Source organism: Acinetobacter sp. 802_lipA (assembly GCF_058242885.1).
Genome location: NZ_JBZAYP010000001.1, coordinates 346,029 through 807,401 on the forward strand (window position 1 = coordinate 346,029; position 461,373 = coordinate 807,401).

The 461,373-nt window shown below is 41.1% G+C and carries 401 protein-coding genes, 21 tRNA genes, 1 other RNA gene and 34 pseudogenes (2 of these 457 running past the window's edge); 222 read left to right on the forward strand and 235 right to left on the reverse strand.

What is annotated here, in order from left to right; genetic code table 11:
- Positions 1-1,436 carry the 5' portion of an AmpG family muropeptide MFS transporter gene (locus AC4CU3_RS01740; protein WP_490737956.1) on the reverse strand. Its footprint begins 706 nt before the window's first position, so the window shows 1,436 of its 2,142 coding nt (coding positions 1-1,436); it begins with the start codon at positions 1,434-1,436; its stop codon lies off the left edge, out of view.
- 181 nt (positions 1,437-1,617) lie between these two features.
- Between AC4CU3_RS01740 and AC4CU3_RS01745 the strand changes: the two genes are divergently transcribed.
- Entirely contained in the window at positions 1,618-4,251 is a 2,634-nt protein-coding gene (locus AC4CU3_RS01745) for a Lon protease family protein (RefSeq protein ID WP_490737957.1), read from the forward strand.
- Between the two features lie 57 nt (positions 4,252-4,308).
- Here the strand turns inward: AC4CU3_RS01745 and grxD are convergent, their stop codons facing one another.
- Positions 4,309-4,650 (reverse strand): Grx4 family monothiol glutaredoxin, encoded by a 342-nt coding sequence (gene grxD, locus AC4CU3_RS01750; RefSeq protein ID WP_004693588.1) that lies wholly within the window; start codon positions 4,648-4,650, stop codon positions 4,309-4,311.
- A gap of 162 nt (positions 4,651-4,812) precedes the next feature.
- Between grxD and AC4CU3_RS01755 the strand changes: the two genes are divergently transcribed.
- Entirely contained in the window at positions 4,813-6,024 is a 1,212-nt protein-coding gene (locus AC4CU3_RS01755; protein WP_490737958.1) for an aspartate aminotransferase family protein, read from the forward strand.
- A 79-nt stretch (positions 6,025-6,103) separates the two neighbouring features.
- Here AC4CU3_RS01755 and sohB read toward each other — a convergent pair whose 3' ends face one another.
- The 7 genes from sohB to AC4CU3_RS01790 all read right to left on the reverse strand — a co-directional run bounded on the left by sohB (position 6,104) and on the right by AC4CU3_RS01790 (position 16,185).
- The gene (gene sohB / locus AC4CU3_RS01760) at positions 6,104-7,075 is read right to left on the reverse strand and encodes a protease SohB (RefSeq protein ID WP_490738454.1); all 972 of its coding nucleotides are present in this window, start codon (positions 7,073-7,075) and stop codon (positions 6,104-6,106) included.
- 281 nt (positions 7,076-7,356) lie between these two features.
- Entirely contained in the window at positions 7,357-8,271 is a 915-nt protein-coding gene (pstB, locus tag AC4CU3_RS01765; RefSeq protein WP_279043818.1) for a phosphate ABC transporter ATP-binding protein PstB, read from the reverse strand.
- Between the two features lie 13 nt (positions 8,272-8,284).
- Entirely contained in the window at positions 8,285-9,673 is a 1,389-nt protein-coding gene (gene pstA, locus AC4CU3_RS01770) for a phosphate ABC transporter permease PstA (RefSeq protein WP_279043819.1), read from the reverse strand.
- Positions 9,673-11,052, reverse strand: coding sequence for a phosphate ABC transporter permease subunit PstC (gene pstC, locus AC4CU3_RS01775; protein WP_125280435.1), 1,380 nt, complete (start codon positions 11,050-11,052; stop codon positions 9,673-9,675). Before pstC ends, pstA begins: the two co-directional genes overlap by 1 nt.
- 104 nt (positions 11,053-11,156) lie before the next feature.
- Positions 11,157-12,182 (reverse strand): substrate-binding domain-containing protein, encoded by a 1,026-nt coding sequence (locus AC4CU3_RS01780; RefSeq protein ID WP_004693599.1) that lies wholly within the window; start codon positions 12,180-12,182, stop codon positions 11,157-11,159.
- A gap of 1,094 nt (positions 12,183-13,276) precedes the next feature.
- Positions 13,277-14,809 carry a pyridoxal phosphate-dependent decarboxylase family protein gene (locus tag AC4CU3_RS01785; protein WP_335998996.1) on the reverse strand — a complete coding sequence of 511 codons (1,533 nt, stop codon included), beginning with the start codon at positions 14,807-14,809 and terminating at the stop codon, positions 13,277-13,279.
- A 2-nt stretch (positions 14,810-14,811) separates the two neighbouring features.
- Entirely contained in the window at positions 14,812-16,185 is a 1,374-nt protein-coding gene (locus tag AC4CU3_RS01790) for a diaminobutyrate--2-oxoglutarate transaminase (RefSeq protein WP_279043821.1), read from the reverse strand.
- Between the two features lie 472 nt (positions 16,186-16,657).
- On the opposite strand from AC4CU3_RS01790, the gene AC4CU3_RS01795 reads away from it, so the two are divergent.
- The 3 genes from AC4CU3_RS01795 to AC4CU3_RS01805 all read left to right on the forward strand — a co-directional run bounded on the left by AC4CU3_RS01795 (position 16,658) and on the right by AC4CU3_RS01805 (position 20,472).
- Positions 16,658-17,359: an SIMPL domain-containing protein gene (locus AC4CU3_RS01795; RefSeq protein WP_087528561.1), complete on the forward strand. Its 702-nt coding sequence runs from the start codon at positions 16,658-16,660 to the stop codon at positions 17,357-17,359.
- Between the two features lie 192 nt (positions 17,360-17,551).
- Positions 17,552-19,747, forward strand: coding sequence for a TonB-dependent receptor family protein (locus AC4CU3_RS01800; RefSeq protein ID WP_279702173.1), 2,196 nt, complete (start codon positions 17,552-17,554; stop codon positions 19,745-19,747).
- A gap of 128 nt (positions 19,748-19,875) precedes the next feature.
- A complete protein-coding gene (locus tag AC4CU3_RS01805; RefSeq protein ID WP_078388996.1) occupies positions 19,876-20,472 on the forward strand; it encodes a phosphatase PAP2 family protein in 597 nt (198 codons plus the stop codon).
- 59 nt (positions 20,473-20,531) lie between these two features.
- Here AC4CU3_RS01805 and proB read toward each other — a convergent pair whose 3' ends face one another.
- From proB to AC4CU3_RS01820, 3 genes are all read right to left on the reverse strand, one after another.
- Entirely contained in the window at positions 20,532-21,665 is a 1,134-nt protein-coding gene (gene proB, locus AC4CU3_RS01810) for a glutamate 5-kinase (RefSeq protein WP_062034593.1), read from the reverse strand.
- Between the two features lie 26 nt (positions 21,666-21,691).
- Positions 21,692-22,906, reverse strand: coding sequence for an Obg family GTPase CgtA (gene cgtA / locus AC4CU3_RS01815; protein WP_004980365.1), 1,215 nt, complete (start codon positions 22,904-22,906; stop codon positions 21,692-21,694).
- A 403-nt stretch (positions 22,907-23,309) separates the two neighbouring features.
- A complete protein-coding gene (locus AC4CU3_RS01820; protein WP_004980366.1) occupies positions 23,310-23,690 on the reverse strand; it encodes a winged helix-turn-helix transcriptional regulator in 381 nt (126 codons plus the stop codon).
- 112 nt (positions 23,691-23,802) lie between these two features.
- Between AC4CU3_RS01820 and AC4CU3_RS01825 the strand changes: the two genes are divergently transcribed.
- The gene (locus tag AC4CU3_RS01825) at positions 23,803-24,654 is read left to right on the forward strand and encodes an SDR family oxidoreductase (protein WP_490737959.1); all 852 of its coding nucleotides are present in this window, start codon (positions 23,803-23,805) and stop codon (positions 24,652-24,654) included.
- A gap of 52 nt (positions 24,655-24,706) precedes the next feature.
- Here the strand turns inward: AC4CU3_RS01825 and AC4CU3_RS01830 are convergent, their stop codons facing one another.
- The 7 genes and pseudogenes from AC4CU3_RS01830 to uvrB form a co-directional block, all read right to left on the reverse strand.
- Positions 24,707-25,387, reverse strand: a complete 681-nt coding sequence (locus AC4CU3_RS01830) for a hypothetical protein (protein WP_279734172.1) — start codon at positions 25,385-25,387, stop codon at positions 24,707-24,709.
- Between the two features lie 8 nt (positions 25,388-25,395).
- Positions 25,396-26,112 (reverse strand): annotated as a pseudogene (locus AC4CU3_RS01835) (MFS transporter).
- 163 nt (positions 26,113-26,275) lie between these two features.
- On the reverse strand, positions 26,276-27,139 hold the full coding sequence (locus AC4CU3_RS01840; RefSeq protein WP_490737960.1) for an IS982 family transposase: 864 nt from the start codon (positions 27,137-27,139) through the stop codon (positions 26,276-26,278).
- A gap of 246 nt (positions 27,140-27,385) precedes the next feature.
- A complete protein-coding gene (locus tag AC4CU3_RS01845; RefSeq protein WP_005399676.1) occupies positions 27,386-28,843 on the reverse strand; it encodes a glyceraldehyde-3-phosphate dehydrogenase in 1,458 nt (485 codons plus the stop codon).
- Between the two features lie 322 nt (positions 28,844-29,165).
- On the reverse strand, positions 29,166-30,101 hold the full coding sequence (rarD, locus tag AC4CU3_RS01850; RefSeq protein WP_336000252.1) for an EamA family transporter RarD: 936 nt from the start codon (positions 30,099-30,101) through the stop codon (positions 29,166-29,168).
- Positions 30,102-30,250: 149 nt separating this feature from the next.
- Positions 30,251-30,835: a lipocalin family protein gene (locus AC4CU3_RS01855; protein WP_336000250.1), complete on the reverse strand. Its 585-nt coding sequence runs from the start codon at positions 30,833-30,835 to the stop codon at positions 30,251-30,253.
- Between the two features lie 103 nt (positions 30,836-30,938).
- On the reverse strand, positions 30,939-32,960 hold the full coding sequence (gene uvrB / locus AC4CU3_RS01860; RefSeq protein ID WP_490737961.1) for an excinuclease ABC subunit UvrB: 2,022 nt from the start codon (positions 32,958-32,960) through the stop codon (positions 30,939-30,941).
- A gap of 175 nt (positions 32,961-33,135) precedes the next feature.
- Here uvrB and AC4CU3_RS01865 point away from each other — a divergent pair, with 175 nt between their 5' ends.
- From AC4CU3_RS01865 to AC4CU3_RS01880, 4 genes and pseudogenes are all read left to right on the forward strand, one after another.
- Positions 33,136-33,927 carry an A1S_2505 family phage non-structural protein gene (locus AC4CU3_RS01865; protein WP_279043828.1) on the forward strand — a complete coding sequence of 264 codons (792 nt, stop codon included), beginning with the start codon at positions 33,136-33,138 and terminating at the stop codon, positions 33,925-33,927.
- A 304-nt stretch (positions 33,928-34,231) separates the two neighbouring features.
- Positions 34,232-35,164: pseudogene (locus AC4CU3_RS01870) on the forward strand (PAS domain-containing protein); the annotation flags it as partial.
- Positions 35,165-35,235: 71 nt separating this feature from the next.
- Positions 35,236-36,326 (forward strand): IS4-like element ISAba33 family transposase gene (locus AC4CU3_RS01875; protein ID WP_125625403.1). Its coding sequence is split into 2 segments (ribosomal slippage): positions 35,236-35,776 and positions 35,776-36,326, totalling 1,092 coding nucleotides; the frame shifts between segments, so codons are not numbered across the junction.
- Between the two features lie 18 nt (positions 36,327-36,344).
- Positions 36,345-36,887 (forward strand): annotated as a pseudogene (locus tag AC4CU3_RS01880) (GGDEF domain-containing protein); the annotation flags it as partial.
- Positions 36,888-36,929: 42 nt separating this feature from the next.
- On the opposite strand, the gene AC4CU3_RS01885 reads toward AC4CU3_RS01880, so the two are convergent.
- Positions 36,930-37,109 (reverse strand): hypothetical protein, encoded by a 180-nt coding sequence (locus AC4CU3_RS01885; protein ID WP_004693646.1) that lies wholly within the window; start codon positions 37,107-37,109, stop codon positions 36,930-36,932.
- Positions 37,110-37,326: 217 nt separating this feature from the next.
- Between AC4CU3_RS01885 and AC4CU3_RS01890 the strand changes: the two genes are divergently transcribed.
- A complete protein-coding gene (locus AC4CU3_RS01890; RefSeq protein ID WP_004693649.1) occupies positions 37,327-38,553 on the forward strand; it encodes a pyridoxal phosphate-dependent aminotransferase in 1,227 nt (408 codons plus the stop codon).
- 102 nt (positions 38,554-38,655) lie between these two features.
- Here AC4CU3_RS01890 and AC4CU3_RS01895 read toward each other — a convergent pair whose 3' ends face one another.
- Complete coding sequence (locus AC4CU3_RS01895) at positions 38,656-39,525, reverse strand: DMT family transporter (RefSeq protein WP_279043829.1); 870 nt, start codon at positions 39,523-39,525, stop codon at positions 38,656-38,658.
- A 128-nt stretch (positions 39,526-39,653) separates the two neighbouring features.
- Positions 39,654-40,076, reverse strand: a complete 423-nt coding sequence (locus tag AC4CU3_RS01900) for a GFA family protein (protein WP_125280445.1) — start codon at positions 40,074-40,076, stop codon at positions 39,654-39,656.
- 341 nt (positions 40,077-40,417) lie between these two features.
- Here AC4CU3_RS01900 and AC4CU3_RS01905 point away from each other — a divergent pair, with 341 nt between their 5' ends.
- Positions 40,418-40,852 (forward strand): PaaI family thioesterase, encoded by a 435-nt coding sequence (locus AC4CU3_RS01905; protein ID WP_058869421.1) that lies wholly within the window; start codon positions 40,418-40,420, stop codon positions 40,850-40,852.
- 69 nt (positions 40,853-40,921) lie between these two features.
- Here AC4CU3_RS01905 and AC4CU3_RS01910 read toward each other — a convergent pair whose 3' ends face one another.
- The gene (locus AC4CU3_RS01910; protein WP_490737962.1) at positions 40,922-41,380 is read right to left on the reverse strand and encodes a hypothetical protein; all 459 of its coding nucleotides are present in this window, start codon (positions 41,378-41,380) and stop codon (positions 40,922-40,924) included.
- A 251-nt stretch (positions 41,381-41,631) separates the two neighbouring features.
- Here AC4CU3_RS01910 and AC4CU3_RS01915 point away from each other — a divergent pair.
- Positions 41,632-41,707 (forward strand) — tRNA-Asn (locus AC4CU3_RS01915).
- 828 nt (positions 41,708-42,535) lie between these two features.
- Here AC4CU3_RS01915 and AC4CU3_RS01920 read toward each other — a convergent pair.
- From AC4CU3_RS01920 to lepA, 9 genes are read right to left on the reverse strand one after another with little or no spacing between them, the layout of a single operon-like run.
- Positions 42,536-43,189 carry a MiaE family protein gene (locus AC4CU3_RS01920; RefSeq protein WP_176537509.1) on the reverse strand — a complete coding sequence of 218 codons (654 nt, stop codon included), beginning with the start codon at positions 43,187-43,189 and terminating at the stop codon, positions 42,536-42,538.
- A 23-nt stretch (positions 43,190-43,212) separates the two neighbouring features.
- The gene (gene pdxJ / locus AC4CU3_RS01925; RefSeq protein ID WP_004980400.1) at positions 43,213-43,938 is read right to left on the reverse strand and encodes a pyridoxine 5'-phosphate synthase; all 726 of its coding nucleotides are present in this window, start codon (positions 43,936-43,938) and stop codon (positions 43,213-43,215) included.
- A 13-nt stretch (positions 43,939-43,951) separates the two neighbouring features.
- Positions 43,952-44,662, reverse strand: a complete 711-nt coding sequence (recO, locus tag AC4CU3_RS01930; protein WP_004980401.1) for a DNA repair protein RecO — start codon at positions 44,660-44,662, stop codon at positions 43,952-43,954.
- Positions 44,663-44,672: 10 nt separating this feature from the next.
- On the reverse strand, positions 44,673-44,870 hold the full coding sequence (locus tag AC4CU3_RS01935; RefSeq protein WP_004693662.1) for an NF038104 family lipoprotein: 198 nt from the start codon (positions 44,868-44,870) through the stop codon (positions 44,673-44,675).
- Between the two features lie 35 nt (positions 44,871-44,905).
- Complete coding sequence (gene era / locus AC4CU3_RS01940) at positions 44,906-45,934, reverse strand: GTPase Era (protein WP_004693663.1); 1,029 nt, start codon at positions 45,932-45,934, stop codon at positions 44,906-44,908.
- A 6-nt stretch (positions 45,935-45,940) separates the two neighbouring features.
- Positions 45,941-46,633: a ribonuclease III gene (gene rnc, locus AC4CU3_RS01945; RefSeq protein ID WP_004980405.1), complete on the reverse strand. Its 693-nt coding sequence runs from the start codon at positions 46,631-46,633 to the stop codon at positions 45,941-45,943.
- Positions 46,605-46,979: a DUF4845 domain-containing protein gene (locus AC4CU3_RS01950; protein ID WP_004693667.1), complete on the reverse strand. Its 375-nt coding sequence runs from the start codon at positions 46,977-46,979 to the stop codon at positions 46,605-46,607. The genes rnc and AC4CU3_RS01950 overlap by 29 nt, the downstream gene beginning before the upstream one ends.
- A gap of 21 nt (positions 46,980-47,000) precedes the next feature.
- Positions 47,001-47,828, reverse strand: a complete 828-nt coding sequence (gene lepB / locus AC4CU3_RS01955; protein ID WP_010326441.1) for a signal peptidase I — start codon at positions 47,826-47,828, stop codon at positions 47,001-47,003.
- Positions 47,829-47,848: 20 nt separating this feature from the next.
- Positions 47,849-49,666 carry a translation elongation factor 4 gene (gene lepA / locus AC4CU3_RS01960; protein ID WP_279045191.1) on the reverse strand — a complete coding sequence of 606 codons (1,818 nt, stop codon included), beginning with the start codon at positions 49,664-49,666 and terminating at the stop codon, positions 47,849-47,851.
- A gap of 357 nt (positions 49,667-50,023) precedes the next feature.
- Here lepA and AC4CU3_RS01965 point away from each other — a divergent pair, with 357 nt between their 5' ends.
- The 3 genes from AC4CU3_RS01965 to AC4CU3_RS01975 all read left to right on the forward strand — a co-directional run bounded on the left by AC4CU3_RS01965 (position 50,024) and on the right by AC4CU3_RS01975 (position 53,213).
- Positions 50,024-50,950 carry a chromate resistance protein ChrB domain-containing protein gene (locus AC4CU3_RS01965; RefSeq protein WP_234953451.1) on the forward strand — a complete coding sequence of 309 codons (927 nt, stop codon included), beginning with the start codon at positions 50,024-50,026 and terminating at the stop codon, positions 50,948-50,950.
- On the forward strand, positions 50,947-52,296 hold the full coding sequence (chrA, locus tag AC4CU3_RS01970) for a chromate efflux transporter (protein ID WP_279045186.1): 1,350 nt from the start codon (positions 50,947-50,949) through the stop codon (positions 52,294-52,296). The genes AC4CU3_RS01965 and chrA (AC4CU3_RS01970) overlap by 4 nt, the downstream gene beginning before the upstream one ends.
- Before the next feature lie 407 nt (positions 52,297-52,703).
- On the forward strand, positions 52,704-53,213 hold the full coding sequence (locus AC4CU3_RS01975) for a hypothetical protein (protein ID WP_279045185.1): 510 nt from the start codon (positions 52,704-52,706) through the stop codon (positions 53,211-53,213).
- Positions 53,214-53,466: 253 nt separating this feature from the next.
- On the opposite strand, the pseudogene AC4CU3_RS01980 reads toward AC4CU3_RS01975, so the two are convergent.
- A pseudogene (locus AC4CU3_RS01980) lies at positions 53,467-53,565 on the reverse strand (IS5/IS1182 family transposase); the annotation flags it as partial.
- Between the two features lie 73 nt (positions 53,566-53,638).
- Here AC4CU3_RS01980 and AC4CU3_RS01985 point away from each other — a divergent pair.
- Positions 53,639-54,714, forward strand: a protein-coding gene (locus AC4CU3_RS01985) for an IS3 family transposase (protein ID WP_151867843.1) whose coding sequence is annotated in 2 segments (ribosomal slippage) — positions 53,639-53,891 and positions 53,891-54,714 — 1,077 coding nt in all. Because the reading frame shifts where the segments join, the coding sequence is not laid out codon by codon here.
- 38 nt (positions 54,715-54,752) lie between these two features.
- On the opposite strand, the pseudogene AC4CU3_RS01990 reads toward AC4CU3_RS01985, so the two are convergent.
- The 5 genes and pseudogenes from AC4CU3_RS01990 to AC4CU3_RS02010 form a co-directional block, all read right to left on the reverse strand.
- A pseudogene (locus tag AC4CU3_RS01990) lies at positions 54,753-55,589 on the reverse strand (IS5 family transposase); the annotation flags it as partial.
- A 55-nt stretch (positions 55,590-55,644) separates the two neighbouring features.
- A pseudogene (locus AC4CU3_RS01995) lies at positions 55,645-55,767 on the reverse strand (tyrosine-type recombinase/integrase); the annotation flags it as partial.
- 212 nt (positions 55,768-55,979) lie between these two features.
- Positions 55,980-56,045: pseudogene (locus AC4CU3_RS02000) on the reverse strand (hypothetical protein); the annotation flags it as partial.
- Positions 56,046-56,190: 145 nt separating this feature from the next.
- Positions 56,191-56,667: an acyl-CoA thioesterase gene (locus AC4CU3_RS02005; RefSeq protein WP_004693800.1), complete on the reverse strand. Its 477-nt coding sequence runs from the start codon at positions 56,665-56,667 to the stop codon at positions 56,191-56,193.
- A 112-nt stretch (positions 56,668-56,779) separates the two neighbouring features.
- A complete protein-coding gene (locus AC4CU3_RS02010) occupies positions 56,780-58,159 on the reverse strand; it encodes a Do family serine endopeptidase (RefSeq protein WP_490737963.1) in 1,380 nt (459 codons plus the stop codon).
- A 229-nt stretch (positions 58,160-58,388) separates the two neighbouring features.
- On the opposite strand from AC4CU3_RS02010, the gene nadB reads away from it, so the two are divergent.
- Positions 58,389-60,023 carry an L-aspartate oxidase gene (gene nadB / locus AC4CU3_RS02015; protein WP_490737964.1) on the forward strand — a complete coding sequence of 545 codons (1,635 nt, stop codon included), beginning with the start codon at positions 58,389-58,391 and terminating at the stop codon, positions 60,021-60,023.
- 44 nt (positions 60,024-60,067) lie between these two features.
- On the opposite strand, the gene AC4CU3_RS02020 is transcribed toward nadB, so the two are convergent.
- From AC4CU3_RS02020 to pabC, 4 genes are all read right to left on the reverse strand, one after another.
- Complete coding sequence (locus AC4CU3_RS02020; RefSeq protein WP_010326437.1) at positions 60,068-60,484, reverse strand: PaaI family thioesterase; 417 nt, start codon at positions 60,482-60,484, stop codon at positions 60,068-60,070.
- 88 nt (positions 60,485-60,572) lie between these two features.
- On the reverse strand, positions 60,573-61,172 hold the full coding sequence (gene tmk / locus AC4CU3_RS02025; RefSeq protein ID WP_490737965.1) for a dTMP kinase: 600 nt from the start codon (positions 61,170-61,172) through the stop codon (positions 60,573-60,575).
- Positions 61,173-62,174, reverse strand: a complete 1,002-nt coding sequence (gene mltG, locus AC4CU3_RS02030; RefSeq protein WP_490738455.1) for an endolytic transglycosylase MltG — start codon at positions 62,172-62,174, stop codon at positions 61,173-61,175. It abuts the gene before it with no gap.
- Between the two features lie 55 nt (positions 62,175-62,229).
- Entirely contained in the window at positions 62,230-63,042 is an 813-nt protein-coding gene (pabC, locus tag AC4CU3_RS02035; protein WP_490737966.1) for an aminodeoxychorismate lyase, read from the reverse strand.
- A 164-nt stretch (positions 63,043-63,206) separates the two neighbouring features.
- Here pabC and AC4CU3_RS02040 point away from each other — a divergent pair, with 164 nt between their 5' ends.
- The 7 genes from AC4CU3_RS02040 (at position 63,207) to AC4CU3_RS02070 (ending at position 70,040) form a co-directional block, all read left to right on the forward strand.
- Positions 63,207-64,217, forward strand: a complete 1,011-nt coding sequence (locus AC4CU3_RS02040; protein WP_114837094.1) for a sulfate ABC transporter substrate-binding protein — start codon at positions 63,207-63,209, stop codon at positions 64,215-64,217.
- A gap of 37 nt (positions 64,218-64,254) precedes the next feature.
- Positions 64,255-64,860 carry an RBBP9/YdeN family alpha/beta hydrolase gene (locus AC4CU3_RS02045; protein WP_490737967.1) on the forward strand — a complete coding sequence of 202 codons (606 nt, stop codon included), beginning with the start codon at positions 64,255-64,257 and terminating at the stop codon, positions 64,858-64,860.
- An 85-nt stretch (positions 64,861-64,945) separates the two neighbouring features.
- Positions 64,946-65,779 carry a sulfate ABC transporter permease subunit CysT gene (cysT, locus tag AC4CU3_RS02050; protein WP_004693816.1) on the forward strand — a complete coding sequence of 278 codons (834 nt, stop codon included), beginning with the start codon at positions 64,946-64,948 and terminating at the stop codon, positions 65,777-65,779.
- The gene (gene cysW, locus AC4CU3_RS02055) at positions 65,776-66,657 is read left to right on the forward strand and encodes a sulfate ABC transporter permease subunit CysW (RefSeq protein WP_339421090.1); all 882 of its coding nucleotides are present in this window, start codon (positions 65,776-65,778) and stop codon (positions 66,655-66,657) included. The genes cysT and cysW overlap by 4 nt, the downstream gene beginning before the upstream one ends.
- Positions 66,658-66,669: 12 nt before the next feature.
- On the forward strand, positions 66,670-67,731 hold the full coding sequence (locus tag AC4CU3_RS02060) for a sulfate/molybdate ABC transporter ATP-binding protein (protein WP_004693820.1): 1,062 nt from the start codon (positions 66,670-66,672) through the stop codon (positions 67,729-67,731).
- A gap of 57 nt (positions 67,732-67,788) precedes the next feature.
- Positions 67,789-68,712, forward strand: a complete 924-nt coding sequence (locus AC4CU3_RS02065) for a CysB family HTH-type transcriptional regulator (protein ID WP_490737968.1) — start codon at positions 67,789-67,791, stop codon at positions 68,710-68,712.
- 119 nt (positions 68,713-68,831) lie between these two features.
- Entirely contained in the window at positions 68,832-70,040 is a 1,209-nt protein-coding gene (locus AC4CU3_RS02070; protein ID WP_490737969.1) for an outer membrane protein transport protein, read from the forward strand.
- Positions 70,041-70,099: 59 nt separating this feature from the next.
- Here AC4CU3_RS02070 and carO read toward each other — a convergent pair whose 3' ends face one another.
- Positions 70,100-70,816 (reverse strand): ornithine uptake porin CarO, encoded by a 717-nt coding sequence (carO, locus tag AC4CU3_RS02075; RefSeq protein WP_279737085.1) that lies wholly within the window; start codon positions 70,814-70,816, stop codon positions 70,100-70,102.
- Positions 70,817-71,118: 302 nt separating this feature from the next.
- Here carO and dapD point away from each other — a divergent pair, with 302 nt between their 5' ends.
- The 6 genes from dapD to AC4CU3_RS02105 all read left to right on the forward strand — a co-directional run bounded on the left by dapD (position 71,119) and on the right by AC4CU3_RS02105 (position 75,115).
- Positions 71,119-71,940, forward strand: coding sequence for a 2,3,4,5-tetrahydropyridine-2,6-dicarboxylate N-succinyltransferase (gene dapD, locus AC4CU3_RS02080; protein ID WP_004693827.1), 822 nt, complete (start codon positions 71,119-71,121; stop codon positions 71,938-71,940).
- 95 nt (positions 71,941-72,035) lie between these two features.
- Positions 72,036-72,746, forward strand: coding sequence for a 7-carboxy-7-deazaguanine synthase QueE (queE, locus tag AC4CU3_RS02085; protein ID WP_078425990.1), 711 nt, complete (start codon positions 72,036-72,038; stop codon positions 72,744-72,746).
- A gap of 43 nt (positions 72,747-72,789) precedes the next feature.
- Complete coding sequence (queC, locus tag AC4CU3_RS02090; protein WP_004693831.1) at positions 72,790-73,458, forward strand: 7-cyano-7-deazaguanine synthase QueC; 669 nt, start codon at positions 72,790-72,792, stop codon at positions 73,456-73,458.
- A 16-nt stretch (positions 73,459-73,474) separates the two neighbouring features.
- On the forward strand, positions 73,475-73,882 hold the full coding sequence (locus tag AC4CU3_RS02095) for a hypothetical protein (protein ID WP_004693833.1): 408 nt from the start codon (positions 73,475-73,477) through the stop codon (positions 73,880-73,882).
- Positions 73,883-73,954: 72 nt separating this feature from the next.
- Positions 73,955-74,647 carry a Dph6-related ATP pyrophosphatase gene (locus AC4CU3_RS02100; protein WP_490737970.1) on the forward strand — a complete coding sequence of 231 codons (693 nt, stop codon included), beginning with the start codon at positions 73,955-73,957 and terminating at the stop codon, positions 74,645-74,647.
- Between the two features lie 9 nt (positions 74,648-74,656).
- On the forward strand, positions 74,657-75,115 hold the full coding sequence (locus AC4CU3_RS02105) for a peroxiredoxin (protein WP_183176171.1): 459 nt from the start codon (positions 74,657-74,659) through the stop codon (positions 75,113-75,115).
- A gap of 72 nt (positions 75,116-75,187) precedes the next feature.
- On the opposite strand, the gene AC4CU3_RS02110 is transcribed toward AC4CU3_RS02105, so the two are convergent.
- Positions 75,188-75,787 carry a LysE/ArgO family amino acid transporter gene (locus AC4CU3_RS02110; protein ID WP_279043684.1) on the reverse strand — a complete coding sequence of 200 codons (600 nt, stop codon included), beginning with the start codon at positions 75,785-75,787 and terminating at the stop codon, positions 75,188-75,190.
- 118 nt (positions 75,788-75,905) lie between these two features.
- Here AC4CU3_RS02110 and AC4CU3_RS02115 point away from each other — a divergent pair, with 118 nt between their 5' ends.
- Positions 75,906-76,796, forward strand: coding sequence for a LysR family transcriptional regulator ArgP (locus AC4CU3_RS02115; protein ID WP_279043685.1), 891 nt, complete (start codon positions 75,906-75,908; stop codon positions 76,794-76,796).
- Positions 76,797-76,833: 37 nt separating this feature from the next.
- Here AC4CU3_RS02115 and AC4CU3_RS02120 read toward each other — a convergent pair whose 3' ends face one another.
- Positions 76,834-77,430, reverse strand: a complete 597-nt coding sequence (locus AC4CU3_RS02120; protein WP_183173814.1) for a YceI family protein — start codon at positions 77,428-77,430, stop codon at positions 76,834-76,836.
- Positions 77,431-77,473: 43 nt separating this feature from the next.
- A complete protein-coding gene (locus AC4CU3_RS02125) occupies positions 77,474-78,043 on the reverse strand; it encodes a nicotinate-nicotinamide nucleotide adenylyltransferase (RefSeq protein ID WP_126036059.1) in 570 nt (189 codons plus the stop codon).
- A gap of 104 nt (positions 78,044-78,147) precedes the next feature.
- Between AC4CU3_RS02125 and AC4CU3_RS02130 the strand changes: the two genes are divergently transcribed.
- Entirely contained in the window at positions 78,148-78,948 is an 801-nt protein-coding gene (locus tag AC4CU3_RS02130; RefSeq protein ID WP_183173813.1) for an enoyl-CoA hydratase-related protein, read from the forward strand.
- Positions 78,949-79,052: 104 nt separating this feature from the next.
- Positions 79,053-79,808 (forward strand): nitroreductase family protein, encoded by a 756-nt coding sequence (locus tag AC4CU3_RS02135; protein WP_178927847.1) that lies wholly within the window; start codon positions 79,053-79,055, stop codon positions 79,806-79,808.
- Between the two features lie 226 nt (positions 79,809-80,034).
- On the opposite strand, the gene AC4CU3_RS02140 is transcribed toward AC4CU3_RS02135, so the two are convergent.
- The gene (locus AC4CU3_RS02140; RefSeq protein ID WP_490737971.1) at positions 80,035-80,355 is read right to left on the reverse strand and encodes an NGG1p interacting factor NIF3; all 321 of its coding nucleotides are present in this window, start codon (positions 80,353-80,355) and stop codon (positions 80,035-80,037) included.
- A 162-nt stretch (positions 80,356-80,517) separates the two neighbouring features.
- Between AC4CU3_RS02140 and AC4CU3_RS02145 the strand changes: the two genes are divergently transcribed.
- Together AC4CU3_RS02145 and AC4CU3_RS02150 are read left to right on the forward strand one after the other, a co-directional pair.
- A protein-coding gene (locus AC4CU3_RS02145; RefSeq protein ID WP_151867843.1) for an IS3 family transposase occupies positions 80,518-81,593 on the forward strand; the annotation gives its coding sequence in 2 pieces (ribosomal slippage) (positions 80,518-80,770 and positions 80,770-81,593; 1,077 coding nt in all).
- A gap of 332 nt (positions 81,594-81,925) precedes the next feature.
- Positions 81,926-82,264, forward strand: a complete 339-nt coding sequence (locus tag AC4CU3_RS02150) for a hypothetical protein (RefSeq protein WP_490737972.1) — start codon at positions 81,926-81,928, stop codon at positions 82,262-82,264.
- Between the two features lie 162 nt (positions 82,265-82,426).
- Here the strand turns inward: AC4CU3_RS02150 and AC4CU3_RS02155 are convergent, their stop codons facing one another.
- Together AC4CU3_RS02155 and purL are read right to left on the reverse strand one after the other, a co-directional pair.
- On the reverse strand, positions 82,427-82,555 hold the full coding sequence (locus AC4CU3_RS02155) for a KGW motif small protein (RefSeq protein WP_004693854.1): 129 nt from the start codon (positions 82,553-82,555) through the stop codon (positions 82,427-82,429).
- Between the two features lie 224 nt (positions 82,556-82,779).
- Positions 82,780-86,616, reverse strand: coding sequence for a phosphoribosylformylglycinamidine synthase (purL, locus tag AC4CU3_RS02160; RefSeq protein ID WP_279043689.1), 3,837 nt, complete (start codon positions 86,614-86,616; stop codon positions 82,780-82,782).
- 436 nt (positions 86,617-87,052) lie between these two features.
- Between purL and AC4CU3_RS02165 the strand changes: the two genes are divergently transcribed.
- The 3 genes from AC4CU3_RS02165 to ruvB all read left to right on the forward strand — a co-directional run bounded on the left by AC4CU3_RS02165 (position 87,053) and on the right by ruvB (position 90,326).
- Positions 87,053-88,393: a deoxyguanosinetriphosphate triphosphohydrolase gene (locus tag AC4CU3_RS02165; protein ID WP_279043690.1), complete on the forward strand. Its 1,341-nt coding sequence runs from the start codon at positions 87,053-87,055 to the stop codon at positions 88,391-88,393.
- 126 nt (positions 88,394-88,519) lie between these two features.
- Complete coding sequence (gene ruvA, locus AC4CU3_RS02170) at positions 88,520-89,122, forward strand: Holliday junction branch migration protein RuvA (RefSeq protein WP_125280477.1); 603 nt, start codon at positions 88,520-88,522, stop codon at positions 89,120-89,122.
- Between the two features lie 196 nt (positions 89,123-89,318).
- Positions 89,319-90,326 carry a Holliday junction branch migration DNA helicase RuvB gene (gene ruvB / locus AC4CU3_RS02175; RefSeq protein WP_087010806.1) on the forward strand — a complete coding sequence of 336 codons (1,008 nt, stop codon included), beginning with the start codon at positions 89,319-89,321 and terminating at the stop codon, positions 90,324-90,326.
- A gap of 131 nt (positions 90,327-90,457) precedes the next feature.
- Here ruvB and AC4CU3_RS02180 read toward each other — a convergent pair whose 3' ends face one another.
- Together AC4CU3_RS02180 and AC4CU3_RS02185 are read right to left on the reverse strand one after the other, a co-directional pair.
- On the reverse strand, positions 90,458-91,318 hold the full coding sequence (locus AC4CU3_RS02180; RefSeq protein WP_279043691.1) for a hypothetical protein: 861 nt from the start codon (positions 91,316-91,318) through the stop codon (positions 90,458-90,460).
- A 180-nt stretch (positions 91,319-91,498) separates the two neighbouring features.
- Entirely contained in the window at positions 91,499-92,071 is a 573-nt protein-coding gene (locus AC4CU3_RS02185) for a hypothetical protein (protein WP_279043692.1), read from the reverse strand.
- Between the two features lie 221 nt (positions 92,072-92,292).
- On the opposite strand from AC4CU3_RS02185, the gene ybgC reads away from it, so the two are divergent.
- The 6 genes from ybgC to pal all read left to right on the forward strand — a co-directional run bounded on the left by ybgC (position 92,293) and on the right by pal (position 97,491).
- Positions 92,293-92,700, forward strand: coding sequence for a tol-pal system-associated acyl-CoA thioesterase (gene ybgC, locus AC4CU3_RS02190; RefSeq protein WP_004693869.1), 408 nt, complete (start codon positions 92,293-92,295; stop codon positions 92,698-92,700).
- 26 nt (positions 92,701-92,726) lie between these two features.
- A complete protein-coding gene (gene tolQ / locus AC4CU3_RS02195) occupies positions 92,727-93,425 on the forward strand; it encodes a protein TolQ (protein ID WP_004693871.1) in 699 nt (232 codons plus the stop codon).
- Entirely contained in the window at positions 93,425-93,877 is a 453-nt protein-coding gene (gene tolR / locus AC4CU3_RS02200) for a protein TolR (protein ID WP_004693872.1), read from the forward strand. The genes tolQ and tolR overlap by 1 nt, the downstream gene beginning before the upstream one ends.
- A 3-nt stretch (positions 93,878-93,880) precedes the next feature.
- Positions 93,881-95,227: a cell envelope integrity protein TolA gene (tolA, locus tag AC4CU3_RS02205; protein ID WP_279043694.1), complete on the forward strand. Its 1,347-nt coding sequence runs from the start codon at positions 93,881-93,883 to the stop codon at positions 95,225-95,227.
- Between the two features lie 359 nt (positions 95,228-95,586).
- Entirely contained in the window at positions 95,587-96,870 is a 1,284-nt protein-coding gene (gene tolB, locus AC4CU3_RS02210) for a Tol-Pal system beta propeller repeat protein TolB (RefSeq protein ID WP_005399723.1), read from the forward strand.
- Positions 96,871-96,921: 51 nt separating this feature from the next.
- Positions 96,922-97,491, forward strand: coding sequence for a peptidoglycan-associated lipoprotein Pal (gene pal, locus AC4CU3_RS02215; RefSeq protein WP_004693879.1), 570 nt, complete (start codon positions 96,922-96,924; stop codon positions 97,489-97,491).
- A 59-nt stretch (positions 97,492-97,550) separates the two neighbouring features.
- On the opposite strand, the gene AC4CU3_RS02220 is transcribed toward pal, so the two are convergent.
- Positions 97,551-97,751 carry an NF038105 family protein gene (locus AC4CU3_RS02220; RefSeq protein WP_262469850.1) on the reverse strand — a complete coding sequence of 67 codons (201 nt, stop codon included), beginning with the start codon at positions 97,749-97,751 and terminating at the stop codon, positions 97,551-97,553.
- A 181-nt stretch (positions 97,752-97,932) separates the two neighbouring features.
- On the opposite strand from AC4CU3_RS02220, the gene AC4CU3_RS02225 reads away from it, so the two are divergent.
- The 5 genes from AC4CU3_RS02225 (at position 97,933) to AC4CU3_RS02245 (ending at position 101,219) form a co-directional block, all read left to right on the forward strand.
- Positions 97,933-98,907, forward strand: a complete 975-nt coding sequence (locus AC4CU3_RS02225) for a class 1 fructose-bisphosphatase (RefSeq protein WP_259233518.1) — start codon at positions 97,933-97,935, stop codon at positions 98,905-98,907.
- 51 nt (positions 98,908-98,958) lie between these two features.
- On the forward strand, positions 98,959-99,735 hold the full coding sequence (locus tag AC4CU3_RS02230; RefSeq protein WP_004693884.1) for a TrmH family RNA methyltransferase: 777 nt from the start codon (positions 98,959-98,961) through the stop codon (positions 99,733-99,735).
- Positions 99,736-99,896: 161 nt separating this feature from the next.
- Entirely contained in the window at positions 99,897-100,511 is a 615-nt protein-coding gene (locus tag AC4CU3_RS02235) for an RNA polymerase sigma factor (protein WP_004693886.1), read from the forward strand.
- Complete coding sequence (locus AC4CU3_RS02240; protein ID WP_004693889.1) at positions 100,508-100,825, forward strand: hypothetical protein; 318 nt, start codon at positions 100,508-100,510, stop codon at positions 100,823-100,825. The genes AC4CU3_RS02235 and AC4CU3_RS02240 overlap by 4 nt, the downstream gene beginning before the upstream one ends.
- Positions 100,815-101,219 carry a DUF3106 domain-containing protein gene (locus AC4CU3_RS02245; protein WP_279043695.1) on the forward strand — a complete coding sequence of 135 codons (405 nt, stop codon included), beginning with the start codon at positions 100,815-100,817 and terminating at the stop codon, positions 101,217-101,219. The genes AC4CU3_RS02240 and AC4CU3_RS02245 overlap by 11 nt, the downstream gene beginning before the upstream one ends.
- 77 nt (positions 101,220-101,296) lie before the next feature.
- Here AC4CU3_RS02245 and AC4CU3_RS02250 read toward each other — a convergent pair whose 3' ends face one another.
- From AC4CU3_RS02250 to cxpE, 4 genes are all read right to left on the reverse strand, one after another.
- Positions 101,297-103,717 carry a CSLREA domain-containing protein gene (locus tag AC4CU3_RS02250; RefSeq protein WP_279043696.1) on the reverse strand — a complete coding sequence of 807 codons (2,421 nt, stop codon included), beginning with the start codon at positions 103,715-103,717 and terminating at the stop codon, positions 101,297-101,299.
- Positions 103,718-103,733: 16 nt separating this feature from the next.
- Positions 103,734-105,539 carry a rhombotarget A gene (gene rbtA, locus AC4CU3_RS02255; protein ID WP_279043697.1) on the reverse strand — a complete coding sequence of 602 codons (1,806 nt, stop codon included), beginning with the start codon at positions 105,537-105,539 and terminating at the stop codon, positions 103,734-103,736.
- Between the two features lie 122 nt (positions 105,540-105,661).
- Complete coding sequence (gene hda / locus AC4CU3_RS02260; protein ID WP_004980630.1) at positions 105,662-106,366, reverse strand: DnaA regulatory inactivator Hda; 705 nt, start codon at positions 106,364-106,366, stop codon at positions 105,662-105,664.
- Positions 106,367-106,381: 15 nt separating this feature from the next.
- Positions 106,382-107,602: a chloramphenicol efflux transporter CxpE gene (gene cxpE / locus AC4CU3_RS02265; protein ID WP_279043698.1), complete on the reverse strand. Its 1,221-nt coding sequence runs from the start codon at positions 107,600-107,602 to the stop codon at positions 106,382-106,384.
- Between the two features lie 132 nt (positions 107,603-107,734).
- Here cxpE and purM point away from each other — a divergent pair, with 132 nt between their 5' ends.
- A complete protein-coding gene (gene purM, locus AC4CU3_RS02270) occupies positions 107,735-108,805 on the forward strand; it encodes a phosphoribosylformylglycinamidine cyclo-ligase (RefSeq protein ID WP_205666848.1) in 1,071 nt (356 codons plus the stop codon).
- Positions 108,806-108,810: 5 nt separating this feature from the next.
- Entirely contained in the window at positions 108,811-109,440 is a 630-nt protein-coding gene (purN, locus tag AC4CU3_RS02275; protein WP_078388910.1) for a phosphoribosylglycinamide formyltransferase, read from the forward strand.
- Between the two features lie 62 nt (positions 109,441-109,502).
- Here the strand turns inward: purN and AC4CU3_RS02280 are convergent, their stop codons facing one another.
- Positions 109,503-110,294 carry an alpha/beta fold hydrolase gene (locus AC4CU3_RS02280; RefSeq protein WP_004980636.1) on the reverse strand — a complete coding sequence of 264 codons (792 nt, stop codon included), beginning with the start codon at positions 110,292-110,294 and terminating at the stop codon, positions 109,503-109,505.
- Positions 110,291-111,310: a signal peptide peptidase SppA gene (gene sppA, locus AC4CU3_RS02285; RefSeq protein ID WP_078388908.1), complete on the reverse strand. Its 1,020-nt coding sequence runs from the start codon at positions 111,308-111,310 to the stop codon at positions 110,291-110,293. The genes AC4CU3_RS02280 and sppA overlap by 4 nt, the downstream gene beginning before the upstream one ends.
- Positions 111,311-111,437: 127 nt before the next feature.
- Here sppA and AC4CU3_RS02290 point away from each other — a divergent pair, with 127 nt between their 5' ends.
- Positions 111,438-112,427, forward strand: a complete 990-nt coding sequence (locus tag AC4CU3_RS02290; protein WP_279043699.1) for a lysophospholipid acyltransferase family protein — start codon at positions 111,438-111,440, stop codon at positions 112,425-112,427.
- Here the strand turns inward: AC4CU3_RS02290 and AC4CU3_RS02295 are convergent.
- From AC4CU3_RS02295 to AC4CU3_RS02305, 3 genes are all read right to left on the reverse strand, one after another.
- Complete coding sequence (locus AC4CU3_RS02295) at positions 112,327-114,798, reverse strand: DNA internalization-related competence protein ComEC/Rec2 (RefSeq protein WP_490737973.1); 2,472 nt, start codon at positions 114,796-114,798, stop codon at positions 112,327-112,329. The two genes, AC4CU3_RS02290 and AC4CU3_RS02295, sit on opposite strands and share 101 nt — an antisense overlap.
- A gap of 101 nt (positions 114,799-114,899) precedes the next feature.
- Positions 114,900-115,583 carry a lipoprotein-releasing ABC transporter ATP-binding protein LolD gene (lolD, locus tag AC4CU3_RS02300; RefSeq protein WP_279043701.1) on the reverse strand — a complete coding sequence of 228 codons (684 nt, stop codon included), beginning with the start codon at positions 115,581-115,583 and terminating at the stop codon, positions 114,900-114,902.
- Complete coding sequence (locus AC4CU3_RS02305; RefSeq protein ID WP_004693914.1) at positions 115,576-116,811, reverse strand: lipoprotein-releasing ABC transporter permease subunit; 1,236 nt, start codon at positions 116,809-116,811, stop codon at positions 115,576-115,578. The genes lolD and AC4CU3_RS02305 overlap by 8 nt, the downstream gene beginning before the upstream one ends.
- A gap of 24 nt (positions 116,812-116,835) precedes the next feature.
- Between AC4CU3_RS02305 and AC4CU3_RS02310 the strand changes: the two genes are divergently transcribed.
- Positions 116,836-117,405, forward strand: a complete 570-nt coding sequence (locus AC4CU3_RS02310; RefSeq protein ID WP_004980648.1) for a PilZ domain-containing protein — start codon at positions 116,836-116,838, stop codon at positions 117,403-117,405.
- A 16-nt stretch (positions 117,406-117,421) separates the two neighbouring features.
- Here AC4CU3_RS02310 and AC4CU3_RS02315 read toward each other — a convergent pair whose 3' ends face one another.
- Both AC4CU3_RS02315 and AC4CU3_RS02320 read right to left on the reverse strand, forming a co-directional pair.
- Positions 117,422-118,333 (reverse strand): EamA family transporter, encoded by a 912-nt coding sequence (locus AC4CU3_RS02315; RefSeq protein ID WP_279043702.1) that lies wholly within the window; start codon positions 118,331-118,333, stop codon positions 117,422-117,424.
- Positions 118,334-118,346: 13 nt separating this feature from the next.
- Positions 118,347-118,817, reverse strand: coding sequence for a YaiI/YqxD family protein (locus AC4CU3_RS02320; RefSeq protein WP_004693920.1), 471 nt, complete (start codon positions 118,815-118,817; stop codon positions 118,347-118,349).
- Between the two features lie 265 nt (positions 118,818-119,082).
- On the opposite strand from AC4CU3_RS02320, the gene AC4CU3_RS02325 reads away from it, so the two are divergent.
- A complete protein-coding gene (locus tag AC4CU3_RS02325) occupies positions 119,083-120,015 on the forward strand; it encodes a hypothetical protein (RefSeq protein ID WP_125281472.1) in 933 nt (310 codons plus the stop codon).
- Between the two features lie 421 nt (positions 120,016-120,436).
- Positions 120,437-120,577: a hypothetical protein gene (locus tag AC4CU3_RS02330; RefSeq protein ID WP_004693924.1), complete on the forward strand. Its 141-nt coding sequence runs from the start codon at positions 120,437-120,439 to the stop codon at positions 120,575-120,577.
- A 313-nt stretch (positions 120,578-120,890) separates the two neighbouring features.
- On the opposite strand, the gene sthA is transcribed toward AC4CU3_RS02330, so the two are convergent.
- Positions 120,891-122,306 (reverse strand): Si-specific NAD(P)(+) transhydrogenase, encoded by a 1,416-nt coding sequence (sthA, locus tag AC4CU3_RS02335; protein WP_004693926.1) that lies wholly within the window; start codon positions 122,304-122,306, stop codon positions 120,891-120,893.
- A 208-nt stretch (positions 122,307-122,514) separates the two neighbouring features.
- Between sthA and lipA the strand changes: the two genes are divergently transcribed.
- Positions 122,515-123,528, forward strand: a complete 1,014-nt coding sequence (gene lipA / locus AC4CU3_RS02340) for a lipoyl synthase (RefSeq protein WP_279043703.1) — start codon at positions 122,515-122,517, stop codon at positions 123,526-123,528.
- A gap of 66 nt (positions 123,529-123,594) precedes the next feature.
- Here lipA and AC4CU3_RS02345 read toward each other — a convergent pair.
- Positions 123,595-124,485 (reverse strand): annotated as a pseudogene (locus tag AC4CU3_RS02345) (IS4 family transposase); the annotation flags it as partial.
- Between the two features lie 72 nt (positions 124,486-124,557).
- Between AC4CU3_RS02345 and AC4CU3_RS02350 the strand changes: the two are divergent.
- A protein-coding gene (locus tag AC4CU3_RS02350; RefSeq protein ID WP_155115347.1) for an IS4-like element ISAba33 family transposase occupies positions 124,558-125,648 on the forward strand; the annotation gives its coding sequence in 2 pieces (ribosomal slippage) (positions 124,558-125,098 and positions 125,098-125,648; 1,092 coding nt in all).
- A 2-nt stretch (positions 125,649-125,650) separates the two neighbouring features.
- On the opposite strand, the pseudogene AC4CU3_RS02355 reads toward AC4CU3_RS02350, so the two are convergent.
- Positions 125,651-126,088, reverse strand: a pseudogene (locus AC4CU3_RS02355) (transposase domain-containing protein); the annotation flags it as partial.
- A 319-nt stretch (positions 126,089-126,407) separates the two neighbouring features.
- Here AC4CU3_RS02355 and AC4CU3_RS02360 point away from each other — a divergent pair.
- The gene (locus AC4CU3_RS02360; protein WP_279044174.1) at positions 126,408-128,882 is read left to right on the forward strand and encodes an acyl-CoA dehydrogenase; all 2,475 of its coding nucleotides are present in this window, start codon (positions 126,408-126,410) and stop codon (positions 128,880-128,882) included.
- Positions 128,883-128,979: 97 nt separating this feature from the next.
- On the opposite strand, the gene AC4CU3_RS02365 is transcribed toward AC4CU3_RS02360, so the two are convergent.
- Positions 128,980-129,240, reverse strand: a complete 261-nt coding sequence (locus AC4CU3_RS02365) for a hypothetical protein (RefSeq protein ID WP_004980661.1) — start codon at positions 129,238-129,240, stop codon at positions 128,980-128,982.
- Between the two features lie 273 nt (positions 129,241-129,513).
- On the opposite strand from AC4CU3_RS02365, the gene AC4CU3_RS02370 reads away from it, so the two are divergent.
- From AC4CU3_RS02370 to AC4CU3_RS02385, 4 genes are all read left to right on the forward strand, one after another.
- Positions 129,514-129,864, forward strand: a complete 351-nt coding sequence (locus AC4CU3_RS02370; RefSeq protein WP_279044176.1) for a hypothetical protein — start codon at positions 129,514-129,516, stop codon at positions 129,862-129,864.
- Positions 129,865-129,871: 7 nt separating this feature from the next.
- Positions 129,872-131,599 (forward strand): PepSY-associated TM helix domain-containing protein, encoded by a 1,728-nt coding sequence (locus AC4CU3_RS02375; protein WP_279044177.1) that lies wholly within the window; start codon positions 129,872-129,874, stop codon positions 131,597-131,599.
- Positions 131,596-131,934 (forward strand): DUF3325 domain-containing protein, encoded by a 339-nt coding sequence (locus AC4CU3_RS02380; RefSeq protein WP_078426794.1) that lies wholly within the window; start codon positions 131,596-131,598, stop codon positions 131,932-131,934. Before AC4CU3_RS02375 ends, AC4CU3_RS02380 begins: the two co-directional genes overlap by 4 nt.
- Positions 131,935-132,013: 79 nt before the next feature.
- On the forward strand, positions 132,014-132,532 hold the full coding sequence (locus AC4CU3_RS02385) for a tetratricopeptide repeat protein (protein WP_164836575.1): 519 nt from the start codon (positions 132,014-132,016) through the stop codon (positions 132,530-132,532).
- 35 nt (positions 132,533-132,567) lie between these two features.
- On the opposite strand, the gene AC4CU3_RS02390 is transcribed toward AC4CU3_RS02385, so the two are convergent.
- Together AC4CU3_RS02390 and AC4CU3_RS02395 are read right to left on the reverse strand one after the other, a co-directional pair.
- Positions 132,568-133,518: a DUF4424 family protein gene (locus AC4CU3_RS02390; protein WP_126036005.1), complete on the reverse strand. Its 951-nt coding sequence runs from the start codon at positions 133,516-133,518 to the stop codon at positions 132,568-132,570.
- A gap of 20 nt (positions 133,519-133,538) precedes the next feature.
- Positions 133,539-134,072, reverse strand: a complete 534-nt coding sequence (locus tag AC4CU3_RS02395; protein WP_279044182.1) for a cysteine peptidase family C39 domain-containing protein — start codon at positions 134,070-134,072, stop codon at positions 133,539-133,541.
- A gap of 140 nt (positions 134,073-134,212) precedes the next feature.
- On the opposite strand from AC4CU3_RS02395, the gene AC4CU3_RS02400 reads away from it, so the two are divergent.
- From AC4CU3_RS02400 to AC4CU3_RS02430, 7 genes are all read left to right on the forward strand, one after another.
- Positions 134,213-135,067: a DUF4062 domain-containing protein gene (locus AC4CU3_RS02400; protein ID WP_279044184.1), complete on the forward strand. Its 855-nt coding sequence runs from the start codon at positions 134,213-134,215 to the stop codon at positions 135,065-135,067.
- Positions 135,068-135,257: 190 nt separating this feature from the next.
- Positions 135,258-136,640 (forward strand): adenosylhomocysteinase, encoded by a 1,383-nt coding sequence (gene ahcY / locus AC4CU3_RS02405; RefSeq protein WP_010326383.1) that lies wholly within the window; start codon positions 135,258-135,260, stop codon positions 136,638-136,640.
- 184 nt (positions 136,641-136,824) lie between these two features.
- On the forward strand, positions 136,825-137,661 hold the full coding sequence (gene metF, locus AC4CU3_RS02410) for a methylenetetrahydrofolate reductase [NAD(P)H] (RefSeq protein WP_279044186.1): 837 nt from the start codon (positions 136,825-136,827) through the stop codon (positions 137,659-137,661).
- Positions 137,662-137,701: 40 nt separating this feature from the next.
- Complete coding sequence (locus tag AC4CU3_RS02415; protein ID WP_234303802.1) at positions 137,702-138,418, forward strand: 16S rRNA (uracil(1498)-N(3))-methyltransferase; 717 nt, start codon at positions 137,702-137,704, stop codon at positions 138,416-138,418.
- Positions 138,419-138,598: 180 nt separating this feature from the next.
- Positions 138,599-141,475: an EAL domain-containing protein gene (locus AC4CU3_RS02420; RefSeq protein ID WP_279044187.1), complete on the forward strand. Its 2,877-nt coding sequence runs from the start codon at positions 138,599-138,601 to the stop codon at positions 141,473-141,475.
- Positions 141,476-141,614: 139 nt separating this feature from the next.
- Positions 141,615-143,894, forward strand: coding sequence for an NADP-dependent malic enzyme (locus AC4CU3_RS02425; protein WP_279044188.1), 2,280 nt, complete (start codon positions 141,615-141,617; stop codon positions 143,892-143,894).
- 83 nt (positions 143,895-143,977) lie between these two features.
- Positions 143,978-145,201: a multifunctional CCA addition/repair protein gene (locus tag AC4CU3_RS02430; protein WP_279044190.1), complete on the forward strand. Its 1,224-nt coding sequence runs from the start codon at positions 143,978-143,980 to the stop codon at positions 145,199-145,201.
- A gap of 52 nt (positions 145,202-145,253) precedes the next feature.
- Here AC4CU3_RS02430 and epmA read toward each other — a convergent pair whose 3' ends face one another.
- The 9 genes from epmA to lldP all read right to left on the reverse strand — a co-directional run bounded on the left by epmA (position 145,254) and on the right by lldP (position 155,952).
- On the reverse strand, positions 145,254-146,237 hold the full coding sequence (gene epmA, locus AC4CU3_RS02435; protein ID WP_279044192.1) for an EF-P lysine aminoacylase EpmA: 984 nt from the start codon (positions 146,235-146,237) through the stop codon (positions 145,254-145,256).
- On the reverse strand, positions 146,234-147,301 hold the full coding sequence (locus AC4CU3_RS02440; RefSeq protein ID WP_279044193.1) for a 4-phosphoerythronate dehydrogenase: 1,068 nt from the start codon (positions 147,299-147,301) through the stop codon (positions 146,234-146,236). Before AC4CU3_RS02440 ends, epmA begins: the two co-directional genes overlap by 4 nt.
- Before the next feature lie 303 nt (positions 147,302-147,604).
- Entirely contained in the window at positions 147,605-147,874 is a 270-nt protein-coding gene (locus AC4CU3_RS02445; protein ID WP_005399757.1) for a hypothetical protein, read from the reverse strand.
- 128 nt (positions 147,875-148,002) lie between these two features.
- Positions 148,003-148,093: transfer RNA gene (locus AC4CU3_RS02450), tRNA-Ser, on the reverse strand.
- Between the two features lie 87 nt (positions 148,094-148,180).
- Complete coding sequence (locus AC4CU3_RS02455; RefSeq protein ID WP_279044199.1) at positions 148,181-150,217, reverse strand: NADPH-dependent 2,4-dienoyl-CoA reductase; 2,037 nt, start codon at positions 150,215-150,217, stop codon at positions 148,181-148,183.
- A 189-nt stretch (positions 150,218-150,406) separates the two neighbouring features.
- Positions 150,407-152,101: a D-lactate dehydrogenase gene (gene dld / locus AC4CU3_RS02460; protein ID WP_279044195.1), complete on the reverse strand. Its 1,695-nt coding sequence runs from the start codon at positions 152,099-152,101 to the stop codon at positions 150,407-150,409.
- Between the two features lie 250 nt (positions 152,102-152,351).
- Positions 152,352-153,506 carry an FMN-dependent L-lactate dehydrogenase LldD gene (gene lldD, locus AC4CU3_RS02465; protein WP_058869297.1) on the reverse strand — a complete coding sequence of 385 codons (1,155 nt, stop codon included), beginning with the start codon at positions 153,504-153,506 and terminating at the stop codon, positions 152,352-152,354.
- A 2-nt stretch (positions 153,507-153,508) separates the two neighbouring features.
- Complete coding sequence (lldR, locus tag AC4CU3_RS02470; protein ID WP_004694009.1) at positions 153,509-154,252, reverse strand: transcriptional regulator LldR; 744 nt, start codon at positions 154,250-154,252, stop codon at positions 153,509-153,511.
- A gap of 32 nt (positions 154,253-154,284) precedes the next feature.
- Positions 154,285-155,952, reverse strand: a complete 1,668-nt coding sequence (gene lldP, locus AC4CU3_RS02475) for an L-lactate permease (protein ID WP_171054209.1) — start codon at positions 155,950-155,952, stop codon at positions 154,285-154,287.
- A 626-nt stretch (positions 155,953-156,578) separates the two neighbouring features.
- On the opposite strand from lldP, the gene argG reads away from it, so the two are divergent.
- Complete coding sequence (argG, locus tag AC4CU3_RS02480) at positions 156,579-157,922, forward strand: argininosuccinate synthase (RefSeq protein WP_176537452.1); 1,344 nt, start codon at positions 156,579-156,581, stop codon at positions 157,920-157,922.
- 55 nt (positions 157,923-157,977) lie between these two features.
- Here the strand turns inward: argG and AC4CU3_RS02485 are convergent, their stop codons facing one another.
- Entirely contained in the window at positions 157,978-159,240 is a 1,263-nt protein-coding gene (locus tag AC4CU3_RS02485; protein ID WP_279044197.1) for a GGDEF domain-containing protein, read from the reverse strand.
- Between the two features lie 151 nt (positions 159,241-159,391).
- On the opposite strand from AC4CU3_RS02485, the gene pyrC reads away from it, so the two are divergent.
- The 3 genes from pyrC (at position 159,392) to AC4CU3_RS02500 (ending at position 161,166) form a co-directional block, all read left to right on the forward strand.
- Positions 159,392-160,426 carry a dihydroorotase gene (gene pyrC, locus AC4CU3_RS02490; protein ID WP_010326368.1) on the forward strand — a complete coding sequence of 345 codons (1,035 nt, stop codon included), beginning with the start codon at positions 159,392-159,394 and terminating at the stop codon, positions 160,424-160,426.
- The gene (rnt, locus tag AC4CU3_RS02495) at positions 160,411-161,070 is read left to right on the forward strand and encodes a ribonuclease T (protein ID WP_279044198.1); all 660 of its coding nucleotides are present in this window, start codon (positions 160,411-160,413) and stop codon (positions 161,068-161,070) included. The genes pyrC and rnt overlap by 16 nt, the downstream gene beginning before the upstream one ends.
- A gap of 20 nt (positions 161,071-161,090) precedes the next feature.
- Positions 161,091-161,166 (forward strand) — tRNA-Glu (locus AC4CU3_RS02500).
- Positions 161,167-161,341: 175 nt separating this feature from the next.
- Here AC4CU3_RS02500 and AC4CU3_RS02505 read toward each other — a convergent pair.
- The gene (locus tag AC4CU3_RS02505; RefSeq protein ID WP_490737974.1) at positions 161,342-162,370 is read right to left on the reverse strand and encodes an IS701 family transposase; all 1,029 of its coding nucleotides are present in this window, start codon (positions 162,368-162,370) and stop codon (positions 161,342-161,344) included.
- A 313-nt stretch (positions 162,371-162,683) separates the two neighbouring features.
- Between AC4CU3_RS02505 and AC4CU3_RS02510 the strand changes: the two genes are divergently transcribed.
- From AC4CU3_RS02510 to AC4CU3_RS02540, 7 genes are all read left to right on the forward strand, one after another.
- Positions 162,684-164,114: an amino acid permease gene (locus AC4CU3_RS02510; RefSeq protein ID WP_279045515.1), complete on the forward strand. Its 1,431-nt coding sequence runs from the start codon at positions 162,684-162,686 to the stop codon at positions 164,112-164,114.
- Positions 164,115-164,289: 175 nt separating this feature from the next.
- A tRNA-Glu gene (locus AC4CU3_RS02515) sits at positions 164,290-164,365 on the forward strand.
- 109 nt (positions 164,366-164,474) lie between these two features.
- Entirely contained in the window at positions 164,475-165,887 is a 1,413-nt protein-coding gene (locus AC4CU3_RS02520) for an amino acid permease (protein WP_058952081.1), read from the forward strand.
- A gap of 80 nt (positions 165,888-165,967) precedes the next feature.
- Positions 165,968-166,873, forward strand: coding sequence for an alpha/beta fold hydrolase (locus AC4CU3_RS02525; protein WP_279045517.1), 906 nt, complete (start codon positions 165,968-165,970; stop codon positions 166,871-166,873).
- A gap of 132 nt (positions 166,874-167,005) precedes the next feature.
- Positions 167,006-167,081, forward strand: a tRNA-Glu gene (locus tag AC4CU3_RS02530).
- Between the two features lie 24 nt (positions 167,082-167,105).
- Positions 167,106-167,181: transfer RNA gene (locus AC4CU3_RS02535), tRNA-Glu, on the forward strand.
- A 47-nt stretch (positions 167,182-167,228) separates the two neighbouring features.
- Positions 167,229-167,304, forward strand: a tRNA-Glu gene (locus tag AC4CU3_RS02540).
- Positions 167,305-167,381: 77 nt separating this feature from the next.
- On the opposite strand, the gene AC4CU3_RS02545 is transcribed toward AC4CU3_RS02540, so the two are convergent.
- Complete coding sequence (locus AC4CU3_RS02545) at positions 167,382-167,990, reverse strand: YiiX family permuted papain-like enzyme (protein WP_279044937.1); 609 nt, start codon at positions 167,988-167,990, stop codon at positions 167,382-167,384.
- Between the two features lie 62 nt (positions 167,991-168,052).
- Here AC4CU3_RS02545 and AC4CU3_RS02550 point away from each other — a divergent pair, with 62 nt between their 5' ends.
- Positions 168,053-168,742, forward strand: a complete 690-nt coding sequence (locus AC4CU3_RS02550) for a glutathione binding-like protein (RefSeq protein WP_279044938.1) — start codon at positions 168,053-168,055, stop codon at positions 168,740-168,742.
- Between the two features lie 7 nt (positions 168,743-168,749).
- On the opposite strand, the gene AC4CU3_RS02555 is transcribed toward AC4CU3_RS02550, so the two are convergent.
- From AC4CU3_RS02555 to AC4CU3_RS02580, 6 genes are all read right to left on the reverse strand, one after another.
- A complete protein-coding gene (locus AC4CU3_RS02555) occupies positions 168,750-169,994 on the reverse strand; it encodes an NADH:flavin oxidoreductase/NADH oxidase family protein (RefSeq protein WP_490737975.1) in 1,245 nt (414 codons plus the stop codon).
- Positions 169,995-170,112: 118 nt separating this feature from the next.
- The gene (locus AC4CU3_RS02560; RefSeq protein ID WP_490737976.1) at positions 170,113-171,702 is read right to left on the reverse strand and encodes an ABC transporter ATP-binding protein; all 1,590 of its coding nucleotides are present in this window, start codon (positions 171,700-171,702) and stop codon (positions 170,113-170,115) included.
- Positions 171,677-172,690: an ABC transporter permease gene (locus AC4CU3_RS02565; protein WP_279044943.1), complete on the reverse strand. Its 1,014-nt coding sequence runs from the start codon at positions 172,688-172,690 to the stop codon at positions 171,677-171,679. The genes AC4CU3_RS02560 and AC4CU3_RS02565 overlap by 26 nt, the downstream gene beginning before the upstream one ends.
- Positions 172,690-173,751: a microcin C ABC transporter permease YejB gene (locus AC4CU3_RS02570; protein WP_259233473.1), complete on the reverse strand. Its 1,062-nt coding sequence runs from the start codon at positions 173,749-173,751 to the stop codon at positions 172,690-172,692. Before AC4CU3_RS02570 ends, AC4CU3_RS02565 begins: the two co-directional genes overlap by 1 nt.
- A gap of 21 nt (positions 173,752-173,772) precedes the next feature.
- Positions 173,773-175,614: an extracellular solute-binding protein gene (locus AC4CU3_RS02575; protein WP_279044945.1), complete on the reverse strand. Its 1,842-nt coding sequence runs from the start codon at positions 175,612-175,614 to the stop codon at positions 173,773-173,775.
- 35 nt (positions 175,615-175,649) lie between these two features.
- The gene (locus tag AC4CU3_RS02580; protein ID WP_279044947.1) at positions 175,650-178,919 is read right to left on the reverse strand and encodes a LysM peptidoglycan-binding domain-containing protein; all 3,270 of its coding nucleotides are present in this window, start codon (positions 178,917-178,919) and stop codon (positions 175,650-175,652) included.
- 210 nt (positions 178,920-179,129) lie between these two features.
- Between AC4CU3_RS02580 and dnaQ the strand changes: the two genes are divergently transcribed.
- From dnaQ to nudC, 3 genes are all read left to right on the forward strand, one after another.
- The gene (dnaQ, locus tag AC4CU3_RS02585) at positions 179,130-180,554 is read left to right on the forward strand and encodes a DNA polymerase III subunit epsilon (protein WP_279044948.1); all 1,425 of its coding nucleotides are present in this window, start codon (positions 179,130-179,132) and stop codon (positions 180,552-180,554) included.
- Positions 180,555-180,680: 126 nt separating this feature from the next.
- Positions 180,681-182,324, forward strand: coding sequence for a chemotaxis protein (locus AC4CU3_RS02590; protein WP_279044949.1), 1,644 nt, complete (start codon positions 180,681-180,683; stop codon positions 182,322-182,324).
- A complete protein-coding gene (nudC, locus tag AC4CU3_RS02595) occupies positions 182,324-183,100 on the forward strand; it encodes an NAD(+) diphosphatase (protein WP_279044950.1) in 777 nt (258 codons plus the stop codon). Before AC4CU3_RS02590 ends, nudC begins: the two co-directional genes overlap by 1 nt.
- A gap of 42 nt (positions 183,101-183,142) precedes the next feature.
- Here nudC and AC4CU3_RS02600 read toward each other — a convergent pair whose 3' ends face one another.
- The 3 genes and pseudogenes from AC4CU3_RS02600 to AC4CU3_RS02610 form a co-directional block, all read right to left on the reverse strand.
- Entirely contained in the window at positions 183,143-184,027 is an 885-nt protein-coding gene (locus tag AC4CU3_RS02600) for an alpha/beta hydrolase (protein ID WP_010326353.1), read from the reverse strand.
- Positions 184,017-184,700 carry a BON domain-containing protein gene (locus AC4CU3_RS02605; protein ID WP_005399779.1) on the reverse strand — a complete coding sequence of 228 codons (684 nt, stop codon included), beginning with the start codon at positions 184,698-184,700 and terminating at the stop codon, positions 184,017-184,019. The genes AC4CU3_RS02600 and AC4CU3_RS02605 overlap by 11 nt, the downstream gene beginning before the upstream one ends.
- 60 nt (positions 184,701-184,760) lie before the next feature.
- Positions 184,761-184,862: pseudogene (locus tag AC4CU3_RS02610) on the reverse strand (YraN family protein); the annotation flags it as partial.
- 55 nt (positions 184,863-184,917) lie between these two features.
- On the opposite strand from AC4CU3_RS02610, the gene AC4CU3_RS02615 reads away from it, so the two are divergent.
- Positions 184,918-185,223: an IS630 transposase-related protein gene (locus AC4CU3_RS02615; RefSeq protein WP_000122230.1), complete on the forward strand. Its 306-nt coding sequence runs from the start codon at positions 184,918-184,920 to the stop codon at positions 185,221-185,223.
- Between the two features lie 47 nt (positions 185,224-185,270).
- Positions 185,271-185,765, forward strand: coding sequence for an IS630 family transposase (locus AC4CU3_RS02620; RefSeq protein WP_005402037.1), 495 nt, complete (start codon positions 185,271-185,273; stop codon positions 185,763-185,765).
- Positions 185,766-185,770: 5 nt separating this feature from the next.
- Here the strand turns inward: AC4CU3_RS02620 and AC4CU3_RS02625 are convergent.
- Both AC4CU3_RS02625 and AC4CU3_RS02630 read right to left on the reverse strand, forming a co-directional pair.
- Positions 185,771-186,796 (reverse strand): annotated as a pseudogene (locus AC4CU3_RS02625) (IS701 family transposase); the annotation flags it as partial.
- Positions 186,797-186,841: 45 nt separating this feature from the next.
- Positions 186,842-187,162, reverse strand: a pseudogene (locus tag AC4CU3_RS02630) (YraN family protein); the annotation flags it as partial.
- Between the two features lie 330 nt (positions 187,163-187,492).
- Here AC4CU3_RS02630 and rsmI point away from each other — a divergent pair.
- Positions 187,493-188,338: a 16S rRNA (cytidine(1402)-2'-O)-methyltransferase gene (gene rsmI, locus AC4CU3_RS02635; RefSeq protein WP_058869285.1), complete on the forward strand. Its 846-nt coding sequence runs from the start codon at positions 187,493-187,495 to the stop codon at positions 188,336-188,338.
- A gap of 210 nt (positions 188,339-188,548) precedes the next feature.
- Here rsmI and AC4CU3_RS02640 read toward each other — a convergent pair whose 3' ends face one another.
- The 4 genes and pseudogenes from AC4CU3_RS02640 to AC4CU3_RS02655 all read right to left on the reverse strand — a co-directional run bounded on the left by AC4CU3_RS02640 (position 188,549) and on the right by AC4CU3_RS02655 (position 192,492).
- Entirely contained in the window at positions 188,549-189,478 is a 930-nt protein-coding gene (locus tag AC4CU3_RS02640) for a LysR family transcriptional regulator (protein ID WP_490737977.1), read from the reverse strand.
- Positions 189,479-189,573: 95 nt separating this feature from the next.
- Positions 189,574-190,392, reverse strand: coding sequence for a peptidoglycan DD-metalloendopeptidase family protein (locus tag AC4CU3_RS02645; protein ID WP_005399783.1), 819 nt, complete (start codon positions 190,390-190,392; stop codon positions 189,574-189,576).
- A gap of 153 nt (positions 190,393-190,545) precedes the next feature.
- On the reverse strand, positions 190,546-191,316 hold the full coding sequence (surE, locus tag AC4CU3_RS02650) for a 5'/3'-nucleotidase SurE (RefSeq protein WP_279043543.1): 771 nt from the start codon (positions 191,314-191,316) through the stop codon (positions 190,546-190,548).
- 472 nt (positions 191,317-191,788) lie between these two features.
- Positions 191,789-192,492, reverse strand: a pseudogene (locus tag AC4CU3_RS02655) (DUF1003 domain-containing protein).
- A 247-nt stretch (positions 192,493-192,739) separates the two neighbouring features.
- Between AC4CU3_RS02655 and AC4CU3_RS02660 the strand changes: the two are divergent.
- The 17 genes from AC4CU3_RS02660 (at position 192,740) to AC4CU3_RS02740 (ending at position 208,458) form a co-directional block, all read left to right on the forward strand.
- Positions 192,740-193,894 carry a catalase family protein gene (locus AC4CU3_RS02660; RefSeq protein ID WP_114836844.1) on the forward strand — a complete coding sequence of 385 codons (1,155 nt, stop codon included), beginning with the start codon at positions 192,740-192,742 and terminating at the stop codon, positions 193,892-193,894.
- 8 nt (positions 193,895-193,902) lie between these two features.
- Positions 193,903-194,178 (forward strand): putative quinol monooxygenase, encoded by a 276-nt coding sequence (locus tag AC4CU3_RS02665; RefSeq protein WP_114836845.1) that lies wholly within the window; start codon positions 193,903-193,905, stop codon positions 194,176-194,178.
- 245 nt (positions 194,179-194,423) lie between these two features.
- The gene (locus tag AC4CU3_RS02670) at positions 194,424-194,798 is read left to right on the forward strand and encodes an MCR_0457 family protein (RefSeq protein WP_010326344.1); all 375 of its coding nucleotides are present in this window, start codon (positions 194,424-194,426) and stop codon (positions 194,796-194,798) included.
- Between the two features lie 192 nt (positions 194,799-194,990).
- Positions 194,991-195,377: an MCR_0457 family protein gene (locus AC4CU3_RS02675; protein ID WP_114836846.1), complete on the forward strand. Its 387-nt coding sequence runs from the start codon at positions 194,991-194,993 to the stop codon at positions 195,375-195,377.
- A gap of 117 nt (positions 195,378-195,494) precedes the next feature.
- Positions 195,495-196,643, forward strand: coding sequence for a D-alanyl-D-alanine carboxypeptidase PBP5/6 (gene dacC, locus AC4CU3_RS02680; RefSeq protein ID WP_004694204.1), 1,149 nt, complete (start codon positions 195,495-195,497; stop codon positions 196,641-196,643).
- Positions 196,644-196,735: 92 nt separating this feature from the next.
- Positions 196,736-197,272, forward strand: a complete 537-nt coding sequence (locus AC4CU3_RS02685) for a gamma carbonic anhydrase family protein (protein WP_005399792.1) — start codon at positions 196,736-196,738, stop codon at positions 197,270-197,272.
- A 229-nt stretch (positions 197,273-197,501) separates the two neighbouring features.
- Positions 197,502-198,140, forward strand: coding sequence for a CDP-alcohol phosphatidyltransferase family protein (locus AC4CU3_RS02690; RefSeq protein ID WP_114836847.1), 639 nt, complete (start codon positions 197,502-197,504; stop codon positions 198,138-198,140).
- A 24-nt stretch (positions 198,141-198,164) separates the two neighbouring features.
- Complete coding sequence (locus AC4CU3_RS02695) at positions 198,165-199,913, forward strand: bifunctional alpha/beta hydrolase/class I SAM-dependent methyltransferase (RefSeq protein ID WP_114836848.1); 1,749 nt, start codon at positions 198,165-198,167, stop codon at positions 199,911-199,913.
- Positions 199,914-199,990: 77 nt separating this feature from the next.
- Positions 199,991-201,349 carry a phosphatase PAP2/dual specificity phosphatase family protein gene (locus tag AC4CU3_RS02700; protein ID WP_114836849.1) on the forward strand — a complete coding sequence of 453 codons (1,359 nt, stop codon included), beginning with the start codon at positions 199,991-199,993 and terminating at the stop codon, positions 201,347-201,349.
- A gap of 305 nt (positions 201,350-201,654) precedes the next feature.
- Positions 201,655-201,930 carry a hypothetical protein gene (locus tag AC4CU3_RS02705; RefSeq protein WP_279043535.1) on the forward strand — a complete coding sequence of 92 codons (276 nt, stop codon included), beginning with the start codon at positions 201,655-201,657 and terminating at the stop codon, positions 201,928-201,930.
- Between the two features lie 56 nt (positions 201,931-201,986).
- The gene (locus AC4CU3_RS02710) at positions 201,987-202,685 is read left to right on the forward strand and encodes a lysophospholipid acyltransferase family protein (RefSeq protein WP_114836851.1); all 699 of its coding nucleotides are present in this window, start codon (positions 201,987-201,989) and stop codon (positions 202,683-202,685) included.
- A complete protein-coding gene (locus AC4CU3_RS02715; RefSeq protein WP_039889734.1) occupies positions 202,682-203,626 on the forward strand; it encodes a phosphatidate cytidylyltransferase in 945 nt (314 codons plus the stop codon). Before AC4CU3_RS02710 ends, AC4CU3_RS02715 begins: the two co-directional genes overlap by 4 nt.
- 262 nt (positions 203,627-203,888) lie before the next feature.
- Complete coding sequence (locus AC4CU3_RS02720) at positions 203,889-204,374, forward strand: NUDIX hydrolase (protein WP_005399799.1); 486 nt, start codon at positions 203,889-203,891, stop codon at positions 204,372-204,374.
- 4 nt (positions 204,375-204,378) lie between these two features.
- Positions 204,379-205,512 carry a tRNA 2-thiouridine(34) synthase MnmA gene (gene mnmA, locus AC4CU3_RS02725; RefSeq protein ID WP_005399800.1) on the forward strand — a complete coding sequence of 378 codons (1,134 nt, stop codon included), beginning with the start codon at positions 204,379-204,381 and terminating at the stop codon, positions 205,510-205,512.
- Positions 205,513-205,525: 13 nt separating this feature from the next.
- Positions 205,526-206,257, forward strand: a complete 732-nt coding sequence (gene hflD / locus AC4CU3_RS02730; RefSeq protein WP_004980842.1) for a high frequency lysogenization protein HflD — start codon at positions 205,526-205,528, stop codon at positions 206,255-206,257.
- 57 nt (positions 206,258-206,314) lie between these two features.
- Positions 206,315-207,703 carry an adenylosuccinate lyase gene (purB, locus tag AC4CU3_RS02735; RefSeq protein WP_078389641.1) on the forward strand — a complete coding sequence of 463 codons (1,389 nt, stop codon included), beginning with the start codon at positions 206,315-206,317 and terminating at the stop codon, positions 207,701-207,703.
- 98 nt (positions 207,704-207,801) lie between these two features.
- Entirely contained in the window at positions 207,802-208,458 is a 657-nt protein-coding gene (locus tag AC4CU3_RS02740) for a DUF2238 domain-containing protein (RefSeq protein WP_279043529.1), read from the forward strand.
- 129 nt (positions 208,459-208,587) lie between these two features.
- On the opposite strand, the gene AC4CU3_RS02745 is transcribed toward AC4CU3_RS02740, so the two are convergent.
- The 8 genes from AC4CU3_RS02745 to AC4CU3_RS02780 form a co-directional block, all read right to left on the reverse strand.
- Entirely contained in the window at positions 208,588-208,839 is a 252-nt protein-coding gene (locus AC4CU3_RS02745) for a hypothetical protein (protein WP_004694228.1), read from the reverse strand.
- A 175-nt stretch (positions 208,840-209,014) separates the two neighbouring features.
- On the reverse strand, positions 209,015-210,259 hold the full coding sequence (locus AC4CU3_RS02750; protein WP_490737978.1) for an FAD-dependent monooxygenase: 1,245 nt from the start codon (positions 210,257-210,259) through the stop codon (positions 209,015-209,017).
- A complete protein-coding gene (gene ubiH / locus AC4CU3_RS02755) occupies positions 210,256-211,464 on the reverse strand; it encodes a 2-octaprenyl-6-methoxyphenyl hydroxylase (RefSeq protein WP_279043525.1) in 1,209 nt (402 codons plus the stop codon). Before ubiH ends, AC4CU3_RS02750 begins: the two co-directional genes overlap by 4 nt.
- A 149-nt stretch (positions 211,465-211,613) precedes the next feature.
- Positions 211,614-212,771 carry a tetratricopeptide repeat protein gene (locus tag AC4CU3_RS02760; protein WP_279043523.1) on the reverse strand — a complete coding sequence of 386 codons (1,158 nt, stop codon included), beginning with the start codon at positions 212,769-212,771 and terminating at the stop codon, positions 211,614-211,616.
- 188 nt (positions 212,772-212,959) lie between these two features.
- Positions 212,960-214,119, reverse strand: a protein-coding gene (locus AC4CU3_RS02765) for an IS3 family transposase (RefSeq protein ID WP_490737979.1) whose coding sequence is annotated in 2 segments (ribosomal slippage) — positions 212,960-213,885 and positions 213,885-214,119 — 1,161 coding nt in all. Because the reading frame shifts where the segments join, the coding sequence is not laid out codon by codon here.
- 21 nt (positions 214,120-214,140) lie between these two features.
- Entirely contained in the window at positions 214,141-216,075 is a 1,935-nt protein-coding gene (locus tag AC4CU3_RS02770; protein WP_279043519.1) for an ESPR-type extended signal peptide-containing protein, read from the reverse strand.
- 673 nt (positions 216,076-216,748) lie between these two features.
- Positions 216,749-218,071, reverse strand: a complete 1,323-nt coding sequence (gene pepP / locus AC4CU3_RS02775) for a Xaa-Pro aminopeptidase (protein ID WP_279043517.1) — start codon at positions 218,069-218,071, stop codon at positions 216,749-216,751.
- Between the two features lie 79 nt (positions 218,072-218,150).
- Positions 218,151-218,783 (reverse strand): UPF0149 family protein, encoded by a 633-nt coding sequence (locus AC4CU3_RS02780; protein WP_218287997.1) that lies wholly within the window; start codon positions 218,781-218,783, stop codon positions 218,151-218,153.
- 64 nt (positions 218,784-218,847) lie between these two features.
- On the opposite strand from AC4CU3_RS02780, the gene AC4CU3_RS02785 reads away from it, so the two are divergent.
- From AC4CU3_RS02785 to ssrS, 3 genes are all read left to right on the forward strand, one after another.
- Positions 218,848-219,399: a hypothetical protein gene (locus AC4CU3_RS02785; protein ID WP_279043514.1), complete on the forward strand. Its 552-nt coding sequence runs from the start codon at positions 218,848-218,850 to the stop codon at positions 219,397-219,399.
- Between the two features lie 2 nt (positions 219,400-219,401).
- On the forward strand, positions 219,402-219,686 hold the full coding sequence (locus AC4CU3_RS02790) for a cell division protein ZapA (RefSeq protein ID WP_004694243.1): 285 nt from the start codon (positions 219,402-219,404) through the stop codon (positions 219,684-219,686).
- Between the two features lie 99 nt (positions 219,687-219,785).
- A non-coding RNA gene (gene ssrS, locus AC4CU3_RS02795) (6S RNA) lies at positions 219,786-219,969 on the forward strand.
- A 279-nt stretch (positions 219,970-220,248) separates the two neighbouring features.
- On the opposite strand, the gene AC4CU3_RS02800 is transcribed toward ssrS, so the two are convergent.
- The 7 genes and pseudogenes from AC4CU3_RS02800 to AC4CU3_RS02830 all read right to left on the reverse strand — a co-directional run bounded on the left by AC4CU3_RS02800 (position 220,249) and on the right by AC4CU3_RS02830 (position 231,019).
- Positions 220,249-221,970, reverse strand: a complete 1,722-nt coding sequence (locus tag AC4CU3_RS02800) for an ATP-binding protein (RefSeq protein ID WP_279043549.1) — start codon at positions 221,968-221,970, stop codon at positions 220,249-220,251.
- On the reverse strand, positions 221,970-223,553 hold the full coding sequence (locus tag AC4CU3_RS02805) for a 5-oxoprolinase subunit B/C family protein (RefSeq protein WP_279043510.1): 1,584 nt from the start codon (positions 223,551-223,553) through the stop codon (positions 221,970-221,972). Before AC4CU3_RS02805 ends, AC4CU3_RS02800 begins: the two co-directional genes overlap by 1 nt.
- A gap of 33 nt (positions 223,554-223,586) precedes the next feature.
- Positions 223,587-224,393 (reverse strand): putative hydro-lyase, encoded by an 807-nt coding sequence (locus AC4CU3_RS02810; RefSeq protein WP_279043509.1) that lies wholly within the window; start codon positions 224,391-224,393, stop codon positions 223,587-223,589.
- Positions 224,386-225,168 (reverse strand): 5-oxoprolinase subunit PxpA, encoded by a 783-nt coding sequence (locus AC4CU3_RS02815; protein WP_279043507.1) that lies wholly within the window; start codon positions 225,166-225,168, stop codon positions 224,386-224,388. The genes AC4CU3_RS02810 and AC4CU3_RS02815 overlap by 8 nt, the downstream gene beginning before the upstream one ends.
- 35 nt (positions 225,169-225,203) lie before the next feature.
- Positions 225,204-226,458 (reverse strand): annotated as a pseudogene (locus AC4CU3_RS02820) (NRAMP family divalent metal transporter).
- Positions 226,459-226,803: 345 nt separating this feature from the next.
- Positions 226,804-227,715 carry a LysR family transcriptional regulator MumR gene (gene mumR, locus AC4CU3_RS02825; protein WP_279043505.1) on the reverse strand — a complete coding sequence of 304 codons (912 nt, stop codon included), beginning with the start codon at positions 227,713-227,715 and terminating at the stop codon, positions 226,804-226,806.
- Between the two features lie 343 nt (positions 227,716-228,058).
- A complete protein-coding gene (locus AC4CU3_RS02830) occupies positions 228,059-231,019 on the reverse strand; it encodes a heavy metal translocating P-type ATPase (protein WP_279043503.1) in 2,961 nt (986 codons plus the stop codon).
- An 82-nt stretch (positions 231,020-231,101) separates the two neighbouring features.
- On the opposite strand from AC4CU3_RS02830, the gene AC4CU3_RS02835 reads away from it, so the two are divergent.
- From AC4CU3_RS02835 to AC4CU3_RS02850, 4 genes are all read left to right on the forward strand, one after another.
- The gene (locus AC4CU3_RS02835; RefSeq protein WP_279043501.1) at positions 231,102-231,497 is read left to right on the forward strand and encodes a MerR family transcriptional regulator; all 396 of its coding nucleotides are present in this window, start codon (positions 231,102-231,104) and stop codon (positions 231,495-231,497) included.
- Positions 231,498-231,568: 71 nt separating this feature from the next.
- Positions 231,569-232,159 (forward strand): 5-formyltetrahydrofolate cyclo-ligase, encoded by a 591-nt coding sequence (locus tag AC4CU3_RS02840; RefSeq protein WP_279043500.1) that lies wholly within the window; start codon positions 231,569-231,571, stop codon positions 232,157-232,159.
- A 148-nt stretch (positions 232,160-232,307) separates the two neighbouring features.
- Complete coding sequence (gene lon, locus AC4CU3_RS02845) at positions 232,308-234,737, forward strand: endopeptidase La (RefSeq protein WP_279043498.1); 2,430 nt, start codon at positions 232,308-232,310, stop codon at positions 234,735-234,737.
- Positions 234,738-234,866: 129 nt separating this feature from the next.
- Positions 234,867-235,247 carry a VOC family protein gene (locus AC4CU3_RS02850; RefSeq protein WP_005399831.1) on the forward strand — a complete coding sequence of 127 codons (381 nt, stop codon included), beginning with the start codon at positions 234,867-234,869 and terminating at the stop codon, positions 235,245-235,247.
- Positions 235,248-235,492: 245 nt separating this feature from the next.
- Here the strand turns inward: AC4CU3_RS02850 and AC4CU3_RS02855 are convergent, their stop codons facing one another.
- Entirely contained in the window at positions 235,493-236,434 is a 942-nt protein-coding gene (locus tag AC4CU3_RS02855; RefSeq protein ID WP_279043496.1) for a M28 family peptidase, read from the reverse strand.
- 146 nt (positions 236,435-236,580) lie between these two features.
- Between AC4CU3_RS02855 and rlmH the strand changes: the two genes are divergently transcribed.
- The 3 genes from rlmH to AC4CU3_RS02870 all read left to right on the forward strand — a co-directional run bounded on the left by rlmH (position 236,581) and on the right by AC4CU3_RS02870 (position 238,872).
- A complete protein-coding gene (rlmH, locus tag AC4CU3_RS02860) occupies positions 236,581-237,063 on the forward strand; it encodes a 23S rRNA (pseudouridine(1915)-N(3))-methyltransferase RlmH (protein ID WP_004980899.1) in 483 nt (160 codons plus the stop codon).
- Between the two features lie 108 nt (positions 237,064-237,171).
- Positions 237,172-237,948 carry a dioxygenase family protein gene (locus tag AC4CU3_RS02865; RefSeq protein ID WP_005399833.1) on the forward strand — a complete coding sequence of 259 codons (777 nt, stop codon included), beginning with the start codon at positions 237,172-237,174 and terminating at the stop codon, positions 237,946-237,948.
- 141 nt (positions 237,949-238,089) lie between these two features.
- Positions 238,090-238,872: an META and DUF4377 domain-containing protein gene (locus AC4CU3_RS02870; protein WP_279043494.1), complete on the forward strand. Its 783-nt coding sequence runs from the start codon at positions 238,090-238,092 to the stop codon at positions 238,870-238,872.
- 76 nt (positions 238,873-238,948) lie between these two features.
- Here the strand turns inward: AC4CU3_RS02870 and gdhA are convergent, their stop codons facing one another.
- Positions 238,949-240,292, reverse strand: a complete 1,344-nt coding sequence (gene gdhA / locus AC4CU3_RS02875) for an NADP-specific glutamate dehydrogenase (RefSeq protein WP_259233442.1) — start codon at positions 240,290-240,292, stop codon at positions 238,949-238,951.
- A gap of 347 nt (positions 240,293-240,639) precedes the next feature.
- Between gdhA and AC4CU3_RS02880 the strand changes: the two genes are divergently transcribed.
- Positions 240,640-241,434 carry an RnfABCDGE type electron transport complex subunit B gene (locus AC4CU3_RS02880; protein WP_078389899.1) on the forward strand — a complete coding sequence of 265 codons (795 nt, stop codon included), beginning with the start codon at positions 240,640-240,642 and terminating at the stop codon, positions 241,432-241,434.
- A 2-nt stretch (positions 241,435-241,436) separates the two neighbouring features.
- On the forward strand, positions 241,437-242,147 hold the full coding sequence (nth, locus tag AC4CU3_RS02885) for an endonuclease III (RefSeq protein WP_078389900.1): 711 nt from the start codon (positions 241,437-241,439) through the stop codon (positions 242,145-242,147).
- Between the two features lie 12 nt (positions 242,148-242,159).
- Here the strand turns inward: nth and AC4CU3_RS02890 are convergent, their stop codons facing one another.
- From AC4CU3_RS02890 to AC4CU3_RS02905, 4 genes are all read right to left on the reverse strand, one after another.
- A complete protein-coding gene (locus tag AC4CU3_RS02890) occupies positions 242,160-242,357 on the reverse strand; it encodes a hypothetical protein (RefSeq protein ID WP_168159165.1) in 198 nt (65 codons plus the stop codon).
- An 82-nt stretch (positions 242,358-242,439) separates the two neighbouring features.
- Positions 242,440-243,099, reverse strand: coding sequence for an adenylate kinase (adk, locus tag AC4CU3_RS02895; RefSeq protein WP_004980915.1), 660 nt, complete (start codon positions 243,097-243,099; stop codon positions 242,440-242,442).
- Positions 243,100-243,176: 77 nt separating this feature from the next.
- Positions 243,177-244,493 (reverse strand): DUF445 domain-containing protein, encoded by a 1,317-nt coding sequence (locus AC4CU3_RS02900; RefSeq protein ID WP_004694304.1) that lies wholly within the window; start codon positions 244,491-244,493, stop codon positions 243,177-243,179.
- Between the two features lie 63 nt (positions 244,494-244,556).
- Positions 244,557-245,075, reverse strand: coding sequence for a hypothetical protein (locus AC4CU3_RS02905; RefSeq protein WP_004980918.1), 519 nt, complete (start codon positions 245,073-245,075; stop codon positions 244,557-244,559).
- Positions 245,076-245,316: 241 nt separating this feature from the next.
- Here AC4CU3_RS02905 and mrdA point away from each other — a divergent pair, with 241 nt between their 5' ends.
- From mrdA to AC4CU3_RS02925, 4 genes are all read left to right on the forward strand, one after another.
- Complete coding sequence (gene mrdA / locus AC4CU3_RS02910) at positions 245,317-247,362, forward strand: penicillin-binding protein 2 (protein ID WP_279043488.1); 2,046 nt, start codon at positions 245,317-245,319, stop codon at positions 247,360-247,362.
- A 2-nt stretch (positions 247,363-247,364) separates the two neighbouring features.
- Positions 247,365-247,931, forward strand: coding sequence for a 16S rRNA (guanine(966)-N(2))-methyltransferase RsmD (rsmD, locus tag AC4CU3_RS02915; protein ID WP_279043486.1), 567 nt, complete (start codon positions 247,365-247,367; stop codon positions 247,929-247,931).
- A 207-nt stretch (positions 247,932-248,138) separates the two neighbouring features.
- Positions 248,139-248,873, forward strand: coding sequence for a sulfite exporter TauE/SafE family protein (locus AC4CU3_RS02920; RefSeq protein WP_279043484.1), 735 nt, complete (start codon positions 248,139-248,141; stop codon positions 248,871-248,873).
- A gap of 166 nt (positions 248,874-249,039) precedes the next feature.
- Positions 249,040-249,363 (forward strand): hypothetical protein, encoded by a 324-nt coding sequence (locus AC4CU3_RS02925; RefSeq protein ID WP_279043482.1) that lies wholly within the window; start codon positions 249,040-249,042, stop codon positions 249,361-249,363.
- 82 nt (positions 249,364-249,445) lie between these two features.
- Here the strand turns inward: AC4CU3_RS02925 and AC4CU3_RS02930 are convergent, their stop codons facing one another.
- Positions 249,446-250,042 carry a 1-acyl-sn-glycerol-3-phosphate acyltransferase gene (locus AC4CU3_RS02930; protein ID WP_279043480.1) on the reverse strand — a complete coding sequence of 199 codons (597 nt, stop codon included), beginning with the start codon at positions 250,040-250,042 and terminating at the stop codon, positions 249,446-249,448.
- 277 nt (positions 250,043-250,319) lie between these two features.
- Here AC4CU3_RS02930 and AC4CU3_RS02935 point away from each other — a divergent pair, with 277 nt between their 5' ends.
- A complete protein-coding gene (locus AC4CU3_RS02935; RefSeq protein ID WP_279043478.1) occupies positions 250,320-250,796 on the forward strand; it encodes a copper resistance protein NlpE in 477 nt (158 codons plus the stop codon).
- Positions 250,797-250,937: 141 nt separating this feature from the next.
- Here the strand turns inward: AC4CU3_RS02935 and AC4CU3_RS02940 are convergent, their stop codons facing one another.
- The 6 genes and pseudogenes from AC4CU3_RS02940 to AC4CU3_RS02965 all read right to left on the reverse strand — a co-directional run.
- Entirely contained in the window at positions 250,938-251,342 is a 405-nt protein-coding gene (locus tag AC4CU3_RS02940; protein WP_279043476.1) for a hypothetical protein, read from the reverse strand.
- A gap of 206 nt (positions 251,343-251,548) precedes the next feature.
- Positions 251,549-252,814: an anaerobic sulfatase maturase gene (locus tag AC4CU3_RS02945; protein WP_279043474.1), complete on the reverse strand. Its 1,266-nt coding sequence runs from the start codon at positions 252,812-252,814 to the stop codon at positions 251,549-251,551.
- A gap of 973 nt (positions 252,815-253,787) precedes the next feature.
- The gene (locus AC4CU3_RS02950) at positions 253,788-254,219 is read right to left on the reverse strand and encodes a hypothetical protein (RefSeq protein ID WP_279043473.1); all 432 of its coding nucleotides are present in this window, start codon (positions 254,217-254,219) and stop codon (positions 253,788-253,790) included.
- Positions 254,220-254,375: 156 nt separating this feature from the next.
- Positions 254,376-254,834, reverse strand: coding sequence for a hypothetical protein (locus AC4CU3_RS02955; protein ID WP_279043471.1), 459 nt, complete (start codon positions 254,832-254,834; stop codon positions 254,376-254,378).
- An 8-nt stretch (positions 254,835-254,842) separates the two neighbouring features.
- Entirely contained in the window at positions 254,843-255,019 is a 177-nt protein-coding gene (locus tag AC4CU3_RS02960; protein ID WP_279043470.1) for a hypothetical protein, read from the reverse strand.
- Between the two features lie 300 nt (positions 255,020-255,319).
- A pseudogene (locus AC4CU3_RS02965) lies at positions 255,320-255,775 on the reverse strand (tetratricopeptide repeat protein); the annotation flags it as partial.
- Between the two features lie 46 nt (positions 255,776-255,821).
- On the opposite strand from AC4CU3_RS02965, the gene AC4CU3_RS02970 reads away from it, so the two are divergent.
- The gene (locus AC4CU3_RS02970) at positions 255,822-256,847 is read left to right on the forward strand and encodes an IS30-like element ISAba125 family transposase (RefSeq protein WP_201702131.1); all 1,026 of its coding nucleotides are present in this window, start codon (positions 255,822-255,824) and stop codon (positions 256,845-256,847) included.
- On the opposite strand, the gene AC4CU3_RS02975 is transcribed toward AC4CU3_RS02970, so the two are convergent.
- From AC4CU3_RS02975 to AC4CU3_RS02985, 3 genes are all read right to left on the reverse strand, one after another.
- Positions 256,782-257,393 (reverse strand): tetratricopeptide repeat protein, encoded by a 612-nt coding sequence (locus tag AC4CU3_RS02975; protein WP_279043468.1) that lies wholly within the window; start codon positions 257,391-257,393, stop codon positions 256,782-256,784. The two genes, AC4CU3_RS02970 and AC4CU3_RS02975, sit on opposite strands and share 66 nt — an antisense overlap.
- A 232-nt stretch (positions 257,394-257,625) precedes the next feature.
- A complete protein-coding gene (locus AC4CU3_RS02980; RefSeq protein ID WP_490737980.1) occupies positions 257,626-258,000 on the reverse strand; it encodes a hypothetical protein in 375 nt (124 codons plus the stop codon).
- A 20-nt stretch (positions 258,001-258,020) separates the two neighbouring features.
- The gene (locus AC4CU3_RS02985) at positions 258,021-258,362 is read right to left on the reverse strand and encodes a hypothetical protein (protein ID WP_279044622.1); all 342 of its coding nucleotides are present in this window, start codon (positions 258,360-258,362) and stop codon (positions 258,021-258,023) included.
- Positions 258,363-258,400: 38 nt separating this feature from the next.
- Between AC4CU3_RS02985 and AC4CU3_RS02990 the strand changes: the two are divergent.
- Positions 258,401-259,113, forward strand: a pseudogene (locus AC4CU3_RS02990) (IS5 family transposase); the annotation flags it as partial.
- 92 nt (positions 259,114-259,205) lie between these two features.
- A complete protein-coding gene (locus AC4CU3_RS02995; protein ID WP_094148767.1) occupies positions 259,206-259,421 on the forward strand; it encodes a hypothetical protein in 216 nt (71 codons plus the stop codon).
- Positions 259,422-259,688: 267 nt separating this feature from the next.
- Here the strand turns inward: AC4CU3_RS02995 and groL are convergent, their stop codons facing one another.
- The 4 genes from groL to AC4CU3_RS03015 all read right to left on the reverse strand — a co-directional run bounded on the left by groL (position 259,689) and on the right by AC4CU3_RS03015 (position 263,572).
- On the reverse strand, positions 259,689-261,323 hold the full coding sequence (gene groL, locus AC4CU3_RS03000; RefSeq protein ID WP_279044618.1) for a chaperonin GroEL: 1,635 nt from the start codon (positions 261,321-261,323) through the stop codon (positions 259,689-259,691).
- 67 nt (positions 261,324-261,390) lie between these two features.
- The gene (locus AC4CU3_RS03005; protein ID WP_010326285.1) at positions 261,391-261,681 is read right to left on the reverse strand and encodes a co-chaperone GroES; all 291 of its coding nucleotides are present in this window, start codon (positions 261,679-261,681) and stop codon (positions 261,391-261,393) included.
- Between the two features lie 194 nt (positions 261,682-261,875).
- A complete protein-coding gene (locus tag AC4CU3_RS03010) occupies positions 261,876-262,652 on the reverse strand; it encodes a metallophosphoesterase (RefSeq protein WP_279044614.1) in 777 nt (258 codons plus the stop codon).
- Positions 262,649-263,572: a diacylglycerol/lipid kinase family protein gene (locus AC4CU3_RS03015; RefSeq protein ID WP_279044611.1), complete on the reverse strand. Its 924-nt coding sequence runs from the start codon at positions 263,570-263,572 to the stop codon at positions 262,649-262,651. Before AC4CU3_RS03015 ends, AC4CU3_RS03010 begins: the two co-directional genes overlap by 4 nt.
- Before the next feature lie 415 nt (positions 263,573-263,987).
- Here AC4CU3_RS03015 and AC4CU3_RS03020 point away from each other — a divergent pair, with 415 nt between their 5' ends.
- Complete coding sequence (locus AC4CU3_RS03020) at positions 263,988-265,820, forward strand: phosphoenolpyruvate carboxykinase (GTP) (RefSeq protein WP_490737981.1); 1,833 nt, start codon at positions 263,988-263,990, stop codon at positions 265,818-265,820.
- Positions 265,821-265,923: 103 nt separating this feature from the next.
- Complete coding sequence (locus tag AC4CU3_RS03025) at positions 265,924-266,292, forward strand: hypothetical protein (protein ID WP_078390144.1); 369 nt, start codon at positions 265,924-265,926, stop codon at positions 266,290-266,292.
- A gap of 71 nt (positions 266,293-266,363) precedes the next feature.
- Here the strand turns inward: AC4CU3_RS03025 and glpD are convergent, their stop codons facing one another.
- Positions 266,364-267,881, reverse strand: coding sequence for a glycerol-3-phosphate dehydrogenase (glpD, locus tag AC4CU3_RS03030; protein WP_279044603.1), 1,518 nt, complete (start codon positions 267,879-267,881; stop codon positions 266,364-266,366).
- 538 nt (positions 267,882-268,419) lie between these two features.
- Between glpD and AC4CU3_RS03035 the strand changes: the two genes are divergently transcribed.
- Positions 268,420-269,739, forward strand: a complete 1,320-nt coding sequence (locus AC4CU3_RS03035; protein WP_062034098.1) for an MFS transporter — start codon at positions 268,420-268,422, stop codon at positions 269,737-269,739.
- A 171-nt stretch (positions 269,740-269,910) separates the two neighbouring features.
- Positions 269,911-270,339, forward strand: coding sequence for a hypothetical protein (locus tag AC4CU3_RS03040; protein WP_058869220.1), 429 nt, complete (start codon positions 269,911-269,913; stop codon positions 270,337-270,339).
- Positions 270,340-270,364: 25 nt separating this feature from the next.
- Here the strand turns inward: AC4CU3_RS03040 and AC4CU3_RS03045 are convergent, their stop codons facing one another.
- The gene (locus AC4CU3_RS03045; RefSeq protein WP_279044598.1) at positions 270,365-271,051 is read right to left on the reverse strand and encodes a class I SAM-dependent methyltransferase; all 687 of its coding nucleotides are present in this window, start codon (positions 271,049-271,051) and stop codon (positions 270,365-270,367) included.
- Between the two features lie 271 nt (positions 271,052-271,322).
- Positions 271,323-272,171 (reverse strand): bifunctional methylenetetrahydrofolate dehydrogenase/methenyltetrahydrofolate cyclohydrolase FolD, encoded by an 849-nt coding sequence (gene folD, locus AC4CU3_RS03050; protein WP_279044596.1) that lies wholly within the window; start codon positions 272,169-272,171, stop codon positions 271,323-271,325.
- Between the two features lie 152 nt (positions 272,172-272,323).
- Here folD and AC4CU3_RS03055 point away from each other — a divergent pair.
- Together AC4CU3_RS03055 and AC4CU3_RS03060 are read left to right on the forward strand one after the other, a co-directional pair.
- Positions 272,324-272,397: transfer RNA gene (locus AC4CU3_RS03055), tRNA-Cys, on the forward strand.
- Between the two features lie 10 nt (positions 272,398-272,407).
- Positions 272,408-272,493: transfer RNA gene (locus AC4CU3_RS03060), tRNA-Leu, on the forward strand.
- 141 nt (positions 272,494-272,634) lie between these two features.
- On the opposite strand, the gene AC4CU3_RS03065 is transcribed toward AC4CU3_RS03060, so the two are convergent.
- From AC4CU3_RS03065 to AC4CU3_RS03090, 6 genes are all read right to left on the reverse strand, one after another.
- Entirely contained in the window at positions 272,635-273,540 is a 906-nt protein-coding gene (locus AC4CU3_RS03065; protein WP_279044593.1) for a WYL domain-containing protein, read from the reverse strand.
- 148 nt (positions 273,541-273,688) lie between these two features.
- A complete protein-coding gene (locus AC4CU3_RS03070) occupies positions 273,689-273,919 on the reverse strand; it encodes a hypothetical protein (RefSeq protein ID WP_406935408.1) in 231 nt (76 codons plus the stop codon).
- Between the two features lie 203 nt (positions 273,920-274,122).
- A complete protein-coding gene (locus tag AC4CU3_RS03075) occupies positions 274,123-275,115 on the reverse strand; it encodes an NAD(P)H-quinone oxidoreductase (RefSeq protein WP_279044590.1) in 993 nt (330 codons plus the stop codon).
- Positions 275,116-275,334: 219 nt separating this feature from the next.
- Positions 275,335-275,595, reverse strand: a complete 261-nt coding sequence (locus AC4CU3_RS03080; protein ID WP_004694355.1) for a DUF2798 domain-containing protein — start codon at positions 275,593-275,595, stop codon at positions 275,335-275,337.
- 22 nt (positions 275,596-275,617) lie between these two features.
- Positions 275,618-275,926, reverse strand: coding sequence for a DUF3861 domain-containing protein (locus AC4CU3_RS03085; RefSeq protein WP_279044585.1), 309 nt, complete (start codon positions 275,924-275,926; stop codon positions 275,618-275,620).
- A gap of 10 nt (positions 275,927-275,936) precedes the next feature.
- Entirely contained in the window at positions 275,937-276,458 is a 522-nt protein-coding gene (locus tag AC4CU3_RS03090; protein ID WP_279044582.1) for a PadR family transcriptional regulator, read from the reverse strand.
- A gap of 244 nt (positions 276,459-276,702) precedes the next feature.
- On the opposite strand from AC4CU3_RS03090, the gene AC4CU3_RS03095 reads away from it, so the two are divergent.
- Positions 276,703-277,866 carry a sterol desaturase family protein gene (locus AC4CU3_RS03095; RefSeq protein WP_279044580.1) on the forward strand — a complete coding sequence of 388 codons (1,164 nt, stop codon included), beginning with the start codon at positions 276,703-276,705 and terminating at the stop codon, positions 277,864-277,866.
- 119 nt (positions 277,867-277,985) lie between these two features.
- Here the strand turns inward: AC4CU3_RS03095 and AC4CU3_RS03100 are convergent, their stop codons facing one another.
- The 4 genes from AC4CU3_RS03100 to lysS all read right to left on the reverse strand — a co-directional run bounded on the left by AC4CU3_RS03100 (position 277,986) and on the right by lysS (position 283,089).
- The gene (locus tag AC4CU3_RS03100; protein ID WP_279044578.1) at positions 277,986-278,258 is read right to left on the reverse strand and encodes a hypothetical protein; all 273 of its coding nucleotides are present in this window, start codon (positions 278,256-278,258) and stop codon (positions 277,986-277,988) included.
- A gap of 142 nt (positions 278,259-278,400) precedes the next feature.
- Positions 278,401-280,017, reverse strand: coding sequence for a sulfate adenylyltransferase subunit CysN (gene cysN / locus AC4CU3_RS03105; RefSeq protein ID WP_490737982.1), 1,617 nt, complete (start codon positions 280,015-280,017; stop codon positions 278,401-278,403).
- 140 nt (positions 280,018-280,157) lie between these two features.
- Positions 280,158-281,072, reverse strand: a complete 915-nt coding sequence (gene cysD, locus AC4CU3_RS03110; protein WP_004694369.1) for a sulfate adenylyltransferase subunit CysD — start codon at positions 281,070-281,072, stop codon at positions 280,158-280,160.
- A 490-nt stretch (positions 281,073-281,562) separates the two neighbouring features.
- Entirely contained in the window at positions 281,563-283,089 is a 1,527-nt protein-coding gene (gene lysS / locus AC4CU3_RS03115) for a lysine--tRNA ligase (protein ID WP_279044573.1), read from the reverse strand.
- Between the two features lie 277 nt (positions 283,090-283,366).
- Here lysS and AC4CU3_RS03120 point away from each other — a divergent pair, with 277 nt between their 5' ends.
- Together AC4CU3_RS03120 and AC4CU3_RS03125 are read left to right on the forward strand one after the other, a co-directional pair.
- Positions 283,367-283,867 carry a YqiA/YcfP family alpha/beta fold hydrolase gene (locus AC4CU3_RS03120; protein ID WP_279044570.1) on the forward strand — a complete coding sequence of 167 codons (501 nt, stop codon included), beginning with the start codon at positions 283,367-283,369 and terminating at the stop codon, positions 283,865-283,867.
- Positions 283,868-283,920: 53 nt separating this feature from the next.
- Positions 283,921-284,949 (forward strand): IS701 family transposase, encoded by a 1,029-nt coding sequence (locus AC4CU3_RS03125; RefSeq protein ID WP_490737974.1) that lies wholly within the window; start codon positions 283,921-283,923, stop codon positions 284,947-284,949.
- Positions 284,950-285,015: 66 nt separating this feature from the next.
- Here the strand turns inward: AC4CU3_RS03125 and AC4CU3_RS03130 are convergent, their stop codons facing one another.
- Positions 285,016-285,558: an adenine phosphoribosyltransferase gene (locus tag AC4CU3_RS03130; protein ID WP_058869209.1), complete on the reverse strand. Its 543-nt coding sequence runs from the start codon at positions 285,556-285,558 to the stop codon at positions 285,016-285,018.
- A 515-nt stretch (positions 285,559-286,073) separates the two neighbouring features.
- Here AC4CU3_RS03130 and rubA point away from each other — a divergent pair.
- The 4 genes from rubA to oxyR all read left to right on the forward strand — a co-directional run bounded on the left by rubA (position 286,074) and on the right by oxyR (position 289,397).
- A complete protein-coding gene (gene rubA, locus AC4CU3_RS03135) occupies positions 286,074-286,238 on the forward strand; it encodes a rubredoxin RubA (protein WP_004694381.1) in 165 nt (54 codons plus the stop codon).
- A 68-nt stretch (positions 286,239-286,306) separates the two neighbouring features.
- The gene (locus AC4CU3_RS03140) at positions 286,307-287,479 is read left to right on the forward strand and encodes an FAD-dependent oxidoreductase (protein WP_279044041.1); all 1,173 of its coding nucleotides are present in this window, start codon (positions 286,307-286,309) and stop codon (positions 287,477-287,479) included.
- Between the two features lie 63 nt (positions 287,480-287,542).
- A complete protein-coding gene (locus AC4CU3_RS03145; RefSeq protein ID WP_004694383.1) occupies positions 287,543-288,481 on the forward strand; it encodes an alpha/beta fold hydrolase in 939 nt (312 codons plus the stop codon).
- 13 nt (positions 288,482-288,494) lie between these two features.
- A complete protein-coding gene (gene oxyR / locus AC4CU3_RS03150; protein WP_004694384.1) occupies positions 288,495-289,397 on the forward strand; it encodes a LysR family transcriptional regulator OxyR in 903 nt (300 codons plus the stop codon).
- 88 nt (positions 289,398-289,485) lie between these two features.
- Here the strand turns inward: oxyR and ppk1 are convergent, their stop codons facing one another.
- On the reverse strand, positions 289,486-291,570 hold the full coding sequence (gene ppk1 / locus AC4CU3_RS03155; protein ID WP_004694385.1) for a polyphosphate kinase 1: 2,085 nt from the start codon (positions 291,568-291,570) through the stop codon (positions 289,486-289,488).
- Between the two features lie 110 nt (positions 291,571-291,680).
- Positions 291,681-292,355, reverse strand: coding sequence for a monofunctional biosynthetic peptidoglycan transglycosylase (gene mtgA, locus AC4CU3_RS03160; RefSeq protein ID WP_148826452.1), 675 nt, complete (start codon positions 292,353-292,355; stop codon positions 291,681-291,683).
- Between the two features lie 77 nt (positions 292,356-292,432).
- Here mtgA and AC4CU3_RS03165 point away from each other — a divergent pair, with 77 nt between their 5' ends.
- Positions 292,433-293,248, forward strand: a complete 816-nt coding sequence (locus AC4CU3_RS03165; protein ID WP_005399875.1) for a rhomboid family intramembrane serine protease — start codon at positions 292,433-292,435, stop codon at positions 293,246-293,248.
- A 30-nt stretch (positions 293,249-293,278) separates the two neighbouring features.
- On the opposite strand, the gene AC4CU3_RS03170 is transcribed toward AC4CU3_RS03165, so the two are convergent.
- Together AC4CU3_RS03170 and AC4CU3_RS03175 are read right to left on the reverse strand one after the other, a co-directional pair.
- Positions 293,279-295,768: an FtsX-like permease family protein gene (locus AC4CU3_RS03170; protein WP_279044043.1), complete on the reverse strand. Its 2,490-nt coding sequence runs from the start codon at positions 295,766-295,768 to the stop codon at positions 293,279-293,281.
- A gap of 1 nt (position 295,769) precedes the next feature.
- The gene (locus tag AC4CU3_RS03175) at positions 295,770-296,498 is read right to left on the reverse strand and encodes an ABC transporter ATP-binding protein (protein ID WP_234953807.1); all 729 of its coding nucleotides are present in this window, start codon (positions 296,496-296,498) and stop codon (positions 295,770-295,772) included.
- Between the two features lie 11 nt (positions 296,499-296,509).
- Between AC4CU3_RS03175 and AC4CU3_RS03180 the strand changes: the two genes are divergently transcribed.
- Positions 296,510-297,151 carry an arylesterase gene (locus tag AC4CU3_RS03180; protein ID WP_279044046.1) on the forward strand — a complete coding sequence of 214 codons (642 nt, stop codon included), beginning with the start codon at positions 296,510-296,512 and terminating at the stop codon, positions 297,149-297,151.
- A gap of 30 nt (positions 297,152-297,181) precedes the next feature.
- Here the strand turns inward: AC4CU3_RS03180 and AC4CU3_RS03185 are convergent, their stop codons facing one another.
- On the reverse strand, positions 297,182-297,796 hold the full coding sequence (locus tag AC4CU3_RS03185) for a carbonic anhydrase (RefSeq protein ID WP_004981036.1): 615 nt from the start codon (positions 297,794-297,796) through the stop codon (positions 297,182-297,184).
- A gap of 310 nt (positions 297,797-298,106) precedes the next feature.
- Between AC4CU3_RS03185 and AC4CU3_RS03190 the strand changes: the two genes are divergently transcribed.
- Both AC4CU3_RS03190 and AC4CU3_RS03195 read left to right on the forward strand, forming a co-directional pair.
- Positions 298,107-299,138: an alpha/beta fold hydrolase gene (locus AC4CU3_RS03190; protein ID WP_279044047.1), complete on the forward strand. Its 1,032-nt coding sequence runs from the start codon at positions 298,107-298,109 to the stop codon at positions 299,136-299,138.
- A gap of 15 nt (positions 299,139-299,153) precedes the next feature.
- Positions 299,154-300,155: a hypothetical protein gene (locus AC4CU3_RS03195; RefSeq protein ID WP_279044048.1), complete on the forward strand. Its 1,002-nt coding sequence runs from the start codon at positions 299,154-299,156 to the stop codon at positions 300,153-300,155.
- 54 nt (positions 300,156-300,209) lie between these two features.
- On the opposite strand, the pseudogene AC4CU3_RS03200 reads toward AC4CU3_RS03195, so the two are convergent.
- Together AC4CU3_RS03200 and nfuA are read right to left on the reverse strand one after the other, a co-directional pair.
- A pseudogene (locus AC4CU3_RS03200) lies at positions 300,210-302,268 on the reverse strand (TonB-dependent receptor domain-containing protein).
- 173 nt (positions 302,269-302,441) lie between these two features.
- Positions 302,442-303,080 (reverse strand): Fe-S biogenesis protein NfuA, encoded by a 639-nt coding sequence (gene nfuA / locus AC4CU3_RS03205; protein WP_004981041.1) that lies wholly within the window; start codon positions 303,078-303,080, stop codon positions 302,442-302,444.
- 160 nt (positions 303,081-303,240) lie between these two features.
- On the opposite strand from nfuA, the gene AC4CU3_RS03210 reads away from it, so the two are divergent.
- From AC4CU3_RS03210 to AC4CU3_RS03220, 3 genes and pseudogenes are all read left to right on the forward strand, one after another.
- A complete protein-coding gene (locus AC4CU3_RS03210) occupies positions 303,241-303,858 on the forward strand; it encodes a rhomboid family intramembrane serine protease (RefSeq protein ID WP_058869197.1) in 618 nt (205 codons plus the stop codon).
- A gap of 128 nt (positions 303,859-303,986) precedes the next feature.
- Positions 303,987-304,139 (forward strand): annotated as a pseudogene (locus AC4CU3_RS03215) (hypothetical protein); the annotation flags it as partial.
- Positions 304,140-304,294: 155 nt separating this feature from the next.
- Positions 304,295-305,843: pseudogene (locus AC4CU3_RS03220) on the forward strand (hypothetical protein).
- An 89-nt stretch (positions 305,844-305,932) separates the two neighbouring features.
- Here AC4CU3_RS03220 and AC4CU3_RS03225 read toward each other — a convergent pair.
- Positions 305,933-307,552 (reverse strand): inorganic phosphate transporter, encoded by a 1,620-nt coding sequence (locus tag AC4CU3_RS03225; RefSeq protein ID WP_183174011.1) that lies wholly within the window; start codon positions 307,550-307,552, stop codon positions 305,933-305,935.
- A 426-nt stretch (positions 307,553-307,978) separates the two neighbouring features.
- Here AC4CU3_RS03225 and metH point away from each other — a divergent pair, with 426 nt between their 5' ends.
- Complete coding sequence (gene metH, locus AC4CU3_RS03230; protein WP_279044051.1) at positions 307,979-311,665, forward strand: methionine synthase; 3,687 nt, start codon at positions 307,979-307,981, stop codon at positions 311,663-311,665.
- A gap of 444 nt (positions 311,666-312,109) precedes the next feature.
- On the forward strand, positions 312,110-312,505 hold the full coding sequence (locus tag AC4CU3_RS03235) for a hypothetical protein (protein ID WP_279044053.1): 396 nt from the start codon (positions 312,110-312,112) through the stop codon (positions 312,503-312,505).
- Positions 312,506-312,594: 89 nt separating this feature from the next.
- Here AC4CU3_RS03235 and AC4CU3_RS03240 read toward each other — a convergent pair whose 3' ends face one another.
- Positions 312,595-312,975, reverse strand: a complete 381-nt coding sequence (locus AC4CU3_RS03240) for an endonuclease domain-containing protein (protein WP_279044054.1) — start codon at positions 312,973-312,975, stop codon at positions 312,595-312,597.
- Between the two features lie 80 nt (positions 312,976-313,055).
- Between AC4CU3_RS03240 and AC4CU3_RS03245 the strand changes: the two genes are divergently transcribed.
- Positions 313,056-313,259 (forward strand): amino acid transport protein, encoded by a 204-nt coding sequence (locus AC4CU3_RS03245; RefSeq protein WP_148826465.1) that lies wholly within the window; start codon positions 313,056-313,058, stop codon positions 313,257-313,259.
- A 2-nt stretch (positions 313,260-313,261) separates the two neighbouring features.
- Here the strand turns inward: AC4CU3_RS03245 and AC4CU3_RS03250 are convergent, their stop codons facing one another.
- On the reverse strand, positions 313,262-313,720 hold the full coding sequence (locus tag AC4CU3_RS03250) for a hypothetical protein (protein ID WP_279044056.1): 459 nt from the start codon (positions 313,718-313,720) through the stop codon (positions 313,262-313,264).
- Between the two features lie 136 nt (positions 313,721-313,856).
- On the reverse strand, positions 313,857-315,077 hold the full coding sequence (locus tag AC4CU3_RS03255; RefSeq protein ID WP_279044058.1) for an MFS transporter: 1,221 nt from the start codon (positions 315,075-315,077) through the stop codon (positions 313,857-313,859).
- Positions 315,078-315,181: 104 nt separating this feature from the next.
- On the opposite strand from AC4CU3_RS03255, the gene AC4CU3_RS03260 reads away from it, so the two are divergent.
- On the forward strand, positions 315,182-315,964 hold the full coding sequence (locus AC4CU3_RS03260) for an AraC family transcriptional regulator (protein ID WP_279044059.1): 783 nt from the start codon (positions 315,182-315,184) through the stop codon (positions 315,962-315,964).
- A 14-nt stretch (positions 315,965-315,978) separates the two neighbouring features.
- Here AC4CU3_RS03260 and def read toward each other — a convergent pair whose 3' ends face one another.
- Positions 315,979-316,464, reverse strand: a complete 486-nt coding sequence (def, locus tag AC4CU3_RS03265; protein ID WP_279044061.1) for a peptide deformylase — start codon at positions 316,462-316,464, stop codon at positions 315,979-315,981.
- A gap of 213 nt (positions 316,465-316,677) precedes the next feature.
- Here def and AC4CU3_RS03270 point away from each other — a divergent pair, with 213 nt between their 5' ends.
- Entirely contained in the window at positions 316,678-317,955 is a 1,278-nt protein-coding gene (locus tag AC4CU3_RS03270; protein WP_279044062.1) for an MFS transporter, read from the forward strand.
- Between the two features lie 71 nt (positions 317,956-318,026).
- Here AC4CU3_RS03270 and AC4CU3_RS03275 read toward each other — a convergent pair whose 3' ends face one another.
- The 3 genes from AC4CU3_RS03275 to pnuC all read right to left on the reverse strand — a co-directional run bounded on the left by AC4CU3_RS03275 (position 318,027) and on the right by pnuC (position 319,524).
- A complete protein-coding gene (locus AC4CU3_RS03275; protein WP_279044064.1) occupies positions 318,027-318,536 on the reverse strand; it encodes a DUF2505 family protein in 510 nt (169 codons plus the stop codon).
- Positions 318,537-318,670: 134 nt separating this feature from the next.
- Positions 318,671-318,940, reverse strand: a complete 270-nt coding sequence (locus tag AC4CU3_RS03280) for a hypothetical protein (RefSeq protein WP_125281182.1) — start codon at positions 318,938-318,940, stop codon at positions 318,671-318,673.
- Positions 318,941-318,948: 8 nt separating this feature from the next.
- Positions 318,949-319,524, reverse strand: coding sequence for a nicotinamide riboside transporter PnuC (pnuC, locus tag AC4CU3_RS03285; RefSeq protein WP_005399896.1), 576 nt, complete (start codon positions 319,522-319,524; stop codon positions 318,949-318,951).
- Between the two features lie 199 nt (positions 319,525-319,723).
- Here pnuC and AC4CU3_RS03290 point away from each other — a divergent pair, with 199 nt between their 5' ends.
- From AC4CU3_RS03290 to AC4CU3_RS03300, 3 genes are read left to right on the forward strand one after another with little or no spacing between them, the layout of a single operon-like run.
- On the forward strand, positions 319,724-320,521 hold the full coding sequence (locus AC4CU3_RS03290; protein ID WP_279044066.1) for a crotonase/enoyl-CoA hydratase family protein: 798 nt from the start codon (positions 319,724-319,726) through the stop codon (positions 320,519-320,521).
- A gap of 53 nt (positions 320,522-320,574) precedes the next feature.
- Complete coding sequence (locus tag AC4CU3_RS03295) at positions 320,575-321,483, forward strand: alpha/beta fold hydrolase (RefSeq protein ID WP_279044068.1); 909 nt, start codon at positions 320,575-320,577, stop codon at positions 321,481-321,483.
- 6 nt (positions 321,484-321,489) lie between these two features.
- Positions 321,490-322,074: a TetR/AcrR family transcriptional regulator gene (locus tag AC4CU3_RS03300; RefSeq protein WP_279044069.1), complete on the forward strand. Its 585-nt coding sequence runs from the start codon at positions 321,490-321,492 to the stop codon at positions 322,072-322,074.
- Here AC4CU3_RS03300 and AC4CU3_RS03305 read toward each other — a convergent pair.
- A complete protein-coding gene (locus tag AC4CU3_RS03305; RefSeq protein ID WP_279044071.1) occupies positions 322,031-322,561 on the reverse strand; it encodes a hypothetical protein in 531 nt (176 codons plus the stop codon). The genes AC4CU3_RS03300 and AC4CU3_RS03305 overlap by 44 nt on opposite strands.
- Before the next feature lie 337 nt (positions 322,562-322,898).
- Between AC4CU3_RS03305 and AC4CU3_RS03310 the strand changes: the two genes are divergently transcribed.
- Positions 322,899-323,345 (forward strand): GNAT family N-acetyltransferase, encoded by a 447-nt coding sequence (locus AC4CU3_RS03310; protein ID WP_279044073.1) that lies wholly within the window; start codon positions 322,899-322,901, stop codon positions 323,343-323,345.
- Positions 323,346-323,378: 33 nt separating this feature from the next.
- On the opposite strand, the gene AC4CU3_RS03315 is transcribed toward AC4CU3_RS03310, so the two are convergent.
- The 6 genes from AC4CU3_RS03315 to AC4CU3_RS03340 form a co-directional block, all read right to left on the reverse strand.
- Complete coding sequence (locus AC4CU3_RS03315) at positions 323,379-323,606, reverse strand: diguanylate cyclase domain-containing protein (RefSeq protein ID WP_490737983.1); 228 nt, start codon at positions 323,604-323,606, stop codon at positions 323,379-323,381.
- Positions 323,607-323,667: 61 nt separating this feature from the next.
- Positions 323,668-324,758 (reverse strand): IS4-like element ISAba33 family transposase gene (locus AC4CU3_RS03320; protein WP_155115347.1). Its coding sequence is split into 2 segments (ribosomal slippage): positions 323,668-324,218 and positions 324,218-324,758, totalling 1,092 coding nucleotides; the frame shifts between segments, so codons are not numbered across the junction.
- Between the two features lie 46 nt (positions 324,759-324,804).
- The gene (locus AC4CU3_RS03325) at positions 324,805-326,442 is read right to left on the reverse strand and encodes a sensor domain-containing diguanylate cyclase (protein ID WP_279045217.1); all 1,638 of its coding nucleotides are present in this window, start codon (positions 326,440-326,442) and stop codon (positions 324,805-324,807) included.
- A 131-nt stretch (positions 326,443-326,573) separates the two neighbouring features.
- The gene (locus tag AC4CU3_RS03330) at positions 326,574-326,912 is read right to left on the reverse strand and encodes an FKBP-type peptidyl-prolyl cis-trans isomerase (RefSeq protein ID WP_004981094.1); all 339 of its coding nucleotides are present in this window, start codon (positions 326,910-326,912) and stop codon (positions 326,574-326,576) included.
- Positions 326,913-326,960: 48 nt separating this feature from the next.
- Positions 326,961-327,491: a YaeQ family protein gene (locus tag AC4CU3_RS03335; RefSeq protein WP_004694442.1), complete on the reverse strand. Its 531-nt coding sequence runs from the start codon at positions 327,489-327,491 to the stop codon at positions 326,961-326,963.
- Between the two features lie 68 nt (positions 327,492-327,559).
- Positions 327,560-328,564: a CobW family GTP-binding protein gene (locus AC4CU3_RS03340; RefSeq protein ID WP_279045216.1), complete on the reverse strand. Its 1,005-nt coding sequence runs from the start codon at positions 328,562-328,564 to the stop codon at positions 327,560-327,562.
- Between the two features lie 471 nt (positions 328,565-329,035).
- Here AC4CU3_RS03340 and AC4CU3_RS03345 point away from each other — a divergent pair, with 471 nt between their 5' ends.
- Positions 329,036-329,239, forward strand: coding sequence for a hypothetical protein (locus tag AC4CU3_RS03345; RefSeq protein WP_004694446.1), 204 nt, complete (start codon positions 329,036-329,038; stop codon positions 329,237-329,239).
- Positions 329,240-329,484: 245 nt separating this feature from the next.
- On the opposite strand, the gene AC4CU3_RS03350 is transcribed toward AC4CU3_RS03345, so the two are convergent.
- Together AC4CU3_RS03350 and AC4CU3_RS03355 are read right to left on the reverse strand one after the other, a co-directional pair.
- Positions 329,485-330,006 (reverse strand): acyl-CoA thioesterase, encoded by a 522-nt coding sequence (locus AC4CU3_RS03350; RefSeq protein WP_004694449.1) that lies wholly within the window; start codon positions 330,004-330,006, stop codon positions 329,485-329,487.
- A gap of 294 nt (positions 330,007-330,300) precedes the next feature.
- The gene (locus tag AC4CU3_RS03355) at positions 330,301-331,299 is read right to left on the reverse strand and encodes a patatin-like phospholipase family protein (protein ID WP_279045214.1); all 999 of its coding nucleotides are present in this window, start codon (positions 331,297-331,299) and stop codon (positions 330,301-330,303) included.
- Between the two features lie 138 nt (positions 331,300-331,437).
- Between AC4CU3_RS03355 and chrA (AC4CU3_RS03360) the strand changes: the two genes are divergently transcribed.
- Positions 331,438-332,625, forward strand: coding sequence for a chromate efflux transporter (chrA, locus tag AC4CU3_RS03360; protein ID WP_279045213.1), 1,188 nt, complete (start codon positions 331,438-331,440; stop codon positions 332,623-332,625).
- A gap of 52 nt (positions 332,626-332,677) precedes the next feature.
- Here chrA (AC4CU3_RS03360) and AC4CU3_RS03365 read toward each other — a convergent pair whose 3' ends face one another.
- Both AC4CU3_RS03365 and gltS read right to left on the reverse strand, forming a co-directional pair.
- Complete coding sequence (locus AC4CU3_RS03365; RefSeq protein WP_078388425.1) at positions 332,678-334,153, reverse strand: alanine/glycine:cation symporter family protein; 1,476 nt, start codon at positions 334,151-334,153, stop codon at positions 332,678-332,680.
- 74 nt (positions 334,154-334,227) lie between these two features.
- Positions 334,228-335,469, reverse strand: a complete 1,242-nt coding sequence (gene gltS / locus AC4CU3_RS03370; RefSeq protein WP_058869175.1) for a sodium/glutamate symporter — start codon at positions 335,467-335,469, stop codon at positions 334,228-334,230.
- A gap of 490 nt (positions 335,470-335,959) precedes the next feature.
- On the opposite strand from gltS, the gene tnpA reads away from it, so the two are divergent.
- The 5 genes and pseudogenes from tnpA to AC4CU3_RS03395 form a co-directional block, all read left to right on the forward strand.
- Positions 335,960-336,343 carry an IS66-like element accessory protein TnpA gene (gene tnpA / locus AC4CU3_RS03375; RefSeq protein ID WP_004684363.1) on the forward strand — a complete coding sequence of 128 codons (384 nt, stop codon included), beginning with the start codon at positions 335,960-335,962 and terminating at the stop codon, positions 336,341-336,343.
- Positions 336,340-336,675 (forward strand): IS66 family insertion sequence element accessory protein TnpB, encoded by a 336-nt coding sequence (gene tnpB / locus AC4CU3_RS03380; RefSeq protein WP_043974827.1) that lies wholly within the window; start codon positions 336,340-336,342, stop codon positions 336,673-336,675. The genes tnpA and tnpB overlap by 4 nt, the downstream gene beginning before the upstream one ends.
- A gap of 74 nt (positions 336,676-336,749) precedes the next feature.
- Positions 336,750-338,129, forward strand: a pseudogene (tnpC, locus tag AC4CU3_RS03385) (IS66 family transposase); the annotation flags it as partial.
- A 576-nt stretch (positions 338,130-338,705) separates the two neighbouring features.
- A complete protein-coding gene (ltrA, locus tag AC4CU3_RS03390) occupies positions 338,706-340,367 on the forward strand; it encodes a group II intron reverse transcriptase/maturase (protein ID WP_005167203.1) in 1,662 nt (553 codons plus the stop codon).
- 104 nt (positions 340,368-340,471) lie between these two features.
- Positions 340,472-340,699 (forward strand): annotated as a pseudogene (locus AC4CU3_RS03395) (transposase domain-containing protein); the annotation flags it as partial.
- A 140-nt stretch (positions 340,700-340,839) separates the two neighbouring features.
- On the opposite strand, the gene AC4CU3_RS03400 reads toward AC4CU3_RS03395, so the two are convergent.
- A complete protein-coding gene (locus AC4CU3_RS03400) occupies positions 340,840-342,159 on the reverse strand; it encodes a DcaP family trimeric outer membrane transporter (protein WP_201703972.1) in 1,320 nt (439 codons plus the stop codon).
- 456 nt (positions 342,160-342,615) lie between these two features.
- On the opposite strand from AC4CU3_RS03400, the pseudogene AC4CU3_RS03405 reads away from it, so the two are divergent.
- Positions 342,616-343,200: pseudogene (locus AC4CU3_RS03405) on the forward strand (nitroreductase family protein); the annotation flags it as partial.
- 35 nt (positions 343,201-343,235) lie between these two features.
- Here AC4CU3_RS03405 and AC4CU3_RS03410 read toward each other — a convergent pair.
- Positions 343,236-344,451, reverse strand: a pseudogene (locus AC4CU3_RS03410) (multidrug effflux MFS transporter).
- Between the two features lie 141 nt (positions 344,452-344,592).
- Here AC4CU3_RS03410 and yccS point away from each other — a divergent pair.
- The 10 genes and pseudogenes from yccS to AC4CU3_RS03460 form a co-directional block, all read left to right on the forward strand.
- A complete protein-coding gene (gene yccS, locus AC4CU3_RS03415) occupies positions 344,593-346,767 on the forward strand; it encodes a YccS family putative transporter (protein WP_279045177.1) in 2,175 nt (724 codons plus the stop codon).
- 85 nt (positions 346,768-346,852) lie between these two features.
- On the forward strand, positions 346,853-347,413 hold the full coding sequence (locus tag AC4CU3_RS03420) for a YcxB family protein (protein ID WP_058869170.1): 561 nt from the start codon (positions 346,853-346,855) through the stop codon (positions 347,411-347,413).
- 171 nt (positions 347,414-347,584) lie between these two features.
- Entirely contained in the window at positions 347,585-350,251 is a 2,667-nt protein-coding gene (locus AC4CU3_RS03425) for a PepSY domain-containing protein (RefSeq protein WP_279045179.1), read from the forward strand.
- Positions 350,252-350,575: 324 nt separating this feature from the next.
- Positions 350,576-351,508, forward strand: a complete 933-nt coding sequence (locus AC4CU3_RS03430; RefSeq protein WP_201706433.1) for an IS5 family transposase — start codon at positions 350,576-350,578, stop codon at positions 351,506-351,508.
- A gap of 194 nt (positions 351,509-351,702) precedes the next feature.
- On the forward strand, positions 351,703-352,068 hold the full coding sequence (locus AC4CU3_RS03435; RefSeq protein WP_279045184.1) for a YdcF family protein: 366 nt from the start codon (positions 351,703-351,705) through the stop codon (positions 352,066-352,068).
- Positions 352,069-352,111: 43 nt separating this feature from the next.
- The gene (locus AC4CU3_RS03440; protein WP_005402019.1) at positions 352,112-352,726 is read left to right on the forward strand and encodes an IS607 family transposase; all 615 of its coding nucleotides are present in this window, start codon (positions 352,112-352,114) and stop codon (positions 352,724-352,726) included.
- Positions 352,723-353,877: an RNA-guided endonuclease InsQ/TnpB family protein gene (locus AC4CU3_RS03445; protein ID WP_005402020.1), complete on the forward strand. Its 1,155-nt coding sequence runs from the start codon at positions 352,723-352,725 to the stop codon at positions 353,875-353,877. Before AC4CU3_RS03440 ends, AC4CU3_RS03445 begins: the two co-directional genes overlap by 4 nt.
- Before the next feature lie 161 nt (positions 353,878-354,038).
- Positions 354,039-354,137, forward strand: a pseudogene (locus AC4CU3_RS03450) (hypothetical protein); the annotation flags it as partial.
- Between the two features lie 153 nt (positions 354,138-354,290).
- A complete protein-coding gene (locus tag AC4CU3_RS03455) occupies positions 354,291-354,614 on the forward strand; it encodes an IS5 family transposase (RefSeq protein WP_032031561.1) in 324 nt (107 codons plus the stop codon).
- Positions 354,615-354,651: 37 nt separating this feature from the next.
- Positions 354,652-355,044 (forward strand): annotated as a pseudogene (locus tag AC4CU3_RS03460) (transposase family protein); the annotation flags it as partial.
- 56 nt (positions 355,045-355,100) lie between these two features.
- Here AC4CU3_RS03460 and AC4CU3_RS03465 read toward each other — a convergent pair.
- The 14 genes from AC4CU3_RS03465 to AC4CU3_RS03530 all read right to left on the reverse strand — a co-directional run bounded on the left by AC4CU3_RS03465 (position 355,101) and on the right by AC4CU3_RS03530 (position 358,050).
- Positions 355,101-355,562 (reverse strand): DUF2750 domain-containing protein, encoded by a 462-nt coding sequence (locus tag AC4CU3_RS03465; protein WP_436906265.1) that lies wholly within the window; start codon positions 355,560-355,562, stop codon positions 355,101-355,103.
- A gap of 85 nt (positions 355,563-355,647) precedes the next feature.
- Positions 355,648-355,723, reverse strand: a tRNA-Val gene (locus AC4CU3_RS03470).
- Positions 355,724-355,787: 64 nt separating this feature from the next.
- Positions 355,788-355,864, reverse strand: a tRNA-Asp gene (locus AC4CU3_RS03475).
- 50 nt (positions 355,865-355,914) lie between these two features.
- Positions 355,915-355,990 (reverse strand) — tRNA-Val (locus AC4CU3_RS03480).
- Positions 355,991-356,054: 64 nt separating this feature from the next.
- Positions 356,055-356,131: transfer RNA gene (locus AC4CU3_RS03485), tRNA-Asp, on the reverse strand.
- Positions 356,132-356,156: 25 nt separating this feature from the next.
- Positions 356,157-356,232 (reverse strand) — tRNA-Val (locus tag AC4CU3_RS03490).
- A gap of 64 nt (positions 356,233-356,296) precedes the next feature.
- Positions 356,297-356,373 (reverse strand) — tRNA-Asp (locus tag AC4CU3_RS03495).
- Positions 356,374-356,386: 13 nt separating this feature from the next.
- Positions 356,387-356,462, reverse strand: a tRNA-Val gene (locus AC4CU3_RS03500).
- 21 nt (positions 356,463-356,483) lie between these two features.
- Positions 356,484-356,560, reverse strand: a tRNA-Asp gene (locus tag AC4CU3_RS03505).
- Positions 356,561-356,573: 13 nt separating this feature from the next.
- Positions 356,574-356,649, reverse strand: a tRNA-Val gene (locus tag AC4CU3_RS03510).
- Positions 356,650-356,670: 21 nt separating this feature from the next.
- Positions 356,671-356,747: transfer RNA gene (locus AC4CU3_RS03515), tRNA-Asp, on the reverse strand.
- A gap of 25 nt (positions 356,748-356,772) precedes the next feature.
- Positions 356,773-356,848: transfer RNA gene (locus AC4CU3_RS03520), tRNA-Val, on the reverse strand.
- A gap of 306 nt (positions 356,849-357,154) precedes the next feature.
- Positions 357,155-357,658 (reverse strand): cell wall-recycling L,D-carboxypeptidase ElsL, encoded by a 504-nt coding sequence (elsL, locus tag AC4CU3_RS03525; RefSeq protein WP_236769787.1) that lies wholly within the window; start codon positions 357,656-357,658, stop codon positions 357,155-357,157.
- Positions 357,658-358,050, reverse strand: coding sequence for a YbaN family protein (locus AC4CU3_RS03530; RefSeq protein ID WP_078388416.1), 393 nt, complete (start codon positions 358,048-358,050; stop codon positions 357,658-357,660). The genes elsL and AC4CU3_RS03530 overlap by 1 nt, the downstream gene beginning before the upstream one ends.
- Before the next feature lie 97 nt (positions 358,051-358,147).
- On the opposite strand from AC4CU3_RS03530, the gene AC4CU3_RS03535 reads away from it, so the two are divergent.
- The 4 genes from AC4CU3_RS03535 (at position 358,148) to dapE (ending at position 361,769) form a co-directional block, all read left to right on the forward strand.
- Positions 358,148-359,026 carry a DUF1853 family protein gene (locus AC4CU3_RS03535; RefSeq protein ID WP_259234385.1) on the forward strand — a complete coding sequence of 293 codons (879 nt, stop codon included), beginning with the start codon at positions 358,148-358,150 and terminating at the stop codon, positions 359,024-359,026.
- Between the two features lie 101 nt (positions 359,027-359,127).
- Positions 359,128-360,218, forward strand: a protein-coding gene (locus AC4CU3_RS03540) for an IS4-like element ISAba33 family transposase (RefSeq protein WP_490738456.1) whose coding sequence is annotated in 2 segments (ribosomal slippage) — positions 359,128-359,668 and positions 359,668-360,218 — 1,092 coding nt in all. Because the reading frame shifts where the segments join, the coding sequence is not laid out codon by codon here.
- A gap of 153 nt (positions 360,219-360,371) precedes the next feature.
- Positions 360,372-360,518, forward strand: coding sequence for an entericidin A/B family lipoprotein (locus tag AC4CU3_RS03545; RefSeq protein WP_004981146.1), 147 nt, complete (start codon positions 360,372-360,374; stop codon positions 360,516-360,518).
- 117 nt (positions 360,519-360,635) lie between these two features.
- Positions 360,636-361,769, forward strand: a complete 1,134-nt coding sequence (gene dapE, locus AC4CU3_RS03550; protein WP_419283817.1) for a succinyl-diaminopimelate desuccinylase — start codon at positions 360,636-360,638, stop codon at positions 361,767-361,769.
- A gap of 88 nt (positions 361,770-361,857) precedes the next feature.
- On the opposite strand, the gene AC4CU3_RS03555 is transcribed toward dapE, so the two are convergent.
- The 7 genes and pseudogenes from AC4CU3_RS03555 to AC4CU3_RS03585 all read right to left on the reverse strand — a co-directional run bounded on the left by AC4CU3_RS03555 (position 361,858) and on the right by AC4CU3_RS03585 (position 368,522).
- The gene (locus AC4CU3_RS03555) at positions 361,858-362,559 is read right to left on the reverse strand and encodes an IS1 family transposase (protein WP_004282341.1); all 702 of its coding nucleotides are present in this window, start codon (positions 362,557-362,559) and stop codon (positions 361,858-361,860) included.
- Positions 362,560-362,619: 60 nt separating this feature from the next.
- Positions 362,620-363,654 (reverse strand): annotated as a pseudogene (locus tag AC4CU3_RS03560) (Hpt domain-containing protein); the annotation flags it as partial.
- A 166-nt stretch (positions 363,655-363,820) separates the two neighbouring features.
- Positions 363,821-365,893, reverse strand: a pseudogene (locus AC4CU3_RS03565) (methyl-accepting chemotaxis protein).
- Between the two features lie 50 nt (positions 365,894-365,943).
- A pseudogene (locus AC4CU3_RS03570) lies at positions 365,944-366,439 on the reverse strand (chemotaxis protein CheW).
- A gap of 5 nt (positions 366,440-366,444) precedes the next feature.
- Positions 366,445-366,813 (reverse strand): response regulator, encoded by a 369-nt coding sequence (locus tag AC4CU3_RS03575; protein WP_004694491.1) that lies wholly within the window; start codon positions 366,811-366,813, stop codon positions 366,445-366,447.
- A gap of 27 nt (positions 366,814-366,840) precedes the next feature.
- Complete coding sequence (pilG, locus tag AC4CU3_RS03580) at positions 366,841-367,224, reverse strand: twitching motility response regulator PilG (protein WP_004694493.1); 384 nt, start codon at positions 367,222-367,224, stop codon at positions 366,841-366,843.
- A 269-nt stretch (positions 367,225-367,493) separates the two neighbouring features.
- Entirely contained in the window at positions 367,494-368,522 is a 1,029-nt protein-coding gene (locus AC4CU3_RS03585) for an IS701 family transposase (RefSeq protein WP_151292130.1), read from the reverse strand.
- Positions 368,523-368,610: 88 nt separating this feature from the next.
- Here AC4CU3_RS03585 and AC4CU3_RS03590 point away from each other — a divergent pair, with 88 nt between their 5' ends.
- The 4 genes from AC4CU3_RS03590 to AC4CU3_RS03605 all read left to right on the forward strand — a co-directional run bounded on the left by AC4CU3_RS03590 (position 368,611) and on the right by AC4CU3_RS03605 (position 375,374).
- Complete coding sequence (locus AC4CU3_RS03590; RefSeq protein WP_087010454.1) at positions 368,611-369,249, forward strand: hypothetical protein; 639 nt, start codon at positions 368,611-368,613, stop codon at positions 369,247-369,249.
- Between the two features lie 57 nt (positions 369,250-369,306).
- Positions 369,307-370,434, forward strand: coding sequence for an efflux RND transporter periplasmic adaptor subunit (locus tag AC4CU3_RS03595; protein ID WP_279045320.1), 1,128 nt, complete (start codon positions 369,307-369,309; stop codon positions 370,432-370,434).
- Positions 370,435-370,454: 20 nt separating this feature from the next.
- On the forward strand, positions 370,455-373,559 hold the full coding sequence (locus tag AC4CU3_RS03600) for an efflux RND transporter permease subunit (protein ID WP_279045322.1): 3,105 nt from the start codon (positions 370,455-370,457) through the stop codon (positions 373,557-373,559).
- A gap of 96 nt (positions 373,560-373,655) precedes the next feature.
- Positions 373,656-375,374, forward strand: a complete 1,719-nt coding sequence (locus AC4CU3_RS03605) for a proline--tRNA ligase (RefSeq protein ID WP_279045324.1) — start codon at positions 373,656-373,658, stop codon at positions 375,372-375,374.
- 57 nt (positions 375,375-375,431) lie between these two features.
- Here AC4CU3_RS03605 and AC4CU3_RS03610 read toward each other — a convergent pair whose 3' ends face one another.
- From AC4CU3_RS03610 to AC4CU3_RS03635, 6 genes are all read right to left on the reverse strand, one after another.
- Positions 375,432-376,784 carry a hypothetical protein gene (locus tag AC4CU3_RS03610; protein WP_279045326.1) on the reverse strand — a complete coding sequence of 451 codons (1,353 nt, stop codon included), beginning with the start codon at positions 376,782-376,784 and terminating at the stop codon, positions 375,432-375,434.
- 24 nt (positions 376,785-376,808) lie between these two features.
- Positions 376,809-379,094, reverse strand: a complete 2,286-nt coding sequence (locus tag AC4CU3_RS03615) for a DUF6160 family protein (RefSeq protein ID WP_490737984.1) — start codon at positions 379,092-379,094, stop codon at positions 376,809-376,811.
- Positions 379,095-379,120: 26 nt separating this feature from the next.
- Positions 379,121-379,804, reverse strand: coding sequence for a hypothetical protein (locus AC4CU3_RS03620; RefSeq protein WP_279045476.1), 684 nt, complete (start codon positions 379,802-379,804; stop codon positions 379,121-379,123).
- Between the two features lie 9 nt (positions 379,805-379,813).
- Complete coding sequence (locus AC4CU3_RS03625) at positions 379,814-381,256, reverse strand: hypothetical protein (RefSeq protein ID WP_279045473.1); 1,443 nt, start codon at positions 381,254-381,256, stop codon at positions 379,814-379,816.
- A gap of 237 nt (positions 381,257-381,493) precedes the next feature.
- Positions 381,494-382,063 (reverse strand): dCTP deaminase, encoded by a 570-nt coding sequence (dcd, locus tag AC4CU3_RS03630; RefSeq protein WP_004694514.1) that lies wholly within the window; start codon positions 382,061-382,063, stop codon positions 381,494-381,496.
- Positions 382,064-382,176: 113 nt separating this feature from the next.
- On the reverse strand, positions 382,177-382,770 hold the full coding sequence (locus AC4CU3_RS03635; RefSeq protein WP_279045471.1) for a LysE family translocator: 594 nt from the start codon (positions 382,768-382,770) through the stop codon (positions 382,177-382,179).
- A 154-nt stretch (positions 382,771-382,924) separates the two neighbouring features.
- On the opposite strand from AC4CU3_RS03635, the gene AC4CU3_RS03640 reads away from it, so the two are divergent.
- The 4 genes from AC4CU3_RS03640 (at position 382,925) to AC4CU3_RS03655 (ending at position 387,727) form a co-directional block, all read left to right on the forward strand.
- A complete protein-coding gene (locus AC4CU3_RS03640; protein WP_007116247.1) occupies positions 382,925-383,953 on the forward strand; it encodes an IS701 family transposase in 1,029 nt (342 codons plus the stop codon).
- Between the two features lie 284 nt (positions 383,954-384,237).
- Positions 384,238-385,248, forward strand: coding sequence for a TAXI family TRAP transporter solute-binding subunit (locus AC4CU3_RS03645; RefSeq protein WP_279045149.1), 1,011 nt, complete (start codon positions 384,238-384,240; stop codon positions 385,246-385,248).
- Complete coding sequence (locus AC4CU3_RS03650) at positions 385,245-385,718, forward strand: DUF1850 domain-containing protein (RefSeq protein ID WP_279045148.1); 474 nt, start codon at positions 385,245-385,247, stop codon at positions 385,716-385,718. The genes AC4CU3_RS03645 and AC4CU3_RS03650 overlap by 4 nt, the downstream gene beginning before the upstream one ends.
- Positions 385,715-387,727 (forward strand): TRAP transporter permease, encoded by a 2,013-nt coding sequence (locus AC4CU3_RS03655; protein WP_078425388.1) that lies wholly within the window; start codon positions 385,715-385,717, stop codon positions 387,725-387,727. Before AC4CU3_RS03650 ends, AC4CU3_RS03655 begins: the two co-directional genes overlap by 4 nt.
- 57 nt (positions 387,728-387,784) lie before the next feature.
- On the opposite strand, the gene apbC is transcribed toward AC4CU3_RS03655, so the two are convergent.
- Entirely contained in the window at positions 387,785-389,062 is a 1,278-nt protein-coding gene (gene apbC, locus AC4CU3_RS03660) for an iron-sulfur cluster carrier protein ApbC (RefSeq protein WP_279045146.1), read from the reverse strand.
- Between the two features lie 314 nt (positions 389,063-389,376).
- Between apbC and AC4CU3_RS03665 the strand changes: the two genes are divergently transcribed.
- On the forward strand, positions 389,377-389,706 hold the full coding sequence (locus AC4CU3_RS03665; RefSeq protein ID WP_004694526.1) for a hypothetical protein: 330 nt from the start codon (positions 389,377-389,379) through the stop codon (positions 389,704-389,706).
- A gap of 43 nt (positions 389,707-389,749) precedes the next feature.
- Here the strand turns inward: AC4CU3_RS03665 and AC4CU3_RS03670 are convergent, their stop codons facing one another.
- Together AC4CU3_RS03670 and AC4CU3_RS03675 are read right to left on the reverse strand one after the other, a co-directional pair.
- On the reverse strand, positions 389,750-390,214 hold the full coding sequence (locus AC4CU3_RS03670) for a hypothetical protein (protein ID WP_004981189.1): 465 nt from the start codon (positions 390,212-390,214) through the stop codon (positions 389,750-389,752).
- A 149-nt stretch (positions 390,215-390,363) separates the two neighbouring features.
- Positions 390,364-391,164 carry a hypothetical protein gene (locus AC4CU3_RS03675; protein WP_279045144.1) on the reverse strand — a complete coding sequence of 267 codons (801 nt, stop codon included), beginning with the start codon at positions 391,162-391,164 and terminating at the stop codon, positions 390,364-390,366.
- A gap of 340 nt (positions 391,165-391,504) precedes the next feature.
- Between AC4CU3_RS03675 and metG the strand changes: the two genes are divergently transcribed.
- Positions 391,505-393,565 carry a methionine--tRNA ligase gene (gene metG, locus AC4CU3_RS03680; protein ID WP_279045142.1) on the forward strand — a complete coding sequence of 687 codons (2,061 nt, stop codon included), beginning with the start codon at positions 391,505-391,507 and terminating at the stop codon, positions 393,563-393,565.
- A 67-nt stretch (positions 393,566-393,632) separates the two neighbouring features.
- Here metG and AC4CU3_RS03685 read toward each other — a convergent pair whose 3' ends face one another.
- Positions 393,633-394,700 (reverse strand): hypothetical protein, encoded by a 1,068-nt coding sequence (locus AC4CU3_RS03685; protein ID WP_279045140.1) that lies wholly within the window; start codon positions 394,698-394,700, stop codon positions 393,633-393,635.
- A 168-nt stretch (positions 394,701-394,868) separates the two neighbouring features.
- Here AC4CU3_RS03685 and AC4CU3_RS03690 point away from each other — a divergent pair, with 168 nt between their 5' ends.
- Positions 394,869-395,846 (forward strand): MBL fold metallo-hydrolase, encoded by a 978-nt coding sequence (locus AC4CU3_RS03690; protein WP_279045139.1) that lies wholly within the window; start codon positions 394,869-394,871, stop codon positions 395,844-395,846.
- Positions 395,847-395,950: 104 nt separating this feature from the next.
- Here AC4CU3_RS03690 and AC4CU3_RS03695 read toward each other — a convergent pair whose 3' ends face one another.
- The 4 genes from AC4CU3_RS03695 to AC4CU3_RS03710 form a co-directional block, all read right to left on the reverse strand.
- Positions 395,951-396,631, reverse strand: coding sequence for a DUF799 domain-containing protein (locus tag AC4CU3_RS03695; protein ID WP_336955391.1), 681 nt, complete (start codon positions 396,629-396,631; stop codon positions 395,951-395,953).
- Positions 396,628-397,005, reverse strand: coding sequence for a DUF4810 domain-containing protein (locus tag AC4CU3_RS03700; RefSeq protein WP_279045567.1), 378 nt, complete (start codon positions 397,003-397,005; stop codon positions 396,628-396,630). The genes AC4CU3_RS03695 and AC4CU3_RS03700 overlap by 4 nt, the downstream gene beginning before the upstream one ends.
- Before the next feature lie 13 nt (positions 397,006-397,018).
- Positions 397,019-397,690, reverse strand: a complete 672-nt coding sequence (locus AC4CU3_RS03705; protein WP_279045565.1) for a CsgG/HfaB family protein — start codon at positions 397,688-397,690, stop codon at positions 397,019-397,021.
- A 110-nt stretch (positions 397,691-397,800) separates the two neighbouring features.
- Positions 397,801-398,424, reverse strand: coding sequence for a LysE family translocator (locus AC4CU3_RS03710; protein ID WP_234951372.1), 624 nt, complete (start codon positions 398,422-398,424; stop codon positions 397,801-397,803).
- Between the two features lie 439 nt (positions 398,425-398,863).
- Between AC4CU3_RS03710 and AC4CU3_RS03715 the strand changes: the two genes are divergently transcribed.
- Positions 398,864-400,483: an oleate hydratase gene (locus AC4CU3_RS03715; protein ID WP_004726755.1), complete on the forward strand. Its 1,620-nt coding sequence runs from the start codon at positions 398,864-398,866 to the stop codon at positions 400,481-400,483.
- 472 nt (positions 400,484-400,955) lie between these two features.
- On the forward strand, positions 400,956-401,411 hold the full coding sequence (locus AC4CU3_RS03720) for a DIP1984 family protein (protein ID WP_426977256.1): 456 nt from the start codon (positions 400,956-400,958) through the stop codon (positions 401,409-401,411).
- Between the two features lie 207 nt (positions 401,412-401,618).
- Here the strand turns inward: AC4CU3_RS03720 and AC4CU3_RS03725 are convergent, their stop codons facing one another.
- On the reverse strand, positions 401,619-401,822 hold the full coding sequence (locus AC4CU3_RS03725) for an NF038215 family lipoprotein (RefSeq protein ID WP_058952158.1): 204 nt from the start codon (positions 401,820-401,822) through the stop codon (positions 401,619-401,621).
- Between the two features lie 243 nt (positions 401,823-402,065).
- Here AC4CU3_RS03725 and AC4CU3_RS03730 point away from each other — a divergent pair, with 243 nt between their 5' ends.
- From AC4CU3_RS03730 to AC4CU3_RS03760, 7 genes are all read left to right on the forward strand, one after another.
- Positions 402,066-402,947 carry an IS982 family transposase gene (locus tag AC4CU3_RS03730; RefSeq protein ID WP_019767920.1) on the forward strand — a complete coding sequence of 294 codons (882 nt, stop codon included), beginning with the start codon at positions 402,066-402,068 and terminating at the stop codon, positions 402,945-402,947.
- Positions 402,948-403,249: 302 nt separating this feature from the next.
- Positions 403,250-404,340, forward strand: a protein-coding gene (locus AC4CU3_RS03735; protein WP_490738457.1) for an IS4-like element ISAba33 family transposase whose coding sequence is annotated in 2 segments (ribosomal slippage) — positions 403,250-403,790 and positions 403,790-404,340 — 1,092 coding nt in all. Because the reading frame shifts where the segments join, the coding sequence is not laid out codon by codon here.
- 196 nt (positions 404,341-404,536) lie between these two features.
- The gene (locus AC4CU3_RS03740) at positions 404,537-405,085 is read left to right on the forward strand and encodes a TetR/AcrR family transcriptional regulator (protein ID WP_279044831.1); all 549 of its coding nucleotides are present in this window, start codon (positions 404,537-404,539) and stop codon (positions 405,083-405,085) included.
- Positions 405,086-405,097: 12 nt separating this feature from the next.
- Complete coding sequence (locus AC4CU3_RS03745; RefSeq protein WP_279044834.1) at positions 405,098-406,747, forward strand: MFS transporter; 1,650 nt, start codon at positions 405,098-405,100, stop codon at positions 406,745-406,747.
- Positions 406,748-406,779: 32 nt separating this feature from the next.
- On the forward strand, positions 406,780-407,940 hold the full coding sequence (locus AC4CU3_RS03750; RefSeq protein WP_279044836.1) for an HlyD family secretion protein: 1,161 nt from the start codon (positions 406,780-406,782) through the stop codon (positions 407,938-407,940).
- Positions 407,941-408,003: 63 nt separating this feature from the next.
- Positions 408,004-408,873, forward strand: a complete 870-nt coding sequence (locus AC4CU3_RS03755; RefSeq protein ID WP_279044838.1) for a pyridoxal-phosphate dependent enzyme — start codon at positions 408,004-408,006, stop codon at positions 408,871-408,873.
- Between the two features lie 64 nt (positions 408,874-408,937).
- Positions 408,938-410,137, forward strand: coding sequence for a BaiN/RdsA family NAD(P)/FAD-dependent oxidoreductase (locus tag AC4CU3_RS03760; protein ID WP_279044839.1), 1,200 nt, complete (start codon positions 408,938-408,940; stop codon positions 410,135-410,137).
- A gap of 21 nt (positions 410,138-410,158) precedes the next feature.
- Here the strand turns inward: AC4CU3_RS03760 and AC4CU3_RS03765 are convergent, their stop codons facing one another.
- The 4 genes from AC4CU3_RS03765 to AC4CU3_RS03780 form a co-directional block, all read right to left on the reverse strand.
- Complete coding sequence (locus tag AC4CU3_RS03765) at positions 410,159-410,311, reverse strand: hypothetical protein (RefSeq protein WP_171500578.1); 153 nt, start codon at positions 410,309-410,311, stop codon at positions 410,159-410,161.
- A 167-nt stretch (positions 410,312-410,478) separates the two neighbouring features.
- The gene (locus AC4CU3_RS03770; RefSeq protein WP_148826515.1) at positions 410,479-410,670 is read right to left on the reverse strand and encodes a hypothetical protein; all 192 of its coding nucleotides are present in this window, start codon (positions 410,668-410,670) and stop codon (positions 410,479-410,481) included.
- Between the two features lie 59 nt (positions 410,671-410,729).
- A complete protein-coding gene (locus tag AC4CU3_RS03775) occupies positions 410,730-412,436 on the reverse strand; it encodes a mechanosensitive ion channel (RefSeq protein WP_058869131.1) in 1,707 nt (568 codons plus the stop codon).
- A gap of 163 nt (positions 412,437-412,599) precedes the next feature.
- The gene (locus tag AC4CU3_RS03780; protein WP_159151709.1) at positions 412,600-412,878 is read right to left on the reverse strand and encodes a hypothetical protein; all 279 of its coding nucleotides are present in this window, start codon (positions 412,876-412,878) and stop codon (positions 412,600-412,602) included.
- A gap of 288 nt (positions 412,879-413,166) precedes the next feature.
- Here AC4CU3_RS03780 and AC4CU3_RS03785 point away from each other — a divergent pair, with 288 nt between their 5' ends.
- The 5 genes from AC4CU3_RS03785 (at position 413,167) to AC4CU3_RS03805 (ending at position 417,336) form a co-directional block, all read left to right on the forward strand.
- The gene (locus AC4CU3_RS03785) at positions 413,167-413,589 is read left to right on the forward strand and encodes a hypothetical protein (RefSeq protein ID WP_004694572.1); all 423 of its coding nucleotides are present in this window, start codon (positions 413,167-413,169) and stop codon (positions 413,587-413,589) included.
- 567 nt (positions 413,590-414,156) lie between these two features.
- Positions 414,157-415,101: a transporter substrate-binding domain-containing protein gene (locus AC4CU3_RS03790; protein WP_010326225.1), complete on the forward strand. Its 945-nt coding sequence runs from the start codon at positions 414,157-414,159 to the stop codon at positions 415,099-415,101.
- Positions 415,102-415,169: 68 nt separating this feature from the next.
- Positions 415,170-415,913: an amino acid ABC transporter permease gene (locus tag AC4CU3_RS03795; RefSeq protein ID WP_005399958.1), complete on the forward strand. Its 744-nt coding sequence runs from the start codon at positions 415,170-415,172 to the stop codon at positions 415,911-415,913.
- Positions 415,913-416,596 carry an ABC transporter permease subunit gene (locus AC4CU3_RS03800; protein WP_005399959.1) on the forward strand — a complete coding sequence of 228 codons (684 nt, stop codon included), beginning with the start codon at positions 415,913-415,915 and terminating at the stop codon, positions 416,594-416,596. Before AC4CU3_RS03795 ends, AC4CU3_RS03800 begins: the two co-directional genes overlap by 1 nt.
- A gap of 14 nt (positions 416,597-416,610) precedes the next feature.
- Positions 416,611-417,336 (forward strand): amino acid ABC transporter ATP-binding protein, encoded by a 726-nt coding sequence (locus tag AC4CU3_RS03805; RefSeq protein ID WP_171253719.1) that lies wholly within the window; start codon positions 416,611-416,613, stop codon positions 417,334-417,336.
- 62 nt (positions 417,337-417,398) lie between these two features.
- Here the strand turns inward: AC4CU3_RS03805 and AC4CU3_RS03810 are convergent, their stop codons facing one another.
- Positions 417,399-418,121 (reverse strand): carbonic anhydrase, encoded by a 723-nt coding sequence (locus tag AC4CU3_RS03810; RefSeq protein WP_279044848.1) that lies wholly within the window; start codon positions 418,119-418,121, stop codon positions 417,399-417,401.
- 724 nt (positions 418,122-418,845) lie between these two features.
- Between AC4CU3_RS03810 and AC4CU3_RS03815 the strand changes: the two genes are divergently transcribed.
- Positions 418,846-420,033, forward strand: a complete 1,188-nt coding sequence (locus tag AC4CU3_RS03815; protein WP_279044843.1) for an ammonium transporter — start codon at positions 418,846-418,848, stop codon at positions 420,031-420,033.
- A gap of 70 nt (positions 420,034-420,103) precedes the next feature.
- On the opposite strand, the gene AC4CU3_RS03820 is transcribed toward AC4CU3_RS03815, so the two are convergent.
- Positions 420,104-420,796, reverse strand: a complete 693-nt coding sequence (locus tag AC4CU3_RS03820; RefSeq protein WP_279044844.1) for an HAD family hydrolase — start codon at positions 420,794-420,796, stop codon at positions 420,104-420,106.
- A gap of 164 nt (positions 420,797-420,960) precedes the next feature.
- Here AC4CU3_RS03820 and AC4CU3_RS03825 point away from each other — a divergent pair, with 164 nt between their 5' ends.
- Positions 420,961-421,671 (forward strand): phosphatase PAP2 family protein, encoded by a 711-nt coding sequence (locus AC4CU3_RS03825; protein ID WP_279044850.1) that lies wholly within the window; start codon positions 420,961-420,963, stop codon positions 421,669-421,671.
- Here the strand turns inward: AC4CU3_RS03825 and AC4CU3_RS03830 are convergent.
- The 4 genes and pseudogenes from AC4CU3_RS03830 to AC4CU3_RS03845 form a co-directional block, all read right to left on the reverse strand.
- A complete protein-coding gene (locus AC4CU3_RS03830) occupies positions 421,661-422,977 on the reverse strand; it encodes an ATP-binding protein (protein WP_184118933.1) in 1,317 nt (438 codons plus the stop codon). The genes AC4CU3_RS03825 and AC4CU3_RS03830 overlap by 11 nt on opposite strands.
- A 2-nt stretch (positions 422,978-422,979) precedes the next feature.
- Positions 422,980-423,660 (reverse strand): response regulator transcription factor, encoded by a 681-nt coding sequence (locus tag AC4CU3_RS03835; RefSeq protein WP_004694591.1) that lies wholly within the window; start codon positions 423,658-423,660, stop codon positions 422,980-422,982.
- A gap of 3 nt (positions 423,661-423,663) precedes the next feature.
- Complete coding sequence (locus AC4CU3_RS03840) at positions 423,664-425,322, reverse strand: phosphoethanolamine--lipid A transferase (RefSeq protein WP_279044846.1); 1,659 nt, start codon at positions 425,320-425,322, stop codon at positions 423,664-423,666.
- 422 nt (positions 425,323-425,744) lie between these two features.
- A pseudogene (locus tag AC4CU3_RS03845) lies at positions 425,745-426,482 on the reverse strand (porin); the annotation flags it as partial.
- A gap of 35 nt (positions 426,483-426,517) precedes the next feature.
- On the opposite strand from AC4CU3_RS03845, the gene AC4CU3_RS03850 reads away from it, so the two are divergent.
- On the forward strand, positions 426,518-426,823 hold the full coding sequence (locus tag AC4CU3_RS03850; protein WP_000122230.1) for an IS630 transposase-related protein: 306 nt from the start codon (positions 426,518-426,520) through the stop codon (positions 426,821-426,823).
- Between the two features lie 47 nt (positions 426,824-426,870).
- On the forward strand, positions 426,871-427,365 hold the full coding sequence (locus tag AC4CU3_RS03855) for an IS630 family transposase (protein ID WP_005402037.1): 495 nt from the start codon (positions 426,871-426,873) through the stop codon (positions 427,363-427,365).
- Positions 427,366-427,367: 2 nt separating this feature from the next.
- On the opposite strand, the pseudogene AC4CU3_RS03860 reads toward AC4CU3_RS03855, so the two are convergent.
- Both AC4CU3_RS03860 and AC4CU3_RS03865 read right to left on the reverse strand, forming a co-directional pair.
- A pseudogene (locus AC4CU3_RS03860) lies at positions 427,368-427,757 on the reverse strand (porin); the annotation flags it as partial.
- Between the two features lie 141 nt (positions 427,758-427,898).
- Positions 427,899-429,155, reverse strand: coding sequence for an MFS transporter (locus AC4CU3_RS03865; RefSeq protein WP_279044798.1), 1,257 nt, complete (start codon positions 429,153-429,155; stop codon positions 427,899-427,901).
- A gap of 136 nt (positions 429,156-429,291) precedes the next feature.
- Here AC4CU3_RS03865 and AC4CU3_RS03870 point away from each other — a divergent pair, with 136 nt between their 5' ends.
- The 4 genes from AC4CU3_RS03870 to AC4CU3_RS03885 all read left to right on the forward strand — a co-directional run bounded on the left by AC4CU3_RS03870 (position 429,292) and on the right by AC4CU3_RS03885 (position 432,348).
- Entirely contained in the window at positions 429,292-429,921 is a 630-nt protein-coding gene (locus AC4CU3_RS03870) for a 1-acyl-sn-glycerol-3-phosphate acyltransferase (protein WP_279044796.1), read from the forward strand.
- Positions 429,922-429,986: 65 nt separating this feature from the next.
- Positions 429,987-430,904: a patatin-like phospholipase family protein gene (locus AC4CU3_RS03875; protein WP_279044793.1), complete on the forward strand. Its 918-nt coding sequence runs from the start codon at positions 429,987-429,989 to the stop codon at positions 430,902-430,904.
- 97 nt (positions 430,905-431,001) lie between these two features.
- Positions 431,002-431,475, forward strand: a complete 474-nt coding sequence (locus AC4CU3_RS03880) for an NfeD family protein (RefSeq protein ID WP_004694603.1) — start codon at positions 431,002-431,004, stop codon at positions 431,473-431,475.
- A gap of 15 nt (positions 431,476-431,490) precedes the next feature.
- Entirely contained in the window at positions 431,491-432,348 is an 858-nt protein-coding gene (locus AC4CU3_RS03885; RefSeq protein ID WP_058869115.1) for an SPFH domain-containing protein, read from the forward strand.
- Positions 432,349-432,489: 141 nt separating this feature from the next.
- Here AC4CU3_RS03885 and AC4CU3_RS03890 read toward each other — a convergent pair whose 3' ends face one another.
- Together AC4CU3_RS03890 and prpF are read right to left on the reverse strand one after the other, a co-directional pair.
- On the reverse strand, positions 432,490-433,401 hold the full coding sequence (locus AC4CU3_RS03890) for a farnesyl diphosphate synthase (RefSeq protein WP_279044788.1): 912 nt from the start codon (positions 433,399-433,401) through the stop codon (positions 432,490-432,492).
- Positions 433,402-433,717: 316 nt separating this feature from the next.
- Positions 433,718-434,908, reverse strand: coding sequence for a 2-methylaconitate cis-trans isomerase PrpF (gene prpF, locus AC4CU3_RS03895; protein ID WP_490737985.1), 1,191 nt, complete (start codon positions 434,906-434,908; stop codon positions 433,718-433,720).
- A 331-nt stretch (positions 434,909-435,239) separates the two neighbouring features.
- On the opposite strand from prpF, the gene AC4CU3_RS03900 reads away from it, so the two are divergent.
- The 5 genes and pseudogenes from AC4CU3_RS03900 to AC4CU3_RS03920 all read left to right on the forward strand — a co-directional run bounded on the left by AC4CU3_RS03900 (position 435,240) and on the right by AC4CU3_RS03920 (position 441,315).
- Positions 435,240-436,592, forward strand: coding sequence for an amino acid permease (locus tag AC4CU3_RS03900; protein WP_279044782.1), 1,353 nt, complete (start codon positions 435,240-435,242; stop codon positions 436,590-436,592).
- Positions 436,593-436,671: 79 nt separating this feature from the next.
- Positions 436,672-436,747 (forward strand) — tRNA-Arg (locus tag AC4CU3_RS03905).
- Positions 436,748-437,430: 683 nt separating this feature from the next.
- Positions 437,431-438,492: pseudogene (gene hppD / locus AC4CU3_RS03910) on the forward strand (4-hydroxyphenylpyruvate dioxygenase).
- Positions 438,493-438,658: 166 nt separating this feature from the next.
- Positions 438,659-439,981: pseudogene (locus tag AC4CU3_RS03915) on the forward strand (amino acid permease); the annotation flags it as partial.
- Positions 439,982-440,088: 107 nt separating this feature from the next.
- A complete protein-coding gene (locus tag AC4CU3_RS03920) occupies positions 440,089-441,315 on the forward strand; it encodes an amino acid aminotransferase (RefSeq protein WP_279044775.1) in 1,227 nt (408 codons plus the stop codon).
- A gap of 256 nt (positions 441,316-441,571) precedes the next feature.
- On the opposite strand, the gene AC4CU3_RS03925 is transcribed toward AC4CU3_RS03920, so the two are convergent.
- Positions 441,572-442,393 carry an IclR family transcriptional regulator gene (locus AC4CU3_RS03925; RefSeq protein WP_279044772.1) on the reverse strand — a complete coding sequence of 274 codons (822 nt, stop codon included), beginning with the start codon at positions 442,391-442,393 and terminating at the stop codon, positions 441,572-441,574.
- Positions 442,394-442,578: 185 nt separating this feature from the next.
- Between AC4CU3_RS03925 and fahA the strand changes: the two genes are divergently transcribed.
- Genes fahA through AC4CU3_RS03940 form a run of 3 tightly spaced genes read left to right on the forward strand, consistent with a single transcriptional unit; the run spans position 442,579 to position 445,119 of the window.
- Positions 442,579-443,862 (forward strand): fumarylacetoacetase, encoded by a 1,284-nt coding sequence (gene fahA / locus AC4CU3_RS03930; protein ID WP_279044768.1) that lies wholly within the window; start codon positions 442,579-442,581, stop codon positions 443,860-443,862.
- Between the two features lie 21 nt (positions 443,863-443,883).
- Positions 443,884-444,522 (forward strand): maleylacetoacetate isomerase, encoded by a 639-nt coding sequence (gene maiA, locus AC4CU3_RS03935; protein ID WP_279044765.1) that lies wholly within the window; start codon positions 443,884-443,886, stop codon positions 444,520-444,522.
- 21 nt (positions 444,523-444,543) lie between these two features.
- Positions 444,544-445,119 (forward strand): VOC family protein, encoded by a 576-nt coding sequence (locus AC4CU3_RS03940; RefSeq protein WP_005005954.1) that lies wholly within the window; start codon positions 444,544-444,546, stop codon positions 445,117-445,119.
- A 274-nt stretch (positions 445,120-445,393) separates the two neighbouring features.
- On the opposite strand, the gene AC4CU3_RS03945 is transcribed toward AC4CU3_RS03940, so the two are convergent.
- The 9 genes and pseudogenes from AC4CU3_RS03945 to AC4CU3_RS03985 form a co-directional block, all read right to left on the reverse strand.
- Complete coding sequence (locus AC4CU3_RS03945; RefSeq protein WP_126035681.1) at positions 445,394-446,458, reverse strand: ArsO family NAD(P)H-dependent flavin-containing monooxygenase; 1,065 nt, start codon at positions 446,456-446,458, stop codon at positions 445,394-445,396.
- Positions 446,459-446,612: 154 nt separating this feature from the next.
- Positions 446,613-447,317, reverse strand: coding sequence for an arsenical resistance protein ArsH (gene arsH / locus AC4CU3_RS03950; protein ID WP_242760159.1), 705 nt, complete (start codon positions 447,315-447,317; stop codon positions 446,613-446,615).
- Positions 447,318-447,322: 5 nt separating this feature from the next.
- Positions 447,323-448,366 carry an ACR3 family arsenite efflux transporter gene (arsB, locus tag AC4CU3_RS03955; RefSeq protein ID WP_279044756.1) on the reverse strand — a complete coding sequence of 348 codons (1,044 nt, stop codon included), beginning with the start codon at positions 448,364-448,366 and terminating at the stop codon, positions 447,323-447,325.
- 7 nt (positions 448,367-448,373) lie between these two features.
- Positions 448,374-448,847, reverse strand: coding sequence for an arsenate reductase ArsC (locus AC4CU3_RS03960; RefSeq protein WP_279044754.1), 474 nt, complete (start codon positions 448,845-448,847; stop codon positions 448,374-448,376).
- A 6-nt stretch (positions 448,848-448,853) separates the two neighbouring features.
- Positions 448,854-449,174 carry a metalloregulator ArsR/SmtB family transcription factor gene (locus AC4CU3_RS03965; protein WP_004981310.1) on the reverse strand — a complete coding sequence of 107 codons (321 nt, stop codon included), beginning with the start codon at positions 449,172-449,174 and terminating at the stop codon, positions 448,854-448,856.
- A 57-nt stretch (positions 449,175-449,231) separates the two neighbouring features.
- Complete coding sequence (arsC, locus tag AC4CU3_RS03970; RefSeq protein ID WP_262458753.1) at positions 449,232-449,666, reverse strand: arsenate reductase (glutaredoxin); 435 nt, start codon at positions 449,664-449,666, stop codon at positions 449,232-449,234.
- Between the two features lie 223 nt (positions 449,667-449,889).
- Positions 449,890-450,655, reverse strand: a pseudogene (locus AC4CU3_RS03975) (IS5-like element ISAba31 family transposase).
- Between the two features lie 350 nt (positions 450,656-451,005).
- Positions 451,006-452,724 carry a GMC oxidoreductase gene (locus AC4CU3_RS03980; protein WP_125269084.1) on the reverse strand — a complete coding sequence of 573 codons (1,719 nt, stop codon included), beginning with the start codon at positions 452,722-452,724 and terminating at the stop codon, positions 451,006-451,008.
- Positions 452,725-452,774: 50 nt separating this feature from the next.
- Positions 452,775-454,220, reverse strand: a complete 1,446-nt coding sequence (locus tag AC4CU3_RS03985) for a coniferyl aldehyde dehydrogenase (RefSeq protein WP_490737986.1) — start codon at positions 454,218-454,220, stop codon at positions 452,775-452,777.
- 153 nt (positions 454,221-454,373) lie between these two features.
- Here AC4CU3_RS03985 and AC4CU3_RS03990 point away from each other — a divergent pair, with 153 nt between their 5' ends.
- Positions 454,374-455,393 carry an AraC family transcriptional regulator gene (locus AC4CU3_RS03990; RefSeq protein ID WP_005399986.1) on the forward strand — a complete coding sequence of 340 codons (1,020 nt, stop codon included), beginning with the start codon at positions 454,374-454,376 and terminating at the stop codon, positions 455,391-455,393.
- A gap of 30 nt (positions 455,394-455,423) precedes the next feature.
- Here AC4CU3_RS03990 and AC4CU3_RS03995 read toward each other — a convergent pair.
- A pseudogene (locus AC4CU3_RS03995) lies at positions 455,424-455,540 on the reverse strand (IS5/IS1182 family transposase); the annotation flags it as partial.
- Between the two features lie 753 nt (positions 455,541-456,293).
- Between AC4CU3_RS03995 and AC4CU3_RS04000 the strand changes: the two are divergent.
- On the forward strand, positions 456,294-457,538 hold the full coding sequence (locus AC4CU3_RS04000; protein ID WP_010326172.1) for an OmpP1/FadL family transporter: 1,245 nt from the start codon (positions 456,294-456,296) through the stop codon (positions 457,536-457,538).
- A gap of 329 nt (positions 457,539-457,867) precedes the next feature.
- Entirely contained in the window at positions 457,868-459,025 is a 1,158-nt protein-coding gene (locus AC4CU3_RS04005; RefSeq protein ID WP_029574964.1) for an OmpP1/FadL family transporter, read from the forward strand.
- An 80-nt stretch (positions 459,026-459,105) separates the two neighbouring features.
- Here the strand turns inward: AC4CU3_RS04005 and thrH are convergent, their stop codons facing one another.
- Positions 459,106-459,723, reverse strand: a complete 618-nt coding sequence (gene thrH / locus AC4CU3_RS04010; RefSeq protein ID WP_279044125.1) for a bifunctional phosphoserine phosphatase/homoserine phosphotransferase ThrH — start codon at positions 459,721-459,723, stop codon at positions 459,106-459,108.
- A 202-nt stretch (positions 459,724-459,925) separates the two neighbouring features.
- Between thrH and AC4CU3_RS04015 the strand changes: the two genes are divergently transcribed.
- Complete coding sequence (locus AC4CU3_RS04015) at positions 459,926-460,660, forward strand: phosphoadenylyl-sulfate reductase (protein WP_279044124.1); 735 nt, start codon at positions 459,926-459,928, stop codon at positions 460,658-460,660.
- 160 nt (positions 460,661-460,820) lie between these two features.
- Positions 460,821-461,373, forward strand: partial view of a WS/DGAT/MGAT family O-acyltransferase gene (locus AC4CU3_RS04020; protein ID WP_279044123.1) — the 5' portion only. It continues 827 nt past the right edge of the window; only the first 553 of its 1,380 coding nucleotides appear in the window; the start codon lies at positions 460,821-460,823; its stop codon lies off the right edge, out of view.

Below are 461,373 nucleotides of genomic sequence, written 5' to 3' on the forward strand. Positions count from 1 at the left end.
CCCGTTTGACTAATGTAAGGCAATGTGACCGAGACAGGCTGTGAAGTATCATTTTGAAAACTGGCCGTTGCAGTTAGACGTTCATTTGCCTGAAGCTGCTCAACAGGAACCTTAATTGCCCATGCACCTGTCTCATCCGCTTGAGTTTTGAAACTTTGCTCACCAACATTGATCACAACATCATTTAAAGGTTGTCCTGATTTGACCAAACCAATAAAAATAAGATTAGTTGAACTAGCTAAAATTGCACCGACAAACATCAACTTCATGATGTTCATGCGCTGTGCCAGTAGCCCTCCTAAAAAGCCACCAACCAAACTAAAAATCACCCCATAAACTTTCACTGCTTCAGCAATCTGCTCTTTGGTAAAGTTTAAGTCTTGATAAAACACATTGGAGATCACACCTGCAATGATGTCGGAAATACGGTAAAAACCAATCAACAATAGCAATACTAACGCCAATTTCACGCCATAACGCTTAAAAAAGTCAGCAACAGGATTCACCCATGTTTCATAGGCCATTTGCTTATTCACAGCGCCCATTTTGACAAGGCTTGAACCCACCATAAATGCAACCGCACCAGAGCCAATAAAACGTAAAGCTTCAAAACAAAACAATGCAAAACTATCTTTGATCGTCCAGAGCTGAATTAGCATTTCTGTGAGCTTGCCTGAGTAAACATAACTCAGCACAAAACTCATCACAGATACAAAGAAAACCGCCACTAAACGATAATAATCTACGCGTTTATATTCTTTACGTACCCGATCAACTTGTGGCTCACGTATGCATAAAGTGGTTGCGATCCCGACCAACATGACCGCCGCCATTGCCAAATAGGTCCACTTCCATGCCTCATAAATATAGTTGCCCTTAGCTGTACCCAAATAAGCCGCTAAAAATAACGCACCCGCACCTGCAACGATCATCCCGATGCGGTAGCCTGCGTTATAGGTTGAAGCCAACACCGTTTGCATTTGCGTTTCTGCCAGTTCAATACGATAGGCATCAATCACAATATCTTGTGTCGCAGCAGAAAAACCTAAAAGCACTGCACCCGCAGCCATTTGGTAAAGATAGCTCTGACCAAGAGACGGATCTGAAAAAGCCATGATAGAAATGGCACAGATAATTAAGAGTTGTGCGATCAATAACCACGCACGCCGACGACCCAATAATTTGGTCAGCACTGGTACAGGTAATTCATCGACCAAAGGGGCCCAAACAAATTTGAATGAATAACCCAGAGCAGCCCAACTAAAAAAAGTCACAGCGCTCTTATCGATACCTGCCTCACCTAACCATAAAGATAAGCTCGAGAAAATTAACAGGATTGGGATACCTGCTGAGAAACCCAAAAACAGCATGATCAACGCACGGCGATCTAAAAATGCAGTAAAGGCGGATTTCCATCCTGAAGATTGTGTTGTCATTACGTTTTTGTTGTCTTAAAACCAATGCTGCTATTCAAACCCTTAATACAATTTGTTTCAACCTGATTTATAAAATCAATGTTCTATTTTTGTCGACAAACACTGCGACTTTGCTTGATCTTTTGCATTAAACCTGTATACCTTTAAGTTTCTAACGCAATCTTTAGTTTCGGATTTCAAAGTGACCCAAAAACACGATCAAATGAGCTCTTCTATATCTGTACCACCCGCATTAAATAGTCAAGAAAATCCAGAAAACAACCTTAGTTCAGCATTTGACCAACCCGAAATTCAAACGACCTTAGCAAAGACACAACTTCAAGCAGAGCAACTGACGCACACACCTGCTCTGGATAAGATTCCAGCCTCAACGCGTCGTATTAAACCGCTCAATAATTTTTTAGGGCAAGACCGCGCACGTGCTTCAGTTGAAGCAGGCATTTCCTTACCTTACTCTGGCTATAACATCTTTGCCGTAGGAACAGCTGGCTTGGGCAAGCGCACCATGGTCAAGCGTTTACTCCAGCAACACGCCAAAAATATGCCGACACCGAACGATTGGGTTTACGTTTATAATTTTAAAAGCCCACGTCAACCGATTGCTTTAGAATTACCTGCGGGTCAGGCGGTAAAATTTCAAACCATGTTACATCAAACATGGCAAACCACTTTAAAGCAACTTGAGCGCCGCTTTACTGCTGAAACCTACCACAACCGTATAGAAGCCATTCGCCAACAAACAGGTGATGTTCAGCAACAAGCATTGATTGAATTGACCCAAGAAGGTGAAGAACTCGACCTCAAACTAATCTCTCGTAATGATGAGCACTGCTTTATCCCCGTCCAGTATGTAGACGATAAAGTATTGGAAATGACGCAGGCCGACATCAATGCTTTAAGCTCTAAAGAGCGTTCTGAAATTAATGCCAATATACGCCATATGGACAAAAAACTTGAGCGTTTAGGCATGCATTTAGGCGACTTGGAGGAAGATGCCCGCGATAAAGTTCAAGTGTTGAATCGCGATATTGCCAAGCAAGTTTTATTACCTAAAGTCGAACAGTTACTGACTAAGTTTGCTGAGGTTGAAGGCTTAAAAGACTACTTAAAATATTATGCTGAAGACATTATTAACAATGTCGAGGTGGTACTCGAACAAGAAGAAGATGACTTCACGCCTGGCCTGTTTAGTCGTATCCCTTCGCGCTATCAAGCCAATGTGATTGTGTCGCATAAAACCAATGCTGGTGCACCAGTTATTTTTGAAGACTTCCCAACTCACTACAATTTGCTTGGCCACGTAGAGCAACTGACTCAACATGGCACCATTACTACAGACTTTACCTTAATCCGCCCAGGGACATTACATAAAGCCAATGGTGGTTTTTTAATGTTAGAAGCAGAACAACTGCTTGAACAGCCTTATGCATGGCAAGGTCTAAAACGTGCTTTAAAATCAGGCCAGTTAAAACTTTCTTCACTTGAACATATGTTGACACTGACAGGAAGTATCTCAATTGAACCTGAAGCAATCCCGCTTAATTTGAAAGTGGTTTTACTGGCTGAGCCTGAAATTTATTATGAAATACTCGAAGTAGAACCTGAGCTTGGCAGTGTCTTTAAAATCCGTGCCGACTTTACTGATACGTTGCAACGTAATGAAGTAAATGAACAAGCCTATATGCAGCTGATCGCAGACTATGTACAGGCCGATAAACTACTTCCTTTTGATCGATCTGCCCTTTCTGCGCTTTTGACCGACTCTAGTCGTCAAGCCGAAGATCAAAGCTCCCTATCTCTGCATGCCCTCACTTTGGGTGATTTGATTCGTGAGGCGCATCATCACGCCTTCCAATCAGGCGATAAAATGGTCTCGGATCAACACATTAATATGGCATTAGATCATCGCAAATATCGCTTAGGCTATTTACGTGAGCTCTATTGGCAGGATTTGTCACGTGGTACACAGCTCATCGAAACGCGCGGACACCGCCTCGGCCAAATTAACGCACTTTCTGTCATTCACTATGCGGATGTCGAGTTTGGCTTACCGTCACGTTTAACAGCCTCCGTGTATCAAGGCGGCGGCGATATTCTAGATATTGAGCGTAGTGTCGAGCTCGGTGGCTCTCTGCATGCGAAAGGTGTGCTATTGATGTCATCGTTCTTAAAAGCACATTTCGGGCGTGAGCAAACCCTACACTTCTCTGCCGCACTTGCCTTTGAACAAAGCTATGGTCAAGTCGATGGTGACAGTGCTACGGTTGCAGAGCTGTCTGCTTTAATCTCAGCGATTAGCCAACTCCCGATTGATCAGTCTTGGGCGATTACTGGCTCAATGAACCAATTAGGTCAAGTTCAACCAATTGGTGGTGTCAATGCGAAAATTGAAGGCTTCTTCGATGCATGTAAACTTCAAGGTTTAACTGGTAAACAAGGTGTGATTATTCCGCGTCAAAATATGCAGCATTTAATGTTACGTAAAGATGTGATTGATGCGGTTTCAAATGGCCAGTTCCACATTCATGCTATAGATACGATTGATCAAGCGCTTGAACTACTTATGGCTCGACCAGTCGGCACTTTAGACAAAAAAGGACGCTACACCAAGAAGTCCATTTATGCGGCGGTGATGGATCAGCTAGATTATTGGCAAGCCATTGAAGATGGTGCTGAGTTTGAAGAAGAGCCGAAGAAAAAGAAAAAAAAGAAGAAGGACAAAAAAAAGGCAAAAGCTGAAAAGAAGACTGTTGCAACTGAAAATGCAGCAGAACACACTTCTGAAGCTGTAAGCACTGTAACTACAGCGGATTAACACTTTCCCTCAAACAAAAAAAAGCGCCTCAATGGCGCTTTTTTTTACAACTGAAGATTAAGCTTCAGGTGCTGGACTATGCTGTTCAACTAAAGGTTGTAATTCACCTTTTTGGAACATGTCTAGAATAATGTCACTACCACCAATCAACTCACCGTTGATCCATAACTGTGGGAATGTAGGCCAGTTTGCAATTTGTGGTAACAAAGCACGAATATCTGGATTTTCAAGAATATTCACATAAGCAAACGGACGACCAATTTGACTAAGCGCTTCTACAGCACGTGCAGAGAAACCACATTGTGGAAACTGTGGGGTGCCTTTCATATAAAGAAGTACAGCGTGTTTTGCAATTTGGTCACGAATTAACGCTTCGGTATCGCGTGCTTGTTCAGTCATTGATCAATCCTCAACTAATCTAACCCGCATTATACCCAAAACGTAGAAAAACAGTATGCCTAAAGCAATATTTCGACTTTTATTTAGATTTAGGCTTTAAAACTACAAGCATAATTGCTTAATATTGGATTTCACTTACCCTCTAACAGATAAGAGTTAGTCATGAATAACATTACCCTTGCTCCTGTACAAACTGATCAACCCTCTCATTTGATGCCAGTATTTGGCCGTCAGCCGATCAGCTTTGTCCGAGGTCGAGGCTCTTATCTGTACACTGAGGATGGTACTGAATACTTTGATGCGCTAACGGGCATTGCAGTCTGTGGTTTAGGCCATGCTCATCCTGTCATTGCGGAAGCGATTGCAGAACAAGCGGCAACGCTCATTCATACCAGTAACTTGTTTGAAGTGCCTTGGCAAACGGCTGCAGCACAAAAACTTGCTGAAGTTGCTGGCATGGAAGAAGTATTCTTTTCAAACAGTGGTGCAGAATCCAATGAGGGCGCAATCAAAATTGCCCGTAAATTTGGCTACATGCAAGGCATTGCCAATCCAAAAATCATTGTTGCAGAGCACTCTTTCCATGGGCGTACCATGGCAACGTTATCGGCAACAGGCAACAAAAAAGTCCAAGAAGGCTTTGGCCCATTGGTTGAAGGTTTTATTCGTGTCCCATTCGGCGACATTGAAGCCATTGAAGAAGCCACAATTCACCATCCAGACATTGTCGCAATCTTTGTCGAACCAATTCAGGGCGAAGGTGGGGTCAACACTGCTCCGCAAGGCTTTAGCTACTTGGAAGAGATTCGTCAGATCTGTAATCAGCATAACTGGCTGATGATGTTGGACGAAGTTCAAACAGGTAATGGTCGTACGGGCGAATACTTTGCCTACCAACACACCAACATCATTCCTGATGTACTCACCACAGCCAAAGGTTTAGGCAATGGCTTCCCCATTGGTGCGGTGATGACTCAAGGTCGTGGTGTAGGCGTATTGACCGCGGGTAACCACGGTTCAACGTATAGTGGCTCAGCATTGGGTTCGCGTGTGGTGTATACCATCATCGACATTATGCAAAAAGAAAACATTGTACAAAATGCAGCTGAACAAGGCGCTTACATCGTAGAACAACTGCGTAAGCAACTTGCCGATCAAAATGTGATTGTCCGTGGCTTTGGTTTGATGATTGGTGTTGAACTACCAAAAGCATGTGGTGACTTGGTGAACATTGCTCGTGATGAATACCACACCATTATTAACGTTACTGCGGGTTCTGTGGTGCGTTTACTGCCGACCTTGAATATTACCAAAGATCAGGCGGATCAACTGATTGAACGTCTAGTGAAAATGATTAAAGCGTACTTAGCTTAAGACAAAAAAGTCTGGTTCTAAAATTGCTTTTTGCATATTTCGGAACCAGACTTTTTGAAATGAATCGGCCAACTAAATATTAAAGTTTTGGATCACGCATTTGAACCAAACTTGCATTGGTTTTAGTTAAGGTTTCTATCACTTTATTCATGACTGCTGGTACCAAGGCATCTGCCATTTGCGCAGCTTGTAAGCCTAACTTCTCACCTAAAGTCGGTTTCTTACGCGTTGAGATGACATAAACATCATGATCGGTCAGCAAATTAAGCAAATAAGCATCTGAAGTTTGTAACTGATCGACCAAATTCAAATCTAAAGCATCTTGTCCATACCAGTGCTCACCTGTCGCCACTTTCTCAACATTGAGCTGTGGACGATATTTTTCAACAAAGTGTTTAAACAACACATGCGTCTGTTGTAACTCTTCTTCAAACTTCGCCTTACCTTCTGCTGTGTTTTCACCAAACATTGTCACTGTACGTTTATATTGGCCTGCTGTGTACAGTTCAAAATCGATATTGTGTTCTTTTAGCAGACGATTAAAGTTAGGAACTTGCGCGACTACACCAATTGAACCAACAACCGCAAAAGGTGCAGCAATAATCTGATTGGCGATACATGCCATCATATAACCACCACTCGCTGCAACTTTATCGACACAGATCGTGAGATTGAAACCTGCATCACGTAAACGAACCAATTGTGCAGCAGCCAAACCATAACCATGCACCATACCGCCTGGGCTTTCTAGACGTACCACAACGCGATCACGCCCTGCTTTGGCTGTCGCTAAAATCAAGGTAATTTCTTCACGTAAACTTTCTACCGATGTTGCCGCAGTATCGCCTTTAAAATCTAGAATATAAACTTTTTGATTGGCCTTTTTACGATGACGTGACTCTTTCGCTAACTGCTGAGTCAGTTGCAGTAACTCTAGTTTAGAGGCTGTTGTTTGCGCTATTTTTTTACGTTGTTCATTAATACGCGCATTTAAATGTGTAATTCGAATTTCAGCGGGAAGTTTCGGTAAATGAAATAACATAGAAATTATATTCTCTAAAATAATACGTCGGTATATGACCTAGATTAGGTCAATGGCATTTTTTTTCAATAGCCATTTTTTGTTTTATTCTGTAATGCGTTATCTTTCACATTTAATCATTTACAAGATGAGTCAATCTCTCAGACAACACATCTTCGCATTTATTGTCCAATATGACTGCAATGCACAATGTGCATCATCATGGCTATTTAATCACTAAACCAAATGCTCGCTCATAAAAAAACAGAGCGCGTAGGCTCTGTTTTTTCAAATATTTCAAGTTGTGCGTATTAACCGAAACGACCTGTAATATAGGCTTCAGTTAACTGATGATCTGGCTGAGTGAAGACTTTCTCGGTTGAGTTCACTTCAATCAAGTCACCTAAATGGAAGTAAGCGGTACGGTCTGATACACGTGCAGCCTGTTGCATTGAGTGCGTCACGATCGCAATCGTATACTGCGTTGAAAGTTCAGAAATTAGCTCTTCCACTTTCGCTGTTGCAATAGGGTCAAGCGCTGAACATGGCTCATCCATCAGAATCACTTCAGGGCTCACCGCAATGGTACGTGCAATACATAAACGCTGCTGCTGACCACCGGACAAGCCTGTGCCCGGTTGGTTTAAACGGTCTTTGACTTCATCCCAAAGGCCCGCTTTACGTAAGCTGTTTTCTACAATTTCTTCTAAGTCATACTTATCACGCGCCAAACCATGGAGTTTAGGGCCATAAGCCACGTTATCAAAAATTGACTTTGGGAATGGGTTTGGTTTTTGGAATACCATACCTACTTGAGCGCGAAGCAGTACCACATCTAGGTTTGGGTCATAAATATCTTGATTATCCAACATCACTTTACCCGTCACACGACAGCTATCAATAGTGTCGTTCATACGGTTCAGAGTACGCAAGAAGGTCGATTTACCGCAGCCCGATGGCCCAATAAATGCAATCACTTCATTTTCGTAGATATTCAGATCAATCCCTTTAATCGCTTCAGCTTCGCCATAGTAAACATGTACATCTGTAGTGCTGAGTTTTACTTGTCCTTGTGCCTGATCTTTCTTAGCAGAAGTCTGTGTATCGAACTGCGACACAAAAGAAGTACCCTGCTGACCTGAGGTCGTATTCGGGTTTGTAAATTGAGTGTGTTCTTGATTCACTGTTTGATCCTGATCTAAGGAATTTTTAACAACGGTATTCATATTTTGCCCTCACTTACCAACGGACTTCAAATTTCTTACGTAACCAAATTGCAATACTGTTGAGTCCAATCATCATTGCAAGCAGAACAATAATCGCAGCCGCTGTACGTCCTTCGAAGAAGTTACGCAGCTCATTACCTTGCCACAAGAAAATCTGTACAGGTAAAGCACTCGATTGATCAAATGGAGTTGTAGGTACACTTGCAACAAATGCACTCATACCAATTAATAACAGCGGTGCAGTCTCACCTAATGCTTGTGCTACACCAATGATTGCACCCGTTAGAATCCCCGGTAGTGCAAGTGGTAAAACGTGATGGAATACGGTTTGTATACGTGAAGCACCTAGCCCTAAAGCTGCCTGACGAATTGATGGTGGTACAGCTTTCAACGATGCACGTGTCGTAATAATCACCGTTGGTAATGTCATTAAACTCAGCACCAAACCACCGACCAATGGTGCGGAAAGCGGTAAATGCATCCAACCAATAAAGATCGCAGCACCGAGCAAACCAAAGACAATTGATGGTACAGCGGCAAGGTTGTTAATGTTGACTTCAATGACGTCTGTGATCCAGTTTTTAGGCGCAAATTCTTCAAGATAAATTGCAGATGCCACACCAATTGGAATCGAAATAATGATCACGATCAGCATCATGAACAGCGACCCCATGAATGCCCCTGCTAAACCTGAAGTTGCAGGAGAACTACGAGAGTCTGGACTGACAAAAATGTTGGTATTAAAAGTATTTTCCATTACCCCTGAAGCTTTCATTTCATCGGCAAGTTGACGAACTTCTGGGCTCAACTGTTGCTGTTCATCAGGCAAACTACGGTCAATATTTCCTGCGAGCCACACATCAACGTTTGCATCAGCAAGCACTTTAATGTCTTCCTTCTTACCGACCAATGATGGATCTTTCATCACCATATCACGTAAGCGATATGCTTCAGAACTAGTGTACAAAGAAGCTAAGTCATCTCGTTTAGAAGCAAGTGCTGGATCTTTTGCAATCATGGCATTCACAATTAAAGCATCCCAATCCACCATACCCATTTCAGTTTGCCAAGCAATAAAACGCTCTTCAAACTGTGCTGGAGATTCACCTGCACGCTGTACAGGTTTTGCACCTGTCGTAATAATGGCAGGGTCAAAGTACACGGGTAAACTCATGCTACTTTGCCAAAAAGCAGGTAAGCCTTTCGATAAAATACTGCCAAAAAGTAGCGCGACAAAGAATAAACCTGCAATCACTGCTGAGAAACCAAAGAAACGAAAGGTTTTTTCTTTACGGTGACGTTTTGCCAATGAATTACTGATCGTTTGCTTACGCTTTTCTCGTAATTCTGCCGCATGTTGTGGATCAAATACTTGATCTGCTGTGCTATTAGAAGTCGTCATTAGTCGTATTGCTCACGATATTTACGCACGATGTACAGTGCAACAATGTTCAAACCAAGCGTAATTACAAAGAGTGTCAGACCTAGTGCAAATGCCACCAAAGCTTGCGGGCTTGCAAAGTCAGTATCACCTGTCAATTGGTTTACGATGGTAATGGTCACAGTTGAAATGGCTTCAAGTGGATTGGCATGCAATAAAGGACTGTTCCCTGCTGCAAGCACCACAATCATGGTCTCACCGATGGCACGTGACGCTGCAAGCAAGAACGCGCCGATAATGCCCGGAAGTGCTGCAGGTATCACCACCTGACGAATGGTTTCAGACTTTGTCGCACCCAAACCTAATGAGCCATCACGTAATGCACGTGGCACCTGCGTGATAATGTCATCAGACAGCGATGAAACGAAAGGAATAATCATGATCCCCATGACGAAACCAGCAGTGAGTGCGCTGGTTGCGTTGATGTGTAAACCAACGGATTCGCCAAGCATTTTAAAGAATGGGCCAATGATCATCAGTGCAAATACACCGTAAACAATGGTTGGAATCCCTGCGAGCACTTCAATAGTTGGTTTTGCCCATGAGCGAAACCCAGAAGATGCATATTCAGCAAGATAGATCGCGATCATTAATCCCACAGGGACTGCAACCAAGAGTGCAATACCACTGACCATTAAGGTACCCCAAAGTAATGGCAGTAAGCCGTAGCTTCCTTCTGCATTACCAGAGGTACTAAAGCCTGGGTTCCATTCTGTACCGAAGAAAAAGTCGAGTGGACTCACGAAGTGGAAGAATCGCATCGCTTCGCTGAACATCGACATCACGATACCAATCGTGGTTAGAATCGCGACACCAGAACAGAGCGCAAGTGCAACATTAATGGTTTTCTCAACTTGGTTACGAGCGCGGAACTGAGTTGCAATGCGTTTTTTTGCAGCGACTAAACCTGCCAGTGCCGCACAAATCACCACTGCAATTTTGGCAAATGTACCAATGCTTTGAAACTTCGCCAGTTGCTCCGCAGCAGCAAGCTCATACGCGGCTGGTGTATCTGTTACACCAAAACCTGAAGCAATCGCTTCCACACGGTTGATCAACACATCCGTACTAGCAGCATCTAAGGTTGCAGCGACTTGTGCTGGCACGTGATTTAGTACCACATGATTCAAAACATTTGGTTCAACAATATTCCAAACAATCAAAATTAAAAAAGCAGGGATACCACACCACAAAGCCACTAACGCACCGTAATACCCCGGACGTGAGTGTAATTTTGCAGAATTATTTCCCTTACCTGCTAAGTTACGGCTCTGGCTTAAGCCCATTTGATAGGCTATGGCGATCAGTGCCAATAACACACCTATAAGTAGCAGATTCATGTATTCTCCACGGTTCTTTCAATTTTCATTATTTGAAAAAACTTAATCCTAGTAAAAAACGTCAAAGGTAGGACTTGCCTACCGTTGACTGTTTCTACGCTTAATTACTTAACCGCTTTGCCTGCTTTGAAGTTCGCAAGAACTGCTGCACGCTCTTTGTCTGACATTGAGATCAAACCAGCACGCTCAAGCTTAGAACCTTTACCTGATACTTTCTTGCTGATGAAGTATTCCGTGTATTCTTTTAAGCCTTTGATTGATTTCAAATGCTCACCCTTCACGTAGAAGAATAGTGGGCGAGAAACTGGGTATGAACCATTCAAAATTGTCTTTTCAGATGGTGCAACATTGTTCACTGTAGCTACGCGTAACTTGTCTCGGTTTTGGTCGTAGAAACCTAAACCAAACACACCTACTGCGCTAGGCGAGGTTTTTAAGCGCGCTAAAGTTTCAGTGTAGTCACCCGCAATCTCAATCACTTTGCCGTCTTTACGGAAAGTTGAACATGCTTTCTTTTGTGCATCTTTATCCATTGCCTTGATTGCTGCATAAGTTTCGCAGCCTGCATCAACCATTTTTTCTTGGAACACTTCACGTGTACCGTGGTTTGATGCTGGAATCACTAAAGTGATTGGTTCATTTGGAAGGCTTTTGTCAATTTGGTTCCAACGTGTATATGGGTTTGCAACCATTTTACCGTTAGATGGTAACTGCGCTGCTAAAGCTGCATAGACGTGCTGTGGACGTAATTTGTATGCTGCTTTGCTTGCATTTGAAGCGAACACAATACCGTCATAACCAATTTTGATTTCGATCACTTGGTTGACACCAGCTTTCTTACAAGCAGCTAATTCTGTATCTTTAATTTTACGAGATGCGTTTGCGATATCAATTGTGTTATCACCCACACCATTACAGAACTGTTTTAAGCCACCTGAAGAACCGCCAGAACCAACAACGGGTGCTTTAAATTGTGGGAAAGTATTACCAAATTCTTCAGCAACAATACTTGCATATGGTAAAACTGTTGAAGAACCCGCAATTTGGATTGTGTCACGAGCTGCATTTGCCGTGGTTGCTACAGCTGCCCCAGAAACTACTACTGCAAGTGCGATATGGTTTAAGCGCATATTTGTTATCTCACATATTAAACATTTTGGAGTACGCCACTTTTTATTCAGTCTTGTACTTTTTTGGATAACTGCATTTTGATTTCAGAATATGACAAGCAAGTTACAGCATTGTGACACTTTCATGATGTTTATTTTTATTTGTCCATGATTCGTTACACTTTGTTCAATTTCACCCACTCTAAACACGTAAAGAATTTTTCTTATTTCGATATACCGAGAGTGCATAATTCATTTTACATCAACATCTTTTACGCTTTTATAAAAAATAAAACACATTTAGAATCAATACATAAAGCAAAAAAGAACTCCATAGACTTTGATTTCTTTAACATTGAATAGCCCTTCTAATCTATAAAAATTTGCGTATACCCATATGCAGAATCCATATAAATTTTCGCCATTTGTCAGAATTTCATAACCCATAAATGACAAATGAGTGGAGTAATATTTAGAAAATTGAGCGTCATTTAGGTCTTAATTTTTACCTTTTATCCCCCATTTATTTCTTAGAAATTAGCATACTCATCTTGAATACAAGAGCCAATTTATGACTTTTAGACTCAGGTACCTTTCTTATTTTTAGAAATATTTGTCCGAATAATGGGTATTTCTGACGATACCGCTTTATCTTTTTTCTAAAAGATAGCTCAATGAAGGAGATTTTGGGCTTCATCTACCCTTTACTGCCGCCTTAACCTTTCATTTTTCGTAAGAAGCTTGACAAGTCATATGAATGCGGCTTTTCCCATGAGCGCTAGCCAAACACATTTATTTACCCCAAATTGCCGTGATTATGACAAGGACTTGCCTGTCGTGCAGGTCATACCTTTAACTTAAAAATTCATGAAGAAAATCATTTGCCTATTGAAAATCAAAAGCCCGAATATTTAGCTTTAGTCTTAACTATTGAAGTTCATTTTCCTGAAAATCATAGTTCAAGCAGATATCGAAAACTACTTCATAGAAAACCAAAGCATCTCCAACATAATTAAAATTAGATGCTTAGCCAATAGATGTTATGCATTTTAATATTTACAACATATAAAAAAAGGAGCTGATATCAGCTCCTTTTTTTTAACACAAACAATCGATTAAGCAATTGCAGGTGTATAGGTTCCATCTGCGATTGGACCTTTGATACGATCCGCTTCTGCAAGGACAAGACCAAGCAGGTTCTTCACGTTATCTAAAGTCGCAACTGGACTTAAAGTCGTCATTTTCAAAGATTGATTTTGACCCACTTTAGTGACACCAATATTCGCTTCACCACGTGCAAACAATTCGTCTGCAACGTTTTGGTTTAAGGTATCAAGCAATTCTACTGGATAGCCTTCTGGAACCACACGGAACAATACAGATGCAAATTGTGGATCAACCAACATCTCTAAACCAGCAGCTGCATTGATATAATCAGCAACGTCACGAGTTAAAGTAACGCCGTGGTCAATCATAGAGCCATACAGTTCTTCACCCAAGGCTTCAACAGTCATCCAAAGCTTTAACGCATCGAAACGACGTGTTGTTTGAAGTGACTTAGACACGAGGTTAGGCACGCCATGCTCTTCGTCATAAGCAGAGTTTAAATACTCAGCTTCATAGTGCATGAAACGATAGTTCGCTTCGTCTTTTAACAAGAACGCACCACAAGAGATGGTTTGGAAGTAATGCTTATGGAAATCCAGCGTAATTGAGTCAGAAAGCTCAATACCATCCAACATATCGCGATGATTGTTCGATAAGATTAAAGCACCGCCCCATGCCGCATCGATGTGCATCCACGCGCCATATTTGTTGGTGATTTCACGAATTTGCTTCAGTGGATCAATTGCACCTGCATCGGTCGTACCCGCAGTTGCAACCACACACGCCACAATCTTACCTTCAGCTTGAAGGTGAGCCATGGTTTTTTCAAGTGCATCCACATCCATCTGCGCGTTCTCGTTCACAGGAACGGTCACGACTGATTGGAAGCCCATGCCCATCATCGCCATGTTCTTTTGCACAGAGAAGTGTGCATTTTCAGAACAAATGACTTTGACGTTGCGCATCGCATCGCCTGGCACGCCATCACGCTGTACAGACCACGGATTACCGTTTTCGTCTTTCCAGTTTTTCGCAATACATGCATCACGTGCAAGCAGTACACCCATCAAGTTTGACTGTGTACCACCAGAAGTGAACACACCAGCTTGACCTGCACCATAACCCACTTTTTGACGAAGCCAGTCAATCAACTGAACTTCCATCAATGAACCTGCAGGACTTTGGTCCCAAGAATCCATCGATTGATTCGTTGCATTAATCAGCACTTCAGCAATTTGACTAGTCACCATAGTTGGGCAGTGCAAATGCGCGAGCGAGTGCGGGTGATGGACTTTTAAGCTTTTGTTTAAGAAAAGCTCAACCATACGTTCAAGTGACTTTTGTACACCCAAACCTTCTTTAGAAGGATTAAATGCAATCGCGCTGCGTAGCTCTTTAATGCTACCACCTGTGTACATTTTGTCATTTTGCAACCATGCTGCAACTGCTTTAGTCGCTTGGTCCATTGCTGACGAATAGTCAGCAATGGATGCAGCATCATTGCAGAGTAACGCCTTACGGTGTTCTGCAAAATCAACCATGATTACGCGCCTCGAGTTGCAACAAGTGCTTCAGCAATTGCTTTCTTAAAGCGAACAATTACTTCTTCACATTCAGCTTGAGTGATAATAAGTGGGCAAAGTAAACGAATCACTGTACCGTTACGACCGCCTTTTTCTAACAATAACTTGTTGTTAAAGCATGCCGCTTGAATCGCTGCTGCCAGTTGACCATCTGCAGGTAAAGAACCCATATGATCCGCTGGTTTACGCTCATCAACAATTTCAACACCAATCATCAAACCACGACCACGCACGTTACCGATACATGGGAACTCTTGAGCAAGCTTTTTAAATTCAGCTTGTAAGAAATCACCACGTTCTTGTGCATTTTGCGCAAGGTTTTGTTCTTTGATGGTTTTGATCGTTGCAAGACCAGTACCCATTGCCAATTGGTTACCACGGAAAGTACCCGTGTGGCCTGCTGGCTGCCAAGCATCAAACTTACGTTTAATGCCCAATACAGCAAGCGGTAAGCTACCACCAACGGCTTTAGACATGACAACAACGTCAGGTTCAATACCCGCATGTTCAAATGCGAACATTTTGCCTGAACGTGCAAAGCCTGCTTGAACTTCGTCAAGAATCAACACAATGTTATGTTTTTCAGTCACTTCGCGGATTTTTTTCAACCATTTGGTTGGCGCTGTGACCACACCGCCTTCACCTTGAATTGCTTCAAGAATGACAGCCGCTGGCTTGGTTACACCACTTTCAACATCTTCAATGAAGTTTTCAAAGAAATATGTCAATGCATCCACACCCGCTTCACCACCTAAACCAAGTGGGCAACGGTATTCATGCGGATACGGCATAAATTGAACGCCTGGCATTAAACCATTTACAGCATTTTTCGCAGACAGGTTACCTGTCATTGCAAGAGCGCCGTGCGTCATACCATGGTAACCACCAGAGAAACTAATCACTGTGCTACGACCGGTATACGTCTTCGCTAATTTAATTGCTGCTTCCGTGCCATCTGCACCAGATGGACCACAGAACTGTAGACAATACTCTTCCTTACCGCCTGGTAATTGTTCAAGTAATGCTTCAGTAAATGCATCTTTTAAAGGTGTCGTTAAATCCAAAGTATGTAAAGGAAGACCACTTGCAAGTGTATCTTGAATACTTTGAATTACCGCAGGATGATTATGGCCCAAAGCCAATGTTCCTGCCCCAGCTAAACAATCGAGGTACTTTGTACCTTCAACATCAGTAACCCAGCAGCCTAATGCTTTGGCTATCGCTAACGGTAATTTCCGTGGATAGCTACGAACATTGGATTCCATCTGACTTTGGCGAGTCAAATAGTATTCGTTAGTAGTATTAGTGGCAGGGTTTACAGAAGAAACGCTCATATCGAATTACCATCTCTGATATGGGTTGAAAGAAATAAGTCGGGTGACTTTTGGTCCTTTGACTCGGCGCTTTATAAATCTAGTCAGATAGCGTTTGGATACTTCATAACTAGGAGGCGGATGATACAGAAATTTTCAATAAAATAAACAGCTTTTGGATATTATCTGCCAGAAATTTACTAAAAAAATATATCATGCCAAAGCATAGCTTAAATTATCCTCTTATAGTGTGACAACGTAAAGAATAGACGATGAATTTATTTATTTTTCAACTTCACCACAAAATTTCAAAATACTCACCCTGGTCAAAAAATAAGTTTTTGAAATAAATCACTTTATCTAGGTTTTTCTGAAAAATATCTTGTACCTTTTTTTACAATCGAACCACAATATTTTCGCAAATTCACCACAAATTGGCTTTAAGCTTTTTACAAATGTTGCAAAACTCCTCCTAAATAAAAAAGGAATAAAAATGCGTCAATTCTTCATCCCAGCAATCGCTCTTAGTGCTTTATTTAGCTCAGCAGTTTTTGCTCAGTCTGAGAACCAATTGAACTACAATATTGTCAATGTTCAGGCAGAGGCAACACGCCAAGTATCCAACGATTTAATGAATGCAACGCTTTACATTGAACGTAGTAATAAACAACCTGCTGAACTCGCAACACAAATTACGCAGCTCATGAATCAAGCCACAGCTTTAGCTCGTAAATATCCAAGCGTAAAAGTCGAAACGGGTTCTCAATCCACCTACCCTATTTACAACGATGACAACCAAAAGTTAAAAGAATGGCGTGGTCGTGCTGAAATTAATTTAGAAAGTACCGATTTTAAAGCGGCGAGCCAGTTAATTGGTGAGCTACAGCAAAACTTCCAAACCCAGTCAATCGGTTTTAGTGTATCTGACACACAACGTAAGAAAGTGGAAAATGAGCTAATTATTGAAGCATCGAAAAACTTTCAACAGCGTGCGCAATCGTTAGCGCAAGCATGGAGTAAGTCAGGCTATAACTTGGTTAACTTAAACATTAATACCAGCAATTACTACCCTCGCCCAGTCATGATGCGTGCAGAAAGTGCGAAATTTGCAGCAGCTGATGCACCAATGCAAGATGTTGCAGGCGGTGAATCTAAAATCACTGTGAATGCAAATGGTACTGTTCAACTTAAATAACAGATTTCATTCAAATTCATCTAAAAAGCCATGTTAAACATGGCTTTTTTATTGTGTGCTCTATTAAGAAGACTTTAATTCGCCTATTAATTTTGCGTTTTAATTGCAATAAGTGATAATGGTTATTATTTGATTTCATCAAAGTTCAGCATATGATAGCCGCGCTATTTATTATGGATTGCGCACAAAAGAATGATTTCATCACGTCTTCATCTGCAGGATCGCAGATTATTCAAAGCCAAACAACTCAGTATTGCGATTGGACTTTCTATGAGCTGCTTGACCTATGCACAAGCGGAAGAACTCACTGAAGCAGCGAGCAACAATGTGCTTCCGACCATCAAACTTGAAGCACAAGGCAACTGGTTAGAAGATGCCAATGCAGAGAAAGTGCAAAAGCATGCAGGCGCCCGTACGATTATTAATCGCAATCGCTTAGATGAAGTTGCTGCGACTTCAATTAAAGATGCCCTGAAGCAAGTGCCTGGTGTTCAAGTTCAAGAAAATAATGGTACTGGTGGCAGTGATGTTTCACTCAATATTGGTGTCCGTGGTTTAGCCTCTCGTTTATCGCCTCGTTCTACTGTACTGCTTGATGGTGTTCCGCTATCATTTGCGCCTTATGGACAACCTCAGCTTTCTCTAGCACCAGTATCATTAGGCAATATTGAATCTGTGGATGTGGTTCGTGGAGCAGGTTCTGTACGTTTTGGGCCGCAGAACGTTGGCGGTATCATTAATTTTGCAACTCGCTCGATTCCTCAAGAGTTTGCAGGTAATGTCAGCCTAACGACCGAATATGCTTCGGGTACAGATCAAGTTAAATATAGCCCGAACCTATTTGTAGGCGGAACCTTAGATAATGGTTTAGCCCTTGCTCTGCTATATTCGGGTACAAAAGGTGATGGCTACCGTGAAGCCAATAATAAAACTGACATTGACGATGTCATGTTAAAAACGGCCTATCAAATTACAGATGCGGATGCGATTGCTTTAAACCTACATCACTATGAAGGTTATGGTGAAATGCCTGAAGGCTTGACTGCCGAAAAATATGCGCAAAACCCTTATCAGTCAAATAAGTCACGTAATTATTTCTCTGGCCGCCGCTCAGATGTGTCATTCCGTTATACCCATCAAGATGAAAAAAATAACTTTGAATTACTGACGTATTATATTGACTCATTTCGCACGAGTGACTTAGAGACAGATGTTAGTGCGACCACTTCGCGTATGGATACCTCTCCACGCGACTACAAAGTTTTTGCCATTGAACCACGCTGGTCTCGTGCATACCAATTAGGTAACTCAAATAGCGAATTCACTATCGGCTACCGTTATTTAGATGAAGATAGTTCTGAGTTCTCAGGTCGTTCATCGACATATGCATTGAATGCACCTGTGACCGAAATTAAAGCACGTACCACGAGTGAAGGTGGCACTAAAGCACATGCGATTTATGCAGATAACCGCTTCGATTTAGGTAACTGGGTCATCACACCGGGTCTACGTTTTGAATCAATTGAAACACATAACAATTTTACTGCCTATAACCAAGGCGTTGCAGTTAATACCATTTCACCCAAAATTGATTCAGATGAGTTTTTACCCAGCCTATCGGTTATGTATAAAGCGACAGACAATTGGAACATTTTTGCCAATGCGGGCGTTTCATTCGGCCCACAGCAATACAACCAATTGGCACGTTTAGAAGGTGGGGTTGCGCAAAGCACAACTGATGGCTTACATCCTGAAAAGTCCAATAACTATGAAATTGGGACGAAGTATTTAGGCAATGGTCTAAATGCAGAATTAACCGCGTTTTATTTAGACTTCAAAAAAGAGTTAATTTTAGAACGTGATGCCCAGAACAATGGCATTTGGACAGACTTAGGCGCAACCAGCCACAAAGGTGTAGAACTTGGTCTGGCTTATGACTTTGCTTATTTGACCGATGCGCTTGAGGGCTTAAAACTCTATAGCAACTACACGTTCACCAAAGCTGTGGCTGAAGCAGGTGACTTTGAAGACAAAGACCTTCCTTTCTACTCACGCCATACAGCAAATGTTGGTTTAGGCTATAAAGTGAATCAATGGAGCGTCAATGCAGATATGTTTGCCCAATCTAAGCAGCATTCTCCAGGTTCGGGTGATACCTATCAAACTGACGAATCGGCTGATGGAAAATTAGGTGATATTCCAGGTTATTCCACTTTTGCCGTGCGTACAGCCTATGACTTTGGTGAGCAATTCCACGGTTTAAAAATCGCGGGTGGCGTTAAAAACGTGTTTGATAAACAATATTTCACACGTTCTACTGACTCAACAGGTGGAAAATATGTAGGGCAACCACGTACCTTCTACCTTCAAACGTCATTTGATTTCTAAACCAGAAAGCCAATTCGTTCAAGCACATTGAACTGTTAAAAAAGACTACATTTTTGTGGTCTTTTTTATTTTAACAATATGACAAAATTATGACTCTCTTTCGTACTTGATAAACACAATCCACTTTCATGACTCTTTCAGAACTTAATTTATCGCTTTTTTCATGGATTAATGCTTCTCCTGAAGCCAGTAATACCAGCATTCATTTTGCCATATTCATCGCCAATGACCTGCTCTATTGCATGATTTTACTGTTTGCTTGGTTTTGGCTACGTGGTAACTACGACACTAAAAAACAGATATTGAAGGCGTTTATTTTTACCAGCATTGCCATTTTGATCAGCCAATGTATTTCTCATGTGTATTATCACCCGCGGCCTTTTGTCATGGAGGTCGGACGCACTCTCATTTACCATGCACCCAATGGCTCTTTCCCAAGTGACCATATGTTGATTTTTAGCAGTATCGCCTTTTCTTATCTATTCTCTGCGCAGCGTAAACTGGGAATTTTTCTCTTGATTATGGCTTGGCTGGTTGCATGGTCACGTGTCTATCTTGGTGTGCACTTCCCTTTAGATATGCTCGGGGCTTTTCTATTGGCTTTTGCCTTAAACTTCTTTGGATTAAAGCTTTGGAATCTCTATAAAGATAAAATCATGCAATGGGCACTCACCATTCACTTTTACTTATTTAAGCCCCTCATTCAAAAAGGCTATATCAAATAACTTTTGCTTTAAAACAAAAAATCCCGCTCGAAAGCGGGATTTTTTTTAATACGTTTAAATCAGTAGATCGCCATGTGGTTGCGATGAATCATCTCAAGTGAACGTGCTTCACCTAGAACTTGGTGAACTTTATCTGACGCCAAGCCCTTTACTAGTTCCGCAGAACGCGAACTAAAGTTGACACGTCCGACCGCAACACGGCCACCTTGGATATCAACACATTCAACCACGTCACCGCGTTCAAAATGCCCTTCCACAGCTTTCACACCAACTGGAAGTAAACTACGATGATTATCTTTAATGGCTTTAACAGCACCATCATCCAACACCAAACGCCCCGCAGTTTGTAAGTGAGCCGCCAACCACTGTTGATGAGCAGTAATGCGGTCATTGTCAGTAATAAACAATGTCCCAAGCATTTCACCATCCATCAAACGTTCAAGCACATTGTCGCTTTCACCACTGGCAATCAGCGTTGGACAGCCAGACTTTGCAGCTAAGCGTGCAGCACGGACTTTGGTCAACATACCACCACGACCAAACTTACCGCCACCGCCAGCCATATCAAATAAACTCTCATCTAGAGCACGCACAGTATGGAACAGTTTTGCATCTGGATTTGAACGTGGGTCTGAGTCGAACATCCCCTGCTGGTCTGTCAAAATAATTAACAAATCTGCATGGACTTGACCTGCAACCATCGCGGCCAGCGTGTCATTGTCACCAAAGCGAATTTCATCGGTCGAAACCGTGTCATTCTCGTTGATTACAGGAATGACATGCCATTCAATCAAGTTCTGTAAAGCGTCACATGAGTTCAAATAACGACGACGGTCTGCCAAGTCATCATGGGTTAATAACACTTGCGCAGTCTGAATGTGATGTTTTTCAAGCACACTTGACCACGTATGAATAAGGCCCATCTGACCAATGGCAGCACACGCCTGAAGACTGGGTAGATCGGTGGGTCGGCTGTCTAGCTTCATACGAACCATACCTTCAGCCACAGCTCCTGACGACACCAGAATAATCTCATGTCCTGCATTGTGTAGATCTGCAATTTGTTTCGCCCAATGCGAAATTGCATCTATATCTAAACCTTGCCCATTTGCTGTGAGTAAAGATGATCCGATTTTAACAACGATTCGTTTACAAGCTTCGAGCTTACGTTGCCCATCTACCACTTCTATCATCTTGTCCTCAGTTACTCATTACGAGCTTAACGTACGTAAAACACTTCCATTTCGCCGTCATCTTCATCATCGTCTTCATCATCATCAGCCAACAGGCCTGCAAGACGTTGTTGGCGACGCATTTCACGATATGCTTCTTTAGCGGCAATAGTTTGTTCGCGTGTTTCAGCTTCAAGCTGTTCACGGAATGCTTTCACTTCTGCTGCATAATCAGGATCTTCAAGCTCACGTTCACGTTGTTGCTCAATTTGATCCATCAGGTAATACACAACTGGTTTTGTCCCTTCAGACATCAAACCTGAAGTTTTAAATACAGGGCCATCCCACTGCATTTCATCTAAGATATGCTGACACCATTCATCACGCGTATCGTCTGCAAGTTGGTCAACTTTGTTTAATACTAGAACGATAGGTAACTTTGAAAGTGTCGGAGAGAATTTTTCTAATTCACCCAAGATCGCTTTTGCATTGTATGCAGGATCAGAACCATCAATCGGCTGAACATCCACAATGTGAAGCAAAATACGCGTACGCGCCAAGTGCTTTAAGAAACGAATACCAAGACCCGCACCTTCAGAAGCCCCTTCGATCAAGCCAGGAATATCCGCCATAACAAATGAACGGTGACTGTCTGCATCGACCACACCAAGGTTTGGAACCATCGTAGTAAACGGATAGTCTGCAACCTTAGGTTTTGCTGCTGATACGGCACGAATAAACGTCGATTTACCTGCATTTGGCATACCTAGTAAGCCAACATCGGCCAGTACTTTTAGCTCTAAACGAATTTCACGGAATTCGCCTTTAAAACCATGGGTACACTTACGTGGCGAACGGTTCGTCGATGATTTAAAGTGAGTATTACCCAAACCACCATCACCACCCGCTGCGACAAGCACACGCTGACCACTTTCAACCAAGTCGCCAATAATGTCACCCGAGTCAGTATCAACAATGGTTGTACCTACAGGAACCTTTAATACAGTGTCTTCACCACCACGGCCTGCGCAGTTCGCGCCACGACCATTTTTAGCTCGTTCCGCACGGAAACGGCGAGTATAACGGAAGTCTACAAGGGTACTGGTATTATCATCAGCTTCGATAAATACGCTACCACCACGACCACCATCACCACCGTCTGGACCACCAAAAGGTACGAATTTTTCACGGCGAAAACTGGCTACGCCATTGCCACCGTCGCCAGCCTCTACGGTAATGACTGCTTCATCAACAAAGCGCATGCTGCCAATCCTCTAAATACTTTAAAACCGCATATTCTGCCATATTTTACAAAAATTCTCGAATAGAATTATTCAGCGAAACATGAAATTTAGTCACAAAAATACCAAAATCTAACTTTTCGACACTTTTCACCTGATTTTATTCATTTTTTAATTTAAATGTACTGACCATTTAGTCGTTAGGCCACTCTTCGATTCACTTTATTCAATCCTACTCAACTTTTATTTTCAAGAAGGACTTTCACATCAAAATAGCGCGCTAAAAGAGGAGATTGTTTGATCACAAGACTTTTTCACAGCCTGAAATTTGAATCAACAATAATCCACTTCCGCACTCCTGAAGGATTTACTCTTAAAGCGCAATTAAGGATTATCACAACCAATCCACAATATTTGTCATCTTTTATTTTAAAGCTGCCACTCGTTCCTTGCTTTCTAGAATTTCAGGCAAACTTTTTTCAATCCACCCAATCAAATACATGGTCTTCTCAGCGGCTTGAGAACCCAAGATCGTCAATTGGTACTCTACTTTGGGTGGCACCACGGGATAGACCGTCCGTAGAATAAAGCCATCATGTTCAAGAGTTTTGAGCGTCTGAGAAAGCATTTTCTCACTCACCCCTTCTATACGCTGCTTGAGCTCACTAAAACGATGTACGCCATCACTTAAACAGCGCAACACCAGTACCGACCACTTACTCGTAAGATGCTCCAAAATTTCACGAGACGGACACTCTGTGGATAAAACTTGACCTAACAATTTGCTTGTCGCATAGGTGTGCATCATTTCTCTCCATTTGGTTTATTACTTACTTTTTGGTACGTACTTACATTTAGTAAGTTAACAGATTAAGATACAACCATCAAGTATAGAAAACAACCAACATAGGTGAATTATGAAAATTGCAATCACAGGCGCAACAGGACAACTTGGTAACCTCGTTATAGAGCAACTTTTGCAGCTGACTGCTGCCCAGAATATTGTTGCGCTAGTTCGTAATGTAGATAAAGCTAAACATTTCAAAGTCCAAGGTATTGAGCCGCGTAAGTTTGATTATGACCGCCCTGAAACATTAGTTCCTGCTCTATCAGGAATAGATAAGTTATTACTCATTTTAGCCAATGAAATTGGTCGCCGTACACCTCAACACCAAGCAGTGATTGATGCTGCGAAAGTGGCCGGCGTACCTTATCTTGCTTATACCAGCTTACTACGTGCAGACACTTCTCCACTCGGCTTAGCCCAAGAACACCGTGAAACAGAAAAACTGATTCAAGACAGTGGAATCACTTATACCTTCTTAAGAAATAACTGGTATAGCGAAAACTACCTTGCAGGTGTTGCTCATACTATTGAAATTGGGACGCTTTTTGGCGCAGCTCAAGATGGCCGAATTAGCTCAGCATCACGTATAGATTATGCTGAAGCTGCAGCCAAAGTCTTAACTTCAACAGGTCATGAGAATAAGACCTATGAACTAGCAGGTTCAGAAAGTTTTACTAAAGCTGATTTGGCTCAATTCATCAGTCAGGCAACTCATAAGCCAGTCATCTATCAAAATTTGTCTGCCGATGACCTGCGCCAAGGTTTAATTCAAGCCAGCCTCCCATCATACTTGATTGATGTGATTGTGGATGCCGATGTGCAGACCGCCAAAGGCGCGATGTATAGTGACCGTAAAGACCTAGAACAATTGATTGGACATAAGACCACCAGCATTCAAGATGCAATCAAAGCAGCACTTTAAGCCACTCATTTAATCTCCGCATTCAAACACCGCCAATAAATGGTGGTGTTTTTTATGGATGAATATTCTTCACGGGTAGAGTCATATTCATCTCTAAATTCGCAGTTGTGCTTCGCTCTATGTTGTACATGGTGGCATTGAAGCTTGCTATTTTGCGCATAGTCATTGGGTCATTCAAATTTAACTGTGGTGCAAACTGATGCAACACATGCAGTCGCACTTGCTCATTGAACTCAAAATAGACCAAGCCATTAAACATAATTTTGATCGGGACCTGATAGTCTTGCTTTAAATGAAATGGTACAGCCAGCTTAATTGGAATATCTAAAGTGAGTGGAAACTTAGGCAACAGTTTATTCTGATAAATTAGATCTGTAGTTGTCTCCAACGGCATGTTCTCATCAATAAGTACCTCGGTTTGATAATCAACAGATACTGAAACGGGTACTTCTACTTCAAACTCTAAATTTGCCAAATATTTCCCAGTCAAAGGCAGGTTGATTTTCTGATCGATTTTCAGCTGTGTATCTAAAGTCCCAACGGATTGGGTTTCTAAATAATTACCCACTTGGATTTTTGTCGGTAAGGAGTCTGATAGTTGAATTTGGGCTTCACTCGCAGACACTTGCATACTGGCTTGAATATTCAGGTACAACCAAAACAGCGCACCCACTAAAATTACAACGCACACAAAACTCAGTACAAGCCGCTTCGCAGACTGGAATATCCACATACTCCCTCCTATGGCTTCACGTGTTCTTGAGGTACAGGTTTTTCACGCAGTAATTGCAAGCTATTAAGTGGAATTTTCAACTCACCCTGCTTGATTTCAATTGGTAATGTATTTTGTACATCCACCGACGCTTTCAATGCCATTTTAATTGGAACATTTAAATGTCCCTGTATTGGAATATTAGTTTTAACCACTGTATTGACTGGAATATGTAGGTTTTCTTTCAGCACGGTTTTCACAGGTGCATCAAATTTGAGGTGTACCTGCTGTTCAAGTGGCACATTGATATGAATCGGCACATCCAACTGAATAGGAATATTGCATTTTAAAGGCAAAGTCACATCTCGCCCCATGACTTTCACTTGTACCTTGGTATCTACAGGCATATTCTGATTAATTTTCAAGGTTTCACGCACTGGAATGGTGGTTTTAATCGGAACCTGATTATCAAAATATACCTGTGGAGTCAGAGTTTGGGTCAGGGGAATATTCAGGTTTTCACGAATTGGAATTTCTGCATTGACTCGCCCTGTGACATCTACATCTAAGGCATCATAAATTTTAACCTCAGCTTGTAAAGGCTCTTGCAGATCAATACTGACTTTTTAGTTTTCTAAGGGAATATAAATATTAAAGTGTTTAAACGTCCAAATAGCGATAAGTACACCGCATACAGATGCCAACACAATGAATGCCAATCCACTTAGCACATGCTTCACTTGCAAATTCAAATTCCTTTTGTTTTATTTTCTTTTTATCTGATAAATATCATCCTTTTGTCAGCTTAGAAAGTCATTGGGTACGGTATACCAACCAGACTCTTTAATTTTTATCGCCCTATTTTTCACAGTATTCTAATTATTCTAACCTGAGTTCGACGAAATCTGCTTAGCCTTTTAGCATATTTTGGAAAGTTGGCTTATTGGGATTCAAACAATAAGCCACTACAGCAGCCATGATATTCACCATGAAGTTATTTACCGAACGATGACGTGAATGTTCAAGTTGATGTAAATTTTTTAATTGATCATTCACTGTTTCGATCAATCCTCTTCTGCAAAGTAATTGTTTTTCTTCTTCAGTTTGGATGGGTTTATTTTTCATATTCCGACGTGATGGGGTCAATATTTTCAGTCCTCTTGCTGCTAAAGCTTCGGCTTTTGCTTTGCTCAAATAGCCTTTGTCTCCGAGTAGGATCCCTTTTAATTCTTGAGTTAAAGATTCTAATATAGCAACATCATGAACATTTCCCGATGTCAGCTTGAGATTAATAATTTCACCTAAATTATTGATAACGAGATGTAATTTAAAACCATAAAACCAACCCGTACTACTTTTTCCACGACCGGCCAAGCCTTTAAATACACGATGCCTTTTAATCCGAAGATTATGGCAAACTACCAATTTAGTGGAGTCAATGATACTGATTCCCGTATCTTTTCCTTTCACCTGATGGAAGAAACTACTCAGAGCTTGCAAACAACGGGGCATGATTTCAATAAATCGGTTGTAGCTAAGCAGTTTAGGAAAAGCAGATTTCCAGAATGGAACGATCATTTGGCAATAAAAATATTTGAAGAATCTAAAACCGGATTGATGAAATAAAATGACAATGGTCATTGCTTCAGACAAGCTCAAGGCTGACTTTTTCAGCTTGGATTTTTGATCAGAAATTAAAGCTTTTTCTAAAGATTCATTAAATGTTTTGCAGAAATCGTCCAAAATACAAAATAATTCGGTAATATGATCCATCGAGAAGCCTTGTTTTATAACATTTTGTATTGAGAACCAATATGTTATAAATTCAGGGCTTTTTTTCTACTCTTTTTTATATCGAACTCAGGTTATTCTAAGTAAATTACTAGGGATTAAACATTGGCAACTCTTACCACTCAAGCCAATACTTATGTCACTCCAACGCACCTGATTGGCCTCATCCACAACAACAGCGCAAAAAAAAGAGCCTCAATTGAGGCTCTTTTTAGTCGCTATTACAAATTATGCATTTGTTTCAGCTGGAATTTTTGGATAGCTTACGCCGCCCATTTGCTCTGCAATACGTAACACTTGGCAGCTATAACCTACTTCATTATCGTACCAAACATATGCAGTTAAACGGTTACCCGAAGTGATTGTTGCTTGCGCATCAAATACACCTGCTGTACGCGAACCGATAAAGTCAGATGATACAACTTCAGTCGAGTTTGTATAACCAATCTGACCTTGAAGGCTAGAGCTGATTGAGATTTTACGAATGTATTCGTTCACTTCATCACGATCAACTTCTTTATCTAAAGTTAAGTTCAAAATCGCAAGTGAAACGTTTGGTGTTGGAACACGTACAGAGTTACCTGTCAGTTTACCTTGAAGTGCTGGAAGTGCTTTAGCTACTGCTTTAGCCGCACCTGTTTCAGTAATTACCATGTTCAACGTTGCAGCACGACCACGACGGTCTGCTTTATGGTAGTTGTCGATTAAGTTCTGGTCGTTTGTGAACGAGTGAACTGTTTCAACATGACCATTCAACACTGTGTATTTGTCATGCAATACTTTAAGTGTTGGTGTAATTGCGTTGGTTGTACAGCTTGCAGCAGAGATAATGGTATCTTCATCAAGAATGTCAGCTTGGTTCACACCAAATACAACGTTCTTCATGTCGCCTTTACCTGGTGCAGTCAAGATCACACGTGCAGCACCTGGGCACTTAAGGTGTTGAGCAAGACCTTCAGCATCACGCCATTTACCTGTGTTGTCGATCACTAACGCATTGCTAATACCATAATCGGTATAATCAACTTCAGTTGGGTTCGACGCATAAATCACTTTGATGAATTGACCGTTGGCAATGATTGCTTCGTTTTCTTCATCAACAGAAATCGTACCAGAGAATGGACCATGGATTGAGTCACGGCGTAATAAAGACGCACGTTTTTCCAAATCACCATCAGATGACTTACGAACCACAATCGCTTTTAGGTTCAAACCACGACCAAGACCAGACTGACCAATCATTAAACGTGCAAGAATACGACCGATACGACCAAAACCGTAAAGGACAACGTCACGACCTTCTACTGAAGTCGCAAGACCTTCTACAGATTTAACAGCGGCTGCAACAAATGCATCAACATCGCCACCTTGCTCTTTAAATGCAACGGCTAATTTGCCTAGATCAATTTCAGCAGTACCGATATTTTCAATTTTAGCCAACGCTTCAAGAATTGGGAACGTGTGTACAACTGAAAGCTCAACGTCCATCATACGAGTGAAACGGTGCGCTTTTAAAATTTGGATAACTGAACGGTTAACTAAAGAACGTCCAAACACTGAAACCACAATATTTTTTTCACGGTAAAGCTGACCGATCAAAGCGATCATTTGTTCCGCGATTTCTTCACGGTTTTTCCAGCGACCTTGGTGTTCTGCGTGTAGGGCGATGATAGTCTCTTTGCTCACAGATACGTCCTCTAATTAATTTAATCTAAGCATAAATTTTAAAACCCAACAATTGTAAAGGATTTAACATCAAGTTTGAATCGAAAGCTGTAAATGCATGATGTTTTTTGTCGTATATTCATTATTAATTTAAGAAATGATTGCATTTAGTCTTATGATTTTGCAGTATAAAATTAAAAAATTATTTTTTTAGATAAAAAATGAACAGTTATGCAAATGATGTTTTATCAAACAGTCAACTATTTTTAAAGGGCAAGAAACAAATCAGAAACTTGCTTATCGCCCAAATTGCAGCGCAATGACAGCTCCGAACATCATTAAATTAGTCTAAATGTTGCTGTTTTTCAAAATGCTCAATATTTCGTTCGAGCTGTTTTTTATTTTGTTGCTGTTTATATAAATGCAACACACCTTCAATAATAAGCAATAAGACTGCGAACCAAATTGGAATATAGGTAAACCACTCACCTGGCTCTATACGCTCTCCCATGGCAACTGATGCTCCTGCTAATAAAACAGGCTCCAAATAACTCAGCAAACCAAAGATCACAAAAGGTAAATAACGACTCGCGAGTATATAACTTCCGAGTCCCATTGCACTTAAGAAACCCAGTCCGATGACCGCCAAAATCAGATGTGGAAACTCTTGTATCAAAGCCAAACTATCGCTATGCACAAAGCCCAAATAAAACGCGACAGGTAAAATTAAAAACAGATCCCACCAGAAGCCACCCAAATGATCCGTTTTACAAACACGGCGCAGGAAGAAATACAAAGGATAAGCCAAAGCGATATAAACCGTTTCCCATGCCATGCTACCAATACGCCAAATTTCATGTCCTACCCCAAGCACAGCAAAGGCTACCGCGGCCATTTGCCAACGGGATAGTTTTTCCTTGTAAAGGATGCAACCAACCAACACCATGACCAAAGGCAGTAAAAAATAGCCGAGCGATACTTGTAGACCACGACCATTCATGGGTCCCCATAAGAATAGCCACAACTGCGTGGTACATAAAACCGAACTGAACAATAACCAAGCAAACATCCAAGGTTGTTTAAAGATACGCTTAAACAACTCCGAAATGAGTTTTAAATCGCCACTCCACCACATGAATGCGGTTAAAAAGGGTAAGGTCGAAAGCATACGCCAAGCAAAAGTTTGCTCACTATCTAAGGGCTTTAAAAAAAAGGTATAAAAATACAAAACTCCAAAAGTGACGGATGCTAAAACCGATAGTGCAACACCTTTATACATCCTTCACTCCACATTGATTTACACGATTTTTTGATAGGCGGCAATTATAAAGCGTTCGACTGTATAAAGCTTTATTATTCAAGTTTTAAAATACGTATATGAAACTAAAAAAGCCATGCTTCAGCATGGCTTTCAAGGCTTAATAGATTTTACTTTTGCAATTGCTTGGTATGAATCAGATCATTCAAGTCATAACCCACTGACTTTGCATATTCTAAGTATTCATTAATAACTTTTTGGTCTGGTTGTGGCGAGCGAGAAAGCACCCACATATATTTACGGCGTGGCTCACCCACTAAAACCGTTTGATAGTCATCATCAATTTTTAAAATCCAATAATCCCCCCGTGCCACAGGTAACCAACGCACCGCCTCAGGTAAAAAACTCACTTTCAACTTACTGTTAAAAGGTGGGTTTTGTACAAATGCCTCACCTATGGACTGCATCAACTTACCATCTTGGGCATAACAGCGGTTATCTACGGTCACATTGCCATTTTCATTCAGGGTATAAGTAGCCGAGACATTAGTTCCGCATTTATTTTGGAAGTACATGGGCTTACGTGCAATTTCGTACCAAACACCCAAATAACGGTCTAATTCAACCTTATCCACCACGGCTAAGGGTTTGCTTTGGGCGTAAGCCATGGTTACCATGCCTAACCCGACTAAAACAGCACCACCTACAGCAATTTTGGCAAGCGTAAAACCCGCCTTTGGAAGATTTGCAGACATAAACTGTACCTTTAATATTTCAGAATTTATGATCTAAAAATAAACATCTCTTTAAAAAATAATGCTTTCTACCCAAATTACTGTAGCGTTATGTAAATGCAACTTAGGTTAGAAGTTGTGCTTTTAAGCGCAAAATTTCATCTCGTAGACGTGCAGCTTGCTCAAACTGTAGCTCTTTAGAAGCTTTTAGCATTTCTTTTTCCAGCTTGCTTAAATGCTTGGCAAGAAGTTTCGGATCGGATAGCAAGTGCTGCTCATCTGCACTGAGCGTTTGGTGTTGATCTGCAATACCACTTTCAACTTGATCATCTGTCAGCACTTCGCCTGTATCAATATCCTTTTTATTTTGTCTAATGGTACTGCGCGGAATAATGCCATGCAGCTCATTAAAGGCCATTTGTTTTTCACGACGACGGGCTGTTTCATCGATGGCTTTTTGCATCGAATCGGTAATCCGATCACCATATAAAATCGCTTTGCCTTTTACATTACGTGCTGCACGCCCAATGGTTTGAATCAAAGACCGCTCAGAACGCAAGAAACCTTCTTTGTCCGCATCCAAGATAGCCACCAAAGACACTTCAGGCATGTCCAAGCCTTCACGTAGTAAGTTGATCCCGACGAGAACATCGTAGACACCTGAACGTAAGTCATGAATAATTTTCACCCGTTCAACGGTATCAATATCTGAGTGCAGATAGGCAACTTTGACGCCATATTCTTTTAAGTACGAACTTAAATCTTCTGCCATACGTTTGGTTAAGGTGGTTACCAAAACACGCTCATCTAGATCTTTACGGATATTGATCTCAGACAAGACATCATCAACTTGAGTCAATACCGGACGTACTTCAATTTCGGGGTCAATCAACCCTGTAGGACGAACCACCTGCTCAGCTATTTGCTCGGCTTTTTCAAGCTCGTATTTGGCTGGTGTAGCACTGACATAAATCGTTGCTGGCGTAATCCGTTCCCACTCTTCAAACTGCATTGGGCGGTTATCTAAAGCACTAGGAAGACGGAAACCATAATTCACCAAGTTTTCTTTACGCGAACGGTCACCTTTATACATCGCGCCAATTTGCGGCACAGTGACGTGTGACTCATCAATAATTAGTAAAGCATCGTCAGGAACATAATCAAATAAGGTTGGCGGCGCTTCGCCCGCGGGACGACCGGATAAATGACGTGAATAGTTTTCAATACCGTTGGTATAGCCCAACTGCTGCATCATTTCTAAATCATAACGGGTACGTTGCTCAATTCGCTGAGCTTCAAGCAATTTGTCATGTGCACGAAAGAAACCTAAACGCTCTTTTAACTCTTCACGAATCGTACCAATGGCACGCTCTAAATTATCTTTCGGTGTCACATAGTGACTTTTTGGGTAAATTGTCACGCGCGGAACTTTACGTACCAGTTTGCCTGTCAGTGGATCGAACCAACGAATCGAATCGACTTCATCATCAAACAACTCGATTCGAATTGCATGCTGGTCTGACTCCGCAGGGAAAATATCGATAATTTCACCGCGGATACGATAGGTACCGCGTAAAAACTCAAGCTCATTACGGCTATATTGCATTTCCACCAAACGACGAATGATGTCATCACGTGCAATACGATCGCCCTGTACAATATGCAGCAACATGCTCATATAGGCATTGGGATCACCCAAACCATAAATAGCAGAAACCGAAGCAACAATAATTGCATCGCGACGTTCTAAGAGCGAACGCGTCGCAGATAAACGCATTTGGTCAATATGGTCATTGATCGCTGAATCTTTTTCAATAAACGTATCTGAAGATGGCACATAGGCTTCAGGTTGGTAATAGTCATAATAACTGACAAAATATTCGACAGCATTGTTCGGAAAGAAAGATTTGAACTCACCATAAAGCTGTGCAGCTAAGGTTTTATTATGTGCCATGACAATGGTTGGACGTTGCGTCCGCGCAATCACGTTGGCCATGGTATAGGTTTTACCTGAACCCGTAACCCCAAGTAACAACTGGTCGTGATAGCCCTTTTCTATTCCAGCAACAAGCTTTTCGATGGCTTGCGGCTGATCACCTGCGGGTTGGTAATTGGTGACTAAATCAAAAGGTTGTTTCTCACTCACAGACATATCCCAAGATTTGCTTCTTCAACCGACTATTTTAACAGATTCAATCCCGAGCAATTCTTGCTTTTAGATTTTTAATGTAATTTACTGAAAATATTACAAAGATTTTTCACTTGACCCCCCCGTATTTCAAGGGCAACATGAAGTGAAGAAGAGCGAAAAATCAGAGCCTATGACTTACCAATATCATGACGAAAGCATCGTCAAAAACCTAGATGAACATACCGTATTTGTGTTTGGTAGTAACATGGCAGGTCAACATGCGGATGGCGCTGCCCGAACTGCACTTGAGCACTTTGGCGCAATAAAAGGCGTCGGACGTGGTTGGTCAGGGCAAAGTTATGCCATTCCCACTATGAACGAACATTTACAACAAATGCCGCTCTCGCAAATTCAACACTATATTGATGACTTTAAAATCTATACTAAAAATCACCCTAAAATGACTTACTTTCTAACCTCTATAGGCTGCGGTATTGCGGGTTATAAAGTTGAAGAAATTGCCCCGATGTTTAAAGGCATCTCTCATAATGTTATTTTCCCTGCATCATTTCGCCCATTTGTGGAAAGAACACTGCCACGTCTAAGTAAAAAGTTTTTGCATACTATTTTTAATGATGCCGTGATTTTCAGCACTCAAAATGATGACATGCTGATTCAACATTTGGCCTTAACCGATAATGAAAAAAGTTTAGCCAAAATTATTCTCAACACACGCATGTATCCAACCGATAGTAATGGTCGCGATCGTGTGTTTGAAATTGAAGATATTTTACATGCGCTGTCTGGGAAAATATTTGATTTTGAGACCAACGCGGAGGGGAGCATGCTTTTTGGTGGTGCCATTCTAGCGCTATTGGAACTTTATAATATCAATGAACAAGACTTCATTGAAGTGTGGCAAGGCACACGAGAAATCGCACCACCTAAGCCTGAACATCGTGCGCGAAAAGCCTCACGTTAAGTCCGAATCTTTTCAAAAAGCCAATCCATCAGATTGGCTTTTTTAATTGAAAATAATAGAGTTATTTGAATCTTCCCAATCGCCAACTACGACAAAAAATGGGGGGTATTACAAAAGCATTTCGCGCTTATCAATATCAGCATATACGCTTTTTAAGCTCCAAAACCAATGGAGCTTATGCATTTTTTACTAAATCCCTCCATAAACTCACATAAATTTTAAAAATAACTTTTTATCACATTATTTTAAAAAGTTTTTTTAGCGCTTATACTGCTTTAAATTCCAACATAAAAACGAGATATAAGTGCAATTATTGGACTCTCCTATTTTTGAATTATCTCCCATTGCCATGTGGTTAGAAGACTTTAGCGAAGTACAAAAACAATTCGATCTTTGGCGGAGTGAAGGTGTTGAAGATATTGCGCCGTTTCTGTTGGAAGACAAATCACGTATTTTAAGTTGTGCGCATAAAATTAAAGTCCTGCATGTCAACCCGCAAACCTTAAAACAATTTGAAGCCCAAAGTTTTGAAGACTTAACCGCAAATCTTGCGCAAATTTTTAAAGCAGATATGTCAAGCACTCATTTAAATGAGTTGGTCGCACTTTGGAATGGTGAGACCTTATTTGAAAATACTGCTGTAAACTATACGCTTACAGGTCATCGCCTTGACATTCGACTGCGCGGAACAGTACTTCCCGGTCATGAACACGATCTTTCATTGGTTTTGATCACCACGGAAGACATCACGCCTTATGCCAATGCACAACGTTTAGAAGAAAAAAGTCGTTTAATTGCTGAAGCACGTTTTCAATATTCGCCTACTTCACTTTGAGTCGAGGACTTTAGCCGAGTCAAAGCACGTTTAGATCATTTACGTCGTTTGGGGATCAGTGACTTTAAAACCTTCCTTGATGTCCACAATGACTTTATTAATGAATGCCTCAGAGACATCATGGTTACTGATGTAAACCAAGCCACACTCGATTTGTTTGCTGCACGTGACAAAGACCATTTACTTAAAAATTTGCATAAAGTCTTTCAGAACGAAACCCAACAGACCTTTCGACATCAGTTGCTCGAACTATGGGATGGCAATATTCAACATAACTGCGAAGCGGTCAACTACGCGCTCGATGGCAGTATTCGCCATGTGCTGTTACATTTTGCCGTGTTTCCAGGCTTCGAAGACGATTGGGGTATGGTTCAACTGGCGCTCACAGATATTACTGCACGTCTTTGTACACGACAAAAAAAGATAACTCATTGAAATAATGGCATAATACTTGTTTTCTGACGACGAATATGATGACACATTTCAATGAGTTACATCTCATCTTAAACAAATATCTAAAGTGGAACAAGTCACATGCAAAATGTTTTACACTGATTATGCTTGCATTAATTGTAAAACAGACATGTAATCTTTCTTCTGCATCTAAAGCCTTACCCATCAAGTGCTTACCACAATCATTTTATCGACGTATACAACGCTTCTTTGCAGATCAGTATTTCGATTATCGTCAAATTTCTCAGTTAATTTTCAATATATTTTCATTCGATAAAGTCCAATTAACTTTGGATAGAACTAATTGGAAATGGGGAAAACGAGATATCAATATCTTGATGTTAGCCATCGTCTATCGTGGAATAGCCATACCTATTGTTTGGACATTGCTCAATAAACGTGGAAATTCAGATACAAAAGAGCGTATTGCTTTGATTCAACGCTTTATCTCTATTTTTGGTAAAGACCGTATTGTGAATGTGTTCGCAGACAGAGAATTTATCGGTGAGAAATGGTTTACATGGTTAATTGAAAATGACATTAACTTTTGTATACGTGTTAAAAAAACTTTATTGTGACCAATCACTTAGCCAAGAATCATAAAATTAGTGATTTATTTCGTCATCTTCAAGTTGGTCAAACTGAATGTCGTAAACGACGTATTTGGGTTGGTCGAGTGAAACTGTATATTAGTGCGCTACGATTAGAAGATGGAGAACTTTTACTTGTTGTTTCTCCTATGTTTAATGCTTCTGCTATTCGTGATTATGCATTACGCTGGGAAATCGAAACGTTATTTAGTTGTCTCAAAGGACGTGGATTCAATCTTGAAAATACTCGTTTAACAGACCCTAGACGAGTCAAGAAATTGATAGCAGTGCTAGCTATCGGTTTCTGTTGGTGCTATTTAACAGGTGAATGGCAACATGATCGGAAAAAAGCGATAAAAATAAAGAAGCATGGACGACTTTCAGTAAGTTTATTTCGCTACGGTTTGGACTATGTTCAAATGGCTATTCTACGTTTGATTGGTTTTGGAAAAAAAGAAGAATTTAAGAAAGTGCTAGCAATTTTAAGAAAGAAAAAGCCTGATAGGACAAGGGTCCTATGAAATTTGTCGTGTACAGAGACTGCACGTAAAAAAGCCGAAAATTATCTTGAATACTTAGGCAAGCATGATGTCTTAACCAAACTTTATAACCGCTCTTTCTACAGCACTGAAATCAACCGACTTGAGCGCAATAACCTGCGCCCTGTGTCTTGTATTTTCCTTGATATGAATGGCTTAAAAGCTATCAATGACAACCTCGGCCATGATCAAGGCGATAGCTTATTACGCCGTATGGGGAATACCCTGAATCAGTTAATTGAAAATACACAATACTCTGCGTCAAGGATCGGTGGTGATGAATTCGTGGTGTTATTACCTGCCGCCGATGAAGCCGCATTGAACCACTGTATTGAAAGTTTACATGAACTCTTAATGGTGGATAACCAATTTAATAATCATCAACCGATTAGTGTGTCGGTTGGCACTGCCACCAGCCAGCCAAATGAGCGGGTTGAAGATATGCTTAAACGTGCCGACACTGCGATGTATGAACACAAAAAAACCTACTATGCAGAAAATGATCGACGGGTTAGCAATTACAACCCAGCGAATGATCAATAAAAAAGCGCCCTGTTTAGGGCGCTTTTTTATCTCAATGGCGAATCAACGTTTACCCATTGAACGACGGGTGCCACGTGGTGGCATCCAAGTACGATCTGCATACTGTTCAGGTTTTGGACGAACCTGATTATGTGCAACATCGTCAGCACTTTGTTCTGCATTTGGCATTGGGAATGGGAGATTCACCAAAGGTTTTTTTGAAGTAGGCTGTTGCTTACTCATGACCATCACTCTCATCAAATTGCGCTTATTTTAAAGTTTTTTTCATAAAGATGCGAGAAACTTCCTAATTCTGTACATTTTTGAAATCATCACTTCAAAATTGAATTTTTTTTATGTTTTTTGCAGAAAATCTGTGTTTTTAAACGCCTTGCTTGAGTTTTTTAAGCTAAGATAGTGTGCTTTTTATTTTTTAAACCCTATAAGAAGGAATACTGCCGTGGACGTACGTCTCTCTGATCGTGTGAATGCCATCAAACCGTCCCCAACTCTTGCTGTTACCAACAAAGCTGCTGAATTAAAAGCGGCAGGCAAGAACGTTATTGGCTTGGGCGCAGGTGAACCTGACTTCGACACCCCACAACACATCAAAGATGCAGCAATTGCAGCGATTAACAACGGTTTCACAAAGTACACCGCTGTAGATGGTACGCCTGGCCTTAAAAAAGCGATTATTGCAAAATTCAAGCGTGACAATAACCTTGATTATGCTGCAAACCAAATTTTGGTTTCTTGTGGCGGCAAGCAGTCATTCTTTAACTTAGCATTAGCTTTGTTAAACAAAGGTGATGAAGTGATCATCCCTGCACCATTTTGGGTAAGCTACCCAGATATGGTGATTATCGCTGAAGGTGTTCCTGTTATTGTAAAATGTGGTGAAGAACAACGTTTCAAAATCACACCTGCTCAACTTGAAGCAGCGATCACAGACAAAACTCGTTTAGTGGTTTTAAACAGTCCATCAAACCCAACAGGTATGATCTACACTAAAGCTGAATTGGAAGCTTTGGCTGACGTTCTTCGTAAATACCCAGAAGTTTATATCGCTTCTGATGATATGTACGAACCAATCCGTTGGGATGACGAATTCTATAACATCGCAACTGTTGCACCAGACCTTTATGACCGCACAATCGTGTTAAACGGTGTGTCTAAAGCGTATGCAATGACTGGCTGGCGTATTGGCTATGCAGCGGGCCCTGCTAAGCTTATTGGCGCAATGAAAAAAATCCAATCGCAATCAACTTCAAACCCAACTTCTATTTCACAAGTTGCTGCTGAAGCTGCGTTGAATGGTCCTCAAGACGTTCTTGAGCCTATGATTGAAGCATTCAAACGCCGTCATGACTTAGTTGTTAGCGGTTTGAACGACATCAACGGTATTTCTTGCTTACCTGCTGATGGTGCATTCTATGCATATGCAAACATCCGTCCATTGATTCGTGCGAAGGGCTTAAAATCTTGCACAGAATTCTCTGAATGGTTATTGGAAGAAACTGGCGTTGCCGTAGTTCCTGGTGATGCATTCGGCTTAGGCGGTTTCATGCGTATTTCTTATGCAACTGCTGATGACGTACTTGTAGATGCGCTTGCACGTATCAAGAAAGCAGCTGATTCAATCGAAGGCGTAGATGCTGCGATTGCTTCAATTGCTGCTGAAAAATAATTTAACCCTTTAAAGTTAGATTAGAGAAACCCGCGAACTTCGCGGGTTTTTTATTTTTTAACAAAATCTGAAAAATTTGCTCTTAAGCCCGTTTAAATAATTTTAGAGCCGTGTATTACCAGCAGAATCTATTGTATCTACGTCTTTCTTGCTCGATGACGCCGAGATCACCAAGGCAATGCCTGCTAAAATAATCGTCGCAGAAATAATGATTCGGAAACTCAACGCTTCCCCAATAAACAATGCACCGCCAATAATCGCCAAACAAGGCACTGACAATTGCACGCTACTGGCCGTCACCCGGTCAATCTGCTTCACAATGCCATACCAAAGCACATATGCCCCACTCGATGCCAAACCACCAGATAAGAGCGCCAACAACATACCTTTTGGGTTAATAAAACTCTGTGTGTAAAAAAATAAATAGACCAAGACAACAAATGGAATCGCCACTACAAAATTTGCCAAGCTACTGGCCAGTGGATTATGCATATTTTTACCTGCGATACTATACATCGCCCAACCTATGCCTGAAAGCACCATCAATGCAGCATAACCCAAAGGAGGTGCCGAAGCCCCTGGCAGTAATAAAATCAAAAGACCTAAAATAGCAATCGACAGCCCCAACCCGCGCCGCAAATTGATTTTTTCGCCATGACACAGGCCATAACCGACCATACTTAATTGAACTGTCCCAAATAGGAGTAATGCACCTACACCTGCATCGATATGCAAATAGGCCAGCGAAAAAGCCACAATATATAAGGCAAGAAAAAATCCGTTTTTTACACTCCACTCTATTTTGCTCTTATGAGTAGAGAGCATATACAGTAGAAATAACACCATTGCACCACTACAGACCCGAAGCAAGCTAAAGCTCATCGGATCAATCTGCTGCTCAGCCAACGCTAAACGACATAGCACCGAATTGGCTGCAAAGGCCAACATTGCAATGGAAATTTTAAGCAGCATGTTTGAGCATCCTTATTCAACAGCCTGCTTTAGATATATCGAATATATCTTATTAAATCTAGAGAGTTTTTCTCATGAAATTTATCAGCAATATCAATGTGAAATTCAGATGATTCAGCCTGAATATCTTATTTTTTAGCATCATCTGGTGAAAATAAAGCAATCACATCCGCTTCAGTGAGCTGCTCTGTAGAATACTTGAATTGGTAAAAATCAGGCTTATTATCAATATAAATTTCTGTTGTAAGTTTTAAATCTTCTGGCTGTTCTTCCATCGCAAATACATTGATATTGCAATAGCTGCCGTCCTGAGTTCGCCAAAAAAGTGACGTGCCACATTCGCTACAAAAACCACGCTCCCCCCAATCCGACGACTTGAATAATTTTAAATATTCTTGATTGTCAAACTTTAAACTACTAGGTTCGACATCAATACTCATGAGCACCCCGCTCGACTGCTGGCGGCACATAGAACAATGACAAGCATGCACATCATGATTTTTGAGTGCGGCTTGGAACTTAGTTTTACCGCATAAACAGGACACGTTCATTGTGAGTTCCTTCTTCATGTGAAGACTGTGTAAAATTACTAAAACCTTGTTTATCTTATATATAAATAAAAAACAAAAGAGTGTATAAATTTTGTGCACCATTTTAAAACAATGATCACGTCTAGCTTGGTCAGTTCTATCAACACTCAAATTATCAAAATGAATAATCCTAAATCTTTTTCCTACAATATGTTCACAGCATGAGCTCAGTCCGTGATTGCGATTTCGTTGATTTTGTACTGATCAATCAAAAGCTGAATATTGACGAAAAGACTGAATTTTGTTTAATTGGATAACAAGTTCCAAAAAGGAACTCATAGATAAATATAGGAATGAACAAGATGAATCCCAAAGAAATGACAGGACTACAACTCTTAGAAGCCATGTGTACAGGAAAAATTCCACCTGCAAGTATCAGTGAAACCATTCCCATGCAGCCTTTTGAAGTTTCTGAAGGAAAAATTAGCTTTAAAGCAAAAGCAGATCATCGCCATTTAAACCCGCTTGGTGGCGTGCATGGTGGCTTTGCAGCAACAGTACTCGACTCAGTAACAGGTTGTGCCGTACATACTATGCTTGAAGCTGGTGTTGGCTATGGCACCATTGATCTGAATATTAAAATGTGCCGACCGATTCCAAAAGACAAAGAACTACTTGCCATCGGCAGCGTGATCAACATCAGTAAGAACTTAGGTATTTCTGAAGGTAAAATTGTAGATGAAGACGGTAAACTCTACGCCCATGCCACAGCCACCTGTATGATTATTCGCCCCTAAAAACGAAAGGCACTGATAAATTTCAGTGCCTTTTTTACGCCAAAGCAAACTTTACTTCAGCATGACAGATCAAATTGCGGTTTTAAACGTCTTCAGCGTCTGCAATTTTGAGGCATCAGGACGCTCAGCCCCTTTATAAATACAGTAATATTTAAACGCGCTGTCTAAACTCACGTCTAAACTTTTTCCTTCAGCAGCAGACCAGACTTTAGAATGATTACTGCCTGATAAAGCACTGCCTGACAACTGATACAAATACAAATCATGCTCTCGCTGCACAGTCTTTTTAAGAGTACTGGTTGACTGTTCGGAAAGCAACTGACAAGGACTGTTGACCAGCCAACGCTCACTAAACCAAAGTTGTAATAAATCACCCAAATACAAGTCTGTACAACCGACTGGCCAAACATCAATATAGGCTGACTCTACAGGGGTATAGTATTGTTCAGGGTTTGAAATAATAGAGAGATACTGATCTTGATAATCAGCTAGGTTTGCAAAAATATCGGAAATGGTAAGCGTATTCATTCGCTTTCTCCTGTTTAGCCATTTTAGTGCTGGCAAGTTGGTTATAAATCCACACTGTTTAAGTTTTCACTTAAACGCTCTGTTGTTAAAATCAGACTATCAACGACTTTTCAACATTGCAAGCACTTCAATACGTTTTTTTTTGAAAATGATTTTTTTGTTCAAATAAAAAGCATCCAATATAAAAATGACAGCAACATGACATTTTAGACTTGACCCACTATGAAATGTCCTTATAATCACATGCAGATTCTCCAATAGCTCAGTCGGTAGAGCGACGGACTGTTAATCCGCAGGTCCCTGGTTCGAGCCCAGGTTGGAGAGCCAAATTCAAGAAAGCCCACACTATATGTTGTGGGCTTTGTTCTTTTCTACGTCTTAAAAGTTTCGCTGCTTAAGATGTAAATCTTCCAGCTAAACCCAACAGAAAGCCAGAACTAGACCATTCTCGAAAAATAACTTATCTTAAAAACACTAAAAAATGATTCACAATAAAAATAATGGGCACATTTAAAACACACGTGGATGTTTGTTCAGATCACTTCCCGATCACAGCAACTGAAATAAAAAATGGGAGGGACAAATTACTAGTGAATTATTAGCCCAACATCTTGCTGAACAATTCAATCAACAACAACTCGAAATCGCTGCAATTCACAATGAAGATTGGGGATACCAGCTTAGTTTTAGTGATTCCGCTTATAAAGATATTTTTATTGAATATAATCGCTATGAGCAAAATGACAACTTATTTTTAATTTTTATTCACCCAGCACAGCCAATCATTAAAAAATATTTTTTTAAGAAAATAGATCTTTCAACCCAATTAAGTCATGTCTCTGAGACTTTGCGAAATACTCTTTCTGATGCAACAATTTTTCATGATGTGCAATGGTGGAACGTGGAAGATATAAAAAAGTACAATAAATCATCCTCAAAATCACTAAACATCCATACTTAAACAACTCATTCCACTGACTCATATTTCGCGATTTTATGGAAAGGAATTACAGCTCTCAATACATCACATTTACCCTTCTTTAATTAAAAAGCCCAATCGATAAAATTGGGCTTTTTAATGAGTCAAGGCTATCTACACTGAGAATCTGTAAATTTTGAACAGTTTACAAACTGTGACATTCACCCGCTTTATTCCTAAGCCGCTTCCGCAGGCACGCCACTATGGAAACGGAACACATTATCAGGTGTACTAATTAGCTCTTTTTCGACATTACGGATATGATCAATACGGGCTTGAATATCTTCTTTCGGATTTTTCAATTTCCCCGTTTGCGCAACCTCTAAAGCCAAAGCCAAGTAGTCTTCAAAATGGCGTGATTCAGACTTCAGCAAGTAGCGATAGTAACGACCTAATTCTTCATCTACCAAAGGTGCTAACGCGTAGAAACGCTCACATGAACGTGCTTCTACAAAAGCACCAATGATTAAAATATCAATTAAAGCCTCGGGTTCATAAGTCCGCACTTCTTTACGTAAACCACCTGCATAGCGCCCAGCACTCAGATTGCTCCACTCTAGCCCGCGCTTTTTCATAAATTCAAGCACTTGCTCATAATGCAGCATTTCTTCACGAACCAGTTGTGCAAGCTTGACTTGCAAATCGGTAAAAAAACTATAGCGAAACATCAGGTTCATCGCTGTACCTGCAGCTTTCTTCTCACAATTCGCATGGTCTTGCATCAGCACATCAAGATTAGTCAGTGCTTCAGCCAACCAAGCTTTTGGTGTTTCACAGCCCAAGAAGTCCATGACGGGCTTCATGAGTTCATCATAATTGATATTCGACATATTCAAATCTTAAAAACTTTAAATTAACGTGCAGCTTTAATCACTGCTTTCATTTCGCGTACAGCTTGTTCCAAGCCCACAAAAATAGCATCGGCAATTAGGGAATGTCCGATGTTTAATTCATGAATCTGTGGAATTTGTGCAATTGGCGTTACATTTTCAAGGTTGAGCCCATGGCCAGCATTCACCACTAAACCTTTTGATGCTGCATATTCAGCACCTTTTACAATACGTTCAAGCTCATGTTGCTGAGCTTCAGGTGTTTCTGCATCAGCATAAGCACCTGTATGAATTTCAATGGTTGGTGCACCACAAGCAACTGCTGCATCAATTTGTGCAAAGTCAGCATCAATAAACAAGGACACATCACAGCCAATCTCAGACAAGGCTTGAGTTGCCGCTTTGACATCGTCAAAATGTCCAACTACATCCAAACCACCTTCGGTCGTCACTTCTTGGCGCTTTTCAGGAACGAAACACACATGGTGCGGTTTAATTTCTTTGGCAAATGCAATCATTTCATCTGTAACTGCAAGTTCCAAATTCATACGTGTTTTTAGTGCTGGACGCATACGACGCACATCATCGTCCTGAATATGACGACGGTCTTCACGTAAATGCAAGGTAATCCCTTCCGCCCCTGCTTGCTCACAGATCAATGCTGCATTGACTGGATCAGGATAAGACGTTCCACGCGCTTGTCGTAAAGTTGCCACGTGGTCAATATTTACACCAAGTAATGCAGCCATATTCATTTCCTAATTACGATTGAGTTTGAGTGTTCTGAATCCACAACTGACGACTTTTTAAGGGGCGATCGCCCAACAAGGAACTGATCATTTGTCGATACAACTTGGTCAGTAATTGTAACTGTTCCAAACCAAAATCCCTACCCTTTTCATATTGGCACATGCTTAAAATTTGCTGTCCATTTAAGGTCGCTCGCGAGGCTTGTGCAGTAGGAATAAAGCCTTCATTCAGCTGGAATATATAGTTGAGTGATGCCTGAATTTCCAATTGATTGGCATCGGTCGAAAAATCTAAGGCATAGCCCAAATCTTCCAGCAGTTCGTGCTCAAACTGTCTTAGAATTTGTTTTAAAAACTGATTAGGATCGGCTTGCTGCGCCAGTTGTTGTAATTGCGTTAGCGTATGCGCATATTGAGCAAAACTTTGCTCCATCTGTACTTCAAGTGGACATAGTCTGAGTAGAATCTCATTGAGATAAAAACCTGAAAAAAAGGCATCCCCGAAGAAAAAAATCGGCTGATTGACAATTTCAAGTTTTGTAAAATTTTTGAGTTCAGATTTACCCGAAGCTTGTAAACAAATCGGCTGATATTGTGGCGGCGGGGTTTGCCTTAAAATACCATCAACTCGCCCATGCTCTTGGGTAAATAAATGCACAATATGACTACGTTCACGGTATTTTCTGTGGTGAATTAAATAACCATGCAGTACTTCATTGCGCATGAGGAATTAACTAATCTTTTTTATCTTTATCATTCTGTTCACTGTCTTCATCATCCCCATCTGGGATAACAGCACCAACCACCGCTGCGGTTCCTTTCACCACGCCTTTTGTGGTTTTATACGCAATCTTTACAGGAACGGTGACGATCTTGTGTATACAACCTTGCAAAAACAACATACAAGCCATTACTGCGAACACTTTGACCATAACACCATCCCTATAAAAATTTGTTTTCTTAAAACTTAGATATCGCTATAACCTAAGCTTTTCAATGCACGTTCATCATCAGACCAACCGCCTTTCACTTTAACCCAAAGGGTCAGCATGATCTTTTGTTCAAACATTTTTTCCATATCGATACGGGCATCCATACCGATTTTCTTAAGCTTAGCGCCTTTTTCACCAATCACAATCGCTTTTTGGCCTGGACGGTCTACAAAAATCGTTGCATCAATATACGTACACGCTGGCTTTGGACGACCTGTTTTTTCATTTACCGTTGCTTCTTCAGTCTTAAACGACTCAATTTGCACGGTTAAATCATAAGGTAGCTCCTCACCTAACTGACGCATAATCTTTTCACGGATAATTTCTGATGCCAAGAAACGTTCAGAACGATCTGTCAGTTGATCCAATGAATACATCGGTGGCTGGAAAGGTAAATATTTTTCAATGGTATCGCGCAGATGGTCTAAGTTTGCACCACGTAGTGCAGAAACAGGAACAATCTCAGCAAAATTCATTAATTTTGCACGTTCTTGAATCAAGGGTAATGCATGGTTTTTATTTTCAAGTGTATCAATTTTATTGATCACCAGAATCACCGGCATCTCAGCATTTTTGAGTTTTTCCAAAACGAGCTCATCGTTTTGAGTCCACTTGTCTGCATCCAGAACAAACAATACCAAGTTGACATCACGCAATGCAGAAGACGCAGCACGGTTCATCATTTTGTTGATGGCGCGTACTTCTTTTTTATGCATCCCTGGTGTATCAACAAAGACCGCTTGAGATTTTGCACGTGAATCAATCCCCACAATTTTATGACGTGTGGTTTGTGGTTTACGTGAAGTAATCGATAATTTTTGACCCAATAAATGGTTCATCAACGTAGACTTGCCTACGTTTGGACGACCGACAATTGCCACAAAGCCGCTACGAAAATCCGTTGGGATTTCTGTGCCTTGTTCGCTAAAAAACTGGCTAATTAAATCATTGCTGTCGCTTTGCGACTCGTGATCAGCATCGATGTGATCGGAAGAATTTGACATGGCAGATTACTGCTCCAAAAGTTTTAAAATATCCGCCGCCGCAGCTTGTTCAGCAAAACGGCGACTGGTGCCCTCACCATTTACAACAGACAATCCATCCACTTTACATTCCACTCTGAAATGCTGATTGGGTGCATCACCCTGAATATCGACCACATCATAAACTGGGAGAGCTTTTTTTCGTGCTTGAAGATATTCTTGTAAACGAGATTTAGGATCTTTAAGTTGATCGGTTGGCTCGATATGGTCTAAATATGGCTCGTACCATTTTAACACAATCGACTCCAACACCGTTAAATCACTACAATCCACATAGATTGCACCAATAATCGATTCAACCGTATCCGCAAGGATGGACTCGCGATGATGTCCACCTGATTTTAACTCACCTGTACTTAAAATGAGTGACTGGCTCAGTTTTAAATCATTTGCAATTTTACCTAAAGCTTCCTGACGAACCAAGGTTGCACGCATACGCGTCAAACGGCCTTCGTTCTCAGTCGGATAAGCTTTATAGAGATAATTCGCAATAATCATCCCTAACAAAGAATCGCCTAGAAACTCTAGGCGCTCATAGTTGTATTTGTGGCTCACCGATCGGTGGGTCAGTGCAAGCTGAAGTAACTCAGGTTGTTTAAACTGATAACCGATACGGCTCGCTAAGCGGGCTTCACTTAGCTTGGACTGAGCTTTGATCAAAACTTTTCTCGAACTTTAATACTAAATCTATATTCAGTAAGAAGGGTTTTCTTACCTCATACTCCTTTTTCACCTGCAACCCTTCGGTATTGGTGACTTGCATAATTTCTTTAATCTTCACATCACGAATGCCATTCATATCCAAACGCTTTGAAAGCTGACTCTCAAACTCCGCGGGCTGAATATTTTTCGGGCTACTTTGAAATACTTCCTCAATTTGGCTATTGATCATCCGATCATCAAAATAGGGAGCCCAAACTGCAATTGCCACTTTCGCCATAAATGCAAACCCCATGATTGCAAATAAAATGGCGATATAAGATGCCCCTTGTTGATTCTTGCGCATTTTTTATTTTCCGAATCGATATTAGTCAATGCTACCGTTACGGTTAAATGACGGCAACTTAAAGCCAGGTTCTTTATGCATCCAAATATAAAATGCACGACCTGTTAGGTTCTGTTCAGGAACCATTCCCCAGAAACGACTGTCAGCACTTTGGTCGCGATTATCCCCCATCGCAAAGTACTCACCTTCTTTTACTTTCACTTCCCAATATAAACCATTTTCAGCAGAGTATTTACCATTTTCTACAAAGTTAATATACGGTGCTTGGCGTGCCACATTAACACCTTCTAACTCACGCATGGTAAAGGTATGCTTGCCAATGGTTTCTTTATGATATATCGAAGTAGGCGTGTCTAAACGGTCTTTTTCACGGCTAAATTCAACAGGCACTTTAGCAATTTTTTGACCATTAATGGTTAATTGCCCATGATCAAAAACAATGTGATCACCCGGAATACCAACCACACGTTTGATATAGCTGATCGTCGGTTGCGGTGGATAACGGAAGACAATCACATCGCCACGCTCAGGCTCACCTACATCAATCACTTTTTTATTCACGATCGGCAGGCGTACACCATAGTCAAACTTGTTGACCAAGATGAAGTCACCTGTTTCTAAAGTCGGCACCATCGAGTCGGAAGGAATATTAAAAGGTTCATAAAAGAATGAACGTAGACATAGGACAATCGCAAGGACTGGCCAGAAATCATAAGCCCACGTAATGACAAAATTTTCATTTCCCTTGCCTTTCGTCGCTCGTTGTTTAAATACAAACTTATCGAGCAACCACACCAAAAAGAAAATTAGTGTGACAGGAACAAGTATCAAATTAAAATCAAAATCCATGGGCTTATATTCCTACCTTTTTATCTTTCTACTTTCAACACAGCCAAGAACGCTTCTTGTGGGATTTCTACACTTCCCACTTGCTTCATGCGTTTCTTACCTTCTTTTTGCTTCGATAGCAGTTTCTTCTTACGAGAAACGTCACCACCATAACATTTCGCCAATACATTTTTACGCATTGCCTTTACGGTTGAACGAGCAATAATTTGTGCGCCTATGGCCGCTTGAATTGCCACATCAAACATTTGACGTGGAATCAAATCTTTCATTTTCTCAACCAATGCAATACCTCGGTGACGGGCATCTTGACGGTGACAAATCATTGCTAAGGCATCGACTTTATCGCCATTGATTAGAACATCGACTTTTACCAATGATGAACTTTCAAAGCGTACAAAGTTATAATCGAGCGACGCAAAACCACGTGAACACGACTTCAATTTATCAAAGAAGTCCATCACCACTTCCGCCATTGGAATTTCAAAGGTAATTGAAACTTGGTTCGCCATAAACTTCATGTCTTTTTGAACACCACGGCGTTCTACACACAAAGTCATGACATTACCCAAATACTCTTGCGGTACAAGGATGTGACATTCCGCAATCGGCTCACGTAAGTCTTCAACCATTGAACCATCGGGCATTTTAGATGGGCTATCGATATAAATCGTTTCACCATTCTTCATCACCGCTTCATAAATCACAGTTGGTGCAGATGAAATGAGGTCTAAATCATACTCACGCTCTAAACGCTCTTGCACGATTTCCATATGTAGCATGCCTAAGAAGCCACAACGGAAACCAAAACCTAAAGCATCTGAGCTTTCAGGTTCAAAGAATAACGCCGAGTCATTGATCTGAAGTTTATGCAAAGCTTCACGAAACGGTTCAAATTCACTTGAATCAATTGGGAACAAACCTGCATAAACCTGCGGCTTCACTTTTTTAAAGCCCGGTAAGGTTTTGACTTCTGGTGTGTTGGCAAGGGTAATCGTATCACCCACTGGCGCACCAAAAATGTCTTTAATCCCTGCAATTACGAAACCAACTTCACCCGCTTCAAGGATGTCTGTCTCAGTATGCTTAGGATTGAAAATACCCACAGAAGTAATGATGTGCGTTTGACCTGTTGATTTCATCAACATCTTGTCGCCCTTACGCACACGACCTTCTTTCACGCGCACCAAAGAAACAACGCCTAAGTAGTTATCAAACCAAGAGTCGATAATTAAAGCTTGTAATGGCGCGTTACGATCACCAGTAGGTGCAGGAATGACATTAACAAGGGTTTCTAAAACGCTATCAATCCCAAGACCTGTTTTTGCCGAACAGGTTGGTGCTTCAGTCGCTTCAATACCAATAATGTCTTCAATTTCTTGAATCACACGTTCAGGTTCAGCCTGTGGTAAATCAATTTTGTTGAGCACTGGTAGAACTTCGAGACCTTGCTCAATTGCGGTATAACAGTTCGCAACCGACTGTGCTTCCACGCCTTGCGCCGCATCTACAACCAACAATGCACCTTCACAAGCCGCCAATGAACGGGACACTTCATATGAAAAGTCGACGTGCCCTGGCGTATCAATAAAGTTCAACTGATACTCTTGGCCATTTGGATGGGTGTAATACAAAGTAACCGACGCAGCTTTAATGGTAATACCACGCTCACGTTCAAGTTCCATGGAGTCAAGTACTTGAGCTTGCATTTCACGATCTTGCAAACCACCACAGGTTTGAATAAAGCGGTCAGCGAGCGTTGACTTCCCGTGGTCAATGTGAGCAATAATGCTAAAGTTTCGTATATTATTGATATCTACAGACTTTTTTACAACTGCCATAAACTACTCTAAAAATATGTACACAATCATGTACTCAACTGTAAAAGTACAAACGACGTGCAAAAAGAATGTTGCTAAAAACTTCGCACAGTATAAGCAGATAAGTGTTAAAAATATATATTGTGATTGAGAAAAACTATCTTACAGAACAAACAGAATACAACTCATACATTAAAGCTATAGCGTTGCCCTGATTCATAAGGTTGTCAGCATTTTTTATTTTAATTGTACTTATATAGTCACCCTCTTTAAGTCAAAAAACTATTTATTCTTTTTACGCATATTGTTATTCAATTAAATCCATTACCAAAAAATTAAACATGTTATAAATTAAACAAAATATGTTGAGTTTATAACATGAAATTATCATTACTTGTATCATCACCTCCTAGTCAAAGTACTGCCGCCAGAATGCGAATTTGGCGTTCATTAAAATCGAATGGTGCAGCTACACTAAGAGATGGCGTCTATCTCCTACCAGCAATACATTCTGAAAAATTTGATACTGTTATCGATGATCATTTCAATGAAAATGGACATGCTTATATCTTTCACGCTGAAGCTCCTGCACATCTAGATCTGGGACAACTTTTTGATCGGAGTGGAGAGTATGAGGAACTCAGAACTGAAATTTCTCAAATACAAAGTAAGCTTGAAGAAAGTAAGAAAAAAGAATATCTCAAACAAATCCGAAAATTAAGAAAGTCCATCAATTCACTGGTAGAAATAGACTTTTTCCCCAATATTCAACAAAGTAAAACACTGAATGAACTCACCCGATTAGAACATGCTATTGCTCGTTTAGGTGAAGATGATGAACCCAATAATTTTGAACAGCAAATAAAAGTCCTATTCAAGCAAGATTTTCAAAATAAAATCTGGGCAACTAGAAAGCGTCCTTGGGTTGACCGTTTGGCATCAGCATGGATCATTCAAAAATTTGTAGACCCTCAGGCAGAATTTATTTGGTTAGAGCACCCCGATGATTGCCCAAAGGATGCCTTAGGTTTCGATTTTGATCATGCCAAATTTACGCATATCAATAATCTAGTCACTTATGAAGTGTTAATGCATAGCTTTAAATTACAAAACCCTGCTTTAAATAAAATCGCTGAAATTGTTCATTTTTTAGATGTTGGAGGAAATGAGCCTGCTGAAGCATTAGGTATTGAAAAAATCTTACAAGGTCTCAGAAGCACGATCACAAATGATGATCAATTACTCCAGCTTTCAAACCATATTTTTGATGGCTTGTATGCAGACTTTCAAAGGAATTTAGCATGAACAATAAGCCATCTTTGTCAAATGAAATAGAAATTGAATCTATTAGCTTTTGGCAAGCTTTTAAATTTTGGTTAAAACTCGGATTCATCAGCTTTGGAGGCCCTGCTGGGCAAATTGCTGTTATGCATCAAGAGCTGGTTGAAGAAAAAAAATGGATTTCAGAAAAGCGGTTTATGCATGCTCTGAACTATTGCATGTTGTTACCTGGGCCTGAAGCTCAACAACTCGCAACTTATATTGGTTGGTTAATGCATAAAACCAAAGGAGGCATCGTTGCAGGTGTTTTCTTTGTTTTACCCTCTCTATTTATCCTGATCGGGTTGTCTTGGGTTTATGTTAAATATGGAGATGTCCCGATCATTGCGGGCTTGTTTTATGGCATTAAGCCAGCAGTTGCAGCCATTGTATTTCATGCCACTTATCGTATTGGTAGTCGATCATTAAAGAATAAATTTCTATGGGCAATTGCAGTTGTCGCTTTTATTGCAATATTTATTTTTAATGTCCCTTTCCCTTTAATTGTTCTATGTGCAGCTATATCAGGCTATTTCGCAGGTAAAAAGCTTCCAGAGTTATTTCAGGTAAATGCACATCATTCCAGTCAAAAATCTTATGGTCGTGCAATTATTGATGACGACACTCCCACACCTGAACACGCCATTTTTAAATGGTCGCATCTAATCAAAATAGCAGTAATCTCAGCACTTTTATGGCTAATTCCGCTCATCTCTTTAACAGCAATTTTTGGATGGAGTCATTCTTATACTCAACTTGCTTGGTTTTTTACTAAAGCTGCTCTTATGACATTCGGGGGAGCTTATGCTGTTCTGCCTTACGTATACCAGGGGGCCGTCGGTTTTTATCACTGGCTGACACCAACTCAAATGATTGATGGACTAGCTCTAGGTGAAAGTACTCCTGGTCCGTTGATCATGGTGGTGGCTTTTGTCGGCTTCTTGGCGGCTTACAATCAATCTCTATTAGGTGTTGAGCATCAATTTATTGCGGGTGCATTAGGTGCAATCATTGTCACTTGGTTTACGTTTATTTTCTCATTTTTCTTCATTTTAGCGGGGGCGCCTGTCATAGAGTCCACGCATAATCAAATTAGATTCACAGCCCCTTTAACAGCCATTACCGCTGCCGTGGTGGGTGTAATTCTGAATTTAGCTCTCTTTATATGTTACCACGTGCTTTGGCCAAAGGGCTTTGAAGGAAGTTTTGATTATATTTCTGCCATTATTGCTATTTTAGCTATAGTCGCATTATTTAAGTTTAATCAGAGTGTGCTCCGAGTCATCATCGGTTCGGCATTGGCAGGTCTAATAATCAAATTCACAATATAGTGTGAGAAGCGACAGCTAGCAAAGAAAGGCTTTAAGGGAAAGGTTTGGGGATAAGAAACTCGCGATCGGACCATGCAAATTGCCGAATCGTGGCTGGTCGATGAGTAGAGGAAGTCTGGCGCGGGATTATTCTAGCTGGGAAGGCATGTTGACTATGGGTAACAATATTTTATGGTTAATGAATACTAAACATTGAAATGATTAGTTTGATTAAATTGTATGCGTGGAACGTGAATAATCACCAAAAATAGGCTCTAGCCTACTAAGCACTAGAGCCCATATGACTAAAGCCTTGATCCCTATATGAAAGTTTCAAGAGTTTCGTATAAGGTGTATTATGTTAATTTTAGAAATTCTTAATTTTAAATCACTTCAAACCTTTTATTGTTTTTTGAGCAATTTTTAATATGTATCAAACACAAAAGATTCAAACACTACTTAGACATGTTTGGAATCCTTCACCTTCTTTTTCTAATGAGAATATCGTACATATCGCTGATCAACTATATGAAATTATAGAAAATCTTGGTGATATAAATGACATCAGTGATGCCTTAATGGATATTTCAACTAATGAATACAATGGAAATATTTCATCAGAAAAATGTATGCAAGTAGCTACCCAAATTATAAATTTTTATGGTGGGGAGCCTATAAAAAACGATTTTGGAAAAATGAGATTTTCAGTAGGGCAGTATTATACTTTTTTATCATATAACAGTAAGAAAGAAAATTTAGAAATGACATTCAACATGACTTTAGCTGGAGAAATAGTTTTAGATCCAAATAAACTTCCATTAAAAGAAGAGGAAAGAGACCAATTAATCAAAGTAATGCAAGAAGTTTATGCTGATAGATTAATTATTGATGATGAAAAAAATTCTGCATATATAAGAGAAAATTTATCCTTTAGGTAATAGATCTATTGTCAATATTTTTAATTTTCGTATTAAAAAATACTCCATTTAATATAATGGCTGTTATACGAAATTATTAAGCTGCTGATATTGTAATAAGTCAATTGGCAGTGCCATTGTATGTACAGTTAAGGCGTCGTCTAGCTTCTTCCATTTTTCCAAAAAATAGCATCCATCTAGTAAATACACTGTAGAAGATGAGGCTTTGTTGCACAAAGATTTGAAATGCAAAGCGCCCCTAATTGAGCTAAATTTAAGGCGTAACTTGGGTAAGTGGTCGACCTAATTCCGTAAATCTGTTAAGGACTGCTACACGTGCATGGATCTCATTCACTTGGCTATCAAAACTCCTTGGGTAATCCCCCCTAAAAATAATAGGATCTAAAAGTAGAATTTTCTCTTAAGATACGAGCAGGAGATTCTGCATGAAAACATCTAAATTTACTGACAGTCAGATCATGTCCATCTTGAAACAGGCAGAATCTGGCACACCTGTAGCGACCCTTTGCCGTGAACACGGCATGAGTAATGCTACCTTTTATAAATGGCGTGCCAAATATGGTGGTATGGATACATCATTAATGGCTCGACTGAAAGAGCTAGAAGCCGAAAATACCAGACTTAAAAAGATGTATGCGGAAGAGCGATTAAAGGCCGAAATCATCCAGGAAGCGATGGCAAAAAAGTGGTAAAGCCATCTTGCCGGCGTAAGATGGCACAACAGGCAGTTGCCCAGCATGCCATTAGTATTCGTTTGGCTTGTAAAGCATTTGGCATTAGTGAAACCTGCTACCGCTATCAAGCCAAACTCAGCGATGACAATGCACTCATTGCTGAACAGCTCATTGAACTCACTGAGGAAAATTCCGATTGGGGCTTTGGTTTGTGCTTCTCGTATTTACGGCATGTTGAGAGTTGCTGCTGGAATCACAAGCGGGTTTACCGCATTTACTGTGAGTTGGCACTGAATCTGCGTATTAAACCGAGAAGAAGACTAAAACGGCATGCGCCTGAACCATTGAAAGAACCAATCCGAGAAAATCAGGTTTGGTCATTAGATTTTATGCATGATCAGCTTTCCGATGGTCGCAAGTTTCGATTATTGAATGTGATTGATGATTACCGCCGCGAAGGCCTAGCCATTGAAGCAGGGTTCTCATTGCCCACAATCAGGGTTATTCGTACGTTGAATCAATTGCTGGAGTGCAGAGAAAAACCGTTAGTGATCCGATGCGATAATGGTCCCGAATTTATCAGTCACGAATTTGTGCGCTGGGCTACTGAGCACGGTATTCGTATTGAATATATTCAACCGGGTAAGCCACAGCAGAATGCGTATATTGAACGCTATAATCGGACCATACGTTATAGTTGGCTGAGCAAGCATTTATTTGATACTTTGGATGAAGTACAAGATTATGCAACAAACTGGTTGTGGCATTACAACCATGAAAGACCACATCAAGCTAACAAAGGAAAGCCACCTCTAATGGCTGCTTAACCTCTACTTTTAACTTCGGTTATTTATGGGAGGATTACCCTTGCACTGAGTTTATCTCCTAATAATTTGATGCAATGCATCTTAGTTTCAACCAAACTTCGCCGATGATAGCCTGACCATTTTTTCCATAGTGTCCTGCCTAAACGTTTAATTGTTCGAAGTAATTCATTTCGCTCTAGCGAGCTACTCTTTGTATCTTTCCATGGTTTCGCATTTTTTCTAGGTGGAATCACCGCATGCCCTTGCCGATCTGCAATGACCTGACGGCATTGCTTGGTGTCATAAGCTCCATCGGTATAAACAGAGTCAATCCGCTCATCTTGTGGAATCTGATTAAGTAAATCACCAAGCACCTGTGAATCACTGACATTATTGGTTGTAAGCTGAACTGCTCGTATTTGTAGGGTTTTAGCATCTATACCAATATGAAGTTTACGCCATTGGCGACGATATTCAGGTCCATGTTTCTTGCGTTTCCATTCGCCCTCACCTAGAAACTTCATGCCTGTAGAGTCCATGAGTAGATGCAGCCCATCGCTACTTTTTTGGTAGCTGATTACAATATCAATATGCTTTTGTCTTCTACAAAGCGTGGTGTAATCTGGAGCTATCCAATTTAATCCGCAAAGTTTAATCAGACTTTGCACAAAGCCAGTGACCATACGTAAAGACAGACGGAATAAGGATTTAATCATTAAGCAGCATTGGATGGCTGCGTCGGAGTAGGTTTGATTTCGCCCTTGTTTGCCTTTTGATGGCGCATACCATTGCGTAGCAGGATCAAACCAAATGGCAATATTTCCGCGACTCATGAGTGCTCGGTTATATGCGGGCCAATTGGTTGTGCGGTAGATTTTGTGTGTAGGCTTCTTCATTTGAAAATTATATCGCTGAAAAACCCTTTACAGATAGGTTTGTGCAACAAAGCCGTTGAAAGACGATTTTACCTTTTGGAGTAATACGAACGCTCATAGCATCGCGATCGGCAAACTCTTCTATTTTTTCTCTGTCTTTACCAAGTTGAGCTTTTAGCCAAGCTTCTGAAATCGCCATATATCACCATGTACACACTAGATCCGCCAAACTTGTGCCATATTGCTAAATATGTACACGGTTGTGTACATATTTAGGTTGGCTCATAGTTTCCATTAGTGTTTCATTGTGTCTTATAGTGACGCATAAAAAAAGCCTAATTAAAGGCTTTTATTGTGTTTCATGGCTTAATGCGTCTAGTTGTGTCTTATAGCTTCTTAATGTCAGTCATAAATGTGAGCAATAATACTGAAATTACGGATATTTTTAATATCAACAGATTTTTTAGCTTGCGCCATGGGCTACCTTGAACAAAATGAAGCGTTATGCAGACAAATTTCGATGCACAACAAAAGCCGAATAGAAATTGCGAAGGATTATAACAGATGGTTTTTTTAAAGTATCCATATTAATACGCTTCCTTTTCACAACTCTGACGCTTTTTTACATGTTTTCGCTTTTCACTGGGCTTTTTGAATAATCCATTGAAAAATCTAAGGCATTCACATCTTTTGCAAGCGGTTGGTAAGCTTGGGTAAAACTAGGTGACATACGTTTCGCGCGTCCTGTTTCAATCTCTACGCAAGCCCACTTAGTTTGAGCAACAAATAAAATGCTATTGTCTTTGGGTCTATAAAACACATATTGGCGCGATGAATATAATGCGTTTATATCGTCAAACCATGTGCGTAAGATTATTTCATCCTCTTTAAATGCAGCTTTTCTGTACTGCACATGATGCTCAACTGCAACCATGGCATGTTTTAACTCGATATATTCTTTTAAGCCTAAGCCCAATGCATCAATATGTGCCGTTGCGACATCCTGCATCCAATGCATATAAACTACGTTATTCACATGGCCTAACTGGTCGATATGTTCTGCTTGCACCTGAAGCCTTAAGTCAAAAATACTACTCATAAACACTCTATTGAATCTAAATATCCCTATGAAGATGGCAGTGTACGCAAATAACAGACATCATCAAATTGCAAAAAATAAAAAACCACTCCGAAGAGTGGCTTTTTCTCGCTTATTGGATGCGCATCCCTAAAATGGCTGGTGTGCCTTGTCGGATAATTCCAACGCGGGCAACCTGACCTTTTTTCAATTCAGATGCCGCTTGGACAAAATCATTGGTGTCTTTTACGACTTTACTATTAATGTGAGTGACCACATCACCAGCCGCCATACCTGACTGTGCTGCTGCGCCGCCACGTTTCACTTCTTGAATCAACACACCACCTTTCACATTGAGTTGTGACAATTCAGCAGGTGCTAAATTTCGGATAGCAATACCTAAGACAGGCCCTTTACTTTGTGTAACTGTATCTGATTTTGCAGGTGTGTCATCCGGTGCAGTGGTTAATGTTGCCGATATATTACGCTTTTTATCATCACGCAATACTTCAAGCTGTACCGTTTGATTTGGCATAGTACGATTTAAATAGTTCAATAACTCAGAGGTCCGTGAAATCGGCGTTCCATTGAATTTTAAAATAATATCGCCTGCTTTTAGTCCCGCTTTCTGCGCAGGTGAATTCGGCTGAACATTGGTAATCAATGAACCTTCTGGTTTTGGCAAATTATAAGACTCTGCCAAATTGCGGTCTAGATCTTGTAGATTAAACCCTAAATAAGAACGCGTAACTTTGCCTGTTTTCTTAAGTTGGTCAGCAATATCCATTGCGACATCAATGGGAATCGAGAAAGACAGCCCCATATAACCGCCCGTACCACTGAAGATACGCGAGTTCACTCCAACCACTTCACCCTGCTGGTTAAATAACGGACCACCTGAGTTTCCTGGGTTGAGAGCCACATCGGTTTGAATGAAGGGTACCGATGTCTCCCCCATCATATTACGCATTTTCGCACTCACGATTCCCGCTGAAGCAGAATAGTCGAAACCAAACGGTGAACCGATCGCAAGCACAGGTTCGCCTACACGCAGTTGATCAACATTGCCTGCACGGAGTGATGGAAAATTCGCACCATTCACCTTAAGCAAGGCCACATCCGTTCGTTCATCACTCCCCACCACAGTCGCATCCAGTTCACGACGGTCATTAAACATAATCGTGACTTTCGATGCATCTTCTACGACGTGGTGATTTGTCAGTAAATACCCATCTTTACTAATAAAAAATGCGCTGCCATAAGCCGTTTTTTCTTGCGGCGCTTGCTGCTGCGGAATAATGACTTGATTACCAAAAAAACGCTTCAAAATCTCAGGTATTTGCTGCTGCAGTAACTCTTCTTGAGTCATCTTTTTAACCACATTTACACTAACTACAGCAGGGCTGACTTGCTCAACCAAGTTTGAGAAATCAACAGGTGCTGCTTGTGTTTGCACCGTAACCATTGTGCATGCAACAGCAAAAAAACCAGTTTGTATCGCGCGACTTTTCATATCAAGTATTGACCTATATGTTTGTTATCAATTTATGTATTAGCGTTTTTAGCATAATCTTTGTCTATCTTGGGTAATAATATGTTCTATTATGTTTGTATAAACAAGAGCTTAAAATTTGCTTAAAAAATACGTTCTTTATTTATATTTCCCATCAATTGTAGAGATTTTACCCTTGCCTTTTCGTGAAAAAAGCGCTGTCATTAGCGAACTTTTTCCAAATTAGCTGATGGACATGTCTAATTTAAACACAACACATCATTTTGATGTGATTATTGTGGGAAGTGGCGGTGCAGGCCTGAGCTTAGCCTTATCGTTGCCTCAACATTTCAATATTGCTGTTCTTGCAAAATCAAACCTGACCGATGCAAGTACCTTCTATGCACAAGGTGGCGTTGCCGCTGTTTTAGATGAAACGGATTCCATCGAACAGCACATTGATGACACCATGATTGCGGGCGCTCACTTGTGTGAGACCGAAGCCGTAAAGCAAACCGTTGAAGGCGGTAAACCTTCTGTTGATTTTCTACTGAAACACGGCGTGCAGTTTACCCTTGATGATCAAGAGCAATTGCATTTAACGCGTGAAGGTGGACATTCTCAACGCCGTATTATTCATGCCGCAGATGCCACAGGTCGTGCCATTTCAACCACCTTAGTTGAACGAGCGATTGAAAAAGACAACATCACCATTTTTGAAAATTACATCGCTATCGATTTAATTACCTCTCAAAAACTGGGCTTAGAAGAACAAAATCGTGCATTAGGCCTCTATGCACTCGATGAAAAGACTGAAAAAGTACATACCTTTTTAGCCCCTTTCACCGCGCTGGCGTGTGGCGGCGCCATGAAAGCCTATCTGTATACCTCGAACCCAGACATTGCAACGGGCGATGGTATTGCCATGGCATTTCGTGCAGGTTGCCGCGTGGCGAATATGGAATTTAACCAATTCCACCCAACCTGTTTATACCACCCACAAGCACGCTCTTTCCTCATTACTGAAGCAATGCGTGGTGAAGGTGCTTATTTACGTTTACCCGATGGTGAACGCTTTATGTTGCGCTTTGATGAGCGCGCAGAACTTGCACCCCGTGACATTGTGGCGCGAGCGATTGACTATGAAATCAAACGCTTAGGTATTCGTCACGTTTGGCTCGACATTAGTCATAAGCCCGAAAGTTTCATTAAAGAACATTTCCCAACCTTGTATGCACGCTTACTTGAACTCGGCATCGATATTACCAAGGAAATGATTCCTGTTGTTCCTGCTGCGCACTATACCTGTGGCGGTGTGGTGGTTGATGAACACAGTCAAACTGACATTACAGGTCTCTATGCGATTGGGGAAACCTCGTACACAGGTTTGCATGGCGCTAACCGTATGGCCAGTAACTCACTGTTAGAGTGTTTTGTGTATGGCATGAGTGCAGCAGAGCACATCGAAAAAAGTTTTGATTCAAATTACCAATCCCCAACTGCTCCGTCTTGGGATGACTCACAAGTGACGAATCCTGATGAAGATGTGGTGATTTTGCAAAACTGGGATGAACTCCGTCAAACCATGTGGAACTACGTCGGCATTGTGCGTACCACGAAACGTCTTGAACGTGCGCTACACCGCATTGAAATGTTGAAGCGGGAAATTACCGAGTATTATCAAGATTACCAAGTCAGCAAAAACTTGATTGAACTACGTAATTTAGTTTTAGTCTCTGAAATGATCGTGCGCTGCGCCATGGAGCGTAAAGAATCACGTGGTTTACACTACACTTTAGATTACCCTGAACTGTCGAATGAACTGCGTAAAACCGTACTCACCCCTTTCAATTTTAAAGTTGAAACCCCTTTAGTGAATAACTAATTTAAAAAAGCCTGATTCGTCAGGCTTTTTTATTCAGACATTTTTTAGGATTTAGGTGGAATAGAATAAGTTCCCACCACATGTGCAATGGGTTCATCCTTACCAACTGAATACAACCACACATCCCCAACCACCAATGCTTTGCCAACTTTCATTAACTTACATTCTCCGCGGATATTTGTTGAAGCTGCGGGTTTACTTAGAAAGTTGACCGATAAATTGGTGGTCACGGTTAAACCGACCAGCCCAATTTCCCCTAAAATGGCGATATACAATGCATAGTCTGCAAGAGTCATCATGGTTGGGCCTGAAACCGTCCCACCCGGTCTCAAATCGCGCTCATCTACCTGATACACGACTGTTGCTGCGCGCTCAGTCACAGATTCGATACGACATTTTTCTAAACTTTGCGGGAATTCCTTTTCTAAAAAAGCCACAATCTCAGTTAAGTTACTTTTCATTTTTCCTTCAACATTCAGTCCTTTGTCACTGACTATAAAAGAAAAATGCATTTCACTACAGCATGAAATAACATTTCTGGCTTATTTTTTAGTTTAAATATTGCAACGCTTGTGCAAAAACCTGCTCTGGTGACTGGGTCGCATCCAAACGTTTAACCCGCTCAGGATATTGTTCCCATAACTGCTGATAACCTGCTCTAACTTTTTCAAAGAAAGTGGCTTTTTCTTGTTCAAAACGGTCCAAAGCCCCCCTTTCCCGCGCACGAGACATGCCTGTCTCAATCGGGGCATCGAGCCAAAATGTAATATTTGGCATATGGCTGACAAAGTTTTCATTCAGCAGTTGCAGCTTCGACTGGCTTAAACCACGTCCTGCACATTGATAAGCAAAGCTGGCATCGGTAAAACGGTCACACAATACGGTTTTATGTTTCGTTAAAGCAGGCACGATCACTTGTTCTAAGTGCTGTGCACGAGCCGCGTACATCAGCAGCAGTTCGGTATCATTCGACATCGACTCTTCATGATTGACTGACAATAATAGCGAGCGAATTTGCTCAGCCATTGGTGTACCACCTGGCTCACGCGTTAAAACAACCTGCTGACCTTGTTGTTCTAGATGCTCATAAATTTTGCGAATCAGTGTGGTTTTACCGACACCTTCTGTGCCCTCAAAACTAATAAACATCTATTCATCCTTCTTGGTTTTTAAAACGCTGAGATATTCTTTTACAGCTTGGTTGTGCTGCTCTAAAGTCTCACTAAATGTGTGCCCACCATTGCCCGTTGCAACAAAGTAGATGTTTTTACTGTTATCTGGGTGCATGGTAGCTTCAATGGCTTTTTTACTTGGTAAAGCAATTGGCGTAGGAGGTAAACCATTGATGGTATAAGTATTATAGGCTGTTGGGGTACGCAAGTCTTGGCGGGTAATGTTGCCTGTATATTTATCGCCCATGCCATAAATCACGGTCGGATCCGTTTGCAAACGCATACCGAGTTGAAGACGACGTGAAAACACACCCGAAACTTGCTCCAGTTCACGGTCAACATTGGTTTCTTTTTCAATGATAGAGGCCATGATCAAGGCTTCGTATTTGTCTTTATACGGCAAATTTGCCGCACGGTTTGCCCAAGCTTCATCTAAAGCTTTCATTTGGCGTTTGTATAAATCCGTTAAGATTTTTTTGTCTGACTCCCCTTTGGCGAAGAAATAAGTATCGGGGGCAAAAAGTCCTTCAGCATGCGTATACGGAATATCTAAGGCTTTTAAAAGCTGATCCATGGGTAAATTGGAGACTTCCTTTTTAACCAATGCATCCTTTTTCAACGCCTCGATCAGCTGTTTAAAGGTCGTCCCCTCAATCACCAAGATACGATTCATCTCGGCATTATCGACATTGGAAATCATATCCAAAACTTGGCGAATACTCATACCTTCACGCACTTCATAAACACCGGCTTTCAAGGTGTCATGAATAAATATTTTTTGGTAAAGCTTTAAAATAATAGGAAAACTAGCCATGTCTTCTTTGGCTAAGCGGTCAATAAAACCGGAATAGGTATCACCAGAGTTAATTGCCAATAAATGCTTTTTACCCTCAATAGGATAGGACTTAAATAAACTCGACCACAATACAATCATCAATAAAACAATGATGCTCACAGCAATCAATAACAACCCTTTCATTTTTCGTTGGGGTAGTTGCGTTTTCTTTTTCGATTTGGTTTTGGCTGCGGACATACTACTGCATCTGATTAAGTTGAAGACGATGGAACAAATCTATACACGGCTGAACATCTAAGTGCTGATGACTCAAACTTTTGGCTATTTTCATAGGACTCAAGGCATTGCAGAAAAATAAACTTTGAAAGCGTGGAATTTCTTCCATATCAATCATTCTCAGCTCACAGCTCATTCCTTGTTGCTGCATCCGTGCCAATATTTCGGCACGCATGACACCATGTACGCCATTATAACGAAGTTCGGGACTAATCCATCGATCATTTAGCAGAATGAAACAATTACTGCTCACACCTTCAACGACAGAACCTTGCACATCTGTGACCAACGCTTCCAACCAACCGTGTTGTTCTGCCTCATGCTTAAGTAAAACTTGTTCTAAACGGTTTAAGCTTTTCACACCCACCATTTGCGGCATACTTAACCCAATCGCATGTTGTAGTACCCCTGAATCAATTTCGCTGTATGTCAATGCCTCTGATACTTGCGGATAGAAAAACACCCAAACGTCAGCAGGATGTGTGGGCAAACTATAACCACGCTGCCCTTCACCCCGACTAATAATAATTTTCAGCGTTCCGTTTAAGTGTGCATAGGTTTGTTTTAATTGTACGATGCTGCGCTGAATAAAGGCTAAATCTGCTGACAACAACAGTCTTTCACAGGCCAATTTCAAGCGTGCTATGTGTAGAGACTCTAGCTCAATCACACCCTCACGGATACGCGCTGTACTAAAACAACCATCTCCATAATGAAATGCACGATCTAATAATTCTATTTGTTTGATTTCTTGTGCATTTTTATAGCAATGCATGCCAATCTACCCTGAAACAATTTTCTGCTTTAGTTTAATGAATTCTAAGCTGAACTCTTTTTCTTTTTTATTCATATAAAATTCATTTTTTATTATTTTTTTAGCAATAAGACTCACAGTATTCTTGCCTCATGTTTAAAAACGTTTAAAATTTGAGGTCTCACATGAGCTTATCTAAGTTAAAAATTGGGGTACTAGCAGCGCTAGTTTCAGTCACTTCTTTTGGTGTTGCAGCAAAAGATTTCCTTAACGTGTCGTATGATCCAACACGCGAACTGTATGAAGATGTCAACAAACAGTTTGGCGCTTATTGGAAACAACGCACAGGACAAGACATTAACTTCAAACAGTCTCACGGCGGCTCGGGCAAACAAGCTCGTTCAGTGATTGATGGTTTAGGTGCCGATGTGGTGACCCTTGCTCTTGCAGCAGATATCGATGTAATTGCTGAAAAAGCAAAACTTTTACCGACCAACTGGCAAAAGAAATTACCCAATAACTCAACACCATATACTTCGACTATCGTGTTCCTCGTCCGTAAAGGCAACCCTCAAGGCATTAAAGACTGGGGTGACCTCGTGAAGCCGGGTGTTGGCATTATTACACCAAATCCAAAAACCTCAGGTGGTGCACGCTGGAACTACTTAGCAGCTTGGGCTTGGGCGAAACATCAACCTGCGGGTAACGATGCAAAAGCACAAGAATTCGTGCGTAAAATTTATAAAAATACCAAAGTACTGGATTCAGGTGCACGCGGTGCAACCACAACTTTTGCTGAACGCGGTATCGGTGACGTTCTCTTAGCATGGGAAAACGAAGCACACTTAGCAATTCGTGAACAACCGGGTAAATTTGAAATCGTGACGCCTTCGCTATCTATTTTGGCAGAACCACCTGTTGCCATTGTTGAAAAGAATGCGGAAAAAGACGGCAATCTGAATCTGGCGAAAGCATATCTCAACTATTTGTATTCACCTGCTGGACAGGAAATTGCGGCGAAAAACTTCTATCGCCCACGTAATGCAACTGTCTTGAAAAAATATGCAGCCACATTCAAACCGTTGAAGTTGGTGACCATTGATAAAGAATTTGGCGGTTGGACCAAGGTACAAAAACAGCACTTTGAAAATGGTGGTGTATTTGACCAAATTGTGAAAGCCAATACGACGAAATAAAACCGAGTCCAATAAATAGCTGTAAGGGAGCATCGACATGATTCATACTGTAATTGTACCGGGCGTGGGTGGAAGTGAACATGACCACTGGCAATCGTGGTTACAACGTCAGCTCAAGTCATGCTCTCGTGTACAGCAGCAGGATTGGAATAAACCCGTACTCCATGAGTGGATTGAACAATTTATCAAAACGATTCAATCCATTCAGAAACCGATTCAAATTGTGGCGCATAGCTTTGGCTGTTTAACGACAGTCGCTGCTTTAGCACAGCATCCTGAACTAAATCAAAAAATCAAAAATTTAGTTTTGGTTGCACCGGCCAACCCTGCTCGCTTTGGTGATGCTGGTTTTGCTCGTGATAGCCAAAATGACTATCAACAATATTTCCACCAACTCAAGCTGCAAGTTCCCACCCAAATGATCATCAGTGAAAATGATCCTTGGCTCAATTTTCAAGATGCGCTGCAACTGGCAAAAGCATGGAAAATTAGGCCTAAGAACTTGGGCCAAGTCGGACATATTAATGTTGCGTCAGGTTTTGGGCCATTCCCTGAAATTTATGATTTTTTGATTTCAGAAAATGTGCTAAAAAACATTAGTTTTTACAATGAAAGCAAGTATTTATTTAAATTTGCAATTTAAACGCTGCAAATGATACTTGTGCCGAAATTCAGTTTTATTTGAGCTGACTCTTTTTAGGTCAACTTTCTCTCTTTGAGGAGTAATCATGTCGCAGCGATCCCGAGTGCTGCCAGGATTTGGTCTTTCTCTAGGCTTTACCCTAGCATATTTGTCATTAATCGTTCTTATTCCATTGTCCGCTGTTTTCATTAAATCTTTAGGCATTGGTTGGGATGGGTTATGGGAAATTTTAAGTTCAGAACGTATTTTAAAATCTTTGCAGCTCAGTTTTAGTACAGCCCTGATCGCCGCGTTTATTAATGTGGTTTTTGGTCTCCTTCTAGCATGGTGTTTGGTTCGTTATCGTTTTCCGGGTAAACGCATTGTAGATGCCTTGGTCGACTTACCATTTGCCTTACCCACCGCGGTTGCAGGTATTGCACTCACCTCGCTTTATGCGCCTACAGGTTGGATCGGTCAGTATCTTGAGCCTTTAGGGATTCAAGTGGCCTATACCCCAATTGGTATTACATTGGCACTGATTTTTATTGGTATTCCGTTTGTGGTACGAACTGTGCAACCAGTCCTCAGCGACTTGGAAACAGAGTTAGAAGAAGCAGCATCAGCATTAGGTGCCAACCGTTTACAGATTGTGACCAAAGTGATTTTACCGATTTTATTTCCAGCACTCATTACCGGTTTTGCACTTGCCTTTGCACGTGGCGTCGGTGAATACGGTTCAGTTATCTTTATTGCTGGGAACCAACCGTTTAAAACAGAAATTGCGCCGCTCATGATTATTTCGCGCTTAGAAGAATATGACTATGCAGGTGCAACCACGATTGCAGTCGTCATGTTGGTGCTGTCTTTTGCCATTTTATTCCTGATTAACTTGTTACAAGCATGGGCAAGCCGTCGTACAGGGAGAACAGCTCGATGAATATCAACAGTAATGCGCTTGCTGAAAAGCTACAATCGCGTGATGCAACACGTGAGCCAACTTGGGTTCGCTACACCCTGATTACGATTGCTCTGCTGTTCTTTTTAAGCTGTTTAATCCTACCGCTGATTTTGGTGTTCGTTGAGGCCTTTAAACAAGGGGTCGGTGTCTATGCACAAGCCTTGGTTCATCCAGACACATTATCCGCAGTCAAACTCACTTTATTAACCGCAGTGATTGCAGTTCCTCTGAATGTCGTGTTTGGTGTTGCAGCAGCTTGGTGTGTAGCCAAATTTAACTTCCGTGGTAAATCTATCTTAACCACGATTATTGATATGCCATTTTCAGTATCACCTGTTATCGCGGGTTTAATGCTGGTGCTGATTTTTGGTACGCAAGGTTGGTTCGGTAGTTGGCTCATGGATAATGACATCAAAATTCTGTATGCCGTTCCTGCCATTGTATTAGCAACAATCTTTATCACCGTTCCTTTTGTTGCACGTGAACTTATTCCGCTCATGGAAGCTCAAGGTACGGAAGAAGAAGAAGCTGCGATTGTACTCGGTGCATCAGGCTGGCAAACCTTCTGGAAAGTAACCCTACCCAATATCAAATGGGGTTTAATTTACGGCGTCATTCTGTGTAATGCACGTGCCATGGGTGAGTTTGGTGCGGTATCGGTAGTTTCAGGTCATATTCGTGGTGAAACCAATACCTTGCCTCTACATGTCGAGATTCTCTATAACGAATATACCTTCAGTGCGGCTTTTGCTGTGTCTTCGCTCTTGGCGCTTTTAGCGATTGTAACCCTTGTGTTAAAAACATGGGTTGAGATTCGCCAAGAAAAGCAAAACAAACATAATGATTTAACAGTTTAAAGGAATGACCTCATGAGTATTCAAGTTAAAAATATTGAAAAACACTTTGGTGCATTCCATGCGCTGAACAACATTTCTCTCGATTTCCCTGATGGTCAATTGGTTGCATTACTTGGGCCGTCAGGCTGTGGTAAAACCACTCTGCTTCGTATTATTGCAGGACTTGAGTCCGCAGATGGCGGTCAAGTTATCTTAGAAGGTGAAGATGCAACCAATGTACACGTACGTGAACGCGAAGTTGGTTTTGTATTTCAGCACTATGCCTTGTTTCGCCATATGACCGTATTTGACAATATTGCCTTTGGTCTCCGCGTTCGCCCACGTGCAACACGCCCATCTGAAGCTGAAATTAAAAAACGTGTCACGCGGTTACTGGACTTAGTCCAATTGGGCTTCTTGGCAGACCGTTACCCAGCGCAACTTTCAGGCGGTCAGCGTCAACGTATTGCACTGGCACGTGCTTTGGCAGTTGAACCACGTGTACTGTTACTAGATGAGCCTTTTGGTGCTTTGGATGCAAAAGTACGTAAAGAGCTCCGTCGTTGGTTACGTACTTTGCATGATGAACTTCATATCACCTCAATCTTTGTAACGCATGACCAAGAAGAAGCTTTAGAAGTCGCGGATCAAATCATTGTGATGAATAAAGGGAACGTCGAGCAAATTGGTTCTCCCCGTGAAGTTTATGAAAAGCCTGCAACGCCTTTTGTGTTTGACTTCTTAGGTCAAGCGAACCGTTTCGAAGGTCAAAATAACGCAGGTACGATCCAAATTGGTGAAGACCGCATTCAATTAGACTCTTTACGCAATGCGCCTTCGGGTGACGTGATTGCCTTTGCCCGTCCAGATGAATTACGTATTCATGCACAACCGCAAGACAACGCCATCCAAGCAACGTTCGTACGAGAATTATGGATCGCGGGCAAAGTGGTTGCAGAACTCCATGATCGCCAAGGCAAACTGATTGAAATCTCACTGACTTCTGAAGAAGCAAAATTACACCAATTTAGACCTAATCAAACGGTATGGTTAAGCCCATCAAACTTGCATTTATTTGCAAAACCTGCGGCTTAAGACCAATTGAATGGGGCATGTTGAATGCCTCATTCATCATAAAAGAGATCCAAGACTATGAACTTTCAACAACTCAGAATTATTCGAGAAACGGTGAGACAAAACTTCAACCTCACCGAAGCCTCTGCTGCACTGTATACCTCTCAGTCAGGCGTCAGTAAGCACATCAAAGACCTAGAAGATGAATTAGGCGTACAGCTTTTTATTCGTAAAGGGAAACGCTTACTGGGTTTAACTGAACCAGGTCAAGCACTACTGGGTATTGTTGAACGTATGTTGGTCGACGCAGACAATATTAAACGTCTTGCAGATGATTTTAACCGTGTCGATGAAGGCACTTTGACGATTGCAACTACACATACCCAAGCGCGTTATGTGCTACCGCCAATTGTTAATCAATTTAAAAAAGAGTTTCCAAAAGTTCATCTTATTTTACAACAAGCCAGCCCAGTTGAAATTACCGAAATGCTTCTGCAAGGTGAGGCTGATATTGGTATTGCAACTGAGTCACTGACCACTGAGGACAATCTTGCTAGTGTACCGTTCTATAATTGGCAACACAGCATTATTACCCCGCAAAGCCACCCTCTGGCGAGCAAGCAAAATATTAGTATTGTAGACTTGGCGGAATATCCACTGATTACCTATCACGGCGGTTTCACTGGACGTTCAAAAATTGACAAAGCCTTTGAAGATGCAGGTGTGGATGTCGACATCGTAATGTCTGCTTTAGATGCCGACGTGATTAAAACCTATGTTGAACTCAATATGGGCGTCGGTATTGTCAATAATGTGGCCTATGACGTTGAACGTGACTATCGTTTAAAACAAATTCCAACTGATATTTTTGGTCTCAATACAACATGGATTGCAGTGCGTAAAGGTCACCTCCTACGTGGCTATGGCTATGAATTTATCTCGTTGTGCTCACCAGATGCAGACATTAAAGCGCTTAAAAGAGTAGCTTATCCTGAAGACTAAAAGGCTTTTATTCTAAAAAGAGACCCCAGAGTCTCTTTTTTTATTTTTAAAACCATATACTTTAAATGGGTATGGTGTATTATTTGTTCAAATGATAAAAATACTAGTGAGCAATAACAGTGAATAAAAATCTGTTGGGCTCTCCATTACTTTGTTTATGTTTCTATTCGTCGGGATCAAGTTTTGCTGCTGCTTTTGAACTGTCAGGTCAAACAATACAACCCTTTTTTGAACGTGGAAATTATGCAGAAGTTTCTCTGGCTTATATTGATCCAGATGTTTCTGGCCAAGTTCAACATACAGAGATACTACAACAGTTTGGCATAAATGACTTTTCAACAGGCAATTTAAGCAATGAACAAGTAATGCTGGGAGCTGCATTAAAACTACAACTAAATCCTCAATTCAAATTTGCTGTCATTTATGACCAGCCTTTTGCTGTAGACATCGATTATCACTATCGCCCAAAAATTTACGGTGAAAGTCATGAAGTTGAATCTGCCGATATCGACTTTGAAAGTCATAATCTCAGCTCGCTTTTAGGCTACCAATTCAGCCCACAATGGGAAGTCTATGGCGGTTTAAGCTATCAAAGTTTTGCAGGCTCTTTAAAAGCGAAAGGTCAGACCTATTCTGTGTTTGATGGCTATGATGCCGAGTTTAAGCAAGATGAAAGCTTGGGCTGGTTAGCAGGTATTAGTTATAAAATTCCTGAATATTATTTTAGAACATCTTTGACTTATCGCTCAGCGATTAAACATGAAATCACTACAACAGAATCTATCGAGATCGGCGTAGACACACCCAATGTGATGGAGGTGAAAACACCACAATCGGTGAATCTTGATTTCATGACAGGACTTCCCTATCAAAATATTTTGTATGGGACGCTACGCTGGGTAAATTGGCAAGACTTTGTCATTCAACCACCCAAATTTAAAGCTGTGATCGATTATGTTGCGATATTTTACCCTGAAGCCAAAGACGTTAAACTTATTCAGTACAATGAAGATCAATGGTCTGCAAAACTTGGCATAGCACACGTATGGAATAAAAAATGGCTGAGTACTATGGAGCTGCTCTGGGACTCTGGGATTAATAATCCTGCATCTACGCTTAATCCAAGTGATGGTTATCAAGGCATTGGTCTAGGCAGCATGTACACATACAACACTGAGTTTGATATTGCGGCTGGTCTATATTATTTGCATTTTAAGAAGCCCAAAACATCTTCCGACTCAAATCCACTGGCAAACATTACAGGACTTTCAGCGCTGAATGATAATGATGCATGGATCTTAGGACTCAAATTTGCCCATCATTTTTAAAGAATTTAGCTAAAATCAGACACAAAAAAACGAGCCGAAGCTCGTTTTTTATCTGTTAATTACCAGTGGTAACTTACACCCAGTTTAGCAACTGGCATCCACTCGTATTTATCATCGTTACGTACTTCATTGATGTGCTTTTCAACTAAAGTAGCATCAGTTGGTGAACCACCGTGATAGTTTACGTTCGATACTGTTGGGTTGCCTGTATAGTATGCACCGACTTCACCAAAGACACCCCAGTTTTGATTAATTCGAGGTGAATAACCAAGACCTAAATATGGTGAGATATTATTGCTATAGTCAAGGTCATAGCTTAATTGGCTTAAACCTGTATCCTTCCCATCAACTTTGATCGTTCCACCATCATTACGGGCTTGTAGACCATATTGTTGATCAACATAGCCAACACCTGCGGCAATATATGCAGCCTGCGCCCATTTGTTAGTACTTGCACCCCATGGACGAATTTCTGCATTTAAATAAGTCAGATTGTTATCCATATCGACATCGTAATTTACATCGTCAACTTCCACATCATCCGACCACGAAATGTCACCACCGTTGTAACCTAACGCTAAACCCACATATGGGTTAGCTGTCCACAACAAAGCGCCGCCATAACCTGTTGTACCAACTTCAGCACGAACACCAGTAGGAATTAATTTATTTTGGTCAAAAGCATAACCATCTTTTACGACTGCATCATCAGCAAAAGCTGTACCTGCGACTGCTGACATTGCTGCTGCAATTGCAACTAAACGTAATGATTTCATGTTTTTTCTCCTCCAATCAAAGATTTTTTTACATCATTTACAATTTTTTGATGAGCCCATCATAAAACACCTCTTGACTGTTTTTTATTCTAAATTTAGGTTGTTTTTGTTATTTTTTGATACATTTTATACTTTCTTGTTGTTTTAATTCACAATTCTTTACTTAATTTTCCAGTTAAACCGGCTCTAAAAGCCTTATATCCAATCATTCATTATTATTTCCGATCCTATGCTGTTTTTTCATCTATTCTCTGCACAATATAGTGTAAAATCAGGAAAATTTTTTTTCTGGAAGGAAGATCATGTCTCAGCTTTCAACAATTATTGAACAAGCGTTTGAAGACCGTGCGAATTTTACAGCAGCGGACTGTCCTGCTGAAGTTCGTGCAGCAGTTGAAGAAGTCATTGCTGGTTTAGATAACGGGACATTACGTGTTGCTGAAAAAATTGATGGTGAGTGGGTTGTTCATCAATGGGTGAAAAAAGCTGTGCTTTTATCATTCAAACTAAATGACAACAAACCAATTGAGTCATGTGACCTTCAATTCTACGACAAAGTAGATACCAAATTTACAGGTTGGACTGAAGAACAGTTTAAAGCGGCTGGCGTACGTGTTGTTCCTCCTGCGGTTGCACGTAAAGGCTCTTTCCAAGCGAAAAACGTGGTGTTAATGCCTTCTTATGTCAACATTGGTGCATATGTTGACGAAGGCACCATGGTTGACACATGGGCAACTGTTGGTTCATGTGCTCAAATTGGTAAAAACGTTCACTTATCTGGTGGTGTAGGAATTGGTGGTGTTCTTGAGCCACTTCAAGCAAACCCAACGATTATTGAAGACAACTGCTTCATCGGTGCACGTTCTGAAATCGTAGAAGGCGTGATCGTAGAAGAAGGTTCTGTGATTTCGATGGGCGTGTTCATTGGTCAATCGACTAAGATTTTTGACCGTGCAACTGGCGAAATTCACTATGGTCGTGTACCAGCAGGTTCTGTTGTAGTTGCAGGTAGCTTACCTTCTAAATGCGGTACTTACAGCCTGTATGCTGCAATCATCGTGAAAAAAGTAGATGCACAAACACGTTCTAAAACGAGCTTGAACGATTTACTACGCGACGAATAATTTTTCGTTGTCGTTCGGAACTAAAGTTCCTCATCTCTACGGTTAAGACTAGCCGTAGAGATTTTTGTTTTTCTAACCTGTGGTTTAATTTTGCTATGAATACGCTTCGATCTTCTGCTATCCCTGTTTCTGATCCTTCTGCGGGTCTACGTATCACGGAGATCTTTTATTCTTTGCAAGGAGAAGCCAACACCTCAGGACTGCCAACAGTTTTTATTCGTTTAACGGGTTGTCCACTACGTTGTACATACTGCGATACGACCTACTCGTTTGAAGGTGGCGAACGCCAATCTTTAGATCAGATTATTCAAACCACGCTTGATTTTAAAACCCCTTATGTCTGCGTGACAGGTGGTGAACCTCTTGCACAGCCCAATGCGTTGCCTTTAATGCAACGTCTTGCTGACCTCGGCTGTCAAGTCTCTTTAGAAACCAGTGGCGCTTTAGATGTGTCTAAGGTTGACCCACGTGTTTCAAAAGTATTAGATTTGAAAACCCCAACTTCAGGTGAAGTTGCACGAAATTTGCTTTCGAATCTCGACCATTTAACCCAGCACGACCAAATCAAATTTGTCATTTGTAACCGTGAGGATTATGAATGGTCAAAACAGCAAGTTGAAGACTATAAACTCAATGAAAAAGTCAGCACAGTATGGTTCTCTCCTGCTTTTGCCGTTGAGAAAGGTGCTACTCGTTTACCTCAACTTGCACGTGACTTAGCGCAATGGATATTAGAAGACCATCTCCCTGTTTGCTTCCAACTCCAACTCCACAAGTTGCTTTGGAATGACGAAACTGGTCGCTAATACATTGCCTATTCATCTTTAATTTATATTTGGAGAAATTTGTATGCGCCCTCGTGCCATAGTTTTGTTATCTGGCGGTTTAGACTCAACAACTTGTTTAGCATGGGCGCAAGCACAGTATGACTGTACAGCGCTCAGCTTTATGTATGGTCAACGCTCAACCACTGAGCTCGATGCCGCACGCGAACTGACAAAAAAAGCAGGCGTAGAACATCGTGTCATTAATATCGACTTAGGTAATTTGGGCGGTTCTGCGTTAACAGACCATAGCATTGATGTTCCAGATCATGAACAAGTCGGTATTCCTGTAACTTATGTTCCAGCACGTAACACGATTTTCTTATCTTATGCCCTAGCAGCAGCAGAAGTTTTAGATGCCGAAGCCATTGTGATTGGTATTAATGCTGTTGATTATTCAGGGTATCCTGACTGTCGTCCTGAATTTATTGAGGCATTTGCCAACATGGCTCGCCTTGCAACCAAGGTTGGCGTTGAAGGAAAACCTCTTAAATTTGAAACACCTCTGTTACATTTATCCAAAGCAAATATTATTCGCTTAGGTATAGAACATGGCGTAGACTATAGTCAAACGGTGTCTTGCTACCAAGCAGATGACCAAGGACGTGCTTGTGGGAAATGCGACAGCTGCCGTCTTCGTAAAGAAGGTTTTGCAGATGCTGGCGTAACAGACCCAACGCGTTATATACCGTAACGACAAGGTACAGTTTATGAAAAATTTAAAATCAAACATTTTGCTTTCTACATTGGTGTCTGCAGCTGCATTGTTCGCTACAGCTTCAAATGCTGCTGAATCGAACAAATTACAAGAAGCGTATAAAAGCAGCAATGTAAAATCGGCATTAATTAATGTTTGTAAAGAAGAAACTGCAAAAAGCAAAAAGCTTAGCGCAGCAGAAGTAAGCAAATACTGTACTTGTGCAGTTGAAGCTGATGGTAAGTTGACCAATGCACAAAAATGGGAAATCCAAAGTGCGATCAACCAAAAGAAAAGCCCATCTACTTTAGCTTTTGTACAAAAGCAAAATAAAGACTTGCAAACATGTTTCGGTCCACAGTTAACAGGTAAATTAAAATCTTTAACTGAAGAAGCAATGAAAGCTGCTCCGAAAAAATAATTCACTGAATGTGAATAAAGCCTGCTCTATGCAGGCTTTTTTATATGTTCAAAATAGATAGAACCTGAAAATATGCTCACCGAATGGAATACACGCGCCCAAAATCGCAAATTTGTTGCGTCATATAGTGGTGGAAAAGACAGCAGCCTTGCTTTATACCAAGCGATGCAAATGGGTGAACCTGTTGCATTAATTGTCATGTTAGAAGAGCAAGGTCTGAAATCACGCTCACATGGAATGTCCCTCGAAATTATTCATGCGCAGGCCAAAGCAATTGAGCTTCCCATCTACAGTGCCTCTGCGACATGGCAAGACTATGAAAACCAGTTCATTCAACTGTTACGAAAAGCTCAAGCTCTTGGAGCAGAAAGTTTAGTCACAGGTGATATTGATTTAATGGCACATGCTGAATGGAATCAATCCGTTTGCGATAAAAGTGAGCTCAGCTTATGTATGCCATTGTGGCAACGTCCACGTTCAGACATTGTGCATGAGCTTATTCAGCTTGGTTTTCAAAGCATCATCGTTACGGTCAACTTAAACTTAGGCATGACAGTTGAAGACTTAGGTCAAGTGCTTAGCCTTGAATATGTCAATGAACTGGTTGCAAGAGGTATTGACCCTTGTGGTGAAGCGGGTGAATTCCACACTACGGTGATTGATGGCCCAATTTTCAAACATCCACTTTCGGTCGTTAAAGGTGATATTCTGTATCACGAAAATTATGCCTTTTTACCACTTGAATTAGAACAACGCGACATTTAAGGATAGAACATGACTGATACCATCCAACTCCCAAATCAGAACTTTCCAGCCACAACGGGTGAAGTGAACTTAACTGAAGTGCCGACTGAGTGGCTGATTGTGTATTTTTACCCGAAAGATTCAACGCCTGGTTGCACAACTCAAGCCGTTGGTTTTTCATGTTTAAAAGATCAGTTCGATGCCCTACAAACCACAATCATTGGTGTTTCACGTGACTCGGTTAAAGCGCACCAGAATTTTACAGAAAAGCAGGCTTTAACCATTAATTTAATTAGCGACAAAGAAGAAGTGCTGTGTAAACACTTTGATGTGATTAAAGAAAAAAATATGTATGGTAAAAAAGTGATGGGTATTGAGCGCTCAACTTTTATTTTCCATAACGGTAAGCTGGTTAAAGCGTATCGTAAGGTAAAAGCTGCGGGACATGCTGAACAAGTTTTAGAAGACTTAAAAGCATTACAGGCTTAATGTACATCAGCCCGCAAATGCGGGCTTTGTTTTTTGTGATTTTTTAATTTATAGTTTTTATTGCACACACTTTTACTTCACAAGCAGTGAAATGGCGATTCCCCACATCACTAAAGCAATAATCGCATCCAGTAGATTCCACGCTTTCGGATTGGCAAAAATCGGAATCAATACGCGAGCACCATAGCCCAAAGCAAAGAAAAACAACCAAGATGCACACACAGCCCCTAAAGCAAAGTACGCAGGTTGCTCAAACTGAGTTGAAATAGAACCCAGTAAAATAACCGTATCTAAATACACATGCGGATTAAGCCAAGTCAGCGCCAAACACAGCAAAATAATATTCACTAGATGATGCTTTTCAATGGGACTTGCCTCCAAGCCCTGCTGTGATTTGAATGCCCGCAGCGCATGTTGGAATCCATAACAAAACAGGAAAAGTGCCCCCGCCCATTTGGCAAACTGAATAATTTCAGGATAGTGCTGAAGCACTTTTGAAAAACCCGAAACGCCTAAGACAATTAAAATCGAATCCGACAGTGCACAGACAAGACACACCCAAAAAACGAACTGCTTTTTGAGCCCCTGTTTTAGCACGAATGCATTTTGAGCCCCAATGGCAATAATGAGGCTCATCCCGACTGCAAACCCTTGTACATATGTACTTAACATTTTGACTTTTCAACTTAATTGATGATGTCAGGATTATCTTTCATTTTTCATTTAATTAAGTATTATTTAGAAAATATCAATATAACTAAAATATTTTTAGTTTAAAGTGAGTCTTGATATGCTGAATCATAAACAGTGCGACGCATTTTTAGCTGTGGCAGAAACAGGAAGTTTTGACCTTGCTGCTGAACAGCTATGCATTACTGCTTCAGCCGTCACTTTACGCGTACAAAGCTTAGAAAAAAGCTTGGGACATTTATTAATTGTGCGGGAAAGACCCTGCCGACCCACACAGTCAGGTCAATCACTGCTGCATTATTTGCAACATAGCCGACTGTTAGAGCAAAGTTTCTTTCAGAACCTCACGGGTCATATGAACACCTCTGCTTTTTATCAAATCAACATTGCAACCAATGCCGACTCCTTAGCGACATGGCTGTTGCCCTTGCTACAGTCGACATTAATTGAAAAAAAGATCGTGGTGCATTTTCAGGTCGATGACCAATCGCAAACCCACCACTTACTTGAAGCCGGTTTGGTGAATGCCTGCGTGACAGATGAATCCCAAGCCATGAAGGGCTGCGTAGCGGAATACATTGGCGATATGAACTATCGTTTTGTCGCCACGCCAACTTTTGTGCAGCAATGGTTTAAACAAGGTGTCAACCGAGAGTCTCTACGTACAGCTCCTGCACTGATCTTTAATGCAAAAGACCAACTCCACACCGCGTATATCCAACAAAAGTTTGGCCTCAATCCAACTCAATATCCACATCACTTTATTCCATCTTCCAGTGCATTTTTTGATGCGGTTACGATGGGACTCGGCTATGGTTGGTTGCCCTATTACCAAGCCAAACCGCGTTTCCAGGATGGCTCATTGGTTGAGGTGGATCCTGAACTCAATATCGATTTGCCTTTGTATTGGCATCATTGGAAACAGCAGTCGATGCAGTTAAATCTGCTAACAGATCTCTTGATTGAACAGGCTCACGCAGCGATGAATTAATAAAGCCCTGAATATAGGTCTTTAAGATATGAAGCCTCTATTGCACTTTCCACTGCCCTGACAGTTGAATATTCACTTTTTCGCCTACACCAGCAATGGCTTTTTTCATGCCAAAGTCACTTCGGCTAATCACGGCTGATGAGTGAACATCCAGCAGATTGGCATTACTGGCACTTGGTTTTAAAGTCGTGTTAAAGCTAACAGGCTTGGTAATGCCGCGAAGTGTTAGGTTCCCAACAATATTATATTGACCGCCACCCAAATCTTTAAAACTGGTACTTTTAAAATTAGCGGTTTTGTACTTGGATGCATAAAACAAATCTTCACCCAAAATCATATTTTTCAGTGAAGGTTTACTTAAGCTTAGGCTATTTACATCCATGACAAAGTTCGTTGAAGCATGCTGTGGTGCTTTGGCATCAAACTGCATGCTAGATTGCACACGATTAAACTTAGCTCTTACAACGGTTACACCTAAGGATTTAATTTCAAAACCTACATTACTCTGAGGTGTCAATGTCCATGATTGGGCCTGTACTTGAGTGCTGAATGCAAATGTAACACCTGCAATCAACAAAGCATTTTTAATGACCGCATAACGTGCAATCTGTTTCATCTGTTGTTTTCTATCCATGGAACTCGATCCTCGTCGAAATATTTTTATTCGACTGAGAACATTAGTCTAAATTGGATAGGTCCTGAGTTAAAAATTTGTGTTGTAACTGTTTATATATTTCACTTTGTTGGAATTTATGTAAAAACTCACTGGTCCCCAATGGAAACGCCTGCTCTAAAATATCGCCTCGATAATAAGCCTCACGAACAGGTGTTGCAGACATCGCGTCTTGTAGACTATCGAGCTCAACCATTTGCCACTCAGGAAAAAGCTGTAAATAATACGAGGAATCATCTTTAAAATGGCCAATCAGTCCAACCTTCGCCTCAGGTGTGACTACATGATTCACTAATTTTTTTACCAATTGCACCCATTTAACATCATTATAAACATCAATTACATGTACAAAGTGAATCCGTTTTTGATGTGCTTCTGAAAAGTTCGATAAAATCATTTCTTCACGTTCAGATGCTAAAAATGGATTTTTCGTATTTCGTTCATTTTGCGCAGAGCCTAAAGCCAAAATGACATTTTCACTTTGCTCTAAAGCAATCTTGATGGTTTGCATATGTGCCAAGTGAAATGGCTGGAAGCGACCAATGAATACGAGATAATCAAATGTATATGGCATAAATCTTTTACTTTTTTATGAACTGGTCAGTTGTGTCGATCATAAAATTATGCGACATAATGAGCCCATAAAATTAAACCAAACTTTCTAGCAAGGATAGTACGATGACACTGAGCTGTATTCAACAACCTCATCAACATTTGAATGCAAAATTAGACAATGGCGTACTGACATTAGCCATTCACCGTCCTGAAGCAAAGAATGCGTTGTATGGCGAACTTTATTTATGGATCGCAAAAGCTTTAGATGAAGCAGATCTAGACAATAGCGTTCGTGCTGTCATTCTACGTGGTGAAGACGCGGACTTTACCGCTGGCAACGACATGCAAGATTTTATGAAATCTGCAGCGCAAAAAGGTCAAGCACCTGCGGCTGAAGGCCCTCCATTTATTTTACTTAAATCTGCCGCAAAATTTTCTAAACCGTTGATTGCTGCTGTACGTGGTGTGGCGATTGGTATTGGGGTAACGATCCTGTTACATTGTGACTTGGTATATAGCGACAATACTGCTCTATTCCAGATTCCATTTGTCAGCCTTGGTTTATCTCCAGAAGGTGCTTCAAGCAAATTATTGGTAGAACAAGCAGGTTATCACAAAGCCGCTGAATTACTGCTGACCGCTCAGAAGTTTGATAGTGCAACTGCAGTTGCTGCAAATATTGTGAACAGTATTGAAGATGATGTGTATGCTACAGCAGCTAAAAAAGCGGCACAATTGTCTGCTTTACCTTTAGCCTCTTTAGTGCAGTCTAAAGCGTTGATGAAGCACAATGTAAATGAAATTGTGGCTTGGATTGATCATGAAGCTGAAATTTTCATGGATCGTGTCGGCTCTCCAGAAATGATGGAAGCCGTATCAGCATTTATGCAAAAGCGTAAACCTGATTTCACCCAGTTCAACTAATCCTTGATCGTTGAATCACTAAAAACCACTGTGTTTCATATTACACAGTGGTTTTTTTATTTTCCGTCCCAACATATTTAAGAACCCATTCGGAAAAACTACTTATGTCGAACACTACAGAAAAAAAGCGTTACTTTGAGCCTGCTCCACAAGACATCGATGTCGAAAATTTTAAGAAAGTCATCCAGAGCCGCCGTTCGGTTCGCAAATTTACCAAGACAGAAATTCCAGCTGATGTGCTTGATGACTGTTTAGATTTGGCCCTGCTTGCGCCAAACTCATCCAATCTACAGCCGTGGACTTTTTATGTGGTACAGAACCCGACCAAGAAAAAACAACTGGTCAAAGCTTGCCTAAATCAGCTGGCAGCTAAAACGGCGTCAGAACTGATCGTATGTGTCGCGCGTACAGACCGTAATGATGAAATGGCAAAACGTAATATTACCGAGTTCCCTTTTCCTGAAGCACCTGCGGCTGTACAGAAATATTATAAGTTCATTCCTTATAACTATAAGACAGGTTACTTAAATGCACTGGGTAACTTTAAGAAAGTGGCTTTCAAAATTGCACGTAGCTTAGACAAACAACTGCCTGTAACTGCATTTAATCAAGCCGATGCAAAACTTTGGGCAAGTAAAACCACAGCTTTAGCATGTGAGAATCTAGTGCTAGCTTTACGGGCTTATGGTTTTGATAGTTGTATGATGGAAGGTTTTGATGAGCCTTTGGTACGTAAACTATTAAATCTAAATGATCAGCAATACCCTGTGATGGTGATTGGTGCAGGTGAGCGTGCAGAAGACGGTGTATTTTTCCCGCAGTACCGTTTTGATCGTGAGTTATTTATTCAGAAGGTTTAATATTAGCTTTCTCAATGGAATCCTTTCATTAAAGTTTTAATTTCAGGATTAACCTTCGGTTCGACCTACTTTTCTTTCGGGAAAAGTAGGCAAAACCATTGTCATTCGTAAAACTCGTTCTATTCCGTCGTTTATCTATTTAGTCGCAGAAACTTTATCTGATCAATTAAGTCCTGCCTCAAACAGTTGCGAATGCCGTTAACGTGTCTCAAATATATTTTTAGATTCACCATTGAAGAACATCGACCATCTGAATAAACTCAAAAGCTGGCTCTTCATAGGGATGGCTTAATTTTAAAGCCTTTACCACAGTGACAGCTTTCTCCTCTGGAACAATGGTTTCTACCCGCCACTCTGGAATTTGCTCCAAAGCATCCAACTCACCTATAAACGGATTTGCATCTTTTACAGGTTTAAACTGGCCTGTATTTAAGACCTGCCAAGCACAGTGCTCATAGTTTCCTATACCACCTGCCCCCGCTTCAAAAATCGCAAGTTTGGTAGATTCAAGGTGAGATTCAGGAACATAGTAGATGAGTTTGAGCATTTCTATTTAAGTTGTATTTCATTAATATAAAAATAATAATATGAAGTGGTTAGTACAATGTCTAATAAAAATTCAAAAATAGATTTAGCTTGGTAATCCCCCCTAAAAATAATAGGATCTAAAAGTAGAATTTTCTCTTAAGATACGAGCAGGAGATTCTGCATGAAAACATCTAAATTTACTGACAGTCAGATCATGTCCATCTTGAAACAGGCAGAATCTGGCACACCTGTAGCGACCCTTTGCCGTGAACACGGCATGAGTAATGCTACCTTTTATAAATGGCGTGCCAAATATGGTGGTATGGATACATCATTAATGGCTCGACTGAAAGAGCTAGAAGCCGAAAATACCAGACTTAAAAAGATGTATGCGGAAGAGCGATTAAAGGCCGAAATCATCCAGGAAGCGATGGCAAAAAAGTGGTAAAGCCATCTTGCCGGCGTAAGATGGCACAACAGGCAGTTGCCCAGCATGCCATTAGTATTCGTTTGGCTTGTAAAGCATTTGGCATTAGTGAAACCTGCTACCGCTATCAAGCCAAACTCAGCGATGACAATGCACTCATTGCTGAACAGCTCATTGAACTCACTGAGGAAAATTCCGATTGGGGCTTTGGTTTGTGCTTCTCGTATTTACGGCATGTTGAGAGTTGCTGCTGGAATCACAAGCGGGTTTACCGCATTTACTGTGAGTTGGCACTGAATCTGCGTATTAAACCGAGAAGAAGACTAAAACGGCATGCGCCTGAACCATTGAAAGAACCAATCCGAGAAAATCAGGTTTGGTCATTAGATTTTATGCATGATCAGCTTTCCGATGGTCGCAAGTTTCGATTATTGAATGTGATTGATGATTACCGCCGCGAAGGCCTAGCCATTGAAGCAGGGTTCTCATTGCCCACAATCAGGGTTATTCGTACGTTGAATCAATTGCTGGAGTGCAGAGAAAAACCGTTAGTGATCCGATGCGATAATGGTCCCGAATTTATCAGTCACGAATTTGTGCGCTGGGCTACTGAGCACGGTATTCGTATTGAATATATTCAACCGGGTAAGCCACAGCAGAATGCGTATATTGAACGCTATAATCGGACCATACGTTATAGTTGGCTGAGCAAGCATTTATTTGATACTTTGGATGAAGTACAAGATTATGCAACAAACTGGTTGTGGCATTACAACCATGAAAGACCACATCAAGCTAACAAAGGAAAGCCACCTCTAATGGCTGCTTAACCTCTACTTTTAACTTCGGTTATTTATGGGAGGATTACCCTTTCACCGCAACTGAAAATCTTGCAGATGAAATACTCTTTAAAACTGCTAATACTTTTTTAGAAGATGCCGTTAAGTCCATTCCCTTCGCATCGCTTATTAGCAGTTCAATTCAGGCTTATACACAATTTCGAACGCTTAAGGAACAAAAACAGCTTTTAGCTTTTATTCAAGAAACAGAAACTAATAACCCTGATTTTATTAAAGATTTTTTTAAAGATAAAAACAACACTGAACTCGGTTTAGAAATACTAGGCATACTGGATCAAACCTATTTAGAACATCAAGCTCGAATGATTGGACGTGCTACTTTATTAAAATATAATGGGAAAATATCTAAACAAGAATTTGATAAATATACTTATATTATTACCAAACTAAATAACCATTTGACCAATATCGTTGAAGAAACATACCAACTACATCAGCAACGTCTTTCAGATCCACTACAAACTCATTATCCTCCAAACTCGATTGATCTTCAGAATGCTAATATGGATTTACTTAGCTTCGGTTTTCTTATTTTCAATCAGCCACCTCATTGGGGTGATAAATACAAAAAACACTTGAAATCTCAATACACTGTTCAAGAGAAATTTCTTTACTTTTACCACAACATTTTCAAAGACTAAATTCAATCACATGACTTGCGACATGGATGTCGCACGTTAGACTGTGGGACAGGACGTCCCATCAGTCTAACAAAAGGGTTTTGTTACTTTTGCCCAATCAAAAGTAAAAATAAAATTCTTATAAAGAAAAACCGCCTCACGGCGGTTTTTTAATTCTCAAAATCACATCTGCAATGCATAACCCAAAATCAAAAAGATCAATTGCAAGCTTAAAATCACAGCAAACAACTTCCATCCTTTTTTACGCAATGCAGACTTATCCACTGCTTCGTATGTAACTGTTTTAATCATGTCATCACCTCATACATGAGTGTTGATACTGAATTTGTTTAGCAATCCATCTTTCTTCTATTGTGCATGATATTTGTGCATTTATTACACAATATCACTTTCACATAAATATAAAAGCAAAATCTAAACCAACTTCAACGGGAGAAATAAAAATTAAAAAAACAAAAAAGACGATTCAATAAAAAAGCCACCCGAAGGTGGCTTTTCAAAACACAAACTTCAAATTAACCAATGAACTTACGTGCATTGCGGAACATACGTAACCATGCACCGTCTTCTGTCCAATCTTCAGGCTTCCAAGAATGCTGTACAGCACGGAAGTTACGTTCAGGGTGCGGCATCATAATTGTTGCACGACCATCTTTCGATGTAACACCTGAAATCGCTTCTGGCGAACCATTCGGGTTCATTGGATAGTGCTGAGTTGGATTCCCTTGGCTATCGACATAACGCAAGATCACTTGATTGCCTGCATTTAATGCCACTAAGTTATCTTCGCTTGTCACCACACGACCTTCACCATGTGCAACTGCGATCGGCAGGATTGAACCTTCCATACCTTCTAACAATACAGAGTTCGATTTTTCAACACGAACGTTAACTGCACGCGCTTCAAACATCTCAGAAGTGTTGCGGTGGAAACGCGGCCAAGCTTCAGCACCCGGAATCAGTGGAGCCAATTGCGACAACATTTGACAGCCGTTACAAATACCAAGAGAGAACGTTTCGTCACGATTGAAAAATTTTTCAAATTGGTCACGAAGTTTCGGGTTGAACAAAACTGATTTTGCCCAGCCACCACCTGCACCCATGACGTCACCGTAAGAGAAACCACCACATGCCACAAGACCTTCAAAGTCATCTAGGCTGATACGACCTGCAAGTAAGTCGCTCATGTGCACGTCTACAGTGTTGAAACCAACTTTGTCGAATGCCGCAGCCATTTCAACATGACCATTTACGCCTTGTTCACGTAAGATCACCATGTTTGGACGACGTTCGTTGATGTACGGCGCTTCGATTGGCTCATTCAAATCAAATGTTGGTTTTGCAATAATACCAGCATGTGATTTGTCCGTGATCAATGCAAATTCTTGATCCGCTGTTTCTACGTTGTCACGTAGACGTTGAATCTGATGTGATACTTCAGTCCACGCCACTTGCAAGTCTGCACGTTCAAGCACTAAGCCATTTACCGTCAATTGATCGGTGTTGTTTACCGTACCAATGACCGCAATTGCATCGCGTAATGTAGATGCCGCAACTTCTTCTGCAAGTGTTGCCCAATCAGACGTGCTGATTTGAAGCACTGCACCAATTTCTTCTGCAAATAAACTTTCAGTTGATTGATCTGCTAAAGCCACACCTAAGCGTGAAGCGAACATCATTTCCGCAACAGTTGCAAGTAAACCACCATCACCAATGTCGTGATACGCTTTGATTAAACCGCGGTTGTTCCAGTCTTGAACCAAGACAAAGAATGCTTTGAAGTCATCAAAACTATCTACATCTGGTGTCACTGAACCAATCGCTTTATAAACCTGAGCAAGGATCGAACCACCTAGGCGGAACTGACCTTTAGAAAGATCAATACGGACAAGTACTGATTCTTCATTTTTCAATTCAGGCGTTAAGGTTTTACGTACATCAGTCACAGGAGCAAAGGCTGTGATTACACCTGACATCGGTGAAGTCACCGATTTGTCTTCGCCTTCATCATTCCAAGTAGTACGCATTGACAATGAGTCTTTACCCACTGGAATTGCAATACCGAGTGCAGGACACATTTCCATACCGATGGCTTTTACACCTTCGAATAAAGCTTGGTCTTCACCTTTTTGCCCTGCCGCCGCCATCCAGTTTGCAGACAATTTAATGTCACTGATCTGGTCGATTTTTGCAGACATAATATTTGAAATCGACTCTGCAACCGATAAACGCGCAGATGCCGCAGGATTTAACAAGGCAACAGGCGGACGTTCACCCATCGCCATTGCTTCACCTGTATAACCTTGTAAGCTTGTTGTGGTTACTGCTGCATCTGCAACAGGAACCTGCCAACGGCCAACAAACTGATCACGTGCAACCATACCTGTAATTGAACGGTCACCAATGGTGATCAGGAATGATTTCGATGCAACCGTTGGATTTTTAAGTACACGGTAAATTGCATCTTTCAAATCTGTAACTTTAGAAGCATCAAAGTCGTCGCCTTGACGTTCAATCGTTTCATACGAACGGCTCATACGAGGTGTGCCACCTAGCATGACTTGCATTGGCATATCCACGGCTTTGTTATCAAACAATGGATCGTTCACCGTCAATTGACGCGCTTCTGTTGCTTCACCTAAAACGGCAAACGGACAACGTTCACGTGCACATAATGATTCAAATAATTCTAAAGAACTTGGACGAATCGCCAACACATAACGTTCTTGCGCTTCGTTTGACCAGATCTCCATTGGTGACATGCCCGGCTCAAGCGAAGGAATCTTACGTAAATCAAGAATCGCACCCAGTTCGTGGTCATTCACCAATTCAGGCATTGCGTTCGAAACACCACCTGCACCCACGTCATGCACAGACACGATTGGGTTGAAGTCTTCCATACGCCAGCATGCATCAATCACTTCTTGGCAACGACGTTCCATTTCAGGGTTTTCACGTTGTACAGAAGCGAAGTCTAGGTTTTCACCGAGTTTACCGCTGTCTACAGAAGATGCCGCACCGCCACCTAAACCAATCAGCATTGCAGGGCCGCCGAGAACGATGAGTAAATCGCCTGGTTGAATCGCATCTTTTTCCACGTGGTCTGGACGGATGTTACCGTAACCACCCGCAATCATAATTGGCTTATGGAAGCCTTTTACATCGCCATTTACATTTTGTTCAAATGTACGGAAGTAACCATTTAACGCAGGACGACCAAATTCGTTGTTAAACGCAGCACCACCCAATGGGCCTTCAATCATAATTTGAAGCGGAGATGCCATACGAGATGGTTTGCCGTAATTTTCTTCCCAAGGTTGTTCAAAACCCGGAATGTTCAAGTTAGACACCGTAAAGCCAGTTAAACCTGCTTTTGGTTTACCACCACGACCTGTTGCGCCTTCATCACGGATTTCACCGCCCGAACCAGTCGCAGCACCCGCAAATGGTGCAATCGCTGTTGGGTGGTTATGCGTTTCCACTTTCATCAGGATGTGAGCGGCTTGGCTCTTATATTTATAAACGTGGTGACCCGTCGCTTCATCTTTCTTTGGATAGAAACGCTGAGTATCAAAACCAACGATCACCGAAGCATTGTCTTTATATGCCGACAATACATCTGTTGGTGATTCTTTATAGGTGTTTTTAATCATTTGGAACAATGACAATGGCTGTTTTTCACCATCAATTGTCCATTCAGAACCAAAGATTTTATGACGACAGTGCTCTGAGTTTGCCTGAGCAAACATCATCAGTTCGATATCGTGCGGATTACGACCGAGCTTGTTAAATGCAGCAACTAAATAATCAATTTCTTCATCAGAGAGTGCAAAACCAAACTCAGAGTTCGCCTTCACTAAAGCGTCTTTACCCTGACCTAATATGTCGATTGCGTTTAAAGGCTTTGGTGCAGTTTCAGAGAACAATGCAGCAGCGTCTTCAATTTGATTGAACACACTTTCAGTCATACGGTCATGTAAAACTTGCTTCACTGCATCCGATACTTCAGAAATACCCTTTAAAGTAAACAAAACACCGCGTTCTAAGCGGTGTATCGGGGTATTACAGTTAGCAAAAATATCCGTTGCCTTTGATGACCACGGCGAGATTGTACCTACACGTGGCGTCACAAGGACTTGAACTTCATCACTTGTCGCTTCGCGAACTTGGAAGGTTGCGCCATCATTTAATAGCTGCAAAGCAGATTGCTGTTGTTGCTCGTCGAGCGCTTGGTCGAAAAGGTAAACCCATTGGCTTTCTATTGATTGAACAGAACTGATAGACGATAGACGTGTTAAAAGTTGTGTTTGCTTAAAAGAAGAGTGTGCAGGTGCACCGGCAACGATAAACATGCTGTTTTTGGCTCCACGGGCAGGTCTAGACAACCTACCTCAATGTGACTTGAAGAGAGCGCATATTCTACTGTGTATTGCCAAAATCAGCTAGTCGTCTACGACTTAAAAAAGTGAGATTTCTTTGTTTTAAAAGATCAATTTACTTTGACTTTAAAAATCAAACATGATTAGTAACAAATGTTTTAAGAGATAAATTTCAAAGATCCCCGACTTTTAGGCTTTGATTCAGTTCTAAAAACCATTTTCAATTGATATTTAAGCTGCAAATAACGAAGTCGATAGCCTCCTTGAGAACAAACATGACTGCTTTAAGATGTTCTATTTCTGAAAACTTAATACTGCATAAATTAAAAGACAACTTATGTCGCAGCCCTCTAGAGCTCGTCACACTTTTTTGGCATGATGAAGCCAATGACTTACTGAATAACGATAAATGATGCAAATGCGTTGGTTGGAACTGCTCTCAACAGTTCGTATTGGAAGTAAAAAACAAAATACCGAATTGGCACGCAGCCCATTTCACAAAGATTATGATCGAATTATTTTTTCCCAAAGTTTTCGCCAACTGAACCGAAAAACCCAAGTCCATCCACTGACTCAACACGATGGCATTCATACTCGTTTAACGCATTCACTCGAAGTCTCATGCATTGGACGCTCTCTCGGCATGCTCGCAGCGGAAAAGATCAAGGACGAACTACCAATTTGGATTTCCCCTGCCGATGTTGGAGCCATTATTCAAGCGGCTTGTTTAGCACATGATATTGGGAATCCACCGTTTGGTCATGCAGGTGAGTATGCCATTCGTGAATGGTTCGACGATGCATCACATGGCAACTTTTTAGAGAAACTTTCCCCAGAAGAACAAGCCGATGTGCGTCAGTTTGAAGGAAATGCCCAAGGTCTACGCTTACTGACTAAAATTGACTATCACCCTAATGATGGTGGCATGCGTCTGACCTATGCAACACTGGGCGCTTATTTAAAATATCCGTGGCTATCGAAAACCATCGAATCACAAGGCAATACTCCTGCCAGTAAACGTGCCAAATTTGGCTGCTATCAGGCAGAAAAAGAAATCCTGCAACAAATTGCAGAGCAACTCGGACTGATTCAACTGGGTGAATACCATTATTGTCGTCATCCGCTGACTTATTTGCTTGAAGCAGCAGATGATATTTGCTACGCCCTGATTGATCTTGAAGATGGCATTATTTTAAATATGTTGTCTTATGAAGAAGTCGAACCGATTTTTTTAAGCTTGCTGGGTGAATACAGCGCACCAACTGAACTGTCAATGCCAGATACCACATGGCAGCAAAAAATTGCAGCCCTGCGTGGACGAGTGATGAAACGTCTGGTTGAAGAAGTCACATCTGCTTTTGCTAAGCATCATTTTGAAATTTTAAACGGACAACTGGCGGGCAGCTTACTGCAATACTGTGCTGCCGATATTGAGTTAGGCATTAACCGTGCAAAAGATTTAGCCCGCGATAAAATATTTGAACACCCACAAAAAGCAGGTTTGGAAATTATTGCCCATCAAAGTTTGCAAAATATTTTAGATGCCTTTATTCCGCTCACTACACCGCATAAAACATTGAGCTTTAAAGAACAACGCTTAATGGCTATTTTATGTCGTTCTGGTGCACACTTTGGCAGCAACCATTATGAAAATATCATGCAGGTCTTAGATATTATTTCTAAATTTTCAGACCACCAAGCGTATAACTTGTCTCAAGAGTTACAAGGCAATAAGGCAGGATTGATTTAAATGTGTCATCAACATCCAGTTTGATGATAAAGCCATCAATCCGAACTCAATTTTCAGTGAGTATTTTGCCTTTCTGCGCAATGCTCACTACTATGCAACCATTGATAAAAAAGTGAATCACACAACATGATCGGATGTCTTATTGGTGAAGTCTTCGCACTAGAAGCACCCACCGTACTTTTAAATGTAAATGGTGTTGGTTATGAAATTGATACACCACTGACGACCTTCTGCCAACTACAAAAAGGCCAAAAAATTACCTTATGGACACACCTTGCCGTGCGTGAGGATGCTCAACTACTTTATGGCTTTTTGCATCAACAGGAAAAAATCATTTTCCGCACCCTATTAAAGGTCAACGGTGTCGGTCCTAAAATGGCTTTAGGTATATTATCCACGCTTAGTGTCGATATGCTGATTCATACTGTTGAGCATGAAGATATCAATACACTGGTTAAAGTACCGGGCGTGGGTAAAAAAACTGCTGAACGCCTCATGATCGAACTACGTGATCGCTTTAAAGCGATGTCTTCAGGCACAGTACCAAGCAATTCAACTGTTGAACAAATTCAGTTCACAGGTAACTCTGCCGTGGCAGAAGCCGAAGCGGCATTACAATCTTTAGGTTACAAACCTTTAGAAGCACAGAAATTGGTCAATGCTGCAAAAGGTGATTTCACTGAAGCAAGCGACATCATCCGTGCTGCACTCAAATCGATGAATAAATAATCCAAATAGACACACGAAGGCGACATGGATGTCGCCATGTTGGATTGGGATATAAGGACATATCCTCAATCCAACACAAGATTTTTGTTACTTTTGATCTTTTAAAAGTAAGGCAATGCCTACACAATGGTACCTAAACACAAATCATAATTTGAGGCTGTGCCTCGAAAGTTCAGCCAGAGATTGATTTAACTATATGCAAGACCGTCTCATCGGTGGTTCCGAAAAACCCGAAGATCATATCGACCGCGCTATCCGCCCGACCTCACTCGATGACTACATCGGTCAGCCCGTGGTTCGTGAACAAATGGAAATCTTTATTGGCGCAGCCCGTGGTCGTGGTGAAGCACTCGATCACACCTTAATTTTTGGTCCTCCGGGACTAGGTAAAACCACACTTGCCAATATTATTGCGCGTGAAATGGGTGGAAACTTAAAGTCGACTTCAGGCCCTGTACTAGAACGTGCTGGAGACTTGGCAGCCATGCTGACCAACCTTGAAGAAGGTGATGTGCTGTTCATCGATGAAATCCACCGCCTTTCACCAGTGATTGAAGAAATTCTTTATCCTGCCATGGAAGACTACCAACTCGACATTATGATTGGTGAAGGTCCTGCGGCGCGTTCAATTAAGCTCGACTTACCTCCTTTTACTTTAGTTGCCGCAACCACACGTGCTGGACTCCTCACCTCTCCTTTACGTGACCGTTTTGGTATTGTGCAACGCCTTGAGTTCTATTCAGTCACTGACTTGACGCATATTGTGACTCGTTCAGCCAATTTGATGGATGTGCCTATTACGCGTGAAGGTTCAGCAGAAATTGCACGTCGTTCGCGCGGCACACCACGTATTGCCAACCGTTTATTGCGTCGAGTCCGTGACTATGCGCAAGTCAAAGGTACTGGTGAAGTGACACAAGATATGGCTCAGCGTGCACTCGATATGCTGAATGTCGATAAAGATGGTTTAGACACTTTAGACCGCCGTTATTTGAGTATGTTACTTGAACGTTTTGATGGCGGCCCTGGTGGTGTAGAAGCTTTGGCAGCAGCGATGGCTGAAGACTCAGGTACATTAGAGGACGTGATTGAACCGTATTTAATTCAACAAGGTTATGTGATGCGGACAGCCCGTGGCCGTATTGCCACCAATATGGCATATTTGCAGTTTGGTATGACACCGCCTGAACCAAAAGAAAAATGATTGAAAAGGGAGTGAATCTCCCTTTTTCTTACTGATTTAAAATAATTTGAAGTCACTTAGATAAAGACATATAAGATATTAAAAATTGAATTGATGATCAGATTATCCTAAGTATGTTTATAGCTGTCATGTTATACACCGTTATAATTATTAGGTTCGACAATAAAACCCTGTACGACTTTTTTTGCTTTTAATTGAATGATTTTCCAATCCTGCAAATGAACACTTTGAAATATAGTAGTAACACGAGCTCTCATTTCAGGCTTCAAAACAAATTCCTGTTTACATTCACGTGCTATTGGATTTTCCGAATCTCCACATGTAATTAAGGTAAGTACCTTTCCTTTTTCATTTTTTTCAACATATAAATCATCTATATCGTATAAAGCATTAGACCCCGTATTTATAGCTATTAATTCCTTATTTCGTTTCACCCATTTAGGATGAGGAATATATTTCTGTAGACCATATTCATACTCATCACTAGGCAAATATATATCCCTAAAATTGAATTCCTCTAAATGTTTTTTTGATGTTATTTTTGTATCCAACGTTGAATTGATTAATTTCGTTGATAAATCGCCATTATAATGCCTATCTGCATATACACTTACACTTAGCCAATGATTATCAGGCAAGTTAATTTCTGCATTATATTGTTCGCTTGAATAAGGTGATGCTTTATAATAATCGACTAAAACCAATCCATCGGTATAACGCATATCAAACCCAAAGGCCTGAATTTTAGATTGATAGGTCCGCGTCTTGCGTTTATATTTCTTACCTGTTACGAAACCTGAATTATCGTCATATTCAACCCAAGGCGCTTCTCTACCAAGGTTAACAGGCTTCCCTCCTAAATCGCCTACACTATAACGTGCGCCATATTGGTCGCGTGGTGTTATAAACTCTTGAGTTTCTAGTTCTTTATTAGAGTCACAAGCTATTAATATAAATGCGCTAAGAGTTATTCCTAAAAGCTTCTTTGCCATAAAACAACTTTCTCTTATTTTTTTATGTTAGTTAGTAAAGACTATGGACTTACCTTTTCCACTTCACTAAACAAGCTACATGTCTGATTTACATACTTCACCATGTCGAATATCGGAATTCAGAATATATCTGAATTGTGCAAGATACTTAAACTAGCCTTACTCTGAATCTTGTTCAATTTACATCACCCTCACCTCTTCGACCAGCATTAACTCACACGCCCCATTTCCTGTGTCTGTCCGACTCAGTGAACTGCGCCATGTCCAACCATCAGTCGATTTAACTTCAACCAGTTGCCCTTTTAAATAAACCATGTCGTCTACATCAATATCTGCAAGTTTTTGTGCAACAACTTTATTGGCTGGGATCAAATGCGTATTGGCACTACTCGAGGCAATGTCATTTACTGGAATGGGTGGATTGTTCTCATAACGCCAATAATACCAACGATTACTTTGTGTAATAGATAGTTGCTTGTAGACTTCAGGCTTCGCCATCTCGTTCCAACCCAAAGCAAAATCCACAGGACTTAGCTCTGCTTCACGACCCATCCTATAGTTTTCACGCGCCAACACACGAAACTCTCCCGCATATGGTTCTAAGGAAGTAATTGTGTAGCCTTCAACTTGCTGTACATTTTCAATCGGTGAATATAACTCTAAACTTCTGCTTCCTTGCTCAGGCTTAAGCCAATATGTCCACAGCGCAAATGCCACAGCCAAAATAAGCAGCAGTTTAAAATAACCATTCATTCCCTTATCCTTATATTTTTATAGCCATACAGCGTTCAACTCCCCCAACAGTCATGAATCACAATATTTGACATCTTGTGCCATTGGAGTGAAATCTCATAATGCTAAACTGCGACGCATTAGTACTTTGACGTGCATCAATTTTAAGACCCTGTCCTTAAATATAAAAGCGCCAAGTCAATCTAAATCGACTCGTACAACTGGAAAAACGGAATACTCTCATGGCGAATAAATTTGAATTCAACATTCGTGTCTATATTGAAGATACTGATGCAGGTGGCATTGTTTACCACGCCAATCATATTCGCTTTATGGAGCGTACCCGTACCGAGTGGTTACGTGCTTCTGGTGTAGATCATTACTGGCATCAAAAAGACTATAACTTCGTTGTACACAAAATTAATGTGAAATATTCACGTCCAATTTTAATGGATGATTTAATTACTGTTACAGCAAGTGTTGTTTCGTGTAAGGCTACGTCATTTGTGTTGCAACAAAATATTTATCGTGGTGAAATCATGCTTGCATCTGGTGAGGTCGAATTGGCATGTATCAGTTCAGAAATGAAACCCCGTCGACTTCCCGATGAAATCCGCGAACTGATTCTAAAAGAATTAGGACAAGACTAAAAAAATTATTGGCACATGTAGTAACTATGGCAACTCAACTCGAATCATCTCTTCAAGTTTCAGATCTAATATTACAAGCAAGCCCAGTCGTACAACTGGTAATGCTGGCTTTACTTTTGGCCTCGCTGTTTAGCTGGTATCTGATTGCCAAGTTACACATGAGTTATAAAAAAGCACAGGCAGACGATGACCATTTTCAAAAAATTTTTTGGTCAGGTGCTGAACTGAATACGCTGTATAACAATGCGCAACTTAACTCCAAACGTGTCGGCCTTGAGGATATTTTTTATCAAGGTTTAGGCGAGTTTTTAAAACTCAAAAAACGCAATGCTGCTCCAGCACAAACCATTGAAGGCACAGAACGTATTTTACGCGTCGGTCTAAGTCGTGATCAAAGCCAACTTGAACAAGGCTTAGGTGCTTTGGCCAGCATTGGTTCTGTTGCCCCGTATGTTGGCTTATTTGGTACCGTTTGGGGCATCATGAATGCATTCATCGGTTTAGCAGACGTAGATCAAGTCACCCTTGCAACGGTTGCACCGGGTATTGCTGAAGCCCTCATTGCTACAGCGATTGGTTTATTTGCAGCGATTCCTGCGGTATTGGCATTTAACCATTACACTGGAAAAGGCGAAACGGTTTACTCCGATCGTGCTTTATTTGCAGAAGAAATGGTTGCGTTATTACAACGTCAGTCTTTGGGTGAAACTAAGGAACATGACTAATGGCAATTCAACGTTCAGGACGCTTCGAGCGCATTAAAAAACCACTAAAAAGTGAGATGAACGTCGTCCCATATATTGACGTCATGCTCGTATTATTAGTGATTTTTATGGTCACCGCACCCATGATTACCAGCGGTATCAATGTCGATTTACCGCAGGCCAATGGCAACCCCATTGAATCAAAAGATGCACCTGCAATGGTCAGCTTAGATAAAGAAGGCCGCTATTTCCTTAAATATAAAACGCATAGTTCAGCTGAACCTTTGGCTTTATCTGAATTGACGTCTATTTTAAGTGAAGCACAGCAACAAGCTCAGGCTGAAAATAAAACTTTAACCGTTGTTGTGGAAGGTGAACAGTCACGCTCTTATGGCGAAGTCATGTCGCTCATGAACAGCCTACAAGAAGCGGGTCTCAGCCAAGTTGGATTACTCACAGAGCCATTAAAGTAATTTATGAAAGATTTTAAAAAGCCACCTTTTAAACAAAAAGCCATCGCGCTTGGATTTACCTTTGGTGTCCATGTGATTGCTGTTGTTGGCTTACTTTATCTTGGTATGAGTAAACCACCAGAGCCACCGAAGCAAATTAGAACTGTGCTCATCAAACCTGAGGACTTAAAGCCTGTTACGCTTGAAGAAACAGAGTTTACTGAAACAGCACATGAAAATGTCGCCAAAGAAATCACACAAACTGCTCCGCCCGCTGTAGAGCCTGCACCTGTTATCCCAACCGCACCACCTATAACACCCGTTGTGCCAAAGGTCGACGCTCAAAAAGCAGTAGCGGATGCCAGAGCTGCTGAAGCGGCAGCGCGTAAAACTGAACTACAGCAGCAGATTCAGGCACGTGCAAAGACTGAAGCTGAAAAACTACAAGCTCAGCAAGAACGTGCTGCTGCCCGTGCAGCGGAGCAAGCTAAAAATGCTGAGAAAGCTAAAGCAGATGCAGCGGTGAAAGCCGAAGCAGACGCCAAACGCCGAGCAAACTTAGAAGCATTGAAAAAAGCAGAGGCAGTGCAAAAAGCGAAGCTTGATGCACAAAAGAAAGCCGATCTCGCTAAAAAGCAGCAACAAATTACTGATGCCAATAAAGCTAAAGTTGCGGCTGATGCCAAAGCCGATGCAGATAAAGTCAAGGCTGCCGCTGATGCAAAACGTAAAGCCGATGCGGACAAAGCAAAAGCCGCAGCTGATGCAAAAGCTAAAGCAGATGCTGCGAAAAACAAAGCTGATGCTGATGCGAAACGTAAGGCCGATGCGGACAAAGCAAAAGCCGCAGCTGATGCAAAAGCTAAAGCAGATGCTGCGAAAAACAAAGCTGATGCTGATGCGAAACGTAAGGCCGATGCGGATAAAGCTAAGGCAAATGCTGATGCAAAAGCCAAAGCAGATGCCGAAAAAGCTAAGGCTGCCGCTGATGCAAAACGTAAAGCTGATGCCGAAGCAAAAGAGCGTGCGGCTGAAGAAGCACGTGCTTCATCTGCAAAACAAGCTACCGAAGAAGCCGCGCAAAAGAAAGCTGAAGCAAAGCAAATTGCTTCAACGGCAAAGCGCGACTTTGAAAATAAAATTAAGCGTGCTTGGGATACCCCAGCAGGTTCAACGGGTAAAACCGCGACGGCACGTGTCACGCTTTCGGATAGTGGCGCTGTACGCTCTGTGATCGTGAGCTCCAGTGACCCTGACATGAAAGCCAGCGTTGAAGCAGCTGTTCGTTCTGCGGCACCCTATCCAATGCCTTCAGATCCAGAAGCACGCCGGCAAGCACAAAGCTTTACCTCATCCTTTACTGCGAAATAATCCAAATCCCTCTGAACAGTCAGGGGGATTTTTCCAGCCATATTCACAGTATTTTTAAGTACTCAAATAACTTATTTTATATACGTTTAATCTCTTTTAAATTTCAATAACAATCAGTGCAATATCTTTAATTTCAGTCGATATTTCACTCAATACAAGCGAGCCTCCACTCCCCCTTATCACACATATCTACCTATGCGTTTTTGCATTTACGCTTAAACGACTTAATTCTTACTCATTTTTCACAGTGTTATAACAGATCAGTCATAATTTCATGCTTTTAATATTAGAAAATCATGCCATTATGTAGAACAATTAAACCCACAATAAAAGCCGTTTGTTTGAGTAAATAACGAATGATGGAAATGACGCGTAAACACCTTCTTAGCCTAGCCATTTTAACTGCTTTCAGCCCAGTCTTAGTGACTCAAGCACATGCTCAGCTTCACTTAGAAATTGCAAAAGCACCTGAAGAAGCGCCTAAAATTGCAATCGTACCTTTTAGCAATGACAGCAGTCTCTATCCCATTATTGAAACGGATTTAAACCGCTCAGGGAAATTTACCAGCGCTTCAAAAAATTTACCTGCAACAGCCAGCATGAATAATCCGAACGCAGCCAACTGGCAAGCAGCAGGTGTTCCATATGTCGTTACAGGAACAGTAAAAACCACTGAAAATGGTAGCTACGAGGTTCATTACCAACTGTACGATGTCCAAAAACAACAATATCTTTTAAATGAATTATTAACTGTTCCAGCATCACGCGTTCGTTCTGCTGCACACATGATTAGTGATGCTATTTATCAAGCATTAACTGGTATTCCAGGAGACTTTAGCGGTCGTATTGCTTATGTGCTACGTAATCCTGCTACACCGGAACAACGCTATACACTACAAATCGCGGATACTGATGGTGAGCAACCACGTACAATTTTAACGTCACGCGATCCAATTTTATCGCCTGCTTGGACACCAGATGCCAAGAAAATTGCTTATGTTTCGTTTGAAACCAAACGCCCTGCAATTTATGTCCAAGACCTTTCCACAGGTGCTCGCGAAAAGCTTGCTAGCTTCCGTGGTCTAAATGGTGCACCAAGCTTCTCTCCTGACGGGAAAAGTATGTTGTTCACGGCTTCTATGCATGGCAATCCAGAAATTTACCAAATGAACTTGGAAACACGTCAACTGCAACGTATGACCAACGACAGCGCCATTGATACTGAAGCGCGTTATGCACCAGATGGTAAGTCATTTATCTTTACTTCTGACCGTGGCGGTTCTGCACAAATCTACCGTTATGACTTGGCAAATAGCAGTTATAACCGCCTGACCTTCCGTGGCGCATTCAATGCACGTGGTACGCTCAGTGCCGATGGCAAAAAGCTGGCACTGGTTCACCGTCCAAGTGGTAGTAACTATAAAGTCGCTATTCAAGATTTAAACTCAAGCGTCACTAATATTTTAACTCCAACCAGTTTAGATGAATCACCAAGTTTCTCACCAAATGGGCAGATGGTGGTCTATGCAACTCGTGAAGGTTCACGTGGTTTGTTGTCGATCATGTCACTGGATGGACGTTTCCGTATGAATTTACCAAGTGAACAAGGTGAAGTCCGTGAACCTGCTTGGGCACCCAAATAACTTTTTAATGACTAGTCATTTAATAATCATCAATTTTCATGGAGATGAAGAATGAAATCCATCAAGCTTTTAGCCCTTCCAATCTTAGCGACTGCTCTTGTAGTTACAGGATGTGCGAGCCGTAAACCTGCTGCAACAATTGAAGCGGGTCAAAACCCAAATGGTTCAACCACAGTCAATACTCAAGGTCTAAGTGAAGATGCTGCTTTAAATGCACAAAATCTTGCAGGTGCATCGGCAAAAGGCGTGACTGAAGCCAACAAAGCATTTTTAGCAAAACGCGTTGTGCATTTTGACTATGACAGTAGCGACCTCAGCAATGATGATTACCAAACGCTACAAGCACATGCGCAGTTCTTAATGGCAAATGCAAATTCGCGTGTGGCGTTAACAGGCCATACTGATGAGCGCGGTACACGTGAGTACAATATGGCATTGGGTGAACGTCGTGCCAAAGCGGTTGAAAGTTTCTTAATCACCACAGGTGTGAGTCCAAACCAACTTGAAGCCGTTAGTTATGGTAAAGAAATGCCAATCAATGCGGGCCATGACGAAAATGCATGGAAAGAAAACCGTCGCGTAGAAATTAACTACGAAGCAGTTCCACCACTTTTAAAATAATGCTGGCATCACAACTGAAATAAAAAAAGCGCTCCTTTCGATGAGCGCTTTTTTATGACTTAAACTTGTTCAGGCTTGGGATTTTCATCAGATTCTTCAACATGTTGCATAGATTCAATCATGTCATGTTTATTGAACTTTTTATACTCAGCTTTTGCTTCGTAGTCTTGCCACGCTTTTTTCACGCTATCGTCTGAAATATCATCTAAGTTAATCCCTTCGCTCGGCGTTGGAGTCGCATCAAATTTTTGCGTTGTCATTGTTGTGCTCCTATTTTTACCTGATATTCCTTCCATCAACATAGCACTTTCCACAAGACTTGCAAGGGTAAAATCGCAGCAAATAGTCGAGTTTAATTGTTCTTTTGTCTCGTTCTCGACTAAAATATAGCGCAATGTTGATTTTGTTACGTATTCAAGTTTTAGTGGAGTCCTCCCCCTTATGTCATATCTCAATCTGTCCCAATTTTTAGAACAACAAACGGGAAATCTTACGCCTGAATTGGCACAAGTAATTAGCACCATTGCTGCTACTTGCCAAACCATCGATCAAGCTTTACAAAAAGGTGCTTTAGCTGGTGTCTTAGGTAGCGCGCAGCATGAAAACGTGCAAGGTGAAGAACAGAAAAAACTGGATGTGATTTCAAATGATTATTTGATTGATGCTCTAAAAATCCACCCACAAGTTGGTGGTTTAGCGTCTGAAGAATTGGATGAATTCACACCAGCTCAAGAAAATGGCAAATATTTAGTTTTATTTGACCCCCTTGATGGTTCAAGCAACATCGACATTAATATGTGTGTGGGTACTATTTTCTCAATCTTGCCTGCAAAAAATGCAGTGACACAAGCTGAAGACTTTATGCAAGCGGGCAACCAACAAGTTGCTGCGGGTTATGTGCTTTATGGCCCATCAACCATGTTGGCATTAACAGTCGGTGCAGGCACAGTATTCTTTACCTTTGACCCAGAAACTCAACAATTCTTACTCACCTCTGAAAATATTCAAGTGGCAGCAGATACCAAAGAATATGCTATTAACTCTTCAAACCAACGCCACTGGGAAAACCCAGTAAAACGTTATATTGAAGAACTTCTCGCAGGTAAAACAGGTCCGCGTGAGAAAGACTTCAATATGCGTTGGGTTGCATGTATGGTGGGCGACATTCACCGCATTCTTTGCCGTAGCGGGATTTTCATGTATCCATACGACCTCAAAGATCCGAAAAAAGCAGGTCGCCTGCGTTTAATGTATGAAGCAAACCCTATGAGTATGCTAATTGAACAAGCTGGCGGTGCATCTACAACGGGTCGCGTTCGTATTTTAGACATCCAACCAACTGACCTACACCAACGTGTCCCTGTGATTATTGGTTCTAAAAACGAAGTCGATTTAGTGACTGGCTACCACAACTAATTTTTTAAATGCGCATAGCCATCTGACGCGTTATGCGCATGAGTCTTCTCCATGTCGATTATTTTCCTTGAATCAAAAGACAACCCAAAGATTAAACATCTCCGAGGTTTAATAGAGCAAAGCAGCTACCGTAAAAAGCAGGGTCAAACTGTGCTTGAAGGGACACACTTAGGCTTAGCTTGGGTTGAAAAAAAGAAGAAACTCAATTCTATTTTCACTACTGAAAATGCACTCGAACACCCTGATATTTGCGATATTCTAGATGAATATGAAGGTGCTGTTTTTGTCATTGCTGAAAGCCTATATCGTGACTTAAGCACATTAGGGACCACTTTGCCCTTCTTGGCAGTTGTAGACTTACCAAGTTCAAGCCAAAGTGTAGACTTTAGCTTGGATACATTGATTTTGGAAAACATTCAAGATCCAGGCAATGTAGGTACACTACTCCGCTCTGCTGCTGCAGCAGGTATTAAGCAAGTTATTTGTACCAAAGGTTCTGCTGCACTCTGGTCACCACGTGTATTACGCGCAGGCATGGGTGCACACTTCTCACTCAACACCTATGAAAACGTAGCCATCGAAGATGTACTCGAACGCTTTGAAATTCCAGTGTATGTGACCAGCTCACATCAGGCTGAAAGTTTATATCAAAAAGATTTAACACAAGCTTGTGTCTGGATCTTAGGCAATGAAGGCCAAGGAGTTTCTGACTTTGCTTTGGCACATGCTCAAGCACTGAGCATCCCACAGCCCGGTGGCCAAGAATCTCTCAATGTCGCTATTGCGGGTTCAATCTGCTTTTTTGAAATGGTACGACAACGACTTTAAAATCGTTAAGTTATATTAACTAAAGTCGGCTCAGCAGAAAAAATAGATTACACTAGAAAAAATAATTACTTGTGTTGTCAACCAAACCATTATTTCCAACGTTATAGGCACATGATTGAGGAAATAATGGTGGGTATCCGATGACAGGATTTTCCATCTCTATGGATTTAGCACCCAAACAGTCTAAAACGCAAGATTCTAGTACTCTTAAGAGTACCGCCGAGTCTCGCCTAAAAAACTTCATGCAAGAAGTGACTGGTCGTGCGTTAGTGATGATGGAAAGTGCCACCCAAAACCAGCAGGGTATCGCCATGGATTTGGTGCAAGAAGCCTTTATTTCATTACATAAATCTTATTCTGATCGATCTACGGAAGAATGGTATCCCCTGTTCTATACCATTTTAACCAATAAATTACAGGATTGGCGTCGTAAAGAAGCACGTCGAGCACAACCCTTTTCTTTCTTCAAAAAAGTCAGTCTTGATGATGACGATTTTGAAGTCAATGAGGTGGTCGATGAAAGAGCGCTGAATCCTTCAGACTTTTTAAGTCAAGCTGTCACTGCGGATGAAATTCAAGAAGCCATTGCTGGTCTTCCTGTTCGTCAACAGCAAGCATTTATGTTACGTGCATGGGAAGGTTTTGATACTGCAACCACTGCACAAATCATGAATTGTTCTGAAGGCAGCGTTAAAACTCATTACCACCGTGCGATTCAAGGCTTACGCAATGCTCTCGCACATTTGAATCCACATCTAGGAGGATCATCCGAATGAAAGATGATTTCTTAAAGCAAGTAACCTCCAAACTTGATGGGCTCGCGCAACACCACAAAAACAAACCCGTGGTGATGCAACATGTTCTTGATGACATTCAAGATCAAAAGTCCTCACGTTATGGCCTTTGGAAAATGTCAGGTTTTGCTTTAGCTGCGGCTATTGCTGGCTTTGTCGTACTTCCGAACTCTGTAACCCTTGATGAAAAACCACATAACCAAGTGGTTTCGACTCCTAAACTTTCACCTCAAATGGTTGAAGATTTAGAAATGTTATTGGTTTTAGGTGAGGACACTGTTCCACATGGCAGCTAAACGTGTCGCTTTCGCACTTTGCACGCTAGGTTTTTTACAAACCAGTTTTGCAGGTTTTGATCGTTTTTGGATTTTTTCCAAAGATGCAGATACCCAAGTGTCTGAAACATGGGAATCCTTGTCTGAAGAAGAACAGCGTGCGTTGATTCAACGTTACCAGTCACTAAAAGAACTGCCCGATGCGCAAAGTGCAGCCCTGCAACAACGTATGGACTGGTTTACTCAGTTACCTGAGCAAGAAAAGCAAAAAATGCGCGACACTTGGCAACAGATGAGCACCCAAGAACGACGTGATTTACGTGTACGCATGCAAAAAGCAGATGCAGATGAACGTGTGAATATTCGAAATGAATATATCAATAAATACATCCATAGCAACACTACTACACATTAAGATGCCTAGCCGAATATAAATACTATAGAAACGCTCATAAAAAAATGCCTCATGTGAGGCATTTTTTATGCTTAAATTTATATTTTTCGTCGTTGTCTAAGCCACGCTAATGACAACAATCCAAGCACCCCAAGGCCACCGATTGAACCACCACCACCGCCACTCGCTTCCGTATTGGTATTTTTAGCGGTGTTCGTAAAATACATCATCGCAGATTTAGACTCTTCAGCCTCTGCATCATAGATCACATATTCAATTTCATAAGGGAATGGACTGAAATTATTGCGGACTTCAACTTCAATATTGCCGCCATAACATACATATTTTTCATATTCTCCCGGACAAGAACCTGTACGTTCTGGCTTAATATTAATGCCTGCATCCTGATGTACAATACGAAGAGCAAGATCCTTTCCATTCGCATCACGGTGAAATGCTGGACGCTGATGTTCTGCCGCGACTGTACTAATTGGCCCATCACCATCATCACTATCATTTGCCAGTGGATTTACATTGAGTTTTAAAGTGCCACCATAATTCAGGGTGTATTGATCCGTTTTGGCAATAGGTTGTATATTGCTAAACTCCGCTTTTAGAATCCCCGAAGAGCTTGCCTGCGTAGCCTTACTCTTTACACTATATTGGCAATACACATATTCCGTGCTTGTTGTAGGCTTACCATCGGTGCGATAAATCATGATTTGTTTTAAATCATCCTTCCACTCACAGCGTAAAGTTGGATCCGCTCTGAGTTTTGAGGTATCCAGCACACCATCTTTGGCGCTGAGCACACCTACACCTAATACCTGAGTTTCAGTAATGGTATAATTCTCAGTGTTCATTTCTTTTAAAGCCGACGTTCCATCAGCAGTGTTGACCACAGCCTCATCTTGCAAAACAAACTGGAAGGGATCGACATAAATCGCGCGATATTTTTGATGTAACTTTGTCGAAGTTAGAAGTTCCCTATAACGCTTTAACTCTTCATTAAACTCGACCAAAAAGTCTGGATTGGTGTTTTTATCGGCGATTAATTCTTCCAACTCCTTAATATTATTCACATACGCCTGAAGACGTTCTGACTGCGAGGTATTTTTCAAATCAGCAATATCCGCTGCTGCTAAACGACGCAACTCAACCGATCCAATATCACAGCTGTTAGCTTCCGCAGGTGCTAACATCAATGTTCCGTCGACAATACGGTCTAGACCACGCTGGTCACTATCATTACAGCTCAATTTACTGTTGGTATCGAGCAAATCAACTCCACCACTATTTACTTTCGGGAAATACATTGGGCGGAATAAATTATATTTCGATGGCGAAGTTAAGGAACTGAGTAGACTTCCTATAGCCACATTTTTCACATCAATATTAGTATCTGTCGTACCATCGAGTATTCGTGCACTTGCTGCCAGTTCACACTGACTGGTCACCGTATCAAACGCATTGTAACCTGCCGTCACACCGGCATCATATTTATCAGATAGTGTCTGAGAACCGACATAGCGGCATGATGTGTTTCCATTATATGCAAGCACATTGTAATACAATGACTTCATACCGAAATCGTCATAATCCAAAACGCTCGCTGCACTGTTTTCTACAATAGTGTTATTTGACAATAAGAAATTACTTTCAAGACTCAGGTTATGATCTCGAGTATTGACGGCATACAAAATGCTACCGTTTACGGTACTCGCAGTATTTTTTGCAATGGTATTATTCGCCATAGCAACTTTTGGGTTACCACAAAAATCGAATGTATTCAGATTCGATATCTGACCATTCGAAATAATACTATTCGCTCTAAACTCTATATTGGTTTTTACATCCAAGAGCCCTGCATAACATTGCATTGCAAGCACACTACCTACAGTCGCTTGGTTACCTTGTAATACACTATTATTTACAGTCACCTGATGCTCACCAGGACCAACGAGATAGAGTGCTCCACCTTTTTTATCTGACTTGGAGTTTAGAATTTGTACATTATTTAAGGTTAATGCTCCACCGACCAATAAAGCACCGCCTTCATCTGCCGAATAACCATTTTCTAAAATAACATTCTCTAGCGTCAAACTGGTCTTGGTAATGGTATTAAATAAACGTGACTTTCCACCCGCATCAATCCGTGAAGTCAATTCACCTAGGGCAGGATACTTAAAAGTAATGGGATTTTTCTCACGATCTAAATAAGGACTTTTCCCAAAAACCACCACTTTAGACTCGGGAACAATTTCCTTATTCAGTTTATACGTCCCAGCTGCTAACTGAATATAATCGGTTTGACCCGAACCCGTATTCCCAGCACTACAGCCACCATAAGCCTTATTTAAGCTGGCTGTTTTGATTGCCTCACGGAGTGAACATTGATTCATGTTCACATTATCTTCATCCTCAAATGTGTTGACATGAATTGTTCTATCTTCTGCAGCCATTAATGTCATAGCAGCTACCACCATGACACCCAATAGTCCTTTTTTAAAGTGTTTCATGTTTGCCCTTTTCTTTTTATTTTCGACGCAGCAAAATTAAAGCAAATAACCCCAGTAAGCTCAGAATACCAGTGCTTCCTCCAGAGGTTTTAATTTTGTCACTTTCCATATGATTTTGTGGTTCTTGTACAATTTGTACATTCACTTCAACGAACGGAATATGTTCATCAAAACGTGTCGTGGTTGTGACCAGCTGTAACCTGAAAATATCAGCACCATGCCATGCTCCATTTGGCGTGTAAGTAATATTTCCTAGCTCATCAATCACCACTTTGCCTTTGGATACCGTTTGAGTCTGCTGCACCCGCATACAACCGGGTTGCCATTCTTCACCATTTGGCGCTTTAGCCGATTTGAACAAGCTTGCACATTCGGTTTTGGACAGTAGGTCACTATCTCCAAGCAGATCTGTAACAGAAAGTTTAGCTACTTGCCCCGCAATCAGGTCTTCACCAATTAGGCTAATGGTTGTTGGGACCTCAATTTCGATTGCTCCACGGTCACAAAAGGTATTATTCGTATTTCGATTCACACCACGTTGATCTGAATTTTCACAGCCAATTAAAGAATCCGTTGTGTTTACAACCACTTTACCCTTGTTCACAATTGGAGAATCTAACCAATGCGTCTGACTCATTAAAATGCGTGGACGGATATAGCCTAAAAATTTTTGGTTGGGAACAATATAAGGACACAATAAACTGTCAGTATCTGCAGACATGGTTTTACACTCACCCACCACATCACTGCCTGCAATCAAAGCGCCAGACCAAAACTCATTCGGATAATAGCTCGCACCGCTGCCACAGTCACTTTGCGTGACTAAGTTGTTCTGAAGAACTGCTTTACTTAAATCCCCAGCACAGTTTTGTGTGATGGTATTTTCAGCATTCCCTAAAACGATACTATTGGCCAGATAAGCCAAGTTTGTAGATGGATTGAAATAAATCCCTTTACTGTTTCCCACCACCGTTAAGTTATTCAAAGCCATGCCATCTCGTACATTGACGACATAACCTGTATTTTTCACAAAGGTACTACTGACCAGACGTGATGCTAAACTGGATAAGGTTGTATCTTCTTTAACCGTTGCATTATTGACAGAGTAAATATTGGCACTGCTTGCATCTGTTGTTTTATTTTCTTTGAAAACTGAATTATAAATCCGAAAAGAAGGCGCGTCCCCATACAAAATAGCACCTTGTGCCGCTTGGTTTTGCTCAACCAGAGTAGCGCGAATTTCAACTAGACTACGACTGGTACCATCTTCGAGCAAGGTTGCGACATTGTAAATCGCACCCCCTTGCCCTGCAAAACCACCTGTTAATTTGACGTACTCAAGACCTAAATATTCATTGTTATAAATTAAACCACCCTGATGAACACCGCAGTCTTTCGCACAGCCCTGTAAAGTAACCTCTTTTACTAACACACGAATTAAAGCATTCTCAGCATTATCAACCCTTAATAAGTTGTCAGAACCATTCATTTTTAAGATGGCATTACTTAAACCCTGAACCGTTTCTTCCCCCACAGAACTATCATAACTTGTTCTGAGTGTTAAATCTTTTTTGATTGCAAGATGGGTATTTAGCAAATAGGTTTTATTTTTCTCAAGCATGACGGTGGAAATCGCATCTTTGCCCCCGCAGCCATAATAACCCGCCTCAGGCATGCCTTGATTAATATAGTCGATAGCTTCGCGAAGTGAACATTCCGTGTCATTTTTGACAATATCGTCAGTGATGGTCACCTTAATATTGTCTGAATAGGCATGACTCGCCACCAATAGCGTAGCTACACCTATGCTCTTCTTGAGCATAACGATCTCCTTGCTTTTATTTTATCTTTTCTTTTTATTCTTAGATTGCAAAATCCCTGCAATATCTAACAATTTTTCGTACTCTGTCACAGCTCGGACAATTTCTCAAGTATTATTATGATTTACCGATATTCGTCAATTAGCGCATAAATTTGTCTGAGGTTTGCATTACTCAGTTTGGTTTTCTCACCTTTTAACAGTTGAATCAGTTGTTCTAAACTTTGCAATAACACCGAGGTTTGATGTGGCCCATGCGCGAGCAAATAATCAATAATCTGTTGATCGATATGAATCCCACGACGCGATAAAACCGACATCACCAGTGTAGAACGATCGGCATACAAACTTCCGTTTGGTACTTTCACACTTACAGCCTGCGTCAGGCGAGATTGTAAATCGGGTAGTTCAAGTTTTAATTCAATCGGCGCAACACGAGAAGAGAACACCAACTGGCCACCTTCTTCATTGTTGTAGTTGATCAGGTGAAAAACCGCTTTCTGCCAATGCGGCACACCACTTATGGCTTCAATGTCATCTAAAGCGACAAGGTCAAAACGCTCTAAAGAGGTAATTGCTTCTGTTGGCGCATCCAGCAACTCAAGTAATGAAACTTGAATCGCTGTTTTACCTACATCTAAATAAGAATCACAAATTGCTGAAAGTAAATGGCTTTTTCCAGAACCCGCACCACCATACACATAAAAACGATTCATTAAACCTGCATGTAACTGACGAATCGCATCGATAACAGGCCCCCATCCCGGCCCAGAAAAATCACTGATTCGGGCATCGAGTTGGGGTTCAATATCTAGTTGCAATTGACGCATGCTGGTTTGTATATCCTAAAGTTCTTTATGGTCTATCTGATCAATCTTACTTGAATTTTCAGATGCTTGCTGAGCTTTTACCGCTTGATTTTTTAGTTCAATATCAACATCGACTTGGTCGGTTTCAATCGTAATTGAACCCGCGGATGAATCTTGCACAACATAAGTAGATGTACTATACATTGGGCTGTTTTCATAAAACTCACGTGCATGTCTTAATAACACCACAATCACGGCAGCCACAGGCAACGCAATCAACATCCCTAAAATACCGCCCAATTGCGCACCAGCCAGTACTGCAAATACCACAGCAACTGGAGACAAGCCAATTTTATCGCCCAACAAGAACGGTTGTAATATATAGCCTTCCACTGCCTGACCAATCATAAAGACCACGCCAACTAAGAGTAATTGCATCCAATCAATACCAAACTGGAATAAACTTGCAATCACTGCGGCAATAATCCCGACCGCAAAACCTAAGTACGGAATAATACTGCACAGCCCAGCCACCATCCCAATAATCAAACCTACTTCAAGTCCAATTAACTGTAAGCCCATTGCATAGACCACACCCAAGAGCACCATGACCAAAAACTGACCTTTGACAAAAGCGCCAAGTACACTATGACATTCTTTAACAATGACTAAGGTCTGTTCTTCATATCGCCGTGGAATAAGACGACGGAAACTGTCCAGCATGCGATCCCAATCTAATAAAAAATAGAATGCAATAATTGGGATCAGTACAACCGTACCACCAATCTGAATGAAGTTCAGTCCAGACTGAGCCAATTTGGCAATCATAGCCTGAATACTGTCAGCACTATAGTTGGTCTGTACATATTCCATAATCGCAGCTGAAATCTGGTCAACATCTAATTCCATTGGGACCAAATTAAAACTGTCAGATAACCAAGGCAGGAATTTATAATTCGCCCAATGTATGCCTGAAGGAATGCTGTTCTTTGCATACATCAGCTGTTCCCACACCAGTGGAACCAAATACCAAAATGCCAATGTAATGACAACGCCAATACCGATAAAAACAGCACTAATAGATAACCAACGTGGTAAGCCAATTTTATGCAGTTTATCGACCAGTGGGCTAAATAGATAAGCGACTAAAAATGCACCAACAAAAGGTAAAACAACAGGCTTAAGTAGATACAACACCCAGAGTATGAGCGCGATTCCTGCCAAAATAAAAATACGTTTAAGTGTACGATCTTGCATGCAATCTCGCCTTTTTCAGATTTAATCGTTATTGAGAAAAATATTTTAGTAAAGATAACATTTTAGCGCAGAAATAACATATGTGTTTCGTATATTCAGGTATAATCGCCCCGCGAATGCGGAGACTTCATTATGAGCAACTCAACTTCTACCCCAAACACTGGTTTAAGCTACAAGGATGCAGGTGTCGACATTGAAGCGGGCGACGCGTTAGTCGATCGTATCAAATCTGTCGCGAAGCGTACTACTCGCCCTGAAGTAATGGGCGGATTAGGTGGCTTCGGTGCACTTTGTAAAATCCCTAAAGGTTATGAAGAACCTGTTCTCGTATCTGGCACAGACGGTGTTGGTACAAAATTACGTTTAGCATTGAATTTGAACCGTCATGACACGATTGGTCAAGACTTGGTTGCAATGTGTGTAAACGATCTTCTTGTATGTGGCGCTGAGCCATTATTCTTCCTTGACTACTATGCAACTGGCCATCTTAATGTAGATGTAGCCGCAAACGTAGTTACGGGTATTGGTACAGGCTGTGAACTTGCTGGTTGTGCATTGGTTGGTGGTGAAACTGCCGAAATGCCGGGCATGTATGAAGGCGAAGATTACGACTTGGCAGGTTTCTGTGTAGGCGTAGTTGAGCAAAGCAAAATTATTGATGGCTCTAAAGTCAAAGCGGGTGACGTTTTAATTGGTGTTGCATCAAGTGGTGCTCACTCAAACGGTTACTCTCTACTTCGTAAAATTTTAGACGTGAAAAACGTTGACTTGACGCAAATCGTTGATGGTCGTCCACTTGCCGATGTTGCAATGGAACCAACACGTATTTACGTAAAGCCTATTCTTCAACTTTTAAAAGAAGTTGATGTACACGCAATGGCACACATTACTGGTGGTGGTTTACCAGGTAACTTACCACGCGTATTGCCGAATGGTGCTCAAGCTGTTGTGAATGAAGCATCTTGGGAATGGCCAGAATTGTTTAAACTTCTTCAACGTGAAGGTGGTGTTGAACAGTTCGAAATGTATCGCACATTCAACTGTGGCGTAGGCATGGTCTTAGTTGTCGATGCTGCTGATGCTGACAAAACAGTTGAACGACTAAATAACCTGGGTGAAAAAGCTTTCACTATGGGGCATATCGTAGACAATGCTGAGTCAGTTGAAGGCGCAGACGAAAAAATCCGTGTGGTATTCGCTTAAGTCATATGATTAAAATTGCTGTTCTGGTTTCAGGAAGTGGATCAAACCTTCAAGCCTTGATTGATGCCAATCTGTCAGGGCAAATTGTGGGTGTGATTTCCAACAAACCTGAAGCCTATGCGCTACAGCGTGCTGAAAATGCAGGTATTGCAACAGCAGTCATTGAGCACAAACAGTATCCTCATCGTGAAGCTTTTGATGATGTCATGCATCAGCAATTGCTCGATTGGGATGTGGATTTGGTGGTTCTTGCGGGCTTTATGCGTATTTTAAGTGAGAAATTTGTCAGTGCTTGGGAAGGGAAAATGATCAACATTCACCCTTCTCTTCTACCGCATTACAAAGGTATGCATACCCATCAGCGCGTACTAAATACTGGCGATCAACTGCATGGCTGTACCGTGCACTATGTGACGGCTGAGCTTGATGCAGGTCAAGCTTTGGCACAAGGTGTCCTGAAAGTTGGCTCACATGATGGTGTGAATAGTTTGGCCCAGCGTGTACATACGCTTGAGCATATCATCTACCCGCAAGTGGTAGAGTGGATTTGTACACAAACGATTCAGCATACAGACCAAGGTGTTCTCTACCGCAATACACTGATGCACGAGCCAATTCAGTTTTGCAAATTTTAAAAATAAAAAACGCCTCCAAGGGGGCGTTTTTTTATGGCTACTGAAAAGTACTATTAAACATTTTATTGAATCAGCGTCTTAATCAGAGTAACCGTTTCTTCTGGTCGCTCTAAAGGAAACATATGGCTTCCCTCAACGATTTGATAAGGAATGCCAAATTTCTTTTTCACTATTTGTGGAAACCCTGGACCAACAAAAGGACCTTTTTCAGCAATCAGCAAATGCATCGGCACTTGTGATTTGCCCTGAGGTAGCCACCATAAAGAAGGATTGGTCCTGAAGATATGAACTTCATCCATTTTTGCAATCGCAAGTTCAACACCGCCACGGACGCGATCTTCCGTTAAAGCATAGTCAATATAAGCTTGAAAGCAGTCTGGATCAAAGTCTTTATAAAAGCTTTTAGGACGTAAAAGTTCAGCTGCTTGCTCACGGCTTTCCCAATGGTCACGACGCCGTAAAGATAGCGCTGCTGGTGACATGGTATCAACCATTTTTAACTTCAACATTTTCGCAAAGTGTAATGCAAATGAGGCTTTGCCCATGATCAAAGGCGGGTCCATCATGATGACTTGTTGAAATAGCTCAGGACGCTGTAATGCCGCCTGAAACGTCAACACTGATCCTAATGAATGTCCCAAACCAATCACTTTACGACCCTGTGCCTGACGAACAATACTGTCAATCACTTGCTGAGTTAAGCTTTTCCAATGGTTATCAATCGGGTAGTTTTTATCTGGCCCTAATAAAGGGACATAGATCACATCATACTGATCTGACAGTAAATCAAATAATTTCTGATAGACCTTAGAAGGCACGCCATTGGCGTGCGCAAAATGAATTAAAGGTTTCATTGGAGTTTCGTGGTCTGTTCAGATTGCATTTGATTTGAAAGTGAAGATGCAAAACCAGCTCCCATCGATGCACCTAAACGGCCTAATACAGCATCTAGTGGGCTATGTACCACGGTATAATCCATCGCTTTATCGGTATTTAGTTCACGTTTTAAAGTATGTAAATTACCAATACGATCCGCAATACCCAGCTTGACCGCCTGATCACCAGTCCAGAAAAGACCTGAGAAGAGTGCCGGATCGTTCGACTTTAACTTTTTGCCACGACCTTGTTTCACAGCATTAATAAAATGCTCGTGTACATTATCAAGTACACCTTGAACATGTGCGCGCTGCGCAGGGTTAACAGGTTGTGTCATTGACAATAAAGCTTTGTTTTGACCAGAGGTCATGGTGCGGTCTTCAACACCCAGTTTTTGCATGAGGCCATTCACCCCATAGTTCGGCATAATCACACCGATTGAACCCACTAAACTCGATGGATTCACCAAGATTTCGTCAGCAGCAGATGCGATATAGTAAGCACCTGATGCACCTGTATCACCAATCACCGCATACAATTTTTTATCGCTATGTGCTTTTTTCAAATATTGAATTTCTTGCCAGATTTCATCCGACTGAACCGGAGAACCGCCCGGTGAATTAATATTGAGTACCACCGCTTGGCTTTGTTTATTTTCAAAAGCTTTCTTTAATGACTTAATCGTGTCATCACTGTTCACGCTTTGCTCGTCAGCAGCAATGGTACCCACAATATCAACCACAGCAATATGCTTAGATGCGGTTGCCTCCGTACCACTAGTCGAACAACTCTTGGTCATGGCAAATAGAATAAACAAAAGATAGGCAAAAGTTAGACATTTGAAAAAGATGCCCCAGCGACGTGCACGACGTTGTTCTTCAACAGAAGCTAAAACTGCTTTTTCTAAAAGTTTCCATTCATTTCCTGTCGGTTCTTCATGTACAGGCTGTTGTTTCGGCGTTTCATTTTCTGGTTTTGGTGGCCAATCGGACATATAACAATCCAAACTTGAATAAAATTGCCCTCATTATATACACTGATTTATACAAAACTGTCGAAACCGTTCATTTTGGCCTATAATATTTTTTGTTTTTACCCACATGTACCATTGACTCTAAAGAATGACTAAAGCACAAGAGCAAAACTCGACCTATCGTTTACTGCGTTTTGTAAGCAAACAACCTATTAAACTTGCACGTTTTTTTGCTAAGGGGTTAGCAGGTTTAGTCAATCTTTTAAAAATCAGTAAAAACAATGATGCCCTCAGACTCAACTTAAAAATTGCACTGCCAGAGCTCAGTGATGAACAACGTGAAGTAATCGCAAGAAAAACAGTGCGTAATGAACTAACCACCTATTTTGAGTTTTTTAGTATCTGGGGTTCAAGCAATCAGAAAAATATTGAACGCGTCCAAAAAGTACATGGCGAACATTTGCTACATCAGGCGCTTGCCGCTCAGAAAGGTTTAGTCTTAATCGTACCTCATTTTGGGACTTGGGAAATTATGAATAGTTATGTTGCCCAATTTACTGAAATGACCATTATGTATAAACCGGTCAAGGACCCCGGTGCTGACTTATTTGTTCGTGAGGCACGCAGCCGTGAAGGTGCTCATCTTGTTCCTACCGATGAATCTGGGGTGCGCCAAATTTTTAAGGCACTCAAACAAGGGGGGACGACCGTAATTCTACCCGATCATACCCCAAAACAAGGCGGTGAAATGATTCCTTATTTTGGCTTTCCTTTAGCTTCAAGCAACCTGAGCGCCAAACTGATTCAAAAAACCAAAGCTAAGGCTCTATTACTTTATGCTATTCGTAATGATAATGGCTTTGATATGTACATTGAAGAAATGAGCGAAACTATTTATCAAGGTACTGCCAATGATGGCACTTTCGTCATTCACCAAGCTATTGAAGATCTGATTCATCGTCACCCAGAGCATTATCACTGGACCTATAAGCGCTTTAAAGCCAATCCTGAGCTTCGAACACTGTATAACCTTCCTTTTAATGAGGCTGTGACGCGTTTAGAGCAACTGCGTATGGAACAACAGATTCATTCGACTGCAACCACTGTCGAGTCTGACGTTGTGTCGTCAGTTCAATAAACCCTGTAGGCTGCGCAATAAAACCAATACTACCTTGCTTTGCTGTTGTTAAGAGTGGGATGTTTAAAGCTTTCAAACGGGCTTGCGTTACTGCACTTGGATGCCCATAGCGGTTATTGAACCCTGCTGAGGCAATTGCTAATTTCGGTTGATAATGTTTTAAAAATGCATAGGCTGAACTATGTCGACTGCCATGATGGCCCAAGACCAATACATCAACTTTTAAGTCTGGATAATCCTGTAATAATTGAAACTCGGTTTGCCAGCCTGCATCCCCCATAATCAGAAAATACTGATAAGGCTGTACATCCTTCACCTGTATATAGACCACACAAGATAGCTCATTTTGCTGATATGGCACTTGTGCCAATTGATTGGCTTTCGGTGACAAAATTTTGATTTCCACTTGTTCTGACCAGTGCCAGATCTGACCTTGTTGACAATAGTTAAAGTTTGACGTAGTTGCCACATCCAATTGCTGATTAGAGTAAACTTGATTGATCGACAACTCATTTTTTAATGTGGCATAGCTTCCACTATGATCTTGATCCAAATGTGTAAGTATCAGCTGATCTAATTGGCTCACGCCTTGCTTCGATAAAAATGGCTGAATAATCTGCTTAGCAACGCTAAACTTCGATTCATCATAGGAGCCACCAACATCAATCATGGCATGCTGTTGCCCATGTTGCATATACACCGCTTGTCCCTGACCGACATCCAAGACGATCAACTCAAAAGGACTGCTTTGGCTACTGAACCCCAACAAAGGAATCAAACCTAGCACGAGCCATGATTTTGGTAGACTCGGTTTGGGCATAAAAACAATGATTAAGAGCACAATCAGTAAAATGACTTGCCAAGTATTGAGAGCAATCGGGTACAACTTAATCGGTAGTAGCACATCCAGCACATTGAGTATGCCCAATAAAAATACCAGCACCCAATCTGCCAACTGAAACAAAAGGCTGCTCAGCGGTTCAAAAAGATAAAAAGTAAATGCTGCCAAAACCTCCAGTGGTACAACCAGTAAACTGATCAGTGGAATAGCGACAAGGTTACTGATTGGGCTCACCCATGAGACTTGCTTGAAGAAAATAATCACCAAAGGCATCAAAGCCACAAATATTTTCCACTGCGACTCAACCAAAAGTTTTAGGCTAAAAACGAGTTTTTTCTGCCAAGACTGCGGGCGAGTCAAATCGAGCCGAATCGTGGTTTGATAAATGCGTAAAAGCACAAAGCACGCACCATAGGACAACCAAAAGGCAGCTGATAGATTTGAAAAAGGATCAAACAGTAAAAGGAGGGATGCACTCAATAAGAGTAACGTCAAAGCTGAAATTTTCTGCCTGAGCCAAATCAACACACTTAAACAGAAACAACTGAGTAAAGTACGAAGTGCAGGAATCTCAAAACCGACAAAGGCACAATACAGCAATACGCAGCAACAAAATGGCAATAACAATGCATAAGGTCGTGGGATTTTTAGAAAAATCTGTGGCCAATAACGATTTAGCACCTTTTGTAACAGCCAACACAGCATCACGGCAAAGATCAGCACATGTGGCCCAGAAATCGCTAATAAATGGCTAATGCCAAAGCGTTGAAAAAGTGCTGTCATCTCCTTATCTAAGAAACTTTCATCCCCAGTCAGGAGCGCTAGAATTAGACCCTTATGACTTAAAGGCTGGTTATAAATAAAATAACGAATATTTAATCGCTGTTGTTCTATACCCAGTTGAATTTTATTGAGTATGCCCTGCTGTTTTCTTAAATAATTAGTATAGCCTAATGCAGAAATTTCTGATTCAGACAAGGGTTGTATGTGCTTGAGTTTAAAACCCGACATAAGATTACGTTGCAGATACCACTGCTCAACATCGAATACACCTTGCACCGAATAACTATGTGCAGGACGTATTTCCCCTGTCAGTCGGTAGTATTTCCCAAGTTCCAAGACCTCTTGCTCATCCGAGATCCTTTTTTGAAAACTCAACCACTGCACTGGTTGCACATGTCGGTTCAAGACCTGTATTTCTTGCTGAATGGTCTCAGCACCCAGTTGGTTAATTTTTGCGATATAAACAATAATTTCAGCATCTTCAACTTTTGTTTCTTTATAAGCTAGACGCTGCTGCAAAGCCGATTGTGCATAATGATATCCCGCAGTTAAAAAAAACATGGAATAAATCAGTCCGCATATAAACTGCAAAATAAGGGCGTGTTTGTGCTTAAAGAGAAAAAACTGTAACGGCAAAAGTACGCTGACCAAAATCAGCGCTGGATAAAAAAGGTGATTTAGAATGGGGACGTTCTGCCCCATCAATGCAATTCCTACAATCCAAGCAGCAGCATATAAAAACTTCATTCTTTTATTCAGTTATTTTTTTTATTGGCGCCATAATAAAGCCCACCGAAGTGGGCTTCAATAAATAGTGGCTTTATCTCATATTTTTATCGGCTCTCAGCCTAGTCATTGACCCAAAGACCATCTTGCATATGCAAAATAGAATCGGCGGACTGAGCCAGTTGTTCATCATGTGTCACGATCAACATCGCCATATTGAACTCTTGACGTAAATCCATCAGCAGCTCAAAAATTTTGCTTGCTGTTTTCCGATCTAAGTTGCCTGTCGGTTCATCCGCCATCATTAATGCTGGCTTGGCCACCAATGCACGCGCTAATGCAACACGTTGACGTTCCCCACCCGAGAGCTCACCCGGTTTATGGGTTAAACGATGCATCAATCCGACACGTTCGAGTAAATATTCGGCTTGCTTTTGTACATCTTTAAAGTTAGTACCTTGACGTAACATCAGTGGCATTGCCACATTTTCCAAAGCGGTAAACTCAGGCAACAGATGATGGAACTGGTAAACAAAACCTAAGTGTTGATTACGTAAATAACCACGTTCAGCTTCATTTAAACTGTCAAAACGACTACCCTGCAAAAAAACCTGCCCAGAACTCGGACGGTCTAAACCGCCCAAGACATGCAACAAAGTACTTTTTCCCGAACCACTCGACCCCACAATCGAAACGAATTCACCAGCTTTGACTTGTAGAGAGAGGCCTTTAATCACCTCAACGGTCGACTTACCATCGGTAAAATGTTTTTCAATATTTTGTGCTTCTAAAACAATTTTACTCATAACGTAATGCCTCCGCGGGTTGGATTTTTGCAGCACGCATTGCAGGATAAATTGTTGCAAGGAAACTTAAAATTAAAGACAGGGACACAATGGTTAATACATCTTGCCATCTTAAATACGATGGTAAGTAATTGATAAAGTAGGCATCAAACAGATGAAGTCCCATCACATTGTTTAACCAACCTACAAAACCACTAATTCCAGAGGCGAAAACAATGCCGAGAATCGCGCCCGATACCGTACCAATTACACCAATAATCGTGCCCTGAACCATAAAAATACGGGTAATAGTTGCGGGTGAGGCACCAAGGGTACGTAATATCGCAATATCCGATTTTTTATCGGTCACAACCATCACCAAGGATGACACAATATTAAATGCAGCCACCAAGACAATCAGGAAGAGTAATAAGCTCACCATAGCCTTTTCCATTTGGATCGCACTAAACAAATTGCCATGAGTATAGGTCCAATTCGAAGCATAAAAACCGCTTGGCAGATCCATCACAATTTCATCAGCTACTTTAGGTGCTGCAAAAATATCATCCAATTTCAAGCGAATGCCTTGTGCACCATCAGGTAGACGTAACAAAGTTGATGCATCATTTAAGGCAATGTAGCCCATCATCGAATCGACCTCAGCACCAATGCTGAAAATGCCCACAATTTTGAAACGTTTAAAACGCGGCACTACACCCGCAGGTGAAGGTGTTGCCTCCGGTAAAACCAAAGTCACACTATCATTTAAACCTAAACCTAAGGCATCGGTCATTTGTTTGCCTAAAACAATACCAAACTCACCTTTTTTTAAGTTATCAATACCGCCTTCAACCATGTGGTCTTGGATAATCGAAACCTTTTTTTCATATTGAGGTTCGATCCCCGTGACCATAATTCCAGCCACTTGGCCTTGTGCCGTAAGCATCCCCTGCAATTGAGTAAACGGTGCTACGCCTGTGACGTGTTCCTTTGTCTCAATTTTTTTTGCAAGTTCAGGCCAATCTGTTAAAATTTGTGTTGAAGAAACAGTGGCTTGAGGTATCATTCCAAGTACACGTGTTTTCAACTCTCGGTCGAAACCATTCATTACAGATAAGACTGTAATAAGTACAGCCACACCCAGTGTTAGACCGATCATCGAAACCAGTGCAATAAAAGAAATAAAGTGGTTGCTACGCCGTGCGCGAGTATATCTCAACCCTATATACAGCGAGATTGGTTTAAACATACCATCTAGTCCGAGGTCATAATTATGGAAAATTTACAGCATCAAAACGTTCAAGCAGAACGTCGTGTGATGTCACGAATCGATGCGGCCTTGAGAATTAACTATCAGATCATTTCTGATGATGTTGCCCTGAATGACCCTTACGATCCTAATTTTGTTTTACCGCGCTATTTTCTACTACTCGCAGAATTAGATCAATTTGATCATGCACTAAACTACGAATTAGAACAATTATCTGAAAAAGATCAACAAATTGCTCGAATCTTATCCCTATTTAACCAGAAATTAAACCTGATCACGGGGTCTTTGTACGACACAATTGTACAAACCATGTTACCTACACCTGAACATGTGAACTTTTCAGAAAGTGGTTTGAGCTTTTATAGCGAAAAACAAATTCAAGATGGTACTTATATACACTTAACCTTGAGCCACCCTGAAAACTTCTTCCATATTGCAGCGATTGCACAAGTGGTGTACAGCAATGAAGAGGAAAATGGCAAGTGCCGTACGGGAGCATACTTTATTACCTTGCACCCGCAAGATCGTGTCAAATTGGCCGACTGTATTTCTTTGACGGTCGAAGATCATTAAAAGCCAGAATCTTGGACTAGTTTTGGCTTTTTAACTTTTGGGCAAGTTTCCGACTTGCCTGAAGATCTTTATAAAAGTAAACGAATAAACCTGACAGTAAAACCACTGCACCCAAAATCACCATCATCGAAAGTTTTTCTTGATTCAGCACCGCACCTATAAATAAAGCAATCATTGGTGTCATAACGGTAGTCAGCGATAAAGTCGTGGGTTGAATTTTCTGCACCAATTTAAAATAACAGAACATCGCAATCAATGACGCCATGATGACCGTATATAGCAGCGCCAAACAAGTTTTCAAATCGGGAATTTGCTGCGGTGCATGCTGCCAAATAAATGGCACAATACAGATAGCTGCTAATGTCGACACCAAAATTGAACCTGTCGCTTGTGCAACGGGTTCAATATTCGCATTGACTTTTTTCACCCAGAAAATAGAGGCTGCATAAGAAAAGACACTAAGTAACATCAGCCCAATCCCAAACGGATGGACATGCTGTGCTGTACCTGCAAGGCAAATGATGGCAAGTCCCAGCAGTGCAATACACATCCCAAACCACTGCATCGCACTCAAATAGGTCTTAAAGTAAAAACGTCCGATCAGTCCTGCCATAATCGGTGCCAAACCAAACATCAAGGCAATCATGCCTGAACTAATATAGTTAGTGGCAACATAGGTAAAAAACTGGGAACCAATCAAGCTAAAAGAACCAGCCAAATAACTATGCCAAGCGACTTTATCGGTTGGGAAATGTAGTTTTAAAACCAATAACAAACAAATCGCCAAAGGCAACGCGATGAAAAAACGTAATACCAACGCCCACAGCATATGTAAATCGGTCACACTCCACACAATCGCTAAAGGCGTTGTGGACCAAATAAAAACCAATAATCCATAGGTTGCCATCAGATTGGCTTTAGAAGACATAATCAGCTCGATGCTAAATGGCAGTTTTGCGTTTTTGCTTTTGAATGGTTTGGTCTAAAGAACTAGAAAATTCGCGTTTATCACGCTCAGAAATAGGCGGTGGCCCACCCGTGTTTACACCTGCGCCACGTAATGAATCCATAAAATCACGTAAATGTAGGCGGGCTTTGACATTAGCGGTAGTATAGATTTCACCACGTGGGTGAATTGCGATTCCACCCTTTTCAATCACCTGTGCTGCCAGCGGAATGTCTTGTGTCATCACAATATCATTCTCTTTCATGCGTTCGATGATTTCTTTATCCGCGGCATCCGCCCCACTCATCACTTGAATCGAATTAATACGAACGGAAGGCGTAATCCCGACATTTTGATTGGCCACAAAGGTCACTTCAAGCTGATAACGATCTGAAGCACGTAAAATCACTTCACGTAAAATTTTAGGCAATGCATCTGCATCGACCCAGAGTTTAAATGGCAGCACTGCACATCCATAAACAAAAGAAACTGCCTTAGTCTAACAAACTCAGTGCTTGAGCATAATAGATAAAACCGCTCAAAATTCCTATACAAAGTTTGCTTGATACTTTTTAAGTATCAGAAGGAAATGCTTTTACTATTTTGTCTGTCAAATAAAGTAAGGCTTTAGTCTTTTTTGATGATTTTCCAGTAAAAATAAAATATAGCACTTGAAATATAGAAATAACCCTCGATTTAATAGGGATATATAACCTCATTCAATCGTGCATATGAACAATCAAAATAGTCCAGAAATAATCACCATTGATGACCAAAACTTTGGTAGCCACGTCGAGCATTGGAATTTACTCACCGATAACCCTGCACAAGATGTCCCTAAATGGTTAGGTTTAGCTTTAAATGCACCAATCATGCCGATGGGTTTATGCCAGACTGAACAAGATATGGATGCGGGTTGTTGGCTCATTCAAGGTCCAAGTCAAGCGGCTGTTCAACTGACTCAAGTCATCGCGGTTGAAGACAATAAACCCAAGGCTGTTAAAACTGCATTTCCAAGTTTTAATAGCCCCTATAAAGTGTCTGCTGTAGTTGAACGCATCATTCGCGGTCAATCCAACACACAAGCCGTTTTACGTTTAAACTTAGGCAATAACAGCATTGTCTACGCTTATGACAGCTTATATAGCGTCAATCATGCTCAATACCAAAAAGACCAAACCTATATTGCACATCTCAACGCATGGGCATATGAACTAGAAGCAGTCGCAGAGCACGAGCAACTAGTGGTTGATGACCCTGCATCGATTAAACATCATCGTGCCTTGAACGATATTTTGGCAGCAAACAATGGCATTGCTCCTGCAAACCTACAAGAACAGATTGATGCATGGGAACCAAAGTCGGATGATGACAAAGAACCTGTGACTGTCGATTTTTCAAAAATGGTCGCTTATTTGTATGGCGAAAAGATCGGTCAGGAAGATGAAGCATGGTTCCAAGGGAATATTGTGGGCAAAACCAGCATGCAATTTATGGAACAAGACTACACTCTGCTTGATGTTGCCTTGATTCATGAGGACAACCAACCTGCAACACTGATTCGTATTGCCACTAAAAATCCAGAGTACGCCAACTTTAATATTGGACAATACATTCGCGGCAATATTTGGATTCAAGCCAATATTTATGCATTAAATCAATAATTTATAAAAATAAGCCAACCCAGCCTATGCCAGATCGATGTATAAGGTTGCGTTGGCTTTTTTATTTATATCAGTACGATTTATTTTAATTTGAATTCATTTGTATAAAACTTATCCACATATTTTATTATCTCTTGCTATTTTAAATTCATTTAAAAGAACTTTTATCCACAGTTTTAAATTCAATTATATTATTTTAACGATGAATAATAAAATCCTAAGTTCTATGACTTTCAGATAGTTAGTTATTGGTAGCTACTGGCTTCTGGATTAACAGAGCATAAACTTGAATATTTAAGTGATTATGTATAGTGGAGATCTGATTATTTTTAATTAGTACTTTATTTAAGCAATTTTTTATGTTAAAAATACAAACGTGCAATAGGATTTTAACGATAATTAAATCGGAATAAAAACTTCCATGAAAATTATGCAAGAAGAAAATATACAGCATGTTGAACATCAATTAGAAAAGCGTTATCAGCTTGACGCTTATTCGTGCATGTTTTTTGTGTTAGGCATGATGATTTCTGCCTACTTCTTACATCAGTTCATCCTGTAACTGATTTCACGTCGCAGCCTAATTCAAAAAAGCCAACTTTGTTGGTTTTTTTATGTCTAAAAATATCTGCTACGCCGTATCACTGGATCATTCTTTCCATGTTCTACGCTAAGAAACATGGCACCCACAAAATTACTTGCCTGTCATAAGCAAAGTTGCTCCCTCCCCCCTTACTTGTCACACTCACCTACCACCGCACAAATCGTTAAAAAGTTTTAGGCATTTAGATATGCCTACACTTACAAAATAGCAATTTTACGTATAAAAAAACCTGCAAGTCTAAACTTACAGGCCTCTGAAAATACTATAAAAATTAGAATAAACGATTCATACCATTTAAGGTCGCTACACGATATGCTTCAGCCATCGTCGGATAGTTAAACGTCGTTTCTACGAAATAATTGATGGTATTGTTTGGACTATTCATCACCGCCTGACCAATGTGAATAATTTCCGATGCGTTATTACCGAAGCAATGAACACCCAGCACTTCCAAAGTTTCACGGTGGAATAAAATTTTCAATTCACCCACTGTGTCACCTGTAATTTGCGCACGCGCCAAATGACGGAAAGAAGCCTGACCCACTTCATACGGAATTTTTTCTTCGGTTAACTCTTGTTCAGTTTTACCAATCGAAGAAATTTCTGGAATGGTATAAATTCCTGTCGGAATATCAACCACAGGTTCTACACCCACTTCACCGCTCATATTTGCACCTGCGCAACGACCTTGGTCATATGCAGCAGAAGCCAGTGAAGGCCAACCAATCACATCACCCGCAGCGTAAATATTTTCCACTTCGGTTTGGTATTGATCATTGACTGTAATTTGACCACGGCTGTTTGGCGTAATACCCACATTTTCTAAGCCTAAGCCATCCGTATTTCCTGAGCGACCATTACACCACAAAATAGCATCTGCTTTAATTTTCTTACCACTTTGCAAATGTAGCACCACGTGATCATCATAGGTTTCAAGATGATCAATCTGCTCATTATGGCGAATCAAAACACCTTGTTGACGTAAGTGATAAGACAAAGCATCAGAAATTTCATCGTCTAGATAACTCAACAATTTGTGCTGTGTATTAATCAAGTCAACTTTATGATCGAGTCCAATGAAAATAGACGCATATTCACAGCCAATCACACCCGCACCATAAATGATGATTTTTTGGATCGAATAATCAAGGTCTAAAATTTTGTCCGAATCGAATACACGCGGATGATTAAAATCAAGCGCCGCAGGACGGTATGGACGGCTACCCGTTGCAATCACGATTTGTTTGCACATGATCGTTTCTTTGATGCCTTCAGGGCTAAATACTAAAACTGTATTTTGGTCTTGAACGTAAGCACGACCATGGTAAATATCAATTTTATTGCGGTCATAAAAACGTGAGTGTGTATCAACCTGTTGTTGAATCACTTTATGTGCATTTTGAAGCACTTGCTTCATTGTAAACTGACGCCAGTCGCCCATTTTTTTAAACATTGGGTCACGGCGATAACGGATAATACTCGATACCGTTTGACGTAAAGCTTTACTTGGAATGGTCCCCACGTGGGTACAGTTACCACCGAGCTGCTCACGCACATCCACAATCGCAACACGCTTTCCAGATTTGGCAAGTTTCATTGCCGCGCCTTCACCCGCAGGGCCTGAACCTAGAACGACCGCATCGTACTTAACGAAAGTTCCACCAACGACCTCTTTTTTACGTGGCATTCAACGCTCCTTCTTTAAAAACTTATTACTTATCTTGGGCATATTATGACGTAATTGCAGGCAATTTGCTGTATTTAGCTTACATATATTAAGTGATAACCACATTTAGTAAATGAATAGTATTTCCGCCCTATCAATTCGCATTTCCGCTATACTAATACTGCTATTTTTAGCATCTCCCCCGTCAAAAACAGTGGAATAGTTGAATATGTCTGAAAACCGTAAACCTGAGCAGGGTATCAAACTTCGTGGCGCAGAAAAGGTCGCGCGTATACCTGTAAAAGTTATTCCTACGGTTGAAACGCCACGCAAGCCAGATTGGATTCGCGTGAAAATGGCAGCACCCGAAGAAGTGCAACGCATTAAATCAACCCTACGTGAACAAAAACTACATACCGTTTGTGAAGAAGCTGCGTGTCCAAACCTACCTGAATGTTTTGGTGGCGGTACTGCAACCTTTATGATTATGGGTGACATTTGTACACGTCGTTGTCCTTTCTGCGACGTGGCACATGGCCGTCCAAATGCACTTGACGCAGACGAACCTCGTCACATGGCTGAAACGATTTCAAACTTAGGTTTAAAATATGCCGTGATCACCTCTGTAGACCGCGATGACTTACTTGATGGTGGTGCACAGCACTTTGTTGACTGTATTAAAGAAGCACGTGCATTAAGCCGGAATACTTTACTTGAGATTTTAGTACCTGACTTCCGTGGTCGTATGGACATTGCGCTTCGCATTATGACCGAGTGTCCACCTGATGTGTTTAACCACAACATTGAAACTGTGCCGCGTTTATACAAAGCGATGCGTCCGGGTTCAGACTACCAACACTCTTTAAATCTATTGAAAATGTTTAAAGAATATTGCCCTGACGTTCCAACCAAATGTGGTTTGATGGTCGGTATTGGTGAAACTGAAGAAGAAGTCATTTCACTTTTAGATGATTTGCATGCACACGGCGTTGACTATGTAACAATTGGCCAGTATTTACAGCCTTCTAAAGAGCATGCGCCGATTGACCGCTTCGTTACACCAGAAGAATTTGAACGCTACACTGCGCATGGTCAAAAGCTGGGCTTTAGAAATATTTGGGCAGCGCCGATGGTTCGTTCAAGCTACTTCGCTGACCGCCAATACTATGGTGAACCTGTACCAGCAGTACGTCGCAAAGCAGATCCTGCGAAAAAGATTGCTGTTCAAACAATTGAAGCTTAATTTGCTGTGGTGTTAAACAGTTAAAACGCAAAAATTAAAAGCCCTCATATGAGTAATGCCAGTCAGTTAAGAAATTGACTGGCATTTTCTTGGATATTTTTGTGCTTTAATTTTCACTACTCGCGGACATTGCCTTTGCCTTTTTTCAGGTAATACAAATATTTTAGATTGTTCAAATAATTGCGCTAAATGTTTGGGTAGGTTTCCTGCTGATTCTAAAGGTGTGTGCCTTAAGATATTGATAATACTCATAGATGCAACATGGAAACTGATCCTTAAAGGACTCACCTTTGCATGTTCAGCGATAAACCTCATCTGTCTTCTTAAGATATTATATGCAATAAATACCCCCCACAATTCTTGATAGACCAAATCAGGTTGTTTGCTTCTTAAAATCCTTGCATCCTGTAAATCACTTTTAATTTCCCGATAACACATTTCTATTTCCCAACGCTGGATATAAAGCATTGCAAGGTCTTTGAATGGATAAACTTTAGAATCTGTTAATGATGTAATGTAACGTCTTATTTTTCCTGCATATTCAACTTCAATTAAACGTGCTTCCCAATAGTCACCCAATGACGGATTTATCTTTTTTGCTCTTGCTGAAACAGGCATTTTGATCTGAAAGTCATGGGCCGCATTATGATGAATCACTTCATAACGCAGGTTGTCCTTTGCTCGCATCAACCAATGACTCTCTTCTGCCTGAGATTGCCAGCTCACTAAAAAATCAGCAGAGAAGTAAGCACGATCAAATAGGGTAATACTGCGAACTGGTGCTTTTAATTGACTGGCTAAGGTTAATTCACCTTGATCCATACTGCCCATTTGGGCATCAATCATTTCATGGGTATTGGTATTCACCAGGCAAGTCGCTCTAACTTGTGGGTAAGGTGCAGCTGCTGTTTTGCCTTTGGATGAACCAAAGTGCTTAAAGTTTTCTTCTGTATGAGGCCTTTGTACACGACAAAAAAAGATAACTCATTGAAATAATGGCATAATACTTGTTTTCTGAAGACGAATATGATGACACATTTCAATGAGTTATATCTCATCTTAAACAAATATCTAAAGTGGAACAAGTCACATGCAAAATGTTTTACACTGATTATGCTTGCATTAATTGTAAAACAGACATGTAATCTTTCTTCTGCATCTAAAGCCTTACCCATCAAGTGCTTACCACAATCATTTTATCGACGTATACAACGCTTCTTTGCAGGTCAGTATTTCGATTATCGTCAAATTTCTCAGTTAATTTTCAATATATTTTCATTTGATAAAGTCCAATTAACTTTGGATAGAACTAATTGGAAATGGGGAAAACGAGATATCAATATCTTGATGTTAGCCATCGTCTATCGTGGAATAGCGATACCTATTGTTTGGACATTGCTCAATAAACGTGGAAATTCAGATACAAAAGAGCGTATTGCTTTGATTCAACGCTTTATCTCCATTTTTGGTAAAGATCGTATTGTGAATGTGTTTGCAGACAGAGAATTTATCGGTGAGAAATGGTTTACATGGTTAATTGAAAATGACATTAACTTCTGTATACGTGTTAAAAAAACTTTATTGTGACCAATCACTTAGCCAAGAATCATAAAATTAGTGATTTATTTCGTCATCTTCAAGTTGGTCAAACTGAATGTCGTAAACGACGTATTTGGGTTGGTCGAGTGAAACTGTATATTAGTGCGCTACGATTAGAAGATGGAGAACTTTTACTTGTTGTTTCTCCTATGTTTAATGCTTCTGCTATTCGTGATTATGCATTACGCTGGGAAATCGAAACGTTATTTAGTTGTCTCAAAGGACGTGGATTCAATCTTGAAAATACTCGTTTAACAGACCCTAGACGAGTCAAGAAATTGATAGCAGTGCTAGCTATGGGTTTCTGTTGGTGCTATTTAACAGGTGAATGGCAACATGATCGGAAAAAAGCGATAAAAATAAAGAAGCATGGACGACTTTCAGTAAGTTTATTTCGCTACGGTTTGGACTATGTTCAAATGGCTATTCTACGTTTGATTGGTTTTGGAAAAAAAGAAGAATTTAAGAAAGTGCTAGCAATTTTAAGAAAGAAAAAGCCTGATAGGACAAGGGTCCTATGAAATTTGTCGTGTACAGAGGTATGAGGCATAGACCAAACCACACCATCTACAGCACAAACGCATAGACCGTGAAAGTTGCTATATTGTTGTTGTGAGTCTTTAAACCATGCCTGACTTAATGTCGAAAATAAAGCACTCATGGGTTCTAAGCCTAAGCGTTGTCTTGCTTGTACGGATGCACTCGGTACACAGTATTCTGCCGTACCGAAAACAAGTTGCAATTGTTGAACCACATACCAAATCGGTTGATTTCGAAATAGAGCAAGTCCGATTACCAGCCAAACAACATGTTCAGCAGGCAGTTTTCTTTTTCGAATTGATGCTTTACCTGTTTGGTCTAAGCAATCTTCAATCCAGTTTAAATCAATCAATTCACTGAATTGTGAAAGTGAAGGTAAGGTTTGTTTTAATGTTAAATCTAGATTCTGAGATAAATTCATAAAAAAAGAGCGTATTTACATACGCTCTTTTTACAGCATTTTAACTTTTTTTGCTTAACTGACTGGCATTACTCATATGAGGGCTTTTTTTATTACGATCTTCGTTCTTTATATTTTTCAATTACGTATTCATACATTTCTAACACAGTCATTGTTCAATAAACACCCTAATCTAATTCAAAGTCTAAAATAATCGTGATGCTACACATCACATCAAATTCATTTTATTACACCTTTTTAGTCTACGTTTTGCCTTATTTTCCGTGGAATTCTATAAAACGTATGACTCACCTCACGGTGTAAACAACGGGAGGTTTCAATGGGTTTCATTTTCGCCATTCTGTTTTTAATCTGTATCCTCTGGGCTATTTTTTATTTTGAACTCAGTCGCTTAATGGCAACTGCAATCATTATTTTTGCATCCCTCTTCGCTGCTATTTTTATCAGTCCGTGGTCATTACTTCTAGGTCTGCCCTTAATTATTCTCAGCCTGATTGTGGTTATTGATCCATTACGAAAGTCTTTAATCACTCAACCTGCCTATAAAGCTTTAGCCAAAGCAATGCCGAGTATGAGCAGTACCGAACGTGAAGCATTGGATGCAGGCACCAGTTGGTGGGAAAAAGAATTATTTATGGGCGCGCCTGACTGGAAAAAATTTGATGGTTATGTCTACCCAACTCTGTCTGCTGAAGAGCAATCCTTCTTAGATCATGAAGTTGAACACCTTTGTGGTTTACTGAATGAATGGGAAATTCATCATCACTTAAAAGATCTTCCTGTTGAAGCGTGGCAATACATCAAAGAACAAGGCTTTTTAGGTTTAATTATTCCCAAAGAATACGGCGGTCGTGCTTTTAGCTCCTTTGCACAAAGCCGCATCATGAGCAAAATTTCTTCACGTTCACTGACCACTGCAGTCAGTTGTATGGTGCCCAACTCGCTAGGGCCAGGTGAATTACTTTTACATTATGGAACTGAAGAACAAAAACAACGCTACCTACCAGGACTCGCCAAAGGTAAAGAAATCCCCTGCTTTGGTTTAACCAGTCCTGAGGCTGGTTCAGACGCGGGTGCAATACCGGATACAGGCGTGGTCTGCTATGGTGTGTTTGAAGGCCAAGAAGTACTCGGTTTACGTATGAACTTTTCAAAACGCTGGATTACACTGGCGCCTATTGCGACTGTGATTGGTCTCGCTTTTAAACTCTATGACCCTGATGGACTATTAGGCGATGCAAGCAAAACTGAATATGGCATCACCTGCGCCTTATTACCGGCCAGTCATGACGGTGTCCAAGTCGGTGCGCGACATAATCCTGGTTCACCCTTTATGAATGGCACGGTCGATGGACAAGATGTTTTTATCCCACTCGATTGGATTATTGGTGGGGTGGAAAATGCAGGTAAAGGTTGGCGCATGCTGATGGAATGCTTAGCTGTAGGTCGTGGGATTTCACTGCCAGCGCTCTCCACTGCTTCAGCCGAAATGGCCTATTTAAGTGTCGGTGCTTTTGCCAAAGTCCGCCAACAATTTAAAATTTCTGTAGGACATTTTGAAGGCGTGCAAGAGGCCACCAGTGATATTGCCAGTGGTACATATATGCTCGAAGCTTTCCGCTATATGGTCACTTGTGGTTTAAACGAAGGCGGCAAGCCCGCAGTGATGACAGCCATGGCCAAATACTATGCCACCGAAACCATGCGTAAAATTGTCAATCATGGGATGGATGTCGTTGGCGGACGGGCAGTACAAATGGGGCCGCGCAATTTTTTAGCATTGAATTATCAAGCCATCCCCATTTCGATTACTGTTGAAGGGGCCAATATTTTAAGCCGTTCTTTAATGATCTTTGGTCAAGGCTCTATGCGCTGTCATCCTTATTTATATGAAGAGCTGCAACTCCTTCAAGCAGAAGATACAAAAACCGCTTTAGAGCCTTTCGACACGCTACTTTTTAAACATTTGGCTTATACCTTTAACCGAACAGCACGTTCACTCAGTTATGGCATGTTCGGTGGTCCTTCAGATGCTTCCGCACAGACAGATGATTTCTCACGTCCTTTTTACAAAACCATTAACCGTTTCAGTGCCAACTTCGCTTTAACCGCAGACCTTTGTTTAGGCTTACTTGCAGGTGATATTAAGCGCAAAGAAATGCTTTCAGGGCGTTTAGCCGACATTCATGCTTATTTATTTATCGCGACTGCTATTTTGAAGTTTTATGAAAAAGGACAACGTAGTGAGGTGGAACAACAACATGCTCAACTGGCTTTAGAAAAAGCATTTGTGCAAATTCAGGATGCATTTGATGGTCTGTTTGCAAACTTTCCTAGGCGAGCCGCAGCTTGCGTAGTCAAGTTCATCTGTTTCCCTTTTGGTCGTGTTGCCCAGCAACCAAGTGACCAGCTAAAAACGCAATTAGGACTTGCTATCATGGAAAATAACCCGTTCCGTGAACAACTGAAGCAGCATGTTTTTTACAATACCGATCCCGATGATGTCTTTGGGCGTATGGAAAATGCGTTCCAAGCAGCATTAAAGATTGATCCGCTGTGGACGAAGTTTAAAAAAGCAGAGTCCAAAGGACAATTTAGAGGCTTAGATTTTGAATCACATATTCAACATGCGCTTGAAACAGGATTCATCAGCTCTGAGGAAGTGGATCAGTTGCTTCATTACAACACTCAACGCTTCGATAGTATGCTCACCGATATTTTCGACCATGAGCTTGAACAGACACTAGATTTAAAGAATTCCTATCATACAAAAGCTTCCGATATTCAACCATAACCCTCTCATCGGTTTTCGAAACTCCTAAAAGATAAAAGTCCGTTTACGGGCTTTTATTTTATCCACACAATATAAACCAAGACAACAAAGCGAAGTTTTAAATCCAATACACGTTTAAACGATAGTAGAACTCTTCCACTTCCAAACGGACTTGATATCCCAGTTGGGTAAGTTCTGCTGAAAGATGACGAATATCTTCTAGGGGTAAATGTTTTGGCAGAACTGTAAATACCGCAGTATTTCCCTGTTTCGCACTCTCCTCAATTAGTGAGGCTAAACGTAATTTATAGACTTCAATATCTAAATACGCTTGGTTTGACATAATTTTTGCCTGTTCGGCATTAATAAAAGCAGCCATCTTTTCCTCCAAATTCGCCCAAGTATTGACTATGAAACTAACGCAGATCAAAACAGCGTATAACGTGATTTGGTAACACTGTGTAGCCATCCCTTAAAGAAATAACAATAAGAATCAAATCTATTTAAAAAGGCAGCGACTACAATCCAAGTTTTTCTGTTCACCAAACTCACTTAGCGTTACAGAAAAAATAAATAAAGTTACCATCTATTTTATTTAAATAATAATTGTTATCATTTGCAATATTGTTTACTAATACACCAACTCTCTTCCATGAATAGCACCACTCAAATTGATGCCTTGGTTCATTCGGAAAAAGTCCGTCCGAAGCCTGCCAAAAAGAAGAAAGTCGACACACCACTTAGCTACCGTCTGATGGTGTTGTATCGATTTGCACTTGCCTTGCTTGGAGGTTATCTCCTTGCTGCACTCTCTGCATTAACCATTGCTAAAGTCTTTATTGCAAATCCTGTGAATGCGGCCATGAGCGCCACACTCATTTCATTTTGTCTTAACTGTGCTGCCTTTATTTGGGTCTTTATGGTTCAAAAAACCTTAAAAGCAACGCTCGGTATTGCTGTGCCATGTATTGCACTGTATGCCCTACTCAAATTTTTAGGATAGTTTTTAAATGCGTGTTGATCAAAAAGCGGAAGGACCGCGCCAATCCATGTCATGGTTGCATACATGGGCCAGTCTCATTTTAGGGTGGCTGCTGTATGCAATTTTTGTGACTGGAACCCTGAGTTTTTTCCAAAATGAAATTTCCACTTGGATGAAGCCAGAAACACATCAATCTATCCCTGCGCAGTCTCAAGTGCAACAAATGCAGGTCGCGCTTAACTATTTACAGAAAAACCACCCTGATGCAGGCAGCTGGAACATTCAACTGCCCAACTCACGCAAAACTACAACTGAAGTGACTATTCGTGCCGTTGGTGAAGACCCGAAAGCACGTCGCGGTGGAACACGCCTCACCTTAGACAGTGCGACTGGCGAAGTAATTGAACCACGAGATACGCGTGGTGGTGGGTTCCTGTACCGTTTCCATTTTGAATTGTACGGTTTACCCCGTCTGTGGACACGTTGGTTGGTCGGGATTGCCACCATGTTCATGTTGGTCGCAATTGTTAGCGGCATCATTACCCATAAAAAAATCTTTAAAGATTTCTTTACCTTTCGCTCTGGCAAAGGTCAACGCTCATGGCTAGATGCACACAACGCAACCGCTGTTTTTGCGCTGCCTTTTCATCTAATGATTACCTTTAGTGGCCTACTACTGCTCATGTTTATGTTCATGCCTTGGGGAATTAACCAAGCGTATGAAAATCGACAACAGTTTTTACGTGACCAACAGGCCAGCATGATTGAACAGCCCCCAAAAGCTGAAGATGTGCAGCGCGAAAGTCGAAGTCAACGCGAAGGTGAAAGAGCGGATCGTGGAGAGCGCGGACAGCAACGCGGTGAACATGCTCAAGGTCGTGGTGAGGAACGGCCACAAACCGAACTCCGCCCTGCCCCACTGACAGACTTAGCCCCAATTATGGCAGCGGTACAACAACAGTGGAAAGACAATCCAATTGCTTCGATTAGCATTATTTCACCCAATACAGACCAAGCCAAAATTGAGTTACGTGCCTTGCGTGCTGAAAGCGTCGCGCATCGCAATGTATATGCAACCATCAACTACAATGGGGTCACGGGTCAAGATGAAACGGATAAAAATATACGGATAAAAAACCCATCTATTCCAAGTGGCATCTATAACGTGGTCACCGTCTTACACGAAGCTCGCGGCGTCGATTTGGCTCTTCGTTGGTTGCTATTCTGTTCGGGTATTTTAGGTACGCTCATGGTCGCTACAGGTCTGATTCTTTGGTGTGTAAAACGTGCTCCCCAACAGCAGAAACAAGGCTATAAATCATTTGGTTTCCGACTGGTTGAAGTCCTGAATATTGCGGCCATTATTGGTTTGCCTTTGGCCTGCGCGGCATATTTTTATGCCAACCGTTTCATTCCTGCAGATGTAGAAATGCGTCTAAACTGGGAGATCCGTAGCTTCTTTACCGTATGGTTACTCACTTTGATATATGCCACTTTCCGTACCCACCGCCAAGCATGGTTAGACTTACTTTTATTGGCAACACTCGCTTTCGCCCTGCTGCCAGTGGTCAACTTGATGACAGGTGGTCAAGCTTTGTGGAACAGCGTTGGGCAGGGTCAGTGGATGATTGCATCGGTTGATTTAGCCATGTGGGTAATGGCAGTGATTTTCTATTTCGCTTATGACAAAGTTAAAAAACATCAAGGTTTGCCGAATAAAAAAGTGAAAGTACCTGTTCAGGAGGCCGAAGCATGATTTGGTTTCTGATCATTTGGACTTTAGCAACCTTAGGTTTTTTTGCACTTGCCAGCAGTATGTCTAAGCACCAAAAGCAAATCTTTGCTAAAGAACTAACACTTCAGCAAACACGCTTAGCAACCACTGTGGGTTGGTTCCTGTTAATTGTTTCTTTGCTCATTTGCTTAACACAAGGACATTGGAGTACCGAAATCAGTTATTGGATTGGCGTAATTAGCTTCGCTGCACTGTTTGTTGGACTTTGTTTAAGTTATTTTGAGCAAAAAATTAAGAATATCGCTGTTTCAGTTTTACTCTTATTTATATTCAGCCTAACTTTGCACCTGATCTGAGCCTAAAAGCCAATCTTCGGATTGGCTTTTTCACTTGAAAGCATTAGGCTATCCACAGTTTAAATCTTTGGTTATTTGTATGCCTAAATCTCCTAAAATTCCTGCTGAATTGGTCAATCTTGCAACAACAGGTAATAGTGACGCTCAATTTGAACTTGCTGAACTGTATATGCAAAGTGAAAATGAAGATGACATTACGCTTGCAGAAGAATGGGCGCTTAAAGCAGCAGCATTGGGTCATGTAGAAGCCATGTATTGGCTGGGTGAAGGTTATGCTTTTTATGCCAAAGAACTTCGCGAAGAAGATCCAAACGAAGCAGAAACCTACTTTGGACATGCACATCACTGGTTAAAACAAGCGGCTGAACTAAAACACCCTACTGCAATATTAGAGTTGGCTGGTTTTTACCGTCGGGGCGATGTGGTTGAAAAGGATGTCGCTAAGTCAATTGAACTGGTACAACAAGCAGCGGAACTGGGTGAGGCTCAAGCCATGCGTGATTTGGCTTTCATTTATGAAAATGCACTAGGTGTCGATGCCGATGAAGCAAAAGCCAAATACTGGCACGACAAAGCAGATGCCGCAGAGCAAGAATAAGTAAAAAGCCCATCCTTTGATGGGCTTTTTACTACTTAAAACCTACGCACAAAAATAATATCTAAATCCTGCTTCGGCACAAAATTCTTTTCTGTCATTTGAAATTGTGTCGAACTGATCTTTTTCACCTGACCCTTCCAACAAAATGAAACCAGCTCATTCGGGTCACGCTCAATGGTCAGCTTAAAGCTTTGAATTGGTTTCGCCCAATTTGCACCCGTTTTTAAGATATAGCCCAAGGCTTGATAAGGTGCATATTGCGACTTGGCCTTTTTCAAACCCGCTTTGAAGTTTTGATCTATACAATAGGTTTTTTCATCCTCTTCAGGATATAAAGAGACCGAACCACCAACCAATGGCATGTATTCATGTTGTACATGGGTCAACGCATTGGCCTTAAACTTCTGCTGCCAACTATAAATGATTTGCGATTCCCAATAAATTTCATCATCCGCCTGATAGGGTTTTAAAAGCTGCTGCACTGTTTTGTCCTGACAACGATACAAACGCTGATTAAGCGTAGAGTCTTGTTGCAATAACCACGGATACATCAAATCTCGATCTGAAAAACCACATTTTTTCAAACCTGCAGTCACATCGACGACGTCGCCATTGGAATTGAAGTCACCACCTGCCGTTAAAGCGGGTAAAAATGCACGCACATGCGTTTCTGGCTGAATCTTTTGTACATTGGCTTGTACTTTAAAGCTTTGAATCAATTGTTCGGTATGCGCAAAATCACTTTCACGCGAACTGCCCACACGCGGCAAAGGAAATAAAACAGTTTCAGTAATATCTTGAGCGGTAAGATTTTTAAATTGGTAATTCACCCGAATGATATTTTTACTGATAAACAAATCTTCACTTTGCATACTGATTTTTGGATTTTTCAGATATTGCACACCGCCCGTTGCCACAAAACCCGTGCTGTCATTAGCACTGATCTGCATAGAGATGAACACGCATAGTCCGAGGATCTTTTTCATTTAACGTCTTCTTTTCATGTTTATTGTGCTGTTTCCATGCGAGCACTTGAATGATCAAGCACGATCACTTGTCGGCAGATGCCCTCGACTTGACGTTGCTGTTCAAATACAGATGCAGGCATCGCATCAAAACTATCAAAGAAACAGATTTCCTGCTCATCTATAGAATAAACCAGTGAATGGTTTCCGACGTCTTCTAAAGTATCGTAATAGACAATGATAAATTTATTTTGCTCAAATGCCTGTTGAATTTGTTGGTAATTGATGGCCGCTAAAACTGGCAGCTTTAGTTGCTCAGCTTCTGCATAACTCAATTTTTCTTGTGCTTGAAGCTCTGTGTCTTCATCAGTATAAAATTGAACATCAAAGCCAAATTTCTTTAATCCAACTGCCAAGCCAATGGTTGTCGTTCCGTTTTCTGCATCATAACCACAGACCTCTATCAACTGTTCAATATCCGCATCGATATATAAATGTTGGAGTAGCATCCATACCGCATAAATACCGCCATTGGCTTCAAGGTTCATTAAGGATTCAGGGATATTCACGGCCATAACACAATTCAAAAAAGATGATTGTATTGATAATAAACAAAATGACTTGAACTCGAAATTAAATAATTATTTCAATTTATGGAAACCGTATAAATTTCAGATATATTAACTGTAAATAATCAAATTTCAGAAAATTAGAAATGGCATATCAAGCTACAATTTTAAATGTAATGATCGCATCCCCAAATGATGTCTCAGAAGAAAGACAACTAGTACGTGATGCAATTTATGAGTGGAATGCGATTCACTCAAAACAATTTGGTGTAATGCTAAATCCTGTTGGCTGGGAAACGCATGTCGCACCAGAAATGGGTGGTAGACCGCAAGAAATAATCAATAAACGAATTTTAGAAGATTCAGATATTTTATTGGGAATATTTTGGACTCGCTTAGGCACTGAAACTGGCGAATATGTGAGTGGTACTGTCGAAGAAATTTCAAGACATATCGCATCTCAGAAACTAACCTCCATTTATATTTGTGACAGACCAATACCACCAAGTAAAATTACTGATCAATATCAAAAACTACAAGTACAAATTAGGGAATGGATGCCGAATGGAGTATTAGAATTTTATAATGATCTATTAACTTTTAAACAAAAAATTAAAGATCATATAACACTACAATTACAAAATAACGAATATATTCACAATCTTTTAGATAACTCATCATTTGAAAACGAAGCACCATCCTCAAATAAACATTCAATTGAACCTACAGAAGAAATGGTTCAGATTTTATTAAATGCTGGAAAAAATAACGATGATATTCAATTCATTAGAACTATGGGTGGAGTTCTTTTTAATGTTGGAAATTTAAATATGCATTTAACAGAAGGTAGAGAGCTAGCTAAATGGCAACATACCATAGAAAATTTGGTCAGCTATGGCCTATTGAAAGACAGAGGTTATAAAAATGAATTATTTTATTTAACTAATGATGGCTGGAATGCTTTTGATCAATTAAATACTCAACTAGAAGAAAATCAATAATCTTAACTTTTTAAGCTTGGAACACTTTTAGAATCCAAGTACAATACTTCGCTAGTCGAGGGATGCTGCGACTTTTTCACAGGTACATAAATGTGAAATCGCTAGGCTCGACGATCCGGTTCAAATCCTTTTTGAATCAACAACGGCATCCGCGAACTGAATGATCAATTTTTTATATTAGGAGATCGTGATGAACGCGGTTACTGCTTCATTTACAGATTACAAAGTTGCTGATATTTCACTCGCTGACTACGGCCGTAAAGAAATCAAACTTGCTGAAGCAGAAATGCCAGCACTTATGGGCCTACGTAAGCGCTATGCTGCTGCAAAACCACTTGCTGGCGCAAAAATCCTTGGTTGTATTCACATGACCATTCAAACTGCGGTTCTTATTGAAACCCTAGTTGAATTAGGCGCAGAAGTTCGTTGGACCTCTTGTAACATCTTCTCTACTCAAGACCATGCTGCTGCGGCAATTGCGGCTTCTGGTGTACCTGTATTTGCTTGGAAAGGCGAAACAGAAGAAGAATACATGTGGTGTTTAGAACAACAAATCAATGTGAATGGCACGCCTTGGGATGCCAACATGATTTTGGATGATGGCGGTGACTTAACACTTCTTGTTCATGAAAAATATCCAGAAGTGATTGCAAAAATTCACGGTGTAACTGAAGAAACCACGACAGGTGTTCAACGTCTGTATGAAATGCTTCGTGATGGTACTTTGAAAGTTCCAGCAATCAACGTGAATGACTCTGTAACAAAGTCTAAAAACGACAACAAATACGGTTGCCGTCACTCACTGAATGATGCCATCAAACGTGGTACAGATATGCTTTTATCTGGCCGTCGTGCACTTGTTATTGGTTACGGTGACGTAGGTAAAGGTTCTGCACAATCACTTCGTCAAGAAGGCATGATTGTACGTGTAACTGAGGTAGATCCAATCTGTGCTATGCAAGCATGTATGGATGGTTACGAAGTTGTATCTCCATACAAAAATGGCGTACAGACTGGTAAAAAAGAAGACATCAATGTTGACCTTCTTCAAAATACTGATCTAATCGTAACAACAACAGGCAACTACCACGTATGTGACGCTGCAATGCTTGACTCATTAAAAGCAGGTGCAGTGGTGTGTAACATCGGTCACTTCGACACTGAAATCGACACCAACTACTTACGTGGTTACAAGTGGGTTGAAGTGAAGCCACAAGTACACCAAGTTTACCGTTCTGAAAATGATAGCGACTATTTGATTCTTCTTTCAGAAGGTCGTCTGGTTAACCTTGGTAACGCGACAGGTCACCCATCACGTATCATGGATGGTTCTTTTGCCAACCAAGTACTAGGTCAAATGCACTTGTTCGCTGAAAAATTTGCGGATCTTGCAGAAGATCAAAAACAAGCTGCGATTCGTGTAGAACTGCTTCCTAAGAAATTAGATGAAGAAGTTGCTGCAGCAATGGTTGCTGGTTTTGGTGGCGTCTTGACTCAATTGACTCAAGAACAAGCAGACTACTTAGGTGTAGCTGTTGAAGGTCCATTCAAGTCAGATGCTTATAAATACTAAGTTTTATATTTCCCCTCATCCTAGCCTTCTCCCAGTGGGAGAAGGGACTTTTCATTATTAATTCAATTTATAGTGAAAGTCCCCTCTCCTGTAAAGCGGGTTTTAAGCACTGCTGTAAATCTACGCGCAAGAGAGGGCTCGGAAGAGGTCTAAATAAAAAGCATTTATAAAAAAGGATTTGAACATGTCGAAACACATTCCTATTTCTTTTGAGTTTTTCCCGACCAAAACGGATGCGGGCGCAGAAAAACTGAAAGTTGTACACCAAGAATTACAGCTGCTCAACCCAGAGTTTTTCTCAATTACCTATGGTGCAGGCGGTTCAACCCGTGAACGCACCTTAGCAGCCATTGCAGAATTTAATGGTAAAGGCACACCTGTTGCCCCTCACTTGTCTTGTATTGGTGATGACAAAGCACGTATTGCTGAGTTACTCGACATTTATAAAGATCAAGGCATTGACCGTATTGTGGCGCTGCGTGGTGACTTACCTTCAGGTCAAGTTGGCCTAGGGGAACTACCTTATGCTACGGATTTGGTACGTTTTATCCGTGAACATTCGGGCGATCACTTCCATATTGAAGTTGCCGCTTATCCTGAAATGCATCCACAAGCAGAAAGCTTTGATTTAGACATTCAACGTTTTTGCGACAAAGCCAATGCAGGTGCGAATGCGGCACTGACTCAGTTCTTCTTTAATCCAGATGCCTACTTCTACTTTGTAGATCGCATTCAAAAAGAAGGCGTGAACATTCCAGTTGCACCAGGCATTATGCCAATTACCAATGCCAGCAACTTGATTCGCTTTGCAGATGGTACAGGCGCTGAGATTCCACGTTGGATTCGTAAGCAACTGGCAACTTATGGTGACGATACTGCCAGCATCAAAGCCTTCGGTCATGAAGTGATTGTGAAGCTTTGTGAACGCCTGATTGCAGGGGGCGCACCAAGTTTGCACTTCTACACCATGAACACGACTGACCCTACCCGTCAGCTTGTACTAGACCTCGGTTTAGCATAAGCATTTAAACTAGATTCACCCTATTTGAGAGTAAAACCGAATGCCTCGTTTTTTTATGGAAGCAGAACTCAATGTTGATCACACTGTCGAACTGACTGAAACTGTGTTTCACCACTGGGTAAAAGTTTTGCGTGCTCAAGTCGGTGAAACGGCTACCTTGTTTAATGGACAAGGCGGCGAATATGAAGTGACCTTAAGTGACGTTGCTAAAAAGTCAGCATCAGTTCAGGTCACTGCTTTTAACCCAACCAATCGTACACCTGCGTTTAAAACTTTACTCGGTCAAGTCATGAGTAAAGGTGATCGTATGGACTATGTCATTCAAAAGGCAGTTGAATTAGGCGTTTCCGAAATTCAACTATTAACGTCTGAACGTTGTGAAATGCGTTTGAAATATGACCGCGACCAAAAGAAGATCGATCATTGGCAAGGAATTGCCATCGCGGCATGTGAACAATGTGGCATGAACATTGTTCCCACTATCCATGCTCCAGTCAGCTTAGACAAATGGCTCGCATCTGAATTACCTGCGACGCGGCTTGTACTTGCCCCGAATAAAGAAAAATTCGACGTATTGGCAAATGCAACACCAAACATTGCTCTACTCATTGGGCCTGAAGGTGGTTTAAGTGAGGCTGAAATTACGACAGCCAATGACCACAGTTTTATCAGCTGGTGTATTGGTGAACGTGTATTACGTACTGAGACAGCGCCAGTCGTCGCTTTGTCGATCCTCAATTACAATTTAGTGATTTAAATCACATAAACAGCCGAGTCACCCTTTTGTTCTGTTAATATATTGATTATTATGTACAACAATATTACCCTTGACTTATATCAAAATATAAATTGATTGTGTTTTACACAATGCATTTAAATTTGAAAAAGACACAACACAACGCCATTGGGTCATAAAAAAAATAAGGTTTCGCGATTCATGCCAGATATTTCTACAGAAAATCTTGATCGGCACTTGCAGACTGCGCAAATATCGCATTCCATTAGCCATCTTCGTTTCCTCATCAGTAGTTTACTGATTCTTAATTTTTATATTTTCTGTGCATATCACTATAATTTTTCTCAAGATTCTTTTTATTTTAACCTGTGGTTTTTTATTTCCGAGTTTATTCTCAGTATTTTTTGGCTCGTGAACACCGTGTATTTCAACCCGAAAAATCACTCTGCCAAACATGCACACCGCTGGATTCAAGGCATCTGTTTAAGTATTGGTCTTTTGGTTGCAGCAGGCGTCGTATGTATCTACTACTACTTACCCAGCCTATCTGGCAATTTTAACTATACAAATGCCCTACTCTTATCTGCACTTTTAGTGATTGTCACACAGACCGTTTGCCTCACCTATTTAACGCAACGCATCAGTTATTTTTGTTTGGTTTTTATTCCGTCTATCACCCCTTATGTCCTCTCGCAATTTATCAACTTCGATGCCAATCATACTCTTTTTCACCTTGCTGTGAACTTTATTCTGATTGTGATTTTGCTCTGTGCCAATGCCACCAACCGTATTAATCAGCACTTATCCCGTCTCTCAATTAAAAATCGAGAGCTGAAAAAAGAAGCTGAAAAACAAGTCGCTTGGACCGATGATTTATGCAAGCAGTTACAAAACGAAGTGAATAAATCCAAAGAAATTGAACAACAGTTACAACTGAATAATCAATTGCTTGAGCAAAAAGTACGTGAACGAACCTTTGACGTAAATCAAATCAATAAAGACTTAAAAAATAAGCAAGAAAACCTATCGCTTGCCCATGAAATTTCAGGTATTCGTCCTTGGGATTGGAATATTAAAGATCGGCTCATTTCCTTGACCAATCACAAACAAGAAAAAGTACTTAAAAATTCCACAGAGCATCAACTTCAGCTTCAGTATCTAATTCATCCAAATGATATTGCCCCGTTTAAATCTGCAATGAAAAGTCATTTACGCGGTCATTCAGACCGCTATGAAGCCACTTATCGTGTGCAACACAATAACGGGAAATGGTACTGGGTACATGACACGGGACGCGTCATTGCTCGCGATCCAATCAATCAAAAACCGTTACAAATGGTCGGTATTCGACGCGATATTCAACATGAAAAAAGCAACCAAGAACGTCTTCGACTAGCAGCGAGCGTCCTTGAACAAGCTGAACAAGGGATTTTCATCTTAGATGAAGACCTGCGTTATATCGACGTAAATCCGTTCTTTGAGCGTTTGGCTGGCTTTGAAGCTGCACAAATTAATGGCAAACATCTGTTTGATATTGTTGCGAACTATAAGTCGCATCAACGCAGCACACATAACCAAATCATTGGACAGCTCCTAAAAAAAGGCGAATACGACGGTGAACTTAATGAAAAGTTCCTATCAGGCAAAGAGCTGTGTATTTGGATGCATCTGAATGCCATTACCGACGAGCAAGATCGTGTCACGCATTATATTGGTATCGTGTCCGATTTAACCGAGCGCAAACTACAAGAACAGCGTCTTTCCTATTTAGAAAACTACGATACACTGACCGATTTGCCCAACCGTTTTTACTATAACTATCAGCTTCATCAGTACTTGGTTTCTCAGCAAGACAGCATTAAACAACTGGCGATTATTCGACTCAATATTGACCGTTTCCGCCCATTGAATGAATTCTTAAGCAATAATGGCGGAGATGAACTGCTGCGCCAAGTTGCTCAGCGCCTTCGTTTAACCAATGCTGAAGCCTTGATAGTGGCTCACTTAAATGGTGACGATTTTGCAATTGTATATGAGGTCTCTCATATTCGCCCCTCCGTTCAGGAACATATTGATCGCATTAACAAAGCCTTTAGCCTACCTTTTGATATTTTTGGTCAAGAGCACATTATTACGCTTTCAATGGGGATTTCGCAGTACCCTGAACATGGTCGTCAACTGGACTACTTAAACAACTGTGCAGAACAAGCACTGAGTGAAGCAAAACGTTTAGGTGGAAATGCGACCAAGTTCTACAGCCTGAGTAATACCGTTGCATTGGAAGAAGGGATTTATTTAGAGCGCGATTTAAGACTGGCGATACAAAACAATGAGTTGGTGGTTTACTACCAACCCAAAATCAACTTTCACAATCAGAAAATTTATGGTTTTGAGGCGTTGGTACGCTGGAATCACCCAAGCAAAGGCATCGTGCCACCGGGCCTCTTCATTCCGATGGCAGAAAAAACCAGCTTAATTTCAGATATTGGCCGCATTGTAATTTTACAAACCGCTAAGCAAATCAAAGAATGGAATAAATTGGGTTTTGATAATATCTGCGTTTCGGTCAATGTGGTTGCCCAACAATTACAACGTGGACAGCTTTTAAAGGACTTAGATGAAGCCCTTGATCGATACAAAATCAGTGGCAGTAGCCTTGAATTAGAAATTACAGAATCCACTTTGGTTGAAAACTCGGAAGCGGTGAAGAACCTCCTTGAAACCATCAAATCGCGTGGCATTCATATTTCTTTAGATGACTTTGGCACAGGTTATTCATCGCTGTCTTATCTGACCGACTTTCCAATCGACACCTTAAAAATTGATCGAAGCTTCATTTCAAAAATTGGACACTGCAAACAAGAAGCTATTGTGAGCGCCATGATTGCCATGGGGAAAGCCATGGGTATGACCGTGGTGGCGGAAGGAATTGAGACCGAACAACAACTGAGTTACCTACAAAACTTAGAATGTGATATCGCGCAAGGTTATTTATTTTCCAAACCTCTTCCGCAGCTCGATGCTACCCAATATTTAAGAGATCATCTCGACACACCCTCGTATACATACTTAATATAAATCAGACTGTTTTAGCTCTAAGTTTGCCTTAAAAAGCACCAGCTATCACTGGGATATGCCTGCAACTAATGGTATATTCGGTCTTGTCTACTAAAAACTACCAGCTCCGCTGGCTAACCCACGCTACAAAGAGATTCAGATGGACGATCAATCATTAAAACAGCAAGCTTTGTATTATCACGAATTCCCATCCCCAGGGAAAATCAGCGTTACACCTAGCAAGCAGCTGGTCAACCAACACGATTTAGCCTTGGCGTATTCACCTGGTGTCGCAGCACCATGTCTTGAAATTGAAAAAGATCCTTCAAAAGCAGCGCTTTATACTGCTCGTGGGAACCTTGTTGCCGTGATCACAAATGGTACTGCCGTTTTGGGTCTAGGTAATATTGGTCCACTTGCTTCTAAACCTGTCATGGAAGGTAAAGGCGTTTTATTTAAAAAATTCGCAGGTGTTGATGTATTTGACATCGAAATTGCAGAAAATGATCCTGACAAAATTGTCGATATTGTTGCTGCATTAGAACCGACTTTTGGTGGTATCAACCTTGAAGACATCAAGGCACCAGAATGCTTCTATATTGAACAAAAACTTCGTGAACGTATGAATATCCCTGTGTTCCACGATGATCAGCATGGTACATCCATTATCGTTGGATCTGCTTTACTGAATGCTTTGCAATTGAATGGCAAAAAAATTGACGAAATTAAAATCGTCGCTTCAGGCGCAGGTGCTGCGGCTCTGTCTTGCCTAGATTTACTTTGTGCCATTGGTGCAAAAAAAGAAAATATTATTGTTGCAGACTCACGAGGTCTACTTACAACAAAACGTGAAGGTCTAGACGACTCTAAAAAACGTTATGTACAAGATGTTGAAGGCACTCAACTGTCTGACGTGATTGCAGGCGCAGACATGTTCCTCGGTTTATCTGCTGCGGGTATCTTAACTAAAGAAATGGTTAAGGTGATGGCGAAAGATCCAATTATTTTCGCACTTGCTAACCCAGATCCTGAAATTCTGCCTGAACATGCACACGAAGTTCGTGATGACGTGATCATGGCAACAGGTCGTTCAGATTATCCAAACCAAGTGAACAACGCACTTTGCTTCCCTTACATTTTCCGTGGTGCTCTTGATGTAGGCGCAACCACCATCAATGAAGAGATGAAAATTGCGTGCGTATATGCGATTGCGCGTATGGCACACATTGAAGCAGATGCGGCATCTTATGGTGAAAAATCTGCATCTTTTGGTCGTGATTACTTAATTCCACGCCCACTTGATCAGCGTCTGATTTTAGAAATTGCACCTGCTGTTGCACAAGCGGCCATGGATTCAGGTGTTGCAAGTCGTCCAATTCAAGACTTCTCTGCATACCGTCAACGTCTTTCTGAGTTTGTTTATAACTCAGCACTGATGATGAAACCTATTTTTGCTCAAGCAAAATCTGATCCGAAACGTATCGCTTATGCTGAAGGTGAAGACCTACGCGTACTTCGTGCAGTACAAATTGCAGTTGATGAAGATCTTGCAAAACCAATCTTAGTTGGTCGTACTGCGGTTATTGAAGCAAACATTAAAAAGTTAGGCTTACGTCTTGAACATGGTGTGAACATCACTATTGTGGATCAAGAAAAAAATCCTGACTACGAATTGTTTGCAGATGACTACTACACGCTTATGCAGCGTAAAGGTGTAACACCTGAATATGCACAACGTGAAGCACGTCGTCGTTCAACCTTGATCGCATCGATGTTAGTGAAACATGGTAAAGCAGACGGTATGCTATGTGGTACGTATTCAAGCTATGACATTCACTTAGACTTCGTTAAAAACATCATTGGTAAAAAAGAAGGTCACAACTCTTTCTTTACATTGAATGCTTTAATGCTTGAAGACCGTAACCTGTTCATTGCTGACACTTATGTCAACACCAACCCAACAGCTGAACAGCTGGCTGAAATGACAATTTTAGCCGCTGAAGAAGTACGTCGTTTTGGTATGACACCGCGTGTTGCTCTACTTTCTCACTCAAGCTTCGGTTCAGATCAAACTGATCCAAGCGCGCAAAAAATGCGTAAAGTGTTTGAAATTTTGACGCAAATCGCGCCAGAACTTGAAGTTGAAGGTGAAATGCATGCGGACGCGGCATTGGATGAAAACATCCGTAACTTTGCATACTCAAACTCGCGCTTCAAAGGTTCTGCGAATCTATTGATCATGCCAAACTTGGATGCAGCCAACATTTCATTTAACCTGTTAAAATCAACTTCAGGTAATAATGTTACCATTGGCCCTATCCTACTTGGCGCAGCGAAACCAGTTCATATTCTTACACCGACAGCAACAACACGTCGTTTAGTGAATATGACAGCGCTGACTGTAGCGGAAATTCAAGAAGCGGAGAAAAACGGCGACTAATTGTTTGTCGTTATACACGTATCTTGTGACTTGAGAAAACCTCTATTCTGTAGCATGATGGCTGCAAGAATAGAGGTTTTTTCATGCAAGTTTATTTAGTAGGCGGTGCGGTCCGAGATCAGCTTCTGGGTCACCCCTATCACGAAAAAGATTATGTAGTTGTCGGTGCAACGCCTGAACAACTGCTTGCCCAGGGTTTCCAACCTGTAGGTAAAGATTTTCCTGTTTTTTTACATCCTGAAACCAAAGATGAATATGCGCTTGCCCGTACTGAACGTAAGTCAGGGCATGGGTATCATGGCTTTGAGTTTTATACCGACACTACCGTTACCTTAGAACAAGATTTAATTCGACGTGACCTCACCATCAATGCTATTGCCATGGATGATGAAGGCACTCTGTATGACCCCTATGGCGGTCAACGCGATTTAGAGCTCCGTGTTTTAAGGCATGTTTCTGATGCTTTCGTAGAAGACCCGTTACGCGTCCTCCGTGTTGCACGATTTGCTGCACGTTATAAAACCCTAGGATTTACGGTGGCTGAAGAAACGTTGGCACTGATGCAACAACTCGCAGACTCAGGTGAACTTGAGGCACTGACACCTGAACGCGTTTGGAAAGAAACCTCTCGCGCTCTGATGGAAGATCATGCCGATGAATACTTTGAAGTACTACGTCGCTGTGGTGCTTTAAAAGTGCTTTTTCCAGAAATCGAGGCACTTTACGGTATTCCACAGCGCCCTGAATATCACCCTGAAATTGACTGTGGTATTCATACCATGATGTCATTGCAGCAAGCATGTCGTGCCAACTACGCACTGGATGTTCGTTTTGCTGTTTTAGTGCATGACTTAGGCAAAGCTTTGACACCTGTGGACGAGCTACCGCGTCATATCATGCATGAAGAACGTGGGGTCAAACCTGTGACAGAAGTGTGTGAACGTCTAAAAGTTCCAACGCAGATGAAGCAGCTCGCAATTACGGTCTGTAAAGAACATTTGAAATGTCATCAAGCTCTAACCTTAAAACCAGGTACTTTATGGCGCTTACTGCAACGCTTAGATGTACTACGCCGCCCAGAACGGGTTGAAGCCTTTGTACAGGCCTGTGAATGTGACTCACGTGGTCGTTTAGGGCTTGAAGATCGTGAATACCCACAATCTGCATATATTTTAAAGGTGATGGATGTTGTGCGAAATATCAAAGCGCAAGACCTACCTGCGGATATTAAAGGCCCGGATATCGGTGAAATGCTGATAGAACGTCGAATACACGCGATTGGAGAGCTAAAGGCTCAGTACAGTTAAAACTTGATCGACTCAAATAAAGCGCCACAATCGGCGCTTTATTTAATTTCACTTAAGAAATGGATGCGGGAAAGGTAATCACCTTTTCCAACTGCATGTGTTCTGTTGCAATCATTAACAAACGATCCACACCTAAAGCAATACCTGCACATGCCGTCATTTGAGGCAAAGCAGCCAATAAAAACTCATCGATCGGCATCACATGTAAGCCTAACTTTTCACGTTCAGTATTATCGGCTTCAAAACGCGACCGCAACACCTCCGCATCAATCAACTCATCATATGCATTGGCGAGTTCCAAACCTTCAATATACAGCTCAAAACGTGCTGCAACCAATTCATCGTCTTCATCCATTTTAGTTTTGGCAAGCGAAGCCAGCTCTGGTGGAAAATCGGTCAGAAACACTGGCGTATCAAAACCTAGACTTGGCTCTACAAAATGTGAAAAGAGCAAATCGATATAGCCAAGGCGGTCATCACCCAAGTCCAAATTTAAACCCACGCGGTTACAGCAGTTTTTTAACTCTCTCAAACTGGCTTGCAGAGGGTTCAAATCCAAACGATCTATAAACGCATGCTTATAGCTTAAAATGGTAGGACGAACTTCACCAAAACGCTGCTTTAATGTGACATTCAATAAATCTGTCACTTCAAACATCAAATCCTTCAAGCTGAAAGTCGGTCTATACCATTCCAGCATGGTAAATTCACTATTGTGTTTACGACCATGTTCATCATCACGGAAAACTTTACAGATTTGATAAATCGGCCCACTACCACTAGCCAATAAACGCTTCATGGCAAACTCAGGTGAGGTCTGCAAATAATGCGTTTGTTGCTTGCCTTGTACATGGCGCTGCGCTTGAACTGAAGCCAAATGCACATCGGTCACACCAGCTTGAGATAAAATCGGGGTTTCAACCTCAAGTACTTCACGTTCAGCAAAAAACTGACGAATTTGGCTGTACATTTGCGCACGAGCTCGCATAGCTTTTAAATCACAGGTTGGCTGATAATGGATCACGTCTTGACTCATACCTTCGGCCCTCCGTGTGCAGCCCATTCACGGCGTAGTGGATAGGTCTTTCTTAAATGATCAAAGGCTTTTTGATCAATCATGCCCTCTTTTAAGCAAGCACGTAAGGCTTGGTCATCCCGTGCAATCGGGTAGATTTCACTTAAATGCTGTTGAAGTGCAGATTTTAAATCTTGACCTTCAAAATATTGAGCACATACAGGTAACTGCGACTCGAAGCTTTTATGTGCTTCAAACTGAAAGGTCTTACAAAAGGCTTCATAAATCATTTGTGTACCACGCGCTTTACCTTCTAAGCTATAACCTGCGATATGTGGCGTCACTAGACTCACAGCTTTCAACACTTGTTCAGAAATCACAGGCTCATGTTCAAAGACATCTAATACCACTTTGCGCTGTGTTTTTTCGATGTCAGCCAATAAAGCTTGCTCTTCAATTACAGGTCCACGCGCAGAATTAATCAATATTGCTGTCGTTTTCATCGCAGCGAAAGCTTCGGCGTTGAACAGATGATAAGTTGGATTTGGTCCTGTTTTGGTTAAAGGTACATGCAATGAAATCGCATCGGCAGTACTTAATAAGGTATTAAAATCGACCTGCTGAATCGCATCTTTCTGCACAAAAGGATCATGGCCAATCACATTCCAGCCCAATAGTTTGGCCATATAAGCTAAACGAGAACCGACGTTTCCTAGACCAATGATCCCCAAAGTAAAATCATCCTCAGCGTTCAGCAATGCTGGCTTGAGATGGAGCAAAGCCGTAATCACATATTCAGCCACCGCCTGCGCATTACAACCTGCGGCATTCGCCCATTCAATATTCTGTTTTTCAATAGCGTCAATATCTAAATGGTCTGTACCAATGGTTGCACTCCCTACATATTGAAGTGTGGTGTTATTGATTAATGCTGGATTGACTTGAGTTACAGAACGCACCAACAGTGCTTTGGCATCTACAACATCGGCATGGGTTAAAGTACGCCCTGCTTTGTGCTCAACTTCACCAAATTCGGCAAAAAAATAATCGGTAAATGCGAGATTTTCATCTGCCACGATTTTCATAATGTTTTCCAACGCTTTGTTGGCTCTATGATAACCGTTGCACAAGCTCAACACTATGTTGCTCTGCAATACATCTGAATAAACAGTCACGATGTTTCATCTTCATGGTAAAAAACCGAATACTTTAAAGAATTTTTTAATATAGATTTACTTCGTTCAAAATACTGAAAAATATAAAGTCAACTCCGTAAACGCTATGATAGTACAAACAACTAGACAAATAATTTAATACTGTTATAAAAAAACCTTCTCCCAACATTTCAGAGAGAAGGCAAAACCTCAAGCAAGTAATAAGCGAGATAATTATTTAGATTTATAAGAGAGTTTCATCCCCACGATATAGCCTGTATTGTCCTCAAACTCGCCAACAATACGACGATCCGAAGTTTCACCTTCCGCATCACCAAACCACATATAGCGACCACCTACGCTGAAAGCCATTTTTTGACTAATATTGTATTTAGCAGCCAAACCCGCACCCCAATAACCCTTCACAGGACCTAAAGTTGGTGCGGGGTCACCTGCACCTGAGTCCCATAAACCAGAGACTGCAATTGCTAAATTTGGCGACAATTGTTTGCCTAACTCCTAAAAGTTGAGACTTTCAATCACACGGCTATTTTTTTATCAGTAATATGGATTAATTTGTGAGAAAAATATGAAAAAAAAGCCCCCTGTAACTACAGAGGGCTTTTAAAATTTGGCGGAAGCGGTGAGATTCGAACTCACGGAGGGGTATAAGCCCTCGTCGGTTTTCAAGACCGGTGCATTAAACCGCTCTGCCACGCTTCCATGTGCGCCATCATACGGAGCTTTTGTTTTGATGACAAGTAAAACTTACTGTCAAAGCAACCAACTGCATATTGTTTCATCAAAAACTTATAATTTCGAAGCGATTTCTGCACCTTCGCGAATCGCACGCTTCGCATCTAACTCAGCCGCCAGTTTAGCACCACCAATAATGTGATAATTCGCGAGTGTATTTTGCTCAGCGCTTGGCATTAAGTCTTTCACTGACTCCTGCCCAGCACACACGACGATAGTATCGACACGGAGCAATTGATCTTGTCCTGCCATATCGACCCAAAGCCCTTCATTAGTCACAGCTTTGTACTGAACCCCACGCAACATACGTACTGCATGCTTTTTCAACTGTGCGCGGTGTACCCAACCCGAGGTTTTACCCAAACCTGCTCCAAGTGCAGAGGTTTTACGTTGTAATAAATAAATCTCACGAACAGGCGGATGAACTTCTGCGGCTTGCGTGCCTCCTTCAGAAACATAATTCGGGTTTGGATCTACACCCCATTCACGTTGCCAATCTGCAAGCGGTTGTGGCTGAGGTTGATGCTCTGGTTTCAATAAATACTCAGACACATCAAAACCAATCCCTCCAGCACCAATCACCGCAACTTTTCGACCGACAGGTGCGCCGCGTAACACTTCTGCATAAGACAAGACTTGCGGTGAATCACTCCCTTCAATACGTAATGCACGTGGCACAACACCCGTGGCAATGATAATTTCTTCAAAGCCTTCACGCTCAAGCTGCTCACGATTCACCTTGGTGTTTAAACGTAAGTCGACTCCCGTTTTTTCAATCTGTACTTTGAAATAACGAATGGTTTCATGAAACTCTTCTTTACCGGGCACAACTTTTGCCAAGTTGAACTGTCCACCCACTTCATGACTTGCTTCAAACAATGTCACTTGGTGTCCACGACTGGCTGCAACCGTCGCAGCTGACATCCCTGCGACACCACCACCCACTACCGCAACTCGTTTCGGTTGTTTCGCCTTCAAATAAACCAACTCTGTTTCAAACGCTGCACGCGGGTTGACCAAACAGGTTGCACGTTGGTTTTTAAAAGTATGATCTAAGCATGCTTGGTTACAAGCGATACACGTATTGATCTCATCAACACGATTGGTCGCTGTTTTATTCACCCAAAAAGCATCAGCCAATAACGGACGTGCCATTTGCACCATATCCGCTTTGCCCGATGCCAAAATCTCTTCCGCGGTATCTGGCATGTTAATACGGTTTGAGGCAATCACTGGCACAGCCACGTGCTTTTTCACTTCCGCAGTATAGTCAACAAAAGCAGCACGTGGTACCGAAGTCACAATAGTTGGAATCCGCGCTTCATGCCAGCCAATCCCTGTATTCAATAAGGTAATGCCTGCTTTTTCTAGTGCTTGCGCAATCGTAACCACTTCTTTCATGGTATTGCCATCATGCACCAAATCGAGCAATGACAAACGGAAGCAAATAATAAATTTTTCGCCGACTTGTGCACGTATTCCTTTAACGATTTCGACCGCAAAACGCATACGGTTTTCAATCGGCCCACCCCAACGGTCTTCACGTTGGTTCACATGACGGCTTAAGAATTGATTCAGTAAATAACCTTCTGAACCCATAATTTCTACACCATCATAGCCCGCCTTTTTGGCAAGACTGGCACAGTTAACATAGTCATCAATGGTATTCAAAATTTGCTTTTCAGACATTTGACGCGGTTTAAATGGCGAAATTGGCGATTTAATTGGGCTCGCAGAAACAACAAAGGGTTGGTAACCATAACGTCCAGCATGCAAAATTTGCATTAAAATTTTTGCACCATGCTTATGTACGGCATGAGTCACTAAACGATGTGGAGCAATATCCCCCAGCGTATTCATCGTACCGCCCGCAGGAAGGAGCCAACCTTGACGGTTTGGAGAAATCCCGCCTGTAATGATCAGACCAACACCGCCTTTAGCACGCTCACCGAAGTATGCTGCCAATTTTGGATAATTATAAAAACGATCTTCCAAGCCCGTATGCATGGAGCCCATCACCACACGGTTTTTAATGGTGGTAAAACCCAAATGTAAGGGTTTTAAAATATGTGCATAGCTATTGGTTGTCATCATGAATCCTTATCTTTGGCTTTGCAACTTGTTGCATACTACTTTAGCTGTTTTTTAAAATATTGGGATGACAATTTATAAAAAATTCTTGGCATCTACGGTCAATTCAACTGAGCTCTCAAAAACATATGACAATAAAAAAACCAGTGACGTTGCCCTCACTGGTTTAGTTTTTTAGACCAAAGCCTTTTACTGCCAATGCTTCAGCTTACTGGTTTGACCAATGCCCACATTAAAACTATTGGTAGGATCAAGCTTTTCATAATGCGTTCGTAGTGCAGGTTTTGCTACATATAAATGTCCGACATTATGCTCGGCTGGGTATTCCGCCCCACGTGCATCCAGTAAATGCCACATTTGGTGTTCCATCGCCAAGGGATCCACGCCCTTTTTCACAATATAGTCCTGATGAAACACATGACATAAAAAGTGACCATAATAGAGTTTATGAACAATCAGATCATCCATCTCTTTGGGTAAGGTTTCCACCCACTCTCGATCATTCCGACGCAATGCGATATCCAGAGCCACAATATCTTCAACTTCTGAACGGTGCGTATCCCGATAGCGAATTGCTGCACCTGCAACAGCAAAACGATGTAAAAATGCTTTACGTCCTTCTTCCTCGCTACAGTGGAAAAAATCACCTGAGCTTTTATCTTGGAAATAACGTTTTAAAAAGCTTTCAACTTGCTCGACATCTTGATTTTCAATCCGAATAACCAAATGATGTTCATACAGATCACGGAAGGCATTCATCCGTTTCGGTAAATGATTGGGCAAAAATTTGGTGATCAATTGCAGGACTTTATCTGACAGTCCTTTCATACCAAATTTTTCTAAGTACACATCGACCTTATCTTTCATTGCAAATGCAGCAGGTACTTTGGCTGTACCGAGTTTTTCAATAAACATAAAGGTGTCTTTACCGTACTCTGCCCCAATGTCATAAGCCACGCGATGAATGTATTCCCCTGCAATCGGCAATCGCGGCAAATCTTTTAGTAAAAAACGGCGGATTTCAGTCAAATCATCATGTGAGTTTGTACCGACGTAAAATACCTGACTTGGAATTTTTTCAAAGGTATCCAAACGTACGGCAAAAACACACACTTTACCTGCCGAACCCGATGCTTCATATAAACGAGACGGATCCGCATTAAAACGTGCAGGCGTATTTTCATCAACTTGTTTAACATCATGTCCATAACGATGGTCCGATGCGCAACAGCCTGAGTTATTGATAATATCGCCGATTTGATAATTTTTCGTTTCAAGCTTGCTTAGAATTTCTTCAGGTGTTTCTCCGAGATTTACCCCTAAATGATTCACCAACTCTAACTGACCATCATCATTGACACGAGCATACAATGCCAGCTCAGTATAAGCAGGACCACGGCGCACCAAAGCACCGCCTGAGTTATTACAGACGCCACCTAAAACTGAAGCTCCAATACACGATGAACCAATCACCGAGTGTGGCTCCCGATTAAATGGCACCAATTCTTTTTCAAGTCGATCTAGCGTTGCGCCGGGTAGACAAATCACTTGCTGACCGTCATTAATGACCTGAATGCCAACCAAACGACGCGTGCTGATCAGTACCACAGGACGGTCATAATCATCGCCAAAAGGCGTTGAACCACCGGTCAAACCTGTATTGGCTGCTTGCATAATCACAATACAATCTGCATCAACAGCCGCTTGCAATACTTGCCACTGTTCCAGTAATGACCCCGGTGCAACAACAGCGAGTACTTTCCCTGCACCGTAACGACGACCTTGGCGGTATAAACGTGTGTCTTTATCGTCAGTTAAAACGTGTTGTTTACCAACGATATTTATTAAGTTTTCAATAACGTATTGTGGAGATCGAGGGTTCATATTTGTTATTTCCAATGATTATAATCCCCCTAAATCCCCCTTTTCCAAAGAGGGACTTTTTCTTTACCTTAGGCATTTAAAGTAAAAGAAAAATTATTTATACCTGCAACATAAATTCTAATCGGTATAACTCCTCCCTTTTAAAGGGAGGTTGGGAGGGATTATATAAATAGCAATAATCACGGTATTGATGTAAATACCTATTGAATGCCCGTTTACCGTGTGAGAACGCTTCTACTGATATAATGAATTACTCAGCCAATTCTTTCTCTAACTTCACCAAACAATCTGAAGTAATATCAGCAATGGTTTTTGCACCTGTTAAGGTCATAGCAACACGCATTTCTTTATCAATCAATTCTAAAAGATTTGAAACACCTTCACCGCCTGCTGCACCTAAAGCATAAACAAAGGCACGACCAAGCATACACGTGTCTGCACCCAACGCCAGCATACGCACAACATCTAGACCATTACGAATACCCGAATCCGCAAGGATTTTAATATCACCTTTGACTGCATCTGCAATTGGTGGAAGTGCGCGTGCAGAAGATAAAACGCCATCGAGCTGACGACCACCATGGTTTGAAACCACAATCCCATCTGCACCGAAACGCACTGCATCTTTGGCATCTTCAGGATCCAAAATTCCTTTAATGACCATTGGCCCATCCCAAAACTCACGAATCCACTCAAGGTCTTTCCACGAAATAGACGGATCGAAGTTAGAACCTAACCAACCAATATAATCTTCTAGACCTGTAGGCTTACCTAAGTATTTAGAAATATTGCCCAAGTCATGCGGACGTCCCATCATGCCGACATTCCACGCCCAGTGTGGGTGGAAACACGACTGCATATAACGGCGCATTGCTGCATTTGGGCCACTCATACCCGAGTGGGCATCACGGTAGCGCGCGCCCGGAACAGGCATATCCACGGTAAACACCAAGGTTGAACAGCCTGCCGCTTTAGCACGTTCCAAGGCATTTTTCATAAAACCACGGTCACGCAGTACATAAAGCTGAAACCACATTGGACGTTGAATCGCAGGTGCAACTTCCTCAATTGGACACACTGAAACGGTAGACAGTGTAAACGGAATACCCTTTTTATCTGCAGCGACCGCAGCTTGAACTTCACCGCGGCGTGCATACATGCCTGTTAAACCCACAGGAGATAATGCAACAGGCATCGACAAAGTTTCATCAAACAGTTTGGTCTCTAAACTTAACTGTGACATGTCGTTCAGTACACGCTGGCGCAAAGCAATTTTTGATAGATCTTCTACATTACGCTTCAGGGTATATTCTGCATACGCACCACCATCGATGTAATGGAATAAAAATGGTGGTAAACGACGTCGTGCCGCTTCACGGTAGTCATTGGCAGAAGAAATAATCATGCTTATATCCTGTTTAATCGACTGGCGCGCTGACGACGAGCTTCTTCCTCATCAATCATTCGCACCTGTTGTACTACAAACTCAATGTGTCCACAGACTGCTTTACGTGCAGCTTCTGGATCACGACGTTCAATTGCATTCATGACTTGAAAGTGCTGATCATGCAATTGATCAAAACGGTGTGCTTCGCTATAGACTTTTCGACGTCCCAAAGCGACGTTGAACTGCAACAAATCGAACAGACCACGCATCATCTGAATCAAAACCAAATTATGAGAGGCTTCAGCAATCGCCAAATGAAATTTCGCATCTGCACGAGCCGCCTCATCATCATTTCCCAAAGCCTGAAAATGGTTAATCTGGTCATAATGATGTCGGATATTCACCAGATCTTCTTGGGTTGCGCGTTGTGCTGCATACCAAGTTGTTCCACCTTCTAAAATAATGCGCGCCTCTTGCACATCAAATCGATAGGCAGGATCCTCACTCATCAAATTACTAATCGGTTGTACGATTTGATAACTGGACCACGTTGCTGGTAATTGTTTTAAAAAAGTCCCCGCCCCCACTTTGCTGACCAACATACCCATGCTGGTCAACTGCGAAATGGCCTCTCTTAAAGAAGAGCGAGAGACTTGAAGCTGTTCACACAGTTTTCTTTCAGCAGGCAGACGGTCTCCAACTTGCATATTGCTTTGTTCAATCAATACACGCAGGCTTTGTACAGCTTTATCGGAGACTTTCATCTGCTTTCCTTAACGTTGATACACAATTTGTGTTATGGAATCATCCATGGGAACACATAGGCTTGTAGAGTAATCATAATACCCATCATAATTGTGAACGTTATACTGTGTTTTAAGGTAAAACGGAATAAATCAGACTCTTTACCAACCAGTCCTACCGCCGCACACGCAATCGCAATCGATTGAGGTGAAATCATCTTACCGGTCACACCACCACTGGTATTTGCTGCCACCAGTAAAACTTCTGGCACACCAATTTGCTGAGCCGTAGTGGCTTGAAGTGCTGAAAACAGTGCATTGGCAGAAGTATCTGAACCCGTGAGGAATACACCCAACCAACCCAAGAAAGGCGAGAAGAACGTAAATGCTGAACCTGTATGTGCAAGGGCCAAAGCCAAGGTCGAAGACATACCCGAATAGTTTGCGATAAAAGCAAAAGACAACACCATACCAATTGAATAAATGGGAACTTTCAACTCATTCAGAGTTTCACCAAAAGTTACCACAGCATCTTTCGGTTTCATCTTCAAATAGGCAATGGTGATCAATGCTGCAATAAAGATCGCGGTTCCTGTTGCCGAGATCCAATCAAACTTGTAAATCGCGTCATAATCTTTAATTTCAGCAACCACTGGTGGCATTTTTTGAATCATTTGATGCAAAAATGGCACTTTGATTGAAATCACTAAATCATGCAATGCACCGTCTTTGGCAAATAAGTCCTTAAACGGTTTCACACTCCAGATCGTCACCATCACAGTTAAAATCGCGAAAGGAGACCATGCTTTTGCAATTTGTCCTACAGTGTATTTTTGCTGTTTTTGTGCAGCCACATCTTCACTCATCGTTGCGTCTTGATCTGCAAAACGGAAAATGTGCTTCGGCTGCCAGTATTTAAACAAAATTGTTAAAGAAACCAAGGATGCAATTGCAGCCGTAATATCGGGTAATTCTGGACCAACAAAGTTAGAAGTTAAGTATTGTGCAATTGCAAAGCTACTTGCACCTACCACAACTGCTGGCCATGTTTCTTTAACACCGCGCCAGCCGTCCATGATTGCCATAATCCAGAACAACACGATTGGCACCATAAATGGTAGCTGACGGCCCACCATTTGGCTGATTTCCATCGTATCAACACCAGAGACTTGTCCAGCAACAATAATTGGAATACCCATTGCACCAAAAGCCACAGGTGCTGTGTTTACGATTAGACAGAGACCTGCTGCATATAACGGTTTAAAGCCTAAACCGACTAATAATGCTGCGGTAATCGCCACAGGAGCACCAAAGCCTGCAGCACCCTCTAAGAAAGTACCGAAAGCAAAACCCACCAACAGCATTTGTAAGCGCTGATCTTCAGTAATTGAGAGAATAGAAGAACGAATGATGTCAAACTGGCCTGTCTTCACTGAAATTTTATACAGGAATACCGCACCAATAATGATCCATGCAATCGGCCATAAACCGTAGAGGAAACCATAAGCCATCGATGCGAATGCCATCAGCACCGGCATCTTATAGGCAAATAAAGAGACAAGAAGTGCAAGTACAACAGTGATCGTACCTGCCACACTGCCTTTTAAACGAAATACCGCGAGCGCCAAAAAGAAGAATATAATCGGAATCAGTGCAATTAGACTTGAAATCCAAATATTCCCCATCGGGTCATACATTTGCTGCCATTGAAGCATTGTCATCTCCTTGAAATGCTTACTAAGATTTAATTTTGAGCATATTATTGGCACTTTTGCCAATATTGGACAGACCAATATAAGCAACCGTAAAGAGAAACAAACCAATAATGACTTATACTTGGCTTATTTTGATTTAAAATGAAGTAAAACTTCAATTAAAAGTTAATATTGGTATGACCAATATTAACTACCTTTACAAACTAGATCATATTTCAATCAAATAAACATCATTGTTTTTACTTATATTTTTATCTGAATAATGCCAATTTTAGACTTTAGTCTAATAATATGAAAAATAATCACCGAACTTAAATCCAGCTTAATACTCAAAAAATGGAAAAATCACACAATATTGGTAATACCAATTTAAAACCAAACAAACTTCACCACTTTTCTGATTAATTTACAGCCTAAACATCTACTAAAAAGACAAAAATTGAGCACACAATATAGAAACCGATTTTATCCAGAAATTTTTCAACAGTATCGATATGCACATGAGCTTTAATATTTTTAAAGCCCTATGATTTTTTAGAAAAACCATTTGGAAAAGTGCTACAATCGCGGACATATGTATTCTTTCAGGCCACCTATTCTCGGTGCCTATATTTATATCGTTAGGATTAACAATGACTGATAATGCAACTATCTTGCAGAATGTCCCAGTTGGCAAAAAAGTTGGTATTGCCTTCTCTGGTGGTCTAGATACTTCAGCTGCACTTTTGTGGATGAAACAAAAAGGCGCAGAACCTTATGCTTATACAGCAAACTTAGGTCAGCCTGATGAAGACGACTACGATGCGATTCCAAAAAAAGCGGAAGCGTATGGCGCAGTAAAAGCTCGCTTAGTTGACTGCCGTTTACAGCTTGCACTTGAAGGTATTGCTGCAATTCAATGTGGTGCGTTCCACATTTCAACTGGTGGTGTACCGTATTTCAACACGACGCCGTTGGGTCGTGCAGTAACAGGGACTATGCTTGTTACAGCAATGAAAGAAGATGATGTAAACATCTGGGGTGATGGTTCAACATATAAAGGAAACGATATTGAACGTTTCTACCGTTATGGTTTGTTGACCAACCCTGCACTTAAAATCTATAAACCTTGGTTAGACCAAACGTTTATTGATGAATTAGGTGGTCGTGCTGAAATGTCGCAATTCTTGATCGACAACGGCTTTGACTACAAAATGTCAAAAGAAAAAGCGTATTCAACTGACTCAAACATGTTGGGCGCGACCCACGAAGCAAAAGATCTTGAATACCTCAATGCAGGGATCAAAATTGTTGACCCAATCATGGGCGTTGCGTTCTGGAAAGACGACGTAGAAGTTAAAGCTGAAGAAGTATCGATTACTTTTGAAGAAGGCTTCCCTGTTGCAATCAATGGTCAACGTATCGAAAACCCTGTTGAGTTCATCCTTGAAGCCAACCGTATTGGTGGTCGTCATGGTCTAGGTATGTCTGACCAAATCGAAAACCGTATTATTGAAGCAAAATCTCGCGGTATTTATGAAGCACCAGGTATGGCACTTCTACATATTGCTTATGAGCGCTTGGTGACTGGTATTCATAACGAAGACACGATTGAACAATACCGTATTAACGGTCTACGTTTAGGTCGTTTACTTTACCAAGGTCGTTGGTTCGACTCTCAAGCATTAATGCTTCGTGAAACTGCACAGCGTTGGGTTGCAAAAGCTATCACTGGTACAGTAACTTTAGAGCTTCGTCGTGGTAATGACTACACCATTATGAACACTGAGTCTGAAAACCTCACTTATGAAGCTGAGCGTTTAACGATGGAAAAAGGCGATTCAATGTTTACGCCAATGGACCGTATTGGTCAGTTAACGATGCGTAACTTGGACATTACCGATACTCGTGCGAAACTTGGTATTTATACCAATACTGGTTTATTAGCAGTCGGTACGGGTTCTGCTGTTCCACAGTTAAAAGACAAAAACAAATAAGTTTGTTGAATGTCAAAAAAACCGCTCATAAGAGCGGTTTTTTTATTTCAGTGACTTACTCTATACAAGGGGATGTGGTTAAAGGCTGGTAATAAATTTGATTACGCCCCAATCGCTTGGCGCGGTATAAAGCCTGATCTGCGATCCCCAGCAACTCGACTTTGCTCAAATCCACCTCACCTTTAAAGACCGTAATCCCTAAACTAATGGTGACAAATGGAGATACTTCAGACATTTGATGCGGAATTTCCAAACGTTCAATCGCTCGGTAAATATTTGAAGCCACCGCATAAGCGCCATGTGCATCAGTTTCAGGTAATAACACCACAAACTCTTCGCCGCCATAACGCGCCACAAAATCCATATGCCGAATCGCATTTTTAATAGATTTTGCAATCGATGAAATCACATCATCGCCCTTTTGGTGACCATAACAGTCGTTATATTTTTTGAAGAAATCAACATCAATAAACAAAATGGATAAAGGTGTTTCATCCTGACGTGATTGCTCATAATAGGTATCCATCATTTCGTCAAAATTACGCCGATTTGATATCTTCGTCAGCTCATCATTCTGACTCAAATGCAGCAATTCTGAAGTATGTATTCGATGTATTTTTTCACTAATTTTAGCACGGCGAATATTTAAAAAAATGATGCGCTCGCGGGCGTAAATCATACGACTAATGATAAACCCCAGCAAACAGCTACCAAACATCACACGCCCCATCACGATCGCATCAAACTTAACTAAAGTCGAAATCAGCACTAAAAATGAAACCCCAGCAGCTACTATGCCTGTGATAAAAACATATCCTGGTTTTACCCCAGTCAGTAAAAACCCCAGTACATAAATCATGCAGATAATCATCATTGCTTGATGGCGCAAAGCTTCGGTATGTACTGACATGGTCAACCAAGTCGTCGAGACCACAGCCCAAAACACAGCAAACATGGCTGCATAAGCAAAAAAAGGCTTCAGCTTGGTAAAATGTGAAAAAACATAAAGGAACAAAAGACAGATAGCACCATTCAGCAACCCAAGCAAGCAATGAGTAAAATCTTGTTTAAAATGAGACTGCTCAATAATCCAGTAATCCCCTGGAATCGTTAAAATGGCAAAAATAAAATAAGCCAAAACACCAGACCAAAGAAAGTCATTAATATTGCGACGCGCGCGCTCCAAGTTTAATCGCCAAAACTCTTGTTCTAATTTCTGAGGAAAAACCTGACCAATACGACGGTTGTGTCGTGTAATCAGCTCTTCCATTTTTTCTTTATCGTACTGAAGTTTGGCGAGGTTGTATTTATATTCCATACCAGACCAGATTTAATTCTTGTGGTTGCTTAAAAATAACACAAATTTACAAAGATAAATCATAATAATCAGACAAGATGCCTTTATTTGTCATTACCATTTTTGCCGTATATGCATTATCATCTGTTTTATTTCTTTGACAGAAATCGCCTTGAATACGATTACGATTCTCCAGCCAGATGACTGGCACGCTCACCTTCGTGATGGTCTTGCATTACAACGTACGGTTCCCGATTTAGCCCAACAGTTTTCACGCGCTATTTGTATGCCAAATACCGTACCTCCTGTTAAAACGGTTGAGGAGGCGAATGCGTACCGTGAACGCATCATGGCGCACGTACCAGAAGGCAATGCCTTCGACCCACGTATGGTGTTGTATTTTACTGACACAACTTCGCCTGAAGAAGTCAAAAAAATTAAAAACTCTGAGTTTGTAAATGCCATTAAACTCTACCCTGCTGGTGCGACCACCAACTCAGACAATGGTGTAAGCGACATTCGTAAAGTCTATGCCGTTATTGAGCAACTTGAAGAACATCAGGTTCCATTACTTCTGCATGGCGAAGTTACACACAATCATGTCGATATTTTCGACCGTGAAAAGCGTTTCTTAGACGAAGTTCTTTCTCCGTTGCTAAAGCAATTTCCAAAACTAAAATTGGTTTTAGAACACATTACGACCAGTGAAGCAGCTAACTTTGTTTTAGAACAAGACCGCAATGTGGCTGCAACCATTACTCCGCAGCATTTACTGTTTAACCGCAATGATATGTTGGTTGGTGGTATTAAACCGCACTTCTATTGCTTACCCATTTTAAAACGCCAAACCCATCAGCAAACTTTGCTCGAAGTTGCAACCAGTGCCAACCCTAAGTTTTTCTTAGGCACAGACAGTGCACCACACTCTAAAAATGCCAAAGAAAATGCATGTGGATGTGCAGGCTGCTACAGCGCACCAACGGCAATTGAACTTTATGCTCAAGCATTCGATCAAGTGGGTAAACTTGAACGCCTTGAAGGTTTTGCCAGCCACTTTGGTGCAGACTTCTACGGTCTACCGCGCAATACTTCAACAATTACACTCGTAAAAGAAGACCAAGTCATCCCTGAGAGTTTAGACTATTTGGATGGTGAACAAATTATTCCGCTGTATGCGGGTAAAACCATTCAATGGAGAAAAGTGTGACAAATGAAACATTGCCAATAATTGGTCAGCGTTTCCGTGGTTTTCTACCTGTTGTTGTCGATGTCGAAACAGCAGGTTTTAATGCACAGACCGATGCCTTATTGGAAATTGCTGCAATTCCGATTATTTATAATGAAGAAGGTCAATTTGTACCGGGTCCTGCACATCATGCGCATATCAACCCCTTTGAAGGTGCAAATCTAGACCGTCGCTCATTGGACTTTATTGGTATTGATCCCTTTAATCCCATGCGCATGGCCATGGCTGAAGACGAAAAAACAGCATTAAAACGTATTTTTAAAGCCATCAATGAAGTCCGTCGCCAACAGAACTGTACACATGCGGTCTTGGTCGGTCATAACGCCCACTTTGATTTAGGCTTTGTACAGGCAGCGATTGCACGTACAGGGACTAAAAATCAAAACCCATTTCACAGTTTCTCTGTATTTGACACCGTCACCTTAAGTGCTGTGATGTTTGGTCAAACCGTTCTTGCGAAGTCATGTATTCAAGCAGGGATTGAGTTCGATGGTAGAGAGGCCCACTCGGCTTTATACGACACTCAAAAGACCGCCGAACTGTTCTGTTATATTTTGAACAAACTCGCGCCGCACCTACTTGACACTCTGGTGGCGGATCAATAGGATACCGCCATCCTCGCAACGTCCCTATCGTCTAGAGGCCTAGGACATCGCCCTTTCACGGCGGTAACCGGGGTTCGAATCCCCGTAGGGACGCCATCTTATTCTATTTCTAGAAAACACCACTTTTCATTTAATCAGTTCTAATTGAACACCGATATTTCATTTCAATTTTAACCATGCGCTAGTTATACGATGCTTCGTGTTTTTCAAGGTTGATTGTTATGTTTAAGAAATTTTTAATCTTTTTATTGATTCTAGGACTTACGCACTATTACTTATAGATTCTCTGTGGTAGCAGATGATTTTTATCGAGAATAAAGTCATCAATGAAGTTTTTGATAATTGGTCTAAATAATTTCTTCTGCCAACGATATATATTTTCAAAGATCCGCTCAAACTGGTTCTTTTGTATCTCAACGTAGGCCATCAAGGCTGAAAAAATATGATTCAAAATCAGTTTAGATCGTCTTACTTGAAACTTTTCAATATGACAAACCTGTTTAATCACCCGGTGATATTGCTCTATTTTCCAATGACTTGAATGTAATTCATGAAAACCCTCAAAGGACAATAAATCATCTTCATCTTGATGCACAATATAAAACCTCTGCTGTTCTTTTAACTGAGTCTTAAATAATTGTACAAAGCCAAAATCTTTGAGCCAGACCACTTGACCCTGATGGAAATTCGGCAATAAACGCAGTTGAAACCATTGTCCTTTTTCTGGGGAAACCTTACGGTTACAGTCGATACCAAACATAAATCGAATACCATATTTTCTTATGGTTTTTAGATTTCCAGTCGATGAATACCAACTATCACCTGTAATAAATTGAATCTTTGCACCCCAACTGAGTACTTCACTTAACATATCCATAAAGTAATCATTCTTGGTTTTACTTTCAGATTTGTCATAAATTCGGAAATTAATTGGAATATTTTGACCATTTTGATCTGTCGCATACAAGGTAATGAGATTAATACCCTTGACGGATCGGTGGTGTTTGCCTGACCAAAAATAGCTAACCAAGTCCATATGCTGACTATACGGTTTATCTAAAACAGTATCATCAATACTGACTATAAGTTTATTATTATCAATATGTTGAATTGCTTCTTGATATAGGTCGTGAGGTGTGTAGTCTTCACGCTCTAGAAAGCGATTTACACTATCATGCGAGATGTTATAAGTCTCGGCAAGTTGTGTGCAGCTAATAGAGTTCGGTTCTGTCATGAGAAAGCCCATATAAATGGGTAGAGTACAAGTTGCTGTAGAAGCATGTTTAATTCGTCTGATCACAGATACTTTATAAAGTATTTTAATACTTTTTTGAATCCGTCAATGCGTAAGTCCTAGATTCTATCACCTTCTATTTTTTATCTATGGTTTGTCCAACAAGGAACCAACAACACCAAACAAGACCCTGTTGCAGAAGAAATACACCCAAGTGCTGAGAACAGCCCTTCTTATCCAACACCTGACCACTAAAAGTCGACTTTAAACATTTGTTTTTTAAATTAATACTGAGATTTCATTAGAAAATTTCAATTCACGTGATTTTTCATCTTATTAAAAACTAGAATATAACTTTAAGCCCATTGTTTGATTTTCTATGCAATCTGCAACGCCGCCTTCGCGGTCTTCAACTGATTCACCGCAAAATACCTCATTAAAACGTGCCATGAGCACACGCCACCTGATCATGTTATCGCTTGGTGGTGCCATTGGTACAGGCCTGTTCATGGGCTCAGGCGAAGTGATCTCTCAGGCAGGCCCTCTCGGTGCTGTACTGGCTTATATTATTGGCGGGTTGATCGCATATATGGTCATGCTTTGCCTCGGCGAGCTTGCAGTACATTTACCTGTTTCTGGTTCATTTGGTGCCTTTGCAACACGTTATATTGGCCCTGGCACAGGCTATATGGTGTCGTGGATGTATTGGCTCGGCTGGTCGGCAACACTCGGCACCGAATTTACCGCAGCAGCCATTTTGGTACAGGAATGGTTCCCACAAACGTCGATCTGGTTATGGACGTTAATCTTTGCCAGTGGCGTACTGATTTCAAACCTCAGTTCAACCCGAGCTTTTGCAGAGTCTGAGTTTTGGCTGTCCATGATCAAAGTCGCAACTGTACTCATTTTTATTCTTTTAGGCTTTGCCTGTATTTTCGGTATCATCCCTTTTCAGGGGGATGAGTCTGCACCCTTATTCAACAACTTGACTGCGCAAGGCTGGCTACCGAATGGTCTTATTCCGTTGTTTACCACCTTATTAATTGTGAATTTCGCTTTTAATGGCACAGAAATGATTGGTATTGCCGCAGGTGAAACTGAAAACCCAGAAAAAAATGTACCCAAAGCCATTCATGCCGCGGTTTGGCGCCTGATTATTTTCTTTGTTGGTACTATCATTGTCATTAGTTCCCTGCTCAGCTACACCAACACAGGTTTACAAGTGGGCGGACATGGCGGCTTAAGCAGCAGCCCGTTTGTAACTGTATTCACCCAAATGGGCATTCCCTATGCTGAAGACTTTATCCGTTTTGTGATTATCACGGCATTATTATCAACCGCGAACTCAGGCTTATATGCTGCATCTCGTATGATGTGGGCCCTGTCCTCACAAAACCAATTGCCCAAGCTCTTTGCTAAAGTGAGTAAATCTGGGGTGCCTTATATTGCCATTTGGGTCACCATGATCGGTGGCTTGCCGGGCTTGCTCTCAGAGCAGTTTGGTGCAGATGTCATTTTTAAGAACTTAATGGGTATTGCAGCTTTTACCATGGTAATTGTCTGGATGAGTATTTGCTGGAGTCAGTTTAACTTTCGTTGCCAATGGTTAAAGCAAGGTCGGGCTTTATCGGAGCTGAAATTCCGTACCCCTTGGTATCCGCTCGTTCCGATCCTAGGCTTTATCTGCTGTACAGCAACAGGCTTAAGTATGGCGGCTGACCCTGAAATGCTTTCAGGTTTTATTGGCTGCTTGCTCTTTATGGCGGCTTGCTATGCCAGTTACTATTGGCTCTATCATAATAAAGACTAAGTACCTTCAGCAAAGTGAGCTCAAGCTTATTTTTTGGGCTCACTTTTGCAACAATAAAAAATTCATTCAATTTAATTACTTGTTTTGCCTAATGTTTGAACTTTCAACCATTACAGAGCAAAAACCCTTTTGACAAATAGGCCTTTAATCCTTAATATACGCATCACCTCGCAACGTCCCTATCGTCTAGAGGCCTAGGACATCGCCCTTTCACGGCGGTAACCGGGGTTCGAATCCCCGTAGGGACGCCATCTCTTGATCTTATCCGATCAACACTTATTCATAATTACTATTATTTCATTGCAGATTTGCAGTTTTTCACTACAATAGCCCGCTTCATTCCTGAACTTATTAACGCTTATGCACTCATCTCCGAATGATGCTTCGCATCAGGGCAATTCTGCGCCTTTAAAACGCGCTATGAGTACTCGACATCTGGTTATGATTTCGCTTGGCGGCGCAATCGGGACGGGCCTATTTTTAGGATCGGGTGAAGTCATTGCACAAACGGGGCCTGTAGGTGCCATTATTTCTTATTTCCTCGGCGGGATCATTGCATATATGGTCATGCTGTGTTTAGGGGAACTTGCTGTTCATATGCCTGAGTCTGGCTCATTTGGTGCTTATGCCAAACGCTATATCGGACCAGGTACAGGTTATACCATCACATGGCTGTACTGGCTAACGTGGTCGGTCACGCTAGGAACCGAGTTTACAGCTGCTGCACTGCTCATGCAGGAGTGGTTTCCAGATAGTTCAATGTGGATGTGGACCTTAATATTTGGTGCTTTTGTATTTAGTTTAAATATGATCTCGACCAAATGGTTCGCAGAATCTGAGTTTTGGTTGGCTTTAGTCAAAGTTATCACCGTTGTTATTTTTATTTTATTGGGTCTACTCGCTATTTTTGGCGTGATTGGCTACAGAGGCTATGAAGCTGCGCCTTTATTTAGCAACTTAACGGCTCAGGGTTGGTTCCCAGAAGGCTTGTTCCCTATCTTTACCACCATGTTGATCGTGAACTTTGCATTTTCTGGTACAGAGCTGATTGGTGTTGCTGCGGGTGAAACCAAAGATCCTGCTAAGAATGTACCCAAAGCCATCAATACTGCGATTTTCCGCTTATTGATTTTCTTTGTGGGTACCATCTTGGTCGTGACTTCACTCCTTCCGCATCAAGAAGCAGGTTTAGCAGCTGAAGGCGTGAGTAGCAGTCCATTTGTGACCGTATTCCAGCACATTGGCATTCCTTATGCTGAAGATATCATTCGTTTTGTGATTATCACTGCGTTGCTATCTGCTGCGAATTCTGGACTATTTGCTGCTTCGCGTATGATGTGGTCGCTGTCTTATCAAAAGCAATTACCAGCAGTATTCTCAAAAATCAATGCACGTGGTGTCCCTTACGTGGCAGTTATCGTGACCATGATTGGCGGTATGCCGGGTTTACTGTCTGAACAGTTTGCACCTGAAGCCATTTTTACAAACCTTTTAGGTATTGCAGCGTTTACCATGGTAGTAGTTTGGATGAGTATTTGCTTAAGCCAATTTAACTTCCGTCGCCAATGGTATAAACAAGGACGTAAAAAAGAAGAATTAGGTTTTGCAGCGCCGCTGTTTCCTATTGTGCCAATCCTTGGCTTTATCTTCTGCTTTATCACCTGCGTCAGTATGGTGTTTGATCCAAGTATGCGTATTAGCTTCTTTGGTTGTTTATTGTTTATTGCAGTATGTTATGCCAGTTATTACACCTTTTATCACAAGAAATCTTAATCCGTATTGTTAAAAAGAGCGACTTCGGTCGCTCTTTTTTTTATACTGTTTTGATCAAGTACATCATCGGTGCATGCACGATGAATATTGTATGGATTCATGGGATGAATCAGCAGCACAAGACTGCACGTACCCTGCTTCAACATTGGCTTGTGATCTTACAACAGGTACTGAGCGAACTTGGCCGCGCAGATGACCTTCCCTATCTTCAGCGGCACAGTCGGCTGGCCTTTTATGGAGATCTTCTAACACGTCAGCATTTAGAAAACACCCTCAATGCCAGCACCCTCATGCCACAACATTGGTCTCCTTTTTCTTTTTTACATCCTATTCACCTGACGCACACCGCTGCACCCAATATCGAACATCAAGCTGAAATTTCTAAAAACCCTCAGCTCACAATTTCAGATGAACTCTCATTCAATAATAAAATTAAATACATCAGCCTCCTCGGCAAAGATCTGGCCTTACGTGACTTAGCTAGTTTAATCAACCACTTCCCTGAGCTGCATAGTAGCTTTATTCATCGTTTTTTGATGGAAGCGTATCTATATTTATCCAATCCACACTTCATCCACACCGTGCATACGCGTCTGCATGAGCACTTACACGGTACGAAACCCAATATTGTGATTGCCCACTCTCTAGGCAGCGTGATTGCCTATAATTATTTAATTCAACACCCCGAACTTAAGATTCAAGCACTAATTACCCTCGGTTCACCACTTGCCTTTCGCGTTATTCAGTGTCATTTGCAGCAACCTATTCAACGGCCTGCAGCTTTATATGGCGATTGGATCAATTTTTATTCAGATGCTGATTTTCTGAGTGCTTTCCCACTGAATCAAAAACCATTTGCTTTTACCCCCGCTATTATCAACAAGCAAATCACCACCGATCTTGCTCATCCTCATCTAATCGAAGGCTATTTACGCCATCCCAAGTTCATCAACAATTTGCTAAGCTTGCTTAAAAAATCGGCTTAAATCATATGATTTTTAATCATTTTATCTAGATTGTTTTAAATTTATGCACTCAACACGGAAAACTGGAATTATTTAGAGAAAAGCGTTTGACACCCCTCTATTTTCACCCTAATATACGCCCACCTCTGAAACGTCCCTATCGTCTAGAGGCCTAGGACATCGCCCTTTCACGGCGGTAACCGGGGTTCGAATCCCCGTAGGGACGCCAATTTCAGAAGTAAAGTTTTATTAAGTCCCTATCGTCTAGAGGCCTAGGACATCGCCCTTTCACGGCGGTAACCGGGGTTCGAATCCCCGTAGGGACGCCATTACTTAAGATCAAAAGTAATCGGTTTTAAAATATAACTTCTGTACTGTCCCTATCGTCTAGAGGCCTAGGACATCGCCCTTTCACGGCGGTAACCGGGGTTCGAATCCCCGTAGGGACGCCATATTCGAGATTGATTTTTTCTAGAGTCATCTCATAAAAAAGCCCAAGTATTATGACTTGGGCTTTTTTATTGCTTGTCTATTTACGATCAACTTCAATTAAAGCGGTCGAGGCAAAAATAGCCTGTGGCGCAATCACAGTTTCATTCAAGGGAATGTTTTTCCCATATCGCTGTTGCATGAGTTGCTTGACTTCAGACGAACTTAAATCAAATTGCTTCAGTTTGGATAACGGAGCCAACTCAATACCTAAAGCATCATGATAGGCCTTCCAGACTATTTCTGAGCAATATAAAGCACGATTGTCCCACTCAAAATAAAGATCATAAGGCTGGCCTAAGTATTGTTCTGCATTCTTGATTAGCGTCTGCTTTTGCTGAACAGTCAAATTCGTTTTAAAGCGCTTCACCACATAATGCCGTTCAACCCCGCGATCAATCCACTGCTGAAGTGCCGTATATTTCACAGGCTGAACCGCCTCTAAAACCCATGCTTTTCCATTTCTATTAACAATTAAACCCATATGGCTATAACGGGACTTGGTCGCTTTTTGTATCCCTAAACTTTGCTGAGACTTCGAAACATGAAAAATAATATCGCCCGTTTGATAGGACATATTCGCCCATAGCAGCTGAGGACTTACCAACAGTAAAACAGCACTTAAAATCGCAACATTTCTATTTTTCATCCTAGATTTCCTTTATTCTTCTTTTTATAGATACGATCAATTACTTAAAACTAAAAATATTTATGATCTTACATCATCTTCAAAACTCACGTTCACAGCGTATTCTTTGGCTACTTGAGGAACTTGAGCTATCTTATGAACTCAAACTTTATGATACAGCACAAGCTAAACAAACGAATCTTAAATTTCCAACGCTCGACATTCCACATGATACTCAGACGATACGACTTACGGAAAGCAGTGCAATCGTAGAATATTTATGTCAACTACACCAGAAGTTGATTATTCCCCATGACCTTACACAGTATTGGAACTTCTGTTTTTATAGCCATTATAGCGATGCCAGTCTCATGCCCAATAGCGATGCCAGTCTCATGCCCAATTTGGCATTGAAACAAGTTTTCCAACACATTAAACAACAAACACCTTTGGTTGTGCGTTTTGTGAGTTTGGCCTTTCAAAGCTCGTTCAATCGCGCTTATTTAAACCCTGAACTCCATCGACAACTTAAAGAAATTGATACCCACTTAAACACGCATGCATACTTTGCAGGTGATGTGTTTAGTTATGCCGATATCTTGATGTGGTTTCCACTCTATGCAGCCAGTTATGCCACACCGCAGTTTGCTCAGTATCAGGCCATTCAACACTATTTTACCCAAATACAAAGCAGACCTGCCTTTAATACTGCTATGACACGCGGGCAATGGTCTGCTTCTTATTTTGAACACTATTGGTCTATCACACAGTAAGTTCTACTTAGGCAGACTTTCTAGAGTTGACTTGCCCTTTAATCACCGCCTTTACATTGCCTTTTAAATAATTAAAAAACACTTTGAGCGGTGACAGTTTCGGATTTGGTCGTTTACCTTCTGCGATATCCTTAAATTGCGCGGCATACCAGATCACTTCCATAATCGCCATTTTATCAATCATCGAAATGCCTGTTTTGATCTTATCAACTGCATAACGTACATCTTGCCCTGCAATTAAACGATTGGTCACGTCGGGTTCTACCGCAAAGGGACGCGCCATCCCAATAAAATCACATGCACCACTTTCTAAGGCTGCGTTCATACCTGCCACTGTACGGAAACCGCCAGTCACCATCAACTTACACTGGACTTGTTCACGAATTTTTTCAGCAAACTCTAAGAAGTAAGCCTCACGTGCAATGGTCGATGCCTTACGTTTTTCTTGCTTCACCCCTGCCATGGCAGGTGCTTCATAACTACCACCTGAAATCTCAATCAAATCAATCCCAGCAGCATCAATGGCTTCAAATGTAGCGATTACATCTTCTTCCGAGATTCCGCCACGCTGAAAATCTGCTGAATTAAGTTTGACTGAAATAATAAACTGCTCTGACGTTGCTGCACGTACCGCTTTATAAATTTCCAATAAAAAACGCATGCGGTTTTCAGCAGTGCCACCCCATTGATCTTGGCGTTTATTGGTCAACGGCGATAAAAACTGACTGATGAGATAACCATGCGCACCATGTAATTGCACGCCTTCAAAGCCCGCTTTCTCACAAATGGCAGCTGAAATTGCAAAGCGCTGGATAATATCAAGGATTTCATCTTCACGAAGCGCTCGTGGCGTTCCAAAGCTCATTGCTAAAGCGGGACTAAATGGTACTGCTGAAGGTGCAACCGTTTCCTTATTTAAGCCCTTAGGACATTGACGGCCCGGATGTGACAACTGCACTAATTGCACCATGCCATGTTTTTTACCAATCGCAGCCCATTGTTTTAGTGGTTCTAAGTCACGCTCGGTTTCAATCACCACCACGCCTGGCTCATTTTTAGCTCGGAAGTCCACCATCACATTACCTGTAATGGCACAGCCTAGGCCTCCTTTTGCCCAAGCCTCATACAAGCCTAAGTGCAAATGATTCGGCTGGCCAGCATGATTAGCCAGTGCTTCACTCATTGCCCCTTTAATCATCTTATTTTTAAAATGGACCTGCCCAATGTCGATTGCGCTTGCAAGCTGGCTCATGAAAATTCATCCTTTAATATTTTTTAGTGTTTTTACTCTATGTGTTTTTTGGCTACAGTCAAGAGAATTTGACAATTCATTTTGTCAAAATTTCTGATCTTTTATTTAGAAAATGATTTTACTGATACTGACTGGCTTGAATCAATTGACGCGTATAGTCAGACTGCGGTTGCTCAAAAAGTTGTTCAGTGGCTTGCAATTCCACTACTTTGGCATGTCGCAAAACCAAAACTTGTTGGCAGAGTGCACGTACCACTTGTAAGTCATGGCTAATAAACAAATAGCTCATACCCTGCTCGTGTTGTAGGCGGCGTAATAACGCCACAATCGAACGCTGCGTACTTCGGTCTAAGGCCGAAGTTGGTTCATCTAAAATCAATAGTTTAGGTTGAAGTACCAAGGCTCGTGCCAAAGCCACACGCTGTCTCTGTCCACCGGATAGCTCATGTGGATAATAGCTTTTAAATGTGACAGGCAACTCCACCTGAGTTAAGACATTCTCAACATGTTGTGTCCTCTCAAACAAAGACAAAGGCTTTAAAGCCAAACCTTCTGCAATGATTTGTTCAACACTCATGCGTGGGTTCAAACTTGCGAACGGGTCTTGAAACACGATTTGAAAATCACCGCGAAGCGGACGTAATGCCTTTTGCGAGAGTTGGTTTAAATCATGTTCTCCAAACCGGATCTGCCCTCGACTTTCAATCAACCTTGCTACAGCCAGTGCCAAAGAACTTTTGCCTGCACCACTTTCCCCCACCACTCCCAAAGAATGCCCTTGAGCCAAGCTCAAGTCCAAAGCTTCAACCGCAGCAAGATACTGTGTCGTGCGATTAAACCAGCCTTTTTTAATCGGAAATTTAACCTCAAGTTGTTTTAAGCGGAGCAAAGGTGCTGCATCTTGTACGTTAATGGCTTGACCAAAAGAATGATTGAGTAAGTTTTGAGTATAAGTAGACTGCGACTGTTCAAAAATCTGCGCAACCGCCCCTTGCTCTACGACCTTACCTTGATGGATGACCACGACATCATCAGCATAGTGTTTCACCAAATTGAGGTCATGACTAATCAAAATCATGGACATGTTATGGCGCTGTTGTAAAGACTTCAGCAAGTCTAAAATTTGAACTTGCAGCATTACATCTAGAGCCGTGGTGGGCTCATCAGCAATCAAAATATCAGGCTCTTGCACCAGTGCCATGGCAATCATGACCCGCTGGCGTTGGCCGCCAGACAGCTCATAAGGAAAACGCTGCAACACACTTTCAGGATTTGGAATACCCACATCTTCTAACAAGGCAATTACTCGTTGCCGCGCTTGTGTTTTAGACCAACCCTGTAACCATAAAGTCTCGGCAATGATCTTTTCCACCCGATGCAAAGAATTTAAAGCGGTCATTGGCTCTTGAAAAACCATCGCGATTTTTTGCCCACGAATCGACCTAAGTTGCGCATCGCTCAACTTTAAGAGATTTTTTCCGTCTAACAGTACTGAGCCTTGCACTTGTAAAACTTTCGGCAACAAACCCATCAAGGATAAAGCACTGACCGATTTTCCTGAACCGCTCTCTCCAACCAGCGCCAAAGTCTGCCCAGCACGCAGTTCAAAACTGAGCTGATCGACTAATACCCGTTCTGAGCTGTGAATGCTCAGGGCATTCACTTCAAGTATCGGAGCTGTTCTATTGGCGTCTAGGGTCAAATGCATCGCGCAAAGCCTCCCCGATATACATCAGCAACGCAAGCACAATAGCCAAGCTAAAAAAGCCAGACAGAGCTAACCATGGTGCATTTAAATTATTCTTGCCTTGTAACAAAAGCTCACCCAATGATGCCGCATCAGGTGGTAGGCCATAGCCCAAGAAATCCAGTGCAGTTAGCGCTGTAATATTGGCTGTTAAGATAAAAGGCAGTTGTGACAGGCTAGAGCTGATTGCGTTAGGTAAAATATGCCGAAAAATAATAGCTCGGTTGGTGACACCTAAACTTCGCGCGGCACGGACATAATCCAACTGGCGCGCCCTCAAAAACTCAGCCCGTACCAGTGGAACTAAAATTGTCCAACTGAATAACAGCATGATTAAAAACAGCCAGTAAATATTTGGGCTAAACATACTAACTAAAATCATCACCATGAACAGCATGGGTAACCCACCCCACACTTCTAAAATGCGCTGCCCGATTAAATCGACCCAACCACCGTAATAGCCTTGTATTGCCCCAATCACAATGCCCAGTACAGTTGAACTGAAAGTCAAAATAAAACCGAACAGCAATGAGACACGTAAGCCGTATAATACTCGTGCCAAAACATCACGACCTTGGTCATCTGTCCCGAGCCAATTTTGCATTGTGGGTGGTGACGGTACAGGGACTGTCAAATCTACATTGGGGGTTTGATATGAATATCGAATCAACGGCCAAACAACCCAACCTTTTGCTTGAATCAGCTGCTGTACCACTGGATCTTTATATTCAGTTTCAGTTTCGAAAACACCGCCAAAAGTCGTTTCAGGATAGTGTTTCAATACAGGGAAATATAAGGTCTGATCATACTTAACCAATAGTGGTTTATCATTCGCGATTAGCTCTGAGGCTAAAGACAGTACAAAAACACAGATAAATAAAATACTACAACTAAGACCGAGCTTATTTTGCTTAAATCGTTTGAAACCTGCCTGTAAAATGGGTGACATCAGCCTCTCCCTTGCGAATCAAAATGTATTCGCGGATCAATCCACTGATACAACACATCGCCAATTAGACGCAGCAGCAAGCCCAACAAAGTAAAAATGAATAAGGTGCCAAAAATCACAGGATAGTCACGCTGCACAATCGCCTCAAAGCCCAATAAACCTAAACCATCCAGATTAAAAATGATCTCAATAAATAAATTACCCACAAAGAAGTAAGCGATTAAAGCTTCAGGTAAACCAGCAACCACAATTAATATCGCATTGCGAAACACATGACCATACAACACTTGAGACTCAGTCAGGCCTTTGGAACGTGCCGTCAGCACATAAGGCTTGCCTAGCTCTTCCATAAACGAATACTTGGTGAGATAAGTCACTGTGGCAAAGCCACCAATCACCATCGCCAAAAGCGGTAAAGCCATGTGCCAGAAATAATCTTTAATTTTGCCCCATAACGACAAATCCGCAAAATTTTCTGAAACCAAACCTTGTAAGGGGAACCATTGGAAATAAGAACCGCCTGCAAAAAAGACAATCAAGAGAATTGCAAAAATAAACGCAGGAACTGCATAGGCCACTGCCAACAGGAGCGATGTAGCCTGATCAAATACTGTGCCGTGCAATCGGGCTTTTTTGATGCCCAAAGGAATCGAAATCAGATAAATTAGCAAAGCACTCCACAGCCCCAAGGACACGGATACAGGTAATTTATCCTTAATCAGCGCTGTAACGGACTGGTCTTTAAAAAAGCTCGTGCCGAAGTCCAGTTGCGCGTAATTTTTCACCATTTCAAAAAAGCGTATATGCATGGGCTGATCAAAACCATAATGTGCTTTGATCTTTGCGAGCATTTCATCACTGAGCCCTTGCGCGCCTTGATAGACATTTGAGCCTCCACCTGCACCGCCCAAATTACCCAAAGTTTGCATAGCTTCCGCTTGTTGAATGGCTTGCTCAACAGGACCACCGGGCGCAATTTGAATCACAGCAAAATTGATCAGTAAAATCAGAAATAAGGTCGGAACGATCAGTAACAGCCTTTTGAATATATACTTACGCATCTCAAAAACCCCTATGCCTGTTTATTGCTTGGCTGACTGACCTAAATACTGACTCACCTGTTTCGCCTGTTTGGCATCACTCCACCAATAATCCAACCCGACATGTAACTGTGGACTTCGTGCCGGTTTTTGATACATGTTCCAATAGGCATACCATTGATCCGCTTTACCATAGGTTGGAATTTGATAATAACCTGCACGCAGTAATCGATCTAAAATACGCGTTTGCACGACCACTTGCTTACGATCAGGCGCTTGAATCAACTGTTGAATCATCTGATCAATTACCGGATTTTGAATACCCGAATAATTATAATTTCCCACCTGATGGGCTGAAGCACTGCCCCACAGTTGCACCTGTTCTTTGCCCGGTGTCAAAGACTGTGGCATCGTTTGTAGGGTCATATCAAAATCTTGAGTCCGCATACGCTCATAGTACTGCGGTGTATCAACCTGTCGAATGTTCAGCTGTATTCCTAGACGCTTTAGATGGCGAACAAAAGGCGTAATTTCACGCATAGCATCACTCGGCTGAATCAGAAACTCAAACTGAATCGGCTTATTCTTCCGATCTAACAGTTGACCTTTGGCATTATATGTATAGCCATTTTTTAATAAAATCTGTCGTGCGATAAGCAAATTATTTCGATTGTAGCCCGATCCATCTGAAGCTGAATAACGCCAGTTCTTTAAAACGCCATCTCGCTGCACAGGATGCAATTTCGCTAAATAAGGCTTTAAAATTTTAATTTCAGCAGCCGAAGGTAGACCCTTCGCCTCTAGTTCGCTATTAGAAAAATAACTTTGCAGGCGTTGATATTGCCCATAGAACATCGCTTTGTTTTGCCATTCAAAATCGTAGGCATAGGTTAAAGCTTGGCGAAAATAAATATCTTGAAAGGGCTGACGGCGAGTATTAAACACAAAACTTTGCGTTGGAATCGGATTGAAATGCTTAAATCGATATTTTTTAACGAGACCTTGTTTCGCTGCGGGAAAGTTATAGGCTGTCACCCATTGTCGTGCAGACTCTTCCTCATGCAAGGTATATAAACCCGACTTAAATGCAGTAAAAGCAATATCTTTGCTGCGATAGTACACATAACTCACGCGATTAAAATTATAGCGCCCTAGATTGACCTTTAAATCTCTGGCCCAATACTTTGGATTACGTTTATAAACAACCCGCTGCCCGGCATTGATTTTCTCTAAAAGATAAGGACCTGAGCCTAAAATCGGTTTGATCGAAGTTTTACTAAAGTCTTTGCCTTGCCAGTCTTTTTTGGAATAAATTGGCATTCTGGCTACAATCAAAGGCATTTCCACATTATTTCGGGTTTTAAAATGCATTTTGACGCTGTATTTGGACAACACTTCGGTCTTGGCTAAATCCGACAAATACATCTGTAAGCCGAAATTGGACTTGGTTTGAAAGATATCAAAACTGAACTTTACATCGGCTGCGGTAACAAGACTGCCATCACTAAACCGTGCGTTGGGGTTTAAATGAAAAATGATCGCGTTAAAGTTTTTCGGGTCATAGCTGACCTTTTCTGCCAGCAATGGATACATTACCGCAGGCTCATCCAAAGAACTACTCATGAGTGAGTCAAATAAATAATTGGTTCCCTCAACCGCAGTACCGCGACCATTCATGCTGTTTAAGTTATCAAAACTCCCAATGACTGCACGTGTTAATTCACCACCCTTCGGTGCCTGCACATTGGCATAAGGCAGATGATCCAATTGGCTGTATTTCGGCGTACTATAGGGTGCAATAAAAGGCATGGTCTGCAATGCAGACCATGCCTTTAATGGAATCGCTACAAGGCTGAACAGCAAGAATGTTGTTCTAACCTTCATCGGGACTTTCTCTGAAATTGCATTTCAACTCAATACTAATTCGGCACCTTAATTACATCACCAATGCGCAACTGCGTATTCGGTTTAATGTCATTGAGCTCAGCCAATTGCGAAGTGTCCATACCATAACGACTTGCCAGTCCAATTAAGGTATCACCACGTTTCACTGTGTACTGTGAAATCAGTTTTGGAATTTGAATGGTCTGCCCAACTTGTAAGCCTGCACGCGGACTCAGGTTATTTAAAGCGGCAAGCTCTGACACAGACATCCCAGCACGGTTTGCAATTGAGTTTAACGACTCGCCTGACTTCACTCTATAAGCTTCAGTTGCACGGCTAGAAGTTGCTTGTGGCTTTGCTGCCACCGTTTCTGTTTTGATTGGAGCTGAATCAACATCACCTTCAATTTTTAAACGCTGACCAACACGAACATTCGCCGTACGGCTCAGGTTGTTCAATTCAGCCAAATAGTTCAGTTGCAAATGATATTTACGTGCAATGCTATTTAAGGTTTCACCCGATTTCACCACATGGATATCGGTTGAGTTATTACTTGCAGTAGTTTGTTTTTCGACTGTTTTCGGCGTTTCAACAGCAGTCACTTCACCCGTTAATTTGAGCTTTTGACCCGCACGTAAACCCGCTGTACGACTCATGTTGTTGAGGTCAGCAATATAATCCATACCCAAATTATATTTCGAAGCAATTGCAGTTAATGAGTCCCCCGACTGAACGGTATAAGTATCTGGTACCGTTGAACCCGCAGGGATCTTAATACTTTGACCCACTTGCAAGCCGCTATTGGTTGACAGATTATTGAGATCAGCCAACTCCGACAGGCTCATCTTCGACTGTGATGCAATGCTATACAAAGTATCACCACGTTGTACTTTATAACTTTCAACTTTGAACTGTGCCTCAGCTTTAACTGAAGACGTTTTAGCACTATTCGTCGTTAAGCTTTTGACATCATTGAGTGGCACATTAATTTTTTGTCCAACCAACAGGTTGCTGCCCGCATTTAAACCCGGTGTTAAATCTGCCAATTCTTGATTTGACAGCGCATAGCGGTCTGCAATCAATTTCAGATATTCACCACGTTTCACGGTATAAGACTGGGTTGCTACTTTAGTTTGGCTGCTGGTTTTTTCATCGTTAGTTTTTGCTCGCGATTGTGCTGTTTCTTTTAAGGAAAGCTTTTGTCCCACACGTACGCCACTGGTCACACTTAAGCCGTTATAGTCAGCCAACTGTTTTAAGCTTAAACCGAACTCATCCGCGATACCGGTTAAGGTATCATTGGCACGAACAGTATAACTGTCAGGTTTAGTCTCAGCTTTCACGGTAGAACGTACTTCTACTTTTTCAGCTTGTGGTTTTGCATCATATAAATAAATTGAAGTACCGACATAAAGTGTGGCATTGGCATCCATTTGGTTCCACTTCGCCACATCACGCCAGTTCACCCCATTTTTGGCAGCAATCAGCGCCAAAGTATCACCCGGTTGTACGGTATAAGTTGAACGTTTACCTTTTGGCGGAACAATCACAATTTCAGAGTCAGTCTTAACAAAATTTTTGCCTTGATTCCGCTTCACTTCATCTGAATCTAAACGGGTATTGTCAGCCACAGACTTTGGATAAGCAAAACCTTTGGTTAACTCTTTGCCTTGCAGTTCAGCCACTGACTGACTGGTTTGAATTGCAGTCAATTTAATTTTACCATCCAGAGGATCTACAATTTCTGTGCCTTGAGGGGCTAAAGCTTGAATTTCAGCTACCACTTCAGCTTGCTCTGCTTTCGTCGCAACTGGTTTCAGAACTTCATCGACAGTTTTGCTTTGACCTTCGGCTTGAATTGCCGCGGTTAACTGCTCACGTTCTGCCGCTGAAATTGGTGGTTCAACGGAAACGGGTTTCACTGGCGTGACAGGCGTAACCGCAACTGGAATACGCGGCGCACTTGGAATATCACTATTAGCAGCAAAAGCAGCGAGGGCATTAGAACCCTTAGGCGTTGAACCACGAGACGGCGTGGAGATAGCTGCACTGCTTGACGACGTTACTGTAGACGAAGTGGCAGGCTTCGCTGCTGTGGTTTTTGTGGTAGTCGTCGCTAAAACAGGTGGTGTAGTTTTCGACGGTGTGATCGATTTGGTGTTCAACGTTGGCGGTTCAATTTTGCTTGGTTGAATCGTTTGGTTATTTTCAGGCAATTTGGTATTTGCAGATGCCCACAAGCCGCCTGAACCACCCTGTAATTTTTTCAAACGTACATCCACTGAAGGACTCAAATCCGCAGGAATTAAAATCCGCATTGGACTTGCACCATCAATCCATTCACCACGGTGTCCCGGATTTAACTGATACAGCTCGGCACGACTTAAACCAGTAATCGATGCAACTTCATTTAGACTCACCGCGCCCACAGTAACTTCTCTAAAGTGCGGACGGTTCGCAATCGGTGGTAAATTGATGTTATAGGCATTTGGATTTTTAATGATCTGCGCAACCGCCAAGAAACGTGGCACATAGTTCATGGTTTCTGCTGGCAGTTTTAATGACCAATAGTCCGTCGGCAAACCTGCGGCTTTATTACGGTTAATTGCTTGTTGAATACGACCTGGACCTGCATTATAAGCCGCTAGCGCAAGTTCCCACGAACCAAACTGGTTATATAAACTACCCAAGAACTCATACGCAGCACGCGTTGACTCCACCACATCACGGCGTCCGTCATATTGGCTACTTTGTTTTAAGCCATAAATACGTCCCGTACTTGGAATAAACTGCCATAAGCCTGCAGCCGCAGCACTACTGGTTGCAGCAGGGTCATACGAACTTTCAATCACAGGCAGTAGAGCCAGCTCTGTTGGTAAACCGCGACGCTCCGCTTCTTTAACGGTGTGATACAAATAACGTGAAGCACGTGCACTTAAACGATCCAAATACGGTTGGCGTGAAATGAACCACCCGCGCTGTGCATCAATACGCGGATTCCAATGATCGCTGTTCATTTTAAAGCCCACGGTCATACGCTTCCAAACGTCACCGTGCTTTAACACCAACAGGCGATCCCCTTCCACCGCGCGCATGTCGGTTGCAGAAAGTAAATCTTCTAAAGAATCTAGGCTATTTGCGTCTAGGTAGTTTGATCCGACTTGTTTGGATTTAGATGTTTGCGTTGCACTTTGCGTCGAGGAGCAACCAGCCAGTCCAAGTGTCGCGAGTGCTGAACCGAGTACTGTAATTTTAAATAATGTCGGTAACATCGGTTGGCCAAAAATGGCAGCTGACTTATACATAAGAAAATCCAAACAACTCGTATAAAATTTATTTTTTAGATCTGCCATTGTAGTAAAGCACACCGCAGACACAAGGCGTTAATTTAACTTGAAATCAGTATAAATGTTACAAGAAATTAAAAAAGCTGCATCTTATACACTTCTCTAGTGCATTTGCGTTATACAATGGTGCCCCGCTTAGTTTTAATTTTCAGTTTACGGAAGTTGTGTATGTCACAAACAATTACCCTGTATGTCGATGGTGCTTGTCGTGGAAACCCTGGCCTTGGGGGATGGGGCGCGTACATTATTACAGAAACTGAAGAACATAAACTGTGTGGCGGTGAAGACAACACCACCAATAACCGTATGGAACTCACCGCGGCCATTGAAGGCATTCTTTTCTGCCCAACCGATGCGAAGTTGGTAGTCTGGACAGATTCAACCTATGTCAAACGCGGCATTACCGAGTGGATTACAGGTTGGAAAAAGAAAAACTGGAAAGACGTTAAAAATCCAGATTTGTGGAAAAAACTCGATGCAGCCTGCCAAGGCCGTGATATCGACTGGCACTGGGTCAAAGGCCATGCAGGTCATGAAGGGAACGAAATGGCAGATCAATTGGCGAACCTCGGTGCCGATCAAACACAGGCTCAACTTCGTCAGTCTAAAACAGCGACAACAGAACCGTCTGTAGATAAAAAAAAAGTTGAACCAGACTGGTTGTTAAACGACCCTTTTGGTTTAGGTTTCGATGACGAAGAAGCCGATGACAGCGAAGATTTAACCGAAAGTAAAATAGACGTTGCAGAAGAAGAGCCAAGTTTAGTCGCTGAACCAGAACTTGATACAACAACTCAGTGTTCTACTGAACAAACGCCTGAAGTTACGGCAAGTGTGGATTTAACACAACTCAAACAACATCCACAAATTGTGATTACTCCACGTAAGGTTGAGGTCTTTGGACCTCGACAGCTCATTCTCGATACAGAGACCACCGGTTTCTATTATCAAGATGGCGATCGCATTATTGAAGTTGGTGCGATTGAAATGGTCAATCGAAAGCTCACAGGCAGCTCGATTCATATCTACATCAATCCGAAAAAACCTGTGGGCGACTCTGAAAATGTCCACGGGATCTCTGATGACTTTTTAAAAGATAAACCGCTGTATCAAGAGATTGCTGACACTTTATTTGCCTATCTCAAAGGTGCGGAAATCATTGCGCATAATGCAAGCTTCGATATGAACTTCTTAGACATGGAGTTCAAGCGTGCAGGATTTGTTGCGCTTTCTGAAGTTTGTGCGGTGACAGATACCCTCGCGATGGCAAAATCTAAGCATCCGGGACAAAAAAACTCACTTGATGCCTTAGTTCGCCGTTACGAAATTCCACAGCGTGACCGTACCTTCCACGGGGCCTTACTGGATGCTGAAATTCTAGCCGACGTTTACTTGGCTATGACAGGTGGTCAGGTTTCCTTTGATATGGATGCCCTGTCACATAGTGAACAACAAAATGGGCAAAGTCAGCGTCAAGCACTGGATATTGAACTGGCGGTAATTCAGCCTTCAGCCGAAGAACTTGAAGCACATGAGACTTGGGTCAAACAATACCAAGAAAAACATGGCACACCCTGCCTTTTTGCCAAATAAATTCTAAAGTTTTTGTTAACTTTTGTATTACAAGATTTTTCAGGTAGGCTATAGTGATGAACAAGTTGCTATGCCTTCTTTGGGCCGCATATAAACACGATAAAACACTAGGATAGGTGCAGATCAATGTCTTACCAAACCTCTATTCATTTTGATCCAACGGCGCTGCTGATAATAAAAAATGAAGTGGATAACTCCATTAAGCTGGTTGAATCAGCTGTGAGCACCTTAGCAGAAGATCAGACTTTACCTTTTGGGATTGACGATGCATTAAACCAATTTGAGCAATGCGCTCAAGTGCTTGCATTGATTGATATGTCGAGCTTGGCCAAAATTGCTGAATATTCCGCAGAGCTTATGCGCAAGATCATGGGGAATCCTACGCAAATTAATACGCAAGATGTGATTGCGCTCAGCGAAGGCACCACCATGCTGAAGCGTTATATTGAGTTCATTTGCTTAAGAGAAGTGAAAATTCCGCAGTTCCTGCTCGACACTTTAAATCGTCTTGAAATTGCTTTAGGCAAACCACTCACTCAAGAAGGTCAACACATCGAGTCGTTGCTCGATTGCATTAGCCCTGACTTTAGCCTACCACAAGCACCGACGCTTGAAAAATCACAGTATGTGCATCGCTTGTACAAGCAATCTTTAAACAAGATGCTGAAGCAAGAAGAAAGCGAGCTTGATTTACAAGCGATCAAGTTGGTTGGAACCTATTTGGCTGGTCTAGCTGAACAAACACCAAGTAAACAATATTGGAACTTAGTTTATGTAGCACTCAATCAAATTGAACAGCTACTCATCAATGAACCACGTTTACGCACTCTGATTAGCATCGAACGTAACATTGCACAGTTCTTTACTGCGCCTGAACGTTTCAAAGCCAGCCTCACCGATCTTGCCAACATTCTTAGTCTGTGTATCAGCCAAGAAGACGAAGTACCCCAACACATCCGTGGCAAACTAAATATTGGCGACGACCTACTCACAGATACGCAGCTGCAAGTTTTCAGTCGTCATCTATATGGCCCAGATTTCGACACGATGCATACCATTAGTGATTTGGTGACCACCGAAATGTCGCAAATCCGCAATGACATTGAGTACAACTACCAAAACATGACGCCTGAGAAGACCCAAGAGCTCCAAGCAAAACTGGTCGATTTGGCGAACATCTTCAAAGTGTTGAACTTAAATGAAGCGCATAATGACTTAAATCGTCAAGCAGCATCACTTAGTCAAGCAGATATGCTGAAAGATGAAGGTTTTGCGCAGCAGTTGATGAACGTGATCTTGTCGGCAATGAACTCTATTGGCGTGCTAGAACGTCACCATACTTCAAGCCGCTTACAGCTTCGTGTCAACAACATGAATATTTCACTAGACCGTTTAGATGAAGCCCATGCTGCGTTATTGTCAGAGGCTAAAACGTCTATTGACTTAAGTAGTCAAGCTTTGGCGCAATATCAGCAAGAACAAGATTTAGCTACACTTGAGAACACCCCTGCGCAACTACGTGAAGTCGCGGGTGCAATGCTGTTCTTAGGCGCTGAAAATGGTCAAACTGCTCTGAATATTTCAGCAGATTTTGTGCAACAACAAATCACGGCTGAAACTGCGCTCACTGCCGCTCAGGTGAATCATGTGTTGGACGCGCTCGCAAGTGCAGATATGCTGATTGATAACTTAAAAAACAAACAGCCTGTATTACACAGTATGTTTGATGTAGCATTGGATAGTAGCCAAAAACTAAAGACTGTTGCCTAATGTCAGAACTTTCACTTGCTTATATTTTCCAACAACAACAACTGTTGGTGGATCATAACTTTCAATTGCCTCGTGTAGAAAAGCTAGCAAGTGATTTAAGTTTCCACTCGGGTGATCAAGTGATTGCCCGAGACCTGCTAGACAATGAGCCGATTCCTGAAGGCTTAGAACTCATCCCAATTCGCCAGTTGCTTCCACTCTGGAGCACAAAACAATTCGAACAGGCTAGCCGAGCTATTCAACTGCTAGAATGGCGTCGCAATCATAAATTTTGTAGTCATTGCGGCCACGCCACAGAAGCACATGCCAGCGAATATGCCATGATCTGTCCTGCCTGCGGTTATCATCAGTATCCACGGGTACAACCCTGTGTCATCACCGTCATTACACGAGGTGAAGATGAAATTCTGTTGGCAAAAAATGCGCGTAATACCCGCAGCAATATGTATGGTTTGATTGCGGGCTTCGTTGAAGTCGGTGAAACCTTAGAAGAAGCGGTACGCCGCGAAACCTTGGAAGAAGTCGGCATTCAAGTTAAAAATATTCAATACTTGGCGAGTCAGCCTTGGCCTTTTCCAAGTAACTTAATGATTGCGTTTAAAGCAGAATACGCATCGGGTGAGCTTTGCTTACAAGAAGAAGAAATCAGTGATGCCCAGTTCTTTAAGTTTGATCAATTGCCTGAAATTCCGTTCAAAGGCAGTATTGCACATGCCATGATCATGCATGCGACAGAAGGCACAACGGTCGCAGATGATACACGTGAGTGGCTGTAAGCTCACTCACCATCTCTACAACAAATACACTTTAAAACCCAATTAATGCTTAAGCGCATCCTCGAGCGCCTGCATAATTTTTTGCTTGGTCGTGAAGTAACGACTAAACAAACTCGATACTGAACCAATCATTGAAATATGACCAATGCGTGGCACCGTCCAAAGTTGACTGTAGTTGCCTTTTTCTTTCAACCTACGATCCAAATCAACAGCATTGCTTAACCCAACAACATCATCATTCTCAGCAACCAACAGATAATGTTTAACCCTATTCGACTCGACGAAATAATATGGCATCACTTCTTGATAAGGTCTGTTCTGATCAAAAGCATCCGCACAAATTGGATCACCTTTATAGTCAAAATGATAAGGGCCTGCCAAACCAATAATAGCAGTAATTTGACTGCGGCATTGTATTTCATATGGCTTCGGATGATAGAGCGCAGACATCACATTAAACGCGCCCGCAGAATGCCCCATCAACACCACTTTTTCCGTTGAAATTTGATATTTAAGCTGATGTACATTGAGATAATTTAAAGCCAAGCTGAGATCATCAATAGAGGCAGGAAAAATATGCTCAGGCGCCAAGTGGTAGTTAATTACAGCCACATCAAAGCCTTCTTTTGCAAAGGCTTCTCCAATAAAACGATAATCTTTTTTATCGCCATGCATCCATGCACCGCCATGCACAAATACAATCAGAGGACGGTGTTCACGCGGTGTTTGCGTGCGAAAGAGATCTAAACGGTGTCGCGCACGTAACCCATAGGCTACATTTTCTTGGACTGAATAACCCTTACGCGGTGTTAAACGGTTTAAGGCATAACTACCGACATCATAAATACGAAAGTCACGATAGAGTAATCTTGCATACTCTACCGAACGATTCAGTCTTTGAACAAAAGGCTGAAGCTTATTGAACATTATTTGGCTCAACTTGGTCTGGGTCTATCGCAACAGGCGTTTGCTCTGTCGGTGTTGAATTAATCATTGGTGACGCAAACGCACTAGTCGTTTGCGACTGTTGCTCTATATTATCCACCAGTGTGATAATTTTAGTCACATTCCCCACTTGCTGTAACACTTGGTTTAAATCGGTAATTTCAGCACCATTTAAACGTCCCATCACATATAACACGCCATCTTCGGTGTGAATACGCACTTTCGCATCTGAAACAACAGCAGCTTTCATGATCAAGCCACGTGTATTTGCCGTAACTGAGGTGTCTTGCATGATGGTGCTATAACTAATTTGGTTTCCAACTGTAATGTAGTTATGCACGGTTTTGACATCCGACATCGCACGCACATTGTCTTCGGCCAACTGACGTAAGTGTTGATCGGGTACTTGTCCTGTTAATAAGACATTGCCATGAAAACTTTCGATATTGACACGTGACTGTTTAAAACGACTGTCCAATTTATATAAGTTAATTTTTGCAGTACGCTCAATTGAAGAGTCAATAAAGACCTGCCCTAATGAACGTGCACCGCTTTCTGTTCCTACAGCGGCTGTTCCTGTCCCACCCGAAATGAAACTTGCACATCCAGATAAACTTGCGACGCATAATACGGTCATTGCAATACGATTGAACACTCAGCAAGACTCCTCAACTTTTCAAACTATTTTAATTCAGCATTTCAGCTTTGATTTTGTTCAAAGATTAATAAAGTCTTGATCAAAAGTAAAAGCATTTTCTATCCATTGCTGATCATAAGTGAATTTTGAAAAATCTTGCTGTATGGTTTTTGCAATTTCTTAGGACTTACGCAGTATTATAGTCAAATCATTATAAAACCAATACAATGGTGCAATGAGTTATTCAGAACATTTTAGACGTAAAATTTTAGCTAAGCTTGAGGAAGGTTATTCTATTCGAGCGGTAGCTGCACAATTTGAAATTAATAAAAATACCATTGTTGAATGGAAGAAACGTATAGAGATTAAAAAAACTCGTGTACGTAAACCTTCTAAAATTAACGATGATGCTTTACGTGAAGATGTTGAAAAGTATCCTGATGCTTATCAATATGAACGTGCTGCACGTTTTAATTGTGGTGTTTCATCTATTGGTGCTGCATTAAAGCGCTTAAATATTACAGTTAAAAAAAGACGTTAAGCCATCCTAAAGCAGATACAAAGCTTAGGGATAAATTTATTCTGCAAGTGAATGAATTAGAAAAAAACCATCCGATTATTTATCTGGATGAAAGTGGTTTTAAGTCACATGATTATAGACCTCATGGCTACTCACGAAAAGGAGTACCCTGTTTATGGCAATATAATTGGCAATTAAAGAATCAGACCAATGCCATTGGAGCAATCCATGAGGGTAAGTTATTTTCAGTCGGTTTATTTGACTGCAAAATCAATTCAGATGTTTTTCATTTTTGGATTGAGCAATTCCTCATACCGGCATTACCAGAAAATAGTGTAGTGGTTATGGATAATGCAGCATTTCATAAAAGAGCAGATATTCAGGAGTTATTGGAACAACAAGGGCATAAAATTCTTTGGCTTCCTGCATACAGCCCTGATTTAAATCCTATAGAACACATGTGGGCATGGGTTAAACGTAAGCGTAAAGAATGGTTGATCGACTCAGTCGATGAGTTATTTCGAGTTTTTTTCGAATCTTGTATGAATAATAAAGTAGTTTGACTATATTTATAGATTCTCTGTGGTAGCAGATGATTTTTATCGAGAATAAAGTCATCAATGAAGTCTTTGATGATTGGTCTAAATAATTTCTTCTGCCAACGATATACATTTTCAAAGATCCGCTCAAACTGGTTCTTTTGTATCTCGACGTAGGCCATCAAGGCTGAAAAAATATGATTCAAAATCAGTTTAGATCGTCTTACTTGAAACTTTTCAATATGACAAACCTGTTTAATCACTCGGTGATATTGTTCTATTTTCCAATGACTTGAATGTAATTCATGAAAACCCTCAAAGGACAATAAATCATCTTCATCTTGATGCACAATATAAAACCTCTGCTGTTCTTTTAACTGAGTCTTAAATAATTGTACAAAGCCAAAATCTTTGAGCCAGACCACTTGACCCTGATGGAAATTCGGCAATAAACGCAGTTGAAACCATTGTCCTTTTTCTGGGGAAACCTTACGGTTACAGTCGATACCAAACATAAATCGAATACCATGTTTTCTTATGGTTTTTAGATTTCCAGTCGATGAATACCAACTATCACCTGTAATAAATTGAATCTTTGCACCCCAACTGAGTACTTCACTTAACATATCCATAAAGTAATCATTCTTGGTTTTACTTTCAGATTTGTCATAAATTCGGAAATTAATTGGAATATTTTGACCATTTTGATCTGTCGCATACAAGGTAATGAGATTAATACCCTTGACGGATCGGTGGTGTTTGCCTGACCAAAAATAGCTAACTAAGTCCATATGCTGACTATACGGTTTATCTAAAACAGTATCATCAATACTGACTATAAGTTTATTATTATCAATATGTTGAATTGCTTCCTGATATAGGTCGTGAGGTGTGTAGTCTTCACGCTCTAGAAAGCGATTTACACTATCATGCGAGATATTATAAGTCTCGGCAAGTTGTGTGCAGCTAATAGAGTTCGGTTCTGTCATGAGAAAGCCCATATAAATGGGTAGAGTACAAGTTGCTGTAGAAGCATGTTTAATTCGTCTGATCACAGATACTTTATAAAGTATTTTAATACTTTTTTGAATCCGTCAATGCGTAAGTCCTATTTCTTTAAAAAAATCAAAACAAATCACATCAAAGCGGCAATAATATTGCTGGAAATGTGGATGATCTTGTAAAAATAACATGGCCGTTTTTGCTATTTTGCGTTGTTTTGAATAGGAAATTGTTTCAATAGCCTGCGCAAAACGCGTTTTTGAGCGTGCTTTGACCTCAACAAAAACCAATTCCTGCCCTTTTTGTACAATCAGATCAATTTCTCCAAAGCGCGAGTGATAATTGGACTGCACATGAACATAACCCTGTTCTTCTAGCACAATCAAAGCTTGTTGCTCTGCCCATTGTCCCAGTTTCATCTCTTTATCTTCCCCCCACTTCTTTTTATTTTTTAATCATCACATTTCGAAAAACTAAATATCGATCAAAAATCTCACGCCTTGATGCTTAAAACCGCTGCTGTGAGTCTCTCGAACCAATCAATTCATTTCATTCTACGTTTTAAAGCTTTCTTGGCGTTTAGATTTCAGTCGAATGTCTTACCAACTCCTGCAAATCCATCGCCGACAACATTCTAGCTCACGCCACGACGGACAATTCAGGTAGAATGCTTACGCGGTACCGGTTGAATGCATCAAAGCACTCAAACCAACCTATCATTTTATTATTTTGCAGCGCGGAGAAAACCCATGAGTGCCCAGTTATTTGTAGTCGCAACCCCTATTGGGCACTTAGATGACATGACTTACCGCGCAATTGATGTACTAAAATCAGTCAAAATCATTGCTGCTGAGGATACACGAACTTCAGCACAATTACTGAAACACTTTAATATTCAAACACCGCTCACCGCATGCCACGATCATAACGAAAGCAACAAAATTGACATCCTTATTCAGCGTTTGTTGAAAGGTGAAGATATGGCGCTTATCAGTGATGCAGGAACGCCTCTTATCAGTGATCCAGGTTTTAAATTGGTTCGTGCGGCACAAGAGCATAATATCCGCGTAATCCCTGTACCGGGCGCATGTGCTGCCATTGCAGCTTTAAGCTCAGTGGGCTTACCAAGTGATCGTTTCAGCTTTGAAGGTTTTTTGTCTTCTAAACAAACCCAACGACTGGCAAGCTTGGAAAAACTCAAAGACGAAACGCAAACCCTGATTTTTTATGAGGCACCACATCGTATTTTAGACAGTGTCAGTGACATGACTAAAGTCTTTGGTGCTGACCGCCCTGTCGGTTTTGCTCGTGAAATTACCAAAACCTTTGAAACCATCAAGAAGATGACATTAGGTGAGTTGGTTGAATTTATTGCAAACGATCATCATCAACAAAAAGGTGAGATTGTATTGATTGTTGGTGGCGCGACCACTGAAAAAGATATGGCACAAGAAAAACTCGACCAGCTTTTAACGCGCCTCTTACAAGATTTGTCAGTGAAAGCCGCATCACAGTTAGCGGCTGATTTGACTGGCATCAAAAAGAAAATTGCTTACCAGCGCGCTTTAGAGCTAACGCAAGATCAGGCTGAATAGGCTTCGATAGCTTGAACTTAAAATAAAAGTATTGCTTTTTTGAAGGAAAAAATAAAGAGCAACAGACGTAAGTGCTTTGGCCTTTCTCTGCTGCTCTCCATGTTAAGCGGTTCCATGTGAACCGCTTAACTCAAATTATGTAGTTATGTCATTTAAAATTTATAAGCATGTGTATGGGTTGACTGATCGTCAGTTACAATCTCTATCGAATTAGCTTGCTTCTTGGTAAATACGACCGCCGGGTAGTTGGCAAAAGTATTGTTTCAATGCATCCAAACAACGATGGATTTTCATCGGCTGTTGTTCATGCTTTGAAATGATGGCATTTAGCGTAAAGTTAGGGAGCTTCCACTCTGGAAGAACTTCCACTAAAGAACCGTTAACCAATTCTTTTTGCACATCCAAATATAAAATACGTGCAACTCCATGCCCATGTTGGCATAAAGTCTTTGTCACTAAAATATTATTACTGGCTACTCTTGATTTCATCTCAAGTTTAACCGCATCACCTGTCACCACATTTTTAAAATCAAAATCATGATTGTTCTTCATAATCGTGATCGGAATAAGATCATGATTTTTCAAATCTTCAGGTCGTGAAATTGGTGCAGACTGATTCAAATAGCTCGGTGATGCAACCAAAATCTGTTCCACGCGCGCCAATGGCACGACATGTACACTTTGATCGTCAACTGTTGGGCTCATTCTTAGGGCAATATCAATTCGCCCATTCATCAAATCCACATAATGATTATCTGCTTCAATATGAATAGATAATCCGCGATGTGCAGACATCCAATGCGACAAAGCAGGAATCACATGATTGGCACCTAACTCTGGCGTAGTGGCTATTCGCAGCTCACCCACGAGATCATCGCGCAATTCATTGATACGTATTTTGCCACGTTCAGCAGCGGCGAGCATTTCTTGACAGCTGTGGAAAAAAGCCTGGCCTGCTTCAGTTAAATTCAACTTTCTTGTTGAGCGATGTAAAAGAACAACTTCCATCTCTTGCTCTAAAGAACGAATTTGCTGACTCACAGCACTTGTAGTGATGCCTAACTCACGCGCGGCGCCACTAAATGAACTCTTTTCGACAACACAAGCAAAAACACCCATTGCCCGTAGTTGATCTAACATAAAATTCTCTCTGGATTCATGAGAAGTTTTCATCTACTTGATAAAAACAACTCATTGTATTATACGGTGAATTTTTTGCGTTGCATCCAGATTTTTTAATTTAATGGTAAAACTATAGTCGGATTGATTGGCTTGCCATCTAAGCGTACTTGGAACTCTAACATGGTGCGTGTTGCACCTGTGGAGCCCATTTCAGCAATTTTCTGTCCTGCCGTCACATTTTGACCGCTCTTCACATTCATCGCACTGTTGTGTGCATATGCTGTGATATAACCATCAATATGCTTAACCAAAATTAAGTTCCCATATTCTTTCAATCCGTCTGCTGCATACACCACTTGGCCATCTGCTGCTGCATAAATTGGATCACCTTGGTTACCAGCATAGCGAATACCTTTCACATTATTTGCTAAATTATAACCTTGCAAAACAGCGCCATTACTTGGTTTTACCCAGCGTAAAGTTGAACTTTTCGAGCTCACAACAGGTGCGGTCGGTACTTTAGCAGGAGTTGTTGTGGTTGTGGTGGTCGTATTTTGACTCGGGAGACCAATATTTTGACGTTGAATTGGAGCGGTTTGTGTAATAGGTTGCGTCGTAGTTGTACGTGGGCTACCCGAGCCTTTTAAACGTAATGACTGCCCCACATAAATACGATACGGCGCAGCAATATCATTCATGTCTGCAACAGAGGTATAACTCAGCCCATAACGAGTTGCAATACCGCTCAGCGTGTCGCCTGAACGAACTGTATAATAGTCTGGTGCTTTCGCAAAACGTGTTGCATTGTTAACCTGTGGTTTAGAAGCACAACCACTCAAAATAACAGTTGAAACTACAGCTGTGGATAACACGACAGTTTTCAGTAGTGCTGTAGGAATTGCAATGAAACGAATTTGAGACAACACAGACATTTATCTTACTCTCTAAAAATACAAAAAATAATCAGTTTAATTTGCGCTAAGATTAGCAAAAAAGTATGTGAAAATAGTATCTCTGCGCGTATTTTCACAAAGTTATAACAAACAGCTGAATACATTCCTTGTATTGCTCAGCTGTAGCGACTTTTACGCACTTATTTGCCCTTGTAATGCATGCAAAACTTCATAGTTGGTTGCATCCATCTGAATAGGCGTAATACTGACAAAACCATTTGCCACAGCGAAAAAGTCTGACTCTACCTCATCATAGCCTCTTTTCGGTTCTGCCACAGCTTCACCTGCAAGCCCAATCCAGTACACTTGACGACCACGTGGGTCAACATGACTGGTAATCGGCTTAGACTGACGACGACGTCCTTGATAAGTAATTTTAGCGCCCTGTAACTCAGCAACATCTGGAATATTAATATTTAAAATATGGCGTGGTGGCAATGCAGGCAAACCTTGCTTTACAAAGTTATGTACCCACTGTGCAGCATGTTGATACTCTTCTGGCCGGTTATACGAACGCACTTCGGGTCCTGCAAGTGATACAGCAATGGCTGGCTGTTTCATTAGTCGCCCCTCAAAGGCGGCTCCAACGGTGCCAGAGTAAAGCACATCATCACCCAAGTTTGCCCCGCTATTGATGCCACTAACAACCAGATCAAACTCAAAGTCAAATAAGCCATTCATGGACAAATAGACACAGTCCGCGGGTGTACCATTGACTGCCCACATGTCGGGTGCAATTTCGATTGGGCGTAAGGGGCGATCTAAAGTCAAAGCACTGGAAAAACCACTGCGTTCACTTTCAGGTGCTACAATCACCACGCGACCTAATGGACGTAAAGCATGTGCGAGCGCTTGAATACCTGGTGCAAAAACACCATCGTCATTGGCTATTAAAATATTCACTGATGGATCTTCTTCAATCTATATGAGTCGGTAAAAGCCTTATACATCTATTTTGCACTCGTCTTCGTCTTTTTAATCTGCAATTCAAACAGGTAGATTTATGGGTAGCTTGAAAAAACTAAATTTTTAAAGCGAAAAGAAAAGCTATAGAGTCCTCGATGCAGAAAGACTATACATTGAGATCAGGCAATCTGAAAAGATGAAATCATTGATCTGGGTGAGTACTTTACTCTTGCATGGGCAGAACAAAAGAGAGAGCTTAAAAATAGAAGAATAAGCATACGTTTAAAGTGTTTACTGGTGAGTACGCCTTCAAAAAGATAAAATATAAATCTCTTGATTTTGTAAAAGCACTCTTCTCTTACATAGAAAAATAACTATAAAGCAAAGAGTTAAAAAATCTAAGAAAGCGAGTTTAGCTATCACTCACTATTACAGAACATGCTTTTAAGTGTTTGGATATTGAGCCAAGTTATTCGCGTTTTTTACTCATTTCGGATAACAAATCCAGTTGTATTTCTTGTATTTGGGCTAACCTATTCCACTGATGCATCAACAGATGATCTAGTTTTTCATTTAAATGTTGAATTTCCAACTCCGCCTTTAAATTAATTTTATAATCGTTTTGCGAGCGCAATCTGTCTTTGGCTTCCTGTCTATTTTGGCTCATCATAATCACAGGAGCTTGAACCGCAGCAATACAGGATAAAATTAAATTTAATAAAATAAAGGGATAAGGATCGGCAGGATGCGTAACCATGACCACTGTATTAACAATAATCCAAATAGCTAGGAAAGTCGCAAAGCACATGAGAAAAGCCCAACTACCGCCAAAGGTCGCAATTTTATCTGCCAGCCTTTCCCCTAAAGTCCAATTTTGATCCAACTGATTTTCAACATTTTTGGTGATCACTTCATGTTGTTGCAAACTTTTAATCACCTCATATTCAAGATCAGTCACTTCCCCCTTTTCAGACTTTAACAGTGAATGAACATACTGAATTCGATATTTGGTTAAGTCTGCTTGGCATATATAACTTTGAGGCGACCATTCTGGAAAATCATGTGAAATTTCTTCAGTAATAGATTTTCGTATTGCCCCATAGGAATGAGGTTTTTAATGAGGAATTTCTGCCCACAAACTAAACATTCATGACTTTGATTTTTTTCGCTCATGCTCGTTCTCTTTTATAATCATTATAAGTTTTAGGGGAGATAAACATCATCGAATAAATTTTAAACTAATGTCAAATTTTCAGCATCACTCAGAGTAGCTCCTCATTAAGATTTTTCTAGACAGTAGCCATGAATAAAAAAATGCCACAGATATAATCATGATTCTGTGTCTCAAATAAGGCTAAACAAGTCCATATCATCAGGCTAAAAATTAAAAAAATCCAGCTTTAGAGCAAGGAGGCAATCAATGCCTAACTCCGCAAGACCTATACACTTGGGTCTACTTTTTCATGCCATATTGCTCACAGGTATCACCGCTAACGTAGATGCGAATACACCACCTGTAATGTTGACTTCTCCTAAAGATTTTATATACCCAGATGTAGATCATGATCTAAGTGAAAGTCTTTATCCAAATGAGGCCGCCACTGCTAAAGAAATCGCGAACATCATTGAAATGACGATCCGAAAACAATATTCCACAGATATCGCGCTACGTGATGCGCACCCTAAAGCACATGGTTGCGTACGTGCAGAATTTAAGATAAACGAAACATTGCCTCAAAACATGGCTTATGGTGTTTTTATTCCGGGAAAAAATTATCAAGCATGGATTCGTTTTTCGAATGGATCGAGTAATGCAAAACAGGCGGATATAAAAAAAGATGCACGCGGCATGGCGATCAAACTTTTAGCCGTGCCAGAGAAAAACCTTTTAGATGAACCTGCGGCTACGCAAGACTTCATTATGATCAATCACCCTGTATTCTTTGTAAATGACCCCGCTCGTTATCTATCATTTATACAAGATATCAATAGCGATCGATTTCTAAAAAAACTACATGTCCCTTTTGCATTAGGAGCCAAAGGAACTTGGATTGCCTTGAACACTAGAAATAAAATTTCAAATCCACTGCAAACCAGATACTGGTCTATGGTGCCCTATCAGTTAGGAGTCGGCGATCATCGTCAAGCGGTAAAGTACTCTGCTCGTGCATGTTCAAGCGTTGTTAGCCCGATTCCAGTTACTCCTCAAAAGGACTTTTTAAGAGCGGCTCTTCGAACGACGTTACAAGATCGTGATGCCTGCATGGAATTTCTAGTACAACCCCGGACATCCAGCACAATGTCTGTTGAAGACTCAATGACTGAATGGAAAGAAGACCAAGCTCCTTTCTATAAGGTGGCCACAATTCATATTCCTCAACAAGTTTTTGATACCACTGAGCAAAATAAGTTTTGTGAAAATCTATCCTTTACACCATGGCATGCATTAGCTGAACATAAACCACTGGGTGCGATAAACCGAATGCGCAAAGTCATATATGACCAGATTAGTCGCGTCAGACATGAGATGAATTCAGCTAAACAAACAAACGCCAACAATACCGGAGATCAATAAGGAGTCCTATGGTTAAACTCAATGGCTTGTTAATCTGTGTGTCTAAAGAAGAAGTCCGTATGGTGATAGAAGTCCTTGCAGCACATATTGAATTAACTCATCAAGAAGAAGGCTGCATTTCTTTTGAGGTCAAGCAATGCCATGACCCTTTTATTTGGGAGGTACAAGAAGTGTTTGATAGTATGAGAAGTTTTAAGCATCACCAAAGTAGAACGGCCTTATCCATTTGGGGAGTGAAAACGCAAAACATTAAACGGCAGTACAAAATATCTGAGGGTGATTAACGATTATGGGGTTCACAGCTTACTTACACGTATAAGCGTTTTTTATTCCTAAATCTTATCCCCCTTGCACCTACTAAAGACCGCCAAAACTGAAGATTAGAAGTCGTTAGGATGATCGTTGGCGATTAAAAAGTCCAAAACAAAAAACTTTATTAAAAAATGACTGGTCAGAACTTTTCATTGAATTCTAACTGAAAATATATATATTGAGTCTCCGCATCCACCATAAATATGTGATTTTAAAAATGATTAAAAGCTTAACATTACGTAATTTCTTCGGATTAGGCATGGCTATCATGATTTCTCAATCTGCTTTTGCACTAGAGGGATTAAGCACAGAAGAAGCCAACACCATCGTAAAAGAAGATATTGCAGCAGCGCAAGTCATGACCGAATTTTGCCCTGCTTTGGTGGGTCAAGGCCCTAAAATTGAAAGCAACATTCAAACTTTAATTCAAACCTATTTACAAGACTATTCAGATAAGTCGATGACCTATGCAAAATTACAGTCAGACAGCGAATACCAGTCGATTCTGAAAGAAGCTCGTACAGATGCAAAGGGTACTGACAAAGCAGAACAAAAGTCAGTATGTGATGACGTTGTAAACTTTGAAGGTTAATTCAAGTTCTACATCTATATCGTAAAGAAAGGATGAATAATGGGGTTATTCATCCTTTTTTATTGGGCTGAAAAATGTAAAAACGATGAAGTGGCTTCAACAGCTTCTATACACTTTTGCGCTTACATTTACTTAAAATTTGTTTAAGCTCATCCTATTATGGCAACAACATATATGCACTTAGGGTTTAGAATGAATTTGAATGTAATGAAAAAAGTAATTTTGGCAGTTTGTGGTTCTTCTTTGATTGCTATCGGTTCTGCTCATGCGGCCAATAAAGACGAAAATATTGAAGTGACTCCACTGCAACAAGTGACGCAGCAAGAGTTGGCTGCAATTTATGTCCTATCAGAAGTTTGTCCAAGTCTCGTTTCAGACCAGAGTCAGTTTGAAAATGGCTACAACACTTTGGCCAAAGAGTATCTACCGCAACAGAAAAACCCGACTGCATACCTTAAAAGCCTCAGCAAAGAGAAAAAATTTAAGCCTATTTTAGCCGAAGCTCAAGCCGATGCGAAAAAAGCAGGTAAAGCGAAAAATCAAGAAATTTGTAAAGAATTGAGCACTTACAGCAAATAATACCAATTGGTTACAATATCTTTGAAATAAGCCGATTTCTCCCGTAGAAGTCGGCAGAACTTTGTCCTAAAATGCAAAGCTCTCGTGCTTATACTAAAGAAATCGGAACCCCTTAGAATGATTCAAAAAAGCGCCCTTGCTGCGGCATTACTCGTACCAAGCATTTCATTTGCAGCAACTGTCTTATCCTCACCACCAGAACTAAATAATAAATCATATGTGCTGATGGATTATGAGACTGGGCAAATCCTCGCATCTAAAAATGAAAATGAAAAATTAGCACCAGCATCAATGACAAAAATGATGACGAGTTTCATTATTGAGCAAAAGTTGTTGGCGGGCGAGCTAACCGAAGATGAAAAAGTTCGGATGAACGAGTCTGCTTGGTGTCGTGGTAGTAGTTCGGAATCATGTATGTATGTGCCATTAAATGGTACTGCGACTGCATTAGAGATGTTACGCGGCATTATCATCCAATCGGGGAATGATGCATCTAAGGCTATGGCTGAACACATTGCTGGGAACGAAGGCACTTTCGTTCACATGATGAACACTGAAGCAAAACGTATCGGCATGACCAATACCAGCTTCATGAACTCAACAGGTATGCCTGCTGAAGGTCACTACTCGACTGCTAAAGACATGGCAACGCTTGCACAGCACATCATTCACGACAGTTCAAAATATTATCCGATTTATTCTGAAAAAGAATTTACTTTTAACGGTATCAAACAAGGCAATCGTAATGCCCTGCTTTATACTGACCCAAGTGTCGATGGTTTAAAAACTGGTCATACTGACGAAGCGGGTTATTGCTTAACAACTTCGGCTAAACGTGGCCCAATGCGTTTGATTTCTGTGATTTTTGGTGCGCCAAGCATGCAAGAACGCGCAACGCAAACACGTGAAATTTTAGCGTGGGGTTATGCAAACTTTGAAACTAAAAATGTTCAAGCTGCGAACCAAGTTTTAGCAAAATCGAAAGTGTGGTTTGGTAAAGAAAGTGATGTACAAATTGGTTTAGCTGAAACCTTCAACGTAACGATGCCGAAAGGCCAAGCCAACGCAATCAAAACACAACTTGTGGTTCAACCGAAACTGACCGCACCGTTGAAAAAAGGTCAAGTGGTTGGTAAATATGTAGCAAGCCTTGATGGTAAAGTGATTGCTGAAAAACCACTTGTTGCGCTGAAAGATGTTGAAGAAGCAGGTTTCTTTGCACGTATGCTTGACCACATCAAACAATTCTTCTCAAACTTATTCTAAGTAATATTTAGACTTAAGTTAAAGCATCCACACCTCGGTCTGGGTGCTTTTTTATTTTATAATGGGCACCTACGCAAAGGCAGAACACCAACATGGCTAAAAATATTCGCCCCTATTTGAACAGCACTCCACAGCTTGGCAACAACTGCTATATCGATGACATGGCAGTGGTGATTGGTGATGTCATCTTGGCTGAGAATGTCTCTGTATGGCCTTTTGCCGTGATTCGTGGTGATGTGAACCATATTCGGATTGGTAAAAACTCGAATGTACAAGACCATGCAATGCTGCATGTTAGTCATAAAAAAGCAGATAAACCAAATGGCTCGCCTTTAATCATTGGTGAAGATGTTACCATTGGTCACCATGTCACCTTACATGGCTGTACCATCGGCAACCGTGTTTTGATTGGTATCAATAGCATTGTTTTGGACGATGCTATCATTCCTGACGATGTGATGATTGGCGCAGGAACACTAATTCCACCAGGGAAAGTGCTTGAGAGTGGCTACTTATATGTCGGTAGTCCTGCCAAAAAAGTTCGTCCTCTGACAGAAAAAGAGTTGGCATTTTTACCGTATTCAGCACAAAACTATGTCAAAGTATCGGGGCATTATTTAGAGTCATAATCATTGGGGGTATTTCCCCCGCATTTGACAGATACAATAATGTTCTTAGAATCTGCTGCAAAGCTTTTGAGTTTTTTTGTTCGCATATCATATTGCCTGACGATGCTGTGAGTATAAACACCGAAAATTCAAACAAGAAAACTATTTAATTTTTAGCCTCTTAATAGCACTTGATAAACCTTGTGCAATCTGACTAAAATTTCAACAACTATTATTAATTATTAAAACGATGCCATCTATCTATCAATTAAAACCAGCATTTCAAAATCTATTACGACCTTTTGTACAACTGTTATACAAATCTGGAATTACAGCAAATCAAGTCACTTTATTGGCGATGTTGATTTCGACTTGCTTAGGCTATTTTCTATATCAACATTATTTAGCCCATCCTATTTCTGGGCTTTTATTGTTATTTCCATTGTGGATGCTCATTCGTATGGCCTTCAATGCAATTGATGGCATGTTAGCGCGTGAGTTTAAACAGCAGTCCAACTTGGGCGCTTTTTATAATGAATTGTGTGACATTATTTCCGATACTGCACTCTATCTTTGTTTTATTGCCTTTGGTTTTATTAATGCAAAACTATTATTGCTTGCCATTTTTCTTGCCCTGCTCAGCGAATATGCAGGTGTAATGGCGCCACTTATTGGCCAAGAACGGCGTTACGATGGCCCAATGGGTAAAAGTGATCGCGCTTTTTGGCTCAGTTTAATTGCTGTTATTATTGTGATATTTCCATACATCAGTACAAATCTACAACTTCTCGGTAGAATTTGTAATGGCATTCTTATTCTCATTGCTCTACTGCTTCTGCTCACCATATTTAACCGAATTAAAAATAGTTTAAAGACAACTTCTTCATAATTTTATTATTCAGAGTAAAAATAGATGTATAACAATAGTCAACACACTTTTACCAGTCATGATGGGACCGAACTGTTTTACCAACACTGGGCAACGGCTACACCATCTACAACAAAAAAAGCCATTATTCTCTTTCACCGTGGCCATGAACACTCGGGGCGTATGGCTCATTTAGTTAACGAACTTAATTTACCAGATTTCGATTTCTTTGCATGGGATGCGCGCGGCCATGGTCATTCGCCCGGTGAGCGTGGTGATGCGCCAAGCTTTTCTGCATGTGTCAAAGACATTCAAGCTTTCGTACAACATATTGAACAGCAATATGCCATTTCTACGGAAAATATTGCCGTAGTCGCTCAAAGTGTTGGTGCTGTTTTAGCTGCAACTTGGGTGCATGATTATGCACCTAGAATTCGTGCGCTCTGCTTAGCCTCTCCTGCTTTTGATATTAAATTATATGTGCCTTTTGCTGAACCAAGCTTAAGGGTGATGGCAAAGTTGCGTGGCAATTTCTTTATACAAAGCTATGTAAAAGCCAATATGCTCACGCATGATAAACAACGTGCTCAAAGCTATGATACCGACCCTAGAATTGCCAAAGCAATTTCAGTCAGAATGTTATTGGGGCTATATGATGCTTCAAAACGTATTGTCGCGGATGCACAAAATATCTTTGTTCCAACACAGGTTTTATGTTCAGGCTCAGATTTTGTAGTCTTCCAAAAACCGCAACAGCAGTTCTATCAAAAACTCCCGCATCCAAAAAAAGAATTTCATATATTAGATGGCTTCTTTCACGATACTTTGGGCGAAAAAGACCGTCATATTGCAACTGAAAAAATCCGTCGTTTTATTCAGCAATGTTTTACTGTGGAATATCAAGCCCCTGATCTTTTAAATGCAGATAAAATTGGTTCAAGTTGTGCCATTGCAGAGGATCTTAGTGCGCCACTCCCAGCGAAATCCATGAAGAATGTATTTTGGGAGTTGACTAAAAAGAATTTGAAAATAGGAAGCCATTTATCTAAAGGCTTAAAAATTGGCGAAGATACAGGGTATGACTCAGGTAGCACTTTAGACTTCGTTTATCGCAATCAAACAGAAAGTGCTAATCCGATTGGTAAAATCATTGACCGACAATATCTCAATGCGATTGGTTGGCGTGGTATTCGTGTCCGTAAACAGAACATTGAGCATCTGGTGCAGAAATACGCTGACATTCTTATCAAAAAACGTAAACCACTCAGAATTATGGATATTGCATCAGGACACGGTCGTTATATTTTAGATGCGGTTACACAACTTCCAAAACGTCCAGACTCGATTTTATTGCGCGATTATAGTGATATTAATGTCCAAGCTGGGCAACAAATGATTGCAGAGCGAGGATTAAGTGATGTCGCTGAATTTGTTCAAGCAGATGCTTTTGATACGCAATCACTTGCATCAGTCAAACCAAAACCGACGTTGGCTGTGGTTTCTGGCTTATATGAATTGTTTAGTGATAATGACCTGCTGCGACAATCACTGGAAGGCTTAAGCAAAGCCATCCTCAAAGATGGTTATTTAATTTACACAGGTCAAATTTGGCATCCTCAGCAAGAATTTATTGCACGCGCCCTAACCTCACATCGTGAAGGTGATGCATGGGTCATGCGTTTACGTTCTCAGGCTGAAATGGATGCCCTTGTAGAAGCAGCAGGCTTTAAAAAAGTAGATCAATGTATTGATGAGTTTGGAATATTTACCGTGTCCGTTGCCCAAAAGCTTTAAAATCACAGGATGACATGATCAGTCTTTGAATCATGTCATCTATGCAAAACTTTAAAATAATAATCTGTGGACGTTTTATGCAAATACTGAACAAAGAAACAGGCACTTGGAAATGGGGAATCCTGTGTTTGATTTTCCTTGCACCGTTTTTCTTTCTCACTTATGGATTTGCAAATCACTATGCATCGCAACTGCCCAATGTGCCGAGTATTGTCTATGACTGGGAAAAACACATCCCGCTTTGGTCATGGAGCATCGTGCCATATTGGTCCATTGATCTTTTTTACGGTCTATCTTTGCTGTTATGTTGGAATAAATTTGAGCTGAAACAGCATGCACTTCGGCTATTTAGCGCACAGCTAATTTCAATCAGTTGCTTTCTTCTTTTTCCACTCAAATTTAGTTTTGCACGACCACCTTTAGATGGCTTTTTTGGCCTATGGTTTGATGTTTTGATGGGTTTTGATAAACCTTTTAACCAAGCACCTTCTCTCCATATCGTTTTATTGGTCATCCTTTGGGACTTCTTCCGCAGACACAGCTCAGGTCAGTGGAAATACTTCGTCGATATTTGGTCATTGCTCATCGGAATATCTGTACTTACCACATGGCAACACCATTTTATAGATATTCCAACTGGTTTATTGGCAGGTGCATTGTGTCTATGGCTATTTCCAATTACGGCAAAATCACCCTTTAAAAAAGATGATCTGCAGACTTTAACGCCGAAGCATTTAAAGTTAGGCAGTTATTACCTATGCGGCGCATTACTTTTTCTAATCTTGGCCTATCTGTTCCAACCTTGGGGATTGTGGTTACTCTATCCAGCAATCAGTCTATTTGGCGTTGCTTTAAGCTACTATTTAGTTCGCCCTCATTTCTTCCAAAAGCAAGCAGATGGAAGTTTGAGCATTGCCGCTACAATGTTATTTGCCCCTTACCTAATCTTTGCGTGGTTGAACAGTCGAATTTGGACAAAGAAACATCCCGAAGACTCCCAAATTTTAAAAATTGAAAATACGACCATTTTTTTAGGACGCATCCCAACACGTTCTACAACACAAAAATATCAGGCCGTTTTTGATTGTGTTGCAGAGTTACCAGTGAATCCGAAAAATTCATATTTTCAATACTCAAGTTTAGACTTAATTCCTTTACAGGCCGACCAACTTGAACGTGCGGTTGAAGCGTTCAACCAATTAATAGCAGCAGCTTCAAGCCAGAGCACACAACAGCATGTATTAATTTTCTGTGCGCTGGGTTATTCCAGAAGTAACGCTATTCTCTGCGCTTGGCTTATGCAACAGCAGCATGCAACACAGGTAAACGAGGCCATTCAAATAGTTCAATCCGCTAGACCGTGGGTTAGACTGAACGACGTACAAATCAAAAATCTCAATACTTATCAGTTGAAACTCAAAGGATCTGCCTCATGAAAATGCGCTTTTATGTGGTGGCCAAACTTTTATCTACAACGTATGGTTTGTTATTTTCAGGCTATATCGCGTTTGTCTTAACTATTTTGGCTATACTACTTAAAAGCTGGCAATCTCTTGAGTTTTGGATATTAATTTTTTTGGTGGTGTTTCAAAAAGTATGCTAGTTAATTCTGTCAATAGAGAAATTGAAAATAAGTAAATTAAATTCACTATATTTTTAATGCTTTATGAGATTTCAATTGTGGTTAAAATATAATCAGCATACTTTTTGAAACACCACCATTTTTTTATGTTTCGGTTTGATGGCGATACAGCATTACCTAGCACTCAGGTTGAAATTTGATGCTGAACTCATTGAAGTGATTGCGCAACAATCTGATACAGTGGCCATCGAAGACTTAACGCAACAGTTTGATCAATCATTACTGCAATTTAAGCTCATGCCAAAATCGAAAGTGGGGCGAGATTGGTCTTTGCGCTTTGCAGGCTGTTTCCGGTTGTTTAAACTGCAAATAACTGTATTGTTTATACAATATATAGTTCTAATGATTCTAATTTATAAATTATTGGCACAATAAACCTCTTTCTACTGGCTAAAAGTCCATTGAAATTATTGATAAGATTGGTTTATGCAATGAATAAAACTCCGCTTCAAAACGAAAAAAAAACAGCTTTAGAGCAAACTCAAAGTCATTTTGCGACTCATTCTATTGCCCGTTTAATTGCATTTTTTACACGGCGTGGAGCGCGTATGCTAACGGGTACACGTAGTTTATGGATCGGTTGCCAGCCTGTGCCCAAACAGCGTATTTATTACGCCAACCACAATAGCCATATCGACTTTATACTACTGTGGTCATCTTTGCCGACAATCATGCGACGGAAAACCAAGCCTGTGGCTGCTTCTGATTATTGGCTGAAAGATGGCTTTCGCCAATTCCTTATTAGAGATACCTTCAATGGTATAACGATTCAACGCAACCGAGATGATCATACTGATCCATTACAACCCGTTAAAGATGCACTTGAACAAGGTTACTCGATTATCTTTTTCCCTGAAGGTACTCGCAATCTAAATGATGATATTGAATTACTACCCTTCAAAAGTGGCTTATATAATTTGCACAAACAGTTTCCAGACATTGAAATTGTTCCCGTTTGGATTTCAAATTTAAGACGAGTTATGCCCAAAGGTGCATTTATCCCTCTACCGTTACTTTCTACAGTTTGTTTTGGTTGCCCTTTAGAACAACATTTAGACATGCATAAGGACATCTTTATAGATTATGCGCAAAAACAATTATTAAAATTAAAAGAGGTTGAAAATCAATGATGTTAGACAACCTTAATAAAACCTATGTCCTATTTGCTATTTTTGCAGGCATTTTAGTTTTTGCTTCAACTGTTGGTTTTATTCTCAAACAAAAAGCAGGTTCTCAATCTTCACCAGTTATCGATAACTTAAATGCACGTATCAATGCATGGTGGGTCATGCTCATCGTGATTGCTGCTGCAATTTTACTGGGAAAAACCGCATTTATTGTATTATTTGGAATTATCTCTTTGTTTGCCCTACGTGAGTTCATTAGCTTACTGCCGACCAGACGGGGCGATTATTTTCCATTACTGATTGCATTCTATTTTGTTATTCCCTATCAATATTATTTGATTTATACCGACTGGTATGGGCTGTATTCAATCTTTATTCCACTCTATGTATTTTTATTAATTCCTATTGCCAGCTTAAAACAAGAAGACACCACCCATTTTCTAGAACGTAGTTCAAAAATTCAATGGGGACTCATGGTCAGCGTATTCTGTATTTCACATGTTCCAGCATTGTTGAATTTGAAACTCCCAGAGTTTAAAGGTGAACCAATTTGGCTAGCCATTTGGTTAATTATGGTGGTTCAAGCCTCTGATGTGTTGCAGTATGTGTGTGGAAAATTATTTGGTAAACACAAAGTTGCACCCGTTTTATCCCCATCAAAAACAGTCGAAGGCCTACTCGGTGGTATTTTCTTAGCCACAGCTTTAGGGACTGCAATGGCTTGGTTAACGCCGTTTAGCTATGTTCAAGCTGCTTGTATTGGATTGGTTGTTTGTATCTTTGGCTTTTTTGGCGGCCTCGTTATGTCTGCGATTAAACGTGATCGTGGTGTTAAGGATTGGGGGCAACTCATTCATGGCCATGGCGGAATGCTTGACCGCATTGATTCTATTTGCTTTTCTGCACCTATTTTCTTTCATATACTTAGATATTGGTGGAGTTAATTGGAAAATTGGGTTAGACAAATATTTAAACGATAAATTTCCCCTAGTCCAACCCAGTTTCAGCACTCGCTTGGCTTGTATTCTGCCTCATGATATTTTGTCGATGCTGCCTAATGTCTATGTGGTGTTACCTTACAAGCGCCCTTTTGTCATTTTTTATTTTCTTAACCACTTCCCAACACTTCTCAAACCAAAGCAAATCTCCATAGCCACCACCGCCTAAATTTTGTAGAATAGCCCTTTTACCCCATGGTGCTTTTATATGACCGCTTGGACAGCTCACGTCACCGTCGCAACTGTTGTTGAAAAAGACGGAAAATTTCTATTTGTAGAAGAGCATACTGCGGGTGTGACACACACTGTATTTAACCAGCCTGCAGGCCATGTTGAATCAGGTGAAACACTCATCGAAGCTGCCATTCGTGAAACTATGGAAGAAACTGGACATGAAGTGTCTATAGATGCGTTATTGGGCATTTATACCTATACACCACCTATGTTTCCAGACCGCACGTATTATCGTTTCTGCTTTTTAGCGCAGTCACTTCATCACAGTCCAACCGCTGAACTCGATACAGGTATCGTGGGTGCAGTATGGATGACTTTGGATGAACTACTCGAAACGGCTCGTGCACGTAGTCCATTGGTGATTAAAGCGGTTCAAGACGCACTTGCGGGTCAAAAATATCCTTTATCGCTCGTTTATGAGCACCAAAATTCTCCCCTTATTTCAAGTTTGGATGCCTAGTCCTATGCAACAACGTGTCATCGTCGGTATGTCGGGTGGTGTAGATTCATCTGTTTCTGCTGCTCTTCTTCTTCAACAAGGTTATCAAGTTGAAGGTCTTTTCATGAAGAACTGGGAAGAAGATGACGGTACGGAATACTGCACAGCTATGGAAGACTTAGCCGATGCTCAAGCGGTCTGTGACAAACTAGGGATTAAGCTACACACCGCTAACTTTGCTATGGAATATTGGGATCGTGTATTTGAGCATTTCTTAGCGGAATATGCTGCAGGCCGTACTCCAAACCCAGATATTTTATGTAATAAAGAAATCAAATTTCGTGCGTTCTTAGATCATGCTATGCAACTGGGCGCAGACTTTATTGCGACTGGTCACTATGCACGTCGCGGCGAAACTATGACCAACTCTAAAGGTGAGGAATACGCACCTTTACTGCGTGGTTTAGATAAAAACAAAGACCAGACCTATTTCTTACATGCTGTGCATGGCCGTGAAATTAATAAGACGTTGTTCCCTGTCGGTGAAATTGAAAAGCCTGAAGTACGTAAAATTGCGGAACAATATGACTTAGTCACGGCGAAGAAAAAAGACTCAACAGGCATCTGTTTTATTGGTGAACGTCGTTTTAATGACTTCTTAAAACAATACTTACCTGCACAAGCTGGAAAAATCGTCTTAGATGATGGCAAAGAGGTTGGTGAACATCACGGCTTAATGTACTATACGCTCGGTCAACGCGGTGGTATTGGTATTGGTGGTTTGAAAGGTGTGGCTGAAGGCGCATGGTTCGTTCTACATAAAGATATTGAAAACAACCGTTTGGTGATTGGTCAAGGTCATGAACATCCACTGATGCAAAGTACTACACTTTGGAGTGAAACGATTGACTGGGTCGCAGGTGAAATGCAGATTCCTGAAACAGGTTTCCGTTGTACCTCACGGACGCGCTATCGCCAAGATGACCAAGATTGTGTGATCTTTAATGATCCGACTACCCCAGGTGGCGTACGTGTTGAGTTCGATGAACCCCAACGTGCCGTGACTCCGGGTCAGAGTGTCGTATTCTACTCAGGTGAAGTTTGTTTAGGCGGTGGCGTGATTCATCATACCAATGCTCCTAAACCTGATTTTATTTAAAGGATTTTAAGACATGGCTGAGTTACCGTTTCAACAGCCTCAAACTTTGAACGAACGCCAAAACCGAGCTTTGGCGTTGGCGGCTGTTTTTCAGTCCGCGCAACTAACGCATATGACCGCCTTAAGCGGTCAGCAAAGTATTGGGGAAAGCGGTAACTTCTATTTAGAGCAATTGATTAAAGCCAGTTTAAATATCCGACCGAAGGGCAACCAAAGTGGACAAACTTTAGACTTCTTTCATCAACTGGCGGACATCTCCTTAGGACTGAAAACCTTAGAAAGTAGCATTACCCAGCCCTTTAATACCTCACCCAAAACTCGAATTCCCAAATTATCCACCGCTAAACTTCCCATGACCTATGCCATGGCACTCTTACAACTCGAAAAGAAAGTGTATAGCAACCCCAAATTCGTTGAAATTATTGAACAGTCCCAACAAAAAATCTTAAGACAGCTTTCTTTTTTCGATAATAACTATTTACACCCAAGCATCATTGCCAACCTCGCACAAACCTATGTCGACACTGCTGGGCAAATTAACCCACGCATTATGGTGCGAGGTAATGCAGAAGCATTTAAAGACTCATCGCATACCAACCGCATTCGAGCTTCCCTCTTCACTGGCTTACAAATGGCACATTTATGGCGTCAGCTCGGTGGAAGTTCATGGGGCATGGTGTTTAGTAAACGCAAATTGCTCAAAGATATTCAAGATCTCGCTCGTTTACAGTATCAGGTGATTTAACACATGATCGACGGGCTTTTTAGTTTTACGTTTAATTCCAAAGTTTAAGGAATCGCTATGAACGCTTTAACCGCACTTTCTCCATTAGATGGACGCTACGCTAGCAAATGTGATGCGCTTCGTCCTTTCCTCTCTGAGTTTGGTTTAATCCATGCTCGTGTGACTGTTGAAGTGCGTTGGTTACAAGCGCTTGCAAACCGTCCAGAAATCACTGAAGTGCCTGCTTTCAGTGCTGAGACCAATGCTGCACTTGATGCAATTGTTGCTGACTTTTCTGAAAACGATGCCAACCGTATTAAAGACATCGAACGTACTACAAACCATGACGTCAAAGCGGTTGAGTACTTCCTGAAAGAAAAAATTGAAGGCATCGAAGAGCTTAAAAATGCGGGTGAATTCATCCATTTTGCGTGTACCTCTGAAGACATCAACAACTTGTCTCATGCATTAATGCTGAAAAGTGGTCGTGATGTATTGGTTGCATCTATGCAGCAAATCATTGACTCAATCGTGGCATTGTCTGAAAAGCATGCTGACCAACCTATGTTGTCTCGTACACATGGTCAGACGGCAAGCCCAACCACTTTGGGTAAAGAAATGGCAAACGTAGCTTATCGTCTTGCGCGCCAAATCAAACAATTCAAACAAGTTGAGCTTTTAGGCAAAATTAACGGTGCAGTAGGTAACTATAACGCTCACCTTTCTGCTTACCCAGACATCAACTGGCCTGCACACTCACAAGCTTTCGTTGAGTCTTTAGGCCTAAGCTTTAACCCATACACCACTCAAATCGAGCCGCATGACTACATGGCGGAACTATTTGATGCTTTACGTCGTTTCAATACGATTTTGATCGACTTTAACCGTGACGTTTGGGGCTACATCTCTTTAGGTTTCTTCAAACAAAAACTCAAAGATGGCGAAGTGGGTTCTTCAACGATGCCACACAAAGTAAACCCTATTGACTTCGAAAACTCAGAAGGCAACTTAGGCTTAGCCAATGCTGTACTGGCACACCTTGGCGAAAAACTTCCAATTTCGCGCTGGCAGCGTGACCTAACGGACTCAACTGTACTACGTAACATGGGTGTTGGTTTTGCACAAAGCTTGATTGCTTTTGAAGCTTGTTCAAAAGGCATTGGTAAACTTGAACTCAATGCTGCACGTATTGATGAAGACTTGAACAATGCGCAAGAAGTTCTAGCTGAACCAATTCAAACCGTCATGCGTCGTTACAACGTTGAAAAACCATACGAAAAACTAAAAGCATTAACTCGTGGTCAAGCCATGACACGTGACATGATGGTGGACTTCGTCAATGGTAATGAACTTGAAGCTGTTCCTGCTGCTGACCGTGCACGTTTAGCGGAAATGACACCTGCAACCTATACAGGTAATGCAGCTGAACAAGCAAAACAAGTTGCTGACTTAATTTCTAAAATCTAATTTTTAGAAACTGAAAAAAAAGCGGAGCTTCGGCTTCGCTTTTTTATCTATAATGCAAACAAGAATATCCTAGATGCATAATTGAAAAACTAATAAAAATGATGACAATCCTGAAAAGTACAACAACGAAAGCTTACTTTGACTATCAACTGAAAAAACCGCATTGGATTGCGCTCATTGTACTCGCTGTCGCCATTGCTTTCGCATCGATCCATCCCCTTGAACTCAGCTCTTATATTTTGCATCAGGTTGGAACTGTATTCATGTTGGTTACGCTGATCATTTGTCTTTATAAAATGGGGCTCAGCTTAATCAGCTTTATGCTTTATATTGGGTTTTTGCTGATTCATATACTCGGTGCGCATTATCTATATTCTTATGTACCCTATAATGAATGGTCAATGCAGTATTTAAACCTAGACCTCAACCAGAGTTTAGGTTGGACGCGGAATATGTATGATCGCTTTGTACATTTAGCGTACGGTCTACTGCTCTACCCATTTTTCTATCGTCTGTTTCAAGTGTGGTTACCCCAACTTTCTAGACTCACCCTATTCTTGCTGGTCATTCAATTTGTAATGGCAAGTAGCCTTATTTACGAATGGATTGAATGGTTTATTGCGATGGGCTTATCACCTGAAGATGCTGAAAACTACAATGGGCAACAAGGTGATATTTGGGACGCGCATCAAGACATGCTTTTAGCCACAGTTGGCGCGATCATCACAGGCATAGTCTGTCTATTGAAAAAGTAGTCCTTTGCTGCCATCCCTATAACACAACAAATCACGACTATTACAGGACTCATTCAAGCACAAGTGATTTGTACATCAGTTTTAAAAACACAATAAAAAACACCACGTCAGGCGTGGTGTTTTTAACTCTTAGTCTTTCGCAGACTCATCTGTTGGCACTTCAGTAATTCGGCCACCGCGAGCAAGGAATGCCGCAACTTCGTCTTCAAGTGCTTGGCGTTGTTTTAATTTTGCAGTCACCGTCAGTGTTTCAGCTTCGGCAACATCACCATCGCTTGCAGCATTATCAGAAGAATCTGATGCGCCTTTTTCCGCTGCTTGAGCTTCGTCTTCGTCGACTGCTGAGTCTTCTACATCATCATAATCATTTGAATCAGTCATCTTAATCTCCCCACAAATGACATTTTAGGTTCCCATGAATTACTGGTTTCCAATTATGTTGAAATTTAACAAGCTCTCAGCCTTTCGCATAGTCTTATTCAATGGAAAATCGTATCTTTTTTAATCAAAATCGTAATCTTATTTTACGACTGGCTAAAAATTAACACTTCCTTTCTTAGACAGCATAACGCGTCTCTTTGAGCAACCTTAAACCATTGGCCTGTGCCATAAAAGCATCTTTTAATACAGGCAGTTTTTCAACCTGTTTCAAACCAAAGTTTCGCGCCCATACCACAGGAAAGAGTTGTGTGGTTTCAATCCAACCGATGGCAGACATGCTATGCATCATGGCATCATTTTGTCCTTTACGGCAGTGTTCATAACGCTTCAGTGTTTGCTCATGTGCCCACACGCCACGTGCTAGATCATGTAGTAATACATCACACAGTACAGCCGCATCAAGACAACCAATATTCACCCCCTGCCCTGCTAAGGGATGAATCACATGAGCTGCATCACCAATTAAAGCCAAGCCCGCTTTAACATATTGCTGTGCAGCACGTGCTTTGAGTGGGAAAGTGGCACGCGGTGTCGCTTCCAACACTTCGCCTAACATGTGATGACTTTCTCGCGTTAACAGCTGGGTAAATTCAGCATCTGAAAGTGCAGCATATTCTTCTGCATAATCATCGGGGAGCGTCCATACGATAGACTGCCAATGCCCTGCTTGCTCTGGTTTTAAACTCGCCATTGGTAAAAATGCCAAAGGCCCCGTTTCTAAAAAAATCTGACGTGCAACGTGTTGATGAGGCTGAGCTGTACGAATGGCACAGCTTAAACCAGCCTGTTTGTAATCCAGCACATCGATATCGATAAATGCTTGTTCTCGTACAAAAGAGTTTGCACCATCAGCACCAATCACCAGTTTCGTTTTCAACACCGTAGCATCGGCCAAATGGATATACCACAGCCCAACACCTTCTTCAACACGGGTAACTTTAACTTGAGTTTGGTAATCGTTGAGTACAGCAAGCATCTGCTGTTGAATGGCTAAATTGAGCAAACTTGGCTCAACCATGGAACCGAGTGCTTGTTCGCCCTGTGGTTCCTGCTTGGACGCATGACCAAAGTTAATTTCACCATAGCCATTTTTATTCCACACCTGCATGCCGCTATACGGCATCTGGCGGGTAATCTTGTCCCAGACATCAACGGTTTTAAGCAAGTGTATCGTCGCTTGACTGAGTGCCAAGACGCGTGGGTTTGCAACACTCAAAGTTTTTTGTTCATCTAAAATAGGTGCAGCATCCAGTACAGTAGCTTGCACACCGCCTTGCGCCAAAAGCAAGGCAGTCAGTCCACCCACCAAACCACCACCAATGATCACGACATCTAAAACATCAGTTTGAACATGACTCATGCTTTTAGCCCCATGGCATAGTTGGCAACGAGTGGTTTAATGCCTGGAATCGTATCAAACACGACCAAACCAGTATTACGAATAAATTTTAAGATTGGATTGCTATTGCTAAAGCCTCGAACCACCGAATCACAGAACTTAATCACGCGTTGTTGATCGGTCAAACGTGAAGCCTCATAGGCTTGCAATATCTCAGTATCGCCCAAGTCGGCATTTTGCGCAATTTGCTCCGTTAAATAACGTACCAAGACGTGTGCGTCTCGCATACACAGGTTAAAACCTTGCCCCGCGACGGGGTGAATGGTATGCGCGGCATTGCCCATTAACACCACCCGTCCTACGGCCTGCTTTTCGGCTAGCACTTGTGACAATGGAAAACTAAAACGCTTACCTGTTTTTTGAAACTTTCCTGCACGGTCGCCATAAGTGTCTTGTAAGGCATCTAAGAAATGTTGATCATTTTCATCGCCCAACCATTCACCTTCTGTGCCTTTTTTCACAGGCCAAACCACGGAGCGACGGTATTCACCTGGAAGCGGTAATAGTGCCAATGGCCCTAAGCTACTAAAACGCTCAAAACCCACATGGTTGTGCGGTTTTGAGGTTTGTACCGTGGTCACAATAGCGACTTGATCATAGTCATGCTCCGAAGCGCCTATTCCTAAGGCTTTACGGCAGAATGAATCACGTCCATCTGCAGCAATGACAAGTTTTGTTTGTAGTGACAGTTGTTCTTCTCCACGACTGGCTTCTATGTAAGCCATATCAGCATCTTGGGTCAGTTGAGTGACTTGTACACCATCAATCAGCTCAATGAATGGTTGCTTTTGAACTTCCGTCAGTAGCACACGACCGAGCCATGCATTTTCGATGACCTGCCCGAAGCTTTCGACTTTTTCTTGTTCTGCTTTAAGCCGCGCCTTACCAAAGCTACCTTGTTCGGTGATATTTACTTCTAAAATAGGTGTTGCATGTTCTTGTAACGCGCTCCATAAACCCAGTTCTTGGTAAATTTGAACTGTCCGACGTGACAAGGCGCTGTTTCGCGCATCAAAACTAGAATGGTATGGCGCAAGGTTTACATCATCATAATTTGGATATTTGATCGCCTCTAAAAGCTTCACCGCAATGTTTTGTTTGGCTAACATCAACGCCAGACTGAGTCCGACCATACCACCACCGACTATGATGACTTCTTGTTGCATGCTTCTATCCTTTTTATGACGTACCTAAAGTCAAAAACTTCAAATACCTATAAGTTTTAATGGATTTATATTACATCAAAGATTTTCTTTTTTATAATGAAATAGGCAATTGTTGGTTGGAGTTGAACTAGAATGATGCATTATTCAAATTATTCCAAACTTGATAGAAGCTCATTCAACCGTTTTTGCGCATCTTCATTAAAATTACTAGCAGCTTGATAATACCAACGTTTTGCAATTTTTAAATCTATATCGAAACCATTTCCATACTCATACATCAAGCCAAGCTTATAAGGTGCAACAGCATTTCTTTGCTTTGCTGCTTTCCGATATAAATTTGAAGCTTCCATAAAACTTTGTTCAACCCCTTTGCCCTTTTCATACATTTCACCAAGAACAGTTTGTGCATCAGCATTGCCTTGAGCAACGGATTTATTTATCCAAAACAATGCTTGCAGATAATCTTTTTGCACACCTTTACCACCAAGATAGAGTAGACCTAAATTAAGTTGCCCAAATTGATCTTTCTTATCAGCAGCTTGTTGATACCAATATTGTGCTAGAGCATAATCCTGAATCACCCCTTCCCCATTTTCATACATCTTTCCAAGCTCATTCTGAGTCAACACATCTCCACTTTGTGCACACTTTAAAATTCGGTCATATGCAGGAATCTTTTTATAATCAATCATCAACGATTGCTTAATTTTATAATCACAATCAATGACATCAAAACCTAAATAGCTTTCGAATAGCTCAACCAACAATCTGCGAGCCAAGGCCGTGTGATACATTGACTGATTCTTTGAAGCAATGTGATAGTACTTAAAATAGTCTTCTGTAAAGTCAAATGAAGAATCGTAATCTATTATTTTTTCTCTCTTTAATTTACCCTTTTCTAAATATTCACGTTCATAATATATTGAAAAATTAAACCATTCCTTTTCAAAGTCTTGTATCTCCCCTTCAAAGTACAAATCTTCATCTTCTTCCTGCGAAACCCTTCTAACCTCCATATTGTTTTTATAAATCAAATAACTATAACCATCACAACTATCTACACATTCAAAAAAAATCACCCAATCATTTAAAGGCAAATCTTCTAATAATTCTTGCCATAACTCAGGATCATTGTAAGCAGAATAAAAAATATCTACATTATCAACAAAAATGAAATTTCCACCAATTTCTTGTATACGAATATTTGTATATGAATCAATAATTTCAACTTCATGCTGCATCCATTTATAAATAATAGCTTTTACTTCTTTAATATCACCTTGGAATGGAAACACCATTCCTGTCATTCGAGTACCCATATTTTTTATTTTTACACTACAAAATTAATTAATTTATCTTACTTCAAAGATTTTCTTTTTTATAATGAAATGGATGTTTTTACGTACTTTCACCGTAAAGAGCCCTGTTGCCAAAGTTATGCAGATAACAGTTTCTTAAACTTTTATTTCACACAAGAGATTTGATGTGGGTGATCCTAGACAGTATCGTGGACAACCGATCCCTCTAAATTCTTGAAATATTTCTGTTCAAAGGCTTCTGGGCTTAACCAACCGTTTGCAGAATGCCTTCTGACCCGATTGTAATAAATCTCTATATAGTCAAACAAGACAGCATTCGCCTCTTTTCGAGTAGCGAACACACTGCCATGTATCACATGACCTTTCAATGTATGGAATAAGCTTTCGGTCACTGCATTATCCCAACAGTTTCCCCTGCGTGACATACTTTGAATACAGTTATTCGTTAATAATAGCGCCCTAAAATCACGACTACAGTACTGTGAGCCTTGATCCGAATGGACCATGACGCCCATTGGATAACCCTGACGAGCCATTGCATAATTAAATGCATCACACACCAATTGACGATCTATTCGATGGCTAGTTTGCCAACCGACTATACGACGACTAAATAGATCTAACATCACACATAAATACAGCCAACCTTGCTTGGTACGGATATAAGTAATATCTGTTGTCCACACCTTATTCGGCTGAGTGACTGAAAATTGGCGATCCAACAGATTTGGTGCTGTAGGCAAACGATGGTTTGAATCAGTCGTATGCTTGTATTTACGCGAAATCCTGCTACGTAAACCAAGCTTTTTAAGCATTCTTCCAACGGTTCGTTCGCTCATGCTGTAACCTAAATCATGCATGTCATATACCAATGACGGTGCACCCAATCGTGCATGATGCTGCCAATATACGGCTTTTAAATCCTTATATTTCTGCGCTGTATAGGCCTGACGTTTTCGCCAGGCATAATAGCCTGAAGTGCTGACACCCAGGCATTTACAGGCAGAAGACACGGTGACTTCATCCACATCCAGATCTTGAATTACCGTGTACTTTTCTTGGTATGATCTGTTAGAAAGTACACATGCGCTTTTTTTAAGATGTCATTGGCTTCCCTGAGCTGTTTGACTTCTTTCTCTAATTCCAAGATCCGCTGTTGTTCTGGTGAAAGTTGACGTTTGCTTGAACCCACTGGATTGGCTTCACGAATCCATTTTTCTAAGGTTGAATAACCCACACCTAATTTCTGGGCGATTGCAGCGATAGGCTCGTGTGAGTTTGAAAGTGCATAATCAATTGCTTGCTGTTTAAATTCAGGATTGAAGCGTTTAGCCATTTCGATCTCCAAAGATTAAAGTTACGTTATCTTTAGAGGGAAGTGCTGTCCATTATTTTGGCTAGGATCACTCTTAATATCGCCATTGGCAACATTGGTGATTTTCTTCTTGCCCGCATCAATGCCCTGAGCCGTAATGCTTGGACCGTCTTTAATGCTGAGGCCGGCATTGTTAATCAGCGTATCGCCCAGCTTTACAGAATCAAAGCTGACATCTTTCTTCGTTGCAACAGTCAGATTATTTGCTTCACGCTTAATCTCAATGTTTTCACCATCCAAGAATTGAACAGTATCTGAGGCTTTTACTGCACTTGCAGCATCACCATTCGCCTGGATTTTCCAAGTTTGGTTTTGCAAGTTGGCAATATCACCCGTATTGCTAGTAATTTGCTCACCCTGTTTGGTCACAGTTTGGGTCAAATTAGTCACATTTTGATTGGTGCTGTTTAATTGGCTGCCATTGATGGCGTCTTTCGAAGACGCGCTGATATCACCATCCGCCACATTGGTGATTTTCTTCTTGCCTGCATCAATGCCTTGAGCCGTAATGCTTGGACCGTCTTTAATACTGAGGCCGGCATTGTTAATCGTCGTATCGCCCAGCTTTACAGAATCAAAGCTGACATCTTTCTTCGTCGCAACTTTGTATTCTTTGCTACCGTCTGCATTGGTGACATCGGTAACTGTGATGTTGTCGCCTTCCACAACGCTAGTTTTCGTACCAGCTCCAGCATTTTTTTCAATTGCTTCTGCGATAGAAGTATAGTCATTACCAGCGACATTAAATGGCCCAGTTAACTTGCCATTATCACCTACAGTAACGCCACCACCAATAATATCTGCAGCACTATTTGCAACATTACCCAATACCACATTGGTTCTGTAAAGTTGGCTACCATTAATACCATCAGTACTTGTAGCACTAATATGACCAGCCGCAACATTTTTAAGCTGACGTTCAGCTCCAGCAGATCCTAAAGAAACTTGATCGCCCGCCTGACTTGCAGCACCAGCAAATGACCCAAATTTTATGCCATCAATCGTTGCTTCTGTTTCTTTTGTTGCATCAGTATCGGTATTTGATTTTGAACCAATTGCGACAGCATTCGTTTTTGTTACTTTAGAGGCATTACCAATAGCAATACCATTACTTTTTTCTACTCTTGAACCAAAGCCTAAAGCTGTTGATTCTTTTGCATGAGCAGCAATAGAAGAGTTTGAGCCTAGAGCTAAACTCTTCTCAGCGCCACCTTCAACAGATGCCTTACGGCCAATCGCGACAGTATCTCCAGTATTATTACCAATTTTAGAAGCAATACCTATTGCAACACCACCGTCAGAATTACCTGAATTGGCTTTTGCACCAATCGCAACTGATGCATTATCCACATCTGTTTGCGCTTGATCAGCAATAGCCCCTGTGCCAATAGCAACACTGTGCGCCCACGCCCAAGTGTCATTACCAATGGCAACACCACCTTTGTCATCGCCACTATTTGCATTTGCATTACGACCAATTGCAATACCATCATTGATGACACGTGCATTATCGCCTAAGGCAATCCCACCAACGGTTCCTGTTCCACCTGAAACACTAGCAGAACAGCCGATTGCAATAGAATTTTGCAAATGGGTATTAGCAGCACGACAACTTGGGTCTGTTGAGTCTGAAATAGCAATAGACCCAGAATTTGCAGCTCCATCATTACCACTTCCAACGTTCACAGCATACAGTTGTGGTGAAAGTGCAAGTAAAGCTGCAGCTAATAGACTTAAATTAATCGTTTTTTTTGTTTTCACTATGGTTAATTCAGTACTAGAATTTAGAACTGCTTTGCTACGAGTTGACGAATGCCCTTTCGCTGTTGCTAGCTCAGAAACGGCAACCCATGCACCGATTGAAGCGTTCCAAATTACTTTATAAATTTTATTCACACCAACCCGACATTGTGACATGAGTCACATTAATAAATAATAAAGAGACAAAATCTACAGAAGGTGGGCATTATATTCATTTTTTATAATTTATCTATACTTGAGATATAATTTTTTAATCTTTTTTTTGCATCAAAGCTATTTAATCCTTGGAACTGCCAAGTTAAAGCTGGCTATGAATACCATCAAGTCCATAAACCAGATCTTTCATATAACGGATATTTTGTTAATTTTAGGAATGCTTAATCAAAATAAAATATGCAGTTCAAATCATAGAAGATCATGAGCATTTAAAATTCATTCTGGAACATTTGGGATCCAATGAAATTCTGGGGATAATTAGTACCAAAAAATAAATTTTTAAACGATTCATACTATTGATTTTAAATATATTATTTCCATATCTGCATTGTATTAAAAAAACTATCATTTAACTCAAACCAGGCAAATAAATATTATATTTCGGGGTGAGATTATTGGAGATTTTAATAAAAATAAACGAGATATTGATGACTGTATTTTCAAAAATTGCATTTTAAACAATCAATTTAAAACCTACATAACAGTATAATAAAATCGACTCTTCCTCGAATCAGTGCTGATTTTAAAGCTAACAATTCACTCTGTTTAAAATAAATACCTTATAAAAAATAAAAGCCGATCACATGATCGGCTTTTATACAGTAAATTGTATTTATCGCGCCATTAACGCTTCAATCTCTTCTACCGACTTCACCACTTTCGCAGTCAAATTCAGTGGGCCGTTTTTAGTTGCTACGATGTCATCTTCAATACGAATACCAATACCACGCCATTTCGCATCGACAGTTTCATCATCAGGTGCAATGTACAAGCCCGGTTCAACAGTCACGACCATGCCTTCTTCATAGGCACGCCACACACCATCTTGCTTATATGAACCCACATCATGCACGTCCATACCGAGCCAGTGTCCTGTACCATGCATATAAAACTGACGGAAACTTTCCTTTTGGATTATCTCTTCAATATCACCTTGCATAATACCCAGATCAAGTAGACCTTGGACTAAAATGCGCACAGCAACATTATGTGGTTCCTTATACGAGTTCCCTACACGCACTGCATCAATGGCAGCAAGTTGTGCATCAAGCACTACATTATAAAGTGCTTTTTGCTCAGGGCTGAACTTTCCATTGACAGGAAAAGTACGGGTGATGTCTGAAGCATAATATTCATATTCACACGCTGCATCGATCAACACCAAATCGCCATCTTTTAGCTCTTTGTTATTCTCTACATAGTGCAAAATGCAAGCGTTTTCACCACCACCGACAATGCTGTTATACGACGGCACACAGCCATTTTGACCAAATACATAATTCAGCTCAGCTTCTAGAGCATATTCCATCATACCTGGCTTAACGGCTTGCATGGCACGAGTATGCGCTTGTGCGGAAATATCTGAAGCTGTTTGCATCAATGCAATTTCTTGTGCTGATTTAAACAAACGCATTTCATCTAAAATACGGTCTAGCTGTATCAATTGTGCAGGTGCAGCAGTCCCACGACGTGACTCACCATTGGCAGTCGTGATCCATTTTGCTACACGCGCATCAAATTCAGGCTGTTGCCCAATACGATAGAATAATTTTTCTTTGCTTAAGAGTTTTTCAATGATTTCTTCATCTAACAAATCTATCGCATAGGCTTCGTCAGCTTCATAGTCATCTACCGCGCCATCCACACCTGCGCGATAACCATTCCAGATTTCCATCTCGCGGTCACGTTCACGGCAGAACAAACTGTAGCTATAACCGTCTTCATCATCTTCAGCAAAGGTTTCAATGACTGCTACGGCTTCGGGCTCAGCAAAACCTGTCAGATAAAAAAAGCTGCTATCAGTACGATATTTATAGTCTGCATCACGATTACGCATCGCCACTGGACTGGTCGCAATAATGGCAATACTGTTCGGCCCCATTTGTTCAGCCAAACGATCACGGCGTTCCTGAAAATCCACTTGCGTTAGTTTCATGTTTGATCTGTCTTTTTTATACCAAAAAATAAAAGTGCCACGCGCACCTATCATGTACGCGCAGCAAATCTTATGCCAATCAGCTTGGGCGATGCGGCGTAAACATTTCTACAACATTGTTCGCTTCTGTTACAGAACGATCGATTTGTTGCTTGTTATGAAAGTGTTTAAGCAGCGAACTTTCATCAACCGCAATCTTTTTGCGGCCTACAGATAAGCTCACAGGAATTAAACGTACAAACTCGTATAACTCTTGATAACTCTCTTCACCCTCTTCGTCATCATCGGTTTCTTCAAACTCAACTGCCGCGACATCTTGTAAATGTTCGATCAGTTCCATTTCATCTGGGCGAATATGACCAGACGCCAAACCAAAGCCCAGCACTACGCCTGCGCACCAATCCGCCAAAGCTTGTACACGGTCTGCCAGCGTATGAGTGTCATCGGGAAGTAACGGTAAATAGTCCAACTCATCGTCAGAAAGTGCATGTGCGACATCTTCTGCTTCATCGGCTAACAAAGCCAAAGCTTCTTCGCTTAACTCAGGAATTTCCAAAGTCGTGAGGATGTGTTGCCACTCTTCACGGCTCGGTGCCTGAGTTACACAAATGATACCCGTGAGTAAACCATGTAACTCACTTGGGCTAGAAATCTCTTCAATTTTAGAAAAATTTGGCTGCCATTCTGACCAACCTGAAATATCGTCTTGCATTCGTTTATCCAATCTCTATACTTCTTATATATTACCTTTGTTTGCAGCACTGTGCGACCACGATATGTTAGAAGAATTACAGCGTCTACAGGCGCATATTGGCGTTTTAAAAACGCGACTTGCTCATTTTGAAAGTGAAAATAGCACTTTAAATGCAGCTAAACTGGATGCTGAAGAACAGCACCGTTCTCAAGTTGTGCAAAAAAATGGCTTAATTACCCAGAAACAAGAACAAATTGATGATTTAACTGAGCAATTAAGCAGCGCTCAGACCCAATATCAACACTTGAACACTGATGCGACTGCTTTAGCCGATCGTTATAGTCGTTTGGAAAAAAGTTGTACGGATTTAAAAAATCGCTTTCAGGAAATCTTGGCTGAGCGTAATGAATTACGTGCAATTAAAGAAAAAATGAACAATGATCAGCGTCAAGCTCAGCAAGAAATCCAAGCACTTCAGCAAGAACGTGAAAGATTGTTACAAAAAAATGAGCATGCTAAAGCCAAAGTCGAAGCCATCATCCAACGTTTGGCTGTTTTAGGCACAGCGCAAGATCATCACGCGCAAGAAATTCAACAACTTGCCCACCCTACTGAAGCTGGCGAGGAAGTTTAAACATGAGCGAACCGATTACTGTTGAATTACGTGTCTTAGGTCATAGCTTTCGTTTAGTCACAACGGAAAAAGAAAAAGCCGACCTTGAACGTGCAGCTCTGCTTTTAAATGATAAATATGATGAATTTCGCCGTAAAGCGCCACGGGTAGAACCCAGTAAAATTATCATTATGGTGGCACTAGAGTTAATGCAAGAAGTGTTGTCGATGAATAAAACACTGCAAGAGTATGCACACGCAGAACGATTACTGGCAAATATTATCGATGACGTTGCGGAACTTGTTTAAACTCGACTTAATTGAATAAAGTATCAACACTTACTCCAGTTGTTTACAGTTCGTAGCGGTGTATGAGTTGCCATCAGTGTGATATTCGTTATACTTAAGGCAACTCTGAGGTGTTCGCCAGCGGGTCTATTCCCCTGCCGATACTTAAACTTATGGATGTGTTCTGTATATTTAGAGTGTATGCCCACTTTCATGTGGGAAACCCAGCAAGTATACGTCGCGTCCACCTTGAACTCATCGGGTTCAGGGTAACGACACATGCAGCGGCATCTTCGGAGTACTTTATTTACTTAAAATAATAATTACATACATCGCTAATATTCTTTAATTTTTATTTTTCAAGTTTATCGCTTTCATCTTGTCTCCGAGCTACAGAACAAAATGATTATTGAATATCTCTTTAAATAACGCTTTTATTGGACTATTAAATCTTAATCGAACCATTTTTCCACTTCATTTGTCCATAAAACAAAGCTAACCAGCCCTCAACTTTTAAGAGTTTTCAAACAAAAACCTGACTTAGCTAAATGCTGCATCAGGTGCATTCACATGATTTATTTTTTTAGCAAATCGATCCAATAATATGCTCTGCGTGACAGGTCACCCCTTGCTGAACCATCAATTGAATCACTCCACTTTGATGTGCAAGTACAGGGACTTCCATTTTCATGGCTTCCATAATCGCCACCACCTGCCCCTCTGCGACCTGCTCCCCGTTTTCTACCTTCCAAGCGCTAATTACGCCATTGATTGGTGCAAGTAAGTGTTCAGCACTCACTGCTGTTTCTGTAGCTGGTTGGTCTTGAGACGTCATTGTAGGGTTTTGTGCAAACATACCCGCAGGTAAGCCTAAACGATGTAATTTCCCATCAATTTCAATATAACTGAGTAACATCGGCTGTTGATGATTCGGAATACTGCGTTTCGTTGGCTTTAAGTCCTGTTTAAAATCATTTTCAATCCAACGAGTATGAACATTAAATGTGGCGGTAAAATCAGCTTCATTTAATACAACACGGTGAAAGTCTAAAACCGACGCAACCCCTTCAATTTTAAATTGCTTCAGCGCACGTTTAGCGCGAGCGATCGCAATTTCACGGGTTGGGCCTGTGATAATCAGTTTTGCCATAAGCGAATCAAAATGACTCGACACCAAAGAACCAGTACGAACACCTGTGTCTACACGTACCCCCTGACCAAATGGTGCTTCAAATAAACTCAATACACCAAAAGCAGGAATGAAGCCACGAGCGGGGTCTTCAGCATTGATACGAAACTCAATGGCATGCCCCTGCGCTTTCGGGGTTTCTTTGATTGAAAGTTCATGGCCTTGAGCCACGCGAATTTGCTCAACCACCAAATCGACTTTGGCCGTTTCTTCAGTAACAGGATGTTCCACCTGCAAGCGGGTATTAACCTCTAAAAATGAAAGCTTTCCATCACGGCTCAGCAAATATTCAACTGTACCCGCACCGACATAGTTGGCTGCCTGACAGATATTTTTAGCCGAAGTTAAAATTTCTTGATATATCGCATCGCTGATAAAAGGCGCTGGCGCTTCTTCAATCAGTTTTTGATTACGACGCTGTAGCGAACAATCACGTGTGCCTAAAACCACAACATTGCCATGTTGATCGGCAATCACTTGTGCTTCAACATGGCGTGGTTGATCTAAGTATTGCTCAACAAAACACTCACCGCGGCCAAAAGCGGCTTGTGCTTCACGTACAGCCGAATCATACAGCTCCTTTACATCTTCCAGTTTCCAAACGACTTTTAAACCGCGACCACCACCGCCAAAAGCGGCCTTAATCGCAATAGGTAAACCAAACTGCTTTGCAAACTCGAGTGCTTCATCAGCATTATTTAAGGGGCCTTGTGTACCATGAACTAAAGGTGCGCCCACTGAAGCGGCTATCTTACGTGCTTCAATTTTATCACCCAACTTTTCAATGGCACTTGGTGACGGCCCGACCCACTTTAAGCCTGCATCAATTACGGCCTGTGCAAATTCAGCACGTTCAGATAAAAAGCCATAACCTGGATGCACCATGGTCGCTTTGGATTTTTTAGCAACCTCAAGAATGGCTGGAATATTCAAATAAGTTTCACGTGCAGTTGCACCGGCCAAACCCCATGCTTCATCCGCCAGTTCGACATGCATACTATCCATATCATCATCAGCATATAACGCAACTGAGCTAATACCCATATCACGGCAAGCATGAATAATACGAACGGCAATTTCACCACGGTTTGCAATTAATAATTTTTCAGTCGTCATCATTTATTCTCAAAATCTGTAAATTCGGTCATTTTTTTAAATTTGATTTGGCAACCTGCTGGAATCTGCGCCACCAAGTCCCAATGGTACTTTGCCACAGCCGCAATGACGGGGTAGCCACCAGTTAAAGGATGGTCATTCATAAACAGTACAGGTTGACCACTGGGTGGAATCTGTAAGGCACCAATACAAGTTCCCTCACTTTCCAACTCATGGGTAATTTTGCGCTGCAACGGCTGCTCACCTGAAAGTCTCAGTCCAACCCGATTGCTTTCATTCGTCACAAGCCAAGCTTGCTGACATAAGCGCTCAATGCTCTCCGCTTCGAACCAATCCGTTCGAGGTCCCATCACAATGTCGAGCTCAACCACATCGCCGACTTTGGGCAAGTTTAACTTCGCAATTTCAGTATTACTGATATTTGAAACTTCAACCTGTCCTTGATAAATCGTATCCCCCATTTTTAGAGGTTCTGGTCCTAATATGGCCAAACTATCAAATGAGGCGCTATTCAGCACAGGCTGTACGTCGATACCACCACGAATCGCCAGATAATTTCTTAGCCCTGCCGTCGGTTCTTGAATCTGAAATTCATCACCTCCATCAAGGGCAATCGCTTGATAACTCTCAAAATCAGCCTTTTGTCCATCACTAAATTTCACGTGGATGTTTGAAATTGCTCCCGTAACCGAAATGACTGTGGACTGATGCATTTTGGCTTTCAAACCACCATTTAAAACTTCAATCACAGGTGTCGGAGTTGGGTTACCAACAATTCGATTTGCACTGTGCATCGCCGATACATCCATCGCCCCTGCAACACCAACCCCAATCTTGGTCTGGTTAAAACGCCCTTCATCTTGAATCAGCATGTGTAGGCTCGGTGCAGTTACCGTAAACAAAGGCATGGATTGTTTGGGTTCAACTGTACGAGTGACTTGCTGTGCTACGCTAACCGTAGTCGGTTGATGTGTGACATCTTCAAAATGGACCGTCATCCCTGGTAACAATAGCGCTGGATTTTTACGCTCTAGATCCCACATTTTTTCAGCAGTCGTACCGATCAACTGCCAGCCCCCCGGACTGTCTTTCGGGTAAATCCCTGAATATTGTCCTGCCAGTCCCAAAGAACCCGACGGTATTTTTTTACGTGGCACAGCTAAGCGAGGAATATCTGTAAATGGTCGATCGGGACTGCTCATATAAGCAAAGCCCGGTGCAAAGCCAATAAAAGCCACATTCCAAACACTTTGACGATGCTTCAAGATAACTTCAGCAATTGAAAGCCCTTGTAACTCTGCAACTTGAGCAAGATCTTCGCCCGTATAGCAGATAGGAATAATCAATTCTTGGACATTACGCTCACCGCCTGAACCAATTTTTACAGTCTGAATCGAAGTAACCAGTGTTTTAAAGGTGGTCTCAATTTCATTAAAAAATACCAAAATCGTTTTTGCAGCAGGGACTAAGTCTTTAATTCCATTCAATTGCATCGTGTGCAATTTATTGTACAACGCCAATGTTTCCTCTAGGCTGTCAAGCTCTATAAGAAAACAATCCGCGTTTACCGATAAAAAACGCATATGCCTATCCTTTTAAGTATTCTTTGGTCCCGCTTAAGCTATCCATGCACGATCAGGAATGTCGGTAATCAACATATGACCGGGAGCATGGCTTATGGCAAAAGGAATTTTTGAGTTCATCACCGCTGCTTGCGGGGTGACACCACAAGCCCAAAATACTGGAATTTCCCCAGCCTCAATACGTGAAGCATCACCAAAGTCTGGCTGATTCACATCACGAATGCCTAAACCTTCAGGATATCCAATATGCACGGGTGCACCATGCACACTTGGCATCCGTGCTGTAATTTTGACGGCATCCGTGATTTGATGGGATGGAATTGGGCGCATAGAAACCACCATATTGCCCGAAATACGACCCGCAGGCTGACATTGAATATTGCTCAAATACATCGGTACATTGGTCTGATCATGGATATGACGAACTTCAATGCCCGCCTCTTGCAGTGCTGTTTCAAAGGAAAAACTACAGCCAATTAAAAACGTTACCAAGTCAGGATGCGCATGATAAATGTCACTAGCATCCGTGACTTCATCGACCATTTCACCCTCTTTCCAGATGCGATAACGTGGAAAGTCAGTGCGTATATCTGAATTTTCTGCCAGTCTTGTGGCATAAACACCTTCCTCTAGCACGTCTAAAACAGGACAGCTTTGCGGATTGCGATGTGCATACAGTAGAAAATCATAAGCCCAATCTTTAGGTACCGAAATCATATTGACCTGCGTCATGCCCGCAGCCATACCCGCCGTTGGTTTGTCAAAGCCTGCACGGATTTTTAAACGTGCGGCTAAAGCGGCTTCAAGCTGCGCTGAATCGACTCGGATATCCTTATACATTGCCTACTTCCTCATGCTTTAAGACAAAGGGACGAATTTCAATATGATGATTTAGCAGTTCAGCTTTAATCGCAGCCGACATCTCTAAAGCACCCGCGGTGTCACCATGTAAGCAAATCGTGTCCGCTTGAATAGGGGTAAATACACCATCAATCGAATCAACGCCGCCATTTTTCAACATAGACACCACACGGCGTGCCACCAAGGCTGAGTCATGTAAAACAGCCCCGTCCAAACGACGTGAAACCAATGAGCCATCACTGTTATAAGCACGGTCTGCAAATGCCTCAGATACAACCTTTAAGCCTGCTGCACGTGCTTGCTCAACCAAATGGGAACCTGCCAGTGCCACCAAAACCAGTTCTGGGTTATACATTTTAATGGCATCAATCACCGCAGCGGCCTGAGCTTGATCGTGTGTAATGGTGTTATACAGGGCGCCATGTGGTTTCACATATTGCACTTGAGAACCAGCAACTTTGGCTAAACCATCTAGTGCAGAAATTTGATACAGCACATCGGCAATCAGCTCATCACGCGACACATCCATATTACGGCGACCAAAACCGACGAGGTCTGGATAAGATACATGCGCGCCAATCGTGACATTTAATTCAACAGCCTTACGCAGTGTCTTTAAAATCCCCAGCGGATCACCTGCATGAAAGCCACATGCAATATTGGCACTCGTGACCACAGGTAGAATTTGGTCATCATTGCCCATTTTCCACGAACCAAAACTTTCACCCAAGTCACTATTTAAATCTACAAACATGGCTTAATTCCTTTATCACTTCACCATCGTCTGGCTTAAAGTTTGGTTAAATAATTAAAGACTGTAGTAAAGGACATATAGCCCATCCACCATGTCAACATACATGTGAGTACACCCAAAATAAGTAACCATTTTGGATAGTTATAATTCCCCATCATATCTTTACGACAAGCGGCAACATAAACAAAAATAGTCAAACCAATTGGCAGTACCAAGCCATTAAAGCCACCAACAAAAATCAAAAGTCCAGCAGGGGTTGCGCCCAGTACGACATACAGCAATAAAGCTAAAGAGATAAATGTAATGGTGGTGTAATTGGTTTGCTTTGGACTGAGGTTTTTCTTAAATGCGGTAAAGAATGAAACCGAAGTATAAGCGGCGCCAATGGTACTACTGATCCCTGCTGCCCAGAAAATTAGACCAAATAATTTATAACCAAAAGTTCCTGCGGCATATTGAAAAGCTTGCGCTGCGGGATTGGCATCATGGCTGGCTAAATCAATACTTGCGCCACTTACCACCACACCCAAGAAAGCTAAAAACAGCACATAACGCATGATGCCTACAACCACAATACCTTTGGTTGCGGCTCTTGCAACTTCATCAATATTTTCAGGGCCAACCGCACCTTTATCCAGTAAACGATGGGCGCCTGCATAGCAGATATAGCCGCCGACCGTTCCACCAACAATCGTGGTGATGATGGCAAAATCAATCTGGTCGGGTGCAAACGTTTGATGAACAGCTTGGCCCACAGGTGGCATCACAATGACGGCAACAATGATAATCAAGATGATTTTGAGCAACCCCAAAACGATCATGCTTTTATCCATGGCCAGCGTGGCTTTTCTTGAAGCAAAAATTAAAATGGCCAAAGCACCACTTAAAATGCCGCCCCATTTGGTGTCCAAACCAAATAAGGCATTGAGACCTAAAGCCGCACCTGCAATATTACCAATACTGAAGAAAAAGCCACCCAAAATGACCAGAAAAGCCAGTAAGTAACCACTGCCCGGCAAGGCTTTATTGGCAATATCCGAGGCACGCATTTGCGTCAGCGTTACGACACGCCAAATGTTTTGCTGCACCACATAATCAATCAAAATAGACACTAGAATGGCAAAGCCAAACGCCGCACCCAATTTCACAGTAAAGACCGCAGTTTGAGTTAGAAAACCAGGTCCCATGGCGGAAGTTGCCATCATAAAGATTGAAGCAACAATGGCCCATTGGCGATCTGATAAAAAAGTAGATTTTAATAAAGACATATTTAATGCGTTCCTCGTCCATTTGAGCTTAATAACGCTATTTTCAAGTTGAACCAAGAACATCATTTTGTTTGCAAATTCTGTTCTTAAATCCCTTTAACTGACAAAGATTCCCTGTTGCCCAACCAAAGCCATGGCGGATCAAATCTTCTATTTGAAATAAGAACATAGGCAAGCGCGATGAACAATACGACTTTTTACATCCATTATTAAAACTAAATAACTGTATTTTATTATTTTTTATTTATTAAATGTCTAATGATAAATTTTACTTATCAGACACGATAAGCTGCTTTTATGGTTTTTCAAACAAATTACGGTTTGAGATAAAGAAACATCACTTGTCAAAAAGCTGCGTGCGCCTCAATTATTTTTTAATTTTCTCAAGCAGTCTTTTCATTGCACTTTCAGAAACAGTGACTGCGACATCGGTTAATTTCTCTTTCAAGGCAGAATCATTTCCTTGCATATAAATCGAGGTGAAATGAAAAGTTTTGAGCTGGATCGGGGTATTTAAAATCTCTAAACGACCATCTGTAATTTCCTTTAGCGCCGTTAAGGTCGGCACAACAGCGATCCCTAAACCTTGCTCCGCAAGACGCAATAAGGTCGCAAGCGAATAACTGGTAATAGACAGCGGCTCATCCAGTGCCTGCTCTTTCATTTTGGCCTTGAGCTCTTTATAGGGATAGGTAATTTTCGGATAGGTTAAAATGGTATGAGACATCAATGCCTTAAATGACATTTGACCCACACTACCTTTGAAAGATGGAGCTGCCAAAAAACTCAGTTCAAAGTCACACAGCGCCTGCTCTACACACTCAAAAGCCAAAGTCGGCCCCAACAAAAAGGCCATGTCCAAATCCCCCGTACGCACACCTTCTTGCAAATTTGGGGTTAAATCCACCACAATTTCCACAGAAACTTTGGGAAACTCTTTTTGTACTTTTTCGATATATTCAACCAGCCACGTATAAACGATGGTCTCGGAAACACCTAAACGAATCGTTCCTGTGAGATGTTGGTTTTCAGTCAGCTCAGCCACCAAATCGGTTTCCAAACGCATAAACTTTTCAGCATATTTAAACAGGGTTATGCCTTTATGAGTGGGTTTAAGCTGTCGAAAGCTGCGATCGAGGACTTTAAAACCTAAATCATTTTCAAGAGAGGTGATTTTTTGTGAAACGGCAGGCTGGGTCGTTTGTAATTTTGTGGCAGCCTTATTGAAACTATTTAAAGTCACAACCCAATAAAATGCTTCTAGATTTTTTAAATTCACCCTGAACCCTGCCTTTACTCCATCCCGCTTATAGTACGGCAGTTACCACTATTTTTTAAGTTCCTGTTTTATATAATTTCAAAATGACTCACGAGAGGACGCTCATTAAAGCTTTATGACTTTCACAAACACATCCATTTTGCATCTTTTAACCAACCGTACTCGGTCTAACCGGATCAAGGCCCTTTAAATTAAGTTGGATTAAGAAAAAACTCTTGAAAGGCTTAATGTTTATTCGCACTACTCGTCATTCCATCACGAATCACCATAAAAAAAGCACCTTTGTTTAAAAGATGCTTTTTAAAACTCAACTTAAAAAGAGACTGTAAAAATCTAAAAATGCTTATTTACTCTTCTGTAAGCGCAAAGCGTTTAAAACCACGGACAGCGAGCTCAGTGACATCGCCACCGCAGCGAACATTGGGGTGAGTAATAAACCCGTTAATGGATAGAAAATTCCTGCTGCAACAGGTACACCCAAGCCGTTATACACAAAGGAAAAAGCAAGGTTCTGTTTCATATTACGAACACCCAGTTTCGCCATATGTAGCGCATCGGCTGCTCCACGAATATCACCTTTAACCAAAGTCACTTGTGCGGTTTGTTTAGCGATATCGGTTCCGTTCCCCATGGCAATTCCGACATTGGCTTGTGCCAAAGCAGGTGCATCGTTAATACCATCTCCCGCCATAGCCACAATTTTACCTTGAGCCTGATATTTCTTCACGATCTCCAGTTTTTCAGTTGGCGTACAGTTGCCATAGACTTGTTGAATACCCAATTCCTGAGCCACCAACAGGGCATTTTGTTCATGGTCACCTGTTGCCATGACCACTTCAATGCCATCATCAATCAGCTGCTGAATAACTTGCTGAGCATTGGCCTTAATCGCATCGTGAATAGCAATATAAGCCAGCACTTCTTGGCTATTACTTAAGAAACTGATCACATTGCCTGTCGCACGCTGCTGATTCAACTGGCTTTGCAAAGTATCATCTAAAGTGATGCCGAATTGCTCAAGCAGCTTTTGGCTACCAATATAGAGGGTTTGCTCGCCAATCTGCCCTTTGACGCCAAAGCCAGTCACATCCTCAAAGTCTGCCACTTTAAGCAATTGCTGTGCAGGAACAATTTGAGTCAGAGTTTGAGCAATCGGGTGACTTGAATATTGCTCAATCGAGGCAATCCACTGTTCAACTTGAGTTTGTTCCACATTTGGGCTGAGCAACTGAATTTCTTTAAGACTCGGCTTACCTTCCGTCAGAGTCCCTGTTTTATCGACAATCAGCGTATTCACTTTACTTAAAGCTTCAATCGCCTCTGCATCTTTAAACAGTACCCCTTTTTGTGCCGCGCGCCCTGTAGTGGCCATCACTGACATTGGCGTTGCTAAACCCAGCGCACATGGGCAGGCAATAATCAGTACCGCCACCGCACACATCAGTGCCAAATCAAATTGTGCACCACCAAACACCATCCAAGCGGCAAAGGTCAACACACTAATCAGTAACACCACAATCACAAAATACTTGGCAAACACATCGGCCAAACGTTGTAACGGTGCTTTAGAACGCTGTGCTTCTGCCACTGTCTGAATCATTTTCGCCAAAGTGGTATTCGCCCCGACCGCCGTGGTTTGAATACGAATACTGCCTTGTTGATTGACCGTACCGCCAATCACCGTGTCATGCACTTGCTTTTTCACAGGCACAGGTTCACCCGTCATCATGGCTTCATCGACATAGGTTTTGCCTTCCACCACTACACCGTCCAGTGGAATCTGCTCGCCCGAGGAAATCTGTAAAATATCGCCTTGTTTGACCATGCCGATATCCACTTCTACCACTTGATCGTTTTGAACCAACTTGGCTGTGTTGGCTTGCAGTTTGAGTAAGGCTTTGAGTGAATCTGCGGTCTTGGCACGCGCTTTCAGCTCCATGATTTGACCAAGCAAACTTAATGATACGATCATACAAGCCGCTTCAAAGTACACTGCAACGCCGTGCCCAGTTTTGGCTTCCATTGGAATAACACTTGGGAAAATCGTTGCCACTACACTATAAATATAAGCTGCCAAGACCCCAACACCAATTAAGCTCCACATATTGAGGTTACGGGTTTTATATGAGGTCCAGCAACGTTCAATAAAGGGTTTACCTGCCCACAGCACCACAGGGGTCGCAAGTACTAGCTCAATCCACGGCTGAATATGCGGTGAAATGAAACTATGAAGATGTGAACCCATCGCCAAGACAAACACGATCAAAGTCAGCGGTAAGGTCAGCCAAAAGCGATGGCTAAAATCCAGCAATTCAGGATTCGGTGCATCATCTAAAGTCGGTTGCATCGGCTCGAGTGCCATACCACAAATCGGACACGTCCCCGGCCCCTTTTGTACAATTTCAGGGTCCATCGGACAGGTATAGTCCATATCCGCAGCCCCTTCAGGCACAGGACGCTGATCGGGTGGAATCAAGTAGAACTCAGGGTCAGCCTTAAACTTATCTAAGCAAGAAGGATTACAGAAATAATAAGTCTGTTGCTGATAATCCGTTTTTAACTCTGTATTCGGATCAACGGACATACCACAGACAGGGTCCATAAACTCAGCTGATCCAGATGGAGCATGATGTTCATGTTGATGTTTCCCACCACCACAGCAACTACTTTTGGCAACTTCTACTTTCGGCTTGGGTGCACAGCAACTGACTTTAGTGTCTGGCTGTGTTTGCGGTTTGAGCGCACAACAGGACGTTTTTTCCTCAGCCACTTTCGGAGTTGAACCACAACAACCTGATGCTTTCACTGCCGAATTTGAAGAATCAGCCTTTACATAAGCCTCTGGCGTTGCAATAAACTTTTGCAAACATTTTTCACTACAAAAATAGTAGTCCTGCCCCTGCCATTCAGTATACGGTTTACTTAAATCTTTTACGGTCATACCGCATACTGGATCAATAAATGTGGTCTGCTCTGTATCTGACACAGCTTTTGATCCGCAACCACAGCCTTTGGAAATAACTACAGCACTACCCTCTTTCGCCTGAGATGAAGCATTGCTTAAATCTGTTTTCGGTTTACCACAACAAGTGCTTGATTGTTTTTCTGAGCCTAAGTAAGCCTCTGGGTTAGTGGCAAATTTATTTAAACAGCCTGAGCAACAAAACAAATAACGAACAGATTGATGCTCATACACATGTGGAGAATCTTCCGCCACTGTCATACCACAAACTGGGTCGATCCTTACCACCGTAGGCGCTAATTTATCTTTGGAACAGCAAGAAGTTTTGTGTTGCTCACTCATTCTGACTCACCTTTTATTTTTTGATTGTGTTAGCATAAAGTCTGTACCTAGGTACTGAGTCAAGCCTTTTGGAGATTATTTTATGCTCACTATCGGCAAACTGGCAAAACACTGTCAGGTGAATGTGGAAACCATTCGTTATTATCAACGCATTGGTCTGATGCGCATTCCTGAAACCACCCAAAGTTATCGCTACTACAGCCAGCAAGACATTGAAACTCTGGGCTTTATTCAAAAAGGTAAAGATGCGGGCTTACAGCTGAGTGAAATTCAAGATCTACTACATTTGCAACTGGATGACCGCGAAAAAGTCCGTCATGTGATTCAGCAACGTCTGGAAAAAATTGATCAACGGATTCAAGAATTAAATGCACTGAAACAGCGGCTTTCAACTTGGGTGGATGAATGTAAAACCACCACCGACAGTTGCTGCCCTATTTTGCAAGAACTGAAAAAAGGTTCAACGATTGCACCATAAACAATTGCCATCTTTTAAATTTGGCGATCACTTTCACACTTATCTTTTCGATACTCAGGACTGCGTTCACCATGTCGATTGAACTTGCCCAACTCAGAAAACAGCTTCGCAAACAACGCCGACAAGTTTCCTCCTACCAACAGCAGCAGTCCGAACAGCAAATTTTACAGCGCTTAAAACGCGTGCCCGAATTCAAACAGGCCAAGCATGTCGGTATATATCTACATGCCTTTGGGGAAATTCAAACCCATAAAATCATTACCTATTGTTTTCATCAAAAAAAAGCAGTGTATTTGCCTATGATTTGCAATATGAATCAGCGCTTGGTGTGGGTCAAAGTTTCACGTCATCAATTTCAAAATAAACGCTTTTCACACCATCCGCTGGGTATGCAAGAGCCCATGGCAACACGTGGCCAGCACGTTTCACATTTAGATCTGCTACTCATGCCCTTATTGGCGTGTGATCCTTATGGCACACGCATTGGCATGGGCGGAGGTTTTTATGACAAAACCTTAGCTTCTGCGCCCTATCACCGTCCGTTTCGCCTTGGTTTGGCTCATCACTTTCAGCTGGTCTCACAGCGCTTGATTCGAGAAACATGGGATCAGCCTTTGGATGGGCTGCTGACCCCTCAACAGCATTTACGCTTCAAGCGCTAAAATTGACATTTTTGACTGTTGAGAATACTTAAAAATCACATGTTTAGTCATTTTTTATACAATTTATTTTGACCTGCCCTTGTATTTTCTAAAATACCCATCACTATAAAAAACATGGCAACACCGTTGTCACTCATTAGGAGTGCCCATGTCTGAAATTATTATGAATCAAGAAACCTTAGAGCCTCAGGTTCCAAGTGTATTACCACTTTTAGCGTTACGTGATGTGGTGGTGTATCCACACATGCAAATCGCGCTATTTGTAGGTCGTGAAAAATCGATCAATGCAGTTGATGTGGCTCGTAACAGTGACAATCTAGTATTTGTAGTTGCTCAAAAAGATTCTCTTTCAGAAGAAATTGATCACGACAACTTATATCAATACGGTACTGTCGCGAAGATTGTGCAAGTTGTGAATCATGAAAATGATGAAAACTGTATAAAAGTATTAATTGAAGGCTTGCATCGTTCAAAGCTAGAAAAAATCATTGATGAAAATGATTATCTAACCGCAGAACATGCGCTTAGCCCAATGTCAGTCCACATTGACGAAACCACGCAAGAAACACGTGTACAAGAATTACGTGCCCTGTTTGCTCAATATGCTGAAGCAAAGCTGCGTAATGCACGTGAACTGATTGCTGCTGCGAACAAGATTGACGATTTACTCCAATTGTTATTCTTCGTAGCGACCCGTGTTCCACTGAATATTGATGTAAAGCAAAAATTCCTCGAGCACGATGAATTTGAAGCACATTTACAAGAACTGATGACGTATTTATTGCAACAATCTGAAGAGCAACAGATTGAGCAAACTTTACATGACTCAGTGAAACGTCAAATGGAGAAAAATCAACGCGAATACTTCCTCAATGAAAAGATGAAGGTCATTCAGCGTGAGCTTTCTGACATGAACGGCGGTGCGGAAGATGACGTTGCTGAAATTGAAAAACGTCTTGCCGAAGCTGATTTGCCTGAACACGTGCGTAAAAAAGCCGAAAGTGAATTCCGTAAACTCAAAGCAATGCAACCTGCGTCTAGTGAAGCGGCTGTGGTGCGTAATTATATCGAGGCTATTTTAGATACGCCTTGGAATAAAGCCAGCAAAGTCAGCATTAACTTAAGCAAAGCGCAAGAAATTCTCGATGCAGATCATTACGGCTTAGGTGACGTGAAAGATCGTATTGTGGAATATCTCGCAGTTCAATCTCGCGTGAAAAAACTCAAAGGTCCGATTCTATGTTTAGTTGGTCCTCCAGGTGTAGGTAAAACTTCACTGGGTGAATCCGTTGCTAAAGCGACAGGTCGTGAGTTTGTGCGTATGGCACTTGGTGGCGTACGTGACGAAGCGGAAATCCGTGGTCACCGTCGTACCTATATTGGTGCGATGCCGGGTAAAATTGTGCAATCTTTAACGAAAGTTGGTGTGAAGAACCCATTGTTCTTGCTCGACGAAATCGACAAGATGGCACAAGACTACCGCGGCGACCCTGCTTCTGCATTGCTTGAAGTACTCGATCCATCACAGAACAGCAAGTTTAACGATCACTATTTAGATCTTGATCTGGACTTGTCTGAAGTGATGTTCATCTGTACTGCGAACAGCATGAATATTCCAGAAGCATTGCTTGACCGTATGGAAGTGATTCGTCTACCGGGTTATACCGAAGATGAAAAAGTCAATATTGCTGAGCGTTACCTTGTTCCGAAAGCCATGAAAAATAATGGTCTACGTGCGAAAGAATTGACTGTTCATGAAGAAGCGATTCGTGACATCGTACAACGTTATACACGTGAAGCCGGTGTGCGTAGCTTAGAGCGTGAAGTCTCTAAAATTGCCCGTAAAGTTGTAAAAGAAGCGGTCAGCAAGAAGGCGAAAAACCTACAAGTCGACGTGACTTCGGCTAACCTTCCAGACTACTTAGGTCCACATAAATTTGACTTTGGTATGGCGGAAGACGAAGCCCAAGTCGGTCGCGTAAACGGTTTAGCGTGGACTTCAGTCGGTGGTGAGTTGCTGACCATTGAAGTTGCAGCTGTGAAAGGTAAAGGTAAATTCATCACCACAGGTTCACTCGGTGACGTGATGAAAGAATCCATTACTGCAGCTATGACTGTCGTGCGTACCCGTGCAGATGAATTAGGTATCGAGTCGACACGCTTTGAAGAAACAGATGTTCACGTTCACTTACCAGAAGGTGCAACACCGAAAGATGGCCCTTCTGCAGGTTTAGCGTTAACAACTGCATTGGTTTCTGCTTTCACAGGCATACCAATTCGTCCAGATATTGCCATGACAGGTGAAACCAGTCTCGGTGGTCGTGCAATGCGCATTGGTGGCTTGAAAGAGAAACTACTGGCTGCACACCGTGGTGGAATTAAGCTGGTCTTCATTCCTCAAGACAACGTCCGTGATTTATCCGAAATCCCTGACAATGTTAAAGAAGGTTTAGAGATTAAAGCGGTGAAATCGATTGATGAGATTTTACCACTGGCGTTGACCTCTATGCCTGAAGCTTTGGTCAAAGCACCCATTGTGAAAGCTGTCGACGAAGGCAAAAAAGCTGCACGCCACTAATTCTGCATCTTAAAAAAAGAGAGCTTCGGCTCTCTTTTTTATTACAATTTACTGTAGATAACACCACACATCTTTATGCTTTTATTTCCTACAATAATTTGATCAAAGGATACATGTAGGACAACTAAAATGAAAAACCCGATTGGCTGGTTTGAAATTTATGTGGATGACTTATCTCGTGCCAAACAATTTTATGAATCTGTTTTTAATATTCAATTAACTAAATTAACCCCACCAACGGATGAGAATTCACTGCAAATGTGGGCTTTCCCCTCAGACATGCAAGCCTATGGCGCTTCAGGTGCACTGGTGAAAATGCCAGGCCTATCCGCAGGAGGAAACAGTACCTTAATCTATTTTTCATGTGACGATTGTGCGAATGAAGCGAGCCGACTTGTTGAGTCTGGTGGAAAAATTCATGAAGCAAAAACGGCCATTGGTGAATATGGTTTTATTGTGCTGGCCTTTGATAGCGAAGGAAATATGATTGGCCTACATTCCATGACGTGAAACGAATGAAACTCCAAATTTTCGCTTAGTTGGTTTGAATTTTTGTATTAAACCTTTTCTGCAATCATGACTCAGACTTGAAAAATCGATAAAAAGCCCGATATAAATAATAAGAACAGATACGCGCTGTATGTTTCTTTTTATTGATGATTTGAAATTGCATGGTCATCTGATTCTCCAGACGGATGACCTTTTATCGCAGTTCTCGCTACTTGGGAACTGCGTTTTTTATGGCTCAAAATACATTAAGGTTTCAATAAATGCTGTACCAGCCCATCGATCACATTTGCCATTTTGGACAAATTCAACGTCGCTAAGCGGTCTGCTTTGGTATGGTAGTGACCATTTCGATAAAATGCGGTATCGGTAATCATGACTGCGGGGATATCAAACTCCCAATAATTCAAATGATCTGAAAAATCAAAAGCGTTGGTAAAGCTCGGAGCAACCAAACGCTGACATTCCAACAGATCAAGTTGCTGCATCGCTGTACAATAGCCTGCACCTAAATCACGTGAGCTTACGTTACTCACTGTCGCAATAAAATTACCATGGGTTGGATAAATCCACTTTAAGCCCACAGGATAGCTTTGGATGGGTTGTTCACTAAAGAACCCGATCATTTCTAAAATATACACGCCTTTAATCTTATCTTTTTGTGACTGAACCGATTTCGCATGCACATAGCTGCCCATTTGTTCAGTTTTAGAAAACGGTGGTTCTTCTAAACTATAGAACACGAAGTCCACATTGTTAGGCAGTTTAGACTTTTGCTCTGCCAAAATACGCGCCGTTTCAATTACCCCTGCAACGCCAGAGGCATTGTCATCTGCACCATCTTGATCGCCAAAGACGTCATAATGTGCCCCAACAATCACGCGGTCTGCCCGTCCGACGTTTAAACTACACACTACATTTCGGTAGATTTGCTGATTGGCCGTAAAGTTTTGATAGTGACACGGAACGCCCAATAAGCGCATTTGTTCTTTGATCCATGCAGAGACACGGTTCAGTTCCTCAAGGTTTTTATAGTTACGTGCTTTGCCCTGACCAATCACTTGCTCCAAATAAACTTGTAGGTTTTGTTCATCAGCCATTTTGACGTTGCTTGCAAATACCTGCCCTGTGAAAGTACCCAGTACAACAATCAACAAAAAAGCCTGTTTTTTTAAAGTTTTGAGCCACATTGTTATTATTCCAAGTATTTCTTATTCCTCTCATCTGTTGAATTAAGCAACATTAGTTCAGTGAATTCAATTGCATTTTGTTTCGTCTCACTGCAAAGCCTTGCTTTCACCGTTATAATGAATCGTCTCCTTATACATGACCCATTATGAAAATCCGTATTCTGACCATTGGTCAAAAAATGCCTGCATGGGTACTGACTGGTTTTGAAGATTATTTCAAACGTATTCAACCTTTTGTGCAAACGCAAATTATTGAACTGCCAATGGCAAAGCGCGGTAAAAATGATTCAGAAGCAGATATTTTAAAATACCGTCAAATTGAAGGTGATAGCATTTTAAATGCAATGAAAGGCAACGAAGTGCTGATTGCTTTAGAAGTCGGTGGCCGTGAGTTTAGCACCGAAAAACTGGCAGAAACCATGAAAGGCTGGATGCTTGAGGGCAATGATATTGTACTGGCAATTGGTGGGCCTGACGGTCACTCTGAAGCAGTACGTAAAGCAGCTGCTTGGCATTGGTCTTTATCCAAACTGACCTTACCTCACCCGATGGTTCGCGTGATGCTGATTGAACAACTCTACCGAGCTATGAGTATTAACCATAATCACCCTTATCATCGTGCAGGTTAAGCTCAAGTAATGTTCCATTTTTGAAACAATACGTTGATATTTCCCCCATTACACAGATGATAAGAATCTGACAAAATTCTTTTCATCTTCTGCTATTAGGCTTTCACAATGAACTTACAAACGCTACCCGGCTTATTCATTTCTCATGGCTCACCCATGCTTGCGTTGAATCCAGAGCAAGTTGGGCCTGCGTTGCATCGTTTGGGCCTAAACTTACCGACACCACAAGCAATTGTGATTATGTCCGCACACTGGGAAAGTAACTCACTTGAAGTAAGTACTGGAGTCCGTCCTGAGACATGGCATGACTTTCGAGGCTTTCCTGCTGAGCTTTATGACATTCGCTACCCAGCACCCGGTCAGCCTGTTTTAGCCGAAGAAATTCTACATTTATTGGCAGAAGCCGGTTTTTCAGCTCATGCAAACAGTACTCGTCCGCGTGATCATGGCGTTTGGATGCCTTTACTCCATATGTATCCAGATGCAGACATCCCTGTGGTGGAAATCTCACTCCCGATGAATCTGTCCGCAGAAGAGATTTATAAAATTGGACAAACTCTTGCGCCACTACGCGAGCAGCAGGTCTTGCTCATTGGCTCAGGGAGTATTACCCATAACTTAGCCGAATTGTCTTGGCATGGTCAGTCACAAGCGGTACCTGAGTGGGCGTCGACGTTTCGTAATCATGTGGTCGCGAAACTTAGCCATCAGGACTTTGACGCTATTTTAGACTGGGAATCGATTCCTTTTGTCCGTCGTAACCACCCAACGTTGGAACACTTTGCCCCAATATTCTTTGCGATGGGTACAGGTCATCGTTTCAATATTGTGCATAGTAGTTTTACCATGGGTGCACTGGGCATGGACATTTACCGTTTTGATTAATGTATAAATTTTACTTATATATTAACAAAAAAATATTTATGGATGCATTTTGAAACCCAAAAGAACTGAATGTATCCATTCTTTTAAAAACAACATCGGATATCATGTATCTTGTTATTTTAAATCAAGAACTTGTAACCCATGAAATTAAAATATTTAGCGATTGCCCTTTTCCCTCTCGCACTGACTGCTTGCCAATCATCTGATATTCAAAAAGTAGGAGATTTGGCTGTGTCTGTACTACAACAACAAAATGCAGATCAAACACTCGCAAACTACCATTGGAGTGCGAACACCGTGGATGCGCCTAAACCTTTGGTTTTAAACTTTGACAAACAAGCAGGTCGTTTAGGCATTGCAACCAGTTGTAACGGTATGGGTACCAGTTGGAAAGTTGAGAATAATCAAATCGTCACGGGTAACCTGATGTCGACTCAAATGGCATGTGAACCAAAAGCCATGGCTCAAGAAGGCGTTGCAGCAGATTTATTTGACAACCGTAAGGCACCGTTTGTTTTAAACCTAAATGATCCTGATGCACCAACACTAACCGTGGTATCGGCAAAAGGTGAAAAAATTGTATTCACAGGTAAGCAAACTGCTGAATCGAAATATCAAAGCCAAGGTGAAACTGTTTTCTTAGAAATTTCACCTGAAACTAAAACATGTTCTGCAGGTGTTGCCCGTATGGAATGCCTACAAGTTCGTGAAGTTAAATATGCTGAAAATGGCGTAAAAACACAGGTCGATAAAGACTGGACGTTATTCTATAACCATATCGATGGCTTCACTCATAACCCTAAAGAGCGTCAAATCGTGCGTGTTAAACGTTTTGAAATTGCCAACCCTGCGGCTGACCAATCAAAATATGCTTATGTTCAAGACATGATTATTGAACGTGAAGCAGTAAAAGGTTCATTGTAATCGTTCAATGACCTAGAAAAAAACCGAGGCCTCAAGCCTCGGTTTTTTATTGGGATTTTTCTAAGTGTATATAAACTTAGAATACGCCTTGAGCAAGCATTGCATCTGCAACTTTTACAAAGCCTGCAATGTTGGCACCATTTACATAGTTCACAGTACCATCTGCTTGTGTACCGTATTTCACACAGTTACGGTGAATTTCTTTCATGATCGCATGTAAGCGCTCATCGACTTCTTCAAAAGTCCAACCCAAACGCAAAGCATTTTGTGACATTTCTAGGCCAGAGGTCGCAACACCACCCGCGTTGGATGCTTTACCTGGTGCGTATAAAATTTTCGCTTCAACGAATTTTTCGACTGCATCTAAGGTAGAAGGCATGTTTGCCCCTTCAGCGACACAAATCACTCCATTTGCAAGGAGTACTTCAGCATCCGCCTGATCTAACTCATTTTGAGTTGCACATGGCAATGCGATATCACATGGAATAGACCATGGACGCTGCCCTTCTAAGTATTCAAAACCATGCTTAGACGCAAACTCAGAAATACGACCGCGCTTCACATTTTTCAGTTCCATCACTTCAGCAAGTAAAGCATCGGTGAAACCTGCTTTTACATATACCGTACCCGCAGAGTCAGACAATGAAACGACTTTTGCACCTAGGTACATTGCTTTTTCAGCAGCGTACTGTGCTACGTTACCAGAACCAGAAATCGTGACTGTTTTGCCTTGGAAGCAGTCGCCACGTGTTTTCAGCATTTCTTCAGCAAAATACACTGTGCCGTAGCCCGTTGCTTCAGGACGCGCCAAAGAACCACCAAAGGTTAAACCTTTACCAGTAAACACACATGAAGTGTCATTACTCAGCTTCTTCATCATGCCAGCCATATAACCCACTTCACGGCCACCCACACCAATATCACCCGCAGGGATATCCGTATTTGAACCAAGGTGACGGTATAGCTCAATCATTAGCGCTTGGCAAAAACGCATAATTTCGCCTTCAGACTTCCCTTTAGGATCAAAGTCTGAACCACCTTTACCGCCACCCATTGGCAGTGTCGTTAACGCATTTTTAAAGGTTTGTTCAAAGCCTAAAAATTTTAGGATCGATAGATTCACCGATGGATGAAAACGCATACCACCTTTAAATGGACCAATTGCCGAGTTGTACTGAACACGGAAAGCACGGTTGACATGCGTTTGACCTTGATCATCCACCCATGAAACGCGGAATTGAATCGCACGCTCTGGCTCAACTAAACGTTCTAGCAAGCCGTGGTCTGCATAACGAGGATTTTTTTCAATGAACGGCCAAAGGCTGGTCATGACTTCCTCTACCGCTTGTAGAAACTCGGGTTGATGTTCATCACGTGTTTTCACGTAATCTAAAAACTCATTAAGGCTGTTATATTTCAACGCTTAATCCTCAGCAGAAAATGGATCAAAATTGGTCAAATTTTATAAACAATGTTAAATTTTGGCGCAAACAATTAAATATCTTTTACCAACAATTCACAACACATTTCTTTTAAAAAACATATTTATCATTTATATAACAATTATTTATATAAAATATACCTAGAAACTGCTTATAAAAAAACACCAATGAAAACACAGGTTTAAAATCTTTTTTTGCTCAAAAATGATGCAATCAATGAACCATTTTAGAACACAGGATTAATCAAAAAAAACATGGTAAAATTCAGTGATCTACCTATTTCTTCTAATATCTCTGCAAATTCATCTGCAGGATTGGTTTACGCATGAATTCGCACATTTCCCTGATCCAAAATATCGATGCTCTCCTTCCCCAAACCCAATGTGGACTCTGCGGACATCGTGATGGATGTCTGCCTTATGCCCAAGCCATCAGCGAAGGTGAAGCAGCCAATAAATGTGTACCCGGCGGGCAGCCTGTAGCCGATGCATTGGCTCAGTTGCTAAACCGACCAGCATTAATTGCAGAGGAAAGTGTTTGGCCTATTCAAGCCGATGGCCGCCCACAGAGAATGAAAGCAATCATTCGTGAAGATGAATGCATTGGTTGTACCAAATGTATTAGTGCCTGTCCTGTAGACGCCATTGTTGGCTCGGGTAAACTCATGCACAGTATTTTGACTGACCTGTGTACAGGCTGTGAACTGTGTATTCCGCCTTGTCCTGTTGACTGTATTGACCTTATTCCAGATGTAAGCGGTATACCGACGGAAATCTTGCGCAAAGCTGAGCAAGATGATTTAAGACAACGCTATTACGCGCACATTCAGCGTGAAGAAAAACAGCGTCTACACCGTAAAGGTCCAGTAGTTCGTGCAGAAATTGATACGGCGTTATTTGCCCAGTTTTCAGCACAGAACGATGCTGTACCTGATATTCAAATCCTCGACAAAGAGCCAGAAATGGCAGCAAAGCTCGATGCAAAAGCCACCATTGAGCTGGCGAAATTACGTGTACAAATCAAAAAACTAGAAAAGCAGCTCAGCGTGCGTGAAGATACGAAAAAACGTCTGTTGTTAGATGACTTAACCCAACAGCTTCATCAGTTACAGGGAGCTTAAGCATGCTCACTACAAGCGGAAAACCCGTAAAAAGCATGACCAAAAAGCAAATCCAAATCTTTTTTGAACGTTTACGCGCGCAACGTCCAAATCCCAAAACTGAATTGAATTATTCGAGTCCTTTTGAGCTGTTGGTGGCTGTGACCTTGTCTGCTCAGGCGACGGATGTGAGTGTCAACAAAGCTACAGATAAACTCTTTCCAGTCGCCAATACACCTGAAACGATTTATGCCTTAGGGGTCGATGGTTTAAAAACCTACATTAAAACCATAGGCTTATATAATGCAAAGGCTGAGAATGTCATTAAAGCCTGTAAGATACTGATTGAAAAACATAACAGCATCGTGCCAAACAACCGTGCCGATTTAGAAGCTTTGCCCGGTGTAGGACGAAAAACCGCCAATGTGGTCTTAAATACTGCTTTTGGACAACCCACCATGGCGGTCGATACGCATATTTTTCGTTTAGGCAATCGTACAGGGTTAGCGGTCGGCAAAAATGTGCTTGAAGTCGAACACCGTTTAGTTAAAGTCATACCGAAAGAATTTATTGTTGACTCGCATCATTGGCTGATTTTACATGGTCGATACTGCTGTATCGCACGCAAACCGAAATGCCATGAGTGTATTGTTTCAGATGTGTGTAACTGGCCAGATCGTTTTGAATTTGGTGCAGCACGTATTGCCACAACGACGATAGAAGCTGAACATTAAAGTTCAGTTTTTTTATTGTTGATTTGATTTATCTTTTAAGTCTTGCTGCAACTTCGGATGTAACTGACGTTCTGGTTGCTTCTTCGACATTTTTTCTTGTTTACTGACATCGCGTAGCATTTTTACGCTAATGTAAAACAAACCCACCAATACCGCCGCAGCAACAATAATTAAAACAATGATTCCAAATTGTGCCACACGCGACTCCATTTTTAGAGGATCAAGAAAAAGAGCCCTAATATGACTTAGAGCTCTTTCAATGTCAAAACATTGCCATGTTTAAAACATGCAATTATTTGTCTTGATCAAGAATCGCAAACAAATCTGCTTGTACTTCGTCAATTGGACGTAAGCCATTCAACTTGTCATAGGTTGGTGCATTTTCACCAGACGCTGCGCGACCTTGGTAGAAACCAACCAACTGTTCAGTTTCAGTGTGGTATGAACCTAAACGCTTACGAATCGTTGCTTCTTGGTCATCAGGACGTTGTACCAGCTCTTCACCAGTTTCGTCGTCCTTACCTTCCACTTTAGGTGGGTTGTAAACGATGTGATAAACACGGCCCGATGCAGGGTGCTGACGGCGACCAGAAAGACGTTGTACGATTTCTTCGTCAGGTACATCAATTTCAATCACGTGATCAATGTTGATGCCTTCATTTTCAAGCGCTTCGGCTTGAGGAATGGTACGTGGGAAACCATCAAAGATACAGCCATTTACACAGTCAGGTTGCGCAATACGTTCTTTCACTAAACCAATGATCAGTTCATCAGATACAAGACCACCATTGTCCATCACGCTTTTAGCTTGTAGACCGAGTTCAGTTCCTTCACGAATTGCAGCACGGAGCATATCACCGGTTGAAATTTGTGGGACATTGTAGCGCTTACAGATCAACTGAGCTTGTGTACCTTTACCTGCTCCAGGTGGTCCGAGTAAGATAATGCGCATAAAAAAACATCCTCATTTAAACAATGTATTTGACACTTTGTACATGTCGAAAAATTCGACATATTTTTAGCATCTAATTATAAGAAAGCTACAAACAAATGTATTGTACCCGCAATGAAGCCCGTTACCCCACCCAATAAAATCAAAATCCATTCGTCTTCCTGAAATGCAGGACGTAATAAGTTTTGAAATTCTTTCGGTGTTAGCTCTCGAATACGGTCTCTAAACATTTGATAGATTTTCTGTGCACGGCTCGCATTGAACGCTGGGTCGCATACAGGCACCATCGTAATTTCAATTGAACGATCAATCAAGTCCGTCTTGAGTTTTGCGTATTCACGTGGCCCCAAAGACAGCTGCAAAGATGTTCTCACCAATGGCGTTTCCATGATTTCATTAATATGACGTTTGACAATACGACGGGTCTTGTCTTTTTTATTGCCATACATCATTTCAGTCATGATGGATTTTAACGTAATCAGGTCTTCTGTGACTACACTTGCAAACACATCAGACACTTCTTCTTGGCGCTTCATGAAAGCGCCTTGTACATTATAAGTCCCAATGCGCGGAATCACAGGTTTAATCCATGGAAACTTACGATCTTTTGTTAATTCAGTCAGTTGTAAGTATCGAACATAGTGTGGCTCAATTGGATTAAACACCATCCAAATCGCAATCCAGTTGGTTAAGAAGCCCCATACCGCGGCCCAAAATGGCACGGTCCAATGCCATGGCACCACAAACCAAACAATCATTTGGAAGATACCAAAGAACATCCCAATGAGTGCACTAATATGCCAAATAAAGTTGATTTCTTTCTGACCCACTTTCAAGAACATACGCACCATCAGTCTGCGGTCACCTTCCATTTGGCTAACCACCATATCGCGCATATCCACAAGTGACTCGACGTTCATGGTCAGTTCGGTCACTAATTCTCTGAGCACAGCCGGAAGCTGTTTGTGTGCCTGCGCATAAATTCGACGCTTAATCGAATAAGGTAAGTTTTCCCAAAGTACGGCATTACGGTCAATCATGACTTCATCAATCAGGTGCTCAAGTTCAAAACCAACTTGCTCACCAATGATCCTCGCCATATCCTCAGGATCCATTGCATCTAAAAATTCACGCAAAGAACCAAGCTTAGATAAGGTGTTATCCGTAATGATGCCTGAAATACGCCCCGCTTTTCTGGGCACAATACCCTGCCAACCCACAGGCAAAGGCCCAATATGAAAACCCCAAAATGTAATCGGGTAAAAGACCATTTTCAGGGCCATCCAAACGTGCGCCCAAGTCACAAAAGCAGTCACAGGAATAATGCTGAGTACAGCCCAAAAATCGGGTCGATTCAAAAAGGTTTGCCACAACTGATTGACGTACTCAAGCATGCATAACTTCCATATTTAATTTTATTAACTGAATTATATAGCGTTTTAAAAAAGATATTGTGTCTATAAACCGAAACTTAGAGTATAGGAAAATTGTAGTCTCGGTTCAGTTTCTGCAACCACATAGCCCGATTTGGCTTCGAGTTTTTCCCCTGCACCAATCCCTACACTGAAAGTGCTGATTCGCTCAGGACTCAGTAACACATAAGCAAGATCTACACCACCACCAAGGCGAGATTCGTACTCGCCATCTACTTTCTTGCTGTCAATATGCCCTGCGTAAACACCGAGATAATAGCCATTTTTATCTTTACCAGTAAAATGAACTGGAAATCTAAAACCCAGCTGACCACCTACAGGGTAATCATCATTGATAAATACCCCAGCTTTTGCATATGCAATGCCATAAGGATTTACCCATTCCAAATTGGTGTGCAGTAATTTCTGCGTTACACCAGCCCCTACATTCCACGTTTGAGCACTGCCAGCAGGAATTTTCGCATCTGGCAAAAAGGAATTATCTTGAGCGTAGGCTACGTTTGCACAGGCAACAAGTGCCAACACTGGATAAATTCTTGTCATTATTGTCACCATTATCCGTAATGTTATTTTAGTAATTGGTCCCTTTTTACAGGATTTTGACTGTAGCAGAATTTATAAAACACTTATATACAGCAATTTATATTTTTGATGTCTATAAAGTCAAAATTTAGGCAAAAATGAAAAACAGAAGCAGCGATAACAAATATCAAAACAGTGTGACATGCGTTAGAATAGCGCGCAGGTATTTTCCTCTTTATCCATGTGTTTAAGTCGATTTGGTATGAAACAGCACTTTCCTTTAAAAAATGTCCAACAAGAAAAGCGCATTTTTCGAAATCGTACCTTTATTTCCATGGGTATTGTGGTTTTCTTCTTGCTGATTTTAGTCACTCGCTATGCCTATTTGCAGCTGGTTCAATTTGACGAGTTTTCAACTGCATCCGATCAAAACCGTATCCGCCTACAACCTTTAGCCCCTGCACGTGGTTATATTTATGACCGCAATGGTGTGCTGTTGGCGGACAACTATCCTGTCTTTACCGCGACGATGAGTCGAGCGGATGTGACGGATATTGATGCCACCATTGAACGTTTAACGCCAATCTTAGAACTCACACCAGATGATATTGAACGCTTTAACAGTCGTATTAAAGCCTCACGTAAAACTGAACGCGTTTCAATTAAACTTAATCTCAATGAAAATGATATCGCTCGCTTTAGCGAAGTTAAGTATCAATTCCCTGGGGTTAATATCGAAACCCAGATGACGCGCTACTATCCACATGGTGAACTGTTTGCCCATGTGATTGGTTATGTGGGTCGAATTAACGATAAAGAATTAAAAAGCATCAATAAAGATTTGTATGCGGGCACTAACCTGATTGGTAAAATTGGGGTAGAAAACTCCTATGAAGATTTACTACATGGTGTACCTGGAAATGAGTCGGTCGAAGCCGATGCGCATGGTAACGTGTTGCGTCATTTAGGTCGCAAAGAACCCGTTCGTGGTAATGACTTATATCTTTCACTCGATTATGGCTTGCAGACGGTTGCCTCAGAGCAGCTTGCAGGTCGTCGTGGTGCCATCGTGGCGATGGATCCACGTACAGGTGAAATCCTCGCCTTGGTCTCAAGTCCAAGTTTTAACCCTAACCTGTTTGTCACCGGCATTAGTCATACCGACTATAGCGGTTTACGCGATAACCTCGATCAACCCTTATATAATCGTGCTGTGCAAGGCGCTTACCCACCCGGCTCAACCATTAAACCGATGTTTGGTTTAGGTGGTATTCATTATGGCTTAATTGATTGGGGCACGGCCATTTCCGATCATGGCTATTTCACACTTCCGGGCGATTCGCATAAATTCCGCGACTGGAAAAAGTCAGGACACGGCGTAGTCAACTTGCATAAATCACAAGTAGTCTCTTGTGATACCTTCTTCTACATTCTGTCGTTCCGTATGGGCATTGAAAAAATGAACACATGGATGCGTCAGTTTGGCTTTGGTGAAAAAACTGGTGTGGATTTACCAAGTGAAAGTACAGGTCTTTACCCCAACCCTGAATGGAAAATGCGTACCCGAGATGCTAAGTGGCTCAAAGGGGAAACCATTTCAGTAAGTATTGGACAAGGCGCTTTTACTGCAACACCACTGCAATTGGCCATGGCAACAGCCATTACTGCCAACCATGGTTCACATGTGATTCCGCATGTTTTACAAACCAGTAAAGGCGCGAAACCACATAAAGACTTAAATGCACCTGATGGCAGGATCCAGTTCAATGGCACCGATCAAGACTGGATACAAATGCGTGATGCCATGGTCGATGTCATTGAAACAGGGACTGGGCGTGGCATTCGCACGCCAATGTATAAAATTGCAGGAAAAACTGGTACTGCACAGGTCAAAAGTATTGCCCAAGGTAAACGCTACAATGAAGCCCTGCTGACTGAACGTCAGTTAGACCACGGTTTATTCGTGGGCTTTGCACCTGCGGAAAACCCTGAAATTGCGATTGCAGTAGTGTGGGAAAATGGTCGCCATGGTGGTTCTGCGGCACAGCTGGCTCGTCCGATCTTAGACTACTGGCTGCTCACACGTCATAAAAATCCAATTCGTCCACAAAACCATCAAATTAGTGGTGGCTTGATGACAGCGGGGATTAAACCGGGTGAATTACCAAGTGGTAGCACTCCACCAGCGACCACAACTGGGGCAAGTACGGCAGCACCAACCAGTACTTCAAATACAGCACCCGCATCAACGGCAACAAATACCAGCCGTTCAGCTACACCACCTTCTGCACCTGTGGAGTCAGACTAATTATGAAAAATCAACTCCGCATCATTGGAGGGGACTGGAAACGTCGCCAACTGCCTTTTGCCAGTATTGAGGGTTTACGCCCTACGCCTGATCGCATACGTGAAACTTTGTTTAATTGGCTCATGTGGGATGTGCAAAATACCAATGTTTTGGATATTTGTGCAGGTTCAGGTGCATTGGCATTTGAAGCCTTATCTCGTGGTGCCTCAAAGGTAGTGATGATTGAACCTGACCGCAGTCAAGCACAGTTTTTAACGCAAAACTTGGAACTCCTTAAAGTCCCTAAGTCTCGTGCCCAGTTAAAAGTAGCGACTGCACAGCAAACATTACCCACCTTAAAAGAACAGTTTGATTTGGTCTTTTTAGACCCGCCGTATAGCCTAGAGCTATGGGAAGAATTGGCACTTTTGGCTGATCCTCTGATTCAAAATAATGGCTATATTTATGTGGAAGCCGACCGAGATTTGAATCAGTTAAAACTTCCAGCATCGTGGATTCAAATGAAGAACACCAAAGCTGGGTCTGTACGTGCAGGTTTATATCAAAAGAAAATAGTGGTTTCCCCATAATCTAGACACTTTTATGTCCTTTTGATTTACGCCATCACGAAAGAAAGTGGTCTTAGCGCATATTAGTGTGGTTCTGAGCTACGCTATGTCTGAAGATCAATATACATATTCAAAATCAAGCTAAGGTTTCAGTGATTTTTCACGCCTAAAAACTATGTAGACAGATCGAAAAACCGTACACTCGCTAAAATTTTAAATATATCGCATATGACTTGGTTGATCTTTATCTTAGGTGCAATGGTGGCGGGTTTTGTACAGGGGCTCACGGGCTTTGCATTTGCCTTAATCGCCATGTCATTTTGGGTCTGGATCTTGGCACCTCAGCTCGCAGCGCCCTTGGTGGTGTTCGCCTCAATCTGGAGTCACCTGATTTCCTTAAAGTCAGAATCAGCCTTTCAACTTGATAAAAATCTCGTTGCACCTTATATCTTTGCAGGTCTGATTGGCGTTCCATTGGGAACCTATCTGCTAGACATCATTCAAGCACATACCTTTAAACTGGTTCTAGGAATTTTTTTGATTCTTTGGTGTCCATTGACGCTACTTAATCCCCAAATTCGCTTCATTCAAAACTCTGGAAAATACGCCGATAGCAGTATTGGTTTTCTTGGGGGTGTATTGGGTGGGTTAGGAGGCTTTTGTGGCTCATTGCCTTCGGCTTGGGTCATGTTAAAAAACCTTCCTAAAGAGCAACAGCGCTCAATTTTAAGGCATTTCAATTTTGCCATTCAGCTATTCACCTTACTCACCTATCTGCTCCGCGGAAATTTAAACTTGCAACATTTACCCTATATGGGCATCTTACTTTTGAGTGTGAGTCTACCGGCCATGCTCGGCGCGCAATTGTTTTATAAGATTTCGGAGCGGCAGTTCAAGCATACGGTACTGGGTTTATTATTTAGTTCAGGCTATTTTCTATGTATCAGCTATCGCTTTCTGTAGTGCTATAAAAACCTGACTCTGCACTTTGGCATTGGCTTGGGTCAGCAATTGTGTGTTTTGTGTCAAAATAGGCTTATCTTTAAACAATTTGGCACTACTAGACTTCCTCCAGCTTCACAAATCTTTATACAATTGGCGCACCTTCCAACCCATCGCTCACCATAATATGAAACTGCCTCTTGCACTACTGAGTTTTTGCTTTATCAGTGCTTGCTCCATAAGCTCATCCAAAGAAATAAAACAAGCCGAAAAACTTCTCCAATCTTTTAACTGTCAAAATATAGAGCACGATCAGGCAGACCACAGCAGTATGACCAGTTATCATGAACAAGTGCTTGCCAGCAGCAAACAAAAAGCCCAATCCTATGTAGAAAGCTATCAACATGGCGATCAAATTTTTGACCTACCCCTGCCCGAAGTGATTGAAACACAGCTACAAAGTTATACGGCCGCATGCCAGTCACTAGGTGGGGTTTTACCCAATCCCTAGCAAAGCCCTTAAAATACGGTTAGCAATAAAAAAGACAGCTCGAAAGCTGTCTTTTTTAATTTCATAGGACTTAAATTTGAAATTAAGACACAGTTGAGCCGTTGTGATAGCGAGTATCGACACTGAAATCTTGAGGAAATTTAGCAGAAATTTGCGCATAAAATGCCATAATTTCAGCCATATCTTTTTCATAATCACCAGTAGGATAAATAATTTTACCCACTCCAGTTTTTTTCTTCGCATAATCCATATAGGCTAACGCAATTGGAACACCTGCACTAACTGCAACATGATAAAAACCTGTTTTCCATTGTTCCTGCTTGGCACGTGTCCCTTCAGGGGTAACCAACATCACCAACTTAGGGTGTTCTTTAAAAAGATCACTCATGAGTTGCACCATACTAGGACGCGGTTCACCTTCATGCTTGGGACGACGGTCAATACCTATCCCACCCATTGCACGAACAAATGGCCCAAATGGTAGTTTCATATAGCTGTCTTTAATAGTGATACGGACATGCACACCTAAGGCTTTTAATGCCAAACGAGCGTACAGTGCATCCCAATTGCTGGTATGTGGTACTGCAATCATTACACATTGATCGATATTCAAATCCCAATGATTATCAATCTGCCACCCCATTAAGGCTAAACTTTGTTCTGCAAGCTTTTCGAACACAAAAAATACCACATTACTGAAAATCCGCGCCGATTCTAGCAATGCTGCTGATCAAATACACGGCGAGACGCTCAATAAAACAACAATTAATCTATAAACGTATATTTTATTTAATTCCAAATATTTCAAGAAAAAACAGAACCTTTGAGATTAAAAGTAAAAATACGTGAATAGTATTCTTTATTGAATATACAGAAGCACTCACAGATCTTCACAGTTTCATCTCCAGCACTACTGTAAGGTAAAACTAAACATTGAATAATATCAGGTGCTGTATATGCAAAAGACTGTTTTAGCACTATGCCTATCTTTCACCATGTTAACTGCATGCTCAAAGCCAAATGAAAACAATCCTCCACCAGATCACAATGTCACGGCATCTCTGGACGACAGTGCTAGCGCAACCGTGATGGATACACCAGACACAGCAAATGCCTTAGATTGGGTAGGCACATATCAAGGGGTTCTACCCTGTCATGATTGTTCTGGGATCGACACTGAACTTGAACTGACCTTAGATCATCATTTTGTGCTGAAACAAAAATTTTTAGGAAAATCGAATAATAATTATGTGAATGAAGTGAAAGGCTCATTTCAATTTTTGAATGACTCTGATCAACTGATTCAGCTAGACTCATCAGGTGATAGCCGTATTTATTATATTGGTGCGCAATTTATTGAAATGCGTGGCGATAAAGGCCAACTACTGGACCAACCTGAGTCCAACTTTAAACTCACCAAATCCTTAGAATAAGACACTCGCAACATTCTGAATGATTTAAATTGCTTCTTTATATATCACAGCATAAATTTCACCCAAACATCAAAAAGGGAGCCAAATTACTTCGGCTCCCTTTTTTCATAATTTACTGCTTTTGGTTCTGCAAATTTTTATTTACTCACTAAAATCAAGCGTTGCAGCCTTTTGTACCGGCGGATAGTCCATCAAAGATTTAATGTGTGAACCCAGTAATGCCTGTAAAGGTTCAGAAATCCATTGCTTGGTTTTAATAATATCTGAACGGCCTCTGATACTATCAAAAGTCTCAAATGGGTCTTGGCGAAGGTTGTACATCACTGGAAATTTTTGCTTTTGATATGGGTCGTAATAATTTTTACTGGTTTCAAAATGAACTTTCCATTGATTAATACGAACTGCACGTAAAATCGATTCATGATAGTACAGAAAATTATCTCGCATACTCTCTTTTGATTTGTCCGTCCAATAGTTGACCGACTTGCATATCGTGTTCAACCATACCACTGCCGTATAAATCATCTTCTGAGGCCGCTTTGGCATGAGTGCTGTTGAAATGCTCCACCTATCATGGTCAAAGAGCGAGAAATTAAGCTTTATTGCGTAGTATTTTCCTTAAACACATTCGTATAAAACGAATTTTCATCCTAGTCTTAAACCCTATTATCACTAAAAATAAAAGAATATCAGTGCCTTACACATTTTATTTTCATAAAAATGCTTTTCTAAAAACCAATGACAACAGTTCTTTAGTGTGGTCGTATCCGTTTAGCAATTTCGTTTTTAGATAAAAGTGCAGTATGAAAAAACCGTTTTAAGCCTGTGCAGAGGTAATGCAAACCTGCCTCTCCATCTGGGGTTTTGAGATAACGGTCTTTTGGACAATCGCCCCAGCAATATTGAAGATATGGACATTTTTGGCAGTATTCTGGCAATGACTTGAATTTGGCATATGCAAATTTCTTTTGTCGCTCAGAAAAAACTAAATCGCCTTGGTGAATCTCGTGAATGTTGCCCAATTTATATTCGGGATAAACAAAATGATCACAAGAGAAGAGGTCGCCATTGTGTTCGACCGCCAATGATTTTCCACAAATTTGACCCGACACACATTTCTGCGCCCCATAGCCAAACATCATGGAAACCATGTTTTCAAACTGGTCGATAAAGACCTGCCCAAAGTCTTTCTGTAACCATTCTTTCCACACAGTTGAAAGGAATATGCCCCAATCATCGGCAGCAATCGACCAGTCGGTTACTACGGAATCAACAGTTCCGGGTTGTGCTGCTGAACTACCCAATTTAGGTAAATCTTGTAGATTCCAATGGCCTGGTGCTGTCTGCTGAAACTGGGCACTTTCCATTCCCGGAATCAGTTGAATCATGCGCGGTTGCACCTGATCGCGGATAAAACGATAAACCTCTAACGGTCGTTTCGCATTATCACGGTTCACCACACATAAGGCATTAAAGGGGACTTGATACTGGCGCAATAACGCAGCAGCCTGCATGACTTTAGCATGCGTCGGTTTTCCACCTTTGTTATAGCGATGGATATCATGCAGCTCGGCAGGTCCAGCTATGGATAAACCCACCAAAAAATCATGCTGTTTTAAAAATGCGCACCAGTCTTCATCCAGTAACGTGCCATTGGTTTGTAAATCATTTTCAATACGTTGCTGCGGTTTCGCATATTTTTTTTGCAGTTCAACCACCCGCTGAAAAAACTCCAACCCCATTAGTGTAGGCTCACCACCCTGCCAACTGAAAACCACTTCATTGCCCGTTTGCGCTTCGATATATTGCTTAATATGTAACTCAAGCATCGACTCAGACATACGCGGAACTTTTGGTTGCTGTAACATGTCTTGTTTATGCAAATAGAAGCAATAACTACAATCTAAGTTGCACTGTGCCCCAGTGGGTTTGATCATCACGTGATAGCGATAAGTTTGTCCCTGCACTTGCAGGTTTCTTAAAGGCGGAGATTCAGCTTGTATAGGTATCATTCGCATTTTTAGAGTCCTCATTTTTTTCAGCGTTCAGGCACAAATTCACAACTGTACAAAACCATGTACACAAGTCATTCTGCGAAAAGAGATTCGAGAGTTTCATTCCATTCATTGCATGACGTCTGCTGAAGACCCAAGTCGTTTGGTATTTTGAATGGATTAACCCGAGTGACTGTTGCCGCTAAACATGCAACAGGAAGGCTGCTATAAGATGACCTTGCAAATCTTTTGATAATTTCAATGTTTTATAATTCATTCTCTTCTTATCCCTAAGCTTAATTTTCATCAGCAAAACCACTGTGTAAGAGTAAAAATCAACAGCCAATTCCAATTTTGGCATACTGAAAAATACTGACCCATCTCACACAGTTGCATCGCTTGGTAGAGCACGTTATCAAACTTTGAAAACAGAGAAACCACTCAAAAGAATGGTAATTGCATTTTTTATGGTCTCTTTTTATTAAAGCTTTCTTCGGATTCAGATCATGTTCTAAAACTTATTATTCTTTAGTGTGTCCATGATGAACAAACCATAAACCAATGATTTTTAATTAATTTTATTACACATATAGTGCTTATGCTTTGAAGATATAAAACTTATATCCCAATGATCAACTGATTGATTTAACGTTTATCCTTCCCCCACTCCCAAATAATCAATATTATTGAATAGTTAAACCAGTTCTCTCTGATTTATTTTATTATCACAACAAATATATTCCTACTTATATTTATCTTTATAAAACCAAAATTTTTTCTATTTTTAAAAACTAGATTTTCATTTTTTCTTATTTTAATATTATTTTATTAGCGTTGTATTGTGAAAAATAAATTATATTTTCCTTTTCTATTTCAAAAATATAGCAAGTATCTTTCTAAAAATTATCGACTTCAGATAAACCCTCAACGACTGACGAACCTTAGTTCCGATGCCATCAAATACAATACAAAAGATTACCAATAAAAAAACAATAATTTATTCACACAAGTCGTCTCCCCACTTATCATAACTATATGAAATAACATCAATATCATATTTATTGATATTCAACCTCCTACCTTTAAAATCATAACTACCACCCCAAAGTGGATTAATAATATTAACCCTATTATTCATACCTAAACAAAATGTATCTATACCTATTCCTTTCCCTTTGAGGACCCACCCATCTTTTTCCAATAGATTTATTACTCGTTCTACATTATGAGTTTTTTTCGGTAAGTCAACAGACGAATTCTGGACTTCTACTTTATTTATAGACTTGACGACATCTAAATCACTACCAAGTAATTCTTTCATCTTTATTTCAAATGGATATTGATCTTTAGGTTGTTCATAAAGTCTATTTCCACACCCCATCAAGGGTAATGCAATAAACAATATAAAATTCAGTCTGTAAATTTTCATATTTAATTTTTAATCAATCCTTTAGTTTTAAAATTTTAGTTTTCAAAACACCACCCCACTACTTATTATATACCCACCCTCATAAAATATTATTAATTAAATAATTTAACAAAATTATTAAATTTTATTACTAAAATAAATTATAAACAATTTAATTTACTCCAACTCTATAACTGGAAGTTTATCTTTACGACAAGAATTTTCCCCGTATTCACTATACGATAATTCAACCAGCCAATCATTTATATCATTATATCTAATTTCTGCCCCATCATAACTATAGTGATGAGGGTTAACAGGGTATAATATTCCCATATAAATTTTTCCACCCAAACAATATTCATAAAAACTATCTTGATCTGAAATCATCTGCCAACCATCTGTTTTTAGTTTAACTTGTATCATTTTAAAATCATTTAATGATAATTTTGACTTTTTAATTTCGGCTATCACATACTTATTAAGAGGCTTATCAACCCATTTTCTTTCATTTGAGTCATATCCACCAAAGTAATTATTAATTATATTAGTGAAATACTTTCCTTGTTGAGTTTCTTTCGTACTTGTACAAGAATTTATACATAAAATTAATGTTATTAATAAGCTAACTTTCATCAAGTTGATCATTTTTTATTTACCGTATTTGAATTCAAGAGGTTTACTCCCAGTTTTCGTTGCGGAATATGCGCATCATTATATTCATAACGTGCTAATACTTCCGCCTGATCATCGACAAAGGTAGCAATCACTTTGGCTTGACTGTTAAAAGCAAACTTGAGTACATGTTTGGCGCGCTTCAATTGGAAATCAATCGCCTGTAAATAGACAGATTGTTCAAATAATAAAGAGGTCAGTACAACTTTTTCATCTGTCTGATCATTAAATTGTTGAATGAGGTGATAATGTTTTCCACCGTTAAACTATGAAAATGAAAATTCCAGTCTGAACCAAAATTCAGCAACAATTCTCCATCGTCATGTGGTACGACACTAAAGCTTTCAAATGGAAAGCTATATTGCACATACACAACTGAAGCTAGTAGTTAGCGTTTGCGTCTATCGCTGCTTTTCAACTATCAATTCTTTACAGTTCCGAATTTATTACTTTTTTCCTTCCTCTTCATCCTTAATTTCCCATTTACTATTAGGATCATTTATTACAATTTGTATTTTCTCGCCATTCTTTAATATTCGAATATTTTCTTTAACGACTTTACCCTCTAACTCAAGTAACTTGTTTCTAGCCACCTCTAACCCGAACTCATTCGCTAAAGTATAATAAGCATATGCAAGGTCAAAATTTTGTTCTACTCCATCACCTTTTTCATACAATGAGGCTAAATTATAGGCAGCACGAGGTTCATTATTTTCTACTGCCTTTTCGTACCAGTAGACAGCTTTCGTCATAGACTTATCTATTACCTCGCCTTTCTTATACATAACTGCAACATTAAATTGTGAGGGTGCATAATTTTTTTCAGCAGCCTTTAGAGAGTAGTCAAAATATTTTTTCTTATCTTTTATCCCTATCCAACCTTCATAATAACAGGGCAGAGTAAAACTTGAAGTGCGACATAAACCACCTAATTAATTTAAAGGGTTTATGGAGTATATAAAATTGTCATACCATCATCTTAACTTTGAAGATCGTACTGCATTAATGCTTGAATCAAGAAAAGAAGGCTTTTCACCCAGAAAATTTGCTGAACTTATTAAAAGACATCCTAGTACGATCTATCGTGAACTTAAAAGAAATAGCATCAATGACGTTTATCAAGCCCGATATGCTTCTGATCACACCTTCGCTAGACGTAGACGTGGTCATAGAAAACTCAAAATCGATTCAATCCTTTGGAAATTTATTGTTGAAGCGATCCGTTGTTTATGGTCTCCTCAGCAAATAGCAAAGCGTTTAAAGACATTTCCTGATTTGGATCAAACAATGAATGTAAGCCATACAACGATTTATTCAACGATACGAGCATTACCAAAGGGTGAGTTGAAAAAAGACTTATTATCCTGTCTGCGTCATGAAAATAAAAAGCGAAAAGCTAACGGTGAACCTAAAAAAGATTCTATATTACAGGATATTAAAACTATTCATGAGCGCCCAGCCGAAGTTCAAGAAAGAAAAATACCGGGTCATTGGGAAGCCGATTTAATTAAAGGTAAAGACAATAAAAGTTCGATAGCAACACTTATTGAACGAAATACACGGCTCTGTATCTTGGCAACATTACCTGATGCAAAGGCAGAATCAGTGCGCAAGGCTTTAACTGAAGCTCTGAAATATTTACCTGCAGAACTGCGTAAAACGTTGACCTATGACCGTGGACGTGAGATGTCAGAACATAAAATACTCGAAGAAGATTTAGGCATAGATGTATATTTCTGTGACCCACATTCACCCTGGCAAAAAGGCACATGCGAAAATATGAATGGTTTAATTAGGCAATATTTACCTAAAGGGATTGATTTAAATCAGGCAGATCAGCATTATTTAAATCAAGTTGCCATGTCACTGAATACTCGTCCTAGAAAAGCGTTAGATTGGCTTACACCATTAGAGAAATTTGCTCAGCTTGTTGATTATCATAAGGCTTTTGAAACTGTCGCACCTCATGTTTGAATTCGCCCAGTTAGCAGTATTTGCAGCTCCCAAACCGTAGTCTAAGTTTGCTGATTTTTCATAATAATCGCATGCTTTTTTAAGGTCTCTTTCAAAATAAAATCCATTAAAATACATAAATCCAATTGAGTTAATAGCTTCTGGCACATTTTTATTCATTGCTTTTGCAAAATATGTATAAGCTTTCTCATAGTCCTGTTTAACTCCTTTTCCATGAGCATATAAACTCCCCATATTATTTTCAGCCACCCCATTATCATTCTTAATTGCCTTTTCATACCAATGAACTGCTTTTTTAATGTCTATCTTTTGATTTAAATAGCCATTCTCAAAGACAACCCCTACTAAATTCTGCGCAATAGGATCATTATCTTCAGCCTTAACTAATAAAGCATTGAAGTAATTTAACTTTTCATTATCATCTTGGCTCTTTATCGCTTCATCAATTTCAGATAAATCAATATATTGACCTTCCACACTAGCTTTATCCGCATTAACATCACAACCTGTTAGGCTCAATATCAATGCAGTAAGCAAAAACTTCATTTAAAAGATTCCTATTTTGTTAAAGGTGTTCATTCAAAGTAGATTTCTTATAAGATCTATTACTAGTAAGTCCAAAAATTAATTGTAAAGATTATTATCAATATCATAAATAATATAGATATTTTAGGTGGTGTTTCAAAAAGTATGCTAGTTAATTCTGTCAATAGAGAAATTGAAAATAAGTAAATTAAATTCACTATATTTTTAATGCTTTATGAGATTTCAATTGTGGTTAAAATATAATCAGCATACTTTTTGAAACACCACCAGATATTTTAATGTAATTCCATAATTTTTTATGGTGGTCTATAATATATATACTTGTTTCCAAGTTAATATTACTAAATATTAAGCAACCTCTTTTTTTAAAAAAATTTTCTAAATAATTTCTAGAAAAAAAATCTATTAAATTAATCAGTATAACTACTGTTACAACCAACTCAATGTTAGATACATCCATAGATTTTTTTTTATAAATATCCATACCGAAGATTTTCTTCTTCAATATTTCATTACTATTTATATATTTTGATGCCATTTGATGGAATATAGCCCAAAAGATAATACTTAATATGAGTGAAATAACTATTAAATCTTTTATATTCATTTTAATCTTTCATATCCATATTATACAACTGCTTGACCTGTTACTCCACCAACATATCCTCCGATAAGAGTACCTCCAACTGCTATAACTTCTACAACGGCCAAAACGGGAAGGCCAACAGTTCCTCCAACAACGCCTATTACCACACCACTGATAGCAGTTCCAATGCTCCCTCCAATTCTTGCACCTAATAGGCCGCCATTAATTTTACCAGTTTGTTTTAAAATTTCTTTCCTTGTACCATCTGAATCACCTTTTTCATAGGCTTGAGCCACTGAATTTACACTACCATAAATATCCCAAGCAAAAACTAATCTTCCATCCCACTTTAAACTTTTACTTACTTTTGATGTTTCATCCATGTTTTTAATATAGTCATCGATACTACTATAATTTTTTGTGCGGCTTTGTTCAAAGTCTCATTAAACTGTATGGTCTAGATTGGACAACTCCAGATTATTCGACCATCTGCAGAAGACAAAAGCATATTGACATTCAAATTAGCTATCAAAAAAGCAGTGGCGGGCTTCATATATTCGTCGATTCCACGAGCTTAAAGTTTTTAGGTGAAGGAGAATGGAAACGCAAGAAACATCAACCTGAACATCGTCGCCAATGGCGTAAATTACATATTGGTATAGATGCTAGAACCCTGCAAATACGAGCAATACAGCTTACAACGAATAATGTGAGTGATTCGCAAGTTTTCGGGATTTACTTGATCAAATCCCACAAGATGAGCAGATTGACTCCGTTTATACCGATGGTGCTTATGGCACAAAAAAATGCCGTCAAGTAATTGCAGACCGACAAGCACATGCGGTGATTCCGCCAAGAAAAAATGCGAAACCTTGGAAAGATACAAAGACCAGCTCGCTAGAGCGAAATGAATTACTTCGAACAGTTAAACGTTTAGGAAGAACAATATGGAAAAATTGGTCAGGCTATCATCGCAGAAGTCTGATAGAAACCAAGATGCATTGCATCAAATTATTAGGCGATAAACTCCGTGCGAGAAACTTTCAAAGCCAAGTCAATGAGATTCATGCACGTGTGGCCGTATTAAATAAATTTACAGATTTAGGCCGACCTCACACCCAAGTTGCCACTTAAATTTAGATAACTTGGAAGAAGTTTAGCTTTTGAATGTTTGTACAACAAAGCCGTGTATCTATTAAAACCAGATAATAAAGGAGATAATTTATATGGGTGTATGTATAGATCTTACAAACACAGAAAGGCGTGTATCTACAGCTGAATTTGCTTTGAGAATGAATATCTCTGAAAAAGAACTATACGATCGAATTAAAAGCGGTCGTGTGAAAAGGCCAATAAAAGATGGGCGTAAAAATTACTGGCTTAATAGTTATGTGCTTGCCTGTATTCTTCATGAGGAAGATTCCATTCTTACGCCAGATTGACGTAAATGTTGTTCTATGACTAAAAGCGCCTGATTTTTTCAGGAGCTTTTTTTAACATGTCCATTCATCTAATAGTCCAATTCTTAACCCATACTATAACTTCTTTAAGAAAACTAAGCATAGAACTATAAAATTAAAAAAAGGCCACAAATAAAATTTGTGACCTTTTTTGTAACAAACTCAAATGTGAGTAACACTATGAATAAGTTTAATTAAGATGATTTTAATTACATTAAATTACAATAACTTAAACCAAATATAGGCAGCTTACATCATTCCGCCCATACCACCCATGCCGCCCATATCAGGCATTGCAGGCTTGTCTTCTGGAACATCAGTAATCATACATTCAGTTGTCAACATTAAACCTGCTACAGATGCAGCATGCTCAAGTGCAGAACGCGTTACTTTCGCAGGGTCAAGAATACCCATTTCTAGCATGTCGCCATACTCAGAAGTTGCAGCGTTATAACCAAAGTTACCTTCACCATTTTTCACAGCGTTGATCACAACTGAAGGTTCATCACCTGCATTCGCAACGATTTGACGAAGTGGCGCTTCAATCGCACGACGTAAAATGTTGATACCTACGTTTTGATCGTCATTCGCACCGTTTACACCGTCAAGTGCAGCTGCAGCACGTACCAGTGCAACACCACCACCAGCAACCACACCTTCTTCAACCGCAGCACGTGTTGCATGAAGCGCATCGTCCACACGGTCTTTCTTCTCTTTCATTTCTACTTCAGTCGCCGCACCAATTTTGATCACAGCTACACCGCCGGCCAATTTAGCAACACGTTCTTGAAGTTTTTCTTTGTCGTATTCAGAAGACGATTCTTCAATTTGTGCACGGATTTGAGTAACACGTTCAGCAATTTGTGCTGCATTACCTGCACCATCAACAATCACAGTATTCTCTTTAGACACAGTGATTTTGTGCGCAGTACCTAAGTCTTGAAGAGAAGCTTGTTCTAAAGTCATGCCTACTTCTTCAGAAATTACAGTCGCGCCAGTCAAGATTGCGATATCTTGAAGCATTGCTTTACGACGGTCACCAAAACCAGGTGCTTTAACCGCACATACTTTAATAATGCCGCGCATGTTGTTAACAACAAGTGTAGCTAAAGCCTCACCCTCAACATCTTCAGCGATAATTAAAAGTGGTTTACCTGTTTTAGCAACAGCTTCTAACACCGTAATCAATTCACGGATGTTGCTGATTTTTTTGTCAACAAGCAAGATAAACGGATTTTCAAGTTCAGCCGTTAATGTATCTTGTTTGTTTGCAAAATACGGGCTGATATAACCACGGTCAAACTGCATACCTTCAACAACGTCCAAAGCATCTTCAAAGCCTGAACCTTCTTCAACGGTAATCACGCCTTCTTTACCTACGCGTTCCATTGCTTGTGCAATGAGTTTACCTACAGTTTCGTCAGAGTTTGCAGAGATTGAACCGACTTGTTCAATCGCTTTGGTATCAGAAGCAGGTTTTGCTGTTGCTTTAATTTCAGCAACCAATGCTTTAACAGCAAGGTCAATACCGCGTTTCAAGTCCATTGGGTTCATGCCCGCTGTTACAGACTTGATGCCTTCATTTAAAATTGCTTGAGCTAGTACAGTTGCAGTTGTTGTACCGTCACCAGCGATGTCATTGGTTTTAGAAGATACTTCACGAACCAATTGAGCGCCCATGTTCTCAAATTTGTCTTTTAGAGAAATTTCTTTCGCAACCGTTACACCATCTTTAGTGATGTGCGGCGCACCGAAAGAACGGTCGATCACAACATTACGGCCTTTAGGACCTAAAGTTACTTTTACAGCATCTGCAAGCACGTTTACGCCTGCAATCATTTTAGAACGAGCTGAATCACCAAATTTTACGTCTTTAGCTGACATACTAAACTCCAAATATTCTTAAATTTTAATCAATTGTATTGCTTAAACAGCAAATGAACGTTCTGAATTAACCTTCAAGAACCGCTAAAATATCAGACTCTTTCATCACAAGAAGTTCTTCGCCTTCAACTTTAACTTTAGTGCCTGCATATGCACCAAACAGTACATTGTCTCCCACTTTTACGTCTAAAGCACGAACGCCATTGTCTGTAATTTTGCCATTACCTACTGCAATGATTTCACCTTGAGCTGGCTGTTCAGCAGCAGAAGTACTCAAAATTAAACCACCTGCAGTTTTAGTTTCCTTTTCTACGCGGCGAATCACAACGTTGTCATGTAAAGGACGAATTTTGCTCATTTCTTGCTCCATAGACATTTTCAAAATGCCATTGTTTACGATGTGAAGATGACTTCTTATTCCTAGGTCATCAACAAAATTTTGATATGACACTTTTGTGGGGATGGAATAAAACGCTTCAAGGGCAAACACAAAATATTTTTATATTTTTGCGCTCTTTTTAAGCAAACCTCATCAAAGTTTAGATACTCAATTCAATCTGAAGTATTTTGCTGCATCAACTCGAAGTGATTTGTTTCAGCGTTAAAGCTCAAATGTTGTACATCAGCATTCGGCAAAATAATATTCAGGCTATTGGGCAAGCCCGCATGTAAACGATAAGACGTTGCCGTTCCTGCATGAATATCCAGCACTGGATGTGATACCCCAAGTTGATAAATCTGATTCAAATCATAAACGGCAGCGTGGTGTAAATGCCCATGTAACAGCCCATTTAAACCATGTTGGCTCCATTGCTCCAATGCAATACGACCAAGCATCGGACAGTCTTTCACACCATGACTATGGTCTGGCGGAGTATAAAAAGGCTGATGCGCGGCGATCAGTTTAATTTTGTGCGTAGGTGCTTGCTGTAATTTCAGGTCAATCTCTTGAATTTGGTTCAGTGAAATATGCCCTCGCGTGTGGTAACGCCGACGAATACTATTCACTCCAATGACATAAAAATGTTCAGTTTCTAAGGTGTTTTCCATTCCCCCAAAAAACAGTTGATAACGTGCAAATGGACTGAAAAAACGATTCCACACATGGTACAGCGGAATATCATGATTCCCTGGCACCACCAAATACGGCAGCTTTAAACTGTCTAAAAACTGCCGACAAGCGTAAAACTGAATAAACCGTGCACGTTGGGTCAAGTCCCCACTGACCACCACTGCTTCAAAAGGATGTTCCTCACATAACTGACGAATGGCCTGCAAACAGGCTTCGCGTTCGGTCCCAAAGTGTAAATCTGACAAATGTAAAATCATGCGGGAACCATGATATTCAGTGCGTGCTTACGTACTGTAATTTTCAGCGGTGGTGTCATCGTGACAATTTCTCCATCTACCGCAACCGTGAGCTTATTACGCTTTGAATGAACAATGACTTCATCTGCTGCAAAGCTATAGACATCGGAAGCCTGATCCAAATTGCCTTTAATCAGCTGCCATAAGGTCTTGAACAAAGTCCGCTTATCACTTTTTGCTACTACCACGCCCGCCACTTTGCCTGCTTCCGCCGCCTCGGCAATACGTAGTTTCATTTCAGCCAGTTGAAGTTGATTATTGCCAAAGAAAATCAATGACGTTTTCACTGGATAGCGTTGTCCATCGACTTCTACTTCAAGTTTTAACTCTTTACGGTCGCGGATGAGAACATCCAATGCTGAGGTATACGCATGCAATGGAAAGCGCCCAAAATGCTTATTAAACTGTTCTCTTTTTTGAATAAATAAAGGATAAAGCCCTAAACTGGCATTGTTCAAATAGATATGTTGATTCAGCTGTGCCACATGTACAGAACGTGGCTGCCCTTCACTAATTGTTTTGGCCGCATCTAATAAATCCAACGGAATATTCAACACTCGCGCAACATAGTTAAATGTACCTAGAGGCAAGATCCCCATAGGAATATCCGTTCCCATCAATTTAGATGCAACTGCATTTAAAGTTCCGTCACCACCTGCAGCAACCACGACCCCTACATTCTCCGCTTGACGATGACGTAGTAAAATATCTTGCATCATCTGATCAAAGTTGATGCACTCACTTAACTCAAATGACTGTATTTCAAAACCCGCAGTACTCAAATCTGCTACCAACTGTTCATACACTTCATCTTTATTTGCAGCATGAAAACCTGATTTTTTATTATAAATAAGTGATAAAGGTTTGAGTTGTTCTGACATTTTGCACCTAAATTTGAAGTAATTGCTCTATTTTTGTCCAAATATTCAACACTTAACAGTTTTGTTATGTAAAATTCAAATGACTACCATTTATTTAATCAATAATAAATCTCAATCACAAAATAAATGCAAGCATATGATTTTAATACTAATATCTTAAATGAATAATCCTCATAAATATAATAAATACACAAAATAAAAGCAAGAAATCTAACCAAACTATTGTTTTTTAATAATTAAAATGAAGCAACTCCATCGAACTGTTCATAATTTAGATACGCCTTTGGTCTTATTTTTTTTATCAAATTATGCTTTAATACAGCCACTTTTTTTTCATCTTTTCATCTCTGCAGTAAATTTTATTGCTGAGATTGTACTTTGTACAAACGTGTACATATTTGAGATAGGCCTCACCATGACCCAAGTGAACGCACCAGAATTCGTTCGTCACCCTAAGCTTATTGCGTGGGTGGAAGAAATTGCAAAATTAACAAAACCAGCGAAAATTGAATGGTGTGACGGCAGCGAAGAAGAATATCAACGTTATATCAACTTGATGATCGCTAACGGCACAATGCAAGCGCTTAACCAAGAAACGCATCCTGGTTCTTATCTTGCTAATTCTGATCCTTCTGACGTTGCTCGTGTTGAAGGTCGTACTTACATCTGCTCTGAAAAACAAGAAGATGCTGGTGCAACAAACAACTGGGAAGAGCCTGCTGAAATGCGTGCCCGCCTAAATGGTTTGTTTGACGGTTCAATGGCAGGTCGTACTTTATATGTAGTACCGTTCTCTATGGGCCCATTGGGTTCTCATATTGCGCACATTGGTATCGAATTAACTGACTCTCCATATGTAGCAGTTAGCATGTCTAAAATGGCTCGCATGGGTAAAGCTGTTTATGACGTTCTTGGTACAGACGGTGAATTTATTCCTTGCGTACATACTGTTGGTGCGCCGCTTGCTGATGGCGAAAAAGATGTTGCATGGCCTTGCAACCATGAAAAATACATCGTGCATTACCCAGAAACACGTGAAATCTGGTCTTACGGTTCTGGTTACGGCGGTAACGCATTGTTAGGTAAAAAATGCTTAGCTTTACGTATTGCGTCTTCTATGGGTCGTCAACAAGGTTGGTTAGCAGAACATATGCTGATTCTTGGTGTGACTAATCCTCAAGGTGAAAAACACTACATCGCAGCAGCATTCCCTTCTGCTTGTGGTAAAACAAACTTCGCAATGTTGATTCCACCAGCAGGCTACGAAGGTTGGAAAATTGAAACTGTTGGTGACGATATTGCTTGGATCAAACCAGGTGAAGACGGTCGCTTATACGCAATCAACCCAGAAGCAGGTTTCTTCGGTGTAGCGCCTGGTACAAATACCAAGACCAACCCGAACTGTATGGCTACACTTCACAAAGACGTGATCTATACCAACGTTGCGGTAACTGACAACGGCGAAGTATGGTGGGAAGGTCTTACTAAAGAAGCACCTGCTAACCTGACCAACTGGAAAGGTCAACCACATGTTGCTGGTGAAAAAGCAGCTCATCCAAATGCGCGCTTCACTGTTTCAGCAGGTCAATGTCCTTCTATCGATGCTGACTGGGAAAATCCAGCCGGTGTTCCAATTTCAGCATTCATCTTTGGTGGTCGCCGTGCAGACACAGTGCCTCTAATTTCAGAAGCATTTGACTGGGTAGATGGTGTTTACAAAGCTGCAACTATGGGCTCTGAAACAACTGCTGCTGCTGTTGGCCAACAAGGTATCGTTCGTCGTGACCCATTCGCAATGCTTCCATTTGCGGGTTACAACATGGCGGATTACTTCTCTCACTGGTTAGAGCTTGGTGAAGAAGTTGCAGCGAAAGCTAAAGCTGCGGGCAACAAACTTCCGGGCATCTACAACGTGAACTGGTTCCGTCGTGATGCTGAAGGCAACTTTGTATGGCCTGGTTTCGGTCAAAACATGCGTGTTCTTGAGTGGATCATTGACCGTTGTGAAGGCCGTGCTGATGCAGTTGAAACACCAATTGGTTTAGTTCCAACTTATGAACAGTTGAACTGGACAGGTTCTGACTTCACTAAAGCCCAGTTTGACCTTGTGACTTCTCAAGACAAAGATCAATGGATCAAAGAGCTTGAAAGCCATACTGAACTATTCGACAAACTTGGTGAACGCCTACCAGCGGCACTTAAAGCTCGCCAAAACGAACTTTTAGATGCTGTTAAGCAATCTACTTAATCTTTCAATTAAGCCAAAAAAAGACCGCTTACGCGGTCTTTTTTTAATCTATTTATAATTTTAAAACTTTATAACTCAACAAAAATTTATCAAGGGGTAATTCATGCTTAAAAAACTCACACTCACAATTGGTTTACTGGGCCTATCAAGCTTAGTCATGGCTCAAACAGAAGTAGCAACAACTCAGCCAGCACTTCATGTTTGCGCAATCAAAGGCACACCTGATTCCACTCAATTTGAAATCAAAAAGCGCATCAAAGTCGCTAAAGGCACTTATGGCAGCGTGGTTGAACTCTATCCGCGTTTTGCTGAACGTGCACATCAAGTCGGTGGTAACGTCGTCATTAACTATAACGCCAGCCAACGATTTGGCTTTTGGCCTTGGCGTATTGTCCGCCCAGTCGTTTGGGGAACGGCTGTAAAATGGAAGACACCTGTAGACTGTAAACAGCTCGGCGGTATCGAAATTTAAATCTAAAAAAGCCGCGATAGCGGCTTTTTTAATAGAACGAAATCAACTGTAGCCATTACACATACTTCACACTATGCAGCATCCCCCTGCATACGACGCAGGTGTAAATCCTGCAAGTAGATGTCTAAAGCTTGAGTTTCTAGTGCATCAAATTTTAAATACAGTTTAGTCCGTCGTTTTAAAATATCTTCACTGCTGATGGCCCACTCACGTTTCACCACATAATCCACTTCTTGCTGATACAAACCATGGCCAAAAGACTGCCCTAAAGTTTGTACATCTTTGTTCTCACCGAGCATATGCCACACTCGACTACCATAACTATTTGCCCAACGATGTGCTGTTTGAGACTCTAGCCCTTTGATTTCATGCATCAACTCTGCACATAAAACCTCGACTGAACTAAAACTTTCCGCACCTGGGAGTTTTGCCTCAGCCGTCCATTCCGCTTTCATGTGTGGAAAATAACGTTTCAGCTGTAGCAAAGCCGCTTCCGCCAACTTGCGATAAGTCGTTAGCTTTCCACCATAAACAGATAACAATGGCGCTTCATCCGCAACAGGCTTAGACATCGCCAGTACATAATCACGTGTCACTTTAGAGGCTTGGGTACTTGCATCATCATACAGCGCCCTTACGCCTGCAAAGCTTGAAATCACATCTCCTTGCTGTAATTGAAGCTTGAAATGATCATTAATCACATCAATCAAATAAGCCGTTTCCTGCTCGGTAATGTGGACATAATTTGCATCACCCTCAAACTCTACGTCCGTGGTACCAATCAGGCTGTAATCATCTAAATAAGGAATTACAAACACAATGCGTTGATCATCATTTTGTAGAATAAACGCATGCGGTTCCGGGTATAAACGCTTCACAATAATATGACTGCCCTGAACCAATCGAATGCCTGCCTTTGGGGTTTTGGACAGTTGATCTTGAATAAAATCTGTGACCCATGCACCCGTTGCATTAACCAAAGTTCGAGCTTTAATTTGGTAGTGTTGTTTTTGATGCTCTAAGGTTAGACACCACACACCCTCCTGCTGAACTGCAGAAATACATCGCGTTTGTGTCCGAATTTGAGCCCCTAGCTCATGTGCTTGGATTGCATTAACCACCACCAAACGCGCATCATCCACAGTACAGTCTGAATATTCGAAACCACGTTTAATGGTGTCTTTTAATGGGCTGTCGACATTAAAATGAACAAGCTCCGAGCCCTCTAATGTTTCTCGTTTTGCCAAAAAGTCATAGATAAATAAGCCTGAACGAATCAGCCATGCAGGACGTAAATAAGGTAAATGCGGCATAATAAAACGCATAGGATGAATCAAATGTGGGGCTTTTTTTAACAGTACTTCACGCTCTAATAGCGCTTCACGCACCAAACGAAATTCTTTTTGTTCGAGATAACGCAATCCACCATGAATGAGCTTGCTACTGGCTGAAGACGTATGACTGGCTAAGTCATCTTTTTCGCAGACGAAAACACTTAAACCACGCCCTACAGCATCGTTTGCAATGCCCACCCCATTGATGCCCGCGCCCACAACGGCAATATCATAAATGGCATCTGTGTCTTGCATATCCACCTCTCTCGTTGAGTTATTGTGTTATTTTTGTTCTTCACGCTAAACTTAACATCAAAATCCAACCTTGTCATATTCCAAAGCCAGTCAAATCAGAGAAAATTCGTTATTCTAAATAAATTAATAACCGCATCTATTTTTACAATTTAATTTTTAATTTTGACTATTCAGTGAAAAATCGACTAATTTCCAAGCTAAAAAACACTTTCTTTTCTAAAAATCAACATTCACCATAAAATAAAAAAGCACTATAACCCCTTGTATTTTAATTTACTATTCACATATTAAAAAATCACAAGAGTTTGTTTTAGATAAGTAAAATGATAATTTCCCATTAAAATAAAGATATTCATTAGAAAAACTTAACAGCATATAAATCATACCAACTTTTAGACTAAAGTCGAATGAAGTCCAAGGATAAGGGGCGTATAACGAAACTGAATTTTTTGTTTAATCTTAAAATATATTGTTTTAACTTTTTCTACTTAAAAAAGTTAAAAGATGTATTTTCCGAACTTCTCTTTGGGAAATTTTTGTGACTGATCTATCTCCCCAAGCTGCTCCAGTAAGCATCGATAAAAAGACCCGCTTAAAATCGATTCTCGGTGGTTCAGCTGGCAACTTAGTTGAATGGTATGACTGGTATGTCTATGCCGCATTTACCTTATATTTCGCGCCACAGTTTTTCCCTGAAGGGGATGACACGGTAAAACTGTTACAAGCTGCTGCCGTCTTTGCACTGGGCTTCCTGATGCGTCCTATTGGCGCGTGGATCATGGGCATTTATGCAGACCGTAAAGGACGTAAATCAGGTCTTACCCTGTCTGTATCTTTAATGTGTGTGGGATCTTTGATTATTGCCTGTGCACCGACCTATGCCAGTGTGGGTATGCTCGCACCTGCCTTATTACTCTTTGCCCGTTTATTACAAGGTTTAAGTGTTGGTGGAGAGTACGGTTCAAGCGCAACCTATTTAACGGAAATGGCTGGCAAAAACCATCGTGGTTTCTTCTCTAGTTTTCAGTATGTGACCCTCATTTCAGGTCAGCTCTTGGCGCTGTGTGTGTTGATCATTTTACAACGCACCATGAGCGAAGCACAGTTATCTGAATGGGGCTGGCGTATTCCCTTCTTCATTGGTGCTGTACTTGCCATTGTGGTGTTCTGGATTCGTCGTGGTTTGGTTGAAACCCAATCTTCAAAAGATGCACAAGAACAGGCTAAAAATGGTGGCCCAAAATCTAGCGCACTTGCTTTATTTACCAAATATCCAAAGCAAGCATTCACTGTGATTATGCTGACTGCGGGTGGAACGCTGGCATTCAACACATTTACGACGTATTTACAAAAATACTTGGTTAACACCTCAGGTTTTGAGAAAACCACAGCAACAGAGATCACCACAGCAGCAATCTTTGTCTTCATGCTATTACAACCTGTGGTGGGCGCACTGTCTGATAAAATTGGTCGTAAACCAATTATGATCACTTTTGGTGTATTGGGTGTACTGTTCACGATTCCAATTTTCAACGGTCTAGGTTCAACCAGCAGCCCAACAACCGCATTCATGCTATGTATGAGTGGTATGGTGATTGTGACAGGTTATACTGCGATTAATGCCGTAGTCAAAGCAGAGCTCTTTCCAGCACATATTCGTGCACTAGGGGTTGCCCTACCTTATGCGATTGCAAATACCATCTTTGGTGGCACAGCAGAGCTTGTAGCGTTGAGTTTTAAAAATGCAGGACATGAAAACTACTTCTTTTACTACATCACCTTCATGATTGGTTTATCTCTACTGACTTACATCTTTATGAAAGACACCAAAAAGCACAGCATGATTACCGATCATTGATGCTTAAGTAAGTATGTAAGCTAATAAACTAGACATAAAAAATGCCTTCTCAAATGAAGGCATTTTTTATGTCTGATCAAATTTTTTGCCGAAACTTGATCGATTGAAATATCGTGAATTACACCCGCGTATGGCATACTAAGAACAAGAATAATGTTAGGAACTTTTTATATGAAAAATACGTATAAACTTTTAGGCTTAAGCTGTATCGTTTTAGCAGTATCTGCATGTCAAAGCACGCCTCGCCAATACAATGGCAATGTTGGCTATCAAATTGAACATCAATCCGCGTCGAGCGCTACCCTTGCTTATACGCTTGCTGCTCGTAAAAATCAGCAACTTGATGAAAATAAATTACAACGTGCTTGCCAAAAGGTTTTAGGTTCACAAAAGAATTATAAATTGGCGATTTTAAGTATTAATGAAATACCAAACACTGCAGCAGATGTTCCCGAATATGGCCGCCAAATTGGTCAAACCCGTGCCACTTTTGGCTTAAGCAATACACCCGACTTACACCAAGGTGAAAACTTTGCAACACGCGAGTCACTTGAAGCACGACCAAGCACACTACATGTTGTTCGCTATACCTGCTCTTAAGACCTTCTGATATATAAAAAAGGGCTTAGTGCCCTTTTTGAACATCCAAAGTTCGATAAAAACTCACATTGCGAAATTCTGGCGACTCATCTAGATCTGGCCAAGTTGTGGCACTACGCTCATCGAGCTTTATGTATTGCGGATGACTAAAATTTTTAACACGACTATCTGCCACCCAAACCTCAGGTGCAAACTTTAAAAACTCATCTAAAAAGAAACGATTACATTGGTCATATAAAACATCAGCAGCCAATAGAACATCGACCTGTTCAGATTGATATAAATCATCCAAATACTCTAGCTCTACGTTATTGAGTTCCGCATTGGCACGGCAAGCATCTAAACTAACTGCATCAATATCACAACAAATTACACGTTTTGCACCCGCTATTTTGGCTGCAATCGCCACCACTCCTGAACCTGCGCCAAAATCCAACACCACCTTATCTTTGACATGATGTGGCTCTGCCAGTAACCACTGCGCCATGGCTAGACCTGACGCCCAACAAAAGATCCAATATGGCGTTTCATTCCAAATACGGCGAATGATTTCATCATCCAGTTTATCGGTTGGAAATACAGGAGGAATGAGCCACAAAGAAATAGATGTTTCAGGAAGCTGTTGCGCAAGCAATTCACAGTTTGGAATCACTTCATGCAAGGCTTGAAGTAAATGATCTGGGGCTTTAGGGAATTGGAAAGTACAGCTCATGGACATTTTATATTTGTAGAATTTTTTAATAAACGCACGACGGAGTCTTACACATTAAGACACATGATATGCATAACCTTCGGTTCGACCTACTTTTGTTTCGACAAAAGTAGGAAAACCATTGCCATTTGCTGAACTCGACTGAAATCATCATTTATTTACTGCTTCGCAGAAACATTTTTATCGAATTTAGTCCTGCCTCGAACAGCAGCAAATGACGATGTCACGACTCCAAAACCAACGTAAAACTGATTTTAGAGTCTTATAAAAATTAACCTAAAGCTTTCTCAGCCGCTTCAACTGTTTGACGAATCAACGTGGTAATGGTCATTGGACCTACGCCACCTGGAACTGGTGTATATGCAGAAGCCACTTCTTCAATACCGACCAATTGAATGTCGCCTACACCACCACCATCACGTGGATGGAAACCAGCATCAACAACCACTGCACCTTGTTTGATCCAATCTTTTTGAATCAATTCTGCCTTACCAACCGCACCCACGATAATATCGGCTTGCTTTACAAAGTCAGCTAAGTTTTGAGTACGTGAGTGACAGATCGTTACGGTTGCATTGGCTTGAAGTAACATCGCAGCCATTGGCTTACCCAAAATTGCAGAACGTCCTACAACAACAGCATGCTTTCCAGCAATTTCTATATTGTTTTCTTGCAAAATAGTCATAATACCTGCAGGTGTCGCAGAACCATATGCTGACTCACCCATAGCCATACGACCAAAACCAAGACAAGTTACGCCATCCACATCTTTTGCAAGAGAAATTGCATCAAAACATGCACGCTCATCAATTTGTTCAGGCACTGGATGTTGAAGCAAAATACCGTGAACATCTGGATTTGCATTCAGTTTTTCAATTTCTGCCAACAATTGTTCAGTGGTGGTCTCTTTTGGAAGTTCAACTTTAAGTGAGTCCATACCAACACGACGACAGGCATTTCCTTTCATACGTACATAAGTTGCAGATGCGCCATCGTCACCCACCAAAATAGTCGCAAGAATTGGGGTACGACCTGATTTTGCTTTGAGCGCTTCAACGCGAGTTAACAAGTCAGCTTCAATTTGTTTTGCCAATGCACGACCATCTAAAACTAATGCCACGGCACATCTCCAAGTGTTGATATGAATCAATTTTGCACATAATACATGATAATTTTAAATATTTTTCGCTATATGCTGTTTTTATGCGCATACGAATGAAAGCACTATTGTTTTTTTTTCAGAGCTTGCTAATATACGCATCAACAAGACGCGGCGGGGTGGCAGAGTGGTCATGCAGCGGACTGCAACTCCGTGGACGCCGGTTCGATTCCGACCTCCGCCTCCATCTTGTTAAAGCCCGAGTGGTGAAATCGGTAGACACAGGGGATTTAAAATCCCCCGCCCACAAAGCGTGCCAGTTCGAGTCTGGCCTCGGGCACCATTCTTATACTTCTAAGTATGGTGCATATAAAGAACCCAGCGTTAAGCTGGTTTTTTTATGCCTACAGAAAAGTGTCACAATACAATGCACAAAAAAAAGAGAGCACATTGACTCTCTTAAAAGTAATATCTCATTTGTTTATCACGATAAGGGTGGTAATAAGTAATGTTGCAGATCTTGTTCTAATTTTTCTTGAAAATGAGCTGGCTCAATAATTTTAATGTATGGAATCCAATAACGTACCAAAGGTAAAAGTTGCATTTCATGACAAATTTGACAATCAATTAATAAACCACCCGATGCATCTTCTAGTACAATTTGTTGCTCTGGCAATAACAGACGTTGCTTAAAATATAAAGCAACTTCAGGTCGCACCGATATTTTCACCGTTTGCTTATGCTTTGCAAACCAAATCCCCTCACTGAGCTCTAATTGGGTCAAAACTTCTAAATGGTGCTCGAAAAGCTCCGACTCATGTACAACCACTTGATCTATTTTACTTAAACGATAAGCACGTAATTCATCAGTTACAGCTGCGGCCAAATACCAACTTCCCTGATGATGAATTAAACGATACGGGTCAACATGGCGTAAACGATCATTATAAATAAAACTGATTTTTTGACGCTTATGAATCGCGCCCGCAAAAACCTGAAAATGTTCAGCAAATTGCTGTGCATTTTCATAATAATAACCTTTGGCAGAGAACACTTGATTCGCTCGCTCATCAAGCAGGCCACGTAAAAAAGACATATCTATAGATGGATAGAGCTCACTGATCCCAGAAAGCTGCGCAAAGTTCTGAATGTCTTGTAGCTTAAAGCGCCCAAGATAAACAGGATCTAAAAAGTACTTCTTGGTATATTCATCTTGAAATAAAGGTAAATACGTATTGAGACGATCAAAATCTCGCTCTATTGTCCGAGTACTCACCTGAAATTCATGTGCTAGTTCTGCAACCCCCAATTGATACCCAGTATTTAATTTAGTCAAAATATTTGCTAAACGCTCCGCAAGGCGTTCATGTGTTGAAGCTTTACGCTTCATATTGCCCTCGCTGCACAATCAATGTTGTGTCTTTATTTATAGTTAAATGCCTAAGCATTATATTCAATATAAGTCACTGAATAATATTAAGTAAAAGACAAACGGTCAGCTTTCAAGCTATGTCATGTTTTTATCAAAAAAAAATCGATCAATGTTTTTTAGATTTCTTCTTCTTTACTACAGTTTGCTGATGCGCTAAACGCTCTATATAACGCTCAAAATGAATTAAAGCTTTATATAGCTTATGTAACTCATCAGGTAAAACACTATTATAGATAACCGCCTTATGCAAGCGCTTGAGCGCACGGAAACCATGCGCATGTGTATATGATGTCGATAAAATTTTCATGACAACCCTCTTTTCTGTTTTATTTTTCATTTAAAACCACGTAAATTTGTCAGGTTTAAATTTAGTTTCAAATTTACACCACGGTTTTGACAGGTTGTGTCGAACAGTTATCATTTTTTAATTTTTGTGAAATTATTTTCTGTTTTCAGTACATTATTTTTATTTTTTGGAAAAATTTTAGGCAAAAGAAAAGCCGACATGATGTCAGCTCTACTTTTTATACTCTAGAAATATTACAGGATTGTTACCACAACTTTACCCACGTGCTCACCCGTGTCCATGCAGGCATGCGCTGCTTGAATCTGATCAAACTCAAAAGTTTGATAAATCATCGGCAAGCAATCGCCTTTGGCCCATAACGGTGCCACATGATCTTGTAAACCTTGTGCAATCTCAGCCTTCTCAGCGGTATTTCGTGCACGCATGGTCGAACCTGTGATGGTTAAGCGCTTCATCATAATTTGCCCCAACTTAACCTCTTTGGCTTTTGCACCCCCTAAAAAGGCAATATAAACCAAACGTCCATCGCGGCGGAGTAAGTTCAAATTCTTTTCTAAATACGGTGCACCCACCATATCTAAAATGACATCAACACCAGCATTATCCGTTTTCTCATTGATCTCGTGTTCAAAGTCTTGCGTTTTATAATTGATGGCATCCGTCAAATTCGCAATGGCTTGTACTTTTTCATCGCTGCCTACGGTTGCAAAGGTTCTAATGCCCAATGCTTTACATAACATGAGTGCGGTGGTGCCAATACCACTGGTTCCACCATGTACCAACACTACTTCCCCTGCTTTGGCTTTACCCATTTGAAACACATTGGCCCAAACCGTGAAAAAAGTTTCAGGAATAGCCGCCGCTTCCACAAAGCTTACATTTTTTGGAATATGTAAAGTTTGACTTTGTGGAACCACGCAATACTCTGCATAACCACCACCATTGGTCAAACCACAAACGTTATCGCCCACTTTAAACTGGGTAACTTCAGCTCCAACTGCAACGACCTCACCTGCAACCTCAAGCCCCGGTACTTGTGTTACCCCAGGCGGCATTGGATATAAACCTTGACGCTGTAAAATATCTGGACGGTTAATACCAAACGCATGGACCTTAACCAGGACCTCATCTGCTTTTGCTTCAGGGATCGCCACTGTTTCATATGCCAGCTTATCCACACCACCCGGCTCTGTAATAATGACCTGTTGCATCGTTGTTTGTGACATGATTTATTCCTAACTCTTGCGATATTTTTCAAGTTTAATAGACCTATTTGATCATAGAAATAAATTGAAATGAATAACACCTTACTTATGTATAGTCTGAAGACTATTTTGCTGCGCGATAGCGCTGATCATTGATAAAAAAAGCAAGCTGCGACTGCACTCGACATCCCTCTCAAACACTACTTAGAACGATTCGGGCCAGATGAAAAGCACAGCTATTCAGTTGCGTGGCTGATCAGGCAAAGATACAAACTGCATTAGAAATTTACGAACCAAAGGCAAAAACACCATGATCAGAGGAAATGCAATCAACCAAGATAAGCTCCAGCTTTTAAGCCAAAGATGGAAAAAATTATGCACTAAGCCTTTATTTAACAGTAAGTTAAAACCAGAAATAGAACCACTCATCAGACCTGAAAGCAATAAAGGCATTAACCAATTTAAGTGTTTGATATGAATTTTGGGGAGCGTGTTGAACATAATCGACCTGAGTAAATAAAAATTAGCTTTGGCTTTGCGTTTTAACGGTTTGTTTTAAAGCTTTCATAAACTGCCCAAAATGTGGCATAAAATTTTTAAACAGTGGAAGGTTTTTATGCTCTAGCATCACCTCACTAAAGAGCTTTAAACCAACAACAAATGATTTCGCTGCTTCATCATCCAGCATTTGACTGTATTGAATCACCTGCAACACGTTAAAAATATCGTCGTGGTTGTAACTGTTAAAACTCAAAGTATCGGTATAGGTCGATGGGTTGCCTTGAGCATCTGCAATGTGTTTGAGTGTGACTTCATAAGTGTGTTGTTTCATTCTGTTTTTCCTAGAGACGTGCAATATTCACCGCTGCTTGATCGATTTGTTCTGCAATAACACGAATTTGTTCAGTGCTCAGCTCACTGCATTGGATCTTGAGCTTTAAGGAAGCTTTGAGGTTTTCCATCGCACGTTTAATGTCAAGATATTGTTCATTATTTTGAATTTTTTTACGCGTATCGAAACGAGATAAAATCTTTTCCACATTTGCTTGCTCAACCTCAAGATGCTTCAAACCCAAGGCCGTTATACGGTATTGCTTACGTTCAGCATCATCTAACGCGACCTGAACAAACTGCTGCTCTTCCAAATAATTCAAGGTTGGATAGATCGTTCCTGCACTTGGGTAATAGCCCCCTCCCACAATTTCACTCATTTCTTTAATAAGGTCATAGCCATATTTAGGTGCGAATGAAATGAGATGTAAGGCTAAAAGTTTCATCTGACCCGCTTCAAATAGGCGCTGTTTACGTAACACTGGCACTATTTCCAAATCAGTAAAGGGTTCAACTTTTTGTGCTTTAGACATACATAAGATACAACTTTAAATTATTAAGATATATCTTAATTAATTTTTTAATGATTGCAACCTCAAATTCTGAAATAGAACATCAAAATTTAAGATCAAATGGGTAAATGTGAAGGATTACTTGATATTTTTAGATAAGATTGCTGAACAGTTGCAATACCGCTAAAATTTAACCTCTGTTTTCACGTTCACCCCCCCTCAAGTGAACTCTGACAAAACTCCTAAAATTCAGAATTAAATTAAAATGACAGATCAACTTAGAAAAAAATTTGAAAACCTACAACTCAATGCTGGGCAAGGCAAGATCAGTGCATTTCTTTCTGTTTCCTTAGGCTTTTTGGGTATTTTTGCTGCTTTATGTTTTTTATTTCCCACTGTGCTCACCACACCAGAGCTACGCCCGCTATATAGCAAACACTATGATGTTTTCTACTATACCCTACTGTTCGGTATCGTCATTAGTGCTGGTTTTGGTACCTATAGTGCGATCATTAAACAGAATAAATATGGTTTTTATGGTTTGTGTATCACCATTTTAGCAGCTATTTTAGGCGGTGGACTGATCAAAGCACCGACATTGCCTGCCCTACCCTTTTATGCAGGTTTTGATTATTTCGTTATTACCTTAATCATCCTTGCTTTAGTTTTCATACCACTTGAAGGATTCTTTGCAAAGAACACTGAACAGAAAATTCTGCGCGTTGGCTGGGTCACAGACATGAAATATTTCATGTTTAGCCATATTGGCATTCAGCTTTTTTCGTTTTTAACGGTCATGCCTATTCAGTATTGGATCACACATATTCCCAATAATCCGATTGTGCCTTATATGCAGGCACAACCGATTTGGTTGCAGTTTATTGAGTTATTGATTGTGGTGGACTTCACCACCTATTGGTTACACCGTGCGATGCATGAAGTGAATTTTTTATGGCGCTTTCATGCCATTCACCATTCAACGGAACAAATGGACTGGCTAGCCTCTTCACGCTTACACATCGTTGAAGTGTTAATGACCCGTTTTATCGCAACCTTACCAATTTTCTTGTTAGGTTTTCATACGTCTGCTGTCTTTGCTTATTTGGTCTTTATTTCTTTCCATGCCATTTTTATTCACTCCAACGTGCGTTTCCGCTTTCCCTATCTGCGCTGGCTAATCGCAACACCTGAATTTCATCACTGGCATCATTCTTCTGAAAAGCCTGCGATTGATAAAAATTATGCAGCCTTTATTCCACTTTATGACGTGATTTTTAAATCGATTTACATGCCTAATCATTTGGCCAGTGTATATGGCACAGTCGGCTATAAAATTCCAAACAGTTTTGTGAAGCAATTTACTTGGCCATTTAAACGTTATGTGAATAAACTGAAAAAGCGCTTAAACAAAGATAATGAGACTTCCTAACAAAACCAATCGATTAACAATCTTAATAATTGAAGCTTGTCTAATCCCTCACCAAAATAGAAAACCTGTATCTCCGCAGGTTTTCTTTCATTTTCCAAGCCTTGTAAATCGAACTTAAATTAAGCTCGCCCTTTAAATTCTTTGACCATACGATCACTCACGTCTTCTGGATAACACAGTGGCGCAGCGCCACCGACTCGATTGTAAGCACTACGTTTACCACACCGACTTCCATTTCTTGCAGTATTGTAAGGACAAGGACAATTTCCCGAATACGCTTGTATCGATTGTTGAATAATTTTTTGCTTAATCGCTTCATCACTTTGCGTAGTGTGTTTAGCATCAGCAGCAAAAGTTAAAGTTAAACCAATAAATAATAATATTTTTTTCATAATACCCCTCTACAAAAGAGGCATTCTATAGCATTGAATTTTTATTGAAATATCACATTATTTATTTGAATAATATTTATTCATCTAAAATAGAAATAAAAAACCCACCTTACGGTGGGTTCCTTCAAATCAGCTCAATCTCTTATAGACGAACCAATTCAACAATTTTATCAGCTAGCTCTTCAACCGCATCTTGAGTGAATGCGACATCTGTACCGTCGACAAGGTCAGTCACCACAACCACACCTGTTTCACGTACTAGTGCAACCTGATCAGCAGTTAGACCCGCTTTCGCAATCGCAACTACACCTTGTTGAATCAATAAGTTTTCAAGTGCTTGTGCATTTTCTAGAGCTTTCGCAGAGACAGTTACCGCAGCAGGTTTTTGACCTAAACGTGCAGCACGGTCTTCCGCTGTGACAGGGTTGCTATGCGCAGACCATTCCACAGACTCTTCCACCATACCCGCACCAATCGTCACGTTGTTTAAACGGTCGATGAAGATAAACGAACCTGTATAACGACTGTCTTGGTAGCGATCAAATACGACAGGTGCATCAAACTCAACAGTGACATTAGCAATGGCGTTCAGCTCAAGGCTATCCACTTGTGCCTTTTCCAATGTGTTGACATTGGTACGGTAGTTAATAGCAGTGACTTTTGCAGGAACGGTTTGCGTACCCACTTTTAGGTTGTACAACTTACCAATCACCAGCGGTTGATCTGCCATCCAAACCACAGTGGCATTGACCGAACGTGAAATTTCTGGCGCAGCTTGATCCGCACGCACAAGCACGTTACCACGCGAAATATCAATTTCGTCATTCAGAGTCAAGGTTACCGCTTGACCTGAAACAGCACGCTCTAAATTACCATCATAAGTGACAATTTCTTTGACGGTCGACGACTTACCTGATGGTAAAGCCACGATTTTGTCACCTACCGATACATCACCCAGCGCAACCGTGCCACAGAAACCACGGAAGTCGAGGTTTGGACGGTTTACATATTGCACAGGGAAACGGAAATCGTTAGTCACCGAACTGCGGTTAATTTCCACAGACTCAAGCGTACCCATCAAAGTTTCGCCTGTGTACCATGGCGTATTTGGTGATTTATTGACAACGTTATCACCATTCAATGCTGAAATAGGCGTAAAGATAATGTTGTTTGGCTTACGGTCACCCAATTGCGCCACAAAACCTGCATACTCCTTCTGAATTTCATTGAAGCGCGCTTCAGAAAATTCAACCAAGTCCATTTTGTTAATCGCAACAATAATGTTCTTAATGCCCAGTAAGCTTGCAATATAAGTATGACGACGTGTCTGAGTTTGTACACCATAACGCGCATCAATCAAGATAATCGCAAGGTCACAAGTCGACGCACCCGTTGCCATGTTACGCGTGTATTGCTCATGTCCTGGCGTGTCGGCAATGATGAACTTACGTTTTTCAGTTGAGAAATAACGATAAGCCACATCAATGGTAATACCCTGCTCACGTTCAGCTTGTAGACCATCTACAAGGAGTGCTAAGTCAGGTGCATCGCCTGTCGTACCGACTTTTTTAGAGTCACGAGTTACTGCTTGCAATTGATCTTCATAAATCAATTTTGAATCGTAAAGCAAACGACCAATTAAAGTTGACTTACCATCATCGACGCTCCCGCAAGTCAGAAAACGCAATAAGTCTTTATTTTCATGTTGTTTTAGATAGCCCAAGATATCTTGGCTAATCAGTTCTGATTGATGAGACATTGCTCAAAACTCCACATATTCTTTAGAAATCGGTTTTTAATCTTCAAATCTACCTAAATCCTCCTTTGATAAAGGAGGACTTTCCTCCATTTTTTTCGGGAGTTCTCCCCTCTTTACTAAAGAGGGGTTAGGGGGAGATTTTAGAAATAACCTTCTTGCTTTTTCTTCTCCATCGAGCCCGCCTCATCATGGTCAATCATACGACCTTGACGTTCAGAGCTAGTTGCAAGCAACATTTCTTGGATAATTTCAGGTAAGGTATTTGCCGTTGACTCCACTGCACCCGTAAGTGGGTAACAACCAAGTGTACGGAAGCGTACCGATTTCATTTGTGGAACTTCGCCTTCTTTTAAAGGCATACGTTCATCATCAACCATAATCAGGGTACCACTACGCTCAACCACAGGACGTTCTGCAGCTAAGTAAAGTGGAACCAATGGAATGCTTTCCAAGTAGATATATTGCCAAATATCAAGCTCAGTCCAGTTTGATAGTGGGAATACACGAATACTTTCACCTTTGTTCACTTTACCGTTGTAAAGATTCCAAAGTTCAGGACGTTGGTTTTTTGGGTCCCAACGGTGTTTCGAGTCACGGAATGAATAGACACGTTCTTTCGCACGTGATTTTTCTTCATCACGACGTGCACCACCAAATGCCGCATCAAAACCGTATTTATCAAGCGCTTGTTTTAAGCCTTGAGTTTTCATGATGTCGGTATATTTTGAGCTACCATGGTCAAATGGGTTAATACCCGCATCTTTCCCTTCTTTATTTTGATGTACGATCAAATCAAAGCCATGGGTTTTTGCCATGTTGTCGCGGAAAGCAATCATGTCTTTAAATTTCCAGCCCGTATCTACATGCAGAAGCGGAAATGGAAGCTTGGCAGGATAGAACGCTTTGAGCGCCAGATGCAGCATCACTGCTGAATCCTTACCAATAGAATAAAGCATCACTGGGTTTTCAAACTCAGCAGCTACTTCGCGAATAATATGAATACTCTCAGCTTCAAGCTGTTTAAGATGAGTAAGTCTTTCCTCATTTAATGACATTGACAGCACCAACTCACAAAAATCGTGTACTTATTACACTTTTAAAAATATATATTCATTATAAAGATTTAGTTATACACACTATTGCTTGTTTTATTATATTTATATGCAAAAACCTCATATAAAACAAAATTGATAAGCCCTATAAGTTTTATTCAACAATTAGATATCCCCAAATAAACTCAAATATTACATCAACTTCATTCAAAGTATTCAGCCTGCTCACTCCTCCACGCTTCGATTCTTCATCTATGTTTCTGCTTGGCAATACATTTACAAAGACCTAAAGTCGGTTTCATTTAGGTTCTATGTATATGACTCACCAAACTCTCAATCTAGAAGACTAAAAATAACACTAGATGCAGACCGGCTTGTTCGTTTTATATATCAACATTATAGACAAAAAGTTTGGATTCCAATTACTTTGAGATTAATCCATAAAATATAAAAAACCCGCAATCAATGCGGGTTTTTTAAGTTCATATCAAACTTAGTTTTTATGACGCATGTGTGGGAACAGAATCACATCACGAATACTTGCTGCATTAGCGAATAACATGACTAAACGGTCAATACCAATACCCTCACCCGCTGTCGGCGGCAAGCCGTACTCAAGTGCTTCAACAAAGTCTGCATCGTAGTGCATTGCTTCATCATCACCTGCATCTTTTTCTGAAACCTGAGCTTGGAAACGTTCAGCTTGGTCAATCGGGTCATTCAACTCTGAGAAACCATTCGCAAGCTCGCGACCACCAATAAAGAACTCAAAACGGTCAGTAATGTGTGGGTTATGATCATTACGACGTGCCAATGGCGAAGTTTCAGCTGGATATTCAGTAATGAAAGTCGGTTGGCGTAGCTGAGTTTCAACAGTTTCTTCAAATACGATGGTTTGAAGTTTGCCCAGACCAAAACCTGGTTTTACCTGCTCTTTCAGCTCTTCTTGTACAAATTTTGCCAAGAATTCACGGTCATTGACATTTTCAGGCGTGAACTGTGGGTTGTGTGCAAGAATGGCATCAAACATTGAAATTTTCTTGAATGGCCCTTTGAAGCTATACACTTCTTCACCATAAGGCACATCAGTTGAACCCAAAATGTCCAGCGCTAAGCGCTCAAGCATATTTTCGGTAAGTTCCATCAAGTCTTTATAGTCTGCATAAGCTTGATAGAATTCGATCATGGTGAATTCTGGATTATGACGTGTCGAAACACCTTCGTTTCGGAAGTTACGGTTAATTTCAAACACGCGCTCAAAACCACCGACCACCAAACGTTTTAAGTAAAGCTCAGGCGCAATACGTAAGAAAAGCGGCATATCCAAAGCATTATGATGCGTTTCAAATGGACGCGCTGATGCTCCACCTGGAATCACATGCATCATCGGTGTTTCTACTTCCATGAAGCGCTGTTCAGTTAAGAACGCACGAATGCCTGAAACCACTTTGGCACGGATTTCAAAAGTCTTACGTGTTTCTTCGTTCACAATCAGGTCAAGATAACGCTTACGATATTTAACTTCAGTATCGTTTAGACCATGGAATTTATCTGGAAGTGGACGAAGTGACTTGGTTAAAAGCTCAAAATGTTCGATATGCACATAAAGGTCACCCTTACCTGAACGACCAATATAACCTTTCACCGCGATAATATCGCCAAGATCTAAGCTCTTAATGGTTTCTAAGGTTTCTGGTGCTAATTCTTTACGCGCTACATATAACTGGATACGACCCGTCATATCTTGGATCACGATGAATGAACCGCGGTTCAACATCACACGACCCGCTACAGACACATAAACATGCCCTGCTGCTTCAATTTCTTCTTTGCTTTTGTCTGCAAATTGATCTTGTAAGTCTTGCGCATAATGTTCACGTTTAAACGTGTTTGGCCATGGGCTAGTGCCCGCTTGTTTGGCTTGATCTTCAATCTGCTTTAACTTGGCATGACGCTGTGCAATTAAATCGTTTTCGGAAATGGCTTGTTCAGAAGTCGATTGAGCGTTTTGTTGCGTCATCTCTGCCTCGTATATGTATTAAAAAACGGAAGTTGCATAGCATAGCAGAATTCCAGACGAATGAGCATCATCAAAAACCACGCGGTATATAAAAAAGTATACATCCTGTTTATTTCGGACCTAAGACGCCCACCGTATAAAAGATCTGTCTATTTCTTAGACCAAAAGCTAACTTCATTTCGCGATCAATCCCTCTACAATGGACATTATAAATCGTGGAAAAGTAAACTTTTCTCCACTCATAAAATAATTTAGTTTTTTAATTGAATGATAAATCATGAGCAGATGCGAATCTAAAATTTTGTTTTTGCATGGATTAGACTCCTCACGTGAGTCCACTAAATTCCATGCCATTGATGCAAAGCAGAAATTTTGTATCGATATCGATTATCGCTATCTCAATTTTTCTACCGTAGCTAGTTTCTACGACGATATTATTGAAAAAATAAAACCTGAGATTATTGTTGGACATTGTATTGGTGCATATTGGGCATTGAAAATGTCGCTGCTACATCAAATTCCGTGTGTAATTGCTAACCCACGCTTAGCCCCTGACTTTCGTGATGATTACCCCAGTATTGATGAGACTGACTTAGACCACAATGTACCGCAAGTGGCCTACTTGGAGCTGGGAGATGAATTAATTGATATGTATGCAGCACAGGAAGTTTTAGAAAATTATATGTTGATTCAAGCAGTTGAAGGTGGACACCACCGATTACTTAAACCTGAAAGTATTAATCAACTGATTGAACATCTAGAACAACAATATTTATAGGACTTACGCATTGACGGATTCAAAAAAGTATTAAAATACTTTATAAAGTATCTGTGATCAGACGAATTAAACATGCTTCTACAGCAACTTGTACTCTACCCATTTATATGGGCTTTCTCATGACAGAACCGAACTCTATTAGCTGCACACAACTTGCCGAGACTTATAACATCTCGCATGATAGTGTAAATCGCTTTCTAGAGCGTGAAGACTACACACCTCACGACCTATATCAAGAAGCAATTCAACATATTGATAATAATAAACTTATAGTCAGTATTGATGATACTGTTTTAGATAAACCGTATAGTCAGCATATGGACTTGGTTAGCTATTTTTGGTCAGGCAAACACCACCGATCCGTCAAGGGTATTAATCTCATTACCTTGTATGCGACAGATCAAAATGGTCAAAATATTCCAATTAATTTCCGAATTTATGACAAATCTGAAAGTAAAACCAAGAATGATTACTTTATGGATATGTTAAGTGAAGTACTCAGTTGGGGTGCAAAGATTCAATTTATTACAGGTGATAGTTGGTATTCATCGACTGGAAATCTAAAAACCATAAGAAAATATGGTATTCGATTTATGTTTGGTATCGACTGTAACCGTAAGGTTTCCCCAGAAAAAGGACAATGGTTTCAACTGCGTTTATTGCCGAATTTCCATCAGGGTCAAGTGGTCTGGCTCAAAGATTTTGGCTTTGTACAATTATTTAAGACTCAGTTAAAAGAACAGCAGAGGTTTTATATTGTGCATCAAGATGAAGATGATTTATTGTCCTTTGAGGGTTTTCATGAATTACATTCAAGTCATTGGAAAATAGAGCAATATCACCGGGTGATTAAACAGGTTTGTCATATTGAAAAGTTTCAAGTAAGACGATCTAAACTGATTTTGAATCATATTTTTTCAGCCTTGATGGCCTACGTTGAGATACAAAAGAACCAGTTTGAGCGGATCTTTGAAAATATATATCGTTGGCAGAAGAAATTATTTAGACCAATTATCAAAAACTTCATTGATGACTTTATTCTCGATAAAAATCATCTGCTACCACAGAGAATCTATAAGTAATAGTGCGTAAGTCCTAATTTATATAAATAAAAAAAGCCTTGGATGTCCCAAGGCTTTTTAATCTGCTTACGCCGCAACAGATTCTGGTTTTGATTTGTCATCTAATACTGACCAAATCTTTAAACCTAAGTCAGCATGCAAATCAGGCAAATCAAGAAAAATACTAGCACCGAGCACTTCATGATTACATTTTGCCACCAACTGTTTAACGGCTTTTAATGTCCCACCTGTCGCTAAAACATCATCCACAATAATCACTTTTTGCGACGGGGTATTGGCTGCCATTTCTAAGCGGTCTAAACCATATTCCAAACTATAACCCACACCTACCACCGGTGGTGGCAGCTTGCCTGCTTTACGTACCAACAATAAACCTTTACCTAAGCGTTGTGCCAATAAGCTCGCAAGCACAAAGCCACGCGCTTCTACAGCAACAAAACTGTCTACTTCCGCCAACTGTTCAGCAGGAATACTTGCAATTAACGCGTCGGTTAAAGGCTCAATATTGCTCATAAACAATGGTGTTAAATCGAAGAAGCAAATCCCAGGTTTTGGAAAATCTTGGACCGTACGAATGTGCGACCACAACGTTGTAGACAAGTTGTTCATAGGAGATCAATAAAATTTGAAAAGGAATAGATGAATTTTACAGCTTTATCTGTGAAAAAAACAGTCAAGTACTGGCCATGCAGCCGACTGAACAACCCAAATATTTGTGTAAGCTATTGTTTTTAATTAAATCATTTTTTTAATAAATATTAGGTATAGATGTACTCAATATTAAAATAGCAATTTAATTCTACATTTACATCACGACCATAGTCTATATTTTTAAGGATTTTAAAAGACTAGCCGATTGAAAAAACACATCTTTTTGACTTGCAATCATCTATATCTTTCACACTTTTGCAAAATACGATCTGGTTTTAAATGATACGTTTTGTCCTGATCATCGCTTTTAGCAGATAGATTCAATCATTAAACTCCGATATTTACTTTACATTCGTATTAGAACTGCGTAAAAATTTAGATTAGCGAAGTATGCTAACAACTCAGATGAATAGCAGCTTGCGTAATGGATTATTTTGCTGAACCCTTTCTTGTTCAGCGTTTTGGAGAATCAAATGAAGAAGTATCAATGCATCGTTTGTGGATGGATTTATGACGAAGCAGAAGGTTGGCCACAAGATGGCATCGTGGCGGGAACAAAATGGGACGATATCCCTGACGATTGGACTTGCCCAGATTGTGGCGTGTCAAAAATCGATTTTGAAATGGTTGAAATCTAATTCATAGTGTTAAAGACCATGCAGCATGGTCTTTTTTTACGTCTTTAAAATAATCTCTGGAGAACCTTATGCATCCCATCGTCATCATTGGCTCAGGTATGGCAGGCTATGCTGTAGCACGTGAATTTCGCAAGCTGAACCCTGAACAAGAGCTGCTTATGCTATGTGCAGATGATGCGACTAATTATGCCAAACCAACGTTGTCCAATGCCTTTGTTGCCAACAAAGCGCCTGAACAAATTGCTTTGGGTGATGCAGAGAAAATGGCAACACAACTGAAAATGCAGATTGCCACGCATACTTGGGTAAAAGAAATTCATGCTGAACAACAGCAGTTAACCCTTGTTAAAGATGGCACTGAATCTACACAGCCCTACTCTCAATTGGTTTTAGCAGTAGGTGCAAACCCAATTCGCTTAGCCATTGCAGGTGATGGAAGCAATGACATTCAAGTTGTAAACAATCTAGACGACTATAAAACCTTCCGCGCAGAACTTGAAAAGCGTGCAGACAAACGTGTAGTCATTTTAGGTGCAGGTCTTATCGGTTGCGAATTTGCCAATGATTTACAACATACAGGCCATCAAGCTACCGTCATCGACTTGGCAAACCAGCCTTTGGGTCGTTTATTGCCAGCGCATGTTTCAAGAGCCTTTAAAGAAAACCTTGAAGCAACGGGTATTCATTTTGTCCTTGGCACCACAGTTGAAAAAGTTTCTAAAATTGAAAATGGTGACTATGTTGTGACCTTGGCCAATGGTCAGTCTTTGGTCGCAGATGTAGTGTTATCTGCGATTGGCTTACAACCAAGCATTTCCCTTGCAAAAGAAGCAGATATTCAAACTAGTCGTGGGATTTTGACCAACGTACAACTTGAGACCAATCAACCACACATCTACGCCGTAGGAGATTGTGCTGAGGTAAATGGACTCTTGCTGCCTTATGTCATGCCAATCATGCAACAAGCACGCGCTTTAGCCAAAACCTTAAATGGTGACACCACTGCGGTGCATTACCCTGCTATGCCTGTAGCAGTTAAAACACCCGCTGCGCCGCTCACTGTTTTGCCTGCGCCAATCGATGCAGAGGTGAACTGGGAAACTGAGGAATTAGACGATGGCATGATTGCCAAAGCCCTAGACAGTCAAGGTACACTTCGCGGCTTCGTACTGCTCGGTGCAACCGCAGCGAAACAACGTTTAGCATTAACAAAACTGGTTCCAGACTTGATTCCAGCATAGGTTTAGAGTTTAAATAAAAGGACATTTATAACAATAGATGTCCTTTATGTGAGGATTACAATAATGAATAGCGCACTCCAATATAATCTTTCACCCTATACCTCTTTCATGCGCGAAACCAAAGTCGACTTAGGCAATGGTATTGAACTCCATGTCGAAATCGGTGGCGAAGACCATCATCCGACCATTGTTTTGATCATGGGTTTAGGAGCACAGCTCTTATTTTGGCCTGATTTCTTCTGTAAATCTCTGATTGATCAAGGGTTTCGTATCATTCGTTTTGATAACCGCGATATTGGTTTATCTTCAAAAATTAAACATCAAGGTCCACGCTTAAACACCCTCAAACTGATGGGGCGTTTTGCTTTAGGTTTAGATAACCGTGGTGCACCTTATGACTTATACGACATGGCTGACGATGTGGCACTGCTTTTAGACCGTTTAGGTTTAGATGAAAGTTATGTGATTGGTGCATCCATGGGTGGTATGATTGGGCAAATTCTAGCAGCGCGTCATCCACAGAAGGTCAAAAAGCTCGGCCTAATGTTCACCAGTAACAACCAACCTTTACTGCCGCCGCCTTTTCCAAAGCAACTCTTTAGTCTAATTGGTCGACCTGAATCGACTGATGAAGAAGGAATTGTAAGCCACTCTTTGAAAGTGTTTAAGATCATTGGCTCGCCTGATTATCACAATCCAATCGAGTCAATTCAGACTTCTCGCAAATTATATCGCCGAAGTTATTACCCTGCGGGTGTACTTCAGCAGTTTTTAGCAATATTATGTACAGGTTCTTTATTGCAACTGGACAAACAGATTCAACAACCGACCCTTGTGGTACACGGTTCGCGAGACCGTTTACTCCCGCCTAGTCACGGAAAGGCCGTTGCAAAGGCAATTATGGGCGCTAAATTTGAATTAATTGATGGAATGGGGCATGATATCCCACCGCACTTCATTCCAAATCTTAGCGAATTATTTGCACAACACTTTAAATCATAATCATTAGGACACTATGGCTGCATTACCATCCTTAAGACAGCTGTCATATCTCGTTACACTGTCAGAAACGCTGCATTTTACTGAAGCTGCACGCCGTTCATTTGTAACCCAATCGACTTTATCGGGCGGGATTATGGAGCTTGAACGCCTACTCGGTGGCGTACTTGTAGAGCGTGATCGCCAAAATGTGCGCTTAACTCCTCTAGGCGAGCAAGTCGTTGCTCGTGCTCGTGTTCTACTGGCAGATGCTCAAGACCTGATGCGTTTAAGCCGAGAAATGAGCGAGCCTTTAACTGGTGATTTACATCTAGGTGTTATTCCAACCATTGCGCCATTTATTCTGGCGCAATTGTTAGATGAAGTGCATAAGCAACTCCCTAAAATTCAACTACATTTACACGAAGCGCAAAGTGAGAAAATTGTAGAAAAACTCGAACATGGCAATTTAGACATGGTCGTTTTGGCTCTACCTTTTGATACACGTGGCTTAAAAGTTGCTGAAGTCGCAAAAGAAAGTTTGTTTTTGGTCTGCAATAAATCAGATATCGCAAGCCAAGCCAAATCGCTGGATGACTTAGACCTTTCACGCTTAATGTTGCTTGAAGAAGGCCACTGCTTACGTGACCATACGCTAAGTGCCTGCCCAATTGGTGAGCGTAAAAACGATCATCGTTTAAAAGCGAGTTCTTTACCCACCCTTGTGGAAATGGTATCGGCTAATCTTGGTTTTACCTTATTACCTGAAATCGCAATTCATACCAATATGATTAAAGCGAATCCAGATTTGATGGTCAAACAAATTGAAGCTGCTCCAAGCCGTATCTTGGCTTTGGTGACACGTAAAAGCACCCCACTACAAAGCGAATTTGATGTGCTATTACAAATCCTGAAAAAAATTACTCAAGATCTGCACTAAGCTTATTTTTGTGCATAAAAAAGGAGTCAAACATGACTCCTTTTTTTTGTGCCTAAATCTTTAGTAGACTCAAGCACAATCCCTAAAGTTATTTAATCACATCTAGCAAATAACGCTGTGCATTATGCTCGGTTTCGCCTTCAGCTAGCGTCGCACGAAGCCAAGTTCCATCACCCTGTAGTAACCAAGCTTGTTGATTATCTTGCAAATAGGTCAACAACCCTTGCTGATAAATACGTTTTTTCAAAGCTGGATCTTCAATTGGGAAACATGCCTCAACACGATTAAATAGATTTCGATCCATCCAGTCGGCGCTCGAACCATAAATACGCGCATCGCCATTATTACTAAAATAGAAAACACGCGTATGTTCTAAGAAGCGCCCCACGATCGAACGTACACGAATGTTTTCCGAAAGCCCTGGCAAGCCCGGGCGTAGACAACAAATTGAACGAATAATGAGATCAATTTGTACACCTGCTTGTGATGCCTCATACAGCTTATTGATTAGTTGCACTTCGGTTAGTGCATTCACTTTCACAATAATCTGCGCTTTCTTACCTGCTTTCGCATTGGCAATTTCATCATCAATAAAGTGGATCAGTTGAGCATGGAGCGTAAATGGCGCATGAAGTAGCTTTTTCAGCTTCGCCATTTTCCCCATGCCTGTCAATTCTTGGAAAATACGGTGTACATCTTCACACAACTCTTTATCGGTCGTAAGCAAACCATAGTCGGTATAAATACGTGCATTACCCGCATGGTAGTTACCCGTTCCCAAGTGCACATAACGAACGAGTTTATTATTTTCACGGCGTACCACAAGAATCATTTTGGCATGAGTTTTATAGCCCACAATGCCGTAAACAACCACAGCACCCGCTTCTTGTAGCACATTTGCCACTTCGATATTTGACTCTTCATCAAAACGCGCACGCAGCTCAATCACCGCGGTAACTTCTTTACCATTACGCGCCGCTTCTGCTAGGACTTGTACAATTTCAGAGTCTGCACCACTGCGATAGAGGGTTTGCTTAATCGCCAACACTTGTGGGTCACGTGCAGCTTCACGCAACAAGTTAATCACAGGTGCGAAAGACTCAAACGGATGATGTAGTAAAATATCCTGCTTCTGCATTGCAGAGAACATGCTTTCCGACTTTTTCAACACTTTAGGAATAACAGGAATATGTGCGTCATACCGTAGATGTGGACGTTTAAAATTGGACAATAAACGCGCCAAGTTCACAGGTCCTTCGACTTTATACAACTGCTCCTGATGCAGATCAAATTCATCTAGCAAGTAGTTATAAATATGTTCTGGACAGTTTTGTGTAACTTCCAAACGTACTGCTCGTCCAAAACGACGTGAACTTAACTCACCTTTCAGTGCTTTGGCTAAGTCTTCAACATCTTCGTTGAGCGCCAAATCAGCATTCCGTGTGACACGGAACTGATAACAGCCTGTTGCTGTCATCCCTGGGAACAAGTCAGAAACATGCTCATGGATGATAGCTGAAAGCATCACATGATGCTCTTTTCCACCTGTGAGTTCATCCGGTAGACGAACCACACGTGGCAATGAACGTGGTGCAGGAACAACGGCCAAATCAATCTGACGACCAAATGCGTCTTTCCCTTCCAAAGTCACAATAAAGTTGAGACTTTTATTCACTAAACGCGGAAATGGGTGCGCAGGGTCAAGGCTAATCGGTGTTAAGACAGGTGCAACCTGTTCTTGGAAATATTTCTTCACCCATGAAGACTGTGCAGGCGTCAGTTCCCCACGGCGTAAGAAGCAAATGTCTTCCTCACGTAGTTTCGGCAGAATTTCATCATTGAGAATACGATACTGACGTTCAATTGCGGCATGTGCGGTTTGCGAAATTTGGTCGAGGACTTGGCGTGGGGTTAAGCCATCGGGGCTACGGCTTTCATTGCCTAGATCCAACTGCTCCATGACGCCCGCAACACGAATTTCAAAGAACTCATCTAAGTTACGTGAAAAAATCAGTAAGAAATTCATCCGTTCTAAGAGCGGATGTAAAGGATCTACGGCTTGTTCCAATACACGTAAATGGAAATCTAATATCGATAACTCACGGTTAATATAGCGATCGTTATACGCGTATTCAGGTTGTAGTATCGGAGATGTACTTGCTGCCGTATTCATAGCTAACCTTTGATTATTTGAATGCGTTTTATCATGATAAGTATGCTTCAATTTTGTGACAATTTCATAAAAAAAAGCCCATAAATTTGGGCTTTTTCACATCAATCAAATTAAGGGATATCGCTATAGCGCATATACTTTCGAATCATGCGCTCGCGGTTTTGCAACTTACGGTCATTTTGATGGTCTTGGTAGTATTTCGGATTGGGTAAAATGGCCGCTAAAAAGACCGCCTGCTCTCGGCTTAAGCTACGTGAACTTTTACCAAAGTAGTGTTGGGTTGCAGCTTCCACGCCATAGATATTATCGCCAAACTCCACCGAGTTCAGATAAACCTCTAAAATACGTTCTTTGCTCCACATCCGCTCCATCATCCAAGTTGCAACAGCTTCCTGACCTTTACGAATGAATGAACGCTTGTTATATAAAAATAAGTTTTTTGCCAATTGCTGAGAAATTGTTGAACCGCCGGCAACCACTTTGCCCGTGTCATTATTACGTTCAAGCGCCGCTTGAATCCCATCCCAGTCAAAACCATGATGTTGCATAAATTTGCCATCTTCAGCCGCAACAATGGCTTTTTTCATGTACTCACTGATCTCATCATAATCACGCCATTCGTGTTGAATGGGTTTGGATGGCTCAGACCAATAATCAATCCGCATAAACATGGTGGTTTCCACTGGCTTGTAACGCCACCACACTAGGCTTGCAAAAACCCACAACTGTACCAAAAGCACGAAGCTGACAACGACTAACAAACTACGAACAATAAAAGCTTTCATGCCAGTGGCTTACTCCAAAAATCATTTTTATTCATGCTAAGCTTGGGCAAATATAGCAAAATTTTAGCAAGAATAGCATGACCGAGCTTACACCTCCGCAAATCAAAACAAAATTTGACGTACATTTATGGTGGATTACCGCCGTCATTATTGCCGTGAATGTTGGGTTGTTTTTTTGGCAAGTCCTGCATGGCATGGATGTCAGCAATCCAAGTACGGCTGATGCCATACGCTGGGGAGCAGACTATGCACCGCTCACCTTCTTGGCTGAACCGATGCGTTTATTGAGCAGTATGTTCTTTCATTTTGGCTTGGTTCACCTCATGTTGAACATGTGGGCGCTGTATATTTTTGGCAGTGTGCTAGAGCAAATGTTTGGACGTGTCTATTTTCTTGCGCTATATGTCCTTGCGGGCCTCATGGGTAGCTTGCTCAGTGGTTATATTGCCATCCAAGACAGTTATGAACTAATTCGTGTGGGTTTAGCAAACCCTGAACTCTTGCCGCGTGTCGGTGCAGGCGCTTCAGGTGCCGTCATGGGGCTGGGCGCAGCGCTGACGGTTCTATCCCTTCTGCCGATGCTCCCACAGCAACGTTTTATTTTAGATAAAAAGACGTTGCTCATCGTGATGGGAATCAACTTAGCCATGGGCTTTATGATTTCAGGTATTAATAATGCCGCACATATTGGCGGCATGTTGATGGGTGCTGTTTTGGCGGCACTTTGGTATCTCTCCCAAAAGACGCAGCAGCGTTGGATTATGCCGCTGAGCCTTGTTTTGGCAGCCTGCGGTTCGTATTGGTTTTACTTACACTGCCAAAACCTTGTGGTCTATATTCAACCCTTATGGTCAGAAGTGTTAATGATGATGCGTCAACAGCTCAATTTCTAAGATTCAACGCTTAAGATATTAAGAGATCAATCACGATTGATTGATCTCTCTCAAACTTTGTAAAGGTGGAATATCACTGAGATAACTTAAGCGATAACGCCCAATCAGCGCGCAGAGTAAGGTCATGAACAATGGTAAAATGAGCCAGATTTCCCAGTGTGGCTGAATGGCTAATCCTATGCGATAACATGCGACCGCACTTATCGCTTCAGCAAATAAACAAGAAACCACACCTGCCATAAAACCAATAAAGCCAATTTCTAGACTGAGCATGCTTCTGAGTTTTTGCTTGGAACCACCAAATGAACGTAACAATGCCACTTCACGTTTACGCTCATCCATAAGTAAGTTCAGGCAAGCAATTAAAACCAGAATACCTGAAATACTCACTAAAACTGCAAGGATCGTGACAATCTGCACCAGCACCGTCACGATGCGCTTAATTTCATCTAAAATTAAACTGACATCAATAAAGACGGTATTGGAAAATTGCTGAATAATGCTGACCAATTTCGCTTTGTCAGACTCAGGCACATAGAAACTGCCCAAATAACTGCCCGCATTTTCATCCATGGTCTTTGGCGCAAAAATAAAGAAGAAGTTTGGACTAAAACTTTCCCATTCCACGGTTCTTAAATTCGCCACTTTGGCGTGAATGACACCCTCTGGTAAACTAAAGGTCAGTTGGTCTCCCACTTTTATCCCAAGCTCTGTTGCGGTATTGGCTTCTACCGAAACTTGTCCTTTTGCTGTCAGTTTTGATGCGCCAGAGACAATCATATTGTCTTTAGGATAACTGTCTGCTTGGGTTAAATTTAACTCACGGCGTAAGGAATTATTTTGCTTCACCAAATCTGCAGCAAAAGGCTGTCCATTTTTGGCAATCAGTCTACCTCGAATATTAGGATAGAGTGGCGTACTGTTCCAATGATTCTGCTCAATTTGTGCTTTTAACTCAGGCATGTCAAAAGGCGGTAAACCATATACAAACTGATTAGGCGTTCCCGCAGGAATTTGCTGCTGCCAGCGCTCTAACAAATCGGTTCGTAATACGGCTAAGACCGTAATTAAACTAAGTCCCAAAGCCAAAGCGGTAATCTGAAATGCAGTCTGGTAAGGCGTGCGAACATAGGCAGAAACCGCATTTTTCAAGCTACGGATAAACTTCAAACTCAGCCAGACCACACTGTATAGCACTGCACACAGAATAATAATCGCACCAATGACCATGGCTGTCAGTACCATGTTTTCAGTCAGAACGATACTAAACAGCACCAGACTTGCCGTTCCTGCGAGCAGCATCCAAAACATAGACGAAACCGATTTTTCTTGACTGCGAATGACACGGATCGGTGGAGTATTCAAAAGCTCCCAAAAACTTGGTAAGACAAAACCCAATAGCACCACAGCACTGGTCAACATGGCAATCGGAATCGGCCCGAGCAGCATATCCCAAGCTGAAAATGCAATACTTAAGTGTGGAATCAGTTGTAACATCAACTGTAACAGGCCATAACCCAGCCCTACCCCCACGACACTCCCGACCAGCATGGCAAGCAAGAACACCACACCCAACAAACTGAGGTAAGCCCAGAGAATTTGTGACTTCGCAGCCCCCATACAACGTAATAGCGCAATGTGATCTTGATTTTGTTGTACAAAGCGTTGGCTGGTCAAAGCAATTGCAATTCCACACAACAAAATCGTTAAGATATTCGCCAACTGCAAAAAAGTGTCCAAATTTGCAATTGGTTTCATTAAGCGGGTATTGCCCTCACTGGCATTGCGTAAGCGTAAGCTGTTTTGTGGCTCCTCAGCATTGACACTTTGAGCGGCCGCATCTACGTCCATAGGTGCTACATTTTGCTTCTTAAAATTTGCTTCAAACTGCTGAGTATTTTGTGCTGTACCTGCCATCAGTAGACGATAGTCAATGCGACTACCGACTTGTATGGCATTGGTCTTGGCAATATCCGCTTCAGAAATAATCACCGTCGGTGAGAACCCAGAAAAGCCCAACTCTTGATTGGAGTCATGCTCAATCAAGCCTGCCACCTTGAAAGTACCATCTGCAATATTCAGTTGATCGCCCAGTTTAACCTGTAGCAAATCCATAGCACGCCGGCTCAACCACACTTCACCCGAGGCAATGTGCTTCGCAATTGGCTGAATGCGTAGCTCTCCACGTAGAGGAAAAGCTTGATCAATCGCTTTGACATTGACCATAACAAACTGATCATTGGTATATGCCATCGAACTAAAGACAGTGACTTCGGATTGTTTTAAATCAAGAGCTGTCGCTTGTGCTTTCCATTTCGGATCGAGCTTTTGACTGTCCGTTAGAACCAAATCCCCTGCTAGCATCTCGGCGGCTTGCAGCGCTACGGCATTTTGAATTTGCTCATTACTAAACTTCAGCGCGGTCGTTGCACTGATCGCGAGAATCAACGCAATAATCAATAAATACACACCGCTACTTTTAAAACTTTGCTTCAGTAAGGGTTGAAATAGCGAATTCATTTTATCCTCCCGTTCGAGGATGTTCGATCAACTGTCCATCGAGTAATTCAAAATGGCGCTGGCACTGTTCTGCAAGCGTATGGTCATGCGTCACTAAAATCAGGGTCGTACCCAACTCACGGTTCAATTGAAACAATAATTGCTCAATTTCTCGCGCAGTTTGACTGTCTAAGTTTCCTGTTGGTTCATCGGCAAAGATAATTTTTGGCTCCGCAATCAACGCACGGGCAATTGCGACGCGCTGCTGCTCCCCACCCGAAAGTACCTTCGGTGTTTGGGTGGCCTGTCGCTCTAATCCAACTTTTTGCAATAAACTCAAAGCGCGTTGCTCCGCTTCAGCGAAGTTAAATGATGCATGAAGCCGTAACGGCAGCATCACATTTTCAACAGCAGTCAGGTGTGGCAGCAGTTGAAAGGACTGAAATACAAAGCCAATATGCTTTAAACGCACATTCGCACGCTGTTCTTCGTTGAGCTTGGAAATACTTTCACCACAAACGATGAGCTCACCACCGCTAGCCTGATCTAAGGTCGCCAAAATACCCAGTAAGGTAGACTTTCCTGAACCTGAACGTCCTGTAATTGCGACTTGTTCACCTGCTAATATGCTGAGACTCAAATCTGAGAAAATGGTCAGTTCTTTTTGCGGAAGTTTAATCTTTTGTGTCAGTTGCTGGGCAGAAATAATCACTTGTGGCATGATGCTTACATCACTATGAACTTGGGTCATAACATCCCTATATGCAAATATTCGTGCAAAATCGCAAATTTAAAAAACGGATTAGTTCATACTTGGTTTTGCTTGCACTGTGCCTAAGCCCCACTTGGGTTTTTGCAAAAACCGTGATGGTTTTAGGAGATAGCATTAGTGCAGGTTATGGCATAGAACCACAGCAAGCATGGGTAAATTTACTGCAAAAACGATTAGACCAACAGTATCCGAAACAACACAAAGTGGTCAATGCCAGTGTGAGTGGTGAAACCACCAGTGGCGCTTTGGCTCGTTTACCCAAACTGTTGCAAACGCATAAGCCAAATGTGGTGGTGATTGAGCTTGGCGGGAATGATGGGCTGCGTGGTCAACCACCTCAGATGATTCAAAAAAATTTAGTGCAACTGATTCAACAGAGTCAAAAAGCCAATGCCACCGTGGTTGTCTTGGGAATGAAAATGCCACCAAACTATGGCACAGCCTATAGCAAGGCATTTGAAAATAATTACAAAGTGGTTAGTCAACAATACAAAGTGAAATTACTGCCCTTCTTCTTGGAAGGTGTAGCGGGAAATAAAAGCCTGATGCAAAAAGACTTGGTCCATCCAAATGGCAAGGCACAAGCTATTTTATTAAATTTAGCTTATCCCTATATAAAAGGCGCTTTATAAAGCGCCTTTTATTCTGATCATATCCGCTGATCAGAAGTCAAAAAAAACCACTTCACCACTTTCAAGTGAGTACTCAGCGCCAACCACTTGTAACTTGCCTTTGGCAATCAAGCTTTCAAGCACAGCTGAGCCATGACGTAACTGATTTACAGAGGCAAATACATTTGAACGTACTGCGTGTTTAGACAGTTTGCATAAATCATGTTTCAGTTCAGTTTGCATCAAGGTTTCAACCGAAGGACGGACACGGTTTACAATCGACATCAAGTTTGCAGATGGTGGGCTATCTGGGTTCATCAGGGTGTCAATGGTGGCTTGAATCGCACCGCAATGGCTATGACCAAGTACCACAACTACTGCACAGTCATAACGCTCAGCCGCAAATTCAACACTGCCAACTTGCGAAGGTGCAACCACATTTCCTGCAACACGAATAACAAACAGATCACCCAAACCTTGGTCAAAGACCATTTCTGCAGGCACACGAGAATCGGAACATCCGAGTACAATGGCAAATGGATTTTGGTCTTCCGCCATCTCTGCTCGTGCTTGGTGAGACAATTGCTTATGGTGGGTTGTCTCACCCGCTACAAAACGTTGGTTACCTTGTTTTAGACGGCTTAAAGCTTCTTGAGCTGTTAGCATTCCTTTTCCCACCCGATTGTTGTTAAGTCGCAATAGTTTAATCCTAGAGAAATTGATTGTCACTTGCAAAAAACATAGCTGCATATTTTTTTAATTTTTCTTGAACTTGCATTTTAGCTCAGCAGAATAGATATCCAGTTCACACTTTATCTAAATGCGGTATATCCTTTCAAACAAATAATTAATGACATTTGCATAAAAGCGATTAGAATCAAACAGACCTGTAAATAAACATAAAAACCATTCAAAATCAGAGCATTTTTATCTTATTCGGTCAGTTTTTTCATTCATCTCCGTTTAAGGATGAACCATGATGATGCGCTCAAAACCCCTCTTAAAATACTGTTTAAAAGTCAGCATCCTGACGTGGGCATTGTCTTTTTCTTTCGCCAGTCATGCGGTGGAAAATACCATCATCAAAGACAAACTCAGTTTACAAAGCTACCTTCTACAAGAACGCGTCACCGCCGGCTTAAAAACCAAAACACTTAAAGTGGATGATATCGTTTGGAGCTATAACGAAGGCGGTGCCGTTGATAAGCCAACGATTTTGCTGATTCATGGTTTTGCTGGAAATCGAGACAATTGGAACCGTGTAGCACAGTTTCTAACGCCTTATTACCACGTGGTTATCCCTGACCTTCCAACCAACGGCGACACCAAAGTCCCAGATGATTTTGATCTCTCTATGCCAAATGTCACAGAGCGACTCCGTCGTTTTGTTGAAGCTATTCATATACAAGATAAGCTGAATGTTGCAGGACATTCCATTGGTGGTTCAATTGCAACTCTATATGCCGCACAATACCCTTTTGACACGCAAAGTTTGTTTTTATTGAACAGTGCGGGCATTTATAAAAACGCCAACACCAACTATGCCAAAGACCCTCAATATTTAAAGCACTTGATTGTGAGCAAGCCGGGCGATTTGGATGATGTGATGCAACGTGTCATGCAAACCCCAATCAAAATGCCCTATTATTTAAAACGCGCCCAAGAAAAACAGTTAATTACTCAGGCTGAAAAAAACAGTAAAGTGATTGATCAATTGGTGACCTTGAACCGAATTTATACCACTGACTCCTTTGCTCGAGTGACCCGAAATATTGAAGCACCCACCCTCATTTTGTGGGGTAAGCAGGACAAAATTATTAATGTCGAAGTGGCGAATGAGCTCAAATCTTTATTGAAACGTGCTGAAGCTCCTGTCATCCTTAACAATGTTGGTCATATGCCACTTTTGGAGGCAGAACAAGCAGTTGCACAGCACTACCTGCCTTTTCTTGCAAAAACACAAAAGTTAAAAAATCCATTGGCTGATAAACTGATTCCACTAAATTAATTTTGTTGAGTACGTATGCAGAAACACCCGATGATTGAGCAGCTCATTGAAGCTCATCTTAATTTTTTAGATCATGAGTTTTCGCAAGCAAGTACCGTACAAAATGAATTCATCCTATTTTATCACTGGTTTAGAAAACAAACTTTGCAGCAACTGTGGAGCTTTGAAGACATAAATGCGTTGTTGCAAAAACAAATCCTAGCCACACCTGCAACCGATCATCTAATCTCACAAATTGCTGAGCACATCAAGTTTGTTTTAATACATCCCATCAATGAATCAACCAAAATTGCCGATGTGATTCCTGTACTTACCATCGACAAAATTGCGCAGTATGTCGCGAGTAAAAGTGGGCACCGTCAACGCCTGATTAAAACTGTGGTAAATAACCCAGCTTTTTCAGCCATGATTACCCAGCTGATTCAACACTCGATTCAAGACTATTTGAACAACTCTGTGATGACTAAACGTGTGCCGGGTGTTTCTAGTTTTATGAAAATGGGCAAGTCCGTACTGGAAACCGTCACAGACTCAAACCTAAATGACACTATTGGGCATTATTTACAAAAGAACATCTTAAAACTCAGTCAAATGAGTGAACAAGTGTTAAATCAAAACTTTAATGATGAAAAGCTATATTACTTTCAAGCCAACCTCTGGCACAAAATCAAAGATATGCCTTTATCAGTTTTGAAAAATTATATTGAAGTGCAGGACTTGCCTCAAACTGTCGCTATGGGGCACGAAATTTGGGCGCATATGCGTCAAACCGACTATCTGCAGCAACAGGTGCATGATGGTGTTTACGCTTGGTACATTCGCAACCAAGAACTTTCTCTTGATTTACTACTACGCGACTTAAATATCGACGAAGCCTTAGTCCAAAATCAACTTCAAGATTTGTTGAACCCTATTATTCAAGAGCTCATCCGATCACATTACTTACGTGATCGAGCACGCTATTATTTAGAACAGTTTTATTATTCTGACCAAGCACAAGCGATTTTAAAGCTTTAAAGAGACAGACCCGTTACTTGAACGGGTCTTTTTATTTAAGCCAATTTCTATAAATTAAAAGCTTGCAGAGAAACTTACGCCATAACGACGCCCGTCTAGAACTTGTTCACCATCAGCATCTTCAGCTTTTTCATCCAGAATATTATAGACACCAAATTTTCCTTTCAAGCTTGGTGTAAATTTATAGTTAAAACCAACATCTAAAAATTGATATGCTGGTGTAGGCTCAGACATACTGGCACGACCTAAATATGCGGATGTTTCACTTCTGTAGTGCAAACGCGTCCAAACATCTAATGTTTCATTAATATCAAAATCTACCGTCGCATTAAACATATGTTTTGGCATTTGATTCAAAGGCTCACCTTTTAGAGCGCCTGATTTCTGCTCAGTTTCTGTATAAGTATAGTTTGTACTTAAATTCACACCGTCGGCAAGTTCTGTATCAAATGTCGCTTCTAGACCTTGCATTATAGCCTCATCAACATTAATTCTTGAGCTAATAAAGTTCCATAAGCGAATGTTACCTGTTGTCGAGTCTATACGACCAAATGGGTCAGCACATGTCCAAGTTGCTGAATTACTGTTACTACCATTTGGTGAAGAACAATCACGAACTTCTGTAATTTTATCTTTATATTGAGTATGGAATACAGTTAATGATGTTTTAGACTTATCCCCTTGCCATGCTGTTCCAAATTCATAGCTTACTGATTTTTCAGGTTTTAAATTATCATTACCCATAATGAAGGCACTACCCTTACCTGTTACAGAGTGTACATCGCTTGATGATTGCTTTAAGTCAGGTTGCTTGTAGCCAGTAGAGACCCCGCCTTTAAATGTCCATGCATTTGTTGGATTGTAGACACCATATAAACGTGGAGAGAAGTTTCCAGCATAATTTTCATCATGGTCATACCGTAAGCCAGTAGTTAAATTAAACTGATCTGTTATCGACCATGTATCCTCTGCAAAAATAGCAAATCCCCAACGCTCCAACTCAGCTATAGGCAAATCCGCATTTTGGTTTGTTGCACGGTCAACAAGCGATTCATTTTTAAAATATAAACCAGAAATTAAATTATGGTTACTTAACTGTAAATTCCATTGTGAATTAGCAAGCCAAGTTTCCAACTCAATACCACTTAAACCTGTCGAGCTGTTTACACGGTCTGGGTTTTTTGAATTCTCATATTGAATATATGAGCTACTGCTTAATAAGTCGCTATAATGACCATTATGAGTCAAGCTAAATACGTCTCTGTAATTCCGTCCATAAGAATCGGTTCCTGTACTTAGAATTGTTTTCCCAGCTGTAGATTCTGACTCCTGTTTAGTAAAGTTTGCCTCTAACTCAAGATCATGTGTATCGTTAATTAAATATGTAAACCGAGAATTTAAACTTTCTACTTCTGTACCACGAAAACCACCAATATAACTATCTTCATTACGTTGACTTTTGTTTACACCCAACTGCATACCTAATTTATTTTCAATTAATGGGCCTGCCAAATAGATTGTCCCATTTTTAATATCACCAGAATTTCCTTGATCCTGTAAAACAGTGCCTAATTCAACCGTTCCAGACCACTCATCACTGACTTTTTTCGTAATGATATTAATAACCCCCCCCCATAGCATCTGTTCCATACAATGTAGATGCAGGGCCACGGATTACTTCAATTCGCTCAATAGCAGCCATTGGGGGTAAAATATTTTTTTCAAAACCACTATCATCACCATTTGGGTTTACATCTTTAGAGTATTGGCGTTTCCCATTTACCAAAAATAAAGTGTAGTTTGACCCCATTCCACGAATACTTACAGTCTGAGCTGAACCCGCTCCAGAAATTACAACTCCGGGTGTGTTTCGTAGTACATCAGTAATATCACTATATTGTCGTTTTTCGAGCTCTTCCTTTGTAATTACGGTCATACTGGCTGGTGCCCGTGTAACATCCTGCTCGTACCCTGCTGCAGTAACAACAATCGTCTGTAATTGTGTTGTTTCTTTCTCTTTCGTGGTTTCAATTGTTTCATTTGCCATCGCAAATGAACTCATTGCTCCTACAACCGCTAAAGCCAAAGTTGATCTCGTTAGATTTTTACCCATAACGCATACACCCAAATACAAAAAAAGGAGAAATTGTATAAATTTCGTAGGGCATTTTAACAAATGGTAAACATATTTCAATTAATATTAATAATTATTCTCAATTACATTTTAGCTTTAGATAAAATATAACCTCCTAATTTAAGGAGGTTATTTATCAAAATGGTTTAAAATTATTTGAAGTACGCGCCTTCTGCCTGCGTATGATCCGTCTGGTCGATAACACGACGTAACTCAGGAATGTGTTGTTGCAGAGTCGTTTCAACACCCTGTTTCAAGGTGACATCAATTGCTGAACAACCTTGGCAACCACCACCGAATTTCAGTACAGCCGTTAAACCATGCTCTTCATCTTCAACAACTTCAACCAATGCACAGTTACCACCATGTCCTGCTAGACCAGGGTTAATTTCAGACTGAAGAATATAAGTAATACGCTCTTCAATCGATGCATCAGGACCGACGCGTGGTACTTTCGAATTTGGCGCACGGAATGTCAACTGCCCACCAAAACGGTCTTTGTTGTAATCAATCACCGCATCTAATAGATATGGAATAGACGGTGTATCGATATACGCAGGAAAGTCTGGATAATCTTGACGGTAATCGGTTGGGATCACTTCTTCAGGCGCACTATATGCCATACAACATTCAGCACGTGGTGTACCCGGATTTTCAACAAATACACGTACAGCAATGCCCGGTGTATTTTGTTTTTCTAATAAATCACGTAAATACTCTTGTGCAGTCGGAGTAATCAATAAGTTTGGAATTTCCTCTGCAACTGCAGTGCTGCTGTTCTCAGTCGACATAACAATCATTTCCTCAAGCTGAAGTTGCTATTTTAACTGAAGATGCGGGGTAATTAAAAAAAATCAACCAAAATTGTCGGATTTATTGTGAAAGTTCATCTTTTCGCTCAATTTAATGGCATTATGACCACAAGATAGTTATATGCAGAACATCTCAGAAATGTTGGATTTACCTTTTAATCATACAGTTACGATCATTATTATTACAGTCATTATTTCTATGGTGGCATTTTCAAATCAGAACGTGATGAACCGTCTGATTTTCTGGCCTCCTGCGATGCAACGTGGACAATACGATCGTTTTATTACACATGGCTTTATTCATGCCGATGGTATGCATCTCCTGTTCAATATGTTCACCTTGTTTTTCTTTGGTAGCATTATTGAAAGTTTTTACCGTCAATACTTCTATGAGTTAGGTTTTGTTTTGTTTTATCTGGGTGGCTTAATTTTTGCCATTTTACCAAGTTATTTAAAACATAAGAATGATGTGCGCTGGGCAAGCCTTGGTGCTTCTGGTGCGGTCTCTGCGGTATTGTTCGCTTATGTGTTGTTTGAACCTTGGAAGCTAATTTTTGTGTTTTTTATTCCCGTACCTGCGATTATTTTTGCAGTGTTGTACGTGGCATATAGCATCTGGTCAGGTAAAAAAGGCAACTCCAACATCAATCATAGCGCCCATCTTTGGGGAGCTGCTTATGGGGTCATCATGACCTTAATTTTAGAGCCGCGTCTTATTCCACACTTTCTGAACAAATTAACCCAGTTACCTATTTAAAGCCGAACGCCTAGATTGCACATGGATTGCATCCATACGCATATAGGCTCAGTAACATTTTTCTAAGCAATGGGTGGTCCTGATTTTTACAATGAACATCAGGACAACTATAAACCAAGGAAATTGCGATAAAAATAATGTCTATATTGGCAACCTTGATGATCAGTCTCAGTTTTACAGCCTGTGCGGTACACACTCCTGAAGGGAGTATCATCGTCGATGATCGTTCTTATTATCCTCATGGCCAAAGCGATTTCTGCCCACTAGGACAGGCCAAAAAGGTCGCTGCTAAACTCAAAAGCCTTCTATTCAGAAGGCTTTTTTATTACATATATTTTTACATAAATTTGGCATGAAATGCCAAGCAGTAATTTGATTTGGCATAGATAATGTTTACAACTGTATATAAATAGCAAATGCCAGTGAGATTTCTTGCATGTCCAATCCCTTAGATGGTCTTCAATTTCCAATTTACTCGAAAACACAAAAAATTAGTACCTCACGTACAGGGAAAGAGATTATTGCAGAGGCCTTAGCCAATGTTGATCACCAAACCTCTGTGGCCGCACTTACAGAAAAGAACTGGCGTAAACAATATCCACGCTATTTTAAATCCTTAGTTGAATTTGGGATTCTTAATCAAATTGCACCGATTCAAATGGCACAAGATGGGCTCAACAAAACACATAATGTGTTTGAGTTTTATCGCGATGGCCAAAAGCATCTCCTCAAAGATGTAATGTCACTTAAAACCACACCGCTGCATACTATTAAACTCAAAGGCGAAAGTCATGCGACGCCTGAATGGTCTGTCCCTTACAAAGGTACACAGCTTAAAGGGGGGTGCTTTACTTGCACAAATCCAAACATGGTTAGATGCAGGTGTGATTGAACCCAGTCATGCTGAAGCACTGATTGCTTGTGTGGAACATCCTGAATGGTTTGATTTATCAGATCGCACAATGGTTTTGTTCGGTGCGGCATCTGAAGCGGGTCCACTCACATGGTTAGCCCAATGGAAAGCCAATATTGTGGCAGTTGATTTACCGAATAGCCGCGTGTGGAGCAAAATTTTAGACACCATTCAACACGGCAATGCCACGCTATATGCCCCATCGGTTGAAGCTTTGAGCGCGGAAACACCTGTGTCTGTGCTTAAAGAAAAACTTGGTGCGAACTTACTGACACAAGTGCCTGAAATTGCACAATGGTTGGTACAAAACCCACATCAGTTAGATTTGGCCGCGATTGCGTATTTGGATGGTGAAAAGCATGTCCGTGTTTCTGTTGCAATGGATGCGATTATGCAATATGTCAGTGCGCAAAAAGCAGATACCAGTTTGATGTATATGTGTACACCTACCGATGTCTATGCAGTTCCAGAGGAAGTCATTACAGCGTCTGAGCAAAAGTTCAGTGGTCGCTCTAAAACGCAGCAGATGATCAGTAAAAGTATTTCAACCCTCAGCGGGCAACTGTTCTTTAAGAAAAACTTACATGAGCTCGTCGAGTCGGATAATGACAAGTCTTATGGCATCACCGACTGTTTAGTGATTGAGCAAGGGCCGAACTATGCGTTGGCTAAACGTATTCAACAATGGCGTGCAATACTTGCTCGATCAGAAGGTCAGCGCGTCAGCATCAACATTGCACCATCAACCACCACGCATTCCGTCACCAAAAATCCACTGCTCAAAGCCGCATTTAATGGGGCGAGCTTGTTTGATGTTGAAGCCTTTAAGCCTGAAACGACCAATGCCATCATGGCAGCTTTATGGATCCATGACCTGCGTAATCCTGCGTCTGTAGCTAACCCAGAGGTCAAACTTGAACATCCTTTAGAGCTGATGATGCATGGTGCAAACCATGGTGGCTTATGGCGTGTAGCTTATTTAGCACGTACCGCACTGCCCTTTGCAGCACTTTATGGCTTTGCCGCAGATAAACTACCTTTAGACAAAGTCTGGGCGAAGTTCAAAAAGTAAAATATGAACAGCATCGTTCATAAAATACAGAGCTAATAAAAAACGCTACTCAAGGTAGCGTTTTTTATCACTGCTTATTATACATCAGTTTAAACGAACTGTAGAAACAACCAGAACAAGCCACCTGATAAACAGATCGTTGCTGGCAAGGTAAAGATCCAAGCCGAAAGAATGGTTCTTACTGTTGCAAAGTTCAGACCAGACTTGTTTGCCACCATGGTCCCTGCAACCGCAGAGTTCAACACGTGAGTGGTCGATACTGGCATACCAAAGCCATCAGCAGCTGCAATCGTGGTCATCGCCACCAATTCTGCTGACATGCCTTGACCATAAGTCATATGGTTTTTACCAATACGCTCACCTACAGTCACGACAATACGCTTCCAACCGACCATCGTACCTAGACCTAAAGCCAATGCCACAGCCACTTTCACCCATGTTGGGATATACTGTAAGAATGAATCAAGGTTACTACGATATTCTTTTACTGTCTTCTTGCCTGCTTCAGACATCGCTGGCAATTGATCCGCTTTATCCAAACGTTTGAACGCAGTCGTGCTTAAGTACATGTCATTACGTAGTGCAGAAACTTCAGCTTCAGGAATATCTTTAAGATCTCCGTAATGGCCAACACGCTCACCCAAATGATCTGTCAAACTGGCTAAAGCAGGTACAACTTCTGGAGTCATTTCTTTGGTTTGAATATATTGCGTGATCACCGTACGGGCTTTTTCATCTGCAATATCGTTATGATTCGGATAAATCACAGCCGCAGTTTGATCTGAAAGTTGAGCAAATGACTGAATGTGCTGTGAATCTAAATTCTTATTTAAAGAATAAGCCAAAGGCACAATACCAATCAAAATCAGCATGATTAGACCCATACCTTTTTGACCGTCATTTGAACCGTGCGCAAAACTTACACCTGTGCAAGTAAAAATCAAAATGGCACGAATCAGTGGCGGTGGTGGTTTGTTGCCTTCAGGTGGTTGGAACAGTTCCAGTTGTTTCTTAAAGATTTTTTTCACCAATAAGAACAACACTGCTGCAAAAGCAAAACCGATCATGGGTGAAAACAGTAAAGCTTTACCGACTTTAATCACCTGATCCATATCGACACCCGAAGCACCACCGCCTGAATGCATCAGGTAGTTCATAATGCCCACACCCAAGATTGAACCAATCAAAGTGTGTGAACTCGATGCTGGAATACCCAAGAACCATGTGCCCAAGTTCCACAAAATCGCAGCAATCAACATGGCAAACACCATGGCAAAACCTGCGCCTGAGCTGACATTCATAATCAACTCAACGGGCAGCAACGCAATAATACCGTAAGCCACTGCACCACTTGCGACCATAACCCCAAGAAAGTTACAGAAACCTGCCCACATCACCGCAACAGGTGCAGACAGTGCATTTGTATAAATGACCGTTGCAACCGCATTGGCAGTATCGTGAAAGCCATTTACAAACTCAAAACCCAAAGCAATGAACAATGCCGTTGCTAAAAGGATTAAAGAGTAAAGATTCAGTGCAGGAACATGCGATAAGTCAGCAGAAAGCTGAAAGCCAATATAAATTAGCGTTGAAATAATGACCGTTAAAAACACCGGCATAAAAAATTTCGGTGTAGGTACGTGCACATTCGTCGACTTGACCTGTGTCACGTGCACCTGATCTTGGACGGGAGGAATATTAGAATTCATGCAGACGGCTAAAGAGGATATCAATATCCCCTATTGTTCAATTTAATTGTGACAATTATATGACAAATGCATGTCACATGAAGCCAATTTTTTCATAATTGGCTTATTTTAGATCAGCAGTAAATCGCTTATAAGCCTTGAACGCAATGTACTGGCTCAAAATTTAACTTTTCGGTGCGGATTACGCTGAATTATTTTCTTACATTTGACTATGCTGTCTGTAACAATCTGCTCCAATCAATATTTTTCATCTCTATTTATTCTGATCTATAAACATAGCGGGTCTATATTTCACTTTCGTGAAAACCAAAGCTAAATCAGCCTTTTTTATTTGCCATATAGCCAATACCACTTGAATTAGGCATCAATCAACCTGCTTTTCTGCTAAAATATTGCACGTTTTGAAAACCTGTTTGTGAGTTTTGAATGTCTACACTTGCCACCTTAAAAGCACTTCTTGCCGAGCGCATCCTTATTATCGATGGTGCGATGGGTACCATGATTCAGCGTCACAAGCTCGAAGAAGAAGATTATCGTGGTGAACGCTTTGTAGATTGGGCTTCTGACCTCAAAGGCAACAATGACCTTTTGGTGCTAACTCAGCCACAAATTATCCAAGGCATTCATGAAGCTTACCTCGATGCAGGTGCAGACATTATTGAAACCAACAGCTTTAACGGCACACGTGTTTCAATGTCGGATTACCACATGGAAGACCTCGTTCCAGAGATCAACCGTGAAGCTGCACGTCTAGCACGTGCGGCATGTGACAAATATTCAACCCCAGATAAACCACGTTTTGTGGCAGGTGTATTGGGTCCAACATCGCGTACTTGTTCAATTTCACCCAATGTAAATGACCCTGCTTTTCGTAATATTACCTTTGATGAACTCAAAGAAAACTATATTGAAGCAACGCATGCCTTAATCGAGGGTGGTGCAGACATCCTCTTGATCGAAACTGTGTTCGACACCTTGAACTGTAAAGCTGCGATCTTTGCAGTCAAGGAAGTGTTCAAGCAACTTGGTCGTGAACTTCCACTCATGATCTCGGGCACCATTACCGATGCATCAGGTCGTACTCTTACAGGTCAAACCGCAGAAGCATTCTGGAACTCGGTGCGTCACGGCGATTTACTTTCGATTGGTTTTAACTGTGCTCTCGGTGCGGATGCCATGCGCCCACACGTAAAAACCATTGCGGATGTTGCAGATACTTTTGTTTCTGCGCATCCAAACGCTGGTTTACCGAATGCCTTCGGTGAATATGATGAAACCCCAGAGCAAACCGCAGCCTTCATCAAAGAATTTGCTGAAAGTGGTTTGATCAATATTACAGGTGGTTGCTGCGGTACGACGCCTGATCATATTCGTGCCATTTACAATGCTGTTAAAGACATTCAGCCACGTCAGATTCCTGAAACCAGACCCGCATGTCGTTTAAGTGGTTTAGAACCATTTAATATTTATGATGATTCCTTGTTTGTTAACGTGGGCGAACGTACCAACGTTACAGGCTCAAAAAAATTCCTACGTCTCATCCGTGAAGAAAAGTTTGCTGAAGCTTTAGAAGTTGCACAACAACAAGTTGAAGCTGGTGCACAAATCATCGACATTAACATGGATGAAGGGATGCTCGATTCGCAAAATGCGATGGTGCATTTCCTTAACCTTGTCGCTTCTGAACCTGATATTTCTCGTGTGCCAATCATGATTGACTCATCAAAATGGGAAATCATTGAAGCTGGTTTGAAATGCGTACAAGGTAAGCCAGTCGTCAACTCGATTTCCTTAAAAGAAGGTTATGACGAGTTTGTCGAAAAAGCGCGTTTATGCCGACAGTACGGTGCTGCAATCATTGTCATGGCCTTTGATGAAACAGGACAAGCTGATACTGCTGAACGCAAGCGTGAAATCTGTAAGCGTTCTTATGATGTTTTAGTCAATGATGTTGGCTTCCCTGCCGAAGATATTATTTTTGACCCGAACGTATTTGCTGTGGCAACAGGGATTGAAGAACACAATAACTACGGCGTAGACTTTATTGAAGCCACAGGTTGGATCAAGCAAAACCTACCGCATGCCATGATTTCTGGTGGTGTATCGAACGTTTCGTTCTCTTTCCGTGGTAACGAGCCTGTGCGTGAAGCGATTCACTCGGTATTCCTTTACCATGCCATCAAACAAGGCATGACCATGGGGATTGTGAACGCAGGTCAAATGGCGATTTATGATGACATCCCACAAGAGCTCAAAGATGCGGTTGAAGATGTTGTCCTGAACCAGAACCAAGGTGAATCTGGTCAAAATGCTACAGAAAAATTACTCGAAGTTGCTGAAAAATTCCGTGGTCATAGCGGTGCGCAACGTGAAGCAGAAAACCTTGAATGGCGCAATGAGTCTGTAGAAAAACGTCTTGAATATGCCTTAGTTAAAGGCATCACGACGTATATTGATGAAGATACTGAAGAAGCTCGCCTGAAAGCCAAACGTCCTTTAGATGTCATTGAAGGCGCTTTGATGGATGGTATGAACGTGGTCGGTGATTTGTTCGGTTCAGGCAAAATGTTCCTACCTCAAGTGGTCAAATCTGCACGTGTGATGAAACAAGCCGTAGCTTGGCTGAACCCGTACATCGAAGCCGAAAAAGGCAATGCACAATCTAAAGGCCGTGTGTTGATGGCAACGGTAAAAGGTGACGTACATGATATTGGTAAAAATATCGTGGGTGTTGTTTTGGGCTGTAATGGTTATGACATCGTTGACCTCGGCGTCATGGTGCCTGCGGAAAAAATCCTGCAAACCGCGATTGATGAAAAATGTGACATTATCGGTTTATCAGGTTTGATCACCCCATCTTTGGATGAAATGGTGTTTGTAGCCAAAGAAATGCAACGTAAAGGCTTTAATATTCCCTTGTTAATTGGTGGTGCAACCACATCGAAAGCGCATACAGCCGTTAAAATTGATCCGCAATATTCAAATGATGCGGTGATTTATGTCGCCGATGCATCGCGTGCAGTCGGTGTAGCAACCACCCTGCTCTCGAAAGAAATGCGTGGTAACTTTATTGCTGAGCATCGCGCTGAATATGCCAAGATTCGTGAACGTTTAGCCAATAAGCAGCCAAAAGCAGCCAAACTCAGCTATGCTGAATCGATTGAAAATGGCTTTAAAGTGGCTGCGAATTATGTGCCACCAATTCCAAATACGATGGGTACACACGTCCTCACCAACTACCCACTTGCAACATTGGTGGAGTATTTTGACTGGACACCATTCTTTATCTCTTGGAGTTTGGCAGGTAAATTCCCGAAAATCTTAGAAGATGAGATTGTCGGTGAAGCTGCAACGGATTTGTATAATCAAGCGCAAGCCATGCTTAAAGATGTGATCGAAAATAACCGTTTCGATGCCCGTGCTGTATTTGGTCTATACCCTGCACAACGTACAGCTGCGGATACAGTCAGCGTGTTTGATGAAACAGCGCAGAATGTCACGCATACTTTTGAACATTTGCGTCAACAGTCGGACAAAGTCACAGGTAAGCCGAATTTATCTTTAGCCGACTTTATTAGCACCTCGAAAGACAATACTGACTATCTCGGTGGTTTCACTGTGTCGATCTTTGGTGCGGAAGAATTGGCAAATGAATATAAAGCCAAAGGTGATGATTATTCTGCAATCTTGGTTCAGTCTTTAGCGGATCGTTTTGCCGAAGCTTTCGCTGAGCATTTGCATGAGCGTATTCGTAAAGAGTTCTGGGGCTATAAAGCCGATGAGACTTTGGGTAATGAAGAATTGATCAAAGAGAAGTATGTCGGTATTCGTCCTGCGCCAGGTTACCCTGCTTGCCCAGAGCATTCTGAAAAAGCAGTGTTGTTCGACTGGTTAGGTTCTGAAGAAAAAATCGGTACGAAACTGACTGAACACTTTGCGATGATGCCACCTTCTTCTGTCAGTGGTTTCTATTATTCGCACCCTGAAAGTGAATACTTCAACGTGGGTAAAATTTCTCAAGATCAGCTTGAGGATTATGCAAAACGTAAGGGTTGGACTTTGGATGAAGCTAAGCGTTGGTTAGCGCCGAATTTAGATGATTCGATTGTTTAAATCCCCCTCAATCCCCCTCAATCCCCCTTTAATAAAGGGGGAAGAAAATCAATTCGTATCAAACCAAATAAAAAAATCTCCCCTAACCCCTCTTTAAAAAGAGGGGGATGTCATGTGAGTAAATGAATTACGTGACAGCTCCTCCCTTTTCCAAAGGGAGGTTGGGTGGGATTTAAAATTTGACAAAAAATTGTAGACCAGATATTTTCAATAAAATTCAGACACTACAGACTCGCGATGAGCTGAATATTGATGAATATTAATTAAGAACACTTTTAATTAATAAGGGTTTGGTAACCGATATCAATTGGACATTTATGTAACGTAAATGTAGTAGTGCCTCTTAAATAAAAGCATGGTTTTATTAAGAGTTATATCAAATCTATGTATCCGTGAATCCATAGCCAAAACGACTTACGGCATTAAAAGCTTTAAGGAGTTTTTATGCCTGTTCGTCAGACTGCGCTTAAAGAACAAACCCTATCTCAATACAAAAATCATTCTTATGAATATTTACTACTCTCTTGGCTCTTAAGTGATGGCTGGGATGCAAGTATGCCTAGTTTGGATGTATATGCCAAAACTGATATTCAAATTTTAGATGGCCGTACTGTATATCGTATCCAAGTCAAAAGCTTATATTCTGCAGATGATAATATTGTTGTTGAAAATAAATGGGAAGATGCTGATATTGACTATGTCATATATTTCTCAAGAAATGCAGAATGGGGCTATATTGTTCCAGCATTCAAGGAAAAAAAGCGAAATTTAAAATCTCAAAATCATATTCGCTTCCATCAACATCCTACTAATTTTTTGAAAAATTTCAATAAAATCTAATTTACACTCCCTTTAAAAAAGGGAGGAATACCACGAATCTACAACCATCATAAATTTCACGGAAAGTCTCCCTTTTCAAAGGTGAGAAACTACGTTTCGCAAGAGGGGGATTCCAATCTATGTTTAGCAATCCAATAAATCTTCTCAACCACCCCATCAATCTCAGTCAAAATCTGCCTATTATCAAACCTCAGCACGTTCAACCCCAACTGCGCCAAAGCTTGATCCCTCGCCCGATCAGCCTCCAACCCTTCTGCTGTGTAATGCTGCCCACCATCACACTCAATCACCAAATTTGCAGCAGGACAATAAAAATCGACGATAAAATTGAGAATCGGCTTCTGTCTATAAAACTGTAGCCCTAAAATCTGTTTACGTCTTAATCTCTGCCATAATAGTTGTTCAGCATCAGTCATATTATTACGTAAATCACGAGATGGCTGTTTTAAGTTCTTATTGTAGGGTTGCATTACGATGCTCTTTTTTAAATATTCTTTTAAGAATCTTGGCATAATATCTAGCAGAAAATGACAATGCACGAAACATCATCATGAATTCAACCCAACTTTTCCTCGGTGTAATCTTTAGTTCAATTGGTTTAGGCTATTTTCTCTATGGCAAAAAACAAAAAATGACCGTACCCTTTGTAGTCGGTCTGGTTTTAATGGTTTTCCCTTACTTTATTGAAAGTAACGCATTACTAGATGGTATCGGCTTACTTTTATCTGCTGCTCCCTACTTTTTACGTTTTTAATCTCACTCAAAATCAAGCTGTTCTAATTGAATCTCCACCACATTCCAGTGATGCATCATCTCCCGCAGTACAATAAAGTAAACCAAACTAGAAAGACCGTCATCAGCCACTTTAGACACATAGTATTCCCTGCGCTCAACAAATGTATTAAACGCACTTTCAAGTTGCACACGGTCAAGTTGCTGCTGATCTGAAAAAAATAATGTTAAAACCTTTTGGAATAACACATCTGAAGTCACGGCAGTTTTGGGTTGGGCATATTGCATCTGAACGGACTCTAACAGCTCTTCAATCACATAAATCATTGACTCAATCGCAAGCTCATCCAACACCTCATGACGCATACTGTTTGACTGTATAAAGCTTAACCCTTGATCCAACTGTATATGCTGTCCATCCATTTCAAATGAAAGCTGATCTATGCCTAATGAAAATTTTAATACACCATTCAGATCAGTCATCGCTTCAATACTCCAAAGTCAAAGCACATAGCCCCAATGTATTTATACATAACGATAATCAAACTACCGAAATGCAATCGCGCCATCTTCGTTTGATAAGATAGCGCGATTGAAACTGAAGGTCAGCCGTATTCAGTTAGTTTGCTTGAGTCTTCGGTAAAAAGAAGGTTGCCAAACCGAGTAAAGGCAATAACGAACACACGCCAAACACCCATTCAATACCTTTGACATCAGCCAAATATCCTAAGCCTGCTGCAGCGATGCCACTCACACCGAACATTAAACCAAACATCAAACCTGCAATCATCCCTACCCGTCCCGGAACAGCTTCTTGCGCATAGACCACCATGGCAGCAAAGGCAGAGGACAGCACTAAACCTGTGACAATCGACAGCACAGTCGTCCAAAATAAATTGGCATGCGGCATCATCAAAGCAAACGGCGCCATGCCGACAAAGGACACCCAAATTACTGCTTTACGTCCAATTCGGTCTCCAATTGACCCACCGGCAAATGTACCTAAAGCCACCGCTGCCAAAAAGGCAAACAAATGCAACTGCGCACTTTGTAAACTAAGATGGAACTTATGCATTAAATAAAAAGTGAAATAATTGCTGATACTGGCAATGTAAGTAAATTTGGCAAACATCAGCACGCAAATGGTCGACAGCGCAATAACCAATTGACGCCCATGTAGTTTGCTTTGCACTTGATGTGCTTTGGCAGCCAATTGTTTTTTACTGTGGCTGATGCTCCAACGGCTGACACCAAACAGCACCCAAATCGCAAGTAAGGCAAATACAATCAACCATGCCACGGCATGCTGTCCAAACGGCACAATGATCAGCGCCGCCAATAAAGGCCCAATCGCTGTACCTGTATTGCCACCGACCTGAAAGGTCGATTGTGCTGTGCCAAAGCGCCCGCCTGAAGCCATTCGTGCCACACGTGAGGCTTCAGGGTGAAAAGTTGAAGACCCCACACCAATCAATGCTGAAGCCATAAGTAGTACGATAAAATTCGGTGAAAAGGCCAACAGTAAAATGCCACTAAAAGTCACCACCATGCCGAGTGGTAACAGATAAGGTTTCGGATGTTTGTCGGTATACAGTCCAATCCAAGGTTGCAGTAGCGATGCCGTAATTTGATACACCAATGAAATCAGTCCGACTTGCGCAAAGCTTAAGGAAAAATTGGTTTTCAGCATCGGATAAATGGCTGGCAAAACAGCTTGAATCAAGTCATTGAGCAAATGCGCTACCGCTACCGCTCCCACTACTTTTATAATCATGCCTTGCGGTTGTTCATTGATCGTAGCTTCGCCCATACCCTCTTTCATTTGAATTGAAGACGACATACCTCGCAAACTCCATGTATTTTTCATCAGGTATTGATTGTAAAATGTCATTCATAAGACTATCTTCCAATAATCATTGTATAACTGACAATTTTAAACCACACATGCCAAATTCTCTGATTCAAACCGAAATGTCCGAATTGGTGATTGGACTATCTTCTGAACACACTTATCGAGAGATTACCCCTGCGCATACACATTCGCGAGCGCAGTTTCTGTATGCTTCGACAGGGATGATTCAAGTGTTCACCCCAAACCACGTTTGGATCGTGCCACCGATGTGCGCACTATGGATTCCGACCCATGTTGAACACAGTGTGATTTCATTAAGTCGAGTTAAGCTCAATACCGCATTGGTTCAGGCCGATGCAGCTGCACTGCTGGGGCAACATTGTTTTATTATTCGGGTCAGTAAGTTATTGCATGAACTGCTCATTCGGCTCAATGCGATTGAACACATTCCACCTTCTGAGCTGATCAGTTCAGATGAATTGTCTCGATCTTTACAGATTTTAATTTTTGATGAAATTCATAAAGCCAATCTGTTGCCCATTCAAATTCCGTGGCCACAAGACAAACGCTTAATGAATATTTGCCAAGCACTATTAAGCACGCCCGATCAGTTAAAAGATTTAAGTACATGGGCCGATGAAATTGGCACCAGCTCTAGAACCTTGATGCGCATGTTTCAAAAGGAAACGAGCCTGTCTTATCGCGCATGGGTTCAACAAATGCATATTGCCCATGCCTTAAGTAAAATTGCCAGTGGTGAATCTGTCGCGCAGATTGCAAGATCTCTTGGCTATAGCAATCCGAGTGCATTTAGTACTATGTTTAAACGTCATTTGGGACAGACCCCGCAACAGTTTAAATATAAAGATGAATAAAATGACACTCGCGACTAAGCACTCAGGCGATCGACAAATAAAATACCATTTAGATGGTCGATTTCATGCTGCACTATGCGCGCAGGAAAACCTTCAAAAGTGCTTTCCATTACTTCACCAGTCAAAGTGTGATACAGCACCTTAATGCTTTGCGCACGCTGTACCTGACCGCGTTCATTCGGCACACTTAAACAGCCTTCTTCACCTAAGGTCGTTGCTTGCGAAAACTCTAAAATTTCAGGATTGACCATCACCACGGCGTCCATTTCAGGTGCATCGGGATAGCGTAAATTTGGCCGTGAAGCCACAATAATGACCCGCTTTGAAATATAGACTTGTGGTGCGGCAATGCCCACACCGCTCCGCTCCAACATGGTCGCAATCATGGCAGAAGCCAACTGCATGAGCCAGTCGCTATTAAATTCTGTATCTGCGACGCGAGCAGCTTTGAGTCTTAAAATATCTTCACCACGTTGTGCAACAGGTAAAATGACACTCATACACAAATCCTAATTTTTATACCTATTTATTCTTTTTATATCATAAGCTTTTTATCTCGCCTGCGTTATATATTTACGTTGACCATCAGATCAACTATGTGGATTCATGTATAATTTTTAGTTCAGCTCCAGTAAAGAAAGATTGATTATTCATTCAAAAAAGACTTCTTTAAAATCAAATATAAACCTTTATTCAGCTTTGGAAATATACGCATGGATGCAACACCACGTTTGACCAGAGAAGACAAACGTACCCTTGGGCTGTCATCACTCGGTGGTGCACTTGAGTTCTATGACTTTGTTATTTATGTTTTTTACGCCAAAATTATTTCTGAGTTGTTCTTTCCCGCAGGGCTCAGCCCATTTTGGGCCATGCTGAACACTTACGGTATTTTTGCCGCAGGTTACTTCTTCCGTCCACTTGGCGGTGTGGTCATGGCGCACTTTGGCGACCTCATTGGTCGTAAGCGACTCTTTAGTTTATCTATTTTGCTCATGGCTTTACCTACCCTCATGATCGGGGTTATGCCAACTTTTGAAACGATTGGTTATGCTGCACCGCTGCTTTTGCTCCTTATGCGGGTGGTACAAGGCATCGCGATTGGTGGAGAAATTCCAGCGGCATGGACCTTTGTTTCTGAGCATGTTCCATCTGAAAAAATTGGTTTTGCCAATGGCTTACTTACCGCAGGTTTGTCACTCGGCATCTTACTCGGTGCTTTAATGTCACTGTTCATTTCTCTTCAGTTTAGTGAAACATCTGTACATGATTGGGCATGGCGCATTCCCTTTATTGTGGGCGGTATTTTTGGCTTAGTGGCCTTGTATTTACGTAGTTATTTGAAAGAAACACCTGTATTCAAAGCCATGCAAGCACGTAAAGAGTTATCCAAAGAAGTGCCGGTGAAACAAGTCTTAGCCCGTCATAAAACCGCCGTGGTGATTGGTATGCTCTTGACTTGGTTCTTAACTGCTTGCGTAGTGGTCCTGATTTTAGCCATGCCAAACTTACTGACAGGTGCCTTTGGATTTGAACGTAGCGATGCTTTTCAAATGCAAAGTGCTGCGATCATCATGCAAATGCTGGGATGTATACTCGCTGGGACCTTAGCCGACCGTTTTGGTGCAGCAAAAATCCTGATTTTTGGTTCGCTCGGTGTCGCCGCTATCGCGACCATTTTCTATCACAGTTTAGGTGTAGTCAGTCCAACTACGGTGTTTGCACTGTATATGCTTTTGGGATTCTTTTCAGGCACGGTTGGGCTTGTCTCCTATAGCATGGTCAAAATGTTCCCTGCTCCGATCCGGTTTTCGGGCATTTCGTTTTCCTACAATGTCGCCTATGCCATTGCAGGAGGTATCACACTGCCTTTGGTTCAATGGCTCAGCCTCTATAGCAACATTGGCGCGATGTATTATATTTGGCTGGTCTGTTTGGTTTGCTTCTTCACAGCTTTGGTTTATCGAGCTCAATTCGAGACGAAGTACTAAAATGATAAAACCCTTCAATCGAAGGGTTTTATTTTTATATAACCTAATTTGAAAATATGATGTCAAAACCTTTAGCTTAAGGTTTCTGCATGCAGATTTTGGCGCAGTTCATCTTCCACAATATCCAGCTCGATTTTGCTAAACTTACGAATTTCGCCTTCAGCATGTTTTTCTAACATACCACCAATTAATGGCACTTTCACTTTTACCGTCCATTCCAGTTGAAAGTGAATCTGCTCATCATTACCCGATACACTACGTTGACACACAGCTTCTAAAGGTAAGTTAGGGTCTAAACGGACTTCCGAGCTGAGCACAACTAAATTGCTGACGTCGGTACGTTGTAAACGAAATGCATCTTTTAGAAATTTCTTCGCAATATCGGGAATATTGACATCCAAATTATACGCGCGCTTAAGGGTATAAATATCACCAACTTTATTCGACTCCAAAATTTCCAACTTCTCACCGGGAATACGGCGACAAACATTTTCATGTAAGCTAATATCGGCTGCGAGTCGGCGGAAGTCATCCAACGAAACACCTTTGATGGTGGCATTGACTACAAACTGATGTGCCATAGCATTAAATCCTTTATTTTTTGTTTTTGTAAACATCCATGCCCTGATCAGGACTGAAAAACTGGATCTCGTCATCCTGTAGAAGGGTCAAATATAGACGATGCTCCAGCACCGACTATACCTTGATCTAGATATCAATGTGCGCCATTCTGTATGACAATATCATCTGCAATATGAATAAAAACCACACGCTCAAAACAGGCCAAGCGAATATCAAAATGCTCGGCCCCATCATCCAGTCCTGTGACCGCCCAACTTGCACTACTGGGTAAATCCCCCAGCCAAGTGGCCTGATAAAAATCAGCAACCGAAGCAAAGTCCAAATATTGCTGTGGACTTCCTTTTAACCGTTCAATGACCGACTCAAATTGAGCCAATTGTATTTGTTTAAAATCAATCAACACTACTCAGCCTATACACTTTTCAGTTGTTGTTTATGACGTACCTGAGTCCATTGCCACCATCCAAAAGCCGCCAAGCCAACAAAGCCTGCATATAAAGCCGCGGTTAGGAACAAATCTTTATAGATAAACATACCGACATAAACAATATCGACAAATACCCACAGCACCCATGTCGCAATATGTTTACGACTGGTCCAATAAGTCGCCAACAGGCTAAACGCTGCGAGCTGGGCATCCAATAGCGGTACAGCAGCATCGGTCAAATACTTTAAGCTCAGACCAAATACTGCACCAGCCGCAGCGGCAAGCAGCATTTGCAAAATCACTTGCCGAGCTGTAATCGGTTCAATTCGAATCTCATGATCTTGTTGTTTACCTTTGAGCCAGTGATAAAAACCGTAAAAGTTCACCACCACAAAGAAAAACTGCAAAATGGTTTCGCCATACAACTTATAAGTATAAAACAAATAGGCATATAACAAGAAAGCAGCGAAGTTAAACCACCAACACCACATATTGCGCTTAATGGTCAACGTCACCCCAATTAAGCTAATGATGACTGCAAATATTTCAAGGCTAGACATGGTTCAACTGGTATTCAAAGAAGTGCTGCTATTATGAAAAAAAACTCAATAAAGGCAAGACAATTCCACTCAATCTAAACATCGATCTTTTTTCGGGGAATCGGATCAAACTATCGAGTCACAGAATGCATACGCATAAATTTTGACAGTTTTCTAACAATCGTTTAAAAACTTATAAAACGATGCAGGAATAATCAAAATGTCAGAACAACAAGGTCGTGTCAGTCGCGAAGTTCGCGGTTCGTTATTTTTAATTGGTTTAGACCGCGCAGCCAAGCGCAATGCTTTCGATAGTCATATGATTCATGACTTATCACTGGCCCTTACCGAATATGAGGAAGATCCTTCACTGCGCTGTGCTGTAATTTTTGCGCACGGAGAACACTTTACTGCTGGGCTTGATTTGGTTGAGTTGCAACCCAAACTCACTACAGGCGTTTTCGACTTTCCCGCGTCACAAATTAACCCTTGGGGCACCAGTTCCAGACCTCGCACCAAACCCGTGGTTGTGGCAGTCCAAGGCTTTTGCTTTACCGCGGGAATTGAACTAATGCTCAATGCCGATGTGGCAATTGCGGATGCCAATACACAATTTGCCCAAATGGAAGTACAGCGAGGCATTTTACCCTTTGGCGGTGCAACGGTTCGCTTTGTACAAGCGGCGGGTTGGAACAAGGCTATGCGCTATCTACTCACAGGTGACAGCTTCAATGCGCAAGTAGCTCTCGATCTCAATTTAATTACCGAGGTCGTAGAAGCATCCACACCAAACGCTGCATTAGAGCGAGCATTGGCCCTTGCAGAATCAATTGCACAAGCTGCACCACTGGCCGTTCAAGCCACACTGGCTTCTGCACAACAAGCCGTACAGCACGGTGCAGACTATGCTTTTGCACATTTACAAGAGCACCTCAGCCCGCTACTCAAAACCCAAGATGTCCAAGAAGGTGTCATGGCAATGCTACAACGCCGCCCTGCTCAGTTTAAAGGACAGTAAAATCCAGAAATCTGGAACCGACTTTAGGATTTAACAAAAAAGAAGAAATGATAATGCAAGCTACCGCCCATTTAGATTCGACTCAAATAGAGAAAAAAAATGTAAAATTTTCAGCAACCGATGGTTATGTACTTGTTGGTACACGTTATCGCTCATCTGAGCCGATCAAAGCCAACATCATTGTTGCCAGTGCAACAGGTGTACCACAGCAGTTTTATCGTCGCTTTGCCGAGTATGCAGTAGTTCTAGGTTATCAAGTCCTAACTTTTGATTATCGTGGTGTGGGACTTTCTGCACCGAAGCAACTCAAAGGTTTTAGCATGTCCTATTTGGACTGGGGGCAGCTAGACTTGTCGGCTGCCATTGACTCTATCCGCAAAGATGGCAAACCTATTTTTGTGGTTGGACACTCTTATGGAGGCCAAGCACTCGGTTTAACCCACAACCATGACCAAGTCACTGTGATGTATTGCTTTGGCACAGGTGCGGGTTGGCATGGCTATATGCCGTTTCGGGAGAAAATGAAAGTACATGTCATGTGGAATCTTATTTTCCCGCCGATGGTTGCACTAAAGGGCTATCTGCCTTGGAGTCTGCTTAAAATGGGCACCGATTTACCTGTGGATGTCTACATACAGTGGCGAAAATGGTGTAAAAATCCGACCTACTTTTTTGCAGATCCCGAGCAACAACACTTACTGGAACAGTATGCACAGGTCAAAACTCCAATCTATGCTGTTTCAGCGCTGGATGATGACTGGGCTTTACCGAACTCAAGGCATGCATTTATGCAGCATTATCGGCATGCGAACATGCATTATCGCAATATTGAAGCCAATGACTATGGCTTAAAAGAAATTGGACACATGGGATATTTCCGCCAGGGGGCCGAAGCCATCTGGGACGATATGCTGAACACTTTCGATGGCTATTTATCCTCACCAACCCCTACGGAACGTTAAAGCTCTATGCGCCCACAAAAACTGAGTAAAGAACAAATCCAGTTGCACTGCATGCAAACCTTTAAAACCCATGGTTATGCAGGCACCAGTATGGATTTATTGGCAAAGTCCTGTGGGCTCAGTAAAGCGGCATTTTATTATTATTATCCCAATAAAGAAGCTTTGGTTTTAGATATTTTGCATGTTAGCCAGCAATATTTAAACCATAAACTGTTCAGCATTTTGTGTGATACACACTTAGAGTATTACGTTCGCTTTGAACACGCGCACCAACAAGCGGTCAACTTTTTTAGTATTGGTATTCAAGGCTGCTTAGTTGGGATGCTGTCTTTGGAAATCCCACATTTATCCGAACAAATTCATCTCAAAATTCAGTCGATTTTTCAAGATTGGGAGCTGGCGTTGTTGCACTACTTTCAGCAGGTCACGCCTATTGCTCAAGCGGAGGCACTGGCTAAAATCAGTGTTGCCGATTATGAGGGCGCAATTTTAATGACACGTTTAAAACAAGATGACTTCTATTTGACTCATGTCGCAGAGCGAATTCTTAAGCAGTTATCCATGGCTGTGATGGACGTTGTAGAGGCTTAAGCGAGGAGATCAATCCCGAGTACGATGGCTTTTTTTTATGCTCGCGTCCACTACGGTCGATATGCGTATAAAACATGCCATAACGACTTACATAGTATTCAAGCGATTGATCATAGAAACTCCAAAAAATAGACCATTCATTTAAATCCATTTTGCGGATTTGCGTCTGGGTTTTCGCAGGCATTTTGACCAACAAGGTACTTTGCATCAGCATTGCATCTTCTTCAGCCGTGAGCAATATCGCTTGATCTAGAAATAGAGTCGCCACGTCATCGAACAACTCTTGTTCATAAGTATCAACTTCAATAACACGCTCAACCTGAGGTGCTCTATTGGTATGCGTTGTCATTTGAGAAGATGCTGCTCCCGATTCAACCACTTTTTTTTGTCGCTTCAGAAAACGTTGCTTTTTTTGAATTTTGACTACAATAATAGATGCTGCAACCAAAGCAATGAGTATGCAAATCATCAGTAAAAATGTCGCCATGCTCTGCTCTCGTAACAAATATTCCCTTTTAAAATACAGTATTATCGCTCAAATAAACACCAAATTAATTAAAACAGACTACGTATGAACTCAAATGCTCAATTCGATGACTTGTAATTGGGTATTGATTCTCAGACCAATTCAAGTGATTCAACACATATTCGCACAAACGTGAAAGGCATCACAATATGTGATTTTTCACTCACAAAATCACTATAAAAAATAATTAACTTAGTGCGATTGAACAACAAAGTTACATCCGTACTAACAGTAATTCAATTTAATAAATACAGTCGCTAGCATGAAATAGCTGTTTCTATAGCTCTAAGAAGAAAAGATGATACGGGCAGCCCAACTTCAGGACATTCCTGAAATTTTAAATGTCGTGCACGACAGTATTCGATCATGTATCAAAGACCACCATCGCCATGAAAGTACGATTCAAATTTGGCTAGAAAATAAAACCCAATCCAACCTGATTATGTGGATGCACTATAACGACAGCTGGGTCTATGTACTCAATCAGCACGTAGTGGGTTTTATTATGGTCAGTGATCAAGGTCGTATTTTACTCAATTATATTTCATCCGCTGAACAACAGCGCGGCATTGGAAAAGCTTTATTAGAAACTGTTATTGAACATCTTAAACGTAAAAAAATTCGCCAAATTAGTTTAGAAAGCACTCAAACGGCATGCTCTTTTTATCAAAAACATGGCTTTCAAATCCACGCTCAAGACATCCCAAATCCCAAAATGGTGGCTATGGTTAAACTCTTATGCTAAGGGTGATTAACCGAAGCATGACTCACCTAAAAATCACTCATTTTCATCTGATTCATTGGGCATTTTCATCTGATCACGGCCCGCTTCTTTGGCTTGATACAGTTTTAAATCGGCCGCTTTCATAAGGTCGTGAATATTGGCATAACTCGTTTCACGATCCATCCACGACACTCCCATACTCAAAGTCACATAATCTTTGCCATCTAGGCGGTTATGATGCTCAAAGCGCGCACTGCGCACCGCATCTAAAACGGTTTGCATAATCTGGCTAATAATCACAATTGGGACATTATATAAAACAATGCTCTGTACACGACAAATTTCATAGGACCCTTGTCCTATCAGGCTTTTTCTTTCTTAAAATTGCTAGCACTTTCTTAAATTCTTCTTTTTTTCCAAAACCAATCAAACGTAGAATAGCCATTTGAACATAGTCCAAACCGTAGCGAAATAAACTTACTGAAAGTCGTCCATGCTTCTTTATTTTTATCGCTTTTTTCCGATCATGTTGCCATTCACCTGTTAAATAGCACCAACAGAAACCCATAGCTAGCACTGCTATCAATTTCTTGACTCGTCTAGGGTCTGTTAAACGAGTATTTTCAAGATTGAATCCACGTCCTTTGAGACAACTAAATAACGTTTCGATTTCCCAGCGTAATGCATAATCACGAATAGCAGAAGCATTAAACATAGGAGAAACAACAAGTAAAAGTTCTCCATCTTCTAATCGTAGCGCACTAATATACAGTTTCACTCGACCAACCCAAATACGTCGTTTACGACATTCAGTTTGACCAACTTGAAGATGACGAAATAAATCACTAATTTTATGATTCTTGGCTAAGTGATTGGTCACAATAAAGTTTTTTTAACACGTATACAGAAGTTAATGTCATTTTCAATTAACCATGTAAACCATTTCTCACCGATAAATTCTCTGTCTGCAAACACATTCACAATACGATCTTTACCAAAAATGGAGATAAAGCGTTGAATCAAAGCAATACGCTCTTTTGTATCTGAATTTCCACGTTTATTGAGCAATGTCCAAACAATAGGTATCGCTATTCCACGATAGACGATGGCTAACATCAAGATATTGATATCTCGTTTTCCCCATTTCCAATTAGTTCTATCCAAAGTTAATTGGACTTTATCAAATGAAAATATATTGAAAATTAACTGAGAAATTTGACGATAATCGAAATACTGACCTGCAAAGAAGCGTTGTATACGTCGATAAAATGATTGTGGTAAGCACTTGATGGGTAAGGCTTTAGATGCAGAAGAAAGATTACATGTCTGTTTTACAATTAATGCAAGCATAATCAGTGTAAAACATTTTGCATGTGACTTGTTCCACTTTAGATATTTGTTTAAGATGAGATATAACTCATTGAAATGTGTCATCATATTCGTCTTCAGAAAACAAGTATTATGCCATTATTTCAATGAGTTATCTTTTTTTGTCGTGTACAAAGAAAACAATGGCAAACTCTTCCCCACCATAGCGTGCTAAGTAAGCATTATGTGGCAGTACCGCACCAATCACTTTGACCAGATTTTGCAGGACTTCGTCGCCCTTTAAATGCCCATAGTAATCATTATAATTTTTGAAATAATCGACATCCATCATGGCAAAAACCAAAGTTGCATGACTATCTTGTTGTGTTTCAACAAAGCGCTGCTGAATTTCTTGATTCAATGCACGCCGATTATAGGCGCCTGTTAAGGCATCAATTTGAATTTGATATTCGAGTTTTTCATTTAAGTCATGTAATTGAGAGGTGCGCTGTTGCACTTTTTGCTCTAAAGAATCATTCAATTCAATTAAATTATTATTTAAACGTTCGGTATGGTAAGTCTGATAAGCATAGTTACGTGATTGTCGGAACATCACCAAAAGTGCATACAGACTGGTAGAGATAAAAGATAGATGAATAGAATCAATCACATGTAGCGTTAGTAAAAAGTCATGAATGACCGATATACACAGCAATACCACGGCGTATAAATTGATTTTCGAATATTTTTGTTTGGTCTTTAAAGTAAGGTAAAAACCATAGGCAAAATTAAGCAAAATAACAATACTGAAAAATGCGCTATAAAAAGCCAGCTGCTCAAAAACAACTTGCTCGGATAACAAGGTAATGACGATATTCAAGGTCAAAACCAACATGGAGACGGTATAAATCCAACGCTGTAAATAGTACTGATTGAGCAAATACATATAGCTCAAAAAAAACATGACCGCTAAATAGATAAATAAATATTCTAAGCGGATTCCCCACAACCAATTGATATCTAGGAAAGTCGTATAAGCATATGGCGCAGTAAAAAGATTATGTAAGGCAAGAAATAAAATAAAAATACCAAAAACAAAAAAACTTTTACTATTCCGTTTATCTGAACCATGGAACATCGAAAACATGGTGGTGAACATTCCTACACCAAACACCACGCCACAGATCATGGCGATACTCATCATCAATTGCTGATAATGTCGATTAATCGTTTTAGCAATGCCAATATGCATGGGGCTTTCAAGGCCGCCGCGTAAATTGTTAAAGTTTGAGGCTTGTATACTTAAAGTAAAATAGGGGCTGTCAGGGACAAAATAAGCAATCCGCGGTGCATTTTCTGTTTGCTGCGCTCCTGCATTATCCGCGACACCCCCTAAACGAACTAAAAAATCGCCATTGAGATAAACTCGATAAGCACAATTTTGATTGGGGATATGAATGGCTAATCTTCGGCCAATAAATTCCTCCGGAATTTTAAAATGACCGACAAAAGTCCCATAACCCGTATTACTGCCTGTAAGTTCTTGAAATGAAATTGGCAGTTCGGTTGTTTTAGAAGGGAGTTTACGATTAGGCTGAGAAATCAGCTCTTGGTCATAATAAGACCATGTACCTTTTAAATAACTGGTGGTTTGTTCGGTGAATTGAATGTCATTGACATTTTTTTGATGCAAATAATACTGCGTGGGCTCAGCTTCATATTGTGCCCACGTCGAAGGTATTAAACTTAAAACCAGCAAACAGCCTAAAATAAGCCCAAACAAAGACTGTTTGCTCAATGAGCTATACAAAAGCGACTCTTCCCTTAAATACGCTCTGCCTAGTAATTAATCTACAAATGTTTTTCTTAAAAACCAAGTGTTTTTACAAATTAATCAAATACATCCTTGTAATTGACTCTTTTATTTATCACTATTTTTGATTAATCACGTGTTTTTACATCATACAATTCAATTTCAAAAATCAAATTTGAATTGGCAGGAATAATATTGCCCATTTTACGCTCACCATAAGCCAAATGTGATGGCACGATGAGTTTACGTTTACCACCCACTTTCATGCCCATAATCCCTTGGTCCCAACCTTTAATGACACGGCCTGTCCCAATCACGGTTTCAAAGTAGTTTCCACGGTCTAAAGATGAGTCAAATTTGGTTCCATCTTCTAACCAGCCCGTATAATGTGTGGTGATTAAAGCACCTTTAACTGCTTCTTTACCTTCACCGACAACCAAATCAATAATTTCTAATTCTGCGCTCATGTTCTCGCTCCAACCTATTCAATTAATAAATCTAGTTAAACTGCATGCTTATTGCAATTTCGTCCATTCAATAATGGCTTGAGCATGGTCCCCAATTAAAGTCCACTCACCATCCATCACATTCAACTGAAGTTGCATGGTACGCTCACACAAGGCTTGAACTGCTTCAGTACTTGCAGTCGACAATTGCCAGATTTCTACATTGTTCAATGTCTTCAACTTACTGTTGCGCTTATACCACTCATCGACCGCTGTGCCATAAGTGACAATCGCCACTTGCTTACAACGTGCACTGGCTTTTTTCACTTTATCTTCGTCTGGGCTGCCCACTTCAATCCATTTCACCAACTGACCCGTGAGGTCCTTTTCCCACAGCGCAGGCTCATTGGTTTCAAATAAGTCTTTGGTAAACTCTAAAGCTTCATCTGCAAAACGTGCAAACGCTAACAAACGCACCATCAAACGCTCAATGGTTTCTGAAGGATGCAATGCCAAAGTCAGTTGATAGTCCCCATATTGGTGGACATCCATATTGGCAATATTCAAATCTGCCTTATAAATTGTAGCTTTAAGCGCCATACATACCATCCTCAAATTTGCCGACTAGCATATAAGATTTCGGCTTTTTTTGCTTAAAACAATTTAAGTCATTGCTCTATGCGACATTCAAAAAGTGCGCTTTCAAAATCCATCCAATCTCTTTCGTTTTGAACAATCAATTCAACTCGATTATCAATCCCTTCCTCGACATCTTGATAGTTAAATTGTTCTGGATTGAAATTAAATGCCTTCCACCCCTGATTAGTATGGAAAATTCCTTTAATCCGTCGCCAATCTTGCTGTTCACAAAGTAAATCTAATAAATCGTAAAAGTCAAAAACCCAACGCTTCGGCATTTTCCAACCGGCAACACTATAACCTTGCGCCGTTTCTACATAGTGATACGGCAACTGTTTAATCTCGGGAAAATCTTGTTGAGTCGCTTTCAACTGTTGCTGAACGTTCAGTAAAGGTTGCTTTAATCGTTTTGTTCCGATGTACTCAAAATCGATTTGTGTAAGCTCAATCTTGCCCTGCTCTGCCATCAACCACTGCTGAGCACAAGGCTGATATTCAGTTTGCAGTTTTTCAAGAGCATCTTGATCTGCTTTTTGCATTTGAGCTTGATGCGAAACCACCACAATCTGCGCCGCTTTTAATTGATCCTGATACAGATTTTGTGCTGTCCATGCATGATCATGTAAACGCGAACCATCCAGCACCGTGATCGGCGCACGCATGTGCAGAGTTGAGTGCCAATGTGGCTCGGTCAGTTGCTCCAGTAACTGTGCTGGATGCCCCAAGCCTGTGGGTTCAATAAACAGCCGATCAGGCTTTTGTTCTGAAAGCAAACGAGACAGTGCAATTTGCATCGGTAGTTGGCTGCTACAACATAAACAACCACCGAGTAATTCTTTCACCGCATAGCCTTCCGTTTTTGGCATGAGCTGTTGATCTACGCCAATTTGCCCAAACTCATTCATCAGTACCGCCCAAACTTCATGTTCAGGTTTCTGACCTAACAAATACATAAGCAAAGTGGTTTTACCCGCACCAAGAAAGCCCGAAATAATATGCGTAGGAACCGCCTGCGGCATCGACATCAGTTTCAAAATTTTATACCTAGCATGGAAAATGATAAAAACAGCACAATAAAATAAGCCGTTATCTTAATTTAAATCACCAATTTTCTCATCTCAAATCAATGGCATCGAATACTCAGCATTCAGTTGGCTGACATTTCATTTAAACCCCTATTGGACAAACTTCCTTACATTTTATTCAACACCGAAATTAGGGTTTCGCACTTAATTCGCATGCTTTGTACAGTTTATGTGAGTTTTCAAACATCTATATTGATCATTAATTCCTCACTTCCTCTCAATCTATTCACAAAAAACTTCTACTTGTTACTTAAAGCTTACTATTTTTTCATCATCTGTAGTTTTAGGTAATGTGCACTTTTCACATTGTTGCTTCGATTGAACCGCAGATATTCAGGAGATAGCATGAAGCTCAGTTCAAATTGATGTGATGATCAGTCTGAACTATTTTTATCTATAAAATATAAGGATGCCAAAACCATGAAACTTTCTCACCTAATTATTGCAACATCTTTAACAGCTGCGAGCTTTGCAACTTTTGCTGCACCTCAACAAGCACCAGCTCAAGAAGACAAAGTTGTAGTATCAACCCAAGAAACAGCTGAAACTACAGACTTAAGTGCAAATGCACCAGCTTCGGAAGCATCAGCAGAGCAACCGAATCAAGAAAAAGCCGCTAAATAATTCAAATGTTGAGAGATCCAGTGGCTTTACTCTCCTGCTGGATCGCAACAACTTTTTAGCGTCACTTGAAACCAAGATATATCCTATCTTGGTTTCTTTTTATTTATGCGCATGGACTATAGCAGTTCAAGATCAACAGGTGCAGAAAGCCAAATTTGCATAGTTTTCCCATATAAGCTTCTATTCAAAACATAAACGTCAGACATTAAAAAAGATCCCCTGTGTAGGAGATCTTTTTTTAAAACTTAACTATGCGATGCTTTTTTATAAATACTGCACGAAGGATGATGGTTCTCTTGTAAGCGCGCGACCTTACGTTGTTCTGCCGCTTCAAAACGGCAACGCTTCCAGTCATTGTCCAAATTCAATGCAGGAATTTGTTTTGGCTTACCATTTTCATCTACCGCAACCATGGTGAAGTAACAGCTATTGGTATGGCGTACTGTACGCTTTTGAATATTTTGTGCTTCAACACGAATACCAATTTCCATTGAAGTACGACCGACATGGTTCACGCTTGCCAAGAAAGTCACTAACTCGCCCACATGAATCGGCTCTTTAAAATTAACTTTATCAACCGATAAGGTCACCACATAACTTCCTGAAAAACGACTCGCACACGCATATGCCACTTGGTCTAACAGTTTCAAAATGGTGCCACCATGCACATTTCCTGAAAAATTCGCCATATCAGGTGTCATTAAGACCGACATAGTGAGTTCAGACTGGTCATCCGCAGCCGCAGCAATTTGATCTAATGGGGACATCGCGTTCTCTAATTGGTAAGATAATAGGATATGTGACATTTATTATATCGGTTTTGAACGCTAAATTTGGTAACAAAACCATCATTATTATTTATAGTGATTTAAGTATCATTCAAAAAAATATATATAAAGAAGACTAAGTTTTTGAATCTATAGGCCTTCTTTAAATTTTAATTTATTCAAAAACATTGTTGCTGTGATATTTTCTTAGCACATAAATGGCTTTGAGCCTGATCCACTGTATTTCGAGTTATAGAAAAGCCCATTCAGGGTTTATTTCTACATCGCGCCAGATCAATGCGTTCTTACTTGAATACTTTGAATATTCAATTTTTGCTTATAATTTTTCTGCGCAAAAACTTTTTGAATCTGTCCTAACTGTGCAACGGTTGCATCGACCCCAGCTTGCATGGTCAACTCACGTCCGCTGACATCAAAGATATGCACCTTTTCACGTAAGTCTGGCTGAATCACAATATCGGCATTTTTCAGCTCAATTTGTGCAAGGTTCTTTTGCATAATATTGATATTTTGGTTAAACAGCCCCCAAACATTTGAGGTTTCGGTATACATTGGCTGCGCCAGAATATCGACCGCGATAATAATATCCGCCCCTAACTTGCGTGCCACATCAACAGGTACAGGGCTGACTAAACCACCATCTACATATTCATCAGCACCAATCTTGGTTGGAATAAACATACTCGGGATCGATACCGATGCCCGAACCGCTTGCCCAGTATTGCCATAGTTAAAGACGACTTTTTTACCTTCTTTTAACTGCGTCGCCACCACATACATTGGGATAGGTAAGCGCTGAAGTGGAACATCGCTCACTTGTTCATTAACATAATCTTCAACTTTTTGACCATCAAAGAAACCTTTCATGTCCAAACGAATATCGCGCACGTCATTGGCTTTCATATTCAGCGCAATCTCACGAATTTGATTGGCATTTTTACCGCTGGCATACAGTGAGCCGACGATACTACCAGCACTGGTTCCCACGATAAAGTCGGGACGAATCCCCGACTGCTCTAAAACTTGAATTGCGCCAATATGTGCATAACCACGTGCACCACCACTCCCCAACACCAAGGCAATAATTGGACGGTTCTGTTCTTTTTTGAGCTGTTTAAAATTGATCTGGTTGAGTCGCTCTTGGGCTTCCCCTGACTCAGTTTCGGCTGAAAAAGCCTGACTTGGCGTTTCTTGAGCAACTTTAGGCATGCTTTGACAGCCGACTAAAGCGAGCAATGTAAACGACATAAGGCTAAGTTTAATGTTTAACATGATTCACCGAAGTTGAGATAGAGCGAAATTTTCCAGCAGCATAGTGTATGAAAATCAGCAGTCCAAGTACTGTTGTTTTTCGTAAAAGCGTCATATTCCCCTATTATAATCTGTTTCAATTTTTCAGCATAATTCAACATGCACACTCAGCAGCTCACTCGCATCTTTCTGCACTTTTTAAAATTGGGCTGCCTGTCTTTTGGTGGCCCTGCTGCTCATTTGGTGTTTTTTCACCGACATTTTGTACAGCAACTTCGGTGGTTGAGTGATGCTGAATACACCCAACTGGTTGCTCTCGCACAATTGCTCCCTGGGCCGACCAGCAGCCAAGTGGGTATTGCCATTGGTTATCAACTCCAAGGCTACCGCGGTGCGTGCGCGGCTTGGCTCGGTTTTACTTTGCCGTCTATGCTCCTCATGGCATGTTTCGCGGTACTGGGTCAGCAGTATTTCAATCAACTCAGTGCGATGACACTACATAGCATTCAGTTGATCGTTTTTGCTGTGGTGGTCTGGGCCTTTTGGCAAATGTTGACAAATTTCTGCAAAACTATCTGGCAATATGTGCTGATGCTACTTAGCACCTTGTTTCTTTACTTTGTGCCATGGTCATTCAGCCAAGTTATCGTCATCTTTGTTGCTGCTCTCGTCGGTATTTATTTCGCATCAGATTCGACATCAAAGCTCCAAGACAGCAGCTTAAAATCAAAAGTCCAAGCAAAGCAGTCTTATCTTTGGCTAATTGCCTTTGTTTTGCCTTTTGTAGTTTTTATGGTGTTGCATTCATCTTCTTCACTCTTCTCACAGAGCCTGTTCAGTTTTTACCAAGCAGCATCTTTGGTTTTTGGTGGTGGGCATATTATTTTGCCACTTTTACATCAGGACTTCGTCTCCAGCCATATTTTATCTGCCGAACAATTTGACTTGGGTTATGCGCTGGCTCAACTCATGCCCGGCCCCTTATTTAGTTTCGCAAGTTACTTAGGTGCTTTACTGCCTTTAACTCCGTTTGTTTGGCTGAATGTGGTTCTAGCCACTTTAGCAATCTTTCTGCCCTCATTCTTTTTAATCTTTGCAGCCTTGCCCTATTGGTCTTGGCTTATGCAGCAAGCTGCAATACGAAAAGCCGTGATTGGGATTAATGCTGCAGTGGTAAGTTTACTGCTGTGTTTAGTGATACAAATGGGACAAAGTTATTTCAAGCATTGGACTGACTTAGTTTTTGTAATCGCTGTTATTTTAATGCTTCGAACCAAACTCCCGATTTGGCTAAGCCTGATTTTAAGTTTTGCACTCTATCAGCTGTTCTTTTACTCTAGCGGTTAAATAGCCATAAAAAAGCCACTATCAATGTAGAGGCTTTTTTATGGCTAAATAATTACCAAATGTCTGATTTCACTTTGTCTTTAAATTTAGGATGGTTATCCAATTTAAACACAGGCTCTTTCACACCTTGTTTCAGCTGTGCCAAATAGTCTTTTAACAGCATCAATAAGAATGGTGTTAACAGCAAAATAGCAAACAAGTTAATGGTGGCCATGATACCCATGAACAAATCCGCAGTGTTCCAAATGAGAGGCACACTCATCACTGAACCGAGATACACCATAATCAAAACAAAGATACGGAAGACGAACATCACCTTGGCATTGTTATTGATAAATTGCACATTCCCTTCAGCATAGGCATAGTTACCAATGACTGAGGAAAAGGCAAACATGAACAAAATCGTTGCAAGGAAGTCATCACCCCAAGAACCAATTTGGCTCTCTAAAGCCATTTGGGTGAGCGCTACGCCTTCAAAGCCCGCATCATGATAAAGCCCTGAGGCCAAAATAATAATCGCTGTACATGAACACACCACGAAGGTATCCACAAATACACCGAGCATTTGTACCAAACCTTGGTTTACAGGGTGCTTTACATCCGATGCAGCTGCCGCATTCGGTGCTGAACCCATACCTGCTTCATTAGAGAATAAACCACGTTTAATCCCCATCATCATTGCCATAGAAACCATCGCACCGAAGAAACCACCAGCAGCAGCTTCAAACTCAAAAGCTTTAGAGAAAATGAGCTGGAAGATATCAGGTAAAATAGCGTAATTAATTACGGCGATATATAAAGCAACAGCCAAATACAACAAGGCCATCAATGGCACAAAACTTTCTGCCACTTTGGCAATACGTTTGATTCCACCAAAGATAATCATCGCGGTCAACAAGACTAGACCTAGTCCAACCCAAGACACCACAATATGAATGCCACCGAGTTCAAATGCTAGATTGGCTTTATCCCATCCCCATGCATGTGCTGTTGCACCTGTAATTGCATTGGCTTGTACTGCGTTAAACACAAAACCATAAGTTGAAATAAGCGCAACAGCAAAGACTACACCCAACCATTTTTGTTTCAGGCCTTGGGTAATATAGTAGGCAGGTCCACCACGGAACTGTTTATTTTCTTGGTCGCGCACCTTAAATAACTGCGCGAGAGATGACTCAACAAAAGCCGAACTCATACCCAAAAATGCAGTGACCCACATCCAAAATACTGCACCCGGTCCACCAATCGCAATTGCGATCGCAACGCCCGCAACATTACCTACACCTACACGACTTGCAAGCCCAGTGACAAAAGCCTGAAAAGGTGTAATGCCATGATCATCATCACATTCCTTACGGCTTGATTTCATGACCTTGATGCTGTGCAAAAATAAGCGCACCTGTACTGCACCTGTAATTAGGGTGTAAAACAAACCGACCGCAACAAGGAAAATCACCAAAAAGTCCCACAGAGGTCCATTCAGTGTATTCACCCACCCGAGTAATGTTTCATTTAATTGATCATTCATCTCGATATCCTAATTATTGTGAGAGACCTGAAAGCAAAAAAGCCCTAGTTTCCTAGGGCAAATTGCATTTCCAATTAGTTAAAATATTGCAAAATAGACTGAATGACAGCCACGTTAATCAAGTCTACAAAGAATGCGCCACATAAAGGCACAATCAAGAATGCCTTGTGCGAAGGACCATACATGTTGGTAATCGCCTGCATGTTTGCAACCGCAGTCGGTGTTGCACCCATACCAAATCCACAGTGACCCGCAGATAACACCGCAGCATCGTAGTTTTTACCCATCACACGGAATGTCACAAATGCAGCATATAAGCCCATCGTAATCGTTTGCGCACCTAAAATCACCACAAGCGGACCAGCAAGGTCAGCCAATTGCCATAATTTCAACGAAAGTAGCGCCATCGCAAGGTACAACGACAATGATGCATTACCAAATACATCAATCGCACGGTCAAAGATTTGAACTTTGAAAATACCTTCCAACACATTACGTAAAATCACACCACCTGCAAGCGCCCAAACAAAAGTCGGTAACTCAAGCATTGTGCCTTTCATATGGCCGGTCATAAAGTCAGCAAAAGCCAAACAGCCTGCAAACAAACCTAATGTGGTAATGGCATTATCCGCAGTGATTAAACGCACACGATGTGGATATTCAAACGGTACATATTCTGTTGAATTAATATCAGTCAGTGGCGTGTTATCACTCTTTTCAATTTGTTCATTGGTGCGAGGCGTTGCCAATTGATAGCGGTTAATGAGTAACTTCGCTAGAGGACCACCAATCAAACCACCAATAATCAAACCAAATGTCGCACTCGCCATACCCAAAGCTAATGCACCTTGGATACCATGTTTAACTTCTAAAATTTCACCCCAAGCACCCGCAGTACCATGACCACCAGTTAAGGTAATTGAACCTGCAATCAAACCAATAAGTGGGTCAATACCCAATAAAGTTGCAAGGCTAATGCCGACAAAGTTTTGCACCACAATAAATGATGCGACAGCCATCAAGAAAATAACCAGACCAATTCCCCCTTCGCGCAATTTAGCAAAGTTTGCACTTAAACCAATTGAGGCGAAGAAAATCAGCATAAAACTTGTTTGCAATTCGCTACTGGTCGTGATGCTATAGCCCCAAAGACTATGCACAACCAAGGAGATAATCGCTGCAACTAGACCACCTGCGACAGGCTCAGGAATGTTGTAGCGTTTCAAGAAACCAATTTTATTTACCAAGAAACGGCCAAGTAACAAAACGATGACGGCTGCAATCAAGGTATAAAAAGCGTTAAAAGTAAATTCCATGACAATTGTCCATAAAGCGGATGCTTAGATTTTGTTATCTGGCTAATAAGCCACCGAATCCATTGATACTTCAAGAGATATTTCGTAAATCTGAGACAAACTCAGTCTTGCGTATGGAAATTCAGGCAATGGGTAAATTGGTAACAAACTAAGCGATCTGATGCATAACATGTTCAGTTCTACACGATGAGTAAACTGAAATAACGTAATGCCCAATAATGTTTGGACACAGATACGGTTTTTGAAAAAAATCACAAAACCGCCCCATATTGCTTTAAAAACAAGCAATAAATGCACAATATGGGCGAAAGACGGACATTATGCAGATTTTTTATAGATAATCTTTATTTTTTTACAATAATTTCCAACTATTTCACTTATTCTTTTCTGACACAATACTTAAGGTAAGCGTCCGCTGAACACACCTTATGAATTCGTCCTATAAGCCTTAATTTAGTCCTCACTTAAAAACAAGTGGGAACTTAAATTTATGACTACAAATAACCAGACATCCATCGCATCTCTTACGATAAAACGAAGAACATATAGTGCTGAATTTAAACAGCAGATCGTTCAGGCGTGTAAAGCATCGGAGGTTTCAATTGCTTCGGTCGCTTTGCAACATGGATTGAATACAAATCTTGTATCCAAATGGATTCGCTTAATTGATGCTAAGCCAGGGAATGATCGCTCACTACTACCGAATAAACCTGCATTTATTACCTTATCTTGCTCCGCACCATTAGATCCTATCCCTACTGGCATGTTAACGGTTCAAATTACTTTACCCCACTCAAAAGCAGAAATTGGCTTGAAATGGCAAGTATCAGAAATATCTGCTTTAGCAGAATTACTCAAGGCACTTACAACATGATCCGTATCGATGAAATCTGGTTGTCTACTCAGCCCATGGACATGCGTGCAGGTATGGATACGGCCATGGCTCAGGTGGTGAGAGCCTTTGGCTACATCAAACCGCATTGTGCTTACCTGTTCTGTAATAAACGTGGCCATCGCATGAAAGTGCTGGTACATGATGGACTGGGCATCTGGCTGTGTGCCCGGCGGTTGGAACAGGGAAAATTCCACTGGGCTAAAGTTCACCAGGGTGAAAACGTAGCTCTCAGTCCAGAACAGTTACAGGCACTAATTCAGGGTTTGCCTTGGCAGCGCATTGGACGACAGCAAGTGGTAACAATGCTCTAAACTAGGCTGCTACATTCTGCTATTCTCCAAACGTTCTATTTCCTCTGCGTCATGACCTCAGGCATACTGCGGTCATGAAAATGCTGCCTGATTTAAGCCAACTGACCCATGAACAACTGCTGGAATTTACCCGGCAGTTGGCGATGCAGCATCAGTCTCTGGCACAATCAAATCAAGAATTAGAAAAATCAAACCAGCAATTGGATGCCAAAGTTCAACATCTTTCCATTCTCACGCAAAAATACGAGCATGAGCTCGCACTATTTAAACAGCACAAATTTGGCAGTAAAAACGAACATCTCACCGCAAAACAAATCCATCTGTGGGATGAAGCGGTCGAAGAAGATATTGCCGCTGTTGATCTGGAACTGGAACGGCTGAATGCAGATAAAACTGATGCAGCGACACACAAAGCCACAGTCAACAAACCTAAACGTCGACTGCTGCCCGATCATCTACACACCATCCGTATCGAGCATGAACCAACATCAACCCAATGTGCTTGTGGCTGCACCTTGCGTCGTATCGGCGAAGATATCAGTGAAAAACTACATTTCAGACCGGCACAGTTCTATAAGGAACAGCATGTGCGTGGCAAATGGGTCTGTGATCAGTGTGACACCCTGACTCAGCAAGCGATGCCCGCCTATGTGATTGATAAAGGCATTGCTTCACCTGAATTGCTCAGCCATGTGCTGGTATCGAAGTATGCCGATCATTTGCCGCTGTACCGTCAACGTCTGATCTATCAGCGGGCGGGAATCGAACTTTCTAGATCAACTTTATCTGACTGGATAGGTCGCTGCGGTGTAGAACTGGAACCTCTGGCCAATGCCTTAAAAGAGGTGGTGCTGCAACAGCGGGTGCTGCATGCAGATGAAACACCGGTCACCATCATGCGGATGGGTGAGAATAATAAAAAACCGAAGAAAGGTTATGTCTGGGCCTATGCCACCACACAGTACAATCCAGTTCAGGCGGTGATCTATGACTTTCAGGATAGTCGTTCAGGCCAGCATGCAGAAGAGTTCCTGAATGGCTGGCAGGGCCATCTAGTCTGTGATGATTACAGTGGTTATAAAGCACGCTTTAAATCAGGCCAGGTCATTGAGGTGGGCTGCATGGCCCATGCACGTCGTAAATTCCATGAACTGCATGTAACTGGGAAAAGTCAGGTCGCTGAACAGGCATTAGTGCTGATTCAGAAACTGTATGCCATAGAAGCAGAACTCAGGAAAAAGACCGATGGTACAGCAGAACAGCGCCGCGAATACCGACAACAGCATAGTCAACCGGTGATGCAACAACTGTATGAATGGCTCAACCAGCATCAACTGACGGTGCCATCGAGTTCTCCAACCGCCAAGGCCATCAATTACACTCTGAAGCGTTGGCCAGCTTTAAGCCGCTATCTGGATGATGGCAATCTACCGATTTGCAATAATTGGGTGGAAGTGCGACACGAAGTCGCTTAATGAAGTTGTTCCCCCCTGCGGGAACCACCCGTGTCACCGGGTGAATCTAGAAGGCTGAATAAAGAGCGCCTTCGACAATGTAACGAGGCACCGCAAGGTGCGGGGTATCAATCGTGAGAGGCGTACCCTTCTGGCAGCCATAGCCGGACAAGGGCTAGATAATCGGTATGGTGAACACATGTGAATCTGCGTAACGATCGTTAAGTTGAACGAGCGGAAATGGCTGATACGCTCGAACCAAAACGGTAATGGAGGTGGGAATTGCGTCTTTCGACTACGCATTCGTGACCCATACGCCTCCCGGTCGATAGCAGGCACCTAAGCCGATGTACTTCAGTAAGCGGAACGTGGAAATCCCGTATTACTCCCATTGGGAAAGCAGTTTGCAAAAACTGCCCATGGTGATGCGGGCGAAGGAACGAGGAAAAAGCGAATGCCAGTCTGTAATGGGTTGGATAGAGGTTGAAACATTACCCCACGCGAAAGCGGGCTGACGTCCTTATGGTCTCTCATCACAAGAGAGTGTGTAGAACCCTTTTAATGGAGGGAGAGCAAATGAATGCAGCAGTATCAGCGTGTGCACCTTCCAGCACATCGTGGGACAGCATCGATTGGATTGCTGTACAGCGTCATGTCAGAGGGCTGCAAGCGCGTATTGTGAAGGCGGTACAAGACGGCAGGCATAACAAGGCGAAAGCTTTGCAATGGCTGCTGACTCACTCGTTTAGTGGCAAAGCATTGGCCGTCAAACGAGTGTCTGAAAACAAAGGCAAAAACACGGCTGGGGTCGACAAGGTGACTTGGAATACACCCAAGGCCAAGACCGGTGCGATGATGTCGTTGAAGAGGCGAGGTTACACGCCCCTTCCGCTTCGGAGAGTCCTTATTCCGAAGAAAAATGGCAAGATGAGACCTCTCGGGATACCCACGATGAAATGCCGGGCCATGCAGGCGCTCCATCTGCTGGCTTTGGAACCCATCGCGGAGACCATCGCTGATCGGAACTCTTATGGGTTCAGACCGCAACGCTCAACCGCGGATGCTGCAGCACAGTGCTTTGGTGTGCTGTCAAGAAAAGTAAGTGCGGAGTGGGTGCTAGAGGGTGACATTCAAGGCTGTTTCGACAATATCAGCCATGACTGGATGATCGCCAACCTCCCAATGGACAAGGTGATTCTACGGAAATGGCTCAAAGCCGGTTACGTCTACCAAAGCAAGCTGTTTCCCAGTCTTTCCGGAACACCGCAAGGAGGTATTATCTCCCCGGTGCTGGCCAACATGACCTTGGACGGACTGGAAACGATGCTGGCGAAGAGGTTCTCTAACGCCAAATGGACAGGCAAAAAGCTGCAACTGGTACGGTATGCGGATGATTTCATCATCACGGGGTATTCTAAAGAGTGGCTCGAAAATGAAGTTCGTCCTGCCGTGGTTGAATTTCTGGCGCAGCGCGGTCTCGTGCTCTCTCAGGAAAAGACCAAAATCACGCACATAGGGAACGGGTTCGATTTTCTTGGCTGGAACGTACGTAAGTACAACGGCAAGCTACTGATCAAGCCGTCAAAGGCAAACATCAGCGCTCATCTTGACAAGCTGCGAGCATTAATCAATGCAAACAAAGCGACACGACAGGCCACTTTGATCGGTTTGCTCAACCCGATTCTAAGGGGTTGGGCCAACTATCATAGTCATGTCGTTGCCAAGAAGGTTTTCAACCAGGTAGACAACGCAGTGTGGGAAATGCTCTGGCGATGGGCTGTACGTCGCCACCCTCGCAAGACACTCCGATGGGTCAAAGATCGGTATTTCAAAGTACAAGGAGCGCGTCGATGGGTGTTCTCATGTGATGAACAGTCCGCCGATGGTCGGAAGCGACAATACACATTAGTGTCTGCCTCGGACACGCCAATTGTGCGACATATCAAGATCAAGGCTGCTGCTAACCCTCATGACCCCGCATGGGATGAGTACTTCGAATCCCGATGGGGTAAAAGAATGCTGGTCTCCGCAAAGGGGCGAGCCAAGCTGTATCGGGTGTGGCTAAAACAAGGTGGTCGCTGCTGCGCCTGTCTTAAACCAGTCACCAAAGATACACCATGGCACAGCCGTCATATTGTGAAGCTAAGTCATGGTGGAACGGATGCAGTTGCTAATCTTGAGATTTACCATCTGTATTGTCCGAGGAGTGTTCAGTTTGCCAATGTCAACGATGTATAACCGGGTGCCGAATGGCGCCTTAGCAGAGGCTTGAGCCGTGTGCTGGGAAACTCGCATGCACGGTTCTTAGGGGGTTGGACGTAGGTAACTGCGTCTGACTACCCGACAACCAGGTGCGGCCTTGGGCGTTGGGACGTAAGAACTGGTTATTTGCAGGTTCGCTGCGTAGTGGTCAGCGAGCGGCAAACATCATGACTTTAATCCAGTCAGCAAAGCTGAATGGGCTGGATCCGTATGCCTATTTAAGTGATGTGCTGAAAAGATTGCCGACCCATAAAGTGACCCAAATAGAAGAATTGCTACCACACCGCTGGAAATCCAACTCAAATTAAAAAATAGACATGGGGTTCAGCGGACGCTTACTACTTAAGTCTATATTCAAAATGTATTTAGTCTGTATAAATTTCTCGACTCAAACAAAACAGGAGCCTAAAGCTCCTGTTTTTTAAACTACATCTATATCATCACATGATTAGAAGCTGTATTTCGCCATTAAGCCAACACGGTTGTCTTTGTAGCTATTACCAGCAAAGGTATCACGTTTACCATTGATATATTCAACACCTAAGTCCAATGGCTTAACTGGTGAATAGATGAAGTTAATCCATGCTTGGTAAACTTCTTCGTTTGCTGTTGAGTTTAAAGTTGCATAATCTGTGCCGTCATCTGCAAATAGAGCGCCATAGGCTAAAGTTGAACGTAATTTCTCGTTGAATTTATACGTACCACCCACTTGTACACCAAACGCTTCATTTTGCTCGATATTGCCATTCACTGGATTTACATAAAATGCTGTATTGCTTCCGTATAAGTAGTTGCTATTGCCCTGTACATAGGACACATCAGCACTTAGTTTTAAAGGATCAATCACTTGATAGTTTACACCAGCAGCTAAGCCCCAACCTGTTTTATCATCACCAGATGATTCAGACTTATAGTGCTCCACTAAACCACGAACAGATGCATTCGCTTTGCCATCTGCAAAACCTTGCGTTAATTTCGCAGTTAATACTGGTAAGCTATATTTCACATCTGAACTAACAGTCTCCCTCTTAGTTACACCATCAGTCGTGGTAACTTTAAGCTGGTTTGCTGAACTATTCCCTTCTTCCGCAGCAATGAATAGTTTGGTTGCAGGTGCTAAATTAAAGCCATAACGTACTTGTGGAATACGTGCTGTCCCCCCCCCCACGTTAGTGCCTAAATCAATCATTTCTGGTGCATGGTTAGACAGGAAGTTAGATGTGGTTTGACCAAACAACCAGTTGTTATAAGTCAAATATGCATGACGAATACGCAGTGCTTCATTTGTTCCAGCGAAGTCGACTTCTACTTTACCGCCAAGTTTGTTATCGCCACCAACATTGGTATTGAAATCTAAACCTAAGCGTGTATTTTTCGCTGTTGCACGAAGTTTGTCTTTTACATCTTCTTTAGAGCTTGCAACTTTGTTGAAGTCGTCGTCCGCACCTTCAATAATGTAGTTTGCATCGCCACGAACAAAACCATATAGGTTAATGTCTGCGCCAGACTTAGATTTAAACGAAGACAGTGGAGATTCAGCTTTTACAGGAGCAGGCTGTGCTTTCACCTGTTGAATCTGAACTGCTTGTTGTTGTTGAACTTGTTGCTGTTGTTGCATTAATGCTTTTAGCTCTGCAACCTCAGCACGTAACTGAGCAAGTTCTTGTTGTTCTTTGGTTGCAGCATGAGTTGTTGTCATCATCAGAGCAGCCACACTAAGTGCTAGGCTTTGAGCGATAAATGGCTTTTTATTGAGGGCTAAACGCATACACAAACTTCCTTTATTACATTGTTAATAGTGAATCAAAAATTCCATTTCAGTAAAATTTTTTGCACAAAAGACCACTCCGTTTTGGTCTTTTCATATGCAAAGTAATCTTATAAAGATGAAAAATCGCACATTTCGATGTTTTAAGATATGACCTTTTATTACTCTTGCCACTAAAGTCTAATGCACACAATTTCAAACTATAATTGATGTTATTCGCGATTGGCTTTGAAGCATCAAATTACAATTTAGACAGACTTTTGCAATAATTAAGTAACAATTCTTCATATTTTCTTAAATATAGACTGAGTTTTATTTGATATCTATACTTTTTTCTTATAACTAAAGTCTTAGTCTAATCGATAACCACCTATGCTCAGTGATGGGTCAAAATTACGTCTTTGCACCAAAAAAGTCTAACTATTCAGACGATTATTGAGCATGGTTCATTGAACGCCCTCAGGCACCAATACACACCCACAGAAAAAGTACATGTGATCGCAGGGAAAAAGCCCAACGAAATACTTGAGCGGGTCTGTCATACTCTATTTAGACTGTCTGAACATCCTGTAAAAATATCGAATAACAAGAAAATTTTACACACCATCCTGAAAAATGGATTTCGGCTTTTATTGAGGGTGTATGGTTTGCTCAATATTCAAAAAGGTTAAAATCGAAAATGGCACAGCAGTAACTGCGGAATGATCATTTTTTGATGCACCTGCCGAACTATTCTTCACAGTCAATCCAGCCATGGGCATCAGCACGAAAATGGATATTGCCATGATGATGCAAAATGTCATGATTACAGCCAAAGCACGAGACTCAGTGACTTGCCCACAAGCCGCATGAAATCATCTTCATGCTCTCGTGTTGAATATACTTGATGCTGTACAGAAAGAAGAATTGGTCTGCGACATGGCACTAGGTTATGCGGATCCTAGGCAGATCGTCAATCGCTTTATAACACCACGCGTGCCAGTTGAAGATTTTGCAGTATTCTTAAACAATGAGTGCGATTTAATGCATTCATTTAAATAAAAAAAGACACTAAAATGAGTCTCTTTTTTATATAGTCACGACTTCAATTTATAGGCTTTTTCGTGCTCAAGCTTAAACACATAATACAAAGCCAAAGCCACAAAAATAGCCATCACAATGGCCATATTCAAAAGTACCGACCAGAGTAGAAAATTAAGAATCACGCCACAAAGTAGACCACAACCAAATTGCATACTGCCCATAATCGCACTGGCCGTTCCTGCCCGTGCACCCTGCTCAGACATTGCAATCGCCATGGCATTTGGCCCTGTAAAACCGATTGCTGCGACAGCGAGAAACATCCCTGCACATACGATATATAAGGGCGCATGCGTCATGCTACCCGCTACCAACAGCAGCCCCACACCAGCTAACTGCAAAAAACTGCCTAATTTTAAGCGCTGAAAAACACTTAACTTTTGTGCCAGACGTTTATTTAAGGTCGAGAACAGCATAATCCCAACTGCATTGGCACCAAAGGCATAGGCAAAAACTTGCTGACTTAAGCCGTAACCATCCATCAGAATGGCAGCAGAAGCACTGATATAGCAAAAGAGTACAGCCCCAGCAAAGCATCCAACAAACATCGGGCGTCTAAAGCTCGAATCTTGCAAAATCGCGCCATAAAGGTTTAAAACTTGATTAAAGTTAAGCTTTAAACGGCGCTTCGGATCTAGAGTTTCCTCAAAGAAAAAATGTACGCAGCACAGGCTTCCCAAGCCCACGACCATCAAAAAGGCGAAAATACTATGCCAACTACTGAAACTCAGTACCAGCGCGCCTAAACTCGGTGCAATAATCGGCGCGATGGTGGTCACGATCATCATACTGGCAAATGCTTGGGCTGAGGCTTGCATATCTAAACGATCACGAATCGCAGCACGGGCAATCACCACGCCTACACAACCGCCTAAGGCTTGCAAAACCCGAGCAGCAATGAGACTCCACTCACTGTTTGCAAACACACACAGTAAACTGGCAATAATGTAGAGACTCAGGCCAAAATACAGCGGTTTTTTTCCGCCCAATTCGGTCACTTACAGGTCCATAAATTAGTTGTCCAATAGCCAAGCCTAAGAAGTACGCAGGTAAGCTGTTGGCCACCATTTGTGTGCTTACCCCGAAGTCATTCGCCATTTGTGGCAAAGCTGGCAAATACATATCAATCGATAGTGGACCGAGTGCAGTCAGTGAAGCAAGTAAGAGAATCCAAGCGTTGGAATAGACCGCTTTTTCCTGTGTAGTCGACATAGGATTAATTTATGTTTTGGAAGGAGAGTTTGCAGACAAGTTTACACGCTCCATAGTATGATTTATAGCAGAGCAGGTGAAATTTCACATATTCTCATATTTGAAAATTGTCCAACCCTAAGTGACAAACAAAGGTGCCCTTTGAAAACATGGCTGACCAGTCTAAAACAGGCTACTTATAATACAACCTTCATGTATAACCTCCGCATGGTTATTACTTTTGCAGGGACGGCTTTTGTTCCATATTTTATGGGTTTTCAACTGGCAACTATCCCACTGACACTCGGCGCAGTTGCTGCAGGTTTAAGTGATATTGATGACCGCTTTTCCGTGCGAATCATGAATTTAATTTTTACCTATATTGGCTTTTTCATTACCGCAACGTCGATTTACTTTTTATTTCCGCATCCAATTTTATTCGCACTGGGTCTAATCGTTTCGTGTATTGGTCTGATTTTACTGGGCTCACTGGGACGTCGTTATGCCACCATTTCCTATGGTTGCTTAGTGGTTTCGGTTTACTCCATGCTCGGTGTCGGACTTTTTGACAACTGGTATACACAACCGTCTTTGCTGGTGATTGGGGCAATTTGGTATAGCGTTATTTCAACCATCAGTTTTCTGCTCTTTCCCGTTCGTCAAGTACAAGACAATCTATCGAAGTGTTATTCCTCACTCGCCGATTTTCTGTTTGCCAAATCCAACCTGTTTGATGTTGATATGACAGCTAACAGCTATCAACAGAGCATGATTGAACTGTCGTTGGAAAATGGTAAATTAATTGCAATTTTCAACGACATGAAAACCGCCCTACTCACCCGTTTAAAAGGTGACCGTGGACAACGAGATACACGTCGCAGTCTGCAATATTATTTTGTGGCACAAGATATTCATGAACGTGCAGATTCAGCACATATTGACTATCAAAAACTGGCGAAAATTTTTCAACACAGCGATATTTTATTCCGCTTTCAACGAATTTTATCCATTCAAGCCAAAGCCTGTAAGGACTTAAGCAGCAGCATTTTAAACCGTCAAACCTATACCCATAATAAGCGCTTTAAACATGCTTTTGAAAATCTCCGTTTATCACTAGAAAAGCTCAGAGACGAACAACAATATGACCAAATTTGGGTCAATGCTCTGTTTTCACTGTATCAAAACTTAAAGTCGATTGATGCACAGCTACGTAACTTAGAAACTGAACGCAATATTAAACTCGAGAAAGCTAAGCATATCGAAAGCCAGCTCAAAGATGATGACCTGAAAGGCTGGGATGACATTAAAGTTCGGATTAAACAACATCTCACTCCAGAGTCGGTGTTATTTCGTCACGCGATTCGTCTGTCTATCGTGCTATTAGTTGGATATATCTTTGTTCAAGTCACCAACATTGAATATGGGTACTGGATTCTACTTACAGCACTATTTGTCAGTCAGCCCAATTTCAACGCCACCAAACGTCGTTTACGTTTACGTATCGTAGGGACGTTGGTCGGAATCATTTTAGGGTATGCCGTATTGTACTTTATACCTTCGATTGAAGGACAACTTCTCGTATTGGTCATCAGCGGGGTACTTTTCTTTGAGCTTCGCAGTAAGCAATATGCACAAGCCACCGCTTTTATCACTATTTTGGCACTGATTAATTTCAACTTAGATGGTATGGGATACGAAGCTGCCCTTCCGCGCATGATGGATACCTTAATTGGCTGTGGACTGGCATGGTTAGGTGTAAGTTTCATTTTCCCTGACTGGAGGTTCCGTCGCCTCCCCCGTACCATTTACCGTTCGCTTTCCGCTCAATGTGATTATTTGGCTGAGGTGATTGAACAATACAAGTCTGGACGCAATAACGGCCTGAATTATCGGGTGGTCCGTCGTGCGGCACACAATACCGATGCCGAAGTTGCTTCACTCATTTCAACTTTAGCCACCGAGCCCGACTTTGACCCAACGCAAAAAAGCTTGGCGTTTGAGTTTTTATGTCTCAATCATACCTTTATTAGTTATATTGCAGCATTGGGGGCTCATCGTGAAAAAATTGACGACCCACAAATTTTAGAATTGATGGATCGCGCTTTTGACAATATCCAAGGTGCGCTACTGCGTGATGAAATGCCTGATTTAACGGCGCAAAATATGCTACAGACCATACGTCAGCGTTTAAGCCAAAATAATGAGGAAGATCAAAAGGCACTGATTATTTTACAACAGCTTTCATTGATGTTTAGCATCTTGAATCAGTTCAGTCGCTTGAAGCAAAGTTTAAGCCACGAACGGGATCATGAGGCCACAGAATTGGCTTCATTATAATATGGATGATTTTGGAACAATATACTCACTGAAATGCTCTAAATAATGCTAAACTTTTTGCAGTTTTAGATCTGTTACTTTCACTATGACCGCGAAAAATTTATACGCTTATACTTTACAGCCTGTGACCTATGAAATCACCGAGGCTGAACAACGCGATGCTCAATTAAAAATTTGGCGTAGCACAAACAAAATTAGCATGAAAGCTTGGATCATCATGGCTGTGGTTACAGCCCTTTCGATTCTTGGCCTAATTTTACTCAAGAATTATTCAACCATCTTTTGTTGGGTTGCTCTCGCCTGCGTCCTAACCTACCTTTTAGTCCGTAAGTTCGGCTTAGAATGGTATGTGAAGCGCAAGATGAATGAATTTCCAGTACAGGAAATTAAAGGCATTCGTTTAGGCGTACAACCTCACGGTTTGATTATGCGCCAGAAAATGGGCATGCAAGAAGGTGTCGGTGCAATCGGTTGGAAAGACATCTACGAATGGTATAACACACCTGAGTTTTTGTTGATTAAATTCAAAGTAAAAGGCGAAGAAGGTGCATACATTCTGCCAAAACGCATGGATAGCAAAAACTTCTCGTTTAATACGATTCGTAAGCATTTAAAAGAAACAGTTGGTGAAGCGCAGCCACTTTAAGTCTTGCTTTCTCCTCTGTAAAAAACCTCCAACTTTTGGAGGTTTTTTTATATCCCAAACTCTCGAATACAAATGATAATGAGAATAAATATTAATTTCTAAATCCATATTATCTTCTCAATCTTCAGGTATAATTTCCGCACAACAAATCGCTCACCATTAAGTATCGCCATGTTTAAAAAAACATTTTTCCAAGTGCATTGGTTTTTGGGAATCACTGCGGGTCTTATCCTGTCGCTTATGGGCGTCACAGGGGCCATCTATTCTTATGAACAACAAATCTTAAAATGGATGAACCCAGATAGCTATACCGTTCAAGCAGCACAAAACAATAAATTAACCCCTGCTGAGCTGTATCTACATTTCCAAAAACAAGATCCTGCCATCAAAATCAATAGTATTACGATTGCTCAAGAGTCAACCACTTCAAGTACGGTCAATATCGAGAAAGAAGGCGCACGTCGTGGTTATAACATGATGGTGAACCCGTATACTGCTGAAGTCCTACCCGAAGTTAAAGGCCGTGAGTTTTTTAACTTTATTCAACAGTTGCACCGTAATTTAACCGTCGGTCCTGTCGGTAAACAAATTACTGGCGCTTGTACCCTCATGCTTATTTTCTTTATATTGAGTGGCCTGTACTTACGTTGGCCCAAACGTCATTCCATCAAACAATGGTTTTTTATTAAACCTAAATTGAAAGGACGCAACTTCATTTGGGATTTGCATGCTGTTGTTGGTACTTGGGTGGTGATTTTTTATCTGATCTTGGCCTGTACAGGACTGTACTGGTCTTATGATTGGTGGCGCGATGGCATGTTTAAAGTCCTCGGCGTTGAACGCCCACAGGCCCAAATGCAAGAAGGCCCCCGTCCAAATGCTGGTGCAGCTCAAGGCCCACGTGGCGAACAGGCTGGTGCTCGTGGTGGCGAATCACGTGAGCAAGGTCGTGGCGGCCCACAAGGTGAGCACACTGCACGTGGCGAACGTGGCCAAGGCGAACAACATGGTGAGCGTAAAGGCTTATCTCCAGAACAAGTACAAATTGCTTTAACCCAAACGTGGACAGGATTTAATGCACAAGTTGATCGAGACTATTCAACCCTGACCCTAAATATTCCGAAAAAGCCCGATGGTACACTTGAGCTTTCATTTGTAGATGCAATTCCACAGCATGAGCGGGCGCGAAATTCAGCGGTCTTCAACTATCAAACTTCGCAAATTGAAAAAATGGAGTTGTATGAGCAGAAGAAGCTGAATGAAAAAATCATGAGCAGTATGCTTCCTGTGCACCGTGGTAGCTTCTTTGGCCCAATTTATCAATTCTTTGCCATGTTTGCATCACTGATGATGCCACTGTTCTTTGTAACGGGTTGGATGCTGTATCTAAAACGCCGTAAGCAGAAGAAACTCACTCAGCTAGCCCGTGGTGGAGCTTTGAATGTTCCGGTCGATCCACATGCGAAACCATGGCTCATTGCTTATGCAACACAAACAGGTGTTTCTGAGCAAATCGCTTGGCGTACTGCAACCAGCTTACAAGAAGCAAGACAACCTGTAAGCGTTAAAGCTGTGCAACACTTAACGCAAGATGACTTAAAAGCTGCTGAGCAAATGCTTTTTGTTGCAAGTACTTATGGCACGGGTGAAGCACCTGACTTAGCCAGTAGTTTTGAAAAGAAATTTTTAAATACAACTTTAGATTTGTCACACCTTCACTATGCCGTGTTGGCTTTAGGCTCTCAAGAATATCCTGACTCCTATTGTAGTTTTGGACATCGCATTGACCGTTGGTTAAAAGCGAATGGCGCACATGCTTTGTTTGAAATCATTGAAGTCAACAACGCAGATAACAATGATATTCAACGTTGGAACAGTGCTCTTGCCTCTGCAACCAAACTTGAGCTTCAAGCCATGAATATTGACAAAACCTTTGATCAATGGAATTTGGCACAACGTGAAGTACTCAATCCAAATAGTGTCGGAGCACATGCTTATAATATTGAGCTAAAAACCAACTTCGATGCAACATGGCAAGCAGGTGATATTGCTGAAGTTCAACCAGGTAACAGCACCGCACGTATCCAAGCCTTCATGCAAAAGCATCATATTGCAGCACAGAGCATCGTTGAGTCTTTAGCCATTTCGATTGAGCAAGCGCTTTGGGATAAGAACCTCAACACAGAGATTGAGCCTTTTGCCAATTTGGAACATTTACTGGAACAATTGAGCCCTTTACCTACACGTGAATACTCGATTGCAAGTGTACCGACTCAACAAGTGTTACGTTTGGTCGTGCGCCAACAGCAGGATTCAGCAGGTGAACTGGGCTTAGGTTCTGGTTGGTTAACCCAACATGCCGAGCTTCAACAACCTATCGCACTACGTATTCGTACCAATGAATCATTCCACTTGATCAATGACAACCGTCCTATCATTTGTATTGGGAACGGCACAGGCATCGCAGGTTTAATGAGTCTACTCCATGCACGTACCCGCCTAGACTATACTCAAAACTGGTTGATCTTTGGTGAGCGTCAACGTGAACATGATTTCTTCTATCAAAGTACGATTGAAGCGTGGCAAACCACAGGCATGCTAAAACGCTTAGATTTAGCGTTCTCGCGAGATCAGGCAGAGAAAGTCTATGTACACCATAAACTACGTGAACAAGCCACTGAGCTTAAAACATGGGTTGAAAATGGTGCCGTAATTTATGTCTGCGGTAGCATTAATGGTATGGCGAGCGATGTCGATGCGGCGCTAATTGAAATCTTAGGCGATGAAAAATTAGATCAACTCCGTCAAGAAGGTCGTTACCGTCGCGATGTTTACTAAACACTAAGTCTAAATGAAAAAACCGAGCCACAGCGCTCGGTTTTTTCATGCGTAAATTTGCTAGAATCATGCAAACGATAACCCATAAGCCTATATGCAAAAATTAAAAAGAGTCATTAGTTTTATCATCGGGTCATTACTGTTCGCAGACGGCTTGTATTTTGTTTTACAACTACGCTTTAATTTTGGCACCCTCTTGCCCTTATTGATTGGACTAGGTCTAATCATTTATGCACTGGCTTATCCTAAACTTATCGCCTATATTCAAACGGCTTTGTTGCACAAAGCTGTTCGTAAGGTCTGATTCAGCAATATAATTCTGAGATGAATAAGCCTACACCTAAAATTTATCGTACAACCAATTGGTCTTCATATAACCGAGCACTCATTAATCGTGGAAATATTTCGATTTGGTTTGATCCTCAGACTCAATGGTATGCTCAATTACAAGGTAAACAAGGACGAAATCAAACCTACTCAGATAGAGCAATTCAATGCTGTTTGATGATCAAATGTCTATTTCGACTTTCTTTACGTATGGTTACAGGCTTTGTGCAAAGTCTTATTCAACTCTGTGGTTTAAGTTGGACGGCACCAGATTATTCCACACTCTGCAGAAGACAAAAGCAAATTGATATTGAGATAAGCTATCAGCAAAGTCATGGTGAACTACATCTACTTGTAGATTCAACTGGCCTGAAGTTTTTAGGTGAAGGTGAATGGAAACGCAAGAAACATCAACCTGAATACCGTCGGCAATGGCGTAAACTGCATATTGGTATAGATGCTAAAACGCTGCAAATACGGGCAGTTCAGCTCACGACGAATAATGTCAGTGATTCACAAGTACTTGGTAATTTACTTGATCAAATTCCACCAGATGAACAGATTGATTCAGTCTATACAGATGGGGCTTATGACACAAAACAATGCCGTCAGGTTATTGCAGATCGACAAGCGCATGCGGTGATTCCGCCAAGAAAAAATGCGAAGCCTTGTAAGGATACAAAAGTTCATTCGCTAGAGCGAAATGAATTACTTCGTACTGTTAAACATTTAGGCAGGACACTATGGAAAAAATGGTCAGGCTATCATCGACGCAGTTTGGTTGAAACCAAGATGCACTGCATCAAATTATTAGGCGATAAATTAATGGCAAGAAGCTTTCCTAGTCAAGTGAATGAAATTCATGCTCGTGTAGCGGTCTTAAATAAATTTACAGAAATAGGCCGACCTCATACCCAAGTTGTCACTTAAATTTGAGCGACTCAGGAAAGCTCTATCTTTAAAATCTTTATGCAACAAAGCCTATTCAAACCAATACAATCAGACAATCAATATGGCGTTGGGCTTGGGCTATTTTCTTTGTTTGGATTTTTAGCTTAGTCATTTTCTTCGTCTTTTTAGGGTTTTCAAATCAACAAAATACCCCTCATGTTGCTGTACCCGCTATTGTAGTTCTTGGGAGTGGTCTGAAGCATGGAAAACCGAGTCCAACATTGGCCAGCCGTTTAGATCAAGCGGCAAACTATGCCAAGCTACATCCCAACAGCATTATGGTCGTCAGTGGTGGCCTATCTTTTCAGCAAAAAAATAGTGAAGCTGAAGCAATGCGGCAGTATCTGATTGATGTACACTATATCCCAGCAGAGCGTATTTACACCGAAGATCAAAGCACCAGTACCGAGTTAAATCTGATCAATAGTAAAAAGATTTTAGCCAAGCAGCATATTTCCCTACAGCAACCGATTGCTATTGTGACCAGCGATTTTCATATCCCCCGTAGTCGTGCTATAGCCATACGTCAGGGTTTGTAACTGCTAATTGAAATCTACTTATTTCTATACTATTATATACAACATGAGTAAATATGTAAGCATTAGCGTTGCAGCTAAAACATTAGGTGTTTCCATTCAAACATTAAGGCGTTGGGATGAAGAAGGCACTTTGGTTGCAGATCGAACCCCTAAAAATCATAGACGATATGATCTGAGTAAGATCACGCCTGAGCAAATACACAAGCCCGATAGTCAACTTCAAAGGAAAACCATTGCATACGCAAGGGTATCGAGTCATGACCAAAAAGAAGATTTAATTCGACAGCAACAAGTTCTTGAAATGTACTGTGCAAATCAAGGTTGGACGTTTGAATTAATCTCCGATCTTGGTTCGGGTATGAACTATAGAAAAAAAGGCTTAAATAAGCTGCTAGAAGCAATCATGAATGATGAAATCGGACGTTTGGTTTTAACGCATAAAGATCGCTTATTGCGGTTTGGTGCTGAGTTGGTTTTTGCCTTATGTGAAGCTAAAAGCGTGGAGATCGTCATTCTTAATAAGGGTGAAAATTTGTCTTTTGAGGAAGAACTTGCTCAAGATGTTTTGGAAATCATTACAGTGTTTTCGGCAAGATTATATGGTAGTCGTAGTAAGAAAAACCAAAAGTTAATACAGGCAGTCAAAGACGCACTATGAGCCGATTCATACGAGGGCATGTAATCCAATTACTGCCAAATAATAAGCAAGCAAGTCATTTCGCTCAAGCGAGTGGTGTTGCTCGTTTGTCGTATAATTGGGCTTTAAAAGAATGGCAACGTCAATATAAAGCAGATAAGGAATATAGAGATCAGTGTGACTATTATGGCGTTCAGGTGGATAAAAAACTTCTAAATAAACCATCCGAAGCTAAAATAAGAAAGCACTTAAACTCGTTCAAGCGTGAGAAATACCCTTTCATGCTTAAAGTGACCAAATGTGCGCCACAACTTGCGATTAAGCAATTGGGTAGTTCATTTGATCGTTTTTTTAATGGTCAATCCAAATATCCAAAGCCTAGAAAAAAAGGCGTAGATGATCGCTTCTCATTATCAAATGACCAATTCAGCATTAAAGATAGAAAAATTAGTATCCCAAACTTGGGTTGGGTAAAAATGACTGAGGATTTGCGTTATCAAGGAAAAATATTATCAGCGAAAATATTTAAACAGGGTGGTAAGTGGTTTGCTTCGATTGCTGTTGAATTAAATCAGCCTGAGAAACTTCACCCCAAAACAGGTTTATCTGTTGGTATTGATTTAGGTGTTTCCAGTCTTGCCACTTTATCTAATGGCGAGGTTGTTCCATCAAGTGCGCCACTAAAGAAACAGCTTGCCAAGTTAAGACGACTTGCTAAGTCTTTTAGCCGTAAAAAGAAAGGTAGTCAAAACAGAGAAAAAGCGAAAACCAAGCTCTCTCGTTTGCACTACAAAATATCATGCTTGAGAAAAAACAATCTTCATCAAGTCACATCTGATTTAGTTAAGCGATTCGATCTGATTGCGATTGAGGATTTAAATGTGAAAGGTATGGTACAAAACCGTAAGCTCTCAAGAGCCATATCGGATATGGGCTTTTATGAGTTCAAGCGACAGTTGATTTACAAGGCTAAACAGCATGGCAAATCAATACTTTCTGTTGGACGATTCTTTCCAAGCAGCAAGATGTGTTCGAATTGTGGTGAATTAAACCAAAACCTGACACTTGCAATGCGTGAGTGGCGATGTTCATGTAACACCCTGCATCACAGGGATATTAATGCTGCCATCAATATTCTAAAACATGCAGATAAAGAATTGGTGGCTACATAAGCCACCAATGGCGGTGAGTTACACCGTGACAGCCTATGGAATTGAGGTAATCCCAAGCGCAATAGCAATTGGTTCTTGATGATGAAGTAGGAATTAAACATTAAACCCACGTAAGTAGGTTTAAGTAGGTTTTAAATAACGGTTATCAAACGCCTATCATGATCAGCGCTCAGACACCTCTTGCCACTCGCTATAATGCATGGTTACGTGAGTATTTTGCATATTGGAGTGGTTGGCTACTCAATAGACTTCCGTCATAAATCAAAAAACGTACAATTTATTTGATCTTAAATTAATCAGCAAAATTATTTAATTCAAGAGATAATCCTTGGATGAAATTCAAAGATATTCAAAAATTATCAGACGTTAAGTTTCGTAGGCTTACCGGTGTTAGTTGGGCTACATTTAACCTCATGTTGGCCGAGCTAAATAAGCATTTACCTCGTCATATTGGTAAAGGACGACCGCATAAATTACCGTTGGAAGATCGTTTGCTCTTATGTATAGAATATTGGAGAGAATATCGAACATTTTTCCATCTTGGTATGAGTTACGGTGTATCTGAAACGAGTGCAATTCGTATCACACGTGTTATTGAAGATACCTTAATCCGTTCTGGAAAATTTAACTTGCCAAAACAACTTCCTAATCGAGATGAAGTGGATTGGGAAGTTGTTGTGATTGATGCAACTGAAATATTAGTTCAACGTCCAAAAAAAACAGAAGAAATGGTATAGCGGTAAAAAAAAGCGACATACCTTTAAATTTCAGCTATCTATGCACTATACAACAGGTGAAATACTGAGTGTATGTGGAAGTCATGGAAGCATGCATGATTTTAAAATATTTAAAAAAAGTATGAGGAAATTAAAATTTAAGCCCTTTTTTATCGTTGATAAGGGTTATTTAGGGATAAAGAAATTGGGTTTTGGATGCCTCATGCCATCTAAAGCAAAGAAAACTGAAAAACTAGATTCTGAATTAAAAAAGTTAAATAGAGAGATTGGTCGTAGACGAATTCAAGTAGAGCATGTATTTGGAAGGATGAAATGTTTTAAGATTTTATCTTGTGTATATAGAAATCGTCGTAAACGATTAAACCTGCGGTTTAATTTACTTGCTGGCATATACAATTTAGATTGGGTGAAAGATAAACAATTAAATTGATTGAAAAATGATTTATGAAGGAAGTCTAATGAATACTAAAATGAAATCCTCATGAATTAATGAAGACGGATTGTCCGTGGCGACGGTAATTGTAATTGTTTAAATAATTCAGGCTTCTGCATTGAAAATTGATATAAATAGTTTTTGATATCTAATAATAATTTTTCTGGTGCAACCAAGACATTCTGCCCTTCTGGGCTTAAATTCATCGAGACCGTGGTTTTTTCTGAACGTAAGAATGGAATCACTTTTTCGACTAAATCGCTAAGACCAATACTCTGGATTTCGTAGCCCGCCCAATTATCTTTCACCAAAAGCTGTGCTAAACCTTTACTCTGCCACATCGCAAAGGAACGTTGACCGGTTGGCGTAGCACATAAAGCCCAGCCATCTTGATATAAGGCAATAACATGGCCTTGATGCACGATAGTTTCGATAAAAAGACGATAGATTTCAAGAGGATCGTAAGCAATATTTTGATTTTTAGACGCAGCTTTGCATTGATATGGGTTTCTCATAAATCTGTCATATTTTAAAATTATTATTGCACAGAAGTGTATGAAAACAGCTTGAGATAAGCAAGGCTTTTACGATAAGGGAATATGGTGGGCGCTGACGGGATCGAACCGCCGACATTCTGCTTGTAAGGCAGACGCTCTACCAACTGAGCTAAGCGCCCTGATTTAAGATTGTCAATCTTAGTGTTCAAATTTAAGCTCAGGGACTTAAATTTATATTTTAAATGGCGCAGCGGACGGGGCTCGAACCCGCGACCCCCGGCGTGACAGGCCGGTATTCTAACCAACTGAACTACCGCTGCAACGGTAATTGCGAATGCAATTAGGGTCATTAAGCTTTACAGCTTGAATATGGTGGGCGCTGACGGGATCGAACCGCCGACATTCTGCTTGTAAGGCAGACGCTCTACCAACTGAGCTAAGCGCCCTGATTTAAGATTGTCAATCTTAGTGTTCAAATTTAAGCTCAGGGACTTAAATTTATATTTTAAATGGCGCAGCGGACGGGGCTCGAACCCGCGACCCCCGGCGTGACAGGCCGGTATTCTAACCAACTGAACTACCGCTGCACATAAGATCTTTAACGTAAAGGCTTGGTGGGCGCTGACGGGATCGAACCGCCGACATTCTGCTTGTAAGGCAGACGCTCTACCAACTGAGCTAAGCGCCCTGATTTAAGATTGTCAATCTTAGTGTTCAAATTTAAGCTCAGGGACTTAAATTTATATTTTAAATGGCGCAGCGGACGGGGCTCGAACCCGCGACCCCCGGCGTGACAGGCCGGTATTCTAACCAACTGAACTACCGCTGCATCGCAAAAAATCTGGTGGGCGCTGACGGGATCGAACCGCCGACATTCTGCTTGTAAGGCAGACGCTCTACCAACTGAGCTAAGCGCCCTCATTAAGGATTCTGTATAAATGGCGCAGCGGACGGGGCTCGAACCCGCGACCCCCGGCGTGACAGGCCGGTATTCTAACCAACTGAACTACCGCTGCATCGCAAAAAATCTGGTGGGCGCTGACGGGATCGAACCGCCGACATTCTGCTTGTAAGGCAGACGCTCTACCAACTGAGCTAAGCGCCCTCATTAAGGATTCTGTATAAATGGCGCAGCGGACGGGGCTCGAACCCGCGACCCCCGGCGTGACAGGCCGGTATTCTAACCAACTGAACTACCGCTGCACATAAGATCTTTAACGTAAAGGCTTGGTGGGCGCTGACGGGATCGAACCGCCGACATTCTGCTTGTAAGGCAGACGCTCTACCAACTGAGCTAAGCGCCCTTAACGTCTTTATCGTTTGTGAGGTGCATTATAGAGAATCTTTACAGGCTGTCAAACGCTTTTCGGCTTGTTTTCACTTTTTTGCAATCGAGTGATTAAAAAATAGGTCAAATGGTATAAAAACAAGTATTTTCTGTATGTTATTTAACATATTTGCGAAAATTAAAATGATTATTCGCTAAATTTATTTTCCTCAAAATACACATTTTCTATGATTAATCCCCTTCTTCTACTCAATATTCATATTTTAAATTACAGCGTTGAATACTCAATAAAATAAGCTTGCACATTTTTTAACAGCTATTTTTAGATTTCAAGTTTATGTTCGGAAATATAAACCAGTGCATTGCAATCAATTAGTTCAAATAACTCTATGACATCCGTATTACGCATACGAATACAGCCATGCGACATCGGCATCCCCATTGGTTCACTATCTGGTGTTCCATGAATATAGATATAACGTTGATAGGTATCGCAGCCTTCCCCACGATTGAAGCCTTCTTCTAAACCACTCAGCCATAAAATCCGAGACAAAATCCAGTCACGTTCAGGAAACTGGTTGGCTAAATCGGTATCGTATACTTCACCTGTCGGCTTTCGAGCAATAAAAACGGCATTTTGAGGTTGCTCAGCACCATGCTTCTCAGCAACCAGATGCCAACCTCGTGGCGTTTTACCACTATTTTCAGTTTCGCCAATACCATTTTTTCCTGACGAGATCAGATAAAATTTATTCTTTTTAGGCAGCTTTAAAGTCTGTTCAGCCAGATCAATCAAGACGTCTGCATCAGCAATTACATAAGACATCAGTTGTCCTCTATTTGTTTTTTATCTATTGATATATTGGGTTCTGGACGTAACCATAACCATATTGCGACAAGCAGCATGGTGGTATTGGTAAATAATTTCACTAAAAATGGTGCATTGGTCAGTAGCATGATCAGTCCACTGATCAACATCATGATACTGGCAAACCATTTCGCTTTACGTGGTACAGTGCCATTGGCACGCCATGCTCTTAACGTTGCGCCATATTTAGGATGGTTGAGCAACCAAGCATCCATTTGCGGCCAACCTTTAGATGCAGCCCAAGCGGCCAAGATCAGAAAAACAGTTGTTGGCATACCCGGCAACAGTGCACCGATAAAGCCTAGGATGACAAAGATCACCACTAAACAACGCCAAAACAACGTTTTCATACCACTTTCCTGAGCACCGAATTGCGGTAGTATAAAGTGTTTTTTAAGTTTATCCGTTGTCCTTCTGCATATTAAGCTTCTTTTTTAAGGCACTCACATGCATCTCATTTCACAGCATCAGTTGTTCGAACCTTGGCTCCAACTCAAACATCCATTGGTTCGCCAGTTGGCTTTTGCTGTAGCCAGTCCAAACATTTTGTCTGCGTTGCCGTTAGAGCTCGATATACAACATGCTTTTCATTTTCATCCCTCACAGATCTGGCAACAGCACTTTCAAACCTATTTACCTCGCCTTAAACAGCTCGATCAAGACCCGAAAGAACTCGAAGACTTTATGGCTCAACTGAAAAGTACCCGTTTAGGTCTGCGCTTTGAAATGTTCATGTGGTTTTGGTTACTGGATCATCGCTATCATGCTTATGAATTGTTGGGTCATAGTATTCAAATCATTGATGGTGCACGTACTACAGGTGAGCTAGACTTTTTAATTAAAAATACCGAAACCAATCAAATCGAGCATTGGGAAATTGCGTTGAAATATTATTTGGGTGAAACAAATCTGAGCTTAACCACATGGTATGGTTTAAATCGTACCGACACTTTAAATCGAAAATTAAAACACTTTACCCATAAACAGTTTCAATTCCAGCAAGCTTTGGACACAGACATTCAGGCTCGCTTTGCCGTTTTAAAGGGGCAACTCTTTCTCCCCCTAATAAATGGTTTCACAGCAGTTGATGCTTTAAACCAATACCCCCTCCCCGATTGGCTCAATCCAGACCGTCGACTAGGTACTTGGGGTAACGTCATTCCAACGACCGACTTGAATTACTATCGCCTACAACGTCAAGAATGGATTTGCCCAAATGCTGAAGTCAGTAGCCAAAATGCACATTGGTGGACCAATGGACTGTACTTACAAAATCAAAACAATCAGTTTTATATGTACCGAAATCCAAATTTGATTTTAACTTGATTTTGCAGAAGTTACTTTATACAAAAATACCTTTGTACACGACAAAAAAATATAACTCATTGAAATAATGGCATAATACTTGTTTTCTGACGACGAATATGATGGCACATTTCAATGAGCTATATCTCATCTTAAACAAATATCTAAAGTGGAACAAGTCACATGTAAAATGTTTTACACTGATTATGCTTGCATTAATTGTAAAACAGACATGTAATCTTTCTTCTGCATCTAAAGCCTTACCCATCAAGTGCTTACCACAATCATTTTATCGACGTATACAACGCTTCTTTGCAGGTCAGTATTTCGATTATCGTCAAATTTCTCAGTTAATTTTCAATATATTTTCATTCGATAAAGTCCAATTAACTTTGGATAGAACTAATTGGAAATGGGGAAAACGAGATATCAATATCTTGATGTTAGCCATCGTCTATCGTGGAATAGCCATACCTATTGTTTGGACATTGCTCAATAAACGTGGAAATTCAGATACAAAAGAGCGTATTGCTTTGATTCAACGCTTTATCTCTATTTTTGGTAAAGACCGTATTGTGAATGTGTTCGCAGACAGAGAATTTATCGGTGAGAAATGGTTTACATGGTTAATTGAAAATGACATTAACTTCTGTATACGTGTTAAAAAAACTTTATTGTGACCAATCACTTAGCCAAGAATCATAAAATTAGTGATTTATTTCGTCATCTTCAAGTTGGTCAAACTGAATGTCGTAAACGACGTATTTGGGTTGGTCGAGTGAAACTGTATATTAGTGCGCTACGATTAGAAGATGGAGAACTTTTACTTGTTGTTTCTCCTATGTTTAATGCTTCTGCTATTCGTGATTATGCATTACGCTGGGAAATCGAAACGTTATTTAGTTGTCTCAAAGGACGTGGATTCAATCTTGAAAATACTCGTTTAACAGACCCTAGACGAGTCAAGAAATTGATAGCAGTGCTAGCTATCGGTTTCTGTTGGTGCTATTTAACAGGTGAATGGCAACATGATCGAAAAAAAGCGATAAAAATAAAGAAGCATGGACGACTTTCAGTAAGTTTATTTCGCTACGGTTTGGACTATGTTCAAATGGCTATTCTACGTTTGATTGGTTTTGGAAAAAAAGAGGAATTTAAGAAAATTCTAGCAATTTTAAGAAAGAAAAAGCCTGATAGGACAAGGGCTATATGAAATTTGTCGTGTACAGAGCAAAAATACATAACGCAACATACGCTTACTCATCTCCTGTAAAACGATGCTATTGTTTAAAGTGTTTATTTTTTAATCTTTAAAAACATCAGAACAAAATCATTTGATGACAATACCAAAATTTTGGAGAATGAGATGAAGAAAATTATTGCTAGTTCATTAGTTATGCTTTTTGTTTTAGCTGGCTGTAATACCGTCAAAGGTATTGGTGAAGATGTCTCTTCAGCAGGTAGTGCTGTATCAAATACCGCTGAAAAAACCCAAGATGAAATCCGCAAATAATTAATATTTGCATCAAAACCTTATCTAAATGATAAGGTTTTTTTATTGCTAAGTTTCGCATTCCAGAGATTAATCGCCTATTATAGTGCCGACTGTTTTATTGACTTTGAAATGCGCATGACCTCTTCTGCTACTCTCGATTTAAGCCTCCAACTTTTACGTCAGCCATCGGTTACACCTGTGGACCACAACTGTCAAAATATTATGGCTGAACGCTTAAAAAAAATTGGTTTCAACATTGAATCTTTGCGCTTTGATGATGTTGATAATCTATGGGCACGAAAAGGCACTGAAGCACCTGTATTCTGCTTTGCCGGTCATACAGATGTCGTTCCTACAGGTAATTTAGATGCTTGGAACTCAGACCCATTTGCCCCTGAAATTCGTGATGGTAAGCTTTATGGTCGTGGCAGTGCAGACATGAAAACCGCCTTGGCCGCAATGGTGGTTGCTTCTGAACGCTTTGTTGCGAAACACCCGAATCATAAAGGCTCAATCGCGTTCCTCATCACCTCAGATGAAGAAGGTCCATCGATCAATGGTACAGTCAAAGTGATCGAAACACTCGAAGCCCGTAATGAAAAAATGAAGTGGTGTTTGGTGGGTGAACCTTCAAGTACTCATCAACTGGGTGATATTGTTAAAAATGGTCGTCGTGGTTCACTCAATGCAGTAATGACAGTGAAAGGAAAACAAGGTCACGTGGCTTATCCACATTTGGCCATTAACCCAATTCACATGGCCTCTAAAGCTGTTGCTGAACTTTGTGATACAGTTTGGGATCAAGGCAACGAATACTTCCCTGCAACCTCGTTCCAAGTGTCCAATATTCAAGCTGGCACAGGGGCAACCAATGTCGTTCCAGGTACCATGACCGTGACTTTCAATTTTCGTTATTCAACTGAATTGACCGCTGAAGAATTAAAAGCACGTGTTTTAGAAATTTTGGATCGTCATGGTTTAGTCTATGACATTAAATGGACGCACTCAGGCTTACCATTCCTGACGCCAGTAGGTGAGTTGGTGAATGCAGCTAAAAATGCCATTCGCAATGTGACTGGTGTAGAAACTGAGCTTTCAACCTCAGGTGGGACATCAGATGGTCGCTTTATTGCTCCTACAGGTGCTCAAGTACTGGAACTTGGTGTACTCAATGCCAGTATCCATCAAATTGATGAGCATGTGAATGTCGCTGATCTTGAACCGCTTGCTGAAATTTACGAACAAATTTTAGAAGGCCTTTTGGCATAAGCGTACAAACCCATATAAAAAAGGAACTCAATTGAGTTCCTTTTTTATTGCATTCAAATTTGGTGGTGTTTCAAAAAGTATGCTGGCATTAAACGAATCCATTATTGATATAAAAGAACACTAAATCAAAGGCTTTGAAATGATTTTCAAGCTTTTTGGAGAAGTTGCAGCTTCTCCTAAAGCCTCGCCTGATTCGATGCCGTAATCGACAATTATTGCCTTCTATACCCACAGTGAAAAATTTACCAATCAACTGTTTGCATTCTTTAAAGGTCGTAACAAAGCTATCCCAATGGTCACTTGATATACATGTATAGCTTACACCTAACTGCTTCAATTTTAATTTAAGTCGTTTTGCAGTGGCTAAATCTCGGTTACCCCATACATAAGCAACAATTTCACCTGTTTCTCGATGATAGGCATAAATTAGCCATTGTTTATTTTGCTTATGACCAACAAAAGTCCAAAACTCATCTACTTCAAGGGTTTCATAATGACTTTGCTGTGCTCGAAGTTGATATTTTGATTGGCTAAGTGTCCGTAGAACTTTACCGATACTTACTCTTTCAATTTCTGCTATATCCCTGACACCACTGCCTCGCACCATGAGGTGTAATATTTTGGTTTTGATACCTGAGTGACAGCCTTGATAACTGAGAGCATGATCACCAATAAATTGACGTCTGCATATTTTACATTGGTAATTTTGCTTACCATCTACTTTTGTGCCATTTTTCTTTATACTGTCACTTAGGCAGGCTGGACACTTGATTTCTAGAGTTATTCGCATTTCTCTATTTTATCAAAATCCAACCTGCTTTTTTTCAGCATACTTTTTGAAACACCACCCAATATTTAACTCGATCAGCTTCGAGACCATACCTTGTGGGTTCAGTTCATCGTCTACGTCTTCTATACTGAAACCATAGTTATCCCAAGCCGTAGTAAACGTGGCATAAATTACATCAAGCTGTTCGTTCGTACCACGCCCAAGCACATGTAAATAGTCACGTACAAATTCAGCATATTGGGTGAGTAAAGAGATTTCCTTCGAGGTAGAAACGATCTCTTCTTGTACCAAGGTTTTAAATAGATTTTCGACTTTTGAGCTGGCATTAAAGACATGCTCAATTTGCGCCATAGACGAACTACCGCGCAATGTATGTAAAGCACGGATTAAACCATTGTAATCTTGTACCTTGGTTTCATCTGCATTTAAGAACTGATCGATAGTCGCTAAATGGTCTTCCGCTTCTTCAATGAAGATCGCTAAAGTTTCTTCAAGGACATCATGCACTTGATCATCCTGCTCAGAAACGTCTGCAACTTGTGGCTCAGATTCAGCCACTTCAATATCGCTCAGCTCTAATCCCGTCACGACATCATTACTATTTAGATGATTAGACAGTTGTAGCAACTCTTCTAGAGCAGGTTCTAAACTTTGATTTTGTTGTAATTGTTGTCCAATTAAAACCAATGGACGAAGGTCAAGATCAATTTCCTGTACCGCTTTAAAAGTCGGATACAGTTTAAATTGATACAGTTTAAATACCGTCTTAGCAAATTTTTGAACCGTTGCCGTAAGCGGTACAGCACCTGAAATCACACGATTTAAGGTGTCTTCAACTGCCCATGCTGTTTCACCTGCTGACTTTGCCCCCACCATACGACCGGAGCCTTTTAAGGTATGGAAGTGACGACGTATGCTCAACAAGGTTTCTTGATGGGTCGGTTCAGCGTACCACTTTTCAAATAATGGATCTAATTCAACGAAGATTTCTTCAATTTCTTCAACAAAAATTTCAAGAATTTCTGCATCTTGATCTAGATAACTATCTTCCGGAAGCGTTGTCGTTTCAACTAAATGTTTTAATATTTCTTTCATAGCTAAGGCTTCTTGCGTTGTCAGCTACCCAAAAAAGGTGCATAAACTTCATTATAACCATCATCCCAAACCAATCTTTTGGCTCAAGCTAATTGAGTTGATGTGTATTCTGATTTTGGTATGCCACTCAAGTAATGAGCAGCATACCTCCCCCCAAAGCAAGCGCTTAATCAGGCAGTTTAAAGTCTGTTACAGACTCACGTAACGCTTCCGCCATGTTTGCAAGTTCAGAGACTGAACGTGCTGTATCGAAAGTCGCAGTGGTGGTTTGTGAGGTAATTTCTTGTACGACGTTCATCGTGGTTGCAATATGACCTGCAGATGCTGACTGTAGCTTTGCTGCATCCGAAATGTTTGCAATCAATTTCGCCAAATTACCCGATACGTTTTGAATTTCATCCAGTGCAACACCCGCATCCTTAGATAAGTTCGCACCGCGTACAACTTCAGACGTGGTTTGTTCCATCGAAATTACAGCTTCGTTGGTGTCGGTCTGAATGGTTTTTACCAGTGTTTCAATCTGCTTGGTTGCTGAAGCTGAACGCTCTGCAAGGCGCTGTACCTCATCCGCAACCACGGCGAAACCACGACCTGCTTCACCTGCCATCGATGCTTGGATCGCTGCGTTTAAAGCCAAGATGTTCGTTTGGTCGGCAATATCGTTAATCAAGGCAACGATGTTACCAATCTCTTGCGAAGATTCACCCAAACGTTTAATACGTTTAGAGGTTTCTTGAATCTGCTCACGAATGATATCCATACCTTCAATTGAACGGTTTACAACGTTCGCACCATTTGCAGCAATTTTTACTGAACGTTCTGCTACTACCGCTGATTCTTCAGCGTTTGAAGATACTTGGTCAATTGACATTGCCATTTCGTTAATCGCGGCAGATGCACCCGCAATTTCTTGCGCTTGGTGTTCAGATGCTTCGGCTAACTGGTTGGTAATCCCCTGCGTACTTGCCGTATATTGTGCAACCTCTTGAGAGGTTTCAGTAATACGCGATACAAGGTCACGCAATTGGTCAATTGCGAAGTTAATCGAGTCGGCAATTGCACCCGTGAAGTCTTCAGATACCGTAGCATATGAACGCAAGTCACCATCTGCAAGATCGGCAATCTCATCCAGTAAACGTAAAATCGCGTTTTGGTTACGGTCATATTCATCTTGTAGACGAGATACACGTTTTTTATCTGATTCACCACGAAGTACAAGTAATTTAAATACACAGAATAAGAAGGCAATCAGGGCTAGAATTAGACCTAAGGCAGGAATTGCAATCGCTAAACCTGTACCACCTGACAATTTGTTCAAATTGCTTAACAAAGCATCCGACTGTTCAAAAATCGATGATGACGCTTGGCGTACTTTAACAACTTGTGATGAGTTCTTTAAGACGGTTGCTGCTGCTGACTTCAGTACATCATCATATTCTGATTGAATACTGGTTAAAGAGTCACGCATTTCAGGGTCATTAATACGCTCTACACCTAAATCCGCACTGCCATTTAACTGTGCGTTTAAGTATGACGCGAAGGTTTCTGTATCTGAGCTAAAGTCATCCGCAGATTCACGCGAGTTGTCTGAACCGGTTAATACCGAACCAATTGAACGTAAAATACGTTCCGCGATGAATACTTGGTTTTTTGCAATTACGACTTGGTTAGCTGGCACATTTTGACGTGCCATTTGGTCAACCATTAAGTTGTATTCGGCCTGAATCCCCGGAATACTTTCACTAATCGCAATGTTGGTATCGTAGAGTTGGTTAATGATTTTTTGTTGTGAAGCAATTAAATCAATATTTTCAGAAACTTTTTTCCACTGTGCATCTACTTCACGCAGTGCGTCTGTGCTCGCGTGAATATCTTTTACTGTTTCTAAATTTTCAGCAAAAGACTTTTGTGATTCTGTCAGTTTTTTAATAGCTTCAGGCGTACCTGATGCTGTTGCTTCAGTTGCCTGACGCGAAATCGTTTGTGATAAAAGACGTAAATCACCCAAGCTACGGGTGAATTCGTTATTTCGAGGTACACTATAGAATAGGTACAACAGTAAGAAAATTGCCAGTACGATACAAAATGCCGCACCCAAAATTAATGGCTTGGACTTTTCACTATCACCAAATACACGTGAAAACTGTTCCGTCTATGATTGAAGTTTTGCTACTAAAGCATTTCCACCTGAGCGGTTACTGCTTCCATCCGTATTTTTCTTTTTAAGTTTAAAGCCCATGCAGCTTCTCCCCGATTTACGCCCTTATAATTTCGCGCGCGACAATGATATTAATTTATAAATTTTATAGATGCGTTCATATACTTTGGATTGTCTAATAAGCGACTGAATAAGAAAACATGCCATTGTTGGTTGTGTTGGTGAAAATACCCTTGGCAATATTCTTTTAAATTCCGATCTAAATCTTCGTGTTTAGAAAAGAAACTTTTCTTATTAAAGTGCTGAATCCCCAGAACCTGATCTACAACTAAACCGACATAGTGGTCATTATGACTAATACAGAGTACTTTTTGAGTTGGTGAATACGCACTACGATGCCCTGATACATAGTGCGCTAAATCGGCAACAGAAAGTAAACGTCCTCGAATATTGGCCAAACCCACAACCCAAGGCTGAGTATTTGGCACTAAGGTATATTTCGGAGGATAAATTACCTCTGCAACTTCACCTAATGGCGCAACGAAATATTGCCCCATCATCTCAAAAGCAATGCCCGACCAGCGGTTTAGCAAGTCGAAGTAATTCGATAAATCCATTTGCTGCCATAGAGCTTATCCTGCGTTCAGGTGTTGCTTAATCACATCAATCAGTTGGTTTTCATCAACAGGCTTAGTTAAATAATCACACGCACCTTGACGCTTACCCCATACACGGTCTGTAGCCTGATCTTTAGTACTGACGATCACTACGGGAATGTGTTTTGTTGTTGCGCCACGCGCAATTTGACGGGTTGCTTGAAACCCATTAACGCCTGGCATCACCACATCCATCAACACAAGATCAGGAAGTTCAGCTTGAGCCATGGTTACACCATCGGCACCATTCGACGCTTCAATCACTTCAAAACCGTGTTTCCCCAAAATTTCTTTAAAGCGGAATGTCTCTGTAGGTGAGTCATCCACAATTAAAATACGCGCCATAATTTTCCCCAATTACACTTATATTATTTATGCTGAAACGTGATTACGAATCGCATTTAATAATTCATCTTTACTAAACGGCTTTGTTAAATATTCATCTGAACCAACAACACGCCCTTTGGCTTGGTCAAATAGACCATCTTTGCTAGAGAGCATCACGACAGGAATATTTTGATAATTTTGTGAATTTTTGATTAATGCACACGTTTGATAACCATCTAGTCGTGGCATCATAATGTCGACAAATACGATATCAGGATTGGCTTGAGCAATTTTTGACAATGCGTCAAAACCATCGACTGCAGTCACCACTTCACAACCTTCGCGTTGCAATAATGTTTCAGCTGTGCGACGAATGGTTTTTGAATCATCAATGACCATTACTTTTAGATTCTGGAATTTATCGTCCATTTAATATGACCCTTCCCATTTTTAGAATGTTTGTAGAAACAGATTCGTAGACGCTTTACAAGTTACGTACACTTTTAACATATATTTACTTATATTTTCAACGAACAGTTTCCGCATAAAACCACACTTCATCTTCTTTTTAAGAACGGCTTCACACTTTCCTATACCCGTCGATTTTTTTTTGACTGATTATATTTTTTATTCCTAAATTTAGGACTAATATAGCACTATTTATTGCTTGTAAATAAGTAATTAGGACTTACGCAGTATTATTTATAGATTCTCTGTGGTAGCAGATGATTTTTATCGAGAATAAAGTCATCAATGAAGTTTTTGATCATTGGTCTAAATAACTTCTTCTGCCAACGATATACATTTTCAAAGATCCGCTCAAACTGGTTCTTTTGTATCTCAACGTAGGCCATCAAGGCTGAAAAAATATGATTCGAAATCAGTTTAGATCGTCTTACTTGAAACTTTTCAATATGACAAACCTGTTTAATCACTCGGTGATATTGCTCTATTTTCCAATGACTTGAATGTAATTCATGAAAACCCTCAAAGGACAATAAATCATCTTCATCTTGATGCACAATATAAAACCTCTGCTGTTCTTTTAACTGAGTCTTAAATAATTGTACAAAGCCAAAATCTTTGAGCCAGACCACTTGACCCTGATGGAAATTTGGCAATAAACGCAGTTGAAACCATTGTCCTTTTTCTGGGGAAACCTTACGGTTACAGTCGATACCAAACATAAATCGAATACCATATTTTCTTATGGTTTTTAGATTTCCAGTCGATGAATACCAACTATCACCTGTAATAAATTGAATCTTTGCACCCCAACTGAGTACTTCACTTAACATATCCATAAAGTAATCATTCTTGGTTTTACTTTCAGATTTGTCATAAATTCGGAAATTAATTGGAATATTTTGACCATTCTGATCTGTCGCATACAAGGTAATGAGATTAATACCCTTGACGGATCGGTGGTGTTTGCCTGACCAAAAATAGCTAACCAAGTCCATATGTTGACTATAGGGTTTATCTAAAACAGTATCATCAATACTGACTATAAGTTTATTATTATCAATATGTTGAATTGCTTCTTGATATAGGTCGTGAGGTGTGTAGTCTTCACGTTCTAGAAAGCGATTTACACTATCATGCGAGATGTTATAAGTCTCGGCAAGTTGTGTGCAGCTAATAGAGTTCGGTTCTGTCATGAGAAAGCCCATATAAATGGGTAGTGTACAAGTTGCTGTAGAAGCATTTTTAATTCGTCTGATCACAGATACTTTATAAAGTATTTTAATACTTTTTTGAATCCGTCAATGCGTAAGTCCTAGTAATTTAGTCAACTTTAAACTGGGGGTATCGATGCTGAGGGAGTTTAATCACAAACTTGCTTTGATCGTGAAAAAAAGGATGACTGCGAAAGTCATTTTGCTGGCTTTGCTAAGTTTGCAGACCATCTCGATTATGGCCGATCCACCTAAAGCGGTCTGGTATCGATATTACGACAGTAAAGGCATCGCAAACGTCAGTAGCAGTGTCACTCCCAACCATATTCGTTATGGTTATGAAGCACTCGATAGCAACATGCAAGTGATTCAACGGGCTCGTCCATACAACGCAGAAAAAGATGCGCAATATGCGCCACAACGCGCAGCTGCGGCCAAGCAACGCGAGTCAGATCTTAAATTAAAACGCGCTTATACCAACAGTCAAGTCGCCACTCAAAAACGCAATACTGCCCTTTCCTATATCTTAAAACAGATTAAGTTCCAGCAAGATGAATTAAAACAATTACAGAATGACCGTATCGGGTTCTTACGCCAAGAAAAAGAGAACATGCGTAAAGGCAAAAGCAATCCGAAACCGCTCCAAGATATGATTGATTATAATTCCAAAAATATTGTGATGAAAAAAGAGCAAATACAGTCGTTACAAAGTCACTATCGTAATACCAAGGCTGAATACGACAGAATTATTGCTCGTTTAAAAACACTTGAATAATCTGCGTTTTATTTACAGTGTGCTGACTTTCGCCGCTAGACCAAAGGATTTGACTCAATGCAGGCTGCACCATGTATAAAAACTAAATTAAGCCGCCAAGTGCTCCCTATTTTTAAACTCAGTCCGCTGTGTTTGTGCTTACTCCTCTCGGCCTGCCAAAAACAAGACGAGGCCACATCTCCGACTTCATCTACAGCTAAAATCGAGCTGATCGCAGAAGACTTGGTCCAGTTCCAAGAAGGGCCTTCTATCCAACGTACAGCCTTTACTGGTACTATTCGAGCCGTCAATCAAAGTTCCATTCAGGCTCAAGTGACAGCGACAGCCACCGCCGTCTCCGCTCAAGTTGGACAAGCCGTTCAGAAAGGGCAAGTACTGGTTCGATTGAACAATCAAGATAATGCTGCGCGTCTTGCCCAAGCTCAAGCTAATCTTGCATCAACTCAAGCCCAAGCCAATCTTGCAAAAAGCATGGTTCAAAGAAAAAAACGTTTACTCGATCAGGGCTTTATTTCTAAAGTGGAATATGAACAAAGCCTTGTGGACTATCAAGCTCAATTAGAAAATGTTCATGCGCAACAAGCCAATGTTGATATTGCCGAAAAAGCGGATCGCGATGGCACTATTTTAAGCCCGATTTCAGGGGTTATTACTCAACGTCAGGTAGAAACCGGACAAACGGTATCCGCAGGACAAACTCTATTTGAAATCATTGACCCGAGTCATTTAGAAATACAGGCCAAAATTCCAAGTGATCGACAAGCAGCTTTAAGTTTGGGAGAAAAAATTGAATATCGGCTGCAAGGCAATCCTCAAAAACTAACAGCCAAACTTGCTCGTATTTCTCCGATTGCAGACCCCTTAAGCCGTCAAATTGTGTTCTTTGCTCAGCCAATTGAAAGTATTAATTCATTGAGTATTGGGACCTTTGTAGAGGGAGACATACTTGGTTCACAATCCATCTCAGGGCAAATTATCCCGCTCGATACCATTCAGGATATACAAAATTCACCTTATGTTTGGGTGATTCGCCACAATAAAATTGAACGTGTTCACATAAAAGTATTGGAACAACGCTATAGCAACAACAGTGCTGTGGTACAGGGACTACAAACCGGCGACCGCATCAGTCGTATAAAGTTTAATGAAAAAGATTTGCATCAAATGGTGACAATCAATCCATAAAATAAGAAAAGGTTGTTGCTATGTGGTTAACCCGTATTAGTGTGAAATATCCTGTTTTTACCATCATGATGATGTTTTGTCTGATGGTTTTAGGCTTAGCCTCTTGGCAAAGAATGGGGGTTGAGGAGTTCCCTGATGTCGATTTCCCCTTCGTGGTGGTTTATACCACTTATCCAGGGGCATCGCCTGAAACGGTTGAGTCTGAAATCACCAAGAAAATGGAAGATCAAATCAATACCATTTCAGGTTTAAAACAGGTCATTTCTCAGTCTAGCGAAGGCTTATCGACCATTATTGCTGAATTTGATCTCGATGTTTCTTCCGCTATAGCCGCGCAAGATGTCCGCGATAAAATTGCACCGGTCACCGCTCAATTTCGAGACGAAATTCAAGACCCGATTGTTGAACGTTACGATCCTTCTGCCAATGCCGTGATGTCGATTGTATTTGAATCACAAAACATGTCACTGAAAGAGCTCAGTTCTTATTTGGATCAGCGCATCGTTCCACAGTTTAGAACCGTTTCTGGTGTCGGGACAGTCAACTTATTGGGTGATGCCAAGCGACAAATTCGCATACAGATTGAACCCCACAAATTACAAAGTTTTGGGATTGGTATTGATCAGATCATCAACACGCTAAAAGCTGAAAATATCGAGGTTCCGGGTGGAACGTTGAAACATGGTAACAGTGAACTCGTGGTCGAGATCAAGTCTAAAGTGATCCAACCTTTAGCCTTCGGCGATTTGGTGATTGCCAATAAAAATGGTACACCGATTTATTTGCGCCAAGTTGCAAGCATTTCAGACAGCCAAGCCGAACTTGAGTCGAGTGCCTATTTAGACGGTAAAACCGCAGTTGCGATTGATATTTTACGCAGTTCCGATTCAAATGTGATTGATGTGGTCGATAGTGCTTATGAGACCTTAGCAGATATTCAAAAACAGTTACCTGAAGGCACCACAGCAAAAGTCGTGGTAGATTCATCCAAAGGCATTCGTAACAGCATCACCGATGTTGCACGTACTATTATTGAAGGTGCAGCACTAGCCGTTTTGATTGTCTTGCTGTTTTTAGGTTCATTCCGTTCCACCGCCATTACAGGCATGACCCTGCCGATTGCCCTCCTTGGCACTCTGACGTTTATTTGGATCTTTGGCTTTAGCATCAATATGATGACCTTACTGGCACTATCACTCAGCATTGGTCTACTGATTGATGATGCGATTGTGGTACGTGAAAATATTGTGCGACATGCAGACATGGGCAAAGACCCTGTCACAGCAGCCCTTGATGGGACCAAAGAAATTGGACTCGCTGTTTTAGCCACCACCTTAACCATTGTTGCGGTGTTCTTACCTGTGGCATTTATGGGCGGTATTATCGGGCGCTTTTTCTATCAGTTTGGCGTAACCGTCAGTACTGCTGTGCTGATCTCCATGTTTGTCAGCTTTACTTTAGATCCAATGCTATCTGCGCATTGGGCTGAACAGCAAAATCCACATAAGCCACCCAATCGAGTTAAACAATTTTTCAATTGGATTTCTGGCAAACTAGATAATCTCAGCCATGGCTATGAGAAATTACTCAAGCTTGCTCTGCGCTTCCGACTCATCACCCTCATGATTGCTGTGGCTTCACTGTTCGGTGCATTAGGCTTATCTAAACTGATTGGAACAGAGTTTGTCCCTGTTCCAGATAAAGGTGAGATTCGGATTAAGTTCGAAACACCTGTCGATGCATCTTTGGAATATTCACAAGCCAAACTACTGCAAGTCGATAAAATTATTCAGCAGCACCCTGACGTTCGAGCAACTTATGCGGTGATTAATGGCGTTACGGATCGTGGTAAAAATCATGTCAGTATTCGTGTAACCGTTACGCCACGCACAGAGCGTAAGAAAAGCTTAACCAACTTAAACAATGAGTTCCGCCAACGCCTACAACAAGTGGGTGGCATTACTGTGACCTCAATTGCCTCCGCAGATGAAACGGTATCGGGCGGACAAAAGCCAGTGATGATTTCCATCAAAGGTCCAGACTTAGCTGAATTGCAAAAAATATCAGACCGCTTTATGGCAGAAATTGCGCAAGTCAAAGGCATTGTCGACTTGGAAAGCTCACTTAAAGCCCCTAAACCGACTTTAGGTGTGCATATTAATCGGGTCTTAGCCAGCGATTTGGGCCTATCGGTCAACCAAATTTCCAATGTCATTCGACCACTGATTGCAGGGGATGATGTCACCACATGGCAAGACAACAAAGGTGAAACCTATGACGTTAACCTGCGCTTAACTGAAAATGCACGTAGCTTACCTAGTGATGTACAAAACCTTTACCTCACATCGCAAAAAACGGATGCCAATGGTCAAGCTTTATTGATTCCCCTTTCTAGTGTTGCGCATTTAGAGCAAAGTCTGGGGGCATCGCAGATTAATCGTCGCGATCTAGCAAGGGAAGTCTTAGTTGAAGCCAACACTGCAGGTCGACCTGCAGGTGATATTGGTGCAGATATTAAAAAAATTGAAGACAACTTTGACCTTCCAGCAGGTTATAGCTTTGACACACAAGGTTCAAACAAAGACATGGCTGAATCCGCAGGCTATGCCATGACCGCTATCACCTTATCGATTGTTTTTATTTATATTGTGCTAGGTTCGCAGTTTAATAGTTTTATTCACCCTGCGGCTATTATGGCTTCCCTGCCACTATCATTGATTGGTGTGTTTTTCGCTCTATTCTTATTTAACTCCACCATGAACTTGTTTTCTATTATCGGTATTATCATGTTGATGGGTCTGGTGACCAAAAATGCAATTCTATTGATCGATTTCATAAAAAAAGCCATGGATCACGGCGTTGATCGTTATCAAGCGATTATTGATGCAGGTAAAACACGTCTACGCCCTATTTTGATGACTACTAGCGCCATGGTGATGGGCATGGTGCCTCTGGCTTTAGGGCTAGGTGAAGGGGGGGAACAAAGCGCACCAATGGCACATGCAGTGATCGGCGGTGTCATTACATCGACACTACTGACCTTAGTGGTGGTTCCTGTGATCTTCACCTATTTAGATGACTTTAAGAACTTTATGCTGCGTCAAGTCCGTAAAATCATGTCATAATAATCAACATTTTTCTGAGGCGGTGTCGACATGCCTCCTCATTTTTTTATCGTATAATCTTTGACTTTCAAAGTTTAAAATTTTAGGACAGTTTCCATGCGCGCGAGTCGCTTTTTATTTGCAACGTTAAGAGAAACCCCAAATGACGCAGAAGTGATTTCACATCAACTAATGCTACGTGCTGGGATGATTCGTAAATTGGCTTCAGGTTTATACACTTGGCTGCCGATGGGCGTTCGCGTATTAAATAAAGTTGCAGCGATCGTTCATGAAGAAATGAACAATGCGGGTTCACTCGAAGTCCTGATGCCCGTAACTCAGCCAGCGTCTTTATGGGAAGAATCTGGTCGATACGTCCAATACGGCCCTGAACTGCTTCGTTTCAAAGACCGCCATGGCAACCCTTTTGTGCTTGGTCCTACCCATGAAGAAGTCATTACCGATCTTGCGCGCAATGAACTCAAAAGCTATAAACAATTGCCTGCAAACTTCTATCAAGTACAAACCAAATTCCGTGATGAAATTCGTCCACGTTTCGGTGTAATGCGTTCACGTGAATTTATCATGAAAGATGCTTATTCTTTCCACGCAAACCAAGAATCACTGCAAGAAACCTATGACATCATGTACGACGCGTACTGCAAAATCTTTACCCGTTTAGGTTTATATTTCCGTCCAGTACAAGCCGATACAGGTTCAATTGGTGGTTCAGGCTCACATGAATTCCACGTGTTAGCATCAAGTGGTGAAGATGATATCGCCTTCTCGACTGAATCTGACTATGCTGCAAACGTTGAAATGGCTGAAGCCGTTTTGGTCGGTGAACGTTCGGCTCCAACCAAAGCTTTAGACGTTGTCGATACACCAAATCAAAAAACCATTGCAGATGTATCAAACTTCTTAAAATCTGATCCTGCTCACTCTGTAAAAGCCTTGTTAGTACAAGGTATTGCAACTGAAGAAGGCCAAGCAACACCTGTAGTGGCATTGTTCTTACGTGGCGATCATGAGCTGAATGAAATTAAAGCGGAGAAGCATCCACATATTGCATCACCATTGACTTTCGCAACAGAAGAACAACTTGCTGCACTGGGTTTAACCGCTGGTTTCTGCGGACCACAAGGCTTAGTTGAAAAAGGCTTAACGGTCATTGTTGACCGTTCAGCCTCTGTCTTGTCTGACTTTGTCGCTGGTGCAAATGAAGTAGACAAACACGTGACTGGTCTAAACTGGGAACGTGATGCACAGTTCACTGAAGTTTATGACTTACGTAATGTGGTTGAGGGTGATCCGTCTCCAGACGGTAAAGGTACGCTGCAAATTAAACGTGGTATCGAAGTTGGGCATATTTTCCAACTGGGTCAAAAGTATTCAGAAGCTTTAGGTTGTAAAGTTTTAGGTGAAGATGGTAAACCATTTACTGTAACCATGGGTTGTTACGGTATTGGTGTAACACGTGTAGTTGCCTCTGCAATTGAGCAAAACTTTGACGAAAAAGGTATTATTTGGCCTACGGCAATTGCACCATTTGAAGTTGCAATTGTGCCTATGAATGCGCATAAGTCTCCACGTACTTTAGAAGCAGCTGAAGCCTTATATTCTGAGCTTATGGCAGCAGGTTATGATGTATTACTGGATGATCGTAACGAACGTCCAGGCGTGAAATTCTCAGACCTTGAGCTTACTGGGATTCCTCACCGTATTGTGATTGCTGAGAAAGGCTTGGATGCAGGTACTTTTGAATATAAAGGCCGTCGTGATGCTGAATCTGTAAACATTTCTAAAGAAGAGTTATTGGCGAAAATTGCAAAATAATTCATTTTAGATTAAAAAAATCCCGCGTATATCGCGGGATTTTTTATGAAAATTTAATTAGCAGAATTTTAAACCACCGTAACAGTTTGATCTAAAGTTTTGCCCTTGTAAGCTTAAATTGGTCAGTGGAAAATCCAAAGTCGTCGTATTCATTGGAACATTCCCAACAACTAAGGCAGAACCACCGACACATCCTGTTAAAAGATTACCGCAATTTCGAGGATTGTCCGTTAGATCTTTATTAATACCCGCAATGGTTTGTTTTAAGACTTCATTGGTAATTGCCACTTTGGTCGTTGGGCTTAAGCTACCCAGTTCGACTTCATCTTCCATTGCCAGCCACCAACCTTTATTCGCACCAACCGCAGCACCCGTCCATAAAATATCTTGGGACTGCAAGGATAATGATGCTGGGTTGTTTAAATACAATGCGTGAATTAAGCCTAAACTTTGGTTCACAGTGATATCTGTTTTAAGCCCAGTAATATTGCCGGACACCTGTTTATCTAAGTTTAAAAAACCGAGTACTTTAGCTGTTAATTGTCCACTAAAATCAATTTGCCCAACAGTACCAGTCCCTTTTAAAGTTACATCCTTCATTCGAGTCCCCGACACAACTGTCGAATTAATCGTAAAAGGCGCTGTAGTTGAAGATAGATTTAAATTATAAGTATCAGAGGTATATGAAATATCATAACAAGGGTCTAAAAAACCACTTACACAAGTTGTCCCAGAACTACTTCCGAGTAATCGTCCTTGCACAATACCATTCATAGTTAATCCTGTATCCGCAAAGGTCATGCTACGAGCTGCAGTCACTGCAGTACCAGATGCAGTTTTGGTTTTCATATATCCACTAAAGGTATTAATTCCATTGGGTATCGCATTATTATTTGCATCTACATCATTATTGGTACCTAATGTCATCAAGCCTTTAATCTTTTCAGCACTCACACGAAAGCCTAACACCTCACGTGTTGCAGCTGAAGTCGGATTTTTAATCGCAAACTGAATAAATGGATTTGTGATTAATGCCGAAGTTGCTGCACGTTGATCAGAAGTGTAGTTTGGATCATCAGGTAGTCCACTTAGACCAATATGATCGATATCAATATCACAACTGTTCGCTCGAATTGAATTATTGTCGCCACCACATCCCAATTGAAGCTTCTTAATATTGGCATTCAGCTCCAATTCTGCACTTAGGGCCAACTTATAAAAACCAATGTTTGATTGATTATATGTTTTCCCTTGTGCATCGGTTGTATTCGTCCCCTGCTGAAACTCTAGATTCATCAAAGATTGACCTTCAACTTCTGACAACTCCTCGTCATTTAAAGCGGTCATCGCATAACTTTGACTCAAGCCTAATGTTGCTGTGATTAGAATTGAAATTAAAGACTTATTCATTTTATTTATTCCTTGTCATTCTTTTTAACGCGGTGTAATCCCTAATGTGCTACGCATAGCCCCACCCGTAATAGCAATATCGGCAACCTTCTGCATGGTACCTGTTGGAGACAATGCGACCTCCGTCCTAAAGGCTGCTCCTTGTCCACCTGCTAATGCCTTATAGTTAAATTGCACTTGATTATCTATGACCACTGAGTCCTTTTGCATATGAATTTTGCCATTCAAACCTAAGTGACCTTGCATTTTGTTCAAGTTAAAACTTGAGGTTTTTGTTGTTGTTCCATTGCTATCGGTATTACTGAGGCTAATAAAACTGCCTTTTTTACTTTCATTACTCAGGTCTGTACTACTCAACGTATTAAACTCAAAATTGGATTTAAATGACAGATAATTGCTTTGCGGTGTTCCGCCTACAGCCTCAAGTCCTGGAATAATAAAGAGTTCACCTTTACCATCCAACATAAAAGCAATCGATGCGAGAACATCATCTTTTTTGGCAAAGTTATTAATCGGTACGACTTCTTTGGCACAACTATTTACCCCTGCTGGACAATTATATAGTGCACCCGGAAGCTGCCCGATTGCGATTTCCGCATTGGCAGCAAACAATAAGCTATCGGCTTTGATATAGATTTCATTTTCATTAAAACCAATCACACCATTGGCTTTAAAATATGAATCAATATTACGTAAGCCTGTATAGTAGTTAACTTCTTCGCCATGCTTACTCATCGCACCATCAATGACGATAATAGACGTTGTTTTAGGGTTGCCTTGACTATCTTCACCATAACCATCAGTTGATACTGCGATGTCATAACCCAACCCATCCTTCACTGTTCCAGCGGTATTGGTATATTTCTTGGCAAAAAATGCTGCATTGACATTTAGGTTATAAATTGGAATACCTAAGCCCCATGTCCCTTCGTTAATATTGTTTACCGCAATAGAATTATCTGAAATAAAGCGAGCTTTACGTGCAATGGCTTGAAAATCGAGTCCACGTACAGCAATAAAAGCCATATTTGAAGCATTGCCCGTTGGTGATGGGTTATAAATCAACTCATAGTTTTGCGCACCCAATATCGTCTTAATTTGGTCATTGACTACAAAACCCATTGAGTTGGTGCGAATGTTATTGATATAAATCTGGCCAAAATCAATATAGGCATTTTGACTGTTTATTGCTGAATTGGGGTCAGTGGAAGTACGTACATTGAGCGGTGATAAATTTGAAAACTCGATGGCGTAACTGCCTGTACCAGTGTGTCCTAATTCAAACGTTGTTGGTGTGCTAGCACCAAGCAAACTATTCCCTGCACGGGTAAAGTCAGCCGATACATTTAAATGTAAGCCGCCAGCATTCTTAAAACCATAACCTGCAGATGCAACCACCTCATTTTCTTGAACATTACCGTTAACACGGTTGACCGTATTAAACTTAGCAACACCAGTCTGGTCAGCATTTAATGCGATCTTGCCATTGGTTAAAGCACCTGATGCCCCTATCCGAATTAAGTTTCGATGAGTCGAGTTTGCTGAGCCATAACGTAAATCAACGTTTAACCCCGGATTTGTGGCATTGCCTACACGGCTGTCATGTACATCTGTCTTATCTTCCACTCGACCTAAAACAACAATATTATCGCCAACACTACCCTTTGAGGTGAGAACTACACCTTCCGTTTCATCGATATAGAGATATCCATCAGCAGATAAATTGAAGTTGAAATCTTTTAAGGTTAAATCTTGATTATTTTGTCCATAACTAATACTAGCATTCTGCAATTTAAAATCTAAATGCACCTTTGAGTCACGGTTAAACAGACCATTCGTCGTTGCTAAGTACACTTCAAAAGGTGAAATAGTTGAAAGCTTAAAACTTCCTAAATTTTGATCCGTTTCACCCGTTGCACAATTTGGTGAACACATCAGCATGATTTGGGCAGCCGTTGCGGTAAAAGGTGACACACTGGCAGAGAGCTGAATGCCGACCCCTTGCGTACCATTGGCTAATTGTGTTGTTCCCACATCAAAATCGAGTTTGGTTTTAATGTTGTTATAACCAGTTGCCGTTTTCATTTCAATATTATGCAAACCCAGTTTTATCGGTGTTTTTCCGACTTCCGCAGGATCGACCCAATTCAATTGTTTAATGTCAACTTTTGAAGCTTCATGGGTAATTGAAATACCATCTTGACCCGTTACATCACTTAAAATCTGATCATTCAAAGCTTGTAATGCATAACTTTGATTCGCTGCACAGATACACAGTGTCAGAAGGTTTAGTTTTATTATTTTATGCATCTCAATATCCTTTTGAAACTATGTGTCTAACAGCGGCTACCCGCAGTGCCCGAGCAGTTATAGCTAAAGATTTTTAGATTTCCATCCAGATGTAAGTTTCCGTGAACATTTAAGCCCATAAAACCTTGTTCCTGACCTTTATCAAAAGTTGGTACAGTTTTACTCGTACCATAATTGTTATACGTTGAGGTATTGAAATATCCATTTTCACCACTTTCTACTGAAAGACTGGAAAAACCTAAGTTACGAATTTTAAGGGGTTTATCATCGAAAAACTTTAACATCATCGCAGTTTGTGGCTTACCTTCTTTATTCAGAATTGTGGTACCTTCCAGCGAAAATTTATCAATTTGCATGGTGCCTTGGAACTGCTTAAACACCAGCCATTTTCGTTGCCCATTTTCCTTATGATTATTTGGGGAAATGGCGATACGACACAGTTCTAATAAAGCGCAATCTTGATTTGCGCGCATTTGATAATAGGCTTCAGTGACAATAGCTCGCCCATTTGCATCTACACCATTGGTCCTAGAGATCGTATTTAAACTCATATCATTGGCATATTGGTGGTTAATCGATAGAGTTAAGCTCAAATCTGCACCGCCCTGTCCAGTCACACCGACCAGTTCCTTATTATCCAAATCGACCAAACCCGCTTGAGACAACATGGATACAGACATCAACATGGTTACACATAATTTTTTCATCATGTCAGTATCCTATAGCCCTGTGGTCTTAATTTTTAAGTGTTGGATCAATACACCATCTATAGCAACCGAACCGAGATTCACAGGAACTGCTGTTCCAGTCCCGCGGAATACCACACCAGTAGATTGTGTCGCCGTATTGGCTTTGAGCGTATTGGTGGTCGGATCTCGTGTCACGCTACCAATCGAAATACTGCTATGTGTTGCGTTATTTCCTTGGTATTGAATCGCAGTACTCCCTGCCCCCGTTTGAACAATATTCGAACCGCAATAGGCCACATTACATGTTGATCCTTTATAGTCAGCATTGTTTCCACCCTGTACATCTGGGTAGTAGGTATAAATCTGCTTATAAATCTCAGGCACATTCGGAATACGCGTGACTTCGAGAATAATATTGCGTCCTTCCGAACCTACAACAAAAGGCTGATAAATATTACCCAAGACCAAGTTAATATTTGGGCTGTATAAATAAAGTCCCTCACTCGCATCAAAAATTGGAGCCAATGAACGATCTAATGCGGGTGTGACTGCCGTACCGTCGTTGGTCGCAGCTGTGCTCAGTCGAAGGACTTTAGCATTCAATAGCGCTTTATTTGCGTCGTTGTTGGCATAGACCAATCCAGATGGATCATCATTGGTATTGATCCGAAGTAAGGCTGCCATCCCAAAGGTTTTATTTTGCTGGTCTAAGGTAGATGCTTGAGTTTGAAACATACGAACCTGTGAACCATTTAAACTCAATCCGTTGGCAACCGCTTGTAAACGTATTCTTTGATTTAAACTTAAATCAGGATCCGCAGCCGCATTGGTTGTTGTCGGTGCACCAGTGATAGGGTCCACTTTATTTTGGGAATTCCAACTTCGTGAAAAAGCATCCCACCATAAACCTAATTTAATATTATTATCTGCGTCACTGGCTAGAACGGTCGCTAAAGGGGCTTCCAGCCCTAGAAAACTCACATCTGAACTTGCATTCGCTTGATGAAACTGTTTAATCCCCGTGGCTGTGCCAGCGCGAAATAACCAAGGGTTAACATCGTTTCCCCATGTAAAGCCCTGATTGCTGAAACGACTATTGGCATTATTATCAGACCGTGAAAGTGCTAAACCATAAATAAAGATGTCCGCTTTGGTTCGTTTCGTGGTCAGATCATCGGCATTGGTATATTTGGAGTAGTTCTCACCCACAGGAATAATACGAATAAAGCCCGTGTCGTATTGTTGTGGATTGGCCACGCCACGGTTATAACTAGAAGCCGTGGAGAGATCATTAGCCCCTTGAAACACCATCTTGAAGTTTTCAGGAAGTAACGCAATGCCTTCACCTGTAGTATCCGCTAGATATTCATCGGAAAGTGACTCAAGGGCAAATGTAGGCTGCGCAAGCATGAGTCCGACAAGACTAGCTAAACAGGATTTTTTCAATCCTGCGGGATATATACGATTCGTCATCTCGACCATCCTTATTATTCGATGCTCCGCATCTTTATGTACTACATCCTTTGCTTGGCATTTTACTCTGCGCACTATAATTTTTATTTGCGTCAACCAAAGCACTCTAATTCACAATTGATTATGCTGAAACTCAGCACAAATGCAAAACCAACTGTCCGATAATATTTATTTTCCGATGAATGAATTGCCATAAAAAAAGCGGATCAATGATCCGCTTTTTTTAATATCAAAAACTTAGGTCTTCGGTAAAGTCACACCTGTTTGACCTTGGTACTTACCACCACGGTCTTTATACGATGTTTCACACACTTCGTCAGATTCGAAGAACAACATTTGTGCAACACCCTCACCTGCATAAATACGTGCAGGAAGATTGGTTGTGTTCGAGAACTCTAAAGTAACATGACCTTCCCACTCAGGCTCAAGTGGTGTGACGTTTACGATAATACCGCAACGTGCATAGGTCGATTTACCCAAACACACAGTCAACACATTACGTGGAATACGGAAATACTCAACGGTACGTGCTAAAGCAAATGAGTTCGGCGGAATAATACAAACATCAGCTTCAATGTCGATAAAACTTTTATCATCAAAGTTTTTTGGATCGACAATTGCCGAGTGAACATTGGTAAAAACTTTAAACTCACGTGCACAACGAACATCATAACCATAGCTCGACACGCCATAAGAAATGAGTTTTTGACCATTTTCATCTAAACGAACTTGGTTTTCTGCATACGGTTCGATCATGCCGTGTTTTTCGCTCATTTCGCGAATCCAACGATCGGACTTAATAGCCATTTATTCTTTCCAAAAAGCTTAATTTCAATAATTGCGTTGTACTTTAACTGAAATCGCTTTCAATGAAAATAAGCGCGTTTAAGTTCGCAAAATTTCTGTCTTTAATTACTAAATTAAAAACTTAAAATCGCAGAATAGCTCAGTGGAATCGAAAAACTCATCAAGACCAGCGACGCTGTTTTTTGCAGGTTAGATTGGTTCAGCCAGCGAATTTTATTGCTCGCTAAAATTGACCCGATAAAAGTCCAAAAGAAAGCAATTGGAACAATTAACACCAAAAACAGCGACATATGTGACAGATAATAATCCAGTTTTGTCCACGCAATGGTTGGGAAAATGGCTGAAGAAAACAATAATGCTTTAGGGTTCAATAATGTTGCCAAAAATAGTTCACGCGCCCGAATAGTCGGTTGATTAAAACTCACTTCAGCATCGGCTGTACGCCATAATTTGATGGCCAAATAAATGATATAGCTTGCGCTGAACAGTTTTAAAATAGTCGGCAATAAAGGCAAGTGTACGGACACTTTTCCAATAAGGAAGCCCCATGCCGTGATTGAAATGAGATAGCCAAAAGCTTCTGCTGGAATGAGACGCAAAGATTTACGAATACCGACTTGAATGCCCGAAGAGGCAAGTAAGGTATTGGTCGGTCCTGGAGTTAAAAGAATGGTTATCACTAAACCAATAAAAAACCAAGTGACCATATTCACAGACCCACATATACATAGCTATAAGCGTAATGACTTGCCTTGCTGAAAGCAATCAAATTTAGTGAACCGTGATAACAGTTTTTTTAATTTTCTAGGACTTACGCATTGACGGATTCAAAAAAGTATTAAAATACTTTATAAAGTATCTGTGATCAGACGAATTAAACATGCTTCTACAGCAACTTGTACATTACCCATTTATATGGGCTTTCTCATGACAGAACCGAACTCTATTAGCTGCACACAACTTGCCGAGACTTATAACATCTCGCATGATAGTGTAAATCGCTTTCTAGAACGTGAAGACTACACACCTCACGACCTATATCAAGAAGCAATTCAACATATTGATAATAATAAACTTATAGTCAGTATTGATGATACTGTTTTAGATAAACCCTATAGTCAACATATGGACTTGGTTAGCTATTTTTGGTCAGGCAAACACCACCGATCCGTCAAGGGTATTAATCTCATTACCTTGTATGCGACAGATCAGAATGGTCAAAATATTCCAATTAATTTCCGAATTTATGACAAATCTGAAAGTAAAACCAAGAATGATTACTTTATGGATATGTTAAGTGAAGTACTCAGTTGGGGTGCAAAGATTCAATTTATTACAGGTGATAGTTGGTATTCATCGACTGGAAATCTAAAAACCATAAGAAAATATGGTATTCGATTTATGTTTGGTATCGACTGTAACCGTAAGGTTTCCCCAGAAAAAGGACAATGGTTTCAACTGCGTTTATTGCCAAATTTCCATCAGGGTCAAGTGGTCTGGCTCAAAGATTTTGGCTTTGTACAATTATTTAAGACTCAGTTAAAAGAACAGCAGAGGTTTTATATTGTGCATCAAGATGAAGATGATTTATTGTCCTTTGAGGGTTTTCATGAATTACATTCAAGTCATTGGAAAATAGAGCAATATCACCGGGTGATTAAACAGGTTTGTCATATTGAAAAGTTTCAAGTAAGACGATCTAAACTGATTTTGAATCATATTTTTTCAGCCTTGATGGCCTACGTCGAGATACAAAAGAACCAGTTTGAGCGGATCTTTGAAAATGTATATCGTTGGCAGAAGAAATTATTTAGACCAGTTATCAAAAACTTCATTGATGACTTTATTCTCGATAAAAATCATCTGCTACCACAGAGAATCTATAAATAATAGTGCGTAAGTCCTATTTTCATTCAATACTTAACATAAATACCGTATAAGACCCTTACCCAATCTAGCATTCATAAAAATGACGCCACATGCTTTATTCTTTTTTCAAATCAATGATTTTATAAATCAAATAGACATGCCTAATGAAAAAAAACTATTCAAATGATTTTTAATCAGTTACTTTTTAAAACATGCGTATTTTTATTCATCAATCTGATCACGCAAAGTCAAGGATAAAAGAGCCAAGTGAATGGCTTTGAAGATAATAAAACGAGGAAAAGTATATGAAAAAATGGACTCAACTCACGCTACTTTCAATTGCACTTGCGGGTCTAGGAGCATGCTCAAGTGACAATAAAACCGCAACTTCAGGCGATGCTCAAACTGAAACCAGTGCACAAGCATCCGACAAACTCCAAAGTAAATTTGTCAACATAGCGACAGGTGGTGCATCTGGGCCGTATAACGTGATTGGCACCAGTTTGGCTGAAATTTATAATAAAACCTACGGTGTAAATTCAAAAACCCAAACCACAGGCGCATCGGTAGAAAATCTTAACTTACTCAAACAGAAAAAAGTTGAAATGGCTTTTGTCATGAGTGACAGCTTAACCGAAGCACTGAATGGCACAGGTAGTTTTGCCAGTGGGAAAATTGATAATGTCCAACAAGTGGCGGCACTTTACCCCAACTATGTGCAAATTGTGGCATCAAAAAAATCAGGCATTAAAAAGCTTGAAGACTTAAAAGGTAAGCGTATTGCTGTCGGTGCCCAAAACTCAGGGGTTGAAGTTAATGCGCGCACCCTCTTAAATGGTTTTGGTATTACTTACAATGACGTGAAGGTCGACTATCTAGGCTATGCTGAAGCCGCGGATGCTTTAAAGGGTGGAAAAATTGATGCTGCATTCTTAACCAGTGGTATCCCCAACTCATCCTTGATGGAACTGCAACAAGGTTTCGATTTACAACTGGTCGGGATTGATCCGGCGAAAGTGAAACAAATCGCCAAAAACCAAACTTATTTCCTATCTCTGAATATTCCGAAAGGCACTTATGGTAATGCAGAAGATATTCCAACTGCGGCCATTATGAACGCTTTAGTGGTACGTTCCGATCTTTCTGAAGATGATGTCTATAAACTGACCAAAACCTTCTTTGATAGTTTAGGACAATTGGCCAACTCACATCAGGCAGCGACAGAAATTAATCTGGAAACGGCTCAAAAAGGCGTGGTTGCTCCGCTACACCCTGGGGCTAAGCGTTATTACGACGAACTCGCAGCGAAAAAATGAAGCTGAAAAAAGGTGCAGTGATTACTGCACTTTTTCTACTCGGTTTATGCGGGCTGTTGTTCTTACCTGTTCGCTATAGCGAAGTAACTGTTGCTCAAATGCAGTGCCGAATTTCAACAGCACAATTTAGTTTGCAGTGGAAACATTCAGTTGAAAAAACCCGTTGGATTGAAAACTATCAACAGGAGCAACAGCACTTTATATTGCGCTACACCGACCTGATTTCTTTCGGTGCAGGCACACCGAATGACTACCCCATCATCTTTCAAAAAGACGGTATGGTCAGAATGAAAGTTAATCGGCGCATTGATCAAATCAACTGGATCATTTCCAAGAATATGCAAGGCAGTATCATCATTCACCAGAGCGTCTGGCCCATTTTTCAACAATATCCAGATTACACCTTGGTGCAAATTACAGCACAACAACAGCCCTTGTGGAAAGCATGGCAGATCGGAGAATGCCGATGACTCAAAATGAAGAAAAAGTTGTCCCGGAACAATTAGATGAGCAGCAACAACAAGCCATTTTAGAAAAATTTGATCGTGAGTCAGTGACTCGTTCCCCAAGCAACAAATCTGTGGCATGGTTCATAGCGGCGATTGCTATTTTCTATTCCTTATTTCATTTATTTATTACCTTTAATCCACTACCCGAACTGATTCAACGTTCCGCCCATGTCGCTATTGGTTTGGTTTTGATCTTTCTACTTTATCCTGCGCGTCAGTCCAGTTCACGACAAAGCATCCCTTGGTTGGATTGGTTACTTGCCTTAGCCTCTTTAGCAACCTTTTTATACCTTTGGAAAGAATATCAAGCCATTATGACCACGCGTGGGGGTATTCCAAACACTTTAGATATTGTTTTTGCCATTTTAGCCGTGGTGCTGGTGGTTGAAGGCGCTCGGCGGGTTATGGGATGGATGCTGCCTATTTTAGGTTTAGCTTTTCTGTCTTACCCGTTTTTTAGCCACTATGACTGGGTCCCTGATCGTTTATTGACGCGTCCATATAGTATTAGTGATATTTTCGGGCAAATGTATTTAAAAACCGAAGGACTTTATTCTTCCGCAATCGGTGCTTCAGTCACTTTCATTTTTCTGTTTATTTTGTTTGGTGCTTTCCTGGCGAAATCAGGCATGGGCAAATTGTTTAATGATCTTGCGATGGCACTTGCGGGACATAAACAAGGTGGCCCTGCAAAAGTTGCTGTCATTTCCAGTGGATTTATGGGCAGTATTAATGGCACAGCGGTGGCCAATGTCGTAGGTACTGGTTCATTCACCATTCCCCTGATGAAAAAAATTGGCTACCACAAAAATTTTGCAGGTGCTGTTGAAGCCAGCGCTTCTGTAGGTGGACAAATTTTACCCCCTGTGATGGGAGCCAGTGCCTTCATTATGGCTGAAACCACGGGTGTCAGTTATGGCACCATTGCCCTTGCAGCCACCCTTCCAGCTTTGCTGTACTATTTAGGCGTGATGGCGCAGGTTCATTTCCGTGCTGGTAAAGACAATTTAAAAGGTGTACCGAAAGCGGATTTGCCACGGGTTAAAGATGTACTAAAGCAGCGAGGGCACTTGCTTATTCCGATCGTGGCTTTGGTATTTTTCCTCTTTCAATCCATTCCTGTCAGTTATGCCGCGGTCTACACCATTGTCTTAACTGTGATTGTAGCGAGTTTCCGAAAATCGACCCGTATGGGCTTCAAAGAAATATTAGAAGCGCTCGCCGATGGTGCAAAACAATCCCTTTCAGTCATGGCAGCCTGTGCTGTGGTGGGGATTATTATTGGTGTAGTGAGCCTGACCAGCTTTGGCTCTGTCATGACCTCCTCGATTATGAGCATCGGTGCAGGCAGCCTATTTTTAACGCTGTTCTTTACCATGATTGCATCGATGATTTTAGGTATGGGACTTCCTTCGATTCCAGCCTATATCATTACCGCGACTATGGCTGCACCTGCTTTGGCAAACTTTGATATTCCCACGCTGGTGGCGCATATGTTTGTGTTCTACTTTGGTCTTTTTGCCAATATTACTCCCCCTGTCGCCTTAGCCGCCTTTGCAGGTGCGGGAATCGCAGGGGGCGACCCAATGCGTACGGGCTTCCAAGCCTTGAAACTTTCTTTAGCGGGTTTCATTGTCCCGTTCCTGTTCGTCTATAACCCTGCCATGCTGATGATTGATACAGCCAATGTCGCAGTCAACGCACGTGAATTTGCTTTTCCTGCATGGACAACTATTGTGAGTATTGTCTTTACCTCAGTAGTCGGTATTTTGGCGCTGGGTGCTGCAGTTGAAGGTTACTTTAAAGTTGGTTTGAACTGGTTCTGGCGAATTTTCTTAGGTGCAGGTGCTTTATGTATGATTATCCCTGAAACTGTGACTGATATTATTGGGATTGTGATGGTGGTGATCGCCATCAGCATTAATATTATGCAAGCCAAAAAACAAAATCAGTCCTATTCACTGTCCTAAAAAAGCAAAAAAAAAGCCCAGCTTAATGTGTTGGGCTTTTTTTCATTTATGGCTGATTTAGAAAATACGGGTCTGGTCTTTTTCAGCCTGAGGCAGTGCGGCTGCAATTTTTTCAGCAATTTGCATATAGCTGTCTGCTGCACTGTCTTCCACTAAAACAGAAGGCTTGCCCGCATCCGCATTTTCACGTATTTGTACATTTAAAGGTAAACGTCCCAACAGAGGAATAGCATATTGCTCCGACAGTTGATCACCGCCGCCTGTACCAAAAATTTGCTCTTCAAATCCACAATTTGAGCAAATATGGGTCGACATATTTTCCACTACACCCATGACTGGAATGTGTACGCGATTAAATAGCTCAATGCCTTTGGTCGCATCCATAAGTGCCACATTTTGCGGTGTGGTTACAATCACCGCACCTGTCACAGGAATACGCTGCGCAAGGGTCAACTGAATATCGCCTGTACCTGGTGGCATATCAATCATCAACACATCTAAATCAGGCCATAAGGTTTGATTGAACAACTGCATCAATGCCCCTGTCGCTTTCGGCCCACGCCAAGCCACAGGAGTATTATGATCACCTGTTAAATGCCCAATCGATAACACTGCCAAACCATAGGCATCTAAGGGTACAAAATTTTCCGCTTCAATCATCGGCGTTTTGCCCGCATTGCCCAACATGGTCGGAATACTTGGACCGTAAATGTCCGCATCTAAGACACCAACTTTTAAGCCTAGCTTTTGCAAAGCAAGTGCAAGGTTTACCGTGGTAGTGGATTTGCCCACGCCCCCCTTGCCCGAGGACACCAAAATCACATTTTGAATACGCGGATGCTTCGGCACATCACGTTGTTGTGGCGCTGCTTTTTGAATCGGTGGATTGTTTGGATCAGTTTCAACGGGTTGTGCAACTGCTTTGGGTGCTGAGCCTGAAGCATCAACCACTGGGGGTAAATTGCTTTTCGGTGCAGCCTCTTTTGCTTGGCTTGAACAGCTTTCACCTTCAGCATGCTGATGTCCACAGCCACCGGACTTTTCTTTATGTCCCGTTTTTTGTTGAATCACATGCATGTTTAATTCTTTGATACCGCATGCTTCAAGCGCAACCGCCAAATCATCATGAATCTTTTGTAAATCATCGGCTTCGGCAGGAAAAGTATTGATGGTAATTTGCAGAATATTGCCCTGCACATTCACTTGAGTAATGCGGTCTTTCAACGCATGGTTTGAATTGGGCAAGATATAGTTTTGCAGTACTGTTTGGATTTCTTCTTCCTTTACCTCCTGCGCAGGAGAAAAAACTGATTTAAGAGAAGAAAGCCACGACATATATGTACTCCAAATTCGAGTATTCAGCTGAATGCTATAGTTTAACCACAAAACGAACTTAGGTTAAGTTCAGTATTTATGGATTATGCCATGAAATTTAGTATTCCTAGCTTTTTAGTTGGTTTTATACGCTGAATATCAAAGGGCGAAGCTTAGTCGCTTAAGCTAACTAAAAATAAAATCGGTGAATTGGATCCTATTTTAACGTAAAGAATTGTAAGTACAATCCAATCTCCCCATTTAAGGTGATGTTATTGCATAGCAAAATATCTATATTCTATTGTTCTATCTTGACGCGATTTGGGGAGAAAAAAATGAAACTTTGGGCCGTGGTTGTTTTGGCTTGCACCATATCTAGCTTTAGTTTTGCAGACACGTCAACCAATTCATTTAAAACCCCTGCGGGTCAAACGGTGACTATCGGTGATCAAGTTCAAGACATGCAGAAAAAAATCGATTTATCGCCGATTTCTATGTCCTCTACCCCAATCAGCAGTGCACCGAATAGCCCACTTGAAACGGTATATGTATATGAAATTGCAAACTATCGTTACACCATCCGCACCGTAAACAATCAAATTCAGAGCATCATGTGGTTTAACTTGGACGCAGACCCTGCACTCAGTACACAGTCTACGCCATAGTATTAGCGAACATTTAAGGCCGACATTCGCGGTTTCGGACGGATTAAGCTTGGTCGTCTTTTTTAAACTTTTGCAGTGTTTCTGTGGCTTTCTTTTTCAACTCGTCAAACTTTTCAGTGGCTTGCACCTTAAATTCTTCCAGTTTAATTTCAGCCTCATGCTTTAACTCAGTGGCTTTAAGTTTCGCCTCATCCAGTTTATGCCCTGCTTCAACTTTAAAGTGATCCAATTTCTCCTGTGCGACTTGTTTCGCATGCTCGGCTTTGGCTTGTGCAGACTCCAACTTTTGCTCAAAAGCTGCATCGCCTTCGGCTTTACTTTCTGCTGCGTTCTGCTTTAAGTCAGTCAGCTGCTTTTCAGCATCAAGCTTGGCTTCTGTAGCCTGATGTTTGACATCTTCCAGCACTTTCTCGCCTTCGAGTTTTGCCGCTTGAGCTTTCAACTTCAAGTCTTCACCCAACTCAGTCGCTTTGGTTTTTAAATCATCGAGTTTATTGTCATTCGTCATGTTACAACCCTCTTTCGTATTTAAAATTTTGCTTAACTCAGAGTTATACCTTGCTTTTTAAGTGCTGACCTCATTTGCATCATTTGGAAACAATAGCTGTACAGGATGCAGCAATTTAAACGCCATCCTGTACCACTACACGGAAGAAACTAACGCTTTAAAGTACTGATAAAACTGATGACTGCAAACAACCAAATAAACAGAATGAAACTGCGGGCTTGAGTGAAATGGGTCACATCTGCACCGTGTACCATATTATGACGGCTGGCAGTGACACTTGAACTCGCATCCATTTTCAAGGCTTCAAGGCTCAGAAAATACGGATTGATTTCACTGGCAATTTTGACTTTATGCCATAGGCTTTTGACTTCATGGCCTTTCAAGCCTGGTACAATTTTATAGACATCGACAAACTTGGTTTGATTTTGCTGTAAATAACCATGCTCAATCAACGCATCAGTCAAAATTCCTTCAATTTGACCATAAAGAACCGTAATACAACCTGCATAACACTGCTGTTGATACAGTTTTAAGGTTTCTTCAATCACGCTGCGGCGTTGGGCTTGGAATGCCCCCAAATCCATCGCGTCGTAAGCGTCAAGCAAAGTCGCTTGAAAATAGTCTGTTTGGATTAAATTAGGCAGCTGAAACTTAGTCATATCAGCTTCTTTTTCATTGGCCGTTTGCCAGAAAAACAACAAATTGAGCACGTCATTGGCCATTGGTTCATCACTTTCATACTCAAGCTGATCGGCCATTATTGCAAAGTACGGGTCTTCAGACTCGAGCTGACGGAGCGACTCAACCAATTGTGCATGAGCTTGACTACCCATTGAAGCAAGATATTGTTCAGCTTGTTGTAAAAGTCGATTGCCCAGTAGTTTAGTCGCTTGTGGATTTTGCGGAATTCGGGTCACGGGTTGGTCGAAATCAAAATCATCATCGATCATGGACGGCATACTCTTAAAAACGGGCTGAATGTACGTATTATCGCTGTTAATGGCGCATGAATATAGAGAAAATATGCATTAGTTTTAAGCTCCATGACTTGAGTTCTGAACAATCCCTTCAATCTTTCATTAAAAGATGAACAAGCTGCTTTAGACCATGCATTTCCCATGATTTTTTCAGTATTTTGCTCAAATTAGCGATGGATGCTCAATCTAGCGATCAATTCCTATGGGCTTTAGTCTCATTTGAAAACTTTTCACCGATTCACTTGTGCAAGTCGCGGCTATCTAAGGTAAAATCGTTGACCTTATATAAAATACGAATGAGAGAGTCATATCCGTGCGTAATATTTTAGTCACTAACGCCCTACCATACGCCAATGGCCCCATCCATATGGGACACTTACTCGGTTATATCCAAGCAGATATTTGGGTTCGTGCCATGCGTGCAATGGGACACGATGTGACTTATGTATGTGCGGATGATGCTCACGGTACAGCCATCATGCTACGTGCCGAAGCCAATGGTATTTCACCTGAAGATCAGATCGCCAATGTACAAAAAGAACACATCCGTGATTTTGACGGTTTCGGTGTGCATTTCGACCATTATGATTCAACCCATAGCGATGAAAACCGCTCTCGTGCCTCTGAAATTTATGTGAAAAACCGTGAAGCAGGTAATATTGCAATCCGTCCTGTCAACCAGCTTTTTGACCCTGAAAAAGGCATGTTCTTATCGGATCGTTTCATTAAAGGCACGTGTCCGAAATGTAAATCGGAAGATCAATATGGCGACGCGTGTGAAGTCTGCGGGACAACATACAATGCGACTGAGCTTTTAAATCCGAAATCGACTTTGAGTGGTGCGACGCCTGTAGAAAAATCTTCAGATCATTACTTCTTTAAACTGCCGAATTTCTCAGAATATTTGCAAAAATGGACGCGTGACCAAGGTCGCTTACCTGTCTCAATTGCCAACAAACTGGATGAATGGTTTGAAGCGGGTCTATCCGATTGGGATATTTCACGTGATGCGCCGTATTTCGGTTTTGAAATTCCAGATGCGCCAAACAAATATTTCTATGTTTGGGTAGACGCACCAATTGGTTATATGTCGAGTTTTGAAAACTACATTAAAGCTAAACGTCCTGATTTAAGTTTTGACGACTTTTGGAAGAAAGACTCTGACAAAGAAGTCTATCACTTCATTGGTAAAGACATCGTTTACTTCCATGCCCTGTTCTGGCCTGCAATGCTAGAAGGTGCAAACTACCGTACGCCATCAGGTTTATTCGTTAATGGTTTCTTGACTGTAAATGGTCAGAAGATGTCGAAGTCTCGCGGGACATTCATCAAAGCTGAAACGTATTTAGAACACTTAAACCCTGAATATTTACGTTACTACTTCGCGTCTAAACTGTCTGATAAAGTTGAAGACTCTGACTTAAACTTGGATGATTTCGTTCAAAAGGTAAACTCAGATTTGATTGGTAAAGTGGTCAACATTGCCAGCCGTTGTGCAAAATTCATCAACACCAAGTTTGATCATAAATTATCAGCAACTTGTGCAGAGCCTGAATTGGTACAAAGCTTTATTGATGCAGGCGACTCAATTGCGAAAGCCTATGAAGCACGTGAGTTCTCTGCTGCGATTCGTGAAATCATGGCGCTTGCAGACAAAGCCAACCAATATATCGATGAGAAAAAACCTTGGGCTTTAGCGAAAGTTGAAGGCGAAGAGCAACAAGTACACGATGTATGTTCTGTCGGTATTAACCTCTTCCGTCAATTGGCTGTGTACCTTGCGCCTGTACTTCCGACTTTAGCGGCTCAAGTGCAAGAGTTCTTAAAACTAGACCGCTTTGACTTTGCTTCTGCTCAAACGGCATTGGTGGATCATGAAATTGCATTGTTCCAACCGTTAATGCAACGTGTAGACCCGAAAGCAGTTGCTGCAATGGTCGATGCATCTAAAGACTCTTTAGCGGCTGCGGCTGAACCTGTAAAAGTTGAGAAAAAGAAAGAGAAAAAAACTGCACCTGCGAAAGTTGAACCTAAAGTAGGTGAAGCAGAGATCATTGGCATTGAAGACTTTATGAAAGTTGACCTACGTGTCGCTGAAGTTTTGGAAGCTGCAATGGTAGAAGGTTCGGACAAACTGCTTCAGTTAACTTTAAATGTCGGTGAAGCTGAACCACGTAACGTGTTTAGCGGTATTCGTGAGTTCTACCAACCAGAAGACCTTAAAGGTAAATTGGTGGTGATGGTCGCTAACCTTGCACCGCGTAAGATGCGTTTTGGTATTTCAAACGGTATGGTTTTAGCTGCGGGTAATGGCGAAGGTGTTTGGGTGATTTCACCTGAATCTGGTGCTAAAGCTGGTGATAAAGTGTCTTAAGATTTAGATCTTAGATGAAAAAAGCCTCTACGTTGTAGGGGCTTTTTTAATTTTAGAATAAATTTGTTCACGGGGTGGAATTAACCTCGATGTTTACAATTTGTGTAGCCACATTCAAATATTCATATGCCACTCTAACTTTTATGGAAAAATTTTTATCTCTTGTAAACAGATACTCACAAAAACAAGCATAGGAAGCGTGAGACATATCACTAAACGAAGCAATAAATCTTTTTTCTTTTTTATGTATACCTTCATCCTGATGGTAACCAATCAGATTTAACATTGTATAAATCTGATTAACTTTTTGAAAAATATAAAATTCACTTTCTGAATTAAATCCTTTTTTCAGTTGAAAAAAATCATCTAACTCAAAATTAACTAATTCGGCGTTATTTTGTTGCAATATTTTCCATATTTGCACTAGAACATTTGGAAATTCAATTTTTCTTAGATGGTTAAGGTCGACTTTCAATGAATCCCTAAATTTTTTATGTGCTGCTTGTTCTTTATTAGCATCCTCTAAATGTTGTACTGATAATTGAACAAATGATTCATATTCTTTTTGTTGCATTCTGAGTTTAGGAATTTCAACTTTATACTTTTCTATTTCAGATAAAATATATTCATCTTTGTCCTCACAACTTTCTAGAAATTTTAGAGAACTCTCCAAAAATATCAATAAATTATTTAAATTATCAATTTGCTCATTTTCAAGTTTGTTAAAATCCTTAATTCCACCAAACATTGCAAATAAATTATTTCTCAAAGGATGCACAAATTTATTTAAATAGTTATTTTCTACAAATTGGTTAAAGTGTATTAAAGGCTCTTCCCAAGACCTAAAAATAGTATTGGTCACTTCACCATTCTCAGTTATTAAAGTAATAAAATGAGCATTCAATTCTTTAAGTACATCTAAAAAGGCTAAACCATAAACACTACTTTTCCCATTAATAACTGACCGATATATTTCTTCGAGAGTAGTAGGAGAATAAACAGCTTGAACTTCATTTTTCAAAAAATTAAATAATTCAGAATCTTTTTTTAACAAACACTTTGGCTCTGTAAATAGATCTAAAATGTTCTGATCCAAATATGCTAAAGGTTTATCCGAACATTGTTGTTCACTCATATAAATAGCTCCTTTATAATTTTAATTTACCATACAAAACTATGAATAAATTCAATAACTCATAAAAAAACCAGCATCTTTGCACCAATATTTTTTCATCAATAAAAAGCCCCAAACTCACCTAATCTATGCTAAAAACAACCAACTTAATCAATTTTTAATCAGAAAATGAAAAAGCCCATCATAACACTAGCGATCCCTTTACTTTGCCTTTTCCCTTTAATTACTCAGGCAGAAACAACCAAAATACTGCCGATCATTGAACAGCACAAACAAGTTTCAGGCTATTACCAATACCAAGCGGGTGATGTACAAATCACTGCCTTGCTAGACGGCACCAACTTCATGTCACCGAAGCTATTTCAAAACCTTCCAGAAAAAGAAGTACATGAAATTTTAAAGAAATATGCCGCCGACCAAGCCAAAGGCGTACAAACCTCAGTCAATGCCTTCCTTGTAAATACAGGTCATTCGCTGGTTTTAGTGGATAGCGGCGCAGCGAGCTGTTTTGGCGAACATTTGGGTTCAGTATTGAGCAACTTAAAAGCATCAGGCTATCAACCAGAACAAGTCGATACCATCTTACTGACGCATCTACACCCAGACCATGTCTGTGGTATTAGCCAAAATGGAGCGGCAAACTTTCCAAATGCCACAGTGTATGTCTCGAACGATGAAGCCAACTATTGGCTAAACCCGAAACAGGTCGAAAAGCTCCCGAAAGAAAAACAAGCAGGTTACTTAGGAACTGTTGAAAAAATTAAACAAGCCATTGCGCCGTATCAAGCCAAAAACCGCTTCAAAACGTATCAGTTGGGCGATCAAGTTCAAGGCTTTAAAGTGATTAATACCGCGGGGCATACACCCGGACATTTTAGCTATGAGTTAAAAACCAAAGATGAAACGATGGTATTTATTGGTGACATTGTGCACTCTCATACTGTGCAATTCGACAAGCCAGAAACCGCAATCGATTATGATATCGACCCGAAAAAAGCAGTACAAACCCGCTTAAAACAATTTGCTGAATATGCAAAAGGCGGGCAAACCATTGCAGCACCACACTTGCCATTCCCTGCGATTGGAAATATCTATTCAGCAGATAGGAAAAGCTATCAATGGATTCCTGTGCATTTTAAGGATTAATTTATACGAAAATTATCTCTTCTTTGGGGTGAGAGTTAAAAGGCTCTTCAAACCAAATAGAAGTTTGTTGAATCATAAAAATCCCCTCATTTGAGGGGATCTTTTTACTGCTGTGGACTCATCGAATTTTGAACAAAATGCGGAGAGCGAGGTCCATATAGCAACCCTTTTTGCTGCATCAACTGCGGAGCATACAACTGGGTACTCACACTGTTAGACAGTACATAGGCTTTGTCCGATAAGTGATTCGAAATTTGGTCAATCAAAGCACCCACTAACATCCCGACCAGACCGGCGTTGCTATTATTATTGGCTTGTTGGATTTTTTCCTGACCTTCCCATAATAATGCTCCGGTTTTTAAATCAACCAATTTCGCCTCTACCGCAACGGTCGAAATGGATTGAATCACCTGATACTTAGAACCATATTCTTTAACTTTGACATACAGTGCGGCATCCGCTCCAAAGATTTCATTGAGTTTCTGAATTGGGATTTGCTGCGCATCATAGCCGTTGGTTACGCCGTTTTCTTTAAATAGCGTATCGACCACAGAAATAGGGAACACATAATAGCCCGCTTCTGCTACAGGTAAAGTCACGGTAGACCAATACCCATAGGTTGCCCGTGTATCGGGTGACTCATTCACAGGCGGCAACACCAAAATAGATTTTGGCATATTGGCATGATATGCAGATAAGTCACGTTTACTTTTTGGTGTCGTAGCACAACCTGTGAAGAGTGTCACAGCAAGGCCAAGTACGCATAGTTTTTTGAAATGTTTCACTTCACACTCCTTGCCGCAGACTGGGCTGTCATTTTTTTCAAAAGACGATCCATTAATACTGTCGACTCTGGGTAGGTTTGGCGTTCAAGCTCAAAATACTGAACGGCACGTGGCCCATTATTGATATTTAAATTCAATAAGCCCAAATGCGCATACAAGCCCGGAGGCACTGCTGCATTTTTGGCTTTGGCTTTTTCAATATCTTTTTCAAGTTTACCAATCTGTTCTTGTGGAGAAGTCTTTTCTGGCAAACTCAACATCAAATAGGTTTGCTGCGGGTATTCGCCCCAGCTGTATAACGATTTTGGCGCTGAAACACAGCCCACCAAAGTCATGGTGCAGATTGCACCTAAAACCAATACGATTTTTTTCATTGATTCAAACCAGTTACTGCACAGACCACTTATTGGTTTGAATATCCAACACCAAATTATTAACCGCTTCACGCACAGCCAAATCTAGAACTTTACCGTTTAAAGTTGAATCATAAGAAGCGGTAGAACCAAAACCTAAGATTTCACGTTCACTGAGTGCGTACTCGCCTGCGCCTTGCACAGAGTGAACAATTTCTGCTGTTTTTACATCGACAATGTTTAAGTTCACTTTGGCATAAGCAATTTGGGTTTTACCACGGCCCAATATGCCAAATAGCTGGTGATCACCGACTTCTTTACGGCCAAATTCAGACACGTCGCCCGTTAATACATAACGTGCGCCTTTGATGGCTTGAGAGGATTTGGTGAAGCCTGCTTCTTGTTGTAATTCAGCTAGGTTGTCACGGTTTAGGACAGAGAAATAGCCCGATTGCTGTAAATGCGTTTCTAAAATGGTTTTCGCCTGACCACCTAAACGGTCAACATTGTCTGAAAAAATACCACGCATGTAGCTCGAGCGGTTGTCAAATTTCCCTACAGAAACTGGCGTTTTAGTGCCAGTATATTTGACAGTCGCCACTGCCGCTGTTACTTGCGGTGCTTGAATTGTTTTTGACGTTTCTGTTGTTGAACATGCAGATAATGCTAAGCCACTCAAAACGGCCAAAAATATAGATTTATTCAAAATTTATCCCTCAAATCTTTAATTTAAAAATCATAAAAAAATCAAAGGGATTATAACCATTTAGCTTTTAGTTACCTATACAAAATCCAGTTTTGTTGTTGTAAACCTTATCACTTCATTCCAAAAATAAGTTTTAAACCCAACACCGTCATTACCGCCCCTGCTGCGCGGTCAAATACGGCTTTAAACTTCAAATACACACGGCGCGGCTTTTCAGCAGACAATGCCACTGCAACCAACGAACACCAACCCGCATCAATAAAGAAACACAGGATAGGTAGTACAAAATAGTAATAGGTTGGGATTTCTTTGGGTAAAAGTGCAGTAAAAATACTGGCTAAAACAATCGCAATTTTAGGGTTGGAGAGCTGAGTAATTAAACCAGTCATAAAGGCACGGCGTAAAGTCATTGCTTTTGAGCTGGAATGATCTGCCTCAATTGGCTCTTTGGCATGTTTAATAATTTTAAATGCGAGCCAAAGCAAATAGATCCCACCACAGATTTTTAAGGCCAAATACGCTGACGGCACTGCCAACAAAAAGGCTTGTAAACCAAGTACAGCCAACAGACCAAAAATAGCGGCGCCTGTTCCAGTTCCCAATGCGGTAAACAGGCCATGCTTTCGAGAAATCGCAATCGAATTTTTTGCTACATAAATCGACGTCGGTCCAGGGCTCATTGCGCCTAACATTAATGCAAAGGCAATCGAGCCCAAAATCCAAAATGATTCCAAGAGTGACCTCTAAATTGAGAGAATTTATCAGCTGCGATTTTACGCTAAACAAAGTTTTTACGATATTCACTTTATCAGTTATTTTTCACATTTATATCGTGATCAAGCCGCAGCGTGTACGTCCATTATATTTTTTAATGATAAACAAAAAGCCTATTTTTAAGGAAATTCGGCATAGGCCATAGTGAAAACAACAATAGAGCAATTACTCAACAATAAACTTCAACATCAGCTATTTAGATCGTATTAAATTTTAATAAAAAGACAAATGTGTATTAAAAATAGCCATCATATGCTTATTTTTAATTACAAAATATAATGGGTGGATTGCTTCCCTTTTCATACATTTTTCATATATAAAAAGTCATACTATTTTTAAGGTTTTTCTAAATCACATTTTATACTTCATAGTTTTTAACATCATTATTAAAGGTGAACCATGCAAAAGAAGAAGCGCACCCCATTAGACGCACAACAGTCCCATCTTTGGATTATTGGTGGTGGTATCGCAGGTATGGCTGCTGCTGCATTTGCAATCCGTGATGCCAAAGTCCCTGCCAAAAATATCCATATTTTAGAAGAACTCGATATTTCAGGTGGTTCGATGGATGGTGGACATACACCGCATGCCGCGCAAGCTTGGGTAACACGTGGTGGGCGAATGCTGACCGATGAAACTTATTTGTGCCTATGGGACTTATTTTCCAGTATTCCATCTTTGGAAAATCCAGACATTTCGGTGCGTGAAGAATGTCGTGAGTTTAATGAAAAAGTGAAAACCCACGCCAATGCACGGTTGATTGATGCCGAACATGTCATTGCGGATGCAGCAAAGCTTGGTCTGAATACGCTACATCGTGCACAGATGCTGCGCCTATTAGCTTCAAAAGAAGAAAAAATTGGCAGTCGCCGCATTGATGAGTTTTTTGATGAAACCTTTTTTGAAACCAATTTCTGGCGCATGTGGCGCACGACTTTCGCTTTTCAAAAATGGCACAGTGCAGCAGAGTTAAGACGCTATTTCTTGCGTTTTATTCAAGAATTGCCACGCATTCATACCTTAGCGGGTGTGAAACGTACCAAGTACAACCAATATGACTCGATGATTCTGCCCCTACAGCGTTGGTTAGTCGCACAAGGCGTCGATGTGCGTTTTGGACACTATGTCACAGATGCAGACTTCATTACCAATGCTGAAACTCAAGAACGCTACGCTTCACGCCTATATGTACAATTGCCTGAAGGCTCAGAGCAAATTAATCTGAAAGCCAATGATTTAGCTATTTTCACTTTAGGCTCTATTACAGCAGACTCACGTTATGGCGGTAATCATGACGTGCCTGCCCTTATTCGTCATCGAGAAGATCATGGCTGGACGCTTTGGGAAACGCTGGCACAAAAAGCCCCAGACTTTGGCCGTCCAATGACTTTTTATGGCAATGTCGATGAACATAAGTGGGAGTCTTTCACTCTGACCATGAAAGATGACGTGCTACTTAAACGTATTATTGACTATACAGGCAATGAACCAGGCACAGGCGCACTCATGACTTGGTATGAGTCGGGTTGGCATTTATCCATCGTGGTTCCTGCACAGCCACACTTTGCCGACTTACCTGAAGGTTTATATACCTTATGGGGCTACGGTTTCCAAATTGACCATATAGGCGATTACATCAAAAAACCAATGTCCGAAGCCACGGGGCAAGAAATCCTAACAGAACTGATTAAACAGCTCGGTTTTGACGACATTTTAGATCATGTTTTGGCAACGACTGATGTTACTACCGCCATGATGCCATACGCCTCTGCCCTATTCGCCTGCCGTAAACCGGGGGATCGTCCACAGGTAATTCCACAAGGCTCACAAAACTTTGCTTTCCTTGGACAGTTTGTGGAAATTGAAGATGACGTGGTCTTTACTGTGGAATATTCAGTTCGTGGGGCGATGCTTGCCATTTATGAATTTTTTGGGGTGGAACGTGAAATCCCTGAAATTTACAACGGTCTACTTGATCCCAAAGTGGGTTTAAAAGCTTTAGAAACAGTGTTCCACTAAGTTTTTAATATATAGCGATAAGAGCACCTTTATGTCGCCACTATTACATAGTTTAATTTAAGCAACGTTTGGATACACGAGTGTGGCAGGGATGCCACACGTTATCCATCATAATAGGGATGTTATGTATGGGTAACAAAGGCTTTTGCTTTCTTTTGGCTTATCAAAAGTAAGGGTATTGCCTACACAAACAGCTTTTGTACTTTATTGAAATGTTGAGGCCGTGTACGCACCTAATTTTAAATTGGATAAAAAGCAAAATTAGATAAAACTTTATACCTCATTAGTAAATAAATTGACTAATCAACATAGGAAAAACATCTCCACGTTTTAAATAACACTCCGAAACTGACTAAGTGCTTTTCTATCGTTTTCTCATGATTTTAGATTTCATAAAAATTACAAAACTCACTTGAAGCTTTGACTGCACAGATGCAGCATAAGACTCATCTAAAACTTTAAAAATAAATCTATGAAACTAGCAGAAGCACTTTTATTGCGTAGTGATTTACAAACCAAACTCGCCTCTTTACAACAACGCATCAACAATAATGTGCTAATCCAAGAAGGCGATGAACTGAGTGAAGATCCGAATGCGCTGATTGGTGAGGCCTTTAGTATAAATACAGAGTTACATCATCTGATTGAAAAAATTCATGCGACCAATGCTCAAGCTAAAACCAGCACGGGCCAATCCATGCTCAGTGTTTTAAACACACGTGATTTACTGACACAACAGCATCGCATTATTCAACAGGCCATCGACAGCTCACGACGTGAAAATGGTCGTTATAGTTCGAGTGAAATTCGCTGGGTTAAAACCATTACGGTTGCAGACTTGCAAAAACAAGCCGATGCAATTAGCCAGCAACTCAGGCAAAATAACCTAGAGATTCAAGCTTCAAATTGGCAAATCGAACTGATCTAGCCAATTTGAGCCACAACAGTTTGGGCATATTGGGCGAGTACAAGGCCTTTTATACGTTTGTAAGGCTTTAATTCAACAAACGTTTGCAGGAAGTAAGACGTCTACTTCACATTTTCACAAATCTGGCGTAGCACAATGCATCTTTTATACTGCACATCGCACCTTGCACCACCATGTACTGACAATATGCCTCCCTATTTTTACCTATTAGTAGGCATCAGCCTGTGGAGGCTTTTTCTGATTAAAAGCCATATCTTGTGATGGTAGTTTATAGTCACGATCATGCACAGGAACACCACCAATAATCATGGTACGAGCTTCAGTTCTAGGCTGATTCAAATCCTTTTTTGCATCACACGCGGTCAGTTGAGTGAGCAATAAAACCAATACTAGGGTAGATAAGGTTTTCATCATATCCCCTCATTTATCATTATTGTTCTTTCAGCATAGCACTTTTATTTTTCCAATCCTATCGACTTTGTTACAACTCTTATCCATCTACATGAGGGTTCTCTGCGTATTTTTTTATTTAAATAAAAATCAATCATTCGGTTATAAAACAATAATATAAACGCGAATCTCAACTTTTTAAGTCTTTGAAATAAAAAGGACATAACCCAATTTAATTTTCGACTAAGAAAAGCAAAGCAAGTTATGTCCATTTACGAATTTATCATTTCTGTATTTTTAATCATAGAGCAATTTTACTCAGCGATTGTCATTCAACCTTTAAGAAGTAGAGGATTTCCACCCGCTTTAAGTGATATTGAAATTCTTACTATACAAATTGTGGGAGAGTTTCTTGGCTTAGATTCTGATAAAAATATCTGGTTCTACTTTAAACACAATTGGTTTGAATGGTTTCCAAAATTAGGTTCCTATCCTAATTTTTGCAAACATTGTGCAAAATTATGGCATGTAAATCAACAGATTATGTCACAACTAAAATCTGTTTTCGGTTTAGATAATATTCATTTTATCGATGGCTTTCCTATACCTGTTTGTCGTTATGCTAGAGCAAAAAAACATAAAAACTTCAAAGAATCTGCAGGTTTTAGTTATTGTGCGGCTAAACAAGAAAAATATTATGGTTTCAAAGGACATATCGTTATTAACTTTTCAGGAATGATTACAGGCTATACTTTTGCTCCAGCTCATTGTGATGAACGTGATGTTGCACCAGAAATTACTCAAGATATTCAGGGATTACTTGGTGGTGATAAAGGATACTTAAGACCTGAATTAAAACACTATTTTAAGTACCAAGATATTGATTTACAAACACCTTATAGAAAGAACATGACTGATAGCAGGTCTAAGGAAGCTATGGCGAGGCTCATGAATGCTCGTAGAAAAATTGAGACTGTTATAGGTCAATTAACTGAACGATTTCACATTCAAAAAGTAAGAGCTAAAGATTTATGGCATTTAACGCATAGAATTACGCGTAAGATTCTTTCACATACCATTGCAGTAATTTTAAATACACGATTAGGAAATCCACCTTTACAACTGGAAAGCCTTATTCAAAGTTGAGATTGGCGTAATATAAATGATTTAAGTTAACCAAAATTCGATTTAAATATTTATCCGACGTATTGAAAAAACTATCTTGGCGGAGTCTTATCTTGTTTTATTCAATTTCTTCATCAGCCTGCGGCTCGCCCTACTTTTGTTTCGACAAAAGTAGGAAAACCATTGTCATCTGCAAAACCTGTTCATTTCTTGGATTTATTCAAATATAGCGAATAAAACATTATCTTATTTCTTTGTACACGACAAAAAAATATAACTCATTGAAATAATGGCATAATACTTGTTTTCTGACGACGAATATGATGGCACATTTCAATGAGCTATATCTCATCTTAAACAAATATCTAAAGTGGAACAAGTCACATGTAAAATGTTTTACACTGATTATGCTTGCATTAATTGTAAAACAGACATGTAATCTTTCTTCTGCATCTAAAGCCTTACCCATCAAGTGCTTACCACAATCATTTTATCGACGTATACAACGCTTCTTTGCAGGTCAGTATTTCGATTATCGTCAAATTTCTCAGTTAATTTTCAATATATTTTCATTCGATAAAGTCCAATTAACTTTGGATAGAACTAATTGGAAATGGGGAAAACGAGATATCAATATCTTGATGTTAGCCATCGTCTATCGTGGAATAGCCATACCTATTGTTTGGACATTGCTCAATAAACGTGGAAATTCAGATACAAAAGAGCGTATTGCTTTGATTCAACGCTTTATCTCTATTTTTGGTAAAGACCGTATTGTGAATGTGTTCGCAGACAGAGAATTTATCGGTGAGAAATGGTTTACATGGTTAATTGAAAATGACATTAACTTTTGTATACGTGTTAAAAAAACTTTATTGTGACCAATCACTTAGCCAAGAATCATAAAATTAGTGATTTATTTCGTCATCTTCAAGTTGGTCAAACTGAATGTCGTAAACGACGTATTTGGGTTGGTCGAGTGAAACTGTATATTAGTGCGCTACGATTAGAAGATGGAGAACTTTTACTTGTTGTTTCTCCTATGTTTAATGCTTCTGCTATTCGTGATTATGCATTACGCTGGGAAATCGAAACGTTATTTAGTTGTCTCAAAGGACGTGGATTCAATCTTGAAAATACTCGTTTAACAGACCCTAGACGAGTCAAGAAATTGATAGCAGTGCTAGCTATCGGTTTCTGTTGGTGCTATTTAACAGGTGAATGGCAACATGATCGAAAAAAAGCGATAAAAATAAAGAAGCATGGACGACTTTCAGTAAGTTTATTTCGCTACGGTTTGGACTATGTTCAAATGGCTATTCTACGTTTGATTGGTTTTGGAAAAAAAGAGGAATTTAAGAAAATTCTAGCAATTTTAAGAAAGAAAAAGCCTGATAGGACAAGGGCTCTATGAAATTTGTCGTGTACAGAGATCTTATTTACACTATGCAGGTTTCAGATGACGTTTCCGAGTCGCCTATTTCTTGTCGAAATTAGATTAAATTAGAAAAAGACAAAGGGGTTTACAAAATCTTACAGGATTGAATATTTACAACGGACACTTTTGTCCGTTAAATAATAGCACTCCCCAATTAAATGAAATAATCACCATGACCAGTCGCCAACAGCGCGCTGCACAAAACCGCGAGGAATTGCTGGAAGCCGCAGTTCAGGTTTTTCGTACACACGGGATAAATGCGCCCTTACAACAGGTGATTGACGCAGCCAATGTCGGACGGGCGACTTTTTATCGTAATTTTGATGACCGTCGTGCTTTGGTGATTGCCTTAATGGAACAAGCTTTGGAACGCCTCGCAATTCGTGCAGAAGCATTTTCTCAGTATGAAGATGGTTTTATTCGTTTAATTGAAAACCATGTCTATAACTTACCGTATTTAACCGCACTAATGGAATATTGGCGGGTGATTGACCGTGATGATCCTATCATGGTCGATATCTACGCGCGCCGCGATGCTATTTTACAACCGCTGATTGATCAAGCCATTCGCCACGGCGTGTGTCGTCCCGATTTGACCACCCAAGATTACGCCATGATTACGGCCATTTTAAGGACTTCATTTCAAGGACTGACCGATATAGAGCAACAACAACTTGCACAACGTGCAATTGAGCTCTTACTCAATGGTATTCGGGCATAAAGGTCACCACTCATGACACAGCCACCGCGTTTACTCGAACCTGCGCCAAACTGGACTGCTGAAGAAAAACCAACCCTACCCGGCTCTCCTGCCGTGATTGCGCACTCCACGCCTAAGCGCTTCATATATTTTTTTATTGGTTTGTTTGTCGCACTGTCTGCCAGTCTCAGTAACGGTTTTATTACCGCAAATTTACCCTTAATTCAGGGTGAATATGGACTAACACCCTCTGAGGTGGCATGGATTCCTGCGGCTTATGTCATGGCTAATGTCAGTGCGAACCTGATTCTGTTTAAAGCCCGCCAACAATATGGTCTGCGTCTATTCTCTGAAATTGGTCTACTGATTTTTATTGTGGTTTTGGTTTTACACGTCTTTGTGCATACCTTTGAAATGGCGGTATTGGTACGTTTCATTAGCGGCATGGTTGCAGCACCACTCAGCTCTTTAGGCATGTATTACATTATGCAGGCCTTTAAGCGGGAAAATTTTGGTCGCAGTATCTATTTGGCTTTAGGCTTCCAACAACTCGGTATTCCCTTGGCATGGATCATTTCTCCATACCTCATTGATGTGAATAACTGGAATGTCCTGTATACCTTTGAAATTGGTTTAGCGCTGTGCTGTTTCGCAATGGTGGTGTCGCTTAAATTACCCCGCAGTTTAAGAATTGCTGTTTTTGAAAAGCAAGACTTCTTCACCTTTGCCCTGCTTGCGCCCGGTTTTGCCTTTTTGTGTATTGTGCTGACTCAAGGGCCTATCTTGTGGTGGTTTGAAGTGAAATGGTTGGCCTATTTGCTCATTGCAGGGTTCAGCCTGATTGTGATTGGTTTGGTCTATGAGCATTATCGGGTCAATCCACTGATTATGACGCGTTGGCTGGGGACATCATCCACGCTTCGTTTTATCATCGGAGCCTTTGCAATTCGCTTTTTAATGTCGGAGCAAAGTTATGCTGCCGTCAGTTTTCTCAAAACTATGGGCATGGGCCCCGATCAATTTGTCCCGCTCTATGTGGTGATCTTTTTCGGCATCGTGTCTGGAACCTTATTTAGTGCCATCACTTTTTCACGTGAACGGATTATTTGGCACTTACTATTAGCAGAAGTTTTGGTGTTGATTGCTTGCGGGCTAGATTTTCACCTCACCAGCGATATTCGCCCTTCCAACTTCTACGGCAGTCAGTTTTTGGTGGGCTTTGCCAGTGGTGTATTTATTGGCCCACTCTTGATCACGGGTATCTTAAGCGCCATGCAAAAAGGCCCCACCCATATTGTCACGTTCATTGTTTTATTTTCAGCGACCCAAACTTTTGGTGGCTTAGTCGGTTCATCGTTTTACTCTACCTATCAACAAGTCCGAACCCAAAACTATCGTGCTGAGATGATTCAGCAACTCCCCGAAACCAATCCATTGATTGCACAGCGTCTTTTAGCGTATCAACAAAGTTCGCATAGTTACACGCTGGATCAGCAGTTAGAGCAACAACAAGCCTTAAAAAATCTCAATCAAGTGGTGACTCGAGAAGCTCAAGTGCGTGCCTATAACGATGTGATTAGCTTCAATGGTGTCGTTGCCATGTTGCTGTTGTTGTGGGGGGCATTCCTGATTGCACGAAATCAATATCAACTGCGACAACAAGCGAAAATCGGTCCTGCCTAATACTACTGCTCCCTATTTATTGAGAAATTGTTATGTCTGAAGATCAAAAACCAATAGCTCCCGCTGAAACAACTGCAACTTCTGAAGATGCCTCTCAGCCTGAACAGCCCGTGACAGCAACAACACCGATTACGCCGCCTTCGAGTAAACTGATTCCAACAGCAAAACGGACCTTGATTTTGATGTTTGTAGTACTGATCATCGGTATTGGCATCATCTTGTGGGCATGGAAAATTGGGCCATTTGACAGTGCCGTTGAGTCCACTGACAACAGCTATGTCAAAGGTAAAACCACGGTGCTTTCTTCGCAAATTAATGGCTATGTCAAAGATGTGTTGGTCAGTGATTTTGATCACGTCAAAAAAGGACAGGTGTTAATGCATATTGATGCCACGACTTATGACCAAAAAGTGACTCAAGCAGAAGCTGGGGTGGATCAAGCGCAAAATAACCTATCTAATCAAAGCCAAAATATTGCACAGCGTAAAGCCGATATTGTGGCGGCAGAAGCCAAAGTTGAACAAGCGCGAGCAGCCTATAAACTGTCATTGGCACAACAGCAGCGCTATCAACAGTTGGGGGACTCTGGCGCAGCGTCTAAATCAGAACAAGACAAAGCCTTTGCCGATACCCAAAATAATTTAGCTTTACTGCAACAAGCACAGGCCAATGTATTGGTGGCGAAAGAAGCGCTCAAAACCGCTCAAGTGGCTGAGACAGGACTCAAAGCACAAGTGACCAATGCCGCTGCACAACTGGATCAAGCCAAAACAACCAAAAATTACAGCAGTATTATCGCCCCGATGGATGGGCAACTGGGTGAAGTCAATCCACGTGTGGGACAATATGTGGCCGCAGGCACACAGTTGCTCTATCTGATTCCGCAGCAGACGTGGGTCACAGCTAACTTTAAAGAAACTCAAATTGCCAACATGAAAATTGGGCAAAAAGCATGGTTCACGGTGGATGCCCTCAATCATCAGAAATTTACAGGCCATGTCGAGCAAATTTCCCCAGCGGCGGGCTCAGAGTTCAGTGTGCTTAAAGCCGATAATGCTACGGGCAACTTTACCAAAGTGGTGCAACGTATTGCTGTACGGATTGCAATTGATCCGAATCAAACGGGCATTGAAAACCTACGTCCAGGCATGTCCGTAATTAGTTCGGTCGATACCCAATCTGCACAACATTAATCTTGTGCAGAAGAAATTCATTTTCATTTACACTATGCTCTAAGCCGAGTTGATAAAAATTCTATGTTTGACCAAATTGCCCAAACCATTCCCTATCAGCAAATTACTGTCGAAGGATTTGAGGTCAGCATCAAACGTTTAGACTTGGTCCATCCACACATTTCAGGCAATAAATTTTTTAAACTGAAATACAATCTATTGTCGGCGCAGCAACAAGGCTATAAAAAACTGCTGACTTTTGGCGGTGCCTATTCCAATCATATTGTCGCCACGACCTATGCAGCGCAGTTATTTGGTTTTGAGAGTCTAGGCATTATTCGAGGCGAAGAACTGGCCTGTAAACCCCTGAATACAACTTTAAATACAGCACAGCAATTCGGCATGCAATTGCAGTTTGTGTCCCGTGAAGCCTATCGTCAAAAGCAAAATCCAGCATACTTAGCACAGTTACAACAAGATTATCCTGATTATTATGTGATTCCCGAAGGGGGAACCAATCCCCTTGCCATTCAAGGCTGCACAGAAATTCTCTCTGATGCGGATCGAGAAAATTTCGATCTGATTTGTTGTGCCGTAGGGACGGGTGGCACCATTGCGGGTCTGATTGAAGCCAGTGATCGTCAACAGCAAATTTTGGGCTTCTCCGCACTCAAAGGTGATTTTTTGAGTCGAGAACTACAGCAACTGACTGAAAAACGAAATTGGCAAATTACCGATCAATATTGTTGTGGCGGTTATGCCAAAACTAATACTGAGTTATTGCAGTTTATCCATGCTTTTGAACAGCAATATGACATTCCACTGGAACAAATTTACACAGGCAAAATGCTGTTGGGCTTAAGCGATTTAATTCAACAAGCTACATTCCCCATAGATCATCGTATTTTAGTGATTCATTCAGGTGGGTTACAAGGTCGTTTAGCTACGCTTTAGATAGTCCTGAAAAAGCAAAAAAGATGGTCTATAATGCCCTGCTTTATTCTCCCGTGAGTGTGTCATGTCCGCAAATCAATATGATGTCTTAGTTTTAGGTGCAGGTGCATCTGGCTTAATGACAGCCTATATGGCAGCTCAACGCGGACGTAAAGTGGTCATTGTAGAAAAAGCCAATAAAGTCGGCAAAAAAATTCTCATGTCAGGTGGCGGTAAATGTAACTTTACCAATCTGTATGTCGAGCCAAGCAACTTTATTTCACATAATCCGCATTTTGTGATTTCAGCCCTCACTCGCTATACCAATTGGGACTTTATTGGGATGGTTTGTGAGTACGGTATTGAATATGAAGAGCGTAAACACGGACAGCTGTTCACCCTAAAAGGTGCCAAAGAAATTTTAGCTATGCTGTTGAGCGAGTGTGAAAAAACAGGTTTGGTCGACATTAAAACCAACTGTGAAGTAAAAGCCATCACCGCACTCGATGAGCAGGGTTTTCAAATTGCCACGACACTAGGGTATTTTGAAGCCGAATCTGTGGTGATTGCATCGGGTGGTTTATCTATTCCGACCTTAGGCGGCTCTGGGGTTGGCTATGAAATTGCAAAGCAATTTGGTCACCATGTATATCCAACTCGCGCAGGTTTGGTGCCTTTTACCTTTTCAGATAGCTTTAAAGAAGTGACCACACGCTTAAGTGGCAACGCGGTCGATGCGACTTTATCGAATGACTTAAACGCTTTCACCGAAGCCCTTTTATTTACGCATCGTGGGCTCAGTGGGCCAAGCTCGCTACAACTGTCGAATTATTGGGATGTAGGACAAAGCTTCAAAATTGACTTCTTGCCAAGTGTGGATTTGCAAGACTACTTAAAAGCCAAGAAGCACAGTCAACCCAAAGCCCTACTTCGCACTTTACTGGGTGAACATTTCCCGAAAAGTGTGGTGGTTGAGCTGCAAAACCTGATTTGGCCTGAACTGGCTGAAACAGCGATTGGCCAACTGTCGGATGAAAAACTGGAGTACATTGCAACACGCTTGCATGCGTTTGAAGTCAAACCATCAGGAACTGAAGGCTACCGTACTGCTGAGGTGACTTTAGGCGGTGTAGACACCACTGAAGTTTCATCGAAAACCATGGAAAGTAAAAAGCAAAAAGGCTTGTACTTTGTTGGCGAAATACTGGATGTCACAGGACATTTGGGCGGATTTAACTTCCAATGGGCATGGTCATCTGCACATGCCGCATCAGAATATGTCTAAGCCATCTGCTTAAATGATAAATTATTCTAAATAATCAGTGCGTAGCAGTACGCACTGCTTTTGCTTCTGCTGACGGGCAAGCGCTAAGTCCATTTTCGCAATGGCAATATGGACATGGCTCGGTTGAATCACTGAACGTTTCGCCATCAAAGTTTTTTTTAATATTTGCATCATCTGTTTTTTCCTTTTTAAACTGCAATTTATAAAAATAAATCGTGAAATATCCATGCAGCTATCACAAAAGTATAGGCATGTAAGTATTTCTAATTTATGAAATATCCATATTCCACATGCATCAAACATACCAAATTAAAGTTCATTCAACACTATAGACTTTTGTATTATTTTTCATCAGATTCAACCGCATCACGTCCCTCAGTTGCCGCAGTGGGTATTCTTTCAGCATTAGCGTGTGTTGTTGTATCGATCTTCGGTTTTGCAAAGACAAATTTATAAGCACTCACAAAAAATCCAACCGTAATACCCGCAATGATGATTGGGGCAAAATATTTATTTGGGGCTTTTTTTGACATCAGTTTACTCCAATAAAAACACCAACCGCCATCAGCGGTCGGTGTTTAGTGTGATTAATTTAGTCTGGATCTTTGGGGTGAACGTCAATATCTTGTTCAGCTTCACCCGTTGAACCAAAAGGTTTATTTAAAGGTTTATGCGCAGGATCGACCTCTGCTGTAGTGGGAATATCATCTGCATGTTGATATTCCTCTGCAACCGTTGGTGTATCCATTTGCTCTTTCAGTGGGGCATGCTCTTCTTTGCCTTGTGCTGATTGTGTGCTTTCAGCTTTGGCCTGATAAAGTGGATTCGGTTGCGTACCTTCTTTTTTGGCTTTATCTAACAAATCGGTCAAAACCCGTTCCGCAGGTTGACGCCCACCGAGACCAAAAGCCAGTGCAAATGCAATGGCAACTGCCCCAAGCGTTAAGCCAAAGGCCAAGTTTACGATCGAGTCTGCTATCCCCATGGCACGCAAGCCCATCGCCAACACTAAGCCAATGATCAAGACACGAACAATGTTCGCCACCCAACGAGAACTGTTGTATTCACCACGCTCAATCACCTGTGCAACCAAGTTCGCCAACCAGAAGCCCACACCCAAAATGACTGCACCCAATAGGATGTTTGCACCAAACTGGATAAACATCGCAATCAAACCACTGATCTGTTCAAAGCCGAGTCGATTTGCTGCTTCAGAGACCGCAAATAACATGGTAAAGAACACAATGAAATAACCCACGACGCAAGACGCTTTGGTGTTTCCTAAGAAACGTTGCAAGCCAACTTTGTTTGGAATGTCATCTACACCTGTTCCCGACAAGACTTCAACCACAAGACTTGCGACAAAACGTGACACCACATAGGCCAAAATTAAAATTAATGCCGCTGCAATGATGTGCGGAATTGCATTCATGATTTCATACAGCATGGCCGTCGCTGGTTGAGAAATTGCATCAATGCCTAAAGCTTCAAACGCAATAATCAGCGCTGTGATAATAACCATTGCAAAAACAAAAGATCCGAGCACTTTAGCCAAATCTGAGTTTTTAAACAGTCCTACTTTTTCAACCTGTTTTTGTACATCTAGGCTTCTCAATAAGCCCTCAATAATGCCCCGTACAATTTTGGCTAGAATATAACCTGCAAAAACAATTACACCCGCAATAAAGATATTTGGTAGATACAGTACGGCTTCATTGACCATATTTTGGATCGGAAAGAGCAGCCCAGTCAGACCGAGTATCGACAAAACAATGGGTAAGAATAGCAATAAAATCAACCAATAGACAATTTCACTGATGTTTTGACTCAGCGTACTGACTCCGACATCCTGACTGAGTTTTTCATCTAACTGAGTTCGATCCAATCCTTTTTGTAAACCCACTTTGACCAGCTTTGCCACAATCCAGCCAATAAAGCCCACAGCAACAGCAGCCAACAATTGTGGTATAAACAACAAGAACTGTTGAACCATATTACTAAATGGCCCACTTACACTGGTGAGATTGAGAACATTAAGTGCACCGATCACCGCAATAATCAAGATGAGCCAAAACACAACTCGAGAAATAATATTTTCAATATTCGAGCGATGGCCAGTAGCACTGGAAAGTTTTTGGTTGGTCCCGAGTTTGGTTAAAACCTTTTTCACAGCACCTGCAATCAATAATGCAATAATCCAACCAATGATCAGGATGGCGATTGCGGACAGGATTGGGTGAAACTGGTCCCAATAATACATCGCATCAAATCGACCCTGATGCCCTACATAATCATTCATTTTGTTCTCCCTCTTGTTGTGTCTACATCACAGCGACCTTTGCTCAACTACAGATTTTAGTTTTGAAGTGATTGTCTGCCATGAGGTATGAATGAGAAATGGAATACCTTTTGATGACTGCTAAAGAAAAAACCCCTGTACATTACAAGGGCTTTAGTCACATTTAGCGGTCAGTTGCAGTCGCCGTATTGCTATCGGTGGCTACCGCTTCGTCACCTGCTGTTGCAGTGGTGCTATTATTCGGTGTTGCAGGCTCTGCGCTCGGATTCGGATGACCTGGAGGCGCCTCATTCGGATTTGGCTTGGTATCTGCAAACATATAAAATAATAATGCGATTAAGAAAATTCCGACCAATGCCAATATATACAAGGGCACGCGTTTTTTCTTCTGCCGCTCCTCTGGCGTTTGTACATGGGACGGTTTATTGAAATCATGTGGCATATGTTCCCCCTCAATTTTCTATTATCAAGTTGTCGAATTCTCATACTAACAACTGCTTGTGTAGCATTGTGTTTCAAAGCATAGTGAGATAGTAAACAAGCGCTTTATTTTAAGTTAAATTGTTATTTTTTATGGTTTTAAAAAAAGTCACTCTTCTGTCAAATCAATGTTAAAGGTCATATAAAAAGTATTTCATATAGGCGTAGACAAAAAGAGTCTGGCGAACAGCGCTCTTCAACTGAATTTGCGCTATAATTATGCACCTTGTTTTAGCTGTTTTTGGACTTTATGGCATATCGTCAACAAAGTGTAACGCTTGATTTAGACACTGATGTTACGCACCAATGTCATTTGCACTACACGCGAGACCAACATCTTATTGGTATTATTGAATTTTCTAAGCCTAGTTATATTCTAAAATGGGGCGATCTGGAGTTTTTCCGTCGTCGTACTGAAGAGTTTTCAGTGATGCCTTTTCCTGAATGTGTCAATGCCATGATTATTGACATTCGAAATGTGCAAGCCTTTTTAGACAATGAAACACCCATCATTCCTTGGCGCTTACTGGAAGAAGAATGTCCTGTGCGTTTAGTTGTACCTCAAGACCGTTTAGATCACTATATTGGACTGTTTGAGCCAACATGGCTGACGACGGATATTGAAACGGCTATTTCTGAAATCCGTGAATATATGGATATGTTTGTGCACTAAGCACTTCTTGATACACATCTGCTCATATCCTCTCATTGCGATTGTGCCCTATCATTTGTTCATAACGTACAGTCGCTTTTATTTTTTAGTTTTTAATCCCCTGCGGAAAGTGTAGGACAGTAAACCGAATCTAACTGACCTTTATATACTGCGTCATAAAACGGATCATCTTCAAAATAAAGCACTTTTCTTTGCTATTGCAGTTTTAGCATATTCTACACGAAAAAAATCCATTCTGTCATGCATCCATAACGAAACGCATAGCCAACCCTGTGGCATTAGACATTAGCCTAATAAAATGAATTAGAAAACTTGAAATGGCACGCATTATGCATAATTTTCTTTTTAATATCAGAGGAATATAGCGATGCACTTATTTAAAGCATTATTAACAAAATATTAAAAATCCCTCTTGAGCAGCAAAAGCAATCTCGATTAAGATGCAGACTAAGCTGTAAAAAAATACCATAAAAAGAACATCTTTTGCACAGAATAAAGCTTTAACCCGATTCTGACGTTTTTGATAAAAACAATGCAATTGATGCTGCAAACAAAAGGAGTTTGTACATGACCATGCAACGTAATCTTTCTGCCCTATTTTGTGCAAGTGCACTTGCGCTGAGCCTCAGTGCATGTAGCGACAACAAAGCACCTGCAACGGATGCAGCTAGCACTGGCGCAGATGCTTCACAGTCAGGCACTTTAGATAAGATTAAAAAATCAGGAACCATTGTTTTAGGTTACCGTGACTCCTCTATTCCATTCTCCTATATCGCAGACAATCCAAATCAACCTGTCGGTTATGCACATGATTTACAGCTCAAAGTGGTTGAAGCTGTTAAACAAAAGCTGAATATGCCTGATTTAAAAGTTCGCTATAACTTAGTCACCAGCCAAAACCGTATTCCATTGGTTTCAAATGGCACAGTCGATCTTGAATGTGGTTCAACTACAAACAACAAAGAACGCCAGCAACAAGTTGATTTTTCTGTGGGCTTCTTTGAAGTGGGTTCACGTTTACTTACTGCAACCGATTCAGGCGTGAAGGACTTTGCTGACTTAAAAGGCAAAAAATTAGTGACTACAGCAGGGACAACCTCTGAACGCTATATCCGTCAGCATGAAAAAGAACTCGGTATTGGTGAAGTGATTTCTGCCAAAGACCATGCTGAATCATTCTTGATGCTCCAAAGCGGTCGTGCTGCTGCGTTTATGATGGATGACATTTTACTTGCTGGAGAGAAATCGAAAGCCAAAGATCCAAACAAGTGGCACATTGTCGGTACAGCACCAATTCAAGAAGTTTATGGCTGTATGTTACGTAAAGGCGATACTGGCTTTAAGCAAGTGGTTGATGATGCAATTAAAGCCACTTATAGCTCAGGTGAAATTAACAAAATGTACAACAAATGGTTTGAACAACCGATTCCACCGAAAAATATTAACCTGAACTTTGCTATGTCAGACCAACTTAAAGCCTTAATTGCAAACCCACATGACCGTGATCAGTAAACGATAAAGGAAAGATTAATGTTCACTCAGGCAAAGTTTCTTTGCCTGACCTATTTTAGGGGATTGTCATGAATTATACCTGGAACTGGGGCGTCCTTTGGCAATCCACAGGCGTCGGAGATAGCACCTATCTCAGTTGGATTTTGATTGGTTTAGGCTGGCTGTTTGTTATTGCCATTGTGGCTTGGAGCATTGCAATGGTGCTCGGAAGTATTCTCGGCATTATGCGCACGCTTCCCAATAAAACCGCACGTTCTATCGGCACTGGTTACGTCACCATTTTTCGTAATGTACCGCTACTGATCCAATTATTTATTTGGTTTTATGTGGTGCCGAATTTCTTACCTGGTCCGATTAAGTCATGGTGGATTAACGATTTAAGTGCAGGAACAACAGCGTTGATTTCAGCCAGTATCGGTCTTGGACTGTTTACCGCAGCACGTGTCTGCGAACAAGTCCGTACAGGCATTGAAGCCTTACCTACAGGACAGGTCAATGCAGGTTATGCCATGGGGTTTAGTACCGCACAACTATACCGCTATGTCATTTTACCGCAGTCCTTCCGTACGATTTTGCCGCCTCTGAGCTCCGAGCTGACCAACTGCGTCAAGAATACTTCTGTGGCCTCTTTGGTTGGGGTCTCCGAGATTATTTCGCAGATGAAAACCATCAGCGAATATACGCAGAACACCATCGAAATCTATACCTATGTCACGATTATATTCATCGTTATCAACGTGTGCCTAATTACCTTAATGACGCTGCTTGAAAAACGTTTGCGTGTCCCAGGTTTAATTGCAGGAGCTAAATAATGGAATGGCTCACCGCATTTACCCATGATTTGCAGTTATCTGCACCCGCCCTATGGCATGGTTTAAGTATCACTTTAAAAGTGGTCATCATCGCCACCATTGGTGGTATTTTCATTGGCACGCTGTTGGCACTGATGCGTTTGTCTTCAATTCGCATCTTGAATTTAATTGCCCAAGGCTATGTCAATTTATTCCGCTCGATTCCACTCCTATTGGTATTGATGTGGTTCTACTTTGCTGTACCGTTCATCTACACCACAGTCACGGGAAATTACCTGACCATTGATACCGCTTTGGTCTCAAGTATTGTGGCGTTCATGTTGTTTGAAGCAGCTTATTTCTCGGAAATTGTACGTGCAGGGATTCAATCGATTCCTAAAGGACAGTCTGCCGCGGCTTATGCACTAGGCATGACCTATGGTCAGTCCATGCGCTTAATCATTTTGCCGCAAGCCTTTCGTAAAATGACACCGCTGCTGTTACAGCAAACCATCATCTTATTCCAAGACTCGACCATGGTGTACGCCATTGGCCTACTCGACTTTTTCCGCACCAACTACGTGCGGGGCGATTTGATGTCTCTATTAACGCAATATATTTTATTTGCAGGCCTAGTGTATTTCACCATCAGTATGCTAGCCACATATGCAGTAAAACGATTACAAAGGAGGTTAAGCGTATGAGCGACCAAAAATTAATGATTGACCTCCAAAATGTCAGTAAATGGTATGGCGATTTTCAAGTATTAACCGATTGCACCACACAAATTTGCCAAGGTGAAGTGGTGGTGGTCTGTGGTCCATCCGGCTCAGGCAAATCGACCCTAATTAAAACAGTGAATGGACTGGAAGATTTCCAACAAGGTCAAATCACAGTCGATGGAATTCCGATTAAAGACCCTAAAACAGATTTGACCAAATTACGCAGTCGCGTAGGCATGGTGTTTCAGCATTTCGAGTTGTTTCCACATCTCAGCATTACTGAAAATTTAACCATTGCCCAAATTAAAGTATTGGGGCGCTCTGAAGCTGAAGCAAAAAAGAAAGGCTTAGGCTATTTAGAACGGGTTGGGCTGAGTGCACATGCACATAAATTTCCAGCACAACTTTCAGGTGGACAACAACAACGTGTCGCAATTGCCCGTGCATTAAGCATGGATCCGATTGCCATGTTGTTTGATGAGCCGACATCGGCACTTGACCCTGAAATGATTAATGAAGTTCTTGATGTGATGGTCGAGTTGGCACATGAAGGCATGACCATGATGTGTGTCACCCATGAAATGGGCTTTGCCCGCCAAGTGGCCAACCGTGTGTTGTTTATGGATCAAGGTAAAATTGTCGAAGACTGTAGCAAAGATGATTTCTTTAACACCAAACGCGGTGATCGTGCTCAACAGTTCTTAGACAAGATCTTGCACTAGCACAGACGTGTTATCCCACATTAAAAAAGCAGATCACACGATCTGCTTTTTTAATTCCCGCTCTAGTCTAAAACCAAGCGCGCATTGGTGGCTTGAACAGGACGATTATTCGGATATCCCATCAGTGCAGCGAAGTTTGCGATTTGCTGTGCTGATGCCTGCTGAATATCTTTTAAGACCACCCAACGTACACCTTGAGTACACGGCGGTGTCGTGAGCGAACCATTAAAACGGTAGTACTCGCGATGTGTCGGCAGAAATTGATCTGCGTTTAAATTGAGTGCTTTCTGGGGTTGCCTGTACTGCTGCCATAGTCCATCAAGTGCTTGATTCTTTTTCCCTTGTTCATACATCACCGCAACCACAGCCAGCTCTCCTTTTTCAGAAGCATGGACTAAATGTAATTCCATCGGAAAACTTTTGCCGTGAATCGTATTTTCAGAAGGGCTATGTAAATGCATTTGCAATAATTGAAATCGTTCTCCCTCTAAACTTAAATAACTGCCTTGATGAAAATTGGCTTGTAAAGTATGAGGGAGCTTCACGATACTCGTTGCAGCAGTTTTATAATCAAAATCAAGTGGCGCAAGGTCTGCTGAAATCACATGCTCAATATTAATGGGTGATTGATTATGCCCCGCACAAGTTTGGTATTTGGTGTTGAGCTGGCTCCAATACTGCGGTGCTGTTTGTGCTTGATAACCCCAATCCGAAGTTACTTCACTACTGGCCCAAGCCATCACACATGGGAGACCAAACAATGTTGCTATTAGTTTTTTCTTCATCATAATCCATCAAAAAATATCGGTTTAAAACGCCCCAATATCCTCTAAGAAATCACGCTCAAGCAGCAAAACCTAAAATGCCAATTCTGCCTGCTTGTCTTTGTTTTTTGTGCAAACTCTGTAATCATAACTTTTCAGCAAAAAGCCAATATTGCCCGACTATTTTGTCTCGTTCTAGATGAAAAATGCTGAAATAGGACTGATCATATATGACAATAATTACAATTAATTACATGTAGTTATGTGATTATTCACCTTTTATCTGTGATAAATTAAAATAAGAATGAGAAAATACAATCATGTTTAAAAACTTTCACTGATGCACAATCAGCACGCACATTTCATGGCATGAGCGTTCCAAAAGAGAACAAAGCAACGAAGACTCAAATAAAAATAGTTGCTGACCGAATTTTTTTATCATTTTTTGAGTTACTGCTTTTTTGGCTTAGCTCAAGAGATAAAATATACACCTGTATATTTAAAATGTAAAAACTTAGATAACCATAATATATTCATAAACTTAATATTAATTTATATTTTAACCCATGCACCACTGCAATGCACAAACACCATCATGGTGCATACTTTTGCTTTATATCGAGTCTTGTTATTTTTAAGCAAAACTTAATCAATATTTCCTTTTTGCTGAGATCTTCACGAAATTACAGGCATCAGTATACTGAGTTTCTTTTTGCAAAATTTTGCACTCAAATGGAACCTAAACATGCAAAATATTGACTTACTTTTTCTTCTTCTTGGTGCGGTTTTAGTCCTTGCCATGCATGCGGGCTTTGCTTTTTTAGAACTAGGGACAGTTCGTCATAAAAATCAAGTCAACGCTTTAAGCAAAATTTTAACGGACTTTTCACTTTCCGCAATCGCCTACTTCTTTGTTGGTTATTACATTTCCTATGGACATCATTTTTTCCATATCGGAGATACCTTAGCGGCGGATCATGGCTATAACCTGATGCGCTGTTTTTTCCTGCTCACTTTTGCGGCCGCAATTCCAGCCATTATTTCAGGCGGTATTGCCGAGCGTGCTAAAATGCGCTCACAAGCGATTGCAACCGTGTTATTGGTGGCCTTGGTTTATCCTTTCTTTGAAGGAATCGCATGGAATGGCAACTTTGGTTTACAGCAATGGCTACAGGACACTTTCGGCGCAAGTTTCCATGACTTCGCAGGTTCAGTGGTTGTACATGCTATGGGAGGCTGGATAGCTTTGGCTGCGGTGGTTTTACTCGGTGCACGTGATGGTCGCTACAAGAAAGATGGCCGTGTCAGTGCGCATCCTCCTTCGTCTATTCCGTTCTTGGCTCTAGGTTCATGGATTTTGATCGTGGGTTGGTTTGGCTTTAACGTGATGAGTGCACAACGTTTGGATGCAATTTCAGGACTGGTCGCGATTAACTCACTTATGGCCATGGTTGGAGGAACCTTAGCAGCCAACTTCGCAGGAAAAAATGACCCAGGCTTCTTACACAATGGCCCTTTAGCGGGTCTTGTGGCAATTTGTGCAGGTTCGGATGTCGTACATCCGATTGGGGCATTGGTGATTGGCGCTATTGCTGGACTGATTTTTGTCAAACTTTTCACCTACACCCAAAACAAGCTAAAAGTCGATGATGTACTCGGTGTATGGCCTTTGCACGGCGTATGTGGTGCCTTTGGTGGGCTTGCAGTCGGGATCTTTGGTCAAAAATGGCTTGGTGGTTTGGGCGGTGTTGCGATGATGTCACAGCTGATTGGTGCGCTCTTAGCAATAGGTATAGCTGTTATTGGTGGATTGGTGGTCTATGGCGCTTTAAAAGCCACGATGGGCATCCGTTTAAGTCAAGAAGATGAATTTCGCGGTGCAGATTTATCTATTCATAAAATCTCTGCCAACTCAGATGACAGTATGTTCTAAACACATTTCCACTTTAATGCGGCTCACATGGGCCGCTTTTTTTATTCGTATTGAACATGATAAGAGGCTTTTAGCGCTCTAAATAATCAAAAATCTCGGACAATACAGTGATACTCGGTGCAGACATCTGTACTGAAGGAACATGAAAGCCTGATAACCACAGTGCTTGCATTCCTGCCTGCTGTGCACCTTGTACATCATTGATAGGATGATCACCGATAAATAAACACTGCTCCACATCAACAGCCAGTTGCTGTGCGGTGTCAATAAAAATATCAACTTCGGGTTTGGCTTGGCCAAACAATCCAGAGCTATTGATCACATCAAAATAATGCTGAAAACCCAAGCCATTTAATATAGACAGCCGTGTGGTATGACCACCATTTGAAATAATGGCGAGTTTATATCCTGCTTGCTTTAGACGGGTCAGTGTTTGCTCAGCTTCAGGCATCGCCACTGCACTGGAACCAAACTGTGCAAACCAAAAATTGCTTAATTCTTCTAAATGCGGAGCCACCTGCCAGTTTAACTCCTGTAGCAACGCATAAGCCACTGAAGCACCGATGCTGGGATGAGTTAAATACTCTTTTAAGGGATAACCACCATTATCAATCCGATTCACAATCGACTCAATCTGCTCCACATCAACGCAGTTAAGTTGGCTTTGATAAGTATCGGCAAGATCTTGACTAAAAGCCGCAACACTTCGTCCACGATGCGTCAAGGTATTATCCAAATCAAATAGAACAGCACGTATCGACATGTTTAAACCTCATGTATTTGAGAGCAAATGTAACACTGAACCGACACTTTGTATTCGCCATAAAACGATAACCAAAGCACAGATCATGCTAAAGCCGATGAAACAGCGTTTATGTTAAGCCTCGCTTAAGCTGACGCTGTTTGAATAGCGCTTATTTTCAGAACATGGCCTCACTTGTGTCGGATCAGCAACGTTTTTTCATCCTTCAGTTTTTTATTTTGACGCTAGGTTTTGCCGTATTGTGGCTGCTCTTCCCTGTGGCGGGCACCATCGACTTACAACTGATTCACCCTTTTATGGATCAAACAGGTCATTTTCCACTAAAGCGCGACTGGGCCTTAGCAGAACTGAATCACCGTTATGTCAAAGACATCATCATCGCAGTGTATGTAATTTATTTGCTGAAATGGCTCGCTTCATATAAATGGGCTGCGTTCAAACCCCGCCGTTGGCAAAATGGCTATTTCATTGGTTTAGTACTCATCAGTACCAGTCTCATTGGGATTTTAAAATCACAATCCGCACATGCCTGTCCATGGGACATGACTCTAGCCACGACACATGATTTCTTTTGGGACTTATCCGCCAGCGCAGGACATTGTTTTCCTGGAGGACATGCTGCGACAGGTTTTGCGCTCTTTGTGGGATATTTCGTATACCGTCTAAATGAACCCAAACGGGCGTGGTTTTATTTGCTTGCTGCCCTAGTTCTAGGCTTTGTAATGGGTTGGGCGCAAATGATGCGGGGTGCACATTTCCTCAGTCACAATTTATGGACGGCATGGGTGATTTGGCTGGTCAATGTACTGGCATATGCGCTGTGTTATAAGCAGTTTACACAGCCCAGCCCAAATCAAACCCAAACTACAGCTTAAAGATCACTTGAACTTGTAACCCCCCCAATCCTGCACTTTGTCCAAAGTGCAGTTTGGCGCCAATTTTTTCCGCGGCTTTATCAACAATGGATAAGCCCAGTCCACTGCCGACTTCCAGATGATGATGTACGCGATAGAAACGCTTTAAGATATGATCATAAAGCTCTGGCGCAATGCCCGGCCCACTGTCTTCAATTTGAACAATGGCTTGCTGATCTTGCTGATAAATGGAGACATTAATCACGCCCTGTTCAGGCGTATATTTAATCGCATTATCCAAGAGATTATAGACAATAGAATGTAAGGCTGAACTTTGAGTTTCTATCCAAAGTGCTTCATGCTGTTCTAAGCCCAAATCGATGTTTTTCGCTAGCGCCAGCTCCATCAGTTGCTCCATACATTCAACTGCCACATCACTTAATCCTAGTCTTTGTGTCGGTTCTAAACTTGGTACAGAAGCATCCTGTTTTGCCAAATTGAGCAATTGTGATACCAAATGTTGAGTCCGAATTAAGCCTAGACTTAGGTTTTTTAACGCTTGGTGTTCTGGAAATTCATGCAGCAAAATTTTCATTTGCAAATTCAGTGCGGTAATCGGGGTTCTGAGCTCATGCGCTGCGTCGGCAATGAATTGCTTTTGTTCTTGTTGCGACAGCGAAATTCGTTCAAATAAACGATTCATTTCATTAATGGTCGGAAGAATTTCTAAAGGATAACCGTCTGGCCGAATCTCACTCAGTTCATATGGTTCACGCTGTGCAAGTTCCGCTTTAAACTCATCTAAGGGCTTTAGACTACGTCCAATAATCCAACTCAGTCCCCATAAAGCCAAAGGCATAAACAGTAAATATGGAATCAACATATTGGCCGCCAGCTCTAAAGCCAGCTTTTGTCTTACACTGCGCTGCTGACTGACTTGAATTTGATACTTTTCTGTTGGCAGCACATAGGTATTCCATAGCCCCTGTGCCGTGTGATGGGTATAAAATCCAGCTTTTTTAACGGGTTGTATTAATAAATCAAACTCATGTTGCCGTTGTTCAGGCAGCCCATACGACCAGACATCTACAAATAAATCTTCTTCGTGATAGTGTCTGTCCGCCTCAAATTCACTCTTAATTGGAGCGGGATCATGCGCTGCAACACGCTCTGCCAAATTACGCATTTGTGCATCGAGTATCTCATTGGTCTCTTCAAGGGCAATGCGATATGCTGCAATCACCAACAAACAGCCCATCACAATACTAAATAAAGAGGTATAGGTAATTAGTTGACGCTTTAAGGAAACAGGAGTCGACTTCGCCATCGTTATGCTTCAACCTGCCCCAAACGATAGCCTAAACCTCGAATGGTACGGATAAAGTCTTTGCCAAGTTTGGCACGTAAATGGTGAATATAAACTTCAATGGTATTGCTGTTAATTTCCGAGTCAAGGTCATAGAGCTTTTCTTCCAAATTGGTTTTGGAAAAAATCTTATTGGGATGACTGACCAGAGGAATTAAAATAGCCCATTCTCGGTTCGACAAATCAATGGTCTGCCCTTTGTACTTGGCTAAGTGCAAATCTTCATCTAACTCTAGACCTGCATAACTCAAAGTCTGGCTTTGCTTTTGCTGTTTTAACGCGCCACTACGACGTAATAGTGCATGAATACGTGCCAGCAACTCATCAAACTCATAAGGCTTAATTAAGTAATCATCCGCACCATGGTTTAAACCATCGACTCGATTTTGTAACTGATCTCTCGCTGAAATAATCAGCACAGGCAAAGTCGGATAAAGCGAGCGAATATTTTTTAGGACCTGCATCCCATCCATCATCGGTAGTCCCAAATCCAACAACACCACATCAAATGGATATTGTTGTAATTGCTTTAAACCATCAAAACCATTATTGACCCATACCACATCAAACTGCTGATAACGCAGCAGCGTTTGTGTGGACTCAGCAATCATAAAATCATCTTCAATAATCAATATTTTTGACATGGTCTAAGTGCTCGCTTTGGTCGCAGTACAGTGTTCTAACATATTATTTTTTGAATCAATCACCGTACTTTTTACCCCAAGTAAACTCAATAAGCTTGGGAACAAATGATCTTGGCTTAATTCTTGGCTTTTTTGTTGCCCTAAGCAAGCGATTTGTTGTGGATTCTGCCTTTGCCATGTTTCTGAAAACCACATCAGCATCGGCACGTGGGTCTGTTGACTCGGTGCAATGGCATAAGGTGAACCATGTAGATACAACCCGTGCTCACCAGTCGACTCACCATGGTCAGATAAATACCAAAAACCAGTTTCAAAATTTGAGTTTTGCTTTAATACACCAATCAGTTGACTCAACACATGGTCGGTATAAACAATGGAGTTGTCATAACTATTTTTCAGCTGTTCAGGTGTGCAGGCTTGAATGGCATTGGTTTCGCACATCGGTTGGAAAGGCTGAAACTTAGGCGTTGAACGCTTATAGTAAGCTGGTCCATGACTGCCCATTTGGTGTAACACAATTAAACGTGGCGTTTTATCATCAGCCGCAATACCAGCCATATAGGCTTTTAAGCTATCCACCAAAATTTCATCGCTACATTCACCATCGGCTGAACACCATTTTTTTTGTATCGGTTCAGGAATTTTATACTGCTCAACCCGATCACAAACGCCTTTGCAGCCAGAGTTATTGTCAATCCATGTCACTTTGTAACCAGCACGCTGTGCAAGGTCTAATAAACCTTCACGGTGGTGCGCTAACTGTGCATCGTAGTTTTCACGTGGCATGCCTGAAAACATACAAGGCACAGAAACCGCAGTGGCTGTACCGCAAGAACTGACTTGATTAAAGTTGATGACATTGAGTTTTTCCAGTTCAGGATTGGTCTTTTTCGCATAGCCATTTAAAGAAAAACTTTCTGCACGTGCCGTTTCACCAACCACCAAAACCATCAATTTCGGCAAATTTTGCTGTCCGACTTGCTTCACCAAATGGGCATCTTCACCATAAGTCACCAACGGTAAATGCGGCTGTGATCGATTTTTTTTATAATATGACAGCGTTGAACTGATCGCATTTTGCGGTGAAATCATCCCTTTGAGATCACGATGCTCACGGAAAATCGCTGCATAATCAACAAAGAAAATAAACAACATGCCTGCAATCAGCAAAATAGAGACTGCACTACCGAAGAGCTTGTGCAATAACACGGTTTTGAAAGGATCACAGCGGATTTTGACCTTAAATAAGATGACTAAAGGTAGCACCACCATCGCCCCAATCCACAGCACAAGACGCCATGACAACAAGTCGCGCACTTCATTGCCATCGGTTTGCATCATGTTTTGGATCTGATCTGGTGTGATCGAAACACCTAAACTGTTGACAAAATAGGCACTCATTCCACCAATGATGATCAATAGCGCAGCCACCCCTTTAGCCATCGGTCGCCACTGTAACAGCTGAAAAACCAAATGATAAAAAGCCAACACCACCAAAATGGTAGCACCGATAAAGGCATAAGCTTTGAAACCATGATAGGGCGTAAGCAACTGAACTTGCTTATAGAACATCACGTTTAAAACCACGGCTAACCACAGCGCCAAATATACGTTAAAGCGCGAAAGTGAAACTTCTTTAAAAATAGACTGCAAATTGAACATTTTAAATCATGTCTTGCTGAGCGGATGCCCCAATGTAGTTTTCTAAACTTAAAACTCGCTTAAATAAAAAAGGCGCTGTGGCCGAATATATAAAGTCATACCGATCAGTTAAGCAATCAGACGCCCTTTTTGAGCCGCCCAATATTATTTGATACTCGGAAACGTCATCCGCAACCTGCATCTCCATTTAAAAGGAATGTTTTGGCAAAATGATCATTTAAATGCAGAAAAGCAAAAGGTTTTGCGGATGACAAATGTTTTTGGTTCTTTTGGCTACGCAAAAGAACGGACGAGCTCCAAATATTGAATTTTAAAATACGAAGATTCCATCATGAACGACAAAAAGTTAAGGAGTTTCTATAAAACTCCTTAACTCATTCGCATTAATCTTTAGAGACTTTGCCCTTTCTATCACTTAAACATTAAAATTTGTACTCGATCCCCGTACCTACTACAGGTTGTTTGGTTTCAAATGATGCTTGTTCAAGCGTCAAAATCCCTGCGTAACCATAAGCTTTGACTTGCTTGGTAAAGGCATAGTCAGCACCTGCAATAAACTGCTGCGCATCAAAGTCTTCTTTAGATGTTTTAAAGCTGGTTGAGTTTTGACTGTATTGCGCTTTCACAGTCCAAGCTTTGGCAGTCGGTAAGTTATATTCAGCACCAACCAACCAGCCTTGTGCGTCGTCTATGGCAGCCGCGGCAGCATCATTGCCTTGTACATCCGCCACTTCAGAAGTTTGATATAAGGCTTTCAGCGCTAAACCATTATTCAGATTTACTCGACCAATGGCACGTAAGGTATCTGCTGCTGCAAAGGCACTACCTGCCACCCCGCCAGTCACCTCAGGCGCTGACGCATTCAAAGTGACACGGCCTGCAAAGGTTGACGGAATGGCCTTATCATAACCAATACCTGCAACAAACTTTTTACTGTCATAGACCACTGATGCTGACCAAGCATCGCCCAGACCACGCCCTGCAACTTTTGCCCCGCCTTTAGATTTTTCAATACCACCAGCTTCACCTGTTGCTAACAGTGCCGCAGCTTTCAGTTTACCCGCGCCCACTCCCCAAGCAGGTGTTTCATAGACCAGCACGTTATCGACTCGGTTTTCACCCGTGAAAATCCCCGCCACATCGGCTTTGTTGGCCACATATAGTCAAATCATTATAAAACCAATACAATGGTGCAATGAGTTATTCAGAACATTTTAGACGTAAAATTTTAGCTAAGCTTGAGGAAGGTTATTCTATTCGAGCGGTAGCTGCACAATTTGAAATTAATAAAAATACCATTGTTGAATGGAAGAAACGTATAGAGATTAAAAAAACTCGTGTACGTAAACCTTCTAAAATTAACGATGATGCTTTACGTGAAGATGTTGAAAAGTATCCTGATGCTTATCAATATGAACGTGCTGCACGTTTTAATTGTGGTGTTTCATCTATTGGTGCTGCATTAAAGCGCTTAAATATTACAGTTAAAAAAAGACGTTAAGCCATCCTAAAGCAGATACAAAGCTTAGGGATAAATTTATTCTGCAAGTGAATGAATTAGAAAAAAACCATCCGATTATTTATCTGGATGAAAGTGGTTTTAAGTCACATGATTATAGACCTCATGGCTACTCACGAAAAGGAGTACCCTGTTTATGGCAATATAATTGGCAATTAAAGAATCAGACCAATGCCATTGGAGCAATCCATGAGGGTAAGTTATTTTCAGTCGGTTTATTTGACTGCAAAATCAATTCAGATGTTTTTCATTTTTGGATTGAGCAATTCCTCATACCGGCATTACCAGAAAATAGTGTAGTGGTTATGGATAATGCAGCATTTCATAAAAGAGCAGATATTCAGGAGTTATTGGAACAACAAGGGCATAAAATTCTTTGGCTTCCTGCATACAGCCCTGATTTAAATCCTATAGAACACATGTGGGCATGGGTTAAACGTAAGCGTAAAGAATGGTTGATCGACTCAGTCGATGAGTTATTTCGAGTTTTTTTCGAATCTTGTATGAATAATAAAGTAGTTTGACTATAGTTATTAAAGGTATCTACCACTGAAGACAATTGTTTAACGGGGGTATCAATTTTACCGACTTTCAATGTTCCCAATTTCTGGTCTTGTAAGCCGACGAGTAAATTACGTGGAACGAAAGTATCCGTGCTACCGCCATTGTCCACATAGAAGGTAAATTCAGCTTGGTATAGTGCATTTAAGCGATCTGTCAGCTTCTCTTCACCTTTTAACCCCAAAAACGAACTGTTAGAGTTCAACTCGACCACATCGCGGTCTTTATTTGGCGAGGCATTGTCTTCAGGTAAATAATCGGCCGTGACATCAATTTCACCATAAAAAGTAGGTGCTGCGAATGTTACCCCTGCCACTAAACTTAAAGCGATTGCGGCTGCAATTTGTGTTTTCATTATCAAAATATCCTACGGTAAATTTGTTACAAATATTACCGTTCAGACATATATGACAGAACAATTAAAAAATTATTTAGTTATATTTTTTAATTGTTTACGTCACTATTTAGCACTTTTTATGATTTATTTATGAATGAATTATGAAAGGTCTGAATGCATCGCAATACCACGCCATTTAAAGATAAACCACAGGCTCAACATCGCAATGACTACAATCATACACAGATAATTAAAATAGCCGAGCCAATCTCCCAGTAGACCGCTCACACTATACAAACCACCACTGACAGTGGCCATCAGCGCCACTTGAAAAGTAAAGTCCGTGCCTGCCAGATGTTTACGACTGTACTGCATCACTAGGGTGAGCATGACCACCAACAGCATCGATGAAGTCATATCTTCAAAGGCATTGATCAGATAAATCATCCACGGCTGAATACTGTGCTGGTTTTCATATTGAAAGGCTAACCATGTATAAGCCGCCAGACTGAATATTTTTAGCACCGAATACAGTACTAAAGCCGTGTCACGGCGAATCAACTTCAAACTATAGCCCGCAAGTCCTGCACCGATTAAGGCGGCACATGCACCTAACATGGTGACATAAAGCCCTAACTGAGAAAAACTCAGCCCCAAATCGACCATTAAAGGTTTCAAAAGTGGCCCTGCTAAACCATCCGCTATTTTAAAGCTCAATAGCACTGCTAACCATGCTGCAAGCAAAGGACTCTGGACAAAATAAGCCAAATAGTTTTTGATCTGCTGGAGATTAAAAGGTGTGGTCTGAGCTGCTGATACCTCTCGATGCTTTGGCTCTGGATAAATTAAAATCGGCAGCATGTTTATAAAGACGATTGCCGCCAGCATCAAAAAAGTGCTCTGCCAGCTCAGCCAATCTAATGCCCACAAGATTGCACCACCACCGACTATAAAACCCATACGCGATCCAATCACCTGAAAGGTATTGCCCCAGTGCTGTTGCTCCCCTTTTAAAATATTGACTGCCAATCCATCGGTTGCAATATCTTGCGTTGCCCCGAGCAAATTCATACTCAGGAGGCCCACAAAGAAAGCCCATAAATAAATAGGTTGATTTAATCCATCAATCGGGAGGAAAGATAGTCCGATCAGTACCAGCACCGTAAGAAACTGCAATGGAATAATCCAACTCCGATAGTGGCCGAAACGAGTGATCCCAAAACGATCTAACACTGGCGCCCAAAACACTTTGATCGACCACGGCAACATCAGCAGTCCGAAGCCTCCAATCTGTGCCAATGAAACACCCTGTGCTCTTAAAATGACAGGCAAGGCATGAGTCATAAACCCGACGGGTAAGCCCTGCGCCCAATACAATGAAAACAGCAAAATATATACATTGCGAATCTGTGGCATGCTGTTCCTATATACATGGATTGGTCAAAATGTTCATCTGAGATCGCTATCCCTTCACTTTTTTTGCCAATGAATTCAAGCCGATCACTGCTTATGATGAGAGGATATACATCTTGGTCGATTGAGTATAATAACAATGAACCAATATTTTCCAGAGCTACCAGATCAAGTTCCAAGTCGTAACTCATCTGCATTCACTCGCGCTATTTTTAAGCAGCTTTATTTGGCGCAAGGTTGGCGCTTTGTTGGCGAATTTCCGAACTTGCCTAAAGCGGTAGCAATTATTTCACCGCATACCTCCAATATCGATGCATGGCATGGCTTTACGGCTCTATTGGGCTTAGGCCTGCAAATCACCATTTTTGGCAAGAACAGTTTGTTTCATACCCCACTGAAACCGTTACTTGAGTGGGTTGGCGTCATTCCAGTCAATCGTACCCATGCTCAAGGGTTAACCCAAAATATTATCGATATTATTCACAGAAAAGAAAAAATTTGGGTCGGTATGGCGCCTGAAGGCACACGTAAGCAAGCCGAAGCCATCCGTAGTGGCTTTTATCGCATTGCGTATGGTGCACAGATTCCAATTGTGATGTTTTCCTTTGACTATGCGCAAAAAACTATTCACTGCTTGGGCGTGTTTCATCCTACTGGATATTTTGAGCAAGACCTAGAGCATATTTTAGATCTGTATATCGGCAAATTTTCAGCCAAGAACCCAAAATGGTTGGCCAAGCCTTTACAAAAACGCTTAAAAAATAGCTAGTAAATCAAGGTCGAATCTGCTGAGATGTGCACCATTATTTGTTTTGCATTTTAGTACTGTTGACCATGAATTTTGCTCGTTTATCTCTGATTGGTGCACTCACACTGACTATGGCAGGATGTGATCTTGCATCAAAGAAAACACCAACAACTACTCCCATTCAAGCTCGTGAACCTGTGATTGCGATTGCACTCGGCGGTGGCGGTGCCAAAGGTTTTGCACATATTGGGGTGCTTAAAGTTTTAGAGTCACATGGTATTAAACCTAAAATTGTTACGGGAACCAGTGCGGGAAGTTTTGTGGGCAGTATCTATGCCAGTGGTAAAACGCCTTTCCAGCTTCAGCAAATTGCCTTGACCTTAAAAGAATCGGACATTCGAGACTTAACCCTCAACTCCCAAGGGTTTGTTCAAGGTCAAAAGCTGCAAGACTATGTCAATAAACACGTCGGCAACAAACCGATTCAACAGTTCCCTATCCGCTTCGCTGCAGTCGCTACCCGTCTGGATACAGGACGAAAAGCCGACTTTATTAAAGGCAATGCGGGTCAAGCTGTTCGAGCATCCTGTAGTATTCCGAACGTTTTTGTCCCTGCGGTGATTGGTGGAACCAAATATGTCGATGGTGGCCTTGTTAGCCCAATTCCAGTGAAAACAGCCAAGGACATGGGTGCGGATATTGTGATTGCGATTGATATTTCAGCGCGTCCTGCCGGCAACAAGCCCCTCAATATGTGGGGCTTGCTCGACCAGACCATTAATATTATGGGGCAGCAAAGCATCAATGAAGAATTGAGCCAAGCGACTGTGGTGATTCAACCCAAAGTCGGACACTTAGGCACTTTGGACTTAAAAGCCAGCAATCAATCTATTTTAGAAGGTGAAAAAGCCGCGCAGCTCAAAATTAAATCGATTGAAAAAGCCATTGTCGATTTTAAAAAGACCCCAGCTGCTTTTAAACCTGCGCCCAAAGCCAAATTCTAAAAAATTTGATTTTTAATATTCAAAGACTTATTCATCTGCTAAATTGATATAGATGCTTCTGCATCTATATCCCTATAACGAATATATGAGTAGATGTATGGAATTTGCTTTTGAACCTTGGCACTGGTTTGTATTGGGCGTTCTGTTAATGTTATCAGAGCTGATTCTGCCTGCTTTTGCCGCATTGTGGTTCGGTATTGCGGCCATTATGGTCGGTATTTTGTACTGGATGTTCCCCATGATGGGTGTTACCACGCAGTTTGTGACGTGGATTATTTTGTCGATTTTATGCACTTTACTTTGGTTTAAATTTATTAAACCGCTTTCGACTGACAAAACCAAAGCAGGACTGTCTCGCGAAGCAACCATCGGTCAAATTGGCATGGTGATTCAAGCGAGTCCTGAAAGTGAACACATTCGCGTTCGTTTCCCCATTCCAGTACTCGGTTCAGATGAATGGAACTGTCGTACTTTAGATAAAGTCCACGTCGGCGACCGAGTGCGTGTCGTTGAAATACTGGGCAATGATTTAATGGTCAAAGCACATCTCTCAACCAACGAAAATAGATAAAAGTGAGTTAAGCATATGTCTGGTGGATTTATTGTCGTTTTAGCAATTTTGGCTTTTGCCGCTGTCACCATTTTTAAAGGTGTCCGTATTGTTCCACAAGGTTATAAATGGATCGTACAACGTCTAGGTAAATACCATACCACGTTGAGTCCGGGTCTCAACTTTGTGATTCCTTATGTCGATGAAGTGGCTTATAAAGTGACGACCAAAGACATTGTATTAGACATTCCCTCTCAAGAAGTGATTACCCGCGATAACGCCGTTTTGCTCATGAATGCAGTGGCTTACATCAACATCACCACGCCTGTAAATGCTGTCTATGGGATTGAAAACTATACATGGGCCATTCAAAACCTAGTGCAAACCTCACTGCGTTCAATCGTCGGTGAAATGGATCTTGATGATGCACTATCATCTCGTGATCACATTAAAGCCAAACTTAAAGCAGCCATTTCGGATGATATTTCAGACTGGGGGATTACCCTAAAAACCGTTGAAATTCAGGATATTCAACCCTCTTCAACCATGCAAGCAGCAATGGAAGCGCAAGCGGCAGCTGAGCGTCAACGTCGTGCGACCGTGACCAAAGCCGATGGTGAAAAACAAGCCGCGATTTTAGAGGCAGATGGCCGTTTAGAAGCGTCTCGCCGTGACGCAGAAGCGCAAGTCGTCTTAGCAGAGTCTTCTCAGCGTGCTATTGAAATGGTCACTTCTGCTGTGGGCGATAAGGAAATTCCTGTGGCTTACTTGTTGGGTGAACAATATGTCAAAGCGATGCAAGATATGTCTAAATCGAACAACGCTAAAACAGTGGTGTTACCAGCCGATATTTTAAGTACCATCCGCGGTGTTATGGGACGTAAAGACATCTAACTGATGCTTGGTTTGATTAAATGAGGACAGCTTTCGAGCTGTCTTTTTTATTGGGGTTGTGAAAAAACTCAAGCCTCTAAGGAACAAGCATTAAAAAAGAGGACACGCTATGTCCTCTTTTTTTAATCTAAACACTGAAACTTAGCTTTGGCGAGCCAATAAAAACTGTGAAATCTGATTAAGTTCTGCTGCCGCATCAGTTGGGAAATAAGCCAAAGCAGCAAAGGCTTGATTATGCAAAGTCTTGGCATAGTCTTGTGCAGCCTCAAGTCCCATCAAGGCTGGATAAGTCGATTTTTCGACTTGCTCATCCTTCCCTGCGGTTTTACCCAGCACATCTGTATTTGAAATGATATCTAAAATATCGTCTTGCACCTGAAAAGCCAAACCAATTGCCTGCGCATATTCGCGTAACTTAGGAATCGCTTGATCGCAACCGTCAAATACAGTCACCGCGGCCATCATCACCGCAGCAGAGATTAATGCACCCGTTTTATTTCGGTGGATATTTTCAAGTGCAGCCTGATCGACGCGTTTACCTTCGGCTTGTAGGTCGAGGACTTGTCCACACACCATTTTAGAACTCGCTGTCGCTAAAATTTGCATCTGCTTCAGTACAATGCCCTGATCAACGATAGGGCCTGCATCAAACAGTCGGCTACCTAAAATTTCAAACGCCATGGACTGCAAGATATCGCCCGCAAGCAAAGCCGTATCTTCACCATAAGCCACATGACAGGTCGGCTGACCACGACGCAAAAGATCATTGTCCATACACGGCAAATCATCATGTGCCAAGGAATAACAATGAATCAGTTCCACAGCCACAGCGGCGCGGCGCACGGCTGCTGCATTATTGTTTGGATTTAAATGTGCCGTGGCATAGCACAGCGCAGGACGCACACGTTTGCCACCTAACATGACCGCATGATGCACGGCACTCTTTAACGGTTCCGGAATTGAAAAAGCATCAAGTGCCGTCAATAAATCATCGTGAATACGTTGTTGAGCCTGTTGGAGTGCATTTGCTGATACGTCGGTTAGTGCTGACACATTCGCCTCGAATAACAATAGGATAAATTAATCTGGTACTCAGTTTGCCTGAGCCGATCATTTGAAGTGATCTGTTGGCATGATACTGCTTTCTGCCCGCTTTCTCTATGCCGAAATCACAAACAAGGCACAGTATTCTATTAATTTTTGCAGACGAGGTGATAAGAATGACTTTTCTACTATTTCAAGCAACCATTACACAAGCAATCAGGCTCTAAAATTCACTGCTCATGCTCTTGGTTATTTTTAGCCTTCTTATCACAGACCTAGAGTTGACATAAAAAAGCCTCTACACAGAGAGGCTTTTTACATAGCGTTAATCCAAGCTTTCCGCTGGAATACGCACCCAACCTTCCATCAACACGCGTGCACTACGGCTCATGACAGCTTTTTTTACTACCCACTGACCCTTTTCTTGTATCGCTTGCGCTCCCACACGTAAGGTCCCTGAAGGATGACCAAAACGAACGACTTCACGTGCTCCACCACCCGCGGCCAAATTGACCAAGGTTCCTGGTATCGCTGCTGCGGTACCAATGGCAACAGCTGCTGTCCCCATCATCGCATGGTGTAATTGACCCATAGAAAGTGCACGAACCAATAAATCGGTGTCTTGCTCTGTAATGGTTTTACCACTCGACGAGACATATTGTTTTGGCTTAGAAACAAAAGCAATTTTAGGCGTGTGTTGACGACTGGCAGCTTCAGAAATGTCTTGAATCAGCCCCATCTGTTTTGCACCATAGGCACGAATGGTTTCAAAACGCGCTAAAGCCTTGGCATCGCCATTAATTGCGTCTTGTAATTCACTCCCCGTGTAGCCAATGTCTTCCGCATTTAAGAAAATGGTCGGAATACCTGCATTGATAAACGTTGCTTGGAAGCGGCCAATCTCTGGAACCTCTAAAGTGTCAACCAAATTCCCTGTTGGGAACATGGCACCACCATCTTCACCATCATCGGCTGGATCTAAAAATTCAATTTGCACTTCTGCAGCTGGGAACGTCACGCCATCAAGTTCAAAATCACCTGTTTCTTGAACTTGCCCCTGCGTAATAGGTACGTGTGCAATAATGGTTTTTTGAATATTCACCTGCCAAATGCGGACTGTGCAGATGCCATTTTCTGGAATACGTGCAGCATCGACCAAACCATTTGAAATCGCAAATGAGCCTACAGCAGCCGTTAAGTTGCCACAGTTTCCGCTCCAGTCGACAAACGGCTGATCAATCGACACTTGCCCAAATAAATAGTCGACATCATGTTCGGGCTGTTGGCTCTTCGCTAAAATCACCGTTTTACTGGTACTCGATGTTGCACCACCCATACCATCAATCTGCTTTGCATAAGGATCGGGGCTACCAATTACACGGAGCAATAACTGATCTCGAACGCGTCCAGCCTGTTGCGCAGCTTCTGGGAGATCATCTAATTTAAAGAATACGCCCTTACTGGTCCCTCCACGCATATACGTTGCTGGAATTTTGATTTGCGGTGCAAAACTCATTTTTATTGAATCCTTCATATTTATCATTGTGTTAAGTCAAAAGATCTGATTTAACTTAGGCTCATCATACCTTTTTTCCCTATGCCTACGTAAAATACAGACTTAAGTCTAAAAAAACATCATTTGTGAACGTCCGGTTTCCAAATAAAATTCCTGATTTGATAATTTAAATAAAATTAATATATTGATTCGTATGTTTTTTATTTACAATTCATTACACATTATTTTTCATATGAATAATAACTTTTTTTCATGAATTTTGAGCTACTATGCGATTTCTTCACGATCTATTACAATCGGAAACACTTATCCATTGTCGGGCTGAAATAACTTGAATAAAGAGTCGTCTCAACTTCAGCGTGGCTTAAAGAACCGTCATATTCAATTGATTGCCATGGGCGGCGCAATTGGTACTGGCTTATTTTTAGGTTCCGCACATGTGATTGAATCTGCTGGCCCATCCATTATTTTGGGCTATGCAATTGGCGGTTTAATTGCATTTCTAATCATGCGTCAACTCGGGGAAATGATCGTTGAGGAACCTGTAGCTGGTTCTTTTAGTCATTTTGCAAACAAATACTGGGGCAAATTTGCAGGCTTTTTAGCTGGTTGGAACTACTGGATTCTATATGTTCTGGTGGCCATGACCGAGCTTACCGCTGTTGCGAAGTATATCAACTACTGGTGGCCCCATATTCCTGCATGGGCATCTGTTCTCACCTTCTTTGTGATCATTACCTTAGTCAATTTAGGTAATGTGAAATTTTATGGTGAATCAGAGTTCTGGCTAGCTATTATCAAAGTCACGGCTGTCGTCGCCATGATTGTATTTGGTCTTTATCTTTTGGCTACGGCAGGCGCAGATTCCACGGCTTCATTCAGCAACCTTTGGTCACATGGCGGTTTCTTCCCACATGGCGTTGAAGGTCTCTTCTATATGCTTGCCTTCCTCATGTTTGCCTTTGGCGGTATTGAATTGATTGGTATGGCTGCAGCAGAAGCTGATAATCCACAAAAATCAATTCCTAAAGCAATCAACCAAGTGGTATTCCGTATCCTCATTTTCTATGTGGGTTCATTGACCATTTTGTTATCGCTTGTACCTTGGAATGAATTGCAACTTGGTGGCTTAGATAAGAGCCCATTTGTAATGATCTTCAGTCAATTAGGTATCGGTTGGGCTGCGCATTTACTGAACTTTATTATCTTGACTGCAGCACTTTCTGTATATAACAGCGGTATGTATGCTAACAGCCGCATGCTGTTTGGTTTAGCACAGCAAGGTAATGCACCTAAAATATTCAGTAAAACCAATAAGCAAGGTGTGCCAATTCCAGCAGTCTTGTTCTCTGCATTGCTCATTTTCGGTTGCGTATTGTTAAATTATTTTGCGCCAGAAGATGCTCTCAGCAACTTAATTTACATTGTTGTTGGTGCTTTGGTATTGAACTGGGCCATGATCAGCTTAACTCATCTTCAATTTATGAAGGCCATGAAAAGCGAAGCGAAAAAACCATTATTTCCTGCACTTTGGTCGCCTTTCAGTAACTACCTTGTGCTTGGATTTATTGCTGTAGTGCTTTACATCATGTGGACTCAAGGTTTAAGCGGCGCTGTGATCATGATTCCAATCTGGATCATATTAATGTTCGTTCTATACAAAATTCTGTATAGAAAAGCATAAAATATTCATTTTTAAATAGTTATTGTTTCGGCAATAACTATTTTTTTTGAGTAAAATCAGCTACATTAACCGCACTTTTGCGCTCTTAGCTTAACTGGATAGAGCAGTTGCCTCCTAAGCGACCGACGTGGGTTCGAGTCCCGCAGAGCGCACCATTTTATATTTGTTTTCAATCTCTCTAAGCCTAATCATAAACACTAAAAATTCAATTCATCGCGCCCAGATACTAATAATCTCCTTCAATCTTGGGCGCTGATTCAACAGCCGCTCAAGTTAATGCAAAAAATTCAGCGTGATCAAACTTGCTCGCGGCGACACCTACATCTGGGTTTTCAAATCAGGTTTTAGTAAGTCAAACTGTTCTTGATCTTTTACAATTAATTTTTCGTGCTCAAATCAATTGCTTGGCTGTTTCATTTTCAAATAGCTGTTCTCAACAGATGCACTAAATGAGCCAAATTCCATACCCAATTTTTCCCTTCCATTTTAGTCCTATAGCACAGATTTCATCCTGAAATCTTGGTATAACAAAGCGCTCCTATTTTAAAAAATATTTTTATGAATAATATTAATTTAATTTATAGGTCAATCATTTATCAATTTTATTTATTGCGTAATTAAATTACGTATTGAATAATAATTTAGATCAAGTATGATGAATTAAAATTTCTACACTTGTTCACTCAACATTAAGAATGTTGCTGAACAGGTGGCCCATTTCAGACAAACGGATTTGTCTCTCTCGCTCTGGAATTGTAGCGACCAGCCCGTTGGCTCTGAAAGGAATCGTTAAAAAGATAAGCAATAGGATTGCTTAAAAAAGAAATGAGGACGTTGTATGAATGAATTAGCCAACCCATTAGAACTATGTGGATTCGAATTTATAGAATTTGTTTCTGAAGATGGTCAGCTAGATGCGGTGTTTGAAACCATTGGATTCAGCAAAGTGGCAAAGCATAAGTCTAAAAATGCGTATTTATGGCGTCAGGGCAAAATTAATATCATTCTAAATTATCAGCCTGAATCGTATGCAGCTTATTTCTATAAAGAACATGGCCCTTCTGCCTGTGCAATGGGTTTCCGAACCAAGAATGCGGCAAAGGCATTTAAAAAGGCGATAGAAATTGGTGCTGAACCAATTTACAACTAAGTTGGTCCGATGGAGCTAAATATCCCAGCGATTAAAGGGATTGGTGGCTCTCCTATTTTCCTCGTCGATTGTGACATTTACCAAAATGACTTCATCTTCTTTGATGATGTACCATCCCATCCTGTCGGCACAGGTTTATATGAAATCGACCATTTGACCCATAATGTGTATAAAGGCCGTATGCAGTATTGGTCTGATTTCTATGAAAAGATTTTTAACTTCCAAGAAATTCGCTACTTCGATATTAAAGGTGAATATACTGGCCTGACATCCAAGGCACTCACGGCGCCAGATGGCAAAATCCGTATTCCGCTCAATGAAGATTCGGATAAAGGAAATGGTCAGATTGCCGAATTTCTCAATGAATTTAACGGTGAAGGCATTCAGCATATTGCCTTCATTTGTGATGACCTGATTAGCACTTGGGACAAACTCAAAGCTTTAGGTGCCAAGTTCATGACACCTCCACCCAATACCTATTATGAAATGCTAGATGAACGTTTGCCTAACCACGGCGAACCTGCTGATGAGCTACAAAAACGTGGCATTTTGCTGGATGGCAATACTAAAGATGGTAATAAACGCCTCCTCTTGCAAATTTTCTCTCAAAATATGCTAGGCCCAGTCTTCTTTGAATTTATTCAACGTAAAGATGACGACGGTTTTGGTGAAGGCAACTTTAAAGCGCTATTTGAGTCGATTGAACGTGATCAAATTAAACGTGGCGTTTTAGATGTATCTAAAGCTTAAACGATTTCTAGAATTTCCCTGTACATATAGTTTTATGTACAGGGAAATTTAACTTTTGCGCAAAAATTATACTCGTAAAATTAAAGTCCGCTCCGATGACAATATAAAAATAAGTACACACATCATCATGGTTCAGGGCTTTATCTCACATGGATGAAGAATAAAAATGCAGCACATTGAACAAGGAAACCTGAAAAAAGGTTTAAGTAATCGTCATATTCAGCTCATCGCCCTCGGTGGTTCTATCGGCACAGGGCTCTTCCTCGGTATTTCACAAACCATCAAACTCGCAGGACCTTCTGTTATTTTAGGCTATGCCATCGCAGGTCTTATTGCCTTTCTCATGATGCGCCAGCTCGGTGAAATGATTGTGCATGAACCCGTGAGTGGTTCTTTTAGTCATTTTGCTTATAAATACTGGGGCAAATTTGCGGGATTTATGTCTGGCTGGAATTATTGGGTACTGAATATTTTAGTGTGTATGGCTGAACTCAGTGCTGTCGGCCTCTATATCCATTACTGGTGGCCTGATATTCCAACGTGGGTTTCTGCTTTGGGTTTCTTTATTTTCATTAATGTCATTAATTTACTGCACGTGAAATTATTTGGTGAAATGGAATTCTGGTTAGCCATTATTAAGGTCGTGGCAATTATTGCCATGATTGCTTTTGGTAGTTACTTGCTGGCTAGCGGTAGTGGTCATAGCCAGTCTAGCTTACAAAATTTGTGGCAGCTCGGTGGCTTCTTCCCAAATGGTATTACAGGCTTAGTGATGGCTATGGCCATGATTATGTTTGCTTTCGGTGGAATTGAGCTGGTAGGTATTGCAGCAGCAGAAACAGATAATCCTCAGAAAACTCTCCCAAAAGCCGTCAACCAAATTGTTTACCGCGTCTTATTGTTTTATATCTTAAGCCTAGTCGTAATTTTGTCACTTTATCCATGGAATATGATGGCTGAAGGTGGTAGTCCTTTTGTATTAATTTTCGACTCGTTGGGCAGCCAAACCGTAGCCGCTGTTTTTAATTTTGTGGTTTTGACTGCGGCTGTTTCTGTCTATAACAGTACCAATTACTGTACCAGCCGAATGCTGCTTGGCCTAGCACAACAGGGCAATGCCCCAAAATTTTTAAGCAAAATTAATCCGCGTGGTATTCCTGTAAATGCCATTATGGTTTCAGCTTTCTTTACTTTAATATGTGTTCTGATTAACTATTTATTTCCTGAAAAAGCATTTAACTTACTCATGATGCTAGTCGTAGCGGCTATTGTGATTAACTGGGTCGTGATTTCTTATACACATTTAAAGTTTAAAAAAGCCATGAATCGCATGCAGGTAAAAACTCACTTCCCAAGTGTGGCCTATCCATTTACCAATTATTTATGTATTGCCTTCATGGCGAGTATTCTGCTCATTATGAGTCGTAGCCCAGATATGCAAATTGCAGTTCTCATGATTCCAGTCTGGATTGCGATTTTACTGACGGCTTAACTCTTTAAACGAAAGCAAGAAGATCATGTTGCGTTGCTTGAAAAAAGTAAAATCACTTCCTTACCAGAAGCGTAATATCGTATTTATCATATTAGGATGTATTCATGTTTCAACATATTGATGCCTATGCAGGTGACCCGATTCTTTCTCTGATGGAGGAATTCAGCAAAGATACGCGCCAGAATAAGGTCAATCTCAGTATCGGACTTTATTATAATGAAGATAATATCGTGCCGCAGCTACAGTCGGTTCAAAAAGCCTATACTCATTTAATTCCTGACTATGACAAAGTCCGAGTGTATTTGCCGATGGATGGGCTCAAGAGCTTTAATCAGGCTGCACAAGAACTCATTTTCGGTCAGGCTAGCCCTGCTCGTCAGCAAGGACGTGTCGTCACCATTCAGACGTTGGGTGGTTCTGGTGCACTCAAAGTAGGTGCAGACTTTTTAAACAAATATTTTCCACAGTCCGAGATCTGGGTCAGTCAGCCGACGTGGGAAAACCATATTGCGATCTTTAATGGCACGGGTGTTCAAACCCATTTCTATCCGTATTACGATGCGGACACCCATGCCGTGAATCTAAATGCGATGCTAGATACCTTAAAACAGCTACCTGCTCAAAGTATCGTACTACTACATCCTTGCTGTCATAACCCGACAGGTGCAGATTTAGAACCACATGAATGGGATCAAGTGATTGAGGTTCTAAAAGCAAATGACTTGATTCCTTTCTTGGACATGGCCTATCAAGGTTTTGGTCAAGGCTTGGAGCAAGATGCTTATGCGATACATGCGCTAGATCGGTCTGGTATGAACTTTATTGTCAGCCATTCTTTTTCCAAGATCTTTTCCTTGTATGGCGAGCGCGTTGGTAGCTTAAGCTTTGTCTGTGATGACGCAAACATTGCCCAAAATGTATTGGGTCAACTTAAAGCGACAGTCCGCCGCATTTATTCTAGCCCAGCAGCTAACGGTGCACTATTGGTGAGTCAGGTATTAAATGACACAGCGTTGTCTCAGCTATGGCAGTCTGAATTAGAAGAAATGCGTCAGCGCATTTTACTGATGCGTCGCTTACTTGAAGACAAACTCAGTCAAGCGCTACCAGATATGGACTTTAGCTATCTGACCCAGCAACAAGGCATGTTTAGTTATACGGGCTTAAGTGCAGAACAGGTCGATTTGCTGAAACACGATTATGGTATTTATTTAGTCCGCAGCGGTCGTATGTGTACTGCTGGCCTGAATTTAAACAATATTGATTATGTGGCTGAGTCGATGGCGACTGTGCTTAAAGCGGCAAGCTCCGCTGAGCCTGTGCTTGCTTAAAATAGATCATGTTCACTTAGGCTTCTCACTCTAGGGTTAGAAGCCTTTTTTATCGTTATTTTTCAGAATTTGAATCAAGGCAACCTAAGTCTACGGGTTTCAGCGTCACTATCTAGTTCCTAATTTTCCCTTCTCCTTTAGACAAGGTGTCAGAAGATGAAATATTGATACTGTCTAGCACGACCGCATCCCATAAAAAAATCCACCAGAGGGTGGATTTAAAACTTAATTCATCTTTTCAATGTAAGCGATGCTTTTATATGGCAGCAGCTGGATGAAATAAAGCATCGATCTGTCGCTGTACGCCAAGAACATAATCAATTGCCTGCCGCATTTGTCCTTCGGGTAACTGATCTTCTGTGCCAATACAAGTAATGACATGATCCAGTTGCTGCGTGAAATTAAAGACTGGAATACTAATCGCATTGATCCCAGCCATCATATCTCCTGCGACTGAAGCATAACCTTGACTCAGAATTTTCGCTTTCAGTTCTAAAAAATCTTCCCAATTTGCAGGATACTGCTCTGGTTTAGCGCTACTTTCCCATTCTTTTTCCAATAATGGCTTGATGATGTGCTCAGATTGATAGCAGGCATGCAAGCGCCCTGTCGCAGATTTCAGCAGAGGCATGCGTGAACCGACTCGAGTAATAATATTAAAGACATGGTTAGATTCTAGAGACTGAACCACGACCGCTCCATCAGCAAACCATTTACTCACATGAATACTGCAATTCAGATGTTGCTGAATGTCCTGAATATAACGCTGGCTTAATTCCAACATATCTGTTCGCTTGAGTGCATTCACCCCAAAAGCATGTGCACGCTCACCTAAGCTATAACGCCCATCAGTTAATTGCTGAGCATAGCCTTTACGAATCAAGCTCACCACATAACGGTGTACTTTGGCCGGATGCATGGATAAAACTTCGGACAGCTCTTTTAACATCATCGGTGCATTATGTGCGGTCAATGCATCCAATACGGTTAATCCAACTTCCAGAGACTGAACCCCTCCCTGTATTTTTTCTTCCTCAACACTCATCGCTTTACCCTGCATAGCTGCATTAGTTGTCATAACTCCATTGGTGAATTGTACTACTTAAATCAAAAATGTGAGCCATCTAAACCTGACTCTCTCATTCAGAGTAGTATAGCTCAACAATTTACACTATTCATAAATAAATTATTTATTGCGTAATTTTAAAATATAAGTATGATTCTATCTAGAACTTAAATTTTCCACGGAAAGGATCAATATCCATGAGCAAACGCTTGAAGTCATTTGTTGAAATCGCTGCACATTCAGATTTCCCGCTAGAAAACCTGCCTTATGGCATTTTTAGTGAAAAACAAAATTTCCTGCCTCGTGCTGGCGTAGCACTGGGAGAATGGGTGATTGATCTGGCGGTACTGGAAGCGCATGGTTATTGCAAACTAACAGATGGCAAACTGGTCTTTAATCAACCGACACTGAATATGTTTATTGAATCAGGTCAAGCCAATTGGTCTAAGGTCCGCGCAGAATTACAAGCTTTGTTGTCCGCAGATAATCCTGAACTTCGTGACAATCAGGCCCTGCGTGATCAAGTTTTCTTCAAACAATCAGACGTCAAAATGCATATGCCTGTACACATTTCAGGCTATACCGATTTCTATTCATCTAAAGAACATGCCACCAATGTCGGTTGCATGTTCCGTGACCCGAAAAATGCGCTGCTGCCCAACTGGTCAGAACTCCCTGTTGGTTATAACGGTCGTGCCAGCTCAGTTATTGTGAGCGGCACTGACATTGTCCGTCCATCAGGACAAATCAAGCTGCCAGATTCTGAACGCCCTGTATTTTCTGCTTGTCGTAAACTCGACTTTGAACTGGAAACTGGTTTTATCGTAGGCAAGTCAAGTCAACTGGGCCAACCTGTTCCAATTGAAAATGCTTGGGATCATATTTTTGGTATGGTGCTGTTTAATGACTGGTCTGCACGTGACTTGCAACAATGGGAATATGTGCCACTTGGCCCGTTTAATGCCAAAACTTTTGCGTCGTCTATTTCACCTTGGATTGTGACGCTGGAAGCACTTGAGCCATTTAAAACCAGTTCACCTGAACAAGAGCCGAAACCTTTGGCTTATCTGCGTGAAGACAACAGCAGCAACAGCTATGACATTCATCTGTCGGTTGAAATTCAGCCTGAGAATGACGACAAAAGTGATGTGATCTGCACAACCAACTTTAAATATATGTACTGGTCCATGGCTCAGCAGCTCACACATCATACGATTGCGGGCTGTAACTTACAGGTCGGTGATTTGATGGGTTCAGGGACCATTTCAGGACCAACCCCAGATTCTTATGGTTCATTACTCGAAATCACTTGGAATGCCACCAAACCTTTAACGCTATCAAATGGCGAACAGCGTAACTTCATTCAAGACGGCGATACCGTCATTATGAAAGGCTATTGCGAAAAAGATGATTTGCGTATTGGCTTTGGTGAAGTCAGCGGCAAAATTCTACCAGCAGTAGATTTTGGTTTTACCCAATAATTGCAGACTAGGATGTTGCCGATGAAACTGTATACCTATTTTCGTAGTTCTGCGGCTTACCGAGTTCGTATTGGCCTGAATTTAAAAGGTCTGACTGCTGAACATGTCCCTGTGCACTTAGTCAATAATGGTGGTGAACAACATAGTGAAAGCTACCGTCAGATCAATGCGAGTGAGCTGGTGCCCACATGGGCAGAGCAAGATTTTGTCTTGACCCAATCGCTAGGCATTCTTGAATATTTAGAAGAAAAATTCCCAGACACAGCCCTGCTCCCTCAAGACTTGCAGCAGCGTGCTTTGATCCGTGCATTTAGTTTAAGTATTGCCTGCGATATCCATCCACTCAACAACCTACGGGTACTTCAGTACCTGACGAGTACATTGGAAATAAGTGATGAGCAGAAGAAGGCTTGGTATAAACACTGGATTTTAACGGGCTTTAAAGCCCTTGAAGCACAACTGGAACAGTCAAATGACAAATTCTGTTTTGGCAATCAGCCGACCCTAGCGGATTGCTGCCTGATTCCACAAGTCTATAACGCTCTACGTTTTAATCTTGATTTATCCGATTATCCAAAAATTTGTTCGATCTATACCCATTGCAACAGTTTAGAGGCCTTTCAACACGCTGCACCTGAAATGCAGCCTGAAGCTGCTTAAGTTTTTTATAAGGATATAAAAATGACCATTCAAATTGAAAAAATCCACCATGTGGCCTACCGTTGTAAAGATGCCAAAGAAACGGTGGAATGGTACAAAAAAAATCTAAATATGGATTTCATTCTCGCCTTTGCTGAAGACCATGTCCCCTCAACCAAAGCCTTTGATCCCTATATGCACCTATTCCTAGACGCAGGAAACGGTAATGTGCTGGCTTTCTTTGAACTACCAACCCAGCCTGAAATGGGTCGTGATGAAAACACCCCAAAATGGGTGCAGCACATTGCACTCAAAGTCAAAGACCGTCAGGCACTGATTGATGCTAAAGAACACCTAGAAGCCAATGGCATAGAGGTCTTGGGCATTACCAATCATGGTATTTTCCACTCAATTTATTTCTTTGATCCAAATGGCCATCGTTTGGAACTGGCCTATGACGATGAAAAAGCACCACAAAAAATTGCCATGATTACTGAACAAATGAAATATGACATGCTGGAAGAATGGAGCAAAACCAAACGCGCACCGCAGCATACGCATTTCCTACATGCAGATGAATTAAGCCATAACTCTCGTACCGCCAAAGTAGACGCCTAAGTCTGGCGGAAGTTGTGCTGATGGTGAATGCCTTAGAGGCAAGTTCAACGATGATAAAAAAACACAAAGCAGCTTCGGCTGCTTTTCTGATTTCAATAGATAGGTTTTCTTATTTTAATTAGCTACTTAGAGTAGCTTGAATCTCCTATCAATCATCAATAATTGCTTTCCATTTGCTTCACGGCGAATTCTATTTCCGTCCTCCTCCGTATCGAATCAAATCGAATTGTTCATGCATGAAACCTGTCTATGCATCCCTTTAAACTTATACGTTTTAGCTAGTCAAGTAGGCAGCAATTTCATCAGCCGCAGCTCTTGCTGTTCTGGACACTCCAATTAAAGTCGCCGATGCCATGCCTGTCCACTCACCATAGCCAACCAACCATAAATTATTTACTTTCATTGAACGCCCATTATGGACAGCAACCGTTTGATCAGGTTCTACCACATCAAGACTTCTTAAATGATTCAGTGAAGCTTTGAACCCTGTACACCAAATCACAGCATCTACGGCTTGTGTTGTACCATCCGCCCAAACAACTGAATGTTCTTCAAATGCATTAAACGGTTCTCGGCTATGTAATACGCCACGTTCACGGGCCTCTTTGACAGTGTCTATCATGACAATATCACCCAGACCACCAACAGGCTGATTGATCACTTTACCTTCCTGTTGGGCTTTTAAACGCTCCGTTGCCCGAAGAAACAAGACCCGCCCATCAACATCATCCGATAAAAATTGAGGTGGTGTTACTGTGACCCAAGTGGTATCTGCAACTTTTGAGACTTCAGCAAGAATTTGTGCACCAGAGTTGCCACCTCCAACCACGATCACTTTTTTATTGATGAAAGGCTCTGGATTTACGTAATGAGCTGAATGTATTTGTATCCCTTCAAATCGCTCATGTCCTTCATAATGTGGAATATAAGGTTGACTCCATGTTCCTGTAGCACTGACCACCGCTTTAGCTCGCCAATATTGTTCGCCAGCATACACATCTAAATAGTCATCTTTTTGTTCAATATGATCGACATGGACTGGCCGAATGGTCGGAAATTGATAGCGTTGCTCGTATGCCAACAAATACTCGATCACTTCATTTCGCGTTGGGTAGGTGTGTTCAGTCGTTGGCATCATCCAACCCGACAACGAACTCCATGTATGCGGTGAAAAAAGATGTAGCGACTGCCAAGCATGCAGCCATGCACCGCCCGCCTGCGATTGATCATCTAAAATCACAAATGGAACTTTTTTACGTTTGAGAAAATAAGCTGTAGCAAGTGCCGACTGACCACCACCAATAATAACCACATCGACTTGTGCTTGTAGTTGTGCCAAAGCATCTCTCCTCTTGATTATAGTGAAGCCATATTCATAATTAAAAAAGCCCAGTCTATTCAACAAACTAAGTGACTTTTAAAAACTGATCAAATCTGTAATTGGACTTTTCAATTACACAAGCTACTTTTCAACATCTTTGATCATCTAGAGTTTATAAACTCCGTTGATTGACACGCTTAGATAATTCTTCTGCCGACTCTTTTCGCTCTGAATAGCGGTCTGTAAGGTACTGACTTTGCCCACGCGTCAGTAGCGTGAATTTATACAGCTCCTCCATAACATCGACAATTCGATCATAAAAGGCTGAAGGTTTCATTCGTCCATCTTCTTCAAACTCTAAAAAAGCTTTGGGAATAGACGATTGATTTGGAATGGTGATCATGCGCATCCAGCGGCCTAAAATACGCATCTGGTTTAAGCTATTAAAAGACTGCGAACCACCACTGACTTGCATGAGCGCCAAAGTCTTGCCTTGGGTTGCACGAATCGCACCACCTGCCAGTGGAATCCAATCAATTTGTGATTTAAAAATTGAACTCATGGAGCCATGACGTTCCGGCGAACACCATACCATCCCTTCTGCCCATGCGAGTAGATCATGCAACTCTTTAACTTTGGGATGCTCAGTGTCCGCATCTTCAGGTAAAGGCAGCCCTTTAGGATGAAAGATTTTTACTTCGGCACCAAACTGCTCCAAGATACGTCCTGCTTCCATTACAGCCAAACGGCTGTATGAACGCTCACGGTTTGAACCATACAGCAGCAAAATACGGGGTGGATGATCTAGCGCTTTGGCCTGTACTTTTTCTAAAGTCGGCTGATCGAGAAGATTCATATCTACATTTTGGAGAGTCATAGAAATTACACCTCTGCTTTAAAAAACTTTTTTCTAAGCCACAAAGACACACTGACTAAAGCAATCAACACTGGTACTTCAACCAGTGGACCAATTACAGTAGTAAACGCCACAGGTGAAGCTAAACCAAAAGTTGCAATGGCTACAGCCAGCGCCAATTCAAAATTATTTCCCGCAGCAGTAAAAGAAATGGCTGTGGTTTTAGGATAATCGTTCCCCATCCATTTGCTCATGAAGAAGCTGATGAAGAACATCACGATAAAGTAAATGGTCAATGGAATGGCAATACGCAAGACATCGAGTGGCAAGCTCACCACATCGTTTCCTTTCAGGCTAAACATCGCCACAATCGTGAATAATAAAGCCAACAGACTCAGCGGACCGATCTTCGGTAAAAAGACATGTTGATACCAATCCAAACCTTTAGCTTTCACTAGAGTGAATCGCGTCATAAAGCCAAGGAAAAATGGAATTCCCAAATACACCAGTACCGCATGGGTAATCGTCCAGAAATCGACATTGATCACTTGCCCTGCAACACCAAAATAAGGTGGTAAGAAGGTCAAGAACAACCAAGCATAGGTACTGAAAAATAAAATTTGGAAGATACTGTTAAAGGCCACCAATGCAGCAACATATTGGTTATCCCCACAGGCCAAACCGTTCCACACCAAGACCATCGCAATACAACGAGCCAGTCCTATCAGGATTAAGCCTGTCATATACTCTGGATAGCTATGTAGAAAAATAATGGCTAATGTAAACATTAGTACTGGTGCTATCACCCAGTTCTGTACCAAAGACAAAGTTAAGGTTTTTTTGTCTTTAAACACTTGTGGTAGCGCGGCATAATCCACTTTTGCCAAAGGTGGATACATCATCAAAATCAAACCTATCGCAATTGGAATATTGACGGAATCCACACTCATTTTATCCAATGCCACTGAGGCTTGTGGAAAGAACACACCGATCGCAATTCCCAACCCCATCGCAATGAAAATCCATAGCGTGAGGTTACGATCTAAAAATGACAGTCTTTGTTGAGCCATGATGTTCTCATTCAATATCTGAGATGTGATTGATTGCAGCAATCAATTCAGGACGAGACATGTGCGCTGTATCGAGTGCCAACAATGCATCTAAACGACGATTAATATGGTCTACAGTCACTTGGAAAGCTTTGAGCTTCTCTTCTTTCGGCAAGTCTAAATGCGAAGGATCAGCTAAACCCCAATGTGCCTTGATCGCTCCACCCAAATAAAGCGGACACGCTTCTTGCGCTGCTGAATCACAAACCGTAATCACTACGTCAGGTTGATATTGTTCACAGTCATCAATGGTTTTACTCCACAAACCATCTGTTGAAAGACCTAGATTTTCTAAAGTTTCTATGGTCAGTGGATGTACTTGCCCTGATGGCTGACTACCCGCACTGTATGCTTTCCAACCCTCTGGGGCACGACTATTAAACAGCACTTCTGACAGGATGCTACGGCAACTATTTCCAGTACACAAAAAAAGGAATTTCATATTGTTCTACTCGCAATAACTATTGATTTGTTGAAATGATGGAGCAACTTTTGGCTGTAAATCAGCATTTTTAAGGGTATTAAGTACGTCTATACACCAAGTAGGTAAATTGGGATTGAGACTGTAATAGACCCATTGTCCTTGACGTCGATCTTGTAAAAGACCAGAAGAGCGTAATAAGGCTAAATGCCGTGAAATCTTGGGTTGGCTGAGTTGTAGTTTTTCAGTCAAATCACAAACACACTGTTCATTATTTCCAAGAACCAACATGACGATGTTGAATCGCGTTTCATCAGCCAAACATTTAAAGAAATTGATTTGATCCATACTTTCACTCACTCTGACATATGGATATATCAATATTCACATATATCCATGAAATTTTTATTTCAATCGCTGCCCATTTGCATCAAGTACTTGTTCACCGTCTTCTTTAGTGAAAGCACCCTTTTGTGGGAGTGGTAAAATTTCTAAAACTAGTTCTGACGGACGACTTAAACGAGTTCCTAATTCAGTCACCACGAATGGACGGTTAATCAAAATTGGATGCTGAAGCATAAAATCTAAAAGCTGTTCATCCATCCAATCATCACGTTCTAGCTCTAGATCATGATAAGCATCAACATTCTTACGAATCGCTTCTCTCACCGTTAAACCTGCATCCGCGATCATTTGAATCAGTTCATTTTTAGATGGAGGTGTTACAAGGTACTCAATCACTTCAGGTTCAATATTGGCATTACGGATTAACGCCAATGTATTACGTGATGTACCACATTCAGGATTGTGATAGATCTTCACTTTTGGAGTAGCAGTCATTTACTCAAACTCAATGGAATCTTTACATATATTTATATATGAATAATCATATATATGCAACTCCATATTTAAAGAATGAAAAATGATCTATATTGAATATATAGTGATCGAATGAGCATGTTAAAATTAGATAAAATATAAGATTTAGAGGTCAAACTATGGAAACAGTCATGATTACTTTGATCTTAGTTATTATTTTGATTTTACTAGGGTCTGTTGACATTTACTGTTCATAATTAACCCTATAAAGGTAGCCATAAAAATATACAGGCTAAAGCAACAGAACTTTGATAATTTCTTTTGAGCTTGTCATATCGAGTAGCTATTCCTCTAAATTGCTTTAATCTACAAAACATATTTTCAACTAAATGCCTGATTTTATATAAATACCAGTCCATATGGTCATTGTTCGATTGGCTATTTGTTTTCTTTGGTATATTCGCTTTAGTCCCTGTTTTCCTGATCTGTTCACGCAGTGGTTCTGAATCATAGCCTTTATCTGCACATACCACTTTTGTCTCTTTTAAATCTAATGTTGATATTAAATCAGGTGCAACTTTAACATCATGTGTGGTTCCATCGGTAATCATGAAATCAATAGGATTGCCATGTGCATCAACAATCAAATGTATTTTTGAGGAGTTTCCTCCTACACTTTTAGAAATAGATTGATTCGCTATGCCGGCAGAATGTTGATGAGCACGTACATGAGAGCCATCAATAAAAATCCACTCCATATCGGGGCATGAGGCTAGTAATTTGAATAATCTAAGTAACTTACCGCTGCTTGACCAACGATTAAAACGTTTGAAAATAGAGTTGGAATGACCAAAACAAGAAGGAATATCTCGCCACGGACAGCCTGTTCTAATTCTATAGAGAATAGCTTCAATAAAATTGCGTAAATTTGAGTTGTGGTGAATGGATAAATTACGCAGAATAACTTTCAACTTTTGCCAGTGTTGATCTGTCAGCATGGTACGAGGCATAGCGAATAGTAAAATTGGGTTCGGCGATTTGATTTTACTACTTCGCTATTTTTTTAAGCTAAAAGTGTCAACACACCCTAGTCATATTTTATAACAAGTAAAAATAAACTATGGCTTTTGGGTCTATGAATAGACTCAGTAATGCCCCCCAATTAATCGGTAAAAAAGTAAGACAGCTTTTCGCTCTCTTCTTAGCTTAGGAATTTCTGAATTATAGCCCATAAAATCAGCAACGCCCTCTAACGCTGTCATAAAGCGTTAGAGGGATAATGATCTCAAGATTGTATTGCTTGGGCTGTCTAATTTGCCGTATTAGGCACCATCACCAGCCCAAACCATATCCACTTTTTTTAAGCATTGCTTAATGCACTGGCTAAATCACCAGTACCCTTCAAGTCAGACACCTGTCCCTCCAAAGGCTGACTAAATTCAATACGCTGAATCTTTGCTGCCCGCTCTGCGGAGAACACTGGGATTTGACTCATCGCAAATTCAGACAGTGCGGTAATGGTCAGTGAGGGATTCACACCTAAATTTCCAGGTACAATCGAACCATCTAATACGCGTAAATTTTGATAACCAAAGACTTGACCAGTGAAGTCCACAACACCATTCGACTTGTCATTGCCCATCGCGACACCACTCATAATATGTGCTGTCGTTGGCGTTCCCAGTAGAATTTCAGTAAGTGCAGAACCTGGCTCTCCACCCAACTTTTGTGCAATCATTTTAGTGGCTTCTTCAGCCGCTGGGAATGAAACGGTGAGTGGCGTGTCCCCTTCTTTTTGCACGGCAGTGATACTATTTTTGAACAGTCGATACCACTTTCTACGCCATTCAAAATGAATAAACGCTTCAGACTTTTGCATTACCAATAAAATAATAGAGTCTTTGGCTTTACCCTTATAACGCAGTACTTTAAAGGTTTTTAAGGGATGTATTAAAGTGTTGAACACAAACTTCATAAAGCGCATAAAGCCCTGACCGGTCACCATCGGCACGTATGGAATATAAATCCATGAAGCATCCGCACCTTCAGGGAAACGTGTGACCTCGATATTGGTATCTGCATCGACTGAAATAAAGGAGCTGATTGCCACACCATCATCCAGTTTTTTACCAGTATTGTTCACTGTGGTCAGGGTTTCCGAGTTCGTCCGAACTTCCTGTCCCAGCAATGAAGAAATATTGGGTAAAGTTTTATGCTGATCACGCATTTTTAACAACATCGGTACAGTGCCCATTACACCCGCAGATAACACCACCCCATGACTGCGCAAACTATACTGACGAACTTGTTTCCCAAGGGTTTCTTTGACTATTACTTCGTAACCTGCGCTACCATCTTCATTCAGTGGTTTAATTTTCACCACTTCTGAACTTGGACGAATTTCAACGCCATTACGCTCAGCAAAATACAGGTAATTTTTCATGAGGGTATTTTTTGCATTGTTGCGACACCCCAACATACAAGCACCACAATAAATACAGGAGTTACGATCTGGCCCATCTCCATTAAAATACGGGTCTTTCGCTAATTGACCTTCCTGACCAGCTGCTTGCGAAAAGAATACCCCTGTGTTGACCGTTTTAAAAGAGTCTGCATATCCAATTTCACTCGCAACTTCTTTTAACGTGTCATCTGCAATATTGGTATAAGTATTATTCGCTGTACCCAACATACGTTGAGCGAGACCATAAAACGGCTTTAAGGTTTCTTTCCAGTCTTTACGAATCTTGGTCCACGCCTCGGACTCAAAAACAGCATCAGGTGGAATTAAATGTACATTGGCATAAATTTGTGAGCCCCCACCAACGCCTACCCCGTGCAAAATGGTGGTTTTACTGGTGAAAGTAAATTGCATCGTACCTCTGAATCCCAGTTCAGGACGCCACAAATAGTTTTTGGTGTCTAAATTGGTGGTTGGAAAATCCTTATCTTCACGGCGTAAGCCTTTCTCCAAAATCAGGACTTTATAGCCTTTTTCACTAAGGCGTAAAGCACTGACCGATCCACCAAAGCCTGAGCCAATCACAATTTGATCATAATCAAAATCTATTTTATTCATCCTATTAACTCCTTTAATAGTTTTATTTTTCTGTTTTTAAATTTAAGCGCTTATGACTTCATCCGAATCAATAAATTCAACAGCCAATTGGCAAATTTTCCGTAAGGCGGCGCGAGAAACTTCAAGCTTGAAAAACCCGCCTGATAAAACACAGGACGCATTTTGGAAAAAGTCAAAAAGCCTTCATAGCCATGATAGTGCCCCATCCCGCTGGCACCGACTCCACCAAATGGTAAGTCATGCTGCCCGACATGAAATAAGGCATCATTGACCGAAACCCCGCCCGACATAACTCTGCTGATATAAAATTCGACTAAGCTTTTGTTATTGCTAAATGGATAAAAGGCCAATGGACGATCACGCTGAACAATATAGTCAACAACATCTTCAGGCTTTTGGTAGGTTTTGACCATCAAGATCGGGCCAAAGGTTTCACGCGTATCAATTTCCATCTCATCATTACTGTTCAACACCAAAGTCAGTGGAAATTTTCGTGTCGCAGCATCAGGCTCTTGCTGATTTAAATTAATTAAACTAGCCCCTTTGGCTTCAGCATCTGCCAAGCTATGTACTAAGCGCTGAAATGCACGCTCATCAATCACAGAAGTATAATCTTTGCTATGAATATCAGGCACATGTTCCTGCACCCAAACTGATGCCGCTTGAATAAACGCTTGTAACCTCGACTCATGTACAAATAAATAATCGACATTGGTACAAATTTGTCCCGCATTAAACTGTTTCACAAACATAATGCGTTCTACAGCTTTCTCAATAGGGTATTTAGGGTCAATCACCGCAGGAGATTTACCACCCAGTTCCAGAGTCACAGGGGTTAAGTTTTGTGCTGCAGCAGCCATGACTTTACGCCCTGTCGCACCAGAACCAGTAAACATCAGGTGGTCAAACGGCAATTTTGAAAATGCGATACCCACTTCACCAGTCTCATCGAAAATCTGTAATTTTTCCGCTTTAAAATATTTGGGGCTTAACTCAATCAGCAATTCAGCCAAATGTCTTGAATTTTCAGACATTTTAACCATAGCCGTATTTCCCGCAGCAAACACGGCCGACAACTGTGAAAACATCAAATTGATGGGAAAATTCCACGGCACAATAATTCCAATCACCCCCAGTGGCTGAGGAATTACGCGGTTCTTCGCACCAAAATACAAGCTATGATCGACATGTCTTTTTTGTACTTTAGTCCACTGTTTCAAGTGTTTGATGCTGCCGTTAATATCATCTGTGACCGTAATAATTTCTGCCAGTAAGGTTTCATGACGTGAACGATTGCCATAATCTCGATTCAGGGCTTCAATAATTGCTTCACGGTGATCGTTAATCAGTGCTTTTAAATTCAGTAAATGTTGCTTACGTTGCGCAATCGTTTCAATGCCTTGTTGATGAAAGCTTTTGCGCTGCAATTGAAAACAATCGTGTAATGTCTGTTCTATCACTGTTTGCTCGATATGAGGCTGAACCGTAAGTTGCATATGCTTTTCCTTTCACGGCTAAAAATGGTGATTCAATACTTCTTTTCTATGTTGATTGAGACAATCTCTTATCCTACTTTAACAAATGACTTGAATTATGCTTGACTTTTTAGGACACTAAATTGATCTTTTAGGACAACACGGAATGTTGTAATGGGAAGTTATATTCGTGCAGCCAGCCTCGGCGGTTTTGAAGACTTAGTCCGTAGTTATGGCGTAAACCCTATAGAAATCTTGAAAGAGATCGGGATTTTACCTGCTTTACTCCGTGATCCAGATTCATTTATTCATTATGATCATTATTTAAATTTATTGGAAAAAGCGGCCTTAGCTTGTCAGGATGATTGCTTCGGTTTAAAACTCGGTGCACTCCAAAATATTAGCACAATCGGTTTGATTGGCGTCTATATGTCCCGACAAATGACCATACTTGAAGCCTTAAGCGTGGCGCAAAAATATGTCTATTTACATGCTGAAGGCATTGTCTTCCACGTCTCGCAACATAATGCTCTGCTCTGTAAGCTGAACTTTGTGCGTTTAAGTGAATACAACACCGATGTACCACAAAAATCACAACTGGCCATTTGCCTTGTCGCGAATATTTTAAAAGATTTGATTGGCCCGCAGTGGCATGCAGAAAAAATTTGCTTCAAGCAAAAAGCACCACAAAAAGGTGCTCAAACTTTCCAAGCACATTTTTCATGTCAGGTAGAGTTTGAAACCGATGAAGATGCACTTTATTTTCCTGCAAGCTTTTTAAGCTATAAACCCTATAATTTTAATGAAGATGCCATCAATCAGCTGATCGTACAGCAGCTTGAAACACAAAGCAGCACCAAAACTGAAGACAATACCGCACTGATAGAGAGTTCAGTCCGCATGCTGATGGCGACAGGAGACTGCAGCATTGAAAATATCGCACTCTGTATGGGCATGCATCCGAAAAAGCTTCAGCGCGCTTTAAAAATGCAAGGAACAAGCTATCGAGATATACTCGAAAATGTCCGAAAAAAAGAAGCACTGCGTATGCTTGATGCAGGCAATGTGAATTTGACGGATATTGCTCTACAGTTGGGCTATGCAGAGTTATCTATTTTTAGTCGCAACTTTAAAAGTTGGTTTGGCGTTCCTCCAACCGAGTTAAGAGACAAAAGTCGAAGCCATATTGTATGACTTCTGGTTTTGCTACTTTGTTCAATAATGAGCATACCTCTGAGTTTCAAGATCAAACCAAATGGCAATATTTCCACGATTAATGAGAACTCGGTTATATGAGGAGCAATTGCTTGTACGGTCAATTTTAGGTGCTGGCTTCTTCATTCGGAAATTATATTGCTAAAGATGGCTTTAAGAATAGGTTTGTACAACAAAGCCCATCCTTCTAATCATTTATGGTTCACAGTAGAGCGATAGCGAACTAAAACTCTAAATTTTTTAATAAATTATGCTTTTAACGGTATAACAAAACTACAGCTTAATTTAAGTCAAGATTGAGTGCTGATTACACCGCTTAATAACCACCTGTATTCATTCATCTATATTTAAAACTAAAGATTTTTGTTCTTAACATTTGTTTCAGCTTTTATATATTTTTTATAACACAACGCAATATAACCGCAACAATTATCATTGTCGCTGTAGACAATATTAATCATGTAAAAAACAATAACTTGATCTTCTAAATAAAAATAATCGATAAATGATCTACGAAATATAATTTTGTATTATAAATACAGTAAAGAAAAAAGTGATACGAATCACAAAAAGGATTTATTTTTACGCTTAATTGAGTAAATTTTAACCAAAAAATAAATTTTATATTTCAAATTATATATTTATATTTTTCATTAACTTAAGTTGAAAAAAAGTGTTTTTTTAGTGTAAAAACTCTATTGCGATCACTTTTTGAACTGATTAGTTATGTCTAGAGCATTTACTCTTATTTTAATTGTGCTATTTTTGTGACACGGAGTAACAAATGATTTCGGTTAACCGACTTCTCCAAAAGCCAAAAAACATAAACACAAAATGAGCAACAAACATTTGCATTTGCACCTCAAGGAAAGACGTAGAATGAAATTAAAGACATTAACGACAGCAATGATTTTAGCAACTGTACCAATGACGGGGGCATTTGCCGCTGCTCTAGATCGTTCAGGTCAGTCAATCTCTGCATTCTTGCAACCTGGTAATTACTTTGAAGCAGGTATTTCTGTATTAGATCCAGATGTATCTGGGAAGGCTATTTCAACTGCTGGTGGCGGCAATCTTTCTGACATGGGAGATGATTACTACTTCCCCTCAGCTGCTCTTAAATTACAAGTAACAGACCACTTCTCATTTGGTTTGATCTATGACCAACCATTTGGTGCTGATGCTGCATACTCAACAAGTGACCCACTTGTTGGTCTCAATACAGGTTTGTTACACTTAAACGGTGAAGCAACTGAAGTAGAAGTTGACACTCAAAGTTTGTCTATGATTTTTGGTTTCCAGCCAAATGAAAATTTCAACATTTATGCTGGTCCTGTTTATCAAACAATTAAAGGTAATGTTCAATTACGTGGTGCGGCATATGGTTCAGCTAACGGCCTTGGCTTATATAATGCTGATTTAGATGAAGATGGTGCAGTTGGCTGGTTAGCTGGCTTTGCTTATCAAATTCCTGAAATTGCTTTAAAAACATCTATCACTTATCGCTCTGAAATTGACCACAAAGCATCTGCTCGCGAATATGGTCAAAGTAACGTATTAGCATTTGTTGGCAGTAGCCCTGTTTACGATGTAGCAACAGATGCAAATATTACAACTCCCCAATCTGTTAACCTTGATTTCCAAACAGGGATCATGGCAAATACAGTTGCCTTTGCAAATGTACGTTGGGTGAATTGGAAAGACTTTTCTATTGACCTAAAACAATTCGGAACTGTTGCAGATACTCTAGGTGCGCTAGGCCAGACTCCAGACAACCCAAATGGCTTTGATATTGTTGGTTATACTGATGACCAATGGTCAGCAAACGTAGGTGTAGGCCGTAAATTTAATGATCTATGGGCAGGTAATGTCTCAGTAGGTTGGGATTCTGGTGCAGGTAATCCTATATCAACTCTTGGCCCAACTGAAGGTTACTGGAATGTTGGCTTAGGACTTCAATATAGTCCAACACCTGCAACCTTTATCGCTGGTGGTGTTAAATACTTCTGGTTAGGCGATGCAAAAGCGCAAGTCGCATCTAACTTTGGATCAGATACTTATGTTGCAGAATTTAATGACAATGATGCTTTAGCTTATGGCTTAAAAATCGGTTACAAGTTCTAATTACTAATACTGAAAAAACCATCTGCAAAGATGGTTTTTTCATTTTCAACAATGACACCTACGCTCTTTTTTATACACTTGTGATTCATTTGAGCAACAAATAAACACTTAAACATTTTGCATAATATTCAATCAGCCACTCAGCATTTAAAAATAAATCCATATAAATCATAAAATTAATATTTTTTTTTAGTGTTTTTACTCTACACAAGTATATTTTTTAACTTTTCAGTTCATTTTACAACCGTAGTTGAGCATTTACTCTTTTTGTATTTATGTTACTTTTCGTGCCAATCACTTACATAAAGCTACAACAAGGAATGTTCCCTATGAAGCTTACAGCTCTTCGCTCGGCTATTTTGCTCAGCTTAATCCCAACAACTTCTGTCATAGCTGGCGGTCTAGATCGATCTGGGCAATCAATGTCTGCTTTTTTTCAATCGGGCAACTATGCTGAAGCTGGTTTTACAGTAATTGATCCAACTGTAGAAGGTACCTCTACAGTTGTTAAAGATGAAAAAATCAGTGATATGGGAGGTGATTACTACTTCCCTTCTGCAGCGATTAAAATACAGCCAACCGATAATATTTCACTAGGATTATTATATGATCAGCCTTTCGGTGCTGATGCAACCTACTCATCAACAGCAGGTACATTTGGTAATGGTACGGAAGGAACTTCTGTTGAAGTTGATACTCATAATCTAACTGCGCTGATTGGTTACCAACCCAACCAAAACTGGAATTTTTATGCAGGCCCCGTATATCAAACAGTTGAAGGAAAAGTTTCATTACGTGGCGCCGCATACGGTGGTACTCGTCTATTAGGTGGCTACGACATAGATCTCAAAGAAGATGATGCTTTCGGTTGGATTGCAGGTGCCGCATACTCTATTCCTGAAATTGCACTTAGAGCTGCTATCACTTATCGCTCTGAAATTAAACATGAACTTGATACTTCAGAAACATTTGCCCTAGGTGCTGTTGTTCGTCCCAACTCAAACACAGAAGTTGTTACACCTCAGTCTGTAAACATTGATTTGCAATCAGGTGTCGCTAAAGATACCTTAGCTTTTGCAAATATTCGCTGGGTACATTGGGATCAATTTGCAGTTAAGCCAACATATTTAGCTGCTGCAACACAAGCTGCAAGAGGTAAAGCACAAAATCTAATCGACTATTCAGATGATCAGTGGTCTATTACAACAGGTCTTTCTCATAAGTTTAATGATAAATGGGCTGGTTCAGCTTCTGTTGGTTATGACTCTGGAGCAGGTAACCCTGTTACGACACTTGGCCCTGTAGAAGGAAACTGGAGTATTGGATTAGGCGCTCAATATAGCCCTGCACAAAGCTATTTCATTGCTGCTGGCGTACGTTACCTATGGTTAGGTGATGCAGATGCACAAACAGGTGGGAATGTTGTTGGTAGCTTTGAAGATAACAGCGCCCTTGCATATGGTATGAAAATTGGCTATCGCTTTTAATTAATCTATGTTAACTAACATTGAATTCAATGAAAAATGGCGCTAATTGCGCCATTTTTTATTATTTTAAAATCAATATATTAAGCAGGAATATCACGAACTGAAGCATTACGAATTGCCTCTTTTAAAGCTGCATAACCATGAATTGCAGGGAATTGTGGGAACTCTTTAATCACGTTTTCTGGTGCATCAAACAAAAAACCTTTATCCGCTTCACCCAGCATAGTGGTGTCATTATAAGAATCACCTGCGGCAATCACACGGTAATTTAGTCCATGCAATCCTTTAACTGCTTCACGTTTTTGGTCAGGTTGGCGCAGCTTATAGGTTGTAATCATACCCTTTTCATCAGTCTCTAACTTATGACAAAAAATCGTTGGCCAGCCCAGCTGTTTCATTAATGGGTGCGCAAACTCATAGAAAGTGTCTGACAAAATAATCAGCTGAAAATGTGTACGTAACCATTCAACAAATTCTTTTGCGCCTGGAAATGGGCCCATCTCAGCAATGACTTCTTGAATATCATTTAAGCCTAAACCATGTTCTTTTAATATATTCAAACGCTGCGTCATGAGCACATCATAATCAGGAATATCACGTGTGGTTGCTTCAAGCGCTTTAATGCCTGTTTTTTTAGCAAAGTTAATCCAAATCTCTGGAACTAACACCCCTTCTAGATCAAGGCAAACAACTTCCATGAATACTCCCTTTTATTTACGTGGAAAAATTTTGAACTATCATAGCTTAATATTTGTCTAATGCATTGCTGTTTTTTAAATCTATTTTTTTCATAAGCATTTATTTTTTAGTGATAAGTGGTTTATTTCAACTCTATTAAAATGCACAGCAAATAACGTAATATAGGTCTTGTTAGATTCCAAGCCTATTGCCAGGATACTCATGACAACCATTCCAACTATTGATCTTGTTGATGCTCTCGCAGCTGAATATGCAGACAAATCACCAAGTGAAATTTTAGCACTTGCACTGAATCAAACGGGTGAAATTGCCATCTCGTTTTCAGGTGCAGAAGATGTCGTACTTATTGATATGGCTGCTAACTTAGGTAAACCTTTTCGTGTCTTTAGCTTAGACACAGGACGTTTACATGCAGAAACCTATCAATTTATCGAAACTGTGCGTAAACACTACAACATTAATATCGAAATTTGCTTCCCAGAAGCAGATGCCGTTCAACAACTGATCAATGAAAAAGGTTTATTCAGCTTTTATCAAGATGATCATAAAGAGTGTTGTGGTATCCGTAAAGTTCAGCCTTTACGTAAAAAATTAGCGACTTTAGATGGTTGGATTACGGGTCAACGTAAAGACCAAAGCCCAGGCACACGAACTGAGATTCCAGTTATTCAAGCAGATGCAGGCTTTTCAGGCGAAGGCAAACAATTGATTAAATACAATCCTCTTGCCAACTGGTCAAGTGCCGACATTTGGAGTTACATCCGCATGATGGAGGTACCTTATAATCCATTGCATGAGCGCGGTTTTATCTCTATCGGCTGTGAACCATGTACGCGTCCAGTGTTACCAAACCAACATGAACGTGAAGGACGTTGGTGGTGGGAGGAAGCGACACATAAAGAATGTGGCCTGCATGCAGGTAATTTAAAAAAGTAAAGACTAAAACCACTGCAAAGCAGTGGTTTTTCGCAACCAATGGATACACACAAAGCGCTCCCATTGTTAAAAAAAGTCGATATACTAGGTTTAGTTCTATAATTCTAACAAGATTGCTCATATAGGAGCGGTCAGATATTGCAGTGAGGCAATCCAGACTATGCGTCCATTACATCCGATTGACTTTATTTTTTTATCGCTTGAAAAACGCCAACAACCCATGCATGTGGGTGGATTATTCTTATTCCAAATCCCTGAAAATGCACCTGCTAGCTTCATTCAAAATTTAGTTGCAGATATTCGTAACTCCAAATCTATTCCTATTCCTCCATTTAACAACAAACTCAATGGTTTGTTTTGGGATGAGGATGAAGAGTTTGATCTTGATCACCATTTTCGTCATATCGCACTCCCACAACCAGGGCGTATTCTTGAACTACTCACCTACATTTCACAAGAACACAGTAGTTTAATTGACCGCGCTAAACCGTTATGGACGTGTCATATTATTGAAGGGATTGAAGGGAATCGTTTTGCGATGTACTTCAAAATTCACCATGCGATGGTGGATGGTATCGCGGGTATGCGTTTGGTGGAAAAATCATTATCACAAGATCCAAACGCAAAGAGTATTGTGCCACCATGGTGTGTTGAAGGCCCTCGTGCGAAGCGTTTAAAAGAACCGAATGTTAGTCGCTTTAAGAAAATAATGA

Excerpts from the sequence above, each read along its gene's own strand:
- AC4CU3_RS03825 (WP_279044850.1), top strand. The coding sequence starts at position 420,961 with ATGGCCTCACTTGTGTCGGATCAGCAACGTTTTTTCATCCTTCAGTTT.
- lepB (WP_010326441.1), bottom strand. The coding sequence starts at position 47,828 with ATGGATTTTGATTTTAATTTGATACTTGTTCCTGTCACACTAATTTTC.
- purL (WP_279043689.1), bottom strand. The coding sequence starts at position 86,616 with ATGTTTATCGTTGCCGGTGCACCTGCACACTCTTCTTTTAAGCAAACA.
- cysD (WP_004694369.1), bottom strand. The coding sequence starts at position 281,072 with ATGTCATTAAATGAGGAAAGACTTACTCATCTTAAACAGCTTGAAGCT.
- metF (WP_279044186.1), top strand. The coding sequence starts at position 136,825 with ATGTCGAAACACATTCCTATTTCTTTTGAGTTTTTCCCGACCAAAACG.
- AC4CU3_RS03615 (WP_490737984.1), bottom strand. The coding sequence starts at position 379,094 with ATGCATAAAATAATAAAACTAAACCTTCTGACACTGTGTATCTGTGCA.
- rbtA (WP_279043697.1), bottom strand. The coding sequence starts at position 105,539 with ATGCTCAAGAAGAGCATAGGTGTAGCTACGCTATTGGTGGCGAGTCAT.
- AC4CU3_RS03575 (WP_004694491.1), bottom strand. The coding sequence starts at position 366,813 with ATGGCGCGTATTTTAATTGTGGATGACTCACCTACAGAGACATTCCGC.
- ruvB (WP_087010806.1), top strand. The coding sequence starts at position 89,319 with ATGCAAGACCGTCTCATCGGTGGTTCCGAAAAACCCGAAGATCATATC.
- AC4CU3_RS03420 (WP_058869170.1), top strand. The coding sequence starts at position 346,853 with ATGACCGCGAAAAATTTATACGCTTATACTTTACAGCCTGTGACCTAT.
- AC4CU3_RS03745 (WP_279044834.1), top strand. The coding sequence starts at position 405,098 with ATGACACAGCCACCGCGTTTACTCGAACCTGCGCCAAACTGGACTGCT.
- AC4CU3_RS03315 (WP_490737983.1), bottom strand. The coding sequence starts at position 323,606 with ATGCAAACCGTTTTAGATGCGGTGCGCAGTGCGCGCTTTGAGCATCAT.
- AC4CU3_RS03430 (WP_201706433.1), top strand. The coding sequence starts at position 350,576 with ATGAATAAGCCTACACCTAAAATTTATCGTACAACCAATTGGTCTTCA.
- AC4CU3_RS02180 (WP_279043691.1), bottom strand. The coding sequence starts at position 91,318 with ATGGCAAAGAAGCTTTTAGGAATAACTCTTAGCGCATTTATATTAATA.
- AC4CU3_RS03530 (WP_078388416.1), bottom strand. The coding sequence starts at position 358,050 with ATGAAAACGTTGTTTTGGCGTTGTTTAGTGGTGATCTTTGTCATCCTA.
- AC4CU3_RS03065 (WP_279044593.1), bottom strand. The coding sequence starts at position 273,540 with ATGAAGCGTAAAGCTTCAACACATGAACGCCTTGCGGAGCGTTTAGCA.
- AC4CU3_RS02570 (WP_259233473.1), bottom strand. The coding sequence starts at position 173,751 with ATGCGTAAGTATATATTCAAAAGGCTGTTACTGATCGTTCCGACCTTA.
- AC4CU3_RS03310 (WP_279044073.1), top strand. The coding sequence starts at position 322,899 with ATGATACGGGCAGCCCAACTTCAGGACATTCCTGAAATTTTAAATGTC.
- AC4CU3_RS03985 (WP_490737986.1), bottom strand. The coding sequence starts at position 454,220 with ATGCAACTTACGGTTCAGCCTCATATCGAGCAAACAGTGATAGAACAG.
- AC4CU3_RS02020 (WP_010326437.1), bottom strand. The coding sequence starts at position 60,484 with ATGAAAAGTAACTTAACTGAGATTGTGGCTTTTTTAGAAAAGGAATTC.
- AC4CU3_RS01895 (WP_279043829.1), bottom strand. The coding sequence starts at position 39,525 with ATGCTGCTTAAAATTTCCATTGCAATGTTGGCCTTTGCAGCCAATTCG.
- AC4CU3_RS02700 (WP_114836849.1), top strand. The coding sequence starts at position 199,991 with ATGCAAATACTGAACAAAGAAACAGGCACTTGGAAATGGGGAATCCTG.
- pstB (WP_279043818.1), bottom strand. The coding sequence starts at position 8,271 with ATGAATACCGTTGTTAAAAATTCCTTAGATCAGGATCAAACAGTGAAT.
- AC4CU3_RS03335 (WP_004694442.1), bottom strand. The coding sequence starts at position 327,491 with ATGGCGCTTAAAGCTACAATTTATAAGGCAGATTTGAATATTGCCAAT.
- cgtA (WP_004980365.1), bottom strand. The coding sequence starts at position 22,906 with ATGCGCTTTGTTGATGAAGCAGTCATTACCGTAGAGGCTGGCGACGGT.
- AC4CU3_RS02225 (WP_259233518.1), top strand. The coding sequence starts at position 97,933 with ATGTCATATCTCAATCTGTCCCAATTTTTAGAACAACAAACGGGAAAT.
- AC4CU3_RS03345 (WP_004694446.1), top strand. The coding sequence starts at position 329,036 with ATGAAACTTTCTCACCTAATTATTGCAACATCTTTAACAGCTGCGAGC.
- AC4CU3_RS02155 (WP_004693854.1), bottom strand. The coding sequence starts at position 82,555 with ATGATTAAAACAGTTACATACGAAGCAGTGGATAAGTCTGCATTGCGT.
- era (WP_004693663.1), bottom strand. The coding sequence starts at position 45,934 with ATGTCAAATTCTTCCGATCACATCGATGCTGATCACGAGTCGCAAAGC.
- AC4CU3_RS02830 (WP_279043503.1), bottom strand. The coding sequence starts at position 231,019 with ATGAGTGAGCAACACAAAACTTCTTGCTGTTCCAAAGATAAATTAGCG.
- AC4CU3_RS02580 (WP_279044947.1), bottom strand. The coding sequence starts at position 178,919 with ATGTATAAGTCAGCTGCCATTTTTGGCCAACCGATGTTACCGACATTA.
- AC4CU3_RS02245 (WP_279043695.1), top strand. The coding sequence starts at position 100,815 with ATGGCAGCTAAACGTGTCGCTTTCGCACTTTGCACGCTAGGTTTTTTA.
- AC4CU3_RS02800 (WP_279043549.1), bottom strand. The coding sequence starts at position 221,970 with ATGACGACTGAAAAATTATTAATTGCAAACCGTGGTGAAATTGCCGTT.
- AC4CU3_RS02330 (WP_004693924.1), top strand. The coding sequence starts at position 120,437 with ATGAAAATTATGCAAGAAGAAAATATACAGCATGTTGAACATCAATTA.
- AC4CU3_RS02280 (WP_004980636.1), bottom strand. The coding sequence starts at position 110,294 with ATGAAACCTTTAATTCATTTTGCGCACGCCAATGGCGTGCCTTCTAAG.
- tolQ (WP_004693871.1), top strand. The coding sequence starts at position 92,727 with ATGGCAACTCAACTCGAATCATCTCTTCAAGTTTCAGATCTAATATTA.
- ppk1 (WP_004694385.1), bottom strand. The coding sequence starts at position 291,570 with ATGAATACGGCAGCAAGTACATCTCCGATACTACAACCTGAATACGCG.
- tmk (WP_490737965.1), bottom strand. The coding sequence starts at position 61,172 with ATGTTTATTAGTTTTGAGGGCACAGAAGGTGTCGGTAAAACCACACTG.
- AC4CU3_RS02150 (WP_490737972.1), top strand. The coding sequence starts at position 81,926 with ATGATTGGACGTGCTACTTTATTAAAATATAATGGGAAAATATCTAAA.
- pepP (WP_279043517.1), bottom strand. The coding sequence starts at position 218,071 with ATGAAACTAACGCAAGTGGATTTTCAGGAACGCCGTGATCGTTTGGCT.
- AC4CU3_RS03965 (WP_004981310.1), bottom strand. The coding sequence starts at position 449,174 with ATGGATCAAATCAATTTCTTTAAATGTTTGGCTGATGAAACGCGATTC.
- AC4CU3_RS03015 (WP_279044611.1), bottom strand. The coding sequence starts at position 263,572 with ATGTCAGAACAACTCAAACCTTTATCACTTATTTATAATAAAAAATCA.
- AC4CU3_RS03440 (WP_005402019.1), top strand. The coding sequence starts at position 352,112 with ATGAGTAAATATGTAAGCATTAGCGTTGCAGCTAAAACATTAGGTGTT.
- AC4CU3_RS03765 (WP_171500578.1), bottom strand. The coding sequence starts at position 410,311 with ATGATGCAAATATTAAAAAAAACTTTGATGGCGAAACGTTCAGTGATT.
- carO (WP_279737085.1), bottom strand. The coding sequence starts at position 70,816 with ATGAAATCATTACGTTTAGTTGCAATTGCAGCAGCAATGTCAGCAGTC.
- argG (WP_176537452.1), top strand. The coding sequence starts at position 156,579 with ATGACTGATAATGCAACTATCTTGCAGAATGTCCCAGTTGGCAAAAAA.
- AC4CU3_RS04015 (WP_279044124.1), top strand. The coding sequence starts at position 459,926 with ATGACAACCATTCCAACTATTGATCTTGTTGATGCTCTCGCAGCTGAA.
- AC4CU3_RS03810 (WP_279044848.1), bottom strand. The coding sequence starts at position 418,121 with ATGAAGAAAAAACTAATAGCAACATTGTTTGGTCTCCCATGTGTGATG.
- AC4CU3_RS03195 (WP_279044048.1), top strand. The coding sequence starts at position 299,154 with ATGCAGAAACACCCGATGATTGAGCAGCTCATTGAAGCTCATCTTAAT.
- tnpA (WP_004684363.1), top strand. The coding sequence starts at position 335,960 with ATGACTACAAATAACCAGACATCCATCGCATCTCTTACGATAAAACGA.
- AC4CU3_RS03770 (WP_148826515.1), bottom strand. The coding sequence starts at position 410,670 with ATGTCAAAAAAAGCCCCAAATAAATATTTTGCCCCAATCATCATTGCG.
- AC4CU3_RS02130 (WP_183173813.1), top strand. The coding sequence starts at position 78,148 with ATGACACTGAGCTGTATTCAACAACCTCATCAACATTTGAATGCAAAA.
- AC4CU3_RS02955 (WP_279043471.1), bottom strand. The coding sequence starts at position 254,834 with ATGAAAGTTAGCTTATTAATAACATTAATTTTATGTATAAATTCTTGT.
- cysW (WP_339421090.1), top strand. The coding sequence starts at position 65,776 with ATGAATATCAACAGTAATGCGCTTGCTGAAAAGCTACAATCGCGTGAT.
- AC4CU3_RS03805 (WP_171253719.1), top strand. The coding sequence starts at position 416,611 with ATGATTGACCTCCAAAATGTCAGTAAATGGTATGGCGATTTTCAAGTA.
- dcd (WP_004694514.1), bottom strand. The coding sequence starts at position 382,063 with ATGGCTATTAAGTCCGATCGTTGGATTCGCGAAATGAGCGAAAAACAC.
- AC4CU3_RS01840 (WP_490737960.1), bottom strand. The coding sequence starts at position 27,139 with ATGGATCATATTACCGAATTATTTTGTATTTTGGACGATTTCTGCAAA.
- AC4CU3_RS03260 (WP_279044059.1), top strand. The coding sequence starts at position 315,182 with ATGCCAAATTCTCTGATTCAAACCGAAATGTCCGAATTGGTGATTGGA.
- dapE (WP_419283817.1), top strand. The coding sequence starts at position 360,636 with ATGACCTCTTCTGCTACTCTCGATTTAAGCCTCCAACTTTTACGTCAG.
- AC4CU3_RS03330 (WP_004981094.1), bottom strand. The coding sequence starts at position 326,912 with ATGAGCGCAGAATTAGAAATTATTGATTTGGTTGTCGGTGAAGGTAAA.
- AC4CU3_RS03790 (WP_010326225.1), top strand. The coding sequence starts at position 414,157 with ATGACCATGCAACGTAATCTTTCTGCCCTATTTTGTGCAAGTGCACTT.
- recO (WP_004980401.1), bottom strand. The coding sequence starts at position 44,662 with ATGCGCAATGAAGTACTGCATGGTTATTTAATTCACCACAGAAAATAC.
- AC4CU3_RS02780 (WP_218287997.1), bottom strand. The coding sequence starts at position 218,783 with ATGCAAGACGATATTTCAGGTTGGTCAGAATGGCAGCCAAATTTTTCT.
- AC4CU3_RS03880 (WP_004694603.1), top strand. The coding sequence starts at position 431,002 with ATGGAATTTGCTTTTGAACCTTGGCACTGGTTTGTATTGGGCGTTCTG.
- AC4CU3_RS03990 (WP_005399986.1), top strand. The coding sequence starts at position 454,374 with ATGGGAAGTTATATTCGTGCAGCCAGCCTCGGCGGTTTTGAAGACTTA.
- AC4CU3_RS03740 (WP_279044831.1), top strand. The coding sequence starts at position 404,537 with ATGACCAGTCGCCAACAGCGCGCTGCACAAAACCGCGAGGAATTGCTG.
- AC4CU3_RS02005 (WP_004693800.1), bottom strand. The coding sequence starts at position 56,667 with ATGAGTAGTATTTTTGACTTAAGGCTTCAGGTGCAAGCAGAACATATC.
- AC4CU3_RS03730 (WP_019767920.1), top strand. The coding sequence starts at position 402,066 with ATGTCCATTTACGAATTTATCATTTCTGTATTTTTAATCATAGAGCAA.
- AC4CU3_RS02785 (WP_279043514.1), top strand. The coding sequence starts at position 218,848 with ATGTTAGAAGAATTACAGCGTCTACAGGCGCATATTGGCGTTTTAAAA.
- AC4CU3_RS02890 (WP_168159165.1), bottom strand. The coding sequence starts at position 242,357 with ATGGAGTCGCGTGTGGCACAATTTGGAATCATTGTTTTAATTATTGTT.
- AC4CU3_RS03255 (WP_279044058.1), bottom strand. The coding sequence starts at position 315,077 with ATGTCGTCTTCAATTCAAATGAAAGAGGGTATGGGCGAAGCTACGATC.
- AC4CU3_RS02240 (WP_004693889.1), top strand. The coding sequence starts at position 100,508 with ATGAAAGATGATTTCTTAAAGCAAGTAACCTCCAAACTTGATGGGCTC.
- AC4CU3_RS02510 (WP_279045515.1), top strand. The coding sequence starts at position 162,684 with ATGCAATCTGCAACGCCGCCTTCGCGGTCTTCAACTGATTCACCGCAA.
- AC4CU3_RS02985 (WP_279044622.1), bottom strand. The coding sequence starts at position 258,362 with ATGGATGAAACATCAAAAGTAAGTAAAAGTTTAAAGTGGGATGGAAGA.
- AC4CU3_RS01795 (WP_087528561.1), top strand. The coding sequence starts at position 16,658 with ATGCGTCAATTCTTCATCCCAGCAATCGCTCTTAGTGCTTTATTTAGC.
- AC4CU3_RS02840 (WP_279043500.1), top strand. The coding sequence starts at position 231,569 with ATGTCGATTGAACTTGCCCAACTCAGAAAACAGCTTCGCAAACAACGC.
- mrdA (WP_279043488.1), top strand. The coding sequence starts at position 245,317 with ATGAAACAGCACTTTCCTTTAAAAAATGTCCAACAAGAAAAGCGCATT.
- adk (WP_004980915.1), bottom strand. The coding sequence starts at position 243,099 with ATGCGCATTATCTTACTCGGACCACCTGGAGCAGGTAAAGGTACACAA.
- AC4CU3_RS03535 (WP_259234385.1), top strand. The coding sequence starts at position 358,148 with ATGCATCTCATTTCACAGCATCAGTTGTTCGAACCTTGGCTCCAACTC.
- AC4CU3_RS03960 (WP_279044754.1), bottom strand. The coding sequence starts at position 448,847 with ATGAAATTCCTTTTTTTGTGTACTGGAAATAGTTGCCGTAGCATCCTG.
- AC4CU3_RS03850 (WP_000122230.1), top strand. The coding sequence starts at position 426,518 with ATGAGTTATTCAGAACATTTTAGACGTAAAATTTTAGCTAAGCTTGAG.
- AC4CU3_RS03685 (WP_279045140.1), bottom strand. The coding sequence starts at position 394,700 with ATGAGTGAACAACAATGTTCGGATAAACCTTTAGCATATTTGGATCAG.
- prpF (WP_490737985.1), bottom strand. The coding sequence starts at position 434,908 with ATGAGTTTTGCACCGCAAATCAAAATTCCAGCAACGTATATGCGTGGA.
- AC4CU3_RS03290 (WP_279044066.1), top strand. The coding sequence starts at position 319,724 with ATGTCAGAACAACAAGGTCGTGTCAGTCGCGAAGTTCGCGGTTCGTTA.
- AC4CU3_RS01780 (WP_004693599.1), bottom strand. The coding sequence starts at position 12,182 with ATGCGCTTAAACCATATCGCACTTGCAGTAGTAGTTTCTGGGGCAGCT.
- AC4CU3_RS01805 (WP_078388996.1), top strand. The coding sequence starts at position 19,876 with ATGACTCTTTCAGAACTTAATTTATCGCTTTTTTCATGGATTAATGCT.
- cysN (WP_490737982.1), bottom strand. The coding sequence starts at position 280,017 with ATGTCTCATCAATCAGAACTGATTAGCCAAGATATCTTGGGCTATCTA.
- AC4CU3_RS02385 (WP_164836575.1), top strand. The coding sequence starts at position 132,014 with ATGCCTAAATCTCCTAAAATTCCTGCTGAATTGGTCAATCTTGCAACA.
- AC4CU3_RS02975 (WP_279043468.1), bottom strand. The coding sequence starts at position 257,393 with ATGAAGTTTTTGCTTACTGCATTGATATTGAGCCTAACAGGTTGTGAT.
- AC4CU3_RS02550 (WP_279044938.1), top strand. The coding sequence starts at position 168,053 with ATGATCTTACATCATCTTCAAAACTCACGTTCACAGCGTATTCTTTGG.
- AC4CU3_RS01790 (WP_279043821.1), bottom strand. The coding sequence starts at position 16,185 with ATGAGCGTTTCTTCTGTAAACCCTGCCACTAATACTACTAACGAATAC.
- AC4CU3_RS01935 (WP_004693662.1), bottom strand. The coding sequence starts at position 44,870 with ATGGTCAAAGTGTTCGCAGTAATGGCTTGTATGTTGTTTTTGCAAGGT.
- AC4CU3_RS02235 (WP_004693886.1), top strand. The coding sequence starts at position 99,897 with ATGGATTTAGCACCCAAACAGTCTAAAACGCAAGATTCTAGTACTCTT.
- AC4CU3_RS03250 (WP_279044056.1), bottom strand. The coding sequence starts at position 313,720 with ATGACTGATCTGAATGGTGTATTAAAATTTTCATTAGGCATAGATCAG.
- AC4CU3_RS03295 (WP_279044068.1), top strand. The coding sequence starts at position 320,575 with ATGCAAGCTACCGCCCATTTAGATTCGACTCAAATAGAGAAAAAAAAT.
- AC4CU3_RS02675 (WP_114836846.1), top strand. The coding sequence starts at position 194,991 with ATGAATTTGAATGTAATGAAAAAAGTAATTTTGGCAGTTTGTGGTTCT.
- AC4CU3_RS03865 (WP_279044798.1), bottom strand. The coding sequence starts at position 429,155 with ATGCCACAGATTCGCAATGTATATATTTTGCTGTTTTCATTGTATTGG.
- cxpE (WP_279043698.1), bottom strand. The coding sequence starts at position 107,602 with ATGCAAGATCGTACACTTAAACGTATTTTTATTTTGGCAGGAATCGCG.
- AC4CU3_RS02940 (WP_279043476.1), bottom strand. The coding sequence starts at position 251,342 with ATGCCAAAGCGGCCTCAGAAGATGATTTATACGGCAGTGGTATGGTTG.
- rarD (WP_336000252.1), bottom strand. The coding sequence starts at position 30,101 with ATGTATAAAGGTGTTGCACTATCGGTTTTAGCATCCGTCACTTTTGGA.
- AC4CU3_RS01950 (WP_004693667.1), bottom strand. The coding sequence starts at position 46,979 with ATGCGCAAGAATCAACAAGGGGCATCTTATATCGCCATTTTATTTGCA.
- AC4CU3_RS03725 (WP_058952158.1), bottom strand. The coding sequence starts at position 401,822 with ATGAAAACCTTATCTACCCTAGTATTGGTTTTATTGCTCACTCAACTG.
- AC4CU3_RS03775 (WP_058869131.1), bottom strand. The coding sequence starts at position 412,436 with ATGAATGATTATGTAGGGCATCAGGGTCGATTTGATGCGATGTATTAT.
- AC4CU3_RS03750 (WP_279044836.1), top strand. The coding sequence starts at position 406,780 with ATGTCTGAAGATCAAAAACCAATAGCTCCCGCTGAAACAACTGCAACT.
- sthA (WP_004693926.1), bottom strand. The coding sequence starts at position 122,306 with ATGCCACGTAAAAAAGAGGTCGTTGGTGGAACTTTCGTTAAGTACGAT.
- AC4CU3_RS03465 (WP_436906265.1), bottom strand. The coding sequence starts at position 355,562 with ATGAGAAACCCATATCAATGCAAAGCTGCGTCTAAAAATCAAAATATT.
- AC4CU3_RS02065 (WP_490737968.1), top strand. The coding sequence starts at position 67,789 with ATGAACTTTCAACAACTCAGAATTATTCGAGAAACGGTGAGACAAAAC.
- AC4CU3_RS02545 (WP_279044937.1), bottom strand. The coding sequence starts at position 167,990 with ATGAAAAATAGAAATGTTGCGATTTTAAGTGCTGTTTTACTGTTGGTA.
- AC4CU3_RS02720 (WP_005399799.1), top strand. The coding sequence starts at position 203,889 with ATGACCGCTTGGACAGCTCACGTCACCGTCGCAACTGTTGTTGAAAAA.
- AC4CU3_RS03665 (WP_004694526.1), top strand. The coding sequence starts at position 389,377 with ATGAAACTTTGGGCCGTGGTTGTTTTGGCTTGCACCATATCTAGCTTT.
- AC4CU3_RS01910 (WP_490737962.1), bottom strand. The coding sequence starts at position 41,380 with ATGAATACGCTTACCATTTCCGATATTTTTGCAAACCTAGCTGATTAT.
- AC4CU3_RS02995 (WP_094148767.1), top strand. The coding sequence starts at position 259,206 with ATGGGTGTATGTATAGATCTTACAAACACAGAAAGGCGTGTATCTACA.
- AC4CU3_RS02645 (WP_005399783.1), bottom strand. The coding sequence starts at position 190,392 with ATGTCTGTGTTGTCTCAAATTCGTTTCATTGCAATTCCTACAGCACTA.
- AC4CU3_RS03645 (WP_279045149.1), top strand. The coding sequence starts at position 384,238 with ATGAAAAAATGGACTCAACTCACGCTACTTTCAATTGCACTTGCGGGT.
- AC4CU3_RS02110 (WP_279043684.1), bottom strand. The coding sequence starts at position 75,787 with ATGTTAAGTACATATGTACAAGGGTTTGCAGTCGGGATGAGCCTCATT.
- AC4CU3_RS02360 (WP_279044174.1), top strand. The coding sequence starts at position 126,408 with ATGGGTTTCATTTTCGCCATTCTGTTTTTAATCTGTATCCTCTGGGCT.
- rnt (WP_279044198.1), top strand. The coding sequence starts at position 160,411 with ATGGAGAAAAGTGTGACAAATGAAACATTGCCAATAATTGGTCAGCGT.
- AC4CU3_RS02740 (WP_279043529.1), top strand. The coding sequence starts at position 207,802 with ATGATGACAATCCTGAAAAGTACAACAACGAAAGCTTACTTTGACTAT.
- AC4CU3_RS03600 (WP_279045322.1), top strand. The coding sequence starts at position 370,455 with ATGTGGTTAACCCGTATTAGTGTGAAATATCCTGTTTTTACCATCATG.
- AC4CU3_RS01900 (WP_125280445.1), bottom strand. The coding sequence starts at position 40,076 with ATGAACGTGTCCTGTTTATGCGGTAAAACTAAGTTCCAAGCCGCACTC.
- fahA (WP_279044768.1), top strand. The coding sequence starts at position 442,579 with ATGAGCAAACGCTTGAAGTCATTTGTTGAAATCGCTGCACATTCAGAT.
- AC4CU3_RS04005 (WP_029574964.1), top strand. The coding sequence starts at position 457,868 with ATGAAGCTTACAGCTCTTCGCTCGGCTATTTTGCTCAGCTTAATCCCA.
- groL (WP_279044618.1), bottom strand. The coding sequence starts at position 261,323 with ATGTCAGCTAAAGACGTAAAATTTGGTGATTCAGCTCGTTCTAAAATG.
- AC4CU3_RS03605 (WP_279045324.1), top strand. The coding sequence starts at position 373,656 with ATGCGCGCGAGTCGCTTTTTATTTGCAACGTTAAGAGAAACCCCAAAT.
- AC4CU3_RS02365 (WP_004980661.1), bottom strand. The coding sequence starts at position 129,240 with ATGGCTGCTTTTATTAATGCCGAACAGGCAAAAATTATGTCAAACCAA.
- AC4CU3_RS02295 (WP_490737973.1), bottom strand. The coding sequence starts at position 114,798 with ATGAAGTTTTTATATGCTGCTGCTTGGATTGTAGGAATTGCATTGATG.
- AC4CU3_RS03670 (WP_004981189.1), bottom strand. The coding sequence starts at position 390,214 with ATGACGAATGACAATAAACTCGATGATTTAAAAACCAAAGCGACTGAG.
- ubiH (WP_279043525.1), bottom strand. The coding sequence starts at position 211,464 with ATGCAACAAGAAGTCATCATAGTCGGTGGTGGTATGGTCGGACTCAGT.
- AC4CU3_RS02520 (WP_058952081.1), top strand. The coding sequence starts at position 164,475 with ATGCACTCATCTCCGAATGATGCTTCGCATCAGGGCAATTCTGCGCCT.
- AC4CU3_RS03690 (WP_279045139.1), top strand. The coding sequence starts at position 394,869 with ATGAAAAAGCCCATCATAACACTAGCGATCCCTTTACTTTGCCTTTTC.
- maiA (WP_279044765.1), top strand. The coding sequence starts at position 443,884 with ATGAAACTGTATACCTATTTTCGTAGTTCTGCGGCTTACCGAGTTCGT.
- AC4CU3_RS03940 (WP_005005954.1), top strand. The coding sequence starts at position 444,544 with ATGACCATTCAAATTGAAAAAATCCACCATGTGGCCTACCGTTGTAAA.
- lipA (WP_279043703.1), top strand. The coding sequence starts at position 122,515 with ATGTCTGAAAACCGTAAACCTGAGCAGGGTATCAAACTTCGTGGCGCA.
- elsL (WP_236769787.1), bottom strand. The coding sequence starts at position 357,658 with ATGTCTTATGTAATTGCTGATGCAGACGTCTTGATTGATCTGGCTGAA.
- lysS (WP_279044573.1), bottom strand. The coding sequence starts at position 283,089 with ATGACGCAACAAAACGCTCAATCGACTTCTGAACAAGCCATTTCCGAA.
- AC4CU3_RS02430 (WP_279044190.1), top strand. The coding sequence starts at position 143,978 with ATGCAAGTTTATTTAGTAGGCGGTGCGGTCCGAGATCAGCTTCTGGGT.
- AC4CU3_RS02690 (WP_114836847.1), top strand. The coding sequence starts at position 197,502 with ATGCCATCTATCTATCAATTAAAACCAGCATTTCAAAATCTATTACGA.
- AC4CU3_RS02370 (WP_279044176.1), top strand. The coding sequence starts at position 129,514 with ATGAATAGCACCACTCAAATTGATGCCTTGGTTCATTCGGAAAAAGTC.
- AC4CU3_RS03720 (WP_426977256.1), top strand. The coding sequence starts at position 400,956 with ATGAAACTAGCAGAAGCACTTTTATTGCGTAGTGATTTACAAACCAAA.
- AC4CU3_RS03625 (WP_279045473.1), bottom strand. The coding sequence starts at position 381,256 with ATGACGAATCGTATATATCCCGCAGGATTGAAAAAATCCTGTTTAGCT.
- AC4CU3_RS02970 (WP_201702131.1), top strand. The coding sequence starts at position 255,822 with ATGGAGTATATAAAATTGTCATACCATCATCTTAACTTTGAAGATCGT.
- AC4CU3_RS03120 (WP_279044570.1), top strand. The coding sequence starts at position 283,367 with ATGAGCAGATGCGAATCTAAAATTTTGTTTTTGCATGGATTAGACTCC.
- AC4CU3_RS01965 (WP_234953451.1), top strand. The coding sequence starts at position 50,024 with ATGAAATTATCATTACTTGTATCATCACCTCCTAGTCAAAGTACTGCC.
- AC4CU3_RS02115 (WP_279043685.1), top strand. The coding sequence starts at position 75,906 with ATGCTGAATCATAAACAGTGCGACGCATTTTTAGCTGTGGCAGAAACA.
- oxyR (WP_004694384.1), top strand. The coding sequence starts at position 288,495 with ATGGCTGCATTACCATCCTTAAGACAGCTGTCATATCTCGTTACACTG.
- dnaQ (WP_279044948.1), top strand. The coding sequence starts at position 179,130 with ATGTCACAAACAATTACCCTGTATGTCGATGGTGCTTGTCGTGGAAAC.
- AC4CU3_RS03785 (WP_004694572.1), top strand. The coding sequence starts at position 413,167 with ATGGCATATCGTCAACAAAGTGTAACGCTTGATTTAGACACTGATGTT.
- AC4CU3_RS02905 (WP_004980918.1), bottom strand. The coding sequence starts at position 245,075 with ATGACAAGAATTTATCCAGTGTTGGCACTTGTTGCCTGTGCAAACGTA.
- AC4CU3_RS02045 (WP_490737967.1), top strand. The coding sequence starts at position 64,255 with ATGATTCATACTGTAATTGTACCGGGCGTGGGTGGAAGTGAACATGAC.
- AC4CU3_RS03025 (WP_078390144.1), top strand. The coding sequence starts at position 265,924 with ATGCTTAAAAAACTCACACTCACAATTGGTTTACTGGGCCTATCAAGC.
- rsmD (WP_279043486.1), top strand. The coding sequence starts at position 247,365 with ATGAAAAATCAACTCCGCATCATTGGAGGGGACTGGAAACGTCGCCAA.
- AC4CU3_RS03425 (WP_279045179.1), top strand. The coding sequence starts at position 347,585 with ATGTTTAAAAAAACATTTTTCCAAGTGCATTGGTTTTTGGGAATCACT.
- AC4CU3_RS02395 (WP_279044182.1), bottom strand. The coding sequence starts at position 134,072 with ATGGCCGTGAATATCCCTGAATCCTTAATGAACCTTGAAGCCAATGGC.
- gltS (WP_058869175.1), bottom strand. The coding sequence starts at position 335,469 with ATGGAATTTACTTTTAACGCTTTTTATACCTTGATTGCAGCCGTCATC.
- AC4CU3_RS03095 (WP_279044580.1), top strand. The coding sequence starts at position 276,703 with ATGACAGATCAACTTAGAAAAAAATTTGAAAACCTACAACTCAATGCT.
- AC4CU3_RS03445 (WP_005402020.1), top strand. The coding sequence starts at position 352,723 with ATGAGCCGATTCATACGAGGGCATGTAATCCAATTACTGCCAAATAAT.
- metH (WP_279044051.1), top strand. The coding sequence starts at position 307,979 with ATGTCTACACTTGCCACCTTAAAAGCACTTCTTGCCGAGCGCATCCTT.
- AC4CU3_RS03830 (WP_184118933.1), bottom strand. The coding sequence starts at position 422,977 with ATGGCGAAGTCGACTCCTGTTTCCTTAAAGCGTCAACTAATTACCTAT.
- AC4CU3_RS02485 (WP_279044197.1), bottom strand. The coding sequence starts at position 159,240 with ATGGAATATAAATACAACCTCGCCAAACTTCAGTACGATAAAGAAAAA.
- AC4CU3_RS02710 (WP_114836851.1), top strand. The coding sequence starts at position 201,987 with ATGAATAAAACTCCGCTTCAAAACGAAAAAAAAACAGCTTTAGAGCAA.
- AC4CU3_RS02415 (WP_234303802.1), top strand. The coding sequence starts at position 137,702 with ATGCCTCGTTTTTTTATGGAAGCAGAACTCAATGTTGATCACACTGTC.
- AC4CU3_RS02220 (WP_262469850.1), bottom strand. The coding sequence starts at position 97,751 with ATGACAACGCAAAAATTTGATGCGACTCCAACGCCGAGCGAAGGGATT.
- queE (WP_078425990.1), top strand. The coding sequence starts at position 72,036 with ATGAATACGCTTCGATCTTCTGCTATCCCTGTTTCTGATCCTTCTGCG.
- AC4CU3_RS01820 (WP_004980366.1), bottom strand. The coding sequence starts at position 23,690 with ATGCACACCTATGCGACAAGCAAATTGTTAGGTCAAGTTTTATCCACA.
- AC4CU3_RS01865 (WP_279043828.1), top strand. The coding sequence starts at position 33,136 with ATGACTTACCAATATCATGACGAAAGCATCGTCAAAAACCTAGATGAA.
- AC4CU3_RS02865 (WP_005399833.1), top strand. The coding sequence starts at position 237,172 with ATGAACTTACAAACGCTACCCGGCTTATTCATTTCTCATGGCTCACCC.
- AC4CU3_RS02325 (WP_125281472.1), top strand. The coding sequence starts at position 119,083 with ATGAACAATCAAAATAGTCCAGAAATAATCACCATTGATGACCAAAAC.
- AC4CU3_RS02120 (WP_183173814.1), bottom strand. The coding sequence starts at position 77,430 with ATGGATAGAAAACAACAGATGAAACAGATTGCACGTTATGCGGTCATT.
- AC4CU3_RS02165 (WP_279043690.1), top strand. The coding sequence starts at position 87,053 with ATGATGCAAATGCGTTGGTTGGAACTGCTCTCAACAGTTCGTATTGGA.
- AC4CU3_RS02805 (WP_279043510.1), bottom strand. The coding sequence starts at position 223,553 with ATGCGTTTTTTATCGGTAAACGCGGATTGTTTTCTTATAGAGCTTGAC.
- AC4CU3_RS03455 (WP_032031561.1), top strand. The coding sequence starts at position 354,291 with ATGTTGGCCGAGCTAAATAAGCATTTACCTCGTCATATTGGTAAAGGA.
- AC4CU3_RS03920 (WP_279044775.1), top strand. The coding sequence starts at position 440,089 with ATGTTTCAACATATTGATGCCTATGCAGGTGACCCGATTCTTTCTCTG.
- AC4CU3_RS02715 (WP_039889734.1), top strand. The coding sequence starts at position 202,682 with ATGATGTTAGACAACCTTAATAAAACCTATGTCCTATTTGCTATTTTT.
- dapD (WP_004693827.1), top strand. The coding sequence starts at position 71,119 with ATGTCTCAGCTTTCAACAATTATTGAACAAGCGTTTGAAGACCGTGCG.
- AC4CU3_RS03010 (WP_279044614.1), bottom strand. The coding sequence starts at position 262,652 with ATGATTTTACATTTGTCAGATTTACACTTTGGGACCGAACGCGAAGCC.
- ruvA (WP_125280477.1), top strand. The coding sequence starts at position 88,520 with ATGATCGGATGTCTTATTGGTGAAGTCTTCGCACTAGAAGCACCCACC.
- AC4CU3_RS03635 (WP_279045471.1), bottom strand. The coding sequence starts at position 382,770 with ATGGTCACTTGGTTTTTTATTGGTTTAGTGATAACCATTCTTTTAACT.
- AC4CU3_RS02305 (WP_004693914.1), bottom strand. The coding sequence starts at position 116,811 with ATGTTTAAACCAATCTCGCTGTATATAGGGTTGAGATATACTCGCGCA.
- AC4CU3_RS02920 (WP_279043484.1), top strand. The coding sequence starts at position 248,139 with ATGACTTGGTTGATCTTTATCTTAGGTGCAATGGTGGCGGGTTTTGTA.
- nadB (WP_490737964.1), top strand. The coding sequence starts at position 58,389 with ATGGACATGTCTAATTTAAACACAACACATCATTTTGATGTGATTATT.
- AC4CU3_RS02525 (WP_279045517.1), top strand. The coding sequence starts at position 165,968 with ATGAATATTGTATGGATTCATGGGATGAATCAGCAGCACAAGACTGCA.
- lldR (WP_004694009.1), bottom strand. The coding sequence starts at position 154,252 with ATGAAAGTCTCCGATAAAGCTGTACAAAGCCTGCGTGTATTGATTGAA.
- queC (WP_004693831.1), top strand. The coding sequence starts at position 72,790 with ATGCGCCCTCGTGCCATAGTTTTGTTATCTGGCGGTTTAGACTCAACA.
- AC4CU3_RS03080 (WP_004694355.1), bottom strand. The coding sequence starts at position 275,595 with ATGTTCAACACGCTCCCCAAAATTCATATCAAACACTTAAATTGGTTA.
- AC4CU3_RS03130 (WP_058869209.1), bottom strand. The coding sequence starts at position 285,558 with ATGAACAACTTGTCTACAACGTTGTGGTCGCACATTCGTACGGTCCAA.
- AC4CU3_RS02060 (WP_004693820.1), top strand. The coding sequence starts at position 66,670 with ATGAGTATTCAAGTTAAAAATATTGAAAAACACTTTGGTGCATTCCAT.
- pal (WP_004693879.1), top strand. The coding sequence starts at position 96,922 with ATGAAATCCATCAAGCTTTTAGCCCTTCCAATCTTAGCGACTGCTCTT.
- lldD (WP_058869297.1), bottom strand. The coding sequence starts at position 153,506 with ATGATTATTTCTTCTGCCAATGACTACCGTGAAGCGGCACGACGTCGT.
- AC4CU3_RS02575 (WP_279044945.1), bottom strand. The coding sequence starts at position 175,614 with ATGAAGGTTAGAACAACATTCTTGCTGTTCAGCCTTGTAGCGATTCCA.
- AC4CU3_RS03045 (WP_279044598.1), bottom strand. The coding sequence starts at position 271,051 with ATGAGCTGTACTTTCCAATTCCCTAAAGCCCCAGATCATTTACTTCAA.
- AC4CU3_RS02835 (WP_279043501.1), top strand. The coding sequence starts at position 231,102 with ATGCTCACTATCGGCAAACTGGCAAAACACTGTCAGGTGAATGTGGAA.
- AC4CU3_RS02250 (WP_279043696.1), bottom strand. The coding sequence starts at position 103,717 with ATGAAACACTTTAAAAAAGGACTATTGGGTGTCATGGTGGTAGCTGCT.
- AC4CU3_RS03185 (WP_004981036.1), bottom strand. The coding sequence starts at position 297,796 with ATGCTAACAGCTCAAGAAGCTTTAAGCCGTCTAAAACAAGGTAACCAA.
- AC4CU3_RS03715 (WP_004726755.1), top strand. The coding sequence starts at position 398,864 with ATGCAAAAGAAGAAGCGCACCCCATTAGACGCACAACAGTCCCATCTT.
- AC4CU3_RS02760 (WP_279043523.1), bottom strand. The coding sequence starts at position 212,771 with ATGACAGGAATGGTGTTTCCATTCCAAGGTGATATTAAAGAAGTAAAA.
- AC4CU3_RS02455 (WP_279044199.1), bottom strand. The coding sequence starts at position 150,217 with ATGACAACCAATAGCTATGCACATATTTTAAAACCCTTACATTTGGGT.
- nth (WP_078389900.1), top strand. The coding sequence starts at position 241,437 with ATGCTCACTACAAGCGGAAAACCCGTAAAAAGCATGACCAAAAAGCAA.
- AC4CU3_RS02010 (WP_490737963.1), bottom strand. The coding sequence starts at position 58,159 with ATGAAAAGTCGCGCGATACAAACTGGTTTTTTTGCTGTTGCATGCACA.
- AC4CU3_RS03225 (WP_183174011.1), bottom strand. The coding sequence starts at position 307,552 with ATGAATTCTAATATTCCTCCCGTCCAAGATCAGGTGCACGTGACACAG.
- epmA (WP_279044192.1), bottom strand. The coding sequence starts at position 146,237 with ATGAGTCAAGACGTGATCCATTATCAGCCAACCTGTGATTTAAAAGCT.
- mtgA (WP_148826452.1), bottom strand. The coding sequence starts at position 292,355 with ATGAAAGCTTTTATTGTTCGTAGTTTGTTAGTCGTTGTCAGCTTCGTG.
- AC4CU3_RS03100 (WP_279044578.1), bottom strand. The coding sequence starts at position 278,258 with ATGAAAAAAATATTATTATTTATTGGTTTAACTTTAACTTTTGCTGCT.
- AC4CU3_RS02590 (WP_279044949.1), top strand. The coding sequence starts at position 180,681 with ATGTCTTACCAAACCTCTATTCATTTTGATCCAACGGCGCTGCTGATA.
- AC4CU3_RS03240 (WP_279044054.1), bottom strand. The coding sequence starts at position 312,975 with ATGCAACCCTACAATAAGAACTTAAAACAGCCATCTCGTGATTTACGT.
- rsmI (WP_058869285.1), top strand. The coding sequence starts at position 187,493 with ATGAGTGCCCAGTTATTTGTAGTCGCAACCCCTATTGGGCACTTAGAT.
- AC4CU3_RS02935 (WP_279043478.1), top strand. The coding sequence starts at position 250,320 with ATGCAAAAGACTGTTTTAGCACTATGCCTATCTTTCACCATGTTAACT.
- mltG (WP_490738455.1), bottom strand. The coding sequence starts at position 62,174 with ATGAAAGGGTTGTTATTGATTGCTGTGAGCATCATTGTTTTATTGATG.
- sppA (WP_078388908.1), bottom strand. The coding sequence starts at position 111,310 with ATGTCCGATTGGCCACCAAAACCAGAAAATGAAACGCCGAAACAACAG.
- AC4CU3_RS02390 (WP_126036005.1), bottom strand. The coding sequence starts at position 133,518 with ATGAAAAAGATCCTCGGACTATGCGTGTTCATCTCTATGCAGATCAGT.
- glpD (WP_279044603.1), bottom strand. The coding sequence starts at position 267,881 with ATGCAAGACACAGATGCCATTTATGATATTGCCGTTGTGGGCGCGGGC.
- purB (WP_078389641.1), top strand. The coding sequence starts at position 206,315 with ATGAACGCTTTAACCGCACTTTCTCCATTAGATGGACGCTACGCTAGC.
- AC4CU3_RS03590 (WP_087010454.1), top strand. The coding sequence starts at position 368,611 with ATGCTGAGGGAGTTTAATCACAAACTTGCTTTGATCGTGAAAAAAAGG.
- rlmH (WP_004980899.1), top strand. The coding sequence starts at position 236,581 with ATGAAAATCCGTATTCTGACCATTGGTCAAAAAATGCCTGCATGGGTA.
- AC4CU3_RS02660 (WP_114836844.1), top strand. The coding sequence starts at position 192,740 with ATGCCTAACTCCGCAAGACCTATACACTTGGGTCTACTTTTTCATGCC.
- AC4CU3_RS03400 (WP_201703972.1), bottom strand. The coding sequence starts at position 342,159 with ATGCGTTTAGCCCTCAATAAAAAGCCATTTATCGCTCAAAGCCTAGCA.
- AC4CU3_RS02685 (WP_005399792.1), top strand. The coding sequence starts at position 196,736 with ATGGCTAAAAATATTCGCCCCTATTTGAACAGCACTCCACAGCTTGGC.
- AC4CU3_RS03040 (WP_058869220.1), top strand. The coding sequence starts at position 269,911 with ATGAAAAATACGTATAAACTTTTAGGCTTAAGCTGTATCGTTTTAGCA.
- AC4CU3_RS03555 (WP_004282341.1), bottom strand. The coding sequence starts at position 362,559 with ATGCGAATAACTCTAGAAATCAAGTGTCCAGCCTGCCTAAGTGACAGT.
- hflD (WP_004980842.1), top strand. The coding sequence starts at position 205,526 with ATGGCTGAGTTACCGTTTCAACAGCCTCAAACTTTGAACGAACGCCAA.
- AC4CU3_RS03595 (WP_279045320.1), top strand. The coding sequence starts at position 369,307 with ATGCAGGCTGCACCATGTATAAAAACTAAATTAAGCCGCCAAGTGCTC.
- AC4CU3_RS03610 (WP_279045326.1), bottom strand. The coding sequence starts at position 376,784 with ATGAATAAGTCTTTAATTTCAATTCTAATCACAGCAACATTAGGCTTG.
- AC4CU3_RS02185 (WP_279043692.1), bottom strand. The coding sequence starts at position 92,071 with ATGAATGGTTATTTTAAACTGCTGCTTATTTTGGCTGTGGCATTTGCG.
- AC4CU3_RS01975 (WP_279045185.1), top strand. The coding sequence starts at position 52,704 with ATGTATCAAACACAAAAGATTCAAACACTACTTAGACATGTTTGGAAT.
- grxD (WP_004693588.1), bottom strand. The coding sequence starts at position 4,650 with ATGACTGAACAAGCACGCGATACCGAAGCGTTAATTCGTGACCAAATT.
- AC4CU3_RS03700 (WP_279045567.1), bottom strand. The coding sequence starts at position 397,005 with ATGAAAAAAATCGTATTGGTTTTAGGTGCAATCTGCACCATGACTTTG.
- AC4CU3_RS03875 (WP_279044793.1), top strand. The coding sequence starts at position 429,987 with ATGAATTTTGCTCGTTTATCTCTGATTGGTGCACTCACACTGACTATG.
- pstC (WP_125280435.1), bottom strand. The coding sequence starts at position 11,052 with ATGAATCTGCTACTTATAGGTGTGTTATTGGCACTGATCGCCATAGCC.
- AC4CU3_RS03085 (WP_279044585.1), bottom strand. The coding sequence starts at position 275,926 with ATGAAACAACACACTTATGAAGTCACACTCAAACACATTGCAGATGCT.
- purM (WP_205666848.1), top strand. The coding sequence starts at position 107,735 with ATGAGCAACTCAACTTCTACCCCAAACACTGGTTTAAGCTACAAGGAT.
- AC4CU3_RS02315 (WP_279043702.1), bottom strand. The coding sequence starts at position 118,333 with ATGTCTTCTAAAGCCAATCTGATGGCAACCTATGGATTATTGGTTTTT.
- AC4CU3_RS01800 (WP_279702173.1), top strand. The coding sequence starts at position 17,552 with ATGATTTCATCACGTCTTCATCTGCAGGATCGCAGATTATTCAAAGCC.
- arsB (WP_279044756.1), bottom strand. The coding sequence starts at position 448,366 with ATGGCTCAACAAAGACTGTCATTTTTAGATCGTAACCTCACGCTATGG.
- hda (WP_004980630.1), bottom strand. The coding sequence starts at position 106,366 with ATGCGTCAATTGCAACTAGATATTGAACCCCAACTCGATGCCCGAATC.
- AC4CU3_RS02815 (WP_279043507.1), bottom strand. The coding sequence starts at position 225,168 with ATGTTTGTAGATTTAAATAGTGACTTGGGTGAAAGTTTTGGTTCGTGG.
- AC4CU3_RS03070 (WP_406935408.1), bottom strand. The coding sequence starts at position 273,919 with ATGAAAAATAAAACAGAAAAGAGGGTTGTCATGAAAATTTTATCGACA.
- AC4CU3_RS01905 (WP_058869421.1), top strand. The coding sequence starts at position 40,418 with ATGAATCCCAAAGAAATGACAGGACTACAACTCTTAGAAGCCATGTGT.
- AC4CU3_RS02420 (WP_279044187.1), top strand. The coding sequence starts at position 138,599 with ATGCCAGATATTTCTACAGAAAATCTTGATCGGCACTTGCAGACTGCG.
- AC4CU3_RS02380 (WP_078426794.1), top strand. The coding sequence starts at position 131,596 with ATGATTTGGTTTCTGATCATTTGGACTTTAGCAACCTTAGGTTTTTTT.
- apbC (WP_279045146.1), bottom strand. The coding sequence starts at position 389,062 with ATGTCGTGGCTTTCTTCTCTTAAATCAGTTTTTTCTCCTGCGCAGGAG.
- tnpB (WP_043974827.1), top strand. The coding sequence starts at position 336,340 with ATGATCCGTATCGATGAAATCTGGTTGTCTACTCAGCCCATGGACATG.
- purN (WP_078388910.1), top strand. The coding sequence starts at position 108,811 with ATGATTAAAATTGCTGTTCTGGTTTCAGGAAGTGGATCAAACCTTCAA.
- AC4CU3_RS02040 (WP_114837094.1), top strand. The coding sequence starts at position 63,207 with ATGAGCTTATCTAAGTTAAAAATTGGGGTACTAGCAGCGCTAGTTTCA.
- AC4CU3_RS02855 (WP_279043496.1), bottom strand. The coding sequence starts at position 236,434 with ATGTGGCTCAAAACTTTAAAAAAACAGGCTTTTTTGTTGATTGTTGTA.
- AC4CU3_RS01830 (WP_279734172.1), bottom strand. The coding sequence starts at position 25,387 with ATGTGGATATTCCAGTCTGCGAAGCGGCTTGTACTGAGTTTTGTGTGC.
- AC4CU3_RS03235 (WP_279044053.1), top strand. The coding sequence starts at position 312,110 with ATGCCTGTTCGTCAGACTGCGCTTAAAGAACAAACCCTATCTCAATAC.
- AC4CU3_RS03800 (WP_005399959.1), top strand. The coding sequence starts at position 415,913 with ATGGAATGGCTCACCGCATTTACCCATGATTTGCAGTTATCTGCACCC.
- AC4CU3_RS03835 (WP_004694591.1), bottom strand. The coding sequence starts at position 423,660 with ATGTCAAAAATATTGATTATTGAAGATGATTTTATGATTGCTGAGTCC.
- AC4CU3_RS03925 (WP_279044772.1), bottom strand. The coding sequence starts at position 442,393 with ATGACAACTAATGCAGCTATGCAGGGTAAAGCGATGAGTGTTGAGGAA.
- AC4CU3_RS03165 (WP_005399875.1), top strand. The coding sequence starts at position 292,433 with ATGACCGAGCTTACACCTCCGCAAATCAAAACAAAATTTGACGTACAT.
- pnuC (WP_005399896.1), bottom strand. The coding sequence starts at position 319,524 with ATGTCTAGCCTTGAAATATTTGCAGTCATCATTAGCTTAATTGGGGTG.
- AC4CU3_RS03170 (WP_279044043.1), bottom strand. The coding sequence starts at position 295,768 with ATGAATTCGCTATTTCAACCCTTACTGAAGCAAAGTTTTAAAAGTAGC.
- thrH (WP_279044125.1), bottom strand. The coding sequence starts at position 459,723 with ATGGAAGTTGTTTGCCTTGATCTAGAAGGGGTGTTAGTTCCAGAGATT.
- mnmA (WP_005399800.1), top strand. The coding sequence starts at position 204,379 with ATGCAACAACGTGTCATCGTCGGTATGTCGGGTGGTGTAGATTCATCT.
- AC4CU3_RS03300 (WP_279044069.1), top strand. The coding sequence starts at position 321,490 with ATGCGCCCACAAAAACTGAGTAAAGAACAAATCCAGTTGCACTGCATG.
- AC4CU3_RS01755 (WP_490737958.1), top strand. The coding sequence starts at position 4,813 with ATGAATAACATTACCCTTGCTCCTGTACAAACTGATCAACCCTCTCAT.
- AC4CU3_RS02400 (WP_279044184.1), top strand. The coding sequence starts at position 134,213 with ATGGCATATCAAGCTACAATTTTAAATGTAATGATCGCATCCCCAAAT.
- AC4CU3_RS02100 (WP_490737970.1), top strand. The coding sequence starts at position 73,955 with ATGCTCACCGAATGGAATACACGCGCCCAAAATCGCAAATTTGTTGCG.
- AC4CU3_RS03270 (WP_279044062.1), top strand. The coding sequence starts at position 316,678 with ATGGATGCAACACCACGTTTGACCAGAGAAGACAAACGTACCCTTGGG.
- AC4CU3_RS03355 (WP_279045214.1), bottom strand. The coding sequence starts at position 331,299 with ATGTTAAACATTAAACTTAGCCTTATGTCGTTTACATTGCTCGCTTTA.
- AC4CU3_RS02770 (WP_279043519.1), bottom strand. The coding sequence starts at position 216,075 with ATGTCACAATGTCGGGTTGGTGTGAATAAAATTTATAAAGTAATTTGG.
- AC4CU3_RS03675 (WP_279045144.1), bottom strand. The coding sequence starts at position 391,164 with ATGATCGATGATGATTTTGATTTCGACCAACCCGTGACCCGAATTCCG.
- AC4CU3_RS03180 (WP_279044046.1), top strand. The coding sequence starts at position 296,510 with ATGCAAATATTCGTGCAAAATCGCAAATTTAAAAAACGGATTAGTTCA.
- chrA (WP_279045213.1), top strand. The coding sequence starts at position 331,438 with ATGCACACTCAGCAGCTCACTCGCATCTTTCTGCACTTTTTAAAATTG.
- AC4CU3_RS02125 (WP_126036059.1), bottom strand. The coding sequence starts at position 78,043 with ATGCCATATACATTTGATTATCTCGTATTCATTGGTCGCTTCCAGCCA.
- AC4CU3_RS02750 (WP_490737978.1), bottom strand. The coding sequence starts at position 210,259 with ATGAGTCATGTTCAAACTGATGTTTTAGATGTCGTGATCATTGGTGGT.
- AC4CU3_RS03140 (WP_279044041.1), top strand. The coding sequence starts at position 286,307 with ATGCATCCCATCGTCATCATTGGCTCAGGTATGGCAGGCTATGCTGTA.
- def (WP_279044061.1), bottom strand. The coding sequence starts at position 316,464 with ATGAGTGTCATTTTACCTGTTGCACAACGTGGTGAAGATATTTTAAGA.
- AC4CU3_RS02790 (WP_004694243.1), top strand. The coding sequence starts at position 219,402 with ATGAGCGAACCGATTACTGTTGAATTACGTGTCTTAGGTCATAGCTTT.
- AC4CU3_RS02615 (WP_000122230.1), top strand. The coding sequence starts at position 184,918 with ATGAGTTATTCAGAACATTTTAGACGTAAAATTTTAGCTAAGCTTGAG.
- ybgC (WP_004693869.1), top strand. The coding sequence starts at position 92,293 with ATGGCGAATAAATTTGAATTCAACATTCGTGTCTATATTGAAGATACT.
- AC4CU3_RS02375 (WP_279044177.1), top strand. The coding sequence starts at position 129,872 with ATGCGTGTTGATCAAAAAGCGGAAGGACCGCGCCAATCCATGTCATGG.
- AC4CU3_RS02705 (WP_279043535.1), top strand. The coding sequence starts at position 201,655 with ATGGCGATACAGCATTACCTAGCACTCAGGTTGAAATTTGATGCTGAA.
- ahcY (WP_010326383.1), top strand. The coding sequence starts at position 135,258 with ATGAACGCGGTTACTGCTTCATTTACAGATTACAAAGTTGCTGATATT.
- AC4CU3_RS02925 (WP_279043482.1), top strand. The coding sequence starts at position 249,040 with ATGAAACTGCCTCTTGCACTACTGAGTTTTTGCTTTATCAGTGCTTGC.
- AC4CU3_RS03655 (WP_078425388.1), top strand. The coding sequence starts at position 385,715 with ATGACTCAAAATGAAGAAAAAGTTGTCCCGGAACAATTAGATGAGCAG.
- AC4CU3_RS03365 (WP_078388425.1), bottom strand. The coding sequence starts at position 334,153 with ATGAATGATCAATTAAATGAAACATTACTCGGGTGGGTGAATACACTG.
- AC4CU3_RS04000 (WP_010326172.1), top strand. The coding sequence starts at position 456,294 with ATGAAATTAAAGACATTAACGACAGCAATGATTTTAGCAACTGTACCA.
- AC4CU3_RS03545 (WP_004981146.1), top strand. The coding sequence starts at position 360,372 with ATGAAGAAAATTATTGCTAGTTCATTAGTTATGCTTTTTGTTTTAGCT.
- AC4CU3_RS03755 (WP_279044838.1), top strand. The coding sequence starts at position 408,004 with ATGTTTGACCAAATTGCCCAAACCATTCCCTATCAGCAAATTACTGTC.
- AC4CU3_RS03980 (WP_125269084.1), bottom strand. The coding sequence starts at position 452,724 with ATGAATAAAATAGATTTTGATTATGATCAAATTGTGATTGGCTCAGGC.
- AC4CU3_RS03820 (WP_279044844.1), bottom strand. The coding sequence starts at position 420,796 with ATGTCGATACGTGCTGTTCTATTTGATTTGGATAATACCTTGACGCAT.
- AC4CU3_RS02230 (WP_004693884.1), top strand. The coding sequence starts at position 98,959 with ATGTCGATTATTTTCCTTGAATCAAAAGACAACCCAAAGATTAAACAT.
- AC4CU3_RS02945 (WP_279043474.1), bottom strand. The coding sequence starts at position 252,814 with ATGCGAATGATACCTATACAAGCTGAATCTCCGCCTTTAAGAAACCTG.
- AC4CU3_RS01825 (WP_490737959.1), top strand. The coding sequence starts at position 23,803 with ATGAAAATTGCAATCACAGGCGCAACAGGACAACTTGGTAACCTCGTT.
- lldP (WP_171054209.1), bottom strand. The coding sequence starts at position 155,952 with ATGACAATGCTTCAATGGCAGCAAATGTATGACCCGATGGGGAATATT.
- AC4CU3_RS02850 (WP_005399831.1), top strand. The coding sequence starts at position 234,867 with ATGAAAAACCCGATTGGCTGGTTTGAAATTTATGTGGATGACTTATCT.
- AC4CU3_RS01885 (WP_004693646.1), bottom strand. The coding sequence starts at position 37,109 with ATGAGTAAGCAACAGCCTACTTCAAAAAAACCTTTGGTGAATCTCCCA.
- lepA (WP_279045191.1), bottom strand. The coding sequence starts at position 49,666 with ATGGCAGTTGTAAAAAAGTCTGTAGATATCAATAATATACGAAACTTT.
- AC4CU3_RS03005 (WP_010326285.1), bottom strand. The coding sequence starts at position 261,681 with ATGAGCAAAATTCGTCCTTTACATGACAACGTTGTGATTCGCCGCGTA.
- cysT (WP_004693816.1), top strand. The coding sequence starts at position 64,946 with ATGTCGCAGCGATCCCGAGTGCTGCCAGGATTTGGTCTTTCTCTAGGC.
- AC4CU3_RS03870 (WP_279044796.1), top strand. The coding sequence starts at position 429,292 with ATGAACCAATATTTTCCAGAGCTACCAGATCAAGTTCCAAGTCGTAAC.
- AC4CU3_RS03815 (WP_279044843.1), top strand. The coding sequence starts at position 418,846 with ATGCAAAATATTGACTTACTTTTTCTTCTTCTTGGTGCGGTTTTAGTC.
- chrA (WP_279045186.1), top strand. The coding sequence starts at position 50,947 with ATGAACAATAAGCCATCTTTGTCAAATGAAATAGAAATTGAATCTATT.
- tolR (WP_004693872.1), top strand. The coding sequence starts at position 93,425 with ATGGCAATTCAACGTTCAGGACGCTTCGAGCGCATTAAAAAACCACTA.
- AC4CU3_RS01785 (WP_335998996.1), bottom strand. The coding sequence starts at position 14,809 with ATGGTTGATTTTGCAGAACACCGTAAGGCGTTACTCTGCAATGATGCT.
- AC4CU3_RS03245 (WP_148826465.1), top strand. The coding sequence starts at position 313,056 with ATGAATTCAACCCAACTTTTCCTCGGTGTAATCTTTAGTTCAATTGGT.
- AC4CU3_RS02670 (WP_010326344.1), top strand. The coding sequence starts at position 194,424 with ATGATTAAAAGCTTAACATTACGTAATTTCTTCGGATTAGGCATGGCT.
- AC4CU3_RS01855 (WP_336000250.1), bottom strand. The coding sequence starts at position 30,835 with ATGTCTGCAAATCTTCCAAAGGCGGGTTTTACGCTTGCCAAAATTGCT.
- AC4CU3_RS02425 (WP_279044188.1), top strand. The coding sequence starts at position 141,615 with ATGGACGATCAATCATTAAAACAGCAAGCTTTGTATTATCACGAATTC.
- AC4CU3_RS02440 (WP_279044193.1), bottom strand. The coding sequence starts at position 147,301 with ATGAAAATCGTGGCAGATGAAAATCTCGCATTTACCGATTATTTTTTT.
- AC4CU3_RS03795 (WP_005399958.1), top strand. The coding sequence starts at position 415,170 with ATGAATTATACCTGGAACTGGGGCGTCCTTTGGCAATCCACAGGCGTC.
- arsC (WP_262458753.1), bottom strand. The coding sequence starts at position 449,666 with ATGACTGCTACTCCAAAAGTGAAGATCTATCACAATCCTGAATGTGGT.
- AC4CU3_RS02105 (WP_183176171.1), top strand. The coding sequence starts at position 74,657 with ATGACTGATACCATCCAACTCCCAAATCAGAACTTTCCAGCCACAACG.
- AC4CU3_RS03075 (WP_279044590.1), bottom strand. The coding sequence starts at position 275,115 with ATGTCACAAACAACGATGCAACAGGTCATTATTACAGAGCCGGGTGGT.
- nfuA (WP_004981041.1), bottom strand. The coding sequence starts at position 303,080 with ATGTCGACTGAGAACAGCAGCACTGCAGTTGCAGAGGAAATTCCAAAC.
- AC4CU3_RS03210 (WP_058869197.1), top strand. The coding sequence starts at position 303,241 with ATGTTGGATTTACCTTTTAATCATACAGTTACGATCATTATTATTACA.
- rubA (WP_004694381.1), top strand. The coding sequence starts at position 286,074 with ATGAAGAAGTATCAATGCATCGTTTGTGGATGGATTTATGACGAAGCA.
- arsH (WP_242760159.1), bottom strand. The coding sequence starts at position 447,317 with ATGACTCTCCAAAATGTAGATATGAATCTTCTCGATCAGCCGACTTTA.
- AC4CU3_RS02560 (WP_490737976.1), bottom strand. The coding sequence starts at position 171,702 with ATGCATTTGACCCTAGACGCCAATAGAACAGCTCCGATACTTGAAGTG.
- AC4CU3_RS02565 (WP_279044943.1), bottom strand. The coding sequence starts at position 172,690 with ATGTCACCCATTTTACAGGCAGGTTTCAAACGATTTAAGCAAAATAAG.
- ltrA (WP_005167203.1), top strand. The coding sequence starts at position 338,706 with ATGAATGCAGCAGTATCAGCGTGTGCACCTTCCAGCACATCGTGGGAC.
- AC4CU3_RS03840 (WP_279044846.1), bottom strand. The coding sequence starts at position 425,322 with ATGTTCAATTTGCAGTCTATTTTTAAAGAAGTTTCACTTTCGCGCTTT.
- AC4CU3_RS02310 (WP_004980648.1), top strand. The coding sequence starts at position 116,836 with ATGGAAAATTTACAGCATCAAAACGTTCAAGCAGAACGTCGTGTGATG.
- pdxJ (WP_004980400.1), bottom strand. The coding sequence starts at position 43,938 with ATGGCTGCATTACTTGGTGTAAATATTGACCACGTGGCAACTTTACGA.
- AC4CU3_RS02135 (WP_178927847.1), top strand. The coding sequence starts at position 79,053 with ATGTCGAACACTACAGAAAAAAAGCGTTACTTTGAGCCTGCTCCACAA.
- dld (WP_279044195.1), bottom strand. The coding sequence starts at position 152,101 with ATGAACCCTCGATCTCCACAATACGTTATTGAAAACTTAATAAATATC.
- AC4CU3_RS02880 (WP_078389899.1), top strand. The coding sequence starts at position 240,640 with ATGAATTCGCACATTTCCCTGATCCAAAATATCGATGCTCTCCTTCCC.
- AC4CU3_RS03885 (WP_058869115.1), top strand. The coding sequence starts at position 431,491 with ATGTCTGGTGGATTTATTGTCGTTTTAGCAATTTTGGCTTTTGCCGCT.
- AC4CU3_RS02095 (WP_004693833.1), top strand. The coding sequence starts at position 73,475 with ATGAAAAATTTAAAATCAAACATTTTGCTTTCTACATTGGTGTCTGCA.
- AC4CU3_RS02600 (WP_010326353.1), bottom strand. The coding sequence starts at position 184,027 with ATGTTCAATAAGCTTCAGCCTTTTGTTCAAAGACTGAATCGTTCGGTA.
- nudC (WP_279044950.1), top strand. The coding sequence starts at position 182,324 with ATGTCAGAACTTTCACTTGCTTATATTTTCCAACAACAACAACTGTTG.
- AC4CU3_RS02140 (WP_490737971.1), bottom strand. The coding sequence starts at position 80,355 with ATGCTCAAACTCATCTACTATGTTCCTGAATCTCACCTTGAATCTACC.
- AC4CU3_RS02745 (WP_004694228.1), bottom strand. The coding sequence starts at position 208,839 with ATGACTGATTCAAATGATTATGATGATGTAGAAGACTCAGCAGTCGAC.
- tolB (WP_005399723.1), top strand. The coding sequence starts at position 95,587 with ATGGAAATGACGCGTAAACACCTTCTTAGCCTAGCCATTTTAACTGCT.
- AC4CU3_RS03780 (WP_159151709.1), bottom strand. The coding sequence starts at position 412,878 with ATGCCACATGATTTCAATAAACCGTCCCATGTACAAACGCCAGAGGAG.
- AC4CU3_RS03650 (WP_279045148.1), top strand. The coding sequence starts at position 385,245 with ATGAAGCTGAAAAAAGGTGCAGTGATTACTGCACTTTTTCTACTCGGT.
- AC4CU3_RS02810 (WP_279043509.1), bottom strand. The coding sequence starts at position 224,393 with ATGTATAAGGATATCCGAGTCGATTCAGCGCAGCTTGAAGCCGCTTTA.
- lon (WP_279043498.1), top strand. The coding sequence starts at position 232,308 with ATGTCTGAAATTATTATGAATCAAGAAACCTTAGAGCCTCAGGTTCCA.
- tolA (WP_279043694.1), top strand. The coding sequence starts at position 93,881 with ATGAAAGATTTTAAAAAGCCACCTTTTAAACAAAAAGCCATCGCGCTT.
- AC4CU3_RS03190 (WP_279044047.1), top strand. The coding sequence starts at position 298,107 with ATGATGATGCGCTCAAAACCCCTCTTAAAATACTGTTTAAAAGTCAGC.
- AC4CU3_RS02870 (WP_279043494.1), top strand. The coding sequence starts at position 238,090 with ATGAAATTAAAATATTTAGCGATTGCCCTTTTCCCTCTCGCACTGACT.
- AC4CU3_RS03020 (WP_490737981.1), top strand. The coding sequence starts at position 263,988 with ATGACCCAAGTGAACGCACCAGAATTCGTTCGTCACCCTAAGCTTATT.
- AC4CU3_RS03090 (WP_279044582.1), bottom strand. The coding sequence starts at position 276,458 with ATGTCTAAAGCACAAAAAGTTGAACCCTTTACTGATTTGGAAATAGTG.
- AC4CU3_RS01920 (WP_176537509.1), bottom strand. The coding sequence starts at position 43,189 with ATGTCGAATATCAATTATGATGAACTCATGAAGCCCGTCATGGACTTC.
- AC4CU3_RS02555 (WP_490737975.1), bottom strand. The coding sequence starts at position 169,994 with ATGAGCCAGCTTGCAAGCGCAATCGACATTGGGCAGGTCCATTTTAAA.
- AC4CU3_RS03175 (WP_234953807.1), bottom strand. The coding sequence starts at position 296,498 with ATGACCCAAGTTCATAGTGATGTAAGCATCATGCCACAAGTGATTATT.
- AC4CU3_RS02640 (WP_490737977.1), bottom strand. The coding sequence starts at position 189,478 with ATGTTAGATCAACTACGGGCAATGGGTGTTTTTGCTTGTGTTGTCGAA.
- AC4CU3_RS02290 (WP_279043699.1), top strand. The coding sequence starts at position 111,438 with ATGACTAAAGCACAAGAGCAAAACTCGACCTATCGTTTACTGCGTTTT.
- AC4CU3_RS02695 (WP_114836848.1), top strand. The coding sequence starts at position 198,165 with ATGTATAACAATAGTCAACACACTTTTACCAGTCATGATGGGACCGAA.
- AC4CU3_RS02665 (WP_114836845.1), top strand. The coding sequence starts at position 193,903 with ATGGTTAAACTCAATGGCTTGTTAATCTGTGTGTCTAAAGAAGAAGTC.
- dacC (WP_004694204.1), top strand. The coding sequence starts at position 195,495 with ATGATTCAAAAAAGCGCCCTTGCTGCGGCATTACTCGTACCAAGCATT.
- AC4CU3_RS03145 (WP_004694383.1), top strand. The coding sequence starts at position 287,543 with ATGAATAGCGCACTCCAATATAATCTTTCACCCTATACCTCTTTCATG.
- AC4CU3_RS03275 (WP_279044064.1), bottom strand. The coding sequence starts at position 318,536 with ATGGCACATCAGTTTGTAGTCAATGCCACCATCAAAGGTGTTTCGTTG.
- AC4CU3_RS03760 (WP_279044839.1), top strand. The coding sequence starts at position 408,938 with ATGTCCGCAAATCAATATGATGTCTTAGTTTTAGGTGCAGGTGCATCT.
- lolD (WP_279043701.1), bottom strand. The coding sequence starts at position 115,583 with ATGAGTAAAATTGTTTTAGAAGCACAAAATATTGAAAAACATTTTACC.
- AC4CU3_RS02980 (WP_490737980.1), bottom strand. The coding sequence starts at position 258,000 with ATGAATATAAAAGATTTAATAGTTATTTCACTCATATTAAGTATTATC.
- AC4CU3_RS02900 (WP_004694304.1), bottom strand. The coding sequence starts at position 244,493 with ATGCTTGAGTACGTCAATCAGTTGTGGCAAACCTTTTTGAATCGACCC.
- proB (WP_062034593.1), bottom strand. The coding sequence starts at position 21,665 with ATGATAGAAGTGGTAGATGGGCAACGTAAGCTCGAAGCTTGTAAACGA.
- AC4CU3_RS03620 (WP_279045476.1), bottom strand. The coding sequence starts at position 379,804 with ATGATGAAAAAATTATGTGTAACCATGTTGATGTCTGTATCCATGTTG.
- pilG (WP_004694493.1), bottom strand. The coding sequence starts at position 367,224 with ATGGACGATAAATTCCAGAATCTAAAAGTAATGGTCATTGATGATTCA.
- pstA (WP_279043819.1), bottom strand. The coding sequence starts at position 9,673 with ATGACGACTTCTAATAGCACAGCAGATCAAGTATTTGATCCACAACAT.
- AC4CU3_RS03350 (WP_004694449.1), bottom strand. The coding sequence starts at position 330,006 with ATGTCCCCATTAGATCAAATTGCTGCGGCTGCGGATGACCAGTCTGAA.
- pabC (WP_490737966.1), bottom strand. The coding sequence starts at position 63,042 with ATGCATTGCTATAAAAATGCACAAGAAATCAAACAAATAGAATTATTA.
- AC4CU3_RS03305 (WP_279044071.1), bottom strand. The coding sequence starts at position 322,561 with ATGGCGACATTTTTACTGATGATTTGCATACTCATTGCTTTGGTTGCA.
- AC4CU3_RS02950 (WP_279043473.1), bottom strand. The coding sequence starts at position 254,219 with ATGAAAATTTACAGACTGAATTTTATATTGTTTATTGCATTACCCTTG.